This window comes from Anditalea andensis, from assembly GCF_000714815.1.
In the GTDB taxonomy this organism is placed as follows: Bacteria; Bacteroidota; Bacteroidia; order Cytophagales; family Cyclobacteriaceae; genus Anditalea; species Anditalea andensis.
The window spans coordinates 1-454053 of record NZ_JMIH01000023.1 but is presented as its reverse complement, the minus strand read 5'-3'; the positions used below and the strand labels follow the sequence as shown (position 1 = coordinate 454053).

Below are 454053 nucleotides of genomic sequence, written 5' to 3'. Positions count from 1 at the left end.
GAGATGCTTGCACAACTAACTACATGCGGTTCTCGCAAGTCTCTGACTTGGGAGTGCTGTAATAGAGTCTCTGACTCTTCATATAGATATCATCGTAAAATTTTTTATAACCCATATGGATAGACCTTTTAAAGTTTCGGATCAAAATGCAGTGTATTTTGTAACTATCACCACCATAGATTGGCTGGATATATTTACCAGAAAAGAATATAAATTAGATATTGTTGACAGTCTCAACTATTGTGTGGATAATAAGGGGTTGGAGATTTTTGCCTGGGTTCTTATGACTAATCATTTACATCTACTTTGTAGGGCAAAGGAACCTTATAAGCTGAGTGATATTATGAGAGATTTTAAGAAATTTGTAGCCAAAAAAGTTATATGGAGCCTAGAAACGGAATCCATTGAATCTCGGCAGGAGTTTATTGTAAAACATATGAAATTCAGAGGCAACATCACTGATAGAGTTGAAAAATATCGTTTCTGGAAAGATGGATTCCATCCAATAGAAATTTTCTCCGATAAGTTTTTTGAACAAAAACTCCACTACATCCACCAAAATCCTGTGGAAGCAATGATTGTGGAGGAAGAGGAACATTATCTATTCAGTTCCGCTAGGGATTATGCGGGGATGAAGGGGTTAGTGAGGGTGAGTTTGTATTGAGTATAATACTCACAATCAGGGTATTACATCGGAGATACTTGCGCTACATGTGCTGTTCTCTCAATTCTCTGACTTGGGAATTCTGATATTGAATCTATGAGTCAAAGACTCATAAACAAGGTGCCGCATCGGAGATGCTTGCACACGCGCGACATTCTTCAAAAAGTCCCTGACTTGGGAGGACTGTTATAGGGTCTCTGACTCAAGTGTAGATATGAGTCAGAGACTCATAATCAGGGTGCCGCATCGGAGATGCTTGCACCACGCGCGGCCGTTTAAATCTTTAATTTTATAACTAATACTTTTGTTTATTATCAGATAATTTGTTTTATTACAATCTAAAACTAATTTGATCTCATGCCAAGGATGTTCCTAATTACCCTATTTAGCTATATCCTGTTTTTTCAAAGCTGCAGCCCGTCCGATATTAATGATGAGTCTGCAATAAGAGAAGTGCCTTTTGAATTGCTTGACTCATTGGTAATTGATGTTTTGGAACCTTTGGAATTGGATGATTATCATGAGGGTAATGGGTTATATTTATTGAGGGGAAAACGTAAATCGGTTTATTTGGTGGATAAAAGTGGGAGGGTAGTTGCTAAGCCTGATATCATTGGAAATGGCCCTGACCAAGTAGGTGGAAGCGCTCTGGGATGTCAGTTTTTAGGTGATGACAAGGTAGTTTGTATGGATGCAAATTCAAGGTTTCACATTTATGATGTTGGATTTGAGAGAAAGCTTAGGGTATTACCTTCCCCAATGGTGGACTTCAATACTTTTGTGGTCTATCATTACAGAATACCTTTTAGGACGGGTATGGTAAACGCAGAGCCCTATATATTTGGCGTGGAAATAAATGCCTTTTCCTATGCAGATATAAATCCCGGGAAGCTTTATGAGGAATTTTACGAACAGGCAAAGGTGGTTTTCCGGTATGATATAAATCTAGAGAGCCTGACTTTTATGGAAAGTTTTCCACATCAGTGGATTCCAAGGAAAGATAAAATTTATGTTGGGGAAAGCTATCCGTTGTCGGAATTTAATCGGGTTACTATGGAATATGCCATACTTCCGGGAACGGGAGACCAGTTGTTTGTATACGATGGAATTGGCACTTCCAATTTAAAGCATGTAACAGATTTAGCTCATCCGGAAAGAGCTCCGCTTTCTACATGGATTACAAATGGATTTAATGATCCGTTTAACTCCTATCCCCGATTCAATGACCTACGCATGTTTGGGGATTATCAGATCGTAAAGTTCAATACCCAGGTTCCAGAATCTGTCCAACGCGAACTCAGAGCCGGGAATGAAAATTATGGAAGAAGCCCGGAATGGCACGAGGCATTGAGAAAGTATTTTAGACCCTATTACATCATCGCCAAAGATGGCAAACAGGTAGGGATTATAAACGATTTCCCTGCTCCCGGCCAAATGGACTATGTGTCCTCAGATGGTACTATATTTCTTAATGACAATAGAAAGCCTTCCGTTGAGAGGGATTATAATGTGTTTTATAAGGTTAGAATGAAGAATGAATGATCTGCAGGTCCGTTGTCCTAAGGCTCTGCCTTAGGACTGGTAAATATAAGGCTGTGCCTCAATTAATTTATAATGATCGTGAGGCTCAGCCTCACCTTTAATCGTGCACAAGGCTCAGCCTTGGCACTACTCGCCAATATCTCTAATATACCCACACAAATCCTTCGGAGTTAATAATTTGGAAGAATAGGTGGTGAAGCTTTAATATAGGTACTCAATATGACTAAAATAGATAACTAAATTTGGATTTATAAAAAAAACATTAGATTTAGGTAGTTTAATTCATTATTAACCATACAAATGCAAATTATGAAAAATTATTGAGAGCTCCTTTAGCGCTTGGGCTTCTATTGGGAGCAGGAATTACAGTAGGGTCTACTTTTATAGATCTAAATCAATCAAAAGCAGAAGTATCAATTATGGCCGATTGTTGTCAAGAATCAAACGTTCGATGCAACGACCGATATGGATTTACTTATGCAGACTCAAGACTAGGACCTGATTGTGGTCCTATCGCCCATTGAGTTCTTTTGTATGTATAGTTGGGGGAAGGTTTCTCTTCCGCTTATTAAGATCTTTTTAGATGAAATTATGTCAAGAATTTCCCTTTTACTTATTTTAGTAATATTGTGCCAGTGTTCATCCGATAAAAACTCCGAATATCGGGCTGGGGAAACTTGGGTCCGTATAGAGGGTAATCTTCCAAATACAGAGCAATTAACAGGAATCCCCTTTGGAATCAAAAATTTTTATAATACCAGAAAGCCCTTTCTGGTCGATGGGCATATAATTGTCTCTGATAAAGCAATGTCACCACCGATCCATGTAATTGATGTTAAGGATAGGAAATGGGCTTACGGGCTGGGAGTAGAAGGATATGGTCCAGGTGAGATATCCTATATTTGGACATTCGATTACAGCTTTACCCCTAGAAAGTTCTGGGCATATAATTTCGATAAGGTTTTTTCTGAATTCTCATTAGAAGACAGTACTGCTAAACTTTCTAGCAAACAATTAAAGCAAAGAAATCCTGAATTTGTTTTGGCTACAGATATTTTATGGCTTACTGACACTACACTAATGGGTATTCGGGTGTCAGGAGAGGAAAAGTTTGTAGAATATAGTAAAGAGGGAGAGATTTTAGGAGGCTATGGAAGTTGGAAAGGAATGCTCCCTGGTGACCCACCACTAAATATAGCAATTTCTGCTTTTGCCATGCATTTCACATCAAACCAAAGTAAAAGTAAATTTGGCTTTTTCTCCATGGACAGGGATCATTTTGAAATTCTGGATTACCCAACTAAAGAAATATTAGTGGTAGAAGGTCCCTTTTTTGAGGTTCCAGATTATAAAGTGGGATATAGATCTGCAAATGATCCATATTACTACATGAATGATGCTGATGCTGTAAGAACCTATCAAGATTTTTTCTTGGGAGAGGATTATATATATATGCTTTACAATGGAGAGAAAGTTTCAAAAATCAAATCCACTGGTATGGTAGAAAGCCGTATCGTGTTTGTATTTGATTATAATGGGAAAATGGTGAGACAGTTTGAATTAGATAGGCCAATCAAATACTTAACTGTAGACGAGGAAAATCAAATTATTTATGGATTGTCTTCAGAAGAAAACGAAGACATAGTAGAATTCAAATATAGATGATAAAAAATAGCAATAGTTTTCGGCTTCTCCTAAGCCTCAAAATTTAAATAGATGGGTATTGATAATCATATTTTATAATAGGGAGCCATTGAACAATTATTAACCTGCTCCCTGCCAAATGGACTATGTATCTCCTGAAGACATCATCTATCTTAATGATAACAGAAACCCAACCATAGAAAGAGATTAAAATGTATTTTATAAGGTGAAGATGAGGTGATTTGAGATTTCAGAATGGTGATTAATATTGAGATGTATGTTTATAAATTTCTGATCATTATTTAAATCATAGCTCGCAAATCTTACATTATTCATTTTTTTTAAGCCCGAAGATTATTTATTAAGAGATGCATCCTCACCTTTCATCCCGTTCTGGAGGTTGCCTTTCTGAATTTTCAGTTTCCAGGCAACTCAGGAATTTGCCTTGCCCGTTCTGGTACTTCACCGGTGAGTGTTTTGAGAAAGGCCACCAGATCTTCAATTTCCTCGTCAGTCATGTCAAGGTTCAGCTGGCTTTTAGCCATGATATGGATAGAAGTCTCCAAATCCCAAATGCTCCCATCATGAAAATAGGGATAGGTTTTTTCAATATTTCTTAAAGAAGGTACTTTAAATTTATAAAGATCACCTGGATTATCTGTAAGCATAATCATGCCTTTGTCCTTACCGATTTTATTGTTTAATGTCCAAAAATCATTAATTTCTCCAAACCTTCTGTATTGGATCCCTCCCAAAGCCGGGCCATCATGACAAGTCTGGCAACCGGATTCTATAAATATGCTAAACCCTCTTTTTTCTTTTTCCGAAAGAGCTGTAAAGGATTTGTTCATGAATTCATCATATCGGGAAGGGGTCAATAAAGTACTTTCGAAAGTGCCAATGGCAATGGCCAAATTATCATAGGATAAAGCATTGGCATCTTCAGGGAAAGCATTGGCAAAGCGGGTCACATATTCTTCTATGCCCGCTAATCTTTCCAATAAAATATCTTCATGAGAAATGGCCATCTCGACGGGATTAAGGATGGGGCCTTTAGCCTGCTCTTCCAAAGTTTTAGCCCTGCCATCCCAGAACTGACTGTCATGTAATACCGCATTTAGGACAGTCGGGGAATTGCGGTCTCCCCGTCTCCCTTCGATAGCTCCTGGGGATGTGGATAAATTGTCCACACCAAATGTATTTAAATCATGGCAGGTATTACAGCTTTGCGTGCCGTTAATGCTTAATCTAGGTTCATAATAAAGCATTTTACCTAGTTCATACCTCTCCTCATGAAGAGGGTCTGCTGCAAAGGATTGTTCCGGTATAGCTTTTAAATTTTTATTGGCCAATGCCCATAGCCGTATATCCTCCTTGTTAAGACTTTCCTTATCCTTATTCACGACCTCTCTTGAATCAATGGATAGCAAGTGTATGATCACAAGACTCAAAAAAGCGGCGCTTATCCCTATTATATATATTCCTCTGTTCATAATATCTGCGATTTTACATCGTAAAATTACCATCTGGGAGAAGAAGGTATAGTGACAAAAATCATTTAGGATTATGATAAAAATTATTTTTATGTGTTTTATCTATCATGAAACTAGTAAGGCTTCGGTTATCCTAAGGCTGTGCCTTAGGACTGCTAAAGATGAGGCTGTGCCTCTATTCATTACCGGGAGGCACAGCCTCCCCCTGAGCCGTGCATAAGGCCTAGTCCTAGTCTTGGTACAACCCGCCGTCATATAAATCAGACTTTTTAACACTAAGAAGTAAGATTGACAAATTCATAAGTTTACTTTTGCATCATATTTTAAATTTATAAGCATGAAGAGGATTTCAGTATTTATATTGTTTATAGGGATTATATGGGCCTCATGTTCGGATGATAAGCAGGAGGACCATGGTCTCCATTTTGAACTGGTGGATTCACTGATGGTGGACATGTTGGAGCCATTGTATCTGGATGATTATAGTTCAGAGCAGAGGATGTTTCTTCTTAAAGGAAATAAAAGCCGTCAGCCTTTGCTGGTCGATATCGAGGGTAGGGTCATCAGGGAATTTGATGTGGTGAATGAAGGCCCTGATGGCGTAGGTTCCAATGGTGCTTTTGGGTATAAGTTTCTAGGAAAGGACAGATTTGTAGCCCAAGGATTTTATACCAGCTATTTTATCTATGACCTGAAAGGTAAACAAATAAAGGCTGTTCCATTTAATTCCGAAGGACTATACCGGATGATGCTCTATAAAACAAGGACTACTTTCCATCCATTTATAAAAGAAGGGCAGGCCATGATGGTAGGGGAAGAGCCTAATTCTTACAACCCTGCTGAAATCAGTTTTAAAAAATCCGGTGCAGATTTTTACAATCATGCCAGAGTAATTTATGGCTACAATTTGGATACAGAAGAGAACCGGTTATTGGAAAGTTTTCCACCAGAATGGGAACCAAGGGCCAATAACAGATTTGTGGGAGAAAGTTTTCCACTTATGGATTTTAATAAACAAAAAATGGAAATGGCGGTGCTTCCTAGAGTTGGAACACAGTTGTTTTTATATGATTATGCCGGATCAGATCCTGTTTATAAAGGAATGGTAGAATTAACACATCGTCACCGCCCTAATGAAGCTCCCGCTGTTTCTCCGGAAGAGGAGGGGAGGATCTCAGATTATCCGAACTTTTCAGACATACGGTATGCTGGTGATTACATCCTGATACAGTTCTTTACCCAGATCCCAGCCGATATCAACAGAGAAATCCAGGCACAGGCAGGCGATCAGTATTATAGCTCTCCGGAATTTAAAGAAGCACAGAAAAGGTATATTAAGCCATATTATATTGTAGTTAAAGAAGGTAAGCAGATAGGGACGATAGATCAGGTTCCGGTTCATGGAACATTGAATTTTGTGGATGATGAGGGAAACATTTACTTCAATGATAATATTAGCCCTGAGATAGAAAGAGACTATAATCTTTTCTATAAACTCAGGATCAAAGGATAATGATTTAAGATTTGATGTCTTAATTGTACACAATCTTATTAGTTTTTATGCGTATGGCAAGCATAATTTGAAAAAAAGAAAGGGTACCTGTAGGGTACCCTTGATTTATTTATAAAAAAATTTGTTTGGTTTATTGTCTTGTGATGGTTATGGCAGTGGCGAGATTTTCTACTATTCGATTATGTAGAGCCGAATTTCCATCTATCCCATCTGGTTCTATTTCAATAATGTTATCATTATTTTCATCTATGGCAGTGGTTAAGTTAACTCCATTAAACAAGGCATTGAGATTAACATTTAATAGTAATACTTGATCAGCATTAATGTTATAAGGACCTCCCGAAAGTTCCCTGGTTATTATTTGCTCTACATTAGTATAAAAATGCATGATTTTGCCATTTACAGTACCCGAGACAGCCAATGATCTGTTTTTCATTGGGTCATTATCGGTTAACTGAGCCCCTCTATCCATCCTCATGGTCATACGGTCATACTCATTATGATTTATTACTGCAGCACCTAAATCTTTTGGAGCGGTAGGCAGTCCAAAATTTAGTAAAGATATCTCTTTCACACTTCCATCACCTATGGTAATTCTATTGGTGGCATTGTTGCCCGTCAACACAATACCTATTTCACGTAATCTGATGGTTGCATTTAATAAATTTGCTCCAGATACTACTCCCGGAGAGGAGGTTTCACTGGTTATCTGTGTATTGGAATTCAAATTGATGGTAGATACCATTGATTCTTGTCCATCACTGCTGCAAGAGAAAAAGCCTAAAGTAGCAAGCGCCAAACAGGATAGTGTAAGGATATTTTTTTTCATGTGGTTATAATTTGTTTTTAAAGTTTACATACAATCAAGCATACTTGAAGATTATCTCGATGGGCAATCATTTTCGCGACGCTCGATTTAATGTATTTGTAATTGTTTATTTTATATACTAAAAGCGATGGAACCAATCTTTATGCCAATAAATAAAAAAAGTTACTTGCATGGGAATGAGTTTACGGATACAGAATATATTTCACTTATATTGACTTTAAAAAGTTATTAAATGCTAGTAAAAGGTTTATTTTACTTTATCTGGATATTAAAAATCTAGTAAATTTTTTAATTTATCTTTAAGTCTTCCTTCAGGAAGAAAGTTTTTCTCTAAACTAGAAGAGAAGGGTATAGGAGTGTCCAGGCTTCCTTCTCTCATCACCGGTGCATCGAGGTGTTCAAAACAGTGCTCACTTATCCAAGCCGAAATCTCTGCACCTATACCACCTGTAAGACAATCTTCATGCAGGATAATTACCTTACCTGTTTTTTTAACAGTCCCCGCTACTGTGTCTTTATCCCAAGGGAGTAGAGTCCGGAGGTCTACTATATCAGCATCTACTTCCATCTCTTCCACTGCTTTCCTTGCCCAGTGTACGCCCATACCATAAGTGACGATGCTCAGCTGCCCGCCTTCTCTAATCAGTTTTGCCTTACCTACTTCTACAGTATAATAATCATCCGGTATAATTTCACTTATTGACCTGTACATCACTTTATGTTCAAAAAAAAGATAGGGATTCGGGTCTTCTATAGCGGCATTTAGCAGGCCTTTAGCATCATAAGGATTGGACGGGTAGACGATTTTTAATCCTGGCGTATGGAAAAACCATGCTTCATTGGACTGGGAATGAAATGGGCCGGCGGCAACCCCAGCACCTGTGGGCATCCGGATGACCACATCGACATTTTGTCCCCATCTGTAATGGCTTTTTGCAAGGTTATTTACGATCTGGTTAAATCCACAGGTGACGAAATCGGCAAACTGCATTTCCACCATAGCTTTAAAACCTTTTATAGATAAACCCAGCGCGGTACCGATGATGGCACTTTCACAGAGAGGTGTATTTCTGACCCTCTGGTTCCCAAATTGGTCTACAAAACCGTCTGTGACTTTAAAGACACCGCCATAAGCACCTATGTCCTGACCCATGAGCACCAATTCAGGATATTTTTCCATACTCTGACGTAGACTGTCGCTGATGGCATCTACAAATCTTTTTTCGGTCTGCTTTTCTGTTTTTGGATATATGGTTTTTTGCTGAAATGGGTGGTACAGATCAATAAGCTCCGCTTCAGTATGGGGCAATGGGAGTTCCTCGGCAAAGGCGATCTCCAGTCCATCATTGATGTGGGATTTTATTCGACAATCGATCTCCTCCCATTTCTGAGGGGAAAGGATGCCTTCATCTATGAGGTATTTTTCATAATTGGTCACAGGATCTCTTTGGGTCCAGAGGTCAAAAAGGTGAGGGGGGACATATTTGGTCCCAGAAGCTTCCTCATGTCCGCGCATCCTGAAGGTCATTGCTTCCACCAAGACCGGCCTTGGATTGTGACGGATGTCTTCTGCCAGACACTTTACTGTATCATAAACTTCTAGGACATTGTTACCGTCAATCTTTACGGTCTCCATACCATAGCCTGGACCTTTGTCGATAAAATTTTTGAACCTGTATTGCTCTTCGCTCGGGGTGGATAAACCATAGCCGTTGTGCTCGATCATAAAGATTACAGGCAGCTGCCATACTGCTGCTACATTAAGTCCCTCATGAAAGTCTCCTTCCGAACTGGCACCATCACCACTGAATACTAGAGTCACATGTTGCTCATTGGATAGCTTGTTTGCCAAAGCTATCCCGTCGGCTATAGCCAGCTGGGGACCGAGATGGGATATCATCCCTATTATTTTATACTCGTTGGTACCGAAGTGAAAGGAGCGGTCACGACCTTTGGTAAAACCGGATGTTTTTCCCTGAAACTGTGCGAAGAGTCTAGCCAATGGTAACTTCCTTCCCGTAAAAACACCTAGATTGCGGTGCATGGGCAGGATATACTCCTTTGGGTCCAGGGCATTGACAGCACCTATTGAGATCGCTTCCTGTCCCCAGCCGCTAAACCATTTGGAGATTTTACCCTGCCGGAGCAGGATCAGCATTTTTTCTTCGATCCTTCTTGGCATTAAAAGCGATTCGTATAATTGGATCAGGGTTTTATCAGTATAGTCCTTCCGGTCAAAATTCATAACGGGGGATAAAGCATCGTAGGCCATTGGGTTATCTTTTAATAATCTCTCCAAATTAATGTTTCATTTAGAGCAAAGCAAACCTATGTTAAACTGAAATAAAATTTATAGATCATTTAAAATGTTGGAGAACTATCCGGTATCAAACAGTAGTTAAAAGGAATGGCAGAGATTTTTATAAAAAACATGGTTTGTCCACGCTGTATTATGGCGGTTAAAAATGCTTTGGAAAAGCAAAGTTTGGTATATGAAAAAGTAGAACTTGGAAAAGTTACTATACTCAAACCGCTATCGGCTACTGAAATAGCTGATTTAGACAAGCATCTGATACCACTGGGATTTGAAATCCTCTTAGACAAAGACATTCAAAAGATAGAAAGCGTAAAAAATCTGCTCAATGAACTGCTCCAAAATGAAATGCATGCCGGTATTAACCTGACATCCTATATAGCAGATAAGCTGCGGGAAGACTATAGCCGTCTGACTACGCTGTTTAGCAGCATGGAAGGCATAACGTTAGAAAAGTATTTCATCCACCTGAAAATAGAAAAGGCAAAAGAATTACTTTTTTACCGTGAACTTACCTTGAGTGAGATGGCCTGGAAGCTCGGATACAGCAGTGTGCAGCATCTTTCTACCCAGTTTAAAAAAGTGACGGGGATGACGCCATCGGAATACAAGAAACTGAAGGATAAGCCACGGATTGGGCTAGATAAAGTTTAATTTCTGATTTAGCTGATTCTGTATATTCCTAATAACTTGAAGGAAGGTATTCTTTTCCAAACGTATGGCTTTCCACTAAGATACCCGACCCTTTGAGTACACTTTTTCTAGGCTGGAAATACTAGCAAAAAACAATTTATATTACTTTAATAGAGGAATAAATTCAAACTGTTCCAAGTATGGCTTACTATCTATAGGAGGCCAGGAAACTGATATTCATGACTTCGCCCTGGGGAGTCCTTTGTTAATTATGTATTTTAATTCTGCCTGATTGGTGTAGAATAGAACTTAAGACTTTAAAAAAACAGCATTAATAAGTTTGACAATATTAAAGTCCTGCTGGTCTCCTTTGAAGGTCGAGAGGTACTCGATGGGTTTGTAGATGATTTTTTTTTCTCCACAGGATCGAATATGGAACTGGTACTTGATCGAGAGTTGAGGCTTTACACTTATTTGGGGGTTAAATCAGTACCAAGTAATTTTTGCTATAACGCTGAGAGGGCATTAATGACCAACTATCAGGGTAGGGTTAAAGTGGGGGTAGTGTTGTGTTTTTGGGGCATAAGTTCATTGTATATTTTGATTACCTGTCCTATTGCTTTTTATACATCCAGATCTTCGCTTTCCGCTTTCCTATATGCATACCGGTTACGGCATTAGGCCCAAACAAAGAGACCTATACATTACCTTGCCAGGTTATTTACAGACCATGCGACTATATGAATTATTTTCAGATAGGGCGCTAAACCTGACCTATTCACATCTTACCGGGCCATTATTTGAATACAAATCCAATGGAATCCACTTTACTCCGCAGCTTAGCCTGAATCAAAGTTTTGCCAATGGTAATTTGCGTAATGGCTCCATTGCGCATAATATCGGGTTTAAAACGATGGAAAAGGGTTATTTAGAGGCGTGTATGGAGATCCAAAACCTAATCAAATATAAATCCGGATTTGGATATCAGGGATTGGGTATCGGTGCATTTTATCGTTGGGGATTTATACAAATCCTGATTTTCGGGATACTATCTTGGTTAATTTAAGCTTCAAGGCTTCATTTTAATGATCCCAAAAATTCCCTGGATGACATCACCGCTAAGTTGTTTTTGCCAAAGCCTTTTTCTTGCTTGTCATGCTGATGCTGTCTGCCGGTTGTTTTAAGGCTAAATAATGCAGTAGCGTATTTTTAAATATAAAAACAGCGGTCGATATCGAAGGCAAATTGAGATGACAGCAGTGGTAAATTGCCTTATCCAAACCTGTGGCTTAAATCAAGATGATCTTTTCTTCCTTAATGGTTGATTAAAAAAAAGCCCCATCATTTGGTGGGGCTTTTTTTCAATAGCAGATATGATTAAATCATCTCTACACTTCTTCTCACGAATTCGGTCAAGTCTTTACCTTTCAGCATGCCCTGAGAAAGCATGGCCAGATCTACTGCCTGCTTGGCAAGTCGGGTCTGATCTTCTTCGTTTTCTGCTTTGAGGATCTTGTCCACTACTTTATGGTTTCCGTTGATGGCTACTTTGTAGTGATCAGGAAGCTGTCCGTAGAAGCCCATGCCTCCGCCGGTCTGTGCCATGTCCTTCATTCTTCTCATGAATTCCTCCATGGTAATGGTCACCGGAAGCTCATCTGGGTTCAGTCCCTCTACTTCCACAGAGAAGCTTTTATTGTCTAAAGCCTTTTCAAAGACCTCTTTCACTTTGGTGCTTTGTTCTTCGGTCAATACATTGGCAAAACTCTCTTCTTTATTGATCAGCTTATCCGCTACATCTGCATCCACTCTTTTAAGACTAGTCTTTTCAAGCTTTTGCTCCAGCTGCTGGATGAAGTGGCTGTCAATAGGACTGTCCATTACCAGCACATCATAATCCTTCTTATTGGCTGACTGGATGAAGGAATCCTGCTTATCTGTATCTGTGGCATAAAGGAAGATGGTCTGCTCGTCCTTATCAGTTTGTGTTGGCTTTACCTTCTCTTTATACTCCTCGATAGTAAAGAATTCCCCTCTGGTATTTTTAACTAAAGCAAAGTCTTTACCTTTTTCGTAAAACTTATCTTCACTGATCATACCGTATTTTACGAAAAGACCGATGTCGTTCCACTTTTCTTCATAGCCTTTTCTGTCCTTCTTGTAAAGCTCACCCAACTTATCTGCTACTTTTTTAGTGATGTAGTTGTTGATCTTCTTCACATTGCTGTCTGCCTGAAGGAAACTTCTGGATACGTTTAACGGGATATCCGGAGAGTCGATCACACCGTGTAGGAGCATCAGGAATTCAGGAACGATATCTTTTACCTCATCTGTGATGAATACCTGACGGCTGAAAAGTTTGATTTTATTCTTCTGAAGTTCAAATTCATTCTTCACCTTAGGGAAATATAGCACCCCCGTTAGGTTAAATGGATAGTCTACATTCAAGTGGATCCAGAAAAGAGGATCTTCGCTCATAGGGTAAAGTTCCTTATAGAAAGATAAGTAATCCTCATCAGTTAATTCGTTTGGAGACTTCGTCCAGATGGGAGAGGTGGTGTTGATGATGTTGTCAGATTCTACAGACTTGTATTTGGTCTTGCCTTCTTCATCTTTCCCGTCTTCTACACTGTCTGTTTTGGTTCCAAATTTAATCGGAACAGGTAAAAATTTACAGTATTTATCTAGGATGCCCTGAAGTTTCCACTTATCTAAAAACTCTTCGGATTCTTCATTGATGTGAAGGATAACTTCAGTTCCCCTCTCTGTGCGCGTACCTTCTGAAATTTCAAACTGGGTACTTCCGTCACAGATCCATTTGGCAGATTCAGCGCCTTCCTGATACGAGAGCGAATTGATTTCCACGGTATGGGCCACCATAAAGGCAGAATAAAAGCCGAGACCGAACTTACCGATGATCTCATTGGCATCTTTGGCATCCTTGAATTTCTCTACAAATTCAGCAGCTCCCGAAAAAGCGATCTGGTTGATGTATTTTTTGATTTCTTCTGCGGTCATCCCCAGTCCTCTGTCAGAAATGGTGATGGTTTTTTTCTCTTTATCAAAACTTACCTCTACCGTAGTGTCACCCAGGTCGCCGGTATACTGACCTAATGTCGCTAACCGCTTCATCTTTTGGGTGGCATCCACCGAGTTGGACACCAGTTCCCTTAGGAAGATTTCATTGTCAGAATATAAAAATTTCTTGATAATCGGGAAAATATTCTCGGTATGTATCGAGATGGTACCTTTTTCCTGCATGGCTATAGTATAGTTTTAATTGTTTTACAATATTGACTTAAATAGATTAACAAGGGCTGTTCCAAAGGATTTTTGATGTCAAAATGGCAGTTGGATTTAAGGATGGAGATTTTTGATATTATGATTAAATCCAATATAAGAATTTAAAAATCCTAAATCATCCATTTAATAATTGGAAGAATATATCTAAATTTAAGGTAAACATAAAAATCCATCACTATGGCCTACTACCACAGGTTAGGGAAGATCCCACCCAAGCGACATATACAGTTCAGACAGCCGGACGACAGTCTTTATAAGGAAGAGCTGGTAAGTTCCAAAGGATTTTCCGGAATCTACTCCAATTTATACCATATAAATAATCCTAATAATATTAAATCTATAGGTGAGCCTATTCCCTATAAGTGGGATATAGCTGAAGGTTATGGCCTAAAACAAACCCATCTTAATACCTCTACCATTACTAATACAGGTAAAGATTACCTTGGCGCACGGAAAATTTTGCTTAAAAACAATGATGTCATGATGGGCATCTGTGTGCCCGAAGAGAGGAAGATGAATTATTTCTTTAAGAACGCTGATGGTGATGAACTGATCTATGTCCATGATGGAGTGGGGGTCATGTACTCCCAGTTTGGGAAATTAAATGTGACAAAAGGGGATTATATAGTCATCCCAAGGACTACTATATATAGGTTCGAATGGAATTTTGGGCCCCTTCGCTTATTAGTAATAGAATCCAAGGGGCCTATTGAAACAGTAAAAAGGTATAGAAATGAAGTGGGACAGCTGTTGGAACATTCTCCATACAGTGAAAGAGATATCCATCCTCCGACTGATATACATCTGGAGGAGAAGAAAGGGGATTATCTGGTACAGATTAAAAAGCAGGATATGCTTCACCAGTATACATATGGCCATAGCCCGTGTGATATAGTAGGATGGGATGGGTATCTTTACCCTTATACCCTTTCAATACATGATTTTGAACCCATTACCGGGCGTATCCACCAGCCGCCGCCGGTGCATCAGACTTTCCAGGCAGGTGGATTTGTAATCTGTTCCTTTGTGCCCAGACTATTTGATTATCATCCGCTCTCCATCCCGGCTCCCTATAACCACAGCAATATCGACTCTGATGAAGTCCTATATTATGCAGAAGGGGAGTTTATGAGTAGGAAAGGAATAGATAGGGGTTCATTTACGCTCCATATGGGTGGGCTGCCTCATGGCCCTCATCCGGGAACAGTCGAAAAAAGCCTTGGTGCTGAAAAAACGGAGGAATATGCAGTCATGCTGGATACGTTTAACTCTCTGTACGTTACTACTGCGGCATTGGAATATGTAGATGAAAATTATCCCAAAAGCTGGTCTGAATGATATTATCCTATACCCTTGAAAGAAATTCAAGGGTATAGGATAATCTTCTACATTATTTCCCATTACCAAAAGAAGCTCTTAGCCATTGATATTCCATATCATGAGATCTTTCCTTTCTACAAATATTCCTGTGGTGTAGGTATTTAATGTATAAGAATTCAATACTTTGTTTTGTTAGAAAATCTATTGGTCAAATAATGACATAATAGGCTGACCTGTAGCCCCTCCGGGAAGGCTTATGTTTAAAAGCATAGATAATGTTGGGGCCAAATTGGTGATCGTACAATACTCCATGCTTTGACCCTGGGGTATGTTCCAGCCAAAGAATATTAAAGGGACATGTGTATTATAATTATATCCAGTATTGTGGGTAGTTCCTAAATAATCAATGTTTAGCCATCCCGGTTCTAATATCAGCATGACATCACCAGAGGATTTATGGTTAAATCCCAGTTGAAGATCCTTCGCACTTCCATTCGTATAATTTTGTCGTTTGAGATCAGTGGCAGTATAAGCATGTTTTACGCCTTCATATTGCAGCATTCGGTTAGCAATATAAGTTTGGATCTCACTCATGTCTATACCTTTTTCATCAGCTAATCGTGAATTAATATAAAACTGCTCGTTACTGAAATCAGAAACCCAACCTCCTAATCGATTTCGATAAGCTTTAAATTCTTGATAGGGAATCATTGCCATTATTGCTAGATATAGAAATGATAGTATAACTAAATACTTTTTTTGGAACAAATAAGGACGGGAGTACCGGAAATAAAAGAGGCATGCTATATAGCAAGCTGTTATGACAATACCTAGCAACAGCATTTTTTCAACGTTGAAGGGAAGACCGAATTTTTCATTTAGCGAGGTCGTAATATCATCTATAATGATCTGCTTGTTCAATCTACCGGAAGGGACCTGCTCGCTTCCCAGGTATTCCACCAAATCAGCCATGCCATGGTCAGAGGTCATAAAGACCAAATATTCATTTTTTCCATATTGCATGTCCATATATTGTAAGAAATTTTCTAAATCTCGATCCACCCTTAAATAGGTGTCTTCAGTTTCTACAGCAGTGGGGCCAAATTTGTGGCCTATGAAATCGGTACTTGACAAGCTGAGGGCTAAAAAATCCACTTCTTGGCCTTTACCCAGATTTTCTCCCTCAAGAGCTGCATAGGCCATGTCAAAGGTCAAAGAATTGCCAAATGGGGTAGTCATGATCATATTCATTCCTCCATTCTTTTCTTTTAAAGTAGAAAGGTCATATGGGAAATTTGATGATTTTAGTCCTTTGAACTTACCTTCAAACTCAAAGGCGTCTTCAACACTTTGTATGTATGTTTCTATAGGGTAAAGGGTGTTCCAGGTTTGAGATAAATATCTTTGGGTAAGTTGTAAGGAATTAAAATGATGTACCCAGCTAGGGAGTGTGTCCATATAATAGGTAGAGGTCATAAACTCTCCCGATTGGCCGTCCATCCAGAGTGCATTTCCCAAATGACCAGCAGAAAACACTGCTCCCCTTTCCTTTAAAGAAATGGATACTACTTTGGATCGATTATTGGTCGACAGACGTAGTTCATCCGTTATGGTGGTTGATTTAAGGTTTTGAGGGCTTATATGACCGTATCTGGCACTTCCCCCTACATTTGAATACTTTTGGTCTTCTGCGCTATAAATAGATTTTCCAAGGGGCTTTACAAACCAGTCATTAGCGATAATCCCATGGACTGAAGGAGTGGCGCCGGTGTAGATAGATGCATGCCCTGGAGCTGTCAAAGTGGGAATATAATTGATGTGGGTATTTGACATCATATACCCATCATTCATCAATCTCTTAAATCCTCCTTCGGTAAACCTATCATAGTATTTATATAAATATTCATGCCTCATGCCATCTACTATTATCCCTACCACTAGTTTGGGTTTATCAGGAGTTTGAGCATAGCTGATGCGGAAGCAAAGGAAAAATAAAAAAATAATAATCCCCAGATGTCTTAATTTCATAAGCTTAGTGATTGTTGATTCATATATTTATTGTGTAATATGATCCTTGAGAGGATCAATGGCCACAGGATTGGTTCCCGCTTTTATCTATAGGCCTAAATCTGAGGATCTTTCTTAATAAAAGGGGGTTTCTGTTCAACAACCCTTCTGTATCGGGCCCACCTGCTCTAAAAGTATGGTATTCATTTTTGTATATATAATCTACCTCCTTTGGGTGTGCGATAGATACCCTTTGTTTTAAATCAAAAAAGGTAATCAATTGATTGTTATTTATTGATTTTTGTAAGACAGGATCAGAGGTGTGAGTTATTTCAACCAAATCTTTTTGATAGTCAAATAGCTGAAAAGCTGGTGTCATAAAGAAATGGTTGGATATACCTCCCTCTGTTCTTAAATTTGAAAACATGGCAAAAGAATTTTCCGTTTTTAGACCTAAATAAGGACTCATCCCATTTATAATAACCAATATTGGTATAATAGCGAGAGAAACATAAGGTAAACCCAAAAGCTTGCGACGAGTATCATACTTTTGAATAGGACTTTTTCTGATAGCTATTAGATAGAATACTATAAATGTACAACTATAGGCTGCCCATAATAGCAATACATAATCTTTCATCACAAATTGGATGAGTAAGACGACTATAAGTCCTCCCAATATGAGGGAAGTAATCAAGGTGAAATTGTAGAAATTAAAAACACTCAGGCCGTTTTTTATAAGAGTTATTTTGTCTGCTATATTTTGTTTAATTTCATTAAGGTGCTGCAGTGTATTACTGATTTTTATAGTGAAACGATCGTCTGCAAATAAAAAGTAAAGGGCAAAAATCATCGATGAAAAATCATAAAAACCATTATAACTGCTATAAGCTATGACATTATGAAAACATAGTCCAATCAAAACACCTGTGTTTCTGGTTTTTCTAAATACCAATAACAAAGGAATCAAAAGCTCAATGAAGATGGTAAAGTATGCGTTAATGGCATAAAAAGCTGGAGATAATGGCAATAGGGACATTCCTCGGGTTTCTTTCATCAGCATGGTGGCACAGCTCACATCGATATTGAAAAAATCATAATTCAGTTTGTGGAAAACCACAAAAAAGTACAGTATCAATAACTGAATCCTTACTACCGGAGCAAATGTTTCGTAAAGATCTCCACGATTAATTTCAAAGGATCGGGTATTAAAAATATGAACCAGCAGTGCCTGCAATATCGTCGCACTCACAAATGCCGTAAATATCCAATGGTTACTTACCAAAGGCATATGAATGAATATAACCAGTAGCTGTAGCAAAAGGAATATAGTAAAACGTAATATGGATTTCGGCTTAAATAAGAGAAAAACCCCAGATAAAGTTAAGATAAACATCGAAAAATCGCTGTCCATTTCCCTGTTTTTGATCAGGTGAAAGAAAGTGGCTATTACATATAAAATACAAAAAATCTGATACCTCTCTATGGATATTGAAGTATGAGCTTCCCTATTGACATTTTTAATGTTATCGTATTGATGAGCCGTTATTTCCATATAAACATTTGATTTTAATTAGCTTAAGATGCTGAAGGATAAAAATGATTTGTATAAGGGTTGGTACAGGGGGCGGTATAAGGATTGTACGGGCCCAGGTAATATACTGTCTTGGTCTCATCCATCTTATTTATAAAAAAATCAGTGGACAAGAGGTAGTTTTGAGTCAGGTGAGTAACGATGGTGGATTTTTCTGCTCGGACATTAAAAAGATGGAAAGCTTTCATCTTTAATTCATATGATATTCCCTCGCTGTTTTTTTTAAGGTATTCGTGGAGATATTGGTCCACTCCATCCCCATCTAGATTTAAATAATTGAATTCTTGATGAAGCACTCCTTTTGCAGCATCAAATAAAGAAGTAGAGGTGAGGCCTATGGTAGGTATAGCCATTGCAGCTGCCCCGATTCCGGTTATGGTTAAAAATTTTCGACGGTTCATATATTCTAAATTTTAAAAAGACCTATCTGCGGCCATCATGGAAAGCGCTGATAAGGTCAAAGTAGGATTAGAAGGTGAATAAGTAGTAAAAGCGCCACTGCCCAAGACAAATAAGTTTCTGTATTGATGATGTAAAAGATTTTTGTCCACCACACCTGTTTCCGGGGTAAGGCTCATTCTAGTAGACCCCAAAATGTGGGATTCCGTGGGGTGTAGTGCAGAATATTCAATTTTTTCTACAGGTAAGCACGAGAGTACGTCTGGTAGGACCTTTTTCATATTTTCAATGCCTTTAAGGGCATATTCTGATACTCCATTAAAATGTACAGCTGGTTTCAATTTATCGGAAGTAAGGGAAACATGATTTTCGTTTTCTGGAAGATTTTCAAAGATCATTCTAAAGCGGGCCTGATGCCTCCATTTCCCCCTTTCAAAACGTATATATGGGGTATTGTTGGCTTCCATCAGACAGGCTGCAAATTCTTTTCGATGATTACCATCATAAAGCATGTATCCATTGGCGTTTACCTTGGTACTTCCACCTACACAATCTAAATCATGAAGGTCAACTCTTGCCTCCAAAGAGATTTGCTCTCCGATACCTTTTCCGGTCAAAGGATTGTCATCCCCTGAGTTAAGCAGGATGTGGGCATTGAAAATGGCATTGGCTCCCAGTGCATATACTTCCGCCATAGCTGTTTTTTCTATGCCATCATGTATATAATGTATGCTGTTAATACTGTCATGTGCTGCCCCCAAAGCATGCACCTGTGCGCCATAAACCAGTTCTACTCTAGGGTCGCTGTATATGTCTCTCAGCCCATTTTCAATAGTGAACTTTGCGTTGACAGGACAGATGGAGCAGACTGCACTGGCACAGCATGCACCTCTTCCATTTATCGGTATACTGGCTCTCGCTGTGGGTGGATGCACGTATAGGTTTCCGTAGTGATTGTGCAGTATATTGTCTACGGTACTGAATATATGAGGAGGCAATGGGTAAGCAGAATGTTTAGGATAGGGTGGATTAGAAGCGCCTGAGATGGACATGATGCCTTCTACTGCGGTATAATATGGGTCTAATTCATCGTATTGTATGGGCCAGTCCGCAGCTACTCCATAGAGTGATTGCATTTTAAAATCAGAAGGCATAAACCGTGGAGTACATCCATGCCAGCAGTTGGAGCTTCCACCGAATCCGGTCTGGAATTCCCATTGCTTATTATCTGTAGCATTTAAAAAAGTAGCATTGTTGCTTTGATTGGGGTTAGCAATAAAGTTTTCCTCTCCTCTTTGTGCTTTTAGCCGTTCAGTATGTGGGTAAAGATACCCTCTTTCCAATACTAGAATCTTGGCATGCGTAGGCGCTTTTTCCAAATATTGCTTCAAAAAGAAGGATGAAGCAAAGCTGGACCCTACCATAATCAGATCAAATCTATTATCATTCATTTATACCAATAGTAATTAGTAAGGAAATATGAACCTTTTTATACAATAAATTTACTTCCCAATATGAAGATATCGTTAATGTTTAGCTGGTGATCTTGCCTAGTTTGTTTTAACACATTATTATAAAAGAAATCTGAATGGAAATAATATATCAGACTCAATTTCGGCAGATTCACTTGCTAAAATAAATACATGTGGGTAATGTTCATCTTAAAAATAGGGTACATATTCTAAGATAATCCCATGTTGCAAAGATAGTGAAAATTTAATCAAAATACTTTACCTGTATCGTTATGATTTTCCTATGTTTATGAAATTTTATGTAATTATGAAATAATAAAATTGTGTTTTACATACATATAAATACTGTTTAATACTGCTGTATTTAATCTCAAATGTCATTATAAACAGTATATCACTGTTTTATATCACTAATGGGTAAGATAGGGCTTCCTGAAGCTCCGTTTGGCAAACGGATCCCTAGCATCATGCTCAGTGTAGGTGCGATATCAGTGATGGTACAGTATGCAGCGCTTTCTCCCTGGGGGACATTCCAGCCATAAAAAATTACAGGGACATGCGTATCATAATTAAATCCGGTTCCATGTGTAGTTCCTTTCCAGGTACTTGAAAGCCATCCTGGTTCTAATACCATCATTACATCTCCAGATGCTTTGTGGTTAAACCCCATCTGGAGCAAGTGTTTTCTGCCTTCGGTATAACTCATTCGCTTTAAATCACTGGCTGTATAGGCTTCCTTGATTCCATCAAAACGGAGTACAAATTCTGCTAGGTCTTTTTGCATTTCTTCTAGGTCAAGGCCTTTTTCTTTGGCAAGATCCTTATTCAGGTAGATCTGCTCATTGGAGACGTTGGAGATCCATTCACCTTCTCCGTACATCTGGTTGGTAAATCCTTTAAGTTGTGTAGTAATAAACCTGCTATTCAATCTACCTGCGGGCACATTTTCGCTTTGCATATACTCCACTATCTCCGCCACGCCGTGGTCTGCCGTTAAGAAAACGAGGTATTCATTTTCTCCATAGGTACTATCTAGGTAGTTAAGAAACTTTTCCAGTTCTAGATCCAACCGAAGGTAGTTGTCTTCCAGTTCTACTGAAGTGGGGCCAAATTTGTGGCCGATATAGTCCGGAGAAGAAAAGCTGACAGCCAGAAAGTCTGTTTCATCACCCATCCCTAACTGTTCCCCTTCTATAGCTGCATAAGCCATATCTAAGGTGAGAGAATTTCCAAAGGGAGTGGTGGATATCAGACCAAGCCCCCCGTTGGATTCCATCAGATCTGGCAGATGATAAGGGAAATCTGTAGTTTCTTTTCCGGTAAAGGTGCCTTCAAAATCATTGGTATCTTCTATGCTTTGGATGTAGGAATCTATAGGGTAGAGGGTTTGCCATGATTGGGATAGGTATGCTTCTGGGAGCCTACGATTGTTAAATTCCTTTACCCAGTCGGGAAGTTCATTATAATAATAAGTAGAGGTCATAAATTCTCCTGTGGAAGCGTCAAACCAGTATGCATCTCCCAGGTGCCCAGCTGGTAATGCTGCGCCCCGATCTTTGATGGCTACGCCTACCACCTTTGATCTTTTGTTAGAAGAAAATCTTAACTCATCAGTTATTGTAGTAGTTAACATATTCCTGGGGCTGATCTGGCCGCTATTTAAGCTTCCTCCTACATTGGAGACAGTGCTGTCACCGGCGCAGTAAATTGTCCCGTTTAGTTTTCTCACAAACCAATCATTACCGATGATACCATGAGTAGATGGTGTGGTCCCAGTGTATACTGATGCATGCCCTGGACCTGTATAGGTAGGGATATAATTATAATGCGCATTTTTCATCATATACCCTTCACGTACCAGTCTGTTGAATCCTCCATCCGCATATCTTTCTTGAAATTTATAAATATATTCCTGCCGCATCTGGTCCACTACTATCCCCACTACGATTTTTGGTTTAGGAGCACCTGTCTGTGCCGTAGCATGATGGATGGTTAGTACGCTTACAATTATTAAAAAGAGAGATGAAATTTTCATTATGCTGTATTTTTTTAAATCATGCAAAGATAAACAATCCATATAAATATGCCTGTCTTGTTGACTTACTTTGCTTTTGGGGGCGCAAGAATGGTCTAGGTGGTAAATTCTACCCTTTAGAAGGTAATATTCTGTTAACAAGCTTTAAAATTGAATGATTGTAATTTAAACTTATAAATAGCATTTTTGTATAATGTTCATAAGAGGCAGTATATTGCCTCACAGACTATTATCTAGTATTACTGCATTGATAAATAGTATGCATTATAATAATACTTATGGTTATATCGTTGACTTAAAACTTTATAAAATATGTCTTATCCACATATAAACAAATTGTTATTTATTTTACTGTTCTTATTTACCATGGGTGTTCAGGCCCAATCTTTTTTTGATGATGGCCTGAATGCTGATTTTCATAAAGAACGTAGAGCAGCTTTGAGAGCCATCATGCCGGAAAATTCTGTGGCAGTATTTTTTTCAAATCCAGTCAAGAACAGGTCCAACGATGTGGATTTTATCTATCACCCCAATACTGATTTATTTTACCTTACTGGTTTCAGAGAGCCTAATGCCACCCTTTTAATTTTTAGCTCTGAGAGAACGATTGGTGAAATCCGTACGGATGAACTCTTTTTTGTGCAGCCCCGGGATGAAAATGCAGAGATGTGGAACGGCAAGAGACTGGGAACGGAAGGTGTAAAGGATAAGCTAGCCTTTTCTCATGTCTATCTTAACAATGAGTTTGATGCTTTTCCAGGATTAAATTTTAGTGTCTTTGATAAAATACTTACTTTTTCTCTCAAAGATATAGAAGAAAGCCCTAGTAATAAGCCTCTAAATGCTATGAGGACCGCTTTTATAAAATCTTCTGACTATCCCCAAAATGCCGATGAGGTGACCGTTGAGCTATATGAACTAATAAGAGCTACAGATCTAGAAAATGCTGCCAATGTAGCACAGGTGATAGGTAAATACAGACAATATTATACATCTGTAGAAAATGATGAAGTGCTTAATGATTTTTTGGATGCAGACACCCCGGAAAAAAGAATAGCTCTAAAGGAACGTCTTCCAAAATCAAAAGTCGAAATTGGTACCTTAGGTAATATGATGGATCATCTAAGGGAATCCAAAACTCCAGAAGAGATGACCATGTTACGGAAAGCCATTCAGATATCAGCCATAGGACAGGTGGAAGTGATGAAAGCCCTTAAACCAGGAATGTCGGAAAGGGAAGTGCAGGGGATCCATGAATTTGTTTACAAAAGATATGGTGCAGAAGGGATAGGATATCCTTCCATCGTAGGAGCTGAGCATAATGGATGTATATTACATTATATAGAAAATGATAAAAGGGATATAGATAAGAGATTGATTCTGATGGATCTGGGTGCCGAATACAGAGGGTATACTGCTGATGTAACCAGAACGATCCCGATATCCGGGAAATATAACGAAGAGGAAAAGGCAATTTATGACCTTGTGTATAAGGCCCAGGAAGCAGGGTTTAATAAATGTAGAGCAGGAGGGGAATTCAGTGACATCAATAAAGAGGCCCAGCGCATTATAAATGAAGGCCTGATTTCACTTGGGATTATCAAAAGAGGTCAGAGGCATAAATATTTTCCACATGGTACCAGCCACCATCTGGGATTGGATGTGCATGACCGTGGTACCTACGGAGTCCTCAAAGAGGGTATGGTACTGACTGTTGAGCCTGGTATATATATCCCTGAAGGCAGTGATTGTGATCCAAAGTGGTGGGGAATCGCCGTCAGGATTGAAGATGATGTTTTGATTACCAGCGATGGATATGAAAATTTATCTTCCTTAGCCCCGAGGAGCAGTGATGAGATAGAAAGCATGATGGCAAATCCGAGCATCTTAGAGCAGTGGGTGCTTCCGGAACTTGATTAAAAATTCTAAAACGTAGCCCCAGCTCAAAGTATGGGCTGGGGCTACGTTTGCAGATATATATTCAGGATTCGGCCGTTCAGGTTAATTTTTTAAGCCTTATAAATACCTTAAAAAAAAGTATTCCCGGTATTTCCCTCATAACAATTTTAATTTTTTGTTAAAGGAAAATCAGTGTCCATGACATCTTTTCGTCACTTATTTTCTGAGCCTATTATAAATCCTGGTAGTAAATCTTGGCCTATCTTCCGTGATGCTGAAATCATCTTCACTGATTCTTTTAACACTTTCGATGGTATAGAATGCCTTGTTATTACAGGATTTTACTTTTGAAATAAAGTCTTTCAAAGAATCTCTTTTCATCACTGTGAAAAGTAGGTTTACCTTTCCGAATCTTCCTTCAGCTCCTACACTGGTAAACCTATAATTACGCTCCTTCATATATTCTATAAGTTCGGGCATGGGCTCAGGAGTGATTACCCTCACCAGTACCCGGCCCAGGGCTAGTTTCTCCTCAAACATCATCCCTACATATGTACCCATACCAAATCCCCCGGCATAAGCTATGTAGGACATCGGATTATTAATATTCTGCAATATCTGTCCTATAGCCAGCAGCCAAATCAAAGCTTCAAAAAATCCCAAAAAAGGAGCGACGTTTTTTTTACCGCTCAGCACAAACATTACCCTCAGGGTGGAGATGGATACATCTGTGACCCTTGCCATAAAGATCAGTAAGGGCATTATCACATACGAAAAAACATCTGGGCTAATGCCTAAGGATACTATGAAATCTTGCATTATCTTTAATATTTGATGGCAAAGGTAAAAACCTTTATCTGTAAGGGAAAATAAAACCTATCCTTTTATATCCTTACTGCCCTTCCCACCCGGGTGGCCAGAAACAAAAACACTGCCGATGCCGCCATCATTAATCCTAAAAACAGCCTCCAGTCTGCAAATATATCTATCAGGATTCCTATGATAAGTGGACCAATTGCTGCTAAAAAATACCCTATAGATTGGGCCATACCTGAAAGTGAAGCGGTCGTTTTATCACTATAGGTCCGGAGTCCTATAAGGGTATAAGCTAAGCTGATGCTGGAGCCCAGGCACAACCCTATGACTGTGAGTCCGCTATAAAGGATGATCTTGCTTTCAAAAAACAAAGCAGTAAACCCTAAAAGATACCCGATACCCAGTAGTGCACCCAGCACGACCTGATCTTTAAATTTCACGGCAATAAGAGGCGCGAGGAATGAACCTCCAAGACCTACTATCTGGATACCGGAAAGGATATATCCGGATTGAGAAGCAGTGAAATTTCTGTCCATCAGCATATCTGGCAGCCATGTGATCAAGGAAAAGAATATCAGGGATTGAACACCCATAAATATGGATACCTGCCAGGCCAGTCTGGATTTCCAAATATTGACAGGTATATCAGTTTCAGCTCCTGTCAGTACAGGTATTTTATGTTTTTTGATCTGTGGAAGCCAGAACAATATACCCATAAGGATGAGCAGCATCCAAAACAGTAAAGATCCCCTCCATCCAAATGCAGGGATTTTTGCTAATGGAATACTTACTCCTGAGGCTACTGCTGCCATTAAAGTCATACCCGTGGTATACATACTGGTCATGAGTCCTATTTTATGGGGGAGTTTAACTTTGATAAAAGGGATCAAGAGTACATTTCCTATGACGATACCTATACCGGTAAGTGCTGTCCCAAAAAACAGGAAAAATGTACCTCCCATTACCCTGATTAAAGTGCCCAAACCAATAATGACCATACCCAAAAGGATGGCCCGCGCATTGCCCAGTTTTCTTCCTATAGCAGAAGAAAAAAGAGAAAATGTAGCAAAGGTCAATAAGGGCAAAGTCGTCAGAAATCCTGCCCAGGCATTAGAGAGATCCAAATCCTCCCTGATCAGAGGTAAAAGAGGACCTACTGCCGTGATAGAGGGTCTGAGATTAAACGAAATTATAATTATACCCAGTATCAAAAGTGTATTACTGGGGGATTTTTGCTCAGAAATGGTCATCTAGTGATCTAACTATTGATGTGTATCAGATCTGCTACGCATGCTACCCATTTATCATTACTGTTGAGAGATGGTACAAGATCCCATGTTTGCCCTCCCAATTCTATAAACTGCTCTTTATATTCTTGCCCAACCTCTACCGTAGTTTCCAGACAGTCAGCTACAAAAGCAGGCGAAAAAACCAAGACTTTCTTCCTCCCATTATCTGCCAGTTCTTTGATGACATCATCAGTATAAGGTTTGATCCAGGGGTCGTTTCCCAATCTGGACTGAAAGCATGTTTGTACTTTTTCTTTAGGCAAGCTGAGTTTTTCAGACAACAAACGTGTCGTATAGAATGACTGTGCCCGATAGCAAAACTGGTTTTTCTTATTATAACTTGCACAGCATTTGTCATTTAGTTGGCAGTAATTGTCACATGATCCCTTTTTGATTTGCCTCTCAGGCAACCCATGGTAGGAAAATAGAAAAGTGTCATACTCTTCTTTCTCCATATATTTTTCACCCAACTCTTCCCATGCTTCAAGAAACAATGGGTGGTCCACAAAATTATTCACAAAAGTAATGTGAGGGATGATTTGCCAGGTCCTTGCTATTTCCATCACTTTATCCACTACCGACCCATTAGAAGCAGAAGCGTATTGGGGGAAAAGGGGTATGACTATGATTTTGCCGACATTGGCTGCTTTTAGTTTTGCAAGTCCATCTTCTATACTTGGCGTCTGATATCTCATCGCCATTTCTATGATGTATGTATCGGAAGATAGCTTTTCTCTTACTTTATCTCTAAGGTCTTCTGTATGAAATAGGAGCGGAGAACCTCTATCTGTCCATAGTTTTCTATACTCTTTAGCAGATTTGGGCGCTCTAAATGGAGCTATGATCAGATTCACCAACAGCCATCTTGAAAACGCCGGTATATCGATGACCCTTCCGTCCATCAAAAATTCTCTCAAATATTTCCTGACATCGGGTGTAGAAGTGCTATCAGGTGTTCCAAGATTTACTAAGAGGACACCGATTTTAGCCTTAAATTTATTCATAATGGGGTTTTAAGCTGATTTAGAAACCAACCCAAAAGTACGTCCTTATGTTAACATAGGCAATAAAATTAATCAGGAATAGGGCTGGCCATTTTTTAGGGCAGTTATATATTATAAAGTTAACCACCATTTCCAGTACATAGGTAGGTGCAAGGCCAGTTATTTGAATTTCTTTTTAACTTTTAATTGTGTACCCATTTATCCCCAACGATTACCTTTTACAAGTTTTCGGTACCCTATCCCACAGAATATGTTTAAGTGTTAATTATATTTTGTAACATAGTTGCTTAAATCAGGAGCAGGGTTAGTTTTAAAACCTGTCATATATCAAATCATTTCTATAGATTAATTATAAAAAATGAGAAAAAATTACTTATCAGTTTTATCAGGACTGGGTATTGCTTTGCTGTTGCCCTTTACTGCACTTTCCCAGACTGACTATCCTAACCTTGCCCAGATAGGTCAGCGATTACAGTCCGTGGCCCGTGACAATGCGGCCACCCTTACTTCCCTCACCAAAACAGAAGGAGGTAAAGATATATGGGTTCTTAAAATAGGCCGCGGAGATATGGATAATAAACCGGGGGTCGCTGTAGTGGGGGGTGTGGAAGGTTATCATTTACTTAGTGTAGAACTGGCCCTCCAGTTTGCTGAAAAACTGGTAGCCGAACGTAGTGAAGCATTGGAAAATACTACTTTTTATGTGTTTCCAAATATGTCTCCAGATGCTTATGAACAGTATTTTTCAGGTCTTAAGTTTGAAAGAAGAGGGAATGCCGCTAAGGTGGACCATGACCGTGATGGCAGTATGGGAGAAGATACCTATGAAGATTTGAATAAAGATGGCCTGATTACCATGATGCGGGTGGAAAGTCCCATGGGTGATCATATCCCCTCATCTACAGATGAACGCGTGATGGTAAAAGCGAATGTCTCCAAGGGGGAAAGGGGCAGATACTTGATGTATACAGAGGGTATAGATAATGATAAAGATGGAAATTTCAACGAAGATCCTGCAGAGGGAATAGCGTTTAATAAAAACCTGACATATAAATTTCCTGCATTTGAGCCTTTGGCCGGAGACTATCCGGTTTCTCAAAAAGAGAGCAGGGCAATGGTGGATTACCTTTTTGACAGATGGAATATATTTGCATTTATAACTTTTGGACCAGCTAATAATCTCTCTTCACCACTGAAATATCATGCAGGTGATGCCAAAAAAAGGGTAGTGACTTCCATACTGGAAAAAGATATGGCCATTAATGCGATGATTTCAGAGTTATACAATGAGACCATTACTGCCAAAGCACACCAGCAGAAAGATCAGGGAACGGATGGAGATTTCTTTCAGTGGGCATATTTTCATTTTGCCCGGCTCAGCTTCAGTACTCCTGGGTGGTGGGTGCCTGAGATGAAGAATGAAGAAGGTAAAGTAATAGAGGACGCGTCAGAAAATTTTCTAGCCTATGCTCAGCAAGAAGCCATGGAAAGTGTTTTTGTTCCGTGGACTAAGGTCGATCACCCAGATTTTAAAGGACAAAATGTAGAAGTGGGCGGAATAAAACCGTTTTTGATGAATAACCCGTCATATAATAAAGTAGGACAGTTAGCGGATGAGCATACTGATTTTATTCTAAAGTTGGCAGAAATGCAGCCTAAATTGGAATTTCACAATATGATAAGTGAAAAACTTGGCAATGGCCTGACGCGTATTACGGCGGATTTGTTTAACAATTCACCCCTACCAACCCATTCTGAGATGGGGGCCCAATCCAGGTGGCTACGAAAAATACGCGTGGATATCAATAGTGAAAAGAAGGACATCATTGCTGGAGATAAAATCATGCTCATAGATAAGATGGGACCTTTTGAAAAGCAGACCATCAGCTGGATAGTGAAGGGGAGCGGTAATGTAGAAGTCAAGGCAGGGGCAGCCCATGTAGGTTTTGCCAACTTAAATGTCAGACTATAATATATAAAAATGAAATCGAGCATGAGGAAAATCTTACAGACCGGAATGATTATGACCATGCGTGATTCAATCTGGCCTTTAAAAATCAAAATATAAACAGATGAAACCTGGCATAACGATATTTTCACCCGGTGGTGTGATTATAAAAGATGTGAGATTCTATCACGCTCCTTTCGGGGCAAGTTATGAGCATTAATAAAATAATGATATAAAGATGAAACTAAAAAATTGGATATATTCAGCTGCATTGGGAGCTGCACTGGGCATGGGGACTGGCTTTGAATCACAGGCACAGGAAAAATTTTTCAGAGCTATAGGCACTCCACACGAGCCCAAAGTGGAGGTAAGCTGGAATAGATATTATACCTATGAGGGTTTGGTGGACATCATGCAGAAGATCGCAAAAGCGCATCCAGATCTCGCAAAGCTGGAAAGTATAGGTAAATCCTTTGAAGGTAGGGAGATTTATCTTTTGACGATTTCTGACATGAAAAATGGTGATGCCAGCAGAAAGCCCGCCATGTACATAGATGGCAATATCCACTCAAATGAAATCCAAGGATCGGAATTTTCGTTATATACTGCATGGTACCTTACTGAAATGCATAAAGACCTGGATTTTATAAAAGAGCTCTTGGCAGATAAGACTTTCTATATAGTCCCCACCATCAATCCCGATGCAAGGAACAACTTCATGAAAGAGCCAAATACACCCCATTCACCGAGATCGGGGATGATTGTATTGGATAATGACGGGGATGGTGAAGCAGGGGAGGATGGATTTGATGATCTCAATAATGATGGCCATATTACCATGATGATCAGAAAATCACCTACGGGAAGATATATAAAAGACCCTATGGATCCCCGCAAATTGAAAATGGTAGAAATCGATGAGAAGGGTGAATATGAAATGCTGGGCTACGAAGGGTATGACCGGGACGGTGACGGCCAGGTAAATGAAGACGGCATTGGCTACTATGACCCGAACAGGGACTGGGGCTGGAAATGGCAGCCGGACTATATACAGCGCGGAGCTTATAAATACCCCTTCAGCTTACCCGAAAACCGTGCGGTCATGGAATTTGTCATGAAGCATCCCAATATTGCAGGAGCACAGAGTTATCACAATTATGGTGGTATGATCCTACGTGGTCCAGGAGCAGAGGAAGATCTGGATACTTATAACAGAGAAGATGTAAGAATATACGATGCCATAGGTAAAAAAGGAGAAGAAATGATCCCTGGGTATAGGTATCTGGTAGTATACAAAGATCTATATTCAGTATTTGGAGGAGAGTTGGACTGGTTTTATGGAGGCAGGGGCATTTATACATATACCAATGAATTAATGACTTCTTATCTGTATTTTCATAAAAATGCGGGAAGAGGAAATCAGGATGAAGAAATGGATGTGGATAAATACCTCACATTTGGTGATGCTTTTGTAAACTGGGAGGAATATGACCATCCACAGTTCGGGACTATTGAAGTAGGAGGGTTCAAAAAGAATTTTGGCAGGGCCCATCCAGGTTTTTTACTTGAGCAGGATGCACATAGAAATATGGCTTTTACCATCTATCATGCCTATCAGACACCAAAATTAAGTGTGTCTGATGTAAAAGAAAGAGACTTAGGTGGGGGGGTAAAAGAAATCACCGCTACCATTTTTAATGAAAGGATCATGCCCACGCATTCCAGTCAGGACCTTAAATACAACATAGAAAGACCTGACTATGTGACCATCAGTGGGGCAAGCGTCATTACAGGCATGATAGTCGAGGATGAAGATTTTAATAAGGTAAAGGAGCAAAAGCATAATCCTGAAAGAATAGCTATGAAAAATATACCTGGAATGAACGCAACCAAAGTCCGATGGATAGTGACTGGCAATGGAAATTATTCTATCAAAGTGGATTCCGCCAAAGGCGGGTTGGCAGAATGGAAAAAATGATATGAAGATTAAGTGTATTAACAATAAAATCCGGTTTTGGCCGGATTTTATTGTTTTATAGCAAACATTAAAACTTAATATTTGTCTATAATAAGAAACAGGTAATAATGACAAAGGTATCTTTAGTAGTAATAAATACAATTTCCTTAATTGTAGTGCTTTTTTTGAATTATTATATATCATCAGGTGAAAGTGGGCTTCCTACTATGGGTGCATTAAGTGAAAAGTATGATTCACTTTTCACCCCTGCCGGATACGCTTTTTCTATCTGGGGATTGATCTACGTTTTTTTGCTTCTATTTATTGGCCACCAGTGGTATCTGATCATCAAGAAAAAATCGGCTGAGGAAATATCGAATGGAGGATGGTGGTTTTTCTTATCTAATCTTGCTAATGGTGCCTGGGTGGTAGTTTGGAGCCTGCAGTATATTTTGCTTTCATTTATTGTCATGCTCATTCTTTTATATTGTCTCATTCAGTTGGTACTAAAGTATAAACTAGAGATCTATGATGCTCCTTTTCGAATTATTCTCTTTATATGGTGGCCGATAGCCATATATTTTGGATGGATCATACTCGCTACCATGACCAATTTCTCAATTGTTTTAAAATATATACTGAATATGAATGCCCTACTACCTGAGATATACTGGACTATTGGCTTAATAGCCATATCTGCTGCAGTATATCTGTACTTAATATTTTCCAGAAATCTACGGGAATCCGCGCTGGTAGGTGTATGGGGTCTGGTAGCGATTACCCTTAAACAATGGGCTGGGGTAGATGAAGTTGCTTGGGCGGCTTTGATAGCGGCATTATTGATATTTATAGCAGCGGGTTATCATGGTTATAAGAATAGGAAATCTTCCCCTATATATAAGCTTCAGGATGCTTCTAAATAAAGCCTTTTAAATGCCCTATCAATTCCCTTTTGGGAATGATACCCCCTTTTCTCCATAAAATTTTACCTTTTCGGAAAAGAATATAATGCGGTATGGATCGGACAGAAAAGCTTAGTGCTGCCTGTTTGTTTTGATCCACATTTACTTTTATTACCGTAATTTTATTTCCTAGCTCAGAAACTGTCTCTTGGATTACCTTTTCCATAGTCTGACAGGGGGAGCACCAGTCTGCATAAAAATCAACCAATATCAGTTCTTCTGATTGTCTGATCAATTCTTTTATTTTTGTTTTTACCATAGGTTCAGCAGTGCATATTTAACTTATTTGTTAGGCTAAATTTAGTATTACCCATAATGTAATATCAATAAAAAATATTCAAAGTTATTACCGAATGTTGTGATAACTCAATGTAGGTATCAGAAAAAAAACAGCGGTGGACTCGTAAAAAGTCCACCGCCCATTGATGCATTATTTATCTCCTAAAAAGGGATATCGATAATCTATAGGTGGATTAAAGGTTTCCTTTATTGTTCTCGGAGACACCCACCTGAGGAGGTTGATCATCGAACCTGCTTTGTCATTGGTTCCTGAAGCACGGCTACCGCCAAAAGGCTGCTGGCCGACTACTGCTCCAGTGGGTTTGTCATTGATATAGAAATTTCCTGCAGCATTTCTGAGCTTGTAGGTAGCGAGTTCAGCAGCATACCTGTCTGTGGAGAAAACGGCGCCTGTCAGGGCATATGGGGAAGTCTGGTCTACGAGCTCTAGCGCTTCTTCAAAATGCTCGGCATTATATACGTATATAGTAAGTACGGGGCCAAATATCTCTTCACACATCGTAGTGGAGGAAGGGTCTTTTGAAAGGATAACGGTAGGTTCGATGAAATATCCTTTTGATTTATCATAGTTACCACCGGCTATGATTTCAGTCATTTCTGATTTTTTTGCCCCATCGATGTAGCCAGCTATTTTATCAAATGATTTTTCATCGATCACCGCATTGATAAAGTTGCTAAAATCTTCAGTCGGACCCATTTTCATACTCTGAAGGTCCGCCATTAAATAAGCTTTTACATCCTCCCAAAGATTGGATGGAATGTATGCTCTGGATGCTGCAGAGCATTTTTGGCCTTGGTATTCAAATGCACCTCTTGCTAGGGCTGTAGCCACCTGCTTGGCATTGGAAGACTTATGCGCTATAAGGAAATCCTTACCGCCAGTTTCACCTACTATGCGGGGATAGGATTTATATCTGGTGATATTTTCACCTATCGTTTTCCAAATAGTCTGAAATACGCCAGTGGAACCAGTAAAATGGATCCCGGCAAAATCTCTATGTTTAAAGATGACTTCGCCGGCTGCCGGGCCATCTACATATATAAGATTAATGACACCGTCAGGAAGACCTGCTTCCTTAAATACCTGCATGATAACATTGGCAGCATAGATCTGAGTATACGCAGGTTTCCAAACTACCGTATTTCCCATCATCGCAGGGGCGGCAGGGAGGTTTCCTGCTATAGCGGTAAAGTTAAACGGCGTCAGCGCAAAGATGAACCCTTCTAAAGGACGCTGCTCCAGCCTGTTCCATATACCAGGACTTGATACCGGTGGCTGTTGGGCGTATATTTCTGTCATATACTGTACATTGAACCTCAGAAAATCTATAAATTCACATGCCGCATCAATTTCTGCCTGATAGGCATTTTTAGACTGGCCGAGCATGGTGGCAGCATTGATTTTGGCTCTATATGGTCCGGCGATCAGTTCGGCGGCTTTTAGAAAGATGGCGGCTCTTTGTTCCCACTGCATCTTTTCCCACGCATCTTTGGCGCCTAGTGCGGCATTGATAGCCTGTGCGACGTGAGAGGAATCTCCTTCATGAAAATATCCTAATAGATGCTGGTGATCATGTGGAGGATTCAACGGCTTTTTATTACCTGTACGTATCTCTTCACTGCCAATATACATGGGAATGTCTATTTCCTGCGATCTGAATACTTCCAGCATACTCTGCAGTTGGGACCTTTCGGCAGATCCGGGAGCGTAGTTCAAAACCGGTTCGTTTATGGGAACGGGTACTTTAAAAAAACCTTTTAACATATCTATTTGGAGTTTATATTTTTATTCTATAATGTGATCGGCACAAAGATAAAGATAATGGACAAAATACCCTCATTTAACAATCATTCTGACCTATAAGATTGTTTTTAATTCGCTTAGGCATTTAATAGTATAGGAAGGGCACACCTCTACCCCATCCGGCATGATCACGCAGGGTTTGTTTTCGGGATTGAAGAATATCTGGTCCATGTTTACACGCTGGGCACCGAGAATATCGGATTGTAAACTGTCTCCTATCATGATACAGTTATCAGCAGTGGTGCCTAGCTGAGACATAGCGTATTCAAATATTCTTTTGTCCGGCTTTTTATATCCGATGGTTTCTGAGGTGATCACTAACCCAAAATATGGATGCAGCCCGGAAGAAGCCATTTTTAACGCTTGGCTTTCATTAAATCCATTGGTGATGATATGAAGGTTATATTTTTTCTGAAGATATGCCAGTATCTCCACGCTATAAGGGAATAGGTGTTTTTTGGATGAAGTCCTGTTCATAAAATCTTCCTCCATGTCAATGGGGACGGATAAACCATCAGCTCCCAAATGTTCGAATATTCGTTTAAATCTTTCTTTTCGAAGATTGATTTTGTCTATTTCTCCTTTGTTGTATAGACCCCACAAGCCGTAATTCACTTTTATAAAAGCATCATAGAAATGTTCGCCTGTAAGGATACCGAATTCCTCCAAAGTATAGATTTCAAATAATTCTGAGAGGGATTCCCTGACATTTTTGTCATAATCCCAAAGGGTATGATCCAAATCAAAAAAGATGTGGGTATAGTTTTTCAAACCGTTTATTTTCTAAAAGGATTATTGTTTATTTTGTTTTGGGCCAGTTCCCTGTTTGATTGGAGTATCTCATATATTTCCTGGTCTTTGATGAGGTTGATGTCTTTTTGGATAAATTTAAAAATCTGCATCATGATTTCTATGGCTTCTTCCAAAATATAATAAAATGTCCATTGATCAATTCTACGGCTTCCGACCAGCCCTGCGTTTTTCAAAAAGGCCAGGTGCCTACTGGTTTTGGTTTGTGTAAAATCAAGGATGTGTTCCAGGTCTGATATGGATAGTTCTTTATTATTGATAAGGAGGTGCAGGATCCTCACCCTAGGTTCCTCAGACAGTGCCTTAAACACTTTCATTCCGTAATTTAAACTAATATTCTTAAGGCGCATTTAAATAAAATTAACGAATATTTTTGCTTTTAAATTAAGCAAATCATTTTAAAATAGAGTAATATAGCAAACTAATTCAAAGATATCAGAGAAACCTATAGCCTGTTTTTTGAGTTGATAAATTAAACTATTATAATCTTGGAGATTAAAAACTTATATATAGCTATTTTGTTGGTGACGGCAGGCTTTTTCTTTTCTATACAGGAGGGGGTAGCACAGGATGCACCGGAAAGAAAAATCCTTCAGCTCTCTGGTATCATTCTAAATGCAGACAGTACTGATGCTATTCCAGGAGTGAATATCTATGTCCCCAGGAAGGGTAGAGGCACCACTAGTAATCAATTTGGATATTTTTCCATGCCCGTAGCAGCAGGAGACAGTGTAGTGTTTTCTTTTATTGGGCTTCAAAGGCAATCATATGTCATACCAGACCAGGCCCGTGATGATAAAGTCAGTCTGGTACTGACCATGGCTGAAGATGAATTTACCTTAGGGGAAATAGAAGTAATGCCCTATCCTACAGAAGAAGAGTTTAAAGCGGCAGTGCTAGCTATTAATTTAGATGATGAAATCACATTGGGCAGGGGGAATTTAAGTCCACAATTATTGCTCAGGTGGGCAGAGGAGATGCCGGCATCAGGGAATGAAAATTTTAGAGGATTTCAAAACCAACAGTTGATGCAGCTACAGGACCGTCATGGTCCCCGCTCTTTGCCATTACTTAATCCATTTGCATGGAGGGACTTTATCCGCAGTATCAAAAGGGGTGACCTGAGAAGGGAGGATTAAAAGCCTTGCCTTATATGATTACATTGCGGCTATTTAAGCGGTAAGTCTGTACCATACCTGCTGTTAAAGCCGGTAATGCCCTGAAGGCCTCCGGTATGAAGGCATAAGATTTTCGTTCCTTCTTGAATTTGATCTACTTTATCAAAAACACCATACATCATTTTTCCGGTATATATGGGGTCCAGGGGAATTCCTGTATTGTCATAAAAATCCCTTATAAAAGAGAGCAGTTCAGGTTTGTGTTTACCGTATCCTCCAAAATGATAATTGGTAAAAATTTCATAATCAGCTGTAGGAGATAGGTTTTCCTTAGTCAATAATCCTTCGAATTCCTTTAAAATGAATGATCCTTTTAATGAAGAGAAGCCCCATATTTTTTGACCTTCCTTTGCAGAGGTGACTATTCCTGCCAATGTACCCCCTGTCCCTATACTGCATGTGATAATGTCAGCATCAAAATCTTCGCCCTGTAAAATCTCTTTGGTGCCCTCGATGGCCAATGAATTTGTTCCGCCTTCCGGAATAAGATAAAAATCTCCATGCAGATTCTGAAGCTGGGTGATAAATTCAGGTTCAGCTTTATTTCTGTATTCCGATCTTGATACATAATGTATTTTCATACCAGAATCCTGGGCCATTTGAAGAGTTGGATTTAGGGGAAGTGTTTTTTCACCTCTGATGACACCTATTATGGACAGCCCGTCTATCTTGGCAGCAGCAGCAGCTGCATGTATGTGATTGCTGTAGGCACCACCAAATGTCAACAGCTGCTTATAACCGGCCTTTTGGGCTGATTTCATATTATACTTTAGCTTGAAAAATTTATTTCCAGAAATCAAGGGATGGATCAGGTCCAATCGTTTCACGATGAGCTGGATATTTTTTCGCTCCAGAACAGGAGCTGAAACACGGGTATAGGAGATATTTGGTTTTTCTAACAAAGCAACATAATAGTTTTATTGCGAAATTATCAAATTCTTAGCATTAGCTTGTACTTTTGCAGGATGAAAGATGAATTTCAGGAAGAAGAAATATTTGATGACGGGGATGTGGATCTTTATGAGCATTACCGCATAGCAGTTGACAAAGGACAGGCAGCTATTAGAATAGATAAATTTGTGACTGACAAAATAGCCAATGCCACCAGAAATAAAGTACAGTCAGCTATTGATGACGGTTATATCAAAGTAAATGGGGCTAATATTAAAAGCAACTATAAAATAAAGCCAGGGGATGTGATCACCGTTTTACTGGAACATCCGCCCCGAGAGTCGGAAGTAGTACCTGAAGATATTCCTTTGGAAATAATTTTTGAAGACGATTACTTACTTGTAGTTAACAAGCCGCCCGGCATGGTGGTCCATCCCGCTCATGGCAATTGGACAGGTACCCTTGTCAATGCTCTTGCTTATCATTTCAGCAAGCTGCCGGAGCTGCCAGGCAATTCTGGAAGGCCCGGACTGGTACACAGAATAGATAAAGACACTAGTGGACTACTGGTAGTGGCGAAGGCTGAAGTAGCTATGACCGGTTTGGCCAAACAGTTTTTTGACCATACCATTAAAAGAACTTATGAGGCTTTGGTTTGGGGCGAACCAGTAGAGGACAGAGGCACTGTGAATGCACATGTGGGAAGAAGCGCCAAAAACAGAAAAATCATGGATACTTTTCCGGAAGGGGACCAGGGCAAAAATGCGATCACACACTGGGAGGTAATTCAAAGGCTTCGGTATGTCTCATTGATACAGTGCAGGTTGGAGACGGGCAGAACTCATCAGATCAGGGCCCATATGAAACATTTAAACCATCCGTTATTTAATGATGCGATGTATGGAGGTGATAAGGTAAGGCGAGGGACGCAGTTTGCCAAATATAAATCATTTATAAAAAATTGTTTTGAAATCATCCCCAGGCAGGCGCTTCATGCCAAATCATTAGGGTTTGTCCATCCGGTATCGGGCGAACATTTATATTTTGAAGCCCCATGGCCCAATGATTTCCAAGAAGTTATGTCCAAATGGGTGGACTATGTACAATATGAAGATTGACCATAGATTATTAGGTGTTAATAAATTTTTATCAATATTCACGCAATAATTGAAAGGATTCTTACCTCTTTATTGAAAATTTGACAAAATAACACTCGAATGGCATTAAAGAGTTTTCAAAAAGTGTATATACACAGGATGTGTTTTTGCATATTTGCTAAGTGACTTCGATTTCCTTTGACGATTATGTAAATTTTCTTTAAATTATTTATTTTATTTTAAATTAATAGATCTATACTTTATATTTGTAATATCAAATCGAGTTAAAAAATGCTGATTTGATGTAAGAAGTCTGCAAGGGCGGTCAACTGGTGACAAAGACAGGAGGTCTTTTTAAGGTTCGAATCCTTTTCTTACAACAGGTTATTTTGGGTTTATTGTTAATTGACTAAGGCTATGAGATTTTATCTCATAGCTTTTTTACTTTTATAGTATTAAATATTTCTTATCCGTAAATATTTTTGGGAAGTTAAATTGATAAGAGAGGTGCAGATTTCTGAAGATTGTCGTAGGGTTTTTTTACCATTTATTTTTATCCTATTAGCATTATCTTGGGTCAATAAAAAAAGATTTTAATAGGTCAACTGGTTTAGCATTCTGAAGATTACTCTTATAAGTAGTGTGTGTGGGTGGCTTATATCCTATAAGTAGTTGAAAAATGGGTAATAAAGGTATATTGGCTTTGAAAAAATAATTTTTCACATGTTTTACATCTCAGAACTTATCAATTTAATTATTCGTTAAAAAGGCTCATAAAATCCTCCTATATGAATGATTATAGCTAGATATATTTTATTTTGCTGATCTTTGAAGTAGCATGACCGAAAAAAACACCAGATATAAATTAAGAGTGACTGCTCGCCAGCGAATCGTGCTTCGTTATATGGGCATATTTGTATTTGTGGTGGTATTTCTGCAGATAGCCGTATATTTTGCCTCGGATATTCTTTTAAGGGGTTATATCCAGAATAAAGTAGAACAAAATTCCGGCGGGAAGTATACCGTAGATTTTGACCGTTTTTATCTATCGCTTTTAGAAAGAGGTTTTTATGTGGAGGGTTTTGAATTGGTACCTACCGATGCTGCTCAGATAGCACAGGGAGATGTGCCTTATTATCATATTGAAATTCCGCAGTTTTCCATCAAAGGGATCAATTATCGGTTTTCAGATAAGACATTAGTTTTAGGACAGATACGGTTTAGAGAACCGATGGTGCAGTCTCGTCTGGAGGAACTTGACACCAATGAACTAAGGGAATCCCCGTTGCGCATGTTGGAGACGGAGATACGGAGATCAATAGGTGATAACATAGAAGAAATATTAGTAAAAAATCTATACATTGATGATGCAGATTTGCTTTTGAGAAACTTTATAAGTCAACAGGCAATAAAGGGGGAGCATACTCATATATATATTAAAAATATCAACCTATTTATACAAAGAGAGACCGCTAGACCATTCAATGCAGAAGGATTTGAATTTAGGATGGACAATTTTGAGCTGCTACTTGCAGACAGTATCCATACAGTCAAAGCAGGGAGTGTGCATGTATCCTCTATAGATGAGTTTATACGGGGCGAGCGGGTAAGACTCGTACCAGATGTGACGCTCCCCTCAGACACTTACTATGAAATCAACCTTGACAGGCTGGAACTTACAGATGCTGATATAGAAAAGGTCTTTTATACATCTGAGGTAGATGTGGGGTCCCTTAGGCTGGACAGTCCTACTTTTTCTGTGTTTTCGGAGCCGGAGCCAAGGCAAGATGACTCAGCTGTGGGCTATGATCTATACCCGCTTATAAGGGATATCCTGGCATCTATCCAGATAGAAAGGCTTGATATCAATGGTGGGAAATACCTTCAGAGAAGCATTAAAGATCCAAATAGAGGAAGGATAGAAGCTGAATCCATAAATTTCAGAATGGAACAGGTCTATATAGGGCCTGACTTAAACAAGAAAAGAGACCAGTTTTTTCATGCCCAGAATGCAACAGTGGATATATCCAATGTCAGGATTGCTCTAGCTGACGGAATCCACTGGGTGACCGGGCAAACAGTGTTTTTATCCTCTCTAGAGGATAAAATAGAGATTACCGGGGTGGAAATAGAGCCTATTATTACCTCTGATGATGTACCAGATATTACTTTGTTTGAGATCCAAGCTCCATCACTGGCCATAACAGAGGCCAATTTGAAAAAAATATATAACCAAAATATAGTTGATATCAAAGAAATGGTACTGGTGGAACCGTCCGTGGTACTGAGAGATGTGAGGGCAGGTGATAATGATGAGGAGCTAACCTCCAGTTCTATACAAGATTTGACACGTGATTTTCTTACCGCGATATATGTGGAGCGTCTGGAAATGAAAGAGGGTACACTGGTGTTGGACAATCACCTTCGTGCCAGACAGGATAGCCTTTCATTTGGTAAAATCAGTTTTGTATTAGAAAACTTCAGACTAGATGATAGGATAAATGAAGATCAGACATCCCGAATTTTTTTGGCGGAGGAGCTACAGCTGGAAATACAGGATTATGCCCTTAAGCTATCGGATAACCTCCACTTATTTACTGCAGATAGGATATTTGTGGATACTAAAGTGGACTATCTTCAGATAAGCAACTTTAGATTCAGACCGGCTGATCCCAATAATATACAGACTACACTGGACAGGTATGGAAAAAGTGGGGTGCTTGATATTGAAATTCCTGAATTTTATGCCAGGGGGGTAGATATACCTGCGGCATATTTTCAGGGGATGTTAAGTGTGCGTCATATAGAGGTGCCTTCGCCGGTGATTAACATTAACCAATACCGTAAAAGGAGAGAAGATGCTGCAGATGTGAAAATTGAACGAGGGGACATCTATAATTTACTTACTTCCTACTTTACCCATATTAGGGTGGATTCCCTTAGTTTAAACAGTGGTACCTTAGCTTATGAAAATTTGGGAGAGGATAAGATCAGGACATTTGCGGAAGATAATGTATCCATAAGTGTAAAAAATTTCTACCTTGATGAACATAGCAGTGACGAAGATTTTCAAACATTTTTTGCTGAGGAGCTGGACATTGGTTTGGATAATTATGTATTTAACCTAGCAGAGGGGAAATATACAATAGTGGCTGACAGGATTAGGTTCAATTCAGCAAGAGAAGAAATATTTACATCTAACGTGAGACTCAGGCCCAAAAAGAATCTTGATACTAAGGTTTCTATCAGTGCAGATATCCCTTCGATGAGTTTCACTGGGGTAGACTTGGAGTCCTTTATTTTTGACAATACATTAGCTTTGCGTAAAGTAAAGCTCAGTGGTTCAGATGTGCGGCTATCCATTAATAGGGACGAGGAAGGTACAGGTGCTGTAAATGAAAGGAAAGATAGAGGTAGGAATTTGCCCAAAACCATTGAGATAGTCAAAATAGATACTGTAGAAGCAGAGGATTCGAATATCAATGTATCATTTCAAGAGAGGGGAGTGAATAGAGATCTGATCAATTCAGGTATAAATATTACATTTTACGATTTTCTCCTAGATTCTACTATACTGGCTCAGGGGGATATAGCTGCTTTCTTTGGCAATTTAGCCTTGGAAGTGGATGACTTTTCATTGATATTACGAGATAGTATCCATAGCGTGAATTTTTCCAAAGTGGAGCTTAATTCAAAAGGTGATGAACTTGTATTCACCGATTTATCACTTGTGCCCAATAATATAAACGGGAATCCTGGGTCTCCTGTGATCAGGGCAAATATTCCAAAGGTGGCCATCAATACACAATCACTACGGGATATTCAGCAGACTGGTGAAGTGATTATAATCGATATGCTGCTACAGAATCCCGATATACAAGTTTACATCGATCAGGGAGTAAAGGATCAGCCTCCGAAGGATCCTGATAAGATAGTACAAAATATAGTTTCACGGCTACAATTAGATAGATTTAAGATTAATAATGGAGCCATAGCTATCAAGGAAAAAGGAACTGGCCGAGAAATTCAGGCATTTAGGCAGATTTCAGTTACCCTTAAGGATCTGGACCTGGATATAGCCGGAGGGGAAAGTTTTGACCGACAGTTTTTATTCAGCACTGATCATGAAGTGATTATCCCGGATTATGAATTGATCATGAAGGACAGTATGAATGTCTTAAAGATAGGAATGGCCACCCTTAAGGGCAGTGATCTGGTCTTAGAAAATGTGAAAATGACACCTCTTTATGGCAAATATCAATATACCCGAAAAGTAGGGTTTCAAACAGATGTAGCCTCTGTAAAAATCCCTCTTATGGTGTTAGAAGGATTTGATTTAGCCTTATTTATAGATGAAAAGAAATTGATAGGGCAAAAAATGCATATATCACAGCCAAGCGCTCATCTTTTCAGGGACAAAAGGTTTCCCAAAAAAGAAGATAAATATAGGCCCATGCCTCAGGAGTTGATGATGAATGCAGGAATGGATGTACTGCTTGATTCACTTATCATATATGAGGGGAATGTGTTCTACAATGAGTTTCCTGAAAAAGGAATGGTACCAGGAAATATAGCTTTTACAGGTATTAACTTGACTGTGGCTCCCTTTCAGCTCACGTCCCGGCCTGAAGACTATCTTTTTTCCTCACTGAGTTTGGCAGGATCTGGATTTATAAATGAAAAAGCACCATTGAAACTGGATGGGGAGATGTTTTTTTCAGGCAGATTTCCAATTCAACTGAATGCAGAAGTTGGAGAATTTGATATAAGTCTCATCAATCCGATTTTGGAGGCGAATGCTTTTGTATCTGTAAGAGACGGTATCATAAGAAGTGCCCGGTGGACTATAAACGCGGATGACGAGCGGGCAGTGGGGAAAATGGCCCTTCGCTACAATAACCTCAATGTAAAACTACTGGATGAGCGTACACTGGAAAAGGGAGTCGGGAGAAAAAGAATACTTACATTTGTAATCAACACATTTGCTGTGCGCAGTAACAACCCACGTAAACTTTTCAATACCATGGTCACCTCTGATATATATCTTCCTAGAGATACCAACAGATTTATCTTTAATTATTGGTGGCAGGCTACCCTTACCGGCCTCAAGGGTTCAGCAGGCTTGGGGCAGCCAAAAATACCCAAAAAAGAAGATGAAATAATCTGGGAGGATTAATCGGGAAGCCAAATAGATTGTGAATAGTTTGGATAAAGTTTTAGATTTGTAATGCCAAAAATTTGACATCACACATGTACCAGGAAAATATAGAAAGATTACATAAAGAAATAGCAGCATCCACAGCCAATAATGCAGAAGAGTTAGAAGCATATAGGATGCGCTTTATTAATAAAAAGGGAGTGGTGGGTGACCTTTTTGCGGCTATGAAGGAAGTTCCAAATGAGCAAAAGAAGGAATACGGACTACAAGTGAATGCGGTCAAACAAGCTGCAGAAGCAAAATTTCAAGAGCTGATAGAAGGGGTGAATTCCGGCACCAAGGATAATAAGAGGTTAGGTATAGACTTGACACTGCCCGCTACTACATTGCCTGTAGGCGGCATCCATCCGCTTACTGCTACACGTCAGCGAATTATTGAAATATTCGAAAGAATCGGCTTTAATCTTTCTGAGGGACCAGAGATAGAAGATGACTGGCATAATTTTACTGCACTCAATTTTCCTGAAAACCACCCTGCCAGAGAAATGCAGGATACGTTTTTTATTGAAAAAAAACCTGACATTGCTTTAAGAACACATACATCATCTGTGCAGGTTCGAGTGATGGAAAACCAAAAGCCCCCTATCCGAACCCTTTCTCCCGGTAGGGTTTTTAGAAATGAGGCGATTTCGGCCCGCGCTCACTGTATCTTTCACCAAGTCGAGGGATTGTATGTAGATAGAAACGTAGGATTTTCTGACCTTAAGCAGACCCTATATCATTTTGCTAAGGAAATGTTCGGCAAAAGTACCAAGGTAAGGTTTAGACCTTCCTACTTTCCCTTCACCGAACCCAGCGCAGAGATAGATATATCCTGCCAGCTATGTGGAGGAAAGGGCTGCAATGTCTGTAAAGGCACCGGCTGGGTAGAAATAGGTGGTTCAGGAATGGTAGATTCCAATGTTTTGGAAAACTGTGGGATAGATCCGGATGAATTTACTGGCTTTGCTTTTGGTATGGGGATAGAGCGGATCGCTATGCTGAAGTACCAGATTAAAGACCTAAGACTTTTTACTGAAAACGACATAAGATTTTTAAAACAGTTTAAGCCGCTTTTATAGGCAATTATTATTTCCTTTAAAATAAAAAAGGGGAGCCGAACAGCTCCCCTTTTAAGTTATGTTATTTCTGTCATTTCTCTTTTAATACTTCACACCTGTCATAGGCCGGATCTATATCAATGAACACCTCTTCCTTGGCTGTCAGAAACCATTTGCTCAAAAGTGTTTCTTCTTTTTGCCTTCTTGTAGCAGTTTTTAACCTTTCATAATCATCATTGAGATTTGCTCTATGCGCTGGAAAGCTTTCTTTAAAGTATAGAATCCTTACCTGATCTTCCTCTCTTTCGTTTTGATACCTCATGGGTTTAGTAATGCTTCCCACTTTCATGGTATCTATAGTGAAATATAAAATAGGGTCGTCAAGGTTACGCAGCGTCAATCTATTGGCCCCTGTCTGTTGATCACTGAAATAACCACCATTATCAGAGGTGTTTCTATCATCACTGTGGTCTTTAGCAGCTTTAGAAAAAGCAATGCTATCTGTCATGATTAAAGTACGAAGGCTGTCCAGAAAATTTTCAGCGCGGAGCATGTCATCTTCTGTAGGCTTAGGTCTGATCAGTATGTGTTTTGTATTGAAGGTATTGCCCCTTCTTTCCAATAATTGGATCATATGAATTCCAAACATCGTTTCAACAGGATCACTTATTTCACCTGGCTTGAGGGATAGGGAAGTAGCCTCATATTCAGGAGCCAATTCCCCTCTTCTAAAGAAACCCAGCTCGCCCCCCTGTGCAGCTGATCCGGGATCTTCGGAGTATTCTCTAGCCAGTGGGCTGAAATCCTTTTCTCCATTTAAGATTTGTTCCTTAAGAGAAAGCAGGAAGTTGATGGCTTTATCTTTTTCGGCTCGGCTTACATCTGGTTTTTTAACGATCTGCCCTACGCTCACTTCTTTAGAAAAAAGTGGCAGAGAGTCTTTTGGGATTCTGTTATAAAATCTCCTGACTTCTGCTGGTGAAACAGATAATTTTGAGGTGATTTTGGCCTGCATCTTATTCACAATCATTTGTTCCTTAAGGGCGGTTTCGATTTCAGCCTTCAGCTGATCCGAAGTTTTGCCATACATTTCTATGAGGGTATTCTCGTCACCACCAAACTGCGCCATGACCATGTTAAACCTCTGGTCTGCCTGAACCATTACTTCAGCAGGAGAAACTACTACTGAGTCTATATCAGCCTTGGCCACCATCATCTTATTGATCAGCAATGATTCGAAAACATCACATCTGGTAGGGGTTTCAAATCCTTGCTGCGCTTGAGAAACAGCCTCTAAATACGATTTTTGCAGATCGGATTCTAATATGATATAATTATCTACTTTTGCTATTATTTTATCTACTACCTGGCCAGTTTTAGGGGTATTTGATGCAGCCTGGGTTACAGTATCAGCAGTTTGAGCATGTACATGTCCCATTGCAAACATAAGGGCCACTGATGCTATACCTCTTTTGATGTTATTCATATATCTTAAACTCTTTATTTTCAATTGCGCTGTTATAAATTTCCTTTTGAAGCTGATCTGCAAGTGCCAACCTTCTTTTGTTCAGGATGATATTAGTGATCTCTTCCTTTACAAATTCCATGGGAGGTACCTGGTCTTCTAGCTTATAGGCTAATATCTTCAGATAATAAGTATGATCCTCGTCATCTGCTTTTATTAGTTTATTTTGTCTGAGGAGCTGGACCTTGTTGGGATGATTATATAAAGGTGTATTGATGATAATGTCGTCAAATTTAACCCATGTGGAATCTTCAAGAAAATAATTGGAAGCATGCTTAATAGCTAACTCTTCGATCCCTTGTTTATTTTCTTCCCCTGACTTCAAAATTTTGTCAATTTTCTCATTTTGGGTAGTCCCTTTTTCTATTTTTACATAATTCAGTCTTACTATTATTTCTTTTAAAATAAAATTATCCCTGTTGCTATCATAATACTGCTTAATCTCTGCATCTGATACCTTTTCATCGAGATGTTGGTCAATATATGACTTTTCAAATTCGTATACTATCAAAGCATATTTATAGTCCAGGAGTTTCCTGTTGAGCTCTGCTTCATTATAATTGCCTTCATTGCCTGCTGCTCTGATCATAAGCTGCTTTTTTATCCATGACTGGATATACCTTTCAGCCAAATCGGCACTGTCTGGAGGAGTAGTGCTATTGGCGGTGATAGCGACGAGCTCAGATTCATATAACTTTTGTTCACCCAGCTCAGCGACCACGGTGTCTTCCTGATCATCCTCTTTTTTAAATCTGAAAGAATCACAAGATACCCAAAACAAGGTAAGGGCTAGAAATACGAAACTTTTATTCTTTGACAATTTCAAATATTCTTTCTTTTTCATCCTCGTTAATTTGGATGACGTATTTTTCTCGCAATTCGGCTATCATTTTTTTATCCAGATACTCCTGATAATCCTGGATTACTTTTCCGGTAGTCTCTGAAAGCCTTCTGGGACCAGCAGGAAGTACATTTCCCAAAATCAAGAAATGGGTTCTACCTCCATTCTTTATTTCATGGTTTTTTTTCTGAACATCAACCTTACTTAACAAAGGATGCTTTTCATATTCATAAGTTCCATCCTGAACGGTAAACAGAGATGGATAGTCATTTAGAAACTGATCTTCCAATCTGGGTTTTAACCGGACATTGTAATCCTTATCTGAAAGAAATCTCCTTATTTTTTCCAACTGCTCTTCTTTATTCATCTCTATGATGACAGCAGGAATTCTTTCCTTCCACTGATATTGATCGATATGTGATTCATAAAATTCTCTTTGGCCCAAGGTATCTTCCAAAGCTTTTTGCCAAACCTGTTCATTCATAAGACTGAACAGCAGTATACCATCCCTATATTCCTGAATCAGTTGTCGATATTCACGGTTATTGGTCATTAAGTCATCCTCTTCTACCTGTTCTAATATCTTTTCTACAAATTTAGAATACCAAGGGTTAAAGAACTCATTAGGTCCGGTCCTGACGATGGCCTGATCGGCTTCTATAAACCTTATAAAGTCGCTAACGCGCTGTGATTTACTTTCTGTAGAAATTATTAAAGTGTCAAGCAGCCCCTGATCATCCAGTTGACGCTTCACAGATTCCAAGCTTATGGCCAAGGATTGGTCAATAATTGGTTTTATAGCAGCTACCAATTCAGCATTTTCTTTAAATGCGTATTTTTGTTTTTGCATCGCTACCACTTGGGACTGTATGAGGGAAGACCTGCTGTCTCTTAAAATCCTTGATTTGAGCGTAGGTTCCAATTCTTCGAAGGAGGCCAGGGGTTTGGTATCTTCCAGTCTGATGATGTGGTAGCCATATGGTGTTTTTACAGGGGAGGATATTTCACCGACCTCATTAAGTGCAAAGGCAGCTTTTTCAAATTCAGGTATAATAGCTCCTACTCCAAACCATGGAAGCTTCCCACCTGTACCTTTGGTATTTTGATCATCAGAATAAATTTTTGCTACCTCTTCCCAGGAATTTTCGTTTTTTTGAAGTTCGGTATAGATGTCCGTAATTTTTCTTTTCGCCCTATCTTCTGCGACAGGATCTGCGGGGTTTAATCGGATCAGTATATGGGAGACTTTAATTTCACCCTTATTAAGTTTTCGGTCTTCCAGTTTGATGATATGATAACCAAATGAGGTGAGTACTGGGTCAGATATGCTACCAACACTAAGTTCATATGCAGCATCTTCAAATGGGTGAACCATCTGCAGGGCAGAGAAGTATCCAAGATCTCCACGGTTTTGTTTTGCGGAGGGATCGTCAGAATGCTCATAGGCAAGGTCATTAAAATCGGCTCCTTCCTCAGCTTCTTTTTTAATCTTTAAAGCCATATTATATACAGCTATAGAATCTTCCACACTGGCATTATTAGGGAATTGTAGAAGTATATGGCTTGCTTTGAGAATTTCTTTGGAACGATAATAAGCCTTTTGTAGCTCACCTTCCTGTAGGGAATTTTTGATGAGAAAAGGCTTTTTAAGGTCTTCTTTAAAAATGGTAAATTCTTTGTCAAATTCTTCTGACTCTGCCATGCCCATAGCCTCAGCCTCTTTTACCTTAAGCCGATAATTTATAAAAAGGTCCAGGTTTTTATCAAAAGTAGCCCTTGAGGATTTTTCTTCACCAGACTGCAGCTGTTGGCTTTTTTCCAAAATGTATAAAAATTCATCTGCATATATCCTTTCATTTCCTATGGAGACCAATGGGACAGCTGAAGTCACATCCGGGGTGTCTGTACCTACTTTAGCCGAGGGTGCACAAGCTAACATGCCTCCAAGGATAAGGAAATGGAAATACTTAATTTTCATATGATATGGCTTGCCGAAAATGATAGTGCAATGTTACAAATTAAATAGAATAAAAATAGGGTTCGGAAGGGATATATCGCAATAATTAACAATTATTTGGAATTTATAAGCTTGATTAATCTACAGGTATTTTGATTGCCGGTGGATTCAAATTCTATATTGTCCATGATTTTCCTCACTAATATTATACCCAATCCTCCTTTGCGTCTTTCTTTTTTGACTGCATTAAGTTCAGGCTGTTTATATTCCAATATATTGAATCCTTCACCGTGGTCCTTTATCTCAAACACCAATTGATCTCCCGATTCGGTTACTTCTAAAGCTATCTGATCAGAAGGATTACAATCATGAGAATGAATGATAAGGTTAGCGCATACTTCATCTACTGCCAGGATCACTTGGTTTTTGGTAATTTCAGAAAGGGTGGTTTTTGAAAGTACTTTATTTAAGAAAGCTCTAAGGTCCACCAATCTGCTTTTTTCACAGTTTAATTTAATTTTATGCCTCATAAAGTTCTTGAAGTGCTTCTTCTTTATTCGTTTTAATGGTTATCAGTTGGTCCAACCCTAGAATATGAAAAACGTTAAAAACTTTTGAGTTTAATCCTATTATGACAAACTGTATTTCATTGGTTTCAAATTCCTCCAGATAGGACATAAAAACACCCAGTCCGGCAGACGATATGTATTCTAGGGCGCTGCCATCCATGATGATTTTTTTCTTGGGCTGGATAAGCCCCTGAATGGCATTATCCAGGTCTACAGAATTGCTTGCATCCACTTCGCCTGTCAATACTAATATGACATGTCCATTTTCCTCTCTTATATCAATCTGCAACATAGTTTGTTATACGCTATTGAACTGTAATGGTTTATTTTAAAAATTTTATTACCAGAATAGAGTAATCATCATCGGGCATTGTGGTCTGCCCAATAAATTCATACACACTACTGATGATTTTGTTTACTATTTCATTTGGGCATAAATCAGGGTTCGTTTGTAAAACATTTAGCAGATTTTCATATCCAAATTCTTTGTTTTCTCGGTTTTTAGCTTCCACTATACCATCAGTGTACATGACCATGATATCTCCGGCGCTATATTCCAAGTAGTTTTCATTTACGAATTTTTCGTACTGACTGTTGCGTAATATTCCTAAACCAAGTCCTTCTGTCTTTAAATATCTGGAGGTGTTGGTTTTAGCACAATGATATAAAGTGGGACAGTGGCCGGCTCTACTGAACTTAATGCTTCTGGCAGAAGTGTCTAATAAGTAGTAAGTAGTAGTGATGAAATGGTTTTTTTCCAGGCAGTTGCTCAATGCACCGTTTGCTTTGGTCAAAAATTCTGATGGAGACAATTCAAGTTGGACCAGACTATGGAACACGCCTTTCATCTGTGCCATGTTAAAGGCAGCGGAAGTACCTTTGCCGGATACATCTCCTATAATGATGGCAAATTGGTCTGCTGTATACTGATAGGTTTCGTAATAATCACCCCCCACCTCATCAGCGGCTTCAGATATCCCCGCTATTTCAAAATGATCATTACTATGCAGATGGGCAGGCAATAAGCTTCTCTGAACCCTTTGGGCTATTTTTAGTTCTTCTTTGTACCGCTCGTTTTTTATAGCCTCATTGAGCAGCTTGTGGTTTTCCACAGAAATGCTGGCCTGTCCCACGAATGTGGCTATTATATTGATCATTTCTTTATTGAAGCCATCTTTAACTTCTTTTACCAGATAGATATAGCCTAATACGGTTTTATTGATTTTTATGGGGACAATGAGAGCAGATTTATAATTGATGTGATTGATCTTCCCTGAAATGTATTCAAAAGATTTCCCGTTATTTCTATCTAAAAAATCTTTAAATGGTCTGTTTTCTTTCAGGAATTGTTCTAATTCTATTCTTTCTTCATCTTGGATAAAGCGCTGATGAATGATGTGGGGCGCATCAGTTTCCGGATGTAATTCGAGCCATGCAGCGTCTACATATGCCGCGCTCATGCAGCTGTCCATAAGAATGTCCAGTACCTGACTCTCGCTCTGACCTGGCTGAATAGACTGGCTTAACCGCTGAAAATTTATTGCTTCAGTGAGTTTTTGTTCAAAGACTGAGGAGGTGGGTAGGTTGAACAAAGTTACCAGAAAGCTGAATAGCGCATATATAAATACAAACCCAAATAGCCCCAATATGAAAATGTTATCGGTAAGTTCTATGGGCAATCTATTGTGCTCACTGTATCTTACTATGATAAAGAAAAGATAGCCTGTGGACAGAATGATGATGGAAAGGTAAAGTATGGATTTCCATTTTTCTTTGAAAGTAAGATAGGGTATCCACTTTAGATTGACAGATAGAATGATTCCAAAGATTAATATAAGAAATAGACCGAAAAGAAAACTATAATTAAAAGAATCCTGATTGAAGAACACGAAAAACATGCTGATCAGCAATATAACTTCAAAGGCCTGCCACTGCTGGACTACATTTTTATCTTTTTGATATAATATGAGGTACCTCCAGATCAAAGAAATGGAAATCAAAAAAACTGTAGTAAAGCCAAAATTCAGATGGTAGAAGAAATTTCTCAGCAGTGGATCATCAGAGAGTCTGCTGTTACCCAGCAGGTAGTAAAAAAATTCAGTGATCAATGCTATGCCTACAGCAAAAAGCCCTGTGGATGTCCCTTTCCATATATTATTTAAAAAACCAGGATCGCCATTTCTATTGATATGGTGGTTATAAAACAGGTACACCATGATAAAAAATATGATCTGAAGGATCCATGTGAATTCTTCCGAAACACCAGCATCCATTTGATTCATCGCGCCAAATAGTCGGGTAAGGTTTACAAATAGCAAGGATAACCAAGTTAAAATGGCTACCAATAATGTAATCTTGCCGATATTTAAGTGAAATATTTTAAACATATAAGATAACTAGCACAATAATACGTAATCTAGCTGAATTTTTGCTTGAATGATTTTCCTTTTTTACAACATTAAAAAACGAGTATCCAAATGAAGAAATCGCTAATTTATTTTCCAGTTTATATACTTATAGCCGGACTTGCAGCCTGTACAGGTGCAGATATAGGAGGTATATTACGTGGAGCAGGAGAGGCCACCCTATCTGATCGAGATGTATCAAACGGCTTGAAGGAAGCTTTGGTACAGGGGATTTCTACCGGCTCTGAAAAGGCCTCAGCCGAAGATGGTTTTTTTAGAAATGAACGCATAAGAATCCCTTTGCCGGAAGATTTGAGAAGGGTGGAGTCTACTATGAGACAGCTGGGATTGGGAAATGAAGTGGATAGAGTCATCCTGACCATAAACAGAGGTGCTGAAAATGCAGCCCGGGAAGCACTGCCCATATTTGTCTCAGCTATACGTCAGCTGACTGTAGATGATGCGTGGTCTATCCTGAGAGGTGACCAGGATGCGGCCACCACATATCTGAGGAGAACTACCAGTGATCAGTTGACAGCCTTATTTATGCCTAGGGTACAGGAATCCTTGGAAAAGGTAGGCGCTACCAGATACTATTCTGATCTGGTAAGAGCGTATAATGCACTGCCTACTACCAGCCGTAAGGTTGATCCGGATTTAAATCAGTATGTAACAGATAGGGCTATAGATGGCCTGTTTACATTGGTCGCGGAGGAAGAGAGGAATATTAGGGAAAATCCTCTTCAGAGAACCTCAGCTTTGATGAGAAGGGTCTTTGCCGTACAGGATAATAGGTAAGGTTTATCGATTACTTTAGTAATACAGTTGGATCTATATTTCTAAGAAAAAGAATAATAGCAAATAACAATGCAATGGCAAAAGCCATTGCATTGTTATTGAAATACCAACTCCTGAATAGTCCCTTTGCCAAACTTTTCATCTATAAGCGCCATTACTTTAGTCCGGTTCATGATCAGCTCATTTTTGATAGCACCTGAGGATAGTTTCACATAAAGTTTTTTATCTTTAATATATAAACCAGTGGTCCTGGATGCTACTGTTTTTCCCATGAGCTCTTCCCATGAGCTGATCACTTTTCTTTCGTTAAACCTGTCCTTTAATTTATATGTCTGCAGAAGTTCTTCAAAAACTTCTTTGAGAGGGGAGGTATTCTTATTTCTGGTAGTGTAGTCTTTGTAGTACTGCATATGTAAAGTTAACTTAAACAAAAAGCTTCTCAGCTATACTGTCGGCTAAAATTCTTCCTTTTTCTGTCAGGATTATTTTTTCATCCTCCAGGACCAGCAGACCCTCTTTATGAAATAGGTTCAGCTCCTTTTCTTTTTTATACTTAAGGTCAAATTGATACCGGTCCTGAATCAACCGTAGATCGGTACCCCAGATGGTCCTGATAGAAGTAAGCAGGTATTCATTGATGATTTCTTCTCTTTCCAGACGATCAATTTCTGAAATGAGTTCATTTGCCATGAGACCTTTGACATATTTTACATTATTGGCTACATTATGCTGTCTGCTTTGACCGTCATAAGAATGGGCACTTGGGCCTATGCCCAGGTAAGATACGCCCTTCCAGTAGTTGCTGTTATGAACAGCAAATGCATGAGGCTTCGCAAAATTAGATATCTCGTATTGGATATAACCTGCTTCTTTCATTTTGGCCTGCATGATTTCAAATTGATCGGCATTGAAATCATCCGTGGTGGGTAAGTATTTTCCTTTCTCAGTCCATTTGCCCAAAGCAGTTTGAGGCTCTATGGTAAGGCAATAGCTACTGATATGACCTGGATCTATGGTCAATGCCAACTGCAGGTCGCTTATCCAGAGAGAATGATCTGCATATGGAAAACCATACATAAGATCTATACTCAGCTTCTCAAACCCATGCTCTCTGGCCATAGCTATACTCTCCAATGATTCACGGGCATTATGGGCTCTGTTATAAAACTTTAGCACGTTATCATGGAAACTCTGAATTCCTATGCTCAGCCTATCAAAACCTAAATGATTTAGTCCAGCTAGTTTTTCATTTGAAAGATCATCGGGATTAGTTTCTATAGTAATCTCTTTCAGATCCAGGGAATAATTTTTATAAATGGTATTTAAAATTTTTTCTATCTGATTTAGATTTAAAAGGGAAGGAGTGCCTCCCCCAAAGTAAATCGTTTCCACCACTGGGTCCCCTTTAAGATAATTCCTGCGCATGATGAGCTCTTTACATATCATCTCGACTACTGAATCCACCATCAAAGTACTGGTACTGAAGTGGAAATCACAATAATGACATGCCTGTTTACAGAAAGGGATATGGAGATAAATTCCGGACAATTGCTTATATTTATATGTAAAGATACACCATTCAACTGACTTATTTTGTACCGCTATTTTTTCATAATGATTTTATTGTTCATATCTGTGCCATGTCTGTGCCAGGAGTCCCTATATTACCTGAATTATGGAGTGCCTGGAAACATGGATAATAGAGGATTGTTGATTTTTCGGGACAGCCTTTCTAGAGAGCAGATGCTCAATACCATAATAGAAGATTTTTATCTTGAAGGATACTTACAGGTTAGTATCAAGCAAAGGGAGTTTTATGGAGATAGTTTGTCTGTCTCCATCGACAGCGGAGAGCTATATAGCTGGGGAGCATTAAAACCAGGAAATGTACCCCCGCAGATCATAGCGAAAAGTGGTTTAAATCTAAATTTATTCACTGGAAGGCCCTTTTCTTATAGGAAACTCACGGATTTATACGAAGGATTGATCCGAGTCTTGGAGGATAATGGCTATCCTTTTGCTTCTTTGAAGTTGGAAGATATGGTCCAAGATGGTAATCAAATTTCCGCGGCATTGCATTGTGACATGGGTCCATTTATTACCTTTGACACGATCAGGTTGGTCGGGAATGGAAGCAAAACCGACCCTGTTTTCTTATCCAGAATACTTCATATAGCACCTGGTACACCTTTTTCACAGAAAAGAATCAACGAATCTATAGCTTCAATCAGAAATTTGCCATATATAAAGATGGTGGGAGTACCCGAAATCACTTTCCAAAACAATGAAGCAACGTTGCACCTTTCCCTTCTGGATAAAAAAATAAATGTTTTGGATGGGGTAATCGGATTCCTACCTCATGACAATGGAGGTAAGTGGCTGGTCACAGGTCAGTTTGATTTGGCACTCTATAATATAGCTGGTAAAGGGAGGAATTATGGGATAGCATGGAGAAGATGGAATCCCTATTCACAGAGTATCAGGCTTACTGCCGAAGAGCCTTTTATCCTAGGGTCCTATATAGATGTAAAAGCTTCTTTATTTATTTTAAAGGAAGACACTTCATTTGTAAACAGGGATTTTAGACTGGATCTGGGCTACAGACTTTCGCCATTGGCCTATTTTAGTTTTGTTAACAGGAGGCAAGCAGGTGATTTGTTTGCAGTGTCTGAATATGATAAAACAGGAAATTTTCCAAATTTAGCTGACTTTAGATATAATAATTATGGATTTCGCATAAATTTGAACTGTTTAGATGATTTGATATTTCCTAGAAGGGGTTGGTTTTCCCTTTTGGATTTTGCTATAGGGAATAAGAAGATACTTCAGAATGTAGGTTTGCCAGATACTTTTTATAATGGAATAAAACTTAATGAGGTACAGTATTATATTACAGTTCGATCTTCCAAGTATATTTTTCTTTCTCAAAAATTAGCAATAATGACCGGATTAAATGCTGGGAAAATAGAAGGTGGCAATTTATTGTGGAATGATTTGTATCGATTGGGAGGGTTGAAAAGTATTAGGGGCTTTAACGAGAACTTTTTTTTTGCCAACAAATATATTTATACTAACATAGAACCTAGATTTTATTTTGACAACTACTCTTATTTATTGATTTTTGCAGATATGGGAAATATAACCAATAAATTTTCATCAAGAATTAATGAGCGGCCTTATTCTTTCGGATCAGGTTTAAATATGGAAACTGCAGGCGGGATGTTACAATTTATATATGCTGTAGGCCATTCGGGTGCCCAGCCCCTTGCATTAAATTATTCTAGAATTCATGTGGGGTATACAGGAAGGTTTTGATTATGGATTCAATTCAAAGAAAGACGCTGTCAGTACTTATTGTATTTATTATGCCCATGCTGGTATCAGGACAGATATTGGAAAATTATAATCCTTCGATTAGGGTTTTTCATGCATCGGATTTATATTATTCTCCAGAAAGGGCATCTATAGATATTAATGTTAAGGACTTTCCTTTGTCTGAATATAAACTTCAGGTGCCCGCGCGGTCATCTGTTTTTTTAGACAATGTACTCTGGTTTTATGCCGCTAACGATTCGGTCGTACAGGTAGAAACGGCCCTTCTCCGACAGGGTGAAGTGACAGTGAGAAAGCTCAGTATAGTAAAGAAAGACTTGGCCAGAGAAGATATATCCATTCTCAAAGGTTATTTTGTAAAAGATAAGGTAGAAAGCGTACCTGTTTTACAGGAAGAATATCCCATATCTAGAAGGAATAAAGAAGTAGTGACGGAATTTTTTTATATGGCCCTGTTTATAATCCTGTTTTTATTGGCGCTGTTTAAAATTATATATCCACTTTTATTTACTTTATTGATGAATCCTATGTCCATATTTTCATCTGAGGATTTTTCTGATAATGTCACTCGGCCCAGGATATTTTCATCGGATGTAATTTTTTACCTAATGGTATTCAATATGCTGTTTATGTTGCTCATAGTCTGTTCTGTTTACTACATGGATCTTCCGGTACTAAGGGAAGTTTTAAAAAATGAACTAGACTTCATGTTTTTAATCTGGTTAGCCGGCACGGTATGTCTTCTTATATTAGCGCTGGTAAAATTATTATGGCTGAAGGTATCGACTGCTATTTATGGAATTGGAAGACTTGAATTCATCCATTTTTTTTACATGCTAAGGATCATAACTTTTGCGCTTCTTCCGGTCTTTCTCATTCTCACCATTGTCATATCCAATGATCTGATGGCATCTAAAAGCTTAATGCCTTATTTGTTGAGCATGTTTTTTATGTTGTACATCATAGGAATAGCTATGCTTTTCTTTCTGATGACAAAAAAAGTATCCTTTAAAAATTATCATTTATTTTCTTACCTTTGCACCGCGGAAGTAGTTCCCTTTTTAGTAATAGCTAAACTGATTATAGGATAGTTATATAAAACAGGGGATAGGAGAAGAAAAAAAATAATGTATGATGACTAAATCAAAAGACAGGTTTAATTCTGTAAAGAGTATCTTGGTATCACAGCCCAAACCAACCGATGAGAGGTCTCCTTATTTCCAATTGGCGGATAAGTATAATCTAAAGATTGATTTTAGGCCTTTTATAAAAGTTGAACCTGTTTCGGTGAAGGATTTTAGAAAGCAAAAGATTGATATTTTAAAGCATACGGCTATTATATTCACCAGTAGGAATGCTATAGACCATTTTTTTAGCATCTGTCAGGAATTGAAACTGGAAATGCCAGCGGATATGAAATATTTTTGTATATCAGAGCAGACAGCCCACTATCTTCAAAAATATATTGTCATCAGAAAAAGAAAATTGTTTGTAGGCGTGCGGACAGCGGCGGACCTTTTCGATTATTTCAAGAAACATAAAGGGGAGAAGTACCTATTTCCCTGTTCGGATATACGAAAGGATGAAATTCCTACTTTTATGGATAAGTTGAATATATCTTATACCGAAGCCATCATTTACCATACCGTGGCTGCGGACTTATCGGATTTGAAGGATATTAAATATGATATACTTGCTTTTTTCAGTCCGTCTGGAATTAAGTCTTTGTTTCATAATTTCCCGGACTTTAAGCAGAACAATACGCGTATAGCGGCATTTGGACCTACTACTGCACAGGCTGTATTGGATGAAAATCTAATATTGGATATAGAGGCCCCACTTCCCAATGCGCCAAGTATGACTGGTGCTCTTGAACTTTATATAAAAAAAGCGAATAATTTATAGCATCTTTTTAATCTTTTAGCGGGTAATTTGAGTTAAAATGTGTAGAATAGTTCTTCGTTTAAGAATTATACTTTTAGCCTGCAATATCAAGTCATAGAACTGGGACTTTTCACCATATATCTATGATATTGTTGATAAGTTAGGCTTGAAAAATTTAGGACTACATATGAGAAAGAAAAGTTGCCTTATTTTCTTAGTTTTTTTTGCCATGGTGCTGAACCTGTATTTGATCCAGGATGTATATGCGCAGCAGGATGCCCAGCTGACTCAGTATATGTATAATGGCATGTATTATAATCCTGCTTTTGCAGGCAAAGATCCAGGATACCAATTTTCGGCCCTGCACAGGACTCAGTGGCTAGGGTACAGTACACCCGCAGGTGTAGGCAACGGCGGTATCAATACGCAGGTGCTATCAGCATCAGGAAGGATCACAGGTACAGCTCTTGGTCTGGGGCTGAATTTTATAAATGATGACATAGGCCCTACCCGAAACCAGGAAGTTAATCTTTCTTTAGGTTATCATCTTAATTTAGGTAGAGGGGTATTGAGTATAGGAGCTTCGGGTGGTTTTTTTTCTAGTAATATAAATTATGATGAGTTTAATCCGGTAAACCCTGATCCGAATGTTCCTACTTCGGGAAATGAATCCCAGATAAATTTTAACCTGGGTGGGGGGCTTCTCTATGACCATAGTAGGTTTTATTTGGGGCTAAGCAGTAGGCACATAAATGAACCGGATTTTGATTTTGGTGAAGGAGCTTTTGGTAATCAGTTAGTCAATCATAATTACCTGTTAGCAGGTTATAGGATCAATCCTTTTGGATTGTTGAGATTTGAACCAAGTTTTTTGGTAAAATCAGTAGGGTTCGATAATTTTTCTTATAATGTAAGCGTTATAGCCACACATAATGAGAAAGTTAGCGGAGGATTAGCGTATCGGGGAGAAGAATCTGTGTCTATATTATTGGGATACAGCTTGCTGAGAGATAATTCTCTGAGGTTGGGGTACGCGTTTGATTTGGTAGTAGGAGGGGTAGAAGCTAAGGCGCCTACTTCTCATGAATTTATGCTTACTTATAATCTTCCCCCAGTGGCGAGAGATCTGCAGCGTGTGATACAAAGAACACCGAGATTTAGATATTAGTATTAAAAGTTGTAATTAAATGAGTTACTTCTTGGATCTTACTGATATTTTCTACTAAATTTCGAGCTATTACTTTATGGAAAATACGTAAAAATTATTGCAATTAAATAACTGTCATATATGTATAAAAAAATGAATTCACGATTTTTAGCGGTTACCGTAGGGTGTCTGGCGGCTATGCTTCTGCAAAGTTGCGGACTTTTCGGGAGCAGGGGTACTGCAAGTGAAAGGGACAACCGGAGAGGTGAAGTGACCGGGGTTCCTAAGCGGACGGGATGGAAGCAAACCTTACCTTATGAAATGGTACCGGTAAAAGCAGGGACATTCTGGATGGGGCAGGCAGATGAGGATATAGCTGTTAGCCAATCAGCTTTTAACAAGCAGATAACCATATCTGAATTTTATATGGATAAACATGAGGTCTCGAATAACAAGTACCGCCAGTTTCTTGAAGCGGTGAGGTCTGGGGAATTGGCCACCGGTACACCGACCACGCAGGCTGATCCACCACAGTTCAATTTGGAAGAGCTTGTACCCGATACCACAGTATGGTCTACCAGTTTTACCCATCATTATGGAGATCCATTAATGGAATATTATTTTGATCATCCAGCCTTTGATGATTATCCTGTAGTGGGTATCAGCTGGGAGCAGGCCCAAAAATTCTGTGAATGGAGGACCTACCATATGAATGCTAATGACCGGTCTGAATTTGACATGCCTAAGTTTAGACTGCCTTCTGAAGCAGAATGGGAGTATGCCGCCAAAGGTGGTAAAGATGTGGCAAAATATCCGTGGGGAGGTCCCTATCTTAAAAATAGAAGAGGCTGTCTGATGGCTAACTTCAAGCCGGGAAGAGGTAATTATATAGATGATGGTTTTGCCTATACCGCTCCTGTGGATGTATTTGCACCAAATGGCTTCGGGCTATATAATATGGCTGGCAATGTATCTGAATGGGTAATAGATGCTTATAATCCTGCAGGAAGCGCCCTTACCTGGGATATGGATCCGGTATACAACGATCCTAATGAACCCAGAAAAGTAGTAAGAGGTGGCTCTTGGAAAGACATTGCCCATTATCTAGAGACCAGTACCAGGACATTCGAATACCAGGATGTGAAGACTGCTCATATAGGTTTCAGAACCTCGATGACGTTCATCGGAAGGTCAGGCTCTATGAATGTGAACAATAGGAGGAGAAGAAGTAGATAAAAAAAGCCAAAGCGTAGAATAAAATATCCAAACAAAAAATAAAAAACAAATTAGTCAAATGTCAGCAAATAAGAATTCATTTAAGTATAAGTTTTACGGTGATATCATGCCTAAAATTTACGGTATTGGAGCCGCAGTAGTAATTTTAGGAGCCATGTTTAAGATTTTGGACTGGCCTGGAGCTACGCTCATGATCGGTATAGGTCTTACTACAGAGGCCGCCATTTTCTTCCTTTCTTCATTTGAACCGAAACATGAAGATGTAGATTGGGCAAAAGTCTATCCTCAGCTTTCCCCTACATATAATGGCGACGGCATGCCCCTTATGCCTCAGTCTGCAGTAGGCTCTACGCCGATGAAAGATAGCACTACTCAGAAGTTTGACAAGGTTTTGGAAGATGCCAAAATAGGAGATGACCTTATAGAAAACCTGGGCAAAGGGATTAAAAACTTAGCAGCGTCTGCGGAGAAATTGGGAAGTGTATCAGATGCAGCTGTAGCTACTTCAGAATATGCAGATAATGTAAGAAATGCTTCTAGGACTTTAGTGGATATGAACCAGTCATATTCTAAAACAGCTTCTGCTTTGGTAGAAATGTCATCCGCATCCACAGATGCCAAAGAATATCATGAACAAGTAGTAACAGTAACCAAGAATCTGTCTGCCCTTAATGCCGTCTATGAAATGGAACTTCAGGATGCCAATAGTCATGTGAAGGTTTTGAATAAATTCTACTCTAATGTTTCTGCTGCTATGGAAGGACTAAATGAAGCAGGAAAAGAGACAGAAGCATTTAAAAACCAATTGGCTCAATTGAATGCGAATGTGAGCTCACTGAATAAGGTATACGGTGGTATGCTATCAGCCATGAAAGGTTAATAGATCTTTCCATTATAAATTATTATGTTTAAAAATCTAAGTATCGACTATGGCTGGAGGTAAGGAAACCCCAAGGCAGAAGATGATAGGTATGATGTACCTGGTTCTTACAGCTTTGCTGGCTTTGCAAGTTAGTAACCAAATATTACAAAAATTTGTCCTTCTGAACGATGGTTTGGAAAGAACATCGAAAAATTATATTGAAAAAAATGCCTTTACCGTAAGCTCCATAGCTGGTACGGTGGAGCAGCAGGGCAATAATGAGAGAGATGTGCCGAAAGTAGAAGCTGCCAGGCAGATCAGGTCTGAGACTTCAGATATATTTAGCTATCTGGAAAGTTTAAAGCAGGAACTATTAGCTACCACAAATGCCGTGGCAGAAGATGGTACCTATAGAACGAGTTCTTTGAAAAATCAGGACATCACTGGCAATATTTTCAATAATAACAGAAAAGGATATGAAATGGAAGAAAGGCTAAATGCTTTTCCAAACCAGGTTTCAGAGATACTTTCAAGGGTGGGAATCAATCAGAATTTTGAAAAGATTGCCAAGAATGCAAATGAAATCGATCTGTTCAAAAATGACCCTAATGCCAATTATAAAGACTTTGTGAACTTGAACTTCGTAAAATCCCCTGTAGGGGCGGTAATGGCATTGATATCTCAGTACCAAAATGAGGTGTTAAATATAGAAAGTGAGGCTTTATCTTCCATCACGGGATCCTTGGGTTCATTTTATTTCAAATCTGATGTATTTGAAGCCAGGGTAGCAGCTTCTAGCAATGTGGTAGCTGCTGGTACCAAATTTGAAGGGGATTTATTTATTGCCTCTTCTTCATCTTCTGCTATGCCTAAGATGACTGCTGATGGACGGGAAATACCAGTAGAAAATGGTTTTGGAAAAATCAATTTTACTGTACCTCCTGCTTCGTCATACGATGATAGGGGATTAGCCAAAAGAACTATACAGGGTCAGATTACTGTTAATATAGCTGGAGTAGATAGTACACTGAATGTAGATTATGAATACTTCGTAGCAAAACCGGTGATAAGAGTAGAATCTGAGACTGTCAACCAGCTATATGCTAATGCTGCAAACGTGCTGATGATAGACGTACCGGCATTGGGTACCAGCTATGCTCCTGAATTTACTGTTTCTAATGGTCAGGCTATTAAAGGTAACAGACCGGGTCAAGTGACTGTCATTCCAACTTCCGACTCCGGGAAAGTAGTCATAGGGGTAAGCAGTGGTGGTAATAAAATAGGAGATGTAAGCTATGATATTAGACCGGTGCCAGCTCCGACTATAAGAGCCTTTGATGCCAGAGGTCCTATTGATCTTACCAATCCATACCCAGCTCCGGGACCGAGCTCTTTAAGTATTAGGGCAGTTCCTGAAGCTAACTTTGGAAGAACTATGGGGCAGGATGCTAATTTTGAAGTTACTGCAGGAGAGGTTAGACTTATCAGAAATGATGTCCCCAGAGAGACTGTCCAGATATCAGGTGAAAATGTAGCTATCAGAAACCTATTGGCCGCTGCTAAAAGTGGTGACCGTATAGTGGTGGTAGTAAGAGAATATACCCGGACTAACTTCAGAGGCAATAAAATTAAAAGTTCAACTAATGAAGTTTTCTCTATTCCTATCAAATAGGGTTAGGAATTCTGATTAGTTTAATTACATACATTTGTGATATCAAAAACTTGAGGAAGTGTCATTCAGATGATGGATTCCTAATAGCACCATTAGTTATCAGTGGGGATATGGTATCATTAAGGTGAAATTTCAATCACCTGACGAAAGTCAGAGTTGACAATTAAAATATATACAGATATAACCGAGCATGACGAAAAGCGTCAGGCAGTGGTTTATTTACCACTTATGCTCGATTTAATCCCGGCCTCAGGTACGGGTAAATTTCTGACCATTAAAAATAAATTATAAACAGATGAAACTACGTGCTAGACTGATATTCTCCTTTGCCTTTTTGATGATAGGTGCGATGGGAGCAGAAGTGATGGCCCAGGGCGCTACAAGTGTCCAGCCGGTCAGAAATGGAGATCGTCAATTTAGGGTCGATACAGTGTTTTCTGCACATCCCATCAGAGATGATGATAAAATGTACCAGATGGCAGTGTGGCGAAGAATTGATCTTCGAGAAAAATTCAATCTTCCGCTTTATGGATCTGGAGATATCAAAAATGATGGGATAATGACCCATATATATAATGCGGTAGTTGAAGAAAATGCGCTGGAGATATTCAGAGATGAGAAATTTACGCAGCCGATGTCTATTAGTGAGTTTCAGGAAAACTTCTGGATCGCCGCTAATGGTGATAGCATCTTTGTTAAGAATCTTTACTTTTTGGATATTAAAGAAGACTTTCTATTTGATAAACACCACTCTCAGGTAAAGTTTGATGTTAAACACTTAGAACTGGTAATGCCTTCAGAAACCAATTCAAATGCAGGACAAAAGACGATTGCATTTATTAGATTTAAAGATTTCTATGATCATTTTAAAGATCATCCGGAGGCTAAATGGTTAAATTTTAAAAACAGCTCTAAGCATTTGACATATGATCAGGCTTTTGATCTTAGGTTATTCAAATCTGTGGTAAGGAAATTTTACAATCCAGACAATGCGCTTATTGCAGACCAGGTCAATCCTAATAGTAATAATCCAGAGTTGCAGGCGTATCTGAATTCATTAGAATTTGAATATGGTCTTTTGGAGTGGGAAAATACTTTATGGGAATGGTAAGATGTCTATCATAAAAGAAAAAAGCGGGTTTTACCCGCTTTTTTCTTTTATGGCCGCTATTAATTTCTGGCCTCTGCTTTTTCCTATCAAATTATAAATTTCACTTTCGGTTGCCTCTGTTATCTTTTTATAAGATTTAAAATGTTTAAGCAATTTGTCTGCAGTATCATTTCCTATCCCGGGTATTTCGGTGAGTATAGTTCCTATGGCCTTTTTGCTCCTTACATCCCTATGAAAAGTGATGGCAAACCTGTGGGCTTCATCTCTGATTCTTTGGATAAGCCTCAGTGATTCTGATTTTTTATCTATATGTAACGGAAAAGGATCTTCAGGAAAATAAATCTCCTCTAGCCGCTTTGCTATACCTATTATTGGGATTTTTCCATAAATACCTAAATTTTTCAAAGCTTCTACGGAAGATGATAGCTGACCTTTTCCTCCATCTATGACGATGAGCTTGGGCAATGGTTTGTTTTCTTCCAAGAGCCGGGCATACCTCCTACCTACTACTTCTGTCATACTAGCAAAATCATTAGGGCCTTCTACGGTTTTGATGTGATAGTGACGGTACTCTTTATTGGCTGGCTTGCCATTCAGAAAGCATACCATGCTGGCTACAGGGTGACTGCCCTGTATGTTTGAATTATCAAAACATTCAATATGGTCCGGCAGATCTTTGAGGCTTAGGTCTGCTTGTAGCTGTTTTAGAATCCTGTTTTTCTTGTCCACTACTTCTCCTGCATTCAGCGCTTTCTCTTTTTTAAAGTAAAGTGCATTTTTAAGTGACAATTCCACCAACTTACGCTTGTCACCTATCTTAGGCACCGTAATACTTAGGGTTTCATAGCTTTCTACTAATTCTATATTGGTCAGTACCTCTTTGGCCTCACTGAGAAACTGGTCCTGTAGTCGGATAAGGGCAGTAAGCAATAGTTCTTCATCCGATTCGTCCAGTTTCTTTTTTAGTTCTACAGATTTGGTGAGGTTAATCGCGCCGTTTTTGATTCTCATATAATTGACGAATGCAAATTTCTCATCTGATACCAGTGTGATGATATCCAGGCTGGTCACAGATGGACTTGTGACTAACGATTTCGCCTGATATTTTTCCAACAGGTCAAGTTTGTCTTTATACCGCTGGGCCTTTTCGAAAGATAGGTTATCAGCTTCTTCCTGCATTTTGTTTCGGAAATATGCTTTGGGGATTCCCAGACTTCCTTTTAGGATTGATTTGGCATGTTCTATATCTTTCAGGTAATCGGGCTCCCCTATTAAGGCTTCACAAGGACCAAGACAGTTTCCTATATGGTATTCTAGACAGATTTTATATTTTTGCTCTGCTATTTTAGCAGGGTGTAGGTCCAGCTTACAGGTACGGATAGTGAAGATACTTCTGATGAGGTCCAGTACATTGTTCATCGCTTTAACACTGGCAAAGGGGCCAAAATAGGTGCCCTTGCTAGGTATTACCCTTCGTGTAGGGTAGATTCTAGGGAAATGTTCATTAGTGAGTAGGAGATAGGGATAGGTTTTATCATCCTTGAGCAATATATTATAGCGAGGCTGGGTTTTTTTGATGAGATTATTTTCCAGCAGCAGCGCATCAAATTCGGAATTGACGATCGTAAATTCTATTTTTTTAATCTCCCGGACCATCCTGCGGGTTTTATGGTTTAGGCCAGCGTTTTTATTGAAGTAGCTGGCCACTCTTTTTTTAAGACTTTTTGCTTTACCGACATAGATGAGTATGTCCTCCGCATTGTAGTATTTATATACTCCCGGCAGATCAGGGAGCTGTAGGTGTTCACCAGGTTTAAGGGATGTTCCTTGCATAGGTTACAAATATAAAAAAAAGAGCGCTTTGGAAGGCAAGTGGTAAGAGGGAATGTGCTATAAGTTAAATAGCAAAGACGATTGATATTGGAATAGTAGATAAGATATCAGTATTTCAATAAGTTGTATCCATAGCCAGCCGATGAATGTGTCTTAATAATTTCTCTGGTTTAAATGGTAATGTCATAGCCGGGCAAACATTTACTCCTTCTTAATATGGAGGACAATATTTACTTTAACTTAAGTTTTGTAGTTTTATCCTAATTAACTGATAAAAATGGAAATAAGAAAAGGTAAATTGGAAGAGTCCACTTTTATTGCCACTTTAATTTTTTTGGCTATGGAAGACATTTTGTATCATTTCATAGGAGAAAATGATTCAGAGAAAGGAATGGATTTACTGACCAGATTAGTATCTGACACTGGAAATCAATATTCATATGAAAATAGTTGGGTAGTAGAAGCTAATGGTCATATAGGAGGAGCTGCAATTGTTTATGATGGAGGACAACTAAATAAACTAAGAAGACCTGTGGAAAAGAAAATTAAAGCCATGTTTAATAGACCATTTGATCCGGAGGATGAAACCAAAGTGGGGGAATACTATATAGATAGTATAGGGGTGGATCCTATGTTACAAGGGAAGGGGATAGGCTCTAGATTAATTCAGTTTTTAATAGGTGAATATGTTTATATTAAAAATGTAAATTTAGGTTTGCTGGTAGATAAAGATAATCAAATTGCTAAAAATCTTTACGTTACCTTAGGATTTGAACCAGTGGGTGAAAAAACCTTAGCTAATAAAAATATGGAACATCTTCAGTTTAAAAAGAAAGCTTAATACTATATAGAATCATATATTCTTGGTAAGATGAGAACTCATTTAAATGAAATATAGGATATTGTTTTTGTTAATTTTATTTACTAATTCTATACTGGCACAGACCTATGAGGATGGGATATATCTAAAAGCCAAGCAGAAATTTGATAGCTATGAAAATCAACATGGGGATTTTTTACAAACTCAAAATGCCAATATTCATTATTTGACCTGGGGTAATCCATCTGATATTCCATTAATCTGGTCCCATGGAAGTTTTAGTAATGGTTATGAATTGCTTCATATAGCAGAGGATCTTGTGGCTGCTGGTTATTATCTTATAGCCTTAGATTATTATGGTCATGGCCAGTCATCTTTGGCCAGTGAGGACGTGTCGCTTTACCACGTGGCTGATGATATCTATTTTCTCATGAATCACCTAAATATAGGTAAAGCTGTCATTGGTGGTTGGTCCAGAGGTGGCTACATCAGTTCCGCATTTTATGATGCCTATCCAGAACACACCTTAGGGCTCATATTAGAGGATGGGGGATCTGTGGCTACAAATTTAAATTATCATAAATTAGACTTAGATAGCCTGGAGCGCCTGGTAACTTCATTTGATGTAGAAAGCTATATTAAATCTGACACTATTTTTCGAAGTGAGAAAGAAGCTTTTTTTAGTTTATACGACCCTCAGGATAGCCTCGCTCAGTTTCAGTTATTGGCCTGGATTAAGCAAGTAGGAATGGATGAATGGGCTGTAAATCCTAATTTATTTGAATTGTTTCATCATCAAAATAGTGTTAATATTCTGAATATAATCCTTCGGCCTACCAATACCCCGCTTTTTGCGGCATCAATGGCTATGATGGAGCCAAAGATAATATTTAGAAACCTAAATATACCCATTCTCATTTTGGACCCTATCAGTCACCAGGATTTATTTCCCTTTGAAAAAGAGAATGAAAACTTAAAGCTTAAGTATCCAGACCTTATTACTCTAAAAAAGTATTATGATACAGGTCATAATATTCATAGTGAACGGCCTTTGCAGTTTGTTCAGGATTTACATGATTTTCTGAAGCTCGTTAAAAGTAAATTTTTGGACCAATAATTCCGAAATATAATTTTGGTAATCGGAAAAAACCTATTAAACAAACAGGATAACTAATGGCCTATTTTAATTTTAAGAGAAGAAATCTGATTTCGGGTCCTCATCTTATAGGTCCTTTAATAATAGCTGCTGGTATATTAGTATTGCTTAGCCCATTGTTTATATTTGATAAGCGCTCTGTAGTAGAAGCGATAAGTGTAGGAGTGGGAGCCATATTTTTGGGAATGATAATCATCTCAGTGTACTGCGGGACACTGATCGATTTTCCCAATAAAAGATATAAAAATTATGTTTCTATAGGATATTTTAGATATGGAGAATGGATTTGTCTACCTGATTTAAACAATATAACAGTAGTTTCAGTAAATTATATAAGGCATAATACACCCAATGGTATTAGTCCTACGCTGTCTGGACAAGTTACGGATTACAGAATATTAATATTTTCGAATGATTCTGAACCCGTATTATCATTTATCTATTCTGATATCGTCGAAGCAGTCAGGGATGCGGAATATATCGCTTCCCATCTTAAGGTCAATTTGGTTTATCACCTTTCCAATTAAAACAAATTTAAATCTGGATCATTGGAGCTAACTATCTTTAAATGAAAGCTAATACTCAACTTTTTGTTTTTTTTATCCCTACATGGTAAAAACCATCTCCAGCAATAGAACGCATCAAACCAAACATATTGTTAACTTGGAATGAAATTAAATAAATTGTATATTAAATAAGGGGGTTTATGACTAAAATGCGGATATTTTTTACAGGAGGATCGGGTAAAGCTGGAAAGCACGTCATTCCTTACCTTCTCGATAAGGGACATAGGGTTATGAATGTAGATTTACAGCCTTTGGATTATCCAGGAGTGGATAATCTGAAAGCTGATATTACGGATTCTGGTCAGATGTTTAATGCGATGAGTTCGTATGCAGGGTTGGATGAATTGGAACCGGGGAACGGGGTGCCTTCTTTTGATGCAGTGGTGCATTTTGCAGCTGTGCCCCGAATCCTGCTTCAGCCGGATAATGAAACATTTAGGATCAATACGATAGGCACTTACAATGTAATCGAAGCAGCTGTCAAGCTAGGAATCAAGAAGATCATTATAGCTTCTTCTGAGACTACCTACGGGATATGTTTTTCAGACGGACAAACCAATCCAACTGCTTTGCCGCTGGAGGAAGATTATGATGTGGATCCGATGGACAGTTATGGTTTATCTAAGGTGATAAATGAAAAAACCGCACGTAGTTTTCAGAGACGATCAGGCTTTGATATTTATGCCTTACGCATAGGAAATGTGATTGAGCCTCATGAATACCAAGAACTTTTTCCAAATTATTTAAAAAACCCCCAGCTGCGGCGCAGGAATGCATTCTGTTATATAGATGCTAGAGACCTTGGTCAGATAGTGGATTTATGTCTACAAAAAAATAATCTAGGATTTGAAATTTTTAATGCTGGGAATGATCATAACGGGGCAGTTATTACCACTAAGGAGTTAGCAGAACAGTTTTTTCCCGGAGTTCCGCTTACCCGAGAAATGGGTGAACATGAAGCATTGTTTTCAAACCTTAAAATCCGTGAAGTTTTAGGGTTTAAAGAATCACATCACTGGAGGGATTATGTTAAAGAAGCATAACCCTGCCCGAAACCATTATAATATTATCGATTGAAATTTCAGTATAGTATATAAAAGCTTGGGACATTAAATAGTTCTATAGCTTTTGTGTTTTATCTAAATTAAATTATTCATTTAGAAAGATTTGAAACTTTCAGCCACTATATATACGTTTTTCTATTTACTGTTTATAATTTTTCGCGACCATCTCAAGAGGGCATATGGGGACCTTAGATAAGTAATGCTGTTAATGTCTATTTCAGCATATGGAAAGAGGATAACTACCCTCTCTATATATAGTCGCCACATAAAAATGATCAATCTGTGCAGCGCTAAATATGAGCGCGGATGACGTATGTGTTTGTATTAATGGGATCAAATAGTATTAAGCTGACAGGTCTTTCAGGGTGTTGTGCAGATATAACCAGCCCTATGACTGAGTCCAAACGATACGAATATCTGAAAAAGGGCCAATAATTTTAAATAAAAAAATCCAGCCCTGAGAAGCTGGATTTTTTATATCACTAAAAATCTATCGTCCGGGAATCAAAATCATATTCATCAAACCGGTCTCTGTTATACATATTACAGTCTAGTTCGATACTGATAGGGCGGTCAGGTTTTTCAAATGCACCCTTCGTGATACCTGTAGCAGGATCAGCATAAGCCTTTTCCATAAACTTAACCCAGATCGGCCTTGCTGTTCTGCCCCCCTGGCCACTTATCCAGCTCCGGAAGTGGATGGCCCTATCATCTCCACCTACCCAAACACCACTCACCAGGTTTTTGGTTACACCCATATACCATCCATCAGATGCATTTTGGGTAGTTCCAGTCTTGCCTCCAATTTCGTTACCTTCATCTCTAAGAGACCATGGCACACCTTGACTGGTGCCGCCTCTTTCTTCCAGACCTCCGCGTAGCATATATAGCATAATGTAGGCATGTTCCTCACTCATAGCTGATTTTTTACGTGGCGTAAATTGCTGCAGTATATTACCGTTTTTATCTTCTATTCTGTCTATATAATAGGGGACAATATGTTCGCCTTTATTGGCAAATGTGCCAAAAGCCCCGACCATCTCAATGATAGATACATCACTGGTCCCAAGTGCTAAAGCTGGTACAGGATCCAACTGGCTATTTATTCCTAATCGATGAGCCATTTCTACTACTACCTGAGGGCTTAATTTTTTCATCATGAAAGCCGTGATGGAATTAATGGACCGGGCCATTGCTTCTCTTATGTTCATCTTTTCATAAGTGAATTTACCATCGGCATTTTTTGGACTCCAGGATGGCTGACCTGGTATATTTACTTCCACAGGCTGGTCCATTACTTCATAACATGGCCCAAAACCGTTTTCAATAGCGGCAGCATACACAAATGGTTTAAATGTAGATCCAGGTTGTCTTTTTCCCTGTTTTACATGGTCATATTTAAAGTGCTTATGGTTAATCCCTCCTACCCATGCTTTGATATGTCCCGTAGATGGGTCTAACGCTACCATACCGGTTTGCAGGTGTTTCTTGTAGTGTCTAAGGGAGTCCATAGTGCTCATCATGGTGTCCAACTCTCCCTTTTCCCAAGAAAATACCCTCATTCTTTTTTTCTCATTTAGCTTAATCCGGACACTGTCAGAATCTGCTCCATACCGTCGTACATAGTTTCTGTATGCCTCAGTTCTCTTAACTGCAGTCTCAAGAAAATCCGGAATTACCCTGCCACGGCTATCTATCCATGGATCCCGGGTGCCCATCTCTTTTTCAAATGCAGCTTGAAGGGATTTCATGTGTTCCTGTACTGCTTCTTCAGCATGCCGCTGTAATCTGCTGTCCAAAGTGGTGTAAATCCTTAAGCCATCTTCAAATAAATTGTATGGCTGACCGTCCGGTTTTAAATTTTCCCTTGTCCATTTTAGCATTTCAGCTTTAATCGCTTCTCTAAAGTAGGTGGCCAGACCTTGATTATGGTTTTCTACCTTATAATTAAGCTCTATAGGCATCTCTCGCAGCGAATCATATTGTGATCTACTGATGAAATCATATCTTCTCATCTGGTTGAGTACCGTATTTCTTCTTCTTAAGGAGTTGTCCGGATTATATACCGGGCTATAATAAGTAGGGGCCTTGAATAGTCCCACTAGGGTAGCGGCCTCCTGTATGTTTAGCTCATGTGGGTCTTTGCTGAAAAAAGTATTGGATGCTGTCTTGATGCCATAGGCGTTGCTGCCATACTCTGATGTGTTCAGGTACATGGTCAAGATTTCATTTTTGGTATAGTTTCTCTCCAACTGTGTGGCTACTATCCATTCTTTGGTTTTTATAATGAGCATCTTTAGCCCAGGTATCCTGCTGAGTAAGCCTTGGGTAGCCGCGGTTCTGGTTTTAAACAGGTTTTTGGCAGTCTGCTGGCTAAGGGTACTACCTCCTCCAGATCCACTTTGCCTTAAAATGATCGATTTTACGGCCACCCGTCCCATTCCCTGAAGGTCTATCCCAGAATGCCTTTCAAATCTGATGTCTTCTGTAGCTACCAGTGCATTGATTAGGTTTTTTGATATTTCATTATAGTCTACAGGAGTCCTGTTCTCCCTGAAATATTTTCCCAACAGCACACCGTCAGCCGAATACAATTCTGAGGAAAGATCAGTTTTAGGATTTTCCAAAGCCTGAAAATCAGGTAAGTCTCCAAAAAGCCCTAGAAAATTTACACTTACTGCCAGTACAAAGAGTATAAAGCCTATTATAGCGGCGGCGAATCCGATCCAAAGGTATTTGATAATGGCCGCTACGCGGTCAGCTGATATGAACTCGTTTTTTTTCTTCTTACTCATCTTGGATTACTTGTAGGCTTCTTTATAGAAGTCTTTGTATTCTTCTAAATCTTTTCTCTTATTTAACTGCTGAAAGTTCTCAATCGAAATCACAAAACTACCACTTTTTTGGCCTGCATTTAATCCTTCTGTGTTAAATTCAGTTAAGAATTTTTTACGGTAGTCCAATGCCTTTTCAGCATTGCTAAATGGGCTTATGATAACCAAGGTGTTGTCTTTATTGATTGAGATGGTGCCGGTTCTGAGCCGGGCGTTTGAAAATCCTGAATTATGAAAGGATTCTAAATCTGCTGTCAGATTTGTAGTTTCCTGAACTTGCTGTGGGTTCAGGGCTAATATGAAAATATGGGTTTGTCCCATGTTTTCTTTATAGATTAATTGTTCTTTGATAATTTCTGGGGCCGCATTTATTGTATCTTTTACTAGCAGATTACTATCTCCCACACTATCGATTCGGGATATAGGGGGTGGCATTGTTATATCTCCCGTCAAAGCGGAAAGCATATTCTTAGCCAATTTTTCCAGCTGCGCGTCATTTACATTGTTAATATATGTCTCCAGTTTTTGTTTGTAAACCACTTTGCCATCCAGATGATTAGCATTCATTATATCCAAGAGCAATAATTTGTCTGTGTTTTTGGTAAGAGGGTATTCTTTTAGTGTTTGGTTTATCAATGATCTTGATGATAAATAGTTTTTAGTCATGAATAGTTCATAAGCCTCTTTATATCGATCTCCTGATACCCTATTGCCCTGTGCGCCACTGGACTGGGACGGATTATTAAGAGATCTGGTATACTGGGAATCTGGAAATTCACGGTTTAAACTTGCTTTATACTTTTCGAATGGTTTGCCCGCTTCTTGGGCTACTAGATATAGGGTATAGTAAACTTCGGGTTTTCTGTTCGAATTGGGGAATTGCTCCAAGAGGGAATGTAAGTATCCCATGGCACTCTCTGCTTCTTTTAAATCAAAAAACAGTACTTTGCCCAGCTGGAAATATGATTCTTCCATTTCCATTTTCATTTGCTGTATGGTCGATTTATCCCTGGGTATGTTTTTCAGTAATTCTTCTTTAGAAGGTAAGGTAATGTCCGGCTGGGTCGTTACATCTTCTATGATGATCCCTGCCTCCTCTTCTTCAAGAGTTTGACCTATAGCTTGCTGAAATCCTTTACTGCTTCTTCTCCAATTATCTTCCAGGGGTCTGGTGCCCCAAACTCTATAAAATTCCAGGCTACCCTGCTGCATGGCAGTACTGTTGTCAAAATAAAAAGTAGATCCAGAGCCTTTGCTGCCTCCGAAGGCTAATAAATTATCAAATATGCCGGTAGATTTCTGTTTGTTTTTTTGTGCCGCTTCATTAATAAGCCGTTGTTCTTCTCCTTTTATAAAATTTTCAGCAATCAATTCCTGCTCTTCGGCGGTCAAGCCACTGAGCCTAATTAAGCTATCATTATATTGAATGAGGTCATAATGCACCACATATTCATCCAAAACCTTTTTTCTTCTACTGATAGTCTGATATGCCCGGTCAGTCTCTTTAAAATTTCCCATAGCACTGTCAAGGTAGAATTTGGCACTGCGGAAATCTTTAATGTCTTCAAAATATAGTTCAGAAAGCCTGTTATAAATATATCCTTTTTGTTTGATATTGCCTCCATCTTCTTTGGCAGCCAAAGTTAGGAGCCTAATGCCCTCATCCCTGTTTTGCTGTTTCAGTTCAAACTGCGCCTTCTCATAAAGAATCACACTTCTCAGCTCGCTGTTCTTGCTGTCCTGATAAAGATCGTCATAATATTTTCTCACATTTTTAAAGTCTTTACTTTTCTCAAGTTCAGCTACCTGCTGGGAGTAGAGCTGAGAAAAAAATGCCCGCTCATATGGAGGGTTTCCCTTTAAAGCTTTTTGATAATAATCATAAGCAAATGCATCGAATCCCGCTCTCTGATAAAGTTGGCCTAGGATAAAATTGATTCGTGATTTTTCTTTAGGGTCAGTAGTGAGGTCCACTGCTTTGTCCAAGGCAGAGAGAATGCCATCTCTTTCTCCCCTTACTTCATAATAATAGGCCAATGTGAGATAAAGGTATTGTTTGTTTTCTTTGCTGATCCCATTTTCTTTAGACAGGTAATCTATTACAAATGCGGCATCATCAAATTTTCTTAAATCTATGAAAGCCCTGAGCAACTGTGTCAATGCCAGGTGCCTGACATGGTCATCTTTACTGTTTACATTTAAAAATTTAAATGTATTGATAGCATCATCAAAATCCGCTCTCATGTGCTGGATTTTCCCTATCAAAAAGTAGCTGTCATCCACCCATTTGCTTATTTTATGCCAATCTATAGCTTTTGAAGCCATAGAATAGGCATCCTTGAGCAGTTCTTCATTTTGATCTATCACCGCGCTATCTATAGGGTAAAAGACCGGTAAGACCTCAGCATAATCTTCTTCATGACTGCTTCTAATGGTATTTTCTACCTCCTCGACTTTTTCCAATGCCAAATAATAGGCGTTATACCGGGCAGTGGTATTATGGTACATGCGGTTCGTGAAGGTATTCCTTTCTGAACTACATGACGCCAAGGCATAAATGGCCAGGTAAAAAACAAGGTTTCTGTACTTTAACACTTTCATTAAGAATAATTAACGGGCAAATTAGCTCTTTTGTATTAAATAAATAAACGCTTCAAATTAATATTCTATTTTTGCAGCTTAAGAATATAAAAAAATCTATTTGATTTGGGCGTTTCAAGCAAAATAAAAAACTGGATAGAAACTCGTTACCTCTTTGTAATCAGGAGAGAAGAGGATTTCTCAGTAATCCAATCATTCAGCATTACAAGGATAAAGATTACCCTCCTTGCATTTTTGTTTTTACTTACCTCGCTTATTGTTTCCTTAACTTTGTCCCGTACGCTCTTGGCTAGATGGCTAGATCCTGTCTATCAGGAGACAGAGAATACTGAGCGAATTTTTGCATTATCGGAGATAGTGGATAGTCTATATTACGAAGTACAGGCTAAAGATCAATATGTAGAAAACATCCTGAAACTGATGTCAGGCGGACATTTGGATACTACGGGCACAGTAATCAACGAGCCATCAGCTGGAGTGGACAGAAATGAATTAGACCTCTATAAAAGCGGTACTGCCACCGAGCGGATAAGAAAAGAATTTGAATCCATGCCTCTGGATGAGAGCAGCTTCAGGCGATTGGGAGGCTCTTTTTCGACTACCTATTTCTTTCCACCACTGAAAGGAGTCATCACATCAAAATATAATGTTGTAGAAGGCCATTTTGGGGTAGATGTGGTAGCTGCAGAAAACGAACCTGTCAAAGCAATAGCTCAGGGCACTGTTATTTTTTCTACATGGACTTTGGAGACAGGATATAATATAGGCGTTCAGCATAGTAATGAATTAGTTTCCATATATAAGCATAATTCTGTATTATTGAAACAAGTAGGAGATCCGGTCAAAGGAGGGGAGATCATATCTATCATCGGCAATACCGGTGAACAGACCTCCGGTCATCACCTTCATTTGGAACTTTGGTATAAAGGCACTCCATTAAATCCACAGGAATTTATAACATTCGATTAGCATGTTTAAGAACGAAGAAAAAAAAGCAGTCACTGAAATGGTAAATTCCAGTAATGTAATAGCCAAAGAGACAAAAATCATCGGAGAAATAGCCGCGCAGGGAAATATAAGAATAGAAGGGACAGTAGAAGGCACCATTAAATCGGAAAAGAAAGTGGTCATAGGGGAGTCAGCTAAAATAATCGGCAACATTACCGCTTTGGATATAGAGATATCAGGTTTTGTCCAAGGAGAGGTCAGCTCAAGTGAAGCCCTATATCTTAAAAAGACCGCGGTGATAAATGGAGATATGTATACCAAAAAGCTGGTAGTAGAAAACGGTGCTGTTTTCAATGGCATATGCAAAATGACCGATGATGAGACTTCCCCATCTGAAATGGACACTGTAGAAGATCATATGGATAAGCAGCTTGTCAAATAAAGCCCCTACATATGTAAAGTATATTGGTCTGGCCTTCCAGATGTTTGGTGTCATTGGTTTGGGGATCTGGGCTGGGATGGAAGTTCAGAAGAGGAGCGGGATGAAATTTCCGCTTTGGTTGCTGTTATTTATCTTTATATCCATAGCCATAGCCTTTTACCAATTATATCTCTTAATTAAAGCTGATGAAAGGGACGAACAGCAAAATAAAAAATCTTAACTTTGCCACCCCAAATAAAAACTGCTAAAATGAAAGGCGCATTTTCTGTCTATTTCCACCTGATATTATTGACTCTGATACTTGCCGGGCTTACCTTAATATTACAACTCGTTGGATTAGAAAATATTCTTCACAAACATATTTGGAATATGCTTTTATTTTTTTCTTTATTGGCATTTATAATCGGATATTTATCACAATTGATTTTAAAAAAAGGAAAAGAAAATTTTGTTTATGTGATCTTGGGAGGCAATATTTTTAGATTTATTTTCAGTTTAGGTTATATCTTAGTGTTTCTTTTTATTGGGCTAGATAATATAATTCTGTTTGTTACGAATTTCTTTATTATTTATTTGTTGTACCTACTGTTTGATATATACGGCTTAATGGCTAATTTGCGCCCGCATTCAAAGTAGGTTTATAAAAATTGATTTGATGATCCGTAAGTTTCTGTATCTAAGTATTTTATTGTCAGCTGTTTTGCTGAGTTCGTCCCCGGCTACATATGCAGCTTCCGGCTCTGACGAAGATAGGACTGGTTTTATAATGCATCACATAAAGGACTCTCATGAGTGGCACTTTGCTACCTTCGGAGACACCCATGTATCATTGCCTTTGCCGGTAATTATTTATAGTCAGGATAGGGGCTTGGAGGTTTTTTCTTCCAGGGACTTCATAGATCCGTCCACGCATACGTTTGGAAAGGAGCATGCAGGATATATCATAGATGATCATGATCATCTTCGGCCCGTAGATGAGGCCAGGTCTATTATAGATCTGTCTATCACAAAGAATGTGGCCATGATGTTTATCGTTATATTCATCGTATTATGGATAATGCTGGCTACTGCCAAGAATTATAAAGATAGGGGTAACAGCGCTCCAAAAGGTATCGCTTCTATTATAGAGCCATTGGTTATTTTTATTAGAGACGAAATTGCACTGCCAAACATCGGGGCCAGATATAAAAAATTTCTGCCTTATCTGTTAACTTTGTTTTTCTTCATACTTATTGGCAATTTATTGGGTCTGATGCCAGGTGCGGCTAACCTTACCGGCAACATATCAGTGACAGCCACCTTGGCGGTTTTTACTTTCATCATAGTAAATATAAACGGAAATAAAGATTACTGGAAACACGTGTTTGCTACTCCAGGAGTACCTGTTCCATTATTATTGGTCATCGTTCCAGTAGAGATTATCGGTTTATTTACCAAGCCTTTCGCATTGATGGTCAGGTTATTTGTGGCCATTACTGCAGGACATATAGTGATTCTAGCTTTTATAGCTCTTATCTTTATATTCCAGTCATATGCTATAGGTGTAGTCAGCACCGTAATGGTTATCTTTATCAACCTGATTGAGATATTGGTAGCGGCTATACAGGCTTATGTATTTACTTTATTTACGGCTATGTATATCGGAGCAGCAGTCTCTGATCACCATGAAGCCACCGAGCATTAAAATTTCTTTGTTCAATTTATATAAATAATAACACGTATGTTAACTTCATTATTATTGTCTGCAGGTTTAGCTCTTATGGGAGCAGGTATTGGTGCAGGTGTTGTTGCGATAGGCGCAGCATTGGGTATCGGTAGAATTGGTGGTCAGGCTATGGAAGCTATTGCCCGTCAGCCTGAAGCAGCTGGTAAAATCCAGACAGCTATGCTGATTATTGCAGCTCTTGTGGAAGTGGTTTCCCTGTTTGCAGTGGTAGTTTGTCTACTTATTGCACTTAATGCAGGTGGTCTTACTTTCAACTAAGAACAAAAGAAAGGGAGCTGGCATTAGGTCGGCTCCTTATTTAAATTTGAACAATACAGATATTTAATATAAAAACAATCTAAGATGGATCTTATTGTACCTGAATCTGGCCTGGTCATTTGGCAAGCACTTGGTTTTATTATCTTGTTTATCCTTTTGGCTAAATTTGCCTGGGGACCGATAATCTCAGCTTTAGATGAAAGAGAGCAGGCTATTGAATCTGCTATACTGGCTGCCGAAAATGCTAGGAATGAAATGGCTAATTTAAAGTCTCAAAATGAAACCCTTCTTCAGGAAGCAAGATTGGAAAGAGACCAGCTGATACAGAAAGCATCAGAAGCTTCTGCCCGCATGATAGAAGAGGCTAAAGAAGAGGCAAATAAAGTTGGTGCCCAAATGATTGAAAATGCAAAAGCGGTAATTGAAACTGAAAAGCAAGCTGCACTGGCAGAAGTGAGAACACAGGTAGCCATACTTTCTTTACAGGTGTCTGAGAAACTTTTGAGAAGAGAGTTAAAAGATACTGCATCGCATAAAGCATTAGTGGACGAGTTTGTCAATGACCTTAAGCTAAACTAAATCTGCTATGTCAATTTATAGAATAGCCTCCAGGTATGCCAAATCGGTATTGGATCTTGCTCTAGAGCAAGATTCCCTAGAGGAGGTGCTTTTGGATATGAAGAGGCTTGAAAGTATCGGCAACTCCAATTCGGAGTTTTCCAGTGTAATAAAAAGTCCGGTAATTCCATCTGATAAAAAACTGAATATATTGAAAGCTCTGTTTCCGGATGGGAATAGGCTTACCTTGACTTTCTTTGATATTATCATCCGAAAAGAAAGAGTAGGATACCTGTTGGATATCGCCAAAGCATTTCAAATCCAGTACAATGAATATAAAAATATTCAGGTAGCGGAAGTGACCACGACTTATCCCCTGGATGAGGAACAAAGAAATAAATTTAAAAAAGTGGTCAGTGAAATCTCTAAAAAAGAACAGGTAGAGCTGAAGGAAAAGGTAGATGAAAATATTATTGGAGGTTTTGTGCTCAAAATAGGAGACAGACAACTCGATGAGTCTATAAAATCAAAATTGAAATCACTTCAATTGATGTTTTCTCATGATTTATATGAGAAGCAATTTTAAAAATTAAGCAATAACAATATAATCATATCTAATAATGGCAGATGTAAGACCTGATGAAGTTTCGGCAATATTGAGAGAGCAGCTCTCTGGTGCTAAAACTGAAGCTGAACTGGAAGAAATAGGAACTGTCCTACAAGTTGGTGATGGTGTGGCCCGTATTTATGGACTATCTAAGGCTCAAGCCGGTGAATTGCTGGAGTTTGAAAACGGACTTAAGGCAATGGTGCTTAACCTGGAAGAAGACAATGTAGGGGCGGTACTTTTCGGAGATACCAACCTGGTCATGGAAGGTGATACCGTAAAGAGAACTAAAAGTATAGCTTCTATCCAAGTAGGAGAGAGCATGCTGGGAAGAGTAGTAGATACACTGGGTAAACCTATAGACGGAAAGGGTCCATTAGCTGGTCCTTTGTATGAAATGCCATTGGAACGTAAAGCTCCAGGTGTGATCTATCGTCAGCCGGTAACCGAACCTCTGCAGACAGGTGTGAAATCTATCGATGCCATGATCCCTATCGGTAGAGGTCAACGAGAACTGATTATTGGAGACCGTCAGACTGGTAAGACAGCAGTAGCGATTGATGCGATTATAAACCAAAAGGAATTTTACGAAAGAGGAGAGCCTGTTTTCTGTATCTACGTAGCTATCGGTCAGAAGGCATCTACAGTAGCGGGTATAGTAGCAGCACTTGAAAAAGGTGGTGCTTTACCATATTCAGTAGTAGTATCTGCTTCAGCTGCTGATCCGGCTCCGATGCAGTTCTTTGCTCCTTTTACAGGTGCGGCTATCGGTGAATTTTTTAGAGATACAGGTCGTCCAGCACTTGTAGTGTTTGATGATCTTTCAAAACAGGCGGTAGCCTACCGTGAGGTGTCATTGCTGCTTAGAAGGCCTCCAGGACGTGAAGCTTATCCAGGCGATGTATTCTATCTTCATTCTAGATTATTGGAGAGAGCTGCAAAAATCAATTCTTCTGATAAGATAGCCAGTGAAATGAATGATCTTCCAGATTCTCTAAAACCATTGGTTAAAGGAGGAGGGTCACTGACCGCATTGCCGATCATAGAAACTCAGGCTGGTGATGTTTCTGCCTATATCCCTACCAACGTAATTTCAATTACAGATGGTCAGATATTCTTGGAAACCAACCTTTTTAACGCCGGTATACGTCCTGCCATTAACGTAGGTATCTCTGTATCGAGAGTAGGAGGGAATGCGCAGATCAAAGCAATGAAAAAAGTAGCCGGTACGTTAAAGCTTGACCAGGCTCAGTTCCGTGAATTGGAAGCTTTCTCTAAATTTGGTTCAGACCTCGATGCTACCACCAGAAGAACCATCGAAAGAGGTAGAAGAAACCAGGAAATCTTGAAGCAGCCTCAGTATTCTCCTGTGGCTGTAGAACTTCAGGTAGCTATAATTTATGCCTCTACCAAAGGGTTAATGGATAAAGTACCGGTAGATAAAGCCCGCCAGTTTGAAAAGGAATTTTACACTTTATTGACATCTCAGTACCCTGATGCCTTGACCAAGATCAAGAAAGGGGATCTGGACGGAGCAGGTGAGATCCTTAAAAAAGCCGCCGGCGAGCTTACTCCAAAATACGCTAAATAATAAGTTGAAAATGCCTCCTATGTAAGTAGGAGGCTTTAGATATACCTATCAGTCATATGGCTAACTTAAAGGAAGTAAAAGAAAGGATTAATTCAGTAGTATCTACTCAGCAGATAACTAAAGCCATGAAAATGGTGTCTGCAGCTAAACTGAGAAGGGCCCAGGATAAAATTATCCAGATGCGTCCTTATTCCCAGAAACTTACTGCCATTCTTAATGATGTGGCTGCAGCAAGTGAAGCTAATGCAGACCTAATTTATGCTGAAAAGCGTGAAGTCAAAAATATTCTAATCATTCCGGTAACTTCTGATAAAGGTTTATGCGGGGCTTTTAACACCAACATTGTGAAGGCAACCATGGCAACGATCAATACGCAGTTTGCCGGGGAAAATGTGACGGTAATGCCTATCGGTAAAAAGGCTTTTGAGGCTTATAAGAAAAGAAATTTTCCGATGATTTCTCAGTATTCTACCATTTTTCAGGACCTTAGCTTTACCAATGCTACCACTGCTGCAGAAAGAGCAATGGAAGGATTTGTAAAAGGAGAATTTGATCAGGTGATTTTGGTATTCAATGAATTTAAAAATGTAGCTACGCAGATCGTGAGGGCGGAACAATTTCTTCCTATGGAATCTATCATAGATGAAAATGCACCTGTTAAAACTGCAGAAGTAGAATATTTATTAGAGCCATCCCGTGAATATATCATAGAAGAATTAGTTCCGACGGCATTGAAAATCCAGTTTTATAAAGCTTTATTGGAAAGCAATGCTTCTGAACATGGTGCCCGTATGACAGCTATGGATAAGGCCACTGAGAATGCGGGCGAACTTCTGAAAGAGTTAAGGTTAATGTACAACCGCTCCCGTCAGGCTGCCATCACTAATGAAATCCTTGAAATTGTGGCAGGTGCAGAAGCACTTGGCGGCAATTAAAATTAAATAGATATAAATAAAAAAGCCCTTAGCAGAAATGTTAAGGGCTTTTTTTAATATTCAGTATCAAGATATTCGTATAAAAGTAAAATTCGATATCTTCATCGGCCATATCGGATATTTAACTGCTAACTTTTTAGATCAGTATTTGGAGGTCCTGCCTTATTCCCCTTTAATCTCTTGTGCAATTACTCCGGCCATTATGCTTAGTCCTTCTTTGTTTGGGTGGACACCATCAGGAAAAAGATCATTCCTTTCTTTAAGTGGATAATGTAGGTCAATGATTTTTGAACCTGTTTTATCCGCCACTCTTTGTAACATAGGAGCCATTTCTTCTCTCATCGTGTGTTCATTTATTCCCCAGTTGTCTTCCATAACAGGCACAGGTATACAAATATAAACTTTACCATTATCGGGCATAGATGATTTAAAAGTATTGATCAGTTCAATATAGTCGTTTTCAAAGTCTTTTTTGTGTTTCCAATTTTGGGGTTTGGAATCATTTGTTCCCAGTTTGATTATAAGGATATCAGGCGCATAAGCTAATACTTCCTTAAATTGGGGTTCATTCCAATATGGCAAATCCCCTTTTTTTAGGAGAGTTCTTCCGCCGATACCATAGTTTTTTACTTCATAATCCTCACCAAGTAATTCCTGCATGATCAGGGGATAGCTATCGGGGTTTTCCCGTCCTGGCCCTTCGGTGATGCTGTTGCCTACGGCTGCTATTTTGATGATATCCGTTGTGGATTGGGCTTCTGTGTGTGCTGCAAATAAAAATAGAAGTGAACAAAGGGCAAATATTTTTTTCATGGGTTCTTGTCTTTTTAAAGCAAGTTAATAATTTTTCATGTTCAATTACTGCAAATAATTATTCTAATGAAGTAATCATTGTGATTTATTTATGGTTGACCTTATCTTTACTCCAATGGCTTTAACTATAGGAACTCAACTCTACAGATATATTCAATGGCTGTCTATCGATGTAGCTTTGGGAGCTTGTGCTGGACTGTATTTCTTTGCACATGTACTTGATCTAAATCTGCATTGGCTTTTTTATCTTTTGATGGCTATGGCTGTATGGAGTATATATACTTTAGATCATTTGCTTGATGCCTATCAAGTAAAGGGCATTGCTTCTACTGAACGTCACCGGATCCATCAAGATCACAGTACGCTGCTAAGATGGGTATTAATAGTAGTTGTGATCACTGGCTTAGGTCTGGGATTCTATTTATTGCATATCTCCTTGATATCCATCTCCGCCTTGGTATTGGGAGTATTGATATTGGCCAACCTCATCTTACTTAAATATTTTTTTAAAAAGTTGTCATTTTTAAAAGAATTTAATACCGCACTTTTTTACACCATAGGTATCATGATGGTCCCTTATCTGATGCATATGGAAGAATCCATCCATCGAGGGTTCTGGTATCTAGGTATAGCATTTTTTGGGATTGCATGGATGAACCTCTTAATACTGTCATTGATGGATTCAGATACTGATAGAGTGGATGGATTTCGTTCTATTGTCACTACCTTAGGGGAAAAGAGGGTAGAAAAGCTGTTGTTTTGGCTAATGATTATTACATTGATATATTTATTTTTCCTCTTCTGGATACTGTTATCCTATTATTATATATATATATCCCTTCTGCTTATCATTTGTATATTCCACTCCCAGGTTATATTGGAGAATAGATCGGGTAATATAAAAATCAGGAGTGCCCTGGAAGCCACATTTTTAATTCCATGGCTGTTATTGCTTTACAATTAAAAATTAAGAACAATGTAGAAAATAGGGAGAAACCTTTCTAATGCTAATAACAAAGGCAGGGAAATCGTTTTTATACCCTGAGTAATTTTGCTCTATAAAACAGCAACCAATTTTCTTAATAGAAAATTATTTATTATCAGTACGAGCTCTTGCTTCTATTAAAGTTTGATGAAGTTTCGCCTCCAACTCCTTTTTAGGGGGCAATTTGGTCATGTAATTAGCTACCATTATTCCATATTTTCCCATTTGAAGCAGTTCAATTTATTCATGCTTCTTTTCTGCACAAAGAATAAAACCTATTGGTTTTTTTTCACCTGATTGCATTTCATTCTTCTGGAGCCATTTCAAATATAGCTCCATTTGTCCTTTATATGCCGCTTTAAATTTCCCCATGCCTCAACTCAATAGCCGCCAATTGTTAACTTTCTATGATAGAAAAGAAGATCCAGATAAAAACCCTTTCCAAGATCATTCTTTCTTGACGTTCAACAAAGGCAAAACCTTTTCCCAATTCTAAGATGAATGGTTCCAATACTTTCAAAATTACTGATTCTAGGTAACGGGGGTGAAAACGACCAATCATTTGAACCGATCAAACCAACAATCTGGATTATGGGCAACGGTGCAGAAGTTAAGCGAATCGAATATATTGCCCCTATGCCCGGTTTAACAGATGAAGCTATATCAGAAACAATTAAATTCTAAAAAATCTTATTGTGAAAAGTTGTTATAGTCTCCCTGTTTTTTTCTTCCCTAGTTTTTAATCGTTTTTTTTATGAAGCCCTAATTTAGAAGCAACGTCAAGAAGGCGCGATTTTCTTTTTAGCCCTAGCTTCAAGAGAATTCTTCCGATGTAGGTATCCACAGTTCGTTTACTGATCGATAATTCCGCTGCTATTTCTTTATTTTTCAACCCCTTGGAAGTTAACTCTATAATTTTTATTTCCATTGTCGACAATTGGGAAATTTTTTGTGCTTTGTTGCTGGATTTTTTTTTGTCTTGATCACCATCCCAATAATAGTGGCATTTCCGCTCCAACGATTCCACGGCCCGAATCATTTCATCAACCGTATTTTGGCAATAGCCTTCAACACCCATTTGAGTCAGATGATTTACGAGCCATGGTTGGTACCACTCGGAAGTAGCCAATATCTTTACGTCATTATCACCGTTTCTGATTTCCTCAAGGATCTCTATCCCATTGATTCCATGATTATAAATGGACAGGATAAGCAGATCAGCCTCTCCTGGTTGGTATCGACTTAGAAATTCAGCTACGATTGACGCGCAGAAACATACCTTTATGCCTTGTCTCATATGGCTATACCGCCTGATAAATTGGGTTCGTAGTTCCATATCTGGCTCCAGTATGACGATATTAACGAATGGCTGTTTATTTGATTGATCTACTATGCTGTTCATCTTTTCAGTTGTTTGTAAATAGCCTGTTCCGGGGTCTTGAAAGATATCTTTACCGCGACGGTTTCATCTTCCCAAATGAACCGGTTAATATAGTTATGCCCATCTTCCGATAAAATAAGGGCCAGTGAACCATTTCCTTCCGCGTAATCCACTGAAATTGAATCCAAAGTTGCAATTTCACGGTTATCCGAAAAACACCTGACGGTTATCTTGGATGCGGCTTTTATTGGTGCAATTTGGTCTTCCAATATATTTAATTTCAATTCTGTCGCACCCGTTGATGGATTCCGGTATATTATTCCTTGGTGGACTGTTATACCATCGACTCGATACAGCGACAAAAGAGCCATCGAAACCGCGATAATCAATACTACAAAAAAGCTCCCGTTCATAACAAGAAAAGGTGGCCGTTCTTTGATTACCTGTTCAACAGCATCACTTTCATGTTCGCTAAAGTTAGACGTTCTCATAACCCAAATCTATTTCAAGCTGGTTCTTTACTAGGCAGTAATAATATGCTCTGTTCCTTATTAATTGATCGTGGGTGCCGATTTCGGATATCGTTCCATTATTGAGCACTACTATCTGGTCAGCATATTTCACCGTGCTCAAGCGGTGTGCGATAACGACAACGGTTTTATTCTCAAGGACCCCTGCAAGTTTTTGAACGATAGATCGCTCATTGTTGGCATCCAGCGCACTTGTAGCCTCATCAAGAAAAAAAATGTCGGGTGATTTGTAAAGTGCCCTTGCTATCAGGATGCGTTGTTTCTGTCCCCCACTCAACCCTAGGCCGTTGGCCCCTATCTTGGTTTGTAGACCAAGGGGCAATGCTTCAACCAGCTCCAAAAGGTTGGAGACTTCCAATGCTCGGGCCATACGTTGCTCGTCCGTTTTCTTACCATCTACAGCTATGTTGCGTTCTATCGAGTCTGAAAAGATATAGCCATCCTGCATTACCGTCCCGCATGCACTCCGCCAGCTCATGACAGGTATGCTGCTTATACTCCGTCCCGCGATTTTTATAGTGCCTTCCAGGGGTTCGTAAAAAGCTAGCAACAGTTTGACAAGAGTAGTCTTACCCCCTCCGCTAGGGCCTACAATCGCCGTTACCTTCCCGTGTGGAATCGTAAGATTGATCTTGCTCAGCACCGAAGCTGAAGAGGCATCCCCATAACGGAAAGACACCCCCTCCAATTGGATATCTCCTCGGAAATCACCTTCTTGTGCACATTTTTTTTTTGGATGGTCTTGCTCGGGCCTCAGGTCATGGATCTCCCGCATCCGCTCCATGCTCAGTTTAGCCTCCTGTGCGGACTTAAAAAAACCAACGATCTGTTCGAGGGGACTGTTCGTCTGCCCCAAGATATATGAGATACTCAGCATGACCCCTAAACTCAATCTCCCTTCAACGACAGCCATCGCCGTGATAAAGGAGATGAGGAGATATCTTAAATACGAGAGGGAAAGAAAACCCACGCGCTGGTATTGTTCCAATTTCAGACTCGCCGTATTGAGGTCGAACATCTTTATTTGGAGCTTCTCCCATCGCCTGCGCCGGTCGTTTTCACCTCCGAAAAGTTTGATTTCCTGCATTCCTACTATCATTTCGATAAGATTGTCCTGGATAGTTCGGCTCCTTTGGAACCGGATGTAATCCAATATTTTCCTCTTTTGTTGAAAGCGGATCACCCAAAGCAAACCAATGGTATTCAGTATGAGGAAAACGACGGCCACTTTCCAATAGTACAAGGTCAGAACTATGGAGAACATGACTAGGTTTATGAAAGAGAATAAAGCAGCAAGTATGGTCTTGGTGAGGAAATTTTCGATTCTGTAATGATCATTAATCCGTTGAGTAATATCTCCTACTGCTTTTGAATCAAAAAAAGAGATCGGCAATCCCAAAAGCTTCTTTAGAAAGTCGGAAACTATGCTTAGGCTTATACGAATGTTGACATGCAAAAGAAGCCAATTTTGTATGATTTCTATAGCCATTGCCCCGAGATAAACAAAGAATTGGGATATCAGGATGAGATAAATGACTTTTATGTTTGCTTCCCCTATTCCCCTATCAACAAGTAACTGGGTAAGTAGGGGGAAAACCAATGTCAAAAGGCTAGCTGCCAGCATGCCGGTAAAAAGTCGGAATAAGTACCTCTTATGTTCCATAAGGTATTTGATGCTATGCTTTAGGCCACCACCCGCCCGATTGAATTTCCCGTTTTCTGCCTGAGCTACGCCTGCAGGGACCATACATAACACGATACCCTTATCGTGTGTTTCAGGCAACCAAGATCTTAAAAACGATTCTTCATCGATGGTAACACGTCCATGTGACGGATCGGCAATTCTAAAATAGTCTTTTTTCTCACTTTTTGAATGTTTAATTCCGTATACCACCACATAATGTGTTTGGTTCCAGTGGATAATACAGGGCAATACAACACTTTCCTTAAGATTTTCAACACTGCACTTTGCCGACACAGTTTTGAATCCCAGCTCCTCCGCTGCGTTCCTGATGGCCAACAGGCTTATCCCTTCACGATTTATATAAGTTTTTTCCCTGATATACTCCATGGGATAATTGGAACCGTAGAATTGCATGACCATTTTCAGGCATGCGACCCCACAGTCCATGATATCGTGCTGACGCACAAAAGGGAATGCCATATCCTTGGGGTTTGATTAGACGTGGTTAATGATTTGAGGTGCAAATTCGCAATTGACATCTGGATAGTGCCATTTATCGTCTCCATATCCCTTGATGATGTCACGCCAGCAGCTTTGGCTCTGGTCACGGCAACTGCTGTAATAGCTGCAACCGCTACATGGGCTGTCTCCCGGAATATGCGCTTGGGGAATTTTATAGAGATATGCTGCGAAGTCTGAATTCCAGATTTCTTGGATGGTATTTTGCAGGACGTCACCAATGATAAATGTAGGATGCCAATAAAGCTCTTCACAGATTGTCACTTTTCCGTCGGGAAGTATGAATATCTTTGAATAATTCGCTGTACAGGCTGGCCGCTCACCTTTCTTCTGTTGTGGAACGGCGTTAGTGTTGACATTATCCGGGTGTGTCCCTCCAAAAGAAAGCTTATAACCTAGGTCTTTCTCTTTGATGCTGTCGAAAAATTGATATACCTCTTCCACGCTGGTTTTTGTATTTCGGTAACGGTCGAAAGCATTGCAGCCAAGATACATCGTAGGTCCTGCCAGCTCTACTCGCCAACTGTTGATGTTTTTTTTGCCGTCGATAAACTCATATACCGATCTCATATCTTCGGCTGTCTCATTTTCTTTGTTCAGGATGGTATGGATACTTACCGGGACGTTGTACATCTCGAGTAAATCCAAAGTATCCATCATTCGTTTACTATAGTTATTATTGACCTGTAGGATTTTCTGAAGATTTTTGTTTATAAGGGTATCTAAGGAAATCTGGATGTCGTACACCCCTATGTCTGCAAGAAATTGGACACTGTTTTCCGAAAGCGGAATTTTCGTGGATATATAAGGATCAAAACCATTCTTTACAAGCATTGTCAGCACTTTTTTCCAGTGCTTGTACACAAAGAACTCGCCCCCGATGATTTCAAATGATCTTGCCTTGAATTTCCCGGCCTCTTCGATAAGCTCTTCCAATCTGGCGAGCGGTATCCGGCAGTCCATCAACTTGCGGCGATCCGCATAGCAGTAGATACAATCTGTCGCACAACGGGTATTAATCATCAATGTTATATCTGTCGGGCTGCTGTGCCTCTTAAGCCGCATGTCCAGCTTGTCATATACAAAATCCTGTGGATTGTATCTCGCCGAAGGAGGTTTAGAGGATTCGATCAAGGTTCGCCTCGGAAAAACACAGGTGTATCCCAACACATTGATCTCAAAGGCGTGGTCATTTTCTATAAGCTTGTTTACAAACGAAGCGACGGCTTCGCAACTTATTCCGAGAGAATTTGCCGCATTATCAATACCTTTTTCAACGTCTGTATGATGAAAAAAGCTAAGGATCATTGCATGGACAGGATGAATCAGAGCTTCGAAACCTTTATCCATCCCTTCCGGAATATCCCTGTAAATCTCTTTGTCCATGAGCAGTGCCCTACCGTTATCAGGCTTAAGTATATAATATGGGTTGAAGCTAACTTTCATAATGTTTTGGTTAAATGGCTTAATAATACCAGGAAAGGGCGTAGGCCCTTATCCTGGCAAATAGTTTAAAATGTTGCATCAGGTGTAGAAACCTGGCCAGTGATGCAATACCTTTTGCAGCCACCGTTACAAGCCGCCGATTCATCCAACCCACCCATGATGGATTTCATTTCGGCATCTAATAAGAATTCTGCGTCGTTCGCAAATTTTTCTAGTTTTGCAACGTCCTGCATAACTGAATTGGCATACTTTGAAGTGAACATAACTTTATAGTTTTAATAATAACCGCCTACTCTTTAAGCTTTTCGGCATCCGCTTTTTTCGTCATTATCTTCCATCGTACCGACATCTGGTCGGCTGCATTAATTCCAAGTTCTATTGACCTCTTCCTGGTTGCTTCTTTTAATTCCTCTGACAGCCCGGTAGTCGTTTCTGAACTGCCACGTCAAGCCGATATATGCCCGTCTAGTGTCCCATTTCGAATGGGTAATCGATTGGAAAGTGCCATTGTCCATGCTTAGCCGCCGATTTCCGTCCCTATGGAATATGTCATTTACACCCATTGTCATTACCAGTCTCCTATCCATCAATCGCACCATAGTCCCAACATCAAACACCCATGAATTCATCAGTATGGTGTAGTATCTGTCAACGCCTTTAGTGAACAGGCGGCCATTGAACTGGAAGGTAAAAACCGGACTGACTGAAAAAGTATTGTTCGTTGTGGCGAAGAGAAATTTAGCATGTCTATCAAAATAATCATTCCTGAATCGGTTATAGGTACCGCTCAGGTTATTCATACTGGTCCACCACTGAGTGAAATCTTTGGACCAGAAAATATCAAGCGTGGCATCTTTCGCTTCCGCTATGTTTCCCGTAGTAACGATGGTCTTCAAAGAAGATCCCAGTTCGGTGTCGCCGAAAACGTCAGTCTGACTGTCGTAGGATAATGTGATCTCAAAGTCAGGATCGGGGGAATAAGAAAATGCAAAGTTGTGACTTAGCTGGGGCCGTAGATACGGGTTACCTTCGGACATCGTATTCTCGTTGACGAGGATTCTGTATGGATTCAGTGCTTGATAAGGCGGTCTCAGTATCCGTCTGGTATAATTAACGGAGATGTATTGCCTTTCGGTGATCTCCTGCTTTAAGAAAACACTTGGAAAAAAATTTGTATACAAGTTGCCGAATTCCTGGTTGTCTCCCAGCGATCTGGTTTTCATGTCCGTCCTCTCAACCCTTAATCCGGCTTGAATCTCAGTAGATGCCATGGTCAGTGTTGCAGAAGCGTATCCCGCATAGACTTTCTCAGAATAGGAAAGACCGTTCGAAAGGATGCTGTCTGGTTGCCATTCACCCTCTCCATCAAAATTTTTGTAGCAGTTGTCTCCTCTTGTTCCAACCCGCGAAAATTTGGCACCTGTACGCAGGGTAACAAACTGAACGATATTTTTTGAAAAGTCTCCTTGGATGGTGGAAATATCCATATTAGTTCCGAGGTCTGAATATCTCAAGATGCTTCTCAGCATGCTGCCTTGCGTGTCATAAAAGTTGGACGAATAGTAAGTTGTTCGCTCTGATTTGGAGCTGTAATGGTTTCCAAGCAGCTCAAGAGCTCCCCCCGCTGAATCGACGTCCCACCGGTAATTGAGCCCCAGATCAAACAAACCCTTTTCTCTCGTATCGGGGAAATTGCTGTACCGCATTATGGAGTCGACGGTGCCGCTTGAAGCAAAAGTTCCATCAGCGGACATCGCCTTTACTTTTTCGTTTAGGAAGGAACCCGATGCCTCCAAACCGAGTGTATGGTTTTTCCCGGGATAAAAGTTCAAGCCCATTCGGTAGTTGAAGGCTGCATTACCGCTTCTGTAAAAAGAGGAACTCTCGAATCTTTCGGAGCTATTCCATTGCGATCTCCCTATATCCGTTTGCCGATAGTTGACGGAATGCGGTATATTCAGTGATGCCTGTGCTTCAAGTTTTTCCGTCCTTACACTGGATGTCGCCGCCCCTGAAAACCGGCTGTATCTTCCATGAGAAAAGTTGGTTGAAACGGTACCGTTGTAACCGCTATTGGTGTTCCTTCTCATGTTTATCTTTATAATTCCTCCCGAACCTTCTGCATCAAAGGAGGCCGGGGGTCTGGCAATTACCTCTATGCTGCTGATGTCTTCCGCTCTTAACGCCTGGAGATAATTCCTGAGCTCTTCGCCCGATAGTCTCAGTAGCCGGTTGCCGATCATTACCCTGGCTCCGGACTTGGCTCCAATCCTGATATCGTCATCTGTGCTGACAATGACACCGGGCAACAGCGAAAGCGATTCGTAGCCATTCCTGCCTTGCGCTAGAGGGCTTCTCCCAATATCAACGATAACCCGGTCTGCTGTCTTTCTTACTAATGGTCTATTTGCAAAGACTTCCACCTCGGCTAGAAGGTGGCTATCATCATAAATCAGGATGACATCCTGTGGTTTTTGCACAGCACCATCGATAAATAATGAGGTGTTCTTAAACCCAATCCTGCTGAATGCGACCCAGTATTTAAGCCCAACCAAAAGCTCTAAGTTGACAACCCCAGATGTATCAGTTACCAATGTTTGGACGAGGGTAGAGTCAGGCATTTCGAAAATCCTTACAATGGCAGATTCGATACTATTTCCGTGCTCATCCACAATCCGGTATCGGTGTTGGATCTGTGCGGTCAAATTTTCAAGAGTTAACGTTATGAACGGAAAGACCATTATCATAAATTTTAACATCAGTTTGCTTTTCATCTTGGTATCCTTATGCCCTAATCCAAGCCGATAAACGAGGAGAGCTATCATAAATCGAAGTTAGCATTCCTTTTCTTCCAGAGTTATAGTGAAAGTACGACACATTGCCATTGAAAAAATAATCTTGTCATTATCGGAACTATTGTATCTTTACTTTAGCCCTTTTTATATAACTTTATGTATATGTTCTGAACTTTATCCATTATACCATGAAATATATCTTCTTATATGATAGCGATATGTCGTTCATTTCCTCTTTCAGGTTATTTTTTGAGCGAAAACTTGGCAAACCTGTATTTTGTGCGGAAGAACCGGACCAGCTATTTCACGGACTAGGGAAAAAAAAACCTGAAATTATATTTTTAGAGCTATTTTCTAAAAACGTGGAACCAACCGGGCTGATTGATGCAATCCGGAAAACACATCCTGATATACCGCTTTATATTATAAGTGATTTCTACCATGGTCCGCTTTTTAGGAATGTCGCTGAACACGGTGTTTCCGGTTTCCTTCCAAAAAATACAGTATCCATGCGTCATGCATTGGACATACCTGCTCGCAAAGAAGCCTTTTTTTCCCCGGCATCTGCGTACCTGAAAATGGCGGATTTTAAGTCACGGGCCTCTGGCAATCGCCAAGCCTCAATCTTGTCGCCGTTATCCGCACGGCAAATCGATATCCTAATCGGAATTTGTAAAGGCAGGCCTAATTCCTCAATTGCACAGGGTGTGGGGCTTAGCCTGAGGACCGTCGAAACGTATGTTACAAGAATTCTGTTCGATTTTGATTTAAGGAACAGGCGGGAGCTGGCGAGTTTCGCGGCGAAAAATGGAATATGCCGCGTTTTTTGCCGTAACAGTTTAACTGGGAATTGCCGCATGCCCAGTCTCTTTGTCCGATAACAAAGTTAATCGGATTATAAGCATACCGAATGAATAATGCACGCTATTACGGGGTTGTCCCACTTAGTAATCTAATGGTAGTAAAACATAAAGGCAGAAATACCGTACGGTTGGTTAGAATGAAAAGCACGATAACGATAGGATTGATTATCATGTTTTTTTCTTGTGTAAACAAAAAAGAAAATGAAACTTTGGTGAAATCGATTAAAAGCCACAGCCTATCACCTGAGCAGTATATCGTTGAGAAATTCCGAACCCATCAGGTAATTTTTATCGGTGAGAATCATTTCATCAAGGAACAGGTGGAACTCATTAAAGATTTGATTCCGGTGCTTTATGAAAACGGTGTTTACAATCTCGGCACAGAGTTTATCAGGTATTCCGACACCGGCATGATCAATGAACTGATATCCGGCAGTACATATAGTGAAGAGTTAGCAAGGCAAATCACGTTCAATTCGGTTTGGCACTGGGGTTACCAGGAGTATCTGGATATCTATAAAGCAGCTTGGGAATTAAACAGTAAGCTTGCGGTGGACGCCCCAAGATTCAGAATCTTCGGAATCGAAGACGATATGGATTTTAGTTTCGTCCAGTCTGAGGAAGATTACAGCAACCCCGACATAATGAAGAAAGTCTTCAAATCAAAGGGTGATTTTGAAGAAAACGAAGGCTATTCTGCTTATGCGGTTGACAAAGAAGTCATCGAAAAAAGCCAAAAAGCATTGATCCATTGCGGTATACACCATGCTTTTACCGGGTATCTCCAACCAATCATAAAGGACAAAACCCTGATTGGCTATGAAAAAGAAAGAATGGGGAATCTTGTAAAGAACAAATTGGGCGACCGGACAATGACGGTTTTTATCCATGGTCCTTGGTACGACAGAAATGGTTACGACAACCAAGTTTTACCCTTGGACGGGGTTCTTGACAGCCTATTTTCAATACGGGAGAACAGGCACGTTTATCCCTTTGGCATCGACACAAAGGGAACCTTGTTGGGAGAACTGAAAGGGATAAATGCTGTCTACCAGTACGGGTACACAGATTTTTCCCTCAGAGATTTCTGCGACGGCTATATCTTCCTGAAACCGATAAACGAGTACAGGACAGTTACGCCGATTGACGGTTTCGTAAAACCTGAAAACGTTGAATACATAAAACAACAGGAGCTCGATTTTAGGCATGTCGATGTGACCGCAAACGACTTGAACGACACCATCAAAATCTGGCTTGATGATTTTCAACTAAAAATGCAGACGATGAAAATTAGCATTCGCTGATTCCTCAGGATGGTCGATCGAGGACCTGGTTTAAAGGAATTATTTCTGAAATGGGGTTCCAAACCTATGTTGTTGGGGCTTTTTCAGAATAGGTGAAGAAAAATATAGTGACAGCTGGATATAACGGTTCGATTCGTAAGCCCTTTTTTTTTCTGTCAACAATAAATATTTTATAATGATTGCTGATTCATTGGCAATGCATAAACATCTAATTAGTATTTCTGTTATTGAAGCTGATTTTGGCATAACAGGGAAGTCTATTTGTAATTGGCTTAGTAGATTTCTTACAAATATGATTCAGATATAAAAGACAAGCTTCGGGCGTATGGAAAAAACAACTGAACAAAATAGACTTATCATTTAATTACCGCATGGCCGATGATTATTCGTATATAGTAACCTATCGGTTCATGAAAACTTTAATTGAAAACGATCTTAACCCAAGTTGCAGGAACTTGGCGTAAATAAAGAATTTTTGAGATATTTTCTATTAAAACGATGCTAATTTTCCGTACCCCCCTATTGAAAATTTTTTTTGCTTCCTGCATTTGCGCTTCATTTGGTTTGTAGTACACAGGGGGTATTGCCTTTTTGAGCCAAAGGCCTGTACTTTACAATATGTATTTCAAGTTCTCATTACGTAAACATCCCGAGTCCGGAAAGCTCAGCGGTTACTACCGTTTGGTTGAAAGTTACCGTAATGCTGATAACCGGGTATGCCACCGTACCATTCTGAATGTAGGGTTCATGGAGGAGGTAAGTGCTGAGCAGCTCAATAAGATACAGAAACAACTCACCGATAAATATGAACACAAAATCCCGCTCTTTGATGAAAAGGGGGATCCGGCCGTAAAGCAATATGTCCAAGATTTTTGGCAGCGTATTGTATCATCGAAAAAACTGGATATTAAATCAGCCGGGGAACTGTCCCGCATGGTGGATATGGATACCCTGCAGCACAGCAATGCCCGGGAAATCGGTGCAGAGAACATAGCCTATCAGACCTGGGAGAAACTGCAGCTGACCCCGCTTTTACTGTCCCATGGTTTTACCCAGGAACAGGCAAAGCTGGCCGCCACGCAGGTCATCAGCCGTGCGATATACCCCGCATCGGAACTGAAAACCACCCGTTGGATCAAAGAAAACTCCGCCGTATGCGAACTTACCGGATATGACCCTGACAAAATAACCAAAGACAGGCTTTACAAAAGCGCACTGGATCTGTACGGTGTAAGAGATGCAATGGAAAAACACCTTTCAAAGCGTACCAACGAACTGTTTGACCTGGCTGACAAAATCATCCTGTATGACCTGACCAATACTTATTTTGAGGGAGAGAAACGAAACAGTGCCCTGGCCAAGTTCGGCAGGAGCAAGGAAAAGAGAAAGGATGCAAAACTGGTAGTACTGGCCCTTGTGGTCAATATAGAGGGGTTTATAAAATACTCATCAGTCCTGGAAGGAAACATAGCCGACAGCAACACCCTTTCGGCAATGATAGAGAAGCTGGCCAACCATACCTGCCAAGGCCCCGCAGTGGTGGTCCTTTATGCCGGTATCGCAACAGAAGATAATCTCAAACTCATTGAAAGCAAGGGATACAAATATCTCTGTGTAAGCAGGACAAAACTGAAAAACTACCAATATGTACCCGACAGGCTTACCACCCTGTTGGAAACAAAATCAAAGCAAACTATCCGGCTCAGGTCCGTAACTACAGAAAAAAACACGGATTATTACCTGGAAGTCAAAAGCCCTTCAAAAGAAAAGAAAGAGGAGGGGATGAAGCTTCAGTTTGAAAAAAGGTTTGAACAGGACCTGCAAAGGATACATACGGCAATACACCGCAAAGGGGGCGTGAAAAAATTGGATAAGGTGCACCAGCGGATAGGCAGGGCAAGGGAAAGGTACCCCTCCGTCCAGCACTATTATGATATTACCGTGGACAGCGATGACAAAAAAAACCTTGCAACGGATATCAAATGGGAAAAAGACGTGGACAGGCATCTGGAAAAAAATGAAGGCCTTGGCATATATTTTCTTCGCACCAATCTGGATGTAAAAGAAGAGGCAGTTGTCTGGAACATATATAATACCATCAGAGAAATAGAAAATGCGTTCCGGACTTTAAAAACAGATCTGGATCTCAGGCCTATCTACCACAAGAACGATGATGCAACGATGGCACATCTTCATCTTGGGATACTGGGCTACTGGCTGGTCAATACGGTAAGGTACCACCTTAAAAACAATGGTATAAAAAGTTGTTGGAAAGAAATCGTTAGAATAGGTAACACCCAAAAGGTGATCACCACATCGGGGATCAACACGTACGACAAAACCATCACCACCCGAAAGTGTACCGTGCCCAACAGGAATCTGAAAGAAATCTATGATATACTTCAAACCAAGCACCGCCCGTTTACCAAACGAAAATCTGTAGTACACAAACCGGAAACCAAAAAAACGGAAAATGCTGAAAAACAGAAACTTCTAAGCGGTTAGCTGCAATCTGGGTTAAACAATTAATTCGAGGCAATTGATTTTCAGTTATAGTCCACTTAGAATATTCTCTATATCCATCTCTGTTTAATGATAATATATAATTTCCAATAATGAAATCTGCTGGGATTTGAAGGATAAGAAGTGAATCTTCTACAATTTTCACTTCAATATTTCTGTTTCCCAATTTGGGTATGTAGCTTTGGATATTTGTCCCGAATCCTTCTCCCAAAATCCTTATTTCCTCTCCCGGAATAGCATGTACCGGCGAAATCCCTTCAATTTTGAACCGTCCTAAAATGGGCTCCTCTTTAATATTGCAATTAGTTAAAGCAAAAAAATAGCACATATATATCCATAAAATATATGATTTATTACTTTTTTGATACGATAAATACTAATTGCTAAATTTTTACGACTTGCTTAATACCATAGTATTAGTTATGCGTGGTCAAATGTATTCAATGAAAATTATATTTTAGCTTATACGAAAGCACTATGCCCCGTAATAGCCCTTCCGACAATCAATGAATTAATCTCTTTGGTGCCCTCATAAGAATAAATAGCTTCTGCATCTGCCACAAATCTGGCAATATCATACTCCAGTAAAATACCATTACCACCAAATAGTTCCCTGGCCTGATCTACAATATCCCGCATCCTCAGGGTACAGAAAACTTTAGCCAATGAAGCATGTTCATCAAGCAGTTCTCCATTGTCCTGCATAACAGATAATCTGGTCACCATGGTCTGCATAGCAGTAAGATCTCCCAGCATGGTCACTAATAGATCCTGTACCAGTTGAAAGGAGGCAATAGGTCTGCCGAACTGATGCCTGTCATTTGTGTATTTTAATGCAGCTTCATAGGCTCCCCTTGAGCAACCTACTGCCTGCCATGCTACTCCAGCTCTCGTCATTTTCAAAACTACAGAGGTGTCTTTAAAAGAGTTAGCTTCTTGGAGTCGATCACTTTCCGGTACACGGCAGTCTTTTAGTGTTATCTGTGCATTTTGAACGGTCCTTAGGGCCATCTTATTTTCCATCTTTTCAGCGCTGAATCCCGGGTTATCTTTTCGCACGATAAAGCCCTTGACATTCTGATCATCCAAGTCTCTAGCCCAGATGATGGTTATATCTGAAAAGGTAGCATTGCCTATCCATTTTTTCTGTCCGTTGATCACCCATTCGTCGCCTTCTTTTTTGCAGGTAGTGGTAAGTCCTCCCGCAGCTCCTGATCCTACTTCGGGCTCTGTGAGTCCAAAAGCACCGATTACTTCCATTTTATGCATTTTTGGGAGCCATTCCTGTTTTTGCTCTTCAGATCCGCAAAAATATATGGATCCCATAGCCAGGCCACTCTGCACTCCGAAAAATGTAGATATACTCGTGTCTACCCTGGCCATTTCCATAGCTAAAAATCCTTCCAGTAATGCGGAATGCCCGGGACAGCCATATCCTTTATAGGTAAGGCCTGTTATGCCCAACTCTGCCATTTTTGGAATGATGTGCATAGGAAATTCCGCCCTGTTCCAATATTCATTGGCTATAGGACGGATTTCCTTTTCCATGAATGAGCGGACTTTCAGCTGGATTTCCCGCTCAGCTGGTGGCAATGTCTTGCCAAGTTCATAAAAATCACCATTGATAGCAGGGATTGCTTTTTTCTTCCCTCCGGATTTCATCATCTTTATGAGCTTTCCCAGGTCTTCTTCACTCATGGCAGATACTACTCCCATCATTTCATTCAGATCCACTTTTTGAGAGAGTTTATTCAGTTTATCAAAGTCCAGGTTTTTTAATAAAGACTTAATTCCGGAAACAGATTGGAAGAATTTTTTCATGTGTAAATTTTTTTGATTGGTCGTGTCTTAATCACTACCGAAGGTTTGGTTTGGGTTTCGTATTTGCATAATACTTAATTATGTCAATCTGCTAAGTGACGGTTTTGCCTTGCTTGGGTTCATGATAATGGTTTGATCGCTCAGTTGGTAGAATTACAATAATGCTGCCATGAAACTAGGACCCTACTATTAGAAACGAATAGTGGAATGATTTGTTATTGGAGCTTATAGTGCCTCAGAAGCTTTTACAATCATAAGGTTTATGATCTCCTGATTATATCTTCCTACCTGTGGGCCGAACCAATGAGTATCGCGGACTTCATGATGTTTCATATGGTAATAATTATCAGGGGTGACGTATCCTATATAACCGCCATTAAAGGTGGTGATAATTAGGTTCAGATCAAGGCTGTCAGCCAGATCATCCCAGGTTTTGTAAAATTCACCGGAAACTTCTCCGCTAGATGTAAGGAATAATGTATTACCTAAAAGGAGCAGGTCAATATGACCACCGGTGTCTCCAAACAACCAATGAAATATCCAAGGGCGAAGCCTTATATGATCAGATATTCTGTAATGTGGGCTAGGCAGCTCCATTTTTACTGATCCAAAGTGGAGCGATCCTGCTAATGTATCTATATGTTCAGGTAATGTTTCTGTTAAGGAGTTCTCCAGGTGGTATGCATACTCCTGGATGTCTTTTATCTCCCTTCCATCTACCACAGGTCTTTGACTCCCCACCGCCCCTGAGGCAAAAAGTGAAAATTCATATCCTTTTTCTTTTAACGCTTTATTTAAATAAAAAGGATAATCCCCTGATAATCCCATATACTGACTGTGAAGTCCAGTAGCATGTGCGCTGTAAGTGTATAGTGTGGCTTTTCTGTTGGCTTTTGTCTCAAGGATTAGTTGTCTTATATATGGGTCTTTGGGTCCATTTTCTATCAAGCGATTGGCTACTCCTGCCGGCACTGCTGTTTTATGGTAAGTAATAGAGACCGTATCCATATTAGCCAGCGCCTGTTTGAGACCACTTACCGTTTGTCGGGTAAAAAGGGACATTATCTTTTCGTCATAACCACCAAAGGCTACTTTACCCATTATGCCTGGTATGTATCCACCCAAGCCACTGTGGGTATGGGTGGCTGTAAATATAACTTGGTCTATGGGCAATCCTTCTTTGGATATAGCTTCCTTTATTCTACCAGCCATATATGGATGGATTATCAATAACTCGTAATTGAGTATAGCTACTGTATGGCGGCTGTTTCCTATCAGCAGTGACTTTACATAAGAACTGTCCTGAACAAATTCATAGTCTCCTCTGGGCCGGTATCCGACAAGGCTGACAGGTTGATCTGGTGTGATATTGGAAGTAGACCAGCCGGCTATCCATAGGTCAGTGGAAGCTCCCTGAAGTTGTAGGTCTGTTATGCTTTCGACAGTTGTTTTATAATATTCCTTTTCTCTAAAATCTGAATTATCTATAGGAGCCAGTACCGCTAGAATAAACAACAAGAATATTCCTAATACCCAAGCAATTATTTTTAAGCATTTATTGATCATTTATGATAATCAGAGAATGGATATTATTTAAATAAGAATCAGGTATTTCTATTCTATCGAGGGCAGAAAAATATCTGACTATAGCGTGAGAATTATAAAATAAATTCAACCCCAAACAAGTAAAATAAGTTGGAGTTGAATTGGATACAAATAATTTTTAAAGCAGTGGTTAATATTCAAATACTCCGTGTGAACTTTGAATAGTAAGCTTTTTGCCTTCAGAAGGCTGAACTCTCCCTATTACCTGTGCATCTACTCCATAGTATTCTGCTATATCTATAATTTCTTCTGCATACTTTTCTTCGAGATAAACTTCCATTCTGTGGCCCATGTTGAATACTTTATACATTTCTTTCCAATCCGTCCCACTTTCTTCTTGGATGATTTGAAATAAGGGAGGGGTAGAAAATAAATTGTCTTTTATTATATGTACATTATCCACGAAATGTAATACTTTAGTCTGAGCTCCTCCACTGCAGTGTACCAGGCCATGAATCTTTGGACGGAGATATTTCAATGCTTCTGCTAGTATGGGTGCATATGTACGGGTAGGTGAAAGAACCAGTTTTCCCATATCCATCACTGCTCCCGGGGCCACGTCGGTCAGGTTGTACTTACCTGAATAGACCAACTCATCCGGAAGCAAAGGGTCGAAACTCTCAGGGTATTTAGTTTGGAGTACTTTATTAAATACGTCATGCCTGGCTGACGTAAGGCCGTTACTGCCCATACCTCCATTAAAGTCTGTTTCGTATTTAGCTTTTCCAAATGATGAGATGCCTACGATGACATCACCTGACTGGATTTTATCATTTGATATCACATCTTCCCTTCTCATACGGGCAGTAACTGTGCTATCTACAATTATTGTCCTCACTAGATCTCCCACATCTGCAGTTTCCCCACCAGTAAGGATGGCATGTACACCATTGTCTCTGAGCATTTGCAGGACTTCTTCGGTGCCGTTGATAATGGCTGAAATTATTTCACCGGGAATTAAATTTTTATTTCTGCCGATGGTACTTGATACTAGGATATTATTGGTGGCGCCTACACAGAGCAGGTCATCTATATTCATGATGATGGCATCCTGTGCTATGCCTTTCCAGACACTAAGATCTCCGGTTTCTTTCCAATAAAGATAGGCTAAGGATGATTTTGTGCCTGCTCCGTCAGCATGCATGATATTACAATAATCGGGGTCATTGCCAAGTGTGTCTTCCACTATTTTGCAAAAAGCATTAGGAAATAGACCTTTATTTAAATTGGAAATTGCCTGGTGGACATCCTCTTTTGATGCGGATACCCCTCTCTGCATATACCGTTCGTTCATGTTTATAGCTGGTTTTGGGTAGGAGTCAAAGTTAATGATTATTATTTTTACTTGAAGAGAATTTAATCAAAAGCTGTAAATACAGTCAATTTAAAGCGATGAAAGTATAATAGAATATAACTTTGAACTTGCATTTTTAATATAAAATGCCGTTAATAGCCATTAAGGATGAAGCGCAGATAATATTATATTGTTTATAATGAATAAATAAAAGTAAATAAATGAGCAAGTCCGTTTTAAATTAAAATTAAGATAATAAATTTGCACTCCCCCGTTTTCATTTCAGCATTGTTAATGCTAACTTTAAAACGTTCAATCATAACTCAAATAAGCACAGACCAAGCATGGGATTATTCGATTTTTTCTCAAGTGACATTGCAATAGATTTAGGAACTGCGAATACGCTAATTATATATAAAGATAAAATAGTAGTAGATGAACCCTCCATCATCGCCATTGACAAGACCACTAACAGGGTATTAGCCGTAGGTAGGGAGGCTATGAACATGCATGAAAAAACGCATGAAAACATCAAGACCATCCGCCCTCTGAAAGATGGTGTGATAGCGGACTTTTATGCCGCTGAACAGATGATCAGAGGTATGATCAAAATGATCCCCGGGCATAAAAAAAGTATGTTTCCGCAGTCTCATAGAATGGTGATCTGTATCCCTTCCGGTATTACGGAAGTGGAGAAAAGAGCCGTACGTGACTCTGCAGAGCACGCTGGTGCCAAGGAAGTATATATGGTATATGAGCCTATCGCAGCTGCCATTGGTATAGGTATAGATATAGAAAAACCGATGGGATCTATGATCGTAGATATCGGAGGTGGTACTACCGAGATCGCTTTGATAGCACTTTCAGGTATAGTAGCGGATCAATCCATAAGAGTGGCAGGTGATACCTTTACCAAGGATATATTGGACTATATGAGGCGGCAGCATAACCTACTGATAGGTGAGCGATCTGCTGAGAAAGTAAAAATAGCCATAGGTTCAGCCCTTACCGAATTAGATGATGCGCCAGAAGATTATGAAATCAGAGGCCGGGACCTTATGACAGGAATCCCAAAGGTGATCAAAGTTTCTTATTCAGAAATAGCATTTGCGCTTGATAAATCAGTTTCTAAAATAGAAGAGGCTGTACTTAAAGCACTAGAAATAGCCCCGCCAGAACTTTCTGCTGATATTTATGATAACGGGATACATCTTACAGGAGGTGGTGCGTTATTAAAAGGATTGGATAAGCGGTTACATCAAAAAACTAAACTGCCCATCCATATCGCCGAAGATCCACTAAGGGCAGTGGTGAGGGGTACAGGTACCGCCTTGAAAAACATCAATAATTTCAGAACTGTTCTGATGACCTAATGACTGAATGCAACGCATTTTATTATTCCTATACAGCCTAAGGGTTTTTATTATATTCATAGCTTTAGAGACGATCGCCATTTGGCTGATCGTTTCATACAATTCACCCCAGGGAGCGGTTTTTTTTAACTCTTCCAATCACATTACTGGAAATTTTCTAGAAACCCGGGAAAATGTGACAGGGTATTTTACATTAGGCATTGCCAATGAGGGCTTAGCAGAGAAAAATGCTGAGCTCTTAACTCGTCTAGAATACCTAACACATCCCAGAGACAGTGCTTATATCGATCTGGACAGTGCTTTTGCTAGTGCACATGAGTTTAGGTCGGCTAAAGTTATTAATAATTCTATCCGGTTTAACCAAAACCATATCACCCTTAACAAAGGCAGGCGCCATGGTGTACGGGAAGGAATGGGGGTGTTTAATGAACAAGGCGTCATCGGAAGGGTAAAAGGGGTAACTAATAATTTTTCCACCGTTATATCTCTTCTTCATACAGAATTATTGCTTTCTTCTAAAATAAAAGCATCGGATGTATTTGGGTCTACCAAATGGGATGGAAAAAATCCTACCCAGGCAAAACTCCTATATGTCCCTAGGCACGTAAGGGTAAATAAAGGTGATACGGTCATCACTAGTGGCTACAACGCCATTTTTCCGGAAGGTATCAATATCGGAATAGTAGATGAAGTGGGATCCGGACCAGAAACCAACTATCTGGACATTACCATCAATCTTACTACTGATTTTAGCAGGCTGACCTTTGTGTATTTGGTAGAAAATGTCATGCAAGTGGAACTAGATTCTTTGAATAGGGCTTCTGAAATTATTAATGAATAGCAGGAATTTTATACTTTCGATATTTGGCTTTTTTCTATACTTTGCCGTACAGGTATTTGTATTGAAAAATGTAGTGCTGTTTGGAACTGCATTTAGCTTTCTGTACGTAATATATATATTGATATTTCCTATAGAGGTGAAGACAATTCCGCTAATGATTATCAGTTTTATTATGGGGTTTTCTATAGACATGTTCTATGATACCCTGGGCATGCATACCGCTAGTCTGGTACTGGTAGCATTTTTGAGGAAATCATGGTTAAATGTCCATACGCCCACAGGTGGTTTTGATGATAATACTCCACCTACCGTCCTGAATATGGGCTTTGGATGGTTTTTAACCTATGCGCTACCCTTGTTGTTTATTCATCATTTAACTTTTTTCTTTATTGATTATATCGGATCTGATTACTATCTTCTTGTTATAATTCGAACTTTTTCCAGTGTGGTTTTCACCTTTATGTTAGGGATCGTCACGCAAATGCTGTTTTATAAGAAAAAGAGAGGTATATAATGAATAATTCAAGACCTGCCATATTAATATCTATCATCGTTCTGATAGCTATAGTGCTATTGACTAAGCTGTTCATGATACAGGTAGCGGACGACAGTTTTCTCAAAAGAGCTGAAAGAAACGCTATACAACGGGTAGTGGACCATCCTTATAGGGGCTTAGTCTATGATAGGAATGATAAACTGTTGGTATATAATAATCCTGTTTTTGATCTCATGGTCATCCCGAAGGAATTTACCGTAAAGGATACTGCCAGGTTTTGTGATCTTTTTAATATTGAAAAAGAGGAACTTATAATTCGATATCAGGCAGCTAGGAAATATTCATGGGTGAAGCCATCCCCTATGGTCAAAGCCATTTCCAATGAAGATTTTGCCCGGATCCAAGATTATCTGATAGACTATCCGGGGTTATTTGTCATGACCAGGTCAGTCCGTGCTTATCCACAGGCTAGCGCCGCTAATGCCTTGGGCTATATAGGGGAAATCAGTGGGGCACAACTAGAAAAAGATACTGTAAAATACTATCGACAAGGTGACTATGTAGGGCTAGCAGGAATGGAAGGGTTTTATGAACATTACCTTCGTGGCCGGAAAGGGGTAAAATACAAGATGGTTAATGTAAGAGGTGTCGATAAAGGTTCCTTTAAAGGAGGAGAATATGACACTATGTCTATGGCAGGAAAAAACATAGTATCTACCATCGATTTAGATCTTCAGTTATATGGCGAAAAACTGATGTCAGGTAAGCGTGGTTCTGTAGTGGCTATAGAGCCCTCCACAGGAGAAGTGCTGGCTATGATCTCTGCTCCTAGCTATGATCCCAATCAATTGGCTGGATCAAGATTTGGCAAAAACTACGGTTTATTGACCATGGATGAGACCAAGCCACTGTTTAACAGGCCGATAATGGCTATGTATCCCCCAGGTTCCATTTTCAAAGTGGTCCAGTCCCTTATAGGGCTTCAAGAAGGGATTTTTACTCCAAATACTACATTTCCATGTAATCAGGCCTTAGTCAAATGTCATCCTCATCCCAGTCCTGCTAATCTCTTTGGAGCTATAAAATATTCCTGTAATCCTTATTATCACCAAGGTTATAGGAAGTTGATCAATAGGGAGGTTTCTTCGAATACTTTCATAGACACCCGCATAGGATTAGATCAGTGGAGAGAATCAGTGATGAAATTTGGGTTGGGCAGTCCCTTAGGAATAGATATGAGGAATGAAAAGGGAGGCCAAATTCCTGGAAGTGCTTTATATAATAAGATTTATGGTGAAAATAGGTGGAAATATTCCACTATATATTCTCTTTCTATAGGTCAGGGAGAGATGCTGGTGACCCCTCTTCAGATGGCTAATCTTGCGGCTATTTTTGCAAATAAGGGATGGTATTACCCTCCTCATTTGGTAAGGTCTATAGATGGATCCTCGGAGAATATACCTGAAAAGTTCAGGACAAAAGTCAGTGTGGGGGTGGATGCCCATCATTTTGATATGGTGCAGGAAGCTATGGCGGAAGCTTTATCTGGAACTGCCAACAGGGCCATTATCAAAGATATCGTCATCGCCGGTAAGACTGGTACTGCCCAAAACCCCGGCGGGGCTGATCATTCAGTATTTGTGGCCTTTGCTCCCAAGGATAATCCCAAAATAGCCATAGCAGTATATGTGGAAAACAGTGGTTTCGGTGGACGGGCTGCGGCAAGTACCGCAAGCTTGATGATAGAACAATACCTGAGGGGAGATATCACCAGGCCAGCGTTAGAAGAGTATGTATTGGCAGGTAAATTTCTTTATTAATTGAGACAGGACGATTTATATATAAGTAGAATTGACTGGATTACCATTTTGATTTATTCCATATTGGTTATAATAGGGTGGTTCAATATCTATGCAGCCGTATATGATGAGCAGGCTGCAAAGAGCATTTTTGATTTCTCTATTAATTCAGGTAAACAGTTGGTATGGATCGGTACGGCCATATTACTGATCACGGTCATCATGGTAGCAGATTATAGGCTGTTTGATAACCTAAGTCTAATTTTGTATGGCTTTTTTTTACTCATATTATTACTTACCCCATTTATAGGCAAAGAGATCAACGGGCAGCGTGCTTGGTTTGAAATAGGTGCATTTCGATTACAACCTGCTGAGTTTGCCAAGTTTGCTACTGCTTTGGCTTTAGCAAAATTCATGGAGGCGCCTACCTTTGACCTTAGTAAAGGCAAGTATCAGCTCCGCGCCCTTGCTATCATAGGGCTGCCGATAGCCCTGATCATGCTTCAGCCGGATACAGGTACAGCCATGGTGTACAGTGCATTTGGGATCATGCTGTTTAGAGAAGGAATGCCACAGCGCTACTATGTTTTTGCTATAGGTTTTGTAGCCATATCGCTGTTGTCTTTGGGGATAGAAAACAACCTTTATTTAGCGGCAGCGGTGATGGCATTGATGGTGCTTTTGATATTGGCAGGGAAAAAAACATGGCAGAGAATAGTGACCTTTGCCGTCATGGGACTTGTCATCATTGCCTATAGCTATAGCTTAGATTATGTGGTTTCCAAACTTCCAGACCATCAGCAAAATAGGATTATGGTCCTGTTTAATCCTGATCTGGATCCACTTGGTGTGGGATGGAATGTGACTCAGTCCAAGATAGCCATTGGATCTGGTGGATTTATGGGTAAGGGCTATCTGGAGGGGACCCAGACTAAATTTGACTTCGTGCCTGAGCAGCATACCGATTTTATTTTCTGTACACTCGGTGAGGAATTCGGTTGGATTGGCAGCCTGATCGTGATTATATTATTTGGAGCGCTTTTAGTAAGGTTGATTTATCTTTCAGAGCGCCAAAAGACCAGGTTTAGCAGGATATATGGATACTGTGTGGTGTCTATACTGCTATTTCATTTTACGATCAATATAGCCATGACTATCGGTCTTTTTCCTGTGGTAGGGATACCATTGCCATTTTTCAGCTATGGAGGCTCCTCTTTATGGTCTTTCACTATCTTGTTATTCATTTTTATCAAACTGGATTCGCATAGAATACAGTTGCTGGGAAGAAATGGTTAGTCTTTTTTTGTGTGGATGCCATTTCTTTCTGCTCAAAATGACAGGCCCCTAAAAAATAAATGAAATCCATTAAATTACAATAGAGAAAACATCCTGCCATAACGTGCAGGGTGTTTTCTTTTTAATTGGATAGGCTACTTTTGCTCAAACTTCCTGAAGACCAGCTGAAGAAATTCATTGACCTCATCTGAATTTTTGTTCCAGTCGAGTTCTTCTACATATCGCTGATTGATGAGCTCCACCGCTTCTACAAAACTATCACACCGATCAATGGACTGGAGTGCATGCTTCATCAGGTCTGCATTTCCTTGGAATAACTCCCGTGTAAACATAAAGCGTTGGTTGATGCCCACACTTTCGGAGAGGTTGCCTATTGAACCTTTTATGATACTGTATTCTTCCGATTCAAATCTTGCCCAAGCCAAAGCGGGATCTATGGCTTTTTCAGAAGATGCGGCTTTGTGCTGGTTATGAGTAGAAGAACTGGAGTCCGTGCTGTCAGTGGCAAATTTCTCTGCAGATTCTACAGGAGGGGTTTCCTGTGCGTCCAAAGCATTGGTTTTTCTTTCCTCTTGAATGGAACCCGTATCATTTTGCTCTACCAATTTGGTATAATCTATTTTTTGAACTTGGTGTAGAGGCTCCAGTAATCGGTCGTACCGTTCCATTTTGTTTTTTTCGTTTTCATATTTGGCCCTGAGTGCCATTTTAAGTTCAGAAGAGGATGCGCCCATGGATGATTTATCCATAAGGGTACCCATCAAGTCAGTATGCCATTTGATATACTTTTTTGTATCCTTAAAATAATTTCTGTCACCTTTGCTTTCTTCTATCAGGTGTATGAAAAAAGTGACCGGGTCAATGGCTAAAAGGAGGGCGTCTTCTACAGCTTCACGCATCAAAGGTTCGAAATGTACCCTTTCTACTTTAATGGCCCTGGAGAGGATGTTCATAAATTCTTTAAGGGAATTGTCCACTGCTATATCCCTGTAGTCAAAATATGGGTTGCTTTTCAGTTTCTCCAGTTCATCTTGCCATGCAGAAAAAAGCGCTTTTATAACTAAAAGATTAACCTGTTGGCTGGGGGTGAGCTGGATGATCTCCTGCCCGCTCATGTATTTTTTGGTTTCGAAATATTTTGAACAAAATTTTTCTGATATGGACTGAGAGTAGTTTTCTAAATAATTGAAGTTAATTTTATTCATCGGTTATATATTTTTCAAGATCAAAGGAAAAGGGAATATGCCTAAAATAATAATAGTCAATATGGATCACCTAGAGATTCAGACAAACCGTACCATTGGTAAAGTTATTGAATTAATTCATGAAAACTATATTGATTGGATGCATGCGTGTGGAAAAAAAGGAAGATGTACCAGTTGTAAGATGATCGTGGATGAGGGGATGGAAAACTTAAGCCCGCTAAGTGCCAGAGAGAAATATTATGCTGAAAAAGGAAGATTAAAACCTGCTGAAAGATTAACTTGCCAAACTATTTTAAAAACGGGGAGTATAAAAATTCGGGTGGCCGAAGAAAATAAATTTTCCCATATTGATTACAGCGAATAACCTCATATTTCATGTTTATAGAACCATCTATTGGCCAGAGCAGTCTTAAAGGTAAAAACGGCCATGTAGAAGTAATCTGTGGCTCGATGTTTTCGGGCAAGACTGAGGAGCTGATCCGAAGGTTAAACCGGGCACTTATAGCCAGGCAAAAAGTGGAAATTTTTAAACCCGCTGTTGATAAGAGGTATCATGATTTTGATGTGGTTTCGCACAATGAAAATACGATTAGATCTACTCCTGTCCAGTTTGCCAATGATATCCTACTTTTGGCAGGCAACTGTGAAGTAGTAGGTATAGATGAAGTCCAGTTTTTTGATAATCAGATCGTAAATGTGGCCAATATCCTTGCAAAATCAGGAAAAAGGGTAATTATGGCTGGCCTTGATATGGATTTCGAGGGCCATCCCTTTGAGCCTATGCCGCAGTTATTGGCTATAGCAGAATATGTCACTAAAGTCCATGCCATATGTATGAAATGCGGGGCGCTGGCGTCATACAGCTATAGACTATCCGAAGGAAAGGATAAAGTGATGTTGGGAGAAAAGGATATTTATGAAGCCAGGTGCCGCAGGTGCTTTTACGAAGACAAGTGATACGCTATGCTGAAGAAGACTGAAGGTCTGGTAATCAATTATCTCAAATATAAAGAGTCTTCCATTATCGTAAAGGTTTTTACCAGAGACTTGGGATTGAAATCATATATAGTAAACGGTGTAAGAAGTACTAAATCGAAAATGGGTTTTTATCAACCCCTTACCATATTGGACTTAGTAGTGTATGACAAAGAAAAATCCTCACTTAATAGGGTTTCTGAAGTAAAGCTAGCTTATGCCTTTCAACGTATTCCTTTTGATTTTTATAGATCAGGTATAGCCATGTTTATAGGGGAGGTACTTGGTAAATCGATCTATGAAAACTATCAGAATGAAAATCTCTTTGATTTTCTAAAGGAGGCGATCAAATATTTGGACCAGCAGGATGCCAACATCCAGCTTTACCCCATTTCCTTTTTATTAGAAACATCTAAGTTTTTGGGATTTGGGACCAGTGATGCTTCAGAACTATTCGAACAGCTTTTTGGCTTGGTCCATGATGATGACTTTGCTCGCGAAGAAAAAACTTACCTTAATGAGTTGATGGCCCATTCCTTCGCATATACTGTTAAGGTGCCGGCTGTTTACAGGCGCAAAATTCTGGATGATCTGTTAAAATTTTATCAATTGCATCTGGATGGATTTACAGATCTGAAATCGGTAAAAGTTTTGCGAAGTCTGTATTAATTGATTCTGATTCTTTTACGGGTGGATGTAAATACGCCATCCATATCTTTATCATCAGAACGTACTAATCTGATTTCTAAATCATAATCACCAGCAGGAAGGTCATCTACTCTTAATGGAATTACTTCTTGAGTCCTGTGTTCATACTGGTTAAATTTTATGATTATTTCAAAATTATCTTCCACTGGATTGCCGTCCAGTATAAGGTAGTCCACAATAACTTCTTCTCCTTCCTCGAAGCTTTGATTGTTTTCTGGTAGGTTAATGATGATAAAAGGATCATTGCTTACCGGAAATGGTTTTGAACCCATCACCGTAAAATCCCTGTCTACATAGTTGCCAAACTCTCTCAGTGCTATTCCTTCTTCATTGACAAGATATGCCACCGCCCTATATGTGCCTTGGTTTAGCTCTTTTTGAAACATAGGCATATTATAGCCTACAGGGTCATTCCCATTAATTGACATCTTTAACTGAAATCCTCTACCTCCTTCTGCAAATGGGTAATTTTTGATATTAAATTCAAAAGGGATTTTGTTAGTATTGAAATTCTGATTTCCTAAAGGGCTGTACATTTCCAGCATGGCGTCAGGGTACTCAGGAATTTCAGCATAAGAGTAAAAACTTACAGTTCTATTGGCTTCGTCTCCTTCTATAGAAACAACGTTTTCTGATGCTCTTTCCCTTTTACCCTCACAGCTGATGATAGTAAATATTAGTAATAATACTATAGGGTATAATACATATTTTATCATGTGACTATATTTTGATTTATTTTATTCCCTTATGCTGACTTTGTTACATTTCAGAATGACCTATAATCCGAGAGATATATTTTTATTGTACAGGAAATCGAGAAGGCTTAAAGATATTTAATTTTACCTTAAAATAGCTTAACTTGCAGGATAAATAATCTTTTCATGAGCGAAATTTTATACAACGAGATTCCATCTCTGGATTTGGCAGATTTCACTTCTGGTGATGCCGAAAAAAAAGGTGCCTTCGTCCAGGCGCTGGGCCAGGCTTATAACAATATTGGCTTTGTGGCCATAAAAAACCATGGTCTTACCCAAGACCTACAGGACCATTTGTATGCGACTATAAAAAAATTCTTCGCATTGGATGATGAGAGCAAAGCCAAATATGAAAGACCTGAAATAGGTTATCAGCGCGGCTATACCGGAAAAGGCAAGGAGCATGCCAAAGGCCGAAATACAGGTGACCTGAAAGAATTTTACCATGTGGGTCAAGACCTGGACCAGGTTCCAGATACAGACCCTGTTAAAAATGATTATCCTGAAGGTGTCTGGCCGGAAGAGGTACCGGAACTTAAAGAAGTATCCTTAGAGGTTTATAGAACTATTGAGCAGGCGGGGAAGCTTATGCTTCGTGCTATTGCCATCTATCTGGAGCTTGATGAGGATTACTTTGAAGACAAAGTTCGATATGGGAATTCTATACTTAGAGCCATTCATTACTTCCCCATAACCAATCCAGATGAAGTGCCAGAAGATGCGGTAAGGGCAGCAGAGCACGGAGATATCAATCTGATTACCCTACTGATGGGAGCAAGTGCAGACGGTCTTCAGGTAAAACGAAGAGATGGGAAATGGATTCCGATCACAGCGCTTCCCGATCAACTGGTAGTGAATGTAGGGGATATGCTAGAAAGACTTACCAATAAAAAGTTAAAGTCTACCATCCACCGGGTGGTCAATCCTCCACGTGAGAAAATGAATAACAGCAGGTATTCAGTGCCTTTCTTTATGCATCCTAGGTCTGAGATGGATCTAACCTGCCTAGAGAGTTGTGTAGATGAACAAAACCCCAAGCAATTTGAAAATGCCACGGCAGGCGAGTTTCTGGATGAGCGCCTGAGAGAACTTGGTCTTAAAAAATAAACAGTGGCAGTTAAGAGCGTAAAATATTATTTCTATGTAAGGGATGTTTTATTGCTCTCTATCACAGCTTTTGGAGGCCCCCAAGCTTTCCTTGCCATGGTGCTGGATATCATGGTAAGGAAGCGGGGCTATCTTTCAGAAAATGATCTTATGGAGCTGAACGCGCTCTGTCAGGTATTGCCTGGCCCAACTTCTACCCAAACCATTTCCGCTATTGGATATCGGATAGGTGGGCCCACATTAGCTTATATATCACTTTTTGTATGGGTACTCCCGGCGAGTTTGATGATGATCATCGCTGCCATCCTTATTGATTACCTACAGGAATCAGGCAATGGCACACTTGAGTTTGCCAAGTTTATACAGCCTATGGCTATTGGCTTTATCATATATGCAGCCCAGCGTACCATTAAGATCATGATACAGACACGGGAAGCTATGGTGATCATGTTACTTTCTGCTTTTGTGGCTTTCTTTTACAATTCCCCGTTCATATTTCCTGTGATGCTAATAGTGGGAGGGGTCAGTACTTCACTAAAATATCATAAGCAGCCTAAAGTAGAAGGAAAATCGGGTCTGAACATTAATTGGGATAATTTCCTGTTATGGGCAGGTGTATTGATTTTTGCTGCTGTTTTAGGTCATTTTACAAGGTTACTGCCTGTAAGGTTATTTGAAAACTTTTATCGTAACGGGAGTTTGATTTTCGGTGGCGGGCAAGTGTTGGTGCCTTATTTATATACCGAGTTTGTAGAATTTAAGGATTATCTTTCTTCTGAAGAATTTTTGACTGGCTATGCCATTTCTCAGGGGTTACCAGGTCCCACCTTTAGTATTAGTTCCTATATAGGGGCCCTGTCCATGAGGGAATACGGCCTTACCGGTCAGCTGCTAGGAGGGATGGTTGCTGCTGCGGGCATCTTTTTACCGGGTACGTTTTTGATCTTTTTTGTGATCAGGTTTTGGGATGATTTGAAAAAGTACAGGCCTGTAAGGGCGGCACTGGAGGGGATTAATGCTGTGTCTTGTGGGATGTTATTGGCTGCTGCTTACCTGCTTTTTGAACCTATGGAAGCAAATACTTTCAATATTATTGCCATAGCGCTGACATACTGTTTACTGCAATATACCAAAGTACCTTCTCCTCTGATTATCCTTATAGGTATCTTAGGAGGTATAGGGTATAGCTATGTTTTGGCTGCCTTTTAACTGGTGGTGAAAATAATAGTTTTACTTATATTAAAGTGATCTGGTAATATCTGGCCTTTTTCCGCACTAATTTTTATATATTTATAAAAAAGGGATATCTTTTTTTTTCAAAACAATATAGGTCTTATAATATTTCTATGGGGAAATGTATAGCAATTTGAGGCCGGGAAAACAAATCAATACATATGACAGATTTTTTTGAACATTTAATTCATGAGTTTGCCTTGCCTTTAGAAAATCCGGTGCTGGTATTTTCTTTGATTCTTTTGATCATCCTGCTTTCTCCAATCCTTTTGAAGAGATTGAATATTCCGGGCATTATAGGGCTTATCCTGTCAGGTGTGATTATAGGTCCCCATGGGTTAAATATATTGGAACAAAATGCTGCCATAGACCTGTTTTCTACCATTGGTCTGCTCTATATCATGTTTATAGCAGGTCTGGAATTAGATCTGAATGAGTTTAAGGCTAATAAAAACAAAAGTTTATTGTTCGGTTTCTTCACCTTTATCCTACCATTGGCCATAGGATTCCCGGTATGCCACTACTTTTTGGGCTATGATTTCAATGCCAGCTTTCTTACTGCCAGTATGTTTGCTACACATACGCTGGTATCCTATCCTATAGTCAGTAAATTGGGTGTGTCCAAAAACCAGGCTGTTGCCATCACCGTAGGAGGTACTATATTGACAGATACTGCTGTCCTTATCATATTGGCGGTGATCATGGGCAAAAGTGAAGGTAAGCTAAACCAGGAGTTCTGGATCACTTTAGGGGTATCCTTGGCTATATTTTCTGCTATTATGTTTCTGGTGATCCCTAAGATTGCCAAGTGGTTCTTTAGGGTGCTGGAAAGTGAAAAGCACTCTCATTATATCTTTGTGCTGGCGGTAGTGTTTTTTGCAGCATTTCTTGCCGAGGTAGCAGGAGTAGAGCCTATCATCGGAGCGTTTGTCGCAGGATTAGCTATGAATAAACTGATTCCACATTCATCAGCATTGATGAATAGAATTGAGTTTATCGGAAACTCACTGTTCATACCCTTTTTCTTGATCAGTGTGGGTATGCTGGTAGATGTGAGTGTCATTTTGAGCGGGCCACAGGCATTGATAGTAGCTGGTACACTTTCTGTGGTCGCTCTTTTTGGTAAATGGCTGGCTGCACTTTTTACCCAGTTGGTATTTCGGTATTCCAATGCCCAGCGGCAGCTTATATTTGGTTTGAGCAGTGCGCATGCAGCAGCTACATTGGCTGTGATTTTGGTAGGTTTCAGGGCTGAGATATTGGATGAAAATATTTTAAATGGCACGATCATCCTAATCCTACTCACCTGCATTATTGCATCTTTTGCCACAGAAAAAGCAGCTAAGATCATTTTGATAGAATCGGAAAACGATCATACTGATTTAAAGAGGGCCAGTGGTTTTAACAATGAACATATTTTAATGCCATTTGCCAATATAGAAAATGTAGAGAAGCTGCTCGAATTTTCCATTTTTATCAAAGATAAAAAATCTCCCAATCCCATAGCTATCCTTTCAGTAGTTTCAAACAATGACGAGGCAGAGGTAAATATCTTAAAAGCAAGAAACAAACTGGAGCAGTTTGTAAAACAAGCCTCAGCATCAGAAGTCAGTGTAAATGTAATAGCTACAATAGATCATAATGTGGCAAGTGGGATATCCCGTATAGCCAGAGAGATTATGGCAGACATGATTGTATTGGGATGGCCGCGAAGGAAAGGTTTGATCAGCATGTTGATCGGAGAAAAAGTGGATAGTGTGTTAAGCAATACCTCTAAGACTACTTTTATCTGTCATCTGGAAAAGCCCCTCGTTTTACACAAAAGAATTCTGATAGCGGTACCTCCTTTTGCAGAAAGAGAAAACGGATATGAGCAATGGTTCTTTAAAATGACTAATTTGGCCCAGGAACTTAGCGTTCCTATCAAGATTTTCTGTAATGATGAATCGGAAGGTGCCATTCAGAAATTCATCATAAATTCAAAAATTTCTACCAACCTATCATTTTCACCTTTTGAAGCCTGGGATAATTTTCTACTATTGGCAGACGATATAGAAAAGGATGATTTGTTTGTATTGATATCAGCTAGAAAAGGCTCAGCTTCTTATTTCAATGCTTTGGAATATTTGCCTATGAAGCTGGAAAAGCATTTCTCATCAAACAGCAGGCTGGTCATATATCCTCAGCAATTTAATCAGGGTTATGGGAATGAGCTCTATGGTGATATTGCAGGTGAATCGATCAATAAGAGGGGGGATACTTTTAGAGGCGGCGGTAGGCAGCAATATTGATTGCCCACTTATGCCTTTATTTTAAATATATATTCTAATATGATATATTGCTGATTATGACTTACGATTTATTACGGGGCCATTTGTTGTCTATCGGGGGAGCTTATTCTCCTGTAAATACTTCTTTTACCTTATAGGTTTTTTTGTCCTGTGATTCAAAATATGTTCTGACTATGATCTCCGCTACTATGCCTGTAGTGACCAGCTGAATGCCGGCCATCAGAAATATAAAACCTAACAGCAGTAGAGGTCTTCCCCATATGTCCGCGCCTAATAGTTTGTCTATGAGTAAGTATATATTTATGACTACTCCGGCTGCAAAAGAGAAGAGTCCCAAGGTGCCGAATATGTGGATAGGCCTTTGGAAATATTTTTGAAAGAACAGCATTAGGATTAGGTCAGCCATTACTTTAAAAGTACGGCTGAGGCCATATTTAGAGTCTCCGTGTATTCGGGGATGGTGTTTTACATCTATCTCAGTCATTGTAGCCCCTTCCTGTTTTGCTAATACGGGGATAAACCGATGCAGTTCTCCATAAAGACCCAGATTTTGAGCTATTTGGGCTTTATAGACCCGCAAACTGCATCCATAATCATTTAGGTACACTTTGGTAGTATGGCGGATGACATAATTGGCTATTTTACTGGGGAGCTTTCTGAGTACAAAACCATCCTTTCTGTTAGCTCTTCTGCCTGCTACTACATCCCAATTTTCTGTGATGGCCAGATTCAGCATCATGGGGATATCTGAAGGGTCATTCTGCAGATCTCCATCCATCGTGGCTATATACATGCCTACAGCATGGTGGATGCCTGCTGCTAAAGCAGTTGTTTGACCATAATTTTTATTGAATATGACCAGTTTGGTTTTACTGTTTGCCAGTCTCTTAATTTCACGCACTGTATTATCTGTAGACCCATCATCTACCAGTACCAGTTCATAGTCAAGTTGGCTTAAAGCCTCATGTACTTCTTTTAGAAGAGGTTCAACATTTTTTTCTTCGTTGAACATGGTGACGACTACTGAAATCTGAGGGGTGTGCATAACATAAAATTTCGCCAAAAATAGCTTATTTTATCTGGGGCAGCAAATGCTATAGAAGAAACTGGGATTTCACTGAAACTTAAGAAGTGACTTTTACTATATAATGGGTGTTCAATACGGAAGGTCTAGTATCTGGATGAATAAAATTGAATTTTAATCTGGACACATGATAGGCGTCTTTGGATAAGATAACTTGTGAGGAAATATTTTCAATATCCTCCAGCTTCTGTTTTCCATCAGCATTGACATATAAGAATATGGTGCCATGTTCTCCCAGGCGTTCATAAACATTGTCCAAGTTTAAAATAGGGTGTAGGTATGATGAACTGAAATCAAATGAAAAGCTCTGCATTTCAAAAAAGAATATACGCTCATGCGGAAGGTTCATCATTTCTGCTTCCTTAGCCAAAGATGATCCTCCCTGATACGTAAGAATTTTAGGATAAAAGTTAACCTGCATGATCACATTGGTCATAGCGCCTATTAAGGCTGTGGTGAGGACGAGTTTCTTCCATGAATCTGGGGTGTATATCACTACATAACATAATCCCGCCATGAGAATCCCTATGAATATGAAGCCCCAGGTCGGCATAGGGAAAAAATAGAAGTTCAGGATTAATACTAAAATCAAAACTAACGAGATCAGAATGAGATGGACGGTGGAGAGGGTTTTTCCTATCCTGAAATTTACCGCTGCAGCAGCAGTCAGGATGGACATAAATGGGAAAAGGGTATTGAGATAATGCGGAAGTTTAAAACCCGCAAATGAATAGATGGCCAAAAGAAATACTATAGTGCCCAAAGTCATCCATTCGATATGGCTCAGTTTATTAACCTTTGACCTGATGCCCTTATATATCGCCATATAAAATAAGATGGGCCACGGAAGGAAAGCCCAGAGGATGGTATGGATAAAAAAGAAATAATCTTTTTTATTATCCTCTCCCCATATTTCACCATCAAATCTTTCGAAATTTTGATCCCAAAGTATAAAACTTATACCGGAAATATTAGTTCTTCCCCTGATGATCAGTTCAGGATGCAGATCATACTGCATATAATAAGCATATAATACAGGACTACTCATGAGGAAGAATGCCGGAAGTATTAAATAAAGTTTTATATCGAGCAAAGGTTTCCAATCTTTCTTTTCTATGAGGTAAAATAGAAAAGCAAAAGTAGGTACTGCGGGCCCTATCATCCCTTTGGTCATAAAGCCCAAAGCAAGACCCAAAGCGACGGCCAGCATATTGAGCCATGTGCGCTCATGGTAGAATTCATAAAATCTCCATGCTGTAAAGATCATACACGCGGCTAGAATGGCATCCATTCTCACGTCGCTGTTGGCAAGTACAAAAGCAAATGCTGAGGATAAAATTAAAACGGAAACATAACCAACCTGCCTATTATATAGTCTGAGGGCTAATCTAAAAGTGGAAAAAAGTCCGAGTATCGTAAATAACAGTGAGGGAAGCTTATAAGCAAAGGTATTTACACCAAAAACTTTAAATGATATCGCACTCAGCCAAAACAATAAATGTGGTTTGTCAAGATATGGCTGACCTTTGTCTATAAGACTGATATAATCTCCAGTGAGCACCATTCTCAAGGCTATATTGGCATGATGGGCAGCATCGGAATCCATAAGTGGCACAAATAAGCCAAAGATAAAGGAGGCTATTATACCTAAAACCGTGGAATACCACAGGAGGTCGGCAGCTGATCGGGGATTCTGCTTCAATGAAAAATTTGCCATACTAGAATTTTGGGCAAAAATAATGGATTAATTTTTTTAAAATAGTATCTAACAGGAAGTATCAAGATTTTATAGGGGGATATAAGACAAAAAAACCCTCTCGGATGAGAGGGTTTGTGAAGGTGGGTTTATTGTTTTATCAAAACAGATTTTTCCTTATACTTTTTTAGTTGCCTTCTAAGCTGCTCTATAGCTTCATCAGCTGCGGCTTCAAAAGATCCGTTTTGATTTTTCGAGAACATTTGCTTTCCGGGGACATTCATTTTAATTTCCACGATTTTATTATCGCTTCTGCTGTTTTTGTCAAGTCGCATAAAAACTTCCCCGTCGATAATTCGATCATAATAAGTATCCAGCTTATCTGCTTTTTTCTGGATGAAACCTAATAATTTCTGATCGGCGTCAAAATGGATGGAATGCATTTGTAATTTCATAATCATTACAGTTATAGTTAAACTTTTATTACGCTTTAGGATGTGCTTGGTCAAACACAGCCTTCAGTTTTTCCATGGAATTGTGGGTATAGACTTGGGTGGCCGCTAGATTAGTATGGCCGAGTAAGTCTTTTACAGCATTTAAGTCTGCCCCCTTGTTCAAAAGATGAGTAGCAAATGTATGCCGCAAGAGGTGCGGGCTGCGCTTAGTCGTCTGCGCAAAAAGGTCAAGATATTTTCTTACAATTCTATATATTTTCATAGGGTAAGCTTGCTCTCTATCTATTGTAACGATAAAGTAGTCACTAGATTCCATATTTGGAAATGTTTTTTCAAATTCTTTTTTATACGAAATAATATTTTTTATAAGATGGTTTGTAAGGGGGATAATACGTTCTTTTTTTCTTTTTCCCAATACTTTTACAGTTTGTGCAGAGATCGAGATGTTCTGCCATTTTAATGCCAATAATTCAGAAAGTCTTACACCTGTGAGGTACAAAAATTCCATAACCATCCTATCTCTCTGACCGTCAAAATCAGGATTATAGTGCAGTTCTTCCAATACCTGGTCCATAGTGATTTCTTGTACAAATTCAGGAAGTCGTTTTGGTTTTTTTAAGGCCTGAAGTTTATAAGTGGGATCTTTGATGATGGTGCCGTTTCTTAAGAGAAACTTATAATAAGACCTGAGTGTAGCTATTTTCCTGTTCACTGTGGTAGCGGCCATATTGCTGTCTACCTGGTCTACTATCCAAGCTCGGATCTCAGGGTGTCCGGCATAGGTGATGTCAGACATATCAAATGTAGTCTGCACAAATTCCTGAAACTGCTCCAGGTCTTTCTGGTAAGCGAGTAGGGTATGCGGGCTGGCCCGTTTGGTATTTTCTAGGTAAGCTATAAACGAAAAAAGCATATCGGAGATTAATTACTCCAATATGCTTAATTTATCTTAATAAAGAAAACGAAAATTTATTTCGTTTCTTCAGTTTGCATTCTTTGTTTGTAAGCCGCTTTAATGACTTCGGTTCTTCTTCTGATAGAAGGCTTCTCAAAGTACTGTCTAGCTCTTAGTTCCCTAATAGCACCAGTTCTGTCAAACTTTTTCTTGAATCTTTTTAGAGCTTTCTCGATTGATTCATTCTCTTTTACGTTAACTACGATCATATATATACACCTCCTTTCAGCTGGCAAAGGTAAAAAGATTATTTGTAATACCAAAGTTTGGAAGGGATTTGCATCCCAATGATGTTTAAAATATCAGATATCCAGAAAAATATCAGCCTTTAATCAAGGTTGACGTAACCACGATTTTACCACACTAAATATTCTCCGAATTCCAACTACTGTATGTTACCCAATCCTATGCACAAGAAATGACCGGAAATCCGGCTATTCAAGTATTATATCATCATCTGCATTCCAAGATCTAATATCCCTCCTGACCTACTTCAAGATTTGTCTCGAAATCACCATCTTCTGGATCTCGGAAGTTCCCTCACCGATCGTACATAATTTAGCATCACGATAAAACTTCTCTACTGGGTAATCTTTGGTAAATCCATATCCACCAAATATCTGAACTGCTTCATTGGCTACCGATACGGATACTTCTGAAGCATAAAGCTTAGCCATAGCGCTTTCTTTGGTAATATTTAATCCTTTGTTTTTCATGTCAGCGGCCTGGAAGATCAGGAGTTTTGATGCTTCTACCTGCGTAGCCATATCTGCCAGTTTGAATGATATTCCCTGGAAGCTGCTGATAGGTTTATTGAACTGCTCTCTTTCTTTTGAATATTGGATAGAGGCTTCGAGTGCCCCTTCTGCTATGCCCAGAGACAGTGCTGCGATAGAAATTCTTCCTCCGTCCAAGATTTTCATAGATTGGATAAAACCTTCACCTACATCCCCCAGTATCTGATTCTTATGGACCCTGCAGTCCTCAAATATGAGTTCGGCAGTTTCTGAAGATCGCATTCCGAGTTTGTCTTCTTTCCGGCCGCCTCTAAACCCTGGCGTTCCCCTTTCTATAATGAAGGCTGTCATGCCATGAGAATCTCCTACCTCACCAGTTCGGGCGATCACCACGGCTACGTCTCCGGATACGCCATGCGTGATGAAATTTTTAGCGCCGTTGAGGATAAAGTGGTCACCGTCCTCTATGGCTACAGTTCGCATATTACCGGCATCAGAGCCTGTATTTGGTTCTGTAAGCCCCCATGCTCCTAAGAATTCACAGGTGGCCAGCTTTGGCAGGTATTTCTTTTTCTGTTCCTCATTGCCGAACATCATGATATGTCCAGAGCAAAGAGAGTTATGTGCAGCCATAGACAGGCCCACCCCAGGATCCAGTTTAGTCAGTTCCACTATGGCGGTAACATACTCAAAATAGCCAAATCCGGAACCTCCGTATGCTGTAGGTATCAACACCCCCATAAGTCCCAGATCACCTAATTTTTTAAACAGCTGTACGGGAAATTCCTGAAGGTCGTCCCATCCTTTGCGAAAAGGGGTGATTTCTTTAGCGCCAAAATCCCGTATCATTTCGGCTATCAATTTTTGATTTTCATTGAGATCAAAACTCATCATAGTCATTTGTTTTATTTGGGTTTACCTTAAGATTTCCGAAGTTATAGAATTATCGGTACATTAATCTTGAAGAATTATATTTTAATTGTGTATCTGTCATTTGGCTCATCCGGTACAATAGTTTAGGTTTTAATATTATTATGGAAGAAACTTTATAATGTTATTCTAAAAATATGTTATTTGCTTAATTCCGGATGGGCATATTATAAATTTACAATCATTTGTCTGTCAAATTGTTTAAACATGCTGTGTAAATATTTATAGAAGAGAACAATCTGACAGGTAGGCCTCAACATAAAGAAATGGCTGAGTAGATTTAACCACTATATAATGTAGAAGGACGGGCGTATTGCTTTTTTTATAGTAGATTCACATTAATTTTGTAAAAACTTCTTAAACCTTCCATATGAAAACAAAAATTCTGATCACCGGTGGAGCGGGGTATATAGGGTCTCATACTGCAGTAGCACTATCTGATGCCGGTTTTGATCCCATAGTGATAGATAATTATTCCAACTCTGATAAAAGTGCGCTTCAGGGCATAAAAAATATCCTTAATGCAGATATCATCCATTATGAAGGCGATTGTAATGATGCTGCTCTGATGGATAAGATTTTTACTGAAAATGACATCGCTGGTGTGATCCATTTTGCTGCATATAAAGCAGTAGGAGAAAGTACTGCACAACCCCTGAAGTATTATCAGAATAATGTGGGATCTCTTATGGTACTGTTGGATGTAATGCAGAGACATCAAGTGAAAGATCTAGTATTCTCATCATCTTGCACTGTATATGGTCAGCCAGAGGTAAACCCGGTAGAGGAATCTACTCCTAGAAAAGCCGCTGAAAGTCCCTATGGCAATACAAAAAAAATATGTGAGGATATATTGGTGGACTATGTGAAATCAAATGCTACAGTGAGGGTGGTAGCTTTAAGATATTTCAATCCAATAGGGGCACATGCAACTTCAGAGATCGGGGAATTGCCTTTGGGTGTTCCAAATAACCTGGTACCTTTTGTGACCCAGACCGGAGTAGGACTCCGTGAGCAACTGACTGTCTATGGGGATGATTATAACACCTCTGACGGCACATGTGTCCGAGATTATATCCATGTAGTAGACCTGGCAGAAGCCCATGTCAAATCTATTCAATATTTAGAGGACAAGCCTGATACTTTCTATGATCTGTTTAATTTAGGCACAGGTAATGGCAATACGGTGTTGGAAGTAGTCAAAGCTTTTGAAAAAGTCAGCGGCAAAGCGCTTAATTATAAAATTGGGCCTAGAAGACCAGGTGATGTAGAGCAGGTTTGGGCCAATACCGATAAGGCTGAAAAGGTACTGGGTTGGAAATCACGCATGACATTAGAAGATGCCCTGAGGGATTCCTGGAACTGGCAGCTAAAATTAAGTAATCAGCAATAGGAACATATTAAATGCAAATCATGCCGAATAAGGATGTTTAGATAAGAATACGTTGTATTTCTATTCTGTTTGAATAAATAAACCACCCTATCCGTTTTTGATTTTTTGGTATAAGCAAAAAAAGATGAGCAATCAGCTCATCTTTTTTTAATTTTCTTGATATATTGTATATAAAACAGTTTCTCCTACTGCTTTCAGCGTTCGTTTGTCTATGATGTCCATACTGTCATCATGGGTATGGTGGAATCTCCCGAATCCATAATCAGGAGAAAAATCTATGATATCAATCATTGGGATTTTTGCTATTTCATTTACAAAAATATGGTCGTCTATAATTTCTCCGGCATTTCTCATCTGGAAAAAATCGCCATGACCTAGGTTATGGGCATTGTTCCATACTTTCTGTACGATATTTTTGGCATATTGCATAGAATAACCTTCTCTATAAAACCTGGCATTTTTTCCTCCTACCATATCCAGTAATATGCCATAATAGGCTGTATAACCTACCTCGTGAGGAGTTTTGGACCAATGTTGTGAACCCAGTGCCCACCATATCTGTGATTGGTTCCGGTTATTGGTATGTTCCGGTTCACCATAATCTTCCCCATCAAAAAGGATAAAATCTATCCCTACTGACGGCTGGTTGGCATCTGAAGTGATGACCCTAGCAATTTCCAGCAAAACTCCGACACCACTTGCTCCATCATTTGCACCGTCTATAGGTTCGTCTATTCTCTGTGTGTCCTTATCTGCCATAGGTCTTGTGTCCCAGTGTGCTGCCAGCAATATACGCTTGGAGGCCTGAGGGTTCCACGAAGCAATTATGTTGGTAAGGTTTAGATTTGTGCCATCATATGCCCTTGCTTCAAATTGCTGCTCCGTGACGGTAAGACCGTATTGCTCAAATCTAGCTACCAGCCAATCCTTAGTTTCCCTATGTGGGGCGGTATTGGGTACCCTAGGACCGAAATCAACTTGCCGCTGAATGAAGGAATAAGCCGAATCTGCTATAAATTCAGGGAAATCTATATCCGGTGGGGCGGTTTCTACTTCTGGCTCCACTCCTCTGCCGCATGAGACTATCCAGACGAGTAATGTTAAATAATACCATCTACTCTTCATATGCCCAGTCTATTTTATCTTTCATATCTTTGACTATTATTCCATTGTCTTTTAGTACGGCCCTGATTAGGTCCACCTGTACATAATCACGGGCAGTTTTTGCCTCTTTATATATGTTTAATAAAGCATGCAGTAGATTATATTGAATATCAGATTTTTCTTCTGTAAGACCAAGTATGTCTTCTACAAACGTAATGTAGGTAGAAATCATATTTCTAAAGGCATCTTTTCCAAATACTGAGGGCTGGAGCTGTCCGGTATAGCAGCTGTTTATTTTTTTGAGCAGGTTGAAGATATACCCTATTGCCTGGGCTGTATTGATATCATCGTCCATTGCTTTAAAGGCATTTTGGATGTTTTGCTCTATTTGCTGGGCCTGTGCAGTATCTATATTCTCGCCCCCACTATCTTTATACTGTAAAGACTTAGCTATACGCAGTCCATTGATGATTTTTCTATAACCTTTTTGGGCTGCTTTCAGAGCTTCATTCGAAAAATCCAAGGTAGACCTATAGTGTGCCGTAAGGATGAAATATCTGATCGTCATAGGGCTATAGGCCTGATCTAATAGCTGGTGCTCACCTTTAAATAGCTGCTGAAGGGTAATGAAGTTCCCTAGGGATTTGCCCATTTTCTGGCCATTGATGGTGATCATGTTATTATGCATCCAGTATTTGGCAGGATCCTCATGGTTACAGGCATTGCCCTGTGCGATCTCACATTCATGATGGGGAAACATGAGGTCCATCCCACCTCCATGGATGTCAAATTTTTTTCCGAGATATTTACCGCTCATCGCTGTGCACTCCAGGTGCCATCCCGGGAACCCCAATCCCCAGGGAGAGGACCATTTCATCAGGTGTTCAGGGCTTGCTTTTTTCCAAAGGGCAAAATCTATTGAATTTCTCTTTTCTTCCTGTCCATCCAGATCTCTGCTTCCGCTAATCAATTCTTCAACCACGCGTCCGGAAAGTTTGCCATATTTATGGTTCTCATTATATTTAAGCACATCAAAATAAACACTGCCATTCACTTCATAAGCATATCCTTCTTTGATAATATCTTCTACCAATTGAATCTGCTCGGGTATATGCCCCGTCGCTCTAGGTTCTATGTTTGGCTTGCGGGTATTGAGGGCATCCATATCCCGATGGTAGGAGTCTGTATAAAACTGTGCTACTTCCATTGGTTCCAGCTGTTCCAGTTTGGCTTTTTTGGATATTTTGTCTTCACCGTCATCCGCATCTGCTTCTAGATGTCCCACATCAGTGATGTTGCGCACATACCTAACCTTATATCCCAAATAGGTGAGATACCGGTTTACAGTATCAAAGGTGACTGCAGGTCTGGCATGTCCCAGATGAGCATCCCCATAGACAGTGGGACCACACACATACATGCCTACATGAGGTGGGCTAATGGGTTCAAACAGTTCTTTATTTCTTGATAGGGTATTGTATAATTTGAGTTCTTTCGAGAGCATCTTACAAATTTATTAAAACCAACGAATTTCTTATTAGAAATAATTGATGAAATATGAAATTAATGAATATCCAGAAAACTGACAGCCACAGAATAAAACTATATGTTTTATAGCACAAAAATGCCAAAAAATAAAGTAGTGTCTAATTTCTATAAGATTAATTTCTTTTTTATCGTAAAAAAAATTATTACATTTGTGCTTACTTAGCCGATTTTTAAGAGGGGACACGCAGTCCCCTCTTTCATTATGCTAAAATTGGAATATGGCTTTAAAGCAAACAGTAGAAGAAATAGTTGAGAAGCATTTGCCAGATGAGGAGCATTTCGTAGTGGATGTCGACATCAGGGAAAAGGGCGGAAAATATCAGTTGACTATATTGATAGATGCTGATAATGGTCTGAACATCAGTGCCTGTGCCCAGGTAAGTAGGGCAGTAGGCGAGGAATTGGAGGCTAAGGAGGTTTTTGAAGACCCCTATGTCCTGGAAGTTTCTTCCCCTGGCGTAGATTTTCCGCTGAGCAGCAAAAGGCAATACCAGAAGAACATTGGGAGAAACCTCAAAGTGATGTTGTTGGAAGGCCGCGAGCTGGAAGGCACATTGTCATCAGTGGATTCCACTGCGATCACAGTTTTGGTAAAGAAAAAAGAAAAAGGCAAGAAAGCTACAGAGGAAGAAACCAAAATAGCTTTGGAGCATATAAAAAAATCAATCGTATTAGTCTCTTTTAAATAAAAACAATGGATGCTAAAATTCTAATAGAATCGTTTGCAGAATTTGCAAGATCTAAAAATGTTGATCGGCCTACTATGATCCGCATCTTAGAGGATGTGTTCAGAGCTATGATTCGTAAAAAATACGAATCTGATGATAACTTTGATGTTACCATCAATGCAGATAAGGGTGACCTGGAGATCTTAAGGATACGAGAGATAGTAGATGATAATTCGGAAGATATTTGGGATCATGATAAGATCAGTTTATCCGAAGCCAGAAAGCTTGAACCTGATTTTGAGATCGGGGAAGAGACCTACGAGAGAATAGAACTGGAAGATTTTGGCAGAAGGGCTGTCATGATGGCCCGACAGACCTTGATCCAAAGGATCAAAGATCTGGAAAAAGATATTTTGTTTCAGCAGTACGAAGAGCTGGTGGGGGAAATCATCACTGCTGAGGTTTACCAGATATTGGGAAGGGAAATTTTACTGATGGACAGTGATGGCAATGAGCTTATACTTCCAAAGAGTGAGCAGATCCCAAAAGATAGATTTAGAAAAGGTGATACTGCCAAAGCTATTGTCCACAAGGTGGAAATGGTGAATGGCAATCCGCGCATTATTCTCTCAAGAACTTCACCTATATTCCTGGAGAGGCTATTTGAAAATGAAGTACCTGAAGTGTACGATGGCCTGATCACTATAAAGAAAATAGTAAGAGAGCCAGGCGAAAGGGCTAAAGTAGCTGTGGAATCCTATGATGACAGAATCGATCCGGTAGGAGCATGTGTCGGTATGAAGGGAAGCAGGATACATGCTGTGGTGAGAGAGCTGCAAAATGAGAATATAGATGTAATCAATTATACGGATAATCTGGATTTATATGTTTCCAGAGCCCTCAGTCCTGCCAAAGTAAGTTCCATTCAAGCCAATGAAGAACAAAAGAGGCTATCTGTGTTTTTAAAACCGGATCAAGTATCTTTAGCGATAGGTAAGGGAGGTTTTAATATCCGTCTGGCCAGCAGGCTGGTAGGGTATGAAATTGATGTGTTCCGGGAACTTTCAGAATATGAAGAGGAGGAAGATGTTGACTTAAGTGAATTCTCTGATGAAATCGAGGATTGGGTGATCCTGGAACTTAAGAAAACCGGATTAGATACTGCTAAGAGTGTATTGGCACTAACCAAAGAAGACCTTACCCGAAGGACTGAACTGGAAGAGGAAACCATTGACGAAATCTTCAGAATATTAAGAACAGAATTTGAACAGTAGGTATTAGCGTCATATTATTAATAAAGGCGTTATATTTGCACCATAAAAATAATTAGCAATAGGTTTTAGCGTATGTCAGAAGAAAAAATGATGCGATTAGGCCAGGTAGCCAGAAAACTCAACGTAGGTATTTCTACGCTGGTGGATTCTATGGCTAAAAAAGGATTTGATGTAGAGAGCAACCCCAACTCCAAGATCACGGAGGACCAGTTTCATATGCTGGCCAAGGAGTTTAAGTCCTCTGCAAAGGAAAAGGAGGAGGCATCCAATCTTTCCATAGGCAAACGTCATAATGAAACGTTTACCCTCAAAGCGGAATCCGAATCTGAGCCTGAGAGAGAAAAAAAACAAGAACAACCTGTAAAACAGGCTCCAAAAGCTGAGGAGAAGAAAGAAGCTGACAAGCCAGAAGCTGAGAGAGTTTCTGCAGAAGCCCCTAAGCTACAGGGTATAAAAGTAGTGGGCAAAATCGATCTGGACAGGAAAAAGCCTGTAGAAAAGAAAGAAGAGCCTAAACCAGAACCAAAACCAGCTCCTACCCCTGCGCCACCAGTATCAGCTCCACCAGCTGCCAAAGAGGAGAAGGAAGTAAAAGCTGAAGTGAAAGCTGAACCTAAGAAAGAAGAGCAATCTTCCCCAGAACCTAAGGCTGTGAAGCCTCAGTCTCAAGAAATCGCAAAACCTGAATCTTCTGAACCAATCAAGGAGCAAGCTCCCAAACCAGCAGCTCAAAGTGATACTCCTGCTAAGACTGAAGCTCCGGCTGAAAAGCCTATCAAAACACCATCACCCGTAGCGGAAAAGCCGAAAGAAACGCCGAAAGAAAAGCCTATTGACAAACCTGTAGAAAAATCAGAGGACAAACCGGCCGTTCAAGAAAGTAAACCTGCTGAAAGTGTCATTTCTGCAAAAGCGGATGCGCTAAAGGGACTTACTGTACTGGGCAAAATTGAACTACCAAAGGATAGGCCTAAGAAAAAGTCCAAACCTGTGGCTTCATCCGATGAAAAGGGCAAAGAAAAGAAAAAGAGACCTCGTAAGAGAATAGATAAAAAACCTGGTGAAGGCCAACCAAGAACAGGCGGAGCGCCTGGACAGGGCCAAGCACCAAGACCAGGTCAGGCCGGAACACCAAGGCCTGGAGCAAATACGCCAGGCGGATCCAGACCGACCACCCAGGCTGCTAAAAGTGCAGCAAATGCAAACAGGGTAAGAGGTACCGGCCAGTATGGTAAAACCCAAGGTGGAAACCGATTCCAAAAAGCAGAACCTACTCAAAAAGAAATCCAAGATCAGATCAAGCAGACACTTGCTAGACTACAGGGTGGAGGTAAATCCGGAAAAGGAGGTAAAAACAGAAGAGATAAAAGGACTGAACGGACCCGTGATAGCGAGGAAGGAGTAGAGGAAACAAAGATCTTAAGGGTTACCGAATTTATTTCGGCCAATGACCTTGCCTCTCTATTGGATGTGTCTGTTAATGAAATTATCTCTGTATGTATGTCTTTGGGTATGTTCGTTTCGATCAACCAAAGACTGGATGCTGAAGCTATCACCATAATAGCAGATGAATTTAACTATGAAGTAGAATTCTCTAAAGCTGATGATGATGAAAATGAAATCATCATAGAAGATGATCCCGATGATTTAGTAGACAGGGCGCCTATCGTGACCATTATGGGTCACGTGGATCACGGTAAAACATCACTTCTAGATTATATCCGTAGTGCAAAAGTGACATCAGGTGAGGCTGGAGGCATTACCCAGCATATAGGCGCATATGATGTGATGACTGATAACGGACATAAGATCGCATTTCTGGATACGCCAGGTCACGAGGCATTTACGGCCATGAGGGCCAGGGGTGCTAAGATCACTGATGTGGCTATCATCGTAATCGCCGCTGATGACAGCATCATGCCACAGACCAAAGAAGCCATCAACCACGCCCAGGTAGCTGGTGTGCCGATGATCTTTGCGATCAATAAAGTGGATAGGCCAAATGCAAATCCTGAGAAAATCAAAGAAGGATTAGCTAATATGAACCTACTCGTAGAGGATTGGGGTGGTAAATATCAGTCACAGGAAATTTCTGCCAAGACAGGTCAAGGTATAGATGACTTATTGGAAAAAGTACTTTTGGAAGCTGAAATTCTTGAATTAAAGGCAAATCCAAATAAAAATGCCGTCGGTACTGTAGTGGAAGCCTCTCTTGATAAAGGAAAAGGTTATGTATCTACACTAATGGTACAGGCTGGAACTTTAAAGATTGGTGATATCATGCTGGCTGGTGAACACTATGGACGTGTGAAGGCCATGTTTGACCATACCGGTAAAAAAGTGAAAGAAGCTGGTCCTTCTACACCTGTACAGGTACTTGGACTTAGTGGAGCGCCACAGGCGGGTGATATCATCAAGGTATATGATACTGAAAGGGAAGCGAGAGAAATCGCCAACCAGAGAGGTCAGATAAACCGAGAGCAGAGCATGCGTACCAAGAAGCACATTACCTTGGATGAGATCGGTAGAAGATTGGCCATCGGTAGCTTTAAGGAACTTAACATCATCATCAAAGGTGATGTGGATGGATCTGTGGAGGCACTTTCCGATTCTTTATTGAAACTATCAAAAGATGAAGTAAGTGTAAATATTATACATAAAGGTGTTGGACAGATTTCAGAATCTGATGTATTGCTAGCCTCAGCATCTGATGCGATCATACTTGGTTTCCAAGTGAGACCATCAGGCAATGCCAAGAAGATAGCCGAGCAGGAAGAGATCGAAATCCGTCACTACTCCATCATCTATGATGCTATCAACCAGATCAAGGATGCCATCGAAGGTATGCTGGAGCCTACTTTCGAAGAAGTCATCACTGGAAATATACAGGTGAGAGAAATCTTCAAAATCACTAAAGTGGGTACAGTAGCGGGTTGTTATGTAACTGACGGCTTCGTGACCAGGAAGAACAAGATCAGAGTGATCCGTGACGGTATCGTAATCCATGACGGTGAGATCGATCAGCTGAAGCGATTCAAAGATGATGTAGCTGAAGTGAAAGCCGGATACGAATGTGGTATATCTATCAAAGGGTATAACAACATCGAAGTAGACGATATCATAGAAGGCTACACCATGCAGGAAATAAAGAGAAAAAAATAGAAATTTCGGATATCTATTTATATTAGGGGCAGTTTTACTGCCCCTTTTTGTTGGGTATAATTGCTAATGAGTATGCTGTAATGCTACAAGCCTTTTCGATCATATTACTATTACTGGTCTACCTGTCCTTATTTTTTATCTTGATGGGGATGATCAGACCGGTGTACGTGCTTTGGTTTCTTGACAGAGGAAACCGCTTAAAAGTCATTTATATTTATGGAGTAGCGGCATTATCATTTTATGTCCTCTATCATCTGCTATCAATCGTCTAGATTAAATAGATGACAAAAAAAGGACGGCTTTCAGCCATCCTTTTTTTAATACATCCTTCCTTTCACTTAGCACCTGTTTTCTTCATAATACTACCTTCGTATTTTATTTTGTTGGATCCACACCCATGTTATACCAGGCAAAAGAAAACTTGTCTGCCACTTCATCTATGATTTTGCTGGTGGGTTTTCCAGCGCCATGGCCAGCATTGGTTTCAATCCTGATCAGAACCGGTTGGTCTCCGGCATGAGCATCCTGAAGATGGGATGCAAATTTAAATGAATGTGCCGGAACTACACGGTCATCATGGTCAGCAGTGGTGACCATAGTGGCAGGATATGCTACTCCTGGAGTAAGATTATGAACAGGGCTATATTTTTTAAGATACCGGTACATCTCTTCGCTGTCATCAGCTGTGCCATAGTCATATGCCCAACCGGCACCAGCGGTAAACTGATGGTATCTAAGCATATCCATCACTCCTACTGCAGGAAAGGCTACTTTTGCAAGTTCCGGTCTTTGGGTCATGGTAGCACCTACCAATAATCCACCGTTACTTCCGCCGCTGATGGCAAGGTAATCCGAAGAAGTATAGTTTTGGGAAATCAGATATTCGGCAGCGGCTATGAAGTCATCAAATACGTTTTGCTTTTGAAGTTTAGTGCCTGCTTTGTGCCATTTATCGCCATATTCTCCGCCACCTCTAAGGTTAGGTACTGCATAAATACCGCCTTTGTCCAACCAAACGGTATTGGCTACGCTGAATGAGGGAGTAAGGCTTACGCCAAATCCACCATAGGCATATAACATTGTAGGGTTTTTGCCATTCAGCTCAAGACCTTTTTTATGCGTAATAATCATGGGAACGCGAGTTCCGTCTTTACTTGTAAAAAATACCTGCTTACTTTCATAGTCATCGGGATTAAACTTCACGTCCGGCTTGATATATAATTCGCTGTTTCCTGAAGCTATATCATATTTATAGATAGTGCCCGGTGTGATATAGGATGTAAATGAATAGTATAGATGATCTTCATTTTGCTTGGCCGAAAATCCTCCCGCAGTACCTACGCCCGGTAGCTTTATGGTCCGCTCTTCCTTTCCCTGAAGGTCGAACTGCTTCACTTCTGTAATGGCATCTTTCAGGTAAGAGGCAAATATTTTTCCGCCGCCGGTAGATGGGCTCAGCACGTTTTCCGTTTCCGGTATAAGGTCGGTCCAGTTTTCAGGTGCCAGTTTAGATATATCCGTTTTTACAATCTTGTTATTCGGAGCATTCAGGTTGGTAAAGATAAATATGGAATTATCTTTGGAGTGGATTACATAATGGGTGTTTTCCATCCCTTTTACCAATGGGACAATCTTTGAATTTGGATCTTTAAGATTTTGAAAATACAGCTCATTGCCTGTGGTACTATTGGCCGCAGAAATGATCAAATACTGCTGGTCTTCTGTGACATTGGCACCTACGTATCTGCGGGGATCATTGTCATCACCAAAGATGAGTTTGTCTTCAGACTGGTCTGTACCCAGTTTATGGTAATATAATTTATGGTTATTGGTTAATGCAGATAATTTACTTCCTCCCGGTTTTTCGTAAGTGCTGTAGTAAAAGCCTTCATTGCCTTTCCATGCGATACCGGTAAATTTAGCATCTTGGATCTTATCTTTTTTCAGTTCTTTTGTCTTGGTATCCATTACATAGATATCCCTCCAGTCAGATCCTGCTACCGATACGGCATATGCAAATAAGGATCCATCCTTGGTAAATCCGGCACCTCCGAGTGAAGAAGAGCCATCTTCAGATAGCTTGTTGGGATCTAAAAATACTTCTTCCTTACCGTTTTCCCCTTTCTTTCGGTAGAGGATAGACTGATTTTGTAATCCATCATTTTTGGAGAAATAAGTGTATTCGCCATATCTGGTAGGGGCACTAACTTTTTCATAATTCCAGACTTCTTGGAGCTGCTCCCGGATCTGGTCTCTGAAAGATATTTTACTGAGGTAATCGAAAGTGAGTTTGTTTTGCTCTTTTACCCATGATTTCGTCTCTTCAGCATTGTCATCTTCCAGCCATCTATAGGGATCTGGGACCTTTTCGTTCCAGTATTCGTCTACATGATCTGATTTAAAAGTGGAGGGATAGGAGAGTTTCATGTCCATTTGTGCATATGCTCCAGCTGTCATGGTGAGGCAGGCTGCAGCACTTAGTATTATTTTTTTGTTCATAAAGACATTTGTTTTTTTTATGGATACTGTAAACCAAAATCTATAACGTATGTCAAGATTTTGAGGTTTAAACAAAAATACCATAATTAATGGGAATACTATAAAACATCCAATTGGACAAATGGAAGTCTCAAAAAAAATGGTGCTGTAGGTGGTTTTTAAATGCGTTAAAGACATGAAAAAAGTAAGCCAAGACATTATATTTTCTAAGTGTCTTAGCTTACTTTGGATAAATGTTTATATATAAACTATCAATCTATCCATTCAAAACCTAAATAAGGAATGAGAACTTCCGGCATTCTGATGCCTTTTTCCGTCTGGTTGTTTTCTAATATTGAGGCTACTATTCTGGGTAATGCGAGTGCACTTCCATTGAGCGTATGGGCTAGGGTGGTGGTTTTCTTTTCCTCCCCTTTAAACCTTAATTTTAGGCGGTTGGACTGGTAAGTTTCAAAGTTGCTTACAGAGCTTACCTCAAGCCATCTTTCCTGTGCGGCAGAATATACTTCCATATCATAAGTTAAAGCAGAAGTAAAACCCATATCTCCACCACATAGTCTGAGTACCCTGTATGGTAATCCCAGTTTTTGAAGGAGAGACTGTACGTAAAGGCTCATATCTTCCAGGGCTTCATAGGATTTGTCTGGATGTGTGATCTGAACGATCTCGACTTTATCAAACTGGTGTAACCTGTTCAGTCCTCTTACATGTGCTCCCCAGCTGCCGGCTTCTCTTCTAAAGCACGGCGTAAAACCTACATTTTTTATAGGAAAGTCACTTTGGCTAAGAATAACATCCCTATATAAATTAGTAATGGGCACCTCGGCAGTAGGGATGAGGTATAGATTATCCGCCGTAGCTAGATACATCTGTCCTTCCTTATCGGGCAATTGCCCCGTAGCATATCCAGATTCTTCATTTACAAGTATGGGAGGCTGTACTTCCATATATCCCTGCTGAGCTGCTTCATTTAAGAAAAAATTAATTAAAGCTCTCTGCAGTCTGGCTCCCTTACCTTTATATACCGGAAATCCTGCTCCTGCTATTTTTACACCTAGATCAAAATCGATGATGTCATACTTTTTTATCAGGTCCCAATGGGGCAGTCTGCCTTCATAAAGTTGAGGTATGTTACCGTTTTCCAATACAACTTGGTTATCTTCAGGCGTTTTTCCTGCAGGAACACTGCTGTGTGGAATATTGGGAATGGTATATAGCAATTGTTTCAGTTCTTCTTCAGCGATGCTATATCTAGTTTCCAGGTCTTTGATAAGACCTTTGATCTCTCCTGTCCTTAGTTTTATCTTATCAGCATCCTCTTTTTTTCCTTGCTGCATGTATTGACCGATCTTTTTGGAGATGCTGTTGGATTCCGCCTGAAGCTGGTCTCTTTCCAGTTGTGTGTCCCGCCTCTTTTGATCTATTTCCAATACTTGCTGTAAGATATTTTCTGCATTAGGGAAGTTCCTTTTCGCTAATCCTGACAAAACAGTTTCGTAATTGTCTTTTATCTGATGTACCTGTAACATTTTATGTGATTTCCGCTGTTTAACCAAAGGCAAATATAGTAAAATCAAGAGGAGATATAAGACTTAACTATATATTGTGCATGAAGCAAGCTTTGGAAAAAAATCTATTAAAATGAAAAACAAAATGAGTTTATCCATGTATATAAAGATAAATATCAAATAACTTGTCTAATAACGGATTAAGCTACTATAAAATTTGCGTATTCCAATTCCTTATAGTATTATTGCAAAGTCACAGTAGCAAAGTTTCCGGTCCCGGAAATTTTTAATTATCCTGAAGACCTTTTTGTTTCCCAATCAAGACATTTCATAATACTTACTTCAATTCATACCATCGAGTAATTACAGCTTTTTATGTATAACATAGAAGAACTAAAAATCAGGTTGTTATCTGAATTAAAAGAGATAGCAGAAGAAATGGGGGTTAAAAATTTTAAATCCCTAAAAAAAGAAGAACTGGTTTACGCCATTTTGGATCAACAGGCAATCACGCCGGAAAAAGCCCTCCCTAAGAAAAAGCCCTCCAAAGTAGAATCAGAAGAGCCAAAAGCCGAAACCCCTTCCTCTTCTGAAAATAAAACAGCAACATCGGAAGAGCCTTCAAAGCCAAAGTTTAAGCGTCAAAATGTGACAGAACTTCCAAAAGGGGAAGTCGCTAAAGAAGCTTCTAAACCAGAAGAAAGAAAAGAGGCACCCAAAAAAGCATTTAAAAAAGAAGAGCCTAAAAAGGATAACGCACCTAAGGCTGATTCTACTAAAGAAAATGCGATCAGTGTAGATACTAAAAAGGCTGAATCAAAAAAAGAAGATGCCAGAAAAGACCTACACAAAGATGCAGGTAAAGAAGTACTTAAAGAAAAATCCACAGGAGATATAAGAGATCCTAAACCAGCAGGGGAAACCAAGTCAGAAGAAGAGGGGCAGACCCGATCATTCAGACCCAGAAAAAGAGCTGTGGAAGATGATGCTCAGCCCACCTTGCCTCAAGAACAGGATCAACAGCCAAGAAAGAGAGAAGCGAGAGACAATAATCCTGGTACTGCCACCCAAGAAACTCCTACCCCTAAGAGAAAGACAAATATCAGCATTAAAGATTTTGATGGCATCATCGAAAATGAGGGAGTGCTAGAGATCATGTCTGATGGTTATGGGTTTTTGAGATCGTTGGATTATAATTATTTGGCCTCTCCTGATGACATTTACGTTTCACCTTCGCAGATCAAACTTTTTGGGCTCAAGGTAGGTGATAATATAAAAGGTCAGATCCGTCCTCCCAAAGAAGGCGAAAAATATTTTGCCCTTCTTAAAGTTGGGACAGTAAACGGTAAAACTACTGAAGAGATCCGTGATAGGATTCCTTTTGAATACCTTACACCATTGTTTCCTGAGGAAAGATTAAACCTTACTACCAAGGCAGATAATATGTCCACCCGTATAGTAGATCTATTTGCTCCGATAGGTAAAGGACAGCGAGGTATGATAGTAGCACAGCCAAAGACAGGTAAGACTGTGTTGCTACAGAAAATAGCTAATGCTATAGCCGAAAACCATCCTGAAGTTCATCTTATGATATTACTGATCGATGAACGTCCTGAAGAGGTGACAGAAATGGCCAGATCAGTAAAAGCTGAAGTAATCTCTTCCACTTTTGACGAGCAGGCAGACCGTCACGTAAAGGTAGCTTCTATGGTACTGGAAAAAGCCAAGAGAATGGTAGAATGCGGTCATGATGTGGTGATACTTTTGGATTCTATTACCAGGTTAGCACGTGCCTATAATACTGTGGTGCCATCATCTGGTAAAATACTTTCAGGTGGTGTGGATGCCAATGCACTTCATAAACCCAAAAGATTTTTTGGAGCAGCAAGGAATGTGGAGAATGGTGGCTCATTGACCATAATAGCTACAGCACTTGTAGAAACAGGATCTAAAATGGATGAAGTAATCTTTGAAGAATTTAAAGGTACCGGTAACATGGAACTTTCTCTTGATAGAAAACTTTCTAACCGTCGAATTTATCCTGCTATTGATGTACCGGGATCTGGTACCAGAAGAGAGGATCTGCTTATGGACAAAGAAGAAATGCAGCGCGTTTGGATTTTAAGAAAACTGATGTCAGATATGACTTCCCAAGAAGCAATGGAATTCCTTCTTCAACGAATGAAAGGTACCAGAGATAATTCTGAGTTTCTGATCAGTATGAACAGCTAAGCAACTAAAATTGACTATATTGTACCACAAAAGCATTCCTACATGGAATGCTTTTGTCATTTTTGCCCTTTCAGAGAGGGTATTTGGTAGTTGGTTAAAATTTCCCCTCGGTATCATTGAACTTCCCTTTGATACTATGTCCATCTTGTTTGGTGACTTTACCATGTACAGTGATCTTCGAATCATCGCCTAGAAATTCAATTTTAGCATTTTTGTTAATAAAAAGGTTGCCATATATAACCACATTGCCTTCGACTGTAAATCTTTCATTTATGATCATGCCCGTATTTCTGCCAAATGAACCTACCGTCAAATTTCCACGCATATTAAATGAACCTTTAGGATGCACGCTTATGAAATTTTTGATAGATAATGAACCGCAATAGGTCAGTTGATCACTTACTTCCAAACCATCAGCTGCGGTAATACCGGAATAGGCCTGAGGTCTATTGGCTTTTACGATAATCCAGCTGCAGTCATCATAAGCTTTTAAGCCGGCACATCCATTATCGTTGATCTGATGAGTAGTGTTAATTCTAAGTATATGTGTTCCAGATTTTTTTGATGAAGCTATGATGTATTGATTGCTGGTTTTAACCATATCTGGGGTTGCTTTTAGTTCTAAATTCCCTAGTTCCTCAATTACATGGTTATGCTTCAATTCGAATATGCTCATCCCTGCGGCCCCATTTGCCATCAATAATAATTTGTCATTTGAAGAAATATGTTGAGTAGAATGAGCTTTATTATTGGGGTCTTTTTGGGGGATGTTTAATTTAGTCATTTGATTGGCCGAAGATAGGTCATATACAGTGGATCCTAAACTTCCTTCAGAAACATAAAGCAGACCATTATGGGCCTCTATGGACAAAGGAAGATGACCGCCCATCTTGATAGTTTTTATGATATTTAATGAATTGGGATCTAATAAGCTTATTTCTCCCTTTTCATTTAAGGCCACTATTCTATTGGATGCATAAACTACCTGCTTTAAATCCGGGAAATCCATTTCTTTGACTATGGCTGAATTACTTTTGTTAAGTAAAGAGATGATGCCTTTATTAGAGCTGGATGTGATGATATGGTTATCGCTTACAGATACGCCAGTGGCATGTTCTCCTTTTAAGGGATCTATTCTGAAATCTCCTGAAAACACTCCGTTTGAGGTGCTTACTGTAATTATGTTTGCGCGGCTTTTTAATTTTGGATCTGAATCCATGTTGAAGGTCGCGGGTATATATAATTTACCCTGAGAGTATTTTACATCATTTAAACTTGCATTCGTAAATATGGCCTGGCTCATGATTTTTGGCTGGCTTTGGGAAGAAAGATCCAATATCTCTATGGCACCTAGGTACAGGTTATCATCTCCTTTATAAGTGATAAATGCATGGTTGTCAAAAATATCTATCCCTGTAAGGTGAAGAGTATTTCCTTCAAATTTTGGAAGATTGATTTGCCCGATCATTTCTATAGGCCATGAACCTGGGATTTTACTATCCCCGCTTTTCATGTACTTACCGGTAGGATTGTTTTTAGAAATGATTCCAACTACCCCAATACCATCTTTTTTAACCCTACTGTTTAAATCGGTCGAAGTATTAAGAACAATATGTTCATCATTATTAAACAGTGGGAGCTGGTCTTCCTCTTCTTGGCTGCAGGAAAACAATAATAATCCTACGAGTACATTTAATAGTAATGGATGCTTCTTCATAAAAATTTGAAATCAAATATTTGCCCAAATAAATAGTATAATTTCTATTAAGACAATATTTTATACCAATATTATTTATTTATAGTAATAAAAATTGTAATTTATAATATTATTCAATTTTATATTTTGTTTGAATAGATGTTATTGTTGTTAGAGCTGAAAAAAATGGATTTTGAATGTAGACTATTTTTTTTCCAAAAATAATGCAGGTGTTTTATATATATTCTTCAAAAAGGGGTTATTCCATCTATTAAGATATATTTAACCATGTAATATACAAATACAGGGAATGGATTAAATCAATATGCTTCCTTCTTAGGCCATATTTTGTTAAATTTGTATACATTTTTAATATACTGTCCCGCATGAAGCAACCTCTAGAAATATTAAAAAACTTTTATGGCTACAATGGATTTAGAGGTAATCAGGAAGCTATAATTAACACCGTAATGGCAAAGCAGGACACCATCGTCCTTATGCCCACCGGTGGTGGGAAATCAGTATGTTATCAAATTCCTGCTATGGTATTTGATGGGTTTACATTGGTCATTAGCCCTTTAATAGCGTTAATGAAAGACCAGGTAGATGCCCTGAATTCAAATGGGATTCCAGCCGCTTTTATGAATTCTACCCAGAGCCAAAGTGAACAAAGGTATGTGTCACAAGCAGTAATACAAGGTAAGATCAAATTACTATACGTTGCTCCCGAACGATTGTTTTCTGGAAATTCCCCCTTATTGGATTTTCTCAAGCAGGCCAATCTATCGTTGATTGCTGTAGATGAAGCACATTGTGTCTCTCAATGGGGCCATGATTTCAGACCGGAATATCTGAAAATAGGCGATCTTCGAAAACATTTTTCTAATATTCCTTTCATAGCTTTGACAGCTACAGCCGATAAGCTTACCAGACAGGACATTTCAGATAAACTTGGCTTTAAATCCCCAAAATGGTTTATTTCTTCTTTTGATAGGGAAAATATTACATACAAAGTCGCTCCTAAACAGCAATCTTTTGACAAGCTCTTGGAGTTTTTGGAAAGTCACCAGAAAAATAGCGGCATCATCTACTGCCTATCTCGTAAGCAAACTGAGGAAACCGCTGAAAAACTCCAGCATGCAGGACTTAAAGCTTTAGCCTATCATGCCGGACTGCCGCGTGAAGTAAGGGATCAAAACCAGGAAAGGTTTATTAAAGATGAAGTGAAAATCATGGTGGCCACTATAGCCTTTGGTATGGGGATAGATAAATCCAATGTAAGATTTGTGGTCCATATGAATATGCCCCAAAATATTGAAGGGTATTATCAGGAAACCGGTAGAGCCGGGAGGGATGGCTTGCCCAGCGATGCGCTTATGTTTTTTAGTGTAGGAGATAGCATTACGCTGGAACGCATGTTAGAAAAGGCAGATAATCCTGCTTATATAAAGGTAATGAAAGGTAAACTTGCCAAGATGAGGACATATGGCCAGACCAATATCTGCAGAAGGAAATACCTGATGAATTATTTTGGCGAGGACCACCCTGATCATTGCGGAAATTGTGATGTTTGTTTTGGTAGGGACAATCAGCGGGATATGACCGTTCCTTCCCAAATGCTACTTTCTGCTGTGGCGAGACTGAATGAAGCATTTGGGTTAGGATATGTTATTCTTGTTTTAAAGGGATCTAAGTCCAATAAGATACAAGATGAACATAAATCATTATCAGTGTTTGGGATAGGGCAGCATCAAACCGAAGTTTATTGGAAAGAATTGGGAGCCCAGCTAATAAAAGCAGGATATTTGGCAGAAGCTGGTAATACTTTCCCCACATTAAAGTTGACTACCCTGGCATGGGAAAAGCTTAAGAAGAAAGATAAAATATTATTAGCCTCAGAAGCTACTTTCACTACTACCAAAAATATTTCCCAACACGATGAGGGACTTTTTGAAAAACTAAAGGTTTTAAGGTATCATCTAGCTCAAAAAGAAGGGGTACCTCCTTATATTGTGTTTTCTGATGCTACTCTGGTAGAATTGGCCACCTATTTTCCGGTGAAGGAAAAAGACTTATTGGATATCACCGGGATAGGTCAGGTAAAAGCACAAAGCTATGGTAATGCTTTGCTGGAAGTAATCCAGGCATATGTTAAAATGCATGGCTTAGAGCCACGTAAAAAATTGGTATCAAGGAAATCTCCCTCCAGATCCGGAAGCACCGCTATAAGTGATACAGAAAAAATCACTTTGCAATTGTATAAAGACGGATTAAACCCTTACCAGATTGCAGAAAAAAGAGGGATGACCTCTATGACCGTAGAGAATCATATCGTAACCCTTGTTAAAAATAAAAAAATAGCAGCGGAAACCATATTGTCCAAAGATGACATTTTGACTATCAGGCTATTTTATAGACGTTTGGAAGATATGAAGCTCAAACCTGTCAAAGAAAATTTTGGAGATAGGTTTTCTTATTTTCAGATTAAAGTAGCGCTAGCCGAAGCATGATCGATAGCTGATTTAAAACCTTTTCTAAAGGTTAATTTTTAAGGTCATTCAACACTTATCTAAGTGATAAAATTGCTAAAACAATGAAAATTCAAGTTTGGTGGTGAGGAGTTCCAATGCTTTCATCGCTTTAAGTGAGTTGCCTTTTTCGTTTAATTGAGGGCTGAATGCGGCCACGCTGAATTTGCCAGGTAGTACAGCTGCCACACCACCTCCTACACCACTCTTACCGGGAAGGCCTACCCTAAACGCAAATTCTCCAGATTCGTCATAAAAACCGCAGGTCAGCATCAGTGAATTTATCCTTTGGTTATGGCTTTGAGAAAGTATCCGTCTTTTTGCGAATATGCAATATCCATCATTGGCAAAGAAACTAAAAGAACGTGCCAAATCTATACAGTTCATCTCCAAAGAGCAGGCGTAAGTATATACATCCAGCACCCTGTCTATATTGTTGTTAAAATTATTATGGGCTTTTAAGAAATGGGCCAAAGCCATATTACGGTCTGAATGGTCAATTTCCGATTGGTGAACCAGCTCATTTACTTTTACGGATTTATGTCCTGTGATGTCATTTATGAAGTCAATGATATCTTTTTCGGGATTTTCATACTTAGAGACCAGGGCATCGGTGATCACCAGAGCACCGGCATTTATGAAGGGGTTTCTGGGGATGCCCTTTTCATATTCCAGCTGCGCTACTGAATTAAATGGATTGCCACTAGGCTCCACATTGACACGGTGCCATAGTTTACTCTTAAATACATGCATCACCATGGTGAGGGTATGGACTTTGGATATGCTTTGTATAGAAAATTCCTTTCTATAATCTCCGGCTCCATATATATTTCCCTCCAGATCTACAAGGGCCAGTCCAAAAAGTTCAGGATCTATATCAGCTAACTGAGGAATATAATCTGCCACTTTTCCTTTTAGTCCCATCGATGAGACTTCCTGATATACTTCATCTATCAAAGCTTGATAATCCATAAAAATATAATTATATAAGATTAGGTTAATTTTATTATGTAAAGATTAGATACAATCATTGTTCCCAATATCGGAGCCTATAGCATTAGTATGTAATACCATAGACAATAGACTTCTATGTTACTAGGATTATTAATGAAACAGGGCTTTTCTATGTTTGTATTTAAAATTCTGGGTTAGATATTCTCGCATATGTTTAGGTGCGTTATGTCTTTATATTGGGAAGATGGTATGATTTAACCTATCCATTTACCAAACTTTCCCTCTTGATAATCCCTGTAAGATTCGGATATTTCTTTCTGCGAATTCATTACAAAAGGTCCCTGTGCCACTATCGGTTCATTAAATGGGGCCGAGTGTCCAAAAATGATATGGGCATCACTTGAAGCACCTATTAAAATCGCTCCTCCTTCATCTGTGAACTCTACTAAATGACGTAATTTGATATCTTTACCGTTTACCTCTACCGAGCCTTTTACGATATAAAAAAATACATTTTCCCCCTTTGGAATTTTTTTAGTGAAGCCTCCGCCCTTGGTCATGGAGATGCTGCTAAGAAATATGGGGGTTAAAGTAGGGAATGACCCCTTATGTCCATCCCATTCCCCTGCTATTAGCTGCACCTGGATATTTTGGCTGTCCAGGGTGAAACTGGTTATTTCATTTTTTTGTAACCCTATATATCTTGGTTCCACCATTTTATATTTGGAGGGTAAGTTTACCCATAGCTGAAGTATCTCCAGATCACCACCAATGTCCTTGAATTTTGTAGAACTTACTTCAGCATGGATCAGCCCTTTGCCGGCCGTCATCCATTGTACCCCACCTGATTCTATGACTGATTCATGCCCGCCGGAATCTTTATGCATGATATCACCTTCCAATATAAATGTGACTGTCTCCATGCCCCGATGTGGGTGGGGTCCAAATGGCAAACCGTTGTTACCTTTAGGGTATACCTGATGACCATGATGATTTAAAAATAAAAATGGATCTATATGCCTTAATTCGGCAGATGGTAAAGGACTATAGGTGATAAGGTCCGCTATAGGTTTTAAAACTGCAGAATGTATTCTTTTAATTTTTAGCATAGTTTAGGTATAGTTATATTCATTTACCCCGCATGAGTAGCAATTGTTTGAAAAATCGGGAATAAATTAAAAAAAGCTTGAATATTATCAAGCTTTTCAAATCTTACTATTTCAGCCATGCTAGGCTGATTTCATCAGGTGTCTTTAACCTATCGGCTAACCTCATATATCTGGAGGCCAGACCAGAAAGATATTCCTGGGCTTTTGCAGCTACATCATTGAGTCCTGTTTTGGACTCAACTTCCCATAATTTTACCAAATGGTCTATTATCCTGGCATAGTCCCATCCTGTATACACCCCTATTTTTTGGGTTATGGCAGAGAACTGGTTAAATAAAGAAGGATTGGATCCTCCATCTCCCATCAAAACTGCAGGCATTACGATCTGCTTTCTCATCATGGTTTCGAAAGCAATCATGGCCCCACTAGGATCTATATCAAAGATTTGGGACATAAAAGATTTGTAGGCCTTTTCATGTCGGGCTTCATCTCCTGCTATGGTTTTACAGATTCGGGAAAGCACATCATCACCTGCTTTATCCGCAAGTTTTCCTGTGTTGACATGGGATACTTTAGTAGCTCTTTCTTGGAAGGAAGTATAAATAATGGCTTGATAGGGATCTTGTTCAGATCGTGGGTCAAATCCATTATAGATCAACCTGTGAATGGTTTGCTCTACTTTTTTCATATCTGCCCTGCCTGAAAGGTAAAGATATTTATTAAGCAGATCGCCATGCCTGTTTTCTTCTGCAGTCCAGGCTTTGGACCATCGCACCCATCCAGAAGGGCTTAGAAGATTTCCTTCGGGGTTAATTCCCTCCAAAAGATTGAAATATGTCTGATAACTGGGAAGGGCTTCTTCAGTGATCATATTTCCTATCAGGGAGGTAATAACGGTATCTGGGATAGCGGCACATCTTTCCTGAAGTAATTTAACCTGGTCCAACGCATCCGGTTGAGACATGTCAGGAAGGAAATCAGTGGGCTGCCAACAATCATCTGGATCTACAAGAACGGTGTCCACCGTTTTGCCTACGAAATCATCAAGTTGGCTGATGACCTCAATGTTTTTTTCTAATTCGTAATTAGTTGTTTGCGTTTTCATAATCTGTCGATTTTCCTTCTGCTGACGGCTATATGTTTTCTTATGAGCTACTAGGGTAAGTTAAGCTGTAAGTGCCCGAAAGTAATAAGAGGCCTTACTAATTTTTATCCGGCAATTTAAGGATAATAATAATTTCCACATGCCATGGAGCAGAATAAATATTTTGTGTATCCCTCAGTAAGTTAACTTATATGCCACCACTTTGTTTTTTTGGAAAGTAGGAACAAACAAAATCCGGTCCTCTTTTATATAACCAATATCCGCTGTATTGCTTTGCTCTGCTTTTGTATCCAAAATTTTGTGCTCATTTTCACCGTCTATTAAATAAATTTCGCCTTGCCATCTACTCGCCAGCCACTTCTCTCCATCGATATGCTCCAGCCCGTCACCCCCTGTAACGGTAGCGTTGATTATTTCAAAATTTCCTTCATGGTCATATCTTTTCATGCCTTCCGCATCGAGACCATACATTTCTCCCTGCTTATTGAACTGTAGGCCATTGATATTGATCTGTTTTTCTGCTACAGTGACTACTTCACCGTTCTCTATTTTGTGTATTTTTCCTTGGCGCATATCGGAAAAGTATATATGTTGTCCATCAGTGGCAGCATCATTTAAAAATTCTGCTCCCTGGACCGGATACCGTCTTTTTATCTCTGCGGTAGCAATGTCTATTTCCAAAAGCTCATCAATGTCTGTGACAAAAAGCGAACCGTCCAAGATCGCCATTCCCTTTGGGGCATTCAAACCTTTTACCCAGTTCCTACTCACGATATTTCCCTTTTTGTCTATAATGGCAATAGATCCTATACCATCCTTTTCAGTTCCGTCTCCCTCTATATTGGATACGAATATTTGATCTGTATTCTCGTCATACAGTACAGATTCACATGTAGTGAGTGTAGCCTCGGTCTCCCATAAAAAGGAAAGATTCGGTTTCCCCTCCTGAGTTTCTGTTTGGAATTGCTGTGTTTCCTTTTGGCTACAATGAGTAAATGCTAGTATTAAGGTCAATAAACAAACAGGAAGTTTGGTGATTTTCATTCTGATAGTTTTTGGATGTAGAAGTTTTATACTAATATACTTATTCTTTTATATATTGTGCTATGTGATTTCAATAGGATGGCCTGTATTTAGTGATGCATTTTAGGCAGACCATTTATATATTTTTATTTCATTATGATATAGCTATCTTTTATATTGGATTTTTTTATGTAAACCTTTAAATATGAATACGCAAATGAAGACCAATTTTAAGATCAGTACCCTTATTGGGTTTTTGGGCGTGTGCTTTCTCATGTCCTGCTCTGCTGCGCCTGCAGACCAGGATGAGGAGTACACAGACCTTTCCGAAGACGAACTCCACGATGTAGCTAGAAAAATGGCGCATGAATTTATAATGGTGGATGGCCATGTAGATCTTCCTTATAGAATGAAAGTAGGCGGATTTACTTTACAAAGGGAAATGCTCGATGTATCTGAAAGGACAGATGGAGGTAATTTTGACTATCCCCGTGCCAAAGAAGGTGGCCTTGATGCACCATTTATGTCTATATATATCCCTGCCAGTTATCAAGAAAATGGAGGTGCAAAGGTTTTTGCAGATTCTCTTATCAAAATGACTGAAAGAATCGCAGTAACATGGCCTGATAAATTTGCTATGGCCTATTCCCCTGCAGATATTAAAAGAAATTTTGAAAAAGGACTGATCTCTCTGCCCATGGGTATGGAAAACGGGGCACCTCTCGAAGATAATATTTCCAATGTAAAGTATTTTTACGATCAGGGCATCAGGTATATTACCCTTACCCATGGCAAAGATAATCTTATAGGAGACTCTTCCTATGATGATGCTGCTACCCATGGTGGGCTCAGTGAATATGGTGAAGAAGTCGTGAGAGAAATGAACCGAGTAGGGATTATGGTGGACATATCGCATGTATCCGATAATACTTTTTATGATGTGATGGATATAACTAGTGTTCCTGTGATAGCTTCCCATTCTTCAGCCAGAAAGTTCACCCCAGGCTTTGAACGGAATATGGATGATGAAATGATCAGAAGGCTGGCTAAAAACAATGGCGTGATCATGATTAATTTCGGAGGAAGTTTTATCGATGGGGACTACCAAGAAAAAACAAATGAAGTGCGTGAACACATCGTAAATTGGCTGGCAGAAAAGAATTTAAGTAGAAATGATCCTGAAGCTCAGGCGTATATCACTGCATACTCAGCAAAACACAATCCCTTTCCGGATGTCAAAAAAGTGGCTGACCATATAGATCATGTAGTGGCTATAGCAGGAATAGATTATGTAGGCCTGGGATCAGATTATGATGGAGTAGGGGATTCTTTGCCTACTGGGCTGAAGGATGTTTCCATGTATCCTAATCTGATAGCAGAATTGTTGAAAAGAGGATATAAGAAAGCTGATATAGAAAAATTGTGCAGCGGCAATATTTTTAGAGTTTGGAAAGCTGTAGAAGATTTTGCGGCGCAGGAAGGATGATTCAATCATAAGGGGGCTTCATAGGGCTCCCTTTAAATTTTTAGATTATTCATCGGGCAGCAAGTTTCATTTTTAAGTTATTCACTATCTGGGGTTTTTATACAATATTATATATTTTAATTGCTGAAATTATAATGATATTTTTTTATATTGCTATATGCTTTCTTGGTATAATTTATGGTTTATCCAAGGCCATTAGGGTAACAATTCATCTTACATTCTGGAGTCCGAATGTCTGTTATTAGTATATCTTAATTTTACCATCAGGCCATTTATCCTTACTTTGATGTAGGGGCCGGCCAAAAAGTGGATTACCAAGAGTCATATTTATTCTTCAAGTAAACTATGAAAGGTAGGTCATGAGAGAATATATAATCTTATATCCTGATTATTTTGTACTGATCATAATCTGTGGTATTATGATCATTAGGGTCATCATGCTTATCAGCAAAGGAGGTTATGGTGATGATGATAAAGGTGATGATGGGGATGAAGGAGAGGATGACGACCCTGTTTTAGACCTTCCACCAGGCATCGACCTTCCCCTGGAAGAAGAGGAATTATCTGTTCGATAAGCATTTATTTTTTAAGCATATACCAATCATTCGGGTCTATTATTGGGGTAGACCCGCTTTTGATAGTAACTGGTTTTTTTGTTAATATCATACGTTCTGTACCCGTGGAGGTCTTGATTTCAACAGGAAGATTGATGGGCGTTATGCTGATTTCATATCTTTCTCTTCCTTTTTTATTGATCTTTACTTCAGGGATTTCTGTAGTGTACAGGTATAAATTAAAAAATTCCTTGAGGTCCATTCGGCTATATTTTTCTATAAAATCTATAAGTCCTTTGGTAGTGATACTGTTTTCGTAAATAAAGCCCTCCTCACTTGTGATAGCTTTGAGCATAGGGAAAAACACCTCATCACCCAAAATAAACCTGAGGGAATGAACCACGTAAGCCCCTTTGGTATATATCTCTCCATGATAAGCTTCTTCTGCTGTAGCATTATGGTGAGCTACTAGGGTTTGTTTGTGTTTTATGTTTTTTTTCTCAGAATTTGCTTTTTCTCTATATGCCGCTTCTCCCGCGTGTTTTAGAAAATATAGCCAGTCTCCATAAGCGGTAAAGCCTTCATGTATCCAAAAATGGGCCCAGTCATTTACACTGACTTTATTGCCCCACCATTCATGCCCCAGTTCATGATGTAGGAGCCAGTCATACCATGTTTCCCCCATTCTGACGAATTGAAAATTGTTTCCGTATCCATTTATAGTCTGGTGCTCCATGCCTAAGTAGGGTGTTTCTACTACAGCAATTTTATCTAGAGGGAATGGGAATTCGCCAAAATAACTTTCATGTGTCCGGGTACTATTTTCAAGGACGCTCAATAAAAGCGGGGCCTTATCTTTATTCTCATCCAGTACAAATACCATCATAGGTATGCTATTTCCCTCTATAGAAGTATAGGTCATCTCTTCTTTATATAGCATTCCCAAGGTGAAGTTGATATTATAATTGTTTATGGGATAATTGGTGGACCAATGATAGGTTGTTTTATCGTCTTCTTGTACCGTGTTGACCAGACGGCCATTGGATGCTATAAAGTATGGAGATGGTGCTGTCAAATATAGATCCACCCCATTACTAGGTTCACTGGATGGATGATCCTTTACAGGCATAAAGATTTTCGCTCCTTCATTTTGGGATGATAGTCCCATCCAATGATTCCCACTTTCATCCTTCTCCCAGGTAAATCCCCCAGACCAGGGTGGATTGTTCGCTACAGGTGTCTTACCCCCGTAGTAAATTTTCGCCTCTGTGGCACATCCGTCTGGAATGTAGATATCAAGTATATCATTTTTATGGTCGAAATTTACTTCCTCTTCATAAATTTCTACTTTATGGACTGTATACCTGTTGATCAGATTTAACCGTAATGTATCCAATCTTCCATCACATGCTATTTCTACCAGATTGGATCCGTGGATTTCTTGCGTATCGGGGAAAAACGCTAAGGATAAAGTATACCTCTGAACTTCATACCTTGCCTGGAGTGGGTCTATAGGGCCTCCCCAAGTCCAGTTCTGTTGATCTTGTCCAAATACTGATGAGGCAATAAGAAATGCTATAAGTAGGAATGAAAAGTGCTTCATCTTTTATGTTTTTGAAAAGATAATCATTTTGGATCAAAATTGCATTTCCACTGCTTTCTTTACTTTTAAGGGGTAATCGCTGACCAATACATCAGGCTTCTTTTCGTATATAAAGTCCACATACGATTTACCACCATCTTCCTTGGCCAATTTATCCACTTCGCCCATTGTATCTGTGAGAATAGTGACACCTGCTTTTCTTGCCTGCTGATAAATTTCCGCATCCGCGGTTTTGTTAATATACCCTATCAAAAAATCTGTATTATGAAATATTTTCAAATAGTAATCTATATCTGTTATTTCTTTTATTAATGCGGATATAAGGAATTTTTCAGGGTATGCCAAAGCTTCGTCAGTCCTGTCTCTAGTAAAAGTCAAAAGCATCACCCTATCCATCATATTCATTGATTGAACTTCTTCCATAACTTTTTTCACAGGAGCAGCTTTTACATCCAACATCAGGTACGCACCATTTTCTTTGGCCCATTGAAGTGCTGCTTTGAAGGCCGGAATGGGTTCTTTTGTTCCCTTCAGGACACCTTGGTCCAGTTCTTTGCTATGGGTATCCTTTATATATCCTTTTAAATCAGTAGTCCGGTCCAAAGTCTCATCATGTAACAGGTATAGCTTGCCATCTATACTTTCCATGATATCTATTTCATGTATTTTAATACCCTGGGAGAGAGCCTCTGACATCGATTGGATACTATTCTCTTCTTTTCCTAAGGCACTTACTCCCCTATGACTGCATATGGAAGTGAGGTCTGTTTGGATCAATTGTCTTAAGGACTGGCTAAAGGAAGCCGTGTGGATCAACAGTAAGAATAAAAGCTGAAAATATTTCTTCATGGAAGAATCAATTTTTTTTTGTGGAACAAATAAGCCCTTCTCTGTTTATTTTTAAATCTATTTGGTATCAGTGGTGTATTAAAGTTGGAGGATACTGATCTTAAGTTAAATTGAAGAAAAAACAAAAAGCTGGGCAGCCTTTTATTAAATGGTTCTAAGTAATATAAGGTAGTTGTTCTGTTTAGCTGGACGTATAAAAACAAGTTGGCCCTACTTTTTTGTAAGGCCATTATTTTGTCATTAGCAGCTTAATCTTCCATTATATTATAACTGTCTAGCTGTTCTTGCACCCAGTCTACATATTTTGAAAGATGAAATTCATGCCACCTTTCCTTGTATTCTTTTGAACTTTCTACCAAAAACCGGAAATTGGAGGCAGCCTTGCTTTTAGCCAAAGCATTGAAAAGTTCTTCCTGAAAACCTTTATCCTTTACCTGTCGGTCTGCAAAATCCTCCATGATCAGACTTTCATGGTGGGGCTCCATCCTAATGAATTCTACATAATTATCTGGATTTTCTTCTATTTCATCCAAAATGTCTTCCTCCTCCGGCGTAAGGTCATAACTGAAATGATCTTCATCATCCGGCATAGAATACATTTTTTTGGAATCGATTTTATAGAAACAAATCAAGCCTTTGATCAGCAATCCGGCGATTTTTTCTTTCTGAGCTTTATCTAGCGATAGCATTATCTAAAGAATGTTTGAAAATTTCAAGAAAAATAAGGAGTTCAAAAACAAAATCAAATCCGTAACCGATTTATACTTAAAAAAATATTTTTATGGCCATATTTCCGTCCCCAGTGCCAAGTAAAGTTTGGATGAGAATCATCCTTCATTGTTAAAACATTAGGTACACATAATTAATAGCTTTAGGAGAAAGGGGGATAAATAATGGATATGCAGGTTGAGATTTTACAACATGGTTTCTATCTCGATAGGTAAAAGGTACAAACCATGCCCTGTTATCGTCAGTATGACCATATGAAACTGCCATAACTGATAAAAATCTTTTTTTTCATTTCATGAATAAAATAAGAAATCACTTTCTATAATTATCTTTGATGCATAAAATCACTTCGTTTGGAAGCTGAGATGGATAATACATAATTTTCTGATAAAATAGATTATTCATTAGTGGGAATACTTGATACATTACCTATAATTGTATGATATAACCCTGATGATTAAAAAAAAATAATTAATGATGGACGTAGTATGATTAAATTTTGAAAAGAATTATCTGAATTCGAAATCAATTGGTTGAATATTCAGTTAGACTAATACGCCCTCCTGAATTATATACATTACCCCAAGTTTATGAGCCAAACAATCAAATTTATTGATTCAAAAAATTCCCTCTTTTTTAATACCTTAAGAAAAAGAGTGGAACATTATTTTGTTTCCAACAACATTTCCAAAAAAGCCAATACAGCCATGGCTATAAAAACAGCTGTCTACCTCCTCTTCTTTGTAGGTTTTTATGCACTGATCATTACCGAAGTTTTTTCTATATGGGTATCTCTTCTTCTGGCTGTGGGTTTAGGCATGACCATGGCATTTATAGGATTCAATATCTGCCACGATGCACTTCATGGATCTTATTCTTCTAAAAGCTGGGTAAACAAAACCTTGGGGTTTCTATTTAACATCATCGGGGCTAATGATTACGTATGGAACATAACCCATAATCAAATACACCATACTTATACTAATATAGTTGGACACGATGGTGACTTGGAAGTCGCGCCGGGTATGGTAAGGATCTCTCCGAGTGAAGAAAAGAAAAGTTTTCATAAGTACCAGCATATTTATGCATTCATGCTATATTCATTGGCATCTATGTCTTGGTTTTTTAGAAAAGATTATCTGAAGTTCTTTCAGAAAAGTATAGGAAAACACCAAAATAAACACCCTAAAATTCAATATTTCAATCTGTTTTTCTATAAATTTATTTACTATAGCCTATTTATCATTATCCCTTTAGTGGTAATGGATATTACATGGTGGCAATTTGCTATTGGATTTTTGGCTATGAATTTTGCAGAAGGTCTGGTATTGGGCCTGGTTTTCCAACTGGCTCACCTGGTAGAACAGACGACACTACCAGAACCGGAAGAAAATGAAAATATAGAGGAAGCGTGGGCAGAGCACCAGCTTAGGACTACTGCTAATTTTGCAAGGAAGAGTAAAGTGGCCACATTTTTATGTGGAGGCTTGAATTTTCAAGTTGAACACCATTTATTTCCTAAAATTTGCCATATCCATTACCCAGTTTTGTCTGAAATAGTAAAAGAGACTGCATTAGAACATGGATTGCCTTACCATGACAATGAAACGTTTTATTCGGCACTTAAGTCTCATTATAATTTTTTAAAGAAGGCAGGTAATGCTGAACAGGTACTGCCGGTAGAAAGGATCGCTGTAGAGGCATAAGTTAATAATATTCGTTTTTTTCTAGTTGTCTGGATATAAGATTAAAAAAAACAAAACCCGGAGAAGTCATATTTCCGGGTTTTGTTTTTTTTATAACCTGCTTCTCTTTTTATATCACTTCTTAAATTATTGGACTCCTTATATATCTGGGTGTATGAGATTCCTATATTAATTAAGTGGCTTAATTTGATAGAATTATGCTCAATTAGCAGCTTGTTTACTTTGAATATATTGCTTCGAGGGCATTAGTGAGATATGCAAGTGGGGCATTCCAGTTTATAGCTATTTCGTTAGAGGCATAGGAACAGGTCTCATCGATATATGATTCATCTGGAATATTACTAGGGTAATCGCAGTTGTCCTGCTGACCGGGATTTGGTCCTCCTACCAGAAAGCCTGGAACAGGGGCTTTATCAGGTTCAGCTTCGGAAGGTCTATGGTGAGGGTATAGCGGAGTTTTGGACCCATATCCTGTGATAAAACTGTATCCTGTGGCATTCCTGCCAAGTATATAATCTAGATTACTTAGGGCTGCCTCTAGGTACTCCTGCTTGTCACTTAATAGGTATGCCTGGATAAGTAAAATTCCCTGATTGGCAGCATTAGAGTTACTGCCCCAATTAAAATCACTTGCATTTTTACCCATAACTGAATGGAACCTGGAGTTCTTCACTGATTCCACATAGACATCGGCCTGGTTTAGGAGCTGGTTTTTGGCTTTATCCAAAACATCTTTAGGGGGGTTGTTTAATTTATTTCTGTGTCTTAACAGGGAATAATATCCTAACCACCCTACATTGGACCAATTTGGTAATGTAAAGCTGTCAACTGGACCTGAAATATTCTCCTGATAACTGATGTTTTGGGTACTGATATATAATTCAGCAGCGGCCCAAATCCACTCATCTTCTACATTGTTATCCCCATAAGTGCCGGTTTGAATTTGAGGAATATGTATTTTGTTGATTTCATCCTGTCGGTAAAGTTGTGCTGGGTTTAGCTTTGCCCAGTCCCATGCCTTTTCTGCTGCATTTAGGCATTCGGTAGCCAGCGATGGATGATATTGTTTATATATCCTGCTAGCCTGCGCCATCACAGCGGCAAAATTCAGTGTCGCAGCGGTACTTTTGGCTACCATATATCTTTGATTTGTAGCCTCATGTGGCATCACCATGCCTTCAAATTCAGCAGTGGTCAGTTTATGGTAAACACCACCATCATTTGGGTCCTGCATTTTTAGCATCCATTTTAGATTCCAAAGTATCTCATCGAGAAGATCAGGATTTTGATTGTCAGATTCGGGGATGTTTAAGTTTTGATGGTGAAAATAATCATTAAAATCCTCATAAAGGGATAGCAGCGTACCCATAGTGATACCACTGTTGACTATATATTTATTATAGTCACCGGCATCATACCAGCCATAGGGGGCAGATACAACACTCCCTTCAGGTCTTTGTTCGGAAGCAGCAGAGGCATGGATCTTAACCTGGTCATCCGGATGGCCTGCTTCTCTAGCCCATATACCAGCGTGTTGTTCCAAAAGAGGGGAGGATGCCCTGTTATAGTAGAAAGCTTTAATGGATCCTTTAGCCAATTCTTCAAAAATCCCGTCCTCAATTTTAAAAGGATAAGATTTACCTGCGCTTGGGATAACCAATCTGTACTCGCCTTTTTGGGTAAATGCAGAAAAATCAGCCAGTTTCGTTTTTTTATCTGAATAATCCGAAGATACAGCTTCTGAAAGATCACCTTCGTATACTGGTGTGTTTTCATCAGCTTTGGTAAGATAGAAAGTTCCTGTAGCTTCATGAGCTGATATAGCTGCAAATTTTTTAGATTCCGGATAATATCCGATCTGATTTAGTCTGATTGCTTCAGTTTCTGGGAAATTATAATTAAGATTACTCCGGTGGCAAGAGGATAAAAATCCTGCGGATAGTATAAATAGGAGGTATAGTTTTTTTCTCATGATCAATTTACGATGGTTAACACAGGTTTTAAAATAGGGTTTAATTGACATTGTTTTTCATTCGAGTGGCTTGTAAATGGCTACAGGTTGGTTATGTATTCCTATATATAAGCTGCCATTTATATTTAAGGTAGAATTGACATCTCCATTTACGCGAAATCCAGAAATGTACTGGGAGGTATATGAATATTCAAAATTATCATCTGCTTTAAGCAATATCCCATAATTTCCATCGATCTTTCCGATTTTAATTCTGCTGTAATTACTGTTACCTGCAAAGAACAGAGCTTTGGGTTTGCCCTCTAGAGAAATGACTGATTTTACAGGTGCCATTTGTACCTGATAGGGAAGTGGTGAAACGATATACTTCCCGTTTTTTAAAATGAACAACATGGTCTCCAAGGTGTTTATTTCAAGTATTTCTGCTTTGTCTATTTCTGCTTTAGTCAATATATCTTCTAAGGTGGCTTCTGCATATTGACCATAGGAAGAAAACACTGCTTTCTTCCTGTACATCTGGGCCGCCAGTTCGTCTCGGGACAAAATAGGGTAACGCTTTCCATGTATATAGTAAGATAAAATGGGATCTACCGACCCATTTTGGTCAAAATCTGCAAAATGAAGCTGCATGGGTTCTTTTCTGCTAGCTCTGTATGGTGAATTTAATCCATGGTTACCTAATATTAACTCTACCTGCCCATCGCCATTAAGATCTGTAATTAACAAACATTTCCATAAACCTCTAAAATTCTCATCAATTAACTTATCAGTTATATTTTCCAGTCTATTACCATAGGAGCTTAATATATAAATCGGTGCCCATTCGGAGGCTATTACCAATTCCTGTGAGCCATCTTTATTTATATCAGTTACCACAGCATCATTGATCCGTTTGAGAGAAGATAAAATCGGCCATTCATCTCCAGAGATCATTTTAAAAGCCCCATTTCCTTTATTTAGAAGTACATAACTTTCGTCTGATTCCGGAAATCTACCAGGAACATATGTTCCTCCGATAAATAGATCGGTATAGCCATCATTATTAATATCCATTGGTACTACCACAGAGCTGCTGTTAAAGATTTCCGGTATGGTTCCAACTGTACTTTTTGTAAAATTTCCATTACCATCATTAATGTAAAGTTCGTCCCTTAACTTTTGGTCCCTGCTTTTAAATTGGTGATAGCCTCCTCTGACTATATATAGGTCTAAATGGCCATTTCCGTTCGCATCTAAAAATGCTGCGTGCACATCGACAGCTTCTGCATTATACTCAGAGAAAGCATTGGACTTATTAAATTCTCCATTTTTGTTTTGGATAAAAATTTTCCCAGCTTCTCCATATCCCCCTCCCAGAAATATATCTTCCAAGCCGTCCCCATTTACATCTGCTTTAATAAGTACAGGCCCTTTTGCACTCAGGTTTTCCATCAGCTGAGACTGTCTATTAAAGTCATTAAAAATAATATTAGAATGGGCCAGCTCACTAATGGAAGGTTCGCTTATCCACTTGGGGGATGTGCAGATTTTTTCTTTTGCGGGAGTATTGGCATTGGATGCAGATAAAACTAGGCGTTGATTGTATTCAGGGTGAATTATAGATTCGGAAGATCCACCTGGCCAATTAACGATCAATGAGTCTATTCTTTTCCAATCTCCTAGTCCAAAATGGAGCACTGGACCTACATTTCCTTGATAACCTTTATAAAGAGTCTGTTCCTGCATTTGGAGTTGGCCATCCGAGTATATAGTAACTTTGGTCCCCAGAGCTAGGGTGTTTTTATTTTTACCTTCCAGTTCTATTTGCAAAAAATTTGATTGCTGGGATTCACGTGAGTTGTTTTTGTAGAGGAACGCGGATTGATTAATATTATTGATCACCAGCTCAAGGTCTCCATCATTGTCCAGATCTACATATACAGCGCCATTACTATTACTTAACTGATTTAGTCCCCAATCGTTGGCCATATTAGAAAAGCGTAGATTTCCTTGATTTTCAAAAATATAGTTCTGCAAAGGGGTGGTGGGCATGGTATGGATCAGTTCTATCAATCCATTCTGTGTTACTTTTTGGTTTTGGAGATACTCCTTCCTGTTGTTTATAAAGTCTAAGTTAGTTAAGTCTTTGAGGAAGCCATTGGAAACAAATAAATCTTTTTTACCGCTATTATTAAAATCAGCGAATAAAGGTGTCCAGCTCCAGTCGGTATTAGATATCCCCGCCAGTTGGCCAATTTCACTGAAGGTACCGTTTCCATTATTCATTTGAAGCATATTACGCATATACTGGTGGTGGAGACCTACCTTCACAAAAAGGTCAAAGTGGTCATAATTTTCCGGAGAGAAAAGCAGTTTTTGCCTTCGGTTATCTTCCGGAAGCATGTCCAGGGTATATATATCCAGTAGGCCATCATTGTTAAAATCAGCTATATCCATTCCCATAGTATATAAGCTGGTATGCCCTATCTGCTCATTTATGCGATCTGAAAAAGTACCGTTGCCATTGTTGATATAGAGATAGTCGGGAGCTGAATAATCATTTGCGATGTAGATGTCAGGGTATCCGTCCCCATTTACATCAGCCACATTTCCACCTAATCCATAGCTCAGCGGCGTACCGCTTAAACCGGCTTCTAAGGTAACATCTTCAAATATGCCATCATTATTTTTAAATAGTTTTGAACTCATATCTGGGGAATGCTCCTGTAATCTTTTTCTATAATTTGATTCATCGAGATTGCTGTAGAGTTCTGGATTGTGCTGTAATAGCATGAGGTCCAAATCACCATCTAGGTCATAATCAAAAAATAAAGCTGAAGTACTGTATCCGGGATCATCTATTCCATATGCTTTAGCCATTTCTTCAAAGTAGGGGATACCCTGCTCATCAATACCTTGGTTTACAAAAAGCTGGTTTCTTCTTGCATCTGAAGGAAGATTTCCTGAATAACAAACGTATATATCCATGAGGCCATTTCCATTGATATCCACCATTACAGCACCTGTCGTCCAGTGCTCTTCCCTTCCTGCTGTACCTGTAGCCAGGGTAATATCCTGAAATTTTAAATCACCTTTATTGAGATAGAGTTTATTAGATGTCATGTTGCCGGTAAAAAACAAATCCATTAGCCCGTCATTGTTTACATCACCAACCGCTACACCACCTCCATTATAGAAATATTGATATGTGAGGATATTGGCCAATGCTGTTTCTTTAAGGTTATTGCTAAAAAATATACCTGATTGTTCGGCTGGTATTAATTCAAAAAGGGTTTGGTTTTCGGACGCAGGACCTGTGCATGCCCATAGACACGCAGTCCATAATAAGAATGGAACGAATATTCGGATTTCTACTATCATAAATTATTAATTCCAGAGATATAAAAACTCGGAGCAGCCATGAGCCACTCCGAGAATAATTAAAAACCCTTTAATTATATGAGAACATTACATTACTATTGCTGGCGCACGGCACGGACTATTCGTATATTATCTATACCTATAGTAGCACGGATATTCTGTGTCGGGTTGGTGTTTTGTATTACCAGTCTTAACTGTCTGATGCCATCATGGTCGCCTGCTAAAAAGTCTGCATAGGTACCCAATCTATTATTTCCATTTGTCAATTGGGTCATATTAGCAGAAAAAGTATACCAGGTGCCATCAGCGGTTCTTGCAAATTCGCTAAGTGGAATGGTGTAGCTTAATTCATTTTCATTTCTGTCAGGATACCATATCTGTACCGACAGATCCTGTATGGGCATGGCACTGTTTATGGCCAGTTCAAAACGGATATCAAAATTACCGGCAGGTGCTGCAGGGTTATAAAGGTTTGATGGCGTGGTGGGAAACATCTGTTCACCACTCCATGCTGCCAGATTGATCACTTTGTCATTGTTCCAGTCATTGTTGGCCGGGAAAGCTTGGTTCATGCCTGCAAAGTTACCATCCAGGGCCGCAATGCCTGGCTGTGTATTTCGGATCATGTCGCCGGATATGCCCCATCCCCAATCCCAGGGCCAGTTAAGCACACCAGGTGTATCAAAATCTGCTACCATGCCCCATCCTGAATATATCTGCGTGTTACGGTTAGTAGCAGAGGCACCACTTCTTGAAACCACTATTACATTGGAACTCTCTGAAAAGTCCAGTCCTTCAGGCACTGTGACTGTAAGGGTATTTCCCCCTGCATTGGTCTGGATGCCTGTAGTTACAAAAACATCGTCGCCCGGAAAATATACTGTATCCACAAAATAGAAATATCTTCCATATAAAGTAAGCTGGTCACCCGGGCCCACATATTGGTTCTTAACCTGCAATACCTGAGGAGCCGGAGGCAGGGTTTGGAAATCGTAAGTAGCTTCACCTGCTCTGGTGACCAGTCTTAGTTTATTTATTACATCTGGGTTAGTAGCTACTGTAGGTACAGAATCATTGATCTGAATGACGACTGTATTATTTGTTACATAAGCTGGGTTCACTCCCAGAGGATAATCATTTAAGTAGACTTCTAAGGTAGTACTCAGATTATTGCCAAGTATGGCTATGGTACTTCCCAAAGTAGCACTGACAAATGAACTGTCAGCTGTATTGGGATTGGTATTTCTTATCCTCTCGATGACCGGGGGGGCTGAAGTGTCAAATTCATCGTCCGAGCAAGATGCCATACTACCCATTAATAAAAGCAGCATCATGGCTGTCCATAGGTTTTGATGGCTTTTTAGTAGAAGAATTATATTTTTCATATGTTATTTTTATGTTTGAATGTTTGGAGGTTACCCCTGCCAATTAAGCTACATCCTGTTAATTAAAGTTATACGGTACAGGTGCTTTTCTCAAGTTAGGTGCTCTTGATAATTCTACTGAAGGAATCGGAATCCTAAAATTGCTGGAGTTGACAGGAAACCGTCTAGGTGTCACATCGGTTGCAGGTATTTCCAGTTCCCATAAGGTAGGATTGGGTATACGGTCAGGATAAATTCTGAAGGTTCCCCTGTCCTGGTTGGCTAAAATCTGGTAAGTTCTGTTAGGATCGTAGTAATGTAATTTAGTGAATTCATACCATGCCTGGCCTTCCATCGCAAATTCCATGATTCTTTCATGGAATATATCTTCCCAAGTAATGCTTCCTTTGGAATTTACACCGGCTCTTTGCCTGACCAGGTTATAATACGTCAAAGCTTCTCCGGGATTTACATCCAAAACAGCCTCTGCATAGGTAAGATAGACATCAGCCAGCCTTAATATGTAGGTGTTGATTTCCGTACCCTGTTGTACTACGCGTCCATCGTTGTCTTCTGGTCTTCCTACCACATATTTTTTCACCCATGCCCGGGTATTATAAACCCTACCCGCCTCTTCACTTTGGGCAGGCACTCTTAGCTGTTGGGCAGATCCCCCTGCTGGCACTTGCGTGATATACGTGTAGTGATCCCCCGGAAGCATAAAGGTAGCTTTTCGTCTTTTGTCAAATGTCAGGTCATCGTATAGCTCCAGCATCCATTTGGAAGCTCCGATATCTCCCCCCCATCCATCACCAAAGCCAGTGATTTCAGATCCATATGCCAGGAATGCCTGTACTGAATTCTGCGCACCCCAGGCATTGGATTGGCCTGCGTTATAAGTCCACTGTAGGGCTGCCAGGGTTTCGGCATTGTTATTATTAGCTGTTTTGAATAAGTCCTCATAGTTAGGCATTAAGGAAGCACCACTGTTATCTATGACTCTTTTAGCAAAATAGGCTGCACTGTCCATATCGGTTCTGTTTCTGGTACCACTGATACCGGCTTTGGTCAGATACATTTTGGCCAGCAGTCCTTCTGCGCTCCACTGATTGAGTCTACCACGCTGAACAGACTGGGCTGGAAGATGCTCTGCCGCAAAGCGGAGATCTTTTATGATAAACTGCCATACCGATTCTTCCGTGTGTCTGGTAATAGAGGTGTCCTGCAGTAAAGTGGTATTGTTGGTGATGATCGGAACAGCACCATAGTTCTGTACAAGGTAGGAATAAGCCAGCCCCCTCATAAATCTGCCTTCAGCTATAGCATGGTTTTTAATTCTCTCCGTCACTGCATCACCGGCAAAGGTATTGATGTTATTGATCATTGAATTGGCCTGGGCCACTACGTTGTAGAAAGATCTCCAAGCCTCGCCATTTTCAGGCGTTTCTCCTGTGGTATTGAATCTTACATTTTGAAGCTGGTAGGATCCTGATGTTAAAATTCCTCCTCTGGCATCACCTAATCCGTGGGATGCTTTATCATTATAAGTGAACCATACGATATTATATAGAGGTGCTGAAGCGGACAGGACCTGTTCATCATTTTGATAGAAGTTGGCATCCACTATGGCGTCCAATGGGGGCCTGTCCAGAAAATCCTCTGAACAGCCCATTGTGCCACCTAATGTTAGGAGGGCACTAAAGGCTATATGTCTGAATCTGTTATATATTTTCATATTTCTTTATTTATCTATTAGAAATCAATACCTAAACTAAAAGTATACATTCTGGTAAGAGGGTATCTGCCGGAATCAACTCCTATCAATTGGCTGGCTGCTGATACGTTATTACCTACATAGGCACCTACTTCTGGATCAAACCCAGTATATTTAGTGAAGGTGAAAGCATTCTGAACACCTATAGACATTCTAGCTCCTCTTACTATATTCTGTCCTGCCAACATGCTTCTAGGTACCTGATAACCTAACTGTATATTTTTGACCCTTATGTAAGAACCATCTTCTACAAACTTGTCAGAGATCCGGCCGAAATTACCGTTCAGGTCAGTTATATTGATTCGCGGCACATCAGTTTCCGGATTGGTAATGAATGGATTTCCCTGATCATCCATGCCTATTTGAGCATAGCCATATGTTTCTAGAAGCATATTTCTTCCTAAGAATATATTGTTGGGATCTGTATTAATAAATCTATTGAAGTTGTATATCTTATTGCCATAAGATCCAGTAAATAAGATATCCAGTGTAAAATTTTTATAATTGAACTGCTGGGTCATCCCAAAGCTGAATTTAGGCCAGGGATTGCCGATAAAAGTCTGGTCACGTTCATCTATGATGCCGTCCCCATTGATGTCTCTAAACTTCACATCCCCTACATATACCCCCTCTGGCCCTATAGGTAATCTGTTTCCATTATTGTCTGCAGGAACAGGGCTGGCTTCTATTTCTTCGATAGACTGGAATATACCGTCATATTGATACCCAAAGAACATCCAGGGTGGAAGGCCTACTACAGCTCTCTGCGTAAAATCATTCATATACCAGGCAGTCCTGTCTATAAAGGCTGATTCACTGAAGAATTGTGTTACATTGGTTCTGAACCCCGAGATGTTATAGTTTGAATTCCAGCTAAAACCCGAAGCCCTGTTATCAATATTGATTGTATTGATCGTAAATGCCCATCCTCTGTTATCAAGTGCTCCTATATTTACAGTAGGGGTACCTATACTCCCCGGACCATCTGTTCCCATGTACCATGGAAGCGGGTTTGGTAGGAGGAGGTTATCGGTTTTCTTTACATAAAAATCGCCTTCCAGTTGGATTCTGCTGCTGAATAAATTTAAATTAAAGCCAATGTTATTAGTAAGCGTTTCTTCCCACTGTAGACCTGGATTACCGAACCGGGATACCAAAAATCCACCTCCAAACGGTGTAGGGATACTTGGTGAGCTTAAAGGCGCAAATATAGCTCCCGCACTGCCCTGATTACCAGTAAGGCCAGTTTCTACCCTGATCTTAAATTCATCTACCCAGAGGATGTCTCTCATAAAATTCTCCTCAGACACTCTCCAGGCGGCAGATACAGATGGAAAATATCCCCACCTGTTTTCAGGACCGAAATTCGCTGATCCATCAGCTCTTATAGCCCCCTGTACGATGTACCTGTCATCGAAGGTATAGTTAATCCTACCAAAGTAAGACTCCATGGCCCAGTGGCCCTGGCCACCGCTGTTGGTAGCTCCTTGGGCGGATCCCAGTCCTAGTGCAGGTAAGTCGTTGGAAGGGAAGTTTTGTCTGGTGGCTTCCATGAACTCATACCTGGAAGCCTGTGCTTCATGGCTGGCCATTATATCTATATAGTGTCTGCCTAAAGTTCTGCTGTAATTTAAGATTTGTGCCCAGTTCCAATAAAAACTGTTTTCGGATCTTTTTATCAGCGTATTTACATCATTGGTGACGACACCTAATCTATAGGTAGGGGTAAAGAAACTACCATTGGAGTAATTTATGTTTCCATTTAACTGGGTTCTGAAAGTCAAACCTTCAATAATGTTCACATCAGCAGAAAATCCTCCCAATACACCTCTTCTTGTCAGCGAACGGTCCAAAAGATTGGCTAGTGCAATAGGATTAGCGGGAGTAAACTGTAAGCTACTGCCATTTATAGGATCAGCGCCTCCCCAGCTACCATCAGGGTTTCTTACCGGGATATGGGGCCCCATTTGTATGGCATTGTTAATGACATCCGTACTTCCTGTAGCCAACTGCTCATCGGTTTCAGATACCTGAAGATTGACCCCTAGTTTTAACCAGCTTCTCGTTTGGTTATCCAGGTTTAATCTGAGGGAATATCTTTGGAAACCTGAACCGATGGCTACTCCATCTTGATCAAAATACTCTCCCGATAGAAAGAAATTGGTTTTTTCTGTTCCTCCGCTAAGGTTAAGTGAATGCTTATGCAGGCCCGCGGTCTGGAACAGTTCATTTTGCCAGTTAGTACCAACACCTAATAGTGAAGGATCTAGGAAAGCAGCAGGAGTTTCGCCACCAATAGCAGCATTGATTTCCCCTACCATGCCAGCATACTGCTGAAGGTTCATTGTAGCCAAAGGAGACGGCTTGTCCTGTAAGCTGTATAAATAATTATAACTCACCAGTACATCTCCTGATTGCCCTCTTTTAGTTGTAATTAGAACCACTCCATTAGTACCTCTAGAACCATATATGGCTGTAGCAGAGGGACCTTGAAGGATTTCCATAGATTCTATATCACTTGGATTAAGTGCCGCAAGGGGATTAGTCCCGGCAGTAGCGCCGAATGATACCGAAGCAGGCTGTATCTGTACGCCGTCAATCACATATAAGGGCTCAGTAGTTCCACTGATGGAACTGACTCCCCGTATGTTTACTGATATGCCTCCTCCCGGAGCTCCGGTATTTTGGGTGACATAAACACCTGCCGCACGGCCTTGTAGGGCTTGTTCTACTGTAGTATTTACTGTTCTGGTGATGTCTTCAGATGAGACAGAGACATGAGCACTGGTCATATCCTTTTTTCTCATAGTACCATAACCTACCACCACCACTTCATCCAGACTGGCCAGATCTTCCGTCATAGATAGATTTATAGTAGTCTGGTTGCCTACATTTATTTCTCGGGTTTGATAGCCCATGGATCTGAAGATCAGGGTCTGACCATTTATGGCAGTAATGGTATAATTTCCATCTATGTCAGTAGCTACTCCAGCATTGGTTTCCTTTACCTGTACTGTGACCCCCGGTATCCCCAGGCCGTCAGTTTCCGAGGTGACTTTTCCACGGATTGTTACTTGTGCGTGCGCCCATCCTACTATTAGAAAGAGCAAAAGCGGTAAGAGTCTTTTCATAAAGTGTTATTTTAGGTTATTCTTGATTGTACTTGTTTCCTGACCATAAGCCAATTGGCATTGGCTTATGGTCAGGAAAAAGGGGCTTGAAAGTTTACGGTTTATGGTTCATTCTGCTTGGGGGTTATGATGGTCTATAAGGATACATTTCACCCAAAAAAATATGAACGAACCTCAATATGAGGAAAGCGAAGATTTTATTTTGGGTTTAATGCAATCGATTGAGGTCAAATTTAATCTTCCCTTTTAAGGTGAAGGTTATTCATATGTTTCTAAATAGGGTATCAAATGTTTTCACCTGCTTCAAAATGAGCTCTAATGTCTATTTGTGAAGGTTATACAGGTAATGTTTGTCAGAAAAAATTCCGGATTGAATTGTTACTCTCACTGCGTATTTATTTAAAATAGAGGTGGCCTTGATAAAACTCCATCACGTTAAACCTATTTACTGTGCTGGGTAATTGAATTTTTGACGATCTGACCCCAGGGCTTTATTTCATGAGCTTTCCACGGTCCCGTATCAGAGGAGGATGGCAAGAACATAGAGCAAGTCTCATCCTTATCAGAGACGGACCAAGTGGCCCAGCTGAGTTGGTGCTTTGCCATCCAAGTCAGCCATTCATTCCACGATTCATGGTCAATAGGACCGTCTCCTGTGGCCTCCATAGATGCACATTCTGACACAAAGATCGGAATACCCTTGCCCAAAGCATAATCTGCTCTATCTCGTAGCCACTGCTTATGTGTCCCGGCATAAAAATGTAAGGTATACATCAAATTACCATACCCTACTATAGGGTCATCTGCCACTAGATGAATGTCCTGGCACCAGTGAGGTGAACCTACTAAAATGATGTTATCAGGATCATGGGCTCTTATTGCATTGATGACGGCTATGCTATAGGACTTCACTTCATCCCAGCTTTGATCTTCAGGTTCATTGAATATTTCGTAAATAATATTTGGCCTGTCTCCATATGATTTTGCCATTTCTGTGAAAAAAGCTATAGCTTCTTCTTGCTTTATGTTATGGCTGTGCCAGTCTATGATGACATATATGTCTTCTTCAATAGCAGCTTCTATTACGGATTTTATTTTACTGAGAGACCATGCAGGATTATCTATATAGCCACCATCAGGTTCCACGCCCATCGCAGCCCTCACTAAATTAACCTTCCAATCGTTTTTGAAAGTCTTAACTGTGCTGCTATTATAAAACCTGGGCCACCAATTGTGCCATCCATAACTTATACCACGGAGGATAACTGGGTTCCCATCATCATCTACTAATTGGTTATTTATAACACTTAGATGACTTATTGAAGAAGGGGTAAATCCGTTATTTTCGTGGTGATCCTGAGCAGTAAATTTAGAAGTACAAAACAGCAAAAATAATAAAGAAAGAGAGATAGTGAGTTTCATGGGTATCTTGGGTTTGTTATTGAAAAAACAAATAAAAGCTATTTGCTATACTGGGAGGTATTCTGAATGTTTCCGATTGGGATACCAAATGTGAAATCATCCCCTATACAAAAAAATAGATGGCCTAACTGCTACTTATAGTTCCATACCTTCTGATTTTTTAGAGGCATAAGTGGAAGGAAGTGTTCCGTAATATTCTTTAAAATGTTTAGAAAAATACTTTGCATTGTTATAACCTACTTTATAGGCCACTTCAGCTATAGTTAACTGACTTTTACCGAGTAACTGGGCGGCTCTTTGTAACCTGATCTGCCGGATAAATTCCACTGGACTTTTACCTGTCAAACTATGTATCTTTTTATAAAGCTGACCTCTGCTTATACCAATTTCTTTACTCATTTGCTCTACAGAGAATTCAGGCTTGTCTAAATGGTTTTCTACTACCTGAACAGCCTTTTGGATCAATTGGTCATCCAGTGATTCTATTTCATGTTCGCTGGTATTCACAGTGATTATTTTCCGATAATGGCTTTGGAGACGTTCTCTTTCAGAAAGCAAATTGTCTATACTTGATAGCAATATGTCCAGATTAAAAGGCTTGGTGATGTATAGGTTGCATCCAGAATGTAGACCTTCCAAGTGTTTTTCTTCAGAGCTCCTTGCAGTCAGAATGATCACGGGAATATGAGAAGTCTTGATATCCTTTTTGATATGTTGACAAAGCAAAACCCCGTTCATATGAGGCATCATCATATCAGATATGATTAAATCCGGAATGAGCTTCAGTGCTTTTTCCAAGCCCTCTTTTCCATCTTTGGCCATAGCTACGCTATATTTTTCTTTTAGGCATTCCGCTAAATAGTGCCTAAATTCCTCATTGTCTTCTACTAGCAATAATAATGGGTTTTTGCCTTTTGCTCCCTTTCCTATAGCAAAATCATCGGTTTGATCATCTATATGGGTCCATGCTAATTGTTCTGAATGGTAGGGCAGATCTAAAGAGACTATAAATTCAGCTCCTTTGCCTAATGAACTTTTTGCTATTATATCTCCACCGTGCAGTCTAGCAAATTCCAATGCCAAAGAGAGACCGATACCACTACCTACATTTAATATCTCATCACCACTGTGAGACGTATAAAACCTATCAAAAATTTTAGGAAGTTCAGATTCGGGAATTCCTATCCCCGAATCTGTAAAACTGATTTTCAATAAGCCCCGACCCTCTTCTTTTTCCTCAAATTGGCAGCGTACCGTTATGTATCCATAGGATGGAGTAAATTTAAATGCATTGGAAAGAAGGTTAAAAATGATTTTTTCGATCATCTCAGCATCAAACTTGGTGTGAAGAAATGACAAATCACTTTCAAGATTTAAATTAATATGTTTGTTTTCGGACAATTCTGAAAATGCAAAAACCGATTCTTCTATAAATGAAATAATATCCCCTTCTATAGGGTTAAAAAACAAACCTTCATTTTCGATGTTTTTAATATCTAAAAGCTGGTTAACCAGGTTGAGCAGCCTTCTGGCATTTTTTTGAAGGGTGCGATATTGATGGGCATCTTCCTCCGAATTATTGTTTTTTGATAATCTATCTATCGGAGCTAAAATTAATGTTAGAGGAGTACGGAACTCGTGACTGATATTAGTGAAAAACTTGGTTTTTAATCTGTCTAATTCTTTAATTCTTCTAGTTTCTCTACTTTCTTCAAGCCTTCTGTATTTTTCTCTTTCTCTATTTACAGTGAGTTTTCTTGCTATAAATACTACGGCTACTAAGATGATGAAATATATAAAATACGCTAATGGTGTTTGCCAGAATGGAGCCATTATGGTGATGTTGATAGCATAATTTTGCTCAGGCCATTTACCGTCACTATTGGCCGCCTGTACCACTAGTCGGTATGCACCTGGATCTAGATTGGTATAAGTGACCCTATAGGGTGGTTCGGATAGCACTATCCAGTTTTCATTAAAACCTTCCAGCCGATACCTAAAATTTATTTTTTCATCTTTGACAAGATATAAAGTAGAAAAGTCTATAGAAAATATGTTCTCATCATATTTTAGTTTAAGGTGTTTGGTATTCGTTATGGAATTTTTTAAAATTTGTCTACCATCCATAAAGGATCCAATAGGTACCTGTTTATTAAAAAGATGAAATTCAGTGAAAAGAACTTTTGCCTCTCTTTGGTCAAAAGTTAAGTGGAGCGGATTTATCAGGTTATATCCATTAGGGCCTCCAAACATGAAATCACCGTTTTTCGTTTTCAGGACAGCGTTTTTATTGAAAAAAGCTGCTTGGAGACCATCTTTTTCATTAAAGTTTTTGAAGTTAATCTTAAATTGATCACTAAGTCTGTCTATGGCGGCATAGGTAAGCCCCTTTTGGGTACTTATCCAGAGATTACTTTGACCGTCCTCCAAAATAGAAATCAAATAATCAGTGGAAAGACCATCTTTGTGGTTGTAGGCTATGAATTTTTTCTGAATAGTATCATAATAGTTTAATGCCTGAGAAGTGGTGGCCCAAATGATACCCTGACTATCTGTTAGAAGTTCAGAAATATTATTACCCACAAGGCCGGATTTACCATCATTGGCCGAATAATAATGGTGATAGTTGTTCTCCAGATTAATCACATCTATACCATACCCTCCTCCTATCCAAAGATTACCGTCTCTGTCCTCCGTAAATGATGAAATATACTGGTTGTTTAACCTAAATACATCCCCTAAAACTGGATAATGAATAAAGCGATCATGCTTTCTATCAAAAAGATTGAGGCCTTTGCGAAGTGTACCCACCCAAAGCCTTTTATTGCTATCTTCATATAGTTTCCAGACATTTACATCCGATAGACTTCCGGGGTCTTGAGGGTCGTGCGTGTAATTGTGGAAATATGCTCCATTGAACCTGCTTAACCCATTCATATAAGTACCGATCCAAAGAATCCCCTGATGGTCTATCAGCAAATCTACAATAACATCGCCTGCCAAACTTTTGGGGTCATTTGGATTGTTTTTATAAGTCCGGTAGGTTCCATCTTTGCGGTTGTGGTAGATCAATCCTCCCCCGTTGGTCCCCAAGAATAAATTGCCTAGTGAATCTTCCGCAAAGGCATTGATGTCATTAAATGGTAAGGATGAATCTGCTATAGCGTTTCTGCGGATATGTGAAAATTTTAAGATACCTTGATGATAATAATTTATACCTCTTTTATGGGTGCCTATCCAAATGATATCTTCATCATCTTTATATAAGGCAAAAACTGAATTGGCGGACAGGCTTTGATTGATATCAGGATCATGCTTGATATGTTTTATATCTTTATTATACTTGTCTATAATATTCAGGCCCCCATGGTCGGTCCCTACCCATATCTCTCCTTTTTTGTTTTCTACGATTCCTTTAACGAGATTGTTGTTTAGAGGATAATCAGGGTGGTCTTCATCTATTTGAGTCAGCTTATGTGAAATGGAATTTATATGAATGATACCAAAAGGGTTTTCAGGGAAGTACATCCAAGCGTCACCTTCTGAATCCACATATATTTCGGACTCATAACTTAGGCCCACATCCAGTATATCTTCTGTTTTATAATTTCTAAGTTTTTTGAGCGTTTTGGCATCCAATACATCTACCGCACCATTCTGATAAGACACCCATATTTCATGATTGATTCCAGGTGCTATGAAAGACACATGGTTGAAAGATAACGTGTGCTGCTCCCTTGAGTTATGGGTCAAATAAGTGGTTTTTTTCTTAATAGGATCATAAACAGATATTCCTTCATAGGGATGGCCAAACCAATACCGGTTTGATTCATCCTGAATTACTACATTTACCTGTTCACTTTTTAAGGAATACATGTCTGCAAATGTGGTGATATCCCTGTCGAATATTTCTTTGTCAGCTATATAGACATTAAAGATGCCATCGACATTTTTCACCCAAAGGTTGTTATCAGGTCCATTATATATTTTGGCTATAGAGCTGTTGCTCAAAAATGTGGTGTCACTGATATCACTGTAAAATGTCCTGATCCTGTTGCCATCAAACCGGTTAAGGCCATTGGCAGTACCAAACCACATGAAACCATTCTGATCTTTAATGATTGTCTGGACGATGCTATTGGATAGGCCCTTGTTTTCATCAAGTTTTTTGAATAGATATCCATTAGTGGAAGATTGTGCTGTTACCTCTATATAAATAAGGCTTAATAGTATGAGTAATATGGACTTGTGGGTATACATCTAGGGTATGTTGGGGGGACCAAGATAAATATATTAATGAAGAAAGCCCTATATGCAGCCGGGAATTTATTTTTGTTTTGGAGTGCTAAAAGATGGCTTTTTTAAGCAATAGGAACCTAAAAAAGCTCTTGATCCTTAGGATGAAAAATATCATAACAGATCAGCCTATTCATTCATAAAAATAAAAATGAAGAATTGAATACGTTCATAGGCCACAACCTACGCTAATGTCTTTCCGATACTTAACATGACCAGAAATAAAGGGATTTAAAAAATATGCCATCGAAAATGATGGTTCTTACTTTTTTGTTATAAGCTTTGTTTTAATAAAGAACCTTTAAAAGTCAGGTAATTCGGATGGACGAGGGTAAGGGTAATCTTCACTTTTATTTAGGGTATAATAGCTGTTTAGCCCCACTATGCCTGAAGAATTTAACATTTGATAATCTATATATCCTTCATCATTTATGGCCTGATCGGCTATAATCAGATGCTGGATTTCTCCTATGACCAGTGTAGTGCCGTTTCTTTTGATAGGAATACTCTCTAGGTATTTCATTCCGATTTTGAGTAAGCTTTCTTTTACAAATGGCGCATGAAAACCATAACAATATTCTTCTGTCAGTTTGCACTGTTCGAATTCAGAAACTCCTCTGTCAAATTTAGCGGCGGTATAATGCGCCTGTTTGGAGATGGACTTATTTACTTGATTGATCGTATAATGTTCCGTCTCTAAAATGTTTTCATAGGTATGCCTCGGCACCTCGTCTTTAGGCCGTAGTATAAATCCCAAAAGTGCTGGATCACTTCCCAGATGGATCACAGAACTGAATATAGCCAGATTACTGTTTTTATCTTTGGACGCAGTACCGATCAAATTGGCTGGTTTAATTCCGGATATGGAATTGATAAGGTTAATTCTTTTTATTTTTTCCGTTTCGAGGATATTTGTTTTGTTGAGGTGCATGTGTGCATTCTTTAAGATTTTTGCTGTTTGGGAAAACTTAAAAAAACACTATTTGTTTAAAAAGAAGACAGATGAAAATATAATGACCAACGGATGCAGTAAGGTATCAATAGTCACATATGAGAAATACGCTCGTTTCAATACAGTATAAAATCACCAGTGGCCAGTTTATACTCCTGTAAATCATTGGCTTTTTACCTGCCATTAAGAAATAAGCAAGTCCGGGTTTACATCAGGGGGAGTTTATTTCCAAATAAAACTTTTGAAATTAAATAAGCGTAGCCCTTTATTGACCACCGTTATGGCCAGATCTTTAGTTTTTCTTAATAGGTTTCTTTTTTCCTTTTTCAAAGGAAAACTTGCCGTTCCTGTCTGCAAATGATAGGGTGCCTCCCGTTTCTTTTTCTCCAAAACCAATATGCTGTCATAGTAGTGAATGGAGTCGACCGAATTGGTAAAATGGTTTACTTTTAATGTTTTTTGTTCAGAATGATGGGCATTTAGATAATCTATGAATTTTTTGCTGTATTCTATAAAAGTACCTTTTCTTTGGTATCCGCCTCCGAACTTTAGCCAATAGGAAGTGTGAAGGTCCTCAGCCAGGTAGACTCCATTATCTTTTACATGGTCAAACATTTCTTCGTAGGTGACTATCTGCTGCTCCATAGTATGTCCTCCATCATCGATAAGAATATCCACATGGGGAATTTGGGCTTTCACATTCTTTAAAAAATCCCTATCAGCCTGGGAGCCTATAAATATTTCTATGTTCTTCTCTTCTAACTGTTTACATTGAGGATTTATATCTATTCCATAGATTTTAGCTTTTGGGCCAAAGTAATTTTTCCACATTTGAAGGCTTCCGCCTTGAGATACCCCTATTTCCAATATAGTAATTTCCTGATCTCTAAATCTAGAAAAATGTCTGTCATATACATCAAAAAAATGTATCCACTTGTGGATCAGTCTGTCTTCGTTATTTCTAAAATATTTTTCTAAATCATTCATTTAAACTATATCTTTAATTATGCCGTTATTACCCTTTTCTATATTATTAAAAGGTATACATGCATATTTGTTCAGTAGGATGGTTATAAATTAATGCTGATATCGGATGGGTAAACGAAAATCACCTTGGTCAAGCGGCTTGGCTGACTGCAAAATGTTATAGATTATGTAAAGCTTATCCCTGTTACTTTTTTGGGATTTTTAGGAGTCTAGGATGATATGGTAGCTTTACCTTTTATGTGGATTTTCACCATTGATGAGACGAAGTGTAAGTTCATCTTTTTGCCCTTGGAACAAACGGCTGATGGCCGTGTTAAATACAGAGTCCTCGGCGATAATTGAGAAAAGTGTTAGGGAAGATTTTAGCTTTAGATGGTCAGGATATCCGAAAATAGCATCAACATCTGGATTTTCTAATGAGAGGAGTATTTGCGTACACTCTTTTAAGCGGACACCTAATATAGGATGGGCATAATAGGCCATTGCTTCTTCTATTCCGTTCAGTCCATATTTTACAGCCATAGGGCTGGAACCCAATCCTTGGATCTGAGGAAAAATAAACCACATCCAATGCGTTCTTTTTTTGCCTGCTTTCAGCTCAGTTACCACTTGGGCATAGATGTTTTGCTGAGCTTTTATAAATCTGTCCATGTTGGGTGCACTGTTCATCTTTAGGATTTAATTTATTGCGGAGAAGACGATAAAATTTTATATATTCAGCTCTGATAGTAAATCCTCCATATCTAACCGGCGGGTATACATATGTAGGGTTCCTTCACTGTTTTTAGGCCATTGCTCTATAGGCCTATCCCAATATAACTCCACCCCGTTATCATCAGGATCATTTAAATATAGCGCTTCGGAGACGCCATGATCAGCTGCGCCTGTAAAGGGATATCCTGCTTTTTGTATCCTGAGATATATTTCAGCTAAATCTTTTCGGGCAGGATACAGAATAGCAGTGTGAAAGAGCCCTGGAGCCCGCTCGGGGGCAGGACTGCTTCCTTTGCTAAACCACACATTGAGTCCGATATGGTGGTGATACCCTCCGGCAGAAATAAATGCAGCATCATTGCCATATTTTTGAGTGATTTCAAATCCCAACAGCCCACAATAAAAATCAATTGATCGCTGCAGGTCCGATACCTTTAGATGTATGTGGCCTATACGCGTCTGAGCAGGGATGTTATATGGGAGATCGTTCATGCAAAATGGAACCTTTGTTTTTATCTAAAAACTGGATACAGCTGTCAATGTTTGTTTTTTTGTGAATGGATGACCTTATGAATAAATCTTAATTTCTCTTTAACGGAAGGATTGATGATAAATGGGTAGAGGTCCTGAGCCCCCATCGAACGGTTTAAGCTGTTCATCATAATGGACAGAGGCAGCCATTTTTCATAGATTTTATCAAAATCATCACAATTATATGCATTTACATCTATTTGTGCTGCGAGACCGGCATTTACTGGCGCCACTGTAGGGGCTATGGTCAATCCATAAGAATAAGCAGTTTCAAGAGTATCGGTGATATGCATATAATGTGCCCATGTCTCTGCCCAGCTTTCCCAGGGGTGCATGGTCGCATAGGCACTGATATAGTGTTCACGCCAGTCTTCGGGTGCCCCATTATTATAATAACGGTCGAGGGCTTCCTGGTAGCTATATCCTTCGTCTCCATATAACTCGCGGAATTCTCCTAAAAATTCTGATCCTGATATGAGTAGATCCCAATAATAATGGCCTATTTCATGCCTAAAATGTCCCAGTACCGTCCTATAGACTTCGTCCATGTTTTTTTTGGCCATTTCCCGTTCTACATCATCGGCTTCCGCTATATTCATGGTAATTAGACCACTGGCATGTCCAGTCATTACCCTCTGCCCTTCAGGAAGGTATTCATCAGATTTGAAGTCAAAGGCCAGTCCGTTGTCAGGATCCAATATCTTACTTTTTACTGGGAGACTCCATTTTAGCAGCGCGTACATGAGTCTATGTTTGGCTTGTTCGATGGTTTTCCACCTATCCAAATGTTCTGGGATGGAGGTATTAGGCACCGTCCTGTTTGGAGCACACGCGATACAGATGGTCGCCGGATCACTATCAGGTATGATCCAGTTACAGACATCATGTTTATGGTTAATACAATAATGATAATTAATCCCTGATCCGGCAGCTGTCATGGTCCCGTCATTGTTTTTGTGCAATGAAATCATAGATAATGATATACCGTCAAAACCTAGCAGATTTTGACAATAACTGCAGAAGGTATTATCAAAATAGACCGGTTGGTCGCAATGATCGCATTTAAAAAGCTGCATGGGAATGTTGGATTGATGGCTGTTTGATTTCCCGTATATATGTCAAATGAATATAGGGGAAAGGCAAATTCTATGATTTTCACTACTATGCCCATGGATACATAAGTAGCTATCTACGGGGGGAATGCAAAAGGGCAGTCATCGCTTTAACTGCCCTGGTGTTCTAGTATATTAAAGACTTATAGTGCCTTCTTCAAGTTTTTTTCGGTTTTTCGGTTTTTTTTGGGTCAGTTCCAGAGTATATTTTAATTCATCTGTTTTGGGATCTTTGTGGTATACCCTATTACTTTCATAACGGACAGCTTTGCCAGGCTCCAAGTCGGAGGTGTTGCGATCGAAACTGATGTATTTTTTATTTACTTTTAAGTAAACTCTATAAGTGCCTCCTTCTATGGTCTCCTCCCCCTCATTGACGATGACATAGCTGAAATGCTTGCCGTCATTATCTGTTTCATGTACAGTTACTTTTCCGGTAATGTTTAATTCATTCTGAGCACTGGCAAATCCTGCCGTGAATAATAACAGACAGGTGATAATGGATATTTTTTTCATATATTATTAGTTGGTAAGTTTAATCAGGAGAAAATTAAAGAAATAGATTTATTTTACCTAGCTATTAAAGCGCTTATTATAGTTTAAATTTAAAATAGTAAGCTTATACTATTTTAAGGCCTATAGATATTTGATTGTCAGAAAATTTAGTTGGCACCAAAGTAAGGTTTGGCTGGTGTGATCATCAATGATTAAGGGTAATTTAAATAAAAAGTTGAAACAAATAAAAGGGCAGAGAGTTTTTGAACAGGACGCATCTTTTTTTTAAATTATAGACTGGAACTGAATATTCTTTATGTATAAAAGCTTTATTGTCTTTTTAAGTTTGATTATATGGGGTATCGGTATGCCAATGGCAAGGGCTCAGACGGTTGAATATACTTTAGAGGAAATCTTGAAGTTTAGTTATAATAATCAGCCTCTTTTAAAACAAACTTTATTAGAGAAGGACCTTACAGATGCACGTGTAAGGTCAGATTTATCAGGATGGTTACCGCAGATTGGTTTAGACGGTGATTATTTTCGGTATTTTGAACAGCCGGTAGCTATCTTTCCGGATTTTAATAATCCGACATCTGGGCAGTTTCAGGAGGTAAGAACCGGGGTGCCGTATAATTCTAATTTAAATTTTTTTCTAGATCAGCCTATTTTTAATAATCAGCTGATTCTGGCAAAAGATCAGGCCAACCTGAGAAGAAGAGAAACAGATCAGCAGCTGAAAATTTTTTTAATAGATTTTAAAATAGAGGTAAGTAAAGCTTTTTATGAAGTATTGCTCAGCCAAGAACAGATCAGGATCACAGAGGAAGATCTACAGCGGCAAGAGAGGCAGCTGAGGGATGCCAGATCACTTTATGAAGCAGGCATTACGGACAATATAGATTATAAACGTGCCACTATTACACTTCAAAACACCCGTTCCTCCCTATACCAGTCCAGGGAAACATTTGAAGTAAGGATGGCATTGCTTAGGGAGTTGAGCGGGCTGGGAATAGATGAGCCCATCACCTTGGCTTATGATCTGGAAGGAATGATATCAGGTGCTATGGTGGATACTTTAGAGGGAGTGGACATCTCCCAGCGTCCGGAAATCCACCAGATCCAGCTTCAGCAGTCTCTGCAGGATATGAATGTTAGTTTTTTTAAGAGAACCTATATCCCCCAGCTAAGTGCATTTCTCAACTATAATATCATCTATCAGTCTCCCTTTGGGGACCAGTTATTTGACAGAGCATATCCCAATTCTCTGGCCGGATTAAGGTTGAGCTTCCCTATATTTCAGGGAGGTAAAAGAAACCATGATATTAGAGTGGCTAACCTGGAGCTAAGGCAGCTGGAGCTGGCTCAGGACAATCTTTCGTTACAGCTACAAAGAGAACACCAAGAAGCACTGAGCAATTATAAATCCAATTTATACCAGATGTATATTTTGGAAGGGAATAATCAGTTAGCAGAAGAAATATATAATACGGTAAGTCTTCAATATGAGGCTGGTATTAAAAATTTTCTGGAAGTAATCCAGGCTGAGACAGATTTGAGAACATCCAGGATCAACTACTATAATGCTGTGTTTAGATTAATGGGCAGTAAACTGGACTTATTGAAGGCAAGAGGGCAATTAGAAGTCGATATTTATTAATCAATGGGGGGCAATATTAAGTATACAGGCTTGAAACTTAGGATAACATTTAGAAATATTTTCCTGATAGGGATGATATGTATGAGCAGCTGTGCTGAAGAAGAGGAAGAGGAGCTGCCTACCAGGGTAACCACTGTAGAAGTAATCAGTGAAGAGGTTAGGTTTACCCAGCAGTATCCAGCTACGGTTATAGCTTTGGAAGAAATAGACCTAAGAGCAGATGTAGTAGGATATGTCACAGGGGTCCATGTAAAAGAAGGGCAAAAGGTGAAAAAAGGCCAGTTGATGTACACCATAGATCAAACTCGATATGAAGCTAGGAGAGAACAGGCCGCTTCGTCATTGTCCATAGCAGAAGCAAATTTTGAAAGGATAAAAAGGGATGTACAGCGGTATGAGGCCTTAATGGCAGAGGATGCCATTGCGATACAGATTTATGATGATGCTGTTACGGCTCTCAGAACGGCCGAACAAGAAGTAAGGTCAGCAAGATCCAATTTGGAAAATGCATTAATAGATCTCAGGTATGCCAGTATTCATGCCCCACTAGATGGGACTGTAGGTTTTTCCCAGGTGAGGCAGGGGTCTTTGGTAAGCCCCGGAGAGACACTTCTGAATACTATTTCTAAAGATGATCCCATAGGTGTGGATTTTTACCCAGAAGAAAGGTATTTAAGGAAATTTATTCAGTTACAGGAAAGTCCTACTGCGGAAAGGGATTCCATATTTTTGCTGAGATTACCGGACGGGGAGATGTACCCATATGGCGGGCAGATAGATATTATAGACAGGGCGGTGGATAGGAATACCGGTACTATACAGATCAGGTTAAGGTTTGATAACCCTGACAATTTACTCAGGCCAGGACTAAGTGCAAATCTTACGGTAAAAGACGATCTGCCTGAGGAGGTACTGACCATACCCCAAGCGGCGGTGATAGAGCAGATGGGAGAATTCTCTGTTTTTATAGTAGAAGATAATAAAGCCAAAGGGGTCAAGGTAAATACCGGAAGAAACATCAGAGACAGAACGGTCATACTGGAAGGACTAGAAGAAGGACAACAAGTAATAGTAAAAGGTGTACAAAGAATAAGTGATGGAGATCCTGTAAACGCTGAAAAAACGAAGTTGAGATGATAGCAGAAACTTTTATAAAAAGGCCTAATAGTGCTATCGTCGTATCTATCTTTATTCTTTTGCTTGGCATATTGGCGATAGTGGATCTGCCGGTCAGTCAATATCCCCAGATCACTCCTCCTGTGATTCAGGTCAGCGCAATGTATACAGGTGCTGATGCAGAGACCATTGAGCAGACAGTTACTACCATTCTAGAGAGAGAGATCAATGGTACCCCAGGCATGGACTATATGGAAAGTACATCCAGCAGTGAAGGAAGTATGACCATCAACATAACGTTTGAAATAGGTACTGATATAGATGTAGCGGCCGTGGAGGTGCAGAACCGTATCAGTGTGGCTGAGCCGTTATTACCTGAAGAGGTCAGAAGATTGGGGATAACCATTAGGAAAAGAGATCCCAGCCTATTGATGATAGTATCCTTAATTTCCCCTGAAGGAACCCATGGAATAGATTTTTTGAGTAATTACACGAATATATTCGTCAAGGATGAATTACTTAGGGTGGAAGGAGTAGGGGACATATTTGCGAGAGCGGAAGACTTCAGCATGAGGATATGGCTAAAGCCGGATAGACTGGCCCAATTGGGCATAACCGCCAGTGAGGTGGTATCTGCATTGGCAGATCAGAACATACAGGTGGCCGCAGGTAGGGTAGGAGCTCCTCCTCAGGCTGGTTATCAGGCATTTGAATATAGCCTGTTTACTGACGGAAGGCTTGAGACAGTAGAGGAGTTTGAGCAGGTAATCCTAAAGGCGGATGATCAGAGCAATGCCCTGGTATATCTCCGAGATGTAGCAAGGGTAGAGCTGGGGAGGTTTGATTATGCCCAGAATAATTTTACGGATGGTCATCCTGCTGCTTATCTTATCGTCTATCAAACTCCGGGCAGTAATATATTGGATACCGATACGGGTATCCGTGAGACGATGGACAGGTTAGCTCAGAATTTCCCTACTGACTTAGAGTATGTTATCCCTTTTGAATCGGTTTCTGTCGTGGAGAACTCCATTGGAGAAGTGATCAAAACCTTATTTATAGCTTTGGCGCTGGTATCTGTGGTGGTATTCTTTTTTCTTCAAAATTGGAGAGCAGCCCTTATCCCCATACTCATCATCCCAGTATCTATAGTAGGGACCTTTGCTGTATTCGTGCCATTGGGATTTACGATCAATACATTGACACTTTTTGGGTTTGTGCTGGCCATAGGCATAGTGGTGGATGATGCTATCGTAGTGGTAGAAGCTACCATGGCGATCATGCAAAAGGAAAATATCAAAGCCAAAGAAGCTGTAGTGAAGGCCATGAGGGAGATTTCCGGACCGGTCATTGCCATGTCGCTCATTACTGCAGCAGTTTTTGTACCGGTGGGCTTTATACCAGGGATTATGGGTAGACTTTACCAGCAGTTTGCTATGGCCATAGCCGTATCCGGATTAATCTCCGGATTTGTGGCCCTTTCCCTTACGCCCGCTCTTTGCGCTCTGCTGCTTAAGCCTACAGAAGTAAATGAAAAATCCAAGGGACTGAATAAGCTCTTTTATAAGTTTAATGGCTGGTTTGATAGGATGACCGAGAAGTATATCAAAAAAGTCAAATGGAGTTTTGGGCATCCATTATATTTTGTGATCGGCCTGGTGCTTTTATGCGTAGTAAGTTTTTTTCTTTTTCAGTTAAAGCCTTCCGGTTTTGTACCCACAGAAGATGAGGGAAGATTATTTGTTACTTATGAGCTCCCTGAGGGAGCATCTACCGCCAGGAGTTTAGAGACCATACATAAATTGATGGCCATATTGGAAGATCAGGAAGAGGTTGGGCATTTCTCAGCAGTGACGGGATTGAATGCGGTGAATTTTGCTACCAAATCCAATAGTGGTACGGTATTTACCCAGCTCAAGCCTTGGGAAGAGCGTGGAGGGGACGGTCAGGATGCGTTTTCTGTCCGGGATCGTTTAGAAAAGATACTGGCTGAAGAATTGCCTGAAGCGGAAGTGGTCATCATTGCTCCGCCTGCATTACCGGGACTGGGCAGCGTATCCGGCTTTACATTTATACTACAGGAGCTGCAGAGTGGAGGCGATATTCAGGATTTTGAAGAAAATCTGCAGGCTTTTGTAAAAGAGGCCAATCAGCATGAAAATATTGGCAATGCTTTTAGTTTCTTCAGTGCATCTACACCCGCTTATAAATTTAACCTGGATAGAGAGAGGACCTCACGCCAGGGTCTTAACATATCTGAAGCTTATAGGACACTTCAGATTTTACTGGGTAGTTTTTATGTAAATGATTTTGTACTGTACGGAAGGAGTTTTAGGGTAATGGTACAGGCAGACAGCACTTATAGGGAGAGTCCGGAACGAATAAACCAATTTTTTCTGAGAAACCCACAGGGAGGTCTCACTCCATTAAGTAGTCTTTCAGAAGTGGAATTGATAGAAACGGCGCCTTTGATCTATCATTTTAATCTTTTCAGATCTGCTACGGTAAGCGGTGAGGCTGCGGAGGGATCCAGTTCAGGGGAATCAATAGCCGCACTCCAAGATCTGGCTGATGAAATTCTTCCTGCAGGCTATGGATATGAATTTGCAGGTTTATCCAGGGAGGAGGTGCGTTCTTCTGGGGAAATTTATCTAATATTTGGGTTGTCCATCGTTTTTGTGTTTTTATGCCTTACCGCTCTATATGAAAGCTGGTCAGTGCCTTTTTCTGTTTTATTAGCAGTGCCTACTGGAGTCTTCGGTTCCATTGTTGCCCTTTTATTATTTCCGCAACTTGAAAATAACGTGTATGCCCAGATAGGACTTTTGGTGATGGTAGGATTAGCTGCCAAAGACAGCATACTCATAGTAGAGTTTGCTAAAGAAAGGGTAGATAATGGAATGCCGATCAAAAAGGCAGCCAAGGAGGCGGCCAGGTTAAGGCTTAGGCCTATTATTATGACCTCTATGACCTTTATGCTGGGGGTTTTACCATTGGCTTTTGCTTCTGGAGCGGGCGCTTTGGCTAGGCAGACGATCGGAGTCACGGTGTTGGGGGGAATGATAGGTGTCACCTGTTTGGTCATATTTTTGGTTCCCGTATTATTTGTGCTTATTTCAAGGAGGGCATATAGTAAAGAAGAATTGGAGGCTTTGAAAATTAAAGCCAATGAAGGCAAGTCAAATGATGGGTAATATTGCAAAAGGTAATGTACTTCCTCTTTTTGAATTGATATCCATCCAAATAATAAACATTCGAACATTGCAGGGGTTTGGTATATACCAAAAATCTATTGATATACTTTAATGATGTAATTATGGCTAACCCAGATAACAGGCAATACAAGAAAGATAAAATCAAAAAAAATCCTATGTCAGAAGAGGATGTGAAAAAAAATCCTGAAAAAGGTGCAATGCAGGATCCATACGTACAACCAACCCAATCAGGTGGAGAAAAACCTACAAAACCTAAAGGTAATCCTGGAAAAGAATAACACCAAGCAGGGCAGTAGCCTTGCTTTTTTTGTATGCTAAGGCCAAGTATTCAATGTGCTTAAACAACTATTGCCCAAAAGTGAATGTAAAGGCTTAAGGATTTGTTTAACATTATTAGAATGGTGAAATATGGAAAAAATTGTCAATACACTTCCGATCTTGGGGATGGTGTGGTCAGTAAATCCTGCGTATGGGTCTTTGAAGATGGATGATGCTGTACCGAATCATATTCATTTTTTGCATATAAATTTCGAACCTAAAGAGGTCCTATAGTCATTGACGGCCGACCGACGGGAAGCTTCAAATTCACTCACATACCAGGACCAATCACTATTCAAGAAGAAAAGATGAATGAATTTTTCATAAAAATAGGACATCCAACGTCCTCTATCTATAAAGTATCGAGAAGAACCGGAGCGCTTGTCTTTAGTGATAGAGAGGACCCAATTTGTAGACTATGGTAAAAACATAAAGGGGGTATTTATATATAATAGAACGGAGGGTGAGAGAATGGAAAAGCTTCGCTATGATCAGTTTATCCAGGATCCTGAAAATTATACTTTGATTGGTCTCCGAAGCAAAAGATGAGCACACGGCCGATTGAGGGTTTAAAAATCCTTTGAATATACCTTTTAATGAACTGTATGACCGGTCACATGAAATCCCTCAAAATGACATCATTATTGTATATTGTGCTATTGGATATAGGTCTGCCATAAGAAGCTGTATTCTGCAGCACCTATTGCCATTGATGGAAAAAATGTGACATTGGACCAAGGTATAAAGGATTTTATACCAAAACCTTAAGGTAGCTACCAGGATAATATTTTATTTCCGAAATTATCCTGGTTTCCACTATAATACAAGTATATCAGGCTGACCATTATAGTGGATGTACCTCATGTTGCAGGATCTTTATAAAGTATTTGTATTTTTATATTTTCTAAATCTCAATATCTATGCAAAGTACTTCAAAACCTAAATCATTTCATGAATTAATCTCAGGGGAAAAGCCTGTTTTGGTTGATTTTTATGCTACTTGGTGCGGTCCCTGTAAGACCATGCAGCCTGTTTTGGAAGAGGTCGCCAAACAGTTGGGTAGTCAGGTAAAGGTCATCAAAGTAGATGTAGATAAAAATCCTGATGCTGCCAATACTTATCAAGTACGTGGAGTTCCTACCCTCATCCTTTTTAAAAAGGGGCAATCCTTATGGAGGAGGTCAGGTGTAGTACCTACCCATGAATTAATAAATGTCGTTAAACAACATACTTAATACCCAAAGTGACTTTTGTCATAGAGTCCTATTTATCTATTGATTAACTTTGGAAGGATAGGAAAAATAGTAACCGAATATGAAAATAGAACAAATATATACAGGATGTCTGGCTCAGGGTGCATATTACTTAGAATCCAATGGAGAAGCTGCTATTATTGACCCACTCAGGGAAGTAAGACCATATATCGAAAAAGCAGAAAAAAATGGGGCTAAAATCAAATATGTATTTGAAACCCATTTCCACGCAGACTTTGTATCGGGCCATAAAGATCTAGCGGCTAAAACCGGGGCGAAAATTGTGTTTGGCCCGACAGAAATGTCTCTTGGTTTTGATGCTATAGTCGGAAAGGATGGGCAGGAGTTTGAGATTGGAAAAGCTAAAATCAGGCTGATTCACACTCCAGGGCATACTATGGAAAGTTCAGTATACCTATTGACCAATGAAGAGGGCAAAGAAGAGGCCCTCTTTACAGGGGATACCTTATTTATTGGTGATGTAGGAAGGCCGGATCTCGCCCAAAAAGTAGTGAAAGACCTTACCCAAGATATACTTGCAGGGCACTTATATGATTCACTTAGAAATAAGATCATGCCTCTTTCCGATGATCTGATCGTATATCCTGCTCACGGAGCAGGGAGTGCCTGTGGCAAAAATATGAGCAAGGAAACCTCTGATACCTTGGGGAATCAAAAGAAGACCAATTATGCTTTGCAGGAAATGACCCAGGTCGAATTTACACGTCAGGTCATCACAGGTCTTACCCCTCCACCTTCCTATTTCCCACAAAATGTCATGATGAACATACAGGGTTATGATAGTATAGATGAAGTACTGGAAAGAGGCCAGCGTGCCCTAAGCCCTGAGGCGTTTGAAGCGGCAGCCAATGAAACAGGAGCTATAATTTTAGATACAAGAGCTCCCCAGGTTTTTGCTCAGGGCTTTGTCCCCAATGCTGTTAATATCGGGATTGACGGCAGTTTTGCGGTATGGGTAGGTACATTAATCCCAGATGTGAAACAGGAGTTGCTCATCATAACGGAAGAAGGCAGAGAAGAAGAAGTGATTACCAGATTAGCCCGTGTAGGGTATGACAGGACACTTGGCTACCTGAAGGGTGGAATCAATGAATGGATAGCTTCAGGAAAGGAAATAGATACCATTGTTTCCATTACAGTGGAGGAATTGGCAGCTATTAAAAGGGAAAATTACAATACTCCGATTTTAGATGTAAGAAAAAGCAGTGAGTACCAGAGCGAGCATATTGTTGGAGCTGAAAATGTAGCCCTGGATTATATCAATGAAAATATGGTTCATGTGGATAAAGACAAGACCTACTATGTTCATTGTGCGGGAGGTTACAGATCTATGATCTTTACCTCAATTTTAAGGGCCAGAGGTTATGGTAATCTTATCGATGTAAAGGGTGGTTTTAAAGATCTAAAGGATTCAGGCAAATTTGAACTGACTCAATATGTATGTCCTTCCACCTTACTTTAAGGTATGATAGCAGGACCAACTGAAAAGGCAAGATATCATCTTGCCTTTTTTCATTTATGATGGGGATGTGTGAGATTTGTCACCTATTGGTTACTCATATTGCGTTTAATTTGTAAATTGAACCGATAGGAGAAAACAATTTAGACTTACATATATGGGATCATTTATAGAATGGATCAGGCATCCATGGCCATGGTATGTGGCAGGGCCTCTGATAGGATTGACAGTCCCCGCACTTTTACTGCTTGGAAATAAACCGTTTGGGATATCCTCTTCATTCAGACATATCAATGCGGCATGTGCACCGGCCAAGATTCCCTTTTTTGAATATAACTGGAAAAAGGAGACCTGGAACCTTGTCTTTGTATTGGGCATTTTGATGGGAGGTATGATAGCCAGCATATTTCTGTCCGATCCAGATGCGATTGTAGTAGCCGAAAGCACGCAGGCTGATCTTGCAACATTGGGCATAACTGATTTCAGGAGTCTTTTGCCTGCTGATATTTTCTTATGGGATAATATATTTACCTTAAGGGGACTTTTCTTTTTTGTGATAGGTGGAGGCTTGGTAGGATTTGGGACCAGATACGCCGGGGGATGTACTTCTGGTCATGCCATCATGGGAATCAGTAACTTACAGTGGCCCTCTTTAGTGGCTACTATTTTTTTTATGTTGGGTGGATTTACGATGACCCATATATTTTTGCCGTATATCATGGCATTAACAGGCCTAAAATAGGATGTAGATGAATACTAAAAAAAACAGGTTAAGCATAGATCAAAATATACCCAACCAAGAGACAGGGTTTTCTTTACTGAAATATCTGATTGTGGGTGTTTTTTTCGGGATAATTTTTGTCAAAGCAGAGATCATCTCCTGGTTCAGGATTCAGGAGATGTTCCGGTTGCAATCCTTTTTCATGTACGGTGTGATAGGATCTGCCATATTGGTGGGGATGATTTCCATCCAGTTGATCAAAAGATTGGACATTAAAACGATAAAAGGAGAAACTGTCTTCATAAAAGAAAAGAAATTTAAGAAAGGCCAGATCATAGGCGGATTTATTTTTGGATTGGGTTGGGCCTTGACAGGTGCGTGTCCAGGACCTATCTATGCACAGATCGGAGTGGGGTATACTGTAGTTATTATAACTTTTATCAGTGCTGTAGCAGGGACATGGATTTATGGTAGATTTGCCGATAGGCTGCCCAGTTAAAAAGCTGTATTTTTTATGTTAAACAGTGGAATTGCCTGCTAGGGGGTTCTATTAGATACAAATTTTAATAGTAGGAAATGTACGCATTTGACCATGGCCAATAAGACTTTTAATTATATTTTTTTAATTGGGCTGCCATCTCTCTTTGTTTGAAAAATCCGGGTAAAATTTGGTCCAAAATCCATAAATCCAGGTGATAGGAGAGGAAAAATGCTCTTATAATTTTTAGAAATCAATGAGGGATTTATTTACATCATTCAGCTATTTTTTAACAGTTGGATTAAAAACCTGTTAGAGATAGAGAACATATACATTAAACCTAAAACACCTTATGACCGATCTTAAAGAGCAAATCCTAGCCTATATCAACAAAAGAAGTCCAAATGAGAAGGAATTTATCCAGGCGGTAGAAGAAGTAGTTTCTTCAGTGGGCAGGGTACTGGAACGCCATCCTGAATATGAAGACCTGAAAATCCTTGAGAGGATGATAGAGCCAGAGCGGGTGATTACATTTAGGGTGGCATGGCAGGATGATGCAGGAGAGGTGCAGATCAACCGAGGCTACCGAATTCAGATGAACTCAGCTATAGGGCCATACAAAGGAGGGCTAAGGTTCCACCCTTCCGTGAATTCGAGTATACTTAAATTTTTGGCTTTCGAGCAGATTTTTAAAAATGCCCTTACCAGTTTGCCTATGGGAGGAGGGAAAGGGGGGGCAGATTTCGACCCCAAAGGAAAGTCAGACGCTGAAATTATGCGTTTTTGCCATGCTTTTATGCAGGAATTATATAGGCATATTGGAGATTTCACAGATGTGCCCGCCGGTGATATCGGTGTGGGATCCAGAGAAATAGGATACTTATTTGGAATGTACAAGAAACTAAAAAATGAATTTACAGGTATACTTACCGGCAAAGGCAAACACTGGGGAGGAAGTGTCATCCGACCTGAAGCTACAGGATATGGGCTGATTTATTTTGCTTCTAATATGTTACAAGCCAATGAAGATACCATGGAAAACAAAAAATGTATCATATCAGGCGCAGGGAATGTATCCCAATATGCCATGGAAAAGATTATAGAACTGGGAGGTATACCTATTACCGTGTCAGATTCATCTGGATTTATAGTGGACAAAGAAGGGATAGATGAGCAGAAACTGGAGTTTATCAAAGATCTAAAAAATAACAAACGGGGCAGGATCAAAGAGTATGCAGACAAATATCCTGATTCAGAATATGTAGAAACAGAACAGGATGCAGATTTTAACCCTCTTTGGAAGGTAGAAGCAGACTGTGTGTTTCCCTGCGCCACACAAAATGAGATCAATAAGCAAGATGCCGAACATCTGGCCAAAAACAAAATCATGCTACTGGCAGAAGGGGCCAATATGCCCTGTAGTTCAGAGGCCATAGCAGTGCTTCAGGAATCAAAGATCCTATATGCTCCCGGCAAATGTGCCAATGCAGGAGGTGTGGCGGTCTCCGGCCTGGAAATGACCCAAAATAGAATGGGGGTGTATTGGAACAGGGAAGATGTAGATGAAAGGCTAAAGCAGATTATGAAGAACATTCATGAAGTTTGCCTCAATGCGGCCGAGGAATATGGTGTGCCCGGCAACTATCTGGAAGGAGCCAATATATTTGGTTTTCTGAAAGTAGCTGAAGCCATGAAGGCGCAGGGGATAGTATGATCAGTAAATTTCAAGAGCAGAAAAAGTTCAGGGAAGGCAATAAACATCACCATAAGTGGCCGTCTGAACAATAGGCCAAAGGCACCTAAAAATGTAGCGAAAAAGAGGATCAGCACAAAGTCATAAAAGGGATGTACCATTTCCGAAAACCAGTTTATAAGGGAAGGACTACCAAAGGTATAGAGCCGTCATGGACGATTTCGTTGATGAAAAACTTTCTAAAGATTTGATCTGTTAAAGTCCGAGAACCTTTCTGAACTACCAATATGCTCCTTGAGGACTGGATGACTATATGATTTTTTATTTCTTCAAAATGGTCATCACCTTTGAAAAGTCTATACGTAGTAGGGATTTCCAGTTGAAGATCAGAAGTCAATCTCTGTAAATATGCTTCACTCTCCGCTTCATTATCTTTTGGAGTAATTACGGTAATGATTTCGCACTGCTTAATAGTACGGTCAAAGGTATTGAGCAGTTCGTGATAGGCTTTATGATTTAAGGGATACCGATAACTTAAAGCCAAGATGATTTTCTCAGGAAGTACTGCTGTAATTTTTGAGGGGATGGCAATTATGGGGTAATCCGTATCATCTATGATTCGGGTAGCGGTACTTCCAAATATCAATTGTTCCAGAAAACCTCGTTTCTTCAAACCTGTTATGACTATATTTTGAAAGCCTTCATTTTTTGCAGGAAGCGAATTGATAGTGGTCGAAATGGATTGCTCGGAGACATGGTATTGTATTTCTTTCACCTGGGGAAAATATGAAGTGGTTTTTGATTTTAATTTAATCAAAGCATTCTTTTTCTCCTCTTCTATGATCAGTGCTCTACTTTCGCCGTCAGCCAAAGAAGGGATTAAACCTGGCACCTGGTGAATCAGGTAAAGGTCTGCCTTTAGGGCTCTAGCCCATAATCCGGCGATATAAAATAAATTATCAGCGCTGAAGTCAATCAATACGATCAGTCTGGTTTTCATGATTTTACTTTTAAAGGTGAAAAATCTGGGATTATATTTCCCTTTTAATAAAAATAAAGAATTAAGCAGAGAGTTAAAAATTCATTTACAACAATTCAAACTCGTGGGAAGTTAGCTAAATGAAGCAAATAGGTTAAGACTATTGTATTCCTTATCCTGTAGGTTACAGCTTAAATAATTAAAACACGTCCAATTTAAGATCAAAAAAGTAAAGATATGGTATCGTTTTTAAGTGAATCGCATGGCAATCTGTTAGCCATTAATATATCAAAAGTAATAGATAAACATACTTTTGAAGCTATTAATCCGGAACTCGAAAAGGTGATCAATGATCATGATGATCCAAGGGTATATCTCGAGTTGCCGGAATTTGAAAATGTAACTCCCAAAGGTCTATATGAAGATCTAACCAATATCCCAAGCTATAATAAACTCAAAAAAATTGCCGTTGTGGGCGATGCCAAATGGAAGGAGATCTTGGTGAAAATATCCGATATAATGATGTCACCTCATGCCAAATATTTCAACTTTGATGAGAAGGAGGAAGCCATGAGTTGGGTGAAAATGTAAAAGGGTAGTGAAATACATTAGTAAATACTTTCAGTTTTTTTTAATTGTATAGTGGTGATTGTCCACTGATGAAATTATTATATGTAAAGATTAGCGGGTAAGCAGTCAGTTGATTAAGGTTTTAAAGCAACAGGATGGAAAACTTAACCATATTTGGTAGAGCGATTATAGATGATAATGCCATTCGCCAGATCAAAAATTGCATCCGTGAGCATGATATTGGGGTATTGACGGCCGATGCCCATTATGGTTATTCCCATCCTATAGGAGGGGCTGTGGCTTACAAAGATAAGATTTCTGTATCAGGAGTAGGTTTTGATATAGCCTGTGGTAACAAGGCAGTAAAAACTGATATATGTGTAGATGATATCAGAAAAGACTTACCACATATCCTGGATGAGATTTTTAGGAGGATTTCATTTGGCGTGGGGCGGCCAAATAATGAGCCCGCTGACCATGAAGTCTTAGATAGGATAGCTAAAGCGGAATTCATTCCCCAAAGAAAAATGCTGAAGATGGCAAAGGAACAGTTAGGGACGGTGGGCAGTGGTAATCACTACGTAGATCTATTTGAAGGTGAGGATGGTTTACTGTGGATAGGGGTGCACTTTGGTTCCAGAGGTTTTGGCCACAAAACTGCTACTGGATTTATTGCCATGTCTCAGGGGCTGGATTTTACAGATAGAGGGAAAGAAGGAGCGATGGACAGCCCGCCTATATTGTTGGATATACATTCCGACCTGGGACAGTCCTATATTCAGGCTATGAACCTGGCTGGAGCATATGCATATGCTGGGAGAGATATGGTGGTGGCAAAAGTTATAGAGATACTGGGTAATCCTAAGGTTGCCTTTGAAGTCCACAACCATCATAATTTTGCCTGGACAGAAAAGCATTTCGGAGAGGATTACTGGGTAGTGAGAAAAGGCTGCACACCTGCCTTTCCTGGCCAGCAGGGATTTATAGGGGCCAATATGCTGGATGCTTCTGTTGTTATAGAGGGAGTGGAAGGTCATCTATCACAGAAAGCGCTATATTCGACCGTTCATGGAGCAGGTCGGGTCATGAGCCGGACAGAAGCCGCAGGCAAAAAGAAGTGGATCAGAGATAAAAAAAACGGAAAAAAAGTCCCCACTATAGTGGCCAGAGGCAAAGTAGATTTTGATGCGGTAAAATTACTGATGAAAGGGAAAAACATAGAACTTAGGGGGGCAGGGGCAGATGAGGCTCCTGAAGTATACAAGAAACTGCAAGAGGTCATGGCCCATATGGGCGGTACGGTTGAGGTATTGCACACCCTGAACCCTATCGGTGTGGCTATGGCGGGAGGGGATATATATGACCCGTATAAAGATTAATAAAAATAAATTTTGTATAGGATTGATTATGATTTTATAAAAAGATCAGTAAAGCTATAAAAATAAAAAAACTATGAAGCACAGCTTCATAGTTTTTATCAATTAACAATAAACCCAAAATAACCTGCTGTAAGAGAAGGATTCGAACCTCCCTGGACAATATATCTGACATACAGTGTCTCGTACCAATATCCTACAGTATCAGAAGTAATAGCTATTATCTCCCTGTTTACTTATGTAAATGTAGTAAGGATGGCGTGAAATTAAAAATATTTTAAAAATTTTAGGTAAAAATTACAGTAAATTTATTTTAATACGATATTGTTGATAATATTACAATTGGAATCCATTGCATTATTTGATTTTTTGAATTTTTGGCAAGTTTTTACTAATAGGGTATTTTACTTGGTTTTTAAGGGTTTAAAAATGTTTAAAATCAAATATTTGGTTGAAAAAAACGATTAATTATACTATAATTTTGTTGATTAGTATAAAAACGGTTTATTATTGATGCTTATAATTGCATGGTCTCTATCTCACCCGTGAGATGATGCTGCACTTTATAAATATCACTGAAATTTACCTTAATTTCAAAGGACCTTTCTAAAGGTATTTGCTGTATATGAGCAAGAAGGATTCGAATAACACCTCCATGTGTGATGACAGCAGCTTGAGCAATTTCAAGTTGGAGCAGTTCTTTAAAGAAATCCATTACCCGATTTTGCATTTGTGCCATGCTTTCGCCTCCCGGTGGGCATACATTTACAAAATCCCTCATCCAAGCTTCTGATTCTTTTTGGTCTATTGTATCCCATGTTTTACCTTCCCATGACCCAAAGTTGACTTCGTAGAGTCTATCATCTTTTTTATATTGTTTGTTGATATGTGCGGCGAGTTCGGTACAGCGAGTAGAAGGACTGGAGACCACTACTTCAATGTCCGATGGCAGTTTTTTGAGGATAGCATTTTTTTCATCTAAAAAAGTTTCGATTAGGCCCACGTCAGTACGCCCATAAATTAATCCTTTGGATACATCTGGTGTCGTATGGCGGATCAGGTAAATTTCCATAGTAAAATGAATGTTAGGTAAATGATCACCTCGCTGATTTGTTGGGTGGCTCCAAGTCCATCCCCGGTATACCCGCCGATCCATTTAGTGAAATAGCGGCCTAAGTAAATTTTTATAAGGTATAATGGGATAAGGACGGTAAGCAGTAAGGGCTTGGCTACAAAACAGGTAAGCGTAATGAGTGGGATAAATGCCCACACAGACCCCATGATCAGGTTATGTATGGCTACTTTTTGGGCAACCGGTTTAGCCTTGCTATCTTCAGATATGCGTACATAATCATGGGTGAATATAAAGCTGCTGGCCACCAATCGACTGAGGGAATGGGCAGTGATGAACATAAGAAGCAGTGTAAAAGGCTGAAAATTATTAGTCAATAATCGTTGAATAGAAAAGAATTTAATGGAAAGTATAAGTATCAGTCCTACTGCTCCATAGGTACCAATTCGGCTATCTTTCATTATTTCAAGTATGCGCTCTTTTGTCCAGCCCCCTCCAAATCCGTCACATGTATCGGCAAGTCCATCTTCATGGAAAGCCCCGGTCAAAAGAATAGAACCTGCCATAGATAGGAGAACGCCCAGTGTAGCTCCAAATAGGTAGCTGGCAGCGAGATAAATGATCCCTGCTATAAGCCCCACTATCCATCCGATCAAAGGAAAGTAACGTGTCGCCTGGTGGAGGTTATGCTCTTCATAAGCTACCCAGGAAGGGCAGGGAATCCGCGTATAATACATGACGGCGGTAAAAAATATGTTTATCTCCTGTTTCATTGATCTTTGTCGCTTATGCCTGCACTGTCAAAACTGGCCATTTCATTTAAAAAAGAAGTCGCACTTTTTAAGAGGGGATAGGCAATGGCACAGCCCGTACCTTCTCCCAAGCGCATTTTAAGTTGAAGTAATGGTTGGGCATCCAGATATTGAAGGAGGAGCCTGTGGCCTGTCTCATCGGATAGGTGACAAAAAACCGCATTGCTTTTTACCTTCGGTTCCATTTTATAGGCACAAAGAAAAGCGACTGTAGAAATGAAGCCATCTACCAGCAGCAGCATATCGTTTTGCTTTGCCTGCAGCATAGCACCTGCTATCTGGAGGATTTCGAATCCTCCGAAATGTGCCATAATAGCCAGAGGTTCCCGGCTTCCTGTATAATTTTGGATGGCTTGATTCAGAATAAGAAGTTTTTTATCGAGATTTTCACCGGCTACACCTGTACCTTTTCCGGTACACTGTTCTATAGGGTACTTACACAATAGGCTCATTAAAACCGCTGCAGTAGAGGTGTTACTTATTCCCATCTCTCCAAAGCCTATGGTATTGCACCCAGCCCGGAAGAGACTATTGGTGACTTCCGATCCTTTAAACAGGCAGGTTTGGACCTGATCCGCTGACATGGCGGGGCCATGTAAAAAAGAACGGGTCCCCCTGCCCATTTTATGGTTGATGATGGGCAGGTTGGGGGGGAAGTCATAATTAACGCCTGCATCTACTATATTAAGGGATATGCTGTGCTGCTTGCAGAACACATTAATAGCGGCTCCTCCTTCGGTGAAATTTTTTACCATCTGCCCAGTCACTTCCTGGGGATAGGCGCTTACGCCATGTTGCGCTATGCCGTGGTCTGCTGCAAATACCACCAGGTGAGGATGTTTTATCTCTGGGCTGGTTGTTTTAAAGACTTTTCCCATTTGCAAGGCCAGGGTTTCCAATATACCTAATGCCCCAGCTGGCTTAGTTTTACGGTCGATGATGAGCTGTATTTGTTCTTCTAAGAGCTCATTTTCTATAGGCTTGTTTAAAGATTGTTCAAATGCTGGATAGGTACTTCTGTTTACTTTTTTAACTTCAGTTACTGTTGGAGCAGCGGATTTTTGTTTCCATCCCTGCTGTTGAAGCATGGGTTGGTGGCCATAGTCTGTCGCTGGTTTGCCTATACAGAAATAGCCCAGTGGTTCTACCTCTTCAGGTAGGGCTATTAATTTTTTAAATTGGTAATGGTCTAAAATAGATACCCAGCCCATGCCGTACCCTTGTTCGGTTAAAGATAACCAGATGTTCTGCACAGCACATACTGCGCTAAACCTAATGGTATCGTTGCTGGCAATGGTGCCTATGGTAAAGGTGTTCAGCACTGAGCGGTCATAACCTACCACCAGACCAAGAGGGGCATCCACTATTGCCTCCAGTTTTAAAGCGGTATAGGCGTCTCTCTGAGTTTCATTCTCAATTAAATCAGAAGCCTTTTGGTTGTACTTTTGAAAAAGCTTTTTAATTTCCTGTTTTACTTCCTTATTTTTAATAACATAATATTGGGTAGCATCTGTTAGCCCGACAGTAGGAGCCATATGCCCGGCCCTCAATGCTTTTTCAAGCACTTCATCGGGTACGGGTTCATCTGTAAAATGGCGGGTATCTCTCCTGGAGCGGAGTATATCATCTAACATAAAAGTCATTATAGCTATTGGATCAATATTTAAAGTGTAATCAGGACATATGCTATTAAAGTTTAGGCCGGTCTTTTCAGGTACAGGGGCAATCCTGAGACCATAAAGATAGCTTCAGCTGCTCTGGCCGCCACATATTGATTGGCCCAGCCTTGCAGGTCTGTGAACTTACGGCCGAGCTCTGTATCAGCATGTAGACCCATTCCCAGTTCATTCGAAACAATTAGAAATGTACCCGGTAATTGGCTTAGTCCATCTATTTCATCTTTGAAAGCAGCCAATGATCTATCCAGATCATGCTGAAAGTCCATGAAAAAATTGGTGAGCCAGAGCGTCACGCAATCAATCAGTACGACTTTGTTTTGAATCGGGAGTTGATTTAGGTTTTTATAAGTTTCGAAGTTTGTCCATTCTGGACCGCGCTCCATCTGATGGCGCTTTACCCGCTGGCTAAAATCCTCATCCCACACTTTGGCAGTGGCAATGTATACCGGGGTTGGGCTTAGACTTAGCGCCATATCCTGTGCAAACCTGCTTTTACCGCTGCGCACCCCTCCAGATATATAGGTGATCATGACTGCTTTTCGTCTGACTCTGCTTTTTTGAAGCGCTTATATAAAAAAAGCTGCCATTTTTCTTCTGCCACGCCTGCTTTGTCCATTTCTGCTCTGGCCATTGTAAAGAACAAATCAGAAAGACGGTTAATATAAGCCGGAATAGCTTCATTTATCTCATCTTCTTTCATTAACGTGACCAGCAGTCGTTCGCCACGCCTCATCTGGGTACGTACCATGTGACAAAGTGCTGAGACCTCGTTTCCTCCAGGGAGTAGGAAGTAATCAGAAGCCGTTTGCATGTTAGCCTCCAGTTCATCTATCCATGTCTCGCAAAAGACAGCCCCATCCTCAGGCATTGGGTTCGTATTGATTTTCTTAGTATCAGAGGGGCGGGCCAGGTGGGACATCATGTCCATCATGTCTTTCTGGATTTTGTGCAAGTTTGGCTGCCATAGGTGGTCACTGCCTAATTTTACACGCAATAAGCCAATGGTAGAGTTGACCTCATCAAGTGTTCCGTAACAGTCCACGCGAACATCATCTTTGTAAACACGTTTGCCGCCAAAAAGGCCTGTTGTGCCTTTGTCTCCTTTTTTAGTATAAATTTTCATTTTATTTTTGATTTAAATTTTAATATAAAGCTACTCCGCAGAGCATGATATCCCGGCGGAGTAGGTGAAATTATTGATTAGAATGTAAAACCATACCGCAGTGATAAATTTCTTCCGGGCATATTGAAGCCACGTTTTTCATAGTAATTCTCGTCTGTGACATTATTGACCAGCAGGGCAATGGTATGCTGCTGGGCATAAGTGAAGGCGGCGCTGAAATCAAGTACCATAAAAGCTGGATATTCTATTATTGGATTTAGGGCATCGGTGAAATCTGTATCCATTCTATTGCCTACATAGCGTCCGTTTAAGCGTAGGTTCAATCCTTTAAGGTTACTGTAATCTAGGCCATAATTTATAGTAAGGTCAGCCACATTGGCGATATCCTGAGCCGTAATACTGCCATCGCTGGCTATGGTCACTTCTTCAGCTTTGAACGTGGAAGTGGCCCCGGCAAAAAGACGTAGCATATAGCTGTAATTTGTTAAACTGCCGAAGTCGTATGCGAATTCAGCTTCCAGACCGCTGATGTTTGCTTCATCGGCATTCACAAATGTGGTACGGGAGGCGATTTCATGGCCGCTTTCTGTAAATTCCGGTGTTTGTGGAACAGTCCTTAGCCTGGTGATACGGTCGTTCACTCGGGTTCTGAAATAGGTAACATCGGCTGTAAATCGCGATCCTTGTTTCCCTAAACGAAGCCCTGCATCCCAGGTGGTACTGTTTTCTGTTTCCAGGTCTGGATTCCCCTGGGTTATGGCCGCCCTTCCGTTTGCAGCCACTGCCTCAGAATATCCGGCCACATTGAAGGCATCAGGTGTCACAAAGGCCCGGCCTATAGTGGCATGCACCCACAATGGGCTCAGCAACTGATACTGCATGGACAGGCTGGGACTAATAAAGGGGTTGGTTTCTTTGCCGGGTGCGTAGCTATCCAAAAGAGGTGTAGTCTGTACCTCATAAGTGATGAGATCCAAACGGGCCCCAGGGTTTACAATAAGTTTTTCCTGTAGGAAACTAAGATGTCCCTGTGCATATATACCTGTGGATATTAAGCTGTAATTTGGAGAGTAAGGAGCTCTCTCGGTGTTGGCGCTAATAAAACTCCTCGAACTGGTAGATGCATTGTTATAGTCTACTCCAGTGATGATAGTATGCTGTTTTAGTCGGTAAATGTCTTTCAACTGTATACCATGCCACGCAGAACTTCGCTGTAAGGAAAGATATGGCACTATAGGAATACCTCCGGAATTCAGCGTATTGTTGGCATTGTTTTCTTCTGCTGCATAACCTCTTATCGACAGCTCGTGGTTCCTAATGTTACCGGTTAAACTCAGTTCGCCGTTTGCCCTACTGATGTCCTTTGTACTTGGCTGATCATTTCCAAAGTCAATGTTGCTAGGGCTTTCTATGTTATTAGCTACAAAGCGCTCTCCTTTTACGTTTGCGCGCCAGTTATTGCTGATCTGGTAGCCTAGTCGCAAGCTTCCAGTGTTATAATTTAATCTGGTATATTCCCTACGTAAGCCATCTGCACGGCTATCGTCTACTTCCTGGCTGCTATCTGCATAGAATTTAGTGGCAGTCCCAGCATCCAGTATGCCTCGGAACCAGTTGCCATTACCCAGCTTCATGTTCCGGTTTCTGTCAAAAGTGGTAAATGAAAGGTCAAAGTCCAGGTTATCTGTGAGGTTACCCCCGGTGATTATACCGGCCTTCACGGTTTCGAAAGATCCGTACTCTGTAAACACAGAAGATCTGATTTTACCGCTCGACTGTCTGGTAATCACATTTACCACACCCCCCATGGCCTGAGAACCGTATAGAGCAGATGCAGGGCCCTTCAGTACCTCTACGCGCTCTATATCGGCAGGATTGATGGTTGCCAGGTTTACTGTTCCGGCAGGTCTCCCATCTACCAGCAATAAGGTTCTTTGGTTTAAGCCGCTGAATTGGGGTCGGAAACCTCTTATACCTACTCCTGCTGAAAGCCCGGGGTATTGGATCACGTTTATGGTAGCATGTTTTTTCAAGAGGTCGGTGAACTCTTGTGCGGGAGTCATTTCTATATCCCTTGGGGATATGATCTCTATGCTCTGAGGGACTTTGCTTTTTTCAATGGCCGAGCGGGTAGCTGTCACCACTATTTCGTCTAAGTTTGTGCCCTGTATGGTATCTGCAGGAAACTGTTGTGCGAAAAGGGGTGTGGAGACTACAGTAGCCCCGATAAATAATAAGTTTTTAAGGATAGAATAATGTGCCTTTGGCTTCATTTTTTTAATGAGTAATGATGAAGAATGGTAAATGGGCTTCTGATTACCACAGGCATAATATCATAAATAATATACGGGCCTGCCAGCATTTCACCCGAATGCATTATGCTTGGTTTTACAGAGGCAGGTCTTCTGGCTCTCCTGACTTCAGATGGCCTTCCCATACACAGCGGTGTACAGTGGCTTTATTTTATCTGAAGTTTTTTGCAGGATTACAGCAGCGGGGACTGCTCCGGTTTTTCACCGGATTCCCTTTTAAGGCAATGGCATCTGATGCATCGCCACCTATGTAATGATGAGTAGTAGAAGAAGGTCGTTATGTTTTCATGTATGTTTTTTTTAGGTGATAGATGTATTAAAGTTTAATATTACTGCCTATAGCATGAGTCTTTGGGAATATGCTCAATGCCGCCAGCATAGCCGCTATAGTTTGGTGTTCTGAGTTATGGTCTTTGTGCTTAATGATCCATTTGTGGCTGTTTTCTTTGACCGATAGTTCTAAAGCATCATCTGGTGGGTTATCTTTAATGACGGTATACCCTTCTCTTTGGAGTGCTCTTCGTGTCCAGAAAGCTACAGCCCCTTCTCCAGTTAAGTAAATGGGCCGGCCTTTTGATTGGTGGAGGCTAAAAGTGCCCGTGGCTTTGTCGAAGTGGAAGCCTGCTTTATCAAAAGTGGCTTCAAAGGAACCGTTCAATACTAAATCTTCCGGCACTCCCTGTTTCATGTTACCTTCAGCGTCTAAAAGCCACACCTGATCCCCCGCCTGTAACGCGAGGTCCAGTTCATGTGAAGAAAGCAGTATAGCTTTATTGGTCTGCCTGGCCAGCTGATGGAGTAGGCGCATTAATTCTATCCTGTTCGGTAGGTCTAAGTGTGCGGTAGGCTCATCTAGGATGATCAAAGGAGTGTCCTGGGCGAGAGCCCTGGCGAGCATTACTTTCTGGATTTCACCGTCACTTAGCTGATCCAATTTTCGATGAAGAAAAGGAGCGGTCTGTGTGGCTTCAATTGCCCAGCTTATCATTTTTTTATCTTCGGTGCTTAAAGTGCCCAGCCATCCTGTGTAAGGGTAGCGGCCCAGTGCCACTAGGGAATATACATTAAGATTGCCTGATCTGATTTTCTCTGTAAGCACCATACTTAGCTTACGGGCCATTTCAGCTGGGCGTAGGTGCAATATACTTTCCCCTGCTATCTCTACATCCCCTTTAAGCATGTGCTGGAGACCTGCCAAAGTGCGTATCAAAGTAGATTTCCCGGCCCCGTTAGGCCCCAGCAGGCATATCAGCTGGCCTGGCAAAACCTCAAACCGGAGTGGCCCAGCTATCTTGATCTCTGTCTTGGCTCCTTTCTTATATCCGATGCTCAGGTCAAGGGCCTTTAAAATTGGCTTTTGTATCCCGTCCATTAGAAAGATGCTTTTAAATTATTTTTGCTGACGATAATCCAGATGACTACAGGTGAACCTATCAATGCAGTGATGACATTGATAGGAAGAACTGTCTGACTACCGGGTAATTGTGCGATGATGTCACAAATAAGCATAAGCGCAGTTCCTGTCAAACAGCAGTAGGGTATAAGCGTCCGGTGACTGGAGGTTTGGAACAGAGAGCGTGCAAGATGCGGGACTGCTATTCCTATAAAACCAATAGGTCCGCAGAAAGCAGTAATGCCACCCGCCAAGATACTGGTACTGGAAATGATGAGTATGCGTGCCCTGTTTACCGTCAGGCCCATACTTCGGGCATAGTTCTCCCCCAGCAGCAGTGAATCCAATATTTTTGAAGAAGAAAATGAGAGCAACAAACCCATAGCCACCACAGTGGTGAGCACGTATAAGTGTGTTTCCGTCACACCGCCGAGTGAACCGAATGTCCACATGAGGTACTCTTTGATCTGCTCCGGTGCACTGAAGTACTGCCAGATACTGACTATGGAAATGGTAATATTCGCAATCATCACGCCCACTATGAGCATGATGACATTGTCCTTAAGCCTTGCTGAAATGGCCACTATGATGAGCATGATAAAGCCAGCTCCTAGGGTAGAAGCAAAAACTATCAGCCAACTGCCTGAAATGCCCAATTCTTTTATTGTGTACAAGCTGGTAATATTGCCCGTAGAAAGCATTACTAAAGCTACACCCAAACTGGCTCCAGAGGTGATGCCTAATACAGACGGGCCGGCCAGTGGATTGCGAAAAAGCGTTTGCATCTGCAGTCCACTGACAGACAGTCCACAGCCTACCAATACGGCAGTAATGGCTTTTGGCAGCCTGATTTTTTCGATGATATATACCCATGAAGCGTTTTCAGAACCCCTACCGGATAAAATAGCGGCCACCTCCCCCAAAGGAATAGAAACTGATCCCAGGGCGACATCTAGTATAAAACACAGTATTACCAGCAAAATAAGCCCATATAGTATGAGGTGTCTCACCTGGTTGTCAGGAGGCAATACAGAAATTTTTTTAGTGCTATAGGGTTTATTTACCATTAAAAAAGCTGCTTGTAGTATACCATCTCATGGCTAGGTAGTAAATCAGGATGCAGTATCTTTATAATGTCTGCTAGTATTATGTGCGGATTGACAGCCCCCGATTCCCAGTAGTCATTAGCGCCCCTGTCATTTACCTGCTTATTGTTATTGTAGATAGCGTTTTCTTTGAAAGGCCTGAAATCTGTATACCGTATATCCTTTGCCCTAATATCTTCCTTACTATCTACATAGCCCACATTCAGCCAAAAATCAGCCTGTAATGCTACCGGTGCCACACTTTCAAAATCCAGTTGGAGGCTTCCTTTAACACTTACATCAGACCAGTGGTAAGTAGTGGCGGCGTCCTTTAGGAAATGGGCCATATAACTGTCCCCGTCCGGCACCGCCCAAGTACCTTTGTAGGGCATACCGGTGATGATGTTTGGTTTTGAGGATGCGTTTTCAGTAAGGGCTACTAGCCTATGATATTCCTGTTCTATATAAGCAAATTTTTCGTTTACAAGTCCTTCTTTATTCAGAAGTGCTGCCATAAGCTTTACCCATTCCGCCCTGCCTAAAGGTGTGGTTTCGAGCCATTCGGTATTTAAAAGCACCGGTACACCAGCTGCTATAAGTGTACGGTAACGGCTAAATGTGGCATCTGGACTACCCACTGCCATCACCAGGTCAGGCTGCATGGTAATGAGCAACTCATCATTCATCTGACCTCCGCTACCCACTTCTTTAATATTACCCGCCTCTATATTTTTTATGACACGGGGGGAAGAGACATACTTCAGACTTCCCAGCCCCACCAAAACATCAGTAGATTCTACAAAATCAATTATTCCGACATGCATAGAGGACATGCCAACTAAATCCCTTACCGGGATTTCTATGATTTGTGCATCAGGATATTTTGAGGGAGGAGGGGTGCCTCTTTGTACCAGTATATATTGTAAGGTGTCAGTGCGGTTTTCGAAGTGGTTGAGGATATTTACCACTTTGTAATTGCCATGGTAGGTTAAAGTATAACCAATGGCATGCTTTACCTCCGCCTTTTCAGGGAAGAGATCCTGAGATTCAGAAGAGGTGTTTTGAGAGATTTCATTAGAGGCTTGCTTGCAAGAGTTGGCAAACAGCATCACAACAGTGATGCAAAAATATACAAACGTATTGGGGTAGGAGAACAGGAAAATCCCTTTCCTGCAGTCCTTTGCGGGGCTTTTGTGTTTTTTAGTCATGGCTCTAGACTTTTCTTCCGAAAGCTGTGAGTAGTATATGCAAAGGCAGGTCTTCTGACTTCCCCAAAGCTGACAGCCTTCCCATACGCAGTGGCGCACAGTGGCACTAAATTGTCAGCTTTTCATTACGGAGTTACAGCAGCGGAGACTGTTACGGATTTTCACCGGTATTCCCTTTTCAAGCAGACCCGTATTTTTCAGTACGGGTACAGCTACCTATGCACAGGCAAAGCTAATAAGAATTAATCAATAAAAAGCCAAAAGATGCCAAAGTAGGCACAACATCCATCATCTTAAAAAGAAAATGGCAGTGTTAACATAGGACAACATAGCTTCTGGGATTTCTAAATCTTATGGATAATTTGTAGGTAGACTCTCAATTAATTGTATACTTTTGCCATGTAATGGTTTCCCGAGAGGGAATTAATAGGGAATCCGGTGTGAGTCCGGAACAGTTCCCGCTGCTGTAAGCTCATGAGCGCTTTGTCAATCCTCTTGCCACTATACGCCTGGTCGTATGGGAAGGCCCGACAAAGCAGAGTAAGTCAGAAGACCTGCCAATACAAGCAATTCCAACGCTTTCGGGTAAAAGGCTGGGGATAGTTAAACCTGTATTCCTTTAACTATTTGTTGTGATCAATCCTGTGGTGTAATAGCAGTGGCTTATGCTGTCTACTATGTGCACTGATAGGTTATGTTTTTCTATAAACAACACTAATGCAATGGGCAAGGACCTGACTAAAGTAGATAAAGTAATCCTGATGTGTAGCGGGTATACCTGCACCAAAAAAGGAAGTGAAGAGCATATATTGGCGCTAAGAGCCTGTATTAAAGATAATGCACTGGAAGATAAAGTGCATACGATAAAAACTTTATGTATGGGCCAATGTGAAAGCGGACCTACCCTACAGGTCTATCCTGAAGGGATTTGGTATAAGGAGATGACTATAGAAAGAGCAAAAAGCGTCATTACCAGCCATGTAATGAAGGGTCAACTTCTGGATAATATTTTATTTAAAGAAGGGGATGCGGTCATGCATCCTGCGGAGGATCTATCTAGTAAAACAAAAAAATAGCATATGCCTTCCCCTCTATTAATTGAATCTTTTGTATTAGGCATGCAGCACTCTTTTGAAGCTGATCATGTGGCTGCCGTTTCAGTGCTGACTTCTGAAAAAGACAGTAAAGCCAAGCTACGAAACGTAATCTGGAATTCCAGCCAGTGGGCGCTGGGACATTCAATTACCCTGATCCTGCTGAGCATAGGAGTACTGCTCCTTAAATCTGCCATGCCCGCAAATGTTAGTGAAGTGGCAGAATGGTTTATAGGTCCCATGATGATATGGATCGGTATCAGTACCATACGCTTAGCATTTAAAAATGACGTTGCTGTAGTGGTAACCACGGTAGATGAGGAGAAAAAAAGCACCGTGGTATCCCGTTCTTTGGGAATAGGTATGCTACATGGGGTAGCCGGTACCGGGGGTGCCTGTACGGTGGCCCTGACCATGGCTGCAGATGATAGCTATGCTGCACTATGGATTATCATCTATCAGTCTATAGGCATTTTGCTGACGATGACCCTTTACAGTTACCTACTTACACTATCTTTTTCCCATATCGTCAAGCGGAAAAAGTTGTTCTTTAAATATATCATGTCGGCTACCGGTACCTTTTCCATTGCCATCGGTTTATGGCTGTTGGCAGAGCTGATATGAGCGATTAGCTAAGGAATACAGTAGGGTAGGAAGTAATGATTTGAAAAAGAAGCGTCAGGAATTTTATGATCATTAAATATGCTGTCACAACTGACTTTCAAAATAATCAAGAAATAGACTAATGAGAGATATAAAGCGGCAAAGGATAATTAGATCAGACGGGAAAGCCATAAATCTGGTACAGCGGAGGGGACATCTTTCTTATTGCTATAATGCCTGCTGCTGTGGAAGAACGGACAGGGGCTATGCACCTGTGCCAGTGGACTTGTATAAAAGCGAATGGCTGGAACGGAAACTGCGAAACATAGTCCACATGACCAAAGGGGGTTGTTTGGGCCCCTGTACCCTGGCCAACGTGGTTACTTTACTCTTCGACGGCAACTCTGTATGGTTTCATTCTATCAACAATGATTGGCAGATCAAAGCCATTTTTGACTATATCGAAAGCATGGTAGCTGCGGATGGCTTTCTGATCCCTCCTGCAGAATTGAACGAGTATGTATTTCAGTTTTATACCTGGAAGGGGTCAGAAATATCTAAATCTTTGGATAAAGAACATGATCTTAATGGAGGTATCGTTTTTCTCACCCATGCCGATACGGATTTGCTAAGCCTGCACCGTGCCCTCCAGATTTTGCCGGAAGGTTTTCCGAAAACTGTGGGAATAAATCTGATGGCGGTAAAAAGTGAAGGCCACATGGCCCAAATACTTGACAGGGAGATTGGATCTGCCAAAATCATCTTACTGCGCATACTGGGCCGTCCTAGCAGTATTCCCGGTTTTGGAGAGTTGGTGCGCCGGGCTAAAAGTAAGGGGCAACATTTGATAGTGCTGAGTGGTACGGGTGAACTCAATCCAGAATTGGCAGCCGTTTCTACGGTATCCCCTGTGGTCCTGCATGAGGCCCAAGCATATCTTGAAGCCAGCGGGCATATCAATATCATTTCTCTGCTAAATTTTCTTTCTGATCACCTGCTGCTCACGGGCTTTGGATATGAAGCTCCGGTAATATTACCTGATCATGGTATATATCATCCTGATCTTCCTGAAAATGCCAGTTTTCAGGATTGGCTTCAAAAGAAAAATTCTGCCTATCCTACGGTAGGTCTGATTTTTTACAGGGCGCACTGGATCAGCGGAAATACAGCTTTTGTAGATTTGCTGATCAGCACTTTAGAGGATAAAGGCTTAAATGTATTACCGGTTTATACAGCCTCCTTAAAAGCTGTGGATCCTGTAGGAGGCTGGCCTTATGCTTTTCAGTTTTTTAGAGAAGAAGGAGTCGTTCAGATAGATGTTTTGGTCAACACGGTATCTTTTGCCATGCGCGATGGGAAGGCGACCGAAGTCGGTATCTCAGGAGAAAAGGTGTTAAGCCAGCTGGATGTACCTATCCTGCAGGCGATTACCAGTGGCATGGGGCGCGGCCCTTGGGAGGCGTCCAGCCGTGGATTAAATCCGCTCGACACGGCAATGAACGTGGCAATACCGGAATTTGATGGTCGAATTATCACAGTACCTGTTTCATTCAAAGAAAAAGGGAGGGAGGCAAAAGGGTACGAGCCCTTAGAGGATAGAATAGACCGGGTGGCTGGGTTGGCAGCCAGGTTTGCGCGATTGCGGCACTTACCCAATCCCAGGAAAAAAATAGCCTTCATCTTTACCAATTCCAGCAGCAAAGCTTCACAGATTGGAAACGCTGTAGGATTGGATGCTCCGGCTTCCCTGATGATGATCCTTCGCGCAATGGAGGCAGAGGGATACGATATAGGTGATCTTCCTGATTCCGGTACGCAGCTTATACACGACCTGATTGCCCGCTGTTCCTATGATGAAACTTACCTGACCCCAGAGCAGCTATCCCATGCCATAGGCAGAGTACCTGCTAAACTATATACCGGTTGGTTTGCACAATTACCCGACGCCTTAAAGCAAAAGATGGAGAAGCAGTGGGGGCCACCACCAGGTGAAACTTATCTGCATGACGGTCATATTTCATTGGCCGGATTGGAATTTGGAAATGTAATAGTGGCCTTACAGCCTCCCCGTGGCTATGGCATGGACCCTGATGCTATTTATCACCAGCCTGACTTACCTCCTACCCATCATTATCATGCTTTGTACAGATGGCTTCGCGATGAATGGGGAGCTGATGCTATGGTACATGTAGGCAAGCATGGCACCTTAGAATGGCTGCCTGGGAAGGGGATAGGGCTATCAAAGGATTGTTATCCAGATGCTTTTTTAGGAGATCTGCCACTCTTCTATCCTTTTATCATTAACGATCCCGGAGAAGGTGCTCAGGCCAAGCGCCGTGCACATGCTGTAATAGTGGACCACCTTACACCCCCTATGACCTCTGCTGACAGTTACGGTGAGCTGGCTCAGTTAATCCAGCTGGTGGATGAGTATTACCAAGTGGAAACTTTGGATCCTACGAAACTTCCCTTGCTTCAGAGGCAGATCTGGGATTTGATCAAACAGACCAATTTAGATAAAGACCTGGCAGTCATGCTACAGCGGGACCATGGTGATCACAAGCATGACTGGGACGATGATATGACTCCCGAAGGTGTGCCGGTAAGCCTTGCTGAAATGGACGGTAAGGATATTGCCCATTTGATTGAGGATATCGACGGGTATTTATGTGAACTAGGAGCAGCCCAAATACGGAACGGACTCCATGTATTAGGAGAAGCGCCGACAGGAGAAGCACTTACGGACATGTTACAATCGCTTACCAGGCTAGCCAATATTGATATTCCGAGTCTTCAGGAATCTATTGCTTCCCTTTTCGGAGTTGAATTATCAGCACTACTCTCTAATAAAGGGAAGCGTATAACTGTGCCGGACACACAATTCGAAAAATTAGCCGGAAGACCTGTAATCACGGCAGCTGATGCACTGGAAGTCATTGATGAACTGAGCAGCCATTTATTTCGGCTTCTCCAACGTTTTCATTACCAGCTCGCCTCGGTACCGGAAGTGTTGGAGAAAACTTTTAATATGGCACCTACTCAGGAAGAATTTACACCTATCAGACAAGTATTGGAATTTGTGTGTACCAGGGTATTGCCCAATCTGGAGTATACTTATGATGAGATTGCGCATATCCTGCATGGCTTATCAGGAGGATATGTCCCTGCGGGCCCCAGTGGTGCACCCACCCGTGGCATGGCCCATATACTGCCTACAGGCCGTAATTTTTTTACAGCTGATCCCAGGGCTTTGCCTTCCCAGGCTGCCTGGCAGGTAGGTCAGCAGTTGGCCAGGGAGGTACTGGAGCGTCATCTGAAAGAAACAGGTGTTTACCCGGAGAATGTGGGCATCAGTATATGGGGAACCAGTGCCATGCGTACGCATGGGGATGATGTGGCAGAAATTTTGGCTTTACTGGGAGTCCGACCCATCTGGCAGACAGAGAGTAGGCGTGTGGTCAGGGTAGAAGTGATCCCCTTGCAGGAACTGGGGAGGCCCCGTATTGATGTCACGACGCGTATCAGCGGGTTTTTCAGGGATGCTTTCCCTCATTTGATTGAGCTTTTGGATGAAGCGGTTCAGCTGGTACTTTCTTTGGATGAAGCCATAGAGGATAATTATGTTCGAAAACATTATTTAAAGGATCTGGCTGAAATGCTGGAAAAGGGAGACATGCCCATAGAGGAGGCAGAGCAGCGGGCAGGTTTCCGTATTTTCGGATCCCCTCCAGGGAGTTATGGCGCAGGTATTCTTCAACTTATCCAAGAAAGAAATTGGCATTCTGATGCTGATTTTGCACAAACTTACATCAACTGGGGAGGATATGCTTATTCAGGTAGTGCCACCGGGGTAGAAGCCCGCAGCGAATTTGCCCAACGCTTGTCAGTAGTGGAAGTGGCCCTGCATAACCAAGATAACCGTGAACATGATATCTTTGATAGTGATGATTATCTCCAATACCATGGAGGCATGATTGCGACTATCCGTAGCCTGACTGGTCAGCAGCCTAAAAATTACTTTGGTGATTCGCAGGACCCCTCGCGTCCGGTGGTGAGAGACCTGAAAGAGGAAGTAAACCGGGTATTCCGCTCCAGGGTGGTGAATCCGAAATGGCTGGAAGGAATCAAAAGGCATGGTTATAAAGGAGGCCTTGAGCTTACGGCTACCGTGGATTACCTTTTCGGATATGATGCTACGGCACATATAACAGAAGACTGGATGTATGAAAAAGTAGCGGAAATCTATGCGCTGGAACCAGGAATGCAGCAGTTTTTTGAACATAACAATCCCTGGGCACTTTATGCTGTTACTGAGCGCTTACTGGAAGCAGCTAAACGGGGAATGTGGAAAGCACCAAGCCCGGAAATACTCGAAGCACTGAAGGATGTTTATCTGCGCAGTGAAACGATTTTAGAGGCAAGAAATGAAATTTAAGGGCTGATTAGTAAAATAGATTAGGTTCATAATTTAAACTATCGATATGCATTACCCATTTTCAGCTATAGTAGGGCAGGATAAACTAAAGCTATCCCTGCTATTATGTGCGATCCACCCTGGGTTAGGCGGAGTGCTTATCAGGGGTGAAAAAGGTACCGCAAAAAGTACTGCCGCAAGGGCTTTGGCAGAGATCATGCCCCCTATAATGAAGGTGGCAGGCTGTCCGTACAATTGTCCTCCGGCCACTTTCTTACATGCATGTGAGGTTTGTCAGCAGACTGATGTGGAGTTAATCGAAACAGAAGCTCCTTTCGTCAATCTTCCCCTAGGGTCTACTGAGGACCGGGTGATCGGAAGTCTAGATCTGGAAGGTGTGCTCACAGAAAGAAAAAAAAGGCTACAGCCGGGGCTTTTGGCAGCTGCGCACCGGGGTATATTATATGTGGACGAAGTGAATTTATTGTCCGACCATTTGGTAGATGTGCTATTGGATGTAGCGGCAATGGGCATAAATAACATACAGCGGGAAGGGCTATCTGTTAGTCATCCGTCAAAGTTTACCTTGATCGGCACCATGAATCCGGAGGAGGGTGATCTTCGCCCCCAGTTTTTGGACAGGTTTGGCATGATGGTAGATGTGGAGGCTCCGGATGATATAAAGGAGCGGACAGAAATCGTTCGCCGCAGGATAGCCTTTGAATCAAATCCGGGTCTGTTCAGATCAAAAGCTGTATTACAGCAGGAAGCTCTGCAGCAGCGGCTTATCGCTGCCAGACAATTACTGCCTGCTGTCATCTTTCCAGAAGGGCTACTTACCCTGGTCAGCCAGCTCTGTACTGAGCTGGGCGTAAGCAGTCTCCGGGCGGATATAGTGCTTTATAAAACAGCACTCACCCTAGCAGCATGGGGAGCAAGAAAAGAAGTGACGGCAGAAGACATTCACCAGGCTGCCGAACTTGTATTGGCGCACAGAAAGCGTAAAAATCCTTTTTCTAAAAACAAACCTCCAGAAGATAAGCCGGAAGTATCAAGACAACAAGGCTCTCCTGGGTCAGAGAAACAGGCACCCAACAAGACTGTGCCCCAATCGGATAATACTCCTGAGAACCCATTAGAAGAGAGAATGTCTGATGTGAGGCCACCAGAGAAAGAGAAAGGGGCAGAGCCAAATGATTCGGCAGAAGAGCAGGTTTTTGGAGCTGCTCCGGCCATGACTTTGCCTCCGATAGAAGCGGCTCCCCTGAAAAAGATGCTGCAACAAGATCCATCCGGCCGGAGAATTAAGACGACGCATAAGCAAAGGGGGTATTTTGTTAGAGCCGTACCTGACCATGATCCAACCAATTTAGCTGTAGAAGCCACTGTTTACCATGCCGTAATGCGAGACCCCGAGGAGTTCACTATTTCAAGAGATGACCTGCATCAGAAAGTACGGAGCTGCAAGACAGCCAATCTGATCTTATTCGTGGTAGATGCATCCGGCTCTATGGCAGCCAGCCGTCGAATGGAAGCTGTAAAAGGAGCTGTTCTTAGCCTACTGACAGAGGCTTACCAGAGAAGGGATAAAGTTGGGGTTATCGCTTTCCGGGGAATAGAAGCCAATTTATTGCTTCCGCCTACCGATAGCGTAGAACTGGCCGAGCAGGCGATGATAAATCTGCCTACAGGAGGAAGAACTCCTCTTCCACACGCCCTGCAGCTAGCGTTACAACTCGTGACCAAGCTTCATCCGTTAAAGGATTTACAGCCATTATTGGTGCTCTTAAGTGATGGCAAAGCAAATGTGCCATTACCGGAAGGTGGTGATCCCTGGAAGCAGACCTTACTACTGGCCAGACAACTGAAGGAGAAAAATATTGGCAGCATTGTTATAAATACAGATAGTGGTTATATTCAATTGGGCAGAGCAGAAGAACTGTCACAGGTCCTGGGAGCCCAATTTATATCCCTTCAGGAACTGACAGCTGAAAGTTTAACGCCAGTGGTTACCCAAGTATTGAAATAAAAGGGAATGATATAGGGAGCAGCTTATATCAAATAGTGCCATTTAAGATGCGGAGGATAAAACCTGTGTTTTCCCCCCAGTATAGGTGTAGGTAAGAAGCTATGGTTTGCTGTTTTTTGTAGACGGAAGAGGGTACTGCCACGCCTTTTGCATTGGTGATGATACAGGGCAGGATAGCTGTGTTTTCCAGTTCCAGACAGGTGGAATAGTGAAATTCATGGCCTTTGATCACGAAGTCTTGTATGGCGATATTACGGTAGCCTAAATGTAGTTTTGGGTTTTCCATGGAGCTTGTCAAATGCAGGAAATTTACCATTTCAAACTCTTTCCCTGTAGTGTCAATAACTGATTTACCCAGGTACATCATACCCCCACATTCTGCATATGTTTTTCCGCCCCGCTGGCAGTAAGTACGGACAGCGTGGAGCATACTTTTATTTTGGCTCAACTGCTCCAGGAAAAGTTCCGGATAGCCTCCGGCAAAATAAAGCAGGTCGCATTCCGGAAGAAATTCATCAGCTAAAGGGCTAAAAAGAGTAACTTCTCCGAGTCGGAGAAAGGCCTCTAGGTTTTCATGGTAAGTAAAGCTAAAAGCTTCATCAAAGGCTACGGCAATCTTTGGTTTTTTAGCTGGCAGCTTAACAGAAGGTACAGGTGTTTCTACATTTAGAACAGGGCCGGTGGTAATTTCCAGTAAGCGGTCGAGGTCCACTGTATTTGAGATAGAGGCTGCAATTCTTTCGCACAAGGCATCAAAGTCTATATCTGAAGAAGTACTTAGCCCCAGGTGCCGGGAGGGTATTGTTATATCTTCCTGGGGGGGCAGATAACCCAATGCTTCCACATTTACATCCAGACAGGCATCCTGCAGGAAAGTGTAATGAGAAGCTGTTTTGACATTGTTAAAAATGACCCCTTTAAGTGCTATGTTTTTGTTAAAGTTCTTGAAGCCATAGATTAAAGCCGCGGCAGAATAGGCCATGGCATTTGCATTGATCACCAGAATCACTGGGACACCAAGTAGGGCTGCAATTTCGGCACTGCTTCCTTGCATTTTTTCTGCTCCATCAAATAAACCCATCACACCTTCTGCTATACTCACTTCTGCTTCAGAAGCATATTTCTGATACAGCTGCTTTACATGCCCTTTACTCGCCATGAAGGTGTCCAGGTTGATGCTGGTATTTTTCCCTGCTATTTTATGGTGCATGGGATCAAGGTAATCTGGCCCACATTTAAATGGCTGAACCTTTAAGCCTCTATTCGCCAAAGCCCGCAGCAAACCTAAGGTAACGGTAGTTTTACCTGATCCACTGGATGGTGCTGCTATAAGGAACTGCGGAATATTGGTTGTGGCTGAAGACATAGTTATATATGGGATAAAATAAAATTAACCCTTTCCTCTACAGAAGTCTTGGGCAATTGTAATAGGGTATAATTAAAAGACAAATAAGTTTCTTTGATGGCATGGAACAGTGCAGCAGCTTCTTCAAAAGTTTGCCAACGTTCACTGTCGTTCACGTAGATTTCCTCCCAAGGCGGGGCCAAAAAGACTAGGGGATTATATCGGTAATCATTTACGGCTTGGATGTATGCTGGTGCTATAGGGTGCTTTGCGTCTTTGAGGTAAGCCAGGATATCGGGTATGCCTCTGTCAAAGAATGTAGTATAAGGAGTAGTAGCCGTATGTTGGTAATTATGGACCATTCTGGCCAATGCTTTTTGGGCAAAGCAGGATAAATCCACCCATGGCAGGCAATTACCGGCTTTAGTATGCTCTTCGATGATGATCACTCTTGAAACTTCTTCGGATACAGGATATCCCTGTTGGTGCAAAGCATTTAGGAGGGTGCTTTTACCTGCTCCCGGACCTCCTGTAATGATGTATTTTTGCATGTATGCCAAGCGGGGTATTTGTTTAGAGCCAGAGAAATGAAAGCGATAAGATGATCACCACCATAGCCAAACAGGTGAGGTGGTTAATTCTGACGACCCTATCTATTTCCTGATGCTCAATAATTCTGTTTTGATCACCAATATAAGGCTTATCTACCAGCACACCATGATAAATGTTTGGCCCACCAAAACGACAATGAAGGATGCCTGCCAAAGCTGCTTCAGGGTAGCCCGCATTGGGGCTTTTGTGTCGGTTGCCATATTTATATATAAATACCAAAGACTTCCAGCTTAAGCTTACCAGCGCCATGAGTAAAGCAGTAAGACGGGAAGGTATAAAGTTGGCGATATCATCCAGGCGAGCCGCAAATTTACCAAAATGTTCATAGCGCTCACTCCGGTAACCAATCATAGAATCCATCGTATTGATCATCTTATAGGTCATCATACCAGGTACACCGGCCAATGCATAGTAAAACAATGGAGCTATCACCCCATCACTTAGGTTTTCGGACATGGTCTCAAGTACGGCAATTCTGATCTGCTGTGAACTTAGATGGGAGGTGTCCCGTCCTACTATACGTGAAAGTTGCTTTCTCCCTGCCTCCAATCCATGCCCATGCAATACCTGGAATACAGCTCTACCTTCATCTATCAAACCTTTATTGGCAAGACCATAAAACACCATCATGCCCGAGAAAAAAACATACAGGTAGGGGTGGAGCCAAAGCAGCCCATCACCCAATAATCTAAAACTGAAATAGGTAAGCAAGCATAACGTTAGTGCTAGAAGCATCCCTTTCAGGAAATTATGGGGAGGTTTGTTTAGTAGATGCTCCCCTTTGTAAATCAGATTGCCGAATATTCTTATAGGGTGCGGCAGCTTTTCCGGGTCACCTATGAGCAGGTCAAGCAGGTAACCTAACATGAGTGGCAAAGTTAAGTGTAGCGCTGGTTCCATGTGGTCAAAGCCTGAATGAGCAATTGGTTTTGATCGGGTGCCAAGGTGGCTAACCTGAAGTGTTTATTCTGCAATCCTCTGAAATTGCTTGCATCCCGGATCAGGATACCGTAATGTTCTATCAGATATTGTTTTAATTCTTCAGCGGAGCCCTTAGCTGTCTCAGCCAGGAAAAAATGGGTATGGCTTTGCTGTACTTTCACGTTTATTTTTTGGAGTTGATTTGTAAAAATTTCTTTTTCCTGTAGCAGTGGCCTGATAGGTAGCTGCAGTTGGCCATAGTGCTCAAAGATAAATTTACCAGCTTCTATAGCAAGGGCATTCACCGACCATGGGAACTTTAAGTCTCTAAGCAGGGCAATTTGTTTTTCATTTGCCAATATATAACCTAGGCGCAGTCCAGGGATGGCAAAGGCCTTGGTCATGGAGCGTAGTATAATTAAATTTTCATACCGATTAAGCAAAGGAACCGCTGACGGGATAGAAAGGGTGAATTCGATAAAAGCCTCATCCAATACAAACATGGTTTGTGGGTGGTTATGGATGAGGGCTTCCAATGAGGGGAAGACACTTCCCGTAGGGTTGTTTGGATTACAAATAAAAAGTACCTCAGCACCCAGCGCTGAATTATCGTGAAGTTCATCCCAAGGAATAAATGTTAATTGGTGCCGGTGCAGGCGGCAGGCATCTTCGTACTCAGAAAAGGCAGGAGTGGCGATGGTAGTTTTCATGCCCCTGTAGGCTTGCGCTATTAGGTAAATGCTTTCGGTGGTGCCGTTGCTGATAAGTACCTGCTCTGTTTTTAAATGATAGTGATGTGCCACCTGCCTGTTCAAGCTTTCTGCCAACACTTCCGGGTATTTTCGAACCAGGTGCCATTGGTCAAACAGGTGCTCTTTTAATCCTTCCGGCTCACCCTCCTGCCATACATTGGTGCTGAAATCTGCCTTGATTTTATGTCTGAAAAGATAAGCATCGTCTCCGTGACCGTGTAACATGTATTTATTTTTTGGTTTGTAAGCTATGGTAGATCTGTTCCATATCAATATGTTCCCTGATATGAGCGGCCAGCTTATCATATTGCGCTTCCTTGTATTCTTGGTAATCAAAGGTTTCGCCCATTTCAGCTGTATACGGTGATAAGATATCATTGATCACCACCGGGTTATCCAAAATTCCGTGGAGGTAGGTGCCCCAACATTTACTGTTTAGGCAATACCCATCGGTGCGTCCATCCGGGAAATAATTTACAGGACTGTCTGCCGCAGTGGGCTTGCTTATGCCCATGTGGATCTCATATCCTCTGCATTTTTCTGTAGTATTTCTGTAAGTAAAGTCAAGCTGCTGTGTGGTTTTTTCTGAACGTAGAACGGTAAGTACGGGCAATAGGCCTAAACCGGAAGTATAGGGTATATCGCTCTCCACCTGGTCCGGATCTTCTACCGTTTGTCCCAGCATCTGATAGCCTCCACAAATGCCAATAATGGTCTTCTCTCTTTTCTGCACTTCATATATTGCCTGTGCCACTCCATTGTTCTTGATTAGGATCAGGTCTTCAATGGTGTTTTTGCTCCCAGGGAGTATGACGATATCGGCTTTGGCTATTTCTTCCGGTTGCCCGGTGTAATAAAGATTGACCCTCGGATCTTTCTCCAGGCGGTCAAAATCCGTAAAATTAGACATTCTGTTCAATAGAATGACAGCTATATTTACTTTGTTCTCTACCGCTGCGTTGAATTTTTTACTTAAAGAAACTGAATCTTCTTCTTCTATGTGTATATCCTTGAAATAGGGGAGCACGCCTACTACAGGTATTCCGCAAAGTTCTTCAATCATCCGTCTACCTTCGTCGAATAGCCTACTGTCTCCCCTGAATTTATTGATAATGATTCCTTTTATGCACTGTTTTTCTTCCGGGCTGAGCAGGGCGATGGTGCCATATAGGCTGCCGAATACCCCGCCCCGGTCAATATCACCTATGAGGTAAGTGGCGGCTCCGGCATGCAGGGCCATGCGCATATTGGTTATGTCCCTTTGTTTCAGGTTCAGTTCTGAAATGCTTCCTGCCCCTTCCATTACAATAGGGGAGTGATTTTTTGAAAGCCTGTCGAAAGCCTGTTTTACCTCTTCAAAAAGTTCTTGCCTATTATTGCCCATGAAATAGTCATAAGCAGACTGGTTACCGACAGGTTTGCCATGCAGCACTACCTGTGAAGCTTTATCCGTAGTGGGTTTGAGGAGTACCGGGTTCATATCGGTATGGCAGGATATGCCGGCTGCTTCTGCCTGTACAGCCTGTGCTCTACCTATTTCCAGTCCTTCAGGGGTAGCATAGCTATTCAAAGACATGTTCTGTGCTTTGAAGGGTGCAGGGTTATAACCATCCTGCTTAAAAATTCTGCAGAAACCTGCCGTAATAATGCTTTTACCGACATCGGAGGCTGTTCCGACAAACATGATAGGGCGTAAAGAAAGTGCTTCCTTTTTCATTGGGAATGCAAGCTTGCAATTTCGGGCCTTAAAACATAGTGGAGCTGTGAAAAATTTTCTTTACGATGGGCAGGAAGGGTACTATTGTTTCTCGTAGGGCTTTTTTGAAATATAGGGGATGCATACTGTAATTCAGGATTATACCTGCTATTCTGGGCAATGTGGAACGTACAGACAGTAGGTGAGGTATAACTTATCTTACTTTGGTTCCTGCCATTAAGTTAGGGGTAACTTGGGTATTACTTAGCTGTTACTTGCCTTTGATTGATACAGTTGTTATTTGATGACATTTATTTATCTGATTGTTAGTCGGTTAAATGTTGGGAGGTCTTAATATATTTTTGCATTTTTATATTGTTTTCATATATAACTTAATTAGGATGTAATATGAGTAAAGCAGATCTTGCAGGCGATTTTTTGGGCCGAAATGGGGACTATATTTATTATAAAGTAAATGGGGAGGTCAGGAAAAGAAAAGTTCCGGGGAAATCATTTTCAAAGAAGGTCAGGAAGTCACCCCAATTTGCGCTCTTTAGATCTTATGGAAAGATAAAAGGCAGGTCGTCCGCACTGGGCAAGATGATCAGAGACAGCTTGGAAGGAGAAAGGAGCGGGTTTTTTGATATGGATACGCACTACAGACTGTCTGGCGTCATCCACCAGGCCATGCTGAAGGATAAAGAGCGATTTCTATTAAACAAACCATTTTTGTACAGGCACGCCACTGCTTTGGCGGGTTTTAAATTCCGCGAAGGGATGAACCGGTCAGTTTATTTTGCGGATCCATACTTTGCGAGAGAGGAGGGTAGCAATGTGATGAAGGTACCGCGTATAAATGAGGTGACGGCCGACAATTATCAATATGCAGAGGTCAGTGTGCTGGTAGCGGGTTATGATTTCAATAAAATAAGGGGACAGGTAGAAGGGGCAGTTACCAAATTAATCCCTCTTAAGGAAGAAAAAGAAGGCTTTACTATATCACTTCCTAAAGTGGATCTGGTACGAAGCCGTATTTATCTCATCTTTTTACAAATCAAGCCTTTCGAACTGGTGAATGGGCGCTATGTGAGGCTTTACAATAAGAAATATCAATACCTGGAAATTATTGATGTGATGCAGATGAGATCCTTGAAGTGAGCCTCCGGCACCGGGGCTCAGGTTTGATTGCTGCTCTGATTTTTTAGGCTATCAATGGTCGTTTTTTGGCTTTCCACCGTTTCCTTAAGGGCATGTATGGTTTGCTGATGAGAGGTGATCAATTCCCTTAATATATTGACTTCCTTTTTATTATCCTTTGATAATTTGTAAGGCTGCATATCTTCAGCTACTTCATTAGGGTAGGAGGAGGAAGGATATTCCTTTTTGATCATAGGGCCCTTTCCCATTATCAGCCATTCTATGTTCATGTCCGGGTATTGGTAGATAATAAGCTCGCATTTATCCGAGCCGATGTTCTCTCCTTTATCTAAAAATCCATTAGATAAACCTGTTTTTTTATAAAATTTATATTTGCTAATTCCTTTGTAATCAAGGTACTCTAAAATTCTTTGTATAGCTCCCATAAATTTATTAGAAAAAAATCTAAGAAAATTTGATTGTTAGTGAATAATCTATTAATATTGTTTTTGTTATCACAAAAATAACAAAAACCATTGAGACTCATGGTTTTTTGTAAAATGCTGAGGGTGGTGTAGTCTATCTTCTATGTAACCGATCCTTTGGAAACATGAGTTTCAAAAAAGTTATATACCTGATTTTAAATCTAAACTTTAACTATATATGACACATTTTCAAGCCATTATTTTATCGAATATTCACAATTCCTCCATTGCCTTTAATGGGGATGTAGTCCACCAGTCAGGAGCAGCGATGGAAGGGCTATTAGCGCTTTTGCATGCTTATATCAGTCATAGCCAGGAAATATGCAATTTGGTGACATCTGACTGGGTGGACGAGGAAAGTCAGGTCAGGGAATTGGAGAGGGTGCTGGAGGAAGGGAAGCGTCTGGAGGGGATAGCTGGGAAACTGGGAGTGGGAGGTGGTGCTTCGGATTTCAATCACTAGGAGGTGTTCTGTGAATTATAAAATATTCTTTAATAATAAACAGTAATTATATGATTGTCATTAACTACCATTACGGGAATTACAGCAGGTTCATCTGTGGGGGCAATTACCATGAGACCAAATTAGAAGATAACTTTCACGGAATCCTGCAACGTAAAATCAAAACAGCGCCTTTATCGACTATCAAAGATTTTTTTGATGATAAATACTCATTGTGCTTGGCGAAGGACCAGCTAGAGAGATTGGTGCTCAATGTTTTCTCTAAAACGCCAGAATGGAAAGAAGGAGAAAAGGACCAAATGGAACATTTTGTCAGGGATTTTATAGCCCTTATGGAAGCTGTCTATTTACTATCTGAACTTAAGACAGATTCATTTGGGTCCGTGAAAAAACTCAGTAAAAATAATTTGGTTTCGAAAAATCTATTAGCCGATAATGCGGCACTCGATGCGCTATGGGATTTTCTTCCCTGTACGCTGGATCATACGGAAGCTTTAACCCCCCTGGCAACTATCCGTAGCATCAAAGAGCTTTTTGACATGGAGTCACTGAAGAATGCCTTATATGACTGGAAAAATGAGGCCATGTTAAGTAGCGCTAGGATGCCTCAGAAAATTCTGAATTCGATGTTTTTCGTTCATAATATTTTCCATTGTCTTTTGGAAGCCAGTCACCTCATCTTTGTGAGGGAATTGGATTCTTCCGAGGGTTATTGATCGAAATACAGCATCTGTGATTGTCATTTAAGTTGAAAATCGTCAGAAATGGATAATTCAAATGGTGATTATGTGAGAATGTTAGCCAATTAAAAAGGCTGGTTGTGGTGGGTTGCTTTTAAAGAAATAGAGCAGCCTAAAGATATAAACGCTTTCATTTATATATCATTTTATTAAAACCTGGTCTATATGGTATTAAATTTTCTTACTGACGCATTATTTATTGAGGCATTGTCTGATGATCCTTTTGAGACCATAGCGCATTATATGATGAATCAATCTTATGTGGACATTCGAAAAGAAATGCTGGAAATGTTGCAATCAGCAAGCAGCCATAAGAAAGCCGGATGGATCCGAAAAGACCCTGGCTGTTGTCTTTGGCAATATCATCAGTTTGCAGGCTTGGTGATGGCATCCTATCGGATCTTTGAGCGAAAGCTCTGGAATGATACTGCTCTCAGTTGTCAAATTATGCAGTCTGATGACGCTGCCTCTTCGGAAAGAAATCAGCTGTTTCAGGGGGTAGAATTACATCACTTATCTAAAAAAGAATTTGTCAATCCCTATAGGGTGTTTAAAAAAGCGTTTTCAACTGTATCATTGGAGTATTGGTTTGATTTTATACATCACTGCATCATGAACAGCTTAACTTGGAAGTATGAACCGGAATGGCATGATGTACAGGCGCAGGTCCACTGCACCATTTACACCTTTAAAATTTTGGATGCTGCTTTTTTAATCAATGGGAGATTAAAGAATCTGTCTGTTATAGGTTTAGACAATGAATAGTTTGTTCTACTTTAGACAATTTTAGACATGAATGCTTGGACAAAGGCCAATGAAATAGATTTACATGGTCAAATCAGGATTAAGGAGCAGCTTTACGATATGTACAGAGGTTGGACCGGTTTTTCTTCAGATTATGAAAAAGAGGGTAAACCACTGGAATGTGCTTTTCCAATTGAAAATTTAATAATGATTTTTAAAAAGCTTTCCACGGATGCGCCTTCCCTCAAACCTCCCCCGCCACTTATAAGAAGGTTCAGGCATATCGAAGAAGAGGATCTGCTTCTTCAGCTGGTAAAGTCGCTCGTGGTACTGGTGGATCCAGATTCCTTGTTGCTTTTAGAGCAGCCGGCTGATGAAAAAGGGGAGGGGATTAATTTCAAACAGGTTTTTGTGGTGATGCCCTCAGCAGTTAAGTGGGATAAGGATAGTTTAGGTGCGCATCTGGAGTTTTTGGTGAGCGGAAGGTTCAATTTTTCGCTTCAGGTTATCAATCGTGGACAACTCTTCCATAATTTTGAGTCTTCCGACCTCTTTTTTCAGATTTTTCATCCCTGCTTTCAGGTATTGTATTCCCGGCCCGGGATGAAGCCCGTTCCCGAAGAGATCAGAAAGCATTTGGATGAAGCAAAAAAAATAGCTTTAAGAAGGTTTACCATACATGCTCAGAGGAGTAGAGTTTTTGTGGTGCTTTCTGCCAAGGCCCGGGAGCTAGGGCAAAACGGCATGTCATTATACCTTTTGCACCAATCTTTTGAGCTGTTGCTAAGAGGGCTCATTAAAGCTTGGGGCCAAAAGGAAAAGAAAACCCATGATCTAAAGACCCTGATCTTTATCTGTAAACGGTGGGTGCCTTTGTTAAATAACCTGTTTACCAATGAGCCTGACTTACTAAGGCTATTGAATAACGCATATATTGATGCCAGGTACAATATGGGGTTTTCGGTTCAGGAAGATATTTTGGATGCAGGTACGAAAAAAATTGAAAGCTTTCTCTCCTATACCGAAAAAGAAATGAGTAGGGTTTTGAGGTGAGCCGTATAGGGAAATTATAAATCATATCGTTTAACATTCTTATAACGCTCAGTTACCTGTATGATTTTAAAAAAAATAGTACGACATTCGGTTTAACTGGTTACGCTGGAGTAACAAATTAAGATATCATGTCCCTTTGTTTCCTCAACCCATACATATTTGACGAATTTAAAGGCATATATAATGCACCCTATCAGAGACTTTGTCAGGTAGCTTTTAAGGTCCTAAAGGACGAAGAGGAAGCCCGTGAGGTGGTGCAGCAGGTGATTTATCTATCCTTCCTGACAAGTATTTTCGGGTAGTGTTTGAGCCATTATGGTTTTTCTGGATGGTGTCTTATTTCCTGGATTAGAGATAATAACTTTTTTTAAAAGCACCTATTTTCAGGTTTTCAATGCTTTCCAGTCCATCAGCGTTAAATTCAGACCCATAAATCAAATGCCGAGGAGATGCTATAATAATTTAAAACATAAATGCTATTCCTGAAGAGACGTTGATCCTACTGATTCTATCATTAGGAAAATAAGCAGATTGATTTTGGTATTCAATGTTATTGATAGAAGCCCATTTATTGGCAAATTGATACCTGAGTGTGGCACCACCTTCAATGCCCATACTATAAGAACTACCCTCTCCTTTAGAATTATCCGTTTCATATGAATATCCTGAATACATCCTTCCAGTTCTTAATTTTAAATCTAAAATCAGGTCTTTTTGAAATTGAATAGAATACATTGGGCCCAACATTATCATCCCGAAATTTGAAATCAAGACTTCACCATCCAGTTCATCCATATACGCGCCCCCTTGCCATTTTAAAGCTATACCCCATTTTCTCCAAATGTTATACCCGCCATCAATGATACTTATATTTAGACCTACATTTCCAGGTTTTATAGTTGGGGTTTCTGGGATTACATAATTATGTGGGGAACCATAGGGAATAGGTACTATAATAGCAGGGCCAGTTACGGTTCCTGTGTAAATGGTCGGTCCTAAGCTAATACCAATATAACCTCTTTTTAATTTAATAGTATCCTGGCTATATACTTCAAGATAAGTCAATAAGATCAATGAAAACAGTAAAATTTTTTTCATAATTATAGCGTTTAAATAATGTGCGAAAAATTAATGTTATTTTTTTATAAAATTTACATTTAAAAAAATAATTTTTTCGATTAAGATTAAATGGGTTTTCCGCTTTTATCAAAGAATGAGGGAATGATAAATGATAAGTAAATGACTTTGCAGGATTTCGCTGACTGTGGGGATATTACTTTGCCTTTGAACAGAAAAATATAACTCGGAATCCACTGTTTTAATTTGGGCAATGCTCATTTGGTGCCATAATTTTTGGTCATGAAGTAGGGGGTGGGGATAGTGACCAAGAAAACGCTGAACTGGGGACGAATTATTATAATGAATTTTTGGCTTCTGTAACCGATTTAAGGTAGTGAAATTGAATTTATTTGAAAATTCTTAAAGTTTTTGCAAAGTTTATTTCAAGTCACAGTTACAGAAGTGCCTTTATATAAAGGCGAGGCCATCATGCCTGTTTTCGATGTGCCACAAACAGGGCTCGGACGGTGTCCGCCGCGGCTATGATCCCAACGGTCTATGGTTTAAATAAACAAAAAAAGCCAAGCATTTCTGCCTGGCTTGTAGTAGCGGGAACAGGGCTAAAACAAAACACTGAATATCAATTTATTAAGCCATATAGGGGACAAAATGGAGGGCAAAAAGCCAAGATTTTATGAATTTGAATTATTTTGAATTTGGAAAGTTATTTAATTGATTAATCTAATTCAGTCTCAAATTACAGACTTTATAATGAAGCCATATCTTTTCATTTCAAACTCACTAATCTTTTTAGTCAAAAAGACCCTAACTAGATGTTAAAATTAATCTTTTAAGTGCTCTACCCGCATTTTTTATCGTTGTTGATTGATTTGGGCTTGACTTTTTTTCAATTTTAACAAGATAAATACTAGGATGATTTTCGTTGAAGTAAACCCTTAGGTCAACAGGCGTATAAACCCTCAATTCCATTACAGTCGTATTTCCATGTTGCGGAGTCACGTCCTTTATTAGTTTAGTATCTGGGTAAAACGGACTTGCAAGATTCCGAGCTTTAGCATCTTGAAATGAAGAAATAATAGATTTCTGTTCCTCTGAACGTAGGCTTTCGAAGTCTCGTTTAAAACTAGAGTTATAAATTGGATTAACTAATACTTGAAGTAAGTGTTGCCATAGGCCTTTTTCTTGAGCTTCTCTACTTAATATTTCTTTCTCTATATATTCTGTGTTTTTTTGCTCACCAAAAAGGTTGTTAACTTCTATAGTTGAGGCATTAGTTTTGGAGTTACAAACCAGCAAATTTTTCTTTAAGTCGTTATGTGTAGCGACTGTGAACAAAAAGGCACCATTTGAATGGGTGATAGCAAGATTGGTAGCATCATGTTCGATATCTGAAATGTTAATAGCAAAATCAGCTTTAAGTAATTCACTCGTCATTTCATCATCAAGTGCAAAGTATTGCTGTATTGGGTGCTTTATAAAAAGCGAATAGGCAAAATTTCGTAGACTATGGTCAAGAATTCCATCAATTAGGCTATTAATTTCAGGAAATGGGCCTAATGGAATATCTGAGGGTAGCTTTTCGGTGATAATTGACCTATCAACCCCAATGTTTGGTTCTAGGAGTTTGTTGTACTCCCTTAATGAATCACAAAATTTATCAAGAATCACCTCCTTCGTTACTTTAAGTGGGATACATTCATTAAAATAAAAATATTGCATGATAGAGTTATAGAAGTTTACTAGCGTTAATGCCAAATTGATCGAATAGACCTGCTGGCCAATTATCTAACCTTCCGTTTTTATCTAAAGTAGATTCTTCTGTAATTGTATTATTGTTTTTATCCAGTTCAAACCAGTATAAAATGACATCCTTGTAAAATTCGCTATTCAAATTTTTAGCTTGAATCCTAATTCCGTCGAAAATGTGGTCACTGTGTGTTTCAATGATGACATTTGCTTCTGTACGTACAGCCAGCGAAATGAGTCGTGCTATTTCAACTTGACCTCGAGGATGTAAATGTGCTTCGGGGTTTTCAATAATGACAATGCTATTCTTAATAATGCTTCCAATGAATAATGCAACTATTATTGGAAGAGTGTAGCTTAGTCCAAAGCCAACATTTTTGGCGCGGTATCCATTAAATGTTGCGAAAGAGGAATCAGCTATTTCCTCTAATTTTGAAACAAAGCTAACGTTTGGTGATATTACTCCTAACCATGCCCGTAAATTGAAAAGAAACGTATCACCCTCAGAATCCTCATGCAAAAGAAGTGAGGGTAGTTCATGGTCACCATAGTGGTCTATGCATTGAAATATATTCTCTCCTCTTCTACCTATATTAAAGCTATCGACATAAATTGGCATAGAAGTTTCTGGTCCGAACCTATCTGCACTTATGTGGATAATTTCTGGAAAAGAAATTTCACTTGAAACAAGAGTTTCACCATCAATGAATGAGATGGTTTCTTTGTTATCAATTTTTGCTGTGATACCTAAAACACTTGAGTAGTTATTCTTAAGTTCTGAAAGACTTCCATGGCCGGGGAGGTAAACTTTTTCATTTTTTGCTGCTTTTTCCAACATTAGTAAACTTTGAATAATACTGCTTTTTCCGCTACTATTGAGTCCTGTCAGTATGGTAAGCTTTTTAAATTCGATGAATTCATCAACGAAAGATTTAAAACCTGTCAATTCTAAAGATGTAATCATATCTAGATGTCTCTCTATTAAAATATTATATATTTTTCAATTAAATTCTTTAGGCGCTCGAATCTATTTTTTACAGCTGTGTTTTTCATGCTGTCTCTTGAGATATTAAGCTGAAAATCATATGTTTCGATAATTTTCTCATATTCATTTAAAAATTCCTTCTTATTTGAAAAAAGGGTTTGATATTCATTATCAGTAATTTTGCATAAAAGCACCCCCCAAGTTTCGAATAAAGCTTTATTTATTGGAGAGCGAGGCTTGTCGCCATAGCTTTTTCTAAATGTATGTTTACCAAATAATTGTAGAGAGCGAACCATAGCCACTTTAAATAAACGCCTAGCGTCATTTAAATCTCGTATTGTCACATCATTTAAGTCAACTTGCTCCTTAGAAACAAGCTTATTTAATTCGCGACTTTCCAAACTTGGCAAAGAATTAACAATTATCATGGTATCACTCATTAACGAGTCAGCATTTGTGGTCTTTCGGTAAGTCGTGTACTCACGAATAAGAAATGAAAGAAATCTCAGAATTAATTCTTTATCCTCCATTCTAAAACTCTTGATAGATCCCCCTGTAGCTTCCTTAAACTCTGGATAATCCGCCAATTCATTTAACAACTCTGTAGATTTTCCGATGTATAACGCATTTCTAATTTCTTGTCCACTCAATGGAAGACCGCCAGTATTAATTCGTTTAAAAATATTTCTCCTTACCTCTTCAGGTGTTCCAGGATTTATTACAGTAAAACGAAATTCAGTATCAAGAATATTGTTGCGGATATTTAATGGAAGCTCATTAAAGGATGCTCCATTATAAAGGCTCCAAAACTCCAATTTTTGCAATTTAAACCCATTCCCCTTTTGTCCTTCAATCTGGATTTCAGAGAGTTGCAAAGAATTATCATTTAGCATCGATAGATACTTGTCACCTAAAATAAAACTACGAATTGTACTTAATCGCTGTAAACCATCTACCACAGTATAATTATTCTTCTCATCTGCAGATACATAAAACATTGGCAGGGGAATCCGTAACATTAATGATTCTATTAGCTGAGATTTTTTCTCTTCATTCCACACCTCCTTTCGTTGAAAATCAGGATTTAAACGGATTGTGCCTTGAGTCAACCTCCTTAAGCAATTATCCATAGAAACCAATTTGGAATCAATTGAGATCTCTTCTGGATTGAACGGATCATCTAGCTGGTTATTCTCATTATCCTCCTCTATGCCAGAGTCATAGATAAAAGGATGTTCTGTCTGATTTTCTTCACTCATATGCAATGATAGTAAGATAGTGGAAATCGAAAAAGTAATTATTTATAAATTAATACATCAAAAACCATGATCACCTTGATCTTTGCTTTTTAAACGCTGAATAATTTGGTTAAAGTTTCGTAAAACGACCGTTTCTGACACAGTCCAATCTGCCGTATTTCGTATAACAAAGAGAGGCTTTTTTGTTTAATAATCTCGTCTGTTAAATTAAAGTCTCATAATTCCATTTATTACAGAATTTTATTTGTCTGCAAATCGAGGCTAACCTGATATGGCTTAAAAAAAAATTTCTCTCTATTTAATTTTGAATACCAGTTTATGATTTACAATGTATCCGGATCAGAAACAAAAACCTCCTTATCCTAAGCGAAATCATTTTATCTTCTTTAGGTTCGTAGAACTCTGAAAATTTATCTTCATTTCCTTCTTTTTTAATACAATATTTATCTTTTAACAATTGTTTCATTTTCCCCATCATATCGATACTTCACCACCTCCCCGCTAATAATTAGCCCAATTACCTCCTCAATGACTTCGTAAGGAGCGATAAACCATTCCCTCGGTGTGTACCGCTTTCCTTTTTCGTCAAAGACATCAATGTTAAGACAGGAGGAGCCAAAGAAATTATGGATCAGCTGTTCGAATTTCTGGGTATTCATATTGTAGCATTTCCATCCCGCAACATAATCCACCTCGGCCATTAGATAGGTTGGCTCCTTTGCGGCATGTTTTATCCTTTCAGCTACTTCTGTCCTGGAATAGCCTATTTTGTAAAGGTTATCTAAAGATGCTAGTTCCTCTCTTTTGCTTTTAGATTTCAACACGTAAATAAACCCTGATTCTTTATCGTCTTCGGTAATGGCGCCTAAGCTTCGATGGAATTCTGAATTGATTTTAACATGATTTTCTGTGATTCTTCGTCCGTTTTTATAAAGCTCAGCCGCAAGAGAACGAAGCAGCATATCTGATTCTGTGCCGTTTTCAAAGATGCATCTTAACCGGGCATTCGTTTTACCCGATTTGTCCTGCTTCCGTTCCTCCACTTCAGCAACATATAATAAAAGGCCATTTAAAACGAAGAAGTAGCCAACATCTATTTGTTGCTCATTTTTAAAATCTTTTATTCTTCTCTTTCCTTCCTTTAATTCAGATTGACAGGACTTTAGCAAGGGATCAAAATCCTCAAAATCCGCACAAGGTTTTCGACTGCCTACATAGTCAGGCATGGTGGTGACTTTTGGCGTATGCTTAAATTCAAACAGCCCCTCATCATCTCCAAAAATATCCAAATCATCATCCAGAATATCGCCAATAGATTTAATTTCCTTTTTCGACCTTCTTTTGTACTCTTCTCTTGGCTCGTGGACAGAAAAATTTTCAACCTCCTGCAAAAGGTTGTAAACATCTTCTGGTTGAAGCATTTCCACTTTCACAGGATCTTCACGAATACTTCTTAAACGAGAATAAAGCTGGTACTCTGACACATTTGAAATATTGGCTTCAGGAGTCCGCCCATTTTTGGCAAAAAAATCATTGATCTGATGAAAGGATGCTAGCAAACGATTATCTGGTGTACCGTATGACGAAGTTTTCTTTTTTTCCTCGATCAAATGGAACTCCTCATCATTGAATATTTCATCCAAAGAGGTATACTTTTTACGATGCTGCATCTTTCTTTCGCTTAAGCTCATTGATATAGATAATTGCCTCTGCCATTCGTTTCTCCATTGGATCACCGGAATTGAGGTTGGGTTTCTTACCATACATGGCTATAAACTCCTTGATTTTGGGATATAGAAGCAAAATTTCCTCTTCACTGATAGTGATTCGGGTAGCTTCTATGGTCTCCTGTATTACCTTAAGCACTTTAGTTGTCACCGACTTTGAAAGTATTTCAAAAGCTTTCTGGAAAGGATTAACCTGATCGATCAAATCGATGTGAAGGTCATCGATATTGACAAACGTATTTGCCATTCGGATAAATCGCTTATCTCCCGTTTCCTTGATTTCTCCGTTTTTGATTACGGAATCCACCACCACCTGCTGTCGAACTTCCTCTACTTCCTCAACCGAAAGATTCGGGTATCTCACCTGAATTATTTTCGGGATAAGTACTTTGTTGATCACCTCAGGATCTACATTGCCAGGCATAGCCTTTAGCATTTGATCGTCTTGAAGAATAACAGCTTTGAGGTCATTCAGATCGGATTCAATGATATCCCGCACCCTTTTGGAGCTTGGTTCTTTTAAACCACGGATAGTCAGCTCACCAGGTTTTGCTTTATCATCCTCGGACAGCTTGGTTTTGAATTTCCAGTTGGGTGCCAAAACCTGCTCCATAAGCAGGGAAGCTGTAATAGCTTTCAGCATGTTATTTACGGATAACTTCACCTGATCGTCCGCAGCATCTGGCTGGGCAATAAGATTTGTGAATTGGGCATGTGTCTTATTGCTACTATCTCTTGTACAACGGCCTATAATTTGGATAATTTCTGTCAAAGATCCACGATAGCCCACCGTTAATGCATGTTCGCAATAGGGCCAGTCAAATCCTTCCTTTGCCATTCCTAATGCGATGATTAAATCCATGTCATCTTCGTCTTTGCTTTTCCTTAGATATTCCACGATTTTATCCCGCTCTTTGGAACCATCCTCTACTAGGTCAGCAACCTTGAGAATCTTTCCATCCCCAAAACGCTTGATATAAATCACCCCTGTTTCAGTATCCTGTTTGACTACTTCTCCAATGGCATCCAAAATAAAATCTACTTCGTTGTGTTTGTCCTTTGTAGATTCACCCGAATTGACATTTGGGATATGCAGAATTGTTTTTTTATCCGTGTCCAATACCTCCAATATGGCCTCGGTATATTTGCCTTGGTAAAAATGGTAGCCAATGCCGAGAGATTTTAGATAATTATATCCGTTTAGTTGTTCGTAGTAGTTGTACGTGACCTTTTCAAATTTGGCTTCATCCTCAGGAGGCAATACAGGCACGCTGTCTCCACGGAAATAGGAACCCGTCATGGCAATGATATGTGCGGAAGATTTCGCCATAATATTCCGGAGGATATCGCCCAATCGGTTATTGATATCAGCGGAAACATGGTGAAACTCATCAATTGCAAGAAGGCAATTGTCAAAAACTTTTTCTTCCAGTTCTTCACTAGCAAATCTTAAGGTAGCGTGGGTACAGATCATCAGTTGCTCATCGTTCGCCATGAAGTTATGGAATGCTTTTACCTTGCTCATGCTAGCATCACTACCCGGCATACATAGATTATAGGCATCATTGGGCTCCCAGTCCGCAAAAAATCCACTAGATGTTAGATTTGTATGGGCAAAGGAACTACCGATAGACCGTTCAGGAACTGCAACAATTACCTTCTTGATTCCCTGATAACGTAACTTATCCAATCCCAAAAACATTAACGCCCTGGACTTTCCTGAAGCAGGGGGAGCTTTTAGTAATAAATATTGGGCATGTCTAGCTTCATACGCACGTGCCTGCATATCTCGCATTCCCATGGGATTGATTAGCGTACTCTGGCCAGTTCGGTGATAGTTTACTTCTACTATATTGGGCATTTCAAAAAGGTTAATTGTCTAAAGTTTATCTAAAGTCCGTCTAAATTTATCTAAATTCCTGATCACAAGGTACTGTATATCAAATAGATATTATTTAATTTCGTCTAAAGTTTATCTAAATCCCGTCTAATTTGTCTAAACTAACCAGTAAATTAGACAAACTATTTAATCCATTTCAACTTTCCGTCTTTCTTTTTTCCGTCACATAACCGTCACAAAAGAATCCTATGCGGTTTTCGCTTTGGCCTCTGTTTTTATTTCCATTTCTTTTTACAGCAAAAAGAAAAAAAGCGGCCTGATCGTATTCTGAGACACTTTTTATAAAATTTGTTTTCTGTTTATTTTTTTTTTAGCCAGCCCGTTCGCCCACTTTTCCCTCTCCATCAAGAAATCATCAAATAAAATTCATTTGACTTTTAGATAGGTAATTGGGATCCCTGTCAAATAACTGTCAATTGACTGTCAAATAAAAAACAGCTGAATATCAGGTAGTTATGTTTAAAAGTGAGATCCCTGTCAAATGACCGTCAAATAAGATTTTACACCGTCTGAGATTTTAAGATCTAAGCCCAAAAAGGAATATAGCTGGCATACTTTCTGGATTTATTTTCTGGATCTTCTTCTTTGATAACACCCTCTATTAATGATTCTTTTATTATTCTTGAAGCAGTTGCTGCATTTTGTCCTTCAATTTTAAACCGATCCCTAAGGCTTTGATTGGTCATTTTTTCATTTGAGACATATTTAAGACAAGCATGTTGGTAACAAGCCCTGATTTTTTCATTTTTATCTAGGTTATTCAGTACCTTATAATGGTACATGCTTACTTTAGTTCTGTTCTCGGAGACTACAACATTTATAGGAGGTAACTGGTATAGCTCGTTGTAAAATATTACTTTATCCAAGCCGCTGCCCTTTTCTTCGCAAAATCCCATTCTACGCATCAAATCAGCTAACTTTTCATTCCGGGAAATATAGGCATCGATGAATCGTTCCGGCGTGACCAATGGTGTTCCCGGATTTGATATTTCTATTCGATCACTAAATACTTCAACCATAGGAAATCCTTTAACAGAGAAATCCTGATGTATAAGTGCATTGGCAACTAACTCACGAATGGCTATTTCCGGGTACATTCTGGTATCTGTACGGATAGCCTTCCCTATTTCTTCATTCGCTGGAAGTTGGCTGTTTACCCAGTCTACCAGTCCTTCAAAGCCAAGAGCATATCCTTTTACCCCCATCTGCTCCCGCTCGGTTTCCACCTTGTTTTTGCCCTTGTAAACGATTGCCCTGACTGCCTTCCGTTCCGTACTTTCAAAATTCCGTAATTGTTTAGCGAACAGTACGGCTCCCAATTTTGTAATGGCATAATTCCTATCCTTCACGATCAACCCTTCCTCCAAAAATTTGGCAATTACTCCTTCTACACTGGAAGGGTAGGGCAGCTTCATCAGGTCGAAATAAGTCTCCGCACTTAAATAATGAGTGATATCCGAGATACTGAGATTATCCATGGCAATCTCCTTTTCAAAAGGCTTGTTGTCCTTTTTCCAGATTTTAGCCTGTTTTTCTGGAAAATCATTGAGCTTACGTGTAATGGTATTGATGCGGATATATGCTTGATGAAGAAACTCGACAGGCTGCGCATTAGCCGCAGGAATTATATATATAGATATATGACGTGTAGCATTGTAATCAAACTCATATACTTGAAAGTCAATCCGTGGATTGAGCCGTGTTGCAAGCCAATGCTCCAGATCCTCATTTTTCTTTTTATGGCTTTTAGCCTTGAAGGTTGTTCCCTTGATGATGTGCGTACTATCTTCTACGCCAAAGACTAAATAGCCATAAGGTTGATTATGAATGCAAGCTCCATTTGACAAAGCTGATATTCGTTCTCCAATTTCTTCAGGAGAATGAAAGTTAAGCTTAAACTCTACCCATTCGCTTTCGCTTGGGAGCTTCACTAAATCATTTAACGTATCTTTAAGTTGAGTGTCTGTCATCAGTTGTTCACTTTCCTTCCCTTTTTCTCTTTTTCAAAAAGGCTATTTTTCACCTTTTCTTCCTCGATCATTTTTTCATAGAGCTTGAATAGGTATTCCAACCGCTCTTCATCCGACTCAAAAGGCCGGCTTCGGTAGCATCGCTCGATGGCTAGATCATTCTGCCGATGAGCTTCACGCAGCCCTGCTGGCATTTTATCGGGATCATACAATTGCGCCAGTGTCTTTTCAGAGTGTCGTTCCCGTTCTTCCAGAATACGGAATACACATTGGGTAATTTCTTGTTTTCGTTGATCGGAAATGGGGGGGAAGGGGAAGGTGTGATAGGATAAAGCTGAAGAATAACGAAAATCCAATTTGAGTCTACCAGCAGTTGCTCTAACCCATATTGTATGAATATTAGAGGAAATTACTCCAAATAAATAACTTTCAGCATTGTAAACTGCCTGGGCATTATCAGAAATGATAATCCCTTTAGACAAAAAACCGCAAGGAATATATTTTCTCCGGATTGACGAATTCCTAGGAACAACAAGCATATCTTCCTCTTTGTGCTGGCTTTGCTTAAACATAAATGGCTTATCCGCAAGAATTTTAGTCGATGAAGTAGTGCTTTCTTTTCTGAATTTACTTACTTTTTCAAACCTCTGCTTAATTTGAGGGATTGCTGAAGCTGTATCCCAGTCGGATTCATCAAACCAAAGACACCATCTTGTTTCCCCTCTGATAAATTCTTTTGCTCCAATATATCTACGAATATATTTTTTCGCATTTGGATTAGACTGAATTAGCTCATCTTTTTCGTTTTCTGATAGTACTAGATTTCCTCCATCGGCTGGTGATTCACCTCTTAGCATTTTGGGTATTCTAGAAATTGGAATTCCTCTTCTATTTACTGTAATATTTGCCCCCTCGACTAAATAAGGGCTTATATTGTTAATCGTTCGATTAATCCCATTGGTAAATAATTTTTTCTTTTTGTTAACACCAATGTTGCTTACTCCCACAATTATTACTATTACATTTGCTTTGGACTTCGCACTGTTTGACCAATTAAAGGAGGTGTGTGCAAAACCAATTTGCTGATCATTTTCGAAAACATAGGGCCATAGCAAAGCTACCTGTTCTCCCTGACAAATAGAGTTGGTTGACACAAAGGCAAATTCGCTAGTAAATCCTTTGATATAATCAGATCCTTTTTTAATCCAACAGGCGATGTAATCTAAATTTTTATAATTTTTGAATTTAGAAAAAACCACCCTCAAGTCGTCCTTTTGCTCTTTATTCTGCATACTAGACCCCAAATAAGGTGGATTCCCCAAAATATAAATTTCATCCGCCTCCTTCTTCGGACATACGTCCTCCCAAACCAATCGGCATGCATTCCCACAGACGATTTTCCCCGCTTCTTTAAGGGGTAACGTTGGACTGGACTTGCCAAACTCCCGTCGAAATTCTAGGTTCATCTGGTGCTCTGCAAGCCAGAGCGATAGCTGTGCAATTTCATGTGCGAAATCATCAATCTCTATCCCAAAAAACTGGCTTAGCTGAATCCTGGAAAATAACTCCACTTGAAAAGAGGCTGCAAGACTAAGCTGAGCCTTTGGAATAAAGGAAAGCTGCTCGGATTTGCTATTAAATCCGGATGCAATCTTTTGAAGTTCCTGAAGGTGCCGGATGATTTCCATTTCCAGCCTTCTCAATTCCTTGTATGCAATGATCAGGAAGTTGCCGCTTCCACAGGCCGGATCGAAGATTTTTATTTTACCCAGTCTCGCCAGTAGTTCTTGCAGTTTTTTTGGATTGCCCTTGGCCTTTTCAAATTCCTCTTTTAGTTCATCCAAAAAAAGCGGCTCAATCACCTTCATAATATTAGGCACCGAAGTATAATGTGCACCCAAGCTTCCTCTTTTCTCAGGATCAATTACTCCTTGGAACATCGAGCCGAAAATATCAGGGTTGATATCCTTCCAATTTAACTCCCCCGCATCGATGGTCAATTGTCGGGATTTCCTGCTGAATAGGGGTACAGCATGTCGGTGTCGGAACAGCCCACCATTTACATAGGGAAATGCATCTAGATAGGCTGGTAAATTGGTTCTGTTCTTTCCTGCCGTATCGAGTATATCGAAAAGTTTTTCCAGATAGGTGTTCAGGTCGCTCCCATCCGCAGCGGTATGTGAACTGATTGCATTGGTGAACTGTCCATCCAGAAATATATGCGTATCCTCGGCAAAGAAACAAAAAAGCAGTCGAGTCAAAAACACATTTAGCGCATGGGATTCCGCTTCCGATTTTACGGGATTGTCTTTTTTAATTTCGTCAAACAGCTTGGCCATCCGCTCCGCAGCTTTGACATCCGCAGGGTTTTCATTGCGGTGCTGTGCCTTTTCCATCCCTGCCCAAGGCAAAAAGAAATCGAAATGCTTTGGCAATTCCTGAAGTTCAATATCAAGCTTCTCACCTGTTTTGGTGTCTGCAGCTAGAAAGAGCTTATAATCAGTCACAATAACAAACCGCTGATCATGTTTGATAGACTTGACCATCTCGGATATAGTAACATGCAAATCAGCTGTGTACTCTTCTTGAAATAACAGCTTCTTTTTCCATGATATCTGCCCATCTTTTTTCGATAGATTGAGGTTTCCTTTCTGCAATCGAGTAATAGAGGCTTTTGGCAGACCATACGCTAAAAGAAATTCATAAATAAAAGTTTCTCTGGAAAAGGACTTTATCAGATTTTGAAGATTGGATTCGATCTGGGTAATGTTCATTGACTATTTAATTTTACTGAATATTCCGACAAAAGTATACCACTGTTCTGCGCCAAAGTATACCAGGCATTTAGCCTGACATGTTGATCATTAAAATTGTTACCCACGGAAGGCTGCGATAAATTTACATTAAAAATTGTGTTTTTTTAACTAAAACAGCAATGCATCATTCTTTACTGTGTAAGATCCCTTCTGGAACAATCAAAATAGTCTTCTTTTTGGTGATCTTCAAAGGAACTTAGTTTCTGGAATTTTCAGCGGGCAGGGTCTGAGCGAAAGTGTAAAAAACCTGATCAGATTGGGATTGGATCAAGACCAAGGCTACACATAGGTCCGAGCCATAGGAAATTACCACTTTAGACCATCGACGGGCCAGCTTTTAAGGTGGAAAACACAAAAGGAGAAAAGGGGGAGGCGCCATAGCTGATAGTCTGATTACAACTTTCACGTTTTTTAGCATAAGAAGAAAAGGATATGGGGCTTTCCTATTACCTCAAAACATAACCTATAATCCATTAAACCGTCAATTGTGAGAACCGTTCGATATGTGGCGTGAGAGCCTCAACCTGATCTATTTAGCTCAGGTCGGGCTCGATTGGCAGCTGGGTTTTTTTACTTTTTTTCATATTCAATGGTCAGGTTTAAGGTTGAATCCGAGTAAATTACTTTTTCAAGTTGTGTTATCGGTTCAAGTCTGTCCGAATAGATAATCGTTAACGTGTCAAACGATTTCCATTCTGTCTCCACCATCATGCCACTTGTCTGTTCAGCGGAGAACACTGTTTTCTTTTTTGAGTCGTCGGGATTGTCAGAGCAACCCAAGTCGATTGAAACTATTATTGCAGGATTAGTCACTGCATTTCCGCCATATTCGAAAATTGTCGACTGTCTACGTCCTTCATAGTCGCAGTTTGTTTTAAAGATTACTTTTTCAGGTTCTCCGAATAAGTCAAAGTTGCTTATGAAAATTCCATAAGCGACAAACAAGCCAATTATCAAAATTGAAATAGTAATCAGTCCATATTTAATTTTCTTCTTCAATGGGGTATTACTTGATACATTTCGGTTATGTGCCAAACAAGAAATAAAACAATGCCGAGGTAAAACAACCTTTCTTGCCATTTTGAATATGAGCTTGCTCTGTTCGAATTTATATCCATTGCTTGTTTTACTCCTGATGTGGCGGCTTCAATTTTTTGTGGATGATTTCCTATTTCTGAATTCCTGCCTTGTATAATGTCAAAATATGTATTATTCGCATATAACGTGCTTATAACATACTTTAAAAGGCTTAATCCGCAGAATATACTCAAGCCCCAACATAAAATTGCAGTTCCTAAGGGCAATTGAATCCATTTCAAGGGCTGCCCCGTTGTCTTATAAATAGAAAATCCAATAGCTGTCACAGAAAGAGCAATTAAATTGTAGACAAATTTCTCCTGTTGTTGTCTAAACTGTCTCTGAATTTCTCTTTGTTCTTCCATTTTATGTAAGTGTTCTTTTAGCTTGGTGCCAACTCATTTATCAACGTGATAAAACTAAGCAAATATTCCGGATACAATTGTCTTAACATAGTTTCTTCCCTATAAATCATCGAATGGACTTATGGTTTTGAAGGCTTTTTGTACTTTTCTGGGTATAGACCTTGCCCGCGGGCAGCTTTCGGAGGTTTTGCAAGTTCGGTGTTTCCTGCCTTCCATTGGCATCCGGGGTAAGTGAAATTGTCTTTTGTGAAATAGAATGCTAAAACTCAAAAATTTGCCCTAATCCGCCATTACGCTAAACTTTAGTTAGCGGTTACTGCTTCACAATATTGGCTATTTGAGCCACATTGATGTTTTTGCTTTTAACTCATCTGCAATGTCAGGTCTATAAACTTTGAGAAAATTATCAAAAGCTTTTTGTATAAATGAAGCAACCCAGTATTGCGAATCTTCTTCTGGCGTCATTCCCATATCAAGATAATCTACATAATCAGATGACCTCATATATTGGTCATTTAAATAAAATAGGTAAGAGAAATGCTGGACAAAAATTGCAATTAAATCACTTTGAAAATGATTAATAGCTTTTACTCTGCCCTTAAGTCGAATTTGATTATCATTAAGAAGCAAGTTATGATAGAAGTTATAGTGAGTATGGTCATTACATCTTTCTCTAATTACCTTGTACAGCTCGTCTTTTTGTAATAAATCCGTTATTGGTTTTAGTTTATCGGAATTTTTAATATACCTCGAAATAACTCGAAATTCAGGAATCGTTTCGTTACCACTTCGCCAGTTCTCAATATGTTTAACAATGAAATTGTCAATTGAAAAATGGTCGTTCAAGTAAAGATTTGTGTAGATGTTAATGATTGTTGAATCGTAATATTTTCTCAAAAGTGCGTAAGAATCATTTAATCTACCACTGTGTAGGATATTTTTAATTGATTCTAATGTTCCACTAATAGAAGTGAAAACATACGTATCGAGATTGAAAATTGCTTTGGTTCCTTGGCTTATGAACCCCATTGTTGTATCTGAAAGAGCCTCATAAAAATCTATAAGTTCTTTCAACTGTTCGAAAACAGGATGTTCTAAATATTCTTTTTCAAGGTTGTGCTTTGGCAGATCGTCTAAGTTCATTTGTATGTGATTTTTAGCACGAGCGAAAAACATTCGACCTCCCCACTTTATAGCGCTAATCTCCTATGACTGGTTGCATTGCTCTAAAAAGCAAAGATTTATTTTTCCCCAAGATACAATTTCCTTGTTATTCGTTTCCCATAGTGAAATTATTTTTTATTTAGGTATATGTGTACCTAGATATGGGGATACACAGCCTCCTGTTTACCGAGACCTTTGGAATCCAATTTTTCATGGTTGTAATTCTCAGGTTAATTCAGGCCCTTCGCAATTGATTTATCCGCCCCAATCGTGCGTTTCCTCTTTTTTCTTCAATAGCCAGGCTTAGAATGCGGATTCCATCTTTCAACGTCTGTACTTTTAACTGCTTTTGTGCCAAGGTGTCGATGACGACGCATGGAATCGACTAGCCTTTGGATCGTGGGGTCGCACGTTGACGGATTCAGGTGCCACGGTAAATTTAAAAAACTAAGTTTTTTAAAAGGCAGTCCTTGTCCCAAATATTTGCTAAAAATGGGACGAAATGATAACGAGGGAAAGACCTCCAAATAAGATTGCAGAAGCAATTAAAGGCTACCGGAAGGGAAGTGTTCTTTTGTGTACGACTTCCTAGATTATGGCAGCTACGAAAGTGTTAAGATAGCGAAATAGCCTCAACGTGATGTTTGCGAAGGTTTATTTTAAACTACGAACGTTCAAATATAGCATCGATATCATCTTCCCCCGAGCTACCCGAAAAATAACTTCCATGAGCGTCTCTATCATAATCAGGCTCATAATTTTCCAAATATCGTGTAACCATAGAATCCACATCAATGCTTGAAACTATGTTAGATGTATCAAAACAAATTCTATCTAACACATTTATATTGAAGCCATCTAAAAAGGAGTCAAGATTATCACGGATTTCATTCTCAATTCCATGTATGTCAACATCTATTTCAGGATAACCTTCGTGATAGTAAGATTGACTAATATATTTAGCGAAATCTATACTTAAATCATTATTATCAACAAAGCTTCTTAAATATTTTTCAAGTAAATCATCAATTTGAATTAAAATATCTTCATCGGCAATATTGTGTTCATCTACAAAATCTAATAGCTTTTTTAACGTGTTGTCATCATCTATGTTAAATATAAAATAATATAAGAACTTAAAATCTTTATACTTAATTTCTGGTTCAAACTCTGATAATATCATTAATAATTCCCATATTCTATGACCGCTCGGTCTATCAGCATTTATTAATGCTTTTAAAAAAATCTCTACCCGTTTATTTATATTTTCATTAAAAAAATCTAAGTAACTTAAAGCAATTAAAAAATCCCAATCTTCCTCACTCAATTTATGTTCATAGAAATAACCAAATAAATCTTCTAAAATCATATTTAGAAACCTACTATTAATTTTATTCGACCTAAATAGTGCGTGCAAAAAATCTATGGAAGCTTCGGTCTCTAATGACTTTATAAGATTACAAATCAAATCAATTTCATTAGAGTATGAACTTAGAACAAAATCTGCAATGGATGGGTTGAATAAAACATATTCGTATTTATTGTCCTCAATTAAATTTCTATTTAATAGTGATTTAGTTGCTAATTTTCTTACAGCTTCAAAAGTTTTATCAGAATGATCACCCAAATTTACTGGGTGAATACTTAGAAAGCTATTGTAAGATTTCCTTAAATTATCCTCAGATATTTTTCCGTTATTATAAACAGTTAAAAATGTAAGAGCTCTAACACAGTCGTCAGTTTGGTTCTGAAAATAAGTTGCCCAAATAACCTCAGGTTCATTTAGACTTTTGATAATATATTCCCAATAGCTTTCGGGTTTTAAATTGCCAAAAACAGAAGAATCAGTTATAAATTCTATTATTCTGGGGTTAAAATTTCGATGTTTTATAATTTCTTTATATCTTTTATCTTTGTATATAACATCGATAAATTGTTCTGGTAAATTTGAATGATATATGTGATTGTAAAGAATTTTTGCTTTATCTATATTAGTCAAATTTCCAATTGTTAATAAAAATTCATTATCACGAATCTTAAAATTTTGAAAAATGTGACTTAAGCTGTATGCTTTATTTAAGATATTCGTCCTTGATGTAAGTATAAATTTCTTGCTTTTATCTTTTCTAATTCTATTTATGAATTTGACAATATGAGAATCTTTTTTATTGTTAATAGCGTCATACATATTGCTACCTAAAAAATCGTCACAATAAAAGATAATTTTCTTTTGTTCATTTTCACGAAATAAGCTTTCCGCTTCGCTAATATTTTCTTCTATATCGCAGAATTCATAACCTTTTGCTATATAGTGTATTGCCAAATTATCAGCAAGCGTAGTTTTTCCGATTCCTGGCTCACCAGTCAGGATTATTACATTATTTTCTTCTAGTATTCTTAATCCTTTAATATGATTTTCGGTTATTACATATCTATAGGACCTTTCTTCAATTTCTCTTATTGTAACTTTACTTCTACCTTTTATGGCATTGCTATAGATAATATCTAAAACACTCGTACTAGTAATCCATAGTTTGTAATTCCGTTCTACGATATCTTGATTTTCTTTCCTAGACAAAAAAGTATTTAAATCTTCTAGTCCCCAAATATCTTCTTCTGTATGAATGTAGGGATGAAAAATATCTTTGATTTCTAATTTATTTATTCTAGAAAGCTTTTTTGAAGTTACAAAAATATATTTACTGGGATTTAGTTTTTTTACTTTAACTAACTCCTCGGTTTTTAATTTTGAGATTAATTTAGGGTACGTAGTTTCTAGATAATGTTTACACTGTATAATTCCTTCCTTTTTTTCACCAACCCAAAATCTACCGTCAACACCACCATCTCGTCCGGACTTAAAAATCTCTACCTTATTTTTTTGTTCTTTCTCAATTACAGAAGCAGCTAAAACTTCAAATTCCCGATCATTTAATTTTGAAAAGTCATATTCCATTTCTAGCGTTAGTTTTTTTTAAATTGAAGGAATTATAAACTGTTAATTTCGAAACGGTTTTTAGCAAAATCGTTGCTAGCATTTTTATCCCCCCACATTGTAAGGATTCCCTACTTATTATTGGACGACATGCGCCATAAACGTGGGGTTTATTTTTTTCCACAAGATACTGCTTCCTTTTTATTCTGTATAACCTTGCAAAATATTTTTTCGCAAGGCATGGTGTTCCTATGTTTCTGGATATACAGCCATCTGTTTATTCAGCACTTTAAACGCCGATTTTCATGGCTGTTATCGCCCACTAATTCCTGGTCTTTGGCAATACTTTCTGGAAATTCAGACAGTTAAATCCTTATCTTCACCTTTTTCTTCTCCGCCTCTTTCGATCATTATTCTCTTCAGGTACTATTTCAAGATAAAGATCTTTATCACCAAAACTGTGAGGAACGCCAGGAGCGGAACGATCCCCGTGAAGAAGATGGCCATCAACAGCCTCCTCGTTTTCTGCTGCTGTTTCACCAAGTTCATGTGGGTATTTTCTATGTCCCTCATCCACTTCTCCAAACTGTCCAGTGGAGCGAGCTTCTTGCTCAGGCCCTCTCCCAGCAAATTTTGCTTCTTGCTCAGAGCTTGCTGGTTGTCCAGTATGATTTTCAGCACTCCGGCCAGCTGGTCGATTGGCTCCGTATTTATCCGCACTCCCTTCTCCATATCTTGCCCTTGTTCGGCTGTTTGCCTGGCTAATTTCCTGGCGGTCTCTAGTTTGTTCATAATCCAATGCGTTGATGATATTTGCCCATTTGAACTGGTTTCCGAGTGCCTGCCCCTTGGCTTTAAAATCTCCCATAAAAAATGAAATCCCCGAAACCCTCCCAGTACTGGCCTGGTTAAAGAGCACATGGACATCTGCTTTTTCTAAGTTTAAAATAAATGCCTTAAGGTTTTTTGAGTTCGATAAAGCTGCGCTGACTCTTTCCTGCAGGATCATCTTCTGGGAAGCTTTGCCTGTTCGCTGTATCATTTCCAGTTCATCCTTATCCGGTGCACGGAGGGAGGACTGGTCACTGTTTATTACCTGTTCCAGGCCATATTGCGTTTCCAGCTCCCGGATGATCTTTTCGCTTCTTTTATAATTGTTACTGTCAGAGACAGTGGTTCCGTCAAATCTCGTCCTTAAAGCTAGAATATGGCAATGGGGATGGGAAGTATCATGATGCCGGAAAATAAAATAGGGATTATTGTCAAATCCCATCCGCTCCATATATTCCTCGGCAATGGCAAGCATCTTTTCATTGGATACTTTTTCTCCCGTAGCAAAGTTCAGGCTAGTATGGTAGGTGTTACGTTTGAGGGCGGGGTTGAGAGAAACTATCAAATCCATCTCTTTTTTGATGACAGGCTTTTCCAGGCTGATAAAATTTGTACCCAATAGCTCCGCTCTTTCCGCCGTGTTGGAGCTTTGCATCTTTCTCAGGTTGTAAGTTAGCGCCCCCATAAAAGAAGATCCTATGGATTGTTTAGCGATCATTTACCAAAACTTTTAACACGGCATCCAGTTTATCCGAAAGGGAATTGAATACATTAAGCCTTTCATCGGGAACCTCAATATGTGAATTGTAATGCCTGGCAATTTGATTGATATTGTTGCCGATCCGTTTCAGCTCAAGATATGTCTGCTTGTCCAAGATAGGCACCTTGGCTTTGGGCAGCCTGTTCTTAAAAACCGATGCACGGATCACTTCCGCTGTCGGAAGATCGGAATAGTCGGACAGCTTCTCCAAGAATTGCAGCTCATCTTCATTCATCCGGAAAGTATACCGGAAGGAACGTTTCTCCTTTTTTTCTTTTGGTGGTCTGGCCATTTTTATAAATGAACAAAGTGAATTTAGTAACCGGTTTTTGGACAGTGCAAGCGTTTTGGTCTGACCAAAACATGGCTTGCTCCCCAAAAGAAAACCTTCCTATGCTGCACACTCTTGGATCCTATCTCTTTTTTGATGTTGAAGGCTTCACCTGGAGAAAGCCAACATATTTTATCGGTACAGATCCCATTGAATAAAGTGTTCGTACGGATCGTACGCTTCGTAATGTATGAAAAGTACGAGCCGTACGAGGTGTACGAGTTGTGCCGTCACCCATTCTCAATCTGCTTCAACCATTTCCTTACTGCCCCTTCTGAAACCCCAAGCTCTTCCGCAATTTTCACGTTTGAGTAGCCATCCTTTTTGAGTTCAAATGCTTTCTCTTTGATTTCAGATTTATCGGATGGATTTAGTTGCTTAAGGTGATCTGACTCCCGCCCAAATTCCATAAACTGGAAAGAGCTGAAATTAGAATCCTTTCCTATTTTACATACCATGACATTTTCCGAAGGATATTGGAATGCTCCATACCTGACTTTGATCTGCTTTAGGTATTTGATGGCTGGATCTTTCTGGCTTTCCCCCACAGCAAATCAGGAGTCTATCAAATTGATAAAGCTTTTACTACCTTGAATATCATTCCGGCTGATAGGCCCAAAAAGGTTCCTTTTTGGAGTATGCGCAATTAGAAGTATCGACCAACCATACATTTTTTTGAGATTATTAAGCCTAATCAAAAATGGTGTTGTGTGCTTCGCTTTCTCATTGTCGGAAATGAGACAGGACAGGTTATCGATTACGATAATTTTAGTGTCTGATTTTAAAGTTTGATTTTCTATCTCATTTACTAGAAAAGCTTCGTACTCTTCAATAGACTCACAATATCCATAAGGATTGATTTCAGCACGGAAGAAGAGATCGCTAAATTTAAAATGATCAAATAAACGATCATTTTGTCGATCGTGTTGGGCATACCGCATCTCAAATTGCTTGGAAGTAAGCTCCAAATCAAAGAAAATAACCTTAGAAGGTTTCAACTCCATTTCCAAACCGAGTGTTGGCGATCCTTTGGTAATGCTATCAATAATTTGGACAGCCAAAAGGGATTTCCCTTGATTGGTATCTGCGAAAAGAATACAAAGCTCCTCTTGATACCAGAATGGCCCAAAGATTTTTTTTGGAATGGGTTTTTTCTTCGCTTCTTCAATCCACTCATTGGCGGATTTTATTATCAAGAAATCCTCTATGGGAGAATTTTCTGATGCGCTTTTACTAAGGTTATTTGCAGACATATTTCTTTGATTTAAGGAAATAGGTTTTCTTTTCAGAAATCATTTTGGAATAAATACCTTAAAATGACAGGCGATACAGTCAGTGTTATTATTCGACTTCCTAAATGAACTGAAGCTGGACATTACTAAATACATCTAGAAATGCTGTTGAGAAAAGAAAGAAAGGCTAAAACCCGGTTAACGAGTTGAAGTTGACGCAAGTACTTTTCCTTTTTGGGTAATGGCTTTGATAGAAAGAAGATCAAGAACATAATCGGGTATGCTCGAAGAAATATATTGGAAATGCTAAGGCGTTGGCCTTCTCCTTTTATTTCTCAAACTCACCCGAAAAATATTTTTCTACCTCACTTCGATGGATATAGCGTCTTTTCCCCAAAAATTTCGATCGAAATTTTTCTCCCCTCTCTTCTGAGATGGATACCATCTTTGAAATGGAATAATGGGATTTAACCCCTGTGGCTTCCATAAACTCCTGGAGAGTAAGCCACTCATCTTTAATTGATTTACGAGCTGGTTCAATACTGGATATCTTTTCTTCGAGATTTCTGAATTTTTCTTCCAGCCACTTCTGGCTAACGGCCGACAATGGAATAAAAGAGTCTTGATTCATCGTGATTTGAGTTCGATTTACTCAAATATAGAAAAAATAATTAAATCGGTCACAAGTGACCGAAAAATATTTACTGTATTTTATTTAACTGGAAACAGATAACAAAGCTCCCTTTACTTCTTCATCAAACTTTTTGTCCATCCAAATTTTGAATTCTTTAAGTTGGTCATCACCTTGGATCTTTTCTAATCTGAATTGAAGTCTATTCAGTTCGACTGAACTTACTGATTTAAACAGTTGATAATAATTATAATACACCCTAGTGTCGGAGATGTCCATCAGATTTTCAAAAAGCGATTTATCTAGATGTAAAACTCCACTCATAAAACGCATGGGGCCCGAGACCCTGTAAAGGTCTACCAAATCAGAAGATCTCTCCCTCAAAACAGTTTCAATTGAGTAAGAATATTGTTTTGGTTTCGCATCAAAAAAACCAACTACCTTCTCTAAGTATATATGTTCCAATAGGTTATTAACAAGAATCGATGGCTTAAACTCTATTTCGAGATAGTCTTCCAAATATTCACGTACCATTTCAATATGCTTAACCTCCTCCTTAATAACCAGATTAGCTTGATCTGGATAATGCCTTAAATTTTCTTCATTACCCACTACTTCACTTGCATATCTAATCCCAAGCCTCGAAGCATATTTAGTTTTGATATTCTTATATCTTACCATGACGTACAAAGGAAAACCAGTGGGAGACTTACCAATTTTCTCAAGCTCTTTTCCGTAATAATGCTTAATAGCAAGTTTAGATTTCTTTTCCATCTTACCGTTGGATAAAACTTAATATTTTTTTATAGGTCTCTAACATCTTTCTTTCCGTGTAGTATTTTTTTAGAACCGAGCCAGGTGAATGTCCAAATATCATCCTGATATCTTTATCCTCCATTCCCAATCTGTCCGCCCAAGTACCAAAAGTCTTTCGACCGACCTTATTAGAAAGGACGTCCGTGAAATTTATCTTTTGTGCTAGCACCTTCAAATGTTGGTTAAATTTCTGTTCAGAAATGGCTACCGCACGGGGAAAAATAGTTTCGCCATCATTTGAAGAATACTTTTTTATGATTTTTTTGGAGGTATCATTTAATGGAATCCAAAATTCCTCGCCATTCTTTTTTCTTTCACCCTGCAATACCATGTATTCTGGATCAACTTTGATTAAGTTTGGATCGAATCCGGAGGCTGATTCTATGGCAATAAGGTCATTATAATAAAGTGCGGTGTTGCAAAGTAATACAAAAATATCACGGGTGATTTCAAGCCGCCTTTCTTCCTTGGGAAATTTTAATTTCAATAACGATTCATATTGCTTATCATTGACGTAGATGATTTTATCAGGCTTTTTACTTGAATCCACATCAAGCCCGTCAAAAATCCGCTTTTTAAATGGAATTCCGTACTGATCACAGTATTCACGGTAGATTACCTTCAAGCGGTCTACATACTTGGCTACAGTTGTATCCGATTTAATTTCAGTTGCATCGCTCCTCATAAACTCCACAAACCCTAAAATTAAACCCTCATCGATATCTGCCATTAGGGAATGGCCCTGATATTTATCGATAAGATTTTTTAGAGTAACATAGACCTTTTTCGTACCGCTGGCTTTTTTTGAAACTGGGCCATAAGCTAATGAATAATCGATGTATGATACAATAGTGTCACTCGCTCCCGGAGCTATTTTCCCATTAACTCCTTTAATTCTTTTACCCTGGTGCTTTACTTGATAAATCTTCTTGAGTTTCTCTGAGGTCAGAATCTCGTTTCTTTTGTAATAATCCTGAATGATCTCTTTCAAGTGGTGAATCTCTTTTGCAATCACCAAATTATGGGAGGTAGCGTAAGGATAATGACTGTTAACCCATTTCAGAGGTTTACCGGACCAGGCTTTCTTAGGAATTTTTTCGAGATGGAGGTTGACATACTGCCTTGTCCTTCGGTTGATACATAGATAAACCGATTCTCCTTCCTGGGATGTTTTCCCTTTTGGGTTCAAAACGGCTTTGATCTTGAAATCAATCATGACCCAAGATAATCAAAAAAAATAGGGGGGACAAAAAGGCGGACAAAATATCTCGAATTTAACAGAATCAATCAGAATCGAAATTTCGCTAAACCCCTGAAAAACAAAAGACTCCGAACAATTCTTACATTGTCCGGAGTCTAAAAGTAGCGGGAACAGGACTCGAACCTGTGACCTTCGGGTTATGAGCCCGACGAGCTACCAACTGCTCCATCCCGCGATATATTTTTATAAATTAATTTTGTCGCTTTTAAGTTCATTAAAGGATGAAATAAATCTTTTTTTATTCCGTTTTCCTAATGGTGATACAAATGTAATAGGATTATTTGACAAGTCAATACTTCATGAATTAAATTTTCTTCATCATTCTAAAGCATTATCTTCAATTTTTAATACTCTTCTGAATATCAGTGTGCTTTGTTCATGAAAAAAAATGATTTATTTTTTTGGGTAGTTTAAATTGACATTAATATTATCGGCTCATTCACTTCTAGGCTTTGAGGAAACCTATTTGGTCATCCAAAATTTTATATCGTTTTCGAATTTATTTGGGAGGTCTTACCAAACCTATTTTTTTATAAGCCATATGCCGTAAATAATTAGTAAATAATGTTTCTATTATCCAAATATAATTCTGAAACAAAATAACAAGATAACTGGTTATCAACAATATTTGTATATACGAATATACGGTTTTCATAATAAATCTTATCTCTCTATATTTGTTTTTCGAAGAAATCAACCCAACATGGACAAATTTTCATACATTTCAAATTCCCATGTAGCTTACATTGATGAGCTATATAACGATTTTAAAAAAGACCCGGAATCGATCGATCCCAGCTGGAAGACATTTTTTGATGGCTTTGAGTTTGCCATTACCAAGTACGGCGAAGATCCTGAAGGCGGGGCAGTGGTCGGTACTGCGCCAGCTGCCAAAGCAGAAAACGGAAGCCTTGCCACCAAAGGCACCATCATGGACATGGAGGAGCTTCCCAAGGAAATTAAGGTTAGGGCCCTTATTCATGCCCACCGTTCCAGAGCACACCTCCGATCCAAAACCAATCCTGTCAGGGAAAGGGTAGACCGTAAAGCCCTGATAGATCTAGCTGATCTAGGGCTAAGTGATTCGGATCTGGACACTGAATTCCAGGCAGGGGAAGAAATCGGAATCGGCAAAGCAAAATTGAAAGACATAGTCGCTGCGCTTAAAAAGATCTATGAAGGATCTATGGGCTTTGAATACCTATATATCCGGGATCCGGAAATGCTGGATTGGCTCAAAACCAAAATAGAAAAAGAGGCCCTTACTTTTAACCCGCCTACAGAAGAGAAAAAAAGGATCCTATCTAAACTTAATGAAGCGGTAGTCTTTGAGAATTTTCTTCATACTAAATATATCGGGCAAAAAAGGTTTTCCCTAGAAGGAGGGGAGAGTACCATACCTTTCTTGGATGCTGTGATCCAGAAAGGTGCAGCACTGGGAGTAAAAGAAGTAATGATCGGTATGGCCCACAGAGGCCGGCTCAATGTTTTGGCCAATATAATGGGTAAGACTTACGAGCAGATTTTTTCCGAATTTGAAGGTACAGCCAAGCCAGACCTTACCATGGGAGACGGTGATGTAAAATACCATATGGGCTATTCAAGTGATATCCAGGTCACTGATGACCTGAAAGTCAACCTTAAATTGGCACCAAACCCCTCTCACCTCGAGGCAGTGAACCCTGTAGTAGAAGGCTTTATGAGGGCCAAAATAGATTCGGAACACCAGAATGACACCACTAAGGCCCTTCCTATACTCATCCATGGAGATGCAGCTATAGCAGGTCAGGGTATAGTGTATGAGGTTACCCAGATGGCTGGGTTAAAGGGTTATCATGTGGGCGGTACCATTCACTTTGTGATCAACAATCAGGTAGGATTTACTACCGATTTTGATGATGCCAGATCTTCCATCTATTGTACCGATGTGGCGAAGATAATAGATGCTCCTGTCATTCACGTAAATGGGGATGATGCAGAAGCCGTGGTTTTTGCAGCCAAATTGGCTATAGAATTCCGTCAAAAGTATAAAAGAGACATTTTTGTAGATATGGTCTGCTACAGAAGACATGGCCATAATGAATCTGATGAACCAAAATTCACACAGCCGTCACTCTATAATATTATCTCCAAACATCCGAATCCCCGTGAGATCTACAATAAAAGATTGCTCGAAAGGGGTGATGTGGATGCGGCCGTAGCCAAGCAGATGGATAAGGAGTTCCGTAAGTTGCTCCAGGACAGGCTTAATATGGTAAAAGAAAAACCTTTGCCATATAGCTTTACACAGTTTGAGCGGGAGTGGCAGTCATTGAGAAGGTCCAGACCTGAGGATTTTGAACAATCACCTGAAACATTTATCTCTGAAGAAACTATAGGAAAAGTAGCAGAGGCGCTTACTGTAATTCCCAAAGGCTTCAAACCTATCAAGCAGATAGAAGCGCAGATGAAGCAGCGTAAGGAAATGTTCTACAGTACCAAATCCCTTAACTGGGCAGCAGCGGAACTTTTGGCTTATGGATCCCTTCTTTTGGAAGGGAAGACCGTGAGGTTGACAGGTCAGGATGTCCAAAGGGGTACCTTCTCTCACAGACATGCGGTATTGCATGATGCCAGCTCCAACAAGCCTTTTAATTCCCTTCATGAGATGAAGGACAGAAAAGGTAAATTTTCTATCTATAATTCCCTGCTATCTGAATTTGCGGTACTCGGTTTTGAATATGGCTACGGGATGGCCAATCCACACTCTCTAACCATATGGGAAGCTCAGTTTGGGGATTTTGCCAATGGAGCACAGGTGATGATAGATCAATTCATTACATCAGGTGAATCCAAGTGGCAGAAAATGAACGGACTGGTAATGCTTCTGCCTCACGGTTATGAAGGTCAGGGGCCGGAGCACTCCAATGCAAGGCCTGAAAGGTTTCTTCAGCTGGCAGCAGAATATAATATCGTAGTGGCCAATATCACGGAACCATCTAACTTCTTTCACATGCTTAGGAGACAGTTGGCTTGGGAATTCAGAAAACCATGTGTGGTGATGTCGCCTAAATCCTTACTGAGACATCCCAAGGTGATGTCCCCAGTAGAGGAGTTTACATCTGGCAGATTTAGGGAAGTAATCCAAGATCCGGAAGCAGATACATTAAAAGTAAAAAGAGTAGTCCTTTGCTCTGGCAAAATTTATTACGATCTTACTGAACTGAGAGAAAAGGAAAAAGTAAATGATGTAGCTATTGTAAGGGTAGAACAGCTGCACCCACTTCCAAAGAACCAGATATTAGAAGCCGTGAAGCATTACGGAGAGGCAGAAGTGGTCTGGGTACAGGAAGAACCAGAAAATATGGGGTATTGGACCTATATGATGAGATCGCTGTACAGAGACTTCCCAATGGAAGTGATCTGCAGAAAATCAAGCGCTTCTCCTGCTACAGGTTATAATAAAGTGCACCATCAGGAACAGGAATCGATATTATACAGAGCTTTAAAGCTACAGTAACACCTCCATGTCCCATGAGATGATCCTCATGGGACAACGGGTTTAATTTTATCAATAATAATCAATGTGAAATTAACCTTGGACCATGTTCCGGGGGTAAAATAAAAAAATATGAGCTTAGAAATAAAAGTCCCCACTGTAGGAGAGTCCATTACCGAGGTAACTATCGGGGAATGGTTTAAAAAAGACGGCGACAAAGTAGAAATGGATGAAGTGATCTGCGAACTGGAATCCGATAAAGCCACTTTTGAGCTGACAGCCGAAGCAGCTGGGATTTTAACTATCAATGCCCAGGAGGGGGAAACATTAGAGATAGGGGCCGTAATTTGCACCATCGATACGGAACCTTCAGCAGGATCCAGTTCCAATAGTGGCATCGGTGCAGATCCACAAGCAGGACAGGACATTTTAAAAAAATCAGCCACCACCGATGCTCCTTCTTCAGGAGCTACAGGAGAGGTTAAAGAAATGATCGTGCCTACTGTAGGCGAATCCATCACTGAAGTGACTATGGCCACTTGGCTTAAAGAAGACGGTTCATATGTAGAGTTGGATGAAATCATCGCAGAGGTAGATTCAGACAAGGCTACATTTGAGCTTCCTGCAGAGGCTACCGGAATATTGAGACATGTAGCGGCAGAGGGAGATACGATAGAAATAGGTGGCCTGATCTGTAAAATCGAAGTGACCGAAGGGGGTGCTCCTTCTGAGAATAAAGGGGGATCTCCATCAGAAGCATCCGTGCCAGCTCAAGGTTCTGTTTCTGGCAAGGACACTTATGCTACAGGTCATGCATCACCGGCGGCTGCCAAGATTTTGGCAGAGAAAGGCATCAGCGCTGATGAAATCAAAGGCACCGGCAAAGACGGAAGGATCACTAAGGAAGATGCAGAAAAAGCAGAGAAAAAAGCTCCTGCAGCCCCTACGGCAGAAAGCAAACCAGCTAGTAAAGCAGTAGCACCGTCGCAGGAAGCTCCCAAAGTAGCCGGTTCCCGAGATACCAAAAGAGAAAAGATGTCTTCATTGAGGAGAACGATAGCTAGAAGATTGGTGTCTGTAAAAAATGAAACAGCCATGCTTACCACTTTTAATGAGGTGAACATGAAGCCGATCATGGACTTAAGAAAGCAGTACAAAGACCAGTTTAAAGAAAAACATCAGGTAAATCTTGGCTTCATGTCTTTCTTTACCAAAGCTGTATGTGTCGCCTTACAAGAATGGCCAGCGGTGAATGCCCAGATAGACGGGAATGAAATTGTATTCAATGATTTCTGTGACATATCTATTGCCGTTTCTTCTCCTAAAGGACTGGTAGTTCCTGTGATCAGAAATGCAGAGGGCATGAGCTTCGACCAGATAGAGAAAGAAGTCGTTCGCTTGGCGATAAAAGCTAGAGAAGGCAAACTGTCTATTGATGAGATGACAGGTGGTACCTTTACACTGACCAATGGTGGTATCTTTGGCTCGATGATGTCTACGCCTATCATCAATGCTCCACAATCTGCGATTTTAGGCATGCACAATATCGTGGAGAGGCCGATGGCTGTCAATGGTGAAGTGGTCATTCTTCCGATGATGTACCTGGCCCTTTCTTATGATCATAGAATCATAGATGGAAGGGAATCCGTAAGCTTCTTGGTACGGGTAAAACAGCTACTGGAAGATCCTGCTAGATTGCTTTTGGGAGTATAAGAAAGTACTAAAGACCAGGTGCCAAGTTATTCCTAGCTCGGTACCTGGTATATATATCTGCGTTTTTTTTGTATCCACAGTAAATGGCTGTAGTGAAAAATTGGATTTTGTTTTTCACTATTATTGATATGCACAGGTGCAAAAAATTAAAAATAGGGCAAAGACCATTGATTTAGCTGATGGAGTATATGATCTTACTGATACTATTCTGTAAATGGAAAGATATGGTTTAATTATCCAAAATTAATAGGACATTAGTCTTTATCCCTTCTCACATAGCTGAAGGGAGAGGGAGAAATACATAAAAGGATTTTGGTCATTTTTTAAGTATTGCTTTAGGTTCTTCATTTGAATAAAACACAGCTTCTTATATCAAATAGGAGAAAAATATTACAACGGATGCCTTTAAAAAAATAGAGATTGATTTGGAGCATATTCAAAACATGATAGCCAAGTCAAAACAGAGCTTAAATTTTAAATAACCGCCAATCTACTTTGTACTTCGTACGAAGATTGGTATAAACCGAAATAACATGTACGACGTAATCGTAATAGGATCAGGACCTGGAGGATATGTAGCCGCTATCAGAGCAGCACAGCTGGGAATGAAAACCGCTATCATAGAGAAATATTCTACCCTCGGAGGTACCTGTCTGAATGTAGGCTGTATACCTTCCAAAGCATTATTGGACTCTTCCGAACACTACCATGCTGCTGAGCATACATTTAAAACACACGGTATTGAACTAAAAGACCTTACAGTGAATTTTGGTCAGATGATGAGCCGCAAGTCTGACGTGGTGAAGCAGAATGTCGAGGGCATACAGTACCTGATGAAAAAAAATAAGATAGATGTCCATCACGGATGGGGTTCTTTTGTGGATAAGAATACCATTAAGATTTCCAAAGAAGATGGCAATACTGAGGAGATAAAAGGTGATAAAATTATCATAGCTACCGGTTCCAAGCCTGCAGCACTGCCCTTTATGAATGTGGATAAGAAAAGGGTAATCACCTCAACGGAAGCTTTGGCCCTTCAGGAGATTCCTAAACATATGATCGTAATAGGCGGTGGGGTGATAGGGCTTGAACTAGGTTCTGTATTTGCGAGAATCGGTGCTAAAGTATCTGTGATAGAGTTTATGGATGCCCTTATTCCTACCATGGACCGCACCATGGGCAAAGAACTACAAAAGTCTCTTAAAAAAATCGGTTTTGAGTTCTACCTGAAACATAAAGTGACTTCTGTGGAAAACAAAGGTGAAGAAGTCCTGGTCACAGCTGAAAACGCCAAAGGTGAAACAGTAGAATTCACTGGGGACTATGTTTTGGTATCGATAGGCAGAAAGCCTTATACAGAAGGACTTAATGCTGAAGCTGCCGGTGTAAAATTAGATGGTAGAGGACAGATAGAAGTAGATGACCATCTCAAGACCACAGCAGACAATATTTACGCGATCGGAGACGTGGTGAGGGGCGCCATGCTGGCACATAAAGCTGAAGAAGAGGGTGTATTGGTAGCAGAGCAGATTGCTGGACAGAAACCACATATCAATTATAACCTGATCCCTGGAGTGGTCTATACCTGGCCTGAAGTAGCAGCGGTGGGATATACAGAAGAGCAGTTGAAAGAAATGGGAGTGAAGTTCAAAACCGGCAAGTTTCCATTCATGGCATCAGGAAGGGCAAGAGCTTCTATGGATACAGATGGGTTGGTGAAAGTATTGGCTGATGCTGAGACGGACGAGATCCTGGGAGTGCACATGATCGGGCCCAGAACAGCCGATATGATAGCAGAAGCAGTCGTGGCCATGGAATACAGGGCCTCTGCAGAAGATATCGCACGTATGTCACATGCCCACCCCACGTATACAGAAGCTTTTAAAGAAGCCTGTTTGGCAGCTACAGAAAACAGGGCGCTGCATATTTAAGTTAGCTTTTACATTTCACCACAGCATGCTGAAGGATTCAGACGTTTTAGGCCTGAAAATTTTAATATGCTGTGGTGTTTTTTTGATGTATGTGCCAGCCCGTTTTAGTAGCGGCGAGGTTTAAAATAAATATGTGCAGATCATCACCTAACTTATTTATAGGATTTCTATATGATAATATACTGCTTCGATCATATTCCACTATTTTAGATCGAGTATTTTCTTATTAGGTTATCAACATCAAAAATCATGTTTTAATATTTCTTCCCAATTTTAATTGAAAGCCCTATATTTAATACATTATTATAATTTTTAATAAACCTATCTATGGACCACATTTTACAACAGAAGATTTCAGAACAGGGAATGTCTCCCGAAAATGCAAAAGAGCAGATTGATAATTTTGTCAACGGATTTCCATTTTTACCTATACAGGAAGCCGCAAGTATTGGTAATGGCATAAAGGAATTTTCAGAAGAAGAATTGAATGAATATACAAGACAATATTCAGAAAAGGCGAGCAGCAAAAAAATTATAAAATTTATACCAGCCAGTGGGGCTGCATCTCGGATGTTTAAGGATCTTTTTGCATTCCTGGAAGGTGATGGCGACATCACCAAAAGCCCTTTTGTACAGCGGTTTATAGATAATATTGATAAATTTGCATTTTATAGTGATCTGGACAGTAGCATGAAGCAGTCAGGATCAGGTATCCAAGAGGCTATAGAGGGCAAGGATTACCAATCGATCATCAGCTACCTTCTGGAGGACAAAGGGCTGGGTTACGGAAGTCTTCCCAAAGGTCTTTTGAAATTCCATCATTATGAAGACCACGACAGGACTCCTACTTATGAGCACTTTATAGAAGGAGTACTTTATGGGGAGGGAAGAGATCACACCGTAAGGCTGCACTTTACAGTATCTCCAGAGCATGAGGATCGCTTTCATAAAGAGATCAATGATATTCAGCCGAAATTAGAAAAAGAATTCGGTGTAAAGTTCGATGTCAGCTTTTCACAGCAGAATAAGGCTACTGATACCATAGCGGTCAATCCAGATAATAGCCCATTTGAAGAGGAAGACGGCAGCATCCTCTTTCGTCCTGCCGGGCATGGAGCACTTTTGGAAAACTTAAATGAAATAGATGGTGATCTTATATTTATAAAAAACATCGATAATGTAGTCCCTGATAGATTAAAAGATACCACTAAGGCATATAAAATGGCTTTGGGTGGACTTTTACTGGACATTCAGGAAAAAATCTTCCATGGGCTTGATGGTCTGGAGAAACAATTGGGACAGGATGCGGTGGATTACGCTCAGCAGGTCATGACTGATCTGCTTCAGGGAAAACTTCCTGAAAATTATCAAGGTATGAACCTTGAAGAAAAAGGGAAATACCTCCGGTCTAAGCTTAACAGGCCTTTTAGAATATGCGGCATGGTAAAAAATACAGGAGAACCTGGTGGAGGTCCGTTTTGGGTAAAAGAGCGTGATGGATCGATTTCGCTTCAGATAGCAGAAACGGCCCAGATAGATTTGGATGATTCATCCCAAAAGGAAATCCTGCAGTCCTCTACCCATTTCAATCCTGTAGACCTGCTTTGTGCCACAAAAGATTATAAAGGTGAAAAATTTGATTTGTTAAAATATAGAGATCTAAAAACAGGGTTTATAACTGAAAAATCTAAAAGCGGTAAAGTTTTGAAGGCCATGGAGCTGCCTGGCCTTTGGAACGGAGCTATGGCGGACTGGAATACCCTTTTTGTGGAGGTTCCTCTGATTACGTTTAATCCTGTAAAGACTGTTAATGACCTTCTGAGGGATGAGCATCAGTAAGATCTGATTGCTTTAATCATCATATAATGAATGTTTACTAACATTAGTACCTCATTTCAAAAAATCAGAAAAATAAAGATCGTAAATAAAATTGCGGTCTTTATTTTTCGATAGATAATATCAAATGATTATGAATTTCATTATTCCAAATATAAAACGAATGCCATCAAGGTGATTCAGTAGATTTTATAATACATTTTTTACTGATATCAATTTTCCCATAATAACTTATTGGTGTATACCATGTCATCATCATGAAATCAGTTAACGACATCTTAAAACTTGGTGATCCCCGCTTATATGAGACCTGCGAGGAGGTAAGGGAAGAGGAGTTGCCGCAGGTAAGTCAGTGGGTACAGGATCTGCATGAGGCTATGGAAGACATCCGGGAAAAGTATGCGTTTGGTCGGGGGATAGCGGCGCCACAGTTGGGGATCATGAAGCGTCTGTTTTACCTACATCTGGATAAAACTTACATTATCATCAATCCCGATATAGTCCAACCAAGCGAAAAAATGATTGAACTATGGGACGACTGCATGAGTTTTCCAAATCTGCTGGTGAAAATCCGTCGTCATGAATCCCTAACACTTCGATATAAGGACGAAAACTGGGCGGATCATGAATGGCATGTCTCTGGTGCGCTGTCAGAACTTATCCAGCATGAATATGACCATTTAGAAGGGGTGCTGTGCACCATGAGGGCCATAGACGAAAAATCTTTTAAATGGAGAGGGCAGGATGACTTAGCGGAAACAGGGACAGGGAAAAAAGTATTAAGAAGGAATAATTAAGAGGGATCATTAACTCTATTAGTCTGTATTCAACATTCCGGGGGAAGCATGATTTATTATTATATACCCATATTTTATGTGTCTGAACCTAAAAAAGAAAATTAGCGGTTAATATTAATTATTTTGATTTTTAATTGGGTAGATCATATTGGGTTATCCTACGGTCCACCTACTATCCAAAATAGCATACCCATGTACCGGGACATTTGTCCACCCTATCCTTTATGGTCATTTTTTATTTTTCGGATGATTATTTAATGTTTCCTACCCCATTGCTGTTGAGAGGTATAAGAGCATAAAATGTAATCTTAATAATGCGTTCTTTCAATATACTTAGCGAGGTTTTGAATTGATATTCGATGTTTGATATTTAGAATTTGGTGTAATCAAATTCTGATATTCCCCGTCAAATTTTCAACTGGCATCTGCTACCGTTAGCACAGCGTATCAGATACTTTTGCATGCCAAATTTTTAATTATACAAGGATACTTAATTTTTTTTACCTAATTTTGCCCCAATTTAGCCATCAGTATCTTATCGACTAAAACCTCACACATAATGCCTAAGGATAGTAGCATCAAACATGTACTCATTATCGGTTCAGGTCCCATTGTCATCGGCCAAGCTTGCGAATTTGATTACGCAGGTTCCCAAGCCTCCCGGTCATTAAGGGAAGAAGGGATCACGGTAACCCTGATCAATTCCAATCCTGCCACCATCATGACGGACCCGGTTACTGCCGATAACGTTTACCTTCTCCCCCTCGAAAAGAAATCCATCATCAAAATCCTCAAAGACCATCCGGACATCGATGCCGTGCTTCCCACCATGGGAGGTCAGACCGCTCTAAATCTAGCGATGGACTGCGATAAAGCAGGGATATGGGATAAATTTAATATCCGTATGATCGGCGTAGATGTGGACGCCATCGAAACTGCAGAGAACAGGGAAAAATTTAAGGCTCTACTTGAAAAATTAAATGTAGGTGTTTGTATCGGTAAAACAGCAACCTCCTATCTTCAGGGCCATGAGATAGCACAGGAAATCGGTTATCCTCTTGTGATCAGGCCATCCTATACCTTGGGTGGTACCGGAGGTGGTTTTGTGGATAAGCCTGAAGATTTTGAAAAGGCACTTACTGCCGGCCTTACGGCCTCACCTACCCACGAAGTACTGATAGAGCAGAGCATCGTAGGATGGAAAGAATATGAACTTGAAGTCCTGCGGGATAATATAGGCAATATGGTGGTCATCTGTTCTATAGAGAACTTTGACCCTATGGGTGTGCACACCGGTGATTCAATTACTGTGGCACCAGCCATGACACTTCCCGATACGGTATACCAGGAACTTCGAAACCAGGCCATCAAGATGATGAACGGGATCGGTCATTTTGCCGGAGGATGTAACGTACAGTTTTCAGTGAGCCCTGATAACAAGACCATCATTGGTATCGAAATCAATCCAAGGGTATCGAGATCTTCTGCCCTGGCATCAAAGGCTACCGGATATCCTATCGCAAAAGTGGCCGCCAAATTGGCCATTGGCTATAACCTGGATGAATTGAAAAATTCTATTACCGGTACTACTTCGGCCTTTTTTGAACCGGCCATAGATTATGTGATCGTTAAGATACCGCGTTGGAACTTTGACAAGTTTAAAGGTTCTGACCGTAGACTTGGTCTATCCATGAAGTCTGTAGGGGAAGTGATGGGGATTGGCAGAAATTTTCAGGAAGCCTTACAGAAAGCATGTCAGTCACTAGAAATAAAAAGAAATGGACTGGGAGCTGACGGCAAAGAGCTGAAGGATCAAGACCAAATTTTATATAGCTTAGCCAACCCTAGCTGGGACAGGTTATTTCATGTATACGATGCATTTAAGCTGGGTATTTCATTCAGAACGATTCAGAATCTGACCAAGATCGATAAGTGGTTCCTAAAACAGATTGAAGAACTTATACATTTAGAAGCCGAGATTTCTAAATTCACATTGGACACCATGCCAAAGGAATTGATGTTACAGGCTAAAAAGAAGGGGTATGCTGATAGGCAGATCGCCCATCTGATGGACTGTCTTGAAAGTGAAGTGTTTGATAAGCGTAGGGATCAAATGGATATCAAAAGGGTATATAAACTCGTAGATACCTGTGCGGCTGAATTTGAAGCGAAGACCCCTTATTACTACTCGAGCTTTGGTGAGGAAAACGAGAGTGATGCTTCAGATAGAAAAAAAGTAGTCGTGTTGGGTTCTGGGCCTAACAGAGTAGGCCAGGGGATAGAGTTTGACTATTCCTGTGTACATGGTGTTTTAGCAGCCAAAGAATGCGGGTATGAAACCATTATGATCAACTGTAATCCAGAGACTGTATCTACTGATTTTGATATTTCTGACAAGCTTTATTTTGAGCCGGTATTTTGGGAACATATATATGAAATCATACTGCATGAAAAACCTATTGGTGTGATTGTGCAACTGGGAGGGCAGACAGCACTTAAGCTGGCAGAGAAATTGGATAAATATGGAATTCCTATATTAGGCACCAGCTATGAAGCACTGGATTTGGCAGAAGACCGTGGCAGATTTTCCAATCTTTTAAAAGAAAATAATGTGCCCTATCCAGAATTTGGGACCATACATAATACGGATGAGGCACTTGAGTTGTGTAAAACTATTGGTTTTCCGCTTTTAGTTAGACCGTCCTATGTTTTGGGTGGTCAAGGGATGAAGATCGTGATCAATGAAAAGGAACTGGAAGAGCATGTAGTAAATGTCTTAAGGGATATTCCAAATAATGAAATACTTTTGGACCATTTTCTTGAAAATGCAATAGAAGCAGAAGCTGACGCCATCTGTGACGGTGAGAATGTTTACATCATAGGAATCATGCAGCATATAGAGCCTGCAGGGATACATTCAGGCGATTCCTATGCGGTCCTTCCCCCATTTAATTTGGGAGACTTGGTGATCCGCCAGATAGAGACCTATACAGAAAAAATAGCCCTCGCTTTAAAAACAAAAGGCCTGATCAATATACAGTTTGCCATCAAAAATGATAAAGTTTATGTAATAGAGGCTAACCCTAGAGCATCTAGGACCGTACCTTTCATTTGTAAGGCTTATCGTGAACCTTATGTAAACTATGCCGTAAAGGTAATGTTGGGAGAGAAAAAGGTGACGGATTTTGAATTCAAACCTTATAAAAATGGATATGCGATCAAAGAACCTGTCTTTTCATTCCACAAGTTTCCTAATGTAAACAAAGAATTGGGGCCAGAAATGAAATCTACCGGAGAAGCCATTTATTTCATAGAAGATCTTATGGATGATTATTTTCTTAAGATCTATTCAGAAAGGAACCTTTACTTAAGCAGATAGATTAATATTAAAGCGGTACTTCATGTAAGTACCGCTATTTATAAACTATAGTCACCACCATTTCAAATAAGAGATCAAATGGGTTTTATATTGAAATTTCTTATCATATCCATCGCATTATCTTGGATTTTTTCTCAATTGCTTAAGTTTTTTTTAAAGAGCAAACTGAAAAGATTTGTGGATCAGGTAAATAATGTGCAAAGGGAAGAAACTCAAAAAGCAAAACCTAAAAATGGGAATGTAAATGTAGATTATATTCCCAAAGGCCATCAAGAAAAGAGAACTCGGGATACTAATAGTATAGATGGTGAATATATCGATTATGTAGAGGTTAAAGATTAACGTCTACATTTTTATATGTTAGATTTAATGAATTAGGGGCAATATTTTTATTGCCTTTTTTTTTAGATTACATAATTAATATTTAAAATACCCCTGTTTTTTAAATTGACTGCAACGATTTTCAGGAACTGCAGGATTTGCTATAATTTAACGAGGCATTATGGCGCATACCATTTATAAAAATTAATTTTTTGTGAACTGTTTTAAAATACACTTATTACAGTTGATATCACATATATTTGCGCATCATTTGAATGATATGTGATTTCGGTAAAACTGATGTAAATTAGTAACTAGATTTAGTGGCTTATATCTGTGTATAATGGGCTCGTAAAGATAAGGCTAAAAAATGCTAGATAAGATTATTATTATTGCATATATGAAGATTATATAATATATTATTTCAATTTTTAGGTATAATTCAAAATATGAATAAATATTTCAAGTCATCCATAGGTTTAATAGTTTTCTACCTATGCATCAAATCTGCCTATGCGCAAATGCCATGGGATGAGGTAAAAATGGGGAAAGGTGAGGTATGTATTGCCATGATTTATGAACATGGGGTTTGGAACCAGTATTGGGAAGGTAACTTTTTAAGAAAAAACGACAATATAGGCACTTTAACCCGGCAGGCGGGTATGGTAATGGTAGCTGCTGGGCTTACAGAAAGGATAAATTTAATTGCCATAGTCCCTTATGTTGCAACAGAAGCCTCGGGCGGCACCCAAAAAGGCCAGTCGGGTTTACAGGATTTGAATCTCTCCTTAAAAGCGGAGCTGCTGAAAAGACGTGTAGGTACAGGAAACATTACATTGCTTTCCAATGTAAGCTATGCCACACCTATGAGCCAATATCTATCTGATTATGCTCCGTTCAGCATAGGGTTTGGTGCACCGGAATTAGGATTAAGAGGAATAGCTGCATATAAACTGGACAATGGATTAATTTTCAGGTCAGCACTTGCCTATTTAATAAGAGGGCAGGCCGAAGTAGAAAGAGATTATTATTATAATAACGGGAGTATTTATTCTCAATATATGGATGTACCAAATGCTTTGAATTTTCATGCAGCTATAGGTTATTGGGCTATGAATAATCAACTTAGATTAGAGCTTACCTATATGAGTTTGAATTGTCTAAGTGGTGACGATATCCGTCCCTATAATTCTGGTCAACCTACTAACAAAACGGAGGTTGAACAAATTGGTTCATGGGTGCAGTATTACATTAATGGCCGAAAGGGATTGGGCGTATTGGCTTATTACAATCAAGTTATAGGCGGTAGAAATATTGGGAAAAACGCTACGCTAGGCATAGGGATTACTTATCAATTTCAGGCATTTAACCATTAATTAGCTGTATGAAAAATAGCTTTACCTTCTATACAGGGATTAGTTTTGCCCTAATGTTTCTTTTTTCATGCAGTGAGGAAGAACTTCCATCCTATTTTAAATTTAATGATTATGAATTTGCAAGTCTGGATGAAAACGGAGGCTTATGGAGTCCTGTATTGCTTGAGGATGTCAATCAAATTTATATAGCTAAACCTACAGAAACAACTTCTCTGGCGTACAAAGCTGAACTAAACGCATCAAAAGAAGCAATATCTAAACTGACTGCCCACCAAAGAGACATCATCAGTTATTGGTCAAATAATCCGATAGTAAGATGGAACGAGATAGGTTTGGAGTTGGCGGCAAAATACAATTTGATACCTGGACCAAATCCTGATGGTACTTATACCCTACCAGATCCAAACAATCCTGGAGCGAAGCCATACTTTCCTTTTGCACACCCTCCATATGCTAGCCGGGCATTTGCTTATTTAAGTGTGGCACAGCTGGATGGTCTCATCACAGCTTGGCATTATAAGTATTTGTATAATCGGCCGTCTCCTTATGTAAGTGATCCTTCTATTGTATTTGCATATCATAAAAATGAACTTCCCTCTTACCCTTCTGATGGGGCAGTATTGGCTATCACATCAAGGGATATTTTGTCAGCCATGTTCCCACTGGAAAAAGAATACCTTAGTAAACTGGCTGAGGAGCATTTACAAAGTTTGATTTGGGCTGGAGTAAATGTACAAAGTGATCTGGAAGCTGGAAAAATAATCGGCACTGAAGTAGCACGGATGGCATTGATCAGAGCATCTACAGATGGAATGAAAAACGCACAGACTTCAAAGCATGTTTCTGATTCTATAAAAAATGCTGCTTTTGAAGGATTTGGCTGGGCATGGGAAAACATGGAGACGCCTAAAAGACTAGTAGGGTTGACCCCTTTATTTGGAAAGGTAAAAATGTGGAATGTGCCCACTGTGGAGGAAGTTCGCCCTGCCTCGCCACCTGCCCTTAATTCTCCTCAATTTATGAAAGATGTGGAAGAACTTAAGCGTTATTCAAAAAACTTAACCAGCGAACAGCGGAAAATAGCGAACTGGTGGCAGGATGGTCTCGGTACTTATACCCCCCCAGGTCATTGGAATAGATTCGCTAAAGAAAGCATAGTCAAATATAAACTGAATCCAATTCGTTCTGCCCGCGTCTTTGCTTATATGAACATGGCTATAGTTGATGCAGGCATCAGTTGCTGGGATACAAAATACTATTATCATTATCCTAGACCGATCCAAGCCATTCCTGGATTTAAAACCATATTGGGGACGCCTAATTTTCCGGCGTATACATCAGGGCATAGTACATTTTCCGGTGCGGCTGCCGAAGTGCTTAGTTACTTCTTCCCGGCTGAGGAAGCCAAGTATAGAAAATGGGCACAAGAGGCGGCTGATTCCAGGGTGTATGGGGGTATCCATTATCGCTTTGACTCCGAAGTGGGATTAGATCAGGGTAAAAAAATAGGTGCTTATGCGGTCATCAGGGCAAAATATGATGGTGCCAACTGAAAATGACCTATTAATGATTTATGCCTACAATTAGGATACATCCTTTAATGCATTTCATGAAAGGTTGGTCTTGAGTTTTGAGGATGTACCATTAATCTACCCACATAAACTATATTCCTCCATTCGCTTTAAGATCTTTTCTGCAGTTTACATCTAGTGTGGGAATACGTCCCTCCTGGACTAGATTAAAGATACTGCCCGACTCTACAGCCCAGAACATGAGGCAGTCTCTGCTATCACAGTGCCCAGCATGATTAGGGTCTTCGTGGGTATGTTGCATGCCAGACCCTACATTTACCAGTCCCATCAGGTGCCCCAGTTCGTGTCTGGCCACAGTGTTTTCCAGTAGGGACCGAGGAGGATGGCCGATTCTGTCACTTCGTTCCCTTATTCTTTTAGCAAACATGGCCACGGAGGAATTTCTATGGACTAAAGCAAAGGTGGTGCTATTATTATTATCTTCTGAAGAATATCCATCCAAGAATAAAATGTACACTCCCAGTTTTTTCCCTGCATTGTAAGCATTACGGTGAGTATCTTCTATTTCCCGTATATCTTGAAGTGTATATGTAGCCTTTTTAAGTGGTTCTATTGATGACAAAAATACTTTAATTCCTCCGGGTTTATTGATCAGCTCTTCTAAGAAGAGCTTGATATTGTCCACCAATTCAGGAGTGGGTTCGAATCCTTTCATATATTGAAGCTCTACTTCTATGGACTCAAATAGGGAAGATGATAATATTTCTCTCGCTGATGCGCCGATAGGTCTTTTGGCATCCCGGATATTTTTACCACTGGTTATTTTAGGATCCTCGTCGCCTATTTTATTGCATCCGGTAAGGAGGGTTGCTATGCTTATTATTAAATAAAGCATAACAGTATACTTGAAAGTATAACTCATGTATTTACTCCCTGTGAATCTTTTTTAAAACTTAATTTATTCCTGGCCAGCAGTATTAACACCAATGAAAGTACAAAAAGTACTGCTGCAATAATGGCAAGTGTAAATATCTTTTCCTGATAGTTTTTCCAGGCGAATAGCACTAATGATGTCATCGTGACGGCAAACATAAAAAACATGGGGATGAGTACGAATCGTGAATTCACCTTTTGTTTAGTAAGCCAAACAGCTATTGCTAATAATGCCAATGCTGCCAGTAATTGATTAGCTGAACCAAATATAGGCCATAAAGTGGTGAATTCCCCAGAAAGTAGAAGTAAGGCAGCCAAAACCACTACTACACCTGTAGCCATAAACCTATTATGTGCCAATGCCTGTGCAGCAGGATGCTTCACATCCTCAAAGAATTCCTGAAAAGTAAAGCGAGCCAATCTCGTACAGGTGTCTAAAGTAGTCAAGGCAAATGCAGATACCGTAAGCGCCACAAAACCAATCGCAAAAGGGGCTGAAATGCCCAGTGCGGCTATCATCCCGCCTAGGCCATCAGCAAAAAGGCTGACTGGTCCCTCGCCGGTGAGCCTCAGGGTATATTCCTGCCTGCTGATTACTATAACGGCGCCCACTGAAATAATCGCCAAGAAAGATTCTATGAGCATCCCCCCGAATCCTATCAATTTCACGTCCTTTTCCTGATCTATCTGTTTTGATGTGGTGCCTGAAGCTACCAAAGAATGAAACCCACTGATCGCCCCACATGCAATGGTCACAAAAAGGACCGGAAATAAAAATCCTATATTCTCTGAATAGAATTGCACATCAGTATCCATGGTAATACTTGGGTTGGCCACTATTACCCCAATCACTGCAGATAGGATCAGGCCATATAGTAAAAAGCTATTTAAATAATCCCGAGGCTGAAGTAAGATGGTGACCGGGGTTACAGATGCTATAAAACCATAGGCCAGCAAAATGTAAATCCATAGTCGGTAGTCTAGCGTAAAAGGCAGCTGCATACCTAAATAAACAAAAAAATACATCAGTATCACTCCGAGGATAGACAATATTACAAAAGCTATCCTTGAGGGCCAGAGCTTGTTTAACATGCCAAAAGTGATGGCCAAGACAATGAATAGTAAGGATGCAGATGCTACTCCAGGGTTGGAGACAAAGGTTTTGGCTATGATAACAGCAAAAACACCTATAATCAGAATTAAAGTAGAAAAACTGAATAGCATAAATAATAGTTTTCCCTTCTTGCCTATATTTTGTTGTATGATTACTCCTATTGACTTGCCGTCATTTCTGAGAGAGGCTACCATACTGCCCAAATCATGGACAGCTCCAAAAAATATACCTCCCACCAAAATCCAGATTACCGCCGGAATCCAACCAAAAGATACTGCTATAATAGGCCCCACTATTGGTCCAGCTCCTGCTATGGAAGCGAAATGGTGGCCCAGAACAACAATAGGTTTACTGGGCACATAATCTATTCCGTCTTTGAGGCGGTGTGCAGGTGTGACATTAGTATTATGTATTTTGAATTTTTTAAAAACATAATTTCCATAAAGGTAATATGCGGACCCTAGTATTGCTGAAGATATAAATAAAAGATAAATCAAAGGCATGATGAATGTATATGTATTAAAGGTCTACTAGAATTTGAACATAAGATCTATTAATTTGAGATATTATGAAAATTTTGTAGTGTAAAATAATGGATTCCTTTCTTAATAATTAAAATTGGAAGAATTATTGAACAGTTTGTTCATTATTAAAAACATAACATTACAGAATTTATGGAAATCTTTACGGAACAGTATTTAACTGATAGGTTGATTCTTATTGGATCCCTGATAGGTACCTTGATCATCAGCCATGCAGTGATAGGGTTACTTTTTAGACCAGCCTTGAAAATTTTCTTTAGGCCCAAGACAGATAAAGGAACAAATTCAGTCCTTAAGCTTAGAAATTCATTGAGTTGGGGCTTGTTTTTCGTATTGTGGCCCATAGCTGAACCCTTATTTGCACCGGACCGTTGGGAGCAGATACGAAATTACCCATTGTTCAGCATATTTATGATTGTTTCTATTTCATGGATACTTATAGAGTTGAGCAATGTCCTCCGGCATTCCTTTATTGAAAACTTTTCATTCGAAAAGGATGACAATCTTCGAGAACGGAGAATGTTTACACAGATAAATTTTGTTAGGAAATTAGTGGTGGTATTGATTGTGATAGTAGCGCTCTCATTTATCCTGATGAGCATAGAGTCAGCCAGGAGAATAGGGGCAGGATTGCTTACTTCTGCAGGTATTGCTGGTATTATAGTGGGTTTTGCAGCCCAAAAGTCTATAGCGAATTTATTGGCGGGCTTCCAGATAGCCTTTACGCAGCCCATTAGGATAGATGATGTAGTAGTGCTTGAAGGCGAGTGGGGAAAGATAGAAGAGATTAACCTGACCTATGTGGTGGTAAGGATTTGGGATCAGCGGCGGCTCATCCTTCCTATTAATTATTTTCTGGAAACACCTTTTCAGAACTGGACCAGAACCACTGCCAATATATGGGGCACAGTTTTTTTGTATGTAGATCATACTGTTCCGGTGAAGGTGATGAAGAATAAATTAAAAGAGATACTGGATAGTACGCCATTGTGGGATAAGAAGGTTCAGGTCCTTCAGGTGACGGATGTAAAGGAGCGTACAGTGGAGTTAAGGTGCCTGATGAGTGCCAGGGACAGCCCTTCAGCTTTTGACCTCCGTTGTTATGTGAGAGAAGAGATGCTGGACTTTATCCAACGTGAATATCCTGAAACATTACCTAAAACTCGAGTGTTGATGGAGCGGGGACAAGCTGATATTGAGGATGTGCTGAAGTAATAAAATGGTTGAGAATTACCATAAGGTTTTATTTAATGGATAATACATATAAATTTGTAATCCCGGTAGCTTGATCTACGGATTAAATTAAAGATAAATTTATGGCTTGGTTTAAAAGAACAGATAAAGGAATTAAGACTTCCACAGAGGAGAAAAAGGATGCTCCTGATGGTCTCTGGTATAAAACTCCCAAAGGTAATATCATCCATACCCGAGAGCTGAAGAGCAATGCATATGTATGTCCTGATGACGATTATCATGTAAAGATCGGGTCAAAAGAGTATTTTGAAATTCTTTTTGATGAAAACAAATTTGAAGAATTAGATGGAAATCTGACTTCTGGGGATCCTTTACAGTTTGTAGACAGTAAGCCCTATACTACCAGAATAGAAGAGACGATAAAGAAAACTGAGCTGAATGATGCTGTCCGTACAGCCGTTGGGAAATTAAACGGAGAGGATGTGGTCATATCATGTATGGATTTTAATTTTATAGGAGGCTCTATGGGGTCTGTAGTAGGGGAGAAAATAGCCAGGGCTATAGACTACTCACTGAAAAATAAGATCCCATTTTTGATGATTTCTAAATCAGGGGGTGCCAGGATGATGGAAGCGGGGTTTAGTTTGATGCAGATGGCCAAAACCTCAGCCAAATTGGCTTTGTTGGACAATGCGGGAATACCTTATATATCCCTCCTTACAGACCCAACTACCGGGGGGGTGACAGCTTCCTATGCAATGCTTGGGGACCTGAATATAGCCGAACCTGGTGCGTTAATTGGCTTTGCTGGCCCTAGGGTTATCCGCGAAACGATCGGTAAAGATCTTCCCAAAGGATTTCAAAGTTCAGAATTTGTATTAGAGCACGGGTTTCTTGATTTTATAGTAGATAGGAGACAAATGAAAAATCGTCTGGGCACTTTACTTAAACTTTTGAGAAATTAATTGGACATAAAGGTCTAAATAAACCTAAAAATTAGGTGCTTCATGACCAGAATTATTGAATATTAGATATATTTGTACTCCCTTAAATAAGGGCAGTATACTGAAAACCAAAAGAAAAAAGTTGTTAAATGACTTCAGTAATCATTACTTCGATTGTAGCATTTACTTTAATTATTCTGCTACTAGTTTTTATTCTTCTATTTGCCCAGTCCAAACTGGTCCAATCAGGAGATGTTAAGATTATTGTCAACGGGGACGAGAAGAATCCGATCATTGCTGCTGCAGGGTCGACATTGCTTAATACCCTAGGAGGCAAGAAAATATTCCTGCCATCCGCCTGTGGAGGTGGAGGTACCTGCGCTATGTGCAAATGTGTGATAGAAGATGGAGGGGGAGAAGTGCTTCCTACAGAAGTAGGTCACTTAAGCCGTACCGAGCAGAAGGAGAAGGTAAGACTTTCCTGCCAAGTGAAAGTGAAGCAGGATATGAGGATCAGGATTCCTGAGGAAATATTCGGCATTAAAAAGTGGGACTGCGAAGTGGTATCTAACTATAACGTTTCTACTTTTATTAAAGAATTTGTGGTAAGACTTCCGGAAGGGGAAAACCTCGATTTTGAATCAGGAGGATATGTTCAAATAGATGTACCCGCTATTACTGTAAATTTCAAGGATATGGATATTACTCCCCATCCTGACTTAGGTCACCCGCAGGATGTGTATCAGAGTGATTGGGATAAGTTCGGTCTTTGGGATCTTACTATGAAAAATGATGAGGAGCTATTCAGGGCTTACTCTATGGCCAATCACCCAGCAGAAGGTAATATCGTGATGCTTACCATCCGTATAGCTACCCCGCCATGGGATAGGGCTAATAATAAATGGATGGATGTCAATCCAGGTATCTGTTCTTCTTACGTGTTCTCCCGTAAAAAAGGTGATAAAGTTACCATCTCTGGACCATACGGTGAGTTCCATATCAACCCAACTGATAGAGAAATGATATATATCGGTGGCGGTGCTGGTATGGCTCCATTGAGATCACATATCTTCCATTTATTCCATACAGAGAAAACTGACAGAAAAGTTTCTTACTGGTATGGAGGTAGGTCTAAAAAAGAGTTGTTTTATACTCCTCAATTCCGGGATATAGAAAAAGATTTCCCGAATTTCAACTTCCATATAGGTCTATCGGAACCAATGAAAGAGGATAACTGGAAAGTCAAAAAGACCTTAGATGATAAAGAAGGTGATGGCTATGTTGGATTTATCCACCAGGTGCTTTACGATAACTATCTTAAGGATCATCCTGAACCGGACGAAATTGAATATTACCTATGCGGACCTCCATTGATGAACTCAGCTGTGCTAAAGCTGTTAGATGACATGGGAGTACCTAAAGAGAATATCCGATTCGATGACTTCGGAGGTTAACAAAAATGAATAAGAGTCCTGCAAAAGCAGGACTTTTTTGTTGCTTTGTGGTTTTTTTGATTAATTTTAAGTTCTACCATCTAGAATATGGATTTACAGATTTATTTTGACCCTATAGCGGAATCACTTACTGAACTGAAGTTACCCCATAATTCATTTTTCAGCCAGATCAATTATTATGGAGAGACATTTCCTGATTTAAAAGGGCTACAGATAGCCATTATCGGCCTTACCGAAGGGCGTGGCATTAAAGACAGCCGGTCTATACCTACTGCAGCCACTGAAATCAGACAAAAGCTTTACGAGCTCAAAAGGGGACAGTCACACTATAAGGTAGCAGATTTAGGTGATTTGCGCAATGGCCTTGATTTAAAGGAAACAAACCTTAGGATACAGGCTGTAGGGGAATATTTGATGAAAAAACAGGTTTTGCCTATCTATATTGGTGGGACACATGACTTGGATTTCGGCCAGTACCTCTCTTATGAAGGTATGAAAAAGCTGGTCAGTATGCTCACTGTAGATGCCAAGATTGATATGGAAGATGAGGGTATGCCCAATGATATACACTCACAGGATATCATATTGCATCAGCCTAATTTTCTGTTTAATTACACCCAGCTCGCATATCAAAGCTTTCTTACAGATAGGGATCTGGTCAATGTTATGGAAAAGCTATATTTTGATCATGTGCGATTGGGGCAGTTGAGAGATAATTTTAAGGAAATAGAGCCTATGATCAGAAATGCTGATCTGCTAAGTTTTGACATCAGTTCAATTCAGTCTGCAGATGCCCCTGGAGCTGCGGATGCCCAACCCTATGGGTTAACTGCTGAGGAAGCCTGCCAGATATGCTGGTTTGCTGGCATGAATGAGAAGTTGAGTTCTATCGGCATATATGGTTACCAGCCTTATTACGATGACAGTAGGTATAAAACAGCTGCTGTTATAGCCACTATGATATGGTATTTCGTAGAAGGATTTTATCACCGTAAAGACAGCCTATCGTTTAAAAGCAGCGATTATATCAAATATACTGTGTCACTGGATTCCAAACCGTCTTCATTTATCTTCTATAAAAGCAAGATCAGTGGCAAATGGTGGATGGAAATACCACAGATCGGAAAGGAAAAATTCGATAGGGATATGATCATTCCCTGCAGCTATCAGGATTATAGGACTGCGCAAAACGGTGAAATACCCGAACGGTGGATTAATGCCCAGTTAAAGCTTTACTAAAGTAGATGCCATAGAGCATAAATGTGATCCCCTGATGGCCCCGACAATATTAAGGGAAAGCCATGCTAGTCTCCATCTGGGCCTCAAAAAAACAACTATAAACAGATGAAAGTATATACCCGTCAGCAACTGGCATTGAGAAATGGTCAAGATAAACCTGAGATCTGGATAGCGTTCCGTGGTCTGGTATATGATGTCAGCAGTTCTCGGCTTTGGAACAAGGGGATGCACTACGAGCACTGGGCAGGTCAGGACCTCACGGAAGAACTACGCGATGCCCCCCATACAGATAAAGTGTTTGATAAATTTGAACCCATAGGTCAACTGGCGTAATATGATATTAATAGCTGATAGTGGCTCCAGTAAAACGGACTGGAGATATATAGATGAGGACGGAAATATAGGTCAGATCAAGACAGTTGGATTTAATCCTTACTATCAGGGGTTAGAGGAGATGATAAAAGCTCTTCAACTCAAAGATCTCTTTGCTATCAGTGACAAGGTTTCCGGCATTTTTTATTATGGAGCTGGCTGTTCTAATCCTAAAAATAGAGAGATTGTCAAAAATGCGCTATTAAGTATTTTTCCTTCTGCAGACATACACGTAGATCATGATTTGCTGGCCGCAGCGAGGGCTACCTGTGGTAAAAATATGGGCATAGCCTGTATTTTGGGGACTGGCTCTAATAGCTGCGATTATGACGGAGAATATATTATAGCCACCAGGCCTTCTCCAGGATACATTCTGGGAGATGAAGGTGGCGGTGCCTATATAGGGAGGCAGTTCCTCCACGATTATATTTATGATGAAATGCCCTATCACATCAAAGAAAAAGTGACAAAGGAATATAATCTCTCTGCCCTGGAAATTCAGGAGAATGTATATCAAAAGCCTTTTCCAGGGAGATATATGGCCACATTCTGTCATTTTTTATATGCCAATAAGAAAGACCCGTACTGTTATGGATTGTTTCACAAGGCTTTTCACGATTTCTTTGCAAAACATGTGATGCACTATGATGATTTTCAATCCAAGCCGGTAAGTTTTGTAGGGTCAATAGCTTATCATAACAGTGATATACTCCGGAAGACCGCATTAGAGCTTGGCATACATATACATATGACGATATCGTCTCCTATAGCGGGACTGACCTTATACCATAAAGAAATGATGCAATGAATACGACTGAAAGTAATTCCACTTATAATGATTTAGATAAAATGAGCGTTTCGGAGCTTATTTTTAACATGAATAAAGAGGATCAGACCGTCCCGATAGCAGTAGCCCACTGTCAACAGGCCATAGTAGACCTGGTCGAGCAGATAGTTCCGAGAATGGCTAAAGGGGGGAGGTTGTTTTATATAGGTGCGGGTACCAGTGGCAGATTGGGAATTTTGGATGCAAGCGAATGCCCTCCCACTTACGGTGTACCATATGATATGGTCATAGGGATTATTGCCGGAGGCGATGCTGCTATACGAAAAGCCGTGGAAAATGCTGAGGATGACCCAGATCAGGCCTGGCAAGATATCAGTGCATATGGCTATAACCCATATGATACGGTAATAGGAATAGCTGCATCTGGTACGACTCCTTATGTGATCGGTGGGGTGACTGCTGCAAAGGCCAATAACCTGTTGACCGGATGTATTACCTGCAATGCAGGATCACCTTTAGGCAAATCAGTGACCTATCCTATAGAAGTGGTGGTAGGTCCTGAATTTGTTACCGGTAGTACTAGGATGAAGTCTGGCACGGCCCAGAAGCTGGTCTTAAATATGGTTTCTACCAGTGTGATGATAAAACTTGGTAAAGTGAAGGGTAATAAAATGGTAGATATGCAATTGTCCAATGAAAAATTGGTAAAAAGAGGTACCCGTATGATCATGGAGGCCACTGGACTAGAAGAAGAGATAGCCAAAGAAATGCTTTTGACACATGGCTCTGTAAGATCAGCGATAGATCATTATTCAGATGGGCGTTAATTCCTTTCTACCTCAGCATGAACTGAAACAAGGTATTTCTTTCCAGATGCTATTTCGAGACATAATACCCGCGTCCTGCGGGTATTTTCTTTTTTAAACAGCCTTCCTTTCAGCATAAACTCCTCGCCGACCTTAATGTCATTCAGGTAGAGGATATGACCTTCTTTTTTGTTCAAATCATATTTTCTGACTTCCCTGTTTAAAAATAAATCTGCACCAGAGCTGGCTTTAGGATTAAGGAGGTGACGTTTTAGCGGGATAAGAATATCTCTAGGAAATATCAAATCTGACAATATGGGGGCCATCAATGACCTAAATATATTTTTCCAGTGCGTACCATGGGGTTTAATATTTATCCCCCATCTTTTAAAGGCCCTATAATGTGCCACTTCATGGATATAGGTGATGAGAAACTGGTAAGGGTTCAGGTCGTAATTGATGGTAATGGTCTGTATTTTACGGTCACTTCTAAACCTGAAATCTCCCAGTTTGGAAGATCTGGATTTTGATATAATAAAGTGAAAAGGATCTTCTAACCAAAGATCAAAACAGTATTGTGCAGCATTTTCAGGGACCTGCTCCTGCAGCATTTGGAAGATTTCTTTATTGATATTCATCGATCAGCAAGTCACGAATTTACTAATAAAATGATCAATAATGGTTTTTTTAAAAATTTGATGCAATTTGACTTCTTCTGTATAAAATCTATTTATCAGAACAGTAAATGTAGTTAGAATAGGTGGATAGGCAAATGATTACAGGGGGAGGCGCTTAAATAAAAGCAAAACCGACATGTTCACACTCAGTGGACGATTATAAAAAAAGAGCTTTGAATAATCAAAGCTCTTCCGAATTTCAAGTCTTAATTAAATTAAGCAGCTACATCTTCAGTTGAAACTTCTTCTTCTGATTCGATCTCTTCAGATTCGAATTCTAAAGTGTCCATTTCTACTTCTTCAGTTTCGTCAACTGATACTTCGATTGTCTCTTCATTTGCTGTTTCTTGGTTTCCACAAGAAGAAGTGAAGATCAAACCTGCTACTGCTAGTAATGTAAATAATTTGTTCATAATTGTTTCTATTTCTTAAATTACGGAACAAAGGTACAATCTGTTTCCATTTTGTCAAGCAAAACGATAAATTATTATTTATTTCTTCTTATAAGTGATTTTTATTGGCACTCCTTGAAAATCAAAATGCTCTCTTATTCGGTTTTCCAGGTACCTGGTATAAGGTGATTTTATATATTGTGGAAGATTACAAAAGAAAGCAAAAATTGGATTTTTTGTAGGTAATTGCGTGATATATTTGATTTTTATATACTTTCCTTTCCACGCTGGTGGGGGGTATCTTTCTATTTCCGGAAGGATAATATCGTTCAGTTTTGAGGTGGCTATCTTCTTGGTTTTATTTTCATAAACTTTGACAGCCAGCTCAATTGCCTGAAAAATTCTTTGCTTGGAGACTACTGATGTGAAGATAATGGGTATCCACTTGTTTTCACCTAATTTACCGATCATATCCTCTTTAAAGGTATCCATGGTTTTGTGATCTTTTTCAATCAGATCCCATTTGTTCACCATGATCATGATTCCTTTGTTGTTTTTGATACCCAGGGTGATCAGGTTCATGTCCTGTGCTTCCAGTCCCCTAGTGGCGTCTACCATTACGATGATGACATCCGATTCTTCCAGGGTACGCAGGGATCTCATTACCGAGTAGAACTCAATGTCTTCCTTTACCTTAGCTTTTTTTCTGATCCCAGCTGTATCTGTAATAATGAAATCCTGGCCAAATAATTTGTACCTGGTGTGAATGGCATCACGAGTGGTGCCTGCTTCATCTGTTACGATGGACCGCTCAGTACCTATCAAAGCATTCAGGAAAGAAGATTTTCCTACATTTGGTCTCCCCAGAATGGAAATCTTGGGTACTCCAAAATCAGGATCTTCTTTACCTTCATCTTTGAAGTGTTTGATCACCTCATCCAGGATGTCTCCAGTGCCCTGACCGCTGGCTGCTGCAATCGGGAAAATTTCATGTTCGCCTATTCCTAATTCGTAAAACTCGTTGGCTGTCAATAATCTTTCGTGACTATCAGCTTTATTGGCTACTATGAAGATGGGCTTATCTGAACCTCTCAGTACATTGGCAAATTCTTTGTCCATGTCTGTAAGGCCATCATAACAATCCACTACAAACAGGATAACGGTAGCTTCATCCAAAGCGAGTTTTACCTGTTTTCTGATTTCTGATTCAAATACATCTTCTGAACCGGTCACATATCCTCCGGTATCTATGACGGAGAAAAATTTTCCTCCCCACTGGGCATGGCCATAATGACGGTCCCTGGTTACTCCACTAAGGTTATCCTCTATGGCTTTTCTTTCTTCTACTAATCTATTGAAAAAGGTAGACTTACCTACGTTTGGTCTACCTACTATTGCTACTATATTTGACATTTTGCTATTTTCTATTGGTCGTAACCAAATCTTCTCAATTTATTTTTATTTTTCCGCCAGTTATCTTCCACCTTCACGTGAGTTTCCAAAAAGACCTGTTTCCCAAAGAATCGCTCCAGTTCCTCTCGGGACTGTATACCAATTCTTTTTAGGGCAGCTCCTTTATTACCGATGATGATGCCTTTTTGACTGGATCTCTCTACAAATATCTCAGCACGTATACGGATGATTTTTCCTTCTTCAAAGAAGTCCACTACTGACACTTCCGTGCTGTATGGTATTTCCTTTTTGTAATTGTTGAAGATTTTTTCGCGGATGATTTCAGAAGCGAAGAAACGCTCCGGACGATCTGTAAGTTCCTCCTTGTCGTAGAATGGCGGATGGAAAGGTAACCTGTCTAAGATTTCCTGAAGGATACGTTCGGTGTTAAAGCCTTCGGTTGCTGATATGGGGATGACGGTACTCGCTGTGATCCTTTGGGTCCAGTATGCGGTTACATCCTCTAATTGGTTTTCCTTGCTGAGGTCTATTTTATTGATGACCAAAAGCACCGGAACACCGGATTTGTTAATCTTTTCAATCACGTCCTCTATTTCTTCATCAGTTTCAAATAGATCGGTTACAAAAAGAATCACATCTGCATCCTCCAGGGACATATTGACAAAGCTCATCATGCTTTTATGAAGCTCATACTTAGGCTTCAACATCCCGGGGGTATCCGAAAATACCACCTGAAAATCTTCATCATTAATGATACCCATGATCCTATGACGGGTAGTCTGGGCCTTGGAGGAGATAATCGAAAGTCTTTCACCTATTAGCACATTCATCAGGGTGGATTTGCCTACATTTGGCTTTCCCACTATATTTACAAAGCCTGCTTTATGCGTATTTTCGGTCATGACAATAATTTTTTCACAAAGATACTTTAAAAATATTTAATCTTTGAAATAAGATATTGTTTCGTTCTATCCAAAAACGCAAATTCAAAACATTTATCTTGATTTATAGTCTTTGACCTCAATAATATCGTTAGTTTATTTGCTTAGAGTATACCCAAAATCCATAGGGTCAGGAAATTTAAATTTAAATCCAGTAGCTATAATTTTAGCAGAACTTACTTCTTTCCATTTACTTTCTCCAATCTTTGCGTATGAAATAGGAGAAGAGAAGCCCATCTCAGCGGCATTCTTCTCATATATATCTTTCCTCTGAGGATGGAGGGGTGCTACACCGTTAAAGGTTTCATTCCACAATCTGTTTTCTATGATCCAAGCGGCGAGTGCTACTGCATCATCACGGTGGATGTAATTTACGGGTGTGTCCCCTGTCACGTTTTCTTTTCCTGAGAAATACCTGCCAGGTATCCTGTCCACGCCCAACAGTCCGCCGTACCTGATCACCGTGAGGTCATATGTTTTTTCTTTCCGGAGGATCTGCTCTGCATTATATAATGCGGGGTTATCGTATACGTTAATAGTGTTAGCTTCCGTGGCTCTTTGGTTGTTGTCTGGATATACTGATGTGGCGCTCGTATAGATGATTTTTGGTATTCTGTATTGAATGGCCATGGCTTTTATGTATTTGATCTGCTCGGGGTGAAAGCTGTCCGGTTGGCTCCGGCGGGCCGGCGGTATATTGATAAAGAGGATATCGGTGTCAAATAAATTTTGAAATGCCCTACCTATGGGGTGAGGACTGAATTTTAGCAGATAAGTCTCAAGGCCTGTATCAGTTAACTTATTCAGTTTTTCAGAAGTAGTAGTACTTCCTTTTACCGGAAAACCTTTTTCTTTTAGGTAGCTGGCCAGTGGCTCTCCTAACCAGCCATATCCTATTATTGAAACGCGTGGTTTATTCATCATCAAATGTTTATAGCTATAAAGGAAGCTATAAAGGTAATATTTAATTCTTTTAATAGTAGTCTGGATGTAAGATTGACGGGGGTGTAGTGAAGCTGGTCCGAAAGCTGTTTTTATATATAATTTTGAAGGCGTTATAGATTAATCTTTTATTTTACAATTAAATGGTTTGGTCTCGAATGCGCTTTAGAGGGTGCTCCAATGCAGCATAGAAGAACCAGGGGCACTGACTATGCTTTAAACGAATGGACTTTTGAAATGTATAGGGCATAACAAGTGATATTGGACTAGAGGTATTATTATCAGACAGGCAGAATAAAAAGCACGGAAATCAATGCACCATATTATACATAAAGATAAGTGGATAAACTGTCCGTAGCTTTATAAAGAACAAAAAAAGCCTTCTTATTAAGGAAGGCTTTACATTTATTTTTCTCTTTTCGGCATAGTTCCCAACAGTAGGTCCCATAGGGGAGAGCTCACGCCAAAAGCGACATCTGGATCTTTGTAATGGTGGATAGCATGGTTTACCCACAGTACCTTAAGAAAATTCTTTGGTGGCTGATAAGCATGAACGACATAGTGTACACCTAGATAAAGGGAGTATCCGATCAGAAATCCAGGTAAGAAATACATCGCATAATCTCCCATTATGAGTGTAAATACTACATAAAATATCAGTGCATATAACGCACTGATAAAAGGAGGCATGGCCAGTCGGTCCTTGTCTTTGGGATAATCATGGTGTACGCCGTGGGTAGAGTACTGTATTTTGTCTTTTATAGCAGTGTCCGGTTCCATGTGGAAGAGATACTTATGCATCATGTATTCTACAAGGGTAAAGGCCAGTAACCCCAATGCTGATATGGCCAAGCCTAATCCCAAGCCTATATTTGTACTGACTATAGCATAGTACAGAGATATAGAGCCTATTACCATAAACATCGTAATCGGAATGCTTATATGTGTGCGAGACATTCTTTCCAATACCGGATTTTCAAACATTCTTACAGAGCCATTGTTATCAGGTCTATCCAGTCTTCCAATTTTTCTCATAACATGTACATTAAATGATCAATAAAATCCATTATTTTTATGTAAGGCAAAAGTTTGATGATATTTTTTTTTAAAATTACATATAGCAAGAGAAAATAATTCCCCCATCTATCATTTTAATTTCTGATTTTTCTCAACAAATTGTCAGTGAACTAAATAAGTTGATTCAACTGTTTTTTTATAAAATGATTCATATATAGGTAAGATAATGGATACATCAAACTGTTTGGCTCTTTCCAGCGCCCTTTGTTTGAATCCCGGTAGGTTTTCTGGAGAAAGTATCTCCAATGCCCTCTTGGTCATCATCTCGATATCTCCAATTTTGCATACAAACCCCGTAACCCCATCAAGATTTAGTTCGGGTATACCACCTGCATCCGAGGATAGTACAGGTACTTCACATGCCATGGCTTCCAGCGCTGCCAAGCCAAAACTTTCTTTTTCAGAAGGGATTAAAAACAAGTCAGCCACCGATAGAACTTCTTCTACGGCTTCAAGTTTGCCTAAGAACCGTACGTCATCACAAGTGCCAAGTTCCCTGCATAGCCTTTCCATCTTATCCCTCTCAGGGCCATCTCCGACTAGGAGGAGCTTGACCGGTATTTTTTTCCTTACTTCGTAAAATACTTGGATCACATCTTCTACACGTTTTACTTTTCTAAAATTAGAAGTGTGTACGATCAGACTTTCCCCATGAGGACAGATCGCCAGCTTAAAATGTTCTTTCTTTTGTTTCTTGAATCGATCCAGATCTATGAAATTGGGAATCACCTCTATATCTTTTGTGATTTCGAAATGGTCGTAGGTAGCTTTTCTTAGGTCTTCGGATACGGCAGTCACACCATCTGACTGATTTATACTAAATGTGACCACAGGTTCGTAGGACACATCTTTACCTACCAATGTAATATCTGTTCCATGCAGTGTGGTGACTACCGGGATCTGAAGGCCCTGGCTTTTAAGTATCTGTTTTGCCATATATGCAGCGGATGCATGAGGTATGGCGTAATGCACATGTAATAAATCCAATTTCTCATATTTTACCACGTTGACCATTTTACTGGCCAGTGCAAGTTCATATGGAGCATGCTCAAAAAGCGGATAACTCTTTATATCCACCTCATGGTAAAATAGGTTGGCACTGAAGAAGTCAAGGCGTGTAGGTTGTCTGTAAGTAATAAAGTGAATTTCATGACCTTTTTTGGCTAAAGCTATGCCTAACTCTGTAGCCACTACGCCACTGCCACCAAAAGTAGGATAACAGACAATTCCAATTTTCATGTTCTATAAAAGTTTTATTGCTATACGTATACTCCTAATAATTCATCAAAGTTAACTGGTGATTTTAATAGGCTTCAAATAATAATTACCAATCAACACGGAAGTATTACTTTTTTGTTCATTTATTAGCTGTTATATTTTTAATAGGGGTGAGAAATGACCTATATATGATGTCATGTATATCTGTGCGGTACCCTTCTTTCAGTAGTAAATTATTTGTGGCGTCTGGATAAACCCTATTGGAAAGAAACACATAGATAAGTTGGTTTTCAGGATCGGCCCATACGGCTGTACCTGTAAATCCTGTATGGCCAAATGTAGATTTAGGTGCCAGTTTTCCGGCTCCTCCTCCTCTGTTAAACTCAGGTTCTGGTTTGTCCCATCCCCATCCTCGTCGGCTTTGGTCAGATTGTCTTTTAGTAAACTGTTGTATGGTTTTATTATTCAGTAGGAACACGTCTCCATATTTACCGCCCTGGAGCATCATCTGCATCATCACAGCCAGATCGTTGGCTGTGCCAAATAGGCCTGCATGGCCAGCCACGCCTCCGTACATGGCTGCGCCCTGATCATGAACGAATCCTCGGACGACAGTTTTTCTGAAAGTCCGGTCATCCTCTGTGGGGGCTATATTGCTGCTGTTTATTTTGGTCTGAGGTAGATAAGTGAGGCTATGGAGACCGAGTGGTTCATAGAAATTATGTTCCATGAAATCATTTAAAGGCTGATTTAACAATCTTTCAACCACTTTTTGCATGAGATACATGCCTATATCTGAATAGGTGTATTCATGCCGGGTTTTGCCTGCAGGTAGTTTTTTCATATCTGAGTTGACAGACCATTTCCATAAGCTGTCCGGAAGGGAGTTGATGGCAAACATCCTTTCGGCCAGCTGTATGTTATATCCTGCAGTTTCGTGGCTGCTGTAATATTCGTTTTTCCATTGTCCCCCGGACATAGTTTTAGTATGAAAGGGAATATAAGCTTGCAATCCAGCTTCATGCGACATGATTTCTTTGATTTTAAGTTTTCCCTTATTGGTGTCCTTTAGATCAGGAAGGTACTGTGAAATAGGCGCATTCATATCCAGTAACTGTTGGCTCTCTAGGAACATAGCTGCCTGTGTGGTCGCCATAACTTTGGTTATAGAAGCTAGGTCATAAACAGTTTCTGTAGATGTAGGGACTTTCCGGTCATAATCTAGATAGCCATATGCTTTTTCAAAAATAACATGACCGTCTTTTGCCACCAGTATCACCCCACCTGGAGTTGCTTTTTTGCGGATGGCATCATCCATTTTTTGGTCTATCTCCATCAGGGTGCGACTGTTCAGCCCTTGTAATTCTGGGCTACTATAGGCTATTCGTCCCAATTTATCTGTTTTTAAACCACTACCTGCAGACATGTTTTTACTGGCCGTCACAGGTAATCTTCCAGTGGCTGATCTGGCTCCAAATATTACCTGTGGGGCTAGCTTTTCGGTAAAGTCGTTTTCTTCATAAGCTACCAGTACATGGGGAAGGTCTTCCAGAAATTTGACCCCATAGCTGTTTCCAAACATGACGGTGATCACATTATACCTTTCACTGAGGCTTTTTACAAAATTGATATCGCTGTCTGCCAATCCAAAATTTCTTTTAGGACTATTGGTCATACCGGTTATAGCGACTATGATCGTATTGTAGGTGGAGAGTTTGTCCTCGAGTGTTTTATAATTCGCAGCAGTAGGGTTTTTACCTAAAGTAAAATGACTGACATTTCCGTATTTGCTTAGCTGTCTTTTAAATTCTTTGCCCTCATTGCCGCCGATTGTAATGGAGGCCATATTTAAGAGATCTAGATTTTTTAAAGGGAGGAAGTTATTTTTGTTAGCTACCACACTTATAGAACTGGCATACAATTGTTCTATATTGTTTTTGGTTTCGAAAGTACTGATTCTTTCTACAAGTTTATTTGTATTAATAGGTTTGTATGCATGCAGTCCACTCCAATATTTAGCCCTTAGCACTTTTCTGATTCTTTGGTCTATTTCCTGTTGGGAAATCTTGCCGTCTGCCACTGCCTGTATGATCAAAGCTTTTGCTTTAGGGACATCTTCTGAATATAACAGTATATCGTTTCCAGCCATCAGTGCCAAAAGGTCGACTTCGCCTGGTTTATGATACTGGCTTACCCCTTTCATGTTAAGTGCATCGGTGAAGATCAGCCCATTAAAATTCATTTGTTTTTTTAGAAGGTCCGATACTACATATTTGGATAGGGTAGTTGCTTTATTGGGTTCTTTGTCCAGGCTGGGGACATGTAAATGTGCCACCATCACACTCATCAGGTTGTTGTCTATAAGCTCCTTATAGGGGTAGAGGTCAATGTTTTTGATTCTGTCCTCAGAGTGCCTGATTACCGGCAGAGAATAGTGGGAGTCTGATTCTGTATCTCCATGACCGGGGAAATGTTTGGCGTTAGCCATTATACCATTTTCCTGTAGGCCTTTCATATAAGCCAGAGATTTACGTGTTACAAGTTCTTTTTGTTCCCCAAATGCCCTATAACCGATTACCGGGTTTTGTGGATTGGAATTGACATCTACCACGGGGGCAAAGTTAATATGCATTCCCAGCTCTTTAAATTGGCGGGCGATTTCGGCCCCCATATTATATATCAGTCTATCATCCTGGATGGCTCCTAAAGTCATCTGTTTTGGAAACTGGAGTACGGAATCCAGCCTCATACTGATGCCCCATTCTGCATCCATGGCTATGTAGAGCGGCGTACTGGATATAGATTGGTAATAGTTAGTAAGATGGGCCTGCCTTACCGGTCCACCCTGGAAGAAAATCAATCCTCCCAGTTTCTGTTCTCTTATTAATTTAGCGATTTCATCTTTGTGTTTTTGATCTTTGTTTGAATAGGCTGCTACCATAAATAGTTGGCCTAGTCTATCCTGGAAACTCATGCTATTAAAGACACTATCCACCCATCTGTCCTGGTTACGGGTATCCCTTGTAGCCAAAGGGTCCCTATCTTTAGGATCTTTTCTTTCAGCCAGTACTGTAAGTGAAATCATTGAAATCACAAGCAAGGCTTGCCAAACTTTTCTTTGCATGTAAACGTTAAATTTTTATTGCTTAAAATTTAAAATAACTTTGTATACTACTCTTTATTAAATATAATTCAAACTTACATAAATCCACACTTCGTACCTATTCGAATGTGATAAAGTGATGTAAGTTTATATAGAGTAACGTATCGTCAGTACAATTGAATCTAATAGCCGCATGAAACTTCCATCTATATTTAGAACAGCCACGCCTACCCGCTTTGATATCAAGCCTAGGTACTATGATAAAGTCAAAGAAGATATCGACCATCGTACAGCTAATGTAAAGAGAGAGCTGGAGGCCAAAGGCATCTTGCATCCCGATGAATATGGTAATGTCAATTTAGGCCAAAGGTACGGATCATCTCTTCGGGGTGCTTTTTCCCAAGGACAGATACGGCAAAGTAGTACGGGTGGTTTCTCCAGCGCGGGGTTGGTGAGGTTAATAATTTTTGTAATTTTGATTTTAGGAACCTTTGGGTACATCTATTATGGTAATGCTGCCTTATATCTGATCCTGTATTTAGCAGGTGGAGTGGCATTATTGGTGTTATTCTACAGGTTAAAGGATAGGATAAAAAAATGAGTGATATCATACAACTGCTTCCTGATGCAATAGCCAATCAAATCGCTGCTGGGGAAGTAGTTCAAAGGCCTGCTTCTGCGCTGAAAGAAATGATGGAGAATGCGGTAGATGCAGGTGCTTCCCAAATACAGGTATTGATCAAAGATGCAGGCAAAACACTACTGCAGGTAATTGATGACGGCAAAGGGATGTCATCTACAGATGCACGGATGAGTTTTGAGCGGCATGCTACTTCTAAGATCAGGACATCTCAAGATTTATTTGCTATTAAAACTTTTGGTTTTCGCGGCGAAGCTATGGCATCTATAGGTGCGGTAGCACAGGTGGAAATGAAAACCCGGCCCCATGATGCCGAACTGGGGACTTTGATCTGCATAGAAGGGTCAGAAGTCAAAAAGCAGGAGATGGTAGCCTGTGGTGCGGGTACCTCCATAGCGGTCAAAAATCTTTTTTACAACGTCCCAGCCCGAAGAAATTTCCTGAAATCCAATCCGGTGGAAATGAAACATATAGTGGAAGAATTTCAAAGGGTAGCTCTTTCCTATCCGGATATTTCTTTTTCACTTCTGCAGAATGACATGGAGCTGTTCAAATTGGCCCCTGGCAAACTCAGCCAGCGTATAGTAGCGATGTTTGGTAAAAACTATCAAGGACAGCTGGTGGCCTGTAAAGAAGAAACCCCACATGTATCCATCCGTGGATACGTAGGCAAACCCGAACAGGCGCGAAAATCCAGAGGTGAACAGTTTTTCTTTGTCAATAACCGGTATATCAAAAGTAATTACCTCAACCATGCGGTTTCCAATGCCTATGAAGGGCTCATGCCGTCAGATAACTATCCATTTTATGCCTTGTTTTTGGATATTGACCCTAGCCATATTGACATAAATGTCCATCCTACCAAAACTGAAATAAAATTTGATGATGAAAGGACGATTTATGCAGTGGTAAGGTCTGCTGTCAAGCAAGCATTGGGTGCCCATAATGTAGTTCCTACACTTGATTTCTCATTAGATGTGAATTTTACGGAAACTTGGAAAAATGATGAATCTTCAAAAACTGAAGTCAGCCAGGAAAACTCCTATAAAAAATTTTCAACCCCTACTTTTAGAAAACAGGATGTAAGTGGGTGGGAAAGAATGTTTGAACAGAATGCTATAGAATCTACTATTGATTCATCCAGAAAGGCGTGGAAGCAGGAGGATTCAGAGGAAGAAATGATGACCTTTTCCAGTAAAGTTAACAATGAGGCTGAACTTACTGCCGCCAAGGAGCAGATACCGGCGAAGGATGATACAGGTGCAACGTTTCAGATAGAACTGACGTATATCGTGGCACAAATGGCTTCTGGTCTATTAATTCTAGATCAGCAAGCCACTCACGAGCGTATATTGTACGAACGGTATCTGCGCCAGCTTCAGAATACATTGGGAGCATCTCAGCAGTGTCTGTTCCCACAGAGTCTTTCTTTAAGTCCAGCAGATTTTGCACTGGTAATGGATCTGCAGGGAGAGCTCAATAGCCTTGGATTTGTCATCTCAGAATTTGGGGCCAATACGATTGTGATCAATGGTATGCCTGCAGATATTTATATCAATAACGAGAAGGCATTATTTGAAGGCCTTCTAGAACAGTTTAAGCATTTCAAATCAGAGCTTTCGATTGATAATAAAGAAAACCTTGCCCGGTCTTTGGCTAAAAAATCAGCTTTAAAGAAAGGGAGTAAGTTAAATGCTCAGGAAATGGTAACTTTGGTAGGTCAATTATTTGCCTGCCAAAACCCGAATTATGGGCTTTCAGGGAACAAAACCTTTATCAAATTGGATTTAAATAAATTAAACAGCTTTTTCTTTAGATAAAATTATATGTTCAGATCACTTACACCAGTAGTTAAGAATCTCTTATTGATCACTATTGGTATTTTTGTCATCACTTCTTTTGCACTGCCACAGCTGAAGAGCTGGTTTGCACTTTACTATATCCATAGCGATAGGTTTGAACCTTTCCAGTTTTTGACCTATATGTTCATGCATGCGGATTTTTGGCACCTTTTCAGTAATATGTTGGGTCTGTTTATTTTCGGTCCACTATTAGAGCAATTTTTGGGCGGCAAAAAACTTTTGGTACTCTGGCTGGTTTGTGGTATAGGCTCGGGCATACTATATTCAGGGTATACCTATTATAGAATGCATCAGCTGGATACCCAGGTAGAACAGTATTATGAAGATCCTACCCCAGATGAATTCAGTAGATTCGTATCTAAAAACAGGCATATGTTCAATCCAGGAATATATGATTTTATAGATGAATATAGCCGGAATCCCGAAAATGAACGATATATAAATTCAGCCAAAAATACGCTTTTAAGGGTGAGGAATAATGTGGCCAATATTCCTATGGTAGGTGCATCCGGGGCATTGTTTGGCGTTTTGATTGCCTTTGGTATGCTCTTTCCCAATACCCAATTATTTTTGCTTTTCCCCCCCATGCCGGTCAAAGCAAAATATTTGGTACTCTTTTATGGGCTATATACCGTATATAATATTTTAGTAAACAACCCTACTGATAATGTAGCGCATTTTGCACATTTAAGTGGTTTGGTAATAGGGTTTATACTTATCACTTATTGGAAACGAAGCAGAAATAGTTTTTATTAAAAAAATTTATGTACACAGGATTTTGGGACCAAATTAAAAATGCTTTTACCCAGCAGGGAAATAGCTTGTATAAAATACTTGCCATAAACTTAATAGTTTACGCAGTATTGCTGGTGGCTTGGGTGTTTCTCAGCTTAAGCGGAGCAGGGGATATCTATTATGCCATGAGGTCATATCTGATGATGCCTGCTTCTCCGTCTTATTTTATTACTCAGCCCTGGACTATTTTTACTTACATGTTTGCGCATGACAGGTTTTTTCACATCCTTTTTAACCTTCTGTTTCTTTATTGGTTTGGCCTGTTGGTAAATGAATACCTGGGTAGTAGAAAACTTGCCAATTTATATATATTAGGCGGTTTGGCGGGCGGCCTTTTTTATATGGTGATCTATAATTTAGCTCCCCTTTTCAGTGATGTGGTAGACCGGTCACTGATGCTGGGGGCCAGTGCCGGCGTATATTCGATAGTAGTAGCCGCAGCCACCCTTACCCCGAATACCACTTTCAGACTGCTCCTATTAGGTCCGGTCAAAATTAAATATATAGCCATATTTTATGTTTTGGTGGCTTTTGCAAATTCTGCAGGCAGTAATGCAGGGGGTGAACTGGCTCATTTGGGCGGTGCTGCCATGGGTTTTCTTTATGTGGTCCAGTTGCGTAATGGCCGTGATTTGGGCGTGCCTGTACAGGTGGTAGGTAGGTTTTTTGAAAGGTTATTTTCTAATAAACCTAAAGTAAAAGTCACTTATCGCAAAAAGAATTATGAATATAAATCAGAGCCTTTAAAAAAAGGGGAGATCACCTCTCAGGAAGAAATCGATAGGATATTGGATAAAATAGCTGAAAAGGGATATGACAGTCTTTCGAAGGAAGAAAAGAGAAGATTGTTTGACTTTAGTAATAAATAATGAAGGTAACTATCTGTAAAGATCAACGAAAAACGAAGGATGATCAGATCGTTACTTTGCTTTCATGAGTTTACAACCTGTTTACCATTTATATACATTAAAAAGCCCGATTTAGTCGGGCTTTTTGATTTAGTTGGTTTACTTAATAAGTAATTTTAATTTAGGATATAAACAAGGCCTAGTCTGAAAACCAATTGACCCTGATTTTGGATTTGGTATTTAAATTCAGGATTGAAAGCAAATCTGTCTGCGAACTTTAATACACCTCCTACGCCAATATTGGCACCTGCTGTGCTGGTTTTGGCATTGATGCCTTCCAGTTCTGGGTTGATCCAATTATTGGTAAATCCTGCCATACCGTACCACTGTAGAATATCTTCTGTAAAATAGTATCGAGCATCTATATTTAGATTGCTTGCCCTTCCTGTTTCCGGGAAATATATGGTATGGTTTGGTGCTATGGAGATCTTGTCAGTAAGGAAATATTCTGCACCGAGGTTAACACCAAAAAATTCGGTATTAAATGCATAATCACCTCCTATTTGAAGCCTGGCTTCTCCGCGGGTTTGGGCTTCTGCTAAAGAAGCCATCAGTACAAATGAAAGGATAAATAATAGTTTTTTCATATTTAATGTATATTTTTTTAAAAAGAATTGGGCGCAAAAATTAAACCATTTTCTGACTAATTTGTGCGTTCAAGCCGCTGATGGCAGTCACTCAGGGATTTAAAATGGCATCCACTTCGTTTTTATTGGCAAGTTGGCCACAGGCAGCATCTATGTCCTGCCCCCTGGACCGGCGTACCTTTGCTACTATATTTTGTGATTCCAAAATCCTGACATACATGTCCACTGCTTCCTGGGTAGCCTGCCTGAATTCCCCTTCGTCTATTGGGTTATACTGAATGATATTGACTTTGGAAGGAATGAGTTTGCAAAATTTTGCCAGCGCTTTGGCATGTTTTTCATCATCATTTATACCCTCCCAGATCACGTATTCGTACGTTACCTTTCTTTTGGTTTTTTGGTACCAGTATATCAGTGATTCGGCTAGATCTTCTATGGGGTTGACATCGTTGATGGGCATCAGCCTGCTGCGTGTCTCATTGATGGCAGAGTGGAGTGAAACTGCCAGGTTAAATTTCACTCCGTCATCAGCCATTTTCTTTATGATCTTTGGGATGCCTACTGTAGATAATGTTATCCTTCGTGGGGCCATATTAAGTCCTTCAGGTGAAGTGATTTTGTCTATGGCGGAGATGACGTTGCTGTAATTCAGGAGTGGTTCTCCCATGCCCATAAAGACGATATTGGTCAAAGGGCGATGGAAGTAAGTCTCTGCTTCATCTTTAATGGCTACTACCTGATCATATATTTCATCAGGATTAAGGTTACGCATCCGCTTAAGTCTGGCAGTAGCGCAAAAGTTACAGTCCAGGCTGCAGCCTACCTGTGAAGAAATGCATGCCGTGATTCTTTTATTGGTAGGGATAAGCACTGATTCCACGATCTTGTCATCAAATAACTTTACGGCATTTTTTATAGTGCCATCAGAACTATGCTGCATCAGATCTACCTTTACATGATTGATGGTGAAATTTTCCTTTAGCATCTCACGGGTACCTTTGGAGATATTGGTCATCTCATCAAAATTCTTTAGCGATTTTTGCCAAAGCCATTCATAAACTTGCTTTGCTCTGAATTTTTTATCTCCCTGAGTAAGGAAAAATTCTTCTAACTGCTCCAGTGTAAGTTTTCTGATGTCTTTTTTATTGCTGGTATCCATTTTGTAAAGGTAATAATAAGTCGTGGGATAGTAGAAGTTACTTTCTTGTTTTGGATGTGATTCCACTTCGTGGTAAAGCGAACATATAAATTATGTTTAAAGTTTTTTTAGTGGAATTAAAACTTCAAACATTAACTTAACCAAAATTCTAATCTATGTCTTTAAAAAGCTATTTTTTACGTACCGCATATTTTGTCAAGAGAAAGATTTCTGAGCTTAAACTGTTTGTCGGAATCAAATTAGGTTTTATAAAGAAAGTGATGATTATGCCATACAAAGGTTTTGGTAATGACAAAGAAGTGTATATCCTTGGCAGGGTAATGAAGGACCGGGGAATTCGGGCAGCCACCTCTGCTGACAGCAGTTGGCACAATTTCAAGATGATGTACAAAAGGTTTATGACCTGGACTATCCCTTATGCCCATGTTAAAGCCCGGTTTGCAGGGGACATTCAGGTGGTGCCAACAGACGAGGAGGGTTATTTTGAATTTCGTCTCCGCCCCAAACAGTCATTTGGTAAGAGTGATGTATGGCAGACTGTACAGCTGGAGCTCATAGATGAAGTAGTTCCTAGAAGTAGTAAAGTGCTGGGCGAAGGTAAAGTTTACGTTCCCGAAATTAATGCTCGGTATGGTGTGGTATCAGATATCGATGATACCATAGTACCTACAGGCGCTACCAGATTATGGACCATGATTAAAATTACTTTTTTGAACAATGCACTGTCCAGGCTGCCTTTTCCGGGGATAGCAGCTTTATATGATGCATTAAAAATGGGTGGAGATCTGAAGGGTGACAATCCTTTTTTTTACGTATCCAGCAGTCCGTGGAATTTATATGATTTTTTATCGGAATTTCTGACCATCCATAAGATTCCCAATGGGCCTTTAATGCTTCGGGATATAGGCCTTTCCCGTGAACATTTGATAGCTGGCAGTCATAAGCTGCATAAGCTGACTCAGATTGAACATATTTTTGAAGTTTTTCAAAATTTGGATTTCATTCTGATAGGAGACAGTGGGCAGGAGGACCCAGAGATATATCTTCAGGTAATAAAAGATTATCCCGGCAGGGTGAAAAGAATATATATCCGGAATGTTAGTACAGAAGCCCGGGAGAAAAAGGTGGTGGCCATAGCCGAAGAGATGAGGATGTTAGGGGTAGAGTTGGTTTTGGCCAAGGATACCTTTGAGGTGGCCGAGGATGCGGTAAAGCAGGGGTATATAGCATCAAAAAGTCTGATGGCTATTCGAAATCAGGTAGACGGAGCAATGGCCAATGGCTAGTACAGTTTTCTATTACATACCTTAGAAGATCCTGACAAAAAGTCACTTTTATATAGAATCAGAGTGTTTTATAGGTCATATTTTCCGAATTTCGTGCAATAGCCTGTTTGGATTTTATTTTGATGGAAAGCTATATATCGGAAATAGTGTGTATACCGAGATATTAAATAAAACCATCAAATCAAAAGGACATGGATTTCAAACAATTTACCATCAAATCCCAGGAGGCTATACAGAAGGCTGCTGAACTTACCATGGCTGAGCAGCAACAGGTAATTGAGCCTGCACATATTCTAAAAGGGATTTTTACAGAAGATGAAAATGTTACTGAGTTTATCTTTGGGAAACTCGGTGTAAATAAAAGTAGGATAGATCAAAATCTAAGCGACCTTATCAGTTCTTACCCCAAAGTCAGTGGTCAGCAGCCCTATCTTTCCAATGCCGGGAATCAGGTACTGAATAAGGCAAAGGATCATCTGAAGACATTTGGGGATGAATTTGTAGCCATCGAACATCTGCTCCTGGGCATACTGAATGGGTCGGAAAAGACTGCACAGCTCCTCAAGGATCAAGGTATAACCGAGAAGGCCCTCATCAATGCTATCAAAGAATTAAGAAAAGGAAATAAAGTGACTGATCAAAACGCAGAATCAAAATACAGGTCCTTGGAGCGGTACTCCAAAAACCTGAATGACTTGGCCAAAAAAGGTAAAATAGATCCTGTGATCGGCCGGGATGAGGAAATCAGAAGGGTCCTACAGATTTTGGCAAGGAGGACTAAGAATAATCCTATCCTACTGGGTGAGCCAGGGGTTGGAAAGACAGCTATAGTCGAAGGTCTGGCACAAAGGATAGTGAGTGGCGATGTGCCGGAAAACCTAAAATCAAAAACCCTTATATCACTAGACATGGGCCTATTGGTAGCCGGAGCAAAGTACAAAGGGGAATTTGAAGAAAGATTAAAGGCTGTCATCAAAGAAGTGACGGATTCAGAAGGGGAGATCATTCTTTTTATAGATGAAATCCACACTTTGATAGGTGCAGGCGGCGGGGGCGAAGGAGCTATGGATGCTGCCAACCTGCTGAAGCCTGCTTTAGCCAGAGGAGAGCTGCATGCGATAGGTGCGACCACTCTAAAGGAATATCAAAAATACATAGAAAAAGACAAGGCGCTTGAAAGAAGGTTCCAGTCTGTGATCGTAGATGAGCCTGATGCTGCTGATGCCATCTCCATTCTCAGAGGGATCAAAGATAAATATGAGCTCCATCATGGGGTCCGGATTAAAGATGATGCGGTTATTTCTGCAGTAGAATTGTCCCAAAGATATATTTCTGACAGGTTTTTACCAGATAAAGCCATCGATCTTATGGATGAGGCTGCAGCCAAACTAAGGATGGAAATAGATTCCTTGCCCCAGGAACTGGATGAGCTGAACCGGAGGGTCATGCAGCTGGAAATAGAAAGAGAGGCCATAAGGAGAGAGAAGAATAAAGACAAAGAGACAGTGCTGAGTAAGGAGATTGCGGAGCTTTCTGAAAAGCGCCAAAGCGTCAAAGCGAAGTGGGAAAGTGAAAAGGCCGTGATCATGGGTATCCGACGCGAAAAGGAAAACCTTGAAAAATTAAAATTAGAGGCTGAACAGGCTGAAAGAAGCGGCGACTATGGCAAAGTAGCTGAGATCCGATATGGAAAGATGGGTGAAGCTGAAGAAAAACTAGCTTCTTTTCAACGGCAATTGAATGAAATGCAGGAAGGTAGTGCTTTATTGAAAGAAGAAGTGGATGCAGAAGATATCGCTGCAGTAGTGGCCAAATGGACAGGTATACCCTTATCCAAGATGATCCAGAGTGAAAGGGATAAGCTGCTTCATCTGGAAGATGAATTGGGCAAGCGGGTGGCCGGGCAAAGAGAAGCGATTACCGCCCTTTCGGATGCTGTCAGAAGAAGCCGTGCCGGGCTTCAGGATCCCAAGAAACCGATAGGTTCTTTCATCTTTCTTGGAACGACAGGAGTGGGAAAGACCGAACTGGCGAAGGCCTTGGCGGAATATCTTTTCAATGATGATAATGCTATGGTAAGGATAGACATGTCAGAATATCAGGAACGACATGCGGTAAGCAGATTGGTAGGTGCACCTCCAGGTTATGTAGGTTATGATGAAGGGGGGCAGCTGACAGAAGCGGTGAGAAGAAAACCTTATTCGGTGGTGCTTTTGGACGAGATAGAAAAAGCGCACCCTGATGTGTTCAATATCCTCTTACAAGTATTGGATGACGGAAGACTTACCGACAATAAAGGCAGAGTGGCGAATTTTAAGAATACGATCGTCATCATGACTACTAATATAGGTTCACATCTGATTCAGGAACGTTTTGCTGCTATGGAGGATTGGAACAAAGAGCAGGTGATGGAAGATACTAAGCTTGAAGTATTTGATCTTCTTAAAAAAACGGTTCGTCCCGAATTCCTAAACAGGATTGATGAATTGGTCATGTTTGAACCATTGAATAAGGGAGTGATCAGAAAGATAGTCGATATACAGTGGAAAGAAATAAAGAGGCGGTTAGAAGAGTCCAATATTGAAATAGAAGCTACGGCAGAAGTGCTGGACCATTTGGGCGAAGTAGGTTTTGATCCTCAGTATGGTGCTAGGCCTCTCAAGAGGACCATGCAAAGGCTTATTTTGAATGAGCTTTCCAAACAGATACTGGCAGGTTACGTCAAAAATGATTCTGCCGTATTAGTGGACTTGGATGCCGATAATCAGGTTTATTTTAAAAATGTAGCTGATGTGCAGGTTTAATTCCATATGTCGGATGTAGATAGTATCCATATGAAATGGAAAAATGATTAAGATTATATTTATCAAAGCCCTTAATATTTATTAAGGGCTTTATTACTTCAGAGGAAGCATAAGAAATAATTTTTGTTAAAAATTGCAGGGGTATTTCTTTCATTATCTGACAGCTACTGCTTCTATTTCAATGAGCAGTTCTGGGTTGGCCAGCGAATGGACTGCTATGGTGGAACGGGCTACCTTATTTGGATTGTCTGCATTATTGAAGAATTCACCATAAGCCTTAAACCACCCCTCCCAATCAATTTTTCCGTCATTGTCTGGGGCAAGATACACCCTTAAAAAAAACACCTCATTCATTTTAAAATCGGCTTCAGCCAAAGTTTCCTTTATCCTATTGAGAATGCCTATACTCTGCTCATACATGTTACCATACTTTTGGTAGCTTCCAGGCTCTCCATTTTCATCTTTAACAGGTGCTACCAGTCCTGAGGTGTAGTAGTATGCTTTACCTTCAGGGATATAAACACCTTTGAGGATACTGGCCTCGGGCCGATCATAGCGAATGATGTCACTATTAGTTTGGATTATGTTAGCTCTTTGGCAAGAAATGCTGAGGAGCATAATTATAGATAAGTATATGATTTTGAGATAATGTTTCATTGATGTTTAATCTGATTATTTATACTTGATAGTAGTTGTCATCAATTCTATTAAAAATATGAAAGGGGAGTACTAAATGCAATCCCCTTTAAAAAAAAATTAATTACCTTGATGTAAGATGAGGGAACTGTTCCATTATCCAGTTTTCTTTCACCAAAGGAATGTGTAATAAGGTTAATAAATTTGCTAGTATTTAAAGCCACCTTACTTCGGGGTGGCTTTTTATTTATTTTTTGACAGTTTTTGGTTTCTTTACAGCTGTGGATTTAAGCCTTAAAATGAAATCGCTAAGTACATTCATATAATTAATAAAAGCCTCATATGGGTTTTCATATGGGCTGAAATAGGTATGAATATCGCCATCTGCAAAAAACTTTGTACACATATAATAGAAGTGGTCACTTGTCTGCAGGTATTCCCAGTCTCTCTGGATTTCCGGATCTTCGGATGATTTGACCAGTTCCTCCAATTCGTAAAGCCTGTCAAAAGCTTCATCTTGTAGGTCATTGCCCAGCCATGCGGTAAGGTCACGTTCTTCATCTGCCCATGATATAGGAATCGGTACGTGTATTTTTCCGACAGGAGGAATGTTTTCTACTACCTCTGAGGGGGTTGAAAATGTGAAATTGGAATGGTTCAGCACCGTATCAGGCAGGTGTCTCATAAATTCAAAAATGCCACTTTCCGCCCACTGGTGTTCCCCAAAGGTTTCATAATCCATAAATAAATTTAATGTTTCCTCTTCCTGAGGGATTTGATTGATCCAGGTTACGAATTTTTCTGTGGTCATTGGCCAGTCGGCCCAACTTCTGTTTGAAAACCTAAATGCAATATCATCACTGAGTCTGAAATTTTTCAGAAGGACCTTGAGTTTGGGTTCTATGGCATTCAGATAAACAAAATTGGGACTCTTCCAGCCCAATACATGCTTGGCACCTTCTGTAAGAATAGCTTTATAGCCAAGTTGGGCCACAGTGGCTCCGATCTCATCTGAATAGATTAATTCGGTGTTTCTGAATACTTTCGGGCTATAGCCATCAAATAACTCCTTTATTCGCTCCTGATGTTTGGTGATGAGACGAATGAATTCCTCCTTGCTTTTCAATCCGCAGAGCGAGTGGGTATATGTTTCGTTCATTAGCTCTACATGGCCGGTCTTGACGAGTTTTTGAAAACTTTCCAACACTTCAGGTGCATATGCTTCAAACTGGTCCAGAGCAGTGCCGGATATCGAAAAGCTGACCTTAAACTTTCCTGCATATTTTTCCACCAGTTCCAGGAGGAGGGAATTCATGGGAAGGTAGCATTTTTCAGCTACTTTGCGCATGATGCTTTTATTTGAGAAAGTGTCATAATAGTCATGGTCTTCTCCTATATCAAAAAAGCGGTACGGTTTTAATCGAAAAGGCTGATGGACTTGGAAATAAAAACAAATCGTTCTCATACGTTTTTGGTTAAGGTGTGTTGATAGGTATCCATGACTTTAAGGGCCACCTGTTCCCATTTTAATTTTTTAAGTTCATTGCTGCCCATTTCTCGAAACATCCTTGATATGCCATCGTAGTGCAACAAGCCAAAGATGGCATCCGCCATACTATCAATATCCCAAAAATCTACTTTTATGGCATTCTGAAGCACTTCTGCCACTCCTGACTGTTTGGATATGATCACGGGAGTATTGTGCCTAACTGCTTCTAGTGGTGAAATCCCAAAAGGTTCAGATACTGAAGGCATCACATATACATCACTGATGGCAAACATTTCGTCCACATCTCCTCCTTTCAGAAATCCGGTAAAATGAAATTTTGTAGCTATTCTAAGCTCGGCCACCCTATTGACCATTTTATGTAGCAGGTCACCAGATCCGGCCATTACAAACCGTACATTTTCATCTCTTTTAAGTACTTTGGCAGCAGCTTCTATAAAATACTCAGGTCCTTTTTGATAAGTGATTCTTCCCAAAAAAGTGACTATTTTTTCTGGGACTTTTTTTCGGGCCCCATGCTGGATGATGCTTGCATCTAGAACGGCATTATGTATTACAGTTACTTTTTCTTCAGGGATACCGTATTTGGAAACTATCGTGTTTTTGGTCAGTTGACTTACCGCTATGATATGGTCTGCTGCTTCCATACCGGATCTTTCTATTTCATATACCTGTAAATTTACATTTTTGCCTGTCCGGTCATATTCTGTGGCATGAACATGAACTACCAATGGTTTGCCGCTGATCTCCTTTGCGGCTATGCCGGCGGGGAATGCCAGCCAATCATGGGCATGTATGATATCATGGGATTTGTCTTTTGCTATCTGGGCTGCTACCAGGGCATAGCGGGAGACTTCCATCATCAAGTCTTTTCCGTATTTACCGCTAAAGCTAAACTGCTTGGCAAATACACTTTCGTCCACATCTATGCGGTCATGTAGGGACTTGTCTGTAAACCTTTCATACTCTTCCGGTCCCAAATAGGGGATTAAGAAGGAAGTGACTTCCAGATAAGTCAGGTTTTTCCATATTTCTTTGAATCGTCTTTCTGTGTAATCTATGGTGACTGAGCTGGCATTGACAAAATCTGCCAGTGGTTCTTCATCGCCCCATAGTTTGGGCACTACAAAAATGACATCGGTCTTTTGATGCATCATTCCCTTGACTAGACCATAGCATGCTGTGCCCAAGCCTCCGGAAATATGGGGTGGAAATTCCCACCCAAACATTAATACTTTCATCTATATATATTAGTTGTTTAGCAGTTGCATAAAATCTCAGTGATAAAGATTTTATGAAAAAGTGGTTAAATTCGGTTGATCAAATGCATCATTCTAAGTAATTCCCCTACACTCCAAGCCTGTGAAATGGCTCCCTTAGGTCTGTGTGGAGGGTCTCCGTCATATAGTTCAGCTACTGTTCCGATGCCGTACTGGGACATGACAGTATCAAAGCTGGCAATCATTTTTTCTATCAGGACCTTACTTTTATCACCATGGATATGCATGTGCCCCTCTGCAAAATGCCCCAGCAGCCAAGGCCATACAGTGCCTTGGTGGTAAGCTTTGTCCCTTTCATCCTGATTTCCGGTGTAATAACCGTAGTAGTTGGAGTCTTCTGGTGAAAGTGTGCGGAGCCCTCTGACGGTCAGTAGTTTAGATTTTACTGTTTCTAGGATTTTATCGTTTTGAAGATCTGTCAATGGCCTAAATGGAAGAGAGGTGGCAAATACCATGTTGGGTCTGATAGACCAATCTTTGTTTTGTCCGTCTATCACATCAGCCAGGTAACCCTTTTTAGCATCCCAAAAGCTATTTTCAAATGAAACCTGTACCTTTTTTGCGAGTAAGTTTATGTCCTCTTCTCCTGTAAGGGTATAGTAAAAACTCAGTGCATTAAACCATAGTGCATTAACTTCCACCGGGCATCCTATACGAGGGGTAACCGCACCGTTTGAAGTTACAGCGTCCATCCATGTAAGGGCCTTTCCATCCTCTCCACCATAGATAAGACCATTGTCCAGCATTTTTATATTGAAGGCTGTACCTTGGCGGTAATTGGTGATGATTTCCTTTAATATTTCAGTATACCTGTCTTTAATAGTCTGGGTATCTCCAGTGAAAGTTTGGTATTGTTGCAAAGCCCAGAAATACCATAAGGGGGCATCAATAGAATTCATATTGGAAGCACCGCCGCTTCCTATATTTGGAAAAAGACCTCCTTTCATATGGTTAGACATGGTATCCATGACGGCCAAAAATGTTTCCTTATCCCCAAGTGTAAGTGTAAGACCGGGCAGGGCTATAAAAGTGTCCCTACCCCACCAGCCAAACCAAGGATATCCCGCCATGACATGGGTTTCCCCGTTACGATGGGTTATAAATTGCCCAGCTGAATTTTTTAGGCAGTTTACAAAATTGTTGCGGGGGATTCTTCTGCTAATTTCTTTTTCAAAGGATTCATTTCGGGTATCAGCTTGAGCTTCTTCCAGTCCTGCAGAAAAGATGACAGGTTCTTCTTTGGTGATTTCAAATTCAAAATAGCCTGGGACATATAGGTCTTCATGATAATCATAGCCTCGCTCTTTTTCATTAATGTACTCTATGTCATAGTACCAGTCCGGAACTGGGATAAATTCATTGTCTTTGGAAAGTTGTAAGTACAGGGGTTGGTAATTATCATATAGTTGGATAGAAATCCCATTTTCCACCTTTTGGTATTTTTTGTTTACCAGGTGGTTAGCTTTTGACAACTGATGGTTTGGCCTGAAAGCCAAAAAAGGATTTATCCTTATTCTCGTATCTGAATGCGCCTCCAGGAGGGTATATCTTATCATCACCCGGTCTCTGTTAGAATCAAGGATGATTTCTTTCTGTAAAAGTGCTCCGCCTACTCTGAAAGTAAGCTTGGGTATAGGTTCACTATCGAAATCCTCTAGGTATTTGTGCCCTCTAGGTGAATATGTACCTGGATATTTGGCTATGCCAAGATTAAATGTAGATCCTCTCTGGATGATCGTCTCATGTACAGTGGATAGCATGACATGGAGTTGGGAATCTATCTGAGGCTGTGGAGCTACTAAAAGGCCATGGTATTTTCTGGTATTGCATCCGATGATGGTGGTACTGGTATAGCATCCTAATTTGTTGGACCGGATGATTTCCCTTTCCAAAGAATAATTTAGATTGATAAGTTCAGTCTTATCAAAGTGGATGTAGCTCATAGGTTATTAAAGGTTTGAGTAGGGCCTAAAAATACTCATATTAAGTGAAAGAAAAACATATCGCAAAAAATAAAAGGCCATGATATCTCATGGCCTAGTCATATTATTTTCTCATAATTTTGATTTCCCTTTGCAGTTCGTCGAAGTTGCGTAAGGACTCCTCAAATTTTTGTAAGTAGGAGTGTACCCCATTCAAATCTACAGGAATAACCCGTGGATAGGTGGGCGAGGATTTAAATAAAGTAAACATTGCAGTTAGATTTTATAATAGATACAGGTTACAATATGTATGCCAACGAAAAAAACACACATAAGGTTTAGTTTAAAATAAAAAACCCCTTGAATATCAAGGGGTTTAGGGTGAAAGACCGGGTTCGAACCGGCGACCCCTGGATCCACAAACCAGTGCTCTAACCAGCTGAGCTACAATCACCGTTTATTACCTTTCAGGATTATTACCCTGATTGGACTGCAAATGTAAGAATCAATTTTTTTCTACGCAATATCTCTTGGAATTAATTTCTTAAAAATTTTAATCTTTTACCTTTTGTCCCCTCATGGAAAATTCCGTTTTCGTACGCTAAATGTCCAGATACGATCGTATGAGATACTTTTGATTTGAATACCTGACCATCGAATGGGGACCAGCCACATTTCGACAGTACATTGTCAGGAGTCACTTTCCATGGATTGTCCAGATCTACCAGTACCAGATCCGCGTAGTAGTCGGGTCGGATAAAACCCCGCTTTTCTATTTCAAATAATATAGCAGGGTTATGGCTCATTTTCTGAACTATGGTTTCTAAAGAAATTTTTCCCTGATGGTAAAGTTCCAGCATTGCTACTAGGCTGTGCTGGACAAGAGGGCCGCCAGAAGGGGCCTGAGCATATTTTCCTGCCTTTTCATCTTTGGTGTGCGGGGCATGGTCTGTGGCGATGACATCTATTCTTCCATCTAATACGCCTTTAATGATTTCTTCACGGTCTGCAGTTGTTTTTACAGCCGGATTCCATTTTATGTATGTTCCCTTACTATCATAGTCTTGGTCAGTGAACCAAAGGTGATGTATACAGGCTTCCGCCGTGATTCTTTTATTTTCCAATGGGAGGTTATTATCAAAAAGCGCCACCTCCTTTGCGGTGCTGATATGCAGTATGTGTAATTTGGTGCCATGTTTACGGGCTAGATCCACCACTTTTTTAGAAGCGTCATAGCATGCTTCTGCTGTTCTGATGAGCGGGTGGTATTTTATTGGAATATCTTCACCGAATTCTTTTTGATATCTTTCATAATTATTCCGGATGATATCGTCATTCTCACTATGGGTAGCGATGAGCAGTTTACACTTTTCAAATATTTTCTCCAGTGTCTCGGGGTTATCGACCAGCATATTTCCTGTGGAAGATCCTTGGAATACTTTAATGCCACACACATTTTTCCCATCTACCTTAAGGATTTCCTCTAAATTGTCATTAGTAGCCCCAAAATAGAAGGAATAATTTGCCAGTGATTTTTTGGAGGCGATATCATACTTTTGTTCCAGAAGGTCTAGGGTGGTAGTCTGAGGTACGGTATTCGGCATCTCCATATATGAGGTTATGCCGCCGGCCACCGCCGCTTTAGCCTCCGTTTCTATATCAGCTTTATGGGTAAGTCCGGGCTCTCGGAAATGGACCTGGTCATCTATCAGGCCGGGGAATAAATATTTACCCGCTGCCTCTATATGTATGTCTGCAGGATATCCGGCCAGATTTCCGCCGATCATATGGATTAATCCATCCTTTACCAGTAAATCTCCACGGGTTATCTGTCCTTCATTTACTATATTTGCATCGGTAATCAATATGCTCTTCATAGGTTCTTGCTTCTGCTTGTAGCTAATTTGCTCTAAATTAAATTCAAATATCTCCCCTAAATTAATAAATGATGTCGGACAGCCCACTTACTTTTGAAGATTTTAAATTAAATAAGCAGCTACTGGATGCTGTCAGGGAGGTAGGCTATTCTAAACCGACTCCCATTCAGGCAAAAGCAATTCCCTTGGCCCTGGCAGGACATGATATACTGGGCATCGCACAGACTGGTACCGGTAAGACTGCAGCTTATGTGCTGCCTATACTCATGAAAGTAAAATATGCACAGGGAATGCATCCCCGTGCACTGATCTTGGCCCCTACAAGGGAATTAGTTATGCAGATAGAGCAGGCCATTATAGATTTTGGCAAGTATACAGACCTGCGATATGTATGTCTTTACGGAGGTATAGGGCCCAAAACCCAGATTGAAACCGTGCAAAAAGGAGTAGATATCATAGTAGCCACACCCGGCAGGTTCATGGACTTATACAGCAGGGGAGAGATTTTTGTAAAGGAGATCAAGACCCTGGTCATGGATGAAGCCGATAAGATGATGGATATGGGATTTATGCGTCAGATTAGAGCAGTTTTGGAAATCATACCGGTAAAGCGCCAGAACCTACTTTTCTCTGCCACCTTTGCAGAAAGGGTGGAGTTGCTAAGCCAGGATTTTCTGGCATTTCCGGAAAGGATAGAAGTAGCCCAGCAGGCCACCACGGCAGAGACGGTCAGTCAGGTAAAATACATGGTCCCCAATATCAAGACCAAGATCAGCCTTCTGGATCATCTGATGAAGAATGAAGAGATCAAAAGGGTGATCGTGTTTACTAAGTCCCGAAAAAATGCGGAAGAGATCTTTAACTTCATGAGTAGAAAGGTAGAGGGAGAGGTTAGGGTCATCCATGCCAATAAAGGCCAGAATACCCGGATAAACTCCATGGAACACTTTAAATCTGGAGAGGTACGTATACTGGTAGCGACTGATGTGGCTTCCAGAGGGCTTGATATCAGTATGGTCAGCCATGTGATCAATTTTGATGTGCCTCTTATATATGAGGATTATGTACATAGGATCGGCAGGACCGGTAGAGCGGAGAATGAAGGGGCAGCCATCACTTTTGTGAACCCTGCAGAAGTGTACCATTTTAATCGGATACAAGAAATTATCCGGATGGAGGTGCCTGAGGAGGATATTCCTGTGGAAGTGAAAATAGTCCCTACACCATTTGCGGAGAAGCAGGGGTATGAACGAGAAATAGATAATCAGAAGCGCAGAGATGACCCGGAATTCAAAGGAGCATTTCATGATAAAAAAGCGAGGCCAAAACCACGTCCTGAGGCTTTAAAGGAAAAACCAAGGGGAAATAAAAACAGCAAGGCAAAGACCAACAGGAATCAGCTGAAGACCAAGAATAGGAAGAAGAGGTAGGGTATAGGTTACTGTCGATGATGGAAAGTCAACTGTGATTCTCAATCTTCTTTTTCAAGATAAAAGAGGTATAGGTGACATTTCAAATTATAATAAAGCCTTTGAAGCGCATGAAGCGATTCAAAGGCTTTTATATTTTAAGTGAATAAGGGAATTATCTCTCCGTCCTAGTATTACTACCGTCTACAGGAGTCCTTTCTTCACGGTTGGCTAGATCCCATGAAGTATGAAAGATCAGTCTTGCCCGGTTTTTCATGATTTCCCACTCAATTTTATCTACCGTATCTGTGGGCTGGTGATAATCATCATGTACTCCGTTAAAGAAGAAAATCACAGGTATGTTATGCTTCGCAAAATTATAGTGATCCGATCTGTAATAAAATCTATTTGGATCATCCTCAGCGTCATATCTGTAATCGAGGATCAGATTAGAATAGGTGATGTTGTTGTATTCATTGATCACTTTTAAATGTGATGAAAGCATCTCAGAACCGATCACATATACATAATTTTTGTTTTCAGCATCCTGATATTCATAATCCACTCTACCCACCATATCGATGTTAATATTGTTTACGGTGTTTTCTAGAGGGAATATGGGGTTTTCACTATAATATTGAGATCCCAGAAGGCCCTTTTCTTCTCCCGTTACATTTAGGAATAATATACTCCTTCGAGGTCTGTTACCTTCTTTTGCTGCTAAAGCAAATGCTTCTGCAATTTCCATTACAGATACCGTACCGGAGCCGTCATCATCTGCCCCGTTATTGATCTGTCCGTCACTGCTGATGCCAATGTGGTCATAGTGTGAAGAAATGACCAGCACTTCCTCTTTTTTATCTGTACCTTCCAGATAGGCCATCACATTTTCAGTACTGACAGTTTTCTTTTCCTTTTTTACCTGATACGTAGCTTTTTGGGGCTTGATCGACCCAGGGTTGCTTTTGGCAGCTTCTTTAAGCTCTTCTACGGATGATCCGAATAGCTCAGCCATTTTATTTGAACTTACCATAAATACCGGTTCCTGTTTAGTAGGTGTATCAAAACCAAGTCTTCCTCTGCCTGAGAGAGATTTATACCGATTGGCCAATCTGTCAAAGTTAGCCTGGCCTTCCATGGTTACTATCACCACTCCGGCCGCTCCTGCATCCATCACATCTTTTACGACTGTCTGAGCACGTCCTCCTATGGCCCAAAGGCCTACCAGTTTTCCTTTTACATCTACATTTTTCAGATTTTCTTCGTTAGCCAAGCCTAAGAAGACAAGGTCTGCTTTAGCGGAGCGGTTCATGTTTCCGTCTCCTATAAATACAAAGTCTTCATTGTTCTTTAACTTCTGTTTGCCTACCTGCAGGTGGATATCACCCCAGGCTACGCTGGTAAGATCAAACTTCTGGAGATAACCCCCGTCTACTGGGCCCTTAAGGTCAAGTTCTTTATAAAAATTCACCAGGTATTCTGCAGCCAGTTTTTGGCCTTTTTCTCCGGTGTCTCTCCCTTCCAGTTCGTCCGAGGCGAGATAATTGAGGTGTTTTTCCAGATCCTGCTCAGAAATGGTGGAGGCAAATTTGATGGCTTGGGCATCTTGAGCCATGGTAGGCCATGACATCATTAAGGCTATAGCACCAGCCAATAGATATGTTCTCTTCATACTTATTTGTTATGCTTGTTTATCTTTTGAACCTAAAACTAGAAATATTTATTAGTAGTATGAAATCCGTTTATAAAATAGGTTAAACCATTGGTAGAAATGTTGGTTAATAAAAATCATTATTTATCAATAATTTATACATTTGCACTACTATAAAAATAGCTGGATATAACCCCATTCATATAACATATTCTTACGAAATGAAAATCAATCTTGAGCCCTCAGTAAAATTTGAACATAGGCACAATTCCCCTTCTGAACAGATGGTTGCGCAAATGTTGGATAAAATCGGTGCTTCTTCCGTAGAAGAATTAATTGATCAGACCGTACCCAAATCTATTCGTCTCGAGCAGCCGTTAAGGCTACCTGCGGCGCAGTCAGAGGCAATCTTTCTTAGAGACTTCAAGAAATTGGCTTCAAAAAATAAAATTTTTAAAAGTTATATCGGCTTAGGCTATTATGATACTTTGGTACCTGGGGTGATATTGAGAAATATTCTAGAAAATCCTGGATGGTACACCGCTTATACGCCTTATCAAGCAGAGATAGCACAAGGTAGATTAGAAGCTTTGATCAACTTTCAAACTGTTGTGATGGAGCTTACAGGTATGGAAATGGCCAATGCCTCTCTCCTGGACGAAGGAACAGCAGCAGCCGAAGCTATGACGATGTTATATGCTTCTAAAGGAAAGGAAAAGAAAAATGCGAACAAATTTTTCGTAGACGAGAAGGTGTTTCCCCAAACCAAAGACTTACTTTTCACTAGATCTGTGCCTATAGGTATAGAATTAGTGGTAGGTCCACTTTCACAATTGGACCTGACTGATCCCGAGCTTTACGGCTTGATGCTTCAGTATCCTAATGCCGACGGGGAAGCGATAAATTATACTGATCTGGTAGCTACTGCCAAAGAGAACAATGTTCTTACAGCTTTTGCTACCGACCTGCTTAGCTTAACGCTACTGACCTCTCCTGGTGAGATGGGTGCCGATGTGGTGGTAGGTACTTCACAGCGATTCGGTGTGCCGATGGGCTTTGGCGGACCGCATGCTGCATTCTTTGCTACCAAGGAAGCTTATAAAAGACAGATTCCCGGCCGTATCATCGGAGTATCGGTAGATAAGGATGGCAACAAAGCCTATAGAATGGCGCTTCAGACCAGGGAGCAACATATCAAAAGAGAAAAAGCTACTTCAAATATCTGTACGGCCCAAGTGCTGTTAGCGGTAATGGCCGGTATGTATGCGGTCTATCATGGCCCTAAGGGTCTAAAAGAAATAGCTGCCAGAACACATGGCCTGGCTAAGTTAACTGTTAAAGGGCTTGAAAAATTAGGCTTTGAGCAGGTAAATGCCAATTACTTTGACACCATCAAAATTAAGGTGGATGAAGTTCAGCAAGGTAAGATAAATGCTTTTGCACTTTCCAATGAAGTGAACTTCAGATATGAGGATGGCTTTATTTATCTAGCATTTGATGAAGTAAAAACTCTGGATGACGTTAATCAGATCATCAGCATCTTTGCCCAATCTACCAATAAGGCTACTGTGGATGTCACTGATATGGCTGATGATCTTGCTCTGGAATTTAGCGATAACTTAGAAAGAACATCTAAATATTTGGAGCATCCGGTATTCAATGATTACCATTCTGAGCACGAGATGCTCCGATATATTAAAAGACTGGAAGCCAAAGACCTTAGCTTGACCCATTCGATGATCTCTCTGGGATCATGTACGATGAAGCTTAATGCTACTGCCGAAATGATTCCGGTTACTTGGCCTGAATTTGGTCAGTTGCATCCATTCGTGCCACAGGATCAGGCAGCAGGATACTATGAGCTGTTTCAGAATCTTCGTAATTGGCTAAGCGAAATCACCGGTTTTGCAGATACTTCTTTGCAACCAAATTCAGGAGCGCAGGGGGAATTTGCCGGTCTGATGGTGATCAGAGCTTATCATCAGAGCAGAGGTGACCACCATAGAGATATTTCTTTAATCCCTTCATCTGCACATGGTACAAATCCTGCTTCTGCTGTGATGGCGGGTATGAAAGTAGTCATAGTGAAATGTGATGAAAAAGGTAATATAGACATCGAAGATCTTAGAGCCAAAGCAGAGAAGCATAAGGATAACCTTTCTTCTCTGATGGTAACCTATCCATCTACACATGGTGTGTTCGAAGAAGCCATACAGGAAATCTGCCAGATTATTCATGATAACGGCGGTCAGGTTTATATGGATGGCGCCAATATGAATGCCCAGGTAGGTTTGACCAGTCCCGGTAGAATCGGTGCTGACGTTTGCCACCTTAATTTACACAAAACCTTCTGTATCCCTCACGGTGGTGGTGGACCAGGTATGGGACCTATATGTGTAGCATCACACTTGGTGCCTTTCCTTCCGAGCAATCCAATAGTGAAAACAGGTGGCAAAGAAGGCGTACACGCAATATCTGCGGCACCTTTCGGTAGTGCGAGTATCCTTCCTATCTCATATGCATATATAGCGATGATGGGTGGAGATGGACTTACCAATGCCACCAAACTGGCCATCCTTAATGCCAACTATATGAAGGCCAGATTGGAGGAGTTCTATCCGATCCTTTATACAGGATCTAACGGAAGAGCTGCCCATGAGATGATCCTGGACTGTAGAGCATTCAAAGAAGTAGGAGTGGAGGTAGAAGATATCGCTAAGAGGCTGATGGATTATGGATTTCATGCTCCTACTGTATCCTTCCCTGTAGCAGGTACGCTTATGATAGAGCCTACAGAATCCGAAACGCTTGCTGAGCTGGACAGATTCTGTGATGCGATGATCGCTATCAGAAAAGAGATCAAGGAAATTCAGGCTGGCAATGTGGATAAGGTAAACAATACTTTGAAGAATGCACCACATACTGCTATTTTGGCACTGGCAGATGAGTGGAACTTCCCTTATAGCAGACAGCAGGCAGTTTATCCTCTTGAGTTTGTTAAAGCCAATAAGTTCTGGCCAACAGTTAGAAGAATCGATTCAGCCTATGGAGACAGAAATCTGGTTTGTAGTTGTGTAGCCATCGAGGAATATGAGCAAAGCGAAGAAGCTATGGCTTAACAATAGAAATAAAAAAGGAGCCGATAAGCTCCTTTTTTATTTCTATTTTAATTTTATCTGTATATACGCTTTCTTGGCATTGATAAAATAAAAGGATGCATGGTTTATTCTAAAATTTAACGCTGCTTCGGTCATCAGGCTTCTGTCCCGATAGACAAGGCATTACAAGCTACTGACATCATTGTGTATATTTATACAATATAATTTATTTCTTTTAATTGTTTAATATTCAATTAATCCTTGGGAGGCGCTGGCATTTTTTTGTTTTCGGTCAGGTGTTTTAAAATCAATACCCCCAATTCAGAATCTATTATTTATTGATGTCAATTATTTCCGCACCCTTATATACTTCTTCAAAAGTTTACTGATGTGAAAGTATCGAGATTTTGTTGCCGACAATTAATTTCTTCCCTTAAAAACATACCTACTCCTAGGTATTTTTGGACAAAAACGAAAAATTTTTGAACTAAAATTTGAATAAATATATCCATAATATTAAATTAGTTTAAGATTTTTGGTGAAAGCTAGCTTTAGCCAAATTTTTTATCAATAAATATAGTTTATGAAAAAATTTATACTGTTGTTGTTTTTGAGTGCTTTTATAAAAATTCAAGCCTTTGCTCTTTATGCAACCGTTTCAGGCCCTTCTACGGTATGCCCATTTACAAAAGGCCATGTGTATGATATAAGGATTTACTCTAATGTGGGTATACCGATAAATGGATATACATTCGATATGCTTCCACCAGTAGGATTATATAGAGGAACTGTATTAGAAGGGTTTCCCACTTTCGAAAAATTCCCCAATTCTAATCTCACTAAAATAAAGGTTAATTTTGGAGAACCCGGTGACTTGGAAATAAGATTTTGGGTGCAAGGGATTACAGTTTTTTCGAGAACTTTTGTAATTATTCCTGTTAAAGTAGAGTATCCTGGAGTAGTAGAACCGGTTATACCTGATAGCTATGCCTGCGCTGGCGCAGCAAAAGTAGTTTCCGTTAACAATTTGGTAGAAGGTGCTTGTTTTCATCACAGTGTTGAGTGGAGTATACCTGCAGGCTGGTCAATTAGCCAGCAGTCCGGTCCAAATTATAGCCTTTCTGTTCCGGCAAACACTGCACCTGGGAATTATACAGTTGGCACAAGAGGGGTTTATACAGATAGGAACAATGCTACTACGCCCTGGGTAAATAAGACCATTAGGGTGGGTGCACCTACCGCGCCTGTTATAATTGCCCCTTCTCAGGCTGATCAACACTGGGTAAGCGTTTCTGCAAATTCTATTGCCGGAATGAATTATAATTGGAGTGTTACCAACGGGCAGATCCTTAGCGGCAATGGCACTTCTAGTATAAGAGTGCAAGCGTCATGCAATTTGAGCTTTCGGAATATGGCTGTAAATTTAACTGTAAGCAACGATTGTGGTAGTACAGTTGCCGCTACCAAGCAAATTCAGATTGTCTGTGAGGGATATGATCCTGAGAAAATTATTTCACACGCTGCCGGTCAAATAGAATTGAATTTACTGGAACTTGCTGAGGGAGAGTTAAGTACTTCCGAAGTCTCGCTTCATGACTTTAACGGTACGCCTGTCTATAATAAAAAAGTTACGATAGAAAAATTAATAATCCCCACTTCTAGTTACCCTTCAGGAATATATTACTTAAAAATCAACTCGGGGAATAAAGTAATTCAAAAAAGAATTTTTATAAATTATAAACAATAGACTATGATAACATTTTTGAGATTATATTTCGTTGCTTTCTTATTGATATTGACATTCGAAAGCCAGGCACAAAAATATCCGAATAGCCTATATGGGGAAATTCTAGGAAATGGCCTTTTTTACTCCATCAATTATGAGCGCAACATAATGGCCAAGGGAATAGTGTTTTTAAGCCATCTGTCGGTTTTACGAGTGTTGGTAGAGAAGCTACCGGAATTCCGGTGATGATGCTCGCCTATTTTGGAGGCCCCAATAGTGCTTTAGAAACAGGCCTTGGTTACACAGGGTTTTATATAGATCAACCATTTTTAAATTATGGGGTATGGGACAGTCGAACCTATTTTGAACATTATGCAACGGGTAGATTGGGCTATAGGTATGAAAGTCCCAAAGGGTTCTTATTTAAAGTAGCATTCACGCCTCTATATCGATTTAAATCAACATACCCATACCACGAAATATGCGCCCCCCACGGCCCGCCACCTAGATTTATACCATATGGAGGTATAGGTATCGGGAAGAGCTTTTAACTGATAGAATGTTTCAGACCTATCTGAAAGTTGTGATAAGCTCTAAATTTAGATTAAGCGGTGAAAATTTAATGAATATGTTCTGAACCAAGCATGATACTTGTTCGTTCGCTTTCCGTATTCTTCGGTTAGTTTAATCTGCTCCAGTATTTGCGCATATTTGGCCTGCGGCCTTACTCTTCTATAAAAAACAGGAACCGATCGGCTTCTATTTTTTTCTTATTCAATTTTATTGATTTCTTTTAATTGTTCTATATCCAATAGATCCTTGGGACGTGCTGACCTTCTTTTACTTTCGATTAGATCGGCTAAATTTAATACACGCCATTTATATATTTTTTTCTTATTTATATGGACTATCTTGGATTCATTAAAGGCCTCTTCAAAACTTTTACTAATATGAAAATTGGTAATCAGTTGTAAATTCAGATCAGCAGGGGAAAATTTAATAGAAATGTTTTGTTCTTTGTTCTCAACCTGAGAAGGGAATTTTTCAATCTCATATCTCATTTTTTGGAATACGATTACTAATTTATTGAAGTTTTTAGGGTCAATATTTTACCAAAAATCAACATCAGCTGAATGACGCTGATAACCATGAAAATTAACCGCTCCTCCGCCTACCATTATCATTTCCACTTCATATCTATCACATAATTCTATAAACTGATCAATATTCTGCTTCCACTGTTTTTCCACTAATTGAATATTTATAATAAACTTTTCGGATACCTTAGGTTGATATTTAGTAGGGAAATCATTTAATCTTTCGCTTAATACCAAAAATGAATAAAAGCGATCTATGGGGGATAGTTTTAAAAAGGCCTCTCTTTGTTGAAGGTTACTTTCTTCCTTTGTTTGAAACCGGACTTCCATACGTTAGTTTTATGATTAATTTAAAAAATATAAAGTCATTTTACAAAATTCATATGTTTATAATTGTTTTTGAATGGTCATATGGAATCTCGCATGTTTAATCATTCTGGTGTATGACACTCAAAGTCATGCTCGATTTCCACAAATTAAAAAAGGCAACCATCTCCGGTTGCCTTTTTTAATAATGTCTATAGATTATACATTCACATGCCTTTCCGCATGATAAGATGACCTAACCAGAGGTCCTGATTCTACATATTTCAGTCCTCTGATCAATCCCTCTTCTCTATAGTGATCAAAGAGGTCAGGATGTATGAATTCTGCCACTTCTATGTGCATCTTGGTTGGCTGAAGGTATTGGCCTAGCGTCAGGATATCACATCCGTGGGCTGCCAGGTCATCCATGGCTTTATAAACCTGCTCTTTGGTCTCCCCAAGTCCGAGCATAATACCTGTTTTGGTTCTTTTGCCGTATTCTTTGGTCAGTTTTATCTGCTCCAGTGATCGTATATATTTGGCCTGAGGTCTTACTCTTCTGTATAGTGCTTCTACTGTCTCTACATTATGCGAAACCACTTCCTGTCCGCCTTCTATCATTCTATATAAGGCATCCCAGTTTGATTTTACATCCGGGATCAAAGTTTCTATAGTTGTTTCGGGCGATAGCTTTTTGGTCTCCACTACAGTTTGATACCAGATTTCGGCCCCCCTGTCTTTCAGTTCGTCTCGATTGACAGATGTTAGTACCGCATGCTTTACGCCCATCAGTTTGATTGCTTCAGCTACACGTCTTGGTTCATCAGTATCATATTCCGGCGGTCTGCCTGTGGCTACAGCACAGAATGAACATGATCTGGTACATACGTTACCCAAAATCATGAAGGTAGCAGTTCCTGCCCCCCAGCACTCTCCCATATTTGGACAGTTGCCGCTTTCGCAGATGGTGTTGAGCTTATGCTGGTCTACTAATTGCCTAACTTTAGCATATTCTTTACCTACTGGTAGCTTTACCCTAAGCCAATTAGGTTTTTTCCTTCTGGTTTCCTCTTCGGATATAACTGGTAATTCGATCATTTGGATAGTTTTAGCGTATGGCAAAATTAAGCTTTTGGCTCTTTAAAAACCAGAAACATTCATTATTTCCTAAACCCGTAAAACAGGGTGAAATAAACCGAATGGTAAAACTGTCGGTTTTCTACAGTGGGCATCAGCTCAATTTCTTTATTGTAACCTTCAAAAAGATATCCAAGTTCCAGACCTGTTACATTGCTTTTAAATACGCCAAATTCGAAGGCTATGGCTGCTTTTGCATGGGCGCCGATAGCCAGTTCAGAATTGCCTATACCTTCAAAAATCCTTCCTGGTCCTGTAACATCAAATCTGCTTCGGACATTTTCGGGTTGATATTGTTCTCTTACAGTTTCTGTACGGCTTACAAAATACTCTACATAATAAGGTGCTATTACACCTATGGAGGGACCAAGGGCAGTCAATATTGAAATCTGTACGCCCTGTTGCGGTGCTTTTTTGAACATTATAAGTTCCCGGCCATATTGTGGACGTATAGCATATAAATAATTTGATTTTCCGAAAATATAACTATTCCCAAAAGCGGTATTGTATCGGACTTCTTTGGGGTTTTTTACATTTGCGAATTCCAAGGCAAAAAACTGAAAGAGGTCCTCATTTATTCTGGAACCGATTTTTAAATTAAATCCTCCGATAAGTCCGCCATTCGTATTTTTGTTTACACCAAACAGTACTTCCCGGTCATAATCGTAATCCCCCGCATCTTCTCTCTGAGCCAATGCCAAATTGGAATAACCTATCAGTACTAGGAATAAAAGATATTTTATCAATGTTGCCATATTAGGTATGGAATTAAACGCTATTTTTACCACCATGTTTTATAAAACTAAATAAAAGTAACAGTTTATGTCTACTATAAAAACTTCCTATTTGGGAAATTTACGCACTGCCCCTAAACATATGCAATCCGGTACCCAAATTATTACTGATGCACCTGTGGATAACAATGGTAAAGGAGAAGCCTTTTCTCCCACAGATCTGGTAGCTGCTGCCCTTGGTAGTTGTATGGTTACCATCATGGGCATAGTGGCTAAAAAAGATAACTTGGAAATCAATGGCTTGGTTTGGGAAACCACTAAAATTATGAGCGGCAGTCCCAGGAAAATAGAAGAAATCATTATTGATTTCACTTGGGAAAATGCTCCTGATGATGAAAAGTTGCTACAGAAATTAAAAAATGCAGCCAAAACCTGTCCGGTAGCTTTAAGTTTAGATAAAGATTTGAAGCAAACCATTAACTTCAATTTCTGAAGTAATACTTTAAATGGGAGTAAAAAAATAAGGTAAAGATTGATAAAGCAGCAGCTACCAAAAGATGGTATTGCCACTATACTCGATAGTTTTCATTAATCTTATATTTATCTCTGATTATTTCATTCTTTAATATATCAAAAATTTATTTTTTTAAATTTTGTAGCACTCTATTAATAGATCACGTCTTTATTGAAGTTGGAAAAACAAGGTAGTTTGGAGGAATCTCTAATAAGTGAGGCAAGAAGTGGTAAAGCGTCTTCTATAGAAAAGCTGTATAAGCATTTCTATGGATATGCCATGAGCGTAGCTTTAAGATATACCAATTCCAGAGATGAAGCATGTGAGGTAGTCAATGATAGCTATTTAAAAGCTTTTAACAAACTAGATCAGTATTCTACCAAAAGCTCTTTTAAAGGTTGGTTTAGAAGAATTATCATTAATACCTCCATTGATCATTATCGGAAAAATGTTAAGCATTATTCTTTGTTGGAAATAGATAATGCATCATCTGAATCTTATGATAGTGATGCGGTAGATTCCCTTACCAAGTCGGAAATCCTTAATATGCTTCAAGAATTACCCGACATCCTGCGTATAGTCTTTAATATGTATGAGATAGAAGGATTTTCTCACCAAGAAATAGCCGAGAGATTAGAAATTCCCGCCAGTTCTTCCAGAACATATTTGGCCCGTGCCAAACAAAAGCTTAGAGATAAATTCAAAGCATTAAATGAAATCAGAGATGAAGGAGCAATTCGATAAGAGACTTGTAGAGAAGATAAAAGACTCCTTTGAAAACCATGAAGAGCCTTTTGACACCAAAGAATGGGAAAAATTCTCTCAAGCATATTTCAATAAAAAGAAGCCTAAATCACTATGGGTATGGGCATCAGTCATATCAGGTGTCGCTGCTTCTTTAGTTATAGGGTTTTTAATATGGCCATCTTCAAAGGATTTCTCAGATGGTCCATATATAACCTACGATCAAGAGCTTCCGGCTCTAAGTGACCAGGATATTGTAGAAGAAGAATTAAATGAAAATGATTTATTTATTCCCAAAAGAGAAAATGCTTTTCCTGAAGTAAGAAAACAAGATAGAGGGACCTCACAAAACTTTGACCATCATGTTCCTAATGATACCGATCCACCTATAGAACATGATCAGCTCCAGCCTTTAGAGGAGAAGTCAAAGGGAGTTCCTTTGAATGTCCCTCGACAGCATCATGCCCAGAATGATGACGGTGAAGCAACCAGACCTTTACATAGCGAATTTAAATCTGTTTCACCCTCTGTTTTCAAAGCTTTGGCAGATTTAAGCAAAGAGATAAAAGAAGAAGTTGACGCTGTGAGGAATTTCGACCTTGCCTTGGCTCCAGGAAGCCAATTTTTACTCAAAAAGCTGAAAATTTCTGAAGAAGTTATCCGAAGGTCGGACCCTGTCATTCAACTTCAGATCGCCGAGGCAGAGCTCAATGGGAAGCATTCCAAGGAAATAAAGGAAGAAGAAGCCCAGAAAATGATCAATACTTGGACTATGGCAGATTTACCTACACTCCCAGAAGATAAGAAGAGAAATGGAAATGTCAAATTAGGTCTTGTAATGGCCCCACAGTCTACCTCCAATACTACCACAGGTCTTAATCTGGGTGGAGGAGTTATGTCCGAGATTTCTTTAAGCAAAAGGTTGAAACTAGATGTAGGTGTAACTTATGCCAGGCAAAGCTTAGTACCGGGACAAAGCCAAAACGTAGCTATCGTGATGAACAATGTACCTGTATTATCTTCTGCTGATAACTTTTATCATGCTGCCCCTATGAATACCAACAGGGTAGCAGCTGCAGCATTAATGGGAACAAATGTTATAACTCCCTTAAACCCTACCTATGAATTAACTTTTGCCAATCTGGACATCCCGATAAATGTTAAATATAAAATTATAGATAAAACTCAATCGGGTATATACCTTATCAGCGGATTATCCAGTATGGTATACCTTAATCAAAGTACATCCGAAACGTACAACCTGTCTTATGCTGCTATAGGGCAGGCAAGTGCTTTTTCATCTAATCTTGTGCAGACCTTCACTACTGAAGTATTGCCAGAAGATGGTGAAAGCAGGGTGGATTTAGGCAGAATGGTAAACTTGTCTATTGGATATGAGCATAAGCTGTCTGGGGGCACTTTCCTTTCGGTAGAACCTTTTTATAAGTTGCCTATTGGAAATATGACATTTGTAGATCAGCAGTTTTCTATAGGGGGAATTAATTTGAGAATGAACTTTCAGTTTAAAAAATAATTAAATAAATAATGATGAAATTAATAACAAGAAGTGCAGCTGCCTTAATAATGGTATTTGGGCTCAATTCATGTTTACCAGAGGTTGAGTCTGAAATGGACAAAATAATAGAAAGAGATGATCAATTGTTACAAACGTACATTACCCAAAACAATATAGAAGCGCAAAAAACTCAAATGGGTTTTTACTATGTCAAGGAACTTGAGGTAGAATCAGGTACCCAAATTGCGAATAATTCTATCCTGGGCATATATTACAATATCAAAACCATAGATGGCCAATTAATCGAATCCTATACGCCTGCTGATGGGGAACCCCGATTGTTTTTACATGGGGAAACAGGAATAATTCCTCGTGTAATTAATTTTGCCGCAGGTCTTGCAAAAGAAGGAGAGGTTATAAAATTATATGCCCCATCCTATCTCGCATACGGAAACTATGGTTATCAGCAGCTTATTCTTCCAAATTCTAATTTGGATCTTACTGTTACTTTTGCCAAAATCTATACTGCTGACCAGCTGAAGGCCATGGAGGACCAGCAGATTCAGGCGTTTATAGCTGCAAATCAACTTGAGGGTTTTACCAAAACAGAGGAAGGGGCCTATATGAGGGTAATGGAACCTGGAGAAGCTGACAGTAAGGTGACTGAAAATGGGAGTAACATCAGGTTTAATTATGAATTGTTTCATTTAAATGAAACTGAACCATTTTTAAGAGGAGCGCAGGATTCAGGAGCGGCCAACATTATATTAGGAGCACAAAATAATCTGAAATTCTTAAATATCGCCCTTAAAGGCATTAAAAAGGAGGCAAAGGTGGAATTGTTAACACCTTCACACTTGGGTTATGGTCCTACTATACAGGTCATACCTGAACGCATCAGACAAGATCTGATCCAGAAGGAATTGATCCAAGATCGGGTAAAGACTTATCAGCCGATTCGATTTGTTGCTAGGTTAAAAGCAATAGCCCAATAAACATTTTAGTAAAATAAACATATAAAAACCCAGTCATACCTGGGTTTTTTGGTTTAAACCAAATTAGAAGAAGATCAATAATTGTCATCTTTATTTAAACCGATAATATTTGTGTATTTTTGATTTGGAAGAATGTAAACCCTGGTAAGAATGAGTTATCTATTTGAAGATTTTGTAGGCTGGAAAGCTTATTGTGAAGAGAAAAAGGTTCCTCTCTATGCACCTGTACTAGAGTATGAAATAGCACAAAGAGGTAGTACGGAGGAAGCGATCTGGAGTGGATTACTAAGGGCATTTACAGTAATGAAAGATGCGGTGGAAACAGGCTTGAGAGAAGAGATGACTTCCCGATCCGGTATGATTAATAATGGTGCGAAGAAAGTCTATAAATATCCCAAAGCTGTATTATCACCGGAATTTCAAAAACTAATATCAAGGGCTTTGGCTGCTAAAGAAGTGAATAGTTGTATGGGCAGGGTAGTGGCTGCTCCTACAGCAGGGGCATCAGGGATACTTCCAGGTACCCTTTATACTTTACAGGAGATACACGGCCTTGAGGATCAACATATTTTAGAAGGTCTTTTGGTAGGGGCAGGTATAGCTCTAATTATAGAGCAAAAAGCTAGTTTAGCTGGGGCTGTAGGCGGCTGTCAGGCAGAAACAGGCTCTGCTGCAGCTATGGCTTCAGGAGCTATAGTATATTGTTTAGGGGGATCTATAGACCAGGTATTTAATGCAGTGGCTATTACGATACAGTGCATGCTTGGACTGGTATGTGATCCAGTGGCGGGACTAGTGGAAATTCCCTGTGTGGTAAGGAATGCCAGTGCAGCAGCCATAGCCAATAGTTCTGCACAGATCGCACTCGCTGATGTAAGTGCTGTTATTCCTGTAGATGAATGTGTGGAAGCGATGGGGGAGATAGGAGCTAATATGGAAAGTAAGTATAAGGAAACCGCCATGGGTGGTTTAGCCGCTACATTGACAGGGCAGCAGATTTCAAAAAAAGTGCTTATTCAGGATATAGAAATTTTACCTGATGAGGAATTACCTGAATAGACTGGTGTGGTTATCTGAAGAAGTGTCATGTGGTATCTTATGATCCGACACCCTACTTATATTTAAATTTTGGTCATGAGACTTTATCATGCAATGATAGTCACGGGATCTAATTTAATATACCCGATACGATGGGGATTTTTCTTAGATGGTCTATAGTTAAGGCAAAGAAGGATGACCAGAATATACCGCTTACCAACATATATAGCAATATTTTTTTTCTTTTTACCCCAAAGGCATTCATAAGTATAGCTCCCCCAATAGGAGAAAGGATTATCGGTGTCATAGCGGCCACTCCGATGGCTCCAAATTTTTGCCATAGGTGTACCATTTTTCTGGTTTTACTATTAAAGAGTTTACGTCTGGGCTGGAAGTAGTGGTGGTAAGTAGTTTTCAGGAAGGAACCGATATAGGTAAAGGCAATGACACTGCTCATTAAACCTAATACAGTGACGATAACAATTTCGAATACTGAATATCCTGCTGCAGTACCTAATACGGGACCGCCTATAAATTTAAATAGGCATATTACATATATGCCCAAAAATTTAAGTACATACGCTGTCATAAAAGGAAATATAAATAAAGCACGTATCCAGATGTCAATAGACCACCTTCCCACCTGCTAATACGTAATTTGGTCAGTATTATGGGGAGGAGCAGTAAAGTGAAACCTAGCATCCATAAAAAGTCGTTTCTTAAAAACAAATCAGAGACCATTATAGGTTTAACTACAGCGGTGACCCCGATGATGGCTAATATATTCATTAGATTAGAGCCTAGGATGTTACCCAAAGCTATATCTGTCTGCTTTTTAAAGGCTGCTATCAGTGAAGTAGCAAGTTCGGGTAAACTTGTCCCTATAGCTATAACAGTCACTCCTATCACCCTGTCACTAATGCCAAACTGCTGAGAGATGATAATTGCATTTTCTACAAACATTTCAGAACCCCAGTAAAGCCCTGCTATCCCTCCTCCTATTAATAACAATGACTTATAAATGGGTGTTTTCTTTAGTCTTTGAATATCTACATCTTCGGGATCGTCCGGTATCCTGGCTATAGTTCTGAAAAAATAAATATTGATCAGCACTAAAAGTATTAAAAATATAATACCATCCAGTAACGATATCACACCATTATAAGCCAGAATAAAAAAGAGGATACTTATTGCTAAGGTAAATGCGTAATCAAGTTTTATGACGGATTTTGGTAGGGATATAGGGAATACTACCGCACTGATCCCCAATACTAGCGTGATGTTTGTAATATTTGATCCCACTACATTTCCCAAAGCTATATCACTGACTCCTTTCAAGGCTGCAGTGATACTAACTAGAAGCTCGGGTGCCGAGGTGCCAAAGGAAACCACTGTAAGTCCAATGAGTCCAGGGCTTAATCCCAGCTTGCCAGCTATGGCAGAGGCACCATCGACTAAATATTTCCCACCTATAAGTAGGATAACGAGTCCTATTGTTAGAAATAGATAAATCATAATTTTGGTCCGAAAGCTAAATCACCAGCATCCCCCAATCCAGGGACGATATAGGCCATTTCATTAAGATTATCATCCATAGCACCTATCCAGAATTTATGGGGAATATTTAAATTGTCTTTTATATAAGCTAAACCTTCAGGAGCAGCTATTACTGCCATAATATGTACCATTCTGGGTTTTCCGTTTTTCAGAAGATGATGTACGCTTTTAACAAATGATTTACCGGTAGCTAACATAGGGTCTACTATTACAATTTCTTTCCCATCTATGGAAGGGCACGCCATATAATTCAGGTCAATTTCGACTTCTTCATTAGCTTCAGTATGTTTTTGGCGATATGCTCCTATAAAACCACTATCTGCATGATCAAAATAGTTCAACACCCCTAAATAGAAAGGCAATGCTGCTCTCATAACAGAAAGTATGACTGGTGGCTCAGATATGTTATTAATAGTGGTAGTGGTAAGAGGTGTTTCTATTTCTACAGTTTGATAATCCAATGATTTGGATAATTCATAGGCAAGGATTTCTCCTAACCTTTCCAGATTTTTCCTGAACCGCATCCGGTCTTTTTGACGATGGATGTCTCTCAATTCGGTTAGGAATTGATTAGCTATAGAGGGGGTATGGTTCAATATAAACATGGATAAAAGAATTTTAGACGCAAAAAAAACCCGACCTATAAAGATCGGGTTTTAATTTATTTATTTCAAATATTACTGTACTTCAAAGCTAACTCTTCTGGCCAACTGACGAGCATCAGCTGATCTCTTGTCCACGCTAGTATCTTCACCGTAACCTCTGTAAGATAATCTGCTAGCATCTACTCCAGAAGCTATAACAATATCGTATACTGATTTAGCTCTTCTTTCAGATAATCTCTGGTTGTAATCTTCTGGTCCGATCTCATCAGCATAACCTTTGATTTCGACACTTACACCTGGATTTCTCTTCATGAAATTAGAAACGTACTGTGCAGCAGAAGCAGAGTAACCTAAAGGTCTAGCACTGTCAAAAGCAAAATAAACGTTTACATAACCATCATTGATTGCTTGTCTGAAGAAGTCTCTTTCTCTGTCTTCATCATCTTCTACAGGACATCCGTCATTAGAAGCTGGGCCAGGAACAAATGGACATTTGTCTAAATGATCAGGGATACCGTCACCATCAGAATCAAGGGTTCTACCATGAGAATCAACTCTAGCTCCAGATGGGGTATTAGGTTCTTTATCCAAATAATCAGGTACACCATCACCATCAGAATCTCTTAGCATATCTCTGATTTCACCAATCTGATTAGCTAATTCTTCTTTGGTAGCATATCTGTCTTCTCTTATGCTCCAGTCAGCATGAGTAGAGTTTCCACCAAGATAGAAGGTCAGACCCAATGTACCAGTCCACCAGTTAGCGGCAGGTCCATAATAAGTGTAATGATTAGGATCAATACTAGATGCTCCATCAAAAGTTACATCCTGACGTCCATTAGCAATAGTACTGATATCACCAGTCAAGGCGATTCTGTCACTAAGTCTAATTTGGCCTGTAACACCTGCGATAAGGTTGTAAACATTGTCCTGAAAACCTTCCCACTCATTTTGTTGAGGAGTAATTCTTCCGATACCACCACCAGCATGTAGCAATATGTTGAATCTTCTAGTGAAAGTTTCCCAGTTCAATATCCTACCTAAGTTAGCCACCCCTTGAAGGTTTGCTCTATAGTAGTTTGTTTCGAAAGTTGGATTGTTGTCTTGGCTAGCTTCGGAAAACCTTCCAAAGCCGTAATCCAATTTCCAGCCCCATTTCTCGTTAAACATATACCGAACTCCCACGTCACCGTGTCCTAAGTTAAGAAAAGGGGAATAATAGCCAGGCGTCATAGGCTTCATGGCTTTATTTCCTCCTCCACTCACTTCAATTGACCACTTGTTAAAGTCGTCTTGGGCATTAGCTCCAACTGCTAATGCACCAACCATTAATGTTGATAGTAATAACTTTTTCATAATAAAAAATTTTTTTCCAAATTTAAGTGTTTAATTGATTTAACTCCAAACATATTTACTTGTAATTGTATGCAAATGTAAATTTTTTATTCAGAACGTAAAACTTTCTTGCAAATGTTTTATGTAGGTTTGTGTTAACTTTTTTGTTTCAATTACCAGTCATAAACTATGCCAATATGAAATTACTAGGGCAATTACTGCAAATCCAAAGCGTTTCAGGAGATGAGTCGTCTATCTCCGCTTTTATATTGGATTTTGTATTTAAACGTAGAACTACCTGGAAAGTTTTACCAGAGATATATAGCGGTGAAGGATTTCAAGAATGTATAGTACTAAAATTCGGTACTCCCAGGACTGCAGTATTTGCACATATGGATACGATCGGATTTACGGTTCGCTATGATAATCAATTGGTTCCGATAGGAGGCCCTGATGCTGAATCAGGTGACCTTTTAGAAGGAAATGATGAGTTAGGACCTATTATTTGTCCATTAAAAAATATCGAAGGGGAACTTTATTACGATTTTCCAAGAGCGATACAGAGAGGTACAAATCTTTCATATAAACAAAATGTGAGGTTGGATGATGAATTCATCCAGGCAGCCTATCTCGACAATAGATTGGGTGTATATAATGCGCTGCAGCTATGTGAAGAATTAGAAGATGGCGTGATTGTTTTTTCTACCTATGAAGAGCATGGAGGAGGAAGTATGCCTTTCCTTTTAAAATTTATATACGAAAAATGGGAAATAAAGCAGACATTAATATCTGATATTACCTGGGTAACTGCCGGTGTAAGGCACCATGAGGGCGTTGCCATATCTCTGAGGGATAAATACATACCGCGAAAAGTTTTTTTAAATAAGATCATATCACTTGCTAATGAAAGTGGGATACCATTTCAGTTGGAAGTAGAGGGCAGTGGGGGTAGTGATGGGAGGGAGGTGCAGTTTTCACCTTATCCAATCGACTGGTGTTTTATAGGCGCTCCAGAAGACTATGTACATACACCAAATGAGAAAGTTTCCTTATATGATATTGATTGTATGGTTAGATTATATCGTTATTTGATGAAATATCTATAATATAACAGTGATTAGCTGAGAAGTTGGCGATTGGCTGTCATTTTTTCCTATATTTGTACCGCCTTTAATATGGTTTTTTTATTTCATTATGATAGAAGTTAAAGACAAAAAGTTTATTCCATTCCTTTCCGAGGTACAGCTTGAGGAAAAAATTAAAGCACTGGGGTCGGAAATAAATAAAGACTACAAAGATAAAGAGCCTGTGCTTTTAGGTATTTTGAATGGATCTTTTATGTTTTTGTCAGATCTTGCGAAAGCTATAGATATTCCTGTAGAAATTCATTTTATAAAGGTTGCCTCTTATGAGTCTTTAAGCTCATCAGGTAGTATCAAAGACTTGATAGGACTGAATGTAGACATTAAGGGGCGGAATGTTATTATAATAGAAGATATCATTGATACAGGTTTGAGTATGAAACATATTCTTAACCTGGTAATGGATAAGAAACCTGCAAGTATTTCTATAGCTACCTTGTTATTAAAACCCGAGGCGCTAAAGGAAAAGCTTGATATCAAATATGTTGGGTTCACTATTCCCAATAAATTTGTAGTAGGATATGGGCTGGATTATGATGGGTATGGCAGGAATTTAAAGGAAATTTACCAATTGAAAATTTAATTAGACATTGGTATTAATAATCATATAAAAAGAAATTATTTTACTATGCTAAATATTGTTTTATTCGGCCCTCCCGGTGCAGGCAAAGGTACTCAGAGTGAAAAACTGATTGAAAAATATAATTTGGTCCATTTATCCACAGGGGATCTTTTCCGTGTTCATTTGGGACAAGGTACTGAACTAGGTCAATTGGCGCGAAAATATATGGATGAGGGAAGACTCGTGCCTGATGAAGTGGTAATCGGTATGGTGGATGAAAAGATCCAAAGCAGTACGGGTGTAAATGGATTCATATTTGATGGTTTTCCACGAACAGTGGCCCAGGCTGAAGCGCTGGATAAACTATTGATTGATAAAGCGGAATCGATCACCTGTATGGTAGCATTAGATGTGCCTCATGAGGTTTTAAAAAAGCGGATCCAGGAAAGAGGCAAAACATCTGGCCGTGTTGATGATCAGGATGACGCCAAGATCAATACTAGAATAAACGTTTACATGGAAGAAACCTTACCGGTGGCCGAGTATTATAAAAAGCAAGGCAAGTTATCACAGGTAAATGGAGTAGGAGAGATAGAAGGTATATTTGAAAAAATCTCCCAAGTCGTAGATAGCCATTCATAGATAAATAATTACATAACTTTGTACAGATATTGGCTAAGCGTGATGGCTTAGCCAATTTTGTTTAATTAAAATCAAGCAACCGTGGCAGATTCCAATTTTATAGATTACGTGAAGTTTTGTTCCAGATCTGGAGCAGGTGGTTCTGGTTCTGTACATTTCAGGCGTGAAAAACACGTGCCCAAAGGGGGGCCAGATGGTGGAGATGGTGGACGGGGAGGTCATATTATCTTAAGAGGCAATGCGCAGCACTGGACACTATTGCACCTTAAATATAAAAAACATGTCATAGCTGATAATGGCAAAGGGGGCGAAGGTGGCCGGAGAAAGGGAGCTGATGGAAGTGATATGGTCCTCGATGTGCCTTTAGGCACGCTAGCTAAGGATGCCGAAACAGGTGAAATCAGGTGTGAAATAACAGAAGATGGACAGGAGGTAATTCTTACCAGGGGCGGTAGGGGAGGCTTGGGTAATGACCATTTTAAATCTGCCACTAATCAGGCACCTCATTATGCTCAGCCTGGTGAAGAGGGGATAGAAGAATGGATTATTTTGGAGCTCAAACTGCTGGCAGATGTAGGCCTAGTGGGATTTCCCAATGCGGGTAAGTCGACCCTGCTTTCTGCAGTATCTGCGGCCAAGCCTGAAATAGGAGATTATCCTTTTACTACCCTGGTTCCAAATCTTGGGGTAGTAGGATATAGGGGGGATAAATCTTTTGTAATGGCAGATATTCCCGGTATAATAGAAGGTGCGGCAGAAGGGAGGGGGCTAGGGATTAGGTTTCTTAGACACATAGAGAGGAATTCCATTCTTCTTTTTATGGTGCCGGCAGATGCTAAGGACATCAAAAAAGAATATGGTATATTAATCAATGAACTCAAGCAGTATAATCCTGAGTTGCTGGATAAAAAAAGATTGTTGGCCATTTCAAAAGCTGACATGTTGGATGAGGAGTTGATGGCTGAAATGCAAAAAGAGCTTCCCGACAATATACCTTCTATATTTATTTCTTCAGTGTCACAATATAACCTTGACAAATTGAAGGACCTCATTTGGCAGTCCATTAATTATTAATGCCAGTTTGGCAGTATTAAAGGTGTGGCAAACTAATTGATTTTCATTTATCAACTTTTGAAAATAAGATAAGCATATGGCGGATAAAGATAATTTAGAACAAAAAGATAAAACTACTGAAAATTTGGCTGCTGAAGAGCAGATAGAGCAAGATGCTCCAGATCAGACTGGTGAAGATCAGGATGAAAAAGAACAGATCAGTGTTGAAGATAAATTCAAAGCTGAAGCCCAAGAGCTCAAAGATAAATATTTAAGGCTTTATTCTGAATTTGAAAATTACCGTAGAAGAACAGCTAAAGAGCGATTGGAATTAATAAAAACAGCTTCAGAAGATGTTTTAAAAGATTTAATTCCGGTGGTGGATGATTTTGAACGGGCTATAAAAGCTGCAGATCAGAATGAAAAATCATCTAATATGATAGAGGGCAAAGTGCTCATATATAACAAGCTATTGAAAGTATTGGAGTCTAAAGGTGTTAAACCAATGGATGATTTGATAGGTAATGGATTTGATTCTGAAACCCAGGAGGCCATCACCCAGATACCGGCACCTACAGATGATATGAAGGGTAAGGTAATAGATGTAGTAGAAAAAGGATATACACTTGGGGACAAGGTAATCAGGTACGCTAAAGTGGTCATCGGATCATAGAATTATTATGGCAAAAAGAGATTATTACGAAATATTGGAAATAAGCAAGGATGCGAGTGCGGATGAGATAAAAAAAGCCTATAGAAAAATGGCTATTAAATACCATCCAGATAAAAACCCGGACAATCCTGAAGCTGAAGATAAATTTAAGGAGGCGGCAGAAGCTTATGAAGTTTTGAGCAACCCTGAAAAAAAGCAGCGCTATGACCAGTTTGGACATCAGGGAGTGAGCGGAGCCGGCGGTTTTGGTGGAGGAGCAGGGATGAATATGGATGATATATTTTCCCAGTTTGGTGATATCTTTGGTGGAGGTGGCTTTGATTCTTTCTTTGGCGGTGGCGGCCGAGGAGGGCGTCGTACCAAAAAAGGCACCAATCTGCGTGTGAAATTAAGGCTTAATCTAAAAGAAGTAGCCGGGGGAGTAGAGAAAAAGATCAAAGTCAAAAGGCATGTCCTAGCAGAAGGTGTCACTTTCAAAACCTGCAGCACCTGTCAGGGATCAGGTCAGGTAAAAAAAGTAGTGAATACCATGCTGGGCCAAATGGTGTCCGCAAGTACCTGTCCTTCATGTGGGGGCAATGGTCAGATAGTAGATAAAAAGCCTGCTGAGGCAGATTCTAAAGGTCTGGTCATCAGGGAAGAAGTGATACCTATCAAAATCCCAGGAGGAGTAGCTGATGGCATGCAGCTGAGTATGTCCGGAAAGGGGAATGAAACCCCAGGTGGCATAGCTGGTGACCTTTTGATAGTGATAGAGGAAATAGCGGATGATCTGTTACAGAGAGATGGCAACAATGTAATATTCGATCTTTATGTAAGTTTTGTAGATGCTGCTCTGGGAGCACAGATAGAAGTACCTACTATAGATGGGAAAGTGAAAATTAAACTTGAACCCGGTACCCAGAGCGGGAAAGTTTTAAGGTTAAAAGGGAAGGGTATAAATGATATAAATGGATATTCAAAAGGAGACCAACTTATACATGTGAACGTTTGGACACCCAAACAGCTATCAAAAGAAGAAAGACAAATCCTAGAAAACCTGAGGAGTTCCAGCAACTTTATTCCAGATCCAGGTAAGTCGGAAAAGAATTTCTTTGATAAGATGAAAGAGTTTTTTTAGATAAAAATTGAAAGCTGGGATATTTTCCCGGCTTTTTTTTATCTATATAAAACCTTTTACGCTACGCACCGTAATTTACTCGTATGTTGAGAAGAGTATGCTTAATAATTTGGGCAATTGTAGCGTTTAATACTAATATAATAGCTCAAATTAATAAAGAGTTTAAGGTCGAAAAGACGGAGGATTTCAGCCAGGTAAAGTTAAATTTTTCTTCCTATAAAGGGATCTCCCATATAGGGAGGGATCATTCAGGTTTGCCCATCTTCATAGAAGCATCTTTGGCAAAAGTTAATATCCTGCCTTCCTTTCAATATTCCGTTCGGAACAATATATTATCCGCTACACTGGACCACCGCAATGTAGAATCAGAAAGTTTGGGAAAAAGTATAACTTCCAGGCTATTTCCCAGCAGTAATGATGATTTTGACCATGACTGGAAGGTAGGTTTAAATACAAATTTTTTATATGATTTAAATTTAAATTTTGGCATAGGAAGAGCGGACATTGATTTATCTAATATAAATGTGACCAAATGCAAAATTAAAACTGCTACTGCTGATGTAGTATTAAAATATAGTAAAAGCATTCCTAATCCTATTAGTATGGACACTATGTCAGTAAGCGTGAATATGGGAAACGTGGAGGCTAATGGATTGAATTTTTCAAATGCAAAACAAATGATCTTTGATGTCAATTATGGTAATGTAAACCTTATCTTTAGTGGAGATATGTCTCAGGCTACTCATGTAAGGGCCAGTGTGGGGGCAGGTTCCGTAAACATCACCTTACCTGATACAGATACTCCTTATATAGTGAAAGTCCAAAGCACTGCCATGTGCAGGACTTCTATACCTCATTACCTTAAAAGTATAGGCAATAAAACCTATATCAGCAAAGGATATAGTGCCGGTGCGGGTAATCTTATGACTATTGAAATAGATGTGTCGGTAGGCTCGGTAGCATTAAAATAGAACGGCATTAAGGTAATTGATTTTTTCATAGGTAGAAATAATTGGATTCCAAACAAGTAAAATTTATTGATGACACAAATTTTAGAAGTCCATTCACTAAGTAAATCTTATGGAAATAACCCTGCATTGATAGATATAAATCTATCTGTGGAAAAGGGGATTATATTTGGCCTGCTAGGTCCAAATGGCGCTGGTAAGACTACTCTCATCAGGATCATCAATCAAATCATAGAGGCAGATTCTGGTGAAGTGAAGATAAACAATAAAATACTGAATCCGGAACACATCAAAAATATAGGTTATCTCCCAGAAGAAAGAGGGCTCTATAAAAAAATGAAAGTAGGGGAACAGCTGTTGTATTTTGCACAGCTTAAAGGTTTAAGAGCCAGTGAAGCAAAGCAGAGGGTGAAATATTGGACCGAGAAACTAGATATTTCAGCTTGGAAAGATAAAAGAATAGAAGATCTTTCAAAAGGAATGGCCCAAAAGATCCAGTTTATAGCTACGGTGATACATGAACCTGAACTACTGATACTTGATGAACCATTTTCAGGATTTGACCCTGTAAATGCCGAGCTAATCAAAGATGAAATAATCGATCTCAAAAATAAAGGCACTTCTGTTATTCTTTCTACGCATAGAATGGAATCTGTAAACCTGTTATGTGATCATATAGCGATGATCAATAAGGCCAAGAAAGTTTTGGATGGGACTGTGGAGGAAATACGACAACTTTCCAGAAAAAATCTTTTTGAGCTTAAATTAAGGCTTGGTTCAGAGTCTTTTCCTCCGCATTGGATAAAGCAGCCAAGTGCTGGCCAGGACACCAAGTTTCACATAATGCTCAATGGAGGGACTACTAACCAACTTTTACAAGAGGCATTGACATATGGAGAGGTGTTGAGTTTTGAAGAAATTATTCCTTCTATTGGTGAGATTTTTATACAGCTAGCTAAAGATACGGATCATGAATAAAATATTACTGGTAATCAAAAGGGAATATTTTGCCAGAGTAAAAAAGAAATCTTTTCTTTTAGTCACCCTACTGACACCATTGCTTTTTCCTTCCATACTGGGTGTTTTTTTATGGATAGCTATGAATGAGCGGGAATCAGAAGCCCTGAGAATCATTGAAGTAGTAGATGAAAACAACCTTTTCAGAATGGAGAGCTCTGATCAATATGCTTTTTCTTATTCTAATAGAGATAGGGAAGAGGCTAAAGATCTGGTAAAAAGCGGAGACAGATACGGTTTTCTATATATACCCAAAATAGCGCTGGACCATCCATCAGGTATCATGTATTATACCGATAAAAATCCTAGCATGGCCATGCTGGCTCATTTGGAAAGTGCTCTTAAGAGGAAAATAGAAGAGATAAGGCTATTTGATTCAGGAATAGACCCGAATATAATAGCTGAACTCAGAACCAATGTATATGTTCAGGCTGTCACCTTGGATAATGCAGGTGAAGAAAAGGCCTCCAATGCGGTAGTCAATTACATTTTAGGATTTATAGCTGGTATATTGATTTATATGTTTATTTTCATATATGGCAACCAAATTATGCAGGGTGTTATAGAAGAAAAATCCAGCAGAATCATTGAAATCCTGATATCTTCAATAAAGCCCTTTCAGCTGATGACTGGAAAGATCATAGGTATAGGACTGGTAGGTTTGAGCCAGTTTTTGATATGGATAATTTTGATTTCTGGTATATCTGCATTGGTCATGGGATATTTTGGAATGATGATGCCTCAGCAGCAAGCTCTAGAAATGTCTAATCCGAATGCAGGCCAAATACTTGAGACTTCCGCGGGGGAAATGGGACAATACCTGAAGGTCATTCAGGATATTGATTTCTTCAAGCTCGTATTAACTTTTGTCTTTTACTTTATCGGTGGGTACTTGCTATATGGAGCTTTTTTTGCTGCGATAGGGGCAGCGGTAGATACTCCGTCAGATGCACAGCAGTTTATGTTTCCGGTTACCATCCCTCTGATTGTAGCATATTTTGGCCTTTTTGTTTTTGTATTGGATGATCCTAACAGTAATATCTCATTTTGGCTATCGATCATACCTTTTACATCCCCTATAGCTATGATGGGTAGGGCAAGTTATGGAGTGCCATTTTTTGATTTAGCGCTATCTATGGGGCTATTGATCTTAGGTTTCTTTTTCACTACCTGGATGGCTGGAAAAATTTATAGGATAGGAATCTTAGTGCATGGCAGTAAGGTGAATTATGGGACATTATGGAGGTGGTTAAAAACAGCATAATTGTAACTTATTCAATTATAATATAGAATATCTGAAAAATAGAATTCAGCCATTTAAAGGGGGCAATTGTTTTTTTATTATAAATAATTAAAGTTGCTATCATCTGGTTTAGCATTTTTAATAAAACTTTGCTTTCTTTCATCCATAATTCAGATTATGGATTATGACTCTGTGTTTCATTATGGACATTTCTATATAGCCATTTATTTATAATGGTTATATACTGTTTAATTCCCTTTAAATTAAATAATATCTGTGTTATAATACAGTTATAAAAGAGCTGACAAATAATTTGATTTCCACCCCTTTAAAATGAAAAATAGATTTCAGGATCTTACCACTTTTGACCTATACCATAATAGGGGAAAAGTAAAATGGATTATTTTTATTATTTCTCTGATCATAAGTATCGGATCTATATATTATACTGATCTACTCGTAAGTGACCTAAAGATCAGAGAGAAGCGACAGATAGATTTATATGCCAATGCTATGGAATATCTGGCGAGTGGAAATGATAACCTCACGTTTATCCATCAGGAGATAATAGTAGAGAATACCAGTATTCCAGTAATCATTACAGATGCTAACGGTATCCCGAATGAGCATAAAAATATCAAGTTAAAAAAGAACAGTACAGAAGAAGAAATCAAGGCGCAATTAAGCTATGAGCTGGTCAGGATGAGAGCTGAATATGAACCTATCGTATTAGCTGAGGATTATTTGATATTTTATAGAAATTCGGAGTTGCTAAGGAGGCTTCAGTATTATCCTTATGTACAGCTTTCTGTTATATTAGTGTTTGGCTTGCTAGCCTTTGCGGTTTTCAATCAATCCAAACTTGCGGAACAAAACAGGGTATGGGCTGGTCTTACCAAAGAGACTGCCCATCAACTGGGAACCCCCCTTGCCTCCTTAATGGCATGGATCGATTATTTAAAAAACTCACCCGTCTGGGATGAAAACCAGGAAGTCATACAGGAAATGGATAAAGATGTGGTCAAGCTGCGTCTGGTTACTGAGCGGTTTAGCAATATAGGAAGTACGCCAGTCATACAGCCTGAAAATGTATACCAGACAGTAGAAGAAGCTGTCAATTACCTTCGTCCTAGATTATCGAGCAAGGTAGAAATTCAGCTTAATAGTCATGCAGATAATATTTATGGTATGATGAATAAACCCTTATTTGAATGGGTAATAGAAAACATCTGTAAAAACGCAGTGGATGCCATGAAGGGAAGAGGGGATATTCTGATAAATATAGTAAAGGAAAGCGAAAGATTTATAGTCATTGATATAAGTGATACAGGGAAGGGAATGGAAAAAAGCATGTATAAAAAAGTTTTTAACCCGGGATTTACTACCAGGCAAAGAGGCTGGGGACTAGGACTCACTTTAGCCAAAAGAATCATTGAAGGTTACCACAAAGGGAAGATCTATGTCAAAACCTCTGAAATGGGTAAAGGTACTACATTCAGGATTGTTCTAAATGCCGTACAGGAATAGGCTTTAAAAATAGTTTAGATTATAGGGGCTATATTTGTTTTATATGATACCTTTTTGTCCAAATGTTCGGCAGATGGGTAGATAAAACTGCTAGCTTCCTTTCTTTTTTAATGTTTCCGATCTTCTAATATTAGCTGTACCTTTGCAGCCTGAAAATATAGATATTTAAGCAGATGACCCTTTCCCAAGAAATCCAAAAGAGAAGAACTTTTGCCATAATTGCCCACCCTGATGCAGGGAAGACCACACTTACCGAAAAGCTTTTGCTTTTCGGAGGAGCAATAAAGACAGCCGGAGCAGTAAAGTCCAATAAAATTGATACGGCTACCAAGTCTGACTGGATGGAAATAGAAAAACAGAGAGGTATCTCTGTGGCTACTTCTGTGATGGGATTCGAATATCGGGACATCAAAATAAATCTACTGGATACGCCGGGCCATCAGGATTTTGCTGAGGACACCTATAGGACCCTGACTGCGGTAGATTCAGTTATAATGGTAATAGACTGTGTAAAGGGGGTGGAGATCCAAACTGAAAAGCTGATGGAAGTCTGCCGAATGAGAAAAACACCGGTAATCTGTTTTATCAATAAACTGGATAGAGAAGGGAGGGACCCATATGACCTTTTAGATGAGGTGGAAGAAAAACTCAATATCAGTGTACGTCCCCTATCCTGGCCCATAGGTATGGGAAAATCTTTCAAAGGGGTTTACAATCTGTTTGACCAAAAACTCAATCTGTTTACACCCAGCCAAAGAAAGCTTAGCGATGATAGAGCCGTATTTGAGGATCTGGGAGATAAAAGATTGGATACCCTCATAGGCCAAAGTTATGCTGATCAACTAAGGGAAGATGTGGAATTGATAGAAGGGGTATATCCAGATTTCGACCCTACGGAATATTTAGAAGGGAAGGTAGCTCCTGTATTTTTTGGTTCTGCAGTCAATAATTTTGGCATAAATGAAATGTTGGATACTTTTATCAAAATAGCTCCCAAACCTAAAAGCAGAAATACAGAAGAGCGGGAAGTAGCACCTGATGAAAAAAACTTTTCAGGGTTTATATTTAAGATCCATGCCAATATGGATCCAAACCACAGAAATAGAATCGCATTCCTTAGAATATGTTCAGGTAAATTTGAAAGAAATAAACCTTATAACCATGTACGTGGCACTAAGCCTTTGAGATTTTCTAATGTGACCTCATTTATGGCCCAGGATAAAGAGATAGTCGATGAAGCCTTTCCTGGAGATATAGTGGGGCTATATGATACAGGGAATCTCAAGATTGGAGATACGCTTACAGACGGTGAAAACATGAATTTTAAAGGTATTCCCAGCTTTTCTCCCGAAATTTTCAGAGAAGTGGTCAATAAGGATGCTATGAAAACCAAACAACTGGAAAAGGGTTTGAAACAGTTGATGGAGGAGGGAGTTGCCCAACTTTTTACATTCGATATGGGATCTCGAAAAGTGGTGGGTACAGTAGGCCAGCTTCAGTTTGAAGTAATTCAGTTTAGGCTGAAAAATGAATATAATGCCACTGTGGAATTTTCACCTATGAATCTCTACAAAGCCTGTTGGATTAGCAGTTCAGATAAGAAGCAACTTGAAGAATTCGTACGGTCAAAAAACAGGCACATCGCCAGAGATAAGGATGGGAAACTGGTATTTATGGCAGAAACCAAATCATGGCTTCAGATGGTTCAGGATAATTATCCTGAAATAGAATTCCATTTTACTTCTGAATTTTAAGAAACATGGAAGGCACGGTAATTACTCTTAACACCGTGCCTTCATTTTTCTCTCATTAATCTTCTACTCCCTCTTCACCTAATTCTATTGTCTGGGAATATTTTACGGCTATGGATTTAGGTTTGATCTCATGTCCTCTGTTCATAGAATATGCTTTGGTAATCTCCCCTCCCAAAAATAGGATGATAGAACTGTAAAATATCCAGAGGAGAATTATAACCAAAGACCCTGCCGCTGCATAATAATCTGCTACTTCTATTTCATTCAATATTAAATTTATGATCTGCTTTCCGATTAAAAACAGTATAGAAGTAATAATGCCCCCTGCCAATGCATCTCTCCAGGGTATCTTGGCATCTGGTAGGGTCTTATGGATAGAAGTGAAAAATATAAGTACCATCAGGAAGCTTAATAGAAAATTCAATGCCGTCCAAGTATGATGCGTATTCCCCGGTAACAGAGCTTCTATTTCACTGCCAGCAAGGGATACGGCTGTATCTAAAATCATAGTAAGCACGAGTAAAAAGCCCAGCCCTACTACGATTAATAAAGTCACAGAGCGATGCTTGAGATAGCTTAAATATTTGACATCTTTTTTTACTTCAACTTTCCATATGGAATTTAAGGCTTTTTGGATCATAAAGAATATCATAGTGGCACTTTTAATGACAACTAAGACACCTACGATAATATACCAAAAACTGCCTGGGCTTTCGATCACATTTTCTAATACGACAGCAACTTGTTCCGCCGCTTCTTCTCCTATATATTCATCTGCTACACTGTGTATTTCACGGCTAATAGTCTGAACATCAAAAAATATTATTCCTACTAATGTCACTACAATCAAAATGGCAGGTAAAGAGAAGATGGTGAAAAAGGCAATAGCTGCGCAATATATTATAGGCTCATCCTCCTTCAGATACTTCAAGGTGTTCTTTAATATTTTTCCGGAATCTTTAAAAACTTTTTTAATGCTCATTTGATGGATGATTTATTAGTTTTATAAATGTTTAAATACAACAGATAAGGTACCTAATTGTTAATTATAGAATAATTTTTGTAAAAATTTGAACTTTATCTGATATTTAGCGCTATCTTTATAGTGCCCTTTAAAGCAGGTGAAATTACAGCTTCTTTTTGTTTATCTTTGGTAAAAAATAATATAAGATGAGAAAGCAGCCTTTCACGGTAGTATATGAAGATAATCACCTTTTAGTGGTAAACAAAGCAGCAGGTGTATTAGTACAAGGTGATAAAACCGGGGATAAAACCTTGACAGACTTTTGTAGAGAGTATATTAAACATAAATATAACAAACCTGGAGATGTATTTCTTCACCCTGTACATAGGTTAGACAGGCCTGTGAGTGGACTGGTAATATTTGCCAGAACTTCAAAAGGATTGGAAAGAATGATGGAGCTCTTCCGGAAACGGGAGATCCATAAAGTATACTGGGCCGTAGTTAAGAAAAAGCCTAAGGAAGAGATGGGGAAACTCACCCATTACCTTACAAAGGATGAAAATAGAAATCTTGTAACTGCGCATGAAAAGGAGGTGTCAGCCAGTCAAAAGGCCGAACTCAACTTCAAACGACTTGGAACTTTAAATGACCACTGGTTATTAGAAGTCAGGCCAGTCACTGGCAGACCTCATCAAATAAGAGTCCAATTATCCAGTATGGGATCTCCTATTAGAGGTGATGTAAAATATGGCTTTGTCAAGCCAAATCAAGATGCTAGCATTAATTTACATGCATTTCACTTAGTCTTTACTCATCCTATTAAAAAAGAAAAACTCTTTTTAAGGGCAGGCCTTCCTACGGAGCCTTTTTGGGAGCAGTTTTTGGAATTTGAGGAGATAAAAGCCAAAGATCAACATCTGGATAATACGTTTAGCGGATAACATTAACAAATATTAAAACACCATTTTCCTATGAAAAATATAATTGTATTACTACTTGCGTTCATTGCTTACGCAAATGTTGGCTTTTGCCAGGAAAAAGGATTGTTTTATGAGATATCGGGCAATGGATTAGTCGCTCCATCCTATTTGTTTGGTACGATACATCTCATTTGCGAGGAAGACTTTTATTTGGGTCAGCAGGTACTTGAAAAGGTGAAATCATCCCAAAACCTGGTCTTAGAAATAAATCTGGATGATCCCAATATGATGCAGGTGGTGTTTTCTAATATCAATAATCCATCAGGAGAGAAAATCACGGATTATCTAAATGATGATCAGTTTGACGCAACCCAAGCTTTTCTTAAAGAAAATGCCTCGGTAGACATCAATATGATGAAATCTATGCGTCCTTTTATGCTGCTTTCCATGCTGTATCCCAAAATACTTGACTGCGAAACCAAAGCATATGAGCTTGAGTTAATGAAGATAGCCAAACAAAATGAAATTAGTATTAGAGGTCTGGAAAGTATAGAGGATCAGCTGGCTGTGTTTGAAAATATTCCTTTAGAAGAACAATATAAAAATCTGTATGATTATGTATTGGATTTTGAAAAAGGGAGAAGGGATTTTCTACAGCTGATAGAGACCTATAGGTCTAAGGACATAGAAAGAATGGTGGAAATGGTAAGTGAAAGTCCAGAGTACAAAAATTACCAGGGTATATTACTTGATGATAGAAACCACAACTGGTTATCTCCCATGATGGCTATGATGAAAGAAGGTAATATGTTCTTTGCCGTAGGGGCAGGTCATCTAGGCGGTGAAAATGGCATGGTGAACCTTTTAAGAAAGGAAGGGTATACGGTTACAGTGCTGGAGGAATAATATCAAGGGCTAAATTTTGAGGTTTTTGAATAATAATATGCTTTGTTAAAATGATAAAGATACTTGCTATTACATTTCTGTTACTCAATAATATATTACTAGGATATGATCTTTTTGTGAAAGAAGATGTTGACGAACGTGCCATATATATTATCAGACATGCAGAGAAAGAGGCTGATAAAGATGATCCCGCATTGTCCGAAATGGGCGAAGACAGGGCATTTAGATTAAAAGAAATATTACAAGACTTAGACATAAAGGCTGTCTATTCATCTGATACTAAACGGACGAGGGATACTATTATTCCATTTGCAGATGAGGAAGGGTTATACCTTAAGATATATGATACAGAAAACCACGGCGAACTGGTAGCTAAGCTTCAGGATGAGGAAGGTAATGTGGTTGTCATAGGACATTCCAATACCGTTCATCATATAGTAAATTTGTTGATCGGCCGTACCGTCATGGAGGAACTTGATGAATCTGATTACGAAAATATATTTATAGTATATATAGATGAAGAGGGTGGTACCCGGCTGGAACGGAAAAAATACGCGGATTTAGAATAAATATATTTCCTTTAATAAGAGTCAATGGAACCCTGAGGGGCCGTTTTGGTAATAAATGTAAGTATAAAATACTAAAAATAATGGCCTATTAATCAGGTGCAGATCGCTAAAGAAAAAAAGCGGAGAATTTTTCTCCGCTTTTCTGAATTTTAGATATTATTCCTGAATAATCTTCTCGGCTAGTAGGATGATATTATTTTCCTTAACTTCTACCACGCCTCCGTCTACCTGGAGGATTTGTCTCCCTTCTTTGGTAGTAAAAGCTACTACACCTTTTGCAAGGGCAGATACGAGAGGTGCGTGATTGTTTAAAACCTGGAAAGCACCTGAAGCTCCAGGGAAGCTTGCTTCAGAAACCTCTCCCTGAAATACCTTTTTATCGGGTGTAATTATTTCTAAATGCATATAGGTATATTTAATAAGAACAACACGGAGATACCAAATGGTGACTCCGTGTTATTTTTTATTTAGTTATTCACTTCAGCTAGCATTTTCTCTCCTTTGGCTATAGCATCTTCTATACTACCTACCAAGTTAAAGGCAGCTTCAGGAAGGTGATCCAGCTCACCATCCATGATCATATTAAAGCCTTTGATAGTATCTTTGATATCTACCAGTACTCCTTTTAAACCTGTAAACTGCTCTGCTACGTGGAAAGGCTGAGAGAGGAATCTCTGTACCCTTCTAGCTCTGTGTACTACTAATTTATCTTCTTCGGAAAGTTCTTCCATACCTAGGATAGCAATGATGTCCTGAAGTTCTCTGTATCGCTGAAGAATTTCTTTTACGTTCTGTGCGCAGGTATAATGTTCGTCACCCAATACCTCTGGTGAAAGAATTCTAGAAGTAGAATCCAGAGGATCCACAGCAGGATAAATACCAAGTTCGGCGATCTTACGGGAAAGTACAGTAGTAGCATCCAAGTGGGCGAAAGTAGTCGCTGGAGCTGGATCCGTTAAATCATCAGCAGGTACATAAACGGCCTGTACGGAAGTGATCGAACCATTCTTTGTAGAAGTAATTCTTTCCTGCATGGCACCCATTTCTGTAGCCAAAGTAGGTTGGTAACCCACCGCAGATGGCATACGTCCAAGAAGGGCGGATACCTCAGAACCTGCCTGTGTAAATCTGAATATATTGTCAATGAAGAATAGGATGTCCTTACCGGCTCCGTCACCTTCTCCGTCTCTATAGTATTCGGCAAGCGTAAGGCCTGTCAAGGCTACCCGGGCTCGGGCCCCTGGAGGCTCATTCATTTGTCCAAAGACGAAGGTAGCTTTAGAGTCTTCCAGTTTTTTAAGGTCTACTTTAGATAAATCCCATCCACCTTCATTTTCCAAAGAATGTACGAAGTCATCACCGTAAGTCACGATACCTGATTCGATCATTTCTCTAAGCAGGTCATTTCCTTCACGTGTTCTTTCACCTACACCGGCGAAAACCGAGAGGCCTGAATATGCTTTGGCGATGTTATTGATAAGCTCTTGAATCAATACTGTTTTACCAACACCGGCACCACCGAAAAGTCCGATTTTTCCTCCTTTTGCATAAGGTTCGATTAGGTCAATTACTTTGATACCAGTGAAAAGTACTTCGGATGAAGTAGATAGGTCCTCAAATTTAGGAGCGCTTCTGTGTATAGGTAGCCTATTGGTATGAACTGGTTGTGGAAGACCATCGATAGCCTCGCCAATTACATTAAACAGACGGCCTTTGATTCCATCACCGGTAGGTACAGATATTGGGGATCCCAGATTGGTAGCCACCATACCTCTTACCATTCCTTCAGATGAGTCCATCGCGATAGTTCTTACACGATTTTCTCCAAGGTGCTGCTGAACTTCCAAAACCACTTTCTGACCGTTCTCCTTAGTGATCTCAAGAGCATCCAGGATATTAGGTAATATCCCTCCTTCGAAGGAGATATCCACTACGGGACCAATTACCTGAGTTATCTTACCAGTATTCGCCATTTTTATATATTATATGATAGGGATGTATGCTTTTTTATTCGAGTGCAAAATTAATTAATAAACCTGAATACCAAAGGATGTTTTGATTTTTAAATCAAATAAGTTGATAAATATATTTACTTAATTGCCTTTGGGTCACCTTACAGGATATCATAAATGACACTCAAGATATATTATGTTACAATTCAATATTAGCCTTAGATGCTAAAAAACGCGTCTGCCCAATACAAATCTATTTGACCAATAATTGGATTTGACGTTGTCTTCGGTCACACCTAAAGAGGTGGATGCGTGTATAAATTGGATGTTGCCCCGATGGTTAGAAGTTACAATCCCAGCATGGGTGACCTGCCTTTTTCTTTTCCCTGTAGCAAAGAACACCATATCTCCTTTTTGAAGGCCTTTGAGTGCCACCCTTCGGCCAATCTTGCTTTGTGCTTCTGATGAGCGCGGTAAGGTGACCCCAATACTGGAAAAGGATTGGAAGAGGAGTGCCGAACAGTCCATACCTGAGCGGGTAGTGCCGCCATATCTATAAGGAGTACCTCTAAAGGACTGAGCTGTAGTTACTACCTGGTCAATGTTTGCATTGCGGATTTTACGAGATGGAGAGCAGGAGGCAAATGAAATAATAATTATCCAAAAAATAATGATATAGGGTAATTTAAGGTGCTGGAGCTTGGCTATTTTGTAATGCATTATCTGTATTAAATATTTTTCCAATATTACTAAGTAAAACATAGGGGCGCAAAGTACTATGTGAAATTTCTGCAGTTTTTAATTAAAAACAGGCTTAAACATACAAATTAACCACGCATATGACAATATTATGTTATGATGTCCCTTATGGCATAACCCTTGCAAAAAGTCAGTTAATTTTGCATTCACTATAGTATATCTTATATTGACTCTTTAATTTGTCTTTATCGCTTTTATTATGAATAATCTTTTCCTTATTTTATTGCTCGTACTTAGTTTGGCTTCCTGTCAAAAAGGAAATATTTCGCTAATAGAAGAAGAGCTGGCTGGCACGCCAGTTTTCCAGGCCTTAAGTCTTACCAATGATTCACTATTTACCACCGTGGATTCGGCGGCTATGTCGGTGCAGATAGATGAATTAAATAAAGCCATAGCTGATTATAAAGATACTGCCACTCTGGAAAATATTATATGGAAGGGCAGGCGGGAGGCTTATATAGGACGTTATGATCTGGCCATAGCCACTTTTACTGAGGCTATAAGTCGATTTCCAAACAGCTATGAGGCATTAAGGCATAGGGGACATCGTTACATTACTATCAGGCAATTTGATAAAGCCATTGAAGATCTACAGAAAGCCTCCAGTCTTATGAAAGGGGAGCCACGGCAGATAGAGTTAGATGGTATACCCAATGATCAGAATATACCTTTGACCACGGTGCAATTTAACGTGTGGTATCATTTAGGATTGGCCCATTATCTCGAAGGGAATTTTGAAAATGCGCTGGAAGCTTACCGTACTTGTTTGGAAGTGAGTGATAATGATGATCTGATAGTCGCGACCCTGGATTGGAAGTACATGACGTTAATGAAAATGGGCCGTGAGAGTGAAGCAAAAGAGCTTTTGGATATGGTAGCGGAAGATATGACTATTATAGAAAACGAGGCTTACCATAATAGGCTGCTGATGTATAAAGGCCTGCTCCAACCAGAGGAACTTATAGATGAGGATTTTGATTCTGAATTAGGCAGGCTTCAGTATGTGACACAGGGATATGGGTTGGGTAATTACTATCTGGGACAAAATCAAGTTCAGCCTGCTACAGAAACATTTTTAAAGGTTATGAAAACAAATTATTGGGCCGCATTTGGTTATATTGCATCAGAAATGGAATTAGCAATTTTAAAGGATGAGTAGAGAAGAATTTATATTGTTACCCCTTCATAAAAAAATCCAAAAACTCTATACAGAGGGAGTTTTTGTGGTTGCTATTAGATATTATACCCATAAGGTGAATTTATACCTCCTTGGCGATGAGTATATTGAGGTGTTTTACAATCACAAATTAGATAAGATTGATCATATAGATTTTCTCAATAGAGAACATAGTAGGATGAAATTCTATTTGGATCAAATTTCTTTACCCTACTGATGATGTGCCGTTAATTTGGAATGAATATCTAATACTTGGGGTATTAACAATTTATTTTCTACGTTTTTGATGATATAATCTGACAGCTTATTTTTTTCTTCGTCTGACCATTGTTTATCTATAATATCATTGATCTGGGCTTCAGACCTGTGCATATCTCTGAACAGAATTCTGGCAATTCGGATCTTGAGCGGGGAGCTTACATTGATGATCTTATCCAAATGTCTGTAAGATCCTGTTTCAAAAAGTAAGGCAGCCTCTTTGATAATGTATGGAGACTGCTGCCGGTTTGCCCAGGCTTCAAAGTCTGTTTTCACAGCTGGATGTACCAAAGCATTTATCAGTTCGGTTTTTTTCTTATCATTAAACACATTGTTACCTAGAAATATACGGTTCAGTGTCCCATCTTCAAAATACGATTCATTGCCGAAATTAGCTGTGATAGCTTTCACAAGATTATAATCATGGGCCATAAGCCATTTTGCCCTTTCATCTGCATAATAGATGGGGATACCCAAAATGGCAAATATTTTTGTTACGGTGGTTTTACCAGAGCCTATCCCTCCTGTCAGGCCTATTAACTGCGGTCGATCAGTCTTCATACCTTAGTCTAAGCGTTTCCGGTTCAAAGGTTATATTTTCTAAATAGGGAGGGTTTCGGTTCAGTTGTAAGCTTACTGTACTGTCCTGCCTATTCCTATTGTTATAATTGAGTATACCTTCAAGTTCGAGTTCTTTTAAATCATCCACTCTTCTTTCATCCACTATATATTGCATGATGACAGAAGAAATGTTGGGGTCTATACTTACATTGGCCGGGAAGTTTACCAAGCGCAGCTTTAGCCTCTTATTGCCCTCTAAAAATTCAACTACATCAAATTCGACGAGGACATTATCTTCAGCAAGGGACAGATAGGGAGAAAGTTCTTTGGGAACGGTGATAGGAATAAGTTTGGCGTAATTACGGTTGATTTTTTCATCTTCGAGTTTTACATGAAAACTTGCTCCGAAACGTTGGACCATGGAAGTTGGACCTCTGACGGTGACTGATGCAGGATCTACTTTGATGGGGGATGCTAATCTAATGTTTCTGGCTAAGGTATTGGAGGATGTATCTATGGTCACGGCTACCTTACGGGTAATGATATTTTCTATATTTAACCGTAGCGAATCAGTGAGAATAGAGGTAAGCTGGGTAGGCACGAGTTTATCAGAAAGTTCCCGCTGAATATTCCTGGTTAGGATTATTGGTTGGCGGGGAGGGTTCTGTAGTTCTATGACAAAGGGGGAGACATTTACCTTAAAATATTTTCTGATAAGATCCCAACCGTTTCCATTGATTTCAATGCGCACCTTATTGGGGAGCTCTTCCACGGCCATGTATTCCTCTTGGTTATAATAAAACTCAATAGGATAATCCACTACCGTATAATAGTTGTCTTTATTTAAAGCATTTAAAACCCAAAAAGTGGTGGCCGTCAGTACACATAGGGCCACCACTTTGAAATTTGCAGCTTTTTTAGCTTTGAGACGCTTAAAATAATTTTGAAAATTCAACTGAATTTTATTTAACTCCGTTAGTTTTGTTTGTAAAATCAGAAGAAATTGCTGATTTTTCTAATTTAATCTTTAATCCCCTGTCGATTTCCAGGAATATGGTATCACCTTCTATTCCAGCTACTTTTCCATGTATGCCGCCTATGGTTACCACTTGATCTCCTTTTTTAAGTGCTTCTATAAAATTTTTGGCATCTTTGGCTTTTTTTTGTTGAGGCCTTATCATGAAGAAATAGAATATTAAACCTATAGCTCCCAGAAATAAGATCTGTTCTAATCCAAAGCCTCCGGCACCTGCCTGTAATAAAATTGAATTGGTCATAATTATCTTTTGACAGGACCCATCGCCGGAGCGGTAGATGCTGTATTTTTACTGTTTACGGTTCCTTTTAATCTTAATCTTGTTACACTTGGCTGCGTATTAGCCGTAATGGACACGGTAGGACTCTGGACACCGGATTTTGATTTAGAATCAAATACTACTTTTACAAAACCTTCCTCACCTGGCTTCACAGGTGTTTTGGTATAGTCTGGAGTAGTACACCCGCATGATGCGGCTACGTTTGACATGATAAGAGGTGCCTGGCCTTCGTTTATAAATTTAAAGGTGTGCTCTACCACTTTCCCTTCTTCTATGGTGCCAAAATCATGTTCGATTTCATTAAACTGAAAGGCGCCTAATGAACTTGGGTCTGCAGCTTGAACTGACTGCGTGTTTGCAGGGACGGTCATTTGGTTTTGCTCCATGAGTGCCAGTCTCTGCTCTAATGCCTGGATTCTTTCATCTTTTTCGTCATTTCCTTTTGATGCATCAGCATCACAGCCTGCTACGAAAATAGAACCGGCAAGAATGAGGGCAGAAAATTTGAAGTACTTCATATGATATTTTTATTAGTGTTCACCTTTATTGATTTGATCTATGAGTTTATTAACGTCATGTAATAGGTTTTCTGCTTTGTTTTTAGCATCAGTAATGACTTTATTTCCTTCAGAACGTGCTTCATTAAGAGGCATGTTTTTCCCGTCTACCAAGTCTTTTACCAGGTCTTCAAGATCATCTTTATATCGGGATAATTGATAGGTTAATTTATCCCTGGTATTACCACCTGAATCTGGTGCGAATAAAATGCCCAAAGTGGCTCCTACGCCGCTACCTAATATGAAAGCTAAAAGAGAATTGCTTGTTTTGCTCATGGTTAAATGATTTTATTTGTTATCTATAAGTCCCCTTCCACTTTTTTGAATTTTCCCTGATTCTGTTAGTTCCTTGGAAAGTACATCCAGGAGTCCATTCACAAATTGCTTGCTTTTAGGGGTGCTATATGTTTTAGAAATGTCAATATATTCATTAATGGTTACCTTAACCGGAATACTTGGGAAATTAGTCATTTCCGTCAAAGCCATGGATAATATGATTTTATCAGTCACTGCTACCCTTTCTATATCCCAGTTTTGGGTTTTTTCAGCTATTAGATCCTTATAGTTATCATCGTTTTCAATAGTTAAGTTAAATATATTTTGGAAAAAATCCTTATCCTCTTCCCAGTTTATCGCTAATTCAGGTAATTCGAAGTTTTCAGAATCTTCTGAATCACTTATATTTTTTAGCACTTTTGATGCTAAACTTTTGACTATTGACTTGTTTTCAGACCAATTAAGATCTTTTTCAATGAAAAAGTTCAGTATAACTTCATTCTTAAAGATGATCTTTTTCAGGATGGTCGCCAGTATTTCAGCGTCGTCTTCCATAGTAGGGGAAGTAATACCCATATAGGCCTGATACGCTTCATGTGGTTTAACGTATTCTCTAAACCATTCTTTCACTTCCTGCTCAAGATCTTCAATATTAACGTCCTGTCTTATTAGCTCAGCCTGGTATTGGGGTGCTGATTTAAGATACTTTAACACTTTATTGGAAGCAAGATTTAGTTCCCCTGATGTGGCAGAGATCGCATCACCAGAAAGTTTTCTTTTTCTTGCATATTCGTTTTTAACATGGTCGCCAAAAGCTATAAGCATTTCAATAGCATACAAATATAACTGGGGAATGCTCTCTGCAGAAGTGATCATGTTTTTTTTCAGGAACTCCAGATCTTTTGAATTGGCCTGATGAAACTGGTTAATAGCCTTTATAGCTACTGATTTTATTTTGGCATTGTGCTCGGTGGCTGATACTAATCGATGACTGTTCAGGTTTTTGAGGAAGATGCTGACAGTAGTTTCTGCATCTTTTTTCAGCTGAGGCCTGTCCTGCGCCTCCATGCTATTCAGGTCTGGCAAGAAAGATTCTCTTATATAATCTTTTGCCAGATTTAGATTTGATGATCTACACTGCGAATAGGAATATAGATTTTGAAAAGCTTTAACTCGTAAAATTCTTCTGTTTAGCATTGCCTGAATATAAAGAACGTAAATATAATAGAATTGGGGTAGAAAGCGACAAATAAAGGAGGAAACGGTATGTCCCTCCTTTATAGTATTGTTGTAATAGAGTAATTGGTAAAGGTACCTTAAGGTTCCCTGACAATACCAATTAATGTGACAATTTTACTTTTCCCATAGAATGGATTCGGTTCCAGGCCATTTCTATGGCTGCCTGTTGGGCAGGGATATTTTCTTTTTCTGATTTTTCCAATATAGAAATACAGGTGTCATATATTTTGTCAGCCTGCTGGTATGCCAGGTCTCTGTTGTATCCACCCACATACTCAGCATATACATTTATCAAACCTCCTGCGTTGATAAGAAAATCCGGAGCATAAATAATACCTTTTTCAAGAAGCTGTCTTCCATGTTTTTCTTCGTCTTTCAATTGATTGTTAGCAGCACCTGCAATCACGCTGCACTTCAATCTGCCGATGGTATCATCATTTACAGTGGCACCCAGAGCACATGGGGCATAAATGTCCATATCTATATCATAGATAAGTTTGGAATCTACGACTGTAGCGCCTGTTTCATTGGCCACTTCTTTTAGTCTGTCTTCATATATATCCGTGATAAAAACATCAGCGCCTTCTTTGATCAGATAATTGACCAAATATTTGCCTACCTGACCTATACCCTGTACTGCTACCTTCTTACCGTTGAGGGAATCTGTACCATATGCTTTTTTAGCGGCTGCTTTCATCCCAAGATAGGTACCATACGCCGTAACAGGAGATGGGTCACCTCCACCGCCTTTGACATCTGGCAGCCCTGTTACATGTTTGGTCTCCATAGCGATATATTCCATATCCGAAGTTTTCATATTGACATCCTCAGCAGTGATGTACCTTCCACCTAAGCTTTCTACAAATCTTCCAAACCTTCTTAAAAAAGCCTCGTTTTTCAGTTTTGGATCCCCTATAATGACTGCCTTTCCTCCTCCCAGGTTCAGACCTGAGATGGCAGCCTTGAAGGTCATACCTCTAGAAAGTCTGAGTACATCTGTGATAGCTTCTTCTTCAGAAGCATAATGCCACATCCGGGTGCCACCCAATGCGGGTCCTAATACTGTATTGTGTATACCGATCAAGGCTTTTAAGCCCGTAGGCTCATCATAACAGAATACCAACTGTTCGTGACCTAATGAAGTGATCTGTCCATATATGGAACCTTCCCTTACATTTTCCTGAGTTTTAATATCTACCATTTGTGAACTTTGAAATTAAGATTGTGTTATATTTGGGTTTGTTGCTAAGCGAACTGTCTGCAAAATTAAATATTTTTGTTGGGCTTTACTAATGCAATTAAAAGAGTATTCTACAAGAATTCAAGTCATTAAAAAGTTTTTATTTTGTGAACTCCCTTTGGCGATTAAATAAATATCTCTATAAATACAAAGGCTATCTGCTATTAGGTACCCTTTTTACCGTTATTTCCAATATTTTCGTAATCATTCCAGCCCAATTGGTGAGGATAGCGATCGATTATGTAGTAGAAAGTTTCAGTATTTATCAATTGTATGAAAGTACTGCGCTGGGCGATGAGGCCAGGAGCGCATTTCTTAAGTTTATCTTTGTATTTGGGCTATTGATTTTACTAATGGCTTTGTTACGGGGTTTCTTTCTTTTTTTGGTCAGGCAAACTATTATCGCCATGTCCCGACTCGTGGAATTTGATCTGAAGAATGAAATATTCAGACATTATCAAAGTCTGCCTTTGAGCTTTTACCGCAAAAACAGTACAGGGGACCTGATGGCAAGAATCACAGAAGATGTCAGCCGTGTAAGGATGTATCTAGGGCCAGCCATCATGTATGGGCTAAACCTTGCTATTTTGTTCCCCCTGGTCATAGGCTACATGCTTTCGGTGAATGTAAGGCTTACCCTCTATTCTTTGCTTCCTTTACCTATCCTTTCGCTCAGTATATATTATGTCAATAATATGATCAATGAGCGTTCTGAAAAGATACAAAGAAGCTTATCCGGACTGAGTACTTTTGTTCAGGAGGCATTTTCTGGTATACGCGTGATCAAGGCCTTTGTCAGAGAGGAAGATAGCGCCACCGAATTTGCCAAAGCCAGCGAAAACTATAAGGATAAATCCATAAGGCTTACCTTGGTACAGTCTCTTTTCTATCCCCTTATTTTAGCTTTGGTGGGTGTCAGTACGATCATCACCGTCTATGTGGGTGGATTAGAAGTGATAGACGGGGCAATAGGCTATGGCGTGATAGCAGAATTTATTTTGTATGTCAATATGCTCACCTGGCCAGTGACCTCTCTGGGTTGGGTGACCAGTATAGTACAGCGGGCCGCTGCATCTCAGACCAGGATAAACGAATTCTTGGATGAATCCAATGATATAGTGAGTACAGAAGAGCTAGCAGTGGATATAGTAGGTGAAATAGCAGTAAAAAATATTTCCTTTGAATATCCAGATTCGGGAATCAAAGCGCTGAAGGATGTCAGTTTTTCTGTAGAGAAAGGACAGGCACTAGCTATTATTGGCACTACAGGTGCGGGAAAATCAACTATAGCCAATCTTTTGATGAGGATGTACGAGGCAACAAGTGGAGAAATCAGCATCGATGGGAGGGATATAAGAAAATATAATATCAATTCTTTAAGAAGTCAGATAGGATTTGTCCCCCAGGATGTATTTCTATTCAGTGATACTATTAGCAATAACATAAGTTTTGGTGTGGATTCTGCTTCCGCAAAAGTTGTAGAAAAAGCTGCCAAGGATGCGGATGTATACGAAAATATTAAAGGTTTTCCCAACGGGTTTAATACGCGCTTGGGAGAAAGGGGGATTACGCTTTCCGGTGGGCAAAAACAGAGGGTTTCCATCGCCAGAGCTATTGCGAAGGAGCCTAAAATCTTGTTGTTGGATGACTGCTTATCAGCGGTTGATACCAAAACAGAAAATGCCATTCTCAATGCCCTCAAATTGATTATGCAAAACCGTACCTCTATCATCATTTCACATCGGGTATCGTCCGCCAAATTGGCCGATAAAATTATTGTTTTAGATGATGGCATGGTAGTAGAGCAGGGCAGCCATGACTTCTTGTTGTCGAAAAAAGGAGTCTATTCAGATTTATATGAAAAGCAGACTCAGGCAAATGAATCCATGGAGGAATGATTTATTATAGCGCTATACCAAACTCATCAAGATCATGTTTCAAATGCTTAGCATGAAAGCCATACCATTCTCTATAATTCAATTTGCCAAAAACATGGTAATGGGTGTAGGGTATTGTGATTTCGGCATCATAGCGGTGAAAATGATCATATATAACCATATACTTGCCTCATTTTCCAGGGTCTTTTATAATTTTTCAGTAGCCCTATTAATTAATATAACGAGATCCCCCTATCTGCATGCCTAGTCCCAGATTGATAAAGTTTGTGATGCCTGATCCCGTAAAATTATAGGCTACATTTAACCTAAACTTACCAGAAACCAACCCCACCCTTGGTGCAAATCCAAAATTTACAACAGACCCTTGGTGGGTTATCACATTTCCACTGGCTGCATCAGTAATGAAATAATCACTTCTCCTGTACATACCTGTAGTCATACCTACATAAGGTCGGGTGTTGAAAGTGTTAAAGTGATATTCTCCGGTAAGCGAAAGATTAGCTATGGCTTGAGCATTAATATTGGCATCCCTGTTTTGTAATATGAAACGGCCCTCTCCTAGTATGTTGCTGCCTAAGTTTAAGCCTACATGAAGTTGATCGGTAATACCGTACCTCGCCTCTACAAATGCCCCCCCTCCAATAGTGAGGTCAGGGTTGGTAGGGAAGGTAAGGTTGATCCCAAGATCTACTTTAAATGGAGCAAATATGCGTTGTTCTTGATTGAACATCTGACCAAATCCTAAATGGCTCATTAATAATAGGATTAAAGTAGGGATATATTTGTTCATAATGGATTCATTTCTTAAAGCTAGTAATATATAAATAATGAATTACAGTTGTAAAGGTTTTAGTTTTGTCAAGAATCTCGTTACGCCAATTGGAAACTTGCTGGAGATGGTCCGTGTTAAATACTATTTCGATCCCGGTATCCAAGCAGTTGACATTTTGTCCAGCTCGTTTTGGTTCAAGTTTTTCTAAAACCGGTTAAATTATTTTACAGAGTGAATAAGCAGCATGTTCCTACACTGGATTATCATATATTAGACTAATTGTTTTTATGTAAATCGATTTCGGCGCATTTACTATGCTGTGGTAATTTACAATAATATAAAAAACACTATTTTCTAACTGTAAAACATAATGCCTATGATAAATAAGGTCTGCCGTATATGGGATACTACCTTGGTTACTATCTGACTTAAAATAAGTCGGCAAGCTAAAATAAAAAATAGCGTTCGGATAAACCCGAACGCTATAAATTTATTTTAACAAATATAAAAAAAGTCCACTTTTCATCAACTGCCGCACATCTCGCAGTCATCAGGGTTGTCCAAGGAACAAGCTATGGCATCCTGCTTATTGTTCTTATTTTCATCAATAGATACTTTTGCGTTCACAGGTGCATTTTCGAGCTGCGACTTGTCTACAGTAAACTGTATGGCGGATGTAGCTGCTTTGGATCTTAAGTAGTACATACCTGTTTTGAGTCCTTTTTTCCAGGCATAGAAATGCATGGAAGTCAGTTTGCCAAAATTTGGTTCCTGAAGGAATACATTCATACTCTGAGACTGACAGATATATGCACCTCTATCTGCTGCCATATCTATGATGATTTTTTGGGATATCTCCCATACCGTCTTATAGATATCTTTAATGTTTTGTGGCACATCCGGTAAGTGCTGCACAGAGCCATTTGCTGCGATCAGCCTGTTCTTCATGTTATCATTCCATAGCCCCAGTCTGATCAAATCTTTCATCAGGTGTTTATTCACCACGATAAATTCGCCGGATAAAGTCCGTCTGGTGTAAATATTAGAAGTATAGGGCTCAAAGCATTCATTATTTCCCAGTATCTGAGAAGTAGATGCAGTAGGCATTGGAGCTACCAGAAGTGAATTTCTTACACCATACTTTTTGACTTTCGCTTTTAGTCCATCCCAGTCCCATCTATTGGACTTAGGGGTGACATTCCAAAGGTCAAACTGAAACTGGCCTTTAGATACTGGTGATCCATCATAGGTTTCATATGTACCTTCTACTTTTGCCAGTTCCATAGAAGTCTCCATAGCGGCAAAGTATATGGTTTCAAATATATCCTCATTGAGACCTTTTGCCTCGGCAGAATCAAATGGCATCCTGAGCAACATAAAAGCATCTGCTAATCCCTGAACTCCGAGCCCTATAGGTCTATGACGGAAATTGGACCTTCTTGCTTCTTCTACAGGATAGTAGTTGACATCTATTACTTTGTTCAGGTTCTTGGTCGCTACCTTTGTGATTTTATAAAGTGCTTCATGGTCGAAATATTTTTTTCCGTCCTTGCCTTCTTTGATAAATTTAGGCAAAGCCAAAGAAGCTAAATTACATACCGCAACTTCATCTGGAGAGGTATACTCCATAATTTCTGTACAGAGATTGGATGATTTTATGGTACCGAGATTCTGCTGGTTAGATTTACCATTGGCTGCATCTTTATATAAAATATAAGGGGTTCCTGTTTCAATTTGTGATTCCAAAACTTCAAACCAGAGGTCTTGTGCTTTTACTACTTCTCTTGCCCTGCCTTCTTTTTCATATTTAGTATAAAGCTTTTCAAATTCTTCCCCATAGCAGTCAGAAAGGCCCGGAGCTTCGTGAGGGCAGAATAATGACCAGTTTTCATTTGATTCTACCCTTTTCATAAATAAGTCAGAGATCCATAGCGCATAGAAAAGATCCCTTGCCCGCATTTCTTCTTTCCCATGGTTTTTTTTCAGATCCAAGAAGTCTTTAATATCTGCATGCCAGGGTTCCAGATAGATGGCAAAACTTCCTTTTCTTTTTCCTCCCCCCTGGTCTACATACCTCGCAGTCATATCAAAGTTTCTAAGCATAGGCACTATACCATTGGATACACCATTAGTGCCTCTGATATAGCTCCCCTTAGCCCTTACATTATGTATAGAAAGCCCTATGCCTCCAGCCGACTGGGATATTTTGGCGCATTGTTTTAAGGTATCATATATACCGTCTATGCTATCATCTTTCACCGTGAGCAAGAAACAGCTTGAAAGCTGGGGCTTAGGCGTTCCGGCATTGAAGAGGGTAGGGGTAGCATGGGTAAACCATTTTTCAGAAAGCAAGTGGTAAGTTTCGATAGCGGAATCGATATCTTCTTTATGGATACCCACTGCCACTCTCATGAGCATATGCTGGGGTCTCTCTACCACTTTGCCATCTAACTTTATCAAATAGCTTTTTTCCAATGTTTTGAAGCCAAAGAAATCATAATCGAAATCTCTGGTATAATCTATTGCCTCATCAAGTTTGGCAGCATGTTTTTTTATCACCCCATATACATCAGCGGCTATCAGAGCAGCATTCTCACCTGTTTTGGGATTTATATAGGTATACAGCCTTTTCATAGTATTTGAAAAAGACTGACTGGTGGTTTTGTGTAGATTGGATATGGCTATTCTGGCGGCTAAGATAGCATATTCGGGATGCTTTACTGTAAGTGAAGCGCATACTTCTGCGGCAAGGCTATCCAGCTCAGTGGTGGTGACACCGTCATAAAGTCCGTCTATTACTTTTTTGGCAACTTCGATAGGGTGGATATAAGCACTATCCAAATTATAGCAAAGGTTCTCGATCCTTAAAGTGATCTTATCAAATCTTACAGATTCTCTACGGCCGTCTCTTTTAATTACTAACATGCTGAATTTTGTTATAAATGGTGATAAGTGTTAATTAAAAATCTTCTTCTACACTGAATTTGTTTGAGTCCGTGCCATCCTTAGATTTCATTACACCGGCTTTTTGATAATCTCCCACTCGCTTTTCAAAGAAATTAGTTTTTCCCTGTAAGCTGATCATATCCATGAAATCAAATGGATTGGTACTGTTCCATATCTTTTCACATCCGAGTTCGGCCAGTAGTCTGTCTGCTACAAATTCTATGTACTGGCACATCAGGTCAGCATTCATGCCTATCAGTCTTACCGGCAGGGCATCAGTAACAAATTCTTTTTCAATTTCTACAGCATCCCGGATGATACCGGTTACAGTTTCTTTTGGTAACTGATTGACCACATGTCTGGTATAAAGATGACAGGCAAAATCACAATGAAGTCCCTCGTCACGGGAGATCAATTCGTTGGAGAATGTAAGGCCGGGCATCAGGCCTCTTTTCTTCAGCCAGAATATGGAACAGAACGATCCAGAGAAGAAAATCCCTTCTACTGCGGCAAAGGCTATCAGTCTTTCCTGAAATGTGCCATTGTCAATCCATCTTAAGGCCCAGTCGGCTTTCTTTTTTACACAGGCTATATGCTCTATTGCATTGAGCAGTTTATTTCGCTCTGATGAATCTTTAATGTAGGTATCGATAAGCAGACTGTAGGTTTCAGAGTGTATGTTTTCCATGGCTATTTGAAAGCCGTAAAAAAACTTCGCTTCTGTATATTGGACCTCCGCTACGAAATGCTCAGCCAGATTTTCATTTACTATGCCATCGCTGGCTGCAAAAAAGGCAAGTACATGTGAGATAAAATGCCGCTCACTATCCGACAGCTCCTTCCAGTCTTTCATGTCTTGGCCAAGGTCTATTTCTTCGGCAGTCCAGAAACTGGCTTCAGCTTTTTTATAATAATCCCAGATATCGTCATGTTGGATGGGGAATAGGACAAATCTGCTACTATCTCCTTGTTCTAATATAGGTTCTGGTCTTTGCATCTTAATAGGTATTTAATAATCGATTGGTATTGAACGGTATGTGTTTTTACATCCCTTCTTTCTGTTTCAACTACTGATATTATGAGTCGTCTAGTAGCTGATGCTTTAACAAAGATGGAAAACATAATCTATAATTAAAACACAGGAATTTAGTTTTCATTTGAAAATTGACTTTCAGTCAAACCACATGTAATATTCTATAAATCAATTGAAAGATAGGTTAATATTAAAGTAATACTTTTGTTTTTGAGGCGTTTTTAGGGGTTCCTATATTTTTTAAAAAAAAATAAAATGAAAAGGAATGAATAATTTGAATGGTTTATTAACTCGCGGTCAAAATATATTTATCTATTATTTAACTTTTAATATATTGATTTACATCATGTTATAATCATAAATAATATTTTTATCGAAAAATGGATGATGCCATTTTTTATCTAATAAACGTAATCATATATTAGGGTTTTTGTTTTATGCCGTTGACAAAGAAGCGTTTGTCATTCATATGAGTTTATAGTGTGTTTAAGCCAAAGTAACTGGATGGTAGCAAAATAATTACAATTATTTTCTTGCTTACACACTTTGGCTTTTTGATTATTCTTCCTATATTTGCACCTCAATTTGATAAATAGTCTTTATATCAATATCATGTACGCAATAGTTAACATAGCAGGAAAGCAGTTCAAAGTAACAAAAGATCAATATATCTATGCACCATTAATGCAGGGTGATGTTGACGCTTCCGTAAAATTTGATCAGGTGTTGTTGGCAGACGACAACGGTACTGTCTCAATTGGTGCCCCATTATTGGGAGGCGCAGTGGTATCAGGAAAAATTCTTGAACACGTAAAAGGTGATAAAGTGATTGTCTTCAAAAAGAAGAGAAGAAAAGGTTACAAGAAGAAAAACGGTCACAGACAGGATTTCACCAAAGTACTAATCGAAAACATTACACTATAAGGTTTTCTTAGAAACCTAAAACATTTAAAGTTATGGCTCACAAGAAAGGTGTCGGTAGTTCCAGAAACGGTAGAGAATCACATAGCAAGAGACTTGGTGTCAAAAAATTTGGCGGCGAGGTAGTTATTGCAGGTAATATCATCGTAAGACAGAGAGGTACAAAGCATCATCCAGGACAAAACGTAGGATTGGGTAAAGATCATACGTTATTTGCCACTGCTGATGGTCAAGTACAGTTTAAAAAGAAATTTGACGGTAAGTCTTATGTAAATGTAATTCCAGCTGAAGCTTAATTACATTTATTTAAAGAATTCAGAAGGTCTTTCTCTTAAGGGAAAGACCTTTTTTTATTCCTATTACCCTAGTCCTTGACCATAGGTGTAAAAGGACTTTTATTCTTTTTTTTCTATTTGCAGTTTAGGTTCAAATAGAAAAATTAATCAAGAATGAAAAAAGTCGTTTACCTATCATTTATTTGTTTTCTACTGGGGCATACCTTATTGGCGCAGCAGAAAACGGTGCAACTGTCGGATTACCCCCGCTGGTCCAGCATCACCCAGCCCGTCCTATCAGATGACGGTAACTGGTTTGCCTATTCATTGAGTCCCAATGGGGCCGATGATACGCTGCACATCAGGAATGTGATTAATGATCAAATTGAGCGCTTTCCTACTGGGCATATGGCTGTATTTTCAGATGATAGCAAATATTTTTCGTATTTTACCAAGCCTGACAAGAAAGAAGAAGAGCAACTTAAGAAGAACAAAAAAACAGTCTATAAGACTGCTCATCTAATGGGTTTGGATTTTGACAAATCCATATCAGTAATACGGGCAGAAGAAGCTAAATTTACGGCAGACGGAAAATACTGGGCAGTAAAAAGATCCAAGGCAGAAGATGACAAAACTACAAGCAAAGGCACCGACCTCCTTATTCATAATCTAGAATCAGGCGCAGTATTAAACATAGGAAACGTATCAGAATTTAGCTTTAATAAGCGTGGCGATATGCTTGCCTATCTAGTAGATGCCAATGAAAAGAATGGCAATGGAGTTTATCATATAAATTTAAAAACTCACATTATCACGCTGCTCGATGGGGATGAGGCAATCTATCAACACCTGGCATGGGACGATGTGGGAATACAAAGAAAAGATATAGTTTCTAAAGGCCGTAAGCTCACCGTGCTGAAGGGAAACGAAGTGGATACATTGACAGAGAACCCTAATGCACTACTGGTGTTTACCGATCTGGATAAGAAACCCACCAAATTTGAACTCAAAATCAATAACGAAAAACTCGCAGATCATGTCATCAGTGATAACAGCAAAGCATATTTTATAGAAAACGGCAAAGCCATCTGGTTTGGTATAAAAGCTCAAAGTCCTAAGATTAAGATGAGCAAAGATACCATAGCTAATGTAGATGTGTGGCATTGGAATGATGATAGGATTCAATCAGTACAAATGGTGAGGGGAAGCAGGGATAGAAAAGCTACCAAAACGGCCGTCTTTCACTTTGAGGATAATCAATATGTTCAGCTAGCTGATGAAAACATGGACCGTCTGATCACCTCCCGCCACAGCAGGTATAAGGTAGGAGTGGACGATAAACCATACCTAAGTGATATAAATTGGGGAGTCACTCCCTCCGATCTTTACAGGATAGATATAAAGACCGGTAAAAAAACCAAGTTTGCTGAAGAAGTTAACAGGGCCCTTGAAATATCTCCTGACGGAAAACACTATATTTATCAAAAAGACTCTGCACTTTGGATATATGATCTGGATAAAGATCAAAAACATAACGTATCTAGACTTGCAGCTGTCAGCTTTATGGATATGGACCATCCTTATCCTCATGAAAAGCCTCCATATGGAGTAGCAGGATGGTCAAAAGATGGCCGATATGTGATCGTAAACCATCAATATGATTTGTGGCTCCTTGCCATAGATGGCTCTAAAGCTGAAAACCTTACCCGCATAGGGTCGAAAAACGAAATCAGATTCAGGTATGAAAACATAAATACCGATGAAGAGTGGATAGATCTGAGTAAGCCTTTAATGCTTAATGCCTACGGCGAGTGGACAAAAAAGAGCGGATACTATACTGTAACCAAAGGTAATGATCCACAACCTTTGATTTTTGAAGATGCTATGGTAGGATCTCTTCACAAAGCAAGGCTTGCAGACAAGGTGGTGTTTACAAAGCAGACTTTTAACGAATTTCCCAACTACCATGTAAGCAATATCCAATTCACTTCTCCTAAAATGATCACCAATGCCAATCCCCATCAACATGAATATAAATGGGGAAGTAGAAAATTAGTGGACTATACAAACAGCAGAGGTATCAAGTTACAGGGGACACTGACATTACCTGCTGATTACGAGGAGGGCAAACAGTATCCTACCATAATTTATTTTTATGAGAAAATGTCAGACCGCCACCATCAGTACTCTATGCCTGTATATGATGATCGACCGCATATGTCAACCTATGCCAGTAATGGCTATATGGTATTCATGCCGGATAATGTATTTGAGGAAGGCCGTCCGGGTACCAGTGCCTTAGATGGGATTATTTCAGCGGCTAATAAGCTGATCGAATCAGGATATGCCGACAAGGATAACATCGGGCTTCAGGGCCATAGCTGGAGTGGTTACCAAACTTCTTTCATACTGACCCTGACAGATATGTTTAAATGCATTGTCACCGGAGCACCGCCTACCAATCTGGAAAGCTTCTATAACAACATCTACGGAAGCTCAGGTACCGTCCACCATGGAATCATGGAGATCGGGCAGGTAAGAATGGGAAGGGGAGTGACCCCCTGGACACACCGTGAGATCTACCAGAGAGAAAACCCCATGTATCATATCCAAAATATCAATACCCCTTTTCTCATCCTCCATGGAACAAAAGATGGTGCAGTAGACTGGTCCCAGGGACTGGAGTTATATAATGCAGCCCGCAGAATGGGCAAAGAGGTAATTTTCCTGTCCTATCCCAATGAAGGTCATCATCTGACCAATGAAGCAAACCAGAAAGATTTTCAGACCAGAATGAAAGCATATTTCGATCATTATCTGATGGATATGCCAGCTCCAGATTGGATGGTGAAAGGAATTCCACATCTGGAGAAATTGTATGATAAAGCTGAATAACCAAGAAAAAACCTCAATATAAACTTGAGGTTTTTTTCTGCCCATTGCCTTTAAATTTCTAATGGGGGAGTTAAGAATATATCGCCATCTATAATTCCTTATGTTCAATATCTATTTCGATTGTATACAGTTATCTTTGTATATCCATTCAAAGTAACCTCTACCTGATCAGTATCCGGTAGGGAAGAAAAGCTAGGGGAAAAATACAGACCATTTTCTTATAGTTATTTTTTCCTTTCAAGGTTGGAGTTAATCCTGATGCTGTTACAATCACTTGCTAGCACTGAAATTTAAGTGTCTCCATTATTGATGTAATCCAAAAAAGACTTTTGATCTTTATAGATTTAGCTACGCTCTGATAAACCACCTAGCCTTTCGCTCAATCTCCTTTAGCTATAATTATACCATTTATCGGGATCAAATATGGAGATGTATAAGCATTTACTTTTTATAGTTTTGATAAATCATCGATTATGTAAAAAAGTATTTGATTCCAGGTTTATATTTTCAATAAAAAAGCCTACCTGCTGTTTGTTACCTTGATCAAGTCCCAGGATTTACGACCAAAAATTTCTCGATATCCTGCAAAAAGTGCAGTTCTTTTAAGCATAATTTTTGACTTAGTGTCCCAATAGTCGATAAGGGTAAATTTACTGTTGGGAAAATTAATTGTCTCACCGGATATGGCTTTTCTGTAGGAAGCAGGTGCGATGTTACCCCTATTTTAATCTTCCTCCCGGGTCATTCGATCCTTACCTAGTGGTTTGACTAAAAGTATTTACTTGCCGTAAAAACAATTAAAGTAAAACCAAGCTCCTTCTAATAAAAATCTATTGTTATTGATTTGCCTTTTCAGATTGGATATGACCATCTTTCATCAATTACAATTCGTTTATTTAATATCCTGAGTTATCAGTTATAGAAAAAGCGGGCCTATTATCCCGCTTTTTCTATAGTTATAATTGAACAGTTTTAAAGTTCATATCGCAGTGTTCCTGCTATAAGGGTGTCTTCCGGCATATTCTCCGAATCTACCATATATACTTTTCCACCATTTTCTTTTACTTTAACTGCTGCCAGGTCTATCAGACAATGATTGTCTTCATTGGCGCTGTCATCAAAATTGACCTTAAAATTTTCTTCATCAAACGTCCCCCAAAGATGTTCGTGATTTTTGTTTACCAAAAGTGTGTCTACACCACCGGTAATAGAGGCTTTGATCAGCTTGGCGTTGTCATTGGATATGGCCAGGTTTTTTGAAGCTTTAAAGCCAAAATCTTCTTTACGGGAAACCCTCTCTTTTTCAAAATATGGTTCCGCTACCTTCCAGGCTTTTTCATGAAGTTCTCTCAGGTCATCTGCTTTATTATATTGGGCCCCGCTTACGTGACCCTCCTGAAGGTGGTTGTATTTGCTAGCCTGTCTGAAGAGCGGGATCAGATAATCTACCCCTGCAATATATAACGGCAATGGGTTCTTATTTAATATCGGTTCAAGCATGTTAGTCATTCTATGGAAATAATTCAGAATGGTAACCTTTTTCTCCTCATCAGATCCTTTGGCATGTCCATGGTGCATTACTCCTGCATTGCCTACGCCACCTTGTCCCTGAAGAGATGCCTGGTTTTCATCCCGCTCTTCTTCTTCTGTAAAAGATACTGCTACAGCTACTGGGTCTATTTCAATTTCATCTATCGTATTTTTGGTAGCTTCAAATAACCGGATTCTGTCCAGGTTGAGGTATAATAGATAAAAGTGGCCATCGCCTGTTAGTTGTGGCAAAATGGGGATTAGAAAGGGTCTTTTACCCGCAAAATGTAAGCTTTTTGGCAAATGAATGGGAACTCTATAGTACTCCACTTCACCGTCTGCAATGAAAAATGCTAACATATCCGAATTGTGCTTCCAGAATTCATAATCCTCCAAAAGATCATACCCGGGTTTTAAAAATGCTTTGGCTTCTTTTTCCTCCAGTCCACATTTACTTTTCAGCTCTATTTCTGTTTCCTGTAACTGGTTCTTAAAGTTGGTTTTGTCTGATTGGTAACTGTCTGTACTTTGCTTATTGGTAGGTATATAAATGGATACTATACAGTTTCCTGTTTTTTTGGCAAGATTTTCGAATTGGGTTCTATTAAAGATTTCCATATAAGATGAAATTTTGGTTAGAAATATAATATGTCCAAAAAATAAAATTGGATTCTAATAAGTTAAACAAAAACCCTGCCTATAAAGGTTTAATATAAATAGTACTTTTAATTTAAAAACTTAGATATGAATTACACAGAAAATTACAAAGGGATTAAAGTAGATATCCAGTCGGTGGATATGAATGTCGGCGATTCGGTTCAGCAGGAAGTACGTTCTTGTCTGGATAAGCTGTTACGCTTTACCCCTGAAATTATATGGGCCGATGTCTATTTCAAAACCGAAGGATCTGGTAATACCAATAATACCGTAGGGATGAAACTGGGAGTTCCGGGCAATGATGTATTTGCCGAAGACAACGGTGAAAATTTAGTGCCCATGCTAAAAAGTGTCACAGACAAACTAGTAAGGCAACTGCAGAAAAATAAAGGATAACCTACCTTTATTAGGATTCCTTTAATACATTTGCTTAAAATTAAAAGGCTGCCCACCTTGGAGCAGCCTTTGATTTTTTATACTTAACTATTTAGATCGTATGGAGACAATAGGGCACTACCATCATTTAAAATGGCCTATAATGAATAATCTGTTCGTAAAAGCTGACGGCAGATTGGGGAGTAAGGATAAAAATGAATAAAATACCAAAAAGTGCTCCGTATAAATGAGCATCATGGTTGATACCATCCTTATCCTGCATACCTTTCACCACTGAATATATTAAAAATAATATGCCCAAGATAAATCCAGGAAGGCATAGAATTCCGAATATGCAAATATTAGATAGCGGTACTAACATAATGCTTGCAAAAACCGTAGCTGAGACTCCTCCAGATGCTCCTAATGCATGATAATGAGGATTGTTTTTCTGCTTTATATAGGTGGGGATATCGGAAATGATAATGGCAATTAAGTAAAATAGAACATAGACTAAACCACCGGTAATCTGCCCCATATAATATTCCAGAAACTCTTCAACCATGTTACCGAAAAAATAGAATGTGAACATATTAAACAAAAGATGGGTACCATCTTTATGAATAAAACCACTTAATATAAATCTATCTAATTGATTTTCGGTTCTGATATGATAAGGAGTAAACATCCATCTTCCCATCATTTGAGGATTTCGGAAGGCTAGAAAGGATGTTACACAGGTGAGGGCAATAAGTATTATAGTGATAGATATGTCCATCTTATTTTTCTCTGTTTATTAAATCTTCCGTCAATTGAATTAATTGCTGAAGAACAGCTGGATTATTGACCTGGATAGCAGAAAGTTGATCAAAACCATTTTGGAAATAAGAGGCCATCTTTTTTTCTGTCAGTGGTTTTATATTTAATTCATCATAGATAGCAGTAACTTCTTTTACTTTTTTTTCATTGTCTACCGCCTGCATTTTCATGAAGCTAGAAAGCAATAGTTTTTGGTGGCTATTTGCCAGTTCTTTCGCTTTTATCAATAAAAATGTTTTTTTATTGGACATGATATCTCCTCCTACCTGTTTTCCAAACTTTGCTTTGTCTGCATATACATCCAATAGGTCATCTTTTAATTGAAAGCCTATACCTATATTGACACCGAAATTATAGAGACTTTGGGCGTCATGATCAGACGCACCTGCCAGTAGTGCCCCAAATTCCAACGAAAAACCCAGCAGAACGGCAGTTTTTAGCTTGATCATTTCAATGTAGTCATGTTCTGATACATCTTCTAGCTGTTCGAAGGTCATATCCAGCTGCTGTCCTTCACAAACTTCAGCTGCGGTTTTATTGAATTTTTTCAGGATGGAGGGGAGTATTATAGGGTCAATTTCTAATAACATGTCATAAGCCTTTACCAGCATCACATCACCTGATAGGATGGCGGTATTGGCATTCCATTTTTCGTGGACCGTTTGCTCACCTCTTCTTAGAGGTGCTTTATCCATGATATCATCATGCATTAGGGTGAAATTATGGAATACTTCAATAGCCGTAGCAGGAGTAAGGATACTTTTGTAATCTTGCTTATAGAGAGAGTAAGCAAGAAGGGTAAGCAAAGGTCTGATCCTTTTGCCTCCCAGGTTCATGATGTAGGAGATGGGCTGATATAACTCTACGGGGTACTCGCCATAATGGAACTGCTTCAGGTGGTTTTCTAAATTCTCCATCAGCAGTCGGGTATTAAATTCTTTTATATTACTCATCCTTTGCAAATTCCAAGTCAATGGTTCTTCTATCAATATCCGTATTGACTACACGGACTTTAACCTTGTCACCAAGGGTTATCATTTTTTTATTTTTGGAGCCGATCAGGCGCATGTGTTTTTCATCAAATTCATAATAGTCATCGTTGAGTGTTTGTAACCGGATCATCCCTTCACATTTAGTTTCAGTAATTTCTACAAAGATACCCCATTCTGTAATACCGGAAATTATTCCTTCGTAATCTTTCACTTCAGCAAGGGCCATAAACTCTACCTGTTTATATTTAATGGAAGCTCTTTCAGCATCAGAAGCCCTTTTTTCCCTTTCAGATGAATGCACACTTTTATCTTCCCATGGTTCTTTGTCAGGAGATTTGCCCCCATCTAGATAGTGCTGCAGTAATCTGTGTACCATCATGTCCGGATATCTACGGATAGGGGAGGTGAAATGCGTATAGTGTTTAAAAGCTAGGCCAAAGTGTCCTTTTGGTTCAGTGGTATATTTTGCTTTGGCCATACTTCTTATGGCTAACTGCTCCAACACATTTTGTTCAGGTTTACCCTGAATATCTTCCATGAGCTTATTCAGTACAAAGGAAATCCTATTTTCTTCATCCAGTTTAACTTCGTGCCCAAATTTAATGGCAAAGTTAGAAAAGGTGTTTAACCTTTCCATATCAGGATAATCGTGAGTCCGGTATACAAAGGTGTCGTTCCCTTTATTTTTATTATATATAAATTCAGCTACGGTTCGATTGGCAAGAAGCATAAATTCTTCTATCATCTTATGGATGTCTTTTCGCTCTTTGACCATAAGCCCGATCGGAGTTCCATCCTCTGCCAGTTTAAATTTCACTTCTACAGTTTCAAAGTTGATGGCACCTTTTTGAAACCGCTTTTTACGTATTTTTTTTGCCAGGTTATTTAATATGATCAGTTCTTCATAGAAGTCTCCGGACTGTGCGTCTATATTGGCTTGGGCATCTTCATAGGCAAATCTCCTGTCAGAATGTATTACTGTCCTGCCGATCCATTGTTTATGTACCTCCCCATTTTCATCCAATTCAAATACGCAGGAGAAGGTTAATTTGTCCTCGTTGGGCCGGAGAGAACACAGCCCGTTGCTCAATCTTTCCGGCAGCATAGGAATAGTCCTATCGACCAGGTATACGGATGTAGCCCTGTCCAGCGCTTCTTTTTCGAGCAAGGTTTTAGGCTTTACGTAATGTGTAACATCTGCTATGTGGACGCCTATTTCCAAATGTCCATTGTCCATTTTCCTATAGGAAATGGCATCGTCAAAATCTTTGGCATCTGCCGGATCGATGGTAAACGTTGTGATGCTTCTAAAGTCTTTTCTTTCCGAGATTTCTTTGTCAGTAATTTGGTCACTTATTTCCGCAGCTTCATGTTCCACCTCTTCGGGATAGTCAAAAGGCAATCCGAATTCTGCCATAATAGAATGGATTTCTACCTCATGATTTCCGGCTTCACCCAGCACTCGAGTTACTACTCCGGTGGGGTTTTTATCTTCATTTCTCCATTCTGTCATTTTAACCACCACTTTCTGGTTATGCTCCGCTCCCAGCAGGTCACTCTTTTTAATGAAGATATCGTGATGCATCTTTTTAAAATCAGCCACTACAAAGGCAAATCTAGGCGAAATTTCTATCCTACCAACGAATTCGTCACGTGATCGCTCCACCACTTCCAGTACCTTGCCTTCTTGCCTTCCCGATCTTCCCTTGTTTGGATAGACCATTATCCTTACGGTATCTCCGTCTAGAGCGTTTTTTAGGTCATTTTCCTTGACTTGGATATCTGTAGGATAACGCTCCCTGTCTTCTGGTATGATAAAGGCAAACCTTGGGTTTACGTAATCTACTCTCCCTGTGATGAATTCTGGATCTTTGGTGGAGGAATACATATTGCGTGGACTTTTACTTACTGAACCAGCTTTTACCAGTTGCTGTAATATAGGCTCCACATTATTTTTGGAAGCTGGATTTCGTAATTCCAGCTTTTTTATCATTTGTTTGGATGAATATTCTTCACCATAATTGTTATCCAAAAAATTAAGGATGGTTCTTGCTAACTGTGAAGAATCCATTACTTTTTCGCCTTTATTTTTTCCTGTTTTTCTTCCCATAAAAATTTATTGTTTGGTTTTATAATATAAAATCGAAGCACCTTATTCTGCTTCGGGTGATGAGGGATCTTTCTCTTGATCCAGATTTACTATTTCAATTTGTAAATCTGAAGGAAGTCCTTGATAAGCCAGATATAAGCGGGCAGTCACTTCGACATCCCTTAGGCAGTATAGCCTTATAGTATCTAAACCTTGATCCTTATAATAAGTTTCATTGACCTGACTTCCATCAATGTCTTCTTTTGAACTGGCAATTCCAAATAAGGCAGCTAAAAGTTCAAGTCGAGTATAATGTTTATAATCGCCGAACTTCCATAGTTCCAAAGTATCTATATGTCTGATTTCCCAGGGTCGTTTGCCAGCCAGCTGAAGCACATCCGGTAAAGGGATCTGATTCACTAGCATTCGCCTGCATAAATATGGAAAATCAAACTCCTTTCCATTGTGCGCGCAGAGGGTCCATCTTTTCTTTTCAAGCAGTTCTCTAAATTGCCACAAAATTTCATTTTCTGAAGCAGCTCCAAAGGTCTTTGTACGAAAGTGTAACTTATCCTCATCAGGGTTGTATACATAATATCCAACACCCACACAAATCACCTGCCCAAATTCCGCATAGATTCCCCCTTTTTGGAAATAGGAATCTTCGGGTGAAATATTTTCATCTTTTATGATCTGCTGGTGTTTTTTTAGCCACTCAGATTGTAATCTGGTGTCCAGTTCTTCCAACCTTCCGGTCTGGGAAACTGTTTCTATATCCAAAAAAAGAATATTCCGCAGGTCACTGAAAAAATCCGCCATCTGATCATTTTTTATGAATGTAGCACTCCGTATAATCCTAATTCAGGTATATATATAATATTATCAGGTTCCATACTGCCTGCCACGAAGATAAATTTTTTATCAAATATTTGATCTAAGATATAATAACTTACCCAAAATTCATTTGTCAATGCAAATAAAGCCGGATCTATGGGTTCGATCTTCGCTATACTTTGTGCCTTCAGTTCCTCTATCATATGCCTAAGCGTGGAAGTTTTCTTTTCTTCGCCTTCTATAACACCATATCCTCTGGAGGTGACCATGAGGGTATGAAGTTCTATTAGATTAAGGTTAATGATATATACACTCCATTCAATTTTCCCGTTTACTTCTTCTTTGGCTATCGCCAGTTTCAGTCCTGTCACAGGATGAAATTCTATGTCTTTGATCATTTTTTTATTCAGTTCTCGTCCTGTCTGTTAGCTACTACGGGGGGCTCGGAATCAATTAATTCCATTTCAAACAATTCTGCCAAATGTTTCTTTACCCTGATCTTTGCTATTTCCATGTCAACTTCTTCTCCCAGCTCTTGTTGAAGGGATGTTACCGCTTTGTCAGATATACCACAGGGGATTATGTTGTTAAAATACGAAAGATCTACGTTTAAGTTGAATGCAAACCCATGCATGGTTACCCATCGGCTGGATTTTACTCCTAAAGCACAGATTTTTCTTGGGTTTTTCTTTTCGATATGATCAATCCATACTCCGGTAAGTCCATCTATACGACCTCCATCTATACCATAATCTTTCAGTGTAAGGATTATGGATTCTTCCAATAGCCGGAGATACCGGTGAATATCAGTAAAAAAATTATCAAGATCTAGAAGTGGGTATCCCACTAATTGGCCCGGACCATGATAAGTTATATCACCACCACGGTTTGTTTTATAAAATGTGGCATTTTTTTCCTTCAGTCCTTCCGTGTCTAATAGTAGATGCGTGGTATCTCCGCTTTTACCGAGCGTATATACATGTGGATGTTCAACGAATAGGAGATAATTGTCCGTGTTTTTATGACTTTCTTCAGGTATCTTTCTGTTTTCTATTTTCGTAGATACAGTCTCTGCAAAAAGTGCCTCTTGATATGCCCAGGTATCTTGATAATCTTTTAAACCAAGATCTATAAATTTTACTTTTTTATTTTTAAATTTATTCATGCTTAAGCTTGCATTGTGGTTGTAAAAGTGATCTGTATACGACTGATTACTGAAATTTTTGTCTTCCCAAAATTAAACAATTATTTACTATGGCACAGCATAATGATAGGGGGAATGAAGCCGAGCGTCTGGCTGCTGAATGGCTAGTGGCTAAAGGATATGAATTTATCCAGTCCAATTATCGGTACAGGCATGCAGAGATAGATCTGATCATGAAGTATAAGGGGATTCTGATTTTTGTAGAAATTAAATTTAGAAGTGGAACAGGGTATGGATTTGCAGAGGAGTTTGTGGATTACAAAAAAAGCGAACTTATAATTTCAGCGGCTGATCATTATGTCCATGAAAAAGACTGGCATAAGGATATCAGATTTGATATAATAGCAGTATATAAAGACCAGAAGGGGAATGTATCATTTAAGCATTTTGAGGATGCATTTTATTAGGTTATTTTCTTTTTGTAAGCTTTATATTTATCATCAGGATCAATCTAGTTCGATCGTTCATTTAATTCAATAAATTTATTATTACTGACGAAATCTGGAATTATACTTTTAAAATATTTGATAAGGGTAATGGGATTGTTCTGTTGTAAGATGTAGTCCAATTGTTCAATTTTCTCTTCTATACCTTCAAAGTTACTCTTTAAAGGGACTGCCAGAAAAATATCTTCATGTGTAGTGGGTAGAAGATATTCACTGTTTTTGTTATAAGTAGTAGGAGACTCTATAGGCCGGATGTTTTTATTATAATGTACTCTTAACTCACTTGTGATATTTTCGCCGCTGAGTTTTACGATTTTATGTACTAAATCTACCAATGTAATGCTGTTTTTTTTATCCATTACATAGGTTTCCCCTCCCTGACCAAGGATGCTTGAAGTAAGGATAAATTTTACTGTCTCGGCTAAAGAATAAAAAGATTTAGAAGTTTTAGGATGATGGATCAGTACGGGTTTACCTGATTTGATGTCTTTTCTGATACTGTGAATTTCATTGTCATTTAAGCCCAATATGTTTCCATGTCTGATGATGATGAACTTTGTTTTTTTCACTGAGAAACTTTTTCTGGCATTTACGTGCTGCACGTACATTTCGGCCAGGCGTTTAGAAGCAGCCGTTACTTCCCTTGGAGCTACTGCCTGCTCAGCACTTACTTGTATAAATCTGGACACTTCAAAGTCTTCTGACAGATCTACCAGGTTTTTGGTACCCATTATATGGATTTGAAGCGCTTCATCTGAATATACCTCCATAAATGAAGTTTCACTGAACAATGCGGCATTATATACCAAGTCGGGTCTAAATTCTTCAAATACCGTTCTGATCCTGCTTTTATTCCTAATATCTGCTATTACCGGAGTTATAGTAGTATTCAACTGGAGTGTCTGGATTCTATTTTCCAGAGCTGCTAAACCTTCTTCGTCCTGATCTATAAGTATAAGGTGTGCCGGGTTTAGGAATAAAAGCTGTCGGCAGATTTCCTGGCCAAGGTTTCCTGCTGCTCCGGCAAGTAAAATTGTCTGCTGATTGATGTATTGGTACAGGTGTCTGTCATTTAAAATAATTTGATCTTCTGCCAAATAATCTTCTACCACCACTTTTTTTATTCCTAGACTACCGACACTGTTTAAGGTCCAGGGATCTTTTATTTTAACGATACTGGGCCTGATACCAGCGGATATGCTTTGGTCTATAAATGACCTTTTTTCGGAAGATTTCAGGTTAGGTCCTAATATGATATCGGTAATATCATGTTTACCTACAATATTCTTTATTTCCATGGTACTTTCATAAATTGGTGCTCCCAAAATTTTCTGGCTTGGACGCACTGGAAACTCAGAGACGTAGGCTTTAATAAGGTGTAGTGGAAAGCCTAATTTTTGTAGTGTTCTTCTAGCAATGGATGAATGAGAGGGGTTTTCTATTATTAGGAACTTATGTTGTATAGAATCTTGATTATTCAGGTAATCGATGGCTTGCCTTATAGCCAATCTAAAAAAAAGCAAACCAAACAACGTAAAACCTAAGAGCATAGCCATAAATGAAAATTCTCCGCTGAAAAGCGGATAATCTACATAGGCTTTAGAAATAAAGTGGAAGAATAGAAACAGTGATATAGCAAGCATCAGAACTTTTATAGAACTGAAAATCTCTGATAGTATATTCTCTTCGGAACTGATAAGGTGATTTTTAAAAACGAAGGAAACGATAGTTGCCATTAAAGCAAACAAACTGCTGCCTAGCAAAAATCCAGAACTAAAAAAGTCTCCCAGATTAAAGTTTCCTACTATCAAATAGGAAAGGATGCCCGCATGTAGAAATATTGCGAAGTCCACCAAAAGGACCATCCATCCAGGCAAAACATTTAAGGAGCTTTTTATCACGGTCTAAGGAAATCAGTTTTAAGGTAATTAAAATTCTAAACGATATTGTAATATAATATTAATATATACGTGAAGATTTAAATATGGTTTTTCTAAGATTGCAATATGGTTTTTATTAGTTTGTAGTTTGGGCCATTTCCATAGTGCAGTCTGTTATGACTGATCAATAGTAAGGGTTTTTTGTGAGACAAAAAAGCATAAAAAATCGTGTTTTTGGCTTGAAAAGCAGTGTTATTTTTAAACTATACAAATTCTTGTTGATACCTTTGAAATTGTATTTTAAGACGACTTTTGGTACTTGAGATAAAATATAACTTTTTTTAACAAAAAAATAAAGTCGAATTAAATACTCAAATTCGCTTAAAGACTATGTGTTAATAAAAATATCAGTTTCCTTTTCCGCAGAAAAGGGGTTATTACTATAGTGTTATCTCTATATAAAATTGGATAAAAAAGATGCTGAGGATAGAAGGATATTGTATGTGGTTTAACTTTCTTTTTTGTAGACCAGGTTACCATCTTTGTCCCATTCTGCTCTTATGTAAGGAACAAAATTTTTGCTGTAGGGATTTTCTTGATACTGTATTTCTCTTTTTTTAATAGTTTTATTGTTCTTAGTATTCCAATATTCTGTCCAAAGCCCAACTTTTTCACCATAGTGGTATTCCCCTGTCACTGCAATTTGCCCATCTTCATAAAAATGGAAAAAATTTCCTTCTTCGAGTTCATACTCAATAGGAGTAACCATTTCTATTTTTCTATCAGCCCTATTATAATAGCTCACTCTTGAAGCTTTGGGCCATCCTTCTGAAAAATGGGACTTGTCTTGTAATATGTTTTTCGCATCATATTTCATCCATCTGCCATGTTTGGTACCGTAATAGTACATTCCGCTCTCTACTAGTACATCATCCACCCGCTTCTCATATGGGCCATGTAGCAAATATCCTTTTGATGGATCAAAATCACGGTTTCTTATGGTCTTATCTTTGGTTTCTACCCAGTATACATCTCTAATATAAGGGTCTACAGTTTTTTTTGCTGCGGTATAATGAAAAAATACAAAATGGGTCTGATTTCTAAGGGTTTGTCTTATATATGTTTTCTTAGTTTTTTCTCCAAAATAAATGTTCTTCTTTTTCTTTTTCTTCTTTTTTTTATCAGCTTTAGAAGTTTCATCTGGGTCCTTAAATAGTAGGGTAGGTGCAGTAGTAGGTAATAGTGAATGATTTACTATTCCAGAAGAATCTGGTTCATTATTTTGAGAATGAACAGTATAAGGAAATAAGAAAATTGCTAGAATAATTAACTTTACAAGTTTCATGCAAACATTAACGATAAATGGGAGGTAATATTATTAATAAGCCTAAAGGAGATATGTATTATCATAAAGGTTTAGATTTCCCAAGCATATTACTTATTTTTGGCAAATTATAAAATTTACCTCACATATGAATTATATATTATCAGACCGCATTAACAACATGGAGGAATCGGCCACCTTAGCTATGGCCAAAACCGCAAGAGAACTTAAATTAAAAGGAATAGATATAATAAGCCTTAGTCTGGGAGAGCCGGATTTTAAGACACCTGTACATATTCAGGAGGCAGCTAAGGCTGCTGTTGATGAAGGAAAATGGTTTGCTTATCCACCTGTGGCAGGATATCAGGATTTACGGGAAGCTATAGCTGCTAAGTTAAGAGATGTAAACCATATCAGTGAAGCCAAAGCAGAGCATATCGTACTCAGTACTGGGGCAAAGCATTCTATTGCAAATATATTTATGTGTCTGCTCAATGAAGGAGATGAGGTAGTCATTTTTAGCCCTTATTGGGTGAGCTATGCTGAGATCATAAAATTGGCAGGGGGGGTGCCCGTACTTATAGAAGGTAATCTGGAAAATAACTTTAAAGCTACCGCTGATCAGTTAAGTGATGCACTTACGGATAAGACCAGAGCTGTTATATATTCCTCACCCTGCAATCCAACTGGTTCGGTATTCAGTAAAGAAGAACTTGAAGCAATTGCAGAAGTTATTAAAAGTAGACAGGATGTGATTGTGATAGCTGATGAGATATATGAACTTATAAATTTCACTGGAGCCCATGCCAGCATCGCTTCATTTGATGGGATGTTTGAAAGGACTATTACTGTAAATGGTTTTTCTAAAGGATATGCCATGACCGGATGGAGAGTAGGGTATATCTGCGCTCCGGTTGAAATAGCCAAGGCATGTGAAAAAATGCAGGGCCAGTTTACATCAGGAGGCAATACCATAGCCCAAAGAGCTGCTCTGGCAGCCATCAGGGGGGACCACGGCCCTTCCACGGTGATGGCAGAGGCCTATCTTCGGAGAAGGGATTTAGTATTGGAACTAATCCAAGATATTCCAGGGCTAGAAACCCATGTGCCTGAAGGTGCTTTTTATTTCTTTCCAAAAGTTACATCATTTTTTGGAAAGACTTCAGGAAAGCATTCTGTAAATAATGCCGATGACTTGTGTTTATATCTATTGGATGAAGCGCATGTATCTTTGGTTACTGGTGCAGCTTTTGGGGCTCCCGACTGTGTAAGGTTGTCCTACGCAGCGTCGGAAGATGAACTTAAAGAGGCCTTAAAGAGGATTAAAGAAGCTTTATCTAAATTAAAATAATTTAAAATAGAATTAAGTACATCCACTTATGGCTGAAATTCTGGTAATCACTCCTGTTAAAGATGCATTGGAATACACACTTCAAACAGCTAAGGCCATTAAGGCTTCGTCTATAGCGCTTGATCACCAGATATTTAATGATTTCAGTTCAGATGATACTACCTATTCATTGGAGGAAAATAAAGGCCGTATCGGATATAACCTCATAAACCTAGAGGATTTAACTGATACGCCTTCCCCTAATTATAAATTGGTGCTTCAACTGGCCCAGAAGCGAGCCTTGGACAAAAAAGTCCCTTTGATAATAGTGGAGTCAGATGTGGAGGTAGGTCCAGATACTTTAGAAAAAATGTACCGCTTTCACAAAGCTCATCCCAAAGCTGGACTTGTAGGGGCCATCACTGTGGACCAGGAAGGAAAAGTGAATTTTCCCTATTTAAAATTCAGTGATGTAAAGGATAAGCAAATATCCACTTCCAGAAGCTTAAGTTTTTGCTGTACGTTATTTTCGGTGGATTTTTTAAAATCATTTGATTTTGTAGACCTCGATGATTCCAAAGACTGGTATGATACCACTATTTCCCAGACAGCTTTAAGGCTAGGTTTTCAGAATTACGTTTTGATGGATGTACCCGTTTTGCATAGACCTCATGGGAGTAGGCCATGGAAAATGCTAAAGTATAGCCAGCCGATTAAATACTATTGGAAGAAGTTTTGGAACAGTAAAGATAAAATCTAACTTTCAGCCATAAGAATGACCGAAAAATCCTTATCTGTTATAATTCCAAATTATAATGGGCGAAAATTGCTTGAAGCATATTTGCCATATACTATGGCGGCTTTGGAGCAGGTAGCAAAGTGGGAATTGATAGTCGTAGATGACGCGTCTACCGATGATTCAATAGCTTTTTTACAACATACTTATCCTCAGGTATTGATAATTAAAAACAAAATCAATAAGGGGTTTTCTTTTACATGTAATGCAGGAATGGCAGAGGCAAGATATAACTATCTTTTTTTTCTAAATTCCGATATAAAACTTACTCCAGAATACTTTTCTAACCAATGGAATGTTTTTGAAGATAAAAATACGTTTGGTGTAATGGGTAAAATCCTGGAGATGGATAGCGGGAATGTTGAAGTCGCTGCAAAATATCCTAAAAAGGTGGGAGATAAATTTAAAATAAGTTCCCAGTTTTATTTTCAAGGAGCCGGGGAATATGCTCCTACAGCCTTTCTTTCCGGAGCGAATGCACTCGTCGATGCGGAAAAAATGAAGTATTTGGGGGGATTTGATGAAATTTATTCTCCTTTCTATTTTGAAGATCTAGACCTCAGCACCAGGGCATGGCGGATGGGATGGAAATGTTATTATGACCATGTCAGCATCTGTTATCATCTGGGGTCTTGTACCATAAAGCAGGAAAATTTAAAAAAAGGTATTAAAGAGATATATTTCCGTAACAGGCTCATTTTTCACGGGGTCCATTTGAGTGAGGATAATTTTCTTTCTTTTAAAAATCAAACTTTATGGCTTGAAGTGATCCCAAAGATGATTTTGGGCAAGTTTTGGATTTATAAAAGCTATAAATCATTTCTACAGTATGATGAAAAAATCCAAAATTCTAGAAGTATTTTGCGCAGGCAGATGAATGATTATAATAGTAAAATTAGTCTATTTGATATTCTAGATGAAATGGATAATATGATGGAAAGGGAAAATGTAATATGGATGTAACCTAATAGTTAAAGTCTGTAGAAAATCCGTAACAGCCTGTTGATCTTTTTGGAGTGAGTTCTGCTGTTTCTTAATGGACCATCTAGGTATTTGAAGAGGAAGTCTTTATGCTTTTTGTTCAGATAAGCAATGGTTTTCCTTTTCCCCTCCCTTTTTACGCTTTTACGCCTTGAAACTGGGCTGGTTCTGTAGAAAAAACCAACAAAAGGAAGCTGAACTACCTTGCCGCCATTTTTGAGCATAGAGATCCAAAATTCCCAGTCCTCATACCCCCATGTCATTTCTTCTGCATAACCACCTATAGCTTCCCAATCAGATTTTCTATACAAAGCACTTACAAATATCATGTTATCTACTGCCAGGTTTTGAAGGGTGAAAGATTTAAGGTTCCATGGACCTATCTTTGTTCCGAATTTTTCTGCTCTGCAATATACAACTTTGACTTCAGGTCGGGATTCCAATACATTTAAGGCAGATGATATATAATTTGGCGCTATAATATCGTCACCATCAAGTGGCAGTATGTACTTTCCTTGGGCCAACTCAATGCCGCGGTTCCGTGCCTTTGATGGCCCTCCGTTTGATTGAGCTATATATTTGATGTGGGGATGGTGCAAGCCTAAGTTTTTAGCTATGGCTTCAGTATGATCCGTAGATCCATCATTTACTAGGATTATTTCCACAGGATAATCAGATGCCATTACAGAATTGACTGTCTCTGTCAATAAATGCCCCTGATTATAGCAGGGGATAACTACGCTGACCAGACTTTTTGCTGACATAAATTTCAAGTTTACGTGAAATTAATAAAATATGTAAAGCAATCACATTTGGCAGTATAAATTAACTTTCCTTCTGTTAAAGTTATTGTAGACGGTTTTTTTTTCTCCATAACAGGTTGTATTTATATAATTATTCTAATAAAAAATTTCTTTTTTATATTGATTGAATTTGGTGAATACACGAAGAATAGAAAATCGGTTTAGCAGGATTAAAAGTATAAATCCGAAAGTCCTTATTTTTTTTATTATAGTTATAAATAATTGAAAATAAGGTGTTTAAATAAGTTTTATGTTTTGATTTTTGCTTGAATAACTAAACAGTGCGGTTGGTTATTTTCTAATGGGTTTAAGAATTTTCGATTAAATTTACTGTCCTATTTTATAAATATTGAATTACCTCAATTATACATTGTAATTATTTTTCTAAAAAACCTAAAAATACCTAGAACTAGGTATTGATTTGTATTTAGAATGTTTCGTACCTTTGAAACGGGTGATTAAGCAATTTTTTATATGATAATTTTTCACAGTTAAAATATATGGGATTATTGTGATAATTATTTTTTCTAATCCCATAAATTGTTTGGTTTATAAGATTAAGATCCGGGCTTTGCCCGGATTTTTTTTGTCAATAGTTCTGCATGTAAGATTTTTTTAAGGCCTTTCCTTTATAGGCAATGCGTTGAAGTTCATGGGGCTTTAGGCTGACAGTAAATAAACGGGATCATTTATTTTTATTTAACATTATTTTTGCCCTATCTAAGTGTTTTGAATTTCAGAAGGTTGGGTTAGTATTTTAGATTATTGGCAAATGATTTTCACCTTTTCAAATGATTTTGTGTGTGGATGCTTTTTTCATCGAAATATGTAAAAAGGATTTTTGGATACTTCTAATTTCATATAATGGTCTGGTTATTGGGGAAGCATCTTTATAATTTATAGCCTGGATATGGGATGGGACATTTTATGATAATTGTTTACTAACTTGTTATAATTCAAATGGTTAGTATATTGTTTTGAATGTGTTTTTTTTAAAATGCTATCTATTATCAGAATATTATTAATAAATTGCTAAAATTTACCTAGACACCGTTGTTCATTTTAATCTATTTCTCGCCTATATGATCAGTAAAAACATTATATGTCTAATTGTTATTTGTATTTTATTCAGCATAGGCCATTCAGGAATAGCGCAGGTAGCTAATGATACTAGGTATTATGAAACGTATCCCGATCATATTATAGGCCGGCTATATCTTTCAAGAAAATATACCGCTGTTAAAATTCGTGACAATGTCGAGAACCAGGATTACCTGTTTTCTCCTAATACCACACTAAACCATGGTGTAGGTGCTACCTATAAATTTGCTACTTTAAACCTTGCTTATGGTTTTGATATCCTAAATCCTGACAGAGGCCAAGGGGAGACCAAATATCTTGATTTACAGGTTCATGCTTATCCAAAGAATTTTATTTTAGATATGTTTGGCCAGTTTTATAGTGGTTACCATCTTTCTCCCCAGGGTTTTGCTGCACCGCCTTCAGAAAATTTCTATGTTAGTCCGGATATGGTCGTTACTAAAATTGGAGCATTTGGCCAATACCTGTTTAATGGAGATAAACTTTCTTTAAGAGCTTCATTTTTGCAGAATGAATGGCAAAAGAGATCCGCGGGATCTTTTTTGGTTGGGTTTGAAATGTACGGTGGCAGGGTGATGTCTGACAGTACGCTATTACCGGTAAATGTGGTGGAGGATCCAGCCAGGAATTTCAGGACCCTGCGTTTTTTTAACTTTGGCCCCAATGCCGGCTATGCCTATACTTTAGTGATAAAAAAGCACTGGTTTGTTACCACTTCTGCTACTATGAACCTTAATTTTGGTTATTCGATGTTAGAAGGACAGTTGGATAGAAATACAGAGTGGGGCATTCGTCCGAACATGTTTTTAAGAGCTTTTGCAGGTTATAACTCGGATAAATGGTCCATCAATGCAAATTATGTATATAATGAAGTCCGGTTTGCCAATAATCAACAGTTTTCTAATTCTATTATGACTGGAAATTATAGATTAAATTTTATTTACAGATTTCAGCCAGGACCACAATCCAAAAGATATTTAAAGGTAATCGATGATATAGCAGATTAATGGTGAAAATTAAGTCCTTGAAATTGAGGTAAAAATCAATTGGGGCTTTAAAAATGCATATTTTTTTAAGCTGGGCGTTTGGAATAAAACAAACAACCTGTTATGTTTGCATCACGATATCGGAAAAGGGATATCAACTTATAAATAAATTCCTCCTTAGCTCAGTTGGTTAGAGCATTTGACTGTTAATCAAAGGGTCCTTGGTTCGAGCCCAAGAGGAGGAGCAGAAGCCTTGCAGAGATGCAGGGCTTTTTTTATGGTATGCTTCTATATGTGGCTATTAACTTGGAATAGAAATTCTGCATTAGGTTAAAAAATTGGGAATAGCTGTATTGGTCAATAATATGGAGCATGACGGTGTTTTCTGTCCCCCTGTTCTCAGAATACCACTTCATCCCCATTGATCTTGCATTCCTGTTTTAACCTTTATCGAATAGGTTTTAGGCTTTATTCCGTAAAATTTTAAACTTTAATAATAAAAAAGATACTCCAATTTTCTTTTTTATTTTGAATACAAACCGTGTTTAAATCAATCTTTTTTTCTTACCGGTTTTTGTTGACATCATATATATTTACCCTGATCATCCTATAAAACCGAATATAATACTTCTCCTTACAATAACCGTATTTTTTTATATAGGTATTCTCGGCTATGATGCTTTTACGTATTGGGTTTTCCAGTTGATTATAATAGAATTTATTTCGTTATTTAAGATTAAATTATAACCAAATATTTATAAATATGAAAAACCCCCCAAAAACCTCTCATAAAAGCAGGAGGGAATTTATAAAAAATATAGCAATGGCATCTACAGTGATGATTGTACCTAGGCATGTACTTGGCGGGGTCGGTTTTATTGCCCCTAGTGACCAGCTCAATTTAGCAGCTATCGGTTCCGGGGGAAAAGGGGCCAGTGATATAGCCAATGCTTCAGTAAATGGCCGTGAGCGGGTGGTAGCCTTATGTGATGTGGATTTTTCTGGCTCCGCTTCAAAAACTGTAGAAAAATTTCCAAAAGCTAAGCTGTATGCGGATTACAGAGAAATGCTGGACAAGGAAAAAGATATAGATGCTGTTACCATCTCTACTCCTGATCATGTACATGGGCATGCAGCTGCTTATGCTATGAAACGTGGAGTACATGTATATGTCCAAAAACCCATGACTCATAATATAAGGGAAGCCAGACTTCTTACCCAAATGGCAAGAGAAAATAAAATCGTAAGCCAGATGGGGAATCAGGGAGCGTCCAATCCTCTTTTAAATACCGTACAGGGATGGGTCGATGCTGGTAAGATAGGTAAAATTTCCCAAGTTCAGGTGTGGACCAACCGACCGGTATGGCCTCAGGGATTTGCCATGCCTCAAGCTGACAAAAGCCAAAAACCTAAAGATTTAAACTGGGACCTTTGGTTAGGGCCGGCCAGCTACAGAGAATATACGCCAGATCTACATCCATTTAATTGGAGAGGATGGTGGGATTATGGTACCGGAGCTTTGGGAGATGTGGGATGTCATTTGATAGACATACCTTTTCGAACCTTAGGTTTGATGTATCCCTTAGATGCGGAATCTAGTGTAGGTTCGGTTTATACCAAAATGTGGACTCCCGACTACCATCCTGAAGGCTGCCCTGCATCTTCATTTACCACACTGAGCTTTGCTGAAACGGCAAAAAGTGGATCCCCTATAAAAATGACCTGGAGTGATGGGGGGATCCGTCCTTCTCATCCTGACATTATCCCTGCTGATCAGGATATTGGAGGTCAAAATAGTAATAACGGGGTAATCATGATAGGGGAAAAAGGAATTATTACTACTAATATCAATGACAGTTCCCCATTAATGCCTAAGCTATTTTTAAATGACGGTACCACCGAGTTTGGTCCTGAAATAGAAAAAAGTGATGAGCCTGAATATGGGCACCAAAGATTATGGGTAGATGCCATTAAAGCAGGATATAACAGTCCAGAACATAAAGGTTTGACATCATCATTTGATTATGCGGGACCTATGACTGAAACCGTCTTAATGGGTAATTTAGCGATTCGTAGCTATATGCTGAGGAGGGAAAATAGTAAAGGTCAAATGGAATTTTACGGTAGAAAAAAATTACTGTGGGATGGTGAAAACATGAGAATAACGAACTTAGAGGAAGCCAACCAGTTCGTAGGTAGAACCTATAGAGAGGGGTGGGAGGTATAATTATTAATGAAAATAATGCATTCGTATATGACATGTACGAATGCATTATTTTTTAATTTGATTCTATAAGATCTTCTATCATTGAGGGGACAGAACAGTGTTGTAAAATTTTTCCATTTACATCGATTTTTATGCCTGAAAGACAGATGCCTTTATAAGCCCCCGTATCAATGTTCAAAGAATTAGATTCTGGATTATAAGAAGGTATTCCACTGGTAAGAGGCGTATGGCCTATCACTTGTAATTTGCCTAAGTTTTTAAGCTTGCTCCTGTTCCATAGTAGGCCGTTCGGATGTCGATCATCGGGTATTCCCTTGGCATTATGCGACCAGCCAGCATGAGACACAAAAATATTTCTGTTTTCATATAATAGACGGTTTTTTCTTATCCATGGCAAATAATCTTTTATATCCAAATTGGCTGATTCAAATTGGATTATTGTTTCCCTTCCTCCGTTGTTCCACCAGGAGCTGGCTATGTTATCATAATAATCCAATAGCATTTGTTCATGGTTTCCTTTTAAAAATAGGGTCAGACCTGGATAAGTTACCTCCAAATCCATACAATATTGGATGGTTTGGGGGGAATAAGCTCCTCTGTCTATCAGATCACCCAGTTGGATAAGTATCTCTTTGTCTTTATTCCAGTACCTGTGTACTAGTTCCTGAAAAGTTTTTAGACATCCATGGACATCCCCGATGATAAAATAATGCTTATTCATCTGAATCTTCTTTTGGGGATAAATCTCTTTTATACTTCGTTTCAGTAAACGTAATACCATTATTTTGGGGCATGCTTTTTACATGTAGATCTCTTTGAGGAAATGGTATCTCTATGTCATTTTTAGCGAATTCCTTGTAAATGGATGTCATGATTTCACTTCTAACCACTATCCAGGTATTAATATCAGAAACCCAGAAAAGCAAGCGGAACTCCACTGCACTATCAGCGAAATCTTGCAGATAGACAGCTGGGGCAGGTGCTTTAAGTATGGTTTCTCTGTCCATAACCTTTAGCAAAATATCCTTTACCTTGTCAGCATCTGATCCATAAGCTACTCCTATAAACAGTTCTACCCTTCTGTTTTTATCCGTCAGTGTCCAGTTTATCAGGTGCTGGGAAAGTAGGTCACCATTTGGTATGATCACTTCAGACCCGTCATACCCTTTTAGTTTGCTGGATCGTATGCCTACTTCTTTTACTGTTCCTATCCTAGTGCCTACCTCTATAGTATCCCCTATCTGTATTGGACGTTCGAAGGCGAGTATTACACCGCTTACCAGGTTGTTTACTATCGTCTGCAAACCAAAACCTATACCCACACTGAGCGCTCCCAATACAATGGCTATTCTGTCCATAGGTATACCGGAAGCTGTTATGGCCAACATAAAGCCTATGATCAATATGCCCAATCTGATCAGCAGAATGGATGATCCCAGTCTTTTGTTCCTGGAATCTGCCTGAGCCTGATCTTTCATTTCGGCAAAATAGGCAATGTTTCTAGCTAAAATGGTGGCTACCCAGATAAGCAATACGAAAATCAAAATGCTGCCAAAGGTATAGTTGAAACTGCCCAGATGTCTTTCGGTATTAAGCAGATTGCTCACATTGTCATAGAGAAAGTCCCATAGATTAAGATTCTGTGTGAAATAATATCCCCAGATAATTAATGCAAGTCCTACCAATAGATTTTTTAATCTTTTCTGTAAACTTCTAAAATCAAAATAGGAAGCAAATTCTTTTTGATTTGATTTTCCTACCTCAATCTGAAGATAGATGGCTTCTAATATAATAGTAACAAAAGCATAAAGAGTAATGGCTTGAACTAAACTGGTGGTAGAGGCTACCCCAAGCATTTTTGAAAGTCCATACCTGCCGAATACATTACTGATTAAAGAAAAGAATTGAAGCCCTATATATAAGTATAAAAAGTAACTTATATATTTTGGAAACTCTTTGGGATTATAGTCCAAAAGCTTAATGGTTTTATATGCTAATAGCATCCCCCCCATACTGAGGAATAGTAATACCCACCTTTCTCTAAATGCAGGTTCTACCAGCAGGTTGCTCAATGAATAGATTAGAAATACACTAAATATCCCTATCCAGAAATAAAAAGCTTTATGATTGACCGAATTGTAAATTAGAAAAGTAGCAGAAATAGCTGTAAACACTAAAATAATGAGTAAGAAGATAGGGGGAGGATTAAGATAGAAAAACGGAGCCAGTGGCAATATGGCCATCAATGCACTTAAGGCGGGATTTTTAGGTATATATATAGCCCTTTCCAATATGATGGCTGCAAACTCCTTTTCCTTCTTGATTCTTCTTATAACGGTGACAAACCATATAAAAAAACCTGCGCCTGCCAGTGAAATGAACAGGTGGCGTAACCAATTAGAAGAAAAATATTGTCCTAAGATGATTTCATTTAAGGTAAAACTTTCGCGATAGAGTGCTCTAATACTTTTATCTGATTCAAGTAAAGGCTTTTCCCAGATAAATGACGTTTCTTTACTGAATAGCCTTCTTTCTAACAGCGTTTGTCTTTCATCAATTTCCTCATTAAAATCATTTAAGGTAATCATGGTGGAGGATATCCGGCTTTGTACTCTGGCCATTTTTAATCTTTGTGCATTGTATAGGCTGTCAGTTCTGGCCAGTCGTGATTGAAGCATCTCAGTCTGTAACTGATATTCCGGTAAAATGGTAGTATCTGTAAGGGCCAGCTGTAGGTCTTGGTCATTTTTAATGTTTGAAATTTCCTCTCCCAGTAACTGTAAGTCTTGATTTCGGATGTCGATACTGCTTTGCCAATCATTTACCTGGGCTCTAAAATTGACCACCAAATTTTCTAAGGCACTTAAATATCTTAAATTAAGAGCGGATTCTTGGCTTTCCAGCCTTTGTCCGACTGTCTCAAGCGTTCTTTCCAGTTCGGGCAGCTCTCTGTTGATGGTGACAGTATCAAAACTTCTTCTTAAGCCTGCATGAATATGATTTAAAGCTATGGTATACGCTTCGTTTTTTCGGATCAAATCATCTAAGCTTACCTGAGGTCTGGCAGTAGGAGCTTCAGAGGTGTCTACCCTTGTGAGAAGATTGTCTGTAGGTGTCTGGTCTGTTTGGGCATAGGTATAACTTGTTATACATAAATAGATTAAAAGATAATACAGTAAAGTTGAAGAATATTTATACATACGTGTTTTTGTAATCTAAATAATGATAGACAAGTGCTGCTCCCAAATTATTTATATGCAAAGAATATACCGATGATACTGCTATGTGGTTTTTTCATTTATGTATTAAGAAAGTCAATATGGCGTAGATTAAATGTCTTTACAATAATTTATAAAAGAATAAATGCCATAATGTCATTGTAATATGCATATATATGATGTGGAATGGATTTATATGGGTATTATATAAAAATAACCATAAACTTCAATATCATGAAACTTGTAAATTTTAATGTTCTAAATCCTAATCAATCGGGTTTCACAGGTTTATTAGAAGATATTCGCCCAAATCATGGTGGTAAATCTGTAAAACGTTTTTCTCCAGCTGTAGATATATACGAAGATGATCTGTATTATGGGGTCATAGTAGCTTTGCCTGGTATGGAGAAAAAAGATATTAAGATCAATATAATTGATGATAAATTAGGTGTAACAGGTGAGCGTAAAGAGAATGAAAATGCGCAAGGGAAAATATACCACCTTCAAGAAATAGTCAAAGGTACATTTTCGAAAACATTCCATATACCCAAGGACGTGGTTCAGGAGAAAATAGAAGCTCAATATGAAGAGGGTCTCTTAAAGCTATTATTGCCGAAAAACCAGAAGCTTAACCATAAATATCAGATAGAAGTAAAATAAATGCATAGTACAGAAACCTGTTACTATTATTTTGGTTTATATAATATCCTTTAGGGGATTTTTTGAAGTATGGCTTAAAGTACAAAGTTAAAGGGTGTTAAATAAAGGTTTTGTTCTTGATAAGTAGGAACTACCATGCCTATATTTCGTGTATGTAGTATAAATAAAATAATAAAAGAAAAGCATATGAACAGAAGCCAGTTTTTTCTAGGGATCATCTTAGCGTCACTTATAGGTGGTATGGTAGCCTTGGCGGGAGCCAGCTATCTGATAAGGCAAGAGCCCACTTCAAATTTCAGTGAAAACCAGAATGCCAGTTTGGTGAATTGGCTCAATGATGAAAAATTTAATGTTCCGGATGGGATAAATTTTGTAGCCTCGGCTCAGATGGTTACGCCTGCGGTTGTTCATGTGAACAGTAGGGTATCGGTAGGTGAAGGTCAGCAAAGACAGAGGGGGTTTGATCCATTCGAAGAGTTCTTTGGCTTTAAATCTCCCGAAAGACCGGAAGGTCAGCGAAGAGAGGCTAGAAGTTCTGGTTCGGGTGCTATTATATCTCAGGATGGATATATAGTTACCAATAATCACGTAGTGGAAAATGCCAGCAGAATAGACATAACCTTAGAGGATAATAGAAGATATACCGCAAGGGTTATCGGTACTGATCCAACAACTGACTTGGCGCTTTTGAAGATTGATGAAACTGGTCTCCCCTTTGTAAGATTTGGTGATTCGGATAAAGCTCAAATTGGAGAATGGGTATTGGCAGTAGGCAATCCGATGGAACTGAGCTCTACTGTAACTGCAGGTATTATAAGTGCCAAGGCAAGAAATATCAGGATTTTAAGAGATGAGAGCAACTTACAGGTAGAAGCATTTATACAAACCGATGCCGCTGTAAATCCAGGGAATTCAGGAGGACCTCTGGTTAACCTGGCAGGAGAAATTATAGGTATAAATACAGCTATAGCTTCTAGATCTGGAGGGTTTATAGGGTATTCTTTTGCCGTGCCTAGTTCTATAGCAAAAAAGGTGATGGATGATTTACTTGAATTCGGAACTGTACAAAGAGGACTATTAGGTGTACAGATCAATGATGTAAGCCCGGAACTTGAAGAACATCTTGGAAAAGAAATACAGGCGAATCGGGGTGTATACGTAATGGAAGTAAATGAAGGAAGTGCTGGGGAAGCAGCTGGACTTAAGTCTGGAGATGTTATCATAGGAGTAGACGGTATGAATACATATACCACCTCTAAACTGCAGGAAATGGTAGCTAGAAAGCGGCCGGGAGATAATGTTTCATTGAAATATTTGAGAAATGGTAAAGAATTGAACACCACAGCTACCCTTAAGAATATCTCCGGAGATACAAAAGTGGTAAAAAAAGAAGTCCCTAAAGTTAATTCTTTCCAAGATGTAAGCTTTGGTGACGTTACATCTACTGTGAAGCAAAGACTAAAACTTTCAGGAGGTGCGGTGATCAATGGTATAGATAACGAAAAATGGCAGAAAGCTGGAGTCAGAGAAGGATTTATTGTCACGCAGGTAGGAAGAACTAAGATCAAGGATGCCGATCACTTGGTAGAGGTGTTAAAGAAAAGTAGGGGTGAAGAAGTAGTGGTGTTAGGTATGTATTCGAGTGGCCAACAAGCTTATTTCGAAGTAACCTTGGATTGATATTGATGATAGTGTTTAGTTGGTTTATGTTAGATAAAAGGGCTACCCATTTTGGGTGGCCTTTTTTTTGACTATTAATGGATGATGGATCCTATATGCTGAGAGGAATAATTCTAAAATTTGAGGCTTCGGTTGTGGTTGGTAAATGAATATAGTAGATTTGGATCAGTACTATTTTAGACTAAAACATTTTTATTTATGACTGATAATTTTGGTATTCAAGAAGCGCTACAGAGGCTACATGTAAATAAAGAAAATTTAGGGACTTCTACCGGTGTAGAATGGATGGAGACAAATGAGGAGTACCAAACATCTTATTCTCCTGTAAATGGGCTAGCTATTGCTAAAGTACAGAGCACAAGTGAGGAAGCCTATGAGGCAGTTGTCGAAAAGGCACAGGAAGCCTTTAAGTTTTGGAGAAAGAAGCCCGCTCCTTTTCGGGGGGAGATAGTAAGGCAGATAGGGAATGCACTTAGAGAAAGAAAAGAGGATCTAGGTAAATTGGTTTCTTATGAAATGGGCAAATCCTATCAGGAAGGATTGGGGGAAGTCCAGGAGATGATAGATATATGTGATTTTGCGATAGGTCTTTCGCGCCAGCTGTATGGTCTCACCATGCATTCAGAACGTCCTGGGCATAGGATGTATGAGCAATGGCATGCATTGGGTATAGTGGGGGTGATCTCGGCTTTTAACTTCCCCGTAGCGGTCTGGTCCTGGAATACCATGTTGGCATGGGTGTGTGGGGATGTTTGTATCTGGAAACCTTCTGAAAAAGCGGCCCTTTCTGCATTGGCATGTCAGCATATAGCTGCCAAGGTTTTTAAGGATAATGGGCTTCCTGAAGGGATTTCATCTTTAGTCATAGGGAATTACAAAGTAGGAGAATACCTTTCCCATGATAAAAGAATACCTCTGGTATCAGCTACAGGCTCTACGCGCATGGGTAAGTTGGTGGGAGAAGCAGTCGGTTCTAGGCTAGGCAGATCTTTGCTGGAACTCGGAGGCAATAATGCCATCATCATCACCCCCAATGCCGATCTGGATATAGCTATAAGAGGAGCATTATTCGGTGCGGTGGGTACTGCTGGACAAAGATGTACCTCCACCAGACGGCTGATTGTTCATGATACTGTTTATGAGGAGGTAAAATCCCGACTTGCATCAGCTTATAAAAACCTGACTATAGGAAATCCGCTGGATGAAAATTTTCATGTAGGACCTTTAATCGATAAGGATGCAGTGAATAGCTACCTAGCAGCGATAGATAAAGTAAAAGCAGAAGGAGGTAAAGAAGTAGTAGCAGGAGGCCTCATGGAAGGTGAGGGTTATGAATCCGGTTGCTACGTGAAGCCATGTATCTTCGAAGCAGAAAACCATTTCCAGATAGTGCAGCATGAAACTTTTGCTCCCATATTATACCTGATGAAATATTCGGATCTGGACGAAGCTATAGATATGCACAACGGCGTGCCACAGGGGCTGTCTTCCGCCATTATGACTACCAATATGAGGGAAGCAGAACTGTTCCTCTCAGTAGCCGGATCAGACTGCGGCATAGCCAATGTAAATATAGGTACATCAGGGGCAGAGATAGGTGGAGCATTTGGTGGTGAAAAGGAAACAGGTGGAGGCCGTGAGTCCGGTTCAGATGCATGGAAAGCCTACATGAGACGACAGACCAATACTATCAATTATACCACTGAACTTCCATTGGCACAAGGGATCAAATTCCACATTTAAATATAAGGGTCAGGTAACAATACCTGTAAGATATATAGTAAGTGAGTTTTTCTTATCCATTATTAATATTGTCATTTAATCTTATGGCCTCGGAAATCACACCGGGGCTTTTTTTATCAGTTTTAGAGTAATGCCCTGTTTAGGAAACCTTAGTATTTATTATTGAAGCGCAGAGAATGAAAAATTTAAAAAAGACATGATTTTTTTCTTAATCTCATATCAGGTTTTTTTAAAAAGAATTAAAAATCTTAAATTTCATAGAAAAAATCAGTTTGATATAATCGTTTTATGAACCAAATTTCTATAGTACCCTATACTCCGGAGCTAAAGATCCATTTCGGACGCATTAATAAAGAATGGGTAACTAAATATTTTACCATCGAACCATTTGATATGGCGCAGTTGGATGAGCCGGACCGACATATTATTGATAATGGAGGGGTTATTCTTTTTGCTAAAGATGGAGAGGAAGTAATAGGAACTATTGGTTTAATTAGGGCTGATGATGAATATAGTTTTGAGCTCATCAAAATGGGAGTAGTTCCAGAAGCGCAGGGAAAAGGAGTGGCCCAGCTTCTGATCATGGGCATAGTAGAAGAAGCCAGAAAAAAAGGTGCTGATAAGATCATTTTGTATAGCAGCAGTAAGCTGATACCTGCATTATCCCTCTATAAAAAAATGGGATTTAAAGAAGCTGTTAAAGAATGCGGCAAATATGCTAGGTGTGATGTAAAGATGGAATTGGAATTGTGAATATTATCTTTTATCCTACTTTTCCTTTATTGTCCCAGTGGCTTTTGATAATTTTTCCAGATTTTATCTTTGACTATCTTACGTACATAGTGCTCCCCTTTTATATCCCCATTATCTTTCCGATGGCCTATAAATAAGGTAATTGCTTCGCCTAAGTCATTGGCGATTAAGGTGAGATCATTTCCCTTAAAATTATCATCAATTCGCGATTTTGGTAGATATAATTTTCCAATTTTTCTCCTAAAGGCATATTTATAATTTATTATTTTTAAATTTTATAAAATGATGAAGGTATAAATTTATAACTATAGGTAGTTATAAATAGTTGAATCATGGAATGTAAAGTAGAGCTACGATAAAAAAAATTGGCTTAATTCTAAAAAGCCTCTTGATAGACTTTAAAGGTGGAGTTGAGGCCCGAAAGCTTTCGGGGGTACCCCGACCCTCCCGCTCAAAAGAGCGGGATGCTCTGAAGCAACTGAGCTATCTGGTTCTATCAATAAGTTCTTGTATCCTTCTTTTACTTTTCCATCCTTTAATTTGTACTTCTCTTCTATACGCTTGGGATTTATCGAAAAACTCTTCAGTGTATACCACTTTCCAGTCTTTTGCTTTAGATGTAAAACCGGAATGTGATGTAAGATGCTTCCTTAGCCTTTCATCAATTGGTTCTGAGGTATGTCCAATGTAATATTTATCAAGCATTATAGAATGCAAAATGTAGAGTAGAGCAGCCATCAGAAAAAGGTCATAAACAAAAAAAGCCTCACATGAGGCTTGAATGTGGGAGTTGAGGGATTCGAACCCCCGACCCTCTGCTTGTAAGGCAGATGCTCTGAACCAACTGAGCTAAACTCCCGGAAAATTATTAGAAAATACCTTCACCTTTTTTGAATTCAAGTGTGGGAGTTGAGGGATTCGAACCCCCGACCCTCTGCTTGTAAGGCAGATGCTCTGAACCAACTGAGCTAAACTCCCAATGAAATTAACATCCCTTTTGATGTCTAATTGGATTGCAAAGGTAGTTTTAATTTCATTAGGTGCAAATTTTTGAATTAAAAAATTCTATACTTCTTCTGTATATCATTGATTATGAAGTTTAAAAAATATTAAAATAGCATTAGCTGATTAAAATTTATATATGTTAGGTGTACATCCTCGCATAGAAGGTTGTACACCTCTATATTAACTAATAAGTAATCAATTATAACTTATATCTATTCCAGGTTTATACTGATCCCTGCCCGGAACCACCTGCCTGGCATCTGGACAAAACCTGCCTCTATATATTCTGCATTCGTGATATTGGAGGCTTCTGCAAAGAATCCCAAAGTTTTTAACCTATTATAATCTATCCTTGCATCTAGAAGAAAATATGGTTCCAATGCCATTCTTTCCAGATACCTGGCTTTAACCGTCAGCTCAGATCTTTGTACAATTTCTGTTTGGATACCGCCTATTAATTGGTGGCGAAGTGAATTAAGCGAGTATCTTGACTCGACACCCTCTGCCTGTATCAATGCTGCATCGATGTAATTATATGAAAAGGAAACTTCTGTAAGTCTTAAATGTCTGGAGCCTGCATTCATAGCGTAGATAAATCCGGTTTCCAGACCATGAAAAGTGACCTGGCTGATGTTCCGGGGTTGCCATTGATTTGGGTTTGGTATAGCCTCACTTGGGGAACGGGTCCAGTCGATCAGATTTTGGGTATATCTATAAAAGTAATTTGTTTCAAATCTGAATCGCTCTTTGTGAAACCGGTATCCTATCTCAAAATTTTGAGCCTGCTCTGGCTCTAAATTGGGATTACTGAGATTACTGGGGTCTTCGTAGTATAATTCGGTGAAAGATGGTATTCTGTAGCTTACCCCATAGTTAGTATATAGCCTGGAATGATTACTTAATTGATAACCGAGTTCTGCTCCGGGAAAAGGTTTCCATCCATATTCATCATAGTAGTTAGCATAAATCCCAGCTCTAAAGTCGAAGCCATCCCCGAAGGCTATACGGTGCTCGGCAAATAGCCCTAGAAACGCTCTTTGGCGAAGGCCTATGTTATTACTGTCGATCTCTTCCCGTCTGCCTTCAATGCCAAAACCTGTCATGCCCGCAATACTTGTATAGCTTCCGTTTAATTCCAGCGCAAATACGTCAGAGATATGATTGTTGGTAGAAAACTGAGGCTCATTCCTTCGTAACCGAAATTCATCTACGTTTCTTCTCCAATAGGCTCTGGTCTGAAGATATATATCATTTTTAGCATAGGTGTGGCTGAGGGCCGATAAGTAAGTCTGTACACTTTCCCATTGATCTGGAAACGCATTGGTGTAAAAACCATTTGCACCAAATGATCTATCACTCATTGCTGCCATAATTTTTATTTCATTATCTTCGTTTAGGGCAAATCCTCCTTCATAAAAAAGATTACTCACCTTAAAATCTGAATTGTACCAATGCCCATCCGAGGCATCATGGCTGGCAGAAATTGTTTGTCTAAATGTTCCTATAGGAAGAGATGTAACCAGACTAGCGCCCCGCATTCCGAAATCTCCACCATACCCTTGAAAATTTAAACTTTTTGTGTCTGCTAATGTAGTCACTACATTTATTGCCCCAGCATAGGCATTCTGTCCATAAATTCTTGATGCAGGACCCTTTAAGACTTCTACACGCTGTATAGCCTGGAGCGGTATGGGGATATTCATCATATGGTGCCCTGTTTGGGGATCAGTCAGCTTTATGCCGTTAATGAGCATTAGCGTTTGTTCAAAATTACCACCTCTGATTCCTATGTTGGCTTGTACTCCACTGACACCCCGCTGCCTTACATCTACTCCTGGCGTAAATGACAGGATTTCTTGGAGGCTTCTGGCGGGTGTGGTTTCTATTTCTTTTCTGCCGATTATGCCGATGTTTCTGGAAGTTTTGTTGAAGGGTATCTGTAACCTGTTTTCATTGATGATAATTTCTGAGAGCTCTACTGCAGAGGAGTCGCTTTGAGCATATAGGGAGTAATAGGATACCATCCATCCTATTATAAGTAATATTTTTTTCATAGGGATTCATAAATTGGAGAGGCAAATTTGCACTTAAAAGGGGAAACTTCCCAAAGGAAATATGTCTAGGTATTTTTTTTACTTTTATGTACTACAGTAACATATGCTTTTTGAGTTATAATATGTTTATGTATTTTAGCGTAATGATAATTTAGATATTCACTTATGAAAAACATTTGGCGTAAAATTATTTTTTCCCTTTTAGTTTCCAGTTGCGTTTGGGGAGTAGAAGCTCAGCAGGTTACAGAAACTAATATGGGGAAATTCAGGGATATTTCTTATAGACAGGGCACGCCATATAGGACTGCCATGGGTACTCCAGGCCCCAGTTACTGGCAAAATGGAGCTGATTATAATATTGAGGCTGAACTCGACGACCAGCAGCATACCATAACCGGAAAAGTAACGATAAACTATAGAAACAATAGTCCGCATTCCCTAGATTTTGTATGGCTTCATCTGGAACAAAACAGGTTTAAACCGGATAGCAGAGGTACATTGACTACTCCCATTCAGGGTAATAGGTATTCAGGTGACGTGGATGGTGGATATGAGATCCAAAATCTTAATGCTACGGTAGGAAGAAGAGGTGCTTCATCTAATAGACACATAATAGATGATACCAGGATGCAGGTGTTTTTTGCAGAGCCTATACCTGCCAATGGTGGTACGGCTAGCATTTCTATGGATTTTAATTTCAAAATCCCTGAGCAGGGAATGGATAGAATGGGCAGATTAGAAGTAGCAGATGGAACCATATATGCTTTGGCTCAATGGTATCCTAAGGTAGCTGTATTTGATGATGTGGTGGGATGGAATGTAGAACCCTATCTAGGTGCAGGTGAGTTTTATCTTGGTTATGGGGATTTTGAATACAAGGTCACAGTTCCGTTTGATCACATCGTAGTGGGATCTGGGGCACTGCAAAACACAGCTCAGGTACTTCCAAGAGAATTGCAGAACAGATTAAACAATGCCAGTAAAAGTGATACTACGGTCTATATCATAACTCCTGAAGAAGTAGGAAATACCAATTTGACCAGGCCTCGTCAGGATGGAAAGGTTACCTGGCATTTTAAAATAGAAAATTCTCGAGATGTCGCTTTTGCATCCTCTAAAGCATTTATTTGGGATGCCGCTAGAATCAACTTGCCAAGTGGCAAGCAGATAATAGCTCAATCTGCATATCCTAAAGAAAGTGATGTGGAGGATGGCTGGAGCAGATCTACGGAGTATAGTAAAGCTTCTATAGAGCACTATTCGGAAAAGTGGTATGAATATCCATATCCTGCCGCTGTAAATGTGGCTGCTGATATAGGGGGGATGGAATACCCTGGATTAAATTTTTGCGGTTACCAATCTACAGGTGAATCACTCTGGGGTGTGACCGACCATGAATTTGGTCATAACTGGTTTCCTATGATTGTAGGTACAAACGAAAGAAGATATGCCTGGATGGATGAAGGGTTTAACACTTTTATAAATCATTACAGTACATTAGAATTTGGTGAATACCCTTCTACATTAAATCAGACAAGGAGATATACCAACTGGCTTACCAGCAGGGAAAGAGAAGGAATAGATACCTATCCAGATGTGGCGTCTACCCGAAATCTGGGCATGATTGCTTATATGAAGCCTGCTATAGGTTTGATCATGTTACGGGAATATATTTTGGGTGAAGAGCGGTTTGATAATGCCTTTAGGTCCTATATCAAAACATGGGCATTCAAACACCCGCAGCCAAATGATTTCTTCAATCATATGGAAAGTGTAGCAGGGGAGAATTTAGCTTGGTTTTGGAATGGCTGGTTTTATGGAACAGGCAATATAGATCTGTCAATAGATGGAGTATATCCATATGGGCCGGGTAGATATGTGGCTTCCATATCGAATAGAGGTGAAATACCTATGCCCATCTTACTTGAAATCACCTATGAAGACGGTTCAAAAGAAAGGGTTAAACTTCCTGTGGAAATATGGCAAAGAGGTAATCAGTGGAACCACCTGATCCAATCAGATAAAAATGTAACAGCGATTCAGATAGATCCAGATAGGGTCATACCTGATATCAATAGTTCAAATGACAGATGGCCAAGTGGATTATATGAAGAGAATTAAATAAAATAAAAAGGGAGCTGATTAGTTCCCTTTTTATTTTAAATTAAACCAATTGATTATACTTTACTGAGTTTAGAGAATGTCCCGGATTTTTTTATTTGTTCAGAAAAGTTGCTCTCAGATTTGGCTATTTTCTAAATGCTTTTCTATGATTTGGTCAAATTATATGAAGTCAATTTATATTTAAGGCCTAATATGATCATCGTTTATTTCTATCCAATAACCATCTGGATCTTTGAAATAGATTTGCTTTACTCCATCTGGCCTTTTAGTGATTGCACCTTCTTTACCAGGCCAGTCTGAATAAGTAATGTTTGCATTTTCCAGTCTTTCAATGAATTTATCCATATTGATGACAGAAAAGCAAAGGTGACTATTTTTATCCTGCTCACCTTCCACTATTCCGTTTTCTATAAGGTGTAGCTGACTGTGCCCTATGTTAAACCATACATGCACATCATCATTGAAAGGGTCAGGGATTTGTTTTAATCCTATAATGTTTTCATAGAAATTTTTACTAGTAGATAGGTCGGTGACCTGTACGGCTATGTGGTTTAGTTTTACTGAAAGCCCTTGCCCTTGTGCTCCTGAAGTCATAATAATTAAAATTAAAGAATATATTAATTTCATGATATTTTGGGTTTAATAAGTTTTTAAGTGAAGCTTATAAATCTGGACAAAAAATTAAACAATAATTTCTCCAAAACCAATCCTAATATATGGAGTTAAGCTTTGAAGTGATAACATGGAAGATTAGTATTTATTCCTATATGGATGCAAAAAAGGCAGGTTATCAAACCTGCCTTTTTTGCACTTTTTCATCATTTAAAATTATCGGCTGCCCTGGAAAGCAAGATTTTCTGCTTCATCAAATAGCTTTAATGCCTGAATGTACACCTCATTGATCTCATTTATGGTTTTATAAAATGCATTATCATCATACACACTTCTAGCCATATGGGCTTTTAATAAGATTTTTAAGTAATCTTTTGATTTATTATACCCTTTTTCATCAAATTTCACTTTGTTAGCTTCGCCTATGCGAATGACTTCTTTCAGCATTGCGTCTGTGATTTCGAAGTTTTTATGGTAATCCTCAAAACTCATATTTTCAAATTTCTGTTTGTTCTTATCTACATAGCCGAGAATGAATTCTCGGGCAGAATCAGAGCCAAACAATCGGTTTATATACGCACTATTCATAGTAGTATCCAAAGGCACAAAGTAATCAGGCATGATACCTCCTCCTCCAAAAACAGGCCTTCCACCCTTGGTTTCATAACGCAGACTGTCATCGAATTTAATACTGTCTGCAGTAAAGAATTCTCCATGCTCAAATCGGTTTTCCCAATCTTTGCCATAATCTTCTCCTTCACCATAAGGCTTTTGGATAGACCTACCTGTGGGGGTGTAGTACCTTGCGATTGTCAACCTAAGTTCAGCTCCATCGGATAAGTCTATCGGCATCTGCACCAGTCCTTTACCAAAAGATCTTCGGCCTACGATCAGTCCTCTATCGTTATCCTGAATAGCCCCAGCTACGATTTCTGATGCTGATGCGCTTCCTTCATTAATCAATACAATAACAGATCCATGCTCAAACGTACCAGGCTTTACAGCATAAGCTTTTTGGTTATACCTACTTAACTTGCCCTGTTGTGATACTATCAATGCATTCTCTCCAAGCATTTCATCGGCCATGTTGATAGCAGCTCCCATGTATCCTCCTGGATTACCCTGGAGATCCAGCATAAGTTTGGTCATCCCCTGGGCCTTAAGCTCTTCTATTGATTTTTTAAATTCTTCGTAGGTAGTTGCAGCAAATCTGGTAACTTTTATATAACCAATTTCATCATTGATCATATAAGAAGCATTTACACTGTACTGAGGTATTTTATCTCTAGTTATGGTAAAATCCACCATATCATTTTGATGTTTTCTTTTAATAGCAAGATCTACTTGACTTCCTTTAGGACCCCTTAAAAGATCGAATACATCCCGATTGGTCACACCTGTTCCAGCTACTGTTTTACCATCAACTTTGATAATCTGGTCTCCTGATTGAATGCCTACTTTTTCGGAAGGACCTCCTGTCAGAGGTGCCACTACATATATAGTGTCGCGCAGTACTCCAAATTCTATCCCTATACCGTCAAATTCTCCATCAAGCTGGGACTTTGCCAGCTGCGCATCTTTGGCAGAGATATAGGCAGAGTGGGGATCTAATTTTTCAAGCATCTTTTCTATACCATGCTCTACCAATTCATTAGTATTTACACTATCCACATAATCTCTATTGATATAGGTGATTATTTCCTGAATCTTGTACAAAGCTGCTTTAAGGTCATTTCTATCGGATTTTGGTTCGGCAAATGTAGCACCAATCCAAATACCTGCTGATATAGCAAGGGCCAATATGATGGGCAACCTGATTTGGGCGCTCGTATTTTTCTTTTGGGTCACATCTTCGTGGTTTTGATTATTTCTTTCTTCGCTCACTTTATCAGGTATTTTTAATGATTAAAACAATTCTGGCATAGGAGTATATTGCCAAATATACAACTTAACATGATTTTCTACTATTTCGTTTTTATAAACGCAAGAAATTCATTTTAGATAGTCTTTTTAACGTCTTTTTACATGAAAAAATTTTACTTTTGTATATATATGCCAAACTCTAAAAACATTCCAAAGCGTTCCATCACTGAACTAGTTAAAGAAAACTATGTCTTTGCTGCTGTACTGCACCATTTTGGGATTAAGTTTTATCTTTACGGAGAAAAATCACTGGAGGAAGTTTGTAAGAAATTTAAGGTAAAACCTATCCAACTTATGGAAGTACTGGAGAAATGGGCCAGTAATAAAGAACCTTCCTCTGAAGAATTATACCTGCACCCGATTGAAGTACTGGTTGAATATTTAAGAAAAAAACATTATCATTTTGTATGTCAACAGCTACCCTTTCTATCCCATATGATTGCGGGAATACAGCCTTCAGAAGCATATAAAGGTCTCATGGATGATTTGAATTTAATGTTTCCATTATTTGTGGATGATTTCATTCACCATATACATGAAGAAGAAAATACTTTGTTTAAAAGGATTTCACTATTACACCAAATAGAGAACAGACAGTACAGTCTACTGGATGCACTTAAAATCCTAGAAGCAAAACCTACCCATGATATGGCCCTAGAGCATGATGCCCATGATGATGAGATGGAGGGCATCAGAAAACTCACGGATAATTATAAAATAAATAAAAATACAGGCATTGAAATAAAGGTTTTATACCACCATCTGCAGGAATTTGAAAAAGAACTGATCATACATGCCCGTATAGAAAATGATCTGCTATTTCCTAAAGTGATAGAATTGGAAAAAGAAGTGAAAAGAAAAATCCAGATTCAAATCCAAAGCAATTAGATGGGAAGAGTGATAGCGATTGATCTGGGAACAAAAAGAACTGGGATAGCGGTTACAGATACCCTAAAGATGCTGGCTAACCCTCTGGAAACTGTGGAGACAAAGAACCTTATCACCTATCTGGAGCTATACTTTGCCCAAGAAGAGGTAGATACCATCATCATAGGCCATCCCAAAGCACTGAATGGCGCAGATACGCAGATGACCCAGCCAGTTTTAAATCTGAAAGGGAGGCTGGCCAATAAATATCCCGATAAAAAAGTATTGCTGGTGGACGAAAGATTTACTTCAAAAATGGCCATGCAATCAATGATCACCATGGGCAGCAAAAAGAAAGACAGAAAAGAAAAAGCAGGTAACCTTGATAAGGTAAGTGCTGCTATAATTTTACAAACCTATTTAGAGCAATTATGATTTATCCGATAGTAGCTTACGGAAATCCAATTTTAAAAAGAGAAGCCGAAGAAATAGAAGAGGGAAAGGATGTTTCGGCATTGATTTCGGATATGTTTGATACCATGGGAAATGCATCAGGTGTAGGACTTGCTGCTCCCCAAATCAACCAAGGGATCAGGCTGTTTGTGATGGATAGCTCTCTGATGCTCGATGAAGAGGATGAGGAAAAGGGTATTAGAAGAGCATTTATCAACCCTATCATCCTGGATGAATATGGAGATGATTTCGGTTTTGAGGAAGGGTGCCTGAGCATCCCTGAAATACGTGCCGAAATTATCCGGCCTGAAAAATTAACACTGGAATATTATGACGAAAACTGGAAGCTCCATGAGGAGGAATTCTCCGGAATGACTGCCCGGGTTATTCAGCATGAATATGATCACCTTGAAGGTATTCTATTTGTGGATTATCTTAAAGGGTTGAAAAAACGTCTCCTGAAAAGCAAGCTCATCGATGTCAGTAAAGGGAAGGTGTCTACTGATTATAGAATGATTTACCCGCTGAGATAATCTGTCCAACTAAATTTTGATTCATTGCCAGGGGTAAATCCTTGGCAATTTAAGTTTTATAGCCATCATATGTCTAATAGTAATATATTAAGTGTCGCACTGGTCCAAACAGATATATATTGGAAAGATAAATCTTCTAACTTATCCATGTTAGAAGAAAAAATATGGTCTATAAGGGATAAGGTGGATTTGATCATACTTCCTGAGATGTTTAATACAGGTTTTTCCATGGATGTAGAGGAATTGGCCGAACACATGAATTTTAATACCGGTAAGTGGATGAGACAAATGGCATCCCAGACCGGGTCTGTCATCACAGGTAGTCTCATCATCAAAGATAGCGACTACTTTTATAATAGACTGCTATGGGTAACTCCTGAAGGAGATGTGAAATTCTATGATAAAAAGCACCTCTTTGGCATGGCCAACGAAGATCAGCATTTCAGCCCTGGCATGGATAACATTATACTTTCTTTAAAGGGATGGAACATTAGGCCTCAAATATGCTATGACCTAAGGTTTCCGGTATGGAGTAGAAATAAAGGGGTGGAGGGAATGCCTTCTTATGATATGATATTTTTTGTAGCGTCTTGGCCTTCTCCAAGGATCAGCGCATGGGATGCATTGCTCAAAGCCAGGGCTATAGAAAACCAAAGTTACGCTGTCGGAGTAAATCGCATAGGGGTGGACGGTAATGATATACCTTATGTCGGTCATACATCTGCTTATGATTTTAAAGGAGATCCGATTTGTTTTTTAAGTGATAGGGAAGAAATTGCCATCATTCATCTAGACAAACAGGCCTTGGAAAAATCACGGGCAAAATTTCCATTTTTGAAAGATGGAGATAAGTTTGTGATAGAAGAATAGTGTACCCTAGAACTCTTTGGGCAATAATAAGGACATGTATGATTTAATAGTCAGTCTGGAGAAAAGAATCCATTTTTAATTTAAATAAAATAATGCCATCTGTATGCCATGATAAATTTACCTTCCTAGGTGATAAAGGTGTTATTTTATGATGATTTTTTTACTGATGTTTTCACCATTATTGCTGGTAAACCTTAGATAATATAATCCATGAGCATAGGACTGTATATTGATTGTATTAGGCTCTCTTGCTTTTAGTGAGATGGAATTGATTAAAACCTGACCTAGGGGGCTGACCAGCTGTGCATCGGCATCTTCAGATGATAAGATTGTAAGGAAGGTATCAGTAGGGTTGGGATAGAGTTTTAATTGCCATTGTCTTGGTTCTACGGGGTTTTGATCTATAGTTTGGCGGAGATAAATCAGTCCTCCTGCAGCCGTACCCATAATTAAATCAGATCTTCCAGTTAAAATATCCGGAATACTGCTTATCCAGGTGTTTCTACCGAATTGGGTATTTGCTGCTCCATTGTGAAAAATTAATAGCTCATCCTGAACTTTGTTTTGGTTCATGAAATCCACAATGGACAAAAGCCTTCCTCTTTGGTCTATTGCATATAAATCTAATGAGTGAGGAGATGCTTCCTGTGCCACATGCACCGTTAGATTACGGGTAGCAGGATTGTCCGAAAAACCGAGGTAATTTCTATCTAATAAAAGAAAGGATGGGTTTGGATCAAAATTAACGCGATATCTTAATAGTTCACCTGTCTGGCGGGCTAATAAAAGATAGGTTTGATTGCCAAATATAAAAAACTCTAGGTGATCGTTTCCTCGAAGAGAAACCTCAGGGATAGACACAGATTGAGCACTTCCTACATCCAATCCTCCTTGGTTATAAAAAAGTGACCGGATGGATACAAAATTTTCCATCCTTGTTCCAGAATAGAAAAAATGATTGCCCGATTGCTGAATCTGCAGATCGGTGAGTTGCAGGTCCGAAAGATTAAGAAAATCTTCTTCCAGTAATGTCAGACCATTTTGGTCCATTTTGAATCTGCTCAATAATCCCGTCACCTGTCCATCGATTAACTGGTTGGATGTTACCAGCAGTTCTCCCTGGGTTCTGTTGCCTATAAAAAAAGGGCGTGCATTTTCACCCAGGTCTATCATTTGGTTTTGGAGGAAATCCGCCGGAGATGATTCCCATCCCATGTCTCCACGGGAATATTTTTTTAAACTTCTGCTAAAATCAATATTATATTCTTGAGCCCTATTGGAAGCATTTAAAGATATGATGAGATTCCCTTTATACAGGTTGGCAACATGAAATATAGGGAATGCCGGCAGAGGTCCCAGGCCGGGTAGGGTAGTGGACACCGTAGTAAAAACAGGTGACTCATTAGTGCCTGAGTTAGGCAAAAAATATAAAACATCACATTCATCCTGTCCCATTACCATATCTAAAATGCCATTTCCCGTAAAGTCATACAGCAAGAGCGAATGTCCTCCTATATGCTGGAGCCTCAGATTTTCTTCTACACTTCTATCTATATTTTGTATAGGACTGCCTGCGCAGGTAAAGCCAAAGGCAAACTGACCGCATCCACAAAACTCAAAATTTCCCCAACGGAGCCTAGCCGCAGCAAAGCCATCTATATCGGCACTGCCTTTTCGCTCGATACTGGTATTGCGGTAATATTCCAGATAATCACCTACAGCAAAATTAAAGGTAATGATGTCCAGGTCACCATCTCCGTCTATATCCATGATCACGGGGATATCGAGGTTGTTAGCCTGAACATTGGATCCACCATCCAGCCGCAGAAAATTTTGGGCCACTTCCCATTGTAACATTTGATTGGAATGTCCTCTATTCATATATGCTTTTATACCAAAGGGACTGCTGGTAAAAAGATCTTTACGGCCATTTCCATTATAATCCACTAATACTAAATACCCATTCACATCATCGGGGAAGAGGTATTGTAGTTCAGGTTTATAGACTAGACCGCTTTCCCCATCCTCAAATACCAATAATCTTCTGCTGTTGCGGTCCCAGATGACCATCTCTTCTTGCCCGTTTCCGGTGACGTCCATGGACTGGATCTGCGCAGCATTGATTCCGCCCGCAAAAGGGAAGGGAAGCAGTTGTCCATTAACATATACATCAGGCGCATCTACTAGGCTAAAATTTTTTTGCCCATAGGACACGGTCAGAAAAAATAGGGAGAAAAATAGGGTACAGTAATACTTCATTATAAATTTGATGGAATAATAAAATTACTCAAATTAAACGTAAGATTTCAAGTGTAGGTGTAAAGCATTTACTTATTTTGAAGAATAAATTAAGAATTCGATAATAAATGGATATCCAAGAATTGTATCAAAAATATAAAACTGCAACAGGGATCAGTACTGATACCCGCAATATACAGAAAGGGAATATGTACTTTGCACTTAAAGGCCCATCTTTCAATGCCAATGAATTTGCCCAAAAAGCACTGGATTTGGGAGCCTCCTACGTGGTCATTGATGATGAAAAATATTTCAGACAAAACGATGGCCGCTATATATGGGTGCCAGATGTGTTGACTGCTTTGCAGGACTTGGCAAGACACCATAGGCAACAATTACCGATACCTGTATTTGCCATAACAGGCAGTAATGGCAAAACCACTACCAAAGAACTCATTTATTTGGTAATGAGTCAAAAGTACCTAACATATGCCACCAGGGGTAATCTGAACAATCACATTGGTGTACCCCTCACCTTGTTGGCTATCACTGATGACGTCGAATTTGCTATCGTAGAGATGGGCGCTAATAAGGTGGGGGATATAGCAGAGCTTTGTAATATAGCCCTCCCTACTCATGGTATGATCACCAATATTGGTAAAGCCCATCTAGAAGGCTTTGGCGGATTTGAAGGAGTACTCAGGGCCAAGACAGAGCTTTACGAATATCTTATAAAGCATGGAGGGAAAATTTTTGTTAATTCACAGGATCCCACTTTGTCCAATATGGTCAAAAGGATGGATCATCCATTTCTATATCCCACAGAAGGAGATGATTATTATTGTGAATTGGTAAGTGCTGATCCTTTTGTTAAATATAAGACTGCTGATGGCACAGTGCATCCCACACAGATGCTTGGGGCATTTAATTATGAAAATATTGCTGCGGCACTTGCAATAGGTGATTTTTTTAAGGTACCTGAACCAAAAGCTACGGAGGCAGTTGGTAATTATGCACCTGCAAACATGCGTTCTCAACTGATAGAAAAACGAACTAATCTCATCATTCTAGATGCCTATAATGCCAATCCTACTAGTATGGAAGGGGCTATTAGAAACTTTGGGGAAATGACAGGCCGGAAATATAAAATGGTGATCCTGGGAGATATGTATGAGTTGGGAACCTATGCTGAGGCTGAACACGAGAAACTTGGAGAATTGGTAAGTCTGTATCAGATCGAGAAAGTCTGTTTTACAGGACAATTAGTAAGTGCTGCTTTGAAAAAAGCACCAAATGCACTTTATTTTCCTGACCCATTTTCACTCAGAAACTGGCTGCAGGATTCCCAGCTAGAAGATTATCTTATATTGATTAAAGGTAGTAGGGGCATGAAAATGGAGGGGTTGGTAGAGTTCATTTGATGTTATTGATTTACTTCTTAGATCAGCAGTCAGTAGATTGATTGGTTTTTTTATTATCCAAACCAAAAACATGGCAAAAATAGGGGGGGATCAATAATGAATAAATACGGTATAGTCAGCATTCTATAGGGAATGCGTTATTTAAAATGGAACATTTATAATATTTATGAATAAAAACACGCTTATTTTTTTAGAGCAGTTAAGTGAGAATAATCAGAAAGCCTGGATGGACGAAAACAAATCCTGGTATCTGGAGGTAAAGGAAGCATTTGTCGAAGAGGTAGGAAAGTTATTAAATGGACTAATCGAAATTGAACCAGGCATGGCTAATTTCAAGCCTAAGGACTGCGTATTTCGTCAAAATCGGGATGTCAGGTTCAGCGCCAATAAGATGCCATATAAGATTAATATGGCAGCATATTTTGCTTTAGGAGGAAAAAAATCAAATGGTCCGGGATATTATTTACATATCCAACCTGGCAAAAGCTTTGTAGGAGGTGGTCTGTATATGCCACCTGCTGATATATTAAAAAGGTTACGACAGGAAATAGATTATTCGGGAGAAGAACTTAGATCTATTATTACAGAGCCAAGCTTTCAAAAAGCATTTGAAGGTCTAAAAGGCGAACAGCTAAAAACTTCTCCAAGGGATTATGATCAAGAGCATCCCCATATCGACCTGCTAAGATATAAGAGTTTTGAGGTGTTTACGCTGTTACCTGATGATCTGATCAAAGAGGGAAAAGTCATTGAGACCTCCCTACATACATTTAGCCTGATGCAGCCTTTTATGCAGTTCCTTTACAGAGCTGTAGATGAATCTGAAAGCGGAGATGGACTTCTTTAACTTAGACAGTATTTATTTATCATAAAAGCTACCCCATCATCTATGCTTGAATGGGTGATTTCATCTGCTATGGCTTTTACTTCCTCACGGGCATTACCCACAGCGACCCCCAGACCTACGGCCTTTAGCAACTCTATGTCATTGTAATTGTCTCCAAAAGCCATCACTTCATGCATCTGTATATCGTAGCGGCTATCGAGCAGTGCTTTGAGAGCACTGGCCTTGGATATTTTTCTTGGTGCTATTTCTATGTAGGTATCTTTTGATCTGTATAAGTGGAGGTCATCTGAAAAAACATTCTGCATTTCCAGAAAAAGCGCCTCTATTTCCTCTGCTTTTCCCATGCACATCACTTTATGTGCTCCAGCAGCAGCGTTGTTCCAAAGCTCCATGACTGAAGAGAAATCCCTTATTTTTGGCTGGACCTTGGTGCTTCTGATTTCCCTTTCGGTCCAGTAATCCATCTGCGGCGCATACCATTCGTCTTTACTATATAGGCTAAGATGGATGGAAGTAAAGCGGGTAAGCTCATATATTTTACAACATATTTCCAATGGGATAGAAACATTGTCTATAGGGATAAGCTCTTCTGACTGGTAATCTATCACAAATCCCCCGTTGTAACAGATCAGCGGATTTTCCAGTCTTTTGAGGCTTTGTTGTAAGTGTCTCATGGCAGAAGGCATTCTGGAGGAGGCCAGTATTATTGGGAAATCCTTGGGCAGCCTATTGATGGTCTGTATAGTGGTAGGTGAAAGTTCCCTATCTTTATTTAAAAGTGTACCGTCTATATCGGTACAGATGGCTTTGATGGTCATATTCTTAAGTTGATGCTTGAGGGGTGATTATCAGTCTGATAAATATAGTGTTAGTTTTCGGACCCCTCCAAGTACTTATTTATTTAATGCTAATTTGGGGATTCTATTTGTGAATTACAATATCGTCCCTATATTTGCGCTCGTAATGGGGGATTAGCTCAGTTGGCTAGAGCGCTACACTGGCAGTGTAGAGGTCATCGGTTCGAATCCGTTATCCTCCACCAAACCTGCTTGAAAAAGCAGGTTTTTTTATGATTTTTAGGTTATTCTAATGTTATTATTAAAACTAGAATTTAATTAACTTACCTGTTTGCAGGGATCTGGTATACAAAAAATATATTTTGGAAGAGTGTGCAACCTGTTTATTGACTTCATAACCGCACTTAAAATCAGGGTAAGAAAAAAATAAATTCAATTTGGAAACATTGTAACATTTAAGTGCAATAGACTATTCAGCATTGTAGCTTATCCTGGTTAGAATGCTTCTTCCTAGTGTGACTTCGTCGGTAAACTCCAGTTCTCCTCCTATAGGTATTCCCCTTGAAATGGTGCTTACCTTTATCCCCCTTTCATTTAACTTACGTGTAATAAAAAAAGAGGTAGTATCGCCTTCCATAGTAGCGCTCAGTGCCAGAATTACTTCCTGAACTTTATCATCGGCAGCCGCCGTATCTATGCGGTGCAGTAGGGAGTCTATCTTTAGTTCATCAGGCCCTATTCCCTGAATCGGGGAGATCACTCCACCTAAAACATGGTATAATCCATTGTATTGGGCAGTATTTTCTATTGCCAAAACATCGGGTATATCTTCCACTATACAGATCAGGCTTTTGTCCCTTCTGTGGCTGCTGCATATAGAACATATTTCTTGGTCAGAAATATTATGGCATATAATACAATAACGTACCTCAGTCCTCAATTTTACTATAGCATGGGAAAGAGATTGAGAAGAGGATTCTGGCTGTTTTAGAAGATGCAAAGTGAGCCTTAAAGCGGTTTTTTTACCAATACCGGGAAGTCGGCTGATCTCGTTAACCGCATCCTCAATTAATTTGGATGGAAAATTCACAGAGAGGGGTCTGATTAAACTATGGCTGCCTGTATTCCTGCGTCCAATATAGATTCACACATAGGCTTTAGCTGGGCTCTGCTACCTTTTTTTACCGCACACTTTCCTTTGTAGTGGATAATTAGGGTACACTGTTCTGCTTGTTCTGCGGTATGCTTGCAAACTTTGATCAATATTTTAGAAACATGGTCAAAGGTATTTACATCATCATTGAACACTACCAGATCATAGGCTTCGGTATCAATTTCTTCCTCTAACAATAATTCTAATTCCTGGTCGTACGTTTTTTCAAATGGTTTCATAGTTCTATACTTTTTTTCAAATCGTGTCGGACATATATCAAAAGATATTTTTTCCAACTTGCCATATGAGTAATACGCATATTTTTATACGTCGATCATATAATTACTTTGCAAAGTTAATAATTATAGACAACTTTATCGCGCTTTACATTAATACAATATGGATTCCAATTTAGTTTTAATAATTATAACTTCTTACTTTTTATTGTTGTTTTTGATTTCTTATCTCACTAGTAGAAATGTGTCTGCTGATACATTTTTTACAGGAGATAGGCAGTCACCTTGGTTTCTGGTTGCTTTTGGTATGATAGGCGCTTCATTGTCAGGAGTGACATTTATATCTGTGCCTGGAGAAGTTGGGAATACATATTTTCACTATTTTCAGGTGGTAATGGGATATACTTTAGGCTATACTGTGATAGCTTTGGTGCTTTTGCCATTGTATTATAAGTTGAATCTGGTGTCCATTTATGCTTATTTGGAAGCGCGCTTTGGATTTTGGTCATATAAATCCGGGGCTTTCTTTTTTATTTTGTCCCGTACTTTAGGTTCTTCTATCAGGGTGTTTCTTGTCGCTGGAGTTTTGCAGCTGATATTGTTTGATCATTGGGGTGTTCCGTTTTGGGTATCCGTATTGATTACTGTATCTTTAATTTGGCTATATACCCACAAAGGAGGAATCAAAACCGTGGTTTGGACTGATACACTTCAAACGTTTTTTATGCTTTCAGCTATAGGGGTAAGCATATATCTGATTGCCAAAGATCTAAATATCATTGGGGTGGGAGACTTGGTTAATGCTGTTAGGGAGGATCATCGCTCTGAGATTTTCAACTGGGACTGGCAATCAGGCACTAATTTTTATAAGCAATTCCTTTCCGGGGCCTTTATAACTATAGTAATGACAGGTTTGGATCAAGATATGATGCAAAAAAACCTTACTTGTAAAAATCTGGGTGAAGCCCAAAAAAATATGTTTTGGTTCACCATAATCCTTGTCTTCGTGAATCTAATGATACTTGTTCTTGGTGTTTTACTTTATCTGTATTCTGAAGCACATGGTATAGAAATGCCGTTACGTTCGGATGATCTTTACCCTTTTCTGGCCACCCAGCACTTTACCGCCTTTGTAGGAATTGTCTTTGTCTTAGGCATTACAGCTGCAGCGTATTCAAGTGCTGATTCTACGCTCACTGCACTGACGACTTCTTTTTGTTATGATTTTTTAGAAATTGAAAAAAGGTATGTTAAGGAAAAGCAATCAGCAGTAAGAAAAAGGGTGCACCTGTTTTTTACGGCGGTGATGTTTCTCGTCATTTTGATGTTTAGATGGATCAATGACCAAAGTGTAATAAATGCAGTTTTTATCATTGCAGGATATACATATGGACCGCTTTTGGGGCTTTATTCATTTGGCCTTTTTACTAAATGGAACGTTAAGGATAAGTGGGTTCCGTTTATAGCAGTGGCTGCCCCTATAGCGGCCTTTATCATCAGCCAAAATTCAGAATCGTGGTTTAACGGTTATAAATTTGGATTTGAAATATTAATACTGAATGGCATGATCATGTTTGCTGGATTACTGGCCATTAGAAGGAAAGATGTTATCAGCTAAAATTCATCTTTGGTAATCAATTCATTTATCTTTTTCAGTCGTTTTATATTATTTTCAAGTTTTTCTGGACTGCCATCCAGCTCTACCAGCACCGAAAGGTATTTACCGTTAGAAGTTGTATTTTCTGAAGCTCCGGATATGGTGGGAGAAACCGTGATGAGCTCCTGCACATCCACTTGATACAGATCGGCCAATTTTATGGCGTCTTCCATTTTCAGGTTGGATCTGCCCTGTTCATATCGTGAATAAGCCGTATAATCTTTTTTACCTAAAAATTCTGCTATATATTCTTGGGTATAGCCTCTCAATACCCTGTGTTTGCGTAGATTTTCCGCTATATGACTTTTTAGTTTTTTTTCCATTATAGTGTATCTTAAAGAGTTGCAGTTAAATAAATGAATTTAACAAAAATCATACTTAAAATATGAATTTAAAACATATAATTACTAAATCTTTGTAATAGATGTAAGTTATTGGTAAAAGTGGATAAATATAATGAATTATATGTAAAAAAAATCTAATAAATGGTAAATATTCAAGATCACATATCACCTATGTGGCATGGGTCCCAAAATCGTTTCTTAAAATCTACAATTTGATCATCCTGCACAGCTATGCCGTCCAGTTCTAGCCTCTTTTGCATTTCATCTGGATCGTCAAAATGATGTTTTCCTGTCAGCACTCCATTACGGTTCACTACCCGGTGCGCGGGTAGACCTGACATGGAATGGGATGCATTCATAGCATATCCTACCATACGTGCGCCACTTTTAATGCCCAGACTGTTGGCTATAGCCCCATAAGTTGTCACTTTCCCTTTTGGAATCTGATCTACAATTTGATAAATCAGATCATATAAATTTTCTTTATTGTGCTTCACCTGCTAAGTCTATTATGGCTTGATTGATTTTTCTTTTGATGTCGCGTTCTATTTGTTTTTCAGAGGCGTTTAGCAAAAACTGACATTTAACTTTCACAGCGTCTTTATGGATATATATGGTTTTCATGCTGAAGCTGTTTTCGGTAATGTACGCTTCATTTTCTCGGAGAGCCTCCTTCAGAAAGCTTTCTACCTTATCCAAATTTAACAGATGGATTTTTATTTCAAAATCAAAGGTTAATTTCTTAATGTATTGCCTGCTATGATTTATGACCTGAGAATTTAATACAATATTATTTGGAATCATGATAATATCATCATCTTCATTTAGCAATACCAGGTTTATAAGTGTTACATCCATAATTTTACCTTTTTGATCACCTATCCGTACATTGTCTCCAAGTGCCAGCTGGTCGGAGAACATGATGATCAGGCCATTGATCATATTGGTAATATAGTCTTTGGACAAAAGTGCTATAGCCGCAGCAACTATCGTGATACTGGTGAAAAAATTCACGGGATCAATGTTTACTAAAAGCATAATTGCAATTATGGTAATTATACCCATAAGGATACTCGCTATTCTATTGATGCCCAATACAAAATTGCTATGTAACATATTTATGCCTTTTCTTCTGAGATAAAAGCGGACAATGAACATTCTGCCTAAAGAAATGATGATATTGCTGCCAAGAAAAAATATGGCAGTTTTTATAATCCTGATGATCAATTCAGGCATTTCATTTAACCTGTTGAAAAAAAATGTTTCAAACACTAACAAAAAAATAAATACGAGAAGCTTTATAATAAAAACTGCCCTTTTATGATTTTCTTTAACCTGAATCTGGGTTTTTTCGTTATTCATAGAGTTTCAAGAAATAAATCTTAATTTTAAATCTTATTCGGAAATGACACATTCAGAACAGGGTCTGTACTGAATGCTTTTTTAGAATACAAACATAATACAATCTTACTTATGGATAGGAATATCATAGTCTCCGGTGCAGCCGGTAATTTAGGAAAAGCAGTAGTAGAAAAATTTAAACGTGAAGGCTTTAAGGTCATAGCCACTATTGAGCCAGATAGTGGACAAGAAGTGGAAGAAGCAGACGATGTATATGAAGTTGATGTAACGGATGAAAACCGGGTAGCTGAGTTCTGTAAAGAGATGAGCATGCAATACGGGGATATCCATACAGTAGCCATGCTGGTAGGGGGGTATGCAGGTACTACCATAGAGGAAAGTAAAGCATCAGATATAGCTAGAATGATCCAATTAAACTTTTTTAGTGCTTTTAATATGGTGAAAAATTTTCTTCCAAGTATGAAAAAGATCAATAAAGGTAACTTTCTCTTTGTGGGGGCGAGGCCTGCCTTACATCCGGAAGACGGAAAAAACGTAGCTGCTTATGCGTTGAGCAAAGGATTAGTGGTCCAGCTGGCGGATCTGGTAGCACAAGAGTGCAAGGAAACCAAAATCAGGTCCCATTTATTTGTGCCCAGTATAATGGATACCCCTGAAAATAGAAAAGCGATGCCTGAGGGGGATTTTGCCGAGTGGGTCAATACTGCAGATGTAGCAGAGGCTATGCATTATGCGGCCACTAATTCTTCATTGAGAAATATGACGTTCAAATTATACGGAGGAGTTTAATTAATAATTTTGAGATGTTTAATTAATAATTTTATTTATATGATCAGAAATATAACCTATCTAATAGCATTAATAGCCGTACTGGTAGCTCCCCAAGCTTATGGGCAAACCAGCGAAGATACCCGGAAATTATCTGCATTTAATGGCATTAAAATATCTAATGCCATAGAAGCTGAATTTGAAAAAGGTGATAGGCATGAAATACAGATCACCGCTAGTGGTCTGGATGTGGACAAAGTGGAAACTAATATAACTAACCGTCAGCTTGAAATAAAACTGGCAAGGGGAAATTTCAGATCTACGTCAGTCCGAGTTAAAGTTATCTATGTGGATATAGATCAGATAGAAGCTTCTACTAGTTCCAGGGTTTTTTTCAAAGATGTAATCGAATCAAAAACCGTCAAGATTACAGCATCTACGAGCAGTTATGTGGAGGCAAAGGTCAACTGTTCAAACCTTCAGTTGGATGCAGCTTCAAATGCTAAGATATTTATAAATGGAACTGCCGATAACTTAAATATAAGAGCAGTTACCAGTGCAGAAATCAATGCAAAAGATCTTCAGGCTAATACTGCAGATATCGTAGCCAATACTGCTGCTAAAGCTGATATCAGGATCAAAGACTCGATTAAAGGTTCTGCTGCTACAGCCGCCAAGGTGTACTATAGCGGTAACCCCAATATTGTGGATATAAAAACCAGCACAGCGGGTGCTATAGAGCAGCGATAATGGTGAAAAAACTTATTGTTGGCACATTCCTTTTGTTTTCAATTTTACCGCTATATGCCCAACAGCTTCAGGATAAGAATGAGATCCAACAGGTTATTTCTAATCTATTTCAGGGAATGCGGGATAAAGATCAGCAGCTAATCGAAAAATCCTTCCACTCTGAAGCTGTAATGCACACTGCGGCCCAATCGCCTGACGGGACCAAACTGGGATCCAACTCAGTTAATGAATTTATAAACCGTGTCGCTGTAACCCCGCCAGAAACTATTTTGGATGAAAGGATCCAGGATTACCATATACAAGTGGATGGAGATATAGCGTCAGCATGGACACCATATCGATTTTATGTAAATGATGGCTTCAGCCATTGTGGTGTAAATTCTTTTCAATTTATCCGTATAGACGGACAGTGGAAAATCACCTATGTGATAGATACGCGCAGAAAAGATAACTGTAACTAATTATCTCAGTCTTTTAGAAACTAAATATATGATGACCCCTTCAGCGAATACAAAGCCCATAGCAAAAATAATTTGCAGGGTGTCATCTACAATTTGGTTTCTGAAAAGTATAAATATCAGAAAAATGGCAATACCTAAAATGAATCCGTTTTTTATTGACATGTTTTTGGATCAAGAATAATTAAATGCGCTCAAGGGCTTTTTTTAATAGCGATATTTATCCGCAAAAGTAATATAAAAGTGTGAAGGAGTTCAAAATAATTGTACAAAGTACCTTAATGCAAGCTTTGTCGGAGCGCATCGTGGATCTTAAATCTTCTTTAGAAGATCTGAAAGAAGCCGGTCAAAGTGAAACCAAGAGTAGTGCAGGGGATAAATATGAAACAGGCCGGGAAATGATCAAGCAGGAAAGGGAGAAGTATCAGCAGGTTTTGGAAGATTATGAAAAGCAATTGGAAATAGTCAAAAATTTTAAGCCTGATAAAATATTTCTAAAGGCAGTGCCTGGAAGTTTGGTAGTCACAGATAGCATGGTTTTTTATATTTCTGTGGCTTATGGGAAGTTGAAGGCTGGTGATTCAGATGTATTTGCCATCTCTCCAAATGCCCCTGTAGCCCAATTACTTATGGAAAAAGCAGCCGGGGATACCTATGTGTTAAACGGCAAAGTAGCCAAGATCATCTCCATCTGCTGATTTTATATTGCTTTGAATTAAATGTAAAAGGGGATCATCTGTCCCCCTTCTTTATAGTTTTTATTAAAGATTTCTGCATTTCTTCTATTTGCTTTGTATTTTCATTTTGCCATATTTCCATTTTTTGATGAAACTCTTCCATTTTTGGTGTGAACTCTTTTTGCCACTCCTCTATTTTCTTTTCCAGCTCTTTTAATTGAGGAGCTATATCTTTTGCAAAGCTTTCATGTGAATCGAATATTTGAAGCTCTTTTAATTTTATTTTTCCCTGCAGTTCTTCCAGTTTAGGATGATACTTTTGGGTCCATACATGAACTTGAGCTTCCATTTCTTTGCTGTATTTTTCCATTTCCTTAGCGCTCAGTTCTAGCTTCCTTATCATTGCTTTATCTAAAATAGCGGTATCGAACATATAGGGGCGTAAATTCTTGGGGCCATTTACATATAAGGAATTTTCTGAAAGTTTAATAATCATAGTAGAGTCTATCTTGATAGAAGGGAAATTGACTAACATACTATCTTTAAATAAAGTAATTATTGGTTTATTCGGAAGGTGTATGCGCTGTGTGTCTCCATTTATTATGATCATTTTATTTTTGCGGGAAATTATGGAATCAGGTCTGGAGCTTTGGCTGTTTTCTTCCTCATGTATGATATAGACATCTTTCTTAGGAGAGACAATAGTATCAATGAGTTCAGCCGGTAGGTCCAGAAAGGGGGCCTCTATGTAGGAATGATATTCGGTAACAAATGCTTCATTGTCCTGAGTTGCGATATGGTTGGCACCTAACACAACGGTAGCGCTGATGAGGATGGAAAATATCATGGTATAACTGATTAAAGATGGAAATTTTGTTTTTTGATTTTCAAGTCCTAACATACGTTTAATTCTTTTTAATGTGGGGTGCTTTTGAGATCCTGCGCCAAGAGCCATTTCCGGAAGTGGTTCTTGTACATGATTCAGAACTTCTGCCAGGCCATAAGCGAGATCTTTTGGGGCTATTCCCGATTTAATGGCCAGATCGTCGCAGGCATGTTCTCTCTGTTCTCTTACATAATTATTTATCCACCAGAAACAGGGGTGATAAAAGAATATAGCTTCCATAGCAGACTGTATGATGTTGAGTAAATAATCATACCGTTTGATATGAGCTAGTTCATGAGTAATGATAGCCTCAAGTTGTGCAGGGCTCAAATGCAGGATAAGGCTTGCAGGTATGAGTATAACGGGTTTGAATGTCCCAAATGTAATGGGGCCATGTATTGCTTTACTGCTTAGTAATAGGACGTTTCGTTGTATGCCTATTTTTAATTTTTGATTACCTGAAAATTCTAACCATTCTTTTGATAAGCTAATTCTTGCATTTTTTCTGAGATTGTTTATCACTGAAAAGTTACTTCCAAGTCTAAACATAAACAAAACAGCTCCTACCAACCATATATTTACCAGTAGTGGGAGGATATGACCTATTTTATCGGCCCAATACGGTGGATTAAAAGTTTGAGGTGAAAGGAAGATTTGCTCATCGTTTGATAAAAATAGAAATACCGAACTTTCAATTGGGATTGAAGAACTCTCTGTTAAGCAAATTATAAAAGTAATAGTACTTACTGTCAAAATTAAGAGTAGGAAAGCATATCCTAGTCTATATTTGAAAGATGCACTTCTGTCATTAAAGGTCCAAAGCACCAAATACAGCACTAAGCTTATAATAATTATTTGCCAGAAGGAATGGAGCAGGGTCCATCCTATGGCAATTCTATAGGTTTCTGGCAATAGGAAATCTACAAATTCCATTATTTTTCATTTTCTAATTTATCCAAAAAAGCTCTTATTTCTTTTAGTTCCTCTTTAGAAGGATCACCCTGGCCCAAAGCATGCATCACCAATTTTTTGGCAGACCCGCCAAATGCCGTGGTCATAAAATTATTAAGCAAAGATTTTTGGGTTTCCTTTTGGCTGATGGCTGTTGAATAGATATGGCTTCTGTTTTGTTCATCTCTTATGACCAGGCCCTTTGCATACATGATCTGCATGATCTTTAATGTAGTAGTATACCCGGTAGACTTATTGGCTGATAATCTATCATGTATTTCTCTCACACTTGCTTTTCCCATTTCCCATAATATGGATAGTATTTCTAATTCTGATTCGGTAGGTTTATTCATAGTCATATGTACGATTATCTTCGTATAAAGATATACGATGATATTCGTATTTCAAAATTTTATGTTTTTTTTTTTTTGAAAATTTCGTCCTGTTTGCTTTTAGATATATCGAATCTGTGGATCCTTTATTAGAATTACTCATCATGATGGTACAGGAAATGCGTAATCAGATTAAAATTCGAGATTTCAGTATATCCGGTATAAATGGGGCTATTATGGGGACCATCGGTAGGAACGTATAAATTAATTATTACAATAATAAAATATAAATTTACTAGAGCCTTTTTCTATATTTGCGGTATATGTGTTTGATGACGTTTAATTGGTTAGATCATCCTGTTTATAAAATGATCCTGGTAGCTAATAGGGATGAGTTTTTTGATAGGCCTTCCAAGCCTATCCATTATTGGGATTCTGGAATTTATGCCGGCAAAGATCTGAGGGGGGGAGGTACCTGGCTGGGCATACATCCGGACGGTAGATTTGCAGCTATAACTAACTACAGAGATATTAATAACATAAGAAAGGATGCCATAACCCGTGGAAATTTAGTGAAAGATTTTTTAGAAGGCGATGATGATCCTTATACCTATTTGGAACATGTTTTTGCCAATATGCACCAATACGATGGGTTTAATCTGTTGGTAGCTAAAGATGACCGAATGTATTATTTAAGTAATTATGGTAAAGAAATAGTTAAAGTAAATCCTGGTTTTCATACGTTAAGCAATATCCTGATGAATTCAGATTGGCCAAAGGAAAAATTGGGTTTAACTCAATTGGAAGAGAACATTGCTTCAGATAGATTAAAACCAGATGACCTTTTGGCATTACTGAAAAGTGATATCATCCTTCCAGACCATTTACTTCCTGATACAGGAGCCACATTGGAGCAGGAGAGGGCTCTTTCGGCACAGTTTGTCAGATTAGCTGATTATTATGGTACTGTAAATACTACAGCTTTGCTTTGGGGGCATGATGGCACCGTCACCCTCAAAGAGCGAACCTATACTTTAGCAGAGAGTACGGAAGACAATCTCATAAATTTTATCATGAATTCTGTAAACCAGGAACTGTAAGCAAATATTGTTGTTTTTACTTTCATGAAACAACTCGATGTACTGATCATAGGTGGAGGACCTATAGGGATAGCCTGTGGCATAGAAGCTTCAAAAAAAGGGCTTCAATATCTCATTCTTGAAAAAGGGACACTTACCAATTCACTTTTCAATTATCCAGTAAACATGACATTTTTTTCTACATCAGAAAAACTGGAAATGGGCAATGTGCCGTTCATGTCTTTGTCTAATAAGCCTACCCGTACCGAGGCCCTGGAGTATTACCGCAGGGTAGCAGATCATTATGATCTAAATATCCGGCTCTATGAAAAGGTAGAAAAGGTAGTAAAGCAAGAGGATGGATTTGTTATTACTTCATCCAAAGCGGATTACTTGACTAAAAATATTGTCATCTCTACTGGATTTTATGATCTCCCAAATCTAATGAATGTGCCTGGAGAAAATCTTCCAAAGGTCAGTCACTACTATAAGGAACCCTGGCCATATGTAGGGCAAAAAATCATAGTAGTAGGTGGGGGTAACTCTGCTGTAGATGTAGCGCTGGAAACCTGGCGCAAAGGTGCAGAAGTGACTATGGTACTAAAGGATGCTTCTGTAGACCGGAGTGTAAAATATTGGGTTTTGCCCGATGTTGAAAACAGAATTAAAGAAGGTTCTATAAAGGTATATTACAATTCATCCATAAAAGATATACGGGAAAAGGAAGTATTCATCCACACACCCGATGGTGAAGTTACTATCGAAAATGATTTTGTACTTGCGATGACAGGGTACAAACCCAATTTTGCCTTACTGGAACAGATCGGCGTAACACTTAATCTGGATGCACACAGCCAGCCGTGTTATGATCAGGCTAACCAGGAAAGTAATGTTAAGGGCGTATATCTGGCAGGGGTAGTTTGTGGAGGGTTAAATACACGCGAATTTTTTATAGAGAATTCAATCTCCCATGCCGTGGCTATAATTGAAGATATCAGTAAAAAGATTTCGTAAAATCTGGATACAGTCTACTGATAACAATTAGTTTTATAAACCATAGCTAAGGTATGATCTGCTAATATGGTGGCTGCTTAAATATTTTATTTGATAGTATTTTGAACTTTCTGACCTATATATATGTATATACATGAAATATACTCTTAAAGGTTAAAACATGAATGAGCAACCACTTTTAGAACCATTAGATCTGGCTGGATTGACCATAAATAATAGGGTGGTAATGGCACCCATGACCCGTAGCAGGGCTGATAACGAACAAAATGTTCCGACAGAATTGCATGTAAAATATTATGTGCAGCGTGCATCCGCTGGGCTGATCATAACTGAAGGCGCGCAGATATCCAAGAAAGCAGTAGGGTATATCAATACTCCCGGAATTCATACTAAGGAACAGGTAGAAGGATGGAAAAAGGTAACCGCTGCAGTCCATGAGCAAGGTGGTAAAATTTTTATTCAGCTTTGGCATGTGGGCCGGATATCCCATCCAGATTTCCACGATGGAGCACTACCATTGGCCCCTTCCGCTATCAATCCTATGTCAAAATCCTTTACTCCTAAAGGTTTTAAAGATACTGTTACGCCAAAAGAAATGTCACTGGAAGAGATTCAGCAAACCATTTTGGATTATCAGACAGCAGCAAAAAATGCCATGGAGGCAGGATTTGATGGCGTGGAAATCCATTCTTCCAATGGGTATCTTTTGCACCAGTTTTTCAGTAGAACTTCTAACGTCAGGACAGATGGATATGGTGGCAATATAGAAAATAGAGCCAGAATACTTTTTGAAGTGATAGATGCCATTAAGGAAGTTGTACCCGAAAACAAAATAGGGCTTCGCCTTAATCCGAGCTTACATGGGATATTTGGCATGACCATGGATGAAGAAACCATCCCTACTTTTGACTATATCATAGAAAAACTTAATGATTACCAGTTGGCTTATCTCCATTTATCCGAACCTTTTAATGATGTTTCGATGATTCCATTTGCTGAACCGCATATTGCTAAAAGGTATAGGCCTGTTTTTAAGGGGAATTTGATCATCAATGCCAACTTTGATCAGGAGAAAGGGAATCAATTTATATTGGAAGGTTTGGCGGACGCTGTAGCATACGGTAAAATCTACGTTTCAAATCCAGATTTAGTAGAAAGGTTTGCTTCAGGAAGTGAACTAGCTGAATATGATACGGATACTTTCTATACGCCAGGGCCCAAAGGTTATACTGACTATCCTTTTATGAATTCATAAATTAATAGAAAAAGGCAGTTAAACTAACTGCCTTTTTCTATTAATTTCTCGCTGTTTTTTTTACGCATTTTTTTTACAGGTTAGATTCTGCTCATTTAAATATAGTGAAGGCATAATTGAGCCTGGTCAGCTGTTTGCTGTTCTTATTGAGGTAAAAATAAATCCACAAATCTAAACGTTTCCCCATTAAACAATCCTTTATCACTAAGCTTTAAATTAGGTATGACAAGCAGCGCCATAAAGCTTAGGGTCATAAATGGACTCTGCAATCCAGATCCCATTTCTTTGGCCATTTTATCTATAGCCGTATAGGTATCTGCCACCTGGTATCCATCGTCGGCAGACATGATACCTCCTACTGGAAGGGCTAAGATTATTTCTTTTTTACCCTTAACTGCAGATACACCACCCTTTGCTTTGATCAAAAGATTTACAGCTTTAGAGATCGACTCATCATCCACCCCTACCGCTATTATATTATGGGAATCATGTCCTACAGATGAGGCAATAGCCCCTTCTTTTAGGCCAAAGTTTTTTATAAATGCTATAGATGGAGCAGCGTCCTCATACCTATTGATGACTGTTATTTTTAAAATATCATCCTTGGGATTTGAAACTGCTAAGCCGTTTTCTATTAAAATTTCACCCTCGACTTCCGGGGTGATCAGTTGCCCGTCCAATGCTTCTATAACCCTGACTTTGGTTCCTTTTGCTTTAAGCTGGAAGTCTCCCGGTTTCTTAAATGTGGCCATGAAATTATTGATGATATTATTTTCCACTGATGGGATCAAAGTTTTTCCATTTTCAGCCACCAGTTCACCATCAATATAAGTCTGTGTTACCTCGAATTGCTCTAGGTCTTTTACCACTATAAAATCTGCAGGATCCCCTATACGGAGCTGGCCTACTTTCATATTATAATGTTCGATAGGGTTAATACAAGCCACTTTCAGTACATTAAATAAATCTTTTCCTTTGGCTATAGCTCTTGCTGCCAGATGATTTACATGACTTACGGCTAAGTTGTCAGGGTGTTTATCATCGGAGCAAAACATGAGCATATCCGAATGATCGTCTATAAGATTTATCAAGGCCTCAAAATTTTTGGCCGCACTGCCTTCCCTTATGGAGATTTTCATCCCATGCTTTAATTTGTCCAAGGCTTCCTCTGCTGTGAAACATTCATGGTCAGTACTGATGCCTGCGGAGATATATTTTTCAGCCATCTCTCCCTTTAATCCTGGAGCATGGCCGTCTACCGGTTTGCCGTATTTTTGTGCTATGGCAATTTTTTCCATGACCAGTGCATCCCGGTTTACTGTGCCAGGCCAGTTCATCATCTCCGCGAGATAGGTAATTTCATCGCGCTGCATTAATTGATGGATATGCGCTGGTGTGATCTCTCCACCGGCAGTTTCAAATGGCGTGGCAGGAACACAAGAAGGTGCGCCGAAGTAAAATTTGAAGGGGACTTTGTTGCCGTTTTCTATCATGTATTCCACTCCCTCCAATCCACATACATTAGCTATTTCATGCGGATCAGAGACAGTAGCTACGGTACCATGTACTACTGCTAACCTTGCAAATTCCGAAGGGACCAGCATGGATGATTCTATATGGACATGAGCATCTATAAATCCGGGCAAAATATAAACTGTAGGTGCTTGATCCATTTTTTCTATGGATTGAATGTGGCCTTTAAAAATAGTGACCTTGGCAGGATATATCTTTCTATTCAAAACATCCACCATTTGACCACTTACAGATAATTCAGACATGCGCATATGTTTTATTAGTACAATGTAAAATTAATAAAGGAAGGCCATATTCTAGGGTAAGTCATCAAATGATTCAATCAATTATGATATATTTATGTTCATATCATTAATCAGACCGCCATGTTTCGAATAGTTTTTTATATAGTATTGCTCTTGGTAGCATTTGGCTTATTGCTATATTCTCTATATCAGATGAATTTTTCTATTGACCCTGACCATCCGGGATTTTTAAGATTGATGGCCCAGGCATTAATTTTCCTAGGTATAGTCGGTGCTTTTATTTCCGTATTAAAATCATATAAAAAAAGGTAAACTCATACCAAAAAGATTAATGAGGCCTTCCCGATCCATTTGGCCTACACTTTCTATCGATTTCCTTTTTGGTAAATATAGATACCTAGCAAACCATTCTTTAAATAAAATCTAATAACCTATATTTGCATGGTATTAAGAGTGACCGGATAAATTTATTTGATGAAAAAAATTGTAATTGCTATTGATGGATATTCGGGATGTGGAAAAAGTACCACGGCCAAGGCTGTGGCCAAAGCTTTAAATTATACCTATATAGATTCCGGTGCTATGTATAGGGCCACTACACTTCATTTTATCAATAGTCTGACCAATATTACTAACCCACGAGAAATCACCAAATCTTTGGACGCTATGAAAATAGAATTTCATAAGAACGAGGTGACAGGTTTCCAAGAAACTTTCCTGAACGGACTAAATGTGGAGAAAACCATTAGGCAGATGGAAGTCTCTGAAAGGGTAAGTGATGTGAGTAAGATAAAGGAAGTCCGTACCGCACTGGTAGCCCAGCAGCACCGCCTCGGAAAGTACAAAGGTGTAGTAATGGATGGTAGGGATATAGGGACAGTAGTTTTTCCTGATGCCGAACTTAAGATTTTTATGACTGCTGATCTGACCATCAGGGCAGAGCGGAGACAACAGGAGCTTTTGGAAAAGGGGGATTTAGTAGAACTGGATAAAATCATTCAAAATTTGGCTGAAAGGGATCGGATTGATTCCAGTAGAGAGATAAGTCCACTGAAAAAGGCAGATGGGGCGATTGAAATTAATACCAGTTACCTTGATTTTGAAGATCAGGTTAATAATATTCTTGAACTGGCTCATAGGCAGATTGGTGATAAACAGATAGAAGATGCAGGTAACCATAGATAAAAATTCCGGCTATTGCTTTGGGGTGGAATTTGCCATTAAAATGGCTGAGGATGAGATGGAGAACGAAAACACCCTGTATTGTTTAGGAGATATAGTTCATAATGATATGGAGGTGAGGAGGCTAAGCCAAAAAGGCTTAGTGGTCATAGACAGGGATCAGCTGAAAACCATCAGTAACTGTAAGGTGCTCATAAGGGCTCATGGAGAGCCACCAGAAACCTATAGAACTGCCATAGAGAATAATATAGAACTTATAGATGCTTCATGTCCGGTAGTTTTGAAGCTTCAGCATAGGGTAAAAACTGCCTTCGATAAAATGGAAAGAGAAGAAGGACAGATAGTCATCTATGGGAAAAAAGGCCACGCTGAAGTGATAGGGCTGACAGGACAGACATTGGAAAATGCAGTGGTGGTGATGGAAGAATCTGATCTGGAGCAGGTAGATTTCACTAGACCCATTACCCTTTTCAGCCAAACTACCAAAAGCACCAAAGGGTTTTATGAATTGAAATCAAAAATTGAATCAAGAATAATCCAGGCAAAGGGCGCTATGGATGAAGTGGATTTTAATGCCAATGATTCTATCTGTAGACAGGTATCCAACAGAGAACCGCAGTTGAAGAGATTTTCTAAAGAAAATGATGTGATTATTTTTGTTTCAGGGAAAAAAAGCAGCAATGGAAAAGCTTTATTCCAAGTTTGTAAAGAACAGAATGAGCGCAGCTATTTCGTGGAAAATGAACAGGAGTTATGCAGAGATTGGTTTACCGGTGCCAACAGTGTGGGTATATGCGGGGCCACATCCACACCCATGTGGCTGATGCAGCAGGTGATGGACCATATCAATTATTGGGAAAAAGAGAATTTAATAGAAACGATTTAAAATCAACATTTCATGATTTTTATTCAGTTCTGAGTAAATGAGTAAATTATCGTACAATTATCTTCTAAAAACTAATGTATTTTATTAGATTTGAGGCGTTTTTAAAAGGACCATATAGTTCAAAATTATAATATGTCAAAAATAGTTAAGCTAAAGAAAGGATTTGATATTAAGCTAGTTGGGAAAGCTGAGAAGCAGCTTACTGATTTCCAGCAGGCCGAAACCTTTGCAATCAAACCTACTGACTTTATAGGAATGCAACGTCCTAAAGTTATTGTAAATGAGGGAGATACGGTAAAGGCTGGTACCCCGATTTTGTTTGATAAAAAACAGGAAAAAGTGCTATATGCTTCTCCGGTTTCTGGACAGGTAGTCGAGATTAAAAGAGGAGAAAGAAGAAAACTTCTGGAAGTCAAGATAAAGGCAGATGCTACTTTTCAGTCCGAACAGTTCAAAAAGTTTTCTGATTCAGATCTGAAAGCGATAAAAAGAGAGGATGCCATCGAGCACATGCTGGCTGGAGGTGTTTGGCCTCAGATCATACAGAGGCCTTTCGGTGTAGTAGCTAACCCTGAAGATGATCCGAAAGCTATTTTTATATCTGGCTTTGATACCCATCCTTTGGCTCCAGACTATGGATATATGCTGAAGGGTAGTGAAAGGTATTTCCAAGCCGGACTTGATGTCCTCAAAAGACTCACTGCGGGCGTAGTTCATTTAAATTTAGATGAAACTTCTGAAATTCCTTCAATATATAGTAATGTCCAAGGGGTGCAGGTCAATAAATTTTCCGGACCCCATCCCGCAGGTAATGTAGGCATTCAGATCCACCATCTTAATCCTATAAATAAAGGGGAAATTGCATGGACTGTCAATCCTTATGGAGTGGCCCAGATTGGGAAACTATTCTTGGAAGGAGTATACGATGCTTCTAAAATAATAGCCATAACAGGGTCAAAAGTAAAGAACCGTACCTATACCAAAACATATATAGGAACCTGTGTAGATAAATTTGTGCTAAACAATGTAGACCTAAGCGATGATTCACATGGGCTACGAGATCCAAAAAAATATAGGGTAGTTTCCGGTAATGCACTTACTGGCGAAAGAATCAGCCCAGACGGGTACTTAGGTTTTTATGACAACCAGATTACAGTATTGCCAGAAGGAGATTACTATGAATTCATGGGCTGGGCTAAAGCTACTTCTGATAAACTGAGTTATCATAGGGCGCTGGGCCTTTTCTCTTTTCTTTCTCCGAAAAAGGAATTTGTATTGGACACCAATGCTAGGGGAGAAGAGCGGGCATTTGTCCAAACTGGGATCTTTGAGAGTGTCACACCGATGGATATATATCCCATCTATCTTCTAAAGGCAATCATGGCGGAAGACTATGATGAAATGGAGGAATTGGGAATCTATGAAGTTATCGAAGAAGATTTGGCACTTTGTGAATTTGTAGACGTGTCCAAACACCCCGTTCAGGATATAGTAAGGAAAGGTATAGAACTAATTCAATATAGTTAATTTAATATGAAGTTTCTACGAGATCTGTTAGACAAACAGAAGCCCCTTTTTCAAAAAGGAGGCAAATTAGAGAACTTGTATTATTTGTACGAAGCAGGGGAAACATTTATGTTTTCTCCTAAACATACAACTAATCCAAGAGGTGCCCAGATTAAGGATGCCATCGATTTGAAAAGAATGATGATCACCGTTGTAGTGGCGATGATCCCATGTTTGTTATTCGGAATCTGGAATACAGGCCATATGCATTATCTTGCGGTGGGCGAAGCTGCTGATTTTGGTGATAAATTTTTATTGGGAGCTATTCTCGTTCTACCTATAGTATTGGTAGCCTATACAGCCGGCGGCATAGTAGAAGCAGTCTTTGCTGTAGTGAGAAAACACCCTATCAATGAGGGTTTTCTAGTAACAGGGATGTTGATTCCTTTGATTGTTCCCGCTACTATTCCACTTTGGCAGGTTGCCCTGGCTACAGTCTTTGCGGTGGTAATAGCCAAAGAAGTATTTGGAGGCACTGGGATGAATATTCTTAATGTGGCCATGACGGCAAGAGCATTCTTATACTTCGCCTATCCTATGCAGATATCAGGTGATGAAGTATGGATCTATTTGGGGGATAAAATGCCCGTTGACGGTTTTTCAGGAGCTACAGCATTAAATGTGGCTTATTTGGCAGGGCAGGAAGCACAGTCAGTCACTGCGGCTTTCTATAGTCATAACAATGTGGTGACAGATAATTTCCTTAGCTTTACCAACTCCTTCCTTGGTTTCATACCAGGCTCTATAGGAGAGACTTCTACTTTGATGGCCCTTATAGGTGCTGCCATATTAATCGTAACCGGTGTCGCTAGCTGGAAAATTATATTCAGTGCATTTGGAGGAGCCTATATTATGGGTCTAATCATGGAATTATTGGCAGTAAATACTTATATGGCCATGCCTGCTCATTATCACTTGGTGATAGGGGGTCTAGCTTTTGGTATAGTGTTTATGGCTACAGATCCTGTATCTGCATCGCAGACGGAAACTGGCAAATGGATCTATGGATCATTAATTGGTATATTGACGGTGATCATACGTGTTACGAACCCTGCTTATCCTGAGGGGATCATGTTGGCAGTGTTGTTTATGAACGTATTTGCACCACTTATAGATCATTATGTTTTAAAAGCAAACAAGAAAAGGAGGTTACAACGTGCAACAGTCTAACGCATATATTATAACATTTTCTGTAATCCTAACGGTAATATTGGGATTTTTACTGTCAGGAACATCAGAATTATTAGGTCCTATCCAGCAAAAAGCGATAGAACTGGATACGAAGAAACAAATCCTGGGGGCAGTAATGCCAGCTGAGGAATTGGACAGAATGGAAGCAGATGCTGTAATTGATTTCTATGAAAGACGGATTTCCTCCAAAGTGGTAAATATCGAAGGTGAGGAAGTGGAGCAGGATACTGACGGGAATGCTTTGATAGCTGAAAATGTCAGTATAGCAAGAAATTTCAAAAGGAGTCCAGAAGATAGGTTATATCCTGTATTTATCTTTCATGCAGAAGGTAATGAATCAGAAGTAGAGTCTTATATACTACCTGTCTATGGTAACGGACTTTGGGATGAAATTTGGGGATATGTAGCTTTACAGACTGATCTTAACACTATAGAAGGAGTTACTTTCTCTCATGCAGGGGAGACACCAGGATTGGGCGCTAGGATAACTTCTGGAGACGTACAGGCTAGGTATCAGGGTAAAGAGATATTTGATGAAGGCGGAAATCTTCAGGCAGTAAGAATGCAAAAAGGTGAAGGAAAAGATTATTCCGGCGAACCTCATAAAGTAGATGGGCTATCTGGAGCTACAATTACTGCGGAAGGAGTAAATAGAATGGTAGAAAGTTATCTGAGCCATTATCAAAATTATTTCTCTAGACAAAGAGAGGGTGGAGATGCCGCTCCCGAGGAACAAGAACCTGTCGCTTTAAATTAATTTGAACGTTTCAATATCAATATAATGAGTACAGAAACAGCAGAAAAGACACAAGTTCAGAAACCATCTGAACCTATACTGTCAAAGAGAAGAAAAAAACTGATCACTGATCCACTGGTGGATGATAACCCTATAACCATTCAGGTACTGGGGATATGTTCTGCTCTGGCAGTAACTACCCAGATGCAGCCAACTATGGTTATGGCATTATCAGTTATATTTGTAATGGTAATGGCCAATCTTACTATTTCCCTCATAAGAAATACTATACCATCTAGGGTGAGGATCATTGTTCAGTTGGCTATAGTGGCTACTTTGGTAACATTGGTAAATGAAGTATTGAAAGCATTTGCTTTTGATATGTACAAAGAATTATCCGTATTTATTGGCTTGATCATTACTAACTGTATTGTTATGGGAAGACTTGAAGCATTTGCTTTGGGTAATAAACCTTATGATTCAGTATTGGATGGATTTGGTAGTGCCTTAGGTTACTCTTGGATCATCCTTGCAGTGGCTTTCTTCAGAGAGCTTTGGGGATCAGGTTCCGTATTTGGATATCCAGTATTTGAAAATATTGCCGGCCTATTTGGCGGAGGTTTCTCACTAGCTACTAATGGACTTATGGTATCTCCAGTAGGTGCGTTTATCGTACTGGGGTTAATTATCTGGGTGCAGCGTACTAAAACAGGTTATATAGAACACTAAAATATATCTAAGAAAATGGAATTATTTAATTTAGCTATCCGATCAATATTTATTGATAACATGGTTTTTGCCTACTTCCTAGGTATGTGTTCTTTCTTGGCGGTGTCCAAAAAAGTATCCACAGCACTGGGTTTAGGAGCAGCAGTAATTTTCGTACTTACTGTGACGGTACCGGTTAACTGGTTATTGAACGAATTCATTCTCAAAGAAGGTGCTTTGGCATTTCTTGGTGAAAACTTCGCTACGATTGACCTTACTTTCTTAAGATTTATCATGTTCATTGCTGTTATTGCAGCCATGGTACAGTTGGTAGAAATGATTATTGAGAAATTTGCCCCAGCTCTTTATGGCTCTTTGGGTATCTTTCTTCCTCTTATTGCGGTTAACTGTGCGATACTAGGTGGATCACTCTTTATGGCCGGCAGAGATTATACTTTAGCTGAAGCAGGAGTTTATGGCTTTGGATCTGGAACTGGTTTCTTCTTGGCTATTGTGGCTTTGGCCGCTATAAGAGAAAAATTGAAGTATTCAAATGTTCCAAATGGATTGAAAGGTCTTGGTATTACCATGTTGATAACTGGTCTTATGGGGATAGCCTTCATGTCCTTTATGGGTATTGATTTATAAAAACAAATGACTTTTAAGGCATCTACCTTGGAAGTTGAAAAAACCAAAAACTGCGAAAAAGCGCTGTTTTTGGTTTTTTTTTGTTTTATGTAATTGATAACGTATTTTGATGATTTAGCCTAAATCGGACCGCTAGTAGGTTGGCATTGTTTTTTCAGTAATGTAATATTATTGTATGCTTTTTTCAGTAAGTAGCTTAAAATATTGGAAATAGAGGAAGGCTATGATATAAAGTCTCTTCAGCAATTACTCCATATATGGAGCTTTGTATAATACAATAGATCAGATTAAGGCACCATATTCTCAATTTAAACTTACATTTATCATGTCTTCTTTTACGAGCAGGAGATTTCTGAAATATTTTCTTAAAGGGCTACTCTTTGTGGTTCCTTTAGGATTGACAGTCTATATTGTAATTGCGTTGGTTGTTTTTTTAGATAGTATTATTCCTATTCCTGTGCCCGGTATGGGTATTATGGTTATGCTGGTATTTATAACTTTTGTAGGTTATATGGCTAGTATATTTGTCACACAGCCTCTGTTTGATCAAATGGAAAAATGGCTTTTTAAGATACCATTAATAAATATCGTCTATACCAGTATAAAAGATCTGATGTCAGCATTCGTCGGGGATAAGAAAAAATTCAATGTGGCTATAGTGGTAAAGATGTCAGATAATATGTTCCGACTCGGATTCATGACCCAAAGTGACCTACAAGTGCTAGGTGAGCCAGGTTTGGTGGCGGCTTATTTTCCTCATTCATATAATTTTAGCGGTAATCTTTATTTAGTTCCTCGAGAAAATATAAGAGTAATAGAGAATGTAAATAATGCTGATATAATGAAATTTATCGTATCTGGAGGGGTATCAGAGCTGTATCCGGCTGGAGTTCCGCATGATCCTGCCCCAGCCGTAACCCCTATCTCACCAGTGCCTCCAACAGTTGGTGAATAAAATTTTAAACGCTATATAAAAATGGCAGGTAGATCTAATCTTCTTTAAAAACTTGGACTTCTTATATTCAGCGTTGCGATTTAATATTTTTTACTTTGGACTTCTTAGCGTTAGGTTTGATGTTTATTTATTATCCCTGTATGCGACATTTAGTACTGTACATCATTTTTATTTGTGAGGATGGACAATGATCCTCTTCTAAGGATCATTTATATTTTACAGTTTACGGCATAAAAAAACAGCCACAAAAAAATGATTTTTTGTGGCTGTTTTTTAATATTTATCAAAGATTACATCTGTGCATCAAGTTTTTGGGCAAGAACTGTTTTTGGCACCGCACCTACTTGTTTATCTACGATTTCACCGTTCTTAAAAAACAAAAGAGTAGGTATACTTCTGATGCCAAATTTAGCAGCTACATTTGGATTGGAATCTACATCTACTTTTCCTACCACAGCTTTTCCTTCATAGTCTCCGGCGATTTCTTCCACTACAGGTCCGATCATTTTACATGGTCCGCACCATTCTGCCCAAAAATCTACCAAGATTGGCTGTTCTGATTTTATAATTTCCTCAAAGTTTGAGTCTGTAATTTCTATTGCTTTAGCCATAGTAAGTTCTTTATTGGTTTATCTTGAAATTTCCGTTTATTAAATATAATAGAAAAGGTAATTAGGCGGCAATAAGTTCACAGATTTAATCTATTTATTCCAAAAACTTTGGAGTTTATCAGATGTAAATATTCACGTTTGCACTGATCTTATCCCGGATTATGCTTCCAGTTTTTCGTTGAGGCAAATAAATGCTAGACTTTTCTATCTACAAAGTTTTTTTTATGATATAAATGATTACCAAATAGATGACTAAAAAAATAATCAGGCATCATATTTAGTAATGTAAATTTAATTGGTGAGCAAGGAATATAAAGTCTGACGATAATCTAAAAAATATATCATATGAAATGGCAGGGTAGAAGAAAAAGTACTAATGTGAATGACAGAAGAGGCCGATCCGGTGGTGGCGGAGGGGGTATATCACCCATGCTACTGATTCCGTTGATCCGATTGCTCTTCTCTAAGCAGGAATTTTTCTAGTCGGGGGAATAGTTCTTTATCTCTGGATTACAGGAACCAACCCGATTGCATTATTGGAACAATTTACCGGAGGAGGTACTAGCGCCCTGACTGAATACAAAGCTACACCGGCAGAGCAGGAGCTGGCGGATTTTACGGCTACTATATTGGCAGATACTGAAGACGTATGGAATGAACTGATACAGAATTACCGTGAACCTACCCTAGTGCTATTTTCAGGTAGGGTAAGTTCAGCCTGTGGATTTGCATCTTCTGCTACCGGCCCTTTCTTTTGCCCTGCAGATGAAAATGTATATATCGATCTCAGTTTCTTTAGGGACATGGAAAGGAAACCAGGTGCATCGGAAGATTTTGCGCAGGCCTATGTAGTGGCACATGAAGTGGGACATCATATCCAAAAGCTCATGGGGATCACCGAAAAAGTCCAATCCCAAAGAGGCAGAATCAGCCAGACCGAATATAACCAGCTATCAGTACGGCTGGAACTGTAGGCTGATTTTCTGGCCGGAGTATGGGCCTACCATACCCATAGGATCAATAACCATCTGGAGCAACGTGATATTGATGAAGCCCTCGCTGCGGCAAACGCCATAGGAGATGACCGTCTCCAAAAGCAGGCTACCGGAACCGTGGTGCCCGATTCATTCACCCATGGAACATCGGCTCAAAGGATGCGCTGGTTTAAAAAAGGATTTACTACAGGGGATATAGAGCAGGGGGATACATGCAGTGTAAGGGAGTTATAGAGGGGTATTAAGGTTTAAAAAAATTCTAATCTTAATCTATTCCGCCATTCAATAACTACATGGTTAATAATGAATGATAATCCCTATAGCCATTGGGATCATCATTAAAGCCTATTAGCGCATGACATTTGTGTGAACTTTAGTCTGTCAACAGCGGACTTTTTGCTTGTAGATACTTGCATTAATTTTTTTTTGATGTTGAATAAACCCTGTCCGCTCCCAGCAGTGACTTATCGAAAATCCTCTTGGCCATGTGAAGGCGTGAAAAAGTAAAAAAATTAGGAGCGTGTCCTTTATAGTAGATAGGAATTGCTAAGTAGTGGTATGCTTCTCACGGTGTTTTGTTTTTAACCTCAACTTACATAAAAGAAACCCAGAACAAGCCGAAATTTGGCTAATTCTGGGGGTTTAACTAACAAATAAATCTGATAACTGCCTTTTTCAGGCTGGTTATTTTATTTTCAAGAAAGCCTAACTAATCACTTCCCTTCCGTGGGCTAGTCACAGGAAGAGAAGTTGGAAGGAAAGATTATCTCTCTACCCTTACTTGTTTCCTAATTACCGCATCTTTGTATCTTATATGAATGTAATAGAGACCGCTTTTCAATTGCTGGACATTCAGCTTAAGTTTGGACTGGAAGGTTGTCTGGCTGTGCATTACTTGGCCCCAAAAGTTGGAAATTTTTATCTCAACTGAAAAATCCTCCTCTTCATTCCTAGCGTGTTTCTCCAATTCACTCATTTCAATAGTTAGTTCATCTGAAGCAGGGTTAGGATAAATAAGCGGATCAATGGGATTTCCACCACAATTATTCACATAAGCGATTACCTCAGAAGTTCCATCCATGCATGTACTGGTTACATTAAGCCTTACAGAAAGCAAGTTTTGGCCTTGGAATGGGTTGTTATCCGTTAAAACGGTTACTTGGCTGGAACCTTGGCCAGAAATCACCGTCCCTCCCAGGACCACCCAGTTATAGGATAGGTACCCATTTTCTGACCAAAGGTTTAGGTACTGGTTTCCGCAGAGAATTTGCCCATGTGAAAGACCATTTATACTAGTTGGTGGTCCAACTTGAATTTCACGGGAAATAAGGACAGTCCCCCAAGGGCTGTCTATGGTTGCAGTTATTGTCCCTTTTCCATTTATAGATGAGGGAGCAGTTGTAAATGACTCACCCATACTTGTAGTGTTTGTAAAAAGATAGGATGGGGAAGCGCTCCAGGTAATTGTGCTTTCCAGAGGAGGGTTTTCCAAGGTGTACGTGGCAGTAGAGCAAAGATTTTCAGGACCCTGGATTTCACTAAAAATTTTAGGCCCGGGCTGATTGGTAATCGTATTTAAGGCGACTATTCCTTCGTTGTTTGGGTCGAGGTATTGTTTGAATTCGTGCCACGCCATACTTAATCTTCCGTATCTAGCATCCTCATTTGGCCCCTCACAAGTATCATCAGTAGACCCATATCCCCCAATATTACTCCCAATAACTCGAAGTTGGTTGTCAAAAAGAGGACTGCCTGAGCTCATAGTTTCTAATGCCCCATCTTGCATAGCAACTCTCCATGCAAAATAGGCATTGTTAACAGATCATCTTTGGTAGGAACCCCTCCGGAAATATATTTCTGAACATCCGCTCTGGGATGGTGTATACCTAGAGTTGAAGTAATAGGTTGATCAATAATACTCCATCCTAAATAGGAAACAGGATTGTTATCAAATACTGACCTGTTTAATTGATTTGGCTTAATTTCTAGTAGTCTTGAATCTGTATTAGATGTTAAATTTATATTACTTAATGGATCTGCACCATAAGCAACAATATTCATAGGCCCACTAGATGTAAGACTACAACTGGGGCTTCTAAAATGAAACATAAACTGTGAATGTTCAATCATATATCCACCAAAAGTATGATTTGGGGTAAGTATTATAGGGCTATTTTCTTGCCTGCCATTGTTGAGAAGAAATCCTGATCCGTGATATGAAACAGAATCACTATATTCACTTTGATATATGATCAAAGCTACTCCTTTGGAAGATAAATCTAAGGATGGCCAACAGACAATATTAGAATTACATGGGGCAGAACAGCCAAAACCATAGCAGGATCCTGATTGTTGGGCAGAAGATTTATAGTTGTTTGTTCCATACATATCGATTATTCCATGAGAAGCTTTTGATATTACAATTTCGCTTTTTTTCTTTTCTTCGATTGGCTCCTGCAAGACAATCCTTATTGTCTCTCCAGGCATAGGAGGGGAGTTGAAATTATCAGTTTTTGAAATTGTCTCGGCTGTTAATGGGCCTTGTAGATAGTTCTCTTTGTCATTTATGATGTAAAGTTTTGAGTTTTTGCTTAGCTTGATCTTCTTAAATAAAATGCCTATGATATTGGATCCTTTGGAGGTGACCTCTATCTCGTAAAAACAGTTTTTTTCATCGCAGATACCCTCTATGTTCTTAAAATCGATATTTAAATCTGCAAATTTGGCAAACACATATGACGTTTTTTCCTTATTTTTGTCCAGTAATTCATTCTCTAGCTCCTCATTAATTTTTTCTTTGTTTTGAAAATTTAAATCATAGGAGTTACTTCGTGAATAATTTGTTTTTACCGGGATTTGATCTTTCTGGACTTTTTCAGTTTTTACTTGGGGAACTGCTTCCCAATAAATAAGGCATAAAATTGCGATTGATAGTAGATTTCTAATCATAATTATGTTTGGTTAAATTTTTTAATTAATTTAGTTAAGGAATAACAGAATAACTATGAAATTAATAAAAAAAATATCAATAGCTGTCTTTTTAGGTTTCCTTGGATGTGTTGATTCCCAAATGGAAGAGTTTCATGAAGGTGAAGACCAAGAAGAGTGGTTAAAGGAAGTTCGGTCGATCTTGCAGGGTGAGCGGTTTGAGCCTCCTGGAAAGCTGCATACGATATCACAATTTGCAGGAGAAAGTGAGTCATCGTTGATGGGCTATACCCAACTTTTTTATAATCAAAATGGACAGGAAGTTCTAATGCTTGGTTTTACCGCCCAAAATGACACAATGAGGGTTCTTCTGAAAAATTTGGATCCAGACGGGAAAAAGATAGAAGAATGTCTTTACCGGCACCCAAATTGGGCTGGAAATATGGACGAGATGAAATGGTCCAGAACGAATTATTTTATTTATGATGAATCGGGCAGAGTGATTGAGGAAGAATTTGACAATAAATCCAATGAAAAACAGCCTTATAAAGTTTATCATTACAATGAACGTGGTTTGGCTGAGGAGATAGAAATTATCCATAATTCCAAGTTGGAAGAAAGGTGGATATTGGAGTATGACGGGGAGGAGAGACTGATCAAAGAAAGTTGGTGGTTTCCATCGGCAGAGAGTCCCCATACCGAATTTTTTTATAAATACAACGAAAACAATCTATTGGAAGCCAAGGAAACATGGACCATCAGTTTAAATCCTGAACTGGAAGATGTTTTCCAGTATTTTTATGATGATCAGGGAAGGTTGATAGAAGAAAAGGAATATTATCCGCACGGGGGATTTTCACTCCTATACAGGAGGACGTATGAATATCATGGGGAGGTAAATTAGATGATTTACATTAAGTCACTGGCCTCTAAGCTTCTTCAAATTAATGAGGGAGTCAAAGGGAAAAATGCCTTTAAGAAAATCGTAAAAAGGGAGTTTTAGCTCAATACTCCCTTTTTACTTTTTACGACAATCACCTATGGACTATGGTCTGTATACTATTTGCTAATCGCTTATCTACTTATTGCAACTCCACTACCCCTAAATAATCTTATACATCACCTCCGGTATCTGCTTTAATTCTGTCATCATTTCATTAGAAGGATCTATAGTATATCTGGTGGACATAAGATCCAGGGTAATATTTTCCTTATTATCAAAAACATTGATATACAATTTGGCATCCCCCTTATACTTTTGGGTGATTTTTTCTAATTTTTCCATTAGGTCCAGAGTCAGGTCATCCAGATCTATATTTACCCTCAGACCTTTGACCATTTTGGCTCTAACTTCATTTAGGAGGGACATATTATTAATCTTAAACTCAAATTCATTTTCTTTCCACTTATTAGGATGAACTGATCCTGTTATGTATAGGAACCATCCTGTCATGAAATATTCCTTAAATTTGATATAATCCTCTCCAAAAATAAAGAAAGTATGTGCTCCCTGATAATCCTCCATGGTAAGGGTGCCAAATGGCTTACCGGTCTTTGTGGTGCGATGTGCAAAAGATGTCACCATTCCCGCTGCTCGTATATTATCTCCTTTTGCTCTTAAGGCTTCTATATTATTGAATTCTGGCAGGGGCGTATTGGTAAAGGATTCAAACTCTACCTTAAATTGGTCTAGGGGATGGCCTGATATATATAGGCCAACGACCTCTCTTTCGATATTTAGCTGCTGAAGTTGACTAAATGGTTCCATAGGAGTTACACTTGGCATAGGTATATCCATCCCTCCAGCTCCTCCACCAAATAGGCTTACTTGGGAACTTTCTGCCTCCTGTGTCACCTTCTGTGCATACTTTACAGCCTTCTCCAGCAATGAAGCTTCACCATCTGCAGCTTCCAGATATTGCCTTCGGTGATGTTCCGTAAAGCAGTCAAATCCCCCAGCCATGGCTAATGCTTCTAAGGTTTTCTTTGTGACAAGCCTTAGGTTTATTCTGGTGGTAAAGTCAAAGATATTTTTATAAGGACCCTTGGCCAATCTCTCATCGATAATGGCCTGTACAGCTGCACCGCCGGCACCTTTGATCGCTGCCATTCCAAACCGTACCTGTCCTTCTTTATTTACTGTAAAGCCACTTCTGGATTCGTTTACATCCGGTCCATGTACTTCCAGTTTCATCCGCTTGCACTCTTCCATAAAGAATGTTACCTGCGAGATATCGTTCATGTTATTACTCAATACCGAGGCCATGTATTCTGCCGGGTAGTGAGCTTTTAGATACGCGGTCTGATAAGCAATCCAAGCATAGCAGGTAGAGTGGGATTTATTAAAGGCATAAGAAGCAAAGGCTTCCCAGTCTTTCCAGATCTTTTCCAGCTTTTTCTTATCGTGCCCCTTGGTAGCAGCCTGTTCCACGAACTTTGGCTTCATCTTATCCAGGACGTCTTTCTGCTTCTTACCCATGGCCTTACGGAGTACATCGGCCTCACCTTTGGTAAAGCCTGCCAGCTGCTGGGAAAGTAGCATCACCTGTTCCTGATAGACAGTGATCCCATAGGTCTCCTTAAGGTAACCCTCCATATCTGGTAGATCATAGGTGATAGGCTCCTGACCATGTTTTCGACGGATAAAGCTTGGAATGTATTCCAATGGCCCCGGTCTATAAAGGGCGTTCATGGCGATCAGATCTGCAAAAACGGTAGGCTTAAGCTCCCGCATGTATTTTTGCATCCCGGCAGATTCATACTGGAATATGCCGACAGTTTCACCACGCTGAAATAGCTCATAGGTCTTTTCATCATCTATGGGGAAGTTTTCCGGATCCAGGTCTATGCCATGTCTTTCTTTGACGATTTTGACAGCATCCTTGATTAGGGTCAAAGTCTTCAGTCCCAAAAAGTCCATTTTCAGCAGACCGGCACTTTCCACCACCGAGTTATCAAACTGCGTGCAGTACATATCGGAATCCTTGGCCAGTGCCACCGGAACGAAATTCGTGATATCCGCCGGAGTGATGATCACCCCACAGGCGTGGATTCCCAGGTTACGGACTGATCCTTCGAGCACCGTAGCCTGATTGATCGTCCGGGCAGTCTCATCCCGCCCTTTAGAGATACGGATCAGTTCTTCCGCCTGGGCTACGCTTTCAGAATTGTTTTTGAGCTTGTTGACCAGTTTAGCCCGGTCATTGGCCAGATCAAAGAGCGCTTTTAATTTAATGTCAGGCACCAGTTTGGCCAGTTTATCGGCTTCACTTAGGGGTAAATTCAAAACCCTGGCGGTATCCCGGATAGCAGATTTGGCTGCCATGGTACCGTAGGTGATGATCTGGGCCACCTGGTTGGCTCCGTATTTTTTGATCACATAATCTATTACACTCTGACGGCCCTCATCATCAAAGTCGATATCAATATCGGGAAGGGATACCCTGTCAGGATTAAGGAATCTCTCAAAAAGGAGATCATACTTGATCGGATCCACATTGGTGATGCCCACACAGTAAGCCACCGCCGATCCGGCTGCAGAACCCCTGCCGGGGCCTACCGATACACCCATGTTTCGGGCGGCAGTAGTAAAGTCCTGGACGATGAGGAAATAACCCGGATATCCGGTATTGGCTATAGTAGCCAGTTCAAAATCTATTCTTTCTCTGATTTCATCAGTGATTTCCCCATACCGCTTTGCGGCCCCGACATAGGTTAAGTGGCGCAGATAGGCATTTTCACCTCTTTTGCCTCCATCCACATCATCCTGCGGATCTATAAATTCAGCAGGGATATCAAACTTAGGAAGCAACACCTCTCGGGCTAATTTATATCGCTCGATTTTCTGAACGATCTCATTGGTACACAGAATCGCCTCGGGAAGATCAGCAAAGAGCTTTTTCATCTCCTCGGGACTTTTGATATAGAATTCTTCATTGGGGAAACCGAATCTGAATTCTCTGCCCAGCTTGCCTACATATCTTTTCTCTTTCTTATCCGGCCCGTCAGTTTTCTCTCCATCTTTTACACAGAGTAGGATATCATGCGCATTGGCATCTTTTTTCTGATTGTAATAAGTGTTATTGGCCGCAAAGTATTTTACACCATACTGATGGGCAAAGCGCAGCAGGACTTCATTTACTTTTTCTTCTTCCGGTATTCCGTGACGGTTTAGTTCTACATAAAAGTCATCACCAAACTGTTCTTTCCACCAGACGAAAGCCTCTTCTGCCTGGGTTTCACCCACATTTAATATCAGGTAAGGAATCTCACCAAAAATACCACCGGTAGTAGCGATCAGGTCTCCTTTGTATTCCTGCAGTACTTCTCTATCTATACGGGGGAGATAGTAGAAGCCCTCTATATTGGCATAGGAGGCCAGTTTGGCCAGGTTATGATATCCTGCTTTATTTTTAGCCAGCAGGACGGTCTGGTATCCGTTATCTTTGCTAGATTTATTTTTTCGGTCTTTACAGATATTAAACTCGCAACCGATGATAGGGGTGATGTCATTGGCCAGGGCTTCTTTTACAAAGTTGAAGGCTCCCATCATGTTCCCATGATCGGTCATGGCGATGGCCGGCATGCCCAGTTCTTTGGTCCGCCTGATGAGCGCTGGGATTTCTGAAGTGGCTTGAAGAATCGAAAACTGGGTGTGGACATGAAGGTGAGAGAAAGGTTCATCTACCAGGTCACTGATATCAGCCCTACCGGCAGCTTTCATCACCTCTTTGGCTGCCAGCTTCTGCTCATCTTTGGCATTGGCAAAGTTGGCAATATCTAATTTTGGCGCCTCATAAATCACCTCGTCAGGGGAGAGGCCCGGCTCCGGTGGCAGTACATTATGGCTGATGAGTCCAAAAAAGCACTTAGCCGTAGCATCTACGTCATATGCGGCATCGTGGGCATCATCGAAGCCTATACCAAAAAGTTTTTTATATAATTCGGTTAAGGTTGGCCATTTAAACTTGCCCCCTTTACCACCCGGGATGGCACAGTAATCTGTAGAAATGTCCTTTGTGTCTAAGGCTACCTTTTCCATGAGAACCATCGGCACTTCCTTTCGCAGAAATTCAGATCCGCAGACATTGATATCGAAGCCGATATTATGGCCCACCATATACTTGGCTTTAGCCACATCTTCGTGGAAGATTTCCAATACTTTCTTCAGGTCATGACCTTCTTTGAGAGCCCTGTCAGTAGATATACCATGCACCTTTTCGGCATTGTAAGGAATGGTAAATCCTTCAGGCTTTACGATAAAGTTGTTATTGGAAATCAGTTTGCCCCGCTCATCATGCAGCTGCCAGGCCAGCTGGACCAAACGTGGCCAGTTGCTAAGGTCAGTGATGGGAGCATTATAATCGCGGGGTAATCCGGTGGTTTCGGTATCAAATATTAAATACATGCAAGCGCTTTATTTGGGGAATCTAAATTAAGATTAATCCTTTTCATGTGCTAAAGTAACGGCAGTAATTGTCCGAAATTTCGGACAAAAAATCCAGGTCTTTTTACTTCGCGATGAAAAGGTCTAAGGACCAATTATTTAGAAGGATTTCTTGATAGCGAGGGTAGGTTTTTATTTTATAGTAGCGTTCCAAATGATATATTAAAGCATTTTCGTAAATTAGGTTGGGGTAAAATAAAATCCATATGAAAGCTGAAGAAACTGAAAACAAAATGGAGGAGCCATTTACTTCCTATGGGAGATACTCCTATGCAGACTATCTGACATGGGATATTGAGGGGATGGTGGAGCTGATCAAGGGGAAAGTTTTTCGTCAGGCAGCAGCTCCAAAAATGAAGCATCAGGAGATTTCAATCAGAATATCCTCAAAGTTTTTCAACTATCTAGAAAAAAAAACTTGTAAGGTATTTGCTGCCCCCTTTGATGTGCGCTTGCCAGTACATTCCAAATATAATGAAGACATTTTCACCGTTGTCCAACCTGATATTTGCGTCGTATGCGATCCAATCAAACTTGATGAAGCAGGGTGTATAGGTGCGCCTGATCTTGTAGTAGAAATTCTTTCACCGGGTAATAATAAAAAAGAACTTCAAAATAAATATGAAGTCTATAAAGAATGCGGAGTAAAGGAATATTGGGTTATACACCCAGAAGAGCAGACACTAATGATATATACATTAATGGAAGGAAAATTTATTCCTTCAAAATTGTTCACCTCAGGTGAGGTGGTAGCCTCTTCCTGTATTGAAGGCTTTCAGATTAATTTAGATGAGGTATTTATAGATTTAGACTAATATGTAATGTCTTAAATTCTGATCACATTTAAATTTGGATAACCTATGCGCACAAGGGAAGATAAAAACTATTTAGAGGAGCCATTTACTTCCTATGGGAGATACTCCTATGCAGACTATCTGACATGGGATATTGAGGGGATGGTAGAATTGATTAAAGGTAAAGTTTTTAGGCAAGCTGCAGCACCGAGATTGAACCATCAAAAAATCTCATTTACGATCTCAGGAAAACTTTATGAATTTTTGAAGGGGAAAAAATGCAAAGGCTTCAGTGCACCTTTCGATGTGCGCTTGCCTGTACATTCCAAAAGGAATAATGAGATATTTACGGTAGTGCAACCTGATATTTGTGTAGTTTGCGATTCAGGAAATTTGGATGAAGCAGGGTGCATTGGCGCTCCTGATCTCGTAATGGAGATCCTTTCTCCGGGCAACAATAAAAAAGAGCTTCAAAATAAATATGAAGTCTATGAAGAGAGTGGTGTAAAAGAATATTGGATAATACATCCAGAAGAGCAGACGCTAATGATATATACTTTAAAGGATGGAAAATTTATTCCGTCAAAATTGTTTACCTCAGGAGAGGTGATAGCCTCTTCCTGTATAGAAGGCTTTCAACTCGATCTGGATGAAGTGTTTGAAGATCTCGGTTCTGTCTGACCGTAAATACATACTAAATACCACAATTTCCTTGATACTAATATATTGCTACTCCAACCTACCTCTTTCCCTCCCAGGGCACATATACCACCTTCTTAGTCTCAAAGAAATCTTCTTTGAAGTAGTCTTCTAAATGATAACTTACATAGGATACCTGCCTTTCTTCCATTTCTTCGTCCACTTCTCCGCCTTTTAGAAAGAACATGCCGTTTTGGAATTCATTGAAGTCTTCTTTTTTAAACTTGCCCTTGACCCAGGGCATCATATTGGCAAAACGGGTAACCGCTCTGCTGACGATGAAATCATATTTTCTGACCAGGTCTTCAGCACGCGTTTGCTGTGCTTCTACATTCTGTAGCTTGAGTTGTTTTACCACATCTTTTACCACAGTAATCTTTTTTCCGATGGAATCTACTAGATGGAAATGGGTTTCAGGAAACATGATGGCTAATGGTATGCCGGGAAATCCTCCTCCTGTACCGATATCCAATATCTTAGTGCCGGGCTCAAATTTCATTACTTTAGCTATACCAAGTGAGTGCAAGACATGCTTGGTGTAAAAATGTTCCATATCCTTACGGCTGATGACATTGATTTTGCTGTTCCAGTCCTCATACAGGGGCCCCAGTTTTGTAAATTGCTGCTTCTGCTGCTCCGTAAGATCAGGAAAATAATGGAATAAAATATCAACTGCTTGAGACATATGGGGTGGGTAAGAAATTTCCGTTTCCGGTGAATGGATTAATAATAAGATATCTGAGGCTATATATGCTTGTTTTTTCCCTGCGCGATTTCATACAGTAGCTCTCTCGATCTGTGCAGCTGGGCTTTGACTGTTCCCAGGGGCTTATCGAGTTCTTCAGCTATTTCGTCATAAGACAGTTCATCAAAGTATCTTAGCTTCACGAGTTTCCTGTATTTGGCAGGTAGCTTGTCCACAAAGATCCGTACCATCTCTATCCGCTGGGTTCTGATAAATTCATCTTGGGGATTGTTATCATCATCCTCCACATCGATATTGACGCTGTTGCCGCCATCATCAGTGAGGGTATTGTTTAGGCTCATCGTCTTCAGTTTTTTCTTACGGATAAAGTCGATGGTATTGTTAGTGGCGATTCTGAATAGCCAGGTACTAAAAGTATAGTCTTTTTTGAACTTATGCAGGTTTTTAAAGGCCTTGGCAAAAGCCTCCATAGTCAGGTCATCAGCATCATCAGCATCTCTGATCATTTTTAAAATCATAAAATAGACTGCTTTTTTATACCGTTTCATTAAGGTAGCAAAAGCCTGCTGGTCTTTTTGGACCACCGCTCTGTCTATCAGTTCGAAATCTTCTAAAGCTTTATCTGAAAAACCTTTTTCGTTTATTTCCATTTAACTTCTTTTGATAGGTAACCTTTGGTTCCCATGAACCAAAAATAACCTAAATACATGAAATCGAAAAATATAGTCCACCAGACTTTATTTTTCCCTTCTAAATTTTCTTTTGCGCCACGGAATACTTTGTACACTAACAAGATCCTGAATATCATCAAAATCCCTACCACTACATATATTCTCCAGTCCTGGCTGAAGAAGATCAGCGCTGCACCTGAAAGCCAAAATAATAAATGGCTCAATGCAAACAGGCCTATCTTCAATTTATCTATAGTTTTATAATATTTGCCGGCATGATAGTGACGCTTTTTCTGTTTATTATAATCCTGATAAGTGGTTTTTGGTTCGGATACAGTAATACTTTCAGGATCTATGACAAAGCTTGTGTTTTTGCCTGTAGCATATTTATTGATATATAGATCATCATCTCCACCTTCGATATGCCAGAGACCATTAAAAGCCTTTTTTTCCATAAAGAAACTCTTTCGATAGCTAAGGTTTCTGCCTACGGCCATGTAAGGTGCCTTCCAAAGACCAAAAGACATATACTGAAGTGCTGTAAATAATGTATCAAACTGGATCATCTTGTTTAATATGCCGGGTAGCTTACGGTAAGCACCATATCCTATAGCAAAAGCTTTCTTTTGCTGTCTCACAGGAGCAGTCATTAATTTGATCCAATTTTTAGACACTGGCGTGCAATCAGCATCCGTAAGGAGTATAACGTCATTTTTAGCCACTTTAATGCCCAGTGTAATGGCATATTTTTTAGCAGTTACATGTCGTGGCAAATAAGTAATGGTCACGGTACGTAAATTACGAAACCTTCCCATAAAATTCTCCAAAAGCTCACTGGTACCGTCTTTGGACCTATCATTTACAATCATGATTTCAAAAGAAGGGTAATCTTGTTCTTCCAATAAGGGAATGAGTTTTTCCAGATTTTCTTTTTCGTTTCTAGCAGCTATTATAATTGTCACTGGTTCCATTTCTAGATCTACTACTATTGCTTTGTTAGCAGGACGGAAAAAAAATGCCAGCCGTCCATAGATAAATATTAAATATATGAGTTGAAATACCATCGCCGTTAAAAAAACGGACCCCAAACCTATAATGATCATGCTTATTTTCTAATTCTGCTTAAAGATAAAATCAATTTCAGCAACTCTTTTAAGTATAAGCTTATATTTTTGCAGCGTTATTAAAATTAAAATTTATTAAATAGGAACCTTGACATTTAAAACATTATTGTTGAGGATAGAAAATGATCAGAAGCCTTTATAAAAAATACTTATAGATAGGCTAATACAGAAATGGAACAGGGTCAAAGTTACATACGGGGAGCCCGAAGAGAGTTATCGGAACCCCATGTCCTATCCTGCGAGATTACACCATTCCTGAGGCAATCGGGTCTGACATAAAAACACAATTACCAGCAAATGAAATTTACAATAGAAGCTACAGATCCAAAGAGTAAGGCAAGAGCTGGATTGGTCAAAACTGATCATGGGGATATAGAGACGCCTATATTTATGCCAGTAGGAACCGCGGGTTCTGTTAAAGCAGTACATCAGAGAGAGCTGACCTATGATGTCAAAGCTCAGATTATATTAGGAAACACTTATCATTTGTATTTAAGGCCAGGCCTAGATGTTCTGGAAAAAGCAGGAGGCCTTCATAAATTTAATGGCTGGAGTAGGCCTATACTTACAGACAGTGGAGGATACCAAGTTTTTTCATTGTCCGGTACAAGGAAGATAGCTGAAGAAGGCGTGATGTTTAAAAGCCACATAGACGGATCTAAACACCATTTTTCGCCAGAGAATGTAATGGATATTCAGAGAACGATCGGTGCGGATATCATAATGGCTTTTGACGAGTGTACGCCATATCCATGTGAATATAACTATGCCGAAAAATCCATGCATATGACCCATAGGTGGTTAAAGAGGTGCATAGAAAGGTTTGATACTACCGAGGGGAAATATGGTTACAGTCAGACTTTATTTCCTATTGTGCAGGGAAGTGTTTATAAAGATTTGAGAAAGCAGTCAGCTGAATTCATTGCCTCATGTGGCAGGGATGGCAATGCTATCGGCGGTCTATCTGTGGGAGAACCGGCAGAGATGATGTATGAGATGACAGAGTTGGTCACTGATATCCTACCTACAGATAAGCCCAGGTACCTAATGGGTGTAGGCACACCTGCCAATATTCTGGAAGGGATAGCATTGGGCGTAGATATGTTTGACTGCGTGATGCCGACAAGAAATGCTAGGAATGGCATGTTATTTACAAGTGAAGGAATCATGAACATGAGGAACGAAAAGTGGAAGGATGACTTCTCTCCAATAGATCCCAACATCAATAGCTATGTAAGTACCTTTTATTCCAAAGCTTATTTAAGACATTTGACCGTAAGCAAGGAAATTCTGGCGGCACAGATAGCCAGTATCCATAATTTAAGCTTCTACCTTTGGTTGGTAGGCCAGGCTAGGGAAAAAATCCAAACAGGAGAATTTGCCACATGGAAGGACATGATGGTGAAAAAAGTAAGTACACGATTATAACTCTATGAAAATTTTAGATAAGCTCATCATTAAGGATTTTCTCAAAACTTATTTTTTTGTGGTTTTAATGCTGATCCTTATAGTCTTGGTGCTTGATTTTACCGAGAAAAATGATGCTTTTATAAGGTATAATGTCCCTGGAAATGAAATTATAAAGTACATGCTCAATTATGGGCTTTATCTAAACAATCTCTTAACACCCATTACTGTATTTATAAGTGTGATCTTCATCACTTCCAAAATGGCGGGAAGGACAGAAATCATAGCTATCCTTAGCAGCGGGGTTAGCTTTTTGAGAATGCTGGTACCATTTATAATTTCAGCCATCTTAATTGCCATAGTTAGTTTTCTGCTTAATGGATGGGTGTTACCTCTTGCTACTGGAGGGGTATCACAGTTTAAAACAGAATTTTTGGAAGATAACAGGACTTTTGATAAGCAGAATATTCACATTAAAGTAGCTCCAGATGTGTATGCTTATCTTTCCAGATACTATCCATCAGGGGATGTGGGGTATAATTTTACTTTGGAGCAGATAGAGGGGGGGCGTCTTATCACCAAACTGTCTGCTGATAGGATCATATGGGATACTACTAAGCTGGCCTGGAGTGTAAAAAATTACAGGATCAGGGTGCTTGAGGAGATGGGTGAAGCTTATACAGTGGGGGAATCTTTAGATACCGTATTATCTATTACGCCCAAAGATTTCGATCTGCCCAAAAATCACCATGAAACCTTGATATTGCCTGATCTTACTCATCAAATACAGATATTAGAGGATAGGGGAGCGGACAATGTCAATTTCTATAAGATAGAACGATATATCCGTTTCATGTCTCCTTTTGCAGCCATCATTCTTACATTTATTGGTGTGATCGTATCCTCTAAAAAAACCAGGGGTGGCTCCGGTTTCAAAATTGCCATGGGTTTTGGATTGGCATTTGTCTATATAATCTTTTATTTGTTATCAAGAACCTTTGCGGAGGCTGGTGCCCAGTATCCACTTTTTATGGTATGGTTGCCTAACATTGTATTTGCCATCACTGGTTTAGTCATGTATAAAACTGTTCCTAGGTAATGGAAGGATCTGCTAAAGATTACGCTATGCTCCATTTTGTGGTTTTGATCTGGGGATTTACCGCTATATTGGGGGTGTTGATTTCAGTTCCTGCAGTGGAGATTGTGTTTTACAGGACCTTGATGGCTAGTACGGCTATTGGACTGATTTTTTTGATTAAAAAGACAAAAATCGGACTTCCGCCTGACCAGGTAATAAAGATAGTAGCGACAGGATTTATCATTGCCATTCATTGGATATTGTTTTTTTGGGCCGCTAGAGCCGCTACGGTATCAGTTGCCCTAGCGGGGTTTGCTACGTGTACATTATGGACAGCTTTTTTAGAACCCATAGCCAATAAGACCAAATTAAAATGGTATGAAATCTTATTAGGTTTAGTAGTGATCTCTGGACTTTATGTGATTTTCAGGTTTGAATTTGGATATTGGGTGGGACTGACGATGGCCATCACGTCCGCTTTTCTAGGAGCACTATTTACAGTTATAAACGCTAAATTGATCAAAAGGCACAGCCCTTTCATTCTGACATTTTATGAAATGGTAGGGGCATGTATGTTCACTGTACTTTTCTTCCCTGTTTATTCCCGTTTTCTTACTACCGAAGGGCAGGGGCTTCAGCTCAAACTAGAGGGGTATGACTGGCTTTGGCTTTTAATCTTGGCTGGTGTTTGTACCGTATATGCCTTTTCAGTATCTGTAGAGCTGATGAAAAGATTGACCGCTTTTGCAGTCAATCTTACAGTAAATCTGGAGCCTGTTTATGGTATTATTTTGGCAGTGCTCATATTTGGCGAGCAGGAAAAAATGACGGCCGGGTTTTATATAGGAACCCTGATCATATTGTTAGCGGTGTGTATTTATCCAATAATCAGTTATTTTTATAGAAGAAAAAAGGCAAAACAATTATTGAGAATGCAGTAATGAATCTCGATAGCGCTTAACTTTAATGGCGGCTCTTTGTGCTATTTTAACCTGTTGGGGTTTTCTTCTAAAAAGGATTTCCAACCTGCGGATCTTCCTCTGGTCTGTAGTCTGCCATCATGAAAGTGATGACAAAGTGCCACTGCCAGTGCATCAGTGGCATCCAGAAGCTTTGGTAGCTCGTCAATGTTCAATAAATTTTTCAGCATTTCTGCTACCTGTATTTTTGAGGCATTACCATTACCCGTTACAGATTGCTTTACCTTTTTTGGGGAATACTCGGTGATGGGTATATCCTGAGCCAGTGCGGCAGCCATAGCCACGCCCTGGGCTCTTCCGAGCTTTAACATTGACTGCACATTCACCCCAAAGAAAGGTGCTTCCAAGGCTACGCTATCTGGATGGAATTCGTCAATGATGCCTGTAATCCTTTCGTATATCTTTTTAAGCTTTAGCTCATGGGTACTATATTTTTTAAGGTGGATGACGCCATATTGCAGGATCCTGCAGCTTTTACCTTCTACCATAAGCAAACCGTATCCCATAACATTGGTACCGGGATCTATACCTAGGATTATTTTTTCTTTTACTTCAATTTTTGCTATTTTACCCATCGCTGCAATTTATATTAATCCAGTGAGCAGTCTTATAAAAAAGTTAAATTTCTTCCTGTGCTATTGCGGCTATGAATAATATTGAATCTTTTTGCAAGCATTGTCTGTATACTTTACTTTTATGCTGATATTTTTTGTATGTTTTATTTTACTTTATGGTTTACTCATGAAGGAGCTGCTATCCAAGTGGAATACAGGAAAAGAAGTGGGGTGGGATAGGCTTCCTGCCGTAACGTTAATCATACCATTTAGAAATGAAGCAGCTGTTTTATCAGGGTCATTAAATTCAATCCGAGGAATTTTAGTCAAAGAAGTGATTTTTTGTAATGACCATAGTGATGATCATTCCACCCAGATCATCACAGACTATATTGAAAAGTATAATTTAAGCCATTGGCGACTCATCAATAATAAAGGGATAGGTAAAAAAGCTGTTCTCACCACAGCTATACGCTTCAGTAGAAGTGATATTATTTATACGACTGATGCGGATTGTACACTGACCAATAAAGTGTTAGAATCCATGCTGGCTCCTTTTCGAAATCCAGCTATCCAAATGGTTTGCGGGCCTGTATCTGTTAAGCTAGGAACTACTTTTCTGGAAAAATATCAGCTTGCTGAATGGGCAAGCATTACTTTGGTATCAAATTATTTTATCAATAATAACAAACCTTTAATGTGCAGTGCTGCCAATATGGTCTATAGAAAAGCAGCTTTTTATAAAGTAGATGGGTATAGAGGGAATGAATATATATCTTCAGGTGATGACGAATTTTTATTGAAAAAAATTGCAGCTACTTATGGTGGTGATAGTATACGGTATGTAAATCATGCGGATGCTTTAGTGATTACCTTACCTACGACAAACCTGTCTTTATATCTGGCTCAAAGGGCCAGATGGACCAGTAAGTGGAAGCTACACAATCAGTTTTTCCATGTCATGACAGCTATAGTCTTTTTTTCAATAGCTTCCATACAATTGGGTTCAATATTATTAGTAGGGAGCTCTATAGTATACAGTGTATTTTTTTTCGTATTTTGGTTGATTAAAATAGGAGTGGATTATAAAGTATTGGGAAATGTCCTGAAATCCTATCATAGAAGCTTGACATTTTATGAGATGATTAGTATTAGCATTTTCCATCCACTATCCGTCTTTCTAATAGGAGCTTTCTCAATATTTGTTAAGAATAGATGGAAAGGTAGGGTAGTACTCACTAACGGTTTAATTTGCAAATGATATGACAGAAGAAGAGTTTGAGTTATTGGATGAGCTTTATTTCGTCCAAGGTTACGGATATCTTAAAGAGGAGCTTGGTTGGGATGATGAAAAGCTTTTGATTACCTTGCAGGAATTGTTTGAAAAAGGATATATTAAATGCCTGACTCATCCTGATAAAGAATTATTTGATCAAATAAATATCGAGGCAAAGGGTGCTTCTTATTTTTATTTGGCTACAAAAAAGGGGCTGATGCACCATAATACAAGATCATAAAATGGAACTGACTTCGGAATCAGTAAAATTTCAAAGAAAAGAGCTTGAATTGAAAGCTTTATTGGAGATTACCCAGGCTATCAATGAGAATAAGCCTGAATCCGTATTGTTTAATATTTTCAAGTTTACCTGCCTTATCCATCTAAATGTAAAGGCTATGGTCCTCTATGTCGGGGACCAGGAGGGTTTTAGGGAGCGCATAGCACATGGCGTAAAGGAAAAAATACCCGCACTCATTCCATATGTAGATGTGGAGGACAATAAAGAAATCGGGAAATTGAATTTGGTGATGTCAGAGGAATACAGTTTTTCGGAACTGGATTTTTATGTCCCTGTGTATCATAAAGACAAAATGCTGGCCATTCTATTATTAAAGAAAAAGGACGAACACGGTCTTGATCTGGATTTTCCCCAGGCGCTGGCCAATATATTGGTAGTGGCACTGGAGAATAAGCGCTTTGCAAGAAGACAGCTCGAACAGGAAAGGCTAAAAAAGGAAGTTGAAATTGCCAGCAGTGTTCAGAGGATGTTATTTCCTGCAGTTTTACCCGAGACACAGAAACTGAAAGCTAAAGTCACCTATGTACCTCATAGTACGGTAGGCGGTGATTATTATGATTTGATTAAAAAATCCGAAGATGAACTGTTTTTCTGTATAGCAGATGTTAGTGGCAAGGGTATGCCCGCAGCACTGCTGATGTCCAATTTCCAGGCCGCACTCCGTACCCTTTTGAGGAGTAATTCAGATTTGAAAATGGTAGTCGAACAGCTTAATTATACACTATTTGACAATACTAAAGGAGAAAGATTCATCACTTTTTTTCTGGGACACTATAATTATAAAACACATGAACTCATCTATGTAAACGCCGGACATAATCCACCTGTTCTGTGCTGGGAAGGTGAACAGCGAGTAGAGTTATTGGAAGCAGGGACTACCATCCTCGGGGCCTTTGAAGAACTGCCTTTTCTAAGTGTGGGAAAAAGGGAACATCTATCGGGATTTAGCTTCCATTTATATACGGATGGACTTACAGAATCACTTAATGCGAAAGATGAAGAATATGGAGATGAAAGATTTCTTGAATTTGTAAGGAAAAACTTAGATATAGATCCGAATGTTTTTCATGAAGCATTTTTTAAAGAGCTGGATGAATTTTCCAAAGACATGGCCAAACAGGATGATATCACTTTACTGAGTCTGAAATTTAAATAATCTGATCGATGATCATCCACCATGTGCCTTGGCTAGTAACGAAACTATTTCCTGCGTATACCTGGCATAAAGATAGAGACCATCAGCATATTTATTTAACATTTGATGATGGTCCTGTTCCGGGAATTACCGATAAGGTACTAGAGCTTCTTGACGTTTATAATTATAAGGCTACCTTTTTTATGGTGGGGCATAACGTGTTTAAATACCCTTCCTTGTGTAAGGAAGTGCTAGCAGCAGGGCATCAGATCGGTAACCATACTTATCATCACCTCAATGGCAACTCCTGTAGCAAAGAAACATATCTGGCTGATTTTAATGCATGTCAAGAGATCATATTAGAGACTTTAGGAATAAATACCTCCTGTTTTAGGCCACCCTATGGGAGGATTAATGCTGATCAGGCCAAAGAAATCAGTAAGAGTCATGAAATAGTCATGTGGGATGTGCTTTCTGGAGATTATAATAACAAATTGCCTGTTGAAAGAATTATAAAAAAAACCATCCAATATACCCGAAATGGCTCAATTATAATTTTTCATGACCAACAGAAAACCGCTCATCGGCTACCCTATATACTGCCTGATGTGTTGAAGTATATTTCAAATGAAGATTTTTTGCCTGTATGCTTATAATTTTGATTATTGTATGTAGTTTGACCTTCATCGTAATCCTTCAAGATTTTTTGTTGTATTTAGGGCTGGTTTTTAATTTTAAAAACCATAATTCTTCTGAACATAACTTTGAACATCCTAAGATATCTGTTCTAATAGCAGCCCGTAATGAAGCCAAATTTTTGCCCCACTGCCTGCAATCCTTGGAAAATTTGAAATATGATATAGATAAAATTGAATTTATTTTAGCCAATGACGAAAGTATAGATGAGACAGAATCAATCATCAAAGCATGGGTGTCGCGTGCGAATAATAGAAGATATTTAAATATCACTACCCAGACCACCAAAACAATGAACGGCAAGGCCAATGCGCTACATCAAATGGCCACTCTTGCGCAAGGAGAATATTTTCTTTTTACAGATGCAGACTGTGAAGTTCCAGCCTACTGGGCAAATGATATGGTGGCCAGTGCCGTCAATAGCAAATCTGATCTGGTCACGGGTATTACGAAAGTTAAGCCTACTGACTGGTATGCTTCCATGCAAGCTATTGACTGGTGGCTAACACTGGGAATGGTAAAAGTAGCATCAGATGCAGGTGTTGTGCTTACTTCCATGGGGAATAATATGTTGATCTCCAGAAATGCTTACAGAGCCATTGGCGGATTTGCTAGTCTTCCGCTTACAGTAACCGAAGACTTTGAGATAGCGAAAGCGGTTAAACAGTTGAAATTTAAGGCAGTCCATCAAGTAAGCAGTGAAAATCTTATCTTTACACATGCACAGGAAACATTAGTCGAATTATTGGCACAAAGAAAAAGGTGGTTGAAAGGAGTGATGGGACTGCCTTTTTACTGGAAGATAATGCTTGGTCTTCAAGCTATGTTTTTTCCTTTTATTTTGATTTTATTTAGCATAAACCCCGGGCTTGCTGCTGCTTTATGGATGGCTAAAATTCTTACTCAATCTTTGTTTATTAAGGATTTTGCCAGATCTACCGGGACTATTGTACTTCCTTATTTCCTTATCACTTTTGAATTATATTACATATTCGTTTCTTGGTCCACAATACTATATTATTTTTGGCCTGCAAAAGTAAAATGGAAAGGTCGCCAATACGAATGATAAACTTAATTTCTTTTAGATGCAATTTATAGATACCCATGCCCATATTTATTCTACCAAATACGATTCTGATAGAGATGAGGTAATCGCCCGATGTATTGACTATGGTGTAAACAAAATCTATATGCCAAATATAGATGTGGAAAGCATCGACCCAATGCTGGAGGCCGAACTTAAATATCCCGAGGTCTGCATCCCCATGATGGGATTACATCCATGTGATGTTACTAAAGGGTTTGAGCAGCAGTTATATGTTATGGAAGATTGGATCAATAAGCGACCTTTTGTGGCAGTGGGTGAAATAGGTCTAGATTTATATTGGGATAAAACCTATTACGATCAGCAAAAGGAGGCCCTCAAAATTCAAATCTCCTGGGCTAGGGAAAAGCAGCTTCCCATCATATTACATTGCAGAGCATCACTTCCGGAAACGATAGCGTTAGTAAAGGAGGAACTGGATGAAAATCTGACTGGGATATTCCATTGTTTTTCTGGATCTGAAGAGCAGGCCAGGGAGATAATCGAAATGGGCTTTCTCTTAGGTATAGGTGGGGTAGCCACCTTTAAAAATGGAGGAATGGATAAAGTTCTGCCTAAAATCGGAATCAATCATTTGGTTTTAGAAACAGATGGACCATTTTTAGCTCCTGTACCCCACCGTGGTAAAAGAAATTCTCCAGAATATATTCCGATCATCGCTGAAAAAATATCTGAACTGACAGATACCTCTCTAGAAAATGTAGCAGAAGTTACCAATAATAATGCAGCACGTATTTTTAGCTATTTAAAAAGATGAACTATAAAATCGTAAGACTGAACACCGCCGCTAAGAGCGAAATTGAGTCCTCAGTCCTTATAATTTATACTGGTGGCACCCTCGGTATGTCATATGATGAAAGGACTGGGACCTTAGTACCATTTAATTTTGGCCAGATTCTGGACAAAATCCCTACTCTTACAAATATGAATATAGCCATTACGGTGATATCCTTTCCAGAACCGATAGATTCTTCCAATGTAAACATGCAGCATTGGGTGGATATGGCTTATATCATATATGAAAATTATGATACTTACGATGGGTTTGTAGTTTTGCATGGTACTGATACTATGGCATACTCAGCTTCCATGTTGAGTTATTTGTTGAAGGGCTTAAGTAAGCCTGTGATATTTACAGGGGCCCAGCTGCCGATATCAGCTATGCGTTCTGATGCACGGGAAAATCTGATGACTTCACTTGAAATAGCCACAGCCAAAGCCAATGGCAAACCTATCGTTCCAGAAGTGTCAATATTCTTTAACCATACATTACTGAGAGGTAATAGGGCAAAAAAGGTTCAGAGTGTACATTTTGATGCATTTGAATCTGAAAATTATCCCCCTTTGGCTGAGTCGGGGATTGTAATAGATTACAATTTTGCAGCCATAAGACCATTCGAAGAGGGGGCTAATCTTACCTATAGTAAGAAAATGGACAATAATGTGATGGTTTTAAAATTATTTCCCGGTATCACTGCCAATGTTATCAAAAGCTGCTTCAATATACCTGGTCTTAGGGGGGTGGTACTGGAAACATATGGCTCCGGAAACAGTCCCAGTGAGCCATGGTTTATAAATGCGCTGGAAGATGCAGTTAAAAAAGGAATTCATATATTGAATGTATCGCAATGTAATGGGGGACGGGTAATTCAAGGGAGATACGAAACCAGTAAAGACCTCAAGAGAGTAGGGGTTTTGAGTGGGGGAGATATCACCACAGAGGCTGCTATTACCAAGATGATGTATCTCATAGCAGAGGAGAGCAATGTGAATGAGGTGAGGAGAAAGCTAGTTACCCCTTTAGCTGGGGAAATGTCTTTAACGAGTAACTAATAAAATTTTAAGTTTTATTCAGCAATGCGACTTGGAAGCTATATCATTATAGCAGATCCCGTAGCTATAAATGATAGGGTTTTTAGGCTAAAATCATTCCTTAAGATGACCTAAAGATTTTGTTATATGTTAAAAATTAATATATTGCATTAAAAAAAGCTTATGCAGAAATTATTTATTATTTCAATTTTTCTGATTTTCACCAATATGGCCTACGGGCAACAAGTGGAATTTGGCGTTCGAGTTGGTCCTAGTTTTACTACTCTTGGAGGAGAAGGTTCTGATGGATCTGAATTTGGGATCTGGTTTCATTTAGGTGGTTATTTGTCGGTACCCATTAGTGAAACTATATCATTTGAACCAGGCTTGATATATGCTAGAAAAGGCGCTAAAGGCCATGAGATGGGTACAAATCTTTCTATTAGAAATGATTATATTGATATTCCACTAGTATTAAAGGCTGCTTTAAGTGAATCATTTTTTGTTGTATTTGGTCCCCAACCATCCTTTTTGGTAGGATCATCTATAGTTATGGATAGTGGAGGCAATAGGGTGACAGTGGATGGCAGCGATATAAGGAGTCTCTATAGAAACCTGGATTTTGCGGGTATTTTAGGATTGGGTGTGAATCTGCCTCTCGGTTTGGGAATACAGGCAACCTATGAGCATGGATTAGTAACTCTTATGGAAAATGAAAGCGCTTATAACCGGGGCATTAAGTTCTCTTTAAATAAACGTTTTTAATATTATGATACTTCATAAGGCCATGGATTTTCTGTTCGAAAGATCCATAGCCTTATGAAGATTAACCTTTTTGGACTTATAGGGAGAATAATTGTCCATTAGTGGGGCCTAAATCAGACAATAAATACATATGCCATATCAATTACAGAAGTTTAAGGCAAAATGTCTATATGGCATAAGACGATTAGTACTATTTCCAATTTCTTCATAGCAAATGTACAAACATGCATTAAATGTATACCTGATCTAATCACGGTAGTACTCGGGTTATAATGTGGTTTATGAGCAGCTTCCCTTGGTGCTAGGAAAAAATCTTATAACCAATTATTCTATAGCTGAAACTGCAGGGGACATGTGATTGTGGATTTTTTTGAATAAAATAATTGAAGAAAGTTATTTCTCCTTTCTTACATTGAAATTGTTAAACTTCTTTGAAGCTTTTTTATCCATCCCTCATTTCTATCGTTTTGAAATCTTAAATAGTGAGGCATCTAGGGATAAATTTATTATTGATTAGCTAGTATAATTTTACTGAAGATTAGCGTGATGGGGGTAAAATAGTAGGTTCAAAAATATAAATTGTTTAATCGTACTATTTTAGGACGTTTAGACAGTATTTATTTTAAAAAAGGGGATTAGAAAGTTGGACGGATAAAGGGTTGAAAATCAATTAACTAAATAATTAATATGTTTTTATAAAAAAAAATAACCTTGATTTCTGACAATTAAGGGGGGGAAACCTTGCACGGGCTAATTATTATAATTTTATTTGTCGCTACAATAACAACCAAAAAATACAGAGAGGTGTCCGAGTGGTTGAAGGAGCACGCCTGGAAAGCGTGTATACCCGTAAGGGTATCGAGGGTTCGAATCCCTTCCTCTCTGCTAATTAATTCATCCCTAATAGTGTTTCTGTTTATTTGTTTCATTGTACCGGATGAAAGTATGACATTAATATAGTTCCGCTTAACTTAAAGTTTCTCCTTTTACATAAAAGCGCTCATAATTTATCCAAAAGAAATTATAGCTTGAAGCAAAATCAGCAATTTTAAGGCATTACAATATTAATTTTGAAAATTATAGCCATTTATTTTGCTATTTAAATTCAAAAAATGATAACTTTAAAATTAAATCATTAAAATCAGAAACCGTTTAACCTTTATTTAAAGTCCATTAAAATCTAAATTATGAGAAAGTTAATCGCTTTGTTCATGCTATCCGGAATGCTTTTATCTCCGGTGATCTCAGAAGCTCAACAAACACAAGAACCAGCTGAAGCTGATACTCCAGCTATGGCCACCGAGCCTGCACCACAAGAACCTGCAGCTACCGGACCAGCTACATTAACAGATGATGAATTCATCGAAGAGGACAGAGGTTTTCACCAAGTCATCAAAGATAAGTTTATCGAAGGAGATCCTTATTATATGACTCCTGTATTGATTTGTTTGATCTTAGGTCTTGCAGTAGCACTTGAAAGAATTATTACTTTGAACCTTTCTACTACTAACACTAAAAAATTATTGGCTAGAGTAGAAGAGGCATTAGAGCAAGGTGGAATAGAAGCTGCCAAAGATGTAACCAGAAACACTAAAGGTCCAGTAGCGTCTATATTTACCCAAGGTCTTATGAGATACTCAGAAGGTATAGACATGGTAGAAAAATCCATCATAGCATACGGTTCTGTAGAAATGGGTAGATTGGAAAAAGGTCTAGTATGGATCTCTCTATTTATCTCTCTGGCTCCGATGCTTGGTTTCATGGGTACTGTAATCGGTATGATCGGTGCATTTGACTCTATTGAAGCAGCTGGTGACATTTCTCCATCTCTTGTGGCCGGTGGTATCAAAATCGCCCTTTTGACTACAGTAGCTGGTTTGATCGTTGCGATTATCCTACAGTTATTTTATAACTATTGCGTGGCTAAAATCGATTCATTGGTTAATGATATGGAGGATGCTTCCATCACCTTGGTAGATATCCTGGTAAGATACAAGTTGACTAGATAATAATTCTTTAGTTAAAATTGTTTTTTACTCTAATCATTTAAAATAACCAAAGAATTTCATCGTTATGGATACATTTGATATAATCCTATATGTGAGTTATATATTAATTGCCATCGGAGTGGTCGTTTCACTACTGATGCCATTGATAAACTCCTTGGATAATCCTAAAAGTTTGTTAAAAACGGCTATGGGGGTTGTAGGAGTAGTTATATTATTTGTTATTGCATATGCAATAGCGGATAACGAAGTGCTGCCGAGATATGCAGCTGCTCCTTTTAATCTGACTCCTGCGTTGTCCCAAGTAGTAGGTGGTATTCTTATCACAGTATACTTCTTATTTGGATTGGCGATTCTAGGAATCATCGTTACAGAAATTAACAAAATTATAAAATAATGGCAAGATCGAAAGGTAGAATGGCACAGGAAGTGAATGCAGGATCCATGGCGGATATCGCCTTCTTGCTCCTTATCTTCTTCCTGGTCACGACGACAATTGCTTCGGATAAAGGGATACTAAACGTATTACCTCCTAAGCAAGATCCTAATCAAGAACAGCCTGAAATTAAGCTGAACAAGCGGAACATCTTTAACATTCTTGTAAATGCCAATGATCAGCTCTTGGTAGAAGGGGAATTTAGAGACAATACGGTAGGCTTGACAGAGGAAATCAAGACCTTTCTTTTAAACTTCGGTAACCCAGATGAAGCCGGTCAAGCGCTATTTAATAGTCTTCCTGCTTCTCTTAGAAATCGTGCTGAAAGGGATCCTGCTTCTTCAGATCATCCTGCTGCAGGTGGCGCGGTTATATCTATCAAGACTAACCGTGGAACAAGCTATGAAAGATATCTAGAGGTATTGGATATAGCTAAGAGGGCTTATTTTGAAATCTATGCAGAGCGTGTAGGAATTACAGCTGAGCAATACAGAGCACTTTCAGGAAGGAATGCTTCCGAGAAAGAATTACAAGATAGAGGAAAAGAAGGTATGCCTATGGCTATTTCTATCGCAGAACCAGATAAAATCGGAGGACAATAATATGGCAAAGTTTAAAAAGAAAAATAAGGTAAAGGAAAATATTCCCACCTCTGCTTTGCCTGATATTATCTTTATGCTTTTGTTCTTCTTCATGGTTACCACCGTTTTGAGAGAACAAACCATACTGGTGGAGCAGCGAATTCCACAAGCTACCCAACTTCAGAAATTGGAAAAAAAGAGTTTGATATCTTATCTTTATATTGGTAGGCCAAAAGAACCGGCCAGATATGGTACTGAACCTAGGATCCAAGCTAATGATGTTCTGATCGGTACTAACGATATCATTCTATGGGTTAATCAGGAAAAAGATAAACTTTCAGAAGCGGAGAGAGAACAAATTACTATTTCTCTTAAAGCAGATAGAGAAGTAAAAATGGGACCTATAAGTGATATACAATTTGAATTGCGGGAAGTAGATGCCAGGCGGGTACTTTACGCTTCAGTTGGTAGACTGGAAGATTAATTGTAACATTTTAATAAACAAATAAAGCCTTTCTATTTTGAAAGGCTTTTTTTGTTTATTATTGATATAAAGGTTTTAATAGATAGAAATTTGTTTTTATATTTAATGATACCCTGACTTCTTTGATATTTTAAATTCTTATAAACGATCTAAAATTATTAATATTTTTTTTGGATCATTTTTTGATTTTATGCCAAAGATCCATTATTACGGATAATTAACAGCTTAATATATACATTCATATGCTCAAAATCATTTCTGGTAAAGACGTTAATAAATTAGATCTTAAATACATTAAGGCCAAAGGCATTCTTTCATTTGAATTAATGGAAAAGGCGGCCGAAGCATTTTGTGAATGGTATATGAAGCAGTTCGACAGGAAGAAAACCATCGCTATATTCTGCGGTATTGGTAATAATGGGGGAGATGGCCTCGCAATAGCCAGAATGCTTTTCAGACAGGGTTACAAAATTTGTGTTTTTTTATATGGAGATGCTGATAATGCATCATCTGATTTTAAATCCAATCTTAGAATTCTACCCTCTAACATAGTCACTAAACACTTAAACGATTTTGATTTAAAAAAATTAGAAACAGATATAGTAATAGATGCTTTATTGGGCGTAGGCATTAATAAACCATTAGAAGGCCAACTTCTTGGGATCGTCCAATATCTAAGTAATTTGAAGGCTGTAAAAATAGCGGTAGATGTACCATCTGGTTTACCTTCGGATACTGTATTAGAGGGAGAAGCATTTTCTGCGGACTTTACTGTGAGTTTTCAATTCCCAAAACTTTCTCTTATGTTTCCGGAGCATGGTCATAATATTGGTGAATTGGTCATTCTGGATATCGGTATTGATCAGTCTTATTTTAAAGAGTTTGAATCAAAACAGTTTTATCTTGAACCTGAGGATATAAAAATTAGGCATAAAAAATATCATAGGGCTAGCCATAAAGGGGATTATGGTAAAGTTATGCTTATCGGGGGTAGTTTAGGAAAAGTTGGTGCGGTGTATATGGCCTCAAAAGGAGCTTTAAGAACAGGAAGTGGACTTGTATCAGCGTTTGTACCTAAATGTGGTCTTAATATATTACAGGCATCCTTGCCTGAAGTGATGGTAGAAATCTCAAATAATGAATATATTATAGATGCCTTACCTGAGAATATGGAACGGTTTGACGCTATTGGTATAGGGCCTGGTAAAGGTACAGATATTAAATCTGCTGAAGTGCTTCAAAAGCTAATGAGCAGATATAAAAAAAACATTGTTATAGATGCTGATGCTATAAATATTATTGCACAAAATGAAGAAATAAAGGATCTCATCAGGGACAATATGATACTTACGCCACATGTAATGGAATTTGAGCGGTTGGTGGGTAAATGTATTGATCATACAGATAGATTAAAAAAAGCTATAGATTTCTGTGCCGTTCATAAATGTATATTGATCTTAAAAGGTCCAAATACTACTATATGTATGCCTGATGGCAGGATGTACTTTAATTCTACAGGTACAAAATATCTTGCTACTGGTGGTACGGGTGATGTCCTCACCGGTATATTAACCTCTTTTATTGGACAGGGGTACAGCGCTGAAAATGCGGCTATATGCGGTGTATACCATCACGGACTTGCCGGTCAGTTGGCTTCAGTTAATAAATTGCACGGCACTATTGCCACAGATATTATAGATAAGATTCCTGAAACATTTTATGTTCTCAATCATTCTGCCGGGAATTTTTAAATTAAGGGTATAAAAAATTTCATACTGGTATATTCGGTAATAATGAACTGAGTCTAAAATTCTCAGCAATATAGGGAATATATACTCTGATTAATTTTCAAATGATGATTAAGGTCAGTTATTTAGGCCAGGGTTGTGTGAGTCTATTAGTGATATAGTGTTTATAACTATTGCCAGTGCAGTATATTGAAGCGCCTATTAAAAGAAAAATATGAAACATGCCGTTATTAAACACAAGGGTCATGATATTAAAAGATTCAAATAAGGAATTAATGCTTCCAATTTCAGTTCTCAACCAATATAGCGTAAATACAAATCTGATGATGACACTGACCAAGGCCAGTAAGCCTCCAATTATACCCATGATGGGGTTTTTAAAATGATACAAGATACCGAAACTACTTATAGTTTCTATAGCAGCCATCAATATAGCGCCCTGTAGACTGTAGCCTTCCGCACCAATAAGAGTGAATTTTGAAAAACCTCCAAAAAGTAAGAGTCCAGCTAAGGAAAATCTAATAATCAGACCTCCTAAGGTTTCAATTTTAAGCAATTTTAAAAATTTTTCCATTTTATATTGACATCCTTGGTAAGAAAAATGCCCTAAAGTATTTATCCTTTAGGGCTATATATCTTTAAAACTCTGCATTTCCGGGAGTGCGTGGGAAAGCTATCACATCTCTGATATTACCCATACCGGTGACGAACTGTACTAGTCTTTCAAATCCCAGGCCAAAACCAGCATGGGGAGCGGTACCAAATTTCCGTGTTTCTAAATACCACCACATTTCGTCTTTGGGGATGTTCAGTTCGTCCATTCTTTGGTTCAGATTTTCAAGCCTTTCTTCTCTTTGGCTACCTCCCACTATCTCTCCTATCCCGGGGAATAAGATATCCATAGCGGCTACTGTTTTGCCGTCATCATTTTGCCTCATATAAAAGGATTTTATTTCCTTTGGATAATCAGTCAGTATAACTGGCTTTTTGAAATGTTTTTCTACCAAATATCTCTCGTGCTCTGATTGGAGGTCCACTCCCCAGTTGTCGATAAGGTAATTGAATTTTTTCTTTTTATTAGGGGTAGAATTTTTGAGTATGTCAATGGCCTGGGTATAAGTGATCCTCTCAAATCGGTTTTCTGTGACAAATTTTAATCTTTGTAATAACCCCATTTCGCTTCTTTGTTCAGCTTTTTTTGTAGCATCTTCCTCAGCTGCCCTTTTATCTAAAAATTCCAAGTCATCAGCGCAGTTTGATAGGGCATAGGAGATTACTTTCTGTAGAAAATCTTCTGCCAAATCCTGGTTATCCTCTGCATCATAGAAAGCCATTTCAGGTTCGATCATCCAAAATTCCGCAAGGTGTCTTGTTGTATTGGAATTTTCAGCACGGAAAGTGGGGCCAAATGTATATATCTCTGAAAGTGCCATGGCTGCCAGTTCTCCTTCGAGTTGCCCAGAGACAGTAAGGTTTGTTTCCCTTTCAAAGAAATCTTGTTTATAATCAATGGTCCCTTTATCAGTAAGGGGAGGGTTTTTTATGTCCAGTGTGGTCACCTTAAAAGTTTCTCCAGCTCCTTCGGCATCTGAAGCAGTTATAATAGGTGTATGAATATAAAAGAAACCTTTGTCGTTAAAATATTGGTGTACTGCAAAAGCCAGAGCATGCCTAACTCTAAAAACAGCTCCGAATGTATTGGTCCTCATCCTTAAATGGGCTATTTCTCTTAGGAATTCCAAGCTGTGCTTCTTGGGCTGGAGTGGGAATTTTTCTGGGTCAGCTTCTCCCAGAATGGCTATACCAGAGGCCTGAACTTCGGTGGATTGCCCGGTTCCTTGGGATGCGACTACCTCACCGGTTACTTTTATACATGCCCCTGTGGTAATACTTTTCAATATATCTTCTGATATGATTGCTGGATCTGCTACTATCTGATAGTTATTTATGGAACTTCCATCATTTAGTGCTATAAAGGATACGTTTTTATTGCTTCGTTTGGTTCTCACCCAACCCATAAGGATGATCTGTTCCCCTACTTTTCCGCTTTCTAGCAGGTGTTTTATTTTCACTCTTTTATTAAATGCCATCTGGTATTTTATTTAAAATTTCCTATCCTTTCTAATTTAGTACTTATCTTTGCTTAAATGGAATGCAAAAAAACGATATAATAACCTTTTTATCAAAATTTTGCCGTAATTTCATAAATTTGCAATTATAAAATTGAAGTAATGACTTCGAATGTACGGACCAATTTTCAAATAACTTCAATAGGGCATTAGAATATGCAGAAACTGAATTTAAATCAGATACTTTCTCAAAAGCTGTCTCCACAGCAGATACAATTTATAAAACTGCTTCAAGTTCCTACTGCTGAACTAGATGCGCGGGTAGAAGAAGAGTTGGAAGTCAATCCCGCTCTGGAAGAGGGTAAAGAGGATGACGGAGATACTGGTCCTGATGATCTGGAACCCTTCGAAAACGAAATAGTAAAGGAGGAAAAGGAATTAAACCTGGATGATTATCTTGGTGATGACTATGGTGGCTATAAAATGCAAGGCGATGGAAATTATAACCCCGATGATGAAGACCGTGAAATGCCACTCTCCAATGGGATATCTTTACATGAACAGTTGATTTCCCAACTTAACTTTCTGAAGCTAGATGAAAATCAAAAAAAAATCGGACAACAGCTTATAGGCAGTATAGAAAATGATGGATATATAAGGAGGGACTTAGAGGCTATTATCAATGATTTGGCCTTTAGTCAAAACATAGAAACAGACCTGGATGAAGTGGAAGAGGTTTTGAGAAAGATTCAAAATTTTGATCCGGCAGGTATAGCTGCTAGAAACCTTCAGGAATGCCTGATCATCCAGTTAGAAAGAAAGGAGCATCCTGAAGATGAAACTGTCCAGGTTGCCATAAATGTCATTGCCAACTGTTTTGATGAATTTACAAAAAAACACTATGATAAAATCCTAAAAAAATGCAACATAGATGAACTCAAGCTTAAGGAGGTGATCCATATGATCACAAGATTAAACCCTAAGCCAGGTGGAGTATCTGAAGGACTGATGAAAACCCAATATGTCATACCGGATTTTATTTTGAATATGGTGAACGGAAAATTTGAAATTAGCCTAAACTCAAAAAATGCACCGGATCTAAGGGTGAGCAGGTCTTATACAGATATGTTTGACGCCTATGATAAAAGTGATAAAAAAGACAAGAAATTAAAAGAAACAGTAACTTTTGTAAAACAAAAGCTGGATGCTGCTAAATGGTTTATAGATGCCATAAAACAGAGGCAGCATACACTTTTAAAAACCATGCAGGCTATACTGGATTATCAATATGAATTTTTTCTAGAAGGAGATGAAGCCAAACTCAGGCCCATGATCCTTAAAGATATTGCAGAAAAAATAGATATGGATATTTCTACTGTATCGAGGGTGGCCAATAGTAAAGCCATACAAACAGAATTTGGCGTGTTTCCGTTAAAATATTTCTTTTCGGAAGGCATAGCCACTGATGGAGGTGAAGATGTGAGTAATCGCGAAGTGAAAAGTGTGTTACATAAAATGGTAGATGCTGAAGACAAGCGTAAGCCGCTTTCCGATGACAAACTGGTGAAGCTGCTTAACAATAAGGGATATAATATTGCGAGAAGGACGGTAGCTAAATATCGTGAGCAACTCCAGATTCCAGTAGCCAGGCTTAGAAAAGAATTGTAACAGTGTACAGGAGTTTATCATTAGCACTTTCAATTATCTTTCAGCCTTTATTGATTCCTACGATCATATTTGCTTTGTTATTTTATGTGATACCGGAAGCTACATCAGTGCCTAAAAGTGTCAAGGGTTCAGTAATGTTTTTGGTTATGGCTACTACTTTATTGATCCCTTTGATTAGCGTGATAGGGATGAGGTTAACGCATACTATTGAAAGTATGCACATGCGGACGATTAAGGATAGGATGTTTCCATTTTCCATGGTTACATTGTTTTATCTTATCACCACTTATTTCTTTATTGCGAGATTGGATTTTGACCCTTTATTGGGATATACACTTTCCGTGATTACTGCTTGCCTGGTTGTTTTGACTTTGATAACTTACTTCTGGAAAATAAGTGCCCATACTACAGGACTGGCAGGGATGCTGGCCATCGTAATTGTGTTAAATTTAAAGTATAACTCTGAAAACCTCTTATACCCGCTTATATTTTCCATAATTATTTGTGGAGCAGTGATGTCTTCAAGATTATATCTGAATGCCCATAGGCCCATTGAAGTATTAGCTGGTTTTATATTAGGATTTTCGATCTGTTTCTTGTCTTTCTATTATTTTCTCATCATCTGAAATAGTGTATGAAATATAACCATATCATCTATACCGGACATAGCGATTGGGTAGAGCTAAAGCTCAACCGTCCTCAAGTATACAATGCATTGAACAGGGAATTACTTGCTGAGCTTCTTGATGCTTTTACCACTATTGAAACTAATGATGAAATACGATGTGTGCTGCTGACAGGGGAGGGGAAGGCTTTTAGTAGCGGGCAAGATTTGAAAGCAGTAGGAGTAGATTTGAAGCAAGTACCCTTCGAAGAAATCGTTACACAGCAATATAATCCATTAATTTTGAAAATGAGAAGCCTTCATAAGCCGATTATCTGCAAGTTAAATGGGGTAGCAGCGGGAGCAGGGTGTTCTTTGGCTTTGGCGGCAGATATTATAGTAGCTTCTGATGATGCCTATATGGCTGAGATTTTTACGAGTATAGGTTTGGTCATGGATGCCGGCTCCACTTATTTTTTACCGCGTATATTGGGATCGTCTAAAGCCTTTGAGATAGCCACTATGGGGACTAAAATTTATGGGAAAGAAGCAATGGCTCTCGGATTGGTAAATGAAAGTGTGCCGGAGCTGGAGCTTGATAGCACCGTTTTAAAATATATAGCGTATTATAGGACCGCACCTACATATGCTATTGGATTGATTAAAGAAATGTTGGGTCGATCACTTTCAATGCCACTTGCAGATGTATTGTTAATGGAAGCACAATATCAAAATAAAGCCGGTAGTACTTTAGATTTTCAGGAGGGTGTTGCAGCATTTTTGCAAAAGAGAAAACCTAATTTTAAAGGGAAATAAAAAAAGGAGCGTTTGCTCCTTTTTTTATTTCCTATGTATTGCATTAATCAAAACAATGCTACAGATACGCCAAAATTAAACTGACTCGCTTCGGTGCCGAAAGGTCCTTGGCCCTCTCTCCATACGGTATTAAGTCCATAGTATGACCACACGTTAAATCCACCAAAACCTACTCTGGTATAAACACCATATCGAATAGGGCTGAAGCCCAGTGATTGTTTGTCTTTTACAGTTCTGGATAAACCAGCCTGGTCTTCATAAGAAACCTTGGAATGGGAATCATATAAAAAACCTACCTTCCCACCTACCGCAAACCTAAAGCCTTTGCTGTAATCATTTTTATTTAAGTGATACCTGAATTCTAACGGAATATCTATATAATTTAAGGCATGAGTATGGCTTTCGATATTTATATTTTGTCCATATACCTCTGTTATGTTCACTAATTTGCTTGAGTTTGGTCCCAATTCAGGGTTGTTTACAAGCATTTTATTATGTCGGAAAGATAGTTTATCTAATCCTAGCCCTATTCCTGGATTGAAAGTCAGCCCTGTGTTCTGTCCTATATGTATAGGTCTTTGATAATATATATTAAAGGTCCGGGAGGCAAGAATCCTGGTGCTTAGATCTTCCGGCCTATTATTCAGTATGCCTAATCCAAAATCGATAAATAAATCACCCGTTACATCTGGTCTCCCACCTATCGGTGTCCTTACTCTCTCTTGGGCGAGTAGGTTTGAAGAGATGAGTACTGCTAGCAAAATGAATGTAAGTCTTTTCATGAAAGAGTATAGTCTTTAAATTTTCAACGGGCTAAATTATGAAATCTTCACTGATTACCTGTGCTTTTTCGTCTTAATAATTCTTAAAAGAGAATTGTGATGGAATTATTTTTAAAGTTGTTGTGTATTTGCTTTTGCATATACAAAAAATGTATCTACATTTGCAATCCCAATTTATGGGAACTGGCCTCGTAGCTCAATTGAATAGAGCACTTGATTACGGCTCAAGAGGTTTCAGGTTTGAATCCTGACGAGGTCACAATAATAGCTTATAAAAGATAAGCTATTTAAATCTTGAAATGAGAGGGTGAAGAAGATACATATATACATGTTATTTACATTTAATTTAGTGGTTATCAACAGCAATTAAATTAAAGTAAAAAAAATACGAAAAATGTTTTGGCAGGTTAAAAAAAATGTCTCACCTTTGCAATCCCAATCAGGAAAAGCATATCAAACCGGAAAAGTCCGGTAGGTAAAAAAGTTGAAATACTCCAAATACGGTCTAAAAATATTTAAATTTTTTTTTACCGAAATGTTTGCAAGAAGAT

The 454053-nt window shown here is 39.3% G+C and carries 376 protein-coding genes, 8 tRNA genes, 2 pseudogenes and 3 riboswitches; of the genes and pseudogenes, 196 read left to right on the top strand and 190 right to left on the bottom strand.

Annotated features, from left to right (window positions below; all coding sequences use genetic code 11):
* Positions 1-115 precede the first annotated feature (115 nt).
* From EL17_RS16495 to EL17_RS22725, 3 genes are all read left to right on the top strand, one after another.
* On the top strand, positions 116-664 hold the full coding sequence (locus EL17_RS16495; RefSeq protein WP_035076460.1) for an REP-associated tyrosine transposase: 549 nt from the start codon (positions 116-118) through the stop codon (positions 662-664).
* Between the two features lie 366 nt (positions 665-1030).
* Positions 1031-2206, top strand: a complete 1176-nt coding sequence (locus EL17_RS16490; protein WP_035076458.1) for a hypothetical protein — start codon at positions 1031-1033, stop codon at positions 2204-2206.
* A gap of 591 nt (positions 2207-2797) precedes the next feature.
* Positions 2798-3871, top strand: coding sequence for a BF3164 family lipoprotein (locus EL17_RS22725; protein WP_164675120.1), 1074 nt, complete (start codon positions 2798-2800; stop codon positions 3869-3871).
* 395 nt (positions 3872-4266) lie between these two features.
* On the opposite strand, the gene EL17_RS16480 is transcribed toward EL17_RS22725, so the two are convergent.
* On the bottom strand, positions 4267-5343 hold the full coding sequence (locus tag EL17_RS16480; RefSeq protein ID WP_035076457.1) for a cytochrome-c peroxidase: 1077 nt from the start codon (positions 5341-5343) through the stop codon (positions 4267-4269).
* 337 nt (positions 5344-5680) lie between these two features.
* On the opposite strand from EL17_RS16480, the gene EL17_RS16475 reads away from it, so the two are divergent.
* Entirely contained in the window at positions 5681-6856 is a 1176-nt protein-coding gene (locus tag EL17_RS16475; protein WP_035076455.1) for a hypothetical protein, read from the top strand.
* Positions 6857-6986: 130 nt separating this feature from the next.
* On the opposite strand, the gene EL17_RS16470 is transcribed toward EL17_RS16475, so the two are convergent.
* Positions 6987-7685, bottom strand: a complete 699-nt coding sequence (locus EL17_RS16470; protein WP_035076453.1) for a hypothetical protein — start codon at positions 7683-7685, stop codon at positions 6987-6989.
* 268 nt (positions 7686-7953) lie between these two features.
* Entirely contained in the window at positions 7954-9957 is a 2004-nt protein-coding gene (locus EL17_RS16465; protein WP_035076451.1) for an alpha-ketoacid dehydrogenase subunit alpha/beta, read from the bottom strand.
* Between the two features lie 135 nt (positions 9958-10092).
* Here EL17_RS16465 and EL17_RS16460 point away from each other — a divergent pair, with 135 nt between their 5' ends.
* A complete protein-coding gene (locus EL17_RS16460; RefSeq protein WP_035076449.1) occupies positions 10093-10653 on the top strand; it encodes a helix-turn-helix domain-containing protein in 561 nt (186 codons plus the stop codon).
* 637 nt (positions 10654-11290) lie between these two features.
* Positions 11291-11698: a hypothetical protein gene (locus EL17_RS16455; protein ID WP_035076447.1), complete on the top strand. Its 408-nt coding sequence runs from the start codon at positions 11291-11293 to the stop codon at positions 11696-11698.
* A 311-nt stretch (positions 11699-12009) separates the two neighbouring features.
* On the opposite strand, the gene htpG is transcribed toward EL17_RS16455, so the two are convergent.
* Complete coding sequence (htpG, locus tag EL17_RS16450) at positions 12010-13893, bottom strand: molecular chaperone HtpG (protein WP_035076445.1); 1884 nt, start codon at positions 13891-13893, stop codon at positions 12010-12012.
* A gap of 219 nt (positions 13894-14112) precedes the next feature.
* Between htpG and EL17_RS16445 the strand changes: the two genes are divergently transcribed.
* Complete coding sequence (locus EL17_RS16445; protein ID WP_035076443.1) at positions 14113-15273, top strand: homogentisate 1,2-dioxygenase; 1161 nt, start codon at positions 14113-14115, stop codon at positions 15271-15273.
* Between the two features lie 183 nt (positions 15274-15456).
* Here EL17_RS16445 and EL17_RS16440 read toward each other — a convergent pair whose 3' ends face one another.
* From EL17_RS16440 to pafA, 5 genes are all read right to left on the bottom strand, one after another.
* Complete coding sequence (locus tag EL17_RS16440) at positions 15457-17283, bottom strand: alkaline phosphatase family protein (RefSeq protein WP_035076441.1); 1827 nt, start codon at positions 17281-17283, stop codon at positions 15457-15459.
* A 55-nt stretch (positions 17284-17338) separates the two neighbouring features.
* Entirely contained in the window at positions 17339-18817 is a 1479-nt protein-coding gene (locus tag EL17_RS16435) for a hypothetical protein (protein WP_035076439.1), read from the bottom strand.
* Positions 18818-18840: 23 nt separating this feature from the next.
* On the bottom strand, positions 18841-19257 hold the full coding sequence (locus EL17_RS16430) for a hypothetical protein (RefSeq protein ID WP_035076437.1): 417 nt from the start codon (positions 19255-19257) through the stop codon (positions 18841-18843).
* 12 nt (positions 19258-19269) lie between these two features.
* On the bottom strand, positions 19270-20706 hold the full coding sequence (locus EL17_RS16425; protein WP_035076435.1) for a GMC oxidoreductase: 1437 nt from the start codon (positions 20704-20706) through the stop codon (positions 19270-19272).
* A gap of 415 nt (positions 20707-21121) precedes the next feature.
* On the bottom strand, positions 21122-22762 hold the full coding sequence (gene pafA, locus EL17_RS16420; protein ID WP_035076433.1) for an alkaline phosphatase PafA: 1641 nt from the start codon (positions 22760-22762) through the stop codon (positions 21122-21124).
* A gap of 312 nt (positions 22763-23074) precedes the next feature.
* Between pafA and EL17_RS16415 the strand changes: the two genes are divergently transcribed.
* Positions 23075-24682, top strand: coding sequence for an aminopeptidase P N-terminal domain-containing protein (locus EL17_RS16415; RefSeq protein WP_035076431.1), 1608 nt, complete (start codon positions 23075-23077; stop codon positions 24680-24682).
* A gap of 195 nt (positions 24683-24877) precedes the next feature.
* Here the strand turns inward: EL17_RS16415 and EL17_RS16410 are convergent, their stop codons facing one another.
* The 3 genes from EL17_RS16410 to hemH all read right to left on the bottom strand — a co-directional run bounded on the left by EL17_RS16410 (position 24878) and on the right by hemH (position 27770).
* Complete coding sequence (locus tag EL17_RS16410; protein WP_035076429.1) at positions 24878-25480, bottom strand: DUF2179 domain-containing protein; 603 nt, start codon at positions 25478-25480, stop codon at positions 24878-24880.
* A 65-nt stretch (positions 25481-25545) separates the two neighbouring features.
* A complete protein-coding gene (locus EL17_RS16405) occupies positions 25546-26727 on the bottom strand; it encodes a CynX/NimT family MFS transporter (RefSeq protein WP_051720048.1) in 1182 nt (393 codons plus the stop codon).
* Positions 26728-26735: 8 nt separating this feature from the next.
* On the bottom strand, positions 26736-27770 hold the full coding sequence (gene hemH / locus EL17_RS16400; protein ID WP_035076427.1) for a ferrochelatase: 1035 nt from the start codon (positions 27768-27770) through the stop codon (positions 26736-26738).
* Between the two features lie 358 nt (positions 27771-28128).
* Here hemH and EL17_RS16395 point away from each other — a divergent pair, with 358 nt between their 5' ends.
* From EL17_RS16395 to EL17_RS16385, 3 genes are all read left to right on the top strand, one after another.
* A complete protein-coding gene (locus EL17_RS16395; RefSeq protein WP_035076424.1) occupies positions 28129-29742 on the top strand; it encodes a M14 family metallopeptidase in 1614 nt (537 codons plus the stop codon).
* Positions 29743-29956: 214 nt separating this feature from the next.
* Positions 29957-31696, top strand: coding sequence for a M14 family metallopeptidase (locus tag EL17_RS16390; protein WP_035076422.1), 1740 nt, complete (start codon positions 29957-29959; stop codon positions 31694-31696).
* 164 nt (positions 31697-31860) lie between these two features.
* Positions 31861-32598, top strand: a complete 738-nt coding sequence (locus tag EL17_RS16385; protein WP_205623569.1) for a TspO/MBR family protein — start codon at positions 31861-31863, stop codon at positions 32596-32598.
* Here the strand turns inward: EL17_RS16385 and EL17_RS16380 are convergent.
* The 4 genes from EL17_RS16380 to EL17_RS16365 form a co-directional block, all read right to left on the bottom strand.
* Positions 32591-32896 (bottom strand): thioredoxin family protein, encoded by a 306-nt coding sequence (locus tag EL17_RS16380; protein WP_035076418.1) that lies wholly within the window; start codon positions 32894-32896, stop codon positions 32591-32593. The genes EL17_RS16385 and EL17_RS16380 overlap by 8 nt on opposite strands.
* 171 nt (positions 32897-33067) lie before the next feature.
* Complete coding sequence (gene pruA, locus EL17_RS16375) at positions 33068-34702, bottom strand: L-glutamate gamma-semialdehyde dehydrogenase (RefSeq protein ID WP_035076416.1); 1635 nt, start codon at positions 34700-34702, stop codon at positions 33068-33070.
* A gap of 93 nt (positions 34703-34795) precedes the next feature.
* Entirely contained in the window at positions 34796-35512 is a 717-nt protein-coding gene (locus tag EL17_RS16370; protein ID WP_035076414.1) for a YjjG family noncanonical pyrimidine nucleotidase, read from the bottom strand.
* Between the two features lie 5 nt (positions 35513-35517).
* Complete coding sequence (locus EL17_RS16365; protein ID WP_035076412.1) at positions 35518-35901, bottom strand: ArsR/SmtB family transcription factor; 384 nt, start codon at positions 35899-35901, stop codon at positions 35518-35520.
* 174 nt (positions 35902-36075) lie between these two features.
* Between EL17_RS16365 and EL17_RS16360 the strand changes: the two genes are divergently transcribed.
* Positions 36076-36690, top strand: a complete 615-nt coding sequence (locus EL17_RS16360) for a carboxypeptidase-like regulatory domain-containing protein (RefSeq protein ID WP_394332172.1) — start codon at positions 36076-36078, stop codon at positions 36688-36690.
* A gap of 29 nt (positions 36691-36719) precedes the next feature.
* On the opposite strand, the gene EL17_RS16355 is transcribed toward EL17_RS16360, so the two are convergent.
* Positions 36720-37631, bottom strand: a complete 912-nt coding sequence (locus EL17_RS16355) for a 1-aminocyclopropane-1-carboxylate deaminase/D-cysteine desulfhydrase (RefSeq protein ID WP_035076410.1) — start codon at positions 37629-37631, stop codon at positions 36720-36722.
* A 63-nt stretch (positions 37632-37694) separates the two neighbouring features.
* Here EL17_RS16355 and EL17_RS16350 point away from each other — a divergent pair, with 63 nt between their 5' ends.
* From EL17_RS16350 to pheS, 3 genes are all read left to right on the top strand, one after another.
* Complete coding sequence (locus EL17_RS16350; protein WP_035076408.1) at positions 37695-38738, top strand: RluA family pseudouridine synthase; 1044 nt, start codon at positions 37695-37697, stop codon at positions 38736-38738.
* An 817-nt stretch (positions 38739-39555) separates the two neighbouring features.
* Positions 39556-43893, top strand: a complete 4338-nt coding sequence (locus EL17_RS16345; protein WP_035076406.1) for a hypothetical protein — start codon at positions 39556-39558, stop codon at positions 43891-43893.
* Between the two features lie 74 nt (positions 43894-43967).
* Complete coding sequence (gene pheS / locus EL17_RS16340; RefSeq protein WP_035076404.1) at positions 43968-44996, top strand: phenylalanine--tRNA ligase subunit alpha; 1029 nt, start codon at positions 43968-43970, stop codon at positions 44994-44996.
* 70 nt (positions 44997-45066) lie between these two features.
* Here pheS and EL17_RS16335 read toward each other — a convergent pair whose 3' ends face one another.
* The 6 genes from EL17_RS16335 to EL17_RS16310 all read right to left on the bottom strand — a co-directional run bounded on the left by EL17_RS16335 (position 45067) and on the right by EL17_RS16310 (position 52254).
* Positions 45067-46461, bottom strand: a complete 1395-nt coding sequence (locus tag EL17_RS16335) for a peptidylprolyl isomerase (RefSeq protein ID WP_035076402.1) — start codon at positions 46459-46461, stop codon at positions 45067-45069.
* Positions 46454-47344: a hypothetical protein gene (locus EL17_RS16330; protein WP_035076399.1), complete on the bottom strand. Its 891-nt coding sequence runs from the start codon at positions 47342-47344 to the stop codon at positions 46454-46456. The genes EL17_RS16335 and EL17_RS16330 overlap by 8 nt, the downstream gene beginning before the upstream one ends.
* On the bottom strand, positions 47307-49319 hold the full coding sequence (locus EL17_RS16325) for a foldase protein PrsA (protein ID WP_035076397.1): 2013 nt from the start codon (positions 49317-49319) through the stop codon (positions 47307-47309). Before EL17_RS16325 ends, EL17_RS16330 begins: the two co-directional genes overlap by 38 nt.
* A gap of 92 nt (positions 49320-49411) precedes the next feature.
* The gene (locus tag EL17_RS16320; protein ID WP_035076394.1) at positions 49412-49828 is read right to left on the bottom strand and encodes an ATP-binding protein; all 417 of its coding nucleotides are present in this window, start codon (positions 49826-49828) and stop codon (positions 49412-49414) included.
* Positions 49818-50159, bottom strand: coding sequence for an STAS domain-containing protein (locus EL17_RS16315; RefSeq protein WP_035076391.1), 342 nt, complete (start codon positions 50157-50159; stop codon positions 49818-49820). Before EL17_RS16315 ends, EL17_RS16320 begins: the two co-directional genes overlap by 11 nt.
* 31 nt (positions 50160-50190) lie before the next feature.
* Positions 50191-52254, bottom strand: a complete 2064-nt coding sequence (locus tag EL17_RS16310) for a GAF domain-containing SpoIIE family protein phosphatase (RefSeq protein ID WP_035076389.1) — start codon at positions 52252-52254, stop codon at positions 50191-50193.
* Between the two features lie 90 nt (positions 52255-52344).
* On the opposite strand from EL17_RS16310, the gene EL17_RS16305 reads away from it, so the two are divergent.
* Positions 52345-53070, top strand: a complete 726-nt coding sequence (locus EL17_RS16305) for a DUF4197 domain-containing protein (RefSeq protein ID WP_035076386.1) — start codon at positions 52345-52347, stop codon at positions 53068-53070.
* Positions 53071-53165: 95 nt separating this feature from the next.
* Here EL17_RS16305 and EL17_RS16300 read toward each other — a convergent pair whose 3' ends face one another.
* Both EL17_RS16300 and hemW read right to left on the bottom strand, forming a co-directional pair.
* Complete coding sequence (locus EL17_RS16300; protein ID WP_035076383.1) at positions 53166-53480, bottom strand: DUF721 domain-containing protein; 315 nt, start codon at positions 53478-53480, stop codon at positions 53166-53168.
* Positions 53481-53493: 13 nt separating this feature from the next.
* The gene (gene hemW / locus EL17_RS16295) at positions 53494-54618 is read right to left on the bottom strand and encodes a radical SAM family heme chaperone HemW (RefSeq protein WP_035076380.1); all 1125 of its coding nucleotides are present in this window, start codon (positions 54616-54618) and stop codon (positions 53494-53496) included.
* Positions 54619-54684: 66 nt separating this feature from the next.
* Here hemW and EL17_RS16290 point away from each other — a divergent pair, with 66 nt between their 5' ends.
* The 8 genes from EL17_RS16290 (at position 54685) to porN (ending at position 64315) form a co-directional block, all read left to right on the top strand.
* Positions 54685-56385: a BamA/TamA family outer membrane protein gene (locus EL17_RS16290; protein WP_035076378.1), complete on the top strand. Its 1701-nt coding sequence runs from the start codon at positions 54685-54687 to the stop codon at positions 56383-56385.
* A 2-nt stretch (positions 56386-56387) separates the two neighbouring features.
* A complete protein-coding gene (locus EL17_RS16285; RefSeq protein ID WP_035076377.1) occupies positions 56388-57494 on the top strand; it encodes a DUF4271 domain-containing protein in 1107 nt (368 codons plus the stop codon).
* A gap of 40 nt (positions 57495-57534) precedes the next feature.
* Positions 57535-58308: a uroporphyrinogen-III synthase gene (locus EL17_RS16280; RefSeq protein ID WP_035076375.1), complete on the top strand. Its 774-nt coding sequence runs from the start codon at positions 57535-57537 to the stop codon at positions 58306-58308.
* Positions 58309-58474: 166 nt separating this feature from the next.
* The gene (locus EL17_RS16275; RefSeq protein WP_035076374.1) at positions 58475-59455 is read left to right on the top strand and encodes a PorP/SprF family type IX secretion system membrane protein; all 981 of its coding nucleotides are present in this window, start codon (positions 58475-58477) and stop codon (positions 59453-59455) included.
* A gap of 120 nt (positions 59456-59575) precedes the next feature.
* The gene (gene porK, locus EL17_RS16270) at positions 59576-60670 is read left to right on the top strand and encodes a T9SS ring complex lipoprotein PorK/GldK (protein ID WP_035076372.1); all 1095 of its coding nucleotides are present in this window, start codon (positions 59576-59578) and stop codon (positions 60668-60670) included.
* A gap of 58 nt (positions 60671-60728) precedes the next feature.
* Positions 60729-61550 carry a type IX secretion system motor protein PorL/GldL gene (porL, locus tag EL17_RS16265; RefSeq protein ID WP_035076370.1) on the top strand — a complete coding sequence of 274 codons (822 nt, stop codon included), beginning with the start codon at positions 60729-60731 and terminating at the stop codon, positions 61548-61550.
* Between the two features lie 49 nt (positions 61551-61599).
* A complete protein-coding gene (gene porM / locus EL17_RS16260; protein ID WP_035076367.1) occupies positions 61600-63204 on the top strand; it encodes a type IX secretion system motor protein PorM/GldM in 1605 nt (534 codons plus the stop codon).
* Between the two features lie 295 nt (positions 63205-63499).
* Complete coding sequence (gene porN / locus EL17_RS16255; protein WP_035076364.1) at positions 63500-64315, top strand: type IX secretion system ring subunit PorN/GldN; 816 nt, start codon at positions 63500-63502, stop codon at positions 64313-64315.
* A gap of 30 nt (positions 64316-64345) precedes the next feature.
* Here porN and uvrC read toward each other — a convergent pair whose 3' ends face one another.
* Positions 64346-66148, bottom strand: a complete 1803-nt coding sequence (gene uvrC / locus EL17_RS16250; protein ID WP_035076361.1) for an excinuclease ABC subunit UvrC — start codon at positions 66146-66148, stop codon at positions 64346-64348.
* 277 nt (positions 66149-66425) lie between these two features.
* Between uvrC and EL17_RS16245 the strand changes: the two genes are divergently transcribed.
* From EL17_RS16245 to EL17_RS16230, 4 genes are all read left to right on the top strand, one after another.
* Entirely contained in the window at positions 66426-66989 is a 564-nt protein-coding gene (locus tag EL17_RS16245) for a GNAT family N-acetyltransferase (RefSeq protein WP_035076358.1), read from the top strand.
* 46 nt (positions 66990-67035) lie between these two features.
* A complete protein-coding gene (locus EL17_RS16240; protein WP_051720047.1) occupies positions 67036-68085 on the top strand; it encodes an alpha/beta hydrolase in 1050 nt (349 codons plus the stop codon).
* Positions 68086-68141: 56 nt separating this feature from the next.
* The gene (locus EL17_RS16235) at positions 68142-68651 is read left to right on the top strand and encodes a hypothetical protein (protein WP_035076355.1); all 510 of its coding nucleotides are present in this window, start codon (positions 68142-68144) and stop codon (positions 68649-68651) included.
* Between the two features lie 179 nt (positions 68652-68830).
* The gene (locus EL17_RS16230; protein ID WP_035076352.1) at positions 68831-69733 is read left to right on the top strand and encodes an NAD-dependent epimerase/dehydratase family protein; all 903 of its coding nucleotides are present in this window, start codon (positions 68831-68833) and stop codon (positions 69731-69733) included.
* A gap of 503 nt (positions 69734-70236) precedes the next feature.
* Here EL17_RS16230 and EL17_RS16225 read toward each other — a convergent pair.
* Positions 70237-72549, bottom strand: a complete 2313-nt coding sequence (locus EL17_RS16225; protein ID WP_051720046.1) for a penicillin-binding protein 1A — start codon at positions 72547-72549, stop codon at positions 70237-70239.
* Positions 72550-72555: 6 nt separating this feature from the next.
* Positions 72556-75189, bottom strand: coding sequence for a type IX secretion system periplasmic lipoprotein PorW/SprE (gene porW, locus EL17_RS16220; RefSeq protein ID WP_035076349.1), 2634 nt, complete (start codon positions 75187-75189; stop codon positions 72556-72558).
* Positions 75190-75294: 105 nt separating this feature from the next.
* Between porW and EL17_RS16215 the strand changes: the two genes are divergently transcribed.
* The 9 genes from EL17_RS16215 (at position 75295) to atpG (ending at position 82254) form a co-directional block, all read left to right on the top strand.
* Positions 75295-76158 carry a M23 family metallopeptidase gene (locus EL17_RS16215; protein WP_035076346.1) on the top strand — a complete coding sequence of 288 codons (864 nt, stop codon included), beginning with the start codon at positions 75295-75297 and terminating at the stop codon, positions 76156-76158.
* Between the two features lies 1 nt (position 76159).
* Entirely contained in the window at positions 76160-76579 is a 420-nt protein-coding gene (locus tag EL17_RS16210; RefSeq protein ID WP_035076343.1) for a bactofilin family protein, read from the top strand.
* Positions 76569-76799 carry an AtpZ/AtpI family protein gene (locus tag EL17_RS16205; RefSeq protein ID WP_035076340.1) on the top strand — a complete coding sequence of 77 codons (231 nt, stop codon included), beginning with the start codon at positions 76569-76571 and terminating at the stop codon, positions 76797-76799. Before EL17_RS16210 ends, EL17_RS16205 begins: the two co-directional genes overlap by 11 nt.
* Before the next feature lie 435 nt (positions 76800-77234).
* A complete protein-coding gene (atpB, locus tag EL17_RS16195; RefSeq protein WP_035076336.1) occupies positions 77235-78263 on the top strand; it encodes a F0F1 ATP synthase subunit A in 1029 nt (342 codons plus the stop codon).
* 36 nt (positions 78264-78299) lie between these two features.
* Complete coding sequence (atpE, locus tag EL17_RS16190; protein ID WP_035076334.1) at positions 78300-78563, top strand: ATP synthase F0 subunit C; 264 nt, start codon at positions 78300-78302, stop codon at positions 78561-78563.
* Between the two features lie 84 nt (positions 78564-78647).
* Positions 78648-79142, top strand: coding sequence for a F0F1 ATP synthase subunit B (gene atpF / locus EL17_RS16185; RefSeq protein WP_035076331.1), 495 nt, complete (start codon positions 78648-78650; stop codon positions 79140-79142).
* Between the two features lie 7 nt (positions 79143-79149).
* The gene (gene atpH, locus EL17_RS16180; protein WP_035076328.1) at positions 79150-79707 is read left to right on the top strand and encodes an ATP synthase F1 subunit delta; all 558 of its coding nucleotides are present in this window, start codon (positions 79150-79152) and stop codon (positions 79705-79707) included.
* Between the two features lie 34 nt (positions 79708-79741).
* Entirely contained in the window at positions 79742-81319 is a 1578-nt protein-coding gene (gene atpA / locus EL17_RS16175; protein ID WP_035076325.1) for a F0F1 ATP synthase subunit alpha, read from the top strand.
* A 56-nt stretch (positions 81320-81375) separates the two neighbouring features.
* Positions 81376-82254 carry an ATP synthase F1 subunit gamma gene (atpG, locus tag EL17_RS16170; protein ID WP_035076322.1) on the top strand — a complete coding sequence of 293 codons (879 nt, stop codon included), beginning with the start codon at positions 81376-81378 and terminating at the stop codon, positions 82252-82254.
* A gap of 162 nt (positions 82255-82416) precedes the next feature.
* Here the strand turns inward: atpG and EL17_RS16165 are convergent, their stop codons facing one another.
* Positions 82417-83067, bottom strand: coding sequence for a GDSL-type esterase/lipase family protein (locus EL17_RS16165; protein WP_035076319.1), 651 nt, complete (start codon positions 83065-83067; stop codon positions 82417-82419).
* Between the two features lie 115 nt (positions 83068-83182).
* Here EL17_RS16165 and EL17_RS16160 point away from each other — a divergent pair, with 115 nt between their 5' ends.
* Entirely contained in the window at positions 83183-84031 is an 849-nt protein-coding gene (locus EL17_RS16160) for a UbiA family prenyltransferase (protein WP_035076317.1), read from the top strand.
* A gap of 261 nt (positions 84032-84292) precedes the next feature.
* On the opposite strand, the gene EL17_RS24370 is transcribed toward EL17_RS16160, so the two are convergent.
* Positions 84293-84424 carry a PDDEXK nuclease domain-containing protein gene (locus EL17_RS24370; RefSeq protein ID WP_205623568.1) on the bottom strand — a complete coding sequence of 44 codons (132 nt, stop codon included), beginning with the start codon at positions 84422-84424 and terminating at the stop codon, positions 84293-84295.
* A gap of 129 nt (positions 84425-84553) precedes the next feature.
* Between EL17_RS24370 and EL17_RS23590 the strand changes: the two genes are divergently transcribed.
* Entirely contained in the window at positions 84554-84736 is a 183-nt protein-coding gene (locus tag EL17_RS23590) for a hypothetical protein (RefSeq protein ID WP_051720043.1), read from the top strand.
* Between the two features lie 55 nt (positions 84737-84791).
* Here EL17_RS23590 and EL17_RS16150 read toward each other — a convergent pair whose 3' ends face one another.
* From EL17_RS16150 to EL17_RS16125, 6 genes are all read right to left on the bottom strand, one after another.
* Positions 84792-85454, bottom strand: coding sequence for a response regulator transcription factor (locus EL17_RS16150; protein WP_035076314.1), 663 nt, complete (start codon positions 85452-85454; stop codon positions 84792-84794).
* Positions 85451-85924: a hypothetical protein gene (locus EL17_RS16145; protein WP_035076311.1), complete on the bottom strand. Its 474-nt coding sequence runs from the start codon at positions 85922-85924 to the stop codon at positions 85451-85453. Before EL17_RS16145 ends, EL17_RS16150 begins: the two co-directional genes overlap by 4 nt.
* Entirely contained in the window at positions 85911-88127 is a 2217-nt protein-coding gene (locus tag EL17_RS16140) for a peptidase domain-containing ABC transporter (RefSeq protein ID WP_035076309.1), read from the bottom strand. The genes EL17_RS16145 and EL17_RS16140 overlap by 14 nt, the downstream gene beginning before the upstream one ends.
* Positions 88128-88142: 15 nt before the next feature.
* Positions 88143-89612 carry a radical SAM/SPASM domain-containing protein gene (locus tag EL17_RS16135; RefSeq protein WP_035076307.1) on the bottom strand — a complete coding sequence of 490 codons (1470 nt, stop codon included), beginning with the start codon at positions 89610-89612 and terminating at the stop codon, positions 88143-88145.
* Positions 89613-89677: 65 nt separating this feature from the next.
* The gene (locus EL17_RS16130) at positions 89678-89875 is read right to left on the bottom strand and encodes a hypothetical protein (RefSeq protein WP_035076304.1); all 198 of its coding nucleotides are present in this window, start codon (positions 89873-89875) and stop codon (positions 89678-89680) included.
* Between the two features lie 99 nt (positions 89876-89974).
* Positions 89975-91921 carry an outer membrane beta-barrel family protein gene (locus EL17_RS16125; protein WP_164675118.1) on the bottom strand — a complete coding sequence of 649 codons (1947 nt, stop codon included), beginning with the start codon at positions 91919-91921 and terminating at the stop codon, positions 89975-89977.
* A gap of 674 nt (positions 91922-92595) precedes the next feature.
* Here EL17_RS16125 and EL17_RS16120 point away from each other — a divergent pair.
* From EL17_RS16120 to EL17_RS16110, 3 genes are all read left to right on the top strand, one after another.
* Positions 92596-93288, top strand: a complete 693-nt coding sequence (locus EL17_RS16120; RefSeq protein WP_035076287.1) for a response regulator transcription factor — start codon at positions 92596-92598, stop codon at positions 93286-93288.
* Between the two features lie 29 nt (positions 93289-93317).
* On the top strand, positions 93318-94574 hold the full coding sequence (locus tag EL17_RS16115) for a ChaN family lipoprotein (protein WP_164675117.1): 1257 nt from the start codon (positions 93318-93320) through the stop codon (positions 94572-94574).
* A 618-nt stretch (positions 94575-95192) separates the two neighbouring features.
* Positions 95193-97079, top strand: a complete 1887-nt coding sequence (locus EL17_RS16110; RefSeq protein ID WP_035076284.1) for an IS1634 family transposase — start codon at positions 95193-95195, stop codon at positions 97077-97079.
* Here the strand turns inward: EL17_RS16110 and EL17_RS24365 are convergent.
* From EL17_RS24365 to EL17_RS16090, 4 genes are all read right to left on the bottom strand, one after another.
* Entirely contained in the window at positions 96997-97425 is a 429-nt protein-coding gene (locus EL17_RS24365; protein ID WP_035076281.1) for an IPT/TIG domain-containing protein, read from the bottom strand. The two genes, EL17_RS16110 and EL17_RS24365, sit on opposite strands and share 83 nt — an antisense overlap.
* A 134-nt stretch (positions 97426-97559) precedes the next feature.
* On the bottom strand, positions 97560-98918 hold the full coding sequence (locus tag EL17_RS16100) for an acyl-CoA dehydrogenase family protein (RefSeq protein WP_035076278.1): 1359 nt from the start codon (positions 98916-98918) through the stop codon (positions 97560-97562).
* Positions 98919-99143: 225 nt separating this feature from the next.
* Positions 99144-100484 (bottom strand): neutral/alkaline non-lysosomal ceramidase N-terminal domain-containing protein, encoded by a 1341-nt coding sequence (locus EL17_RS16095; protein ID WP_035076275.1) that lies wholly within the window; start codon positions 100482-100484, stop codon positions 99144-99146.
* A 169-nt stretch (positions 100485-100653) separates the two neighbouring features.
* Positions 100654-101817, bottom strand: a complete 1164-nt coding sequence (locus EL17_RS16090) for an AIR synthase related protein (RefSeq protein WP_035076272.1) — start codon at positions 101815-101817, stop codon at positions 100654-100656.
* Positions 101818-102161: 344 nt separating this feature from the next.
* On the opposite strand from EL17_RS16090, the gene EL17_RS16085 reads away from it, so the two are divergent.
* Genes EL17_RS16085 through rodA form a run of 5 tightly spaced genes read left to right on the top strand, consistent with a single transcriptional unit; the run spans position 102162 to position 107622 of the window.
* Positions 102162-103190: a rod shape-determining protein gene (locus EL17_RS16085; RefSeq protein ID WP_035076270.1), complete on the top strand. Its 1029-nt coding sequence runs from the start codon at positions 102162-102164 to the stop codon at positions 103188-103190.
* Between the two features lie 7 nt (positions 103191-103197).
* Entirely contained in the window at positions 103198-104031 is an 834-nt protein-coding gene (gene mreC, locus EL17_RS16080; protein ID WP_035076268.1) for a rod shape-determining protein MreC, read from the top strand.
* Complete coding sequence (gene mreD / locus EL17_RS16075; protein ID WP_035076265.1) at positions 104024-104545, top strand: rod shape-determining protein MreD; 522 nt, start codon at positions 104024-104026, stop codon at positions 104543-104545. Before mreC ends, mreD begins: the two co-directional genes overlap by 8 nt.
* Positions 104545-106347 carry a penicillin-binding protein 2 gene (mrdA, locus tag EL17_RS16070; RefSeq protein ID WP_035076262.1) on the top strand — a complete coding sequence of 601 codons (1803 nt, stop codon included), beginning with the start codon at positions 104545-104547 and terminating at the stop codon, positions 106345-106347. Before mreD ends, mrdA begins: the two co-directional genes overlap by 1 nt.
* Positions 106348-107622 (top strand): rod shape-determining protein RodA, encoded by a 1275-nt coding sequence (gene rodA, locus EL17_RS16065; protein ID WP_035076258.1) that lies wholly within the window; start codon positions 106348-106350, stop codon positions 107620-107622. It abuts the gene before it with no gap.
* A gap of 134 nt (positions 107623-107756) precedes the next feature.
* Here the strand turns inward: rodA and EL17_RS16060 are convergent, their stop codons facing one another.
* Positions 107757-108827, bottom strand: coding sequence for a hypothetical protein (locus tag EL17_RS16060; protein ID WP_035076255.1), 1071 nt, complete (start codon positions 108825-108827; stop codon positions 107757-107759).
* A gap of 61 nt (positions 108828-108888) precedes the next feature.
* Between EL17_RS16060 and EL17_RS16055 the strand changes: the two genes are divergently transcribed.
* The 3 genes from EL17_RS16055 to recO are packed head-to-tail and all read left to right on the top strand — an operon-like array spanning position 108889 to position 110471.
* A complete protein-coding gene (locus EL17_RS16055; RefSeq protein ID WP_316932669.1) occupies positions 108889-109191 on the top strand; it encodes a 2Fe-2S iron-sulfur cluster binding domain-containing protein in 303 nt (100 codons plus the stop codon).
* Positions 109192-109202: 11 nt separating this feature from the next.
* Entirely contained in the window at positions 109203-109784 is a 582-nt protein-coding gene (locus tag EL17_RS16050; RefSeq protein ID WP_035076252.1) for a thymidine kinase, read from the top strand.
* Positions 109785-109790: 6 nt separating this feature from the next.
* Positions 109791-110471: a DNA repair protein RecO gene (gene recO, locus EL17_RS16045; RefSeq protein WP_035076250.1), complete on the top strand. Its 681-nt coding sequence runs from the start codon at positions 109791-109793 to the stop codon at positions 110469-110471.
* Here recO and EL17_RS16040 read toward each other — a convergent pair.
* Positions 110468-111226 (bottom strand): hypothetical protein, encoded by a 759-nt coding sequence (locus tag EL17_RS16040; RefSeq protein WP_035076247.1) that lies wholly within the window; start codon positions 111224-111226, stop codon positions 110468-110470. The two genes, recO and EL17_RS16040, sit on opposite strands and share 4 nt — an antisense overlap.
* A gap of 165 nt (positions 111227-111391) precedes the next feature.
* Between EL17_RS16040 and EL17_RS16035 the strand changes: the two genes are divergently transcribed.
* The 3 genes from EL17_RS16035 to EL17_RS16025 all read left to right on the top strand — a co-directional run bounded on the left by EL17_RS16035 (position 111392) and on the right by EL17_RS16025 (position 115896).
* Entirely contained in the window at positions 111392-112372 is a 981-nt protein-coding gene (locus EL17_RS16035; protein ID WP_035076246.1) for an isopenicillin N synthase family dioxygenase, read from the top strand.
* 3 nt (positions 112373-112375) lie between these two features.
* The gene (gene chrA / locus EL17_RS16030) at positions 112376-113581 is read left to right on the top strand and encodes a chromate efflux transporter (protein WP_035076243.1); all 1206 of its coding nucleotides are present in this window, start codon (positions 112376-112378) and stop codon (positions 113579-113581) included.
* A gap of 185 nt (positions 113582-113766) precedes the next feature.
* Positions 113767-115896, top strand: a complete 2130-nt coding sequence (locus tag EL17_RS16025) for a cation:proton antiporter (protein WP_084166238.1) — start codon at positions 113767-113769, stop codon at positions 115894-115896.
* A 103-nt stretch (positions 115897-115999) separates the two neighbouring features.
* On the opposite strand, the gene EL17_RS16020 is transcribed toward EL17_RS16025, so the two are convergent.
* The 6 genes from EL17_RS16020 to EL17_RS15995 all read right to left on the bottom strand — a co-directional run bounded on the left by EL17_RS16020 (position 116000) and on the right by EL17_RS15995 (position 121714).
* Positions 116000-116941, bottom strand: a complete 942-nt coding sequence (locus EL17_RS16020) for a glycosyltransferase family 2 protein (RefSeq protein WP_035076240.1) — start codon at positions 116939-116941, stop codon at positions 116000-116002.
* Positions 116942-117020: 79 nt separating this feature from the next.
* Positions 117021-118697, bottom strand: a complete 1677-nt coding sequence (locus tag EL17_RS16015; RefSeq protein WP_035076237.1) for an ArnT family glycosyltransferase — start codon at positions 118695-118697, stop codon at positions 117021-117023.
* Between the two features lie 128 nt (positions 118698-118825).
* Complete coding sequence (gene hpf / locus EL17_RS16010; protein ID WP_035076233.1) at positions 118826-119131, bottom strand: ribosome hibernation-promoting factor, HPF/YfiA family; 306 nt, start codon at positions 119129-119131, stop codon at positions 118826-118828.
* A gap of 28 nt (positions 119132-119159) precedes the next feature.
* The gene (locus tag EL17_RS16005) at positions 119160-120044 is read right to left on the bottom strand and encodes a tyrosine-type recombinase/integrase (protein WP_035076230.1); all 885 of its coding nucleotides are present in this window, start codon (positions 120042-120044) and stop codon (positions 119160-119162) included.
* Between the two features lie 56 nt (positions 120045-120100).
* Positions 120101-120295 (bottom strand): 30S ribosomal protein S21, encoded by a 195-nt coding sequence (gene rpsU, locus EL17_RS16000; protein WP_035076227.1) that lies wholly within the window; start codon positions 120293-120295, stop codon positions 120101-120103.
* A 279-nt stretch (positions 120296-120574) separates the two neighbouring features.
* Positions 120575-121714, bottom strand: a complete 1140-nt coding sequence (locus tag EL17_RS15995; protein ID WP_035076226.1) for an acyl-CoA dehydrogenase family protein — start codon at positions 121712-121714, stop codon at positions 120575-120577.
* 409 nt (positions 121715-122123) lie between these two features.
* Between EL17_RS15995 and galE the strand changes: the two genes are divergently transcribed.
* Positions 122124-123146, top strand: a complete 1023-nt coding sequence (gene galE, locus EL17_RS15990; RefSeq protein WP_035076223.1) for a UDP-glucose 4-epimerase GalE — start codon at positions 122124-122126, stop codon at positions 123144-123146.
* A 147-nt stretch (positions 123147-123293) separates the two neighbouring features.
* On the opposite strand, the gene EL17_RS15985 is transcribed toward galE, so the two are convergent.
* Complete coding sequence (locus EL17_RS15985; protein WP_035076221.1) at positions 123294-124271, bottom strand: M28 family peptidase; 978 nt, start codon at positions 124269-124271, stop codon at positions 123294-123296.
* Positions 124261-125754 (bottom strand): cysteine--tRNA ligase, encoded by a 1494-nt coding sequence (cysS, locus tag EL17_RS15980; RefSeq protein ID WP_035076217.1) that lies wholly within the window; start codon positions 125752-125754, stop codon positions 124261-124263. The genes EL17_RS15985 and cysS overlap by 11 nt, the downstream gene beginning before the upstream one ends.
* A 262-nt stretch (positions 125755-126016) precedes the next feature.
* Here cysS and EL17_RS15975 point away from each other — a divergent pair, with 262 nt between their 5' ends.
* The 3 genes from EL17_RS15975 (at position 126017) to infB (ending at position 130902) form a co-directional block, all read left to right on the top strand.
* Entirely contained in the window at positions 126017-126487 is a 471-nt protein-coding gene (locus tag EL17_RS15975; protein WP_035076215.1) for a ribosome maturation factor RimP, read from the top strand.
* A gap of 5 nt (positions 126488-126492) precedes the next feature.
* Positions 126493-127740 (top strand): transcription termination factor NusA, encoded by a 1248-nt coding sequence (gene nusA / locus EL17_RS15970; protein WP_035076213.1) that lies wholly within the window; start codon positions 126493-126495, stop codon positions 127738-127740.
* Positions 127741-127812: 72 nt separating this feature from the next.
* On the top strand, positions 127813-130902 hold the full coding sequence (infB, locus tag EL17_RS15965; RefSeq protein WP_035076211.1) for a translation initiation factor IF-2: 3090 nt from the start codon (positions 127813-127815) through the stop codon (positions 130900-130902).
* A gap of 375 nt (positions 130903-131277) precedes the next feature.
* Here the strand turns inward: infB and EL17_RS15960 are convergent, their stop codons facing one another.
* Both EL17_RS15960 and serS read right to left on the bottom strand, forming a co-directional pair.
* Positions 131278-133401 carry a prolyl oligopeptidase family serine peptidase gene (locus EL17_RS15960; RefSeq protein ID WP_035076556.1) on the bottom strand — a complete coding sequence of 708 codons (2124 nt, stop codon included), beginning with the start codon at positions 133399-133401 and terminating at the stop codon, positions 131278-131280.
* A gap of 251 nt (positions 133402-133652) precedes the next feature.
* Positions 133653-134930 carry a serine--tRNA ligase gene (gene serS / locus EL17_RS15955; protein WP_035076209.1) on the bottom strand — a complete coding sequence of 426 codons (1278 nt, stop codon included), beginning with the start codon at positions 134928-134930 and terminating at the stop codon, positions 133653-133655.
* Positions 134931-135284: 354 nt separating this feature from the next.
* On the opposite strand from serS, the gene rho reads away from it, so the two are divergent.
* A complete protein-coding gene (gene rho, locus EL17_RS15950) occupies positions 135285-137141 on the top strand; it encodes a transcription termination factor Rho (protein WP_035076208.1) in 1857 nt (618 codons plus the stop codon).
* Between the two features lie 94 nt (positions 137142-137235).
* On the opposite strand, the gene EL17_RS15945 is transcribed toward rho, so the two are convergent.
* A complete protein-coding gene (locus EL17_RS15945) occupies positions 137236-138858 on the bottom strand; it encodes an LVIVD repeat-containing protein (protein ID WP_035076206.1) in 1623 nt (540 codons plus the stop codon).
* 365 nt (positions 138859-139223) lie between these two features.
* Between EL17_RS15945 and recQ the strand changes: the two genes are divergently transcribed.
* The gene (gene recQ / locus EL17_RS15940; RefSeq protein WP_035076204.1) at positions 139224-141347 is read left to right on the top strand and encodes a DNA helicase RecQ; all 2124 of its coding nucleotides are present in this window, start codon (positions 139224-139226) and stop codon (positions 141345-141347) included.
* Between the two features lie 75 nt (positions 141348-141422).
* Here the strand turns inward: recQ and EL17_RS15935 are convergent, their stop codons facing one another.
* From EL17_RS15935 to EL17_RS15920, 4 genes are all read right to left on the bottom strand, one after another.
* Positions 141423-142337, bottom strand: a complete 915-nt coding sequence (locus EL17_RS15935) for a glutaminase (protein WP_035076202.1) — start codon at positions 142335-142337, stop codon at positions 141423-141425.
* Between the two features lie 236 nt (positions 142338-142573).
* Positions 142574-143428 (bottom strand): pirin family protein, encoded by an 855-nt coding sequence (locus EL17_RS15930; protein ID WP_035076199.1) that lies wholly within the window; start codon positions 143426-143428, stop codon positions 142574-142576.
* Positions 143429-143534: 106 nt separating this feature from the next.
* Entirely contained in the window at positions 143535-144533 is a 999-nt protein-coding gene (locus EL17_RS15925; RefSeq protein WP_205623566.1) for an acyl-ACP desaturase, read from the bottom strand.
* Positions 144534-144707: 174 nt separating this feature from the next.
* A complete protein-coding gene (locus tag EL17_RS15920; protein WP_035076194.1) occupies positions 144708-145577 on the bottom strand; it encodes a YncE family protein in 870 nt (289 codons plus the stop codon).
* 184 nt (positions 145578-145761) lie between these two features.
* Here EL17_RS15920 and EL17_RS15915 point away from each other — a divergent pair, with 184 nt between their 5' ends.
* Together EL17_RS15915 and EL17_RS15910 are read left to right on the top strand one after the other, a co-directional pair.
* The gene (locus EL17_RS15915; protein WP_394332171.1) at positions 145762-147042 is read left to right on the top strand and encodes a dipeptidase; all 1281 of its coding nucleotides are present in this window, start codon (positions 145762-145764) and stop codon (positions 147040-147042) included.
* Positions 147043-147401: 359 nt separating this feature from the next.
* Positions 147402-147617, top strand: a complete 216-nt coding sequence (locus EL17_RS15910; RefSeq protein WP_035076191.1) for a hypothetical protein — start codon at positions 147402-147404, stop codon at positions 147615-147617.
* A 4-nt stretch (positions 147618-147621) separates the two neighbouring features.
* Here EL17_RS15910 and EL17_RS15905 read toward each other — a convergent pair whose 3' ends face one another.
* From EL17_RS15905 to EL17_RS15890, 3 genes are all read right to left on the bottom strand, one after another.
* The gene (locus EL17_RS15905; protein ID WP_035076189.1) at positions 147622-149199 is read right to left on the bottom strand and encodes a M1 family metallopeptidase; all 1578 of its coding nucleotides are present in this window, start codon (positions 149197-149199) and stop codon (positions 147622-147624) included.
* Between the two features lie 33 nt (positions 149200-149232).
* Positions 149233-150048, bottom strand: a complete 816-nt coding sequence (locus EL17_RS15900; RefSeq protein WP_051720041.1) for a glycerophosphodiester phosphodiesterase family protein — start codon at positions 150046-150048, stop codon at positions 149233-149235.
* Positions 150049-150296: 248 nt separating this feature from the next.
* Complete coding sequence (locus EL17_RS15890; protein ID WP_035076185.1) at positions 150297-150737, bottom strand: UPF0158 family protein; 441 nt, start codon at positions 150735-150737, stop codon at positions 150297-150299.
* A 630-nt stretch (positions 150738-151367) separates the two neighbouring features.
* Between EL17_RS15890 and EL17_RS15885 the strand changes: the two genes are divergently transcribed.
* Positions 151368-152483, top strand: a complete 1116-nt coding sequence (locus tag EL17_RS15885; protein WP_035076182.1) for a fatty acid desaturase family protein — start codon at positions 151368-151370, stop codon at positions 152481-152483.
* A 217-nt stretch (positions 152484-152700) separates the two neighbouring features.
* Here the strand turns inward: EL17_RS15885 and EL17_RS15880 are convergent, their stop codons facing one another.
* The 13 genes from EL17_RS15880 to EL17_RS15820 all read right to left on the bottom strand — a co-directional run bounded on the left by EL17_RS15880 (position 152701) and on the right by EL17_RS15820 (position 174614).
* Positions 152701-154455, bottom strand: coding sequence for a glycoside hydrolase family 9 protein (locus EL17_RS15880; protein WP_035076179.1), 1755 nt, complete (start codon positions 154453-154455; stop codon positions 152701-152703).
* A 57-nt stretch (positions 154456-154512) separates the two neighbouring features.
* Positions 154513-157815, bottom strand: a complete 3303-nt coding sequence (locus tag EL17_RS15875) for a VCBS repeat-containing protein (protein ID WP_051720040.1) — start codon at positions 157813-157815, stop codon at positions 154513-154515.
* A 95-nt stretch (positions 157816-157910) separates the two neighbouring features.
* Complete coding sequence (locus EL17_RS15870; RefSeq protein WP_035076176.1) at positions 157911-159200, bottom strand: glycan-binding surface protein; 1290 nt, start codon at positions 159198-159200, stop codon at positions 157911-157913.
* A gap of 58 nt (positions 159201-159258) precedes the next feature.
* A complete protein-coding gene (locus EL17_RS15865) occupies positions 159259-160914 on the bottom strand; it encodes a RagB/SusD family nutrient uptake outer membrane protein (RefSeq protein ID WP_035076173.1) in 1656 nt (551 codons plus the stop codon).
* Positions 160915-160931: 17 nt separating this feature from the next.
* A complete protein-coding gene (locus tag EL17_RS15860) occupies positions 160932-164084 on the bottom strand; it encodes a SusC/RagA family TonB-linked outer membrane protein (RefSeq protein WP_035076171.1) in 3153 nt (1050 codons plus the stop codon).
* Between the two features lie 441 nt (positions 164085-164525).
* Positions 164526-165506 carry a glycoside hydrolase family 5 protein gene (locus tag EL17_RS15855; RefSeq protein ID WP_035076168.1) on the bottom strand — a complete coding sequence of 327 codons (981 nt, stop codon included), beginning with the start codon at positions 165504-165506 and terminating at the stop codon, positions 164526-164528.
* A 135-nt stretch (positions 165507-165641) separates the two neighbouring features.
* Positions 165642-169766, bottom strand: a complete 4125-nt coding sequence (locus EL17_RS15850; RefSeq protein WP_035076166.1) for a hybrid sensor histidine kinase/response regulator transcription factor — start codon at positions 169764-169766, stop codon at positions 165642-165644.
* A gap of 337 nt (positions 169767-170103) precedes the next feature.
* Positions 170104-170733, bottom strand: coding sequence for a flavin reductase family protein (locus EL17_RS15845; RefSeq protein WP_035076164.1), 630 nt, complete (start codon positions 170731-170733; stop codon positions 170104-170106).
* Positions 170734-170976: 243 nt separating this feature from the next.
* Positions 170977-171741, bottom strand: a complete 765-nt coding sequence (locus tag EL17_RS15840) for a class I SAM-dependent methyltransferase (RefSeq protein WP_164675116.1) — start codon at positions 171739-171741, stop codon at positions 170977-170979.
* Between the two features lie 228 nt (positions 171742-171969).
* On the bottom strand, positions 171970-172410 hold the full coding sequence (locus tag EL17_RS15835; protein WP_035076162.1) for a DUF1810 domain-containing protein: 441 nt from the start codon (positions 172408-172410) through the stop codon (positions 171970-171972).
* 39 nt (positions 172411-172449) lie between these two features.
* A complete protein-coding gene (locus EL17_RS15830) occupies positions 172450-172947 on the bottom strand; it encodes a VOC family protein (protein ID WP_035076161.1) in 498 nt (165 codons plus the stop codon).
* Between the two features lie 44 nt (positions 172948-172991).
* Positions 172992-174062 carry a zinc-binding metallopeptidase family protein gene (locus EL17_RS15825; protein WP_035076158.1) on the bottom strand — a complete coding sequence of 357 codons (1071 nt, stop codon included), beginning with the start codon at positions 174060-174062 and terminating at the stop codon, positions 172992-172994.
* A 171-nt stretch (positions 174063-174233) separates the two neighbouring features.
* Positions 174234-174614, bottom strand: coding sequence for a hypothetical protein (locus EL17_RS15820; protein ID WP_051720039.1), 381 nt, complete (start codon positions 174612-174614; stop codon positions 174234-174236).
* Positions 174615-174909: 295 nt separating this feature from the next.
* On the opposite strand from EL17_RS15820, the gene EL17_RS15815 reads away from it, so the two are divergent.
* The 10 genes from EL17_RS15815 (at position 174910) to gdhA (ending at position 186548) form a co-directional block, all read left to right on the top strand.
* On the top strand, positions 174910-176253 hold the full coding sequence (locus EL17_RS15815) for a TolC family protein (protein ID WP_035076156.1): 1344 nt from the start codon (positions 174910-174912) through the stop codon (positions 176251-176253).
* 81 nt (positions 176254-176334) lie between these two features.
* Positions 176335-177390 carry an efflux RND transporter periplasmic adaptor subunit gene (locus EL17_RS15810; protein ID WP_205623565.1) on the top strand — a complete coding sequence of 352 codons (1056 nt, stop codon included), beginning with the start codon at positions 176335-176337 and terminating at the stop codon, positions 177388-177390.
* Positions 177387-180563 carry an efflux RND transporter permease subunit gene (locus EL17_RS15805; RefSeq protein WP_035076153.1) on the top strand — a complete coding sequence of 1059 codons (3177 nt, stop codon included), beginning with the start codon at positions 177387-177389 and terminating at the stop codon, positions 180561-180563. The genes EL17_RS15810 and EL17_RS15805 overlap by 4 nt, the downstream gene beginning before the upstream one ends.
* 77 nt (positions 180564-180640) lie before the next feature.
* The gene (locus tag EL17_RS23585; RefSeq protein ID WP_205623564.1) at positions 180641-180862 is read left to right on the top strand and encodes a hypothetical protein; all 222 of its coding nucleotides are present in this window, start codon (positions 180641-180643) and stop codon (positions 180860-180862) included.
* Between the two features lie 421 nt (positions 180863-181283).
* On the top strand, positions 181284-181451 hold the full coding sequence (locus EL17_RS23580) for a hypothetical protein (RefSeq protein WP_164675110.1): 168 nt from the start codon (positions 181284-181286) through the stop codon (positions 181449-181451).
* 371 nt (positions 181452-181822) lie between these two features.
* Complete coding sequence (gene trxA / locus EL17_RS15800) at positions 181823-182137, top strand: thioredoxin (protein ID WP_035076150.1); 315 nt, start codon at positions 181823-181825, stop codon at positions 182135-182137.
* A 79-nt stretch (positions 182138-182216) separates the two neighbouring features.
* Positions 182217-183638: an MBL fold metallo-hydrolase gene (locus EL17_RS15795; protein ID WP_035076146.1), complete on the top strand. Its 1422-nt coding sequence runs from the start codon at positions 182217-182219 to the stop codon at positions 183636-183638.
* A gap of 154 nt (positions 183639-183792) precedes the next feature.
* Complete coding sequence (locus EL17_RS15790) at positions 183793-184377, top strand: YeeE/YedE family protein (protein WP_035076144.1); 585 nt, start codon at positions 183793-183795, stop codon at positions 184375-184377.
* A gap of 7 nt (positions 184378-184384) precedes the next feature.
* The gene (locus EL17_RS15785) at positions 184385-184855 is read left to right on the top strand and encodes a DUF6691 family protein (protein ID WP_035076141.1); all 471 of its coding nucleotides are present in this window, start codon (positions 184385-184387) and stop codon (positions 184853-184855) included.
* Positions 184856-185186: 331 nt separating this feature from the next.
* Complete coding sequence (gene gdhA, locus EL17_RS15780) at positions 185187-186548, top strand: NADP-specific glutamate dehydrogenase (RefSeq protein WP_035076139.1); 1362 nt, start codon at positions 185187-185189, stop codon at positions 186546-186548.
* A gap of 154 nt (positions 186549-186702) precedes the next feature.
* Here the strand turns inward: gdhA and EL17_RS15775 are convergent, their stop codons facing one another.
* Positions 186703-187527, bottom strand: a complete 825-nt coding sequence (locus EL17_RS15775) for a universal stress protein (protein WP_035076136.1) — start codon at positions 187525-187527, stop codon at positions 186703-186705.
* Between the two features lie 216 nt (positions 187528-187743).
* Here EL17_RS15775 and EL17_RS15770 point away from each other — a divergent pair, with 216 nt between their 5' ends.
* Positions 187744-188097, top strand: a complete 354-nt coding sequence (locus EL17_RS15770) for a SpoIIAA family protein (protein WP_035076133.1) — start codon at positions 187744-187746, stop codon at positions 188095-188097.
* A 134-nt stretch (positions 188098-188231) separates the two neighbouring features.
* Positions 188232-189455, top strand: coding sequence for an RtcB family protein (locus tag EL17_RS15765; RefSeq protein ID WP_035076130.1), 1224 nt, complete (start codon positions 188232-188234; stop codon positions 189453-189455).
* Between the two features lie 514 nt (positions 189456-189969).
* Here EL17_RS15765 and cobC read toward each other — a convergent pair.
* The 9 genes from cobC to EL17_RS15715 form a co-directional block, all read right to left on the bottom strand.
* Complete coding sequence (gene cobC, locus EL17_RS15760; RefSeq protein WP_035076127.1) at positions 189970-190524, bottom strand: alpha-ribazole phosphatase; 555 nt, start codon at positions 190522-190524, stop codon at positions 189970-189972.
* Positions 190509-191297, bottom strand: coding sequence for an adenosylcobinamide-GDP ribazoletransferase (locus tag EL17_RS15755; protein WP_035076124.1), 789 nt, complete (start codon positions 191295-191297; stop codon positions 190509-190511). Before EL17_RS15755 ends, cobC begins: the two co-directional genes overlap by 16 nt.
* On the bottom strand, positions 191294-192970 hold the full coding sequence (gene cobT, locus EL17_RS24275) for a nicotinate-nucleotide--dimethylbenzimidazole phosphoribosyltransferase (protein WP_205623563.1): 1677 nt from the start codon (positions 192968-192970) through the stop codon (positions 191294-191296). Before cobT ends, EL17_RS15755 begins: the two co-directional genes overlap by 4 nt.
* A gap of 62 nt (positions 192971-193032) precedes the next feature.
* Entirely contained in the window at positions 193033-193545 is a 513-nt protein-coding gene (locus tag EL17_RS15745; protein ID WP_035076118.1) for a bifunctional adenosylcobinamide kinase/adenosylcobinamide-phosphate guanylyltransferase, read from the bottom strand.
* Positions 193542-194138, bottom strand: coding sequence for a cob(I)yrinic acid a,c-diamide adenosyltransferase (locus tag EL17_RS15740; protein ID WP_035076116.1), 597 nt, complete (start codon positions 194136-194138; stop codon positions 193542-193544). The genes EL17_RS15745 and EL17_RS15740 overlap by 4 nt, the downstream gene beginning before the upstream one ends.
* A gap of 77 nt (positions 194139-194215) precedes the next feature.
* The gene (locus EL17_RS15735; RefSeq protein ID WP_051720037.1) at positions 194216-196411 is read right to left on the bottom strand and encodes a TonB-dependent receptor; all 2196 of its coding nucleotides are present in this window, start codon (positions 196409-196411) and stop codon (positions 194216-194218) included.
* 105 nt (positions 196412-196516) lie between these two features.
* Positions 196517-196715, bottom strand: a riboswitch (cobalamin riboswitch).
* 51 nt (positions 196716-196766) lie between these two features.
* Complete coding sequence (locus EL17_RS15725; protein ID WP_051720036.1) at positions 196767-197822, bottom strand: ABC transporter ATP-binding protein; 1056 nt, start codon at positions 197820-197822, stop codon at positions 196767-196769.
* Positions 197822-198910, bottom strand: a complete 1089-nt coding sequence (locus EL17_RS15720; RefSeq protein WP_084166236.1) for a FecCD family ABC transporter permease — start codon at positions 198908-198910, stop codon at positions 197822-197824. Before EL17_RS15720 ends, EL17_RS15725 begins: the two co-directional genes overlap by 1 nt.
* Entirely contained in the window at positions 198910-200136 is a 1227-nt protein-coding gene (locus EL17_RS15715; RefSeq protein ID WP_084166243.1) for an ABC transporter substrate-binding protein, read from the bottom strand. The genes EL17_RS15720 and EL17_RS15715 overlap by 1 nt, the downstream gene beginning before the upstream one ends.
* Positions 200137-200163: 27 nt before the next feature.
* Positions 200164-200371: riboswitch (cobalamin riboswitch) on the bottom strand.
* A gap of 153 nt (positions 200372-200524) precedes the next feature.
* Positions 200525-200712, top strand: a riboswitch (cobalamin riboswitch).
* Positions 200713-200858: 146 nt separating this feature from the next.
* Here EL17_RS15715 and EL17_RS15710 point away from each other — a divergent pair.
* The 4 genes from EL17_RS15710 to EL17_RS15695 all read left to right on the top strand — a co-directional run bounded on the left by EL17_RS15710 (position 200859) and on the right by EL17_RS15695 (position 208276).
* A complete protein-coding gene (locus EL17_RS15710) occupies positions 200859-201212 on the top strand; it encodes a (2Fe-2S) ferredoxin domain-containing protein (RefSeq protein ID WP_051720034.1) in 354 nt (117 codons plus the stop codon).
* A 3-nt stretch (positions 201213-201215) separates the two neighbouring features.
* Positions 201216-201854, top strand: a complete 639-nt coding sequence (locus tag EL17_RS15705; RefSeq protein ID WP_035076113.1) for a cytochrome c biogenesis protein CcdA — start codon at positions 201216-201218, stop codon at positions 201852-201854.
* Between the two features lie 121 nt (positions 201855-201975).
* Positions 201976-206268, top strand: a complete 4293-nt coding sequence (cobN, locus tag EL17_RS15700; RefSeq protein WP_035076111.1) for a cobaltochelatase subunit CobN — start codon at positions 201976-201978, stop codon at positions 206266-206268.
* 46 nt (positions 206269-206314) lie between these two features.
* Positions 206315-208276: a magnesium chelatase subunit D family protein gene (locus EL17_RS15695; RefSeq protein WP_035076109.1), complete on the top strand. Its 1962-nt coding sequence runs from the start codon at positions 206315-206317 to the stop codon at positions 208274-208276.
* 28 nt (positions 208277-208304) lie between these two features.
* Here EL17_RS15695 and EL17_RS15690 read toward each other — a convergent pair whose 3' ends face one another.
* The 5 genes from EL17_RS15690 to EL17_RS15670 are packed head-to-tail and all read right to left on the bottom strand — an operon-like array spanning position 208305 to position 213623.
* The gene (locus EL17_RS15690) at positions 208305-209642 is read right to left on the bottom strand and encodes a cobyrinate a,c-diamide synthase (RefSeq protein ID WP_035076107.1); all 1338 of its coding nucleotides are present in this window, start codon (positions 209640-209642) and stop codon (positions 208305-208307) included.
* 2 nt (positions 209643-209644) lie between these two features.
* Positions 209645-210172 (bottom strand): AAA family ATPase, encoded by a 528-nt coding sequence (locus EL17_RS15685; protein WP_035076105.1) that lies wholly within the window; start codon positions 210170-210172, stop codon positions 209645-209647.
* Between the two features lie 22 nt (positions 210173-210194).
* Positions 210195-211100 carry an adenosylcobinamide-phosphate synthase CbiB gene (cbiB, locus tag EL17_RS15680; RefSeq protein ID WP_240486005.1) on the bottom strand — a complete coding sequence of 302 codons (906 nt, stop codon included), beginning with the start codon at positions 211098-211100 and terminating at the stop codon, positions 210195-210197.
* Between the two features lie 11 nt (positions 211101-211111).
* Positions 211112-212131: a pyridoxal phosphate-dependent aminotransferase gene (locus EL17_RS15675; protein WP_035076528.1), complete on the bottom strand. Its 1020-nt coding sequence runs from the start codon at positions 212129-212131 to the stop codon at positions 211112-211114.
* A 4-nt stretch (positions 212132-212135) separates the two neighbouring features.
* Entirely contained in the window at positions 212136-213623 is a 1488-nt protein-coding gene (locus EL17_RS15670; RefSeq protein WP_035076101.1) for a cobyric acid synthase, read from the bottom strand.
* A 387-nt stretch (positions 213624-214010) separates the two neighbouring features.
* Here EL17_RS15670 and EL17_RS15665 point away from each other — a divergent pair, with 387 nt between their 5' ends.
* Complete coding sequence (locus tag EL17_RS15665; protein ID WP_035076099.1) at positions 214011-214760, top strand: hypothetical protein; 750 nt, start codon at positions 214011-214013, stop codon at positions 214758-214760.
* 17 nt (positions 214761-214777) lie between these two features.
* Here EL17_RS15665 and EL17_RS22715 read toward each other — a convergent pair whose 3' ends face one another.
* Positions 214778-215185: a hypothetical protein gene (locus EL17_RS22715; protein ID WP_051720032.1), complete on the bottom strand. Its 408-nt coding sequence runs from the start codon at positions 215183-215185 to the stop codon at positions 214778-214780.
* 217 nt (positions 215186-215402) lie between these two features.
* Between EL17_RS22715 and EL17_RS15655 the strand changes: the two genes are divergently transcribed.
* From EL17_RS15655 to EL17_RS23575, 5 genes are all read left to right on the top strand, one after another.
* Positions 215403-215687: a hypothetical protein gene (locus tag EL17_RS15655; RefSeq protein WP_035076097.1), complete on the top strand. Its 285-nt coding sequence runs from the start codon at positions 215403-215405 to the stop codon at positions 215685-215687.
* Between the two features lie 50 nt (positions 215688-215737).
* A complete protein-coding gene (locus EL17_RS15650; protein WP_035076095.1) occupies positions 215738-216403 on the top strand; it encodes a hypothetical protein in 666 nt (221 codons plus the stop codon).
* Between the two features lie 189 nt (positions 216404-216592).
* The gene (locus tag EL17_RS15645) at positions 216593-217192 is read left to right on the top strand and encodes a hypothetical protein (protein ID WP_035076093.1); all 600 of its coding nucleotides are present in this window, start codon (positions 216593-216595) and stop codon (positions 217190-217192) included.
* A gap of 27 nt (positions 217193-217219) precedes the next feature.
* Positions 217220-218224, top strand: coding sequence for a HEPN domain-containing protein (locus tag EL17_RS15640; protein WP_035076091.1), 1005 nt, complete (start codon positions 217220-217222; stop codon positions 218222-218224).
* Positions 218225-218352: 128 nt separating this feature from the next.
* Positions 218353-218526, top strand: coding sequence for a sigma-70 family RNA polymerase sigma factor (locus tag EL17_RS23575; RefSeq protein ID WP_164675109.1), 174 nt, complete (start codon positions 218353-218355; stop codon positions 218524-218526).
* A 160-nt stretch (positions 218527-218686) separates the two neighbouring features.
* Here the strand turns inward: EL17_RS23575 and EL17_RS15635 are convergent, their stop codons facing one another.
* The 14 genes from EL17_RS15635 to mobC form a co-directional block, all read right to left on the bottom strand.
* On the bottom strand, positions 218687-219322 hold the full coding sequence (locus EL17_RS15635; protein WP_035076088.1) for a hypothetical protein: 636 nt from the start codon (positions 219320-219322) through the stop codon (positions 218687-218689).
* 786 nt (positions 219323-220108) lie between these two features.
* Positions 220109-221023 (bottom strand): hypothetical protein, encoded by a 915-nt coding sequence (locus tag EL17_RS15630; RefSeq protein WP_035076086.1) that lies wholly within the window; start codon positions 221021-221023, stop codon positions 220109-220111.
* Between the two features lie 7 nt (positions 221024-221030).
* Positions 221031-222014: an AAA family ATPase gene (locus EL17_RS15625; protein ID WP_035076083.1), complete on the bottom strand. Its 984-nt coding sequence runs from the start codon at positions 222012-222014 to the stop codon at positions 221031-221033.
* Between the two features lie 17 nt (positions 222015-222031).
* Entirely contained in the window at positions 222032-223294 is a 1263-nt protein-coding gene (locus tag EL17_RS15620) for a DUF262 domain-containing protein (RefSeq protein WP_051720031.1), read from the bottom strand.
* A 443-nt stretch (positions 223295-223737) separates the two neighbouring features.
* Positions 223738-224964, bottom strand: coding sequence for a GIY-YIG nuclease family protein (locus tag EL17_RS15615; RefSeq protein WP_035076081.1), 1227 nt, complete (start codon positions 224962-224964; stop codon positions 223738-223740).
* Positions 224951-226882 (bottom strand): DEAD/DEAH box helicase, encoded by a 1932-nt coding sequence (locus EL17_RS15610; RefSeq protein ID WP_035076079.1) that lies wholly within the window; start codon positions 226880-226882, stop codon positions 224951-224953. Before EL17_RS15610 ends, EL17_RS15615 begins: the two co-directional genes overlap by 14 nt.
* A 563-nt stretch (positions 226883-227445) precedes the next feature.
* Positions 227446-228891, bottom strand: a complete 1446-nt coding sequence (locus EL17_RS15605; RefSeq protein ID WP_035076076.1) for an RNA-binding domain-containing protein — start codon at positions 228889-228891, stop codon at positions 227446-227448.
* On the bottom strand, positions 228891-231665 hold the full coding sequence (locus EL17_RS15600; protein WP_035076074.1) for a class I SAM-dependent DNA methyltransferase: 2775 nt from the start codon (positions 231663-231665) through the stop codon (positions 228891-228893). Before EL17_RS15600 ends, EL17_RS15605 begins: the two co-directional genes overlap by 1 nt.
* A 612-nt stretch (positions 231666-232277) precedes the next feature.
* Positions 232278-232706 carry a hypothetical protein gene (locus EL17_RS15595; RefSeq protein WP_035076072.1) on the bottom strand — a complete coding sequence of 143 codons (429 nt, stop codon included), beginning with the start codon at positions 232704-232706 and terminating at the stop codon, positions 232278-232280.
* On the bottom strand, positions 232703-233149 hold the full coding sequence (locus EL17_RS15590) for a hypothetical protein (protein WP_035076070.1): 447 nt from the start codon (positions 233147-233149) through the stop codon (positions 232703-232705). The genes EL17_RS15595 and EL17_RS15590 overlap by 4 nt, the downstream gene beginning before the upstream one ends.
* A gap of 333 nt (positions 233150-233482) precedes the next feature.
* Entirely contained in the window at positions 233483-234292 is an 810-nt protein-coding gene (locus EL17_RS15585) for a hypothetical protein (protein WP_035076521.1), read from the bottom strand.
* A gap of 685 nt (positions 234293-234977) precedes the next feature.
* Complete coding sequence (locus EL17_RS15580; RefSeq protein ID WP_051720030.1) at positions 234978-237269, bottom strand: nSTAND3 domain-containing NTPase; 2292 nt, start codon at positions 237267-237269, stop codon at positions 234978-234980.
* Positions 237270-237627: 358 nt separating this feature from the next.
* A complete protein-coding gene (locus EL17_RS22710; RefSeq protein WP_051720029.1) occupies positions 237628-238797 on the bottom strand; it encodes a relaxase/mobilization nuclease domain-containing protein in 1170 nt (389 codons plus the stop codon).
* Positions 238787-239131, bottom strand: a complete 345-nt coding sequence (gene mobC, locus EL17_RS15570; protein WP_035076066.1) for a plasmid mobilization relaxosome protein MobC — start codon at positions 239129-239131, stop codon at positions 238787-238789. Before mobC ends, EL17_RS22710 begins: the two co-directional genes overlap by 11 nt.
* A 17-nt stretch (positions 239132-239148) precedes the next feature.
* Between mobC and EL17_RS15565 the strand changes: the two genes are divergently transcribed.
* Complete coding sequence (locus EL17_RS15565; RefSeq protein WP_164675108.1) at positions 239149-239328, top strand: hypothetical protein; 180 nt, start codon at positions 239149-239151, stop codon at positions 239326-239328.
* 72 nt (positions 239329-239400) lie between these two features.
* Here EL17_RS15565 and EL17_RS22705 read toward each other — a convergent pair whose 3' ends face one another.
* From EL17_RS22705 to EL17_RS15540, 6 genes are all read right to left on the bottom strand, one after another.
* Complete coding sequence (locus EL17_RS22705) at positions 239401-239718, bottom strand: helix-turn-helix domain-containing protein (RefSeq protein ID WP_051720028.1); 318 nt, start codon at positions 239716-239718, stop codon at positions 239401-239403.
* A 6-nt stretch (positions 239719-239724) separates the two neighbouring features.
* A complete protein-coding gene (locus tag EL17_RS15560; RefSeq protein ID WP_051720027.1) occupies positions 239725-240423 on the bottom strand; it encodes an AAA family ATPase in 699 nt (232 codons plus the stop codon).
* A 307-nt stretch (positions 240424-240730) separates the two neighbouring features.
* Positions 240731-241033 carry a hypothetical protein gene (locus EL17_RS15555; RefSeq protein WP_035076063.1) on the bottom strand — a complete coding sequence of 101 codons (303 nt, stop codon included), beginning with the start codon at positions 241031-241033 and terminating at the stop codon, positions 240731-240733.
* Between the two features lie 84 nt (positions 241034-241117).
* The gene (locus tag EL17_RS15550) at positions 241118-241807 is read right to left on the bottom strand and encodes a hypothetical protein (RefSeq protein ID WP_035076060.1); all 690 of its coding nucleotides are present in this window, start codon (positions 241805-241807) and stop codon (positions 241118-241120) included.
* A 1-nt stretch (position 241808) separates the two neighbouring features.
* Positions 241809-242840, bottom strand: coding sequence for a tyrosine-type recombinase/integrase (locus tag EL17_RS15545; protein ID WP_205623562.1), 1032 nt, complete (start codon positions 242838-242840; stop codon positions 241809-241811).
* A gap of 372 nt (positions 242841-243212) precedes the next feature.
* A tRNA-Met gene (locus EL17_RS15540) sits at positions 243213-243285 on the bottom strand.
* A 528-nt stretch (positions 243286-243813) separates the two neighbouring features.
* On the opposite strand from EL17_RS15540, the gene EL17_RS15535 reads away from it, so the two are divergent.
* From EL17_RS15535 to EL17_RS15495, 9 genes are all read left to right on the top strand, one after another.
* Positions 243814-246609, top strand: a complete 2796-nt coding sequence (locus EL17_RS15535; protein ID WP_035076058.1) for a 2-oxoglutarate dehydrogenase E1 component — start codon at positions 243814-243816, stop codon at positions 246607-246609.
* Positions 246610-246720: 111 nt separating this feature from the next.
* On the top strand, positions 246721-248301 hold the full coding sequence (odhB, locus tag EL17_RS15530) for a 2-oxoglutarate dehydrogenase complex dihydrolipoyllysine-residue succinyltransferase (RefSeq protein WP_035076057.1): 1581 nt from the start codon (positions 246721-246723) through the stop codon (positions 248299-248301).
* Between the two features lie 533 nt (positions 248302-248834).
* Positions 248835-250232: a dihydrolipoyl dehydrogenase gene (lpdA, locus tag EL17_RS15525; protein ID WP_035076055.1), complete on the top strand. Its 1398-nt coding sequence runs from the start codon at positions 248835-248837 to the stop codon at positions 250230-250232.
* 327 nt (positions 250233-250559) lie between these two features.
* Positions 250560-252071 (top strand): DUF4301 family protein, encoded by a 1512-nt coding sequence (locus EL17_RS15520; protein WP_035076046.1) that lies wholly within the window; start codon positions 250560-250562, stop codon positions 252069-252071.
* Positions 252072-252325: 254 nt separating this feature from the next.
* Complete coding sequence (locus EL17_RS15515; RefSeq protein WP_051720026.1) at positions 252326-252865, top strand: peptide deformylase; 540 nt, start codon at positions 252326-252328, stop codon at positions 252863-252865.
* 559 nt (positions 252866-253424) lie between these two features.
* Positions 253425-256244 carry a carbamoyl-phosphate synthase large subunit gene (gene carB / locus EL17_RS15510; RefSeq protein WP_035076044.1) on the top strand — a complete coding sequence of 940 codons (2820 nt, stop codon included), beginning with the start codon at positions 253425-253427 and terminating at the stop codon, positions 256242-256244.
* Between the two features lie 78 nt (positions 256245-256322).
* Positions 256323-256586, top strand: a complete 264-nt coding sequence (locus tag EL17_RS15505) for a hypothetical protein (protein ID WP_035076042.1) — start codon at positions 256323-256325, stop codon at positions 256584-256586.
* A 428-nt stretch (positions 256587-257014) separates the two neighbouring features.
* Positions 257015-257941, top strand: a complete 927-nt coding sequence (locus EL17_RS15500; protein ID WP_035076040.1) for a hypothetical protein — start codon at positions 257015-257017, stop codon at positions 257939-257941.
* Positions 257942-257949: 8 nt separating this feature from the next.
* Entirely contained in the window at positions 257950-259494 is a 1545-nt protein-coding gene (locus EL17_RS15495) for a phosphatase PAP2 family protein (protein ID WP_035076027.1), read from the top strand.
* A 109-nt stretch (positions 259495-259603) separates the two neighbouring features.
* Here the strand turns inward: EL17_RS15495 and EL17_RS15490 are convergent, their stop codons facing one another.
* A complete protein-coding gene (locus EL17_RS15490) occupies positions 259604-260368 on the bottom strand; it encodes a hypothetical protein (protein WP_164675105.1) in 765 nt (254 codons plus the stop codon).
* 23 nt (positions 260369-260391) lie between these two features.
* Entirely contained in the window at positions 260392-262023 is a 1632-nt protein-coding gene (locus EL17_RS15485) for a carbon starvation CstA family protein (protein WP_035076025.1), read from the bottom strand.
* A gap of 171 nt (positions 262024-262194) precedes the next feature.
* On the opposite strand from EL17_RS15485, the gene EL17_RS15480 reads away from it, so the two are divergent.
* From EL17_RS15480 to murQ, 7 genes are all read left to right on the top strand, one after another.
* Positions 262195-263277, top strand: coding sequence for a mechanosensitive ion channel family protein (locus EL17_RS15480; RefSeq protein ID WP_035076023.1), 1083 nt, complete (start codon positions 262195-262197; stop codon positions 263275-263277).
* Positions 263278-263378: 101 nt separating this feature from the next.
* Positions 263379-264221 carry an acetyl-CoA carboxylase, carboxyltransferase subunit beta gene (accD, locus tag EL17_RS15475; protein ID WP_035076021.1) on the top strand — a complete coding sequence of 281 codons (843 nt, stop codon included), beginning with the start codon at positions 263379-263381 and terminating at the stop codon, positions 264219-264221.
* 128 nt (positions 264222-264349) lie between these two features.
* A complete protein-coding gene (nqrF, locus tag EL17_RS15470) occupies positions 264350-265654 on the top strand; it encodes an NADH:ubiquinone reductase (Na(+)-transporting) subunit F (RefSeq protein WP_035076019.1) in 1305 nt (434 codons plus the stop codon).
* An 87-nt stretch (positions 265655-265741) separates the two neighbouring features.
* A complete protein-coding gene (locus EL17_RS15465; RefSeq protein ID WP_035076016.1) occupies positions 265742-266893 on the top strand; it encodes a formimidoylglutamase in 1152 nt (383 codons plus the stop codon).
* 105 nt (positions 266894-266998) lie between these two features.
* Positions 266999-267226, top strand: coding sequence for a cytochrome b5 domain-containing protein (locus EL17_RS15460; RefSeq protein WP_035076014.1), 228 nt, complete (start codon positions 266999-267001; stop codon positions 267224-267226).
* A gap of 1 nt (position 267227) precedes the next feature.
* Entirely contained in the window at positions 267228-268073 is an 846-nt protein-coding gene (locus tag EL17_RS15455; protein WP_035076012.1) for an N-acetylglucosamine kinase, read from the top strand.
* Positions 268070-268879 (top strand): N-acetylmuramic acid 6-phosphate etherase, encoded by an 810-nt coding sequence (gene murQ / locus EL17_RS15450; RefSeq protein ID WP_035076001.1) that lies wholly within the window; start codon positions 268070-268072, stop codon positions 268877-268879. The genes EL17_RS15455 and murQ overlap by 4 nt, the downstream gene beginning before the upstream one ends.
* On the opposite strand, the gene EL17_RS15445 is transcribed toward murQ, so the two are convergent.
* From EL17_RS15445 to EL17_RS15410, 8 genes are all read right to left on the bottom strand, one after another.
* Complete coding sequence (locus EL17_RS15445; RefSeq protein ID WP_035075998.1) at positions 268876-269496, bottom strand: SprT family zinc-dependent metalloprotease; 621 nt, start codon at positions 269494-269496, stop codon at positions 268876-268878. The two genes, murQ and EL17_RS15445, sit on opposite strands and share 4 nt — an antisense overlap.
* A gap of 254 nt (positions 269497-269750) precedes the next feature.
* Positions 269751-269948: a hypothetical protein gene (locus tag EL17_RS15440; protein WP_035075996.1), complete on the bottom strand. Its 198-nt coding sequence runs from the start codon at positions 269946-269948 to the stop codon at positions 269751-269753.
* A gap of 78 nt (positions 269949-270026) precedes the next feature.
* Complete coding sequence (gene der, locus EL17_RS15435; protein WP_035075994.1) at positions 270027-271340, bottom strand: ribosome biogenesis GTPase Der; 1314 nt, start codon at positions 271338-271340, stop codon at positions 270027-270029.
* 11 nt (positions 271341-271351) lie between these two features.
* The gene (era, locus tag EL17_RS15430; protein ID WP_035075992.1) at positions 271352-272242 is read right to left on the bottom strand and encodes a GTPase Era; all 891 of its coding nucleotides are present in this window, start codon (positions 272240-272242) and stop codon (positions 271352-271354) included.
* A 135-nt stretch (positions 272243-272377) separates the two neighbouring features.
* A complete protein-coding gene (locus EL17_RS15425) occupies positions 272378-273205 on the bottom strand; it encodes an epimerase (protein WP_240486004.1) in 828 nt (275 codons plus the stop codon).
* A 423-nt stretch (positions 273206-273628) separates the two neighbouring features.
* Positions 273629-274258 carry a sterol desaturase family protein gene (locus EL17_RS15420; protein WP_035075987.1) on the bottom strand — a complete coding sequence of 210 codons (630 nt, stop codon included), beginning with the start codon at positions 274256-274258 and terminating at the stop codon, positions 273629-273631.
* Positions 274259-274402: 144 nt separating this feature from the next.
* Positions 274403-275539: an N-acetyl-alpha-D-glucosaminyl L-malate synthase BshA gene (bshA, locus tag EL17_RS15415; RefSeq protein ID WP_035075984.1), complete on the bottom strand. Its 1137-nt coding sequence runs from the start codon at positions 275537-275539 to the stop codon at positions 274403-274405.
* A gap of 118 nt (positions 275540-275657) precedes the next feature.
* A complete protein-coding gene (locus tag EL17_RS15410) occupies positions 275658-278642 on the bottom strand; it encodes a glycoside hydrolase family 3 N-terminal domain-containing protein (protein WP_035075982.1) in 2985 nt (994 codons plus the stop codon).
* 172 nt (positions 278643-278814) lie between these two features.
* Between EL17_RS15410 and EL17_RS15405 the strand changes: the two genes are divergently transcribed.
* The 4 genes from EL17_RS15405 to EL17_RS15390 are packed head-to-tail and all read left to right on the top strand — an operon-like array spanning position 278815 to position 282787.
* Positions 278815-279222, top strand: a complete 408-nt coding sequence (locus EL17_RS15405) for a hypothetical protein (RefSeq protein WP_035075981.1) — start codon at positions 278815-278817, stop codon at positions 279220-279222.
* Complete coding sequence (mutL, locus tag EL17_RS15400; RefSeq protein ID WP_035075979.1) at positions 279219-281081, top strand: DNA mismatch repair endonuclease MutL; 1863 nt, start codon at positions 279219-279221, stop codon at positions 281079-281081. The genes EL17_RS15405 and mutL overlap by 4 nt, the downstream gene beginning before the upstream one ends.
* Positions 281082-281087: 6 nt before the next feature.
* Positions 281088-281879: a rhomboid family intramembrane serine protease gene (locus EL17_RS15395; protein WP_035075976.1), complete on the top strand. Its 792-nt coding sequence runs from the start codon at positions 281088-281090 to the stop codon at positions 281877-281879.
* Positions 281880-281887: 8 nt separating this feature from the next.
* The gene (locus tag EL17_RS15390) at positions 281888-282787 is read left to right on the top strand and encodes a rhomboid family protein (protein WP_035075974.1); all 900 of its coding nucleotides are present in this window, start codon (positions 281888-281890) and stop codon (positions 282785-282787) included.
* Positions 282788-282942: 155 nt separating this feature from the next.
* On the opposite strand, the gene EL17_RS15385 is transcribed toward EL17_RS15390, so the two are convergent.
* Together EL17_RS15385 and rlmN are read right to left on the bottom strand one after the other, a co-directional pair.
* Entirely contained in the window at positions 282943-283413 is a 471-nt protein-coding gene (locus EL17_RS15385) for a porin family protein (RefSeq protein ID WP_035075972.1), read from the bottom strand.
* A gap of 91 nt (positions 283414-283504) precedes the next feature.
* Complete coding sequence (rlmN, locus tag EL17_RS15380; RefSeq protein WP_035075970.1) at positions 283505-284572, bottom strand: 23S rRNA (adenine(2503)-C(2))-methyltransferase RlmN; 1068 nt, start codon at positions 284570-284572, stop codon at positions 283505-283507.
* Positions 284573-284727: 155 nt separating this feature from the next.
* Here rlmN and EL17_RS15375 point away from each other — a divergent pair, with 155 nt between their 5' ends.
* Positions 284728-285858: an App1 family protein gene (locus EL17_RS15375; RefSeq protein ID WP_035075959.1), complete on the top strand. Its 1131-nt coding sequence runs from the start codon at positions 284728-284730 to the stop codon at positions 285856-285858.
* A gap of 191 nt (positions 285859-286049) precedes the next feature.
* Entirely contained in the window at positions 286050-288662 is a 2613-nt protein-coding gene (gene clpB, locus EL17_RS15370) for an ATP-dependent chaperone ClpB (protein WP_035075956.1), read from the top strand.
* Positions 288663-288815: 153 nt separating this feature from the next.
* Here clpB and EL17_RS15360 read toward each other — a convergent pair whose 3' ends face one another.
* The 6 genes from EL17_RS15360 to EL17_RS15335 all read right to left on the bottom strand — a co-directional run bounded on the left by EL17_RS15360 (position 288816) and on the right by EL17_RS15335 (position 295884).
* Entirely contained in the window at positions 288816-289280 is a 465-nt protein-coding gene (locus EL17_RS15360; RefSeq protein ID WP_240486003.1) for a RidA family protein, read from the bottom strand.
* Positions 289281-289545: 265 nt separating this feature from the next.
* Positions 289546-290763 carry a glycoside hydrolase family 57 protein gene (locus EL17_RS15355; protein WP_035075947.1) on the bottom strand — a complete coding sequence of 406 codons (1218 nt, stop codon included), beginning with the start codon at positions 290761-290763 and terminating at the stop codon, positions 289546-289548.
* On the bottom strand, positions 290760-292046 hold the full coding sequence (locus EL17_RS15350; RefSeq protein WP_035075944.1) for a glycosyltransferase family 4 protein: 1287 nt from the start codon (positions 292044-292046) through the stop codon (positions 290760-290762). Before EL17_RS15350 ends, EL17_RS15355 begins: the two co-directional genes overlap by 4 nt.
* A 65-nt stretch (positions 292047-292111) precedes the next feature.
* The gene (locus EL17_RS15345; protein ID WP_035075941.1) at positions 292112-294028 is read right to left on the bottom strand and encodes an amylo-alpha-1,6-glucosidase; all 1917 of its coding nucleotides are present in this window, start codon (positions 294026-294028) and stop codon (positions 292112-292114) included.
* A 358-nt stretch (positions 294029-294386) separates the two neighbouring features.
* Positions 294387-294462: transfer RNA gene (locus EL17_RS15340), tRNA-His, on the bottom strand.
* 81 nt (positions 294463-294543) lie between these two features.
* Entirely contained in the window at positions 294544-295884 is a 1341-nt protein-coding gene (locus EL17_RS15335; RefSeq protein WP_035075939.1) for a dihydroorotase, read from the bottom strand.
* A 71-nt stretch (positions 295885-295955) separates the two neighbouring features.
* Here EL17_RS15335 and EL17_RS15330 point away from each other — a divergent pair, with 71 nt between their 5' ends.
* Positions 295956-297314 (top strand): DEAD/DEAH box helicase, encoded by a 1359-nt coding sequence (locus EL17_RS15330; protein WP_035075937.1) that lies wholly within the window; start codon positions 295956-295958, stop codon positions 297312-297314.
* A gap of 154 nt (positions 297315-297468) precedes the next feature.
* Here the strand turns inward: EL17_RS15330 and EL17_RS15325 are convergent, their stop codons facing one another.
* Entirely contained in the window at positions 297469-298965 is a 1497-nt protein-coding gene (locus EL17_RS15325; protein WP_035075934.1) for a M28 family peptidase, read from the bottom strand.
* Between the two features lie 200 nt (positions 298966-299165).
* Between EL17_RS15325 and gcvP the strand changes: the two genes are divergently transcribed.
* The gene (gene gcvP, locus EL17_RS15320; protein WP_035075932.1) at positions 299166-302063 is read left to right on the top strand and encodes an aminomethyl-transferring glycine dehydrogenase; all 2898 of its coding nucleotides are present in this window, start codon (positions 299166-299168) and stop codon (positions 302061-302063) included.
* Between the two features lie 562 nt (positions 302064-302625).
* Positions 302626-303789, top strand: coding sequence for a T9SS type A sorting domain-containing protein (locus EL17_RS15315; protein WP_035075928.1), 1164 nt, complete (start codon positions 302626-302628; stop codon positions 303787-303789).
* A 616-nt stretch (positions 303790-304405) separates the two neighbouring features.
* Here EL17_RS15315 and EL17_RS24270 read toward each other — a convergent pair.
* The 5 genes and pseudogenes from EL17_RS24270 to EL17_RS15290 all read right to left on the bottom strand — a co-directional run.
* Positions 304406-304520: pseudogene (locus EL17_RS24270) on the bottom strand (lipoyl synthase); the annotation flags it as partial.
* An 18-nt stretch (positions 304521-304538) separates the two neighbouring features.
* Positions 304539-304829 carry a hypothetical protein gene (locus EL17_RS23885; RefSeq protein ID WP_205623561.1) on the bottom strand — a complete coding sequence of 97 codons (291 nt, stop codon included), beginning with the start codon at positions 304827-304829 and terminating at the stop codon, positions 304539-304541.
* A 48-nt stretch (positions 304830-304877) separates the two neighbouring features.
* On the bottom strand, positions 304878-305195 hold the full coding sequence (locus tag EL17_RS23880) for a hypothetical protein (RefSeq protein WP_205623560.1): 318 nt from the start codon (positions 305193-305195) through the stop codon (positions 304878-304880).
* Positions 305196-305390: 195 nt separating this feature from the next.
* A complete protein-coding gene (lipA, locus tag EL17_RS15295; RefSeq protein ID WP_035075922.1) occupies positions 305391-306269 on the bottom strand; it encodes a lipoyl synthase in 879 nt (292 codons plus the stop codon).
* Between the two features lie 62 nt (positions 306270-306331).
* Positions 306332-307063: a hypothetical protein gene (locus EL17_RS15290; RefSeq protein WP_035076509.1), complete on the bottom strand. Its 732-nt coding sequence runs from the start codon at positions 307061-307063 to the stop codon at positions 306332-306334.
* A 67-nt stretch (positions 307064-307130) separates the two neighbouring features.
* Between EL17_RS15290 and EL17_RS15285 the strand changes: the two genes are divergently transcribed.
* The 5 genes from EL17_RS15285 to sdaAA all read left to right on the top strand — a co-directional run bounded on the left by EL17_RS15285 (position 307131) and on the right by sdaAA (position 311870).
* Positions 307131-307535: an OsmC family protein gene (locus tag EL17_RS15285; RefSeq protein ID WP_035075920.1), complete on the top strand. Its 405-nt coding sequence runs from the start codon at positions 307131-307133 to the stop codon at positions 307533-307535.
* 216 nt (positions 307536-307751) lie between these two features.
* A complete protein-coding gene (locus EL17_RS15280; protein ID WP_035076507.1) occupies positions 307752-308300 on the top strand; it encodes an RNA polymerase sigma factor in 549 nt (182 codons plus the stop codon).
* Positions 308281-309834, top strand: a complete 1554-nt coding sequence (locus tag EL17_RS15275; protein WP_035075918.1) for a hypothetical protein — start codon at positions 308281-308283, stop codon at positions 309832-309834. The genes EL17_RS15280 and EL17_RS15275 overlap by 20 nt, the downstream gene beginning before the upstream one ends.
* Positions 309835-309845: 11 nt before the next feature.
* Positions 309846-310811, top strand: coding sequence for an FKBP-type peptidyl-prolyl cis-trans isomerase (locus EL17_RS15270; RefSeq protein WP_051720024.1), 966 nt, complete (start codon positions 309846-309848; stop codon positions 310809-310811).
* Between the two features lie 150 nt (positions 310812-310961).
* Positions 310962-311870, top strand: a complete 909-nt coding sequence (gene sdaAA, locus EL17_RS15265) for an L-serine ammonia-lyase, iron-sulfur-dependent, subunit alpha (protein ID WP_035075917.1) — start codon at positions 310962-310964, stop codon at positions 311868-311870.
* Between the two features lie 109 nt (positions 311871-311979).
* Here sdaAA and EL17_RS15260 read toward each other — a convergent pair whose 3' ends face one another.
* From EL17_RS15260 to EL17_RS15245, 4 genes are all read right to left on the bottom strand, one after another.
* Entirely contained in the window at positions 311980-312438 is a 459-nt protein-coding gene (locus EL17_RS15260; RefSeq protein WP_035075915.1) for a hypothetical protein, read from the bottom strand.
* Complete coding sequence (locus tag EL17_RS15255) at positions 312435-313364, bottom strand: calcium/sodium antiporter (RefSeq protein WP_035075907.1); 930 nt, start codon at positions 313362-313364, stop codon at positions 312435-312437. Before EL17_RS15255 ends, EL17_RS15260 begins: the two co-directional genes overlap by 4 nt.
* Positions 313361-314011: a uracil phosphoribosyltransferase gene (gene upp / locus EL17_RS15250; protein ID WP_035075904.1), complete on the bottom strand. Its 651-nt coding sequence runs from the start codon at positions 314009-314011 to the stop codon at positions 313361-313363. The genes EL17_RS15255 and upp overlap by 4 nt, the downstream gene beginning before the upstream one ends.
* 72 nt (positions 314012-314083) lie before the next feature.
* Complete coding sequence (locus EL17_RS15245) at positions 314084-315367, bottom strand: OmpA family protein (RefSeq protein WP_035075901.1); 1284 nt, start codon at positions 315365-315367, stop codon at positions 314084-314086.
* 176 nt (positions 315368-315543) lie between these two features.
* Between EL17_RS15245 and EL17_RS15240 the strand changes: the two genes are divergently transcribed.
* From EL17_RS15240 to EL17_RS15190, 11 genes are all read left to right on the top strand, one after another.
* Positions 315544-316452 carry an aminopeptidase gene (locus EL17_RS15240; protein ID WP_035075898.1) on the top strand — a complete coding sequence of 303 codons (909 nt, stop codon included), beginning with the start codon at positions 315544-315546 and terminating at the stop codon, positions 316450-316452.
* 88 nt (positions 316453-316540) lie between these two features.
* Positions 316541-317071: a hypoxanthine phosphoribosyltransferase gene (gene hpt, locus EL17_RS15235; RefSeq protein ID WP_035075895.1), complete on the top strand. Its 531-nt coding sequence runs from the start codon at positions 316541-316543 to the stop codon at positions 317069-317071.
* Positions 317072-317116: 45 nt separating this feature from the next.
* Positions 317117-317692 carry an adenylate kinase gene (locus EL17_RS15230; protein ID WP_035075892.1) on the top strand — a complete coding sequence of 192 codons (576 nt, stop codon included), beginning with the start codon at positions 317117-317119 and terminating at the stop codon, positions 317690-317692.
* Positions 317693-317773: 81 nt separating this feature from the next.
* Positions 317774-318766, top strand: a complete 993-nt coding sequence (obgE, locus tag EL17_RS15225) for a GTPase ObgE (protein ID WP_035075889.1) — start codon at positions 317774-317776, stop codon at positions 318764-318766.
* Positions 318767-318842: 76 nt separating this feature from the next.
* The gene (locus tag EL17_RS15220; RefSeq protein ID WP_035075886.1) at positions 318843-319418 is read left to right on the top strand and encodes a nucleotide exchange factor GrpE; all 576 of its coding nucleotides are present in this window, start codon (positions 318843-318845) and stop codon (positions 319416-319418) included.
* Between the two features lie 7 nt (positions 319419-319425).
* Positions 319426-320538, top strand: a complete 1113-nt coding sequence (dnaJ, locus tag EL17_RS15215) for a molecular chaperone DnaJ (protein WP_035075883.1) — start codon at positions 319426-319428, stop codon at positions 320536-320538.
* Positions 320539-320621: 83 nt separating this feature from the next.
* On the top strand, positions 320622-321509 hold the full coding sequence (locus tag EL17_RS15210) for a DUF4097 family beta strand repeat-containing protein (RefSeq protein ID WP_035075880.1): 888 nt from the start codon (positions 320622-320624) through the stop codon (positions 321507-321509).
* Between the two features lie 69 nt (positions 321510-321578).
* A complete protein-coding gene (locus EL17_RS15205; RefSeq protein ID WP_035075877.1) occupies positions 321579-322484 on the top strand; it encodes an ABC transporter ATP-binding protein in 906 nt (301 codons plus the stop codon).
* Positions 322477-323787, top strand: coding sequence for an ABC transporter permease (locus EL17_RS15200; RefSeq protein WP_035075874.1), 1311 nt, complete (start codon positions 322477-322479; stop codon positions 323785-323787). The genes EL17_RS15205 and EL17_RS15200 overlap by 8 nt, the downstream gene beginning before the upstream one ends.
* Before the next feature lie 312 nt (positions 323788-324099).
* Positions 324100-325293: a sensor histidine kinase gene (locus EL17_RS15195; RefSeq protein ID WP_035075872.1), complete on the top strand. Its 1194-nt coding sequence runs from the start codon at positions 324100-324102 to the stop codon at positions 325291-325293.
* Positions 325294-325466: 173 nt separating this feature from the next.
* The gene (locus tag EL17_RS15190) at positions 325467-327047 is read left to right on the top strand and encodes a peptide chain release factor 3 (protein ID WP_035075869.1); all 1581 of its coding nucleotides are present in this window, start codon (positions 325467-325469) and stop codon (positions 327045-327047) included.
* A gap of 55 nt (positions 327048-327102) precedes the next feature.
* Here the strand turns inward: EL17_RS15190 and EL17_RS15185 are convergent, their stop codons facing one another.
* A complete protein-coding gene (locus EL17_RS15185; protein ID WP_035075866.1) occupies positions 327103-328029 on the bottom strand; it encodes a YihY/virulence factor BrkB family protein in 927 nt (308 codons plus the stop codon).
* Positions 328030-328217: 188 nt separating this feature from the next.
* On the opposite strand from EL17_RS15185, the gene EL17_RS15180 reads away from it, so the two are divergent.
* The 3 genes from EL17_RS15180 to EL17_RS15170 are packed head-to-tail and all read left to right on the top strand — an operon-like array spanning position 328218 to position 330406.
* Positions 328218-328952 (top strand): RluA family pseudouridine synthase, encoded by a 735-nt coding sequence (locus EL17_RS15180; RefSeq protein ID WP_035075863.1) that lies wholly within the window; start codon positions 328218-328220, stop codon positions 328950-328952.
* A 30-nt stretch (positions 328953-328982) separates the two neighbouring features.
* Complete coding sequence (locus EL17_RS15175) at positions 328983-329837, top strand: TraB/GumN family protein (RefSeq protein WP_035075860.1); 855 nt, start codon at positions 328983-328985, stop codon at positions 329835-329837.
* Positions 329838-329887: 50 nt separating this feature from the next.
* Complete coding sequence (locus EL17_RS15170) at positions 329888-330406, top strand: SixA phosphatase family protein (RefSeq protein ID WP_051720023.1); 519 nt, start codon at positions 329888-329890, stop codon at positions 330404-330406.
* 156 nt (positions 330407-330562) lie between these two features.
* Here the strand turns inward: EL17_RS15170 and atpC are convergent, their stop codons facing one another.
* The 3 genes from atpC to EL17_RS15155 form a co-directional block, all read right to left on the bottom strand.
* Positions 330563-330811 carry an ATP synthase F1 subunit epsilon gene (atpC, locus tag EL17_RS15165; protein ID WP_035075857.1) on the bottom strand — a complete coding sequence of 83 codons (249 nt, stop codon included), beginning with the start codon at positions 330809-330811 and terminating at the stop codon, positions 330563-330565.
* 62 nt (positions 330812-330873) lie between these two features.
* Positions 330874-332379 (bottom strand): F0F1 ATP synthase subunit beta, encoded by a 1506-nt coding sequence (gene atpD, locus EL17_RS15160; protein ID WP_035075855.1) that lies wholly within the window; start codon positions 332377-332379, stop codon positions 330874-330876.
* Between the two features lie 204 nt (positions 332380-332583).
* The gene (locus tag EL17_RS15155; protein WP_035076491.1) at positions 332584-333078 is read right to left on the bottom strand and encodes a C40 family peptidase; all 495 of its coding nucleotides are present in this window, start codon (positions 333076-333078) and stop codon (positions 332584-332586) included.
* A gap of 238 nt (positions 333079-333316) precedes the next feature.
* On the opposite strand from EL17_RS15155, the gene EL17_RS15150 reads away from it, so the two are divergent.
* Both EL17_RS15150 and EL17_RS24055 read left to right on the top strand, forming a co-directional pair.
* Positions 333317-334276: a tetratricopeptide repeat protein gene (locus EL17_RS15150; protein ID WP_035075852.1), complete on the top strand. Its 960-nt coding sequence runs from the start codon at positions 333317-333319 to the stop codon at positions 334274-334276.
* Positions 334269-334511: a hypothetical protein gene (locus tag EL17_RS24055; protein WP_035075850.1), complete on the top strand. Its 243-nt coding sequence runs from the start codon at positions 334269-334271 to the stop codon at positions 334509-334511. The genes EL17_RS15150 and EL17_RS24055 overlap by 8 nt, the downstream gene beginning before the upstream one ends.
* Here EL17_RS24055 and coaE read toward each other — a convergent pair.
* The 7 genes from coaE to EL17_RS15110 form a co-directional block, all read right to left on the bottom strand.
* Positions 334505-335113, bottom strand: a complete 609-nt coding sequence (gene coaE / locus EL17_RS15140) for a dephospho-CoA kinase (RefSeq protein ID WP_035075848.1) — start codon at positions 335111-335113, stop codon at positions 334505-334507. The two genes, EL17_RS24055 and coaE, sit on opposite strands and share 7 nt — an antisense overlap.
* Positions 335103-336068, bottom strand: a complete 966-nt coding sequence (locus EL17_RS15135) for a YbbR-like domain-containing protein (protein ID WP_035075845.1) — start codon at positions 336066-336068, stop codon at positions 335103-335105. Before EL17_RS15135 ends, coaE begins: the two co-directional genes overlap by 11 nt.
* Positions 336069-336075: 7 nt before the next feature.
* The gene (yajC, locus tag EL17_RS15130) at positions 336076-336390 is read right to left on the bottom strand and encodes a preprotein translocase subunit YajC (RefSeq protein ID WP_035075843.1); all 315 of its coding nucleotides are present in this window, start codon (positions 336388-336390) and stop codon (positions 336076-336078) included.
* A gap of 2 nt (positions 336391-336392) precedes the next feature.
* Positions 336393-336947 carry a DUF1573 domain-containing protein gene (locus tag EL17_RS15125; protein WP_035075840.1) on the bottom strand — a complete coding sequence of 185 codons (555 nt, stop codon included), beginning with the start codon at positions 336945-336947 and terminating at the stop codon, positions 336393-336395.
* A gap of 12 nt (positions 336948-336959) precedes the next feature.
* Positions 336960-337262 carry a YtxH domain-containing protein gene (locus EL17_RS15120; protein WP_035075838.1) on the bottom strand — a complete coding sequence of 101 codons (303 nt, stop codon included), beginning with the start codon at positions 337260-337262 and terminating at the stop codon, positions 336960-336962.
* A 12-nt stretch (positions 337263-337274) separates the two neighbouring features.
* Positions 337275-338459 (bottom strand): transcription antitermination factor NusB, encoded by a 1185-nt coding sequence (gene nusB / locus EL17_RS15115; RefSeq protein ID WP_035075835.1) that lies wholly within the window; start codon positions 338457-338459, stop codon positions 337275-337277.
* A gap of 142 nt (positions 338460-338601) precedes the next feature.
* A complete protein-coding gene (locus EL17_RS15110) occupies positions 338602-339702 on the bottom strand; it encodes a Glu/Leu/Phe/Val family dehydrogenase (protein ID WP_035075832.1) in 1101 nt (366 codons plus the stop codon).
* 146 nt (positions 339703-339848) lie between these two features.
* Between EL17_RS15110 and EL17_RS15105 the strand changes: the two genes are divergently transcribed.
* Entirely contained in the window at positions 339849-341639 is a 1791-nt protein-coding gene (locus EL17_RS15105; RefSeq protein ID WP_035075830.1) for an ABC transporter ATP-binding protein, read from the top strand.
* A 208-nt stretch (positions 341640-341847) separates the two neighbouring features.
* Here EL17_RS15105 and EL17_RS15100 read toward each other — a convergent pair whose 3' ends face one another.
* From EL17_RS15100 to EL17_RS15090, 3 genes are all read right to left on the bottom strand, one after another.
* Positions 341848-342429, bottom strand: coding sequence for a hypothetical protein (locus tag EL17_RS15100; RefSeq protein ID WP_035075828.1), 582 nt, complete (start codon positions 342427-342429; stop codon positions 341848-341850).
* A 507-nt stretch (positions 342430-342936) separates the two neighbouring features.
* The gene (locus EL17_RS15095) at positions 342937-345336 is read right to left on the bottom strand and encodes a ribonucleoside-diphosphate reductase subunit alpha (RefSeq protein ID WP_035075820.1); all 2400 of its coding nucleotides are present in this window, start codon (positions 345334-345336) and stop codon (positions 342937-342939) included.
* Between the two features lie 34 nt (positions 345337-345370).
* The gene (locus EL17_RS15090) at positions 345371-346354 is read right to left on the bottom strand and encodes a ribonucleotide-diphosphate reductase subunit beta (RefSeq protein ID WP_035075818.1); all 984 of its coding nucleotides are present in this window, start codon (positions 346352-346354) and stop codon (positions 345371-345373) included.
* A gap of 648 nt (positions 346355-347002) precedes the next feature.
* On the opposite strand from EL17_RS15090, the gene rplU reads away from it, so the two are divergent.
* From rplU to EL17_RS15075, 3 genes are all read left to right on the top strand, one after another.
* Positions 347003-347314, top strand: coding sequence for a 50S ribosomal protein L21 (gene rplU, locus EL17_RS15085; RefSeq protein ID WP_035075817.1), 312 nt, complete (start codon positions 347003-347005; stop codon positions 347312-347314).
* A gap of 32 nt (positions 347315-347346) precedes the next feature.
* The gene (rpmA, locus tag EL17_RS15080) at positions 347347-347607 is read left to right on the top strand and encodes a 50S ribosomal protein L27 (RefSeq protein ID WP_035075814.1); all 261 of its coding nucleotides are present in this window, start codon (positions 347347-347349) and stop codon (positions 347605-347607) included.
* Between the two features lie 153 nt (positions 347608-347760).
* The gene (locus EL17_RS15075; protein WP_035075812.1) at positions 347761-350481 is read left to right on the top strand and encodes a S9 family peptidase; all 2721 of its coding nucleotides are present in this window, start codon (positions 347761-347763) and stop codon (positions 350479-350481) included.
* Between the two features lie 972 nt (positions 350482-351453).
* Here EL17_RS15075 and EL17_RS15070 read toward each other — a convergent pair.
* Complete coding sequence (locus EL17_RS15070; protein WP_035075811.1) at positions 351454-352629, bottom strand: baeRF7 domain-containing protein; 1176 nt, start codon at positions 352627-352629, stop codon at positions 351454-351456.
* A gap of 126 nt (positions 352630-352755) precedes the next feature.
* Between EL17_RS15070 and hpf (EL17_RS15065) the strand changes: the two genes are divergently transcribed.
* On the top strand, positions 352756-353064 hold the full coding sequence (gene hpf / locus EL17_RS15065) for a ribosome hibernation-promoting factor, HPF/YfiA family (RefSeq protein ID WP_035075809.1): 309 nt from the start codon (positions 352756-352758) through the stop codon (positions 353062-353064).
* Positions 353065-353191: 127 nt separating this feature from the next.
* Here hpf (EL17_RS15065) and EL17_RS15060 read toward each other — a convergent pair whose 3' ends face one another.
* The 6 genes from EL17_RS15060 to lipB are packed head-to-tail and all read right to left on the bottom strand — an operon-like array spanning position 353192 to position 358942.
* Positions 353192-353821, bottom strand: a complete 630-nt coding sequence (locus EL17_RS15060) for a rhomboid family intramembrane serine protease (protein WP_035075807.1) — start codon at positions 353819-353821, stop codon at positions 353192-353194.
* A gap of 1 nt (position 353822) precedes the next feature.
* On the bottom strand, positions 353823-354815 hold the full coding sequence (locus EL17_RS15055) for a polyprenyl synthetase family protein (protein WP_035075804.1): 993 nt from the start codon (positions 354813-354815) through the stop codon (positions 353823-353825).
* Positions 354808-356964, bottom strand: coding sequence for a ribonuclease R (gene rnr / locus EL17_RS15050; RefSeq protein WP_035075803.1), 2157 nt, complete (start codon positions 356962-356964; stop codon positions 354808-354810). The genes EL17_RS15055 and rnr overlap by 8 nt, the downstream gene beginning before the upstream one ends.
* Before the next feature lie 42 nt (positions 356965-357006).
* Entirely contained in the window at positions 357007-357762 is a 756-nt protein-coding gene (locus EL17_RS15045; RefSeq protein WP_035075802.1) for a 3'-5' exonuclease, read from the bottom strand.
* A gap of 11 nt (positions 357763-357773) precedes the next feature.
* The gene (locus EL17_RS15040; protein ID WP_035075801.1) at positions 357774-358175 is read right to left on the bottom strand and encodes a hypothetical protein; all 402 of its coding nucleotides are present in this window, start codon (positions 358173-358175) and stop codon (positions 357774-357776) included.
* A gap of 8 nt (positions 358176-358183) precedes the next feature.
* On the bottom strand, positions 358184-358942 hold the full coding sequence (lipB, locus tag EL17_RS15035; protein WP_035075800.1) for a lipoyl(octanoyl) transferase LipB: 759 nt from the start codon (positions 358940-358942) through the stop codon (positions 358184-358186).
* Between the two features lie 89 nt (positions 358943-359031).
* Here lipB and EL17_RS15030 point away from each other — a divergent pair, with 89 nt between their 5' ends.
* Positions 359032-359388: a YraN family protein gene (locus EL17_RS15030; RefSeq protein ID WP_035075799.1), complete on the top strand. Its 357-nt coding sequence runs from the start codon at positions 359032-359034 to the stop codon at positions 359386-359388.
* A gap of 44 nt (positions 359389-359432) precedes the next feature.
* Here the strand turns inward: EL17_RS15030 and EL17_RS15025 are convergent, their stop codons facing one another.
* Both EL17_RS15025 and EL17_RS15020 read right to left on the bottom strand, forming a co-directional pair.
* Positions 359433-361328 (bottom strand): polysaccharide biosynthesis protein, encoded by a 1896-nt coding sequence (locus EL17_RS15025; protein WP_164675103.1) that lies wholly within the window; start codon positions 361326-361328, stop codon positions 359433-359435.
* A gap of 487 nt (positions 361329-361815) precedes the next feature.
* Positions 361816-362652, bottom strand: coding sequence for a toxin-antitoxin system YwqK family antitoxin (locus tag EL17_RS15020; protein ID WP_035075796.1), 837 nt, complete (start codon positions 362650-362652; stop codon positions 361816-361818).
* A gap of 127 nt (positions 362653-362779) precedes the next feature.
* On the opposite strand from EL17_RS15020, the gene EL17_RS15015 reads away from it, so the two are divergent.
* From EL17_RS15015 to EL17_RS15005, 3 genes are read left to right on the top strand one after another with little or no spacing between them, the layout of a single operon-like run.
* Positions 362780-363982, top strand: a complete 1203-nt coding sequence (locus tag EL17_RS15015) for a pyridoxal phosphate-dependent aminotransferase (protein ID WP_035075794.1) — start codon at positions 362780-362782, stop codon at positions 363980-363982.
* A gap of 28 nt (positions 363983-364010) precedes the next feature.
* Positions 364011-364721, top strand: coding sequence for a glycosyltransferase family 2 protein (locus EL17_RS15010; protein WP_035075792.1), 711 nt, complete (start codon positions 364011-364013; stop codon positions 364719-364721).
* Positions 364722-364736: 15 nt separating this feature from the next.
* Positions 364737-365720 (top strand): glycosyltransferase family 2 protein, encoded by a 984-nt coding sequence (locus EL17_RS15005; protein ID WP_035075789.1) that lies wholly within the window; start codon positions 364737-364739, stop codon positions 365718-365720.
* Between the two features lie 8 nt (positions 365721-365728).
* On the opposite strand, the gene EL17_RS15000 is transcribed toward EL17_RS15005, so the two are convergent.
* Complete coding sequence (locus tag EL17_RS15000) at positions 365729-366502, bottom strand: glycosyltransferase family 2 protein (protein ID WP_035075786.1); 774 nt, start codon at positions 366500-366502, stop codon at positions 365729-365731.
* Between the two features lie 1121 nt (positions 366503-367623).
* On the opposite strand from EL17_RS15000, the gene EL17_RS14995 reads away from it, so the two are divergent.
* From EL17_RS14995 to EL17_RS14985, 3 genes are all read left to right on the top strand, one after another.
* Positions 367624-368649, top strand: coding sequence for a DUF4421 domain-containing protein (locus tag EL17_RS14995; protein WP_035075783.1), 1026 nt, complete (start codon positions 367624-367626; stop codon positions 368647-368649).
* Between the two features lie 150 nt (positions 368650-368799).
* A tRNA-Asn gene (locus tag EL17_RS14990) sits at positions 368800-368873 on the top strand.
* Between the two features lie 518 nt (positions 368874-369391).
* Positions 369392-370855: a Gfo/Idh/MocA family protein gene (locus EL17_RS14985; RefSeq protein ID WP_035075779.1), complete on the top strand. Its 1464-nt coding sequence runs from the start codon at positions 369392-369394 to the stop codon at positions 370853-370855.
* 52 nt (positions 370856-370907) lie between these two features.
* On the opposite strand, the gene EL17_RS14980 is transcribed toward EL17_RS14985, so the two are convergent.
* Both EL17_RS14980 and EL17_RS14975 read right to left on the bottom strand, forming a co-directional pair.
* Positions 370908-371576, bottom strand: a complete 669-nt coding sequence (locus EL17_RS14980) for a metallophosphoesterase family protein (protein WP_035075776.1) — start codon at positions 371574-371576, stop codon at positions 370908-370910.
* Complete coding sequence (locus EL17_RS14975) at positions 371569-374055, bottom strand: mechanosensitive ion channel family protein (RefSeq protein ID WP_035075773.1); 2487 nt, start codon at positions 374053-374055, stop codon at positions 371569-371571. Before EL17_RS14975 ends, EL17_RS14980 begins: the two co-directional genes overlap by 8 nt.
* Before the next feature lie 252 nt (positions 374056-374307).
* Between EL17_RS14975 and EL17_RS14970 the strand changes: the two genes are divergently transcribed.
* From EL17_RS14970 to EL17_RS14955, 4 genes are all read left to right on the top strand, one after another.
* Positions 374308-374733, top strand: a complete 426-nt coding sequence (locus tag EL17_RS14970; protein ID WP_035076489.1) for an Hsp20/alpha crystallin family protein — start codon at positions 374308-374310, stop codon at positions 374731-374733.
* 186 nt (positions 374734-374919) lie between these two features.
* Complete coding sequence (locus EL17_RS14965; RefSeq protein ID WP_035076487.1) at positions 374920-376413, top strand: Do family serine endopeptidase; 1494 nt, start codon at positions 374920-374922, stop codon at positions 376411-376413.
* 198 nt (positions 376414-376611) lie between these two features.
* Positions 376612-378156 carry an L-piperidine-6-carboxylate dehydrogenase gene (amaB, locus tag EL17_RS14960; protein ID WP_035075770.1) on the top strand — a complete coding sequence of 515 codons (1545 nt, stop codon included), beginning with the start codon at positions 376612-376614 and terminating at the stop codon, positions 378154-378156.
* Between the two features lie 288 nt (positions 378157-378444).
* Positions 378445-378909 (top strand): GNAT family N-acetyltransferase, encoded by a 465-nt coding sequence (locus EL17_RS14955; protein WP_035075768.1) that lies wholly within the window; start codon positions 378445-378447, stop codon positions 378907-378909.
* A 483-nt stretch (positions 378910-379392) separates the two neighbouring features.
* Here EL17_RS14955 and EL17_RS14950 read toward each other — a convergent pair whose 3' ends face one another.
* The 4 genes from EL17_RS14950 to EL17_RS14935 form a co-directional block, all read right to left on the bottom strand.
* Positions 379393-379647 (bottom strand): GIY-YIG nuclease family protein, encoded by a 255-nt coding sequence (locus EL17_RS14950; RefSeq protein ID WP_035076485.1) that lies wholly within the window; start codon positions 379645-379647, stop codon positions 379393-379395.
* 46 nt (positions 379648-379693) lie between these two features.
* A tRNA-Val gene (locus tag EL17_RS14945) sits at positions 379694-379768 on the bottom strand.
* Positions 379769-379812: 44 nt separating this feature from the next.
* Positions 379813-379887: transfer RNA gene (locus EL17_RS14940), tRNA-Val, on the bottom strand.
* Between the two features lie 239 nt (positions 379888-380126).
* Positions 380127-381968 carry a TonB-dependent receptor gene (locus EL17_RS14935; RefSeq protein WP_084166235.1) on the bottom strand — a complete coding sequence of 614 codons (1842 nt, stop codon included), beginning with the start codon at positions 381966-381968 and terminating at the stop codon, positions 380127-380129.
* Positions 381969-382133: 165 nt separating this feature from the next.
* Here EL17_RS14935 and EL17_RS14930 point away from each other — a divergent pair, with 165 nt between their 5' ends.
* The gene (locus EL17_RS14930) at positions 382134-384089 is read left to right on the top strand and encodes a M1 family metallopeptidase (protein WP_035075766.1); all 1956 of its coding nucleotides are present in this window, start codon (positions 382134-382136) and stop codon (positions 384087-384089) included.
* Positions 384090-384272: 183 nt separating this feature from the next.
* On the opposite strand, the gene EL17_RS14925 is transcribed toward EL17_RS14930, so the two are convergent.
* Together EL17_RS14925 and EL17_RS14920 are read right to left on the bottom strand one after the other, a co-directional pair.
* The gene (locus EL17_RS14925; protein ID WP_035075763.1) at positions 384273-384719 is read right to left on the bottom strand and encodes a VOC family protein; all 447 of its coding nucleotides are present in this window, start codon (positions 384717-384719) and stop codon (positions 384273-384275) included.
* Positions 384720-384920: 201 nt separating this feature from the next.
* A complete protein-coding gene (locus EL17_RS14920) occupies positions 384921-386552 on the bottom strand; it encodes a S41 family peptidase (protein ID WP_035076481.1) in 1632 nt (543 codons plus the stop codon).
* 177 nt (positions 386553-386729) lie between these two features.
* Here EL17_RS14920 and EL17_RS14915 point away from each other — a divergent pair, with 177 nt between their 5' ends.
* From EL17_RS14915 to EL17_RS14900, 4 genes are all read left to right on the top strand, one after another.
* On the top strand, positions 386730-387515 hold the full coding sequence (locus EL17_RS14915; protein WP_240486002.1) for a hemerythrin domain-containing protein: 786 nt from the start codon (positions 386730-386732) through the stop codon (positions 387513-387515).
* The gene (ruvX, locus tag EL17_RS14910; protein WP_035075757.1) at positions 387516-387929 is read left to right on the top strand and encodes a Holliday junction resolvase RuvX; all 414 of its coding nucleotides are present in this window, start codon (positions 387516-387518) and stop codon (positions 387927-387929) included.
* Positions 387926-388480, top strand: a complete 555-nt coding sequence (def, locus tag EL17_RS14905; protein WP_035075754.1) for a peptide deformylase — start codon at positions 387926-387928, stop codon at positions 388478-388480. The genes ruvX and def overlap by 4 nt, the downstream gene beginning before the upstream one ends.
* A 69-nt stretch (positions 388481-388549) precedes the next feature.
* Entirely contained in the window at positions 388550-389350 is an 801-nt protein-coding gene (locus EL17_RS14900; RefSeq protein WP_035075751.1) for a nitrilase family protein, read from the top strand.
* Between the two features lie 141 nt (positions 389351-389491).
* On the opposite strand, the gene EL17_RS14895 is transcribed toward EL17_RS14900, so the two are convergent.
* Positions 389492-391609 carry a T9SS type A sorting domain-containing protein gene (locus tag EL17_RS14895; RefSeq protein WP_035075749.1) on the bottom strand — a complete coding sequence of 706 codons (2118 nt, stop codon included), beginning with the start codon at positions 391607-391609 and terminating at the stop codon, positions 389492-389494.
* A 107-nt stretch (positions 391610-391716) separates the two neighbouring features.
* On the opposite strand from EL17_RS14895, the gene EL17_RS14890 reads away from it, so the two are divergent.
* Positions 391717-393009 carry a UDP-N-acetylmuramoyl-tripeptide--D-alanyl-D-alanine ligase gene (locus tag EL17_RS14890; RefSeq protein WP_035075746.1) on the top strand — a complete coding sequence of 431 codons (1293 nt, stop codon included), beginning with the start codon at positions 391717-391719 and terminating at the stop codon, positions 393007-393009.
* A gap of 166 nt (positions 393010-393175) precedes the next feature.
* Positions 393176-393856, top strand: coding sequence for a DUF2461 domain-containing protein (locus tag EL17_RS14885; protein ID WP_035075743.1), 681 nt, complete (start codon positions 393176-393178; stop codon positions 393854-393856).
* Here the strand turns inward: EL17_RS14885 and EL17_RS14880 are convergent.
* Positions 393853-394674, bottom strand: coding sequence for a Cof-type HAD-IIB family hydrolase (locus EL17_RS14880; RefSeq protein ID WP_035075740.1), 822 nt, complete (start codon positions 394672-394674; stop codon positions 393853-393855). The genes EL17_RS14885 and EL17_RS14880 overlap by 4 nt on opposite strands.
* A 147-nt stretch (positions 394675-394821) precedes the next feature.
* Here EL17_RS14880 and EL17_RS14875 point away from each other — a divergent pair.
* Positions 394822-394898: transfer RNA gene (locus EL17_RS14875), tRNA-Ala, on the top strand.
* Between the two features lie 224 nt (positions 394899-395122).
* Here EL17_RS14875 and recR read toward each other — a convergent pair.
* Positions 395123-395743: a recombination mediator RecR gene (gene recR, locus EL17_RS14870; RefSeq protein WP_035075737.1), complete on the bottom strand. Its 621-nt coding sequence runs from the start codon at positions 395741-395743 to the stop codon at positions 395123-395125.
* A gap of 14 nt (positions 395744-395757) precedes the next feature.
* Entirely contained in the window at positions 395758-396045 is a 288-nt protein-coding gene (locus tag EL17_RS14865; RefSeq protein WP_035075734.1) for an ATP-dependent Clp protease adaptor ClpS, read from the bottom strand.
* A 160-nt stretch (positions 396046-396205) separates the two neighbouring features.
* Between EL17_RS14865 and EL17_RS14860 the strand changes: the two genes are divergently transcribed.
* Positions 396206-397660 (top strand): sodium:solute symporter, encoded by a 1455-nt coding sequence (locus tag EL17_RS14860; protein ID WP_035075730.1) that lies wholly within the window; start codon positions 396206-396208, stop codon positions 397658-397660.
* Here the strand turns inward: EL17_RS14860 and EL17_RS14855 are convergent.
* The 3 genes from EL17_RS14855 to EL17_RS14845 form a co-directional block, all read right to left on the bottom strand.
* Positions 397657-398022: a helix-turn-helix domain-containing protein gene (locus EL17_RS14855; RefSeq protein WP_035075727.1), complete on the bottom strand. Its 366-nt coding sequence runs from the start codon at positions 398020-398022 to the stop codon at positions 397657-397659. The genes EL17_RS14860 and EL17_RS14855 overlap by 4 nt on opposite strands.
* Positions 398023-398201: 179 nt before the next feature.
* Positions 398202-398540 carry an MGMT family protein gene (locus EL17_RS14850; RefSeq protein ID WP_035075724.1) on the bottom strand — a complete coding sequence of 113 codons (339 nt, stop codon included), beginning with the start codon at positions 398538-398540 and terminating at the stop codon, positions 398202-398204.
* A complete protein-coding gene (locus EL17_RS14845; protein ID WP_035075712.1) occupies positions 398527-399405 on the bottom strand; it encodes a mechanosensitive ion channel family protein in 879 nt (292 codons plus the stop codon). The genes EL17_RS14850 and EL17_RS14845 overlap by 14 nt, the downstream gene beginning before the upstream one ends.
* A 111-nt stretch (positions 399406-399516) precedes the next feature.
* On the opposite strand from EL17_RS14845, the gene EL17_RS14840 reads away from it, so the two are divergent.
* The 4 genes from EL17_RS14840 to EL17_RS14825 all read left to right on the top strand — a co-directional run bounded on the left by EL17_RS14840 (position 399517) and on the right by EL17_RS14825 (position 402079).
* Positions 399517-400194 carry an SDR family NAD(P)-dependent oxidoreductase gene (locus EL17_RS14840; RefSeq protein ID WP_035075709.1) on the top strand — a complete coding sequence of 226 codons (678 nt, stop codon included), beginning with the start codon at positions 399517-399519 and terminating at the stop codon, positions 400192-400194.
* Between the two features lie 39 nt (positions 400195-400233).
* Positions 400234-400923 (top strand): head GIN domain-containing protein, encoded by a 690-nt coding sequence (locus tag EL17_RS14835; RefSeq protein WP_051720020.1) that lies wholly within the window; start codon positions 400234-400236, stop codon positions 400921-400923.
* On the top strand, positions 400923-401384 hold the full coding sequence (locus EL17_RS14830; RefSeq protein WP_035075707.1) for a nuclear transport factor 2 family protein: 462 nt from the start codon (positions 400923-400925) through the stop codon (positions 401382-401384). The genes EL17_RS14835 and EL17_RS14830 overlap by 1 nt, the downstream gene beginning before the upstream one ends.
* A gap of 278 nt (positions 401385-401662) precedes the next feature.
* On the top strand, positions 401663-402079 hold the full coding sequence (locus tag EL17_RS14825; RefSeq protein WP_051720019.1) for a hypothetical protein: 417 nt from the start codon (positions 401663-401665) through the stop codon (positions 402077-402079).
* 34 nt (positions 402080-402113) lie between these two features.
* On the opposite strand, the gene EL17_RS14820 is transcribed toward EL17_RS14825, so the two are convergent.
* Both EL17_RS14820 and EL17_RS14815 read right to left on the bottom strand, forming a co-directional pair.
* Positions 402114-403877 carry a M56 family metallopeptidase gene (locus tag EL17_RS14820; RefSeq protein WP_035075705.1) on the bottom strand — a complete coding sequence of 588 codons (1764 nt, stop codon included), beginning with the start codon at positions 403875-403877 and terminating at the stop codon, positions 402114-402116.
* Positions 403877-404248, bottom strand: coding sequence for a BlaI/MecI/CopY family transcriptional regulator (locus EL17_RS14815; protein ID WP_035075702.1), 372 nt, complete (start codon positions 404246-404248; stop codon positions 403877-403879). Before EL17_RS14815 ends, EL17_RS14820 begins: the two co-directional genes overlap by 1 nt.
* A 311-nt stretch (positions 404249-404559) precedes the next feature.
* On the opposite strand from EL17_RS14815, the gene EL17_RS14810 reads away from it, so the two are divergent.
* From EL17_RS14810 to EL17_RS14800, 3 genes are all read left to right on the top strand, one after another.
* Positions 404560-405327: an NRDE family protein gene (locus EL17_RS14810; RefSeq protein WP_316932668.1), complete on the top strand. Its 768-nt coding sequence runs from the start codon at positions 404560-404562 to the stop codon at positions 405325-405327.
* 24 nt (positions 405328-405351) lie between these two features.
* Positions 405352-406320 carry a YpdA family putative bacillithiol disulfide reductase gene (locus EL17_RS14805; protein WP_035075696.1) on the top strand — a complete coding sequence of 323 codons (969 nt, stop codon included), beginning with the start codon at positions 405352-405354 and terminating at the stop codon, positions 406318-406320.
* Positions 406321-406480: 160 nt separating this feature from the next.
* Complete coding sequence (locus EL17_RS14800; RefSeq protein WP_035075692.1) at positions 406481-407575, top strand: alkene reductase; 1095 nt, start codon at positions 406481-406483, stop codon at positions 407573-407575.
* 143 nt (positions 407576-407718) lie between these two features.
* Here EL17_RS14800 and ade read toward each other — a convergent pair whose 3' ends face one another.
* Positions 407719-409353 (bottom strand): adenine deaminase, encoded by a 1635-nt coding sequence (ade, locus tag EL17_RS14795; protein ID WP_035075690.1) that lies wholly within the window; start codon positions 409351-409353, stop codon positions 407719-407721.
* A gap of 474 nt (positions 409354-409827) precedes the next feature.
* On the opposite strand from ade, the gene cmk reads away from it, so the two are divergent.
* From cmk to EL17_RS14750, 8 genes are all read left to right on the top strand, one after another.
* Positions 409828-410538, top strand: a complete 711-nt coding sequence (cmk, locus tag EL17_RS14785) for a (d)CMP kinase (protein WP_035075686.1) — start codon at positions 409828-409830, stop codon at positions 410536-410538.
* On the top strand, positions 410519-411421 hold the full coding sequence (locus tag EL17_RS14780) for a 4-hydroxy-3-methylbut-2-enyl diphosphate reductase (RefSeq protein ID WP_035075682.1): 903 nt from the start codon (positions 410519-410521) through the stop codon (positions 411419-411421). Before cmk ends, EL17_RS14780 begins: the two co-directional genes overlap by 20 nt.
* A gap of 132 nt (positions 411422-411553) precedes the next feature.
* On the top strand, positions 411554-412948 hold the full coding sequence (locus EL17_RS14775) for a Na(+)-translocating NADH-quinone reductase subunit A (RefSeq protein ID WP_035075679.1): 1395 nt from the start codon (positions 411554-411556) through the stop codon (positions 412946-412948).
* Positions 412949-412954: 6 nt separating this feature from the next.
* On the top strand, positions 412955-414157 hold the full coding sequence (locus EL17_RS14770) for an NADH:ubiquinone reductase (Na(+)-transporting) subunit B (protein ID WP_035075677.1): 1203 nt from the start codon (positions 412955-412957) through the stop codon (positions 414155-414157).
* Complete coding sequence (gene nqrC / locus EL17_RS14765; protein ID WP_051720018.1) at positions 414144-414935, top strand: NADH:ubiquinone reductase (Na(+)-transporting) subunit C; 792 nt, start codon at positions 414144-414146, stop codon at positions 414933-414935. The genes EL17_RS14770 and nqrC overlap by 14 nt, the downstream gene beginning before the upstream one ends.
* 24 nt (positions 414936-414959) lie before the next feature.
* On the top strand, positions 414960-415643 hold the full coding sequence (locus EL17_RS14760; RefSeq protein ID WP_035075675.1) for an NADH:ubiquinone reductase (Na(+)-transporting) subunit D: 684 nt from the start codon (positions 414960-414962) through the stop codon (positions 415641-415643).
* A gap of 15 nt (positions 415644-415658) precedes the next feature.
* A complete protein-coding gene (gene nqrE / locus EL17_RS14755; protein WP_035075672.1) occupies positions 415659-416270 on the top strand; it encodes an NADH:ubiquinone reductase (Na(+)-transporting) subunit E in 612 nt (203 codons plus the stop codon).
* Positions 416271-416595: 325 nt separating this feature from the next.
* A complete protein-coding gene (locus EL17_RS14750; protein ID WP_084166234.1) occupies positions 416596-417225 on the top strand; it encodes a DUF502 domain-containing protein in 630 nt (209 codons plus the stop codon).
* Positions 417226-417515: 290 nt separating this feature from the next.
* Here the strand turns inward: EL17_RS14750 and trxA (EL17_RS14745) are convergent, their stop codons facing one another.
* Complete coding sequence (gene trxA / locus EL17_RS14745; RefSeq protein WP_035075659.1) at positions 417516-417836, bottom strand: thioredoxin; 321 nt, start codon at positions 417834-417836, stop codon at positions 417516-417518.
* 345 nt (positions 417837-418181) lie between these two features.
* On the opposite strand from trxA (EL17_RS14745), the pseudogene ypfJ reads away from it, so the two are divergent.
* A pseudogene (gene ypfJ / locus EL17_RS14740) lies at positions 418182-419065 on the top strand (KPN_02809 family neutral zinc metallopeptidase).
* Positions 419066-419594: 529 nt separating this feature from the next.
* Here ypfJ and EL17_RS14735 read toward each other — a convergent pair.
* Both EL17_RS14735 and EL17_RS14730 read right to left on the bottom strand, forming a co-directional pair.
* Positions 419595-420593, bottom strand: coding sequence for a T9SS type A sorting domain-containing protein (locus EL17_RS14735; protein ID WP_164675101.1), 999 nt, complete (start codon positions 420591-420593; stop codon positions 419595-419597).
* Between the two features lie 5 nt (positions 420594-420598).
* Positions 420599-421780, bottom strand: a complete 1182-nt coding sequence (locus EL17_RS14730) for a hypothetical protein (protein ID WP_035075653.1) — start codon at positions 421778-421780, stop codon at positions 420599-420601.
* A gap of 55 nt (positions 421781-421835) precedes the next feature.
* Here EL17_RS14730 and EL17_RS14725 point away from each other — a divergent pair, with 55 nt between their 5' ends.
* On the top strand, positions 421836-422663 hold the full coding sequence (locus EL17_RS14725; RefSeq protein ID WP_035075651.1) for a hypothetical protein: 828 nt from the start codon (positions 421836-421838) through the stop codon (positions 422661-422663).
* A 198-nt stretch (positions 422664-422861) separates the two neighbouring features.
* Here the strand turns inward: EL17_RS14725 and dnaE are convergent, their stop codons facing one another.
* Entirely contained in the window at positions 422862-427166 is a 4305-nt protein-coding gene (gene dnaE, locus EL17_RS14720; protein ID WP_035075649.1) for a DNA polymerase III subunit alpha, read from the bottom strand.
* Positions 427167-427411: 245 nt separating this feature from the next.
* Between dnaE and EL17_RS14715 the strand changes: the two genes are divergently transcribed.
* Entirely contained in the window at positions 427412-428020 is a 609-nt protein-coding gene (locus EL17_RS14715) for a Uma2 family endonuclease (RefSeq protein WP_035075647.1), read from the top strand.
* A 45-nt stretch (positions 428021-428065) separates the two neighbouring features.
* Entirely contained in the window at positions 428066-428680 is a 615-nt protein-coding gene (locus EL17_RS14710) for a Uma2 family endonuclease (protein WP_035075645.1), read from the top strand.
* Positions 428681-428738: 58 nt separating this feature from the next.
* Here EL17_RS14710 and rsmG read toward each other — a convergent pair whose 3' ends face one another.
* The 3 genes from rsmG to EL17_RS14695 are packed head-to-tail and all read right to left on the bottom strand — an operon-like array spanning position 428739 to position 431178.
* Positions 428739-429383, bottom strand: coding sequence for a 16S rRNA (guanine(527)-N(7))-methyltransferase RsmG (gene rsmG, locus EL17_RS14705; RefSeq protein WP_035075644.1), 645 nt, complete (start codon positions 429381-429383; stop codon positions 428739-428741).
* Positions 429384-429442: 59 nt separating this feature from the next.
* Complete coding sequence (locus EL17_RS14700) at positions 429443-430054, bottom strand: RNA polymerase sigma factor (RefSeq protein ID WP_035075643.1); 612 nt, start codon at positions 430052-430054, stop codon at positions 429443-429445.
* Positions 430045-431178 carry a glycosyltransferase gene (locus EL17_RS14695; RefSeq protein ID WP_035075642.1) on the bottom strand — a complete coding sequence of 378 codons (1134 nt, stop codon included), beginning with the start codon at positions 431176-431178 and terminating at the stop codon, positions 430045-430047. Before EL17_RS14695 ends, EL17_RS14700 begins: the two co-directional genes overlap by 10 nt.
* Before the next feature lie 318 nt (positions 431179-431496).
* Here EL17_RS14695 and tgt point away from each other — a divergent pair, with 318 nt between their 5' ends.
* From tgt to EL17_RS14680, 3 genes are read left to right on the top strand one after another with little or no spacing between them, the layout of a single operon-like run.
* Positions 431497-432627 (top strand): tRNA guanosine(34) transglycosylase Tgt, encoded by a 1131-nt coding sequence (tgt, locus tag EL17_RS14690; RefSeq protein WP_035075640.1) that lies wholly within the window; start codon positions 431497-431499, stop codon positions 432625-432627.
* A 4-nt stretch (positions 432628-432631) separates the two neighbouring features.
* A complete protein-coding gene (locus EL17_RS14685; RefSeq protein WP_035075638.1) occupies positions 432632-433705 on the top strand; it encodes an LptF/LptG family permease in 1074 nt (357 codons plus the stop codon).
* The gene (locus tag EL17_RS14680) at positions 433705-434625 is read left to right on the top strand and encodes a DMT family transporter (RefSeq protein WP_035075628.1); all 921 of its coding nucleotides are present in this window, start codon (positions 433705-433707) and stop codon (positions 434623-434625) included. The genes EL17_RS14685 and EL17_RS14680 overlap by 1 nt, the downstream gene beginning before the upstream one ends.
* A gap of 41 nt (positions 434626-434666) precedes the next feature.
* Here EL17_RS14680 and ruvC read toward each other — a convergent pair whose 3' ends face one another.
* On the bottom strand, positions 434667-435239 hold the full coding sequence (gene ruvC / locus EL17_RS14675; protein WP_035075618.1) for a crossover junction endodeoxyribonuclease RuvC: 573 nt from the start codon (positions 435237-435239) through the stop codon (positions 434667-434669).
* A 166-nt stretch (positions 435240-435405) separates the two neighbouring features.
* Here ruvC and EL17_RS14670 point away from each other — a divergent pair, with 166 nt between their 5' ends.
* From EL17_RS14670 to EL17_RS14605, 14 genes are all read left to right on the top strand, one after another.
* On the top strand, positions 435406-436479 hold the full coding sequence (locus tag EL17_RS14670) for a glycosyltransferase (protein ID WP_164675100.1): 1074 nt from the start codon (positions 435406-435408) through the stop codon (positions 436477-436479).
* A gap of 1 nt (position 436480) precedes the next feature.
* Positions 436481-436735 (top strand): hypothetical protein, encoded by a 255-nt coding sequence (locus EL17_RS14665; protein WP_035075614.1) that lies wholly within the window; start codon positions 436481-436483, stop codon positions 436733-436735.
* 7 nt (positions 436736-436742) lie between these two features.
* A complete protein-coding gene (locus tag EL17_RS14660; RefSeq protein WP_035076463.1) occupies positions 436743-437951 on the top strand; it encodes a PP2C family protein-serine/threonine phosphatase in 1209 nt (402 codons plus the stop codon).
* Positions 437952-437959: 8 nt separating this feature from the next.
* Positions 437960-438586 carry a polysaccharide deacetylase family protein gene (locus EL17_RS14655; RefSeq protein WP_035075612.1) on the top strand — a complete coding sequence of 209 codons (627 nt, stop codon included), beginning with the start codon at positions 437960-437962 and terminating at the stop codon, positions 438584-438586.
* Between the two features lie 20 nt (positions 438587-438606).
* On the top strand, positions 438607-439692 hold the full coding sequence (locus EL17_RS14650; RefSeq protein WP_164675099.1) for a glycosyltransferase: 1086 nt from the start codon (positions 438607-438609) through the stop codon (positions 439690-439692).
* 19 nt (positions 439693-439711) lie between these two features.
* On the top strand, positions 439712-440488 hold the full coding sequence (locus EL17_RS14645; RefSeq protein WP_035075609.1) for a TatD family hydrolase: 777 nt from the start codon (positions 439712-439714) through the stop codon (positions 440486-440488).
* Positions 440485-441564: an asparaginase gene (locus tag EL17_RS14640; protein ID WP_035075607.1), complete on the top strand. Its 1080-nt coding sequence runs from the start codon at positions 440485-440487 to the stop codon at positions 441562-441564. The genes EL17_RS14645 and EL17_RS14640 overlap by 4 nt, the downstream gene beginning before the upstream one ends.
* Before the next feature lie 162 nt (positions 441565-441726).
* Positions 441727-442308 (top strand): porin family protein, encoded by a 582-nt coding sequence (locus EL17_RS14635; protein WP_035075606.1) that lies wholly within the window; start codon positions 441727-441729, stop codon positions 442306-442308.
* Positions 442309-443106: 798 nt separating this feature from the next.
* A tRNA-Ser gene (locus EL17_RS14630) sits at positions 443107-443193 on the top strand.
* Positions 443194-443495: 302 nt separating this feature from the next.
* A complete protein-coding gene (locus EL17_RS14625; protein ID WP_035075604.1) occupies positions 443496-444317 on the top strand; it encodes a MotA/TolQ/ExbB proton channel family protein in 822 nt (273 codons plus the stop codon).
* 64 nt (positions 444318-444381) lie between these two features.
* Positions 444382-444711, top strand: a complete 330-nt coding sequence (locus EL17_RS14620) for a hypothetical protein (protein ID WP_035075589.1) — start codon at positions 444382-444384, stop codon at positions 444709-444711.
* Positions 444711-445352: an ExbD/TolR family protein gene (locus EL17_RS14615; RefSeq protein ID WP_035075586.1), complete on the top strand. Its 642-nt coding sequence runs from the start codon at positions 444711-444713 to the stop codon at positions 445350-445352. Before EL17_RS14620 ends, EL17_RS14615 begins: the two co-directional genes overlap by 1 nt.
* Position 445353: 1 nt before the next feature.
* Entirely contained in the window at positions 445354-445815 is a 462-nt protein-coding gene (locus EL17_RS14610) for an ExbD/TolR family protein (protein WP_035075582.1), read from the top strand.
* Between the two features lie 242 nt (positions 445816-446057).
* Positions 446058-447566 carry a bifunctional ADP-dependent NAD(P)H-hydrate dehydratase/NAD(P)H-hydrate epimerase gene (locus EL17_RS14605; protein ID WP_035075580.1) on the top strand — a complete coding sequence of 503 codons (1509 nt, stop codon included), beginning with the start codon at positions 446058-446060 and terminating at the stop codon, positions 447564-447566.
* A gap of 118 nt (positions 447567-447684) precedes the next feature.
* On the opposite strand, the gene EL17_RS14600 is transcribed toward EL17_RS14605, so the two are convergent.
* Positions 447685-448137, bottom strand: coding sequence for a hypothetical protein (locus EL17_RS14600; protein ID WP_035075577.1), 453 nt, complete (start codon positions 448135-448137; stop codon positions 447685-447687).
* Positions 448138-448201: 64 nt separating this feature from the next.
* Positions 448202-449653, bottom strand: coding sequence for an asparagine--tRNA ligase (gene asnS, locus EL17_RS14595; RefSeq protein ID WP_035075574.1), 1452 nt, complete (start codon positions 449651-449653; stop codon positions 448202-448204).
* A gap of 195 nt (positions 449654-449848) precedes the next feature.
* Between asnS and rpoN the strand changes: the two genes are divergently transcribed.
* From rpoN to EL17_RS14580, 3 genes are read left to right on the top strand one after another with little or no spacing between them, the layout of a single operon-like run.
* Positions 449849-451300 (top strand): RNA polymerase factor sigma-54, encoded by a 1452-nt coding sequence (rpoN, locus tag EL17_RS14590; RefSeq protein WP_035075571.1) that lies wholly within the window; start codon positions 449849-449851, stop codon positions 451298-451300.
* A 2-nt stretch (positions 451301-451302) separates the two neighbouring features.
* Positions 451303-451926, top strand: coding sequence for a phosphatase PAP2 family protein (locus tag EL17_RS14585; RefSeq protein WP_035075568.1), 624 nt, complete (start codon positions 451303-451305; stop codon positions 451924-451926).
* An 8-nt stretch (positions 451927-451934) separates the two neighbouring features.
* Positions 451935-452720 carry an enoyl-CoA hydratase/isomerase family protein gene (locus EL17_RS14580; protein WP_035075565.1) on the top strand — a complete coding sequence of 262 codons (786 nt, stop codon included), beginning with the start codon at positions 451935-451937 and terminating at the stop codon, positions 452718-452720.
* A gap of 47 nt (positions 452721-452767) precedes the next feature.
* On the opposite strand, the gene EL17_RS14575 is transcribed toward EL17_RS14580, so the two are convergent.
* On the bottom strand, positions 452768-453502 hold the full coding sequence (locus EL17_RS14575) for a porin family protein (RefSeq protein WP_035075563.1): 735 nt from the start codon (positions 453500-453502) through the stop codon (positions 452768-452770).
* A 185-nt stretch (positions 453503-453687) separates the two neighbouring features.
* On the opposite strand from EL17_RS14575, the gene EL17_RS14570 reads away from it, so the two are divergent.
* Positions 453688-453761, top strand: a tRNA-Arg gene (locus EL17_RS14570).
* Positions 453762-454053 lie beyond the last annotated feature (292 nt).

Bases quoted from the DNA above. Each gene is read 5' to 3' on its own strand.
- EL17_RS16495 (WP_035076460.1), top strand. From the start codon at position 116: ATGGATAGACCTTTTAAAGTTTCGGATCAAAATGCAGTGTATTTTGTA.
- EL17_RS16490 (WP_035076458.1), top strand. From the start codon at position 1,031: ATGTTCCTAATTACCCTATTTAGCTATATCCTGTTTTTTCAAAGCTGC.
- EL17_RS22725 (WP_164675120.1), top strand. From the start codon at position 2,798: ATGTCAAGAATTTCCCTTTTACTTATTTTAGTAATATTGTGCCAGTGT.
- EL17_RS16480 (WP_035076457.1), bottom strand. From the start codon at position 5,343: ATGAACAGAGGAATATATATAATAGGGATAAGCGCCGCTTTTTTGAGT.
- EL17_RS16475 (WP_035076455.1), top strand. From the start codon at position 5,681: ATGAAGAGGATTTCAGTATTTATATTGTTTATAGGGATTATATGGGCC.
- EL17_RS16470 (WP_035076453.1), bottom strand. From the start codon at position 7,685: ATGAAAAAAAATATCCTTACACTATCCTGTTTGGCGCTTGCTACTTTA.
- EL17_RS16465 (WP_035076451.1), bottom strand. From the start codon at position 9,957: ATGGCCTACGATGCTTTATCCCCCGTTATGAATTTTGACCGGAAGGAC.
- EL17_RS16460 (WP_035076449.1), top strand. From the start codon at position 10,093: ATGGCAGAGATTTTTATAAAAAACATGGTTTGTCCACGCTGTATTATG.
- EL17_RS16455 (WP_035076447.1), top strand. From the start codon at position 11,291: ATGCATACCGGTTACGGCATTAGGCCCAAACAAAGAGACCTATACATT.
- htpG (WP_035076445.1), bottom strand. From the start codon at position 13,893: ATGCAGGAAAAAGGTACCATCTCGATACATACCGAGAATATTTTCCCG.
- EL17_RS16445 (WP_035076443.1), top strand. From the start codon at position 14,113: ATGGCCTACTACCACAGGTTAGGGAAGATCCCACCCAAGCGACATATA.
- EL17_RS16440 (WP_035076441.1), bottom strand. From the start codon at position 17,283: ATGAAATTAAGACATCTGGGGATTATTATTTTTTTATTTTTCCTTTGC.
- EL17_RS16435 (WP_035076439.1), bottom strand. From the start codon at position 18,817: ATGGAAATAACGGCTCATCAATACGATAACATTAAAAATGTCAATAGG.
- EL17_RS16430 (WP_035076437.1), bottom strand. From the start codon at position 19,257: ATGAACCGTCGAAAATTTTTAACCATAACCGGAATCGGGGCAGCTGCA.
- EL17_RS16425 (WP_035076435.1), bottom strand. From the start codon at position 20,706: ATGAATGATAATAGATTTGATCTGATTATGGTAGGGTCCAGCTTTGCT.
- pafA (WP_035076433.1), bottom strand. From the start codon at position 22,762: ATGAAAATTTCATCTCTCTTTTTAATAATTGTAAGCGTACTAACCATC.
- EL17_RS16415 (WP_035076431.1), top strand. From the start codon at position 23,075: ATGTCTTATCCACATATAAACAAATTGTTATTTATTTTACTGTTCTTA.
- EL17_RS16410 (WP_035076429.1), bottom strand. From the start codon at position 25,480: ATGCAAGATTTCATAGTATCCTTAGGCATTAGCCCAGATGTTTTTTCG.
- EL17_RS16405 (WP_051720048.1), bottom strand. From the start codon at position 26,727: ATGACCATTTCTGAGCAAAAATCCCCCAGTAATACACTTTTGATACTG.
- hemH (WP_035076427.1), bottom strand. From the start codon at position 27,770: ATGAATAAATTTAAGGCTAAAATCGGTGTCCTCTTAGTAAATCTTGGA.
- EL17_RS16395 (WP_035076424.1), top strand. From the start codon at position 28,129: ATGAGAAAAAATTACTTATCAGTTTTATCAGGACTGGGTATTGCTTTG.
- EL17_RS16390 (WP_035076422.1), top strand. From the start codon at position 29,957: ATGAAACTAAAAAATTGGATATATTCAGCTGCATTGGGAGCTGCACTG.
- EL17_RS16380 (WP_035076418.1), bottom strand. From the start codon at position 32,896: ATGGTAAAAACAAAAATAAAAGAATTGATCAGACAATCAGAAGAACTG.
- pruA (WP_035076416.1), bottom strand. From the start codon at position 34,702: ATGTTAAAAGGTTTTTTTAAAGTACCCGTTCCCATAAACGAACCGGTT.
- EL17_RS16365 (WP_035076412.1), bottom strand. From the start codon at position 35,901: ATGCGCCTTAAGAATATTAGTTTAAATTACGGAATGAAAGTGTTTAAG.
- EL17_RS16350 (WP_035076408.1), top strand. From the start codon at position 37,695: ATGAAAGATGAATTTCAGGAAGAAGAAATATTTGATGACGGGGATGTG.
- EL17_RS16345 (WP_035076406.1), top strand. From the start codon at position 39,556: ATGACCGAAAAAAACACCAGATATAAATTAAGAGTGACTGCTCGCCAG.
- pheS (WP_035076404.1), top strand. From the start codon at position 43,968: ATGTACCAGGAAAATATAGAAAGATTACATAAAGAAATAGCAGCATCC.
- EL17_RS16335 (WP_035076402.1), bottom strand. From the start codon at position 46,461: ATGAATAACATCAAAAGAGGTATAGCATCAGTGGCCCTTATGTTTGCA.
- EL17_RS16330 (WP_035076399.1), bottom strand. From the start codon at position 47,344: ATGAAAAAGAAAGAATATTTGAAATTGTCAAAGAATAAAAGTTTCGTA.
- EL17_RS16325 (WP_035076397.1), bottom strand. From the start codon at position 49,319: ATGAAAATTAAGTATTTCCATTTCCTTATCCTTGGAGGCATGTTAGCT.
- EL17_RS16320 (WP_035076394.1), bottom strand. From the start codon at position 49,828: ATGAGGCATAAAATTAAATTAAACTGTGAAAAAAGCAGATTGGTGGAC.
- EL17_RS16315 (WP_035076391.1), bottom strand. From the start codon at position 50,159: ATGTTGCAGATTGATATAAGAGAGGAAAATGGACATGTCATATTAGTA.
- EL17_RS16310 (WP_035076389.1), bottom strand. From the start codon at position 52,254: ATGTTTAAAATATTTCACTTAAATATCGGCAAGATTACATTATTGGTA.
- EL17_RS16305 (WP_035076386.1), top strand. From the start codon at position 52,345: ATGAAGAAATCGCTAATTTATTTTCCAGTTTATATACTTATAGCCGGA.
- EL17_RS16300 (WP_035076383.1), bottom strand. From the start codon at position 53,480: ATGCAGTACTACAAAGACTACACTACCAGAAATAAGAATACCTCCCCT.
- EL17_RS16290 (WP_035076378.1), top strand. From the start codon at position 54,685: ATGATTTTATTGTTCATATCTGTGCCATGTCTGTGCCAGGAGTCCCTA.
- EL17_RS16285 (WP_035076377.1), top strand. From the start codon at position 56,388: ATGGATTCAATTCAAAGAAAGACGCTGTCAGTACTTATTGTATTTATT.
- EL17_RS16280 (WP_035076375.1), top strand. From the start codon at position 57,535: ATGATGACTAAATCAAAAGACAGGTTTAATTCTGTAAAGAGTATCTTG.
- EL17_RS16275 (WP_035076374.1), top strand. From the start codon at position 58,475: ATGAGAAAGAAAAGTTGCCTTATTTTCTTAGTTTTTTTTGCCATGGTG.
- porK (WP_035076372.1), top strand. From the start codon at position 59,576: ATGTATAAAAAAATGAATTCACGATTTTTAGCGGTTACCGTAGGGTGT.
- porL (WP_035076370.1), top strand. From the start codon at position 60,729: ATGTCAGCAAATAAGAATTCATTTAAGTATAAGTTTTACGGTGATATC.
- porM (WP_035076367.1), top strand. From the start codon at position 61,600: ATGGCTGGAGGTAAGGAAACCCCAAGGCAGAAGATGATAGGTATGATG.
- porN (WP_035076364.1), top strand. From the start codon at position 63,500: ATGAAACTACGTGCTAGACTGATATTCTCCTTTGCCTTTTTGATGATA.
- uvrC (WP_035076361.1), bottom strand. From the start codon at position 66,148: ATGCAAGGAACATCCCTTAAACCTGGTGAACACCTACAGCTCCCTGAT.
- EL17_RS16245 (WP_035076358.1), top strand. From the start codon at position 66,426: ATGGAAATAAGAAAAGGTAAATTGGAAGAGTCCACTTTTATTGCCACT.
- EL17_RS16240 (WP_051720047.1), top strand. From the start codon at position 67,036: ATGAAATATAGGATATTGTTTTTGTTAATTTTATTTACTAATTCTATA.
- EL17_RS16235 (WP_035076355.1), top strand. From the start codon at position 68,142: ATGGCCTATTTTAATTTTAAGAGAAGAAATCTGATTTCGGGTCCTCAT.
- EL17_RS16230 (WP_035076352.1), top strand. From the start codon at position 68,831: ATGACTAAAATGCGGATATTTTTTACAGGAGGATCGGGTAAAGCTGGA.
- EL17_RS16225 (WP_051720046.1), bottom strand. From the start codon at position 72,549: ATGAGTAAGAAGAAAAAAAACGAGTTCATATCAGCTGACCGCGTAGCG.
- porW (WP_035076349.1), bottom strand. From the start codon at position 75,189: ATGAAAGTGTTAAAGTACAGAAACCTTGTTTTTTACCTGGCCATTTAT.
- EL17_RS16210 (WP_035076343.1), top strand. From the start codon at position 76,160: ATGTTTAAGAACGAAGAAAAAAAAGCAGTCACTGAAATGGTAAATTCC.
- atpB (WP_035076336.1), top strand. From the start codon at position 77,235: ATGATCCGTAAGTTTCTGTATCTAAGTATTTTATTGTCAGCTGTTTTG.
- atpE (WP_035076334.1), top strand. From the start codon at position 78,300: ATGTTAACTTCATTATTATTGTCTGCAGGTTTAGCTCTTATGGGAGCA.
- atpF (WP_035076331.1), top strand. From the start codon at position 78,648: ATGGATCTTATTGTACCTGAATCTGGCCTGGTCATTTGGCAAGCACTT.
- atpH (WP_035076328.1), top strand. From the start codon at position 79,150: ATGTCAATTTATAGAATAGCCTCCAGGTATGCCAAATCGGTATTGGAT.
- atpA (WP_035076325.1), top strand. From the start codon at position 79,742: ATGGCAGATGTAAGACCTGATGAAGTTTCGGCAATATTGAGAGAGCAG.
- atpG (WP_035076322.1), top strand. From the start codon at position 81,376: ATGGCTAACTTAAAGGAAGTAAAAGAAAGGATTAATTCAGTAGTATCT.
- EL17_RS16165 (WP_035076319.1), bottom strand. From the start codon at position 83,067: ATGAAAAAAATATTTGCCCTTTGTTCACTTCTATTTTTATTTGCAGCA.
- EL17_RS16160 (WP_035076317.1), top strand. From the start codon at position 83,183: ATGGCTTTAACTATAGGAACTCAACTCTACAGATATATTCAATGGCTG.
- EL17_RS24370 (WP_205623568.1), bottom strand. From the start codon at position 84,424: ATGGGGAAATTTAAAGCGGCATATAAAGGACAAATGGAGCTATATTTG.
- EL17_RS23590 (WP_051720043.1), top strand. From the start codon at position 84,554: ATGGTTCCAATACTTTCAAAATTACTGATTCTAGGTAACGGGGGTGAA.
- EL17_RS16150 (WP_035076314.1), bottom strand. From the start codon at position 85,454: ATGAACAGCATAGTAGATCAATCAAATAAACAGCCATTCGTTAATATC.
- EL17_RS16145 (WP_035076311.1), bottom strand. From the start codon at position 85,924: ATGAGAACGTCTAACTTTAGCGAACATGAAAGTGATGCTGTTGAACAG.
- EL17_RS16140 (WP_035076309.1), bottom strand. From the start codon at position 88,127: ATGGCATTCCCTTTTGTGCGTCAGCACGATATCATGGACTGTGGGGTC.
- EL17_RS16135 (WP_035076307.1), bottom strand. From the start codon at position 89,612: ATGAAAGTTAGCTTCAACCCATATTATATACTTAAGCCTGATAACGGT.
- EL17_RS16130 (WP_035076304.1), bottom strand. From the start codon at position 89,875: ATGTTCACTTCAAAGTATGCCAATTCAGTTATGCAGGACGTTGCAAAA.
- EL17_RS16120 (WP_035076287.1), top strand. From the start codon at position 92,596: ATGAAATATATCTTCTTATATGATAGCGATATGTCGTTCATTTCCTCT.
- EL17_RS16115 (WP_164675117.1), top strand. From the start codon at position 93,318: ATGAATAATGCACGCTATTACGGGGTTGTCCCACTTAGTAATCTAATG.
- EL17_RS16110 (WP_035076284.1), top strand. From the start codon at position 95,193: ATGTATTTCAAGTTCTCATTACGTAAACATCCCGAGTCCGGAAAGCTC.
- EL17_RS24365 (WP_035076281.1), bottom strand. From the start codon at position 97,425: ATGTGCTATTTTTTTGCTTTAACTAATTGCAATATTAAAGAGGAGCCC.
- EL17_RS16100 (WP_035076278.1), bottom strand. From the start codon at position 98,918: ATGAAAAAATTCTTCCAATCTGTTTCCGGAATTAAGTCTTTATTAAAA.
- EL17_RS16095 (WP_035076275.1), bottom strand. From the start codon at position 100,484: ATGATCAATAAATGCTTAAAAATAATTGCTTGGGTATTAGGAATATTC.
- EL17_RS16090 (WP_035076272.1), bottom strand. From the start codon at position 101,817: ATGAACGAACGGTATATGCAGAGAGGGGTATCCGCATCAAAAGAGGAT.
- EL17_RS16085 (WP_035076270.1), top strand. From the start codon at position 102,162: ATGGGATTATTCGATTTTTTCTCAAGTGACATTGCAATAGATTTAGGA.
- mreC (WP_035076268.1), top strand. From the start codon at position 103,198: ATGCAACGCATTTTATTATTCCTATACAGCCTAAGGGTTTTTATTATA.
- mreD (WP_035076265.1), top strand. From the start codon at position 104,024: ATGAATAGCAGGAATTTTATACTTTCGATATTTGGCTTTTTTCTATAC.
- mrdA (WP_035076262.1), top strand. From the start codon at position 104,545: ATGAATAATTCAAGACCTGCCATATTAATATCTATCATCGTTCTGATA.
- EL17_RS16060 (WP_035076255.1), bottom strand. From the start codon at position 108,827: ATGAATAAAATTAACTTCAATTATTTAGAAAACTACTCTCAGTCCATA.
- EL17_RS16055 (WP_316932669.1), top strand. From the start codon at position 108,889: ATGGATCACCTAGAGATTCAGACAAACCGTACCATTGGTAAAGTTATT.
- EL17_RS16050 (WP_035076252.1), top strand. From the start codon at position 109,203: ATGTTTATAGAACCATCTATTGGCCAGAGCAGTCTTAAAGGTAAAAAC.
- recO (WP_035076250.1), top strand. From the start codon at position 109,791: ATGCTGAAGAAGACTGAAGGTCTGGTAATCAATTATCTCAAATATAAA.
- EL17_RS16040 (WP_035076247.1), bottom strand. From the start codon at position 111,226: ATGATAAAATATGTATTATACCCTATAGTATTATTACTAATATTTACT.
- EL17_RS16035 (WP_035076246.1), top strand. From the start codon at position 111,392: ATGAGCGAAATTTTATACAACGAGATTCCATCTCTGGATTTGGCAGAT.
- EL17_RS16025 (WP_084166238.1), top strand. From the start codon at position 113,767: ATGACAGATTTTTTTGAACATTTAATTCATGAGTTTGCCTTGCCTTTA.
- EL17_RS16020 (WP_035076240.1), bottom strand. From the start codon at position 116,941: ATGCACACCCCTCAGATTTCAGTAGTCGTCACCATGTTCAACGAAGAA.
- EL17_RS16015 (WP_035076237.1), bottom strand. From the start codon at position 118,697: ATGGCAAATTTTTCATTGAAGCAGAATCCCCGATCAGCTGCCGACCTC.
- hpf (WP_035076233.1), bottom strand. From the start codon at position 119,131: ATGAAATTACAAATGCATTCCATCCATTTTGACGCCGATCAGAAATTA.
- EL17_RS16005 (WP_035076230.1), bottom strand. From the start codon at position 120,044: ATGCTTTTTTCGTTTATAGCTTACCTAGAAAATACCAAACGGGCCAGC.
- rpsU (WP_035076227.1), bottom strand. From the start codon at position 120,295: ATGATCGTAGTTAACGTAAAAGAGAATGAATCAATCGAGAAAGCTCTA.
- EL17_RS15995 (WP_035076226.1), bottom strand. From the start codon at position 121,714: ATGAGTTTTGATCTCAATGAAAATCAAAAATTGATAGCCGAAATGATA.
- galE (WP_035076223.1), top strand. From the start codon at position 122,124: ATGAAAACAAAAATTCTGATCACCGGTGGAGCGGGGTATATAGGGTCT.
- EL17_RS15985 (WP_035076221.1), bottom strand. From the start codon at position 124,271: ATGAAGAGTAGATGGTATTATTTAACATTACTCGTCTGGATAGTCTCA.
- cysS (WP_035076217.1), bottom strand. From the start codon at position 125,754: ATGCTCTCGAAAGAACTCAAATTATACAATACCCTATCAAGAAATAAA.
- EL17_RS15975 (WP_035076215.1), top strand. From the start codon at position 126,017: ATGGCTTTAAAGCAAACAGTAGAAGAAATAGTTGAGAAGCATTTGCCA.
- nusA (WP_035076213.1), top strand. From the start codon at position 126,493: ATGGATGCTAAAATTCTAATAGAATCGTTTGCAGAATTTGCAAGATCT.
- infB (WP_035076211.1), top strand. From the start codon at position 127,813: ATGTCAGAAGAAAAAATGATGCGATTAGGCCAGGTAGCCAGAAAACTC.
- EL17_RS15960 (WP_035076556.1), bottom strand. From the start codon at position 133,401: ATGAACAAAAAAATAATACTAAGTGCTGCAGCCTGCCTCACCATGACA.
- serS (WP_035076209.1), bottom strand. From the start codon at position 134,930: ATGTTACAGGTACATCAGATAAAAGACAATTACGAAACTGTTTTGTCA.
- rho (WP_035076208.1), top strand. From the start codon at position 135,285: ATGTATAACATAGAAGAACTAAAAATCAGGTTGTTATCTGAATTAAAA.
- EL17_RS15945 (WP_035076206.1), bottom strand. From the start codon at position 138,858: ATGAAGAAGCATCCATTACTATTAAATGTACTCGTAGGATTATTATTG.
- recQ (WP_035076204.1), top strand. From the start codon at position 139,224: ATGAAGCAACCTCTAGAAATATTAAAAAACTTTTATGGCTACAATGGA.
- EL17_RS15935 (WP_035076202.1), bottom strand. From the start codon at position 142,337: ATGGATTATCAAGCTTTGATAGATGAAGTATATCAGGAAGTCTCATCG.
- EL17_RS15930 (WP_035076199.1), bottom strand. From the start codon at position 143,428: ATGCTAAAAATTAAAAGAATACATTCTGCAGTTTTAAAACCTATAGCG.
- EL17_RS15925 (WP_205623566.1), bottom strand. From the start codon at position 144,533: ATGAAAACGCAAACAACTAATTACGAATTAGAAAAAAACATTGAGGTC.
- EL17_RS15920 (WP_035076194.1), bottom strand. From the start codon at position 145,577: ATGAAAATCACCAAACTTCCTGTTTGTTTATTGACCTTAATACTAGCA.
- EL17_RS15915 (WP_394332171.1), top strand. From the start codon at position 145,762: ATGAATACGCAAATGAAGACCAATTTTAAGATCAGTACCCTTATTGGG.
- EL17_RS15910 (WP_035076191.1), top strand. From the start codon at position 147,402: ATGAGAGAATATATAATCTTATATCCTGATTATTTTGTACTGATCATA.
- EL17_RS15905 (WP_035076189.1), bottom strand. From the start codon at position 149,199: ATGAAGCACTTTTCATTCCTACTTATAGCATTTCTTATTGCCTCATCA.
- EL17_RS15900 (WP_051720041.1), bottom strand. From the start codon at position 150,048: ATGAAGAAATATTTTCAGCTTTTATTCTTACTGTTGATCCACACGGCT.
- EL17_RS15890 (WP_035076185.1), bottom strand. From the start codon at position 150,737: ATGCTATCGCTAGATAAAGCTCAGAAAGAAAAAATCGCCGGATTGCTG.
- EL17_RS15885 (WP_035076182.1), top strand. From the start codon at position 151,368: ATGAGCCAAACAATCAAATTTATTGATTCAAAAAATTCCCTCTTTTTT.
- EL17_RS15880 (WP_035076179.1), bottom strand. From the start codon at position 154,455: ATGAGAAAAAAACTATACCTCCTATTTATACTATCCGCAGGATTTTTA.
- EL17_RS15875 (WP_051720040.1), bottom strand. From the start codon at position 157,815: ATGATAGTAGAAATCCGAATATTCGTTCCATTCTTATTATGGACTGCG.
- EL17_RS15870 (WP_035076176.1), bottom strand. From the start codon at position 159,200: ATGAAAAATATAATTCTTCTACTAAAAAGCCATCAAAACCTATGGACA.
- EL17_RS15865 (WP_035076173.1), bottom strand. From the start codon at position 160,914: ATGAAAATATATAACAGATTCAGACATATAGCCTTTAGTGCCCTCCTA.
- EL17_RS15860 (WP_035076171.1), bottom strand. From the start codon at position 164,084: ATGAAAAGACTCTTACCGCTTTTGCTCTTTCTAATAGTAGGATGGGCG.
- EL17_RS15855 (WP_035076168.1), bottom strand. From the start codon at position 165,506: ATGAAACTCACTATCTCTCTTTCTTTATTATTTTTGCTGTTTTGTACT.
- EL17_RS15850 (WP_035076166.1), bottom strand. From the start codon at position 169,766: ATGTATACCCACAAGTCCATATTACTCATACTATTAAGCCTTATTTAT.
- EL17_RS15845 (WP_035076164.1), bottom strand. From the start codon at position 170,733: ATGCACCTCAACAAAACAAATATCCTCGAAACGGAAAAAATAAAAAGA.
- EL17_RS15840 (WP_164675116.1), bottom strand. From the start codon at position 171,741: ATGAATGATTTAGAAAAATATTTTAGAAATAACGAAGACAGACTGATC.
- EL17_RS15835 (WP_035076162.1), bottom strand. From the start codon at position 172,410: ATGAACAGTGCACCCAACATGGACAGATTTATAAAAGCTCAGCAAAAC.
- EL17_RS15830 (WP_035076161.1), bottom strand. From the start codon at position 172,947: ATGAACGATCTCCCATATAACATCCCTGCTCAGACGCGTATAGGCCAC.
- EL17_RS15825 (WP_035076158.1), bottom strand. From the start codon at position 174,062: ATGCAGCTTTTTAAATGCGATCATTGCGACCAACCGGTCTATTTTGAT.
- EL17_RS15820 (WP_051720039.1), bottom strand. From the start codon at position 174,614: ATGAAAAAAATATCCATTATCACCTGTCTGTTATTATTCACGGCAGGA.
- EL17_RS15815 (WP_035076156.1), top strand. From the start codon at position 174,910: ATGTATAAAAGCTTTATTGTCTTTTTAAGTTTGATTATATGGGGTATC.
- EL17_RS15810 (WP_205623565.1), top strand. From the start codon at position 176,335: ATGAGCAGCTGTGCTGAAGAAGAGGAAGAGGAGCTGCCTACCAGGGTA.
- EL17_RS15805 (WP_035076153.1), top strand. From the start codon at position 177,387: ATGATAGCAGAAACTTTTATAAAAAGGCCTAATAGTGCTATCGTCGTA.
- trxA (WP_035076150.1), top strand. From the start codon at position 181,823: ATGCAAAGTACTTCAAAACCTAAATCATTTCATGAATTAATCTCAGGG.
- EL17_RS15795 (WP_035076146.1), top strand. From the start codon at position 182,217: ATGAAAATAGAACAAATATATACAGGATGTCTGGCTCAGGGTGCATAT.
- EL17_RS15790 (WP_035076144.1), top strand. From the start codon at position 183,793: ATGGGATCATTTATAGAATGGATCAGGCATCCATGGCCATGGTATGTG.
- EL17_RS15785 (WP_035076141.1), top strand. From the start codon at position 184,385: ATGAATACTAAAAAAAACAGGTTAAGCATAGATCAAAATATACCCAAC.
- gdhA (WP_035076139.1), top strand. From the start codon at position 185,187: ATGACCGATCTTAAAGAGCAAATCCTAGCCTATATCAACAAAAGAAGT.
- EL17_RS15775 (WP_035076136.1), bottom strand. From the start codon at position 187,527: ATGAAAACCAGACTGATCGTATTGATTGACTTCAGCGCTGATAATTTA.
- EL17_RS15770 (WP_035076133.1), top strand. From the start codon at position 187,744: ATGGTATCGTTTTTAAGTGAATCGCATGGCAATCTGTTAGCCATTAAT.
- EL17_RS15765 (WP_035076130.1), top strand. From the start codon at position 188,232: ATGGAAAACTTAACCATATTTGGTAGAGCGATTATAGATGATAATGCC.
- cobC (WP_035076127.1), bottom strand. From the start codon at position 190,524: ATGGAAATTTACCTGATCCGCCATACGACACCAGATGTATCCAAAGGA.
- EL17_RS15755 (WP_035076124.1), bottom strand. From the start codon at position 191,297: ATGAAACAGGAGATAAACATATTTTTTACCGCCGTCATGTATTATACG.
- cobT (WP_205623563.1), bottom strand. From the start codon at position 192,970: ATGTTAGATGATATACTCCGCTCCAGGAGAGATACCCGCCATTTTACA.
- EL17_RS15745 (WP_035076118.1), bottom strand. From the start codon at position 193,545: ATGATCACCTATATATCTGGAGGGGTGCGCAGCGGTAAAAGCAGGTTT.
- EL17_RS15740 (WP_035076116.1), bottom strand. From the start codon at position 194,138: ATGAAAATTTATACTAAAAAAGGAGACAAAGGCACAACAGGCCTTTTT.
- EL17_RS15735 (WP_051720037.1), bottom strand. From the start codon at position 196,411: ATGAAGCCAAAGGCACATTATTCTATCCTTAAAAACTTATTATTTATC.
- EL17_RS15725 (WP_051720036.1), bottom strand. From the start codon at position 197,822: ATGGACGGGATACAAAAGCCAATTTTAAAGGCCCTTGACCTGAGCATC.
- EL17_RS15720 (WP_084166236.1), bottom strand. From the start codon at position 198,910: ATGGTAAATAAACCCTATAGCACTAAAAAAATTTCTGTATTGCCTCCT.
- EL17_RS15715 (WP_084166243.1), bottom strand. From the start codon at position 200,136: ATGACTAAAAAACACAAAAGCCCCGCAAAGGACTGCAGGAAAGGGATT.
- EL17_RS15710 (WP_051720034.1), top strand. From the start codon at position 200,859: ATGGGCAAGGACCTGACTAAAGTAGATAAAGTAATCCTGATGTGTAGC.
- EL17_RS15705 (WP_035076113.1), top strand. From the start codon at position 201,216: ATGCCTTCCCCTCTATTAATTGAATCTTTTGTATTAGGCATGCAGCAC.
- cobN (WP_035076111.1), top strand. From the start codon at position 201,976: ATGAGAGATATAAAGCGGCAAAGGATAATTAGATCAGACGGGAAAGCC.
- EL17_RS15695 (WP_035076109.1), top strand. From the start codon at position 206,315: ATGCATTACCCATTTTCAGCTATAGTAGGGCAGGATAAACTAAAGCTA.
- EL17_RS15690 (WP_035076107.1), bottom strand. From the start codon at position 209,642: ATGTCTTCAGCCACAACCAATATTCCGCAGTTCCTTATAGCAGCACCA.
- EL17_RS15685 (WP_035076105.1), bottom strand. From the start codon at position 210,172: ATGCAAAAATACATCATTACAGGAGGTCCGGGAGCAGGTAAAAGCACC.
- cbiB (WP_240486005.1), bottom strand. From the start codon at position 211,100: ATGTTAGGTTACCTGCTTGACCTGCTCATAGGTGACCCGGAAAAGCTG.
- EL17_RS15675 (WP_035076528.1), bottom strand. From the start codon at position 212,131: ATGTTACACGGTCACGGAGACGATGCTTATCTTTTCAGACATAAAATC.
- EL17_RS15670 (WP_035076101.1), bottom strand. From the start codon at position 213,623: ATGAAAAAGGAAGCACTTTCTTTACGCCCTATCATGTTTGTCGGAACA.
- EL17_RS15665 (WP_035076099.1), top strand. From the start codon at position 214,011: ATGAGTAAAGCAGATCTTGCAGGCGATTTTTTGGGCCGAAATGGGGAC.
- EL17_RS22715 (WP_051720032.1), bottom strand. From the start codon at position 215,185: ATGGGAGCTATACAAAGAATTTTAGAGTACCTTGATTACAAAGGAATT.
- EL17_RS15655 (WP_035076097.1), top strand. From the start codon at position 215,403: ATGACACATTTTCAAGCCATTATTTTATCGAATATTCACAATTCCTCC.
- EL17_RS15650 (WP_035076095.1), top strand. From the start codon at position 215,738: ATGATTGTCATTAACTACCATTACGGGAATTACAGCAGGTTCATCTGT.
- EL17_RS15645 (WP_035076093.1), top strand. From the start codon at position 216,593: ATGGTATTAAATTTTCTTACTGACGCATTATTTATTGAGGCATTGTCT.
- EL17_RS15640 (WP_035076091.1), top strand. From the start codon at position 217,220: ATGAATGCTTGGACAAAGGCCAATGAAATAGATTTACATGGTCAAATC.
- EL17_RS23575 (WP_164675109.1), top strand. From the start codon at position 218,353: ATGTCCCTTTGTTTCCTCAACCCATACATATTTGACGAATTTAAAGGC.
- EL17_RS15635 (WP_035076088.1), bottom strand. From the start codon at position 219,322: ATGAAAAAAATTTTACTGTTTTCATTGATCTTATTGACTTATCTTGAA.
- EL17_RS15630 (WP_035076086.1), bottom strand. From the start codon at position 221,023: ATGCAATATTTTTATTTTAATGAATGTATCCCACTTAAAGTAACGAAG.
- EL17_RS15625 (WP_035076083.1), bottom strand. From the start codon at position 222,014: ATGATTACATCTTTAGAATTGACAGGTTTTAAATCTTTCGTTGATGAA.
- EL17_RS15620 (WP_051720031.1), bottom strand. From the start codon at position 223,294: ATGAGTGAAGAAAATCAGACAGAACATCCTTTTATCTATGACTCTGGC.
- EL17_RS15615 (WP_035076081.1), bottom strand. From the start codon at position 224,964: ATGCAGCATCGTAAAAAGTATACCTCTTTGGATGAAATATTCAATGAT.
- EL17_RS15610 (WP_035076079.1), bottom strand. From the start codon at position 226,882: ATGCCCAATATAGTAGAAGTAAACTATCACCGAACTGGCCAGAGTACG.
- EL17_RS15605 (WP_035076076.1), bottom strand. From the start codon at position 228,891: ATGACAGACACTCAACTTAAAGATACGTTAAATGATTTAGTGAAGCTC.
- EL17_RS15600 (WP_035076074.1), bottom strand. From the start codon at position 231,665: ATGAACATTACCCAGATCGAATCCAATCTTCAAAATCTGATAAAGTCC.
- EL17_RS15590 (WP_035076070.1), bottom strand. From the start codon at position 233,149: ATGGAAGAACAAAGAGAAATTCAGAGACAGTTTAGACAACAACAGGAG.
- EL17_RS15585 (WP_035076521.1), bottom strand. From the start codon at position 234,292: ATGAACTTAGACGATCTGCCAAAGCACAACCTTGAAAAAGAATATTTA.
- EL17_RS15580 (WP_051720030.1), bottom strand. From the start codon at position 237,269: ATGGAATATGACTTTTCAAAATTAAATGATCGGGAATTTGAAGTTTTA.
- EL17_RS22710 (WP_051720029.1), bottom strand. From the start codon at position 238,797: ATGATCGCTAAACAATCCATAGGATCTTCTTTTATGGGGGCGCTAACT.
- mobC (WP_035076066.1), bottom strand. From the start codon at position 239,131: ATGGCCAGACCACCAAAAGAAAAAAAGGAGAAACGTTCCTTCCGGTAT.
- EL17_RS15560 (WP_051720027.1), bottom strand. From the start codon at position 240,423: ATGTCTGCAAATAACCTTAGTAAAAGCGCATCAGAAAATTCTCCCATA.
- EL17_RS15555 (WP_035076063.1), bottom strand. From the start codon at position 241,033: ATGAATCAAGACTCTTTTATTCCATTGTCGGCCGTTAGCCAGAAGTGG.
- EL17_RS15550 (WP_035076060.1), bottom strand. From the start codon at position 241,807: ATGGAAAAGAAATCTAAACTTGCTATTAAGCATTATTACGGAAAAGAG.
- EL17_RS15535 (WP_035076058.1), top strand. From the start codon at position 243,814: ATGGACAAATTTTCATACATTTCAAATTCCCATGTAGCTTACATTGAT.
- odhB (WP_035076057.1), top strand. From the start codon at position 246,721: ATGAGCTTAGAAATAAAAGTCCCCACTGTAGGAGAGTCCATTACCGAG.
- lpdA (WP_035076055.1), top strand. From the start codon at position 248,835: ATGTACGACGTAATCGTAATAGGATCAGGACCTGGAGGATATGTAGCC.
- EL17_RS15520 (WP_035076046.1), top strand. From the start codon at position 250,560: ATGGACCACATTTTACAACAGAAGATTTCAGAACAGGGAATGTCTCCC.
- EL17_RS15515 (WP_051720026.1), top strand. From the start codon at position 252,326: ATGAAATCAGTTAACGACATCTTAAAACTTGGTGATCCCCGCTTATAT.
- carB (WP_035076044.1), top strand. From the start codon at position 253,425: ATGCCTAAGGATAGTAGCATCAAACATGTACTCATTATCGGTTCAGGT.
- EL17_RS15505 (WP_035076042.1), top strand. From the start codon at position 256,323: ATGGGTTTTATATTGAAATTTCTTATCATATCCATCGCATTATCTTGG.
- EL17_RS15500 (WP_035076040.1), top strand. From the start codon at position 257,015: ATGAATAAATATTTCAAGTCATCCATAGGTTTAATAGTTTTCTACCTA.
- EL17_RS15495 (WP_035076027.1), top strand. From the start codon at position 257,950: ATGAAAAATAGCTTTACCTTCTATACAGGGATTAGTTTTGCCCTAATG.
- EL17_RS15490 (WP_164675105.1), bottom strand. From the start codon at position 260,368: ATGCTTTATTTAATAATAAGCATAGCAACCCTCCTTACCGGATGCAAT.
- EL17_RS15485 (WP_035076025.1), bottom strand. From the start codon at position 262,023: ATGCCTTTGATTTATCTTTTATTTATATCTTCAGCAATACTAGGGTCC.
- EL17_RS15480 (WP_035076023.1), top strand. From the start codon at position 262,195: ATGGAAATCTTTACGGAACAGTATTTAACTGATAGGTTGATTCTTATT.
- accD (WP_035076021.1), top strand. From the start codon at position 263,379: ATGGCTTGGTTTAAAAGAACAGATAAAGGAATTAAGACTTCCACAGAG.
- nqrF (WP_035076019.1), top strand. From the start codon at position 264,350: ATGACTTCAGTAATCATTACTTCGATTGTAGCATTTACTTTAATTATT.
- EL17_RS15465 (WP_035076016.1), top strand. From the start codon at position 265,742: ATGGATTTACAGATTTATTTTGACCCTATAGCGGAATCACTTACTGAA.
- EL17_RS15460 (WP_035076014.1), top strand. From the start codon at position 266,999: ATGAAAGTATATACCCGTCAGCAACTGGCATTGAGAAATGGTCAAGAT.
- EL17_RS15455 (WP_035076012.1), top strand. From the start codon at position 267,228: ATGATATTAATAGCTGATAGTGGCTCCAGTAAAACGGACTGGAGATAT.
- murQ (WP_035076001.1), top strand. From the start codon at position 268,070: ATGAATACGACTGAAAGTAATTCCACTTATAATGATTTAGATAAAATG.
- EL17_RS15445 (WP_035075998.1), bottom strand. From the start codon at position 269,496: ATGAATATCAATAAAGAAATCTTCCAAATGCTGCAGGAGCAGGTCCCT.
- EL17_RS15440 (WP_035075996.1), bottom strand. From the start codon at position 269,948: ATGAACAAATTATTTACATTACTAGCAGTAGCAGGTTTGATCTTCACT.
- der (WP_035075994.1), bottom strand. From the start codon at position 271,340: ATGTCAAATATAGTAGCAATAGTAGGTAGACCAAACGTAGGTAAGTCT.
- era (WP_035075992.1), bottom strand. From the start codon at position 272,242: ATGACCGAAAATACGCATAAAGCAGGCTTTGTAAATATAGTGGGAAAG.
- EL17_RS15425 (WP_240486004.1), bottom strand. From the start codon at position 273,205: ATGATGAATAAACCACGCGTTTCAATAATAGGATATGGCTGGTTAGGA.
- EL17_RS15420 (WP_035075987.1), bottom strand. From the start codon at position 274,258: ATGAGAAAAATTGGAAGACTGGATAGACCTGATAACAATGGCTCTGTA.
- bshA (WP_035075984.1), bottom strand. From the start codon at position 275,539: ATGAAAATTGGAATTGTCTGTTATCCTACTTTTGGTGGCAGTGGCGTA.
- EL17_RS15410 (WP_035075982.1), bottom strand. From the start codon at position 278,642: ATGCAAAGAAAAGTTTGGCAAGCCTTGCTTGTGATTTCAATGATTTCA.
- EL17_RS15405 (WP_035075981.1), top strand. From the start codon at position 278,815: ATGAAACTTCCATCTATATTTAGAACAGCCACGCCTACCCGCTTTGAT.
- mutL (WP_035075979.1), top strand. From the start codon at position 279,219: ATGAGTGATATCATACAACTGCTTCCTGATGCAATAGCCAATCAAATC.
- EL17_RS15395 (WP_035075976.1), top strand. From the start codon at position 281,088: ATGTTCAGATCACTTACACCAGTAGTTAAGAATCTCTTATTGATCACT.
- EL17_RS15390 (WP_035075974.1), top strand. From the start codon at position 281,888: ATGTACACAGGATTTTGGGACCAAATTAAAAATGCTTTTACCCAGCAG.
- EL17_RS15385 (WP_035075972.1), bottom strand. From the start codon at position 283,413: ATGAAAAAACTATTATTTATCCTTTCATTTGTACTGATGGCTTCTTTA.
- rlmN (WP_035075970.1), bottom strand. From the start codon at position 284,572: ATGGATACCAGCAATAAAAAAGACATCAGAAAACTTACACTGGAGCAG.
- EL17_RS15375 (WP_035075959.1), top strand. From the start codon at position 284,728: ATGTCTTTAAAAAGCTATTTTTTACGTACCGCATATTTTGTCAAGAGA.
- clpB (WP_035075956.1), top strand. From the start codon at position 286,050: ATGGATTTCAAACAATTTACCATCAAATCCCAGGAGGCTATACAGAAG.
- EL17_RS15360 (WP_240486003.1), bottom strand. From the start codon at position 289,280: ATGCTCCTCAGCATTTCTTGCCAAAGAGCTAACATAATCCAAACTAAT.
- EL17_RS15355 (WP_035075947.1), bottom strand. From the start codon at position 290,763: ATGAGAACGATTTGTTTTTATTTCCAAGTCCATCAGCCTTTTCGATTA.
- EL17_RS15350 (WP_035075944.1), bottom strand. From the start codon at position 292,046: ATGAAAGTATTAATGTTTGGGTGGGAATTTCCACCCCATATTTCCGGA.
- EL17_RS15345 (WP_035075941.1), bottom strand. From the start codon at position 294,028: ATGAGCTACATCCACTTTGATAAGACTGAACTTATCAATCTAAATTAT.
- EL17_RS15335 (WP_035075939.1), bottom strand. From the start codon at position 295,884: ATGAAGAGCATATTGATTACCGATGCAAATATAGTAAATGAAGGACAG.
- EL17_RS15330 (WP_035075937.1), top strand. From the start codon at position 295,956: ATGTCGGACAGCCCACTTACTTTTGAAGATTTTAAATTAAATAAGCAG.
- EL17_RS15325 (WP_035075934.1), bottom strand. From the start codon at position 298,965: ATGAAGAGAACATATCTATTGGCTGGTGCTATAGCCTTAATGATGTCA.
- gcvP (WP_035075932.1), top strand. From the start codon at position 299,166: ATGAAAATCAATCTTGAGCCCTCAGTAAAATTTGAACATAGGCACAAT.
- EL17_RS15315 (WP_035075928.1), top strand. From the start codon at position 302,626: ATGAAAAAATTTATACTGTTGTTGTTTTTGAGTGCTTTTATAAAAATT.
- EL17_RS23885 (WP_205623561.1), bottom strand. From the start codon at position 304,829: ATGAGATATGAGATTGAAAAATTCCCTTCTCAGGTTGAGAACAAAGAA.
- EL17_RS23880 (WP_205623560.1), bottom strand. From the start codon at position 305,195: ATGGAAGTCCGGTTTCAAACAAAGGAAGAAAGTAACCTTCAACAAAGA.
- lipA (WP_035075922.1), bottom strand. From the start codon at position 306,269: ATGATCGAATTACCAGTTATATCCGAAGAGGAAACCAGAAGGAAAAAA.
- EL17_RS15290 (WP_035076509.1), bottom strand. From the start codon at position 307,063: ATGGCAACATTGATAAAATATCTTTTATTCCTAGTACTGATAGGTTAT.
- EL17_RS15285 (WP_035075920.1), top strand. From the start codon at position 307,131: ATGTCTACTATAAAAACTTCCTATTTGGGAAATTTACGCACTGCCCCT.
- EL17_RS15275 (WP_035075918.1), top strand. From the start codon at position 308,281: ATGAAGGAGCAATTCGATAAGAGACTTGTAGAGAAGATAAAAGACTCC.
- EL17_RS15270 (WP_051720024.1), top strand. From the start codon at position 309,846: ATGATGAAATTAATAACAAGAAGTGCAGCTGCCTTAATAATGGTATTT.
- sdaAA (WP_035075917.1), top strand. From the start codon at position 310,962: ATGAGTTATCTATTTGAAGATTTTGTAGGCTGGAAAGCTTATTGTGAA.
- EL17_RS15260 (WP_035075915.1), bottom strand. From the start codon at position 312,438: ATGACAGCGTATGTACTTAAATTTTTGGGCATATATGTAATATGCCTA.
- EL17_RS15255 (WP_035075907.1), bottom strand. From the start codon at position 313,364: ATGATTTATCTATTTCTAACAATAGGACTCGTTATCCTACTTATAGGT.
- upp (WP_035075904.1), bottom strand. From the start codon at position 314,011: ATGTTTATATTGAACCATACCCCCTCTATAGCTAATCAATTCCTAACC.
- EL17_RS15245 (WP_035075901.1), bottom strand. From the start codon at position 315,367: ATGAAAAAGTTATTACTATCAACATTAATGGTTGGTGCATTAGCAGTT.
- EL17_RS15240 (WP_035075898.1), top strand. From the start codon at position 315,544: ATGAAATTACTAGGGCAATTACTGCAAATCCAAAGCGTTTCAGGAGAT.
- hpt (WP_035075895.1), top strand. From the start codon at position 316,541: ATGATAGAAGTTAAAGACAAAAAGTTTATTCCATTCCTTTCCGAGGTA.
- EL17_RS15230 (WP_035075892.1), top strand. From the start codon at position 317,117: ATGCTAAATATTGTTTTATTCGGCCCTCCCGGTGCAGGCAAAGGTACT.
- EL17_RS15220 (WP_035075886.1), top strand. From the start codon at position 318,843: ATGGCGGATAAAGATAATTTAGAACAAAAAGATAAAACTACTGAAAAT.
- dnaJ (WP_035075883.1), top strand. From the start codon at position 319,426: ATGGCAAAAAGAGATTATTACGAAATATTGGAAATAAGCAAGGATGCG.
- EL17_RS15210 (WP_035075880.1), top strand. From the start codon at position 320,622: ATGTTGAGAAGAGTATGCTTAATAATTTGGGCAATTGTAGCGTTTAAT.
- EL17_RS15205 (WP_035075877.1), top strand. From the start codon at position 321,579: ATGACACAAATTTTAGAAGTCCATTCACTAAGTAAATCTTATGGAAAT.
- EL17_RS15200 (WP_035075874.1), top strand. From the start codon at position 322,477: ATGAATAAAATATTACTGGTAATCAAAAGGGAATATTTTGCCAGAGTA.
- EL17_RS15195 (WP_035075872.1), top strand. From the start codon at position 324,100: ATGAAAAATAGATTTCAGGATCTTACCACTTTTGACCTATACCATAAT.
- EL17_RS15190 (WP_035075869.1), top strand. From the start codon at position 325,467: ATGACCCTTTCCCAAGAAATCCAAAAGAGAAGAACTTTTGCCATAATT.
- EL17_RS15185 (WP_035075866.1), bottom strand. From the start codon at position 328,029: ATGAGCATTAAAAAAGTTTTTAAAGATTCCGGAAAAATATTAAAGAAC.
- EL17_RS15180 (WP_035075863.1), top strand. From the start codon at position 328,218: ATGAGAAAGCAGCCTTTCACGGTAGTATATGAAGATAATCACCTTTTA.
- EL17_RS15175 (WP_035075860.1), top strand. From the start codon at position 328,983: ATGAAAAATATAATTGTATTACTACTTGCGTTCATTGCTTACGCAAAT.
- EL17_RS15170 (WP_051720023.1), top strand. From the start codon at position 329,888: ATGATAAAGATACTTGCTATTACATTTCTGTTACTCAATAATATATTA.
- atpC (WP_035075857.1), bottom strand. From the start codon at position 330,811: ATGCATTTAGAAATAATTACACCCGATAAAAAGGTATTTCAGGGAGAG.
- atpD (WP_035075855.1), bottom strand. From the start codon at position 332,379: ATGGCGAATACTGGTAAGATAACTCAGGTAATTGGTCCCGTAGTGGAT.
- EL17_RS15155 (WP_035076491.1), bottom strand. From the start codon at position 333,078: ATGCATTACAAAATAGCCAAGCTCCAGCACCTTAAATTACCCTATATC.
- EL17_RS15150 (WP_035075852.1), top strand. From the start codon at position 333,317: ATGAATAATCTTTTCCTTATTTTATTGCTCGTACTTAGTTTGGCTTCC.
- EL17_RS24055 (WP_035075850.1), top strand. From the start codon at position 334,269: ATGAGTAGAGAAGAATTTATATTGTTACCCCTTCATAAAAAAATCCAA.
- coaE (WP_035075848.1), bottom strand. From the start codon at position 335,113: ATGAAGACTGATCGACCGCAGTTAATAGGCCTGACAGGAGGGATAGGC.
- yajC (WP_035075843.1), bottom strand. From the start codon at position 336,390: ATGACCAATTCAATTTTATTACAGGCAGGTGCCGGAGGCTTTGGATTA.
- EL17_RS15125 (WP_035075840.1), bottom strand. From the start codon at position 336,947: ATGAAGTACTTCAAATTTTCTGCCCTCATTCTTGCCGGTTCTATTTTC.
- EL17_RS15120 (WP_035075838.1), bottom strand. From the start codon at position 337,262: ATGAGCAAAACAAGCAATTCTCTTTTAGCTTTCATATTAGGTAGCGGC.
- nusB (WP_035075835.1), bottom strand. From the start codon at position 338,459: ATGCTAAACAGAAGAATTTTACGAGTTAAAGCTTTTCAAAATCTATAT.
- EL17_RS15110 (WP_035075832.1), bottom strand. From the start codon at position 339,702: ATGGTAGATATTAAAACTCAGGAAAATGTAAGGGAAGGTTCCATATAT.
- EL17_RS15100 (WP_035075828.1), bottom strand. From the start codon at position 342,429: ATGAACAAATATATCCCTACTTTAATCCTATTATTAATGAGCCATTTA.
- EL17_RS15095 (WP_035075820.1), bottom strand. From the start codon at position 345,336: ATGTTAGTAATTAAAAGAGACGGCCGTAGAGAATCTGTAAGATTTGAT.
- EL17_RS15090 (WP_035075818.1), bottom strand. From the start codon at position 346,354: ATGCAAAGACCAGAACCTATATTAGAACAAGGAGATAGTAGCAGATTT.
- rplU (WP_035075817.1), top strand. From the start codon at position 347,003: ATGTACGCAATAGTTAACATAGCAGGAAAGCAGTTCAAAGTAACAAAA.
- rpmA (WP_035075814.1), top strand. From the start codon at position 347,347: ATGGCTCACAAGAAAGGTGTCGGTAGTTCCAGAAACGGTAGAGAATCA.
- EL17_RS15075 (WP_035075812.1), top strand. From the start codon at position 347,761: ATGAAAAAAGTCGTTTACCTATCATTTATTTGTTTTCTACTGGGGCAT.
- EL17_RS15070 (WP_035075811.1), bottom strand. From the start codon at position 352,629: ATGGAAATCTTTAATAGAACCCAATTCGAAAATCTTGCCAAAAAAACA.
- hpf (WP_035075809.1), top strand. From the start codon at position 352,756: ATGAATTACACAGAAAATTACAAAGGGATTAAAGTAGATATCCAGTCG.
- EL17_RS15060 (WP_035075807.1), bottom strand. From the start codon at position 353,821: ATGGACATATCTATCACTATAATACTTATTGCCCTCACCTGTGTAACA.
- EL17_RS15055 (WP_035075804.1), bottom strand. From the start codon at position 354,815: ATGAGTAATATAAAAGAATTTAATACCCGACTGCTGATGGAGAATTTA.
- rnr (WP_035075803.1), bottom strand. From the start codon at position 356,964: ATGGGAAGAAAAACAGGAAAAAATAAAGGCGAAAAAGTAATGGATTCT.
- EL17_RS15045 (WP_035075802.1), bottom strand. From the start codon at position 357,762: ATGGCGGATTTTTTCAGTGACCTGCGGAATATTCTTTTTTTGGATATA.
- EL17_RS15040 (WP_035075801.1), bottom strand. From the start codon at position 358,175: ATGATCAAAGACATAGAATTTCATCCTGTGACAGGACTGAAACTGGCG.
- lipB (WP_035075800.1), bottom strand. From the start codon at position 358,942: ATGAATAAATTTAAAAATAAAAAAGTAAAATTTATAGATCTTGGTTTA.
- EL17_RS15030 (WP_035075799.1), top strand. From the start codon at position 359,032: ATGGCACAGCATAATGATAGGGGGAATGAAGCCGAGCGTCTGGCTGCT.
- EL17_RS15020 (WP_035075796.1), bottom strand. From the start codon at position 362,652: ATGAAACTTGTAAAGTTAATTATTCTAGCAATTTTCTTATTTCCTTAT.
- EL17_RS15015 (WP_035075794.1), top strand. From the start codon at position 362,780: ATGAATTATATATTATCAGACCGCATTAACAACATGGAGGAATCGGCC.
- EL17_RS15010 (WP_035075792.1), top strand. From the start codon at position 364,011: ATGGCTGAAATTCTGGTAATCACTCCTGTTAAAGATGCATTGGAATAC.
- EL17_RS15005 (WP_035075789.1), top strand. From the start codon at position 364,737: ATGACCGAAAAATCCTTATCTGTTATAATTCCAAATTATAATGGGCGA.
- EL17_RS15000 (WP_035075786.1), bottom strand. From the start codon at position 366,502: ATGTCAGCAAAAAGTCTGGTCAGCGTAGTTATCCCCTGCTATAATCAG.
- EL17_RS14995 (WP_035075783.1), top strand. From the start codon at position 367,624: ATGATCAGTAAAAACATTATATGTCTAATTGTTATTTGTATTTTATTC.
- EL17_RS14985 (WP_035075779.1), top strand. From the start codon at position 369,392: ATGAAAAACCCCCCAAAAACCTCTCATAAAAGCAGGAGGGAATTTATA.
- EL17_RS14980 (WP_035075776.1), bottom strand. From the start codon at position 371,576: ATGAATAAGCATTATTTTATCATCGGGGATGTCCATGGATGTCTAAAA.
- EL17_RS14975 (WP_035075773.1), bottom strand. From the start codon at position 374,055: ATGTATAAATATTCTTCAACTTTACTGTATTATCTTTTAATCTATTTA.
- EL17_RS14970 (WP_035076489.1), top strand. From the start codon at position 374,308: ATGAAACTTGTAAATTTTAATGTTCTAAATCCTAATCAATCGGGTTTC.
- EL17_RS14965 (WP_035076487.1), top strand. From the start codon at position 374,920: ATGAACAGAAGCCAGTTTTTTCTAGGGATCATCTTAGCGTCACTTATA.
- amaB (WP_035075770.1), top strand. From the start codon at position 376,612: ATGACTGATAATTTTGGTATTCAAGAAGCGCTACAGAGGCTACATGTA.
- EL17_RS14955 (WP_035075768.1), top strand. From the start codon at position 378,445: ATGAACCAAATTTCTATAGTACCCTATACTCCGGAGCTAAAGATCCAT.
- EL17_RS14950 (WP_035076485.1), bottom strand. From the start codon at position 379,647: ATGGCTGCTCTACTCTACATTTTGCATTCTATAATGCTTGATAAATAT.
- EL17_RS14935 (WP_084166235.1), bottom strand. From the start codon at position 381,968: ATGAAAAAAATATTACTTATAATAGGATGGATGGTATCCTATTACTCC.
- EL17_RS14930 (WP_035075766.1), top strand. From the start codon at position 382,134: ATGAAAAACATTTGGCGTAAAATTATTTTTTCCCTTTTAGTTTCCAGT.
- EL17_RS14925 (WP_035075763.1), bottom strand. From the start codon at position 384,719: ATGAAATTAATATATTCTTTAATTTTAATTATTATGACTTCAGGAGCA.
- EL17_RS14915 (WP_240486002.1), top strand. From the start codon at position 386,730: ATGAAAAAATTTTACTTTTGTATATATATGCCAAACTCTAAAAACATT.
- ruvX (WP_035075757.1), top strand. From the start codon at position 387,516: ATGGGAAGAGTGATAGCGATTGATCTGGGAACAAAAAGAACTGGGATA.
- def (WP_035075754.1), top strand. From the start codon at position 387,926: ATGATTTATCCGATAGTAGCTTACGGAAATCCAATTTTAAAAAGAGAA.
- EL17_RS14900 (WP_035075751.1), top strand. From the start codon at position 388,550: ATGTCTAATAGTAATATATTAAGTGTCGCACTGGTCCAAACAGATATA.
- EL17_RS14895 (WP_035075749.1), bottom strand. From the start codon at position 391,609: ATGAAGTATTACTGTACCCTATTTTTCTCCCTATTTTTTCTGACCGTG.
- EL17_RS14890 (WP_035075746.1), top strand. From the start codon at position 391,717: ATGGATATCCAAGAATTGTATCAAAAATATAAAACTGCAACAGGGATC.
- EL17_RS14885 (WP_035075743.1), top strand. From the start codon at position 393,176: ATGAATAAAAACACGCTTATTTTTTTAGAGCAGTTAAGTGAGAATAAT.
- EL17_RS14880 (WP_035075740.1), bottom strand. From the start codon at position 394,674: ATGACCATCAAAGCCATCTGTACCGATATAGACGGTACACTTTTAAAT.
- EL17_RS14865 (WP_035075734.1), bottom strand. From the start codon at position 396,045: ATGAAACCATTTGAAAAAACGTACGACCAGGAATTAGAATTATTGTTA.
- EL17_RS14860 (WP_035075730.1), top strand. From the start codon at position 396,206: ATGGATTCCAATTTAGTTTTAATAATTATAACTTCTTACTTTTTATTG.
- EL17_RS14855 (WP_035075727.1), bottom strand. From the start codon at position 398,022: ATGGAAAAAAAACTAAAAAGTCATATAGCGGAAAATCTACGCAAACAC.
- EL17_RS14845 (WP_035075712.1), bottom strand. From the start codon at position 399,405: ATGAATAACGAAAAAACCCAGATTCAGGTTAAAGAAAATCATAAAAGG.
- EL17_RS14840 (WP_035075709.1), top strand. From the start codon at position 399,517: ATGGATAGGAATATCATAGTCTCCGGTGCAGCCGGTAATTTAGGAAAA.
- EL17_RS14835 (WP_051720020.1), top strand. From the start codon at position 400,234: ATGATCAGAAATATAACCTATCTAATAGCATTAATAGCCGTACTGGTA.
- EL17_RS14830 (WP_035075707.1), top strand. From the start codon at position 400,923: ATGGTGAAAAAACTTATTGTTGGCACATTCCTTTTGTTTTCAATTTTA.
- EL17_RS14825 (WP_051720019.1), top strand. From the start codon at position 401,663: ATGCAAGCTTTGTCGGAGCGCATCGTGGATCTTAAATCTTCTTTAGAA.
- EL17_RS14820 (WP_035075705.1), bottom strand. From the start codon at position 403,877: ATGGAATTTGTAGATTTCCTATTGCCAGAAACCTATAGAATTGCCATA.
- EL17_RS14815 (WP_035075702.1), bottom strand. From the start codon at position 404,248: ATGAATAAACCTACCGAATCAGAATTAGAAATACTATCCATATTATGG.
- EL17_RS14810 (WP_316932668.1), top strand. From the start codon at position 404,560: ATGACGTTTAATTGGTTAGATCATCCTGTTTATAAAATGATCCTGGTA.
- EL17_RS14805 (WP_035075696.1), top strand. From the start codon at position 405,352: ATGAAACAACTCGATGTACTGATCATAGGTGGAGGACCTATAGGGATA.
- EL17_RS14800 (WP_035075692.1), top strand. From the start codon at position 406,481: ATGAATGAGCAACCACTTTTAGAACCATTAGATCTGGCTGGATTGACC.
- ade (WP_035075690.1), bottom strand. From the start codon at position 409,353: ATGTCTGAATTATCTGTAAGTGGTCAAATGGTGGATGTTTTGAATAGA.
- cmk (WP_035075686.1), top strand. From the start codon at position 409,828: ATGAAAAAAATTGTAATTGCTATTGATGGATATTCGGGATGTGGAAAA.
- EL17_RS14780 (WP_035075682.1), top strand. From the start codon at position 410,519: ATGCAGGTAACCATAGATAAAAATTCCGGCTATTGCTTTGGGGTGGAA.
- EL17_RS14775 (WP_035075679.1), top strand. From the start codon at position 411,554: ATGTCAAAAATAGTTAAGCTAAAGAAAGGATTTGATATTAAGCTAGTT.
- EL17_RS14770 (WP_035075677.1), top strand. From the start codon at position 412,955: ATGAAGTTTCTACGAGATCTGTTAGACAAACAGAAGCCCCTTTTTCAA.
- EL17_RS14760 (WP_035075675.1), top strand. From the start codon at position 414,960: ATGAGTACAGAAACAGCAGAAAAGACACAAGTTCAGAAACCATCTGAA.
- nqrE (WP_035075672.1), top strand. From the start codon at position 415,659: ATGGAATTATTTAATTTAGCTATCCGATCAATATTTATTGATAACATG.
- EL17_RS14750 (WP_084166234.1), top strand. From the start codon at position 416,596: ATGTCTTCTTTTACGAGCAGGAGATTTCTGAAATATTTTCTTAAAGGG.
- trxA (WP_035075659.1), bottom strand. From the start codon at position 417,836: ATGGCTAAAGCAATAGAAATTACAGACTCAAACTTTGAGGAAATTATA.
- EL17_RS14735 (WP_164675101.1), bottom strand. From the start codon at position 420,593: ATGAGCTCAGGCAGTCCTCTTTTTGACAACCAACTTCGAGTTATTGGG.
- EL17_RS14730 (WP_035075653.1), bottom strand. From the start codon at position 421,780: ATGATTAGAAATCTACTATCAATCGCAATTTTATGCCTTATTTATTGG.
- EL17_RS14725 (WP_035075651.1), top strand. From the start codon at position 421,836: ATGAAATTAATAAAAAAAATATCAATAGCTGTCTTTTTAGGTTTCCTT.
- dnaE (WP_035075649.1), bottom strand. From the start codon at position 427,166: ATGTATTTAATATTTGATACCGAAACCACCGGATTACCCCGCGATTAT.
- EL17_RS14715 (WP_035075647.1), top strand. From the start codon at position 427,412: ATGAAAGCTGAAGAAACTGAAAACAAAATGGAGGAGCCATTTACTTCC.
- EL17_RS14710 (WP_035075645.1), top strand. From the start codon at position 428,066: ATGCGCACAAGGGAAGATAAAAACTATTTAGAGGAGCCATTTACTTCC.
- rsmG (WP_035075644.1), bottom strand. From the start codon at position 429,383: ATGTCTCAAGCAGTTGATATTTTATTCCATTATTTTCCTGATCTTACG.
- EL17_RS14700 (WP_035075643.1), bottom strand. From the start codon at position 430,054: ATGGAAATAAACGAAAAAGGTTTTTCAGATAAAGCTTTAGAAGATTTC.
- EL17_RS14695 (WP_035075642.1), bottom strand. From the start codon at position 431,178: ATGATCATTATAGGTTTGGGGTCCGTTTTTTTAACGGCGATGGTATTT.
- tgt (WP_035075640.1), top strand. From the start codon at position 431,497: ATGAAATTTACAATAGAAGCTACAGATCCAAAGAGTAAGGCAAGAGCT.
- EL17_RS14685 (WP_035075638.1), top strand. From the start codon at position 432,632: ATGAAAATTTTAGATAAGCTCATCATTAAGGATTTTCTCAAAACTTAT.
- EL17_RS14680 (WP_035075628.1), top strand. From the start codon at position 433,705: ATGGAAGGATCTGCTAAAGATTACGCTATGCTCCATTTTGTGGTTTTG.
- ruvC (WP_035075618.1), bottom strand. From the start codon at position 435,239: ATGGGTAAAATAGCAAAAATTGAAGTAAAAGAAAAAATAATCCTAGGT.
- EL17_RS14670 (WP_164675100.1), top strand. From the start codon at position 435,406: ATGAAGGAGCTGCTATCCAAGTGGAATACAGGAAAAGAAGTGGGGTGG.
- EL17_RS14665 (WP_035075614.1), top strand. From the start codon at position 436,481: ATGACAGAAGAAGAGTTTGAGTTATTGGATGAGCTTTATTTCGTCCAA.
- EL17_RS14655 (WP_035075612.1), top strand. From the start codon at position 437,960: ATGATCATCCACCATGTGCCTTGGCTAGTAACGAAACTATTTCCTGCG.
- EL17_RS14645 (WP_035075609.1), top strand. From the start codon at position 439,712: ATGCAATTTATAGATACCCATGCCCATATTTATTCTACCAAATACGAT.
- EL17_RS14640 (WP_035075607.1), top strand. From the start codon at position 440,485: ATGAACTATAAAATCGTAAGACTGAACACCGCCGCTAAGAGCGAAATT.
- EL17_RS14635 (WP_035075606.1), top strand. From the start codon at position 441,727: ATGCAGAAATTATTTATTATTTCAATTTTTCTGATTTTCACCAATATG.
- EL17_RS14625 (WP_035075604.1), top strand. From the start codon at position 443,496: ATGAGAAAGTTAATCGCTTTGTTCATGCTATCCGGAATGCTTTTATCT.
- EL17_RS14620 (WP_035075589.1), top strand. From the start codon at position 444,382: ATGGATACATTTGATATAATCCTATATGTGAGTTATATATTAATTGCC.
- EL17_RS14615 (WP_035075586.1), top strand. From the start codon at position 444,711: ATGGCAAGATCGAAAGGTAGAATGGCACAGGAAGTGAATGCAGGATCC.
- EL17_RS14610 (WP_035075582.1), top strand. From the start codon at position 445,354: ATGGCAAAGTTTAAAAAGAAAAATAAGGTAAAGGAAAATATTCCCACC.
- EL17_RS14605 (WP_035075580.1), top strand. From the start codon at position 446,058: ATGCTCAAAATCATTTCTGGTAAAGACGTTAATAAATTAGATCTTAAA.
- EL17_RS14600 (WP_035075577.1), bottom strand. From the start codon at position 448,137: ATGGAAAAATTTTTAAAATTGCTTAAAATTGAAACCTTAGGAGGTCTG.
- asnS (WP_035075574.1), bottom strand. From the start codon at position 449,653: ATGGCATTTAATAAAAGAGTGAAAATAAAACACCTGCTAGAAAGCGGA.
- rpoN (WP_035075571.1), top strand. From the start codon at position 449,849: ATGCAGAAACTGAATTTAAATCAGATACTTTCTCAAAAGCTGTCTCCA.
- EL17_RS14580 (WP_035075565.1), top strand. From the start codon at position 451,935: ATGAAATATAACCATATCATCTATACCGGACATAGCGATTGGGTAGAG.
- EL17_RS14575 (WP_035075563.1), bottom strand. From the start codon at position 453,502: ATGAAAAGACTTACATTCATTTTGCTAGCAGTACTCATCTCTTCAAAC.